Source organism: Streptomyces sp. NBC_00012, assembly GCF_045040875.1.
GTDB lineage: Bacteria > Actinomycetota > Actinomycetes > Streptomycetales > Streptomycetaceae > Streptomyces.
In genome coordinates this window covers 4574842-5033199 of record NZ_CP108309.1, presented here as the reverse complement: position 1 = coordinate 5033199, position 458358 = coordinate 4574842, and the positions used below count along the sequence as shown (strand labels likewise).

At 70.7% G+C, this 458358-nt stretch carries 420 protein-coding genes, 3 tRNA genes, 3 rRNA genes and 5 pseudogenes; 192 read left to right on the top strand and 239 right to left on the bottom strand.

Going from position 1 to position 458358, the window contains the following annotated elements; all coding sequences use genetic code 11:
* Positions 1-70 precede the first annotated feature (70 nt).
* Positions 71-949: a MaoC family dehydratase gene (locus OHA19_RS23170; RefSeq protein ID WP_405751403.1), complete on the top strand. Its 879-nt coding sequence runs from the start codon at positions 71-73 to the stop codon at positions 947-949.
* Here the strand turns inward: OHA19_RS23170 and OHA19_RS23165 are convergent.
* Positions 879-1532 (bottom strand): TetR/AcrR family transcriptional regulator, encoded by a 654-nt coding sequence (locus OHA19_RS23165; protein ID WP_405721577.1) that lies wholly within the window; start codon positions 1530-1532, stop codon positions 879-881. The two genes, OHA19_RS23170 and OHA19_RS23165, sit on opposite strands and share 71 nt — an antisense overlap.
* Positions 1533-1740: 208 nt before the next feature.
* On the bottom strand, positions 1741-2748 hold the full coding sequence (locus OHA19_RS23160) for a collagen-like protein (RefSeq protein WP_405713735.1): 1008 nt from the start codon (positions 2746-2748) through the stop codon (positions 1741-1743).
* Between the two features lie 333 nt (positions 2749-3081).
* On the opposite strand from OHA19_RS23160, the gene OHA19_RS23155 reads away from it, so the two are divergent.
* The gene (locus OHA19_RS23155) at positions 3082-4191 is read left to right on the top strand and encodes a glycosyltransferase (protein WP_405713737.1); all 1110 of its coding nucleotides are present in this window, start codon (positions 3082-3084) and stop codon (positions 4189-4191) included.
* Between the two features lie 96 nt (positions 4192-4287).
* Here the strand turns inward: OHA19_RS23155 and OHA19_RS23150 are convergent, their stop codons facing one another.
* The 5 genes from OHA19_RS23150 to OHA19_RS23130 all read right to left on the bottom strand — a co-directional run bounded on the left by OHA19_RS23150 (position 4288) and on the right by OHA19_RS23130 (position 8823).
* Positions 4288-5631: a dicarboxylate/amino acid:cation symporter gene (locus OHA19_RS23150; protein WP_405751401.1), complete on the bottom strand. Its 1344-nt coding sequence runs from the start codon at positions 5629-5631 to the stop codon at positions 4288-4290.
* 430 nt (positions 5632-6061) lie between these two features.
* Positions 6062-6316: a DUF4229 domain-containing protein gene (locus OHA19_RS23145; RefSeq protein ID WP_405721580.1), complete on the bottom strand. Its 255-nt coding sequence runs from the start codon at positions 6314-6316 to the stop codon at positions 6062-6064.
* Between the two features lie 150 nt (positions 6317-6466).
* Complete coding sequence (locus OHA19_RS23140) at positions 6467-6994, bottom strand: GNAT family N-acetyltransferase (protein WP_405713741.1); 528 nt, start codon at positions 6992-6994, stop codon at positions 6467-6469.
* 112 nt (positions 6995-7106) lie between these two features.
* Positions 7107-8270, bottom strand: coding sequence for an aminofutalosine synthase MqnE (mqnE, locus tag OHA19_RS23135; RefSeq protein ID WP_093540068.1), 1164 nt, complete (start codon positions 8268-8270; stop codon positions 7107-7109).
* A gap of 97 nt (positions 8271-8367) precedes the next feature.
* Entirely contained in the window at positions 8368-8823 is a 456-nt protein-coding gene (locus OHA19_RS23130) for an Lrp/AsnC family transcriptional regulator (protein WP_342282446.1), read from the bottom strand.
* Positions 8824-8956: 133 nt separating this feature from the next.
* Here OHA19_RS23130 and OHA19_RS23125 point away from each other — a divergent pair, with 133 nt between their 5' ends.
* Entirely contained in the window at positions 8957-9091 is a 135-nt protein-coding gene (locus OHA19_RS23125) for a hypothetical protein (RefSeq protein ID WP_405713743.1), read from the top strand.
* 8 nt (positions 9092-9099) lie between these two features.
* On the opposite strand, the gene OHA19_RS23120 is transcribed toward OHA19_RS23125, so the two are convergent.
* Entirely contained in the window at positions 9100-9774 is a 675-nt protein-coding gene (locus OHA19_RS23120) for a UbiX family flavin prenyltransferase (RefSeq protein WP_405713745.1), read from the bottom strand.
* A gap of 195 nt (positions 9775-9969) precedes the next feature.
* On the opposite strand from OHA19_RS23120, the gene OHA19_RS23115 reads away from it, so the two are divergent.
* Positions 9970-10596: a rhomboid family intramembrane serine protease gene (locus OHA19_RS23115; RefSeq protein ID WP_405751399.1), complete on the top strand. Its 627-nt coding sequence runs from the start codon at positions 9970-9972 to the stop codon at positions 10594-10596.
* A gap of 27 nt (positions 10597-10623) precedes the next feature.
* Here OHA19_RS23115 and OHA19_RS23110 read toward each other — a convergent pair whose 3' ends face one another.
* From OHA19_RS23110 to OHA19_RS23100, 3 genes are all read right to left on the bottom strand, one after another.
* Positions 10624-11280: a DUF4232 domain-containing protein gene (locus OHA19_RS23110; protein ID WP_405713749.1), complete on the bottom strand. Its 657-nt coding sequence runs from the start codon at positions 11278-11280 to the stop codon at positions 10624-10626.
* Between the two features lie 511 nt (positions 11281-11791).
* Positions 11792-12709: a menaquinone biosynthesis prenyltransferase MqnP gene (gene mqnP, locus OHA19_RS23105; protein WP_405713751.1), complete on the bottom strand. Its 918-nt coding sequence runs from the start codon at positions 12707-12709 to the stop codon at positions 11792-11794.
* The gene (locus OHA19_RS23100; protein ID WP_266732059.1) at positions 12706-14163 is read right to left on the bottom strand and encodes a menaquinone biosynthesis decarboxylase; all 1458 of its coding nucleotides are present in this window, start codon (positions 14161-14163) and stop codon (positions 12706-12708) included. The genes mqnP and OHA19_RS23100 overlap by 4 nt, the downstream gene beginning before the upstream one ends.
* A 192-nt stretch (positions 14164-14355) precedes the next feature.
* Here OHA19_RS23100 and OHA19_RS23095 point away from each other — a divergent pair, with 192 nt between their 5' ends.
* The 4 genes from OHA19_RS23095 to OHA19_RS23080 all read left to right on the top strand — a co-directional run bounded on the left by OHA19_RS23095 (position 14356) and on the right by OHA19_RS23080 (position 19003).
* Positions 14356-14751: a PLD nuclease N-terminal domain-containing protein gene (locus OHA19_RS23095; RefSeq protein ID WP_405713753.1), complete on the top strand. Its 396-nt coding sequence runs from the start codon at positions 14356-14358 to the stop codon at positions 14749-14751.
* Positions 14752-14769: 18 nt separating this feature from the next.
* Positions 14770-15228, top strand: coding sequence for a nucleoside deaminase (locus tag OHA19_RS23090; RefSeq protein ID WP_405713755.1), 459 nt, complete (start codon positions 14770-14772; stop codon positions 15226-15228).
* A 117-nt stretch (positions 15229-15345) separates the two neighbouring features.
* Entirely contained in the window at positions 15346-17448 is a 2103-nt protein-coding gene (locus OHA19_RS23085) for a hypothetical protein (RefSeq protein ID WP_405751396.1), read from the top strand.
* Positions 17441-19003 carry a hypothetical protein gene (locus tag OHA19_RS23080; RefSeq protein ID WP_405713759.1) on the top strand — a complete coding sequence of 521 codons (1563 nt, stop codon included), beginning with the start codon at positions 17441-17443 and terminating at the stop codon, positions 19001-19003. The genes OHA19_RS23085 and OHA19_RS23080 overlap by 8 nt, the downstream gene beginning before the upstream one ends.
* Before the next feature lie 22 nt (positions 19004-19025).
* Here the strand turns inward: OHA19_RS23080 and OHA19_RS23075 are convergent, their stop codons facing one another.
* From OHA19_RS23075 to hemL, 8 genes are all read right to left on the bottom strand, one after another.
* Positions 19026-19553 (bottom strand): hypothetical protein, encoded by a 528-nt coding sequence (locus tag OHA19_RS23075; RefSeq protein WP_405713761.1) that lies wholly within the window; start codon positions 19551-19553, stop codon positions 19026-19028.
* 50 nt (positions 19554-19603) lie between these two features.
* The gene (ccsB, locus tag OHA19_RS23070; RefSeq protein WP_405751393.1) at positions 19604-20692 is read right to left on the bottom strand and encodes a c-type cytochrome biogenesis protein CcsB; all 1089 of its coding nucleotides are present in this window, start codon (positions 20690-20692) and stop codon (positions 19604-19606) included.
* The gene (locus tag OHA19_RS23065) at positions 20689-22509 is read right to left on the bottom strand and encodes a cytochrome c biogenesis protein ResB (protein WP_405751391.1); all 1821 of its coding nucleotides are present in this window, start codon (positions 22507-22509) and stop codon (positions 20689-20691) included. Before OHA19_RS23065 ends, ccsB begins: the two co-directional genes overlap by 4 nt.
* A 5-nt stretch (positions 22510-22514) precedes the next feature.
* Positions 22515-23240 carry a cytochrome c biogenesis CcdA family protein gene (locus OHA19_RS23060; RefSeq protein ID WP_405721583.1) on the bottom strand — a complete coding sequence of 242 codons (726 nt, stop codon included), beginning with the start codon at positions 23238-23240 and terminating at the stop codon, positions 22515-22517.
* 40 nt (positions 23241-23280) lie between these two features.
* Positions 23281-23892, bottom strand: a complete 612-nt coding sequence (locus OHA19_RS23055) for a TlpA family protein disulfide reductase (RefSeq protein WP_405713767.1) — start codon at positions 23890-23892, stop codon at positions 23281-23283.
* Positions 23893-23959: 67 nt separating this feature from the next.
* Positions 23960-25207, bottom strand: coding sequence for a hypothetical protein (locus OHA19_RS23050; RefSeq protein WP_405713769.1), 1248 nt, complete (start codon positions 25205-25207; stop codon positions 23960-23962).
* 335 nt (positions 25208-25542) lie between these two features.
* The gene (locus tag OHA19_RS23045) at positions 25543-26256 is read right to left on the bottom strand and encodes a histidine phosphatase family protein (RefSeq protein WP_405751388.1); all 714 of its coding nucleotides are present in this window, start codon (positions 26254-26256) and stop codon (positions 25543-25545) included.
* Positions 26253-27569, bottom strand: coding sequence for a glutamate-1-semialdehyde 2,1-aminomutase (hemL, locus tag OHA19_RS23040; protein ID WP_405713773.1), 1317 nt, complete (start codon positions 27567-27569; stop codon positions 26253-26255). The genes OHA19_RS23045 and hemL overlap by 4 nt, the downstream gene beginning before the upstream one ends.
* A gap of 129 nt (positions 27570-27698) precedes the next feature.
* Here hemL and OHA19_RS23035 point away from each other — a divergent pair, with 129 nt between their 5' ends.
* Positions 27699-28289: a hypothetical protein gene (locus OHA19_RS23035; RefSeq protein ID WP_405713775.1), complete on the top strand. Its 591-nt coding sequence runs from the start codon at positions 27699-27701 to the stop codon at positions 28287-28289.
* 171 nt (positions 28290-28460) lie between these two features.
* Here OHA19_RS23035 and OHA19_RS23030 read toward each other — a convergent pair whose 3' ends face one another.
* A complete protein-coding gene (locus tag OHA19_RS23030; RefSeq protein ID WP_405713777.1) occupies positions 28461-29018 on the bottom strand; it encodes an NAD(P)H-dependent oxidoreductase in 558 nt (185 codons plus the stop codon).
* Between the two features lie 148 nt (positions 29019-29166).
* Here OHA19_RS23030 and OHA19_RS23025 point away from each other — a divergent pair, with 148 nt between their 5' ends.
* From OHA19_RS23025 to OHA19_RS23010, 4 genes are all read left to right on the top strand, one after another.
* On the top strand, positions 29167-29823 hold the full coding sequence (locus tag OHA19_RS23025; RefSeq protein ID WP_405713779.1) for a TetR/AcrR family transcriptional regulator: 657 nt from the start codon (positions 29167-29169) through the stop codon (positions 29821-29823).
* 142 nt (positions 29824-29965) lie between these two features.
* Positions 29966-30979, top strand: a complete 1014-nt coding sequence (locus tag OHA19_RS23020) for an Acg family FMN-binding oxidoreductase (protein WP_405713781.1) — start codon at positions 29966-29968, stop codon at positions 30977-30979.
* A gap of 87 nt (positions 30980-31066) precedes the next feature.
* On the top strand, positions 31067-31990 hold the full coding sequence (locus OHA19_RS23015) for a universal stress protein (RefSeq protein ID WP_405713783.1): 924 nt from the start codon (positions 31067-31069) through the stop codon (positions 31988-31990).
* 105 nt (positions 31991-32095) lie between these two features.
* The gene (locus OHA19_RS23010) at positions 32096-33244 is read left to right on the top strand and encodes a hypothetical protein (protein WP_405713785.1); all 1149 of its coding nucleotides are present in this window, start codon (positions 32096-32098) and stop codon (positions 33242-33244) included.
* A 515-nt stretch (positions 33245-33759) separates the two neighbouring features.
* Here the strand turns inward: OHA19_RS23010 and OHA19_RS23005 are convergent.
* On the bottom strand, positions 33760-34332 hold the full coding sequence (locus OHA19_RS23005; RefSeq protein WP_405713787.1) for a TIGR03086 family metal-binding protein: 573 nt from the start codon (positions 34330-34332) through the stop codon (positions 33760-33762).
* A gap of 90 nt (positions 34333-34422) precedes the next feature.
* Here OHA19_RS23005 and OHA19_RS23000 point away from each other — a divergent pair, with 90 nt between their 5' ends.
* From OHA19_RS23000 to OHA19_RS22985, 4 genes are all read left to right on the top strand, one after another.
* The gene (locus OHA19_RS23000) at positions 34423-35247 is read left to right on the top strand and encodes a DUF6597 domain-containing transcriptional factor (protein WP_405713789.1); all 825 of its coding nucleotides are present in this window, start codon (positions 34423-34425) and stop codon (positions 35245-35247) included.
* Between the two features lie 36 nt (positions 35248-35283).
* Entirely contained in the window at positions 35284-35877 is a 594-nt protein-coding gene (locus OHA19_RS22995; RefSeq protein WP_405713791.1) for a GNAT family N-acetyltransferase, read from the top strand.
* Between the two features lie 200 nt (positions 35878-36077).
* Complete coding sequence (locus OHA19_RS22990; RefSeq protein ID WP_405713792.1) at positions 36078-36932, top strand: NAD(P)H-binding protein; 855 nt, start codon at positions 36078-36080, stop codon at positions 36930-36932.
* Positions 36933-37145: 213 nt separating this feature from the next.
* Positions 37146-37889 (top strand): Mut7-C RNAse domain-containing protein, encoded by a 744-nt coding sequence (locus OHA19_RS22985; RefSeq protein ID WP_405713794.1) that lies wholly within the window; start codon positions 37146-37148, stop codon positions 37887-37889.
* A gap of 88 nt (positions 37890-37977) precedes the next feature.
* On the opposite strand, the gene OHA19_RS22980 is transcribed toward OHA19_RS22985, so the two are convergent.
* A complete protein-coding gene (locus OHA19_RS22980; protein ID WP_405713796.1) occupies positions 37978-38463 on the bottom strand; it encodes a MarR family winged helix-turn-helix transcriptional regulator in 486 nt (161 codons plus the stop codon).
* A gap of 151 nt (positions 38464-38614) precedes the next feature.
* Entirely contained in the window at positions 38615-39187 is a 573-nt protein-coding gene (locus OHA19_RS22975; protein ID WP_405751385.1) for a TetR family transcriptional regulator, read from the bottom strand.
* A gap of 153 nt (positions 39188-39340) precedes the next feature.
* On the opposite strand from OHA19_RS22975, the gene OHA19_RS22970 reads away from it, so the two are divergent.
* On the top strand, positions 39341-40798 hold the full coding sequence (locus OHA19_RS22970; RefSeq protein WP_405751383.1) for an FAD-dependent monooxygenase: 1458 nt from the start codon (positions 39341-39343) through the stop codon (positions 40796-40798).
* Positions 40799-40926: 128 nt separating this feature from the next.
* Here OHA19_RS22970 and OHA19_RS22965 read toward each other — a convergent pair whose 3' ends face one another.
* Positions 40927-41442, bottom strand: a complete 516-nt coding sequence (locus OHA19_RS22965) for a hypothetical protein (RefSeq protein WP_405713802.1) — start codon at positions 41440-41442, stop codon at positions 40927-40929.
* An 85-nt stretch (positions 41443-41527) separates the two neighbouring features.
* On the opposite strand from OHA19_RS22965, the gene OHA19_RS22960 reads away from it, so the two are divergent.
* The gene (locus OHA19_RS22960; protein ID WP_405713804.1) at positions 41528-41863 is read left to right on the top strand and encodes a YnfA family protein; all 336 of its coding nucleotides are present in this window, start codon (positions 41528-41530) and stop codon (positions 41861-41863) included.
* A 156-nt stretch (positions 41864-42019) separates the two neighbouring features.
* Entirely contained in the window at positions 42020-42778 is a 759-nt protein-coding gene (locus OHA19_RS22955; RefSeq protein WP_405713806.1) for an SDR family NAD(P)-dependent oxidoreductase, read from the top strand.
* Positions 42779-43006: 228 nt separating this feature from the next.
* Here OHA19_RS22955 and OHA19_RS22950 read toward each other — a convergent pair whose 3' ends face one another.
* The gene (locus tag OHA19_RS22950) at positions 43007-44200 is read right to left on the bottom strand and encodes an RtcB family protein (RefSeq protein ID WP_405751380.1); all 1194 of its coding nucleotides are present in this window, start codon (positions 44198-44200) and stop codon (positions 43007-43009) included.
* A 170-nt stretch (positions 44201-44370) separates the two neighbouring features.
* Here OHA19_RS22950 and OHA19_RS22945 point away from each other — a divergent pair, with 170 nt between their 5' ends.
* The 3 genes from OHA19_RS22945 (at position 44371) to OHA19_RS22935 (ending at position 47983) form a co-directional block, all read left to right on the top strand.
* Complete coding sequence (locus tag OHA19_RS22945; RefSeq protein WP_405751377.1) at positions 44371-45282, top strand: DUF3558 domain-containing protein; 912 nt, start codon at positions 44371-44373, stop codon at positions 45280-45282.
* A gap of 176 nt (positions 45283-45458) precedes the next feature.
* Positions 45459-46316 (top strand): DUF3558 family protein, encoded by an 858-nt coding sequence (locus OHA19_RS22940; RefSeq protein WP_405713811.1) that lies wholly within the window; start codon positions 45459-45461, stop codon positions 46314-46316.
* Between the two features lie 227 nt (positions 46317-46543).
* Positions 46544-47983 carry a DUF2637 domain-containing protein gene (locus OHA19_RS22935; protein WP_405713813.1) on the top strand — a complete coding sequence of 480 codons (1440 nt, stop codon included), beginning with the start codon at positions 46544-46546 and terminating at the stop codon, positions 47981-47983.
* 146 nt (positions 47984-48129) lie between these two features.
* Here the strand turns inward: OHA19_RS22935 and lysS are convergent, their stop codons facing one another.
* Positions 48130-49896 (bottom strand): lysine--tRNA ligase, encoded by a 1767-nt coding sequence (gene lysS / locus OHA19_RS22930; protein ID WP_405713815.1) that lies wholly within the window; start codon positions 49894-49896, stop codon positions 48130-48132.
* Positions 49897-50135: 239 nt separating this feature from the next.
* Here lysS and argS point away from each other — a divergent pair, with 239 nt between their 5' ends.
* On the top strand, positions 50136-51917 hold the full coding sequence (argS, locus tag OHA19_RS22925; protein ID WP_405713817.1) for an arginine--tRNA ligase: 1782 nt from the start codon (positions 50136-50138) through the stop codon (positions 51915-51917).
* A 75-nt stretch (positions 51918-51992) separates the two neighbouring features.
* On the opposite strand, the gene OHA19_RS22920 is transcribed toward argS, so the two are convergent.
* Positions 51993-53498 carry a helix-turn-helix domain-containing protein gene (locus OHA19_RS22920; RefSeq protein WP_405751375.1) on the bottom strand — a complete coding sequence of 502 codons (1506 nt, stop codon included), beginning with the start codon at positions 53496-53498 and terminating at the stop codon, positions 51993-51995.
* A 312-nt stretch (positions 53499-53810) separates the two neighbouring features.
* Between OHA19_RS22920 and OHA19_RS22915 the strand changes: the two genes are divergently transcribed.
* Positions 53811-54533: a DUF4232 domain-containing protein gene (locus OHA19_RS22915; RefSeq protein WP_405751372.1), complete on the top strand. Its 723-nt coding sequence runs from the start codon at positions 53811-53813 to the stop codon at positions 54531-54533.
* A 59-nt stretch (positions 54534-54592) separates the two neighbouring features.
* Here the strand turns inward: OHA19_RS22915 and OHA19_RS22910 are convergent, their stop codons facing one another.
* On the bottom strand, positions 54593-55210 hold the full coding sequence (locus tag OHA19_RS22910; protein ID WP_405751370.1) for a GNAT family N-acetyltransferase: 618 nt from the start codon (positions 55208-55210) through the stop codon (positions 54593-54595).
* A gap of 175 nt (positions 55211-55385) precedes the next feature.
* Here OHA19_RS22910 and OHA19_RS22905 point away from each other — a divergent pair, with 175 nt between their 5' ends.
* From OHA19_RS22905 to OHA19_RS22865, 9 genes are all read left to right on the top strand, one after another.
* Positions 55386-56189, top strand: a complete 804-nt coding sequence (locus OHA19_RS22905; RefSeq protein ID WP_405751367.1) for a HEAT repeat domain-containing protein — start codon at positions 55386-55388, stop codon at positions 56187-56189.
* A 246-nt stretch (positions 56190-56435) separates the two neighbouring features.
* A complete protein-coding gene (locus OHA19_RS22900; protein ID WP_405751365.1) occupies positions 56436-56798 on the top strand; it encodes a hypothetical protein in 363 nt (120 codons plus the stop codon).
* On the top strand, positions 56795-57046 hold the full coding sequence (locus OHA19_RS22895; protein ID WP_405751362.1) for a DUF397 domain-containing protein: 252 nt from the start codon (positions 56795-56797) through the stop codon (positions 57044-57046). The genes OHA19_RS22900 and OHA19_RS22895 overlap by 4 nt, the downstream gene beginning before the upstream one ends.
* Positions 57047-57074: 28 nt before the next feature.
* Positions 57075-57737, top strand: a complete 663-nt coding sequence (locus tag OHA19_RS22890) for a maltokinase N-terminal cap-like domain-containing protein (RefSeq protein ID WP_405751359.1) — start codon at positions 57075-57077, stop codon at positions 57735-57737.
* Positions 57738-57799: 62 nt separating this feature from the next.
* Positions 57800-58591, top strand: coding sequence for a DUF4253 domain-containing protein (locus OHA19_RS22885; protein WP_405713828.1), 792 nt, complete (start codon positions 57800-57802; stop codon positions 58589-58591).
* Positions 58592-58676: 85 nt separating this feature from the next.
* A complete protein-coding gene (locus OHA19_RS22880; RefSeq protein ID WP_405751356.1) occupies positions 58677-59066 on the top strand; it encodes a hypothetical protein in 390 nt (129 codons plus the stop codon).
* Positions 59067-59091: 25 nt separating this feature from the next.
* On the top strand, positions 59092-59568 hold the full coding sequence (locus OHA19_RS22875) for a hypothetical protein (RefSeq protein WP_405751353.1): 477 nt from the start codon (positions 59092-59094) through the stop codon (positions 59566-59568).
* Positions 59569-59765: 197 nt separating this feature from the next.
* Entirely contained in the window at positions 59766-61736 is a 1971-nt protein-coding gene (locus OHA19_RS22870; protein WP_405713834.1) for a transglycosylase domain-containing protein, read from the top strand.
* A gap of 231 nt (positions 61737-61967) precedes the next feature.
* Positions 61968-63248: a choice-of-anchor A family protein gene (locus OHA19_RS22865; protein ID WP_405713836.1), complete on the top strand. Its 1281-nt coding sequence runs from the start codon at positions 61968-61970 to the stop codon at positions 63246-63248.
* Positions 63249-63337: 89 nt separating this feature from the next.
* On the opposite strand, the gene OHA19_RS22860 is transcribed toward OHA19_RS22865, so the two are convergent.
* From OHA19_RS22860 to OHA19_RS22830, 7 genes are all read right to left on the bottom strand, one after another.
* On the bottom strand, positions 63338-63868 hold the full coding sequence (locus OHA19_RS22860) for a hypothetical protein (protein ID WP_405751351.1): 531 nt from the start codon (positions 63866-63868) through the stop codon (positions 63338-63340).
* A 159-nt stretch (positions 63869-64027) separates the two neighbouring features.
* A complete protein-coding gene (gene hemB, locus OHA19_RS22855) occupies positions 64028-65026 on the bottom strand; it encodes a porphobilinogen synthase (protein WP_405713839.1) in 999 nt (332 codons plus the stop codon).
* Between the two features lie 125 nt (positions 65027-65151).
* Entirely contained in the window at positions 65152-66822 is a 1671-nt protein-coding gene (locus OHA19_RS22850; protein ID WP_405713841.1) for a uroporphyrinogen-III synthase, read from the bottom strand.
* Positions 66819-67805, bottom strand: a complete 987-nt coding sequence (hemC, locus tag OHA19_RS22845) for a hydroxymethylbilane synthase (RefSeq protein ID WP_405713843.1) — start codon at positions 67803-67805, stop codon at positions 66819-66821. The genes OHA19_RS22850 and hemC overlap by 4 nt, the downstream gene beginning before the upstream one ends.
* Positions 67802-69298 (bottom strand): glutamyl-tRNA reductase, encoded by a 1497-nt coding sequence (locus tag OHA19_RS22840; protein ID WP_405713845.1) that lies wholly within the window; start codon positions 69296-69298, stop codon positions 67802-67804. The genes hemC and OHA19_RS22840 overlap by 4 nt, the downstream gene beginning before the upstream one ends.
* Positions 69295-70062, bottom strand: coding sequence for a redox-sensing transcriptional repressor Rex (locus OHA19_RS22835; protein WP_405751348.1), 768 nt, complete (start codon positions 70060-70062; stop codon positions 69295-69297). The genes OHA19_RS22840 and OHA19_RS22835 overlap by 4 nt, the downstream gene beginning before the upstream one ends.
* Before the next feature lie 272 nt (positions 70063-70334).
* Positions 70335-70610 carry a glutaredoxin family protein gene (locus OHA19_RS22830; RefSeq protein WP_405751346.1) on the bottom strand — a complete coding sequence of 92 codons (276 nt, stop codon included), beginning with the start codon at positions 70608-70610 and terminating at the stop codon, positions 70335-70337.
* Positions 70611-70757: 147 nt separating this feature from the next.
* Between OHA19_RS22830 and OHA19_RS22825 the strand changes: the two genes are divergently transcribed.
* The 3 genes from OHA19_RS22825 to OHA19_RS22815 all read left to right on the top strand — a co-directional run bounded on the left by OHA19_RS22825 (position 70758) and on the right by OHA19_RS22815 (position 74290).
* A complete protein-coding gene (locus OHA19_RS22825) occupies positions 70758-71711 on the top strand; it encodes an HAD family hydrolase (protein ID WP_405713851.1) in 954 nt (317 codons plus the stop codon).
* Positions 71712-72101: 390 nt separating this feature from the next.
* Positions 72102-72878, top strand: a complete 777-nt coding sequence (locus tag OHA19_RS22820; protein WP_351265330.1) for an ECF subfamily RNA polymerase sigma factor, BldN family — start codon at positions 72102-72104, stop codon at positions 72876-72878.
* 221 nt (positions 72879-73099) lie between these two features.
* Positions 73100-74290 (top strand): DUF5667 domain-containing protein, encoded by a 1191-nt coding sequence (locus OHA19_RS22815; protein ID WP_405713854.1) that lies wholly within the window; start codon positions 73100-73102, stop codon positions 74288-74290.
* 88 nt (positions 74291-74378) lie between these two features.
* Here OHA19_RS22815 and OHA19_RS22810 read toward each other — a convergent pair whose 3' ends face one another.
* The 12 genes from OHA19_RS22810 to OHA19_RS22755 all read right to left on the bottom strand — a co-directional run bounded on the left by OHA19_RS22810 (position 74379) and on the right by OHA19_RS22755 (position 88149).
* Positions 74379-75440, bottom strand: coding sequence for a lysophospholipid acyltransferase family protein (locus OHA19_RS22810; RefSeq protein ID WP_405751344.1), 1062 nt, complete (start codon positions 75438-75440; stop codon positions 74379-74381).
* Positions 75441-75455: 15 nt separating this feature from the next.
* Complete coding sequence (locus OHA19_RS22805; protein ID WP_405713858.1) at positions 75456-76550, bottom strand: NAD-dependent epimerase/dehydratase family protein; 1095 nt, start codon at positions 76548-76550, stop codon at positions 75456-75458.
* Positions 76551-76748: 198 nt separating this feature from the next.
* On the bottom strand, positions 76749-76847 hold the full coding sequence (locus OHA19_RS22800) for a 30S ribosomal protein bS22 (protein ID WP_003948845.1): 99 nt from the start codon (positions 76845-76847) through the stop codon (positions 76749-76751).
* A gap of 110 nt (positions 76848-76957) precedes the next feature.
* Complete coding sequence (locus OHA19_RS22795; RefSeq protein ID WP_014046653.1) at positions 76958-77170, bottom strand: helix-turn-helix domain-containing protein; 213 nt, start codon at positions 77168-77170, stop codon at positions 76958-76960.
* Between the two features lie 128 nt (positions 77171-77298).
* Positions 77299-78114 (bottom strand): phosphatase, encoded by an 816-nt coding sequence (locus tag OHA19_RS22790; RefSeq protein WP_405713860.1) that lies wholly within the window; start codon positions 78112-78114, stop codon positions 77299-77301.
* Positions 78115-78236: 122 nt separating this feature from the next.
* Positions 78237-79409, bottom strand: coding sequence for an acetoin utilization protein AcuC (locus OHA19_RS22785; RefSeq protein ID WP_405713862.1), 1173 nt, complete (start codon positions 79407-79409; stop codon positions 78237-78239).
* Entirely contained in the window at positions 79378-80586 is a 1209-nt protein-coding gene (locus OHA19_RS22780) for an MFS transporter (protein ID WP_405713864.1), read from the bottom strand. Before OHA19_RS22780 ends, OHA19_RS22785 begins: the two co-directional genes overlap by 32 nt.
* Before the next feature lie 42 nt (positions 80587-80628).
* Entirely contained in the window at positions 80629-81273 is a 645-nt protein-coding gene (locus tag OHA19_RS22775; protein ID WP_405751341.1) for an HAD family hydrolase, read from the bottom strand.
* Between the two features lie 74 nt (positions 81274-81347).
* A 5S ribosomal RNA gene (gene rrf, locus OHA19_RS22770) occupies positions 81348-81464 on the bottom strand.
* 76 nt (positions 81465-81540) lie between these two features.
* Positions 81541-84665 (bottom strand): 23S ribosomal RNA (locus OHA19_RS22765).
* Positions 84666-84974: 309 nt separating this feature from the next.
* Positions 84975-86500 (bottom strand): 16S ribosomal RNA (locus OHA19_RS22760).
* The 16S, 23S and 5S rRNA genes sit together here, the layout of an rRNA operon.
* Before the next feature lie 659 nt (positions 86501-87159).
* Positions 87160-88149: a GlxA family transcriptional regulator gene (locus OHA19_RS22755; RefSeq protein ID WP_405751338.1), complete on the bottom strand. Its 990-nt coding sequence runs from the start codon at positions 88147-88149 to the stop codon at positions 87160-87162.
* Between the two features lie 74 nt (positions 88150-88223).
* On the opposite strand from OHA19_RS22755, the gene OHA19_RS22750 reads away from it, so the two are divergent.
* Positions 88224-88808 (top strand): cysteine hydrolase family protein, encoded by a 585-nt coding sequence (locus OHA19_RS22750; protein ID WP_405713870.1) that lies wholly within the window; start codon positions 88224-88226, stop codon positions 88806-88808.
* 1 nt (position 88809) lies between these two features.
* Here OHA19_RS22750 and proC read toward each other — a convergent pair whose 3' ends face one another.
* From proC to OHA19_RS22720, 6 genes are all read right to left on the bottom strand, one after another.
* Positions 88810-89619: a pyrroline-5-carboxylate reductase gene (gene proC / locus OHA19_RS22745; RefSeq protein ID WP_405713872.1), complete on the bottom strand. Its 810-nt coding sequence runs from the start codon at positions 89617-89619 to the stop codon at positions 88810-88812.
* A 75-nt stretch (positions 89620-89694) separates the two neighbouring features.
* Positions 89695-90495 carry an ABC transporter permease gene (locus tag OHA19_RS22740; protein WP_405713874.1) on the bottom strand — a complete coding sequence of 267 codons (801 nt, stop codon included), beginning with the start codon at positions 90493-90495 and terminating at the stop codon, positions 89695-89697.
* Positions 90492-91259, bottom strand: coding sequence for an ABC transporter ATP-binding protein (locus tag OHA19_RS22735; protein ID WP_405713876.1), 768 nt, complete (start codon positions 91257-91259; stop codon positions 90492-90494). Before OHA19_RS22735 ends, OHA19_RS22740 begins: the two co-directional genes overlap by 4 nt.
* A gap of 32 nt (positions 91260-91291) precedes the next feature.
* A complete protein-coding gene (locus tag OHA19_RS22730) occupies positions 91292-92122 on the bottom strand; it encodes a class I SAM-dependent methyltransferase (protein WP_405751335.1) in 831 nt (276 codons plus the stop codon).
* A gap of 220 nt (positions 92123-92342) precedes the next feature.
* Positions 92343-92864 carry a hypothetical protein gene (locus OHA19_RS22725; protein WP_405713878.1) on the bottom strand — a complete coding sequence of 174 codons (522 nt, stop codon included), beginning with the start codon at positions 92862-92864 and terminating at the stop codon, positions 92343-92345.
* Positions 92865-92966: 102 nt separating this feature from the next.
* Positions 92967-93314 (bottom strand): SH3 domain-containing protein, encoded by a 348-nt coding sequence (locus OHA19_RS22720; RefSeq protein ID WP_405713880.1) that lies wholly within the window; start codon positions 93312-93314, stop codon positions 92967-92969.
* Between the two features lie 132 nt (positions 93315-93446).
* On the opposite strand from OHA19_RS22720, the gene OHA19_RS22715 reads away from it, so the two are divergent.
* Positions 93447-95687, top strand: coding sequence for a serine/threonine-protein kinase (locus OHA19_RS22715; protein ID WP_405751332.1), 2241 nt, complete (start codon positions 93447-93449; stop codon positions 95685-95687).
* A gap of 87 nt (positions 95688-95774) precedes the next feature.
* Here the strand turns inward: OHA19_RS22715 and ilvD are convergent, their stop codons facing one another.
* The 4 genes from ilvD to OHA19_RS22695 form a co-directional block, all read right to left on the bottom strand.
* Positions 95775-97625, bottom strand: coding sequence for a dihydroxy-acid dehydratase (gene ilvD / locus OHA19_RS22710; RefSeq protein WP_405713884.1), 1851 nt, complete (start codon positions 97623-97625; stop codon positions 95775-95777).
* Positions 97626-97810: 185 nt separating this feature from the next.
* Complete coding sequence (locus OHA19_RS22705; RefSeq protein ID WP_405713886.1) at positions 97811-98533, bottom strand: TetR family transcriptional regulator; 723 nt, start codon at positions 98531-98533, stop codon at positions 97811-97813.
* Positions 98530-99357, bottom strand: coding sequence for a sugar phosphate isomerase/epimerase family protein (locus OHA19_RS22700; protein WP_405713888.1), 828 nt, complete (start codon positions 99355-99357; stop codon positions 98530-98532). The genes OHA19_RS22705 and OHA19_RS22700 overlap by 4 nt, the downstream gene beginning before the upstream one ends.
* 127 nt (positions 99358-99484) lie before the next feature.
* Positions 99485-100438: a Ppx/GppA family phosphatase gene (locus OHA19_RS22695; RefSeq protein ID WP_405713890.1), complete on the bottom strand. Its 954-nt coding sequence runs from the start codon at positions 100436-100438 to the stop codon at positions 99485-99487.
* A gap of 40 nt (positions 100439-100478) precedes the next feature.
* Between OHA19_RS22695 and OHA19_RS22690 the strand changes: the two genes are divergently transcribed.
* The gene (locus OHA19_RS22690; RefSeq protein WP_405751329.1) at positions 100479-101348 is read left to right on the top strand and encodes a hypothetical protein; all 870 of its coding nucleotides are present in this window, start codon (positions 100479-100481) and stop codon (positions 101346-101348) included.
* 66 nt (positions 101349-101414) lie between these two features.
* Here the strand turns inward: OHA19_RS22690 and OHA19_RS22685 are convergent, their stop codons facing one another.
* Positions 101415-103367 carry a BACON domain-containing protein gene (locus OHA19_RS22685; protein ID WP_405751326.1) on the bottom strand — a complete coding sequence of 651 codons (1953 nt, stop codon included), beginning with the start codon at positions 103365-103367 and terminating at the stop codon, positions 101415-101417.
* Between the two features lie 217 nt (positions 103368-103584).
* On the opposite strand from OHA19_RS22685, the gene radA reads away from it, so the two are divergent.
* Complete coding sequence (gene radA, locus OHA19_RS22680; protein WP_405713896.1) at positions 103585-104997, top strand: DNA repair protein RadA; 1413 nt, start codon at positions 103585-103587, stop codon at positions 104995-104997.
* A gap of 80 nt (positions 104998-105077) precedes the next feature.
* The gene (gene disA / locus OHA19_RS22675) at positions 105078-106202 is read left to right on the top strand and encodes a DNA integrity scanning diadenylate cyclase DisA (protein ID WP_266731937.1); all 1125 of its coding nucleotides are present in this window, start codon (positions 105078-105080) and stop codon (positions 106200-106202) included.
* 230 nt (positions 106203-106432) lie between these two features.
* Here disA and OHA19_RS22670 read toward each other — a convergent pair whose 3' ends face one another.
* The gene (locus OHA19_RS22670; protein WP_405713899.1) at positions 106433-107242 is read right to left on the bottom strand and encodes a hypothetical protein; all 810 of its coding nucleotides are present in this window, start codon (positions 107240-107242) and stop codon (positions 106433-106435) included.
* A gap of 172 nt (positions 107243-107414) precedes the next feature.
* On the opposite strand from OHA19_RS22670, the gene OHA19_RS22665 reads away from it, so the two are divergent.
* From OHA19_RS22665 to cseC, 6 genes are all read left to right on the top strand, one after another.
* Complete coding sequence (locus OHA19_RS22665) at positions 107415-108062, top strand: phosphatase PAP2 family protein (protein WP_405713901.1); 648 nt, start codon at positions 107415-107417, stop codon at positions 108060-108062.
* Between the two features lie 155 nt (positions 108063-108217).
* Positions 108218-109120 carry an A/G-specific adenine glycosylase gene (locus OHA19_RS22660; RefSeq protein WP_405713903.1) on the top strand — a complete coding sequence of 301 codons (903 nt, stop codon included), beginning with the start codon at positions 108218-108220 and terminating at the stop codon, positions 109118-109120.
* Between the two features lie 177 nt (positions 109121-109297).
* Positions 109298-109912, top strand: a complete 615-nt coding sequence (locus OHA19_RS22655) for a SigE family RNA polymerase sigma factor (protein ID WP_405713905.1) — start codon at positions 109298-109300, stop codon at positions 109910-109912.
* Entirely contained in the window at positions 109900-110640 is a 741-nt protein-coding gene (locus OHA19_RS22650; protein WP_405713907.1) for a hypothetical protein, read from the top strand. The genes OHA19_RS22655 and OHA19_RS22650 overlap by 13 nt, the downstream gene beginning before the upstream one ends.
* 9 nt (positions 110641-110649) lie before the next feature.
* Positions 110650-111354, top strand: coding sequence for a two-component system response regulator CseB (gene cseB, locus OHA19_RS22645; protein WP_405713909.1), 705 nt, complete (start codon positions 110650-110652; stop codon positions 111352-111354).
* On the top strand, positions 111351-112733 hold the full coding sequence (gene cseC / locus OHA19_RS22640; protein WP_405713911.1) for a two-component system sensor histidine kinase CseC: 1383 nt from the start codon (positions 111351-111353) through the stop codon (positions 112731-112733). The genes cseB and cseC overlap by 4 nt, the downstream gene beginning before the upstream one ends.
* Positions 112734-112824: 91 nt before the next feature.
* Here cseC and OHA19_RS22635 read toward each other — a convergent pair whose 3' ends face one another.
* Positions 112825-114396 carry an MDR family MFS transporter gene (locus OHA19_RS22635; protein ID WP_405713913.1) on the bottom strand — a complete coding sequence of 524 codons (1572 nt, stop codon included), beginning with the start codon at positions 114394-114396 and terminating at the stop codon, positions 112825-112827.
* A 139-nt stretch (positions 114397-114535) separates the two neighbouring features.
* Here OHA19_RS22635 and OHA19_RS22630 point away from each other — a divergent pair, with 139 nt between their 5' ends.
* Positions 114536-115120 (top strand): TetR/AcrR family transcriptional regulator, encoded by a 585-nt coding sequence (locus tag OHA19_RS22630; RefSeq protein WP_405713915.1) that lies wholly within the window; start codon positions 114536-114538, stop codon positions 115118-115120.
* Between the two features lie 64 nt (positions 115121-115184).
* On the opposite strand, the gene OHA19_RS22625 is transcribed toward OHA19_RS22630, so the two are convergent.
* Positions 115185-115895, bottom strand: coding sequence for a M23 family metallopeptidase (locus tag OHA19_RS22625; RefSeq protein ID WP_405751323.1), 711 nt, complete (start codon positions 115893-115895; stop codon positions 115185-115187).
* A 468-nt stretch (positions 115896-116363) separates the two neighbouring features.
* Between OHA19_RS22625 and OHA19_RS22620 the strand changes: the two genes are divergently transcribed.
* Together OHA19_RS22620 and OHA19_RS22615 are read left to right on the top strand one after the other, a co-directional pair.
* Entirely contained in the window at positions 116364-116726 is a 363-nt protein-coding gene (locus OHA19_RS22620; protein WP_405751320.1) for a trypco2 family protein, read from the top strand.
* On the top strand, positions 116723-119935 hold the full coding sequence (locus OHA19_RS22615; RefSeq protein WP_405751318.1) for an NACHT domain-containing protein: 3213 nt from the start codon (positions 116723-116725) through the stop codon (positions 119933-119935). The genes OHA19_RS22620 and OHA19_RS22615 overlap by 4 nt, the downstream gene beginning before the upstream one ends.
* A 94-nt stretch (positions 119936-120029) precedes the next feature.
* Here OHA19_RS22615 and OHA19_RS22610 read toward each other — a convergent pair whose 3' ends face one another.
* Entirely contained in the window at positions 120030-122558 is a 2529-nt protein-coding gene (locus tag OHA19_RS22610; protein WP_405713923.1) for an ATP-dependent Clp protease ATP-binding subunit, read from the bottom strand.
* 428 nt (positions 122559-122986) lie between these two features.
* Between OHA19_RS22610 and OHA19_RS22605 the strand changes: the two genes are divergently transcribed.
* The gene (locus tag OHA19_RS22605; RefSeq protein WP_405751315.1) at positions 122987-123592 is read left to right on the top strand and encodes an SCO3374 family protein; all 606 of its coding nucleotides are present in this window, start codon (positions 122987-122989) and stop codon (positions 123590-123592) included.
* Here the strand turns inward: OHA19_RS22605 and OHA19_RS22600 are convergent.
* The 10 genes from OHA19_RS22600 to OHA19_RS22555 all read right to left on the bottom strand — a co-directional run bounded on the left by OHA19_RS22600 (position 123571) and on the right by OHA19_RS22555 (position 131823).
* Entirely contained in the window at positions 123571-123906 is a 336-nt protein-coding gene (locus OHA19_RS22600) for an Lsr2 family protein (RefSeq protein WP_072487060.1), read from the bottom strand. The two genes, OHA19_RS22605 and OHA19_RS22600, sit on opposite strands and share 22 nt — an antisense overlap.
* 157 nt (positions 123907-124063) lie before the next feature.
* A complete protein-coding gene (locus OHA19_RS22595; RefSeq protein WP_405713927.1) occupies positions 124064-124621 on the bottom strand; it encodes an amino-acid N-acetyltransferase in 558 nt (185 codons plus the stop codon).
* 9 nt (positions 124622-124630) lie between these two features.
* Entirely contained in the window at positions 124631-125128 is a 498-nt protein-coding gene (locus tag OHA19_RS22590; protein WP_405713929.1) for a BlaI/MecI/CopY family transcriptional regulator, read from the bottom strand.
* Between the two features lie 101 nt (positions 125129-125229).
* Complete coding sequence (locus OHA19_RS22585; RefSeq protein ID WP_405713931.1) at positions 125230-125409, bottom strand: hypothetical protein; 180 nt, start codon at positions 125407-125409, stop codon at positions 125230-125232.
* Between the two features lie 48 nt (positions 125410-125457).
* Positions 125458-126045: a hypothetical protein gene (locus OHA19_RS22580; protein ID WP_405721588.1), complete on the bottom strand. Its 588-nt coding sequence runs from the start codon at positions 126043-126045 to the stop codon at positions 125458-125460.
* Between the two features lie 139 nt (positions 126046-126184).
* The gene (locus OHA19_RS22575) at positions 126185-126982 is read right to left on the bottom strand and encodes a type III pantothenate kinase (protein WP_405713933.1); all 798 of its coding nucleotides are present in this window, start codon (positions 126980-126982) and stop codon (positions 126185-126187) included.
* A complete protein-coding gene (gene nadC, locus OHA19_RS22570) occupies positions 126982-128016 on the bottom strand; it encodes a carboxylating nicotinate-nucleotide diphosphorylase (protein WP_405751312.1) in 1035 nt (344 codons plus the stop codon). The genes OHA19_RS22575 and nadC overlap by 1 nt, the downstream gene beginning before the upstream one ends.
* 2 nt (positions 128017-128018) lie before the next feature.
* Positions 128019-129761 (bottom strand): L-aspartate oxidase, encoded by a 1743-nt coding sequence (locus OHA19_RS22565; protein WP_405713937.1) that lies wholly within the window; start codon positions 129759-129761, stop codon positions 128019-128021.
* Positions 129758-130870, bottom strand: coding sequence for a pantoate--beta-alanine ligase (gene panC / locus OHA19_RS22560; RefSeq protein ID WP_405751310.1), 1113 nt, complete (start codon positions 130868-130870; stop codon positions 129758-129760). The genes OHA19_RS22565 and panC overlap by 4 nt, the downstream gene beginning before the upstream one ends.
* Complete coding sequence (locus tag OHA19_RS22555) at positions 130867-131823, bottom strand: Rossmann-like and DUF2520 domain-containing protein (RefSeq protein WP_405713942.1); 957 nt, start codon at positions 131821-131823, stop codon at positions 130867-130869. The genes panC and OHA19_RS22555 overlap by 4 nt, the downstream gene beginning before the upstream one ends.
* Before the next feature lie 190 nt (positions 131824-132013).
* Here OHA19_RS22555 and OHA19_RS22550 point away from each other — a divergent pair, with 190 nt between their 5' ends.
* Positions 132014-133228 (top strand): threonine aldolase family protein, encoded by a 1215-nt coding sequence (locus OHA19_RS22550; protein WP_405713944.1) that lies wholly within the window; start codon positions 132014-132016, stop codon positions 133226-133228.
* A gap of 153 nt (positions 133229-133381) precedes the next feature.
* On the opposite strand, the gene OHA19_RS22545 is transcribed toward OHA19_RS22550, so the two are convergent.
* A complete protein-coding gene (locus OHA19_RS22545; RefSeq protein ID WP_405713946.1) occupies positions 133382-133597 on the bottom strand; it encodes a hypothetical protein in 216 nt (71 codons plus the stop codon).
* Between the two features lie 105 nt (positions 133598-133702).
* Here OHA19_RS22545 and OHA19_RS22540 point away from each other — a divergent pair, with 105 nt between their 5' ends.
* On the top strand, positions 133703-134803 hold the full coding sequence (locus tag OHA19_RS22540) for a DUF5937 family protein (RefSeq protein ID WP_405721591.1): 1101 nt from the start codon (positions 133703-133705) through the stop codon (positions 134801-134803).
* Between the two features lie 142 nt (positions 134804-134945).
* Here OHA19_RS22540 and OHA19_RS22535 read toward each other — a convergent pair whose 3' ends face one another.
* Both OHA19_RS22535 and OHA19_RS22530 read right to left on the bottom strand, forming a co-directional pair.
* A complete protein-coding gene (locus OHA19_RS22535) occupies positions 134946-135620 on the bottom strand; it encodes a response regulator (protein ID WP_405713948.1) in 675 nt (224 codons plus the stop codon).
* Between the two features lie 62 nt (positions 135621-135682).
* Positions 135683-136885 (bottom strand): sensor histidine kinase, encoded by a 1203-nt coding sequence (locus tag OHA19_RS22530; RefSeq protein WP_405751307.1) that lies wholly within the window; start codon positions 136883-136885, stop codon positions 135683-135685.
* A gap of 96 nt (positions 136886-136981) precedes the next feature.
* Between OHA19_RS22530 and OHA19_RS22525 the strand changes: the two genes are divergently transcribed.
* Both OHA19_RS22525 and OHA19_RS22520 read left to right on the top strand, forming a co-directional pair.
* A complete protein-coding gene (locus OHA19_RS22525; RefSeq protein ID WP_405713952.1) occupies positions 136982-137962 on the top strand; it encodes an SAM-dependent methyltransferase in 981 nt (326 codons plus the stop codon).
* A 136-nt stretch (positions 137963-138098) separates the two neighbouring features.
* Positions 138099-139241 (top strand): NADH-quinone oxidoreductase subunit D, encoded by a 1143-nt coding sequence (locus tag OHA19_RS22520; RefSeq protein WP_405751304.1) that lies wholly within the window; start codon positions 138099-138101, stop codon positions 139239-139241.
* A gap of 29 nt (positions 139242-139270) precedes the next feature.
* Here the strand turns inward: OHA19_RS22520 and OHA19_RS22515 are convergent, their stop codons facing one another.
* The 4 genes from OHA19_RS22515 to OHA19_RS22500 all read right to left on the bottom strand — a co-directional run bounded on the left by OHA19_RS22515 (position 139271) and on the right by OHA19_RS22500 (position 142960).
* Positions 139271-140290, bottom strand: a complete 1020-nt coding sequence (locus OHA19_RS22515; protein WP_405751301.1) for a hypothetical protein — start codon at positions 140288-140290, stop codon at positions 139271-139273.
* Positions 140291-140384: 94 nt separating this feature from the next.
* Positions 140385-141371 (bottom strand): ABC transporter substrate-binding protein, encoded by a 987-nt coding sequence (locus OHA19_RS22510; RefSeq protein WP_405751298.1) that lies wholly within the window; start codon positions 141369-141371, stop codon positions 140385-140387.
* Between the two features lie 200 nt (positions 141372-141571).
* Positions 141572-142246 carry an ABC transporter permease gene (locus OHA19_RS22505; protein ID WP_405713960.1) on the bottom strand — a complete coding sequence of 225 codons (675 nt, stop codon included), beginning with the start codon at positions 142244-142246 and terminating at the stop codon, positions 141572-141574.
* Positions 142247-142249: 3 nt separating this feature from the next.
* The gene (locus OHA19_RS22500) at positions 142250-142960 is read right to left on the bottom strand and encodes an ABC transporter permease (RefSeq protein WP_405713962.1); all 711 of its coding nucleotides are present in this window, start codon (positions 142958-142960) and stop codon (positions 142250-142252) included.
* 129 nt (positions 142961-143089) lie between these two features.
* Here OHA19_RS22500 and OHA19_RS22495 point away from each other — a divergent pair, with 129 nt between their 5' ends.
* Entirely contained in the window at positions 143090-144277 is a 1188-nt protein-coding gene (locus OHA19_RS22495) for an ABC transporter ATP-binding protein (protein WP_405751295.1), read from the top strand.
* 69 nt (positions 144278-144346) lie between these two features.
* Here OHA19_RS22495 and OHA19_RS22490 read toward each other — a convergent pair whose 3' ends face one another.
* The gene (locus OHA19_RS22490; RefSeq protein ID WP_405713966.1) at positions 144347-145471 is read right to left on the bottom strand and encodes an alpha/beta hydrolase; all 1125 of its coding nucleotides are present in this window, start codon (positions 145469-145471) and stop codon (positions 144347-144349) included.
* Between the two features lie 138 nt (positions 145472-145609).
* Between OHA19_RS22490 and OHA19_RS22485 the strand changes: the two genes are divergently transcribed.
* The 6 genes from OHA19_RS22485 (at position 145610) to OHA19_RS22460 (ending at position 150525) form a co-directional block, all read left to right on the top strand.
* A complete protein-coding gene (locus OHA19_RS22485) occupies positions 145610-147451 on the top strand; it encodes a phosphatidylglycerol lysyltransferase domain-containing protein (protein ID WP_405713968.1) in 1842 nt (613 codons plus the stop codon).
* A 94-nt stretch (positions 147452-147545) separates the two neighbouring features.
* Positions 147546-148343 (top strand): dihydropteroate synthase, encoded by a 798-nt coding sequence (gene folP / locus OHA19_RS22480; RefSeq protein WP_405721594.1) that lies wholly within the window; start codon positions 147546-147548, stop codon positions 148341-148343.
* Positions 148340-148822 (top strand): nuclear transport factor 2 family protein, encoded by a 483-nt coding sequence (locus OHA19_RS22475; protein ID WP_405713970.1) that lies wholly within the window; start codon positions 148340-148342, stop codon positions 148820-148822. The genes folP and OHA19_RS22475 overlap by 4 nt, the downstream gene beginning before the upstream one ends.
* A gap of 201 nt (positions 148823-149023) precedes the next feature.
* Positions 149024-149383 carry a dihydroneopterin aldolase gene (gene folB, locus OHA19_RS22470; protein ID WP_124719495.1) on the top strand — a complete coding sequence of 120 codons (360 nt, stop codon included), beginning with the start codon at positions 149024-149026 and terminating at the stop codon, positions 149381-149383.
* On the top strand, positions 149380-149991 hold the full coding sequence (folK, locus tag OHA19_RS22465) for a 2-amino-4-hydroxy-6-hydroxymethyldihydropteridine diphosphokinase (protein ID WP_405713972.1): 612 nt from the start codon (positions 149380-149382) through the stop codon (positions 149989-149991). The genes folB and folK overlap by 4 nt, the downstream gene beginning before the upstream one ends.
* A 51-nt stretch (positions 149992-150042) precedes the next feature.
* Positions 150043-150525, top strand: a complete 483-nt coding sequence (locus OHA19_RS22460; protein WP_405713974.1) for a DUF3180 domain-containing protein — start codon at positions 150043-150045, stop codon at positions 150523-150525.
* Between the two features lie 42 nt (positions 150526-150567).
* Here OHA19_RS22460 and folE read toward each other — a convergent pair whose 3' ends face one another.
* The 6 genes from folE to dacB form a co-directional block, all read right to left on the bottom strand.
* Entirely contained in the window at positions 150568-151173 is a 606-nt protein-coding gene (folE, locus tag OHA19_RS22455) for a GTP cyclohydrolase I FolE (RefSeq protein ID WP_405721596.1), read from the bottom strand.
* Positions 151174-151326: 153 nt separating this feature from the next.
* Entirely contained in the window at positions 151327-153357 is a 2031-nt protein-coding gene (gene ftsH, locus OHA19_RS22450; protein WP_405751292.1) for an ATP-dependent zinc metalloprotease FtsH, read from the bottom strand.
* A gap of 228 nt (positions 153358-153585) precedes the next feature.
* Positions 153586-154125, bottom strand: coding sequence for a hypoxanthine phosphoribosyltransferase (gene hpt, locus OHA19_RS22445; RefSeq protein WP_072487175.1), 540 nt, complete (start codon positions 154123-154125; stop codon positions 153586-153588).
* Positions 154126-154224: 99 nt separating this feature from the next.
* Entirely contained in the window at positions 154225-155307 is a 1083-nt protein-coding gene (gene tilS, locus OHA19_RS22440; RefSeq protein WP_405713978.1) for a tRNA lysidine(34) synthetase TilS, read from the bottom strand.
* A 200-nt stretch (positions 155308-155507) separates the two neighbouring features.
* Positions 155508-156641: a zinc-dependent metalloprotease gene (locus OHA19_RS22435; protein ID WP_405713980.1), complete on the bottom strand. Its 1134-nt coding sequence runs from the start codon at positions 156639-156641 to the stop codon at positions 155508-155510.
* Between the two features lie 49 nt (positions 156642-156690).
* Positions 156691-158226, bottom strand: a complete 1536-nt coding sequence (gene dacB, locus OHA19_RS22430) for a D-alanyl-D-alanine carboxypeptidase/D-alanyl-D-alanine-endopeptidase (RefSeq protein WP_405713982.1) — start codon at positions 158224-158226, stop codon at positions 156691-156693.
* Positions 158227-158282: 56 nt separating this feature from the next.
* Here dacB and OHA19_RS22425 point away from each other — a divergent pair, with 56 nt between their 5' ends.
* Both OHA19_RS22425 and OHA19_RS22420 read left to right on the top strand, forming a co-directional pair.
* Positions 158283-158777 carry an inorganic diphosphatase gene (locus OHA19_RS22425; RefSeq protein WP_031090989.1) on the top strand — a complete coding sequence of 165 codons (495 nt, stop codon included), beginning with the start codon at positions 158283-158285 and terminating at the stop codon, positions 158775-158777.
* A gap of 217 nt (positions 158778-158994) precedes the next feature.
* Complete coding sequence (locus OHA19_RS22420; protein WP_405713985.1) at positions 158995-160704, top strand: threonine/serine exporter family protein; 1710 nt, start codon at positions 158995-158997, stop codon at positions 160702-160704.
* 24 nt (positions 160705-160728) lie between these two features.
* Here the strand turns inward: OHA19_RS22420 and OHA19_RS22415 are convergent, their stop codons facing one another.
* Positions 160729-161442 carry a DedA family protein gene (locus OHA19_RS22415; RefSeq protein ID WP_405713987.1) on the bottom strand — a complete coding sequence of 238 codons (714 nt, stop codon included), beginning with the start codon at positions 161440-161442 and terminating at the stop codon, positions 160729-160731.
* Between the two features lie 170 nt (positions 161443-161612).
* On the opposite strand from OHA19_RS22415, the gene OHA19_RS22410 reads away from it, so the two are divergent.
* Positions 161613-161978, top strand: a complete 366-nt coding sequence (locus tag OHA19_RS22410; RefSeq protein ID WP_405713989.1) for a YbjQ family protein — start codon at positions 161613-161615, stop codon at positions 161976-161978.
* Positions 161979-162046: 68 nt separating this feature from the next.
* Here OHA19_RS22410 and OHA19_RS22405 read toward each other — a convergent pair whose 3' ends face one another.
* Complete coding sequence (locus tag OHA19_RS22405) at positions 162047-162805, bottom strand: MerR family transcriptional regulator (protein ID WP_405713991.1); 759 nt, start codon at positions 162803-162805, stop codon at positions 162047-162049.
* Between the two features lie 136 nt (positions 162806-162941).
* Here OHA19_RS22405 and OHA19_RS22400 point away from each other — a divergent pair, with 136 nt between their 5' ends.
* The 3 genes from OHA19_RS22400 to OHA19_RS22390 all read left to right on the top strand — a co-directional run bounded on the left by OHA19_RS22400 (position 162942) and on the right by OHA19_RS22390 (position 166412).
* Positions 162942-164216, top strand: coding sequence for an ion channel protein (locus OHA19_RS22400; protein WP_405713992.1), 1275 nt, complete (start codon positions 162942-162944; stop codon positions 164214-164216).
* Positions 164217-164350: 134 nt separating this feature from the next.
* The gene (gene wrbA / locus OHA19_RS22395; RefSeq protein WP_405713994.1) at positions 164351-164974 is read left to right on the top strand and encodes an NAD(P)H:quinone oxidoreductase; all 624 of its coding nucleotides are present in this window, start codon (positions 164351-164353) and stop codon (positions 164972-164974) included.
* Positions 164975-164987: 13 nt separating this feature from the next.
* Entirely contained in the window at positions 164988-166412 is a 1425-nt protein-coding gene (locus OHA19_RS22390; RefSeq protein WP_405713996.1) for a glutamate decarboxylase, read from the top strand.
* A 29-nt stretch (positions 166413-166441) separates the two neighbouring features.
* On the opposite strand, the gene OHA19_RS22385 is transcribed toward OHA19_RS22390, so the two are convergent.
* The 4 genes from OHA19_RS22385 to OHA19_RS22370 form a co-directional block, all read right to left on the bottom strand.
* Positions 166442-167062 carry a PadR family transcriptional regulator gene (locus OHA19_RS22385; RefSeq protein ID WP_405713997.1) on the bottom strand — a complete coding sequence of 207 codons (621 nt, stop codon included), beginning with the start codon at positions 167060-167062 and terminating at the stop codon, positions 166442-166444.
* 18 nt (positions 167063-167080) lie between these two features.
* Positions 167081-167632: a DinB family protein gene (locus OHA19_RS22380; protein ID WP_405713999.1), complete on the bottom strand. Its 552-nt coding sequence runs from the start codon at positions 167630-167632 to the stop codon at positions 167081-167083.
* Between the two features lie 172 nt (positions 167633-167804).
* Positions 167805-169262 carry an aldehyde dehydrogenase family protein gene (locus OHA19_RS22375; RefSeq protein WP_405714000.1) on the bottom strand — a complete coding sequence of 486 codons (1458 nt, stop codon included), beginning with the start codon at positions 169260-169262 and terminating at the stop codon, positions 167805-167807.
* Positions 169263-169317: 55 nt separating this feature from the next.
* A complete protein-coding gene (locus OHA19_RS22370) occupies positions 169318-170199 on the bottom strand; it encodes a helix-turn-helix domain-containing protein (protein WP_405721599.1) in 882 nt (293 codons plus the stop codon).
* A 329-nt stretch (positions 170200-170528) separates the two neighbouring features.
* Here OHA19_RS22370 and OHA19_RS22365 point away from each other — a divergent pair, with 329 nt between their 5' ends.
* Positions 170529-171026 (top strand): ATP-binding protein, encoded by a 498-nt coding sequence (locus OHA19_RS22365; protein ID WP_405751289.1) that lies wholly within the window; start codon positions 170529-170531, stop codon positions 171024-171026.
* Positions 171027-171086: 60 nt separating this feature from the next.
* Here OHA19_RS22365 and OHA19_RS22360 read toward each other — a convergent pair whose 3' ends face one another.
* Positions 171087-171329: a DUF397 domain-containing protein gene (locus OHA19_RS22360; protein WP_037690973.1), complete on the bottom strand. Its 243-nt coding sequence runs from the start codon at positions 171327-171329 to the stop codon at positions 171087-171089.
* Between the two features lie 253 nt (positions 171330-171582).
* On the opposite strand from OHA19_RS22360, the gene OHA19_RS22355 reads away from it, so the two are divergent.
* Complete coding sequence (locus tag OHA19_RS22355) at positions 171583-172074, top strand: hypothetical protein (RefSeq protein WP_405714005.1); 492 nt, start codon at positions 171583-171585, stop codon at positions 172072-172074.
* Positions 172075-172095: 21 nt separating this feature from the next.
* Here the strand turns inward: OHA19_RS22355 and OHA19_RS22350 are convergent, their stop codons facing one another.
* The gene (locus OHA19_RS22350; RefSeq protein ID WP_405751286.1) at positions 172096-174249 is read right to left on the bottom strand and encodes an FUSC family protein; all 2154 of its coding nucleotides are present in this window, start codon (positions 174247-174249) and stop codon (positions 172096-172098) included.
* Between the two features lie 66 nt (positions 174250-174315).
* A complete protein-coding gene (locus tag OHA19_RS22345) occupies positions 174316-175506 on the bottom strand; it encodes a DUF2786 domain-containing protein (protein WP_405751283.1) in 1191 nt (396 codons plus the stop codon).
* A gap of 105 nt (positions 175507-175611) precedes the next feature.
* On the opposite strand from OHA19_RS22345, the gene OHA19_RS22340 reads away from it, so the two are divergent.
* From OHA19_RS22340 to OHA19_RS22315, 6 genes are all read left to right on the top strand, one after another.
* Positions 175612-176457, top strand: a complete 846-nt coding sequence (locus OHA19_RS22340) for an ABC transporter ATP-binding protein (RefSeq protein WP_405714010.1) — start codon at positions 175612-175614, stop codon at positions 176455-176457.
* A complete protein-coding gene (locus OHA19_RS22335; protein WP_405751280.1) occupies positions 176451-178613 on the top strand; it encodes an FtsX-like permease family protein in 2163 nt (720 codons plus the stop codon). Before OHA19_RS22340 ends, OHA19_RS22335 begins: the two co-directional genes overlap by 7 nt.
* 155 nt (positions 178614-178768) lie before the next feature.
* Positions 178769-179770: a DUF1259 domain-containing protein gene (locus OHA19_RS22330; RefSeq protein ID WP_405714014.1), complete on the top strand. Its 1002-nt coding sequence runs from the start codon at positions 178769-178771 to the stop codon at positions 179768-179770.
* A 209-nt stretch (positions 179771-179979) separates the two neighbouring features.
* Positions 179980-181185: a cytochrome P450 gene (locus OHA19_RS22325; RefSeq protein WP_405714017.1), complete on the top strand. Its 1206-nt coding sequence runs from the start codon at positions 179980-179982 to the stop codon at positions 181183-181185.
* Positions 181186-181606: 421 nt separating this feature from the next.
* Positions 181607-182665: a type III polyketide synthase gene (locus OHA19_RS22320; RefSeq protein WP_405714018.1), complete on the top strand. Its 1059-nt coding sequence runs from the start codon at positions 181607-181609 to the stop codon at positions 182663-182665.
* A gap of 197 nt (positions 182666-182862) precedes the next feature.
* Entirely contained in the window at positions 182863-184557 is a 1695-nt protein-coding gene (locus OHA19_RS22315) for a bifunctional 3'-5' exonuclease/DNA polymerase (RefSeq protein WP_405714020.1), read from the top strand.
* On the opposite strand, the gene OHA19_RS22310 is transcribed toward OHA19_RS22315, so the two are convergent.
* From OHA19_RS22310 to OHA19_RS22300, 3 genes are all read right to left on the bottom strand, one after another.
* Complete coding sequence (locus tag OHA19_RS22310; protein ID WP_405714022.1) at positions 184517-184726, bottom strand: hypothetical protein; 210 nt, start codon at positions 184724-184726, stop codon at positions 184517-184519. The two genes, OHA19_RS22315 and OHA19_RS22310, sit on opposite strands and share 41 nt — an antisense overlap.
* A gap of 152 nt (positions 184727-184878) precedes the next feature.
* Positions 184879-185712: a carbohydrate-binding protein gene (locus OHA19_RS22305; RefSeq protein WP_405751278.1), complete on the bottom strand. Its 834-nt coding sequence runs from the start codon at positions 185710-185712 to the stop codon at positions 184879-184881.
* Positions 185713-185869: 157 nt separating this feature from the next.
* Positions 185870-187228 carry a carbohydrate-binding protein gene (locus OHA19_RS22300; RefSeq protein WP_405721602.1) on the bottom strand — a complete coding sequence of 453 codons (1359 nt, stop codon included), beginning with the start codon at positions 187226-187228 and terminating at the stop codon, positions 185870-185872.
* A gap of 194 nt (positions 187229-187422) precedes the next feature.
* Between OHA19_RS22300 and OHA19_RS22295 the strand changes: the two genes are divergently transcribed.
* Positions 187423-188103, top strand: coding sequence for a phosphotransferase (locus OHA19_RS22295; protein WP_405714026.1), 681 nt, complete (start codon positions 187423-187425; stop codon positions 188101-188103).
* A gap of 20 nt (positions 188104-188123) precedes the next feature.
* Here OHA19_RS22295 and OHA19_RS22290 read toward each other — a convergent pair whose 3' ends face one another.
* The 3 genes from OHA19_RS22290 to OHA19_RS22280 form a co-directional block, all read right to left on the bottom strand.
* The gene (locus tag OHA19_RS22290; RefSeq protein ID WP_405714028.1) at positions 188124-189344 is read right to left on the bottom strand and encodes a serine hydrolase domain-containing protein; all 1221 of its coding nucleotides are present in this window, start codon (positions 189342-189344) and stop codon (positions 188124-188126) included.
* Between the two features lie 135 nt (positions 189345-189479).
* Entirely contained in the window at positions 189480-190604 is a 1125-nt protein-coding gene (locus tag OHA19_RS22285; protein WP_405751275.1) for a winged helix DNA-binding domain-containing protein, read from the bottom strand.
* The gene (locus OHA19_RS22280; RefSeq protein ID WP_405714032.1) at positions 190601-191590 is read right to left on the bottom strand and encodes an MDR family NADP-dependent oxidoreductase; all 990 of its coding nucleotides are present in this window, start codon (positions 191588-191590) and stop codon (positions 190601-190603) included. Before OHA19_RS22280 ends, OHA19_RS22285 begins: the two co-directional genes overlap by 4 nt.
* Positions 191591-191686: 96 nt before the next feature.
* Here OHA19_RS22280 and OHA19_RS22275 point away from each other — a divergent pair, with 96 nt between their 5' ends.
* Entirely contained in the window at positions 191687-192643 is a 957-nt protein-coding gene (locus tag OHA19_RS22275) for a helix-turn-helix transcriptional regulator (protein ID WP_405714034.1), read from the top strand.
* Between the two features lie 70 nt (positions 192644-192713).
* Here OHA19_RS22275 and OHA19_RS22270 read toward each other — a convergent pair whose 3' ends face one another.
* The 14 genes from OHA19_RS22270 to OHA19_RS22205 all read right to left on the bottom strand — a co-directional run bounded on the left by OHA19_RS22270 (position 192714) and on the right by OHA19_RS22205 (position 216370).
* Positions 192714-195728 (bottom strand): hypothetical protein, encoded by a 3015-nt coding sequence (locus OHA19_RS22270; RefSeq protein ID WP_405751273.1) that lies wholly within the window; start codon positions 195726-195728, stop codon positions 192714-192716.
* 2 nt (positions 195729-195730) lie between these two features.
* A complete protein-coding gene (locus tag OHA19_RS22265; protein WP_405714038.1) occupies positions 195731-197578 on the bottom strand; it encodes an HSP90 family protein in 1848 nt (615 codons plus the stop codon).
* A 93-nt stretch (positions 197579-197671) separates the two neighbouring features.
* Complete coding sequence (locus tag OHA19_RS22260; RefSeq protein ID WP_405751271.1) at positions 197672-198658, bottom strand: hypothetical protein; 987 nt, start codon at positions 198656-198658, stop codon at positions 197672-197674.
* Between the two features lie 220 nt (positions 198659-198878).
* Positions 198879-198952 (bottom strand) — tRNA-Thr (locus OHA19_RS22255).
* Between the two features lie 118 nt (positions 198953-199070).
* Positions 199071-200615, bottom strand: a complete 1545-nt coding sequence (locus OHA19_RS22250) for an alpha/beta hydrolase (protein ID WP_405751268.1) — start codon at positions 200613-200615, stop codon at positions 199071-199073.
* Between the two features lie 289 nt (positions 200616-200904).
* Positions 200905-202110 (bottom strand): DNA polymerase III subunit delta', encoded by a 1206-nt coding sequence (locus OHA19_RS22245; protein WP_405714044.1) that lies wholly within the window; start codon positions 202108-202110, stop codon positions 200905-200907.
* A 281-nt stretch (positions 202111-202391) separates the two neighbouring features.
* Positions 202392-205538 carry a dTMP kinase gene (tmk, locus tag OHA19_RS22240; RefSeq protein ID WP_405714046.1) on the bottom strand — a complete coding sequence of 1049 codons (3147 nt, stop codon included), beginning with the start codon at positions 205536-205538 and terminating at the stop codon, positions 202392-202394.
* A gap of 157 nt (positions 205539-205695) precedes the next feature.
* The gene (gene topA / locus OHA19_RS22235) at positions 205696-208551 is read right to left on the bottom strand and encodes a type I DNA topoisomerase (RefSeq protein WP_405714048.1); all 2856 of its coding nucleotides are present in this window, start codon (positions 208549-208551) and stop codon (positions 205696-205698) included.
* 329 nt (positions 208552-208880) lie between these two features.
* Entirely contained in the window at positions 208881-209078 is a 198-nt protein-coding gene (locus tag OHA19_RS22230) for a hypothetical protein (protein ID WP_266731806.1), read from the bottom strand.
* A gap of 470 nt (positions 209079-209548) precedes the next feature.
* Positions 209549-211063, bottom strand: a complete 1515-nt coding sequence (locus tag OHA19_RS22225; RefSeq protein WP_405714050.1) for a methyltransferase — start codon at positions 211061-211063, stop codon at positions 209549-209551.
* 161 nt (positions 211064-211224) lie between these two features.
* Entirely contained in the window at positions 211225-211830 is a 606-nt protein-coding gene (locus tag OHA19_RS22220) for a small secreted protein (RefSeq protein WP_405714052.1), read from the bottom strand.
* A 314-nt stretch (positions 211831-212144) separates the two neighbouring features.
* Entirely contained in the window at positions 212145-214604 is a 2460-nt protein-coding gene (locus OHA19_RS22215) for a sodium-translocating pyrophosphatase (protein ID WP_405714054.1), read from the bottom strand.
* Between the two features lie 329 nt (positions 214605-214933).
* Positions 214934-215416 carry an ATP-binding protein gene (locus OHA19_RS22210; protein ID WP_405714056.1) on the bottom strand — a complete coding sequence of 161 codons (483 nt, stop codon included), beginning with the start codon at positions 215414-215416 and terminating at the stop codon, positions 214934-214936.
* Between the two features lie 600 nt (positions 215417-216016).
* Positions 216017-216370, bottom strand: a complete 354-nt coding sequence (locus tag OHA19_RS22205) for an STAS domain-containing protein (RefSeq protein WP_003967428.1) — start codon at positions 216368-216370, stop codon at positions 216017-216019.
* Positions 216371-216448: 78 nt separating this feature from the next.
* On the opposite strand from OHA19_RS22205, the gene OHA19_RS22200 reads away from it, so the two are divergent.
* Positions 216449-219073 carry a DEAD/DEAH box helicase gene (locus OHA19_RS22200; protein WP_405714058.1) on the top strand — a complete coding sequence of 875 codons (2625 nt, stop codon included), beginning with the start codon at positions 216449-216451 and terminating at the stop codon, positions 219071-219073.
* Positions 219074-219140: 67 nt separating this feature from the next.
* Here the strand turns inward: OHA19_RS22200 and OHA19_RS22195 are convergent.
* The 7 genes and pseudogenes from OHA19_RS22195 to ssd all read right to left on the bottom strand — a co-directional run.
* Positions 219141-219362: pseudogene (locus OHA19_RS22195) on the bottom strand (Rv3654c family TadE-like protein); the annotation flags it as partial.
* Positions 219363-219607: 245 nt separating this feature from the next.
* Complete coding sequence (locus OHA19_RS22190) at positions 219608-220033, bottom strand: TadE family type IV pilus minor pilin (protein WP_405714060.1); 426 nt, start codon at positions 220031-220033, stop codon at positions 219608-219610.
* The gene (locus OHA19_RS22185; protein WP_405714062.1) at positions 220020-220220 is read right to left on the bottom strand and encodes a DUF4244 domain-containing protein; all 201 of its coding nucleotides are present in this window, start codon (positions 220218-220220) and stop codon (positions 220020-220022) included. Before OHA19_RS22185 ends, OHA19_RS22190 begins: the two co-directional genes overlap by 14 nt.
* A gap of 56 nt (positions 220221-220276) precedes the next feature.
* A complete protein-coding gene (locus OHA19_RS22180) occupies positions 220277-221089 on the bottom strand; it encodes a type II secretion system F family protein (protein ID WP_405714064.1) in 813 nt (270 codons plus the stop codon).
* Positions 221086-221949: a type II secretion system F family protein gene (locus tag OHA19_RS22175; protein WP_405714066.1), complete on the bottom strand. Its 864-nt coding sequence runs from the start codon at positions 221947-221949 to the stop codon at positions 221086-221088. The genes OHA19_RS22180 and OHA19_RS22175 overlap by 4 nt, the downstream gene beginning before the upstream one ends.
* A gap of 14 nt (positions 221950-221963) precedes the next feature.
* The gene (locus OHA19_RS22170) at positions 221964-223112 is read right to left on the bottom strand and encodes a TadA family conjugal transfer-associated ATPase (protein ID WP_405714068.1); all 1149 of its coding nucleotides are present in this window, start codon (positions 223110-223112) and stop codon (positions 221964-221966) included.
* Positions 223109-224236 (bottom strand): septum site-determining protein Ssd, encoded by a 1128-nt coding sequence (ssd, locus tag OHA19_RS22165; protein WP_405714070.1) that lies wholly within the window; start codon positions 224234-224236, stop codon positions 223109-223111. Before ssd ends, OHA19_RS22170 begins: the two co-directional genes overlap by 4 nt.
* Before the next feature lie 501 nt (positions 224237-224737).
* On the opposite strand from ssd, the gene OHA19_RS22160 reads away from it, so the two are divergent.
* Positions 224738-225574, top strand: a complete 837-nt coding sequence (locus OHA19_RS22160; protein WP_405714072.1) for an HAD family hydrolase — start codon at positions 224738-224740, stop codon at positions 225572-225574.
* A gap of 597 nt (positions 225575-226171) precedes the next feature.
* On the opposite strand, the gene OHA19_RS22155 is transcribed toward OHA19_RS22160, so the two are convergent.
* Positions 226172-226996 carry an oxidoreductase gene (locus OHA19_RS22155; RefSeq protein WP_405714074.1) on the bottom strand — a complete coding sequence of 275 codons (825 nt, stop codon included), beginning with the start codon at positions 226994-226996 and terminating at the stop codon, positions 226172-226174.
* 102 nt (positions 226997-227098) lie between these two features.
* Between OHA19_RS22155 and OHA19_RS22150 the strand changes: the two genes are divergently transcribed.
* On the top strand, positions 227099-228094 hold the full coding sequence (locus OHA19_RS22150) for an ATP-binding protein (protein ID WP_405751265.1): 996 nt from the start codon (positions 227099-227101) through the stop codon (positions 228092-228094).
* Between the two features lie 205 nt (positions 228095-228299).
* Here the strand turns inward: OHA19_RS22150 and OHA19_RS22145 are convergent, their stop codons facing one another.
* Positions 228300-229706, bottom strand: a complete 1407-nt coding sequence (locus OHA19_RS22145; RefSeq protein WP_405751262.1) for a hypothetical protein — start codon at positions 229704-229706, stop codon at positions 228300-228302.
* 285 nt (positions 229707-229991) lie between these two features.
* Here OHA19_RS22145 and OHA19_RS22140 point away from each other — a divergent pair, with 285 nt between their 5' ends.
* The 6 genes from OHA19_RS22140 to OHA19_RS22115 all read left to right on the top strand — a co-directional run bounded on the left by OHA19_RS22140 (position 229992) and on the right by OHA19_RS22115 (position 238642).
* Positions 229992-232724 carry a SulP family inorganic anion transporter gene (locus OHA19_RS22140; protein WP_405751260.1) on the top strand — a complete coding sequence of 911 codons (2733 nt, stop codon included), beginning with the start codon at positions 229992-229994 and terminating at the stop codon, positions 232722-232724.
* 209 nt (positions 232725-232933) lie between these two features.
* Complete coding sequence (gene acs / locus OHA19_RS22135; protein ID WP_405714082.1) at positions 232934-234931, top strand: acetate--CoA ligase; 1998 nt, start codon at positions 232934-232936, stop codon at positions 234929-234931.
* Positions 234932-235157: 226 nt separating this feature from the next.
* Complete coding sequence (nhaA, locus tag OHA19_RS22130; RefSeq protein ID WP_405714084.1) at positions 235158-236564, top strand: Na+/H+ antiporter NhaA; 1407 nt, start codon at positions 235158-235160, stop codon at positions 236562-236564.
* Between the two features lie 47 nt (positions 236565-236611).
* Positions 236612-237145 (top strand): phage holin family protein, encoded by a 534-nt coding sequence (locus OHA19_RS22125; RefSeq protein ID WP_405714086.1) that lies wholly within the window; start codon positions 236612-236614, stop codon positions 237143-237145.
* Positions 237142-238332 carry an alpha/beta fold hydrolase gene (locus tag OHA19_RS22120; protein ID WP_405751257.1) on the top strand — a complete coding sequence of 397 codons (1191 nt, stop codon included), beginning with the start codon at positions 237142-237144 and terminating at the stop codon, positions 238330-238332. Before OHA19_RS22125 ends, OHA19_RS22120 begins: the two co-directional genes overlap by 4 nt.
* Positions 238333-238438: 106 nt before the next feature.
* On the top strand, positions 238439-238642 hold the full coding sequence (locus tag OHA19_RS22115; protein WP_405714090.1) for a hypothetical protein: 204 nt from the start codon (positions 238439-238441) through the stop codon (positions 238640-238642).
* Between the two features lie 158 nt (positions 238643-238800).
* Here OHA19_RS22115 and OHA19_RS22110 read toward each other — a convergent pair whose 3' ends face one another.
* The 3 genes from OHA19_RS22110 to nth all read right to left on the bottom strand — a co-directional run bounded on the left by OHA19_RS22110 (position 238801) and on the right by nth (position 242010).
* Positions 238801-240006, bottom strand: a complete 1206-nt coding sequence (locus OHA19_RS22110; protein ID WP_405714092.1) for a MarP family serine protease — start codon at positions 240004-240006, stop codon at positions 238801-238803.
* An 88-nt stretch (positions 240007-240094) separates the two neighbouring features.
* On the bottom strand, positions 240095-240898 hold the full coding sequence (locus OHA19_RS22105) for an NUDIX hydrolase (protein ID WP_405714094.1): 804 nt from the start codon (positions 240896-240898) through the stop codon (positions 240095-240097).
* 107 nt (positions 240899-241005) lie between these two features.
* Positions 241006-242010, bottom strand: coding sequence for an endonuclease III (nth, locus tag OHA19_RS22100; protein WP_405714096.1), 1005 nt, complete (start codon positions 242008-242010; stop codon positions 241006-241008).
* Between the two features lie 184 nt (positions 242011-242194).
* Here nth and OHA19_RS22095 point away from each other — a divergent pair, with 184 nt between their 5' ends.
* Positions 242195-242869 (top strand): Crp/Fnr family transcriptional regulator, encoded by a 675-nt coding sequence (locus tag OHA19_RS22095; protein ID WP_014046869.1) that lies wholly within the window; start codon positions 242195-242197, stop codon positions 242867-242869.
* Between the two features lie 85 nt (positions 242870-242954).
* Here the strand turns inward: OHA19_RS22095 and OHA19_RS22090 are convergent, their stop codons facing one another.
* The 4 genes from OHA19_RS22090 to OHA19_RS22075 all read right to left on the bottom strand — a co-directional run bounded on the left by OHA19_RS22090 (position 242955) and on the right by OHA19_RS22075 (position 245559).
* Complete coding sequence (locus OHA19_RS22090) at positions 242955-243785, bottom strand: MBL fold metallo-hydrolase (protein ID WP_405714098.1); 831 nt, start codon at positions 243783-243785, stop codon at positions 242955-242957.
* A complete protein-coding gene (locus tag OHA19_RS22085; protein ID WP_405714100.1) occupies positions 243782-244744 on the bottom strand; it encodes an NUDIX hydrolase in 963 nt (320 codons plus the stop codon). Before OHA19_RS22085 ends, OHA19_RS22090 begins: the two co-directional genes overlap by 4 nt.
* 186 nt (positions 244745-244930) lie before the next feature.
* Complete coding sequence (locus tag OHA19_RS22080) at positions 244931-245401, bottom strand: RidA family protein (protein WP_114245273.1); 471 nt, start codon at positions 245399-245401, stop codon at positions 244931-244933.
* Positions 245401-245559: a DUF4177 domain-containing protein gene (locus OHA19_RS22075; protein WP_003967454.1), complete on the bottom strand. Its 159-nt coding sequence runs from the start codon at positions 245557-245559 to the stop codon at positions 245401-245403. Before OHA19_RS22075 ends, OHA19_RS22080 begins: the two co-directional genes overlap by 1 nt.
* Positions 245560-245642: 83 nt before the next feature.
* On the opposite strand from OHA19_RS22075, the gene OHA19_RS22070 reads away from it, so the two are divergent.
* Positions 245643-246629: an ArsA family ATPase gene (locus tag OHA19_RS22070; RefSeq protein ID WP_405714104.1), complete on the top strand. Its 987-nt coding sequence runs from the start codon at positions 245643-245645 to the stop codon at positions 246627-246629.
* Complete coding sequence (locus OHA19_RS22065; RefSeq protein ID WP_405714106.1) at positions 246626-248101, top strand: ArsA family ATPase; 1476 nt, start codon at positions 246626-246628, stop codon at positions 248099-248101. Before OHA19_RS22070 ends, OHA19_RS22065 begins: the two co-directional genes overlap by 4 nt.
* 14 nt (positions 248102-248115) lie before the next feature.
* Here OHA19_RS22065 and OHA19_RS22060 read toward each other — a convergent pair whose 3' ends face one another.
* A complete protein-coding gene (locus tag OHA19_RS22060) occupies positions 248116-248466 on the bottom strand; it encodes a WhiB family transcriptional regulator (protein ID WP_187438703.1) in 351 nt (116 codons plus the stop codon).
* Between the two features lie 386 nt (positions 248467-248852).
* Here OHA19_RS22060 and OHA19_RS22055 point away from each other — a divergent pair, with 386 nt between their 5' ends.
* Positions 248853-251105, top strand: a complete 2253-nt coding sequence (locus tag OHA19_RS22055; RefSeq protein WP_405714108.1) for a transglycosylase domain-containing protein — start codon at positions 248853-248855, stop codon at positions 251103-251105.
* Between the two features lie 124 nt (positions 251106-251229).
* Here the strand turns inward: OHA19_RS22055 and OHA19_RS22050 are convergent, their stop codons facing one another.
* Entirely contained in the window at positions 251230-251694 is a 465-nt protein-coding gene (locus tag OHA19_RS22050) for a GatB/YqeY domain-containing protein (protein ID WP_405714110.1), read from the bottom strand.
* Positions 251695-251773: 79 nt separating this feature from the next.
* Here OHA19_RS22050 and OHA19_RS22045 point away from each other — a divergent pair, with 79 nt between their 5' ends.
* Together OHA19_RS22045 and OHA19_RS22040 are read left to right on the top strand one after the other, a co-directional pair.
* Positions 251774-252712 carry a metallophosphoesterase gene (locus tag OHA19_RS22045; RefSeq protein WP_405714112.1) on the top strand — a complete coding sequence of 313 codons (939 nt, stop codon included), beginning with the start codon at positions 251774-251776 and terminating at the stop codon, positions 252710-252712.
* A gap of 112 nt (positions 252713-252824) precedes the next feature.
* Positions 252825-252898, top strand: a tRNA-Pro gene (locus OHA19_RS22040).
* 434 nt (positions 252899-253332) lie between these two features.
* Here the strand turns inward: OHA19_RS22040 and OHA19_RS22035 are convergent.
* Both OHA19_RS22035 and OHA19_RS22030 read right to left on the bottom strand, forming a co-directional pair.
* Positions 253333-253704: pseudogene (locus OHA19_RS22035) on the bottom strand (VOC family protein); the annotation flags it as partial.
* Positions 253705-253793: 89 nt separating this feature from the next.
* Positions 253794-253952 carry a hypothetical protein gene (locus OHA19_RS22030; RefSeq protein ID WP_405714114.1) on the bottom strand — a complete coding sequence of 53 codons (159 nt, stop codon included), beginning with the start codon at positions 253950-253952 and terminating at the stop codon, positions 253794-253796.
* Between the two features lie 101 nt (positions 253953-254053).
* Between OHA19_RS22030 and OHA19_RS22025 the strand changes: the two genes are divergently transcribed.
* From OHA19_RS22025 to OHA19_RS22015, 3 genes are all read left to right on the top strand, one after another.
* The gene (locus OHA19_RS22025; protein ID WP_405714116.1) at positions 254054-254743 is read left to right on the top strand and encodes a TetR/AcrR family transcriptional regulator; all 690 of its coding nucleotides are present in this window, start codon (positions 254054-254056) and stop codon (positions 254741-254743) included.
* 400 nt (positions 254744-255143) lie between these two features.
* Positions 255144-255314, top strand: coding sequence for a hypothetical protein (locus OHA19_RS22020; RefSeq protein ID WP_405714118.1), 171 nt, complete (start codon positions 255144-255146; stop codon positions 255312-255314).
* Positions 255315-255913: 599 nt separating this feature from the next.
* Positions 255914-256720, top strand: a complete 807-nt coding sequence (locus OHA19_RS22015; RefSeq protein ID WP_405714120.1) for an SGNH/GDSL hydrolase family protein — start codon at positions 255914-255916, stop codon at positions 256718-256720.
* Between the two features lie 149 nt (positions 256721-256869).
* On the opposite strand, the gene OHA19_RS22010 is transcribed toward OHA19_RS22015, so the two are convergent.
* Positions 256870-258192, bottom strand: coding sequence for an MFS transporter (locus tag OHA19_RS22010; protein ID WP_405751254.1), 1323 nt, complete (start codon positions 258190-258192; stop codon positions 256870-256872).
* 214 nt (positions 258193-258406) lie between these two features.
* Here OHA19_RS22010 and OHA19_RS22005 point away from each other — a divergent pair, with 214 nt between their 5' ends.
* Positions 258407-258961, top strand: a complete 555-nt coding sequence (locus OHA19_RS22005) for a winged helix-turn-helix transcriptional regulator (protein WP_405714124.1) — start codon at positions 258407-258409, stop codon at positions 258959-258961.
* Positions 258962-259076: 115 nt separating this feature from the next.
* Here the strand turns inward: OHA19_RS22005 and OHA19_RS22000 are convergent, their stop codons facing one another.
* Together OHA19_RS22000 and OHA19_RS21995 are read right to left on the bottom strand one after the other, a co-directional pair.
* Positions 259077-259466, bottom strand: coding sequence for a nuclear transport factor 2 family protein (locus OHA19_RS22000; protein WP_405714125.1), 390 nt, complete (start codon positions 259464-259466; stop codon positions 259077-259079).
* 41 nt (positions 259467-259507) lie between these two features.
* Positions 259508-260344, bottom strand: coding sequence for a class I SAM-dependent methyltransferase (locus OHA19_RS21995; RefSeq protein ID WP_405714127.1), 837 nt, complete (start codon positions 260342-260344; stop codon positions 259508-259510).
* 69 nt (positions 260345-260413) lie between these two features.
* Here OHA19_RS21995 and OHA19_RS21990 point away from each other — a divergent pair, with 69 nt between their 5' ends.
* The gene (locus tag OHA19_RS21990) at positions 260414-262294 is read left to right on the top strand and encodes a S9 family peptidase (protein WP_405714129.1); all 1881 of its coding nucleotides are present in this window, start codon (positions 260414-260416) and stop codon (positions 262292-262294) included.
* A 369-nt stretch (positions 262295-262663) separates the two neighbouring features.
* Complete coding sequence (locus OHA19_RS21985) at positions 262664-263569, top strand: SURF1 family protein (protein WP_405714131.1); 906 nt, start codon at positions 262664-262666, stop codon at positions 263567-263569.
* 146 nt (positions 263570-263715) lie between these two features.
* On the opposite strand, the gene OHA19_RS21980 is transcribed toward OHA19_RS21985, so the two are convergent.
* The 7 genes from OHA19_RS21980 to OHA19_RS21950 all read right to left on the bottom strand — a co-directional run bounded on the left by OHA19_RS21980 (position 263716) and on the right by OHA19_RS21950 (position 270776).
* Complete coding sequence (locus tag OHA19_RS21980; RefSeq protein WP_405721607.1) at positions 263716-264837, bottom strand: hypothetical protein; 1122 nt, start codon at positions 264835-264837, stop codon at positions 263716-263718.
* Positions 264838-265229: 392 nt separating this feature from the next.
* Positions 265230-265805 carry a SigE family RNA polymerase sigma factor gene (locus OHA19_RS21975; RefSeq protein WP_405721610.1) on the bottom strand — a complete coding sequence of 192 codons (576 nt, stop codon included), beginning with the start codon at positions 265803-265805 and terminating at the stop codon, positions 265230-265232.
* A 368-nt stretch (positions 265806-266173) separates the two neighbouring features.
* The gene (locus OHA19_RS21970; RefSeq protein ID WP_405751251.1) at positions 266174-267238 is read right to left on the bottom strand and encodes an aspartate-semialdehyde dehydrogenase; all 1065 of its coding nucleotides are present in this window, start codon (positions 267236-267238) and stop codon (positions 266174-266176) included.
* Positions 267235-268506 (bottom strand): aspartate kinase, encoded by a 1272-nt coding sequence (locus OHA19_RS21965; RefSeq protein ID WP_124719579.1) that lies wholly within the window; start codon positions 268504-268506, stop codon positions 267235-267237. Before OHA19_RS21965 ends, OHA19_RS21970 begins: the two co-directional genes overlap by 4 nt.
* A 420-nt stretch (positions 268507-268926) precedes the next feature.
* Positions 268927-269586, bottom strand: a complete 660-nt coding sequence (locus OHA19_RS21960) for a DUF5063 domain-containing protein (protein WP_405751248.1) — start codon at positions 269584-269586, stop codon at positions 268927-268929.
* A gap of 131 nt (positions 269587-269717) precedes the next feature.
* A complete protein-coding gene (gene recR / locus OHA19_RS21955) occupies positions 269718-270317 on the bottom strand; it encodes a recombination mediator RecR (protein WP_124719582.1) in 600 nt (199 codons plus the stop codon).
* 123 nt (positions 270318-270440) lie between these two features.
* On the bottom strand, positions 270441-270776 hold the full coding sequence (locus OHA19_RS21950) for a YbaB/EbfC family nucleoid-associated protein (protein WP_405721613.1): 336 nt from the start codon (positions 270774-270776) through the stop codon (positions 270441-270443).
* Between the two features lie 369 nt (positions 270777-271145).
* On the opposite strand from OHA19_RS21950, the gene OHA19_RS21945 reads away from it, so the two are divergent.
* On the top strand, positions 271146-271940 hold the full coding sequence (locus OHA19_RS21945; RefSeq protein ID WP_405721616.1) for an SLATT domain-containing protein: 795 nt from the start codon (positions 271146-271148) through the stop codon (positions 271938-271940).
* 203 nt (positions 271941-272143) lie between these two features.
* On the opposite strand, the gene OHA19_RS21940 is transcribed toward OHA19_RS21945, so the two are convergent.
* From OHA19_RS21940 to OHA19_RS21930, 3 genes are all read right to left on the bottom strand, one after another.
* Entirely contained in the window at positions 272144-272794 is a 651-nt protein-coding gene (locus tag OHA19_RS21940) for a hypothetical protein (protein WP_405714138.1), read from the bottom strand.
* A gap of 123 nt (positions 272795-272917) precedes the next feature.
* Positions 272918-273664 (bottom strand): GntR family transcriptional regulator, encoded by a 747-nt coding sequence (locus tag OHA19_RS21935; protein WP_405751245.1) that lies wholly within the window; start codon positions 273662-273664, stop codon positions 272918-272920.
* Positions 273665-273781: 117 nt separating this feature from the next.
* Complete coding sequence (locus OHA19_RS21930; protein ID WP_405714141.1) at positions 273782-275155, bottom strand: aspartate aminotransferase family protein; 1374 nt, start codon at positions 275153-275155, stop codon at positions 273782-273784.
* A 222-nt stretch (positions 275156-275377) separates the two neighbouring features.
* On the opposite strand from OHA19_RS21930, the gene OHA19_RS21925 reads away from it, so the two are divergent.
* Positions 275378-277303 (top strand): serine/threonine-protein kinase, encoded by a 1926-nt coding sequence (locus OHA19_RS21925; RefSeq protein WP_405751242.1) that lies wholly within the window; start codon positions 275378-275380, stop codon positions 277301-277303.
* A gap of 52 nt (positions 277304-277355) precedes the next feature.
* On the opposite strand, the gene OHA19_RS21920 is transcribed toward OHA19_RS21925, so the two are convergent.
* From OHA19_RS21920 to OHA19_RS21910, 3 genes are read right to left on the bottom strand one after another with little or no spacing between them, the layout of a single operon-like run.
* Positions 277356-278858, bottom strand: a complete 1503-nt coding sequence (locus tag OHA19_RS21920; protein ID WP_405751239.1) for a nickel transporter — start codon at positions 278856-278858, stop codon at positions 277356-277358.
* A 12-nt stretch (positions 278859-278870) separates the two neighbouring features.
* The gene (locus tag OHA19_RS21915) at positions 278871-280187 is read right to left on the bottom strand and encodes a tetratricopeptide repeat protein (protein ID WP_405714147.1); all 1317 of its coding nucleotides are present in this window, start codon (positions 280185-280187) and stop codon (positions 278871-278873) included.
* Complete coding sequence (locus OHA19_RS21910) at positions 280184-281662, bottom strand: DUF4331 domain-containing protein (protein WP_405714149.1); 1479 nt, start codon at positions 281660-281662, stop codon at positions 280184-280186. The genes OHA19_RS21915 and OHA19_RS21910 overlap by 4 nt, the downstream gene beginning before the upstream one ends.
* A 291-nt stretch (positions 281663-281953) precedes the next feature.
* Between OHA19_RS21910 and OHA19_RS21905 the strand changes: the two genes are divergently transcribed.
* Positions 281954-282652, top strand: coding sequence for a hypothetical protein (locus OHA19_RS21905; protein WP_405714151.1), 699 nt, complete (start codon positions 281954-281956; stop codon positions 282650-282652).
* 86 nt (positions 282653-282738) lie between these two features.
* On the opposite strand, the gene OHA19_RS21900 is transcribed toward OHA19_RS21905, so the two are convergent.
* Positions 282739-283125, bottom strand: coding sequence for a hypothetical protein (locus OHA19_RS21900; protein WP_405714153.1), 387 nt, complete (start codon positions 283123-283125; stop codon positions 282739-282741).
* 175 nt (positions 283126-283300) lie between these two features.
* Here OHA19_RS21900 and OHA19_RS21895 point away from each other — a divergent pair, with 175 nt between their 5' ends.
* From OHA19_RS21895 to OHA19_RS21885, 3 genes are all read left to right on the top strand, one after another.
* Positions 283301-284137 carry a Scr1 family TA system antitoxin-like transcriptional regulator gene (locus OHA19_RS21895; protein WP_405714155.1) on the top strand — a complete coding sequence of 279 codons (837 nt, stop codon included), beginning with the start codon at positions 283301-283303 and terminating at the stop codon, positions 284135-284137.
* On the top strand, positions 284134-284370 hold the full coding sequence (locus OHA19_RS21890; protein WP_405714157.1) for a DUF397 domain-containing protein: 237 nt from the start codon (positions 284134-284136) through the stop codon (positions 284368-284370). The genes OHA19_RS21895 and OHA19_RS21890 overlap by 4 nt, the downstream gene beginning before the upstream one ends.
* A gap of 146 nt (positions 284371-284516) precedes the next feature.
* Entirely contained in the window at positions 284517-286505 is a 1989-nt protein-coding gene (locus OHA19_RS21885; protein WP_405751236.1) for an Ig-like domain repeat protein, read from the top strand.
* A gap of 28 nt (positions 286506-286533) precedes the next feature.
* On the opposite strand, the gene dnaN is transcribed toward OHA19_RS21885, so the two are convergent.
* Positions 286534-287661 (bottom strand): DNA polymerase III subunit beta, encoded by a 1128-nt coding sequence (gene dnaN / locus OHA19_RS21880; RefSeq protein ID WP_405714161.1) that lies wholly within the window; start codon positions 287659-287661, stop codon positions 286534-286536.
* A 384-nt stretch (positions 287662-288045) separates the two neighbouring features.
* Between dnaN and OHA19_RS21875 the strand changes: the two genes are divergently transcribed.
* Positions 288046-289524: a helix-turn-helix domain-containing protein gene (locus tag OHA19_RS21875; RefSeq protein WP_405721619.1), complete on the top strand. Its 1479-nt coding sequence runs from the start codon at positions 288046-288048 to the stop codon at positions 289522-289524.
* A 71-nt stretch (positions 289525-289595) separates the two neighbouring features.
* On the opposite strand, the gene OHA19_RS21870 is transcribed toward OHA19_RS21875, so the two are convergent.
* The 5 genes from OHA19_RS21870 to OHA19_RS21850 all read right to left on the bottom strand — a co-directional run bounded on the left by OHA19_RS21870 (position 289596) and on the right by OHA19_RS21850 (position 294261).
* Positions 289596-290522: a glycoside hydrolase family 19 protein gene (locus tag OHA19_RS21870; protein WP_405751233.1), complete on the bottom strand. Its 927-nt coding sequence runs from the start codon at positions 290520-290522 to the stop codon at positions 289596-289598.
* A 213-nt stretch (positions 290523-290735) separates the two neighbouring features.
* On the bottom strand, positions 290736-291659 hold the full coding sequence (locus OHA19_RS21865) for a glycoside hydrolase family 19 protein (RefSeq protein WP_405753297.1): 924 nt from the start codon (positions 291657-291659) through the stop codon (positions 290736-290738).
* Between the two features lie 281 nt (positions 291660-291940).
* On the bottom strand, positions 291941-292312 hold the full coding sequence (locus tag OHA19_RS21860) for a histidine kinase dimerization/phospho-acceptor domain-containing protein (protein WP_405751230.1): 372 nt from the start codon (positions 292310-292312) through the stop codon (positions 291941-291943).
* Positions 292213-292839, bottom strand: coding sequence for a hypothetical protein (locus tag OHA19_RS21855; protein WP_405751228.1), 627 nt, complete (start codon positions 292837-292839; stop codon positions 292213-292215). The genes OHA19_RS21860 and OHA19_RS21855 overlap by 100 nt, the downstream gene beginning before the upstream one ends.
* 138 nt (positions 292840-292977) lie before the next feature.
* Positions 292978-294261 (bottom strand): adenylosuccinate synthase, encoded by a 1284-nt coding sequence (locus tag OHA19_RS21850; protein WP_329197109.1) that lies wholly within the window; start codon positions 294259-294261, stop codon positions 292978-292980.
* Positions 294262-294447: 186 nt separating this feature from the next.
* On the opposite strand from OHA19_RS21850, the gene OHA19_RS21845 reads away from it, so the two are divergent.
* Positions 294448-295305 (top strand): diacylglycerol kinase family protein, encoded by an 858-nt coding sequence (locus OHA19_RS21845; RefSeq protein ID WP_405714167.1) that lies wholly within the window; start codon positions 294448-294450, stop codon positions 295303-295305.
* A gap of 163 nt (positions 295306-295468) precedes the next feature.
* On the opposite strand, the gene OHA19_RS21840 is transcribed toward OHA19_RS21845, so the two are convergent.
* Complete coding sequence (locus tag OHA19_RS21840) at positions 295469-296014, bottom strand: GbsR/MarR family transcriptional regulator (RefSeq protein ID WP_405714169.1); 546 nt, start codon at positions 296012-296014, stop codon at positions 295469-295471.
* A gap of 101 nt (positions 296015-296115) precedes the next feature.
* On the opposite strand from OHA19_RS21840, the gene OHA19_RS21835 reads away from it, so the two are divergent.
* The 3 genes from OHA19_RS21835 (at position 296116) to OHA19_RS21825 (ending at position 299089) form a co-directional block, all read left to right on the top strand.
* Positions 296116-297048 (top strand): ATP-binding cassette domain-containing protein, encoded by a 933-nt coding sequence (locus OHA19_RS21835; protein WP_405751225.1) that lies wholly within the window; start codon positions 296116-296118, stop codon positions 297046-297048.
* Positions 297045-298679, top strand: coding sequence for an ABC transporter permease (locus OHA19_RS21830; RefSeq protein WP_405751223.1), 1635 nt, complete (start codon positions 297045-297047; stop codon positions 298677-298679). Before OHA19_RS21835 ends, OHA19_RS21830 begins: the two co-directional genes overlap by 4 nt.
* 83 nt (positions 298680-298762) lie before the next feature.
* On the top strand, positions 298763-299089 hold the full coding sequence (locus tag OHA19_RS21825) for a hypothetical protein (protein ID WP_405714175.1): 327 nt from the start codon (positions 298763-298765) through the stop codon (positions 299087-299089).
* Positions 299090-299257: 168 nt separating this feature from the next.
* Here the strand turns inward: OHA19_RS21825 and OHA19_RS21820 are convergent, their stop codons facing one another.
* The 15 genes from OHA19_RS21820 to OHA19_RS21750 all read right to left on the bottom strand — a co-directional run bounded on the left by OHA19_RS21820 (position 299258) and on the right by OHA19_RS21750 (position 315594).
* Positions 299258-300487, bottom strand: coding sequence for a cytochrome P450 (locus tag OHA19_RS21820; protein WP_405714177.1), 1230 nt, complete (start codon positions 300485-300487; stop codon positions 299258-299260).
* Positions 300488-300613: 126 nt separating this feature from the next.
* Positions 300614-301291: a response regulator gene (locus OHA19_RS21815; RefSeq protein ID WP_353790693.1), complete on the bottom strand. Its 678-nt coding sequence runs from the start codon at positions 301289-301291 to the stop codon at positions 300614-300616.
* Positions 301288-302613, bottom strand: coding sequence for a sensor histidine kinase (locus OHA19_RS21810; protein WP_405714179.1), 1326 nt, complete (start codon positions 302611-302613; stop codon positions 301288-301290). The genes OHA19_RS21815 and OHA19_RS21810 overlap by 4 nt, the downstream gene beginning before the upstream one ends.
* Before the next feature lie 104 nt (positions 302614-302717).
* A complete protein-coding gene (locus OHA19_RS21805; RefSeq protein WP_405714181.1) occupies positions 302718-303593 on the bottom strand; it encodes an alpha/beta hydrolase family protein in 876 nt (291 codons plus the stop codon).
* A 273-nt stretch (positions 303594-303866) separates the two neighbouring features.
* Entirely contained in the window at positions 303867-305099 is a 1233-nt protein-coding gene (gene kynU / locus OHA19_RS21800) for a kynureninase (protein ID WP_405714183.1), read from the bottom strand.
* A complete protein-coding gene (locus OHA19_RS21795) occupies positions 305092-305940 on the bottom strand; it encodes a tryptophan 2,3-dioxygenase family protein (protein WP_405714185.1) in 849 nt (282 codons plus the stop codon). The genes kynU and OHA19_RS21795 overlap by 8 nt, the downstream gene beginning before the upstream one ends.
* Positions 305941-306145: 205 nt before the next feature.
* On the bottom strand, positions 306146-306559 hold the full coding sequence (locus OHA19_RS21790; RefSeq protein WP_124719607.1) for a DUF3151 domain-containing protein: 414 nt from the start codon (positions 306557-306559) through the stop codon (positions 306146-306148).
* 58 nt (positions 306560-306617) lie between these two features.
* A complete protein-coding gene (locus tag OHA19_RS21785; protein ID WP_405751220.1) occupies positions 306618-308171 on the bottom strand; it encodes an MFS transporter in 1554 nt (517 codons plus the stop codon).
* A 127-nt stretch (positions 308172-308298) separates the two neighbouring features.
* Positions 308299-309474, bottom strand: a complete 1176-nt coding sequence (locus OHA19_RS21780) for a MalY/PatB family protein (RefSeq protein WP_405714189.1) — start codon at positions 309472-309474, stop codon at positions 308299-308301.
* Between the two features lie 90 nt (positions 309475-309564).
* A complete protein-coding gene (fbaA, locus tag OHA19_RS21775; RefSeq protein ID WP_405714191.1) occupies positions 309565-310596 on the bottom strand; it encodes a class II fructose-bisphosphate aldolase in 1032 nt (343 codons plus the stop codon).
* A gap of 214 nt (positions 310597-310810) precedes the next feature.
* Complete coding sequence (pyrE, locus tag OHA19_RS21770) at positions 310811-311350, bottom strand: orotate phosphoribosyltransferase (RefSeq protein WP_266731675.1); 540 nt, start codon at positions 311348-311350, stop codon at positions 310811-310813.
* Positions 311351-311448: 98 nt separating this feature from the next.
* Entirely contained in the window at positions 311449-312249 is an 801-nt protein-coding gene (locus OHA19_RS21765; protein ID WP_405714193.1) for an aldose 1-epimerase, read from the bottom strand.
* A gap of 25 nt (positions 312250-312274) precedes the next feature.
* Entirely contained in the window at positions 312275-313303 is a 1029-nt protein-coding gene (locus tag OHA19_RS21760) for a carbon monoxide dehydrogenase (RefSeq protein ID WP_405751217.1), read from the bottom strand.
* Positions 313304-313388: 85 nt separating this feature from the next.
* Positions 313389-314987: a polyamine aminopropyltransferase gene (locus tag OHA19_RS21755; RefSeq protein ID WP_405714197.1), complete on the bottom strand. Its 1599-nt coding sequence runs from the start codon at positions 314985-314987 to the stop codon at positions 313389-313391.
* A gap of 85 nt (positions 314988-315072) precedes the next feature.
* Entirely contained in the window at positions 315073-315594 is a 522-nt protein-coding gene (locus OHA19_RS21750; RefSeq protein WP_405714199.1) for a DUF2617 family protein, read from the bottom strand.
* A 721-nt stretch (positions 315595-316315) separates the two neighbouring features.
* Between OHA19_RS21750 and OHA19_RS21745 the strand changes: the two genes are divergently transcribed.
* Entirely contained in the window at positions 316316-317485 is a 1170-nt protein-coding gene (locus tag OHA19_RS21745; protein WP_405714201.1) for a pyridoxal phosphate-dependent aminotransferase, read from the top strand.
* Between the two features lie 80 nt (positions 317486-317565).
* On the opposite strand, the gene OHA19_RS21740 is transcribed toward OHA19_RS21745, so the two are convergent.
* From OHA19_RS21740 to clpB, 3 genes are all read right to left on the bottom strand, one after another.
* Entirely contained in the window at positions 317566-318126 is a 561-nt protein-coding gene (locus tag OHA19_RS21740; protein WP_405751215.1) for a YbjN domain-containing protein, read from the bottom strand.
* Positions 318127-318231: 105 nt separating this feature from the next.
* On the bottom strand, positions 318232-319497 hold the full coding sequence (locus tag OHA19_RS21735) for an MFS transporter (RefSeq protein ID WP_405751213.1): 1266 nt from the start codon (positions 319495-319497) through the stop codon (positions 318232-318234).
* Positions 319498-319969: 472 nt separating this feature from the next.
* Positions 319970-322582 (bottom strand): ATP-dependent chaperone ClpB, encoded by a 2613-nt coding sequence (clpB, locus tag OHA19_RS21730; RefSeq protein ID WP_405714207.1) that lies wholly within the window; start codon positions 322580-322582, stop codon positions 319970-319972.
* 311 nt (positions 322583-322893) lie between these two features.
* On the opposite strand from clpB, the gene OHA19_RS21725 reads away from it, so the two are divergent.
* Positions 322894-323298, top strand: coding sequence for a pyridoxamine 5'-phosphate oxidase family protein (locus OHA19_RS21725; RefSeq protein WP_405751211.1), 405 nt, complete (start codon positions 322894-322896; stop codon positions 323296-323298).
* A 122-nt stretch (positions 323299-323420) separates the two neighbouring features.
* Here OHA19_RS21725 and OHA19_RS21720 read toward each other — a convergent pair whose 3' ends face one another.
* A complete protein-coding gene (locus OHA19_RS21720) occupies positions 323421-323741 on the bottom strand; it encodes a (2Fe-2S)-binding protein (RefSeq protein WP_072487853.1) in 321 nt (106 codons plus the stop codon).
* Positions 323738-324055, bottom strand: a complete 318-nt coding sequence (locus OHA19_RS21715; RefSeq protein ID WP_405714211.1) for a hypothetical protein — start codon at positions 324053-324055, stop codon at positions 323738-323740. The genes OHA19_RS21720 and OHA19_RS21715 overlap by 4 nt, the downstream gene beginning before the upstream one ends.
* Before the next feature lie 128 nt (positions 324056-324183).
* Between OHA19_RS21715 and OHA19_RS21710 the strand changes: the two genes are divergently transcribed.
* The gene (locus OHA19_RS21710) at positions 324184-325170 is read left to right on the top strand and encodes a helix-turn-helix transcriptional regulator (RefSeq protein ID WP_405714213.1); all 987 of its coding nucleotides are present in this window, start codon (positions 324184-324186) and stop codon (positions 325168-325170) included.
* A 108-nt stretch (positions 325171-325278) separates the two neighbouring features.
* Here the strand turns inward: OHA19_RS21710 and OHA19_RS21705 are convergent, their stop codons facing one another.
* The 4 genes from OHA19_RS21705 to dnaK all read right to left on the bottom strand — a co-directional run bounded on the left by OHA19_RS21705 (position 325279) and on the right by dnaK (position 329505).
* Positions 325279-325725 (bottom strand): heat shock protein transcriptional repressor HspR, encoded by a 447-nt coding sequence (locus OHA19_RS21705; RefSeq protein ID WP_072487850.1) that lies wholly within the window; start codon positions 325723-325725, stop codon positions 325279-325281.
* A 1-nt stretch (position 325726) separates the two neighbouring features.
* Positions 325727-326914: a molecular chaperone DnaJ gene (gene dnaJ / locus OHA19_RS21700; RefSeq protein ID WP_405714216.1), complete on the bottom strand. Its 1188-nt coding sequence runs from the start codon at positions 326912-326914 to the stop codon at positions 325727-325729.
* Positions 326915-327007: 93 nt separating this feature from the next.
* Positions 327008-327658, bottom strand: a complete 651-nt coding sequence (gene grpE, locus OHA19_RS21695; RefSeq protein ID WP_405714218.1) for a nucleotide exchange factor GrpE — start codon at positions 327656-327658, stop codon at positions 327008-327010.
* Positions 327655-329505 carry a molecular chaperone DnaK gene (gene dnaK / locus OHA19_RS21690; RefSeq protein ID WP_405714220.1) on the bottom strand — a complete coding sequence of 617 codons (1851 nt, stop codon included), beginning with the start codon at positions 329503-329505 and terminating at the stop codon, positions 327655-327657. The genes grpE and dnaK overlap by 4 nt, the downstream gene beginning before the upstream one ends.
* Before the next feature lie 367 nt (positions 329506-329872).
* Here dnaK and OHA19_RS21685 point away from each other — a divergent pair, with 367 nt between their 5' ends.
* From OHA19_RS21685 to OHA19_RS21665, 5 genes are all read left to right on the top strand, one after another.
* Entirely contained in the window at positions 329873-330535 is a 663-nt protein-coding gene (locus OHA19_RS21685; protein ID WP_405714222.1) for a sugar transferase, read from the top strand.
* 97 nt (positions 330536-330632) lie between these two features.
* On the top strand, positions 330633-332900 hold the full coding sequence (locus OHA19_RS21680) for a (Fe-S)-binding protein (protein WP_405714224.1): 2268 nt from the start codon (positions 330633-330635) through the stop codon (positions 332898-332900).
* A gap of 202 nt (positions 332901-333102) precedes the next feature.
* The gene (locus OHA19_RS21675) at positions 333103-334029 is read left to right on the top strand and encodes a YIP1 family protein (protein ID WP_405714226.1); all 927 of its coding nucleotides are present in this window, start codon (positions 333103-333105) and stop codon (positions 334027-334029) included.
* Positions 334030-334186: 157 nt separating this feature from the next.
* Positions 334187-334594, top strand: a complete 408-nt coding sequence (locus OHA19_RS21670) for a YciI family protein (RefSeq protein ID WP_405721624.1) — start codon at positions 334187-334189, stop codon at positions 334592-334594.
* A gap of 34 nt (positions 334595-334628) precedes the next feature.
* Positions 334629-335810: an RNA polymerase sigma factor gene (locus OHA19_RS21665; RefSeq protein WP_405714228.1), complete on the top strand. Its 1182-nt coding sequence runs from the start codon at positions 334629-334631 to the stop codon at positions 335808-335810.
* Between the two features lie 31 nt (positions 335811-335841).
* Here the strand turns inward: OHA19_RS21665 and OHA19_RS21660 are convergent, their stop codons facing one another.
* A complete protein-coding gene (locus OHA19_RS21660) occupies positions 335842-336339 on the bottom strand; it encodes a phosphoribosyltransferase (protein ID WP_405721626.1) in 498 nt (165 codons plus the stop codon).
* 23 nt (positions 336340-336362) lie between these two features.
* Positions 336363-336938, bottom strand: coding sequence for a dCTP deaminase (gene dcd / locus OHA19_RS21655; RefSeq protein ID WP_072487843.1), 576 nt, complete (start codon positions 336936-336938; stop codon positions 336363-336365).
* A 465-nt stretch (positions 336939-337403) separates the two neighbouring features.
* Here dcd and OHA19_RS21650 point away from each other — a divergent pair.
* Positions 337404-337477: transfer RNA gene (locus tag OHA19_RS21650), tRNA-Gly, on the top strand.
* A 51-nt stretch (positions 337478-337528) separates the two neighbouring features.
* Here OHA19_RS21650 and OHA19_RS21645 read toward each other — a convergent pair.
* From OHA19_RS21645 to OHA19_RS21585, 13 genes are all read right to left on the bottom strand, one after another.
* Positions 337529-338689 (bottom strand): tyrosine-type recombinase/integrase, encoded by a 1161-nt coding sequence (locus OHA19_RS21645; RefSeq protein ID WP_405751208.1) that lies wholly within the window; start codon positions 338687-338689, stop codon positions 337529-337531.
* Positions 338689-338901, bottom strand: coding sequence for an excisionase family DNA-binding protein (locus tag OHA19_RS21640; protein WP_405751205.1), 213 nt, complete (start codon positions 338899-338901; stop codon positions 338689-338691). The genes OHA19_RS21645 and OHA19_RS21640 overlap by 1 nt, the downstream gene beginning before the upstream one ends.
* Positions 338894-340282 carry a replication initiator protein RepSA gene (gene repSA, locus OHA19_RS21635; RefSeq protein WP_405751202.1) on the bottom strand — a complete coding sequence of 463 codons (1389 nt, stop codon included), beginning with the start codon at positions 340280-340282 and terminating at the stop codon, positions 338894-338896. The genes OHA19_RS21640 and repSA overlap by 8 nt, the downstream gene beginning before the upstream one ends.
* Positions 340279-340473, bottom strand: coding sequence for a hypothetical protein (locus tag OHA19_RS21630; protein ID WP_405751199.1), 195 nt, complete (start codon positions 340471-340473; stop codon positions 340279-340281). Before OHA19_RS21630 ends, repSA begins: the two co-directional genes overlap by 4 nt.
* 99 nt (positions 340474-340572) lie before the next feature.
* The gene (locus tag OHA19_RS21625) at positions 340573-341124 is read right to left on the bottom strand and encodes a GGDEF domain-containing protein (RefSeq protein WP_405751196.1); all 552 of its coding nucleotides are present in this window, start codon (positions 341122-341124) and stop codon (positions 340573-340575) included.
* Positions 341125-341213: 89 nt separating this feature from the next.
* Complete coding sequence (locus tag OHA19_RS21620) at positions 341214-341519, bottom strand: hypothetical protein (RefSeq protein ID WP_405751193.1); 306 nt, start codon at positions 341517-341519, stop codon at positions 341214-341216.
* Positions 341520-341542: 23 nt separating this feature from the next.
* Complete coding sequence (locus OHA19_RS21615; protein WP_405751190.1) at positions 341543-341698, bottom strand: hypothetical protein; 156 nt, start codon at positions 341696-341698, stop codon at positions 341543-341545.
* Between the two features lie 19 nt (positions 341699-341717).
* The gene (locus tag OHA19_RS21610) at positions 341718-341906 is read right to left on the bottom strand and encodes a mobile element transfer protein (RefSeq protein ID WP_405751187.1); all 189 of its coding nucleotides are present in this window, start codon (positions 341904-341906) and stop codon (positions 341718-341720) included.
* A gap of 14 nt (positions 341907-341920) precedes the next feature.
* Positions 341921-342178: a hypothetical protein gene (locus tag OHA19_RS21605; protein ID WP_405751184.1), complete on the bottom strand. Its 258-nt coding sequence runs from the start codon at positions 342176-342178 to the stop codon at positions 341921-341923.
* Positions 342179-342187: 9 nt separating this feature from the next.
* Positions 342188-342883 carry a DUF2637 domain-containing protein gene (locus OHA19_RS21600; protein ID WP_405751181.1) on the bottom strand — a complete coding sequence of 232 codons (696 nt, stop codon included), beginning with the start codon at positions 342881-342883 and terminating at the stop codon, positions 342188-342190.
* Between the two features lie 36 nt (positions 342884-342919).
* Positions 342920-344266: an FtsK/SpoIIIE domain-containing protein gene (locus OHA19_RS21595; RefSeq protein ID WP_405751179.1), complete on the bottom strand. Its 1347-nt coding sequence runs from the start codon at positions 344264-344266 to the stop codon at positions 342920-342922.
* A gap of 3 nt (positions 344267-344269) precedes the next feature.
* Positions 344270-344602, bottom strand: coding sequence for a hypothetical protein (locus OHA19_RS21590; RefSeq protein ID WP_401841494.1), 333 nt, complete (start codon positions 344600-344602; stop codon positions 344270-344272).
* A 138-nt stretch (positions 344603-344740) separates the two neighbouring features.
* A complete protein-coding gene (locus OHA19_RS21585) occupies positions 344741-345520 on the bottom strand; it encodes a GntR family transcriptional regulator (protein ID WP_405751175.1) in 780 nt (259 codons plus the stop codon).
* Positions 345521-345538: 18 nt separating this feature from the next.
* On the opposite strand from OHA19_RS21585, the gene OHA19_RS21580 reads away from it, so the two are divergent.
* Entirely contained in the window at positions 345539-346006 is a 468-nt protein-coding gene (locus OHA19_RS21580) for an NUDIX hydrolase (protein ID WP_401841499.1), read from the top strand.
* Between the two features lie 348 nt (positions 346007-346354).
* Here the strand turns inward: OHA19_RS21580 and OHA19_RS21575 are convergent, their stop codons facing one another.
* The 10 genes and pseudogenes from OHA19_RS21575 to OHA19_RS21530 form a co-directional block, all read right to left on the bottom strand.
* Positions 346355-347035: an MAE_28990/MAE_18760 family HEPN-like nuclease gene (locus tag OHA19_RS21575; RefSeq protein ID WP_405751173.1), complete on the bottom strand. Its 681-nt coding sequence runs from the start codon at positions 347033-347035 to the stop codon at positions 346355-346357.
* 2 nt (positions 347036-347037) lie between these two features.
* Complete coding sequence (locus OHA19_RS21570; protein ID WP_405753295.1) at positions 347038-348078, bottom strand: DUF262 domain-containing protein; 1041 nt, start codon at positions 348076-348078, stop codon at positions 347038-347040.
* Positions 348079-348740: 662 nt separating this feature from the next.
* Positions 348741-348905: pseudogene (locus tag OHA19_RS21565) on the bottom strand (site-specific integrase); the annotation flags it as partial.
* Positions 348906-349149: 244 nt separating this feature from the next.
* Positions 349150-349842, bottom strand: a complete 693-nt coding sequence (locus tag OHA19_RS21560) for a contact-dependent growth inhibition system immunity protein (protein WP_405714230.1) — start codon at positions 349840-349842, stop codon at positions 349150-349152.
* Between the two features lie 12 nt (positions 349843-349854).
* A complete protein-coding gene (locus tag OHA19_RS21555) occupies positions 349855-350160 on the bottom strand; it encodes an RNase A-like domain-containing protein (protein ID WP_124719650.1) in 306 nt (101 codons plus the stop codon).
* Positions 350161-350171: 11 nt separating this feature from the next.
* Positions 350172-350780, bottom strand: coding sequence for a hypothetical protein (locus OHA19_RS21550; protein ID WP_093547775.1), 609 nt, complete (start codon positions 350778-350780; stop codon positions 350172-350174).
* Between the two features lie 11 nt (positions 350781-350791).
* Positions 350792-352540 (bottom strand): RNase A-like domain-containing protein, encoded by a 1749-nt coding sequence (locus OHA19_RS21545; protein WP_124719651.1) that lies wholly within the window; start codon positions 352538-352540, stop codon positions 350792-350794.
* The gene (locus OHA19_RS21540; protein WP_124719652.1) at positions 352540-352842 is read right to left on the bottom strand and encodes a WXG100 family type VII secretion target; all 303 of its coding nucleotides are present in this window, start codon (positions 352840-352842) and stop codon (positions 352540-352542) included. The genes OHA19_RS21545 and OHA19_RS21540 overlap by 1 nt, the downstream gene beginning before the upstream one ends.
* Before the next feature lie 53 nt (positions 352843-352895).
* Positions 352896-353300, bottom strand: coding sequence for a WXG100 family type VII secretion target (locus tag OHA19_RS21535; protein ID WP_405714233.1), 405 nt, complete (start codon positions 353298-353300; stop codon positions 352896-352898).
* 457 nt (positions 353301-353757) lie between these two features.
* The gene (locus OHA19_RS21530) at positions 353758-354156 is read right to left on the bottom strand and encodes a hypothetical protein (RefSeq protein ID WP_405714235.1); all 399 of its coding nucleotides are present in this window, start codon (positions 354154-354156) and stop codon (positions 353758-353760) included.
* A gap of 860 nt (positions 354157-355016) precedes the next feature.
* On the opposite strand from OHA19_RS21530, the gene OHA19_RS21525 reads away from it, so the two are divergent.
* The 4 genes from OHA19_RS21525 to OHA19_RS21510 all read left to right on the top strand — a co-directional run bounded on the left by OHA19_RS21525 (position 355017) and on the right by OHA19_RS21510 (position 357840).
* Positions 355017-355220: a cold-shock protein gene (locus OHA19_RS21525; protein WP_327375496.1), complete on the top strand. Its 204-nt coding sequence runs from the start codon at positions 355017-355019 to the stop codon at positions 355218-355220.
* Between the two features lie 299 nt (positions 355221-355519).
* On the top strand, positions 355520-357025 hold the full coding sequence (locus OHA19_RS21520) for a DEAD/DEAH box helicase (RefSeq protein ID WP_405714237.1): 1506 nt from the start codon (positions 355520-355522) through the stop codon (positions 357023-357025).
* A 46-nt stretch (positions 357026-357071) separates the two neighbouring features.
* A complete protein-coding gene (locus tag OHA19_RS21515; protein WP_405714239.1) occupies positions 357072-357470 on the top strand; it encodes a hypothetical protein in 399 nt (132 codons plus the stop codon).
* Between the two features lie 58 nt (positions 357471-357528).
* On the top strand, positions 357529-357840 hold the full coding sequence (locus OHA19_RS21510) for an SCO5918 family protein (RefSeq protein ID WP_405714241.1): 312 nt from the start codon (positions 357529-357531) through the stop codon (positions 357838-357840).
* Between the two features lie 119 nt (positions 357841-357959).
* Here the strand turns inward: OHA19_RS21510 and OHA19_RS21505 are convergent, their stop codons facing one another.
* Positions 357960-358319 (bottom strand): hypothetical protein, encoded by a 360-nt coding sequence (locus tag OHA19_RS21505; protein ID WP_405714243.1) that lies wholly within the window; start codon positions 358317-358319, stop codon positions 357960-357962.
* A 913-nt stretch (positions 358320-359232) separates the two neighbouring features.
* On the opposite strand from OHA19_RS21505, the gene OHA19_RS21500 reads away from it, so the two are divergent.
* A complete protein-coding gene (locus OHA19_RS21500) occupies positions 359233-359571 on the top strand; it encodes a MerR family transcriptional regulator (RefSeq protein WP_189543364.1) in 339 nt (112 codons plus the stop codon).
* Positions 359572-360207: 636 nt separating this feature from the next.
* Positions 360208-361407: a PP2C family protein-serine/threonine phosphatase gene (locus OHA19_RS21495; protein ID WP_405714245.1), complete on the top strand. Its 1200-nt coding sequence runs from the start codon at positions 360208-360210 to the stop codon at positions 361405-361407.
* A 12-nt stretch (positions 361408-361419) separates the two neighbouring features.
* On the opposite strand, the gene OHA19_RS21490 is transcribed toward OHA19_RS21495, so the two are convergent.
* The gene (locus tag OHA19_RS21490) at positions 361420-361914 is read right to left on the bottom strand and encodes a DUF5994 family protein (RefSeq protein ID WP_405714247.1); all 495 of its coding nucleotides are present in this window, start codon (positions 361912-361914) and stop codon (positions 361420-361422) included.
* A 280-nt stretch (positions 361915-362194) separates the two neighbouring features.
* Here OHA19_RS21490 and OHA19_RS21485 point away from each other — a divergent pair, with 280 nt between their 5' ends.
* From OHA19_RS21485 to OHA19_RS21470, 4 genes are all read left to right on the top strand, one after another.
* Entirely contained in the window at positions 362195-362746 is a 552-nt protein-coding gene (locus OHA19_RS21485; protein ID WP_405714249.1) for a DUF5994 family protein, read from the top strand.
* Positions 362747-362779: 33 nt separating this feature from the next.
* Complete coding sequence (locus OHA19_RS21480; RefSeq protein ID WP_405714251.1) at positions 362780-362995, top strand: hypothetical protein; 216 nt, start codon at positions 362780-362782, stop codon at positions 362993-362995.
* Between the two features lie 102 nt (positions 362996-363097).
* Positions 363098-363364, top strand: coding sequence for a hypothetical protein (locus tag OHA19_RS21475; RefSeq protein WP_405714252.1), 267 nt, complete (start codon positions 363098-363100; stop codon positions 363362-363364).
* Between the two features lie 38 nt (positions 363365-363402).
* On the top strand, positions 363403-363675 hold the full coding sequence (locus OHA19_RS21470; RefSeq protein WP_405714254.1) for a hypothetical protein: 273 nt from the start codon (positions 363403-363405) through the stop codon (positions 363673-363675).
* A 137-nt stretch (positions 363676-363812) separates the two neighbouring features.
* Here the strand turns inward: OHA19_RS21470 and OHA19_RS21465 are convergent, their stop codons facing one another.
* The 4 genes from OHA19_RS21465 to OHA19_RS21450 form a co-directional block, all read right to left on the bottom strand.
* Positions 363813-364943, bottom strand: a complete 1131-nt coding sequence (locus tag OHA19_RS21465) for a site-2 protease family protein (protein ID WP_405714256.1) — start codon at positions 364941-364943, stop codon at positions 363813-363815.
* Positions 364944-365478: 535 nt separating this feature from the next.
* Entirely contained in the window at positions 365479-366255 is a 777-nt protein-coding gene (locus tag OHA19_RS21460) for an ABC transporter ATP-binding protein (protein ID WP_405714258.1), read from the bottom strand.
* On the bottom strand, positions 366252-367217 hold the full coding sequence (locus tag OHA19_RS21455) for a FecCD family ABC transporter permease (RefSeq protein WP_405721629.1): 966 nt from the start codon (positions 367215-367217) through the stop codon (positions 366252-366254). The genes OHA19_RS21460 and OHA19_RS21455 overlap by 4 nt, the downstream gene beginning before the upstream one ends.
* Positions 367218-367273: 56 nt before the next feature.
* Complete coding sequence (locus OHA19_RS21450) at positions 367274-368329, bottom strand: ABC transporter substrate-binding protein (protein ID WP_405714260.1); 1056 nt, start codon at positions 368327-368329, stop codon at positions 367274-367276.
* A 248-nt stretch (positions 368330-368577) separates the two neighbouring features.
* Here OHA19_RS21450 and OHA19_RS21445 point away from each other — a divergent pair, with 248 nt between their 5' ends.
* The 8 genes from OHA19_RS21445 to OHA19_RS21410 all read left to right on the top strand — a co-directional run bounded on the left by OHA19_RS21445 (position 368578) and on the right by OHA19_RS21410 (position 376482).
* Entirely contained in the window at positions 368578-370071 is a 1494-nt protein-coding gene (locus tag OHA19_RS21445; RefSeq protein WP_405714262.1) for a PepSY-associated TM helix domain-containing protein, read from the top strand.
* The gene (locus OHA19_RS21440; RefSeq protein ID WP_405714264.1) at positions 370068-370727 is read left to right on the top strand and encodes a DUF5134 domain-containing protein; all 660 of its coding nucleotides are present in this window, start codon (positions 370068-370070) and stop codon (positions 370725-370727) included. Before OHA19_RS21445 ends, OHA19_RS21440 begins: the two co-directional genes overlap by 4 nt.
* A gap of 243 nt (positions 370728-370970) precedes the next feature.
* Positions 370971-371198: a hypothetical protein gene (locus OHA19_RS21435; RefSeq protein WP_405714266.1), complete on the top strand. Its 228-nt coding sequence runs from the start codon at positions 370971-370973 to the stop codon at positions 371196-371198.
* Positions 371198-373486: a heavy metal translocating P-type ATPase gene (locus OHA19_RS21430; protein ID WP_405751171.1), complete on the top strand. Its 2289-nt coding sequence runs from the start codon at positions 371198-371200 to the stop codon at positions 373484-373486. The genes OHA19_RS21435 and OHA19_RS21430 overlap by 1 nt, the downstream gene beginning before the upstream one ends.
* Entirely contained in the window at positions 373486-374004 is a 519-nt protein-coding gene (locus tag OHA19_RS21425; protein WP_405714270.1) for a copper chaperone PCu(A)C, read from the top strand. Before OHA19_RS21430 ends, OHA19_RS21425 begins: the two co-directional genes overlap by 1 nt.
* Positions 374005-374140: 136 nt before the next feature.
* Entirely contained in the window at positions 374141-374890 is a 750-nt protein-coding gene (locus tag OHA19_RS21420) for a hypothetical protein (protein ID WP_405751169.1), read from the top strand.
* Positions 374891-375136: 246 nt separating this feature from the next.
* Positions 375137-375766: a sigma-70 family RNA polymerase sigma factor gene (locus tag OHA19_RS21415; RefSeq protein ID WP_405751167.1), complete on the top strand. Its 630-nt coding sequence runs from the start codon at positions 375137-375139 to the stop codon at positions 375764-375766.
* A gap of 500 nt (positions 375767-376266) precedes the next feature.
* Positions 376267-376482 (top strand): DUF6243 family protein, encoded by a 216-nt coding sequence (locus tag OHA19_RS21410; protein ID WP_388188510.1) that lies wholly within the window; start codon positions 376267-376269, stop codon positions 376480-376482.
* A gap of 215 nt (positions 376483-376697) precedes the next feature.
* Here the strand turns inward: OHA19_RS21410 and OHA19_RS21405 are convergent, their stop codons facing one another.
* Positions 376698-377330: a TetR/AcrR family transcriptional regulator gene (locus OHA19_RS21405; RefSeq protein ID WP_405714275.1), complete on the bottom strand. Its 633-nt coding sequence runs from the start codon at positions 377328-377330 to the stop codon at positions 376698-376700.
* 115 nt (positions 377331-377445) lie between these two features.
* Between OHA19_RS21405 and OHA19_RS21400 the strand changes: the two genes are divergently transcribed.
* Both OHA19_RS21400 and OHA19_RS21395 read left to right on the top strand, forming a co-directional pair.
* On the top strand, positions 377446-378396 hold the full coding sequence (locus OHA19_RS21400) for an alpha/beta fold hydrolase (RefSeq protein WP_405714277.1): 951 nt from the start codon (positions 377446-377448) through the stop codon (positions 378394-378396).
* 619 nt (positions 378397-379015) lie between these two features.
* Positions 379016-379150, top strand: coding sequence for a hypothetical protein (locus OHA19_RS21395; RefSeq protein WP_405722186.1), 135 nt, complete (start codon positions 379016-379018; stop codon positions 379148-379150).
* A gap of 138 nt (positions 379151-379288) precedes the next feature.
* On the opposite strand, the gene OHA19_RS21390 is transcribed toward OHA19_RS21395, so the two are convergent.
* Both OHA19_RS21390 and OHA19_RS21385 read right to left on the bottom strand, forming a co-directional pair.
* Positions 379289-382429: an FG-GAP-like repeat-containing protein gene (locus tag OHA19_RS21390; protein ID WP_405714279.1), complete on the bottom strand. Its 3141-nt coding sequence runs from the start codon at positions 382427-382429 to the stop codon at positions 379289-379291.
* A 391-nt stretch (positions 382430-382820) separates the two neighbouring features.
* The gene (locus OHA19_RS21385) at positions 382821-383327 is read right to left on the bottom strand and encodes a MarR family winged helix-turn-helix transcriptional regulator (RefSeq protein ID WP_405714281.1); all 507 of its coding nucleotides are present in this window, start codon (positions 383325-383327) and stop codon (positions 382821-382823) included.
* A gap of 196 nt (positions 383328-383523) precedes the next feature.
* Between OHA19_RS21385 and OHA19_RS21380 the strand changes: the two are divergent.
* The 3 genes and pseudogenes from OHA19_RS21380 to OHA19_RS21370 form a co-directional block, all read left to right on the top strand.
* Positions 383524-383678 (top strand): annotated as a pseudogene (locus tag OHA19_RS21380) (nitroreductase family protein); the annotation flags it as partial.
* Between the two features lie 183 nt (positions 383679-383861).
* On the top strand, positions 383862-385103 hold the full coding sequence (locus OHA19_RS21375) for an MFS transporter (RefSeq protein ID WP_405714283.1): 1242 nt from the start codon (positions 383862-383864) through the stop codon (positions 385101-385103).
* Between the two features lie 83 nt (positions 385104-385186).
* Positions 385187-385714, top strand: coding sequence for a cupin domain-containing protein (locus OHA19_RS21370; RefSeq protein ID WP_405714285.1), 528 nt, complete (start codon positions 385187-385189; stop codon positions 385712-385714).
* Between the two features lie 186 nt (positions 385715-385900).
* Here OHA19_RS21370 and OHA19_RS21365 read toward each other — a convergent pair whose 3' ends face one another.
* Complete coding sequence (locus OHA19_RS21365; protein ID WP_405714287.1) at positions 385901-386497, bottom strand: hypothetical protein; 597 nt, start codon at positions 386495-386497, stop codon at positions 385901-385903.
* A gap of 764 nt (positions 386498-387261) precedes the next feature.
* Positions 387262-387747, bottom strand: a complete 486-nt coding sequence (locus tag OHA19_RS21360) for a hypothetical protein (protein WP_405714289.1) — start codon at positions 387745-387747, stop codon at positions 387262-387264.
* A gap of 56 nt (positions 387748-387803) precedes the next feature.
* On the opposite strand from OHA19_RS21360, the gene OHA19_RS21355 reads away from it, so the two are divergent.
* Entirely contained in the window at positions 387804-389015 is a 1212-nt protein-coding gene (locus OHA19_RS21355; RefSeq protein WP_331734825.1) for an IS4 family transposase, read from the top strand.
* A 202-nt stretch (positions 389016-389217) separates the two neighbouring features.
* Here OHA19_RS21355 and OHA19_RS21350 read toward each other — a convergent pair whose 3' ends face one another.
* Positions 389218-389733, bottom strand: coding sequence for a GNAT family N-acetyltransferase (locus OHA19_RS21350; RefSeq protein WP_405714291.1), 516 nt, complete (start codon positions 389731-389733; stop codon positions 389218-389220).
* Between the two features lie 360 nt (positions 389734-390093).
* On the opposite strand from OHA19_RS21350, the gene OHA19_RS21345 reads away from it, so the two are divergent.
* Positions 390094-391377, top strand: a complete 1284-nt coding sequence (locus OHA19_RS21345; RefSeq protein ID WP_405751164.1) for an LAETG motif-containing sortase-dependent surface protein — start codon at positions 390094-390096, stop codon at positions 391375-391377.
* A gap of 191 nt (positions 391378-391568) precedes the next feature.
* Here OHA19_RS21345 and OHA19_RS21340 read toward each other — a convergent pair whose 3' ends face one another.
* On the bottom strand, positions 391569-392921 hold the full coding sequence (locus OHA19_RS21340) for a phosphatase PAP2 family protein (protein ID WP_405714295.1): 1353 nt from the start codon (positions 392919-392921) through the stop codon (positions 391569-391571).
* Positions 392922-393234: 313 nt separating this feature from the next.
* Between OHA19_RS21340 and OHA19_RS21335 the strand changes: the two genes are divergently transcribed.
* The 10 genes from OHA19_RS21335 (at position 393235) to OHA19_RS21290 (ending at position 403545) form a co-directional block, all read left to right on the top strand.
* The gene (locus tag OHA19_RS21335; RefSeq protein ID WP_405751162.1) at positions 393235-394404 is read left to right on the top strand and encodes a hypothetical protein; all 1170 of its coding nucleotides are present in this window, start codon (positions 393235-393237) and stop codon (positions 394402-394404) included.
* 454 nt (positions 394405-394858) lie between these two features.
* Positions 394859-395782 carry a hypothetical protein gene (locus OHA19_RS21330; protein WP_405751160.1) on the top strand — a complete coding sequence of 308 codons (924 nt, stop codon included), beginning with the start codon at positions 394859-394861 and terminating at the stop codon, positions 395780-395782.
* Positions 395783-396246: 464 nt separating this feature from the next.
* A complete protein-coding gene (locus tag OHA19_RS21325) occupies positions 396247-397473 on the top strand; it encodes an ATP-binding protein (protein ID WP_405714301.1) in 1227 nt (408 codons plus the stop codon).
* Positions 397470-397874: a roadblock/LC7 domain-containing protein gene (locus OHA19_RS21320; RefSeq protein WP_405714303.1), complete on the top strand. Its 405-nt coding sequence runs from the start codon at positions 397470-397472 to the stop codon at positions 397872-397874. Before OHA19_RS21325 ends, OHA19_RS21320 begins: the two co-directional genes overlap by 4 nt.
* Positions 397871-398245: a DUF742 domain-containing protein gene (locus OHA19_RS21315; RefSeq protein ID WP_405714305.1), complete on the top strand. Its 375-nt coding sequence runs from the start codon at positions 397871-397873 to the stop codon at positions 398243-398245. Before OHA19_RS21320 ends, OHA19_RS21315 begins: the two co-directional genes overlap by 4 nt.
* A complete protein-coding gene (locus tag OHA19_RS21310) occupies positions 398220-398810 on the top strand; it encodes a GTP-binding protein (RefSeq protein ID WP_405714307.1) in 591 nt (196 codons plus the stop codon). Before OHA19_RS21315 ends, OHA19_RS21310 begins: the two co-directional genes overlap by 26 nt.
* A 173-nt stretch (positions 398811-398983) precedes the next feature.
* Positions 398984-400375: a cytochrome P450 gene (locus OHA19_RS21305; RefSeq protein WP_405714309.1), complete on the top strand. Its 1392-nt coding sequence runs from the start codon at positions 398984-398986 to the stop codon at positions 400373-400375.
* 467 nt (positions 400376-400842) lie between these two features.
* Positions 400843-401976, top strand: a complete 1134-nt coding sequence (locus OHA19_RS21300) for a cytochrome P450 (protein ID WP_405721632.1) — start codon at positions 400843-400845, stop codon at positions 401974-401976.
* On the top strand, positions 401973-402752 hold the full coding sequence (locus OHA19_RS21295; protein ID WP_405751158.1) for an enoyl-CoA hydratase/isomerase family protein: 780 nt from the start codon (positions 401973-401975) through the stop codon (positions 402750-402752). The genes OHA19_RS21300 and OHA19_RS21295 overlap by 4 nt, the downstream gene beginning before the upstream one ends.
* A gap of 262 nt (positions 402753-403014) precedes the next feature.
* A complete protein-coding gene (locus tag OHA19_RS21290) occupies positions 403015-403545 on the top strand; it encodes a CAP domain-containing protein (RefSeq protein WP_405714313.1) in 531 nt (176 codons plus the stop codon).
* A 15-nt stretch (positions 403546-403560) separates the two neighbouring features.
* On the opposite strand, the gene OHA19_RS21285 is transcribed toward OHA19_RS21290, so the two are convergent.
* Complete coding sequence (locus tag OHA19_RS21285; protein ID WP_405714315.1) at positions 403561-404322, bottom strand: hypothetical protein; 762 nt, start codon at positions 404320-404322, stop codon at positions 403561-403563.
* A 44-nt stretch (positions 404323-404366) separates the two neighbouring features.
* Positions 404367-405365 carry a hypothetical protein gene (locus OHA19_RS21280; RefSeq protein WP_405714317.1) on the bottom strand — a complete coding sequence of 333 codons (999 nt, stop codon included), beginning with the start codon at positions 405363-405365 and terminating at the stop codon, positions 404367-404369.
* A gap of 254 nt (positions 405366-405619) precedes the next feature.
* Here OHA19_RS21280 and OHA19_RS21275 point away from each other — a divergent pair, with 254 nt between their 5' ends.
* The 5 genes from OHA19_RS21275 (at position 405620) to OHA19_RS21255 (ending at position 412263) form a co-directional block, all read left to right on the top strand.
* Positions 405620-406906, top strand: coding sequence for an FAD-dependent oxidoreductase (locus tag OHA19_RS21275; RefSeq protein ID WP_405751155.1), 1287 nt, complete (start codon positions 405620-405622; stop codon positions 406904-406906).
* A 184-nt stretch (positions 406907-407090) separates the two neighbouring features.
* A complete protein-coding gene (locus OHA19_RS21270) occupies positions 407091-409298 on the top strand; it encodes an MMPL family transporter (RefSeq protein ID WP_405714321.1) in 2208 nt (735 codons plus the stop codon).
* A 121-nt stretch (positions 409299-409419) separates the two neighbouring features.
* A complete protein-coding gene (locus tag OHA19_RS21265; RefSeq protein WP_405714323.1) occupies positions 409420-410682 on the top strand; it encodes a sensor histidine kinase in 1263 nt (420 codons plus the stop codon).
* Positions 410679-411368 carry a response regulator gene (locus OHA19_RS21260; protein WP_405714325.1) on the top strand — a complete coding sequence of 230 codons (690 nt, stop codon included), beginning with the start codon at positions 410679-410681 and terminating at the stop codon, positions 411366-411368. The genes OHA19_RS21265 and OHA19_RS21260 overlap by 4 nt, the downstream gene beginning before the upstream one ends.
* A 94-nt stretch (positions 411369-411462) precedes the next feature.
* On the top strand, positions 411463-412263 hold the full coding sequence (locus tag OHA19_RS21255; RefSeq protein WP_405714327.1) for a VOC family protein: 801 nt from the start codon (positions 411463-411465) through the stop codon (positions 412261-412263).
* Positions 412264-412267: 4 nt separating this feature from the next.
* Here the strand turns inward: OHA19_RS21255 and OHA19_RS21250 are convergent, their stop codons facing one another.
* Positions 412268-413077 carry an HAD-IIA family hydrolase gene (locus tag OHA19_RS21250; protein ID WP_405714328.1) on the bottom strand — a complete coding sequence of 270 codons (810 nt, stop codon included), beginning with the start codon at positions 413075-413077 and terminating at the stop codon, positions 412268-412270.
* 83 nt (positions 413078-413160) lie between these two features.
* Here OHA19_RS21250 and OHA19_RS21245 point away from each other — a divergent pair.
* Positions 413161-413787, top strand: a pseudogene (locus OHA19_RS21245) (phosphoribosyltransferase); the annotation flags it as partial.
* 91 nt (positions 413788-413878) lie between these two features.
* Here OHA19_RS21245 and OHA19_RS21240 read toward each other — a convergent pair.
* From OHA19_RS21240 to OHA19_RS21230, 3 genes are all read right to left on the bottom strand, one after another.
* Complete coding sequence (locus OHA19_RS21240; protein WP_405714330.1) at positions 413879-415399, bottom strand: alpha/beta hydrolase; 1521 nt, start codon at positions 415397-415399, stop codon at positions 413879-413881.
* A 64-nt stretch (positions 415400-415463) separates the two neighbouring features.
* Positions 415464-415673, bottom strand: a complete 210-nt coding sequence (locus OHA19_RS21235; protein WP_405714332.1) for a DUF397 domain-containing protein — start codon at positions 415671-415673, stop codon at positions 415464-415466.
* Positions 415670-416497: a helix-turn-helix transcriptional regulator gene (locus tag OHA19_RS21230; protein WP_405714333.1), complete on the bottom strand. Its 828-nt coding sequence runs from the start codon at positions 416495-416497 to the stop codon at positions 415670-415672. The genes OHA19_RS21235 and OHA19_RS21230 overlap by 4 nt, the downstream gene beginning before the upstream one ends.
* A gap of 107 nt (positions 416498-416604) precedes the next feature.
* On the opposite strand from OHA19_RS21230, the gene OHA19_RS21225 reads away from it, so the two are divergent.
* The 8 genes from OHA19_RS21225 to OHA19_RS21190 all read left to right on the top strand — a co-directional run bounded on the left by OHA19_RS21225 (position 416605) and on the right by OHA19_RS21190 (position 422269).
* Positions 416605-416781: a hypothetical protein gene (locus OHA19_RS21225; protein WP_405751152.1), complete on the top strand. Its 177-nt coding sequence runs from the start codon at positions 416605-416607 to the stop codon at positions 416779-416781.
* Between the two features lie 276 nt (positions 416782-417057).
* A complete protein-coding gene (locus tag OHA19_RS21220) occupies positions 417058-417222 on the top strand; it encodes a hypothetical protein (protein WP_405714337.1) in 165 nt (54 codons plus the stop codon).
* 114 nt (positions 417223-417336) lie between these two features.
* Positions 417337-417792 carry a carboxymuconolactone decarboxylase family protein gene (locus OHA19_RS21215; RefSeq protein ID WP_405714339.1) on the top strand — a complete coding sequence of 152 codons (456 nt, stop codon included), beginning with the start codon at positions 417337-417339 and terminating at the stop codon, positions 417790-417792.
* A gap of 66 nt (positions 417793-417858) precedes the next feature.
* The gene (gene crcB / locus OHA19_RS21210) at positions 417859-418269 is read left to right on the top strand and encodes a fluoride efflux transporter CrcB (protein ID WP_405714340.1); all 411 of its coding nucleotides are present in this window, start codon (positions 417859-417861) and stop codon (positions 418267-418269) included.
* Positions 418266-418622 (top strand): DUF190 domain-containing protein, encoded by a 357-nt coding sequence (locus tag OHA19_RS21205; protein ID WP_405714343.1) that lies wholly within the window; start codon positions 418266-418268, stop codon positions 418620-418622. The genes crcB (OHA19_RS21210) and OHA19_RS21205 overlap by 4 nt, the downstream gene beginning before the upstream one ends.
* Positions 418619-418993 (top strand): fluoride efflux transporter CrcB, encoded by a 375-nt coding sequence (gene crcB / locus OHA19_RS21200; protein ID WP_405714345.1) that lies wholly within the window; start codon positions 418619-418621, stop codon positions 418991-418993. Before OHA19_RS21205 ends, crcB (OHA19_RS21200) begins: the two co-directional genes overlap by 4 nt.
* 374 nt (positions 418994-419367) lie before the next feature.
* Positions 419368-420147, top strand: a complete 780-nt coding sequence (locus tag OHA19_RS21195) for an SDR family oxidoreductase (protein WP_405714347.1) — start codon at positions 419368-419370, stop codon at positions 420145-420147.
* 223 nt (positions 420148-420370) lie between these two features.
* Positions 420371-422269: a LamG-like jellyroll fold domain-containing protein gene (locus OHA19_RS21190; RefSeq protein WP_405714349.1), complete on the top strand. Its 1899-nt coding sequence runs from the start codon at positions 420371-420373 to the stop codon at positions 422267-422269.
* A gap of 95 nt (positions 422270-422364) precedes the next feature.
* On the opposite strand, the gene OHA19_RS21185 is transcribed toward OHA19_RS21190, so the two are convergent.
* Together OHA19_RS21185 and OHA19_RS21180 are read right to left on the bottom strand one after the other, a co-directional pair.
* The gene (locus tag OHA19_RS21185; RefSeq protein ID WP_405714351.1) at positions 422365-423825 is read right to left on the bottom strand and encodes a DEAD/DEAH box helicase; all 1461 of its coding nucleotides are present in this window, start codon (positions 423823-423825) and stop codon (positions 422365-422367) included.
* Between the two features lie 262 nt (positions 423826-424087).
* Positions 424088-424291, bottom strand: a complete 204-nt coding sequence (locus OHA19_RS21180) for a cold-shock protein (RefSeq protein ID WP_093547863.1) — start codon at positions 424289-424291, stop codon at positions 424088-424090.
* Between the two features lie 798 nt (positions 424292-425089).
* Here OHA19_RS21180 and OHA19_RS21175 point away from each other — a divergent pair.
* The 5 genes from OHA19_RS21175 to OHA19_RS21155 all read left to right on the top strand — a co-directional run bounded on the left by OHA19_RS21175 (position 425090) and on the right by OHA19_RS21155 (position 429086).
* Positions 425090-425551 (top strand): hypothetical protein, encoded by a 462-nt coding sequence (locus OHA19_RS21175; protein ID WP_405714354.1) that lies wholly within the window; start codon positions 425090-425092, stop codon positions 425549-425551.
* Between the two features lie 6 nt (positions 425552-425557).
* Complete coding sequence (locus OHA19_RS21170; RefSeq protein WP_405714356.1) at positions 425558-426175, top strand: toxin; 618 nt, start codon at positions 425558-425560, stop codon at positions 426173-426175.
* A gap of 44 nt (positions 426176-426219) precedes the next feature.
* Complete coding sequence (locus OHA19_RS21165) at positions 426220-427527, top strand: MAB_1171c family putative transporter (protein ID WP_405714358.1); 1308 nt, start codon at positions 426220-426222, stop codon at positions 427525-427527.
* Positions 427524-428120, top strand: a complete 597-nt coding sequence (locus tag OHA19_RS21160; protein ID WP_405714360.1) for a hypothetical protein — start codon at positions 427524-427526, stop codon at positions 428118-428120. The genes OHA19_RS21165 and OHA19_RS21160 overlap by 4 nt, the downstream gene beginning before the upstream one ends.
* A 117-nt stretch (positions 428121-428237) precedes the next feature.
* Positions 428238-429086 carry a GNAT family N-acetyltransferase gene (locus OHA19_RS21155; RefSeq protein WP_405714362.1) on the top strand — a complete coding sequence of 283 codons (849 nt, stop codon included), beginning with the start codon at positions 428238-428240 and terminating at the stop codon, positions 429084-429086.
* 12 nt (positions 429087-429098) lie between these two features.
* Here OHA19_RS21155 and OHA19_RS21150 read toward each other — a convergent pair whose 3' ends face one another.
* From OHA19_RS21150 to OHA19_RS21140, 3 genes are all read right to left on the bottom strand, one after another.
* Positions 429099-430814: a SpoIIE family protein phosphatase gene (locus tag OHA19_RS21150; RefSeq protein ID WP_405751150.1), complete on the bottom strand. Its 1716-nt coding sequence runs from the start codon at positions 430812-430814 to the stop codon at positions 429099-429101.
* Positions 430815-430966: 152 nt separating this feature from the next.
* A complete protein-coding gene (locus OHA19_RS21145; protein ID WP_405714366.1) occupies positions 430967-431239 on the bottom strand; it encodes a DUF1876 domain-containing protein in 273 nt (90 codons plus the stop codon).
* Between the two features lie 100 nt (positions 431240-431339).
* Entirely contained in the window at positions 431340-432032 is a 693-nt protein-coding gene (locus OHA19_RS21140) for an alpha/beta hydrolase (protein WP_405714368.1), read from the bottom strand.
* A 108-nt stretch (positions 432033-432140) separates the two neighbouring features.
* On the opposite strand from OHA19_RS21140, the gene OHA19_RS21135 reads away from it, so the two are divergent.
* From OHA19_RS21135 to OHA19_RS21125, 3 genes are all read left to right on the top strand, one after another.
* Entirely contained in the window at positions 432141-432626 is a 486-nt protein-coding gene (locus tag OHA19_RS21135; protein ID WP_405714370.1) for a peroxiredoxin family protein, read from the top strand.
* Between the two features lie 104 nt (positions 432627-432730).
* Positions 432731-433240 (top strand): NfeD family protein, encoded by a 510-nt coding sequence (locus OHA19_RS21130; protein ID WP_405714372.1) that lies wholly within the window; start codon positions 432731-432733, stop codon positions 433238-433240.
* Between the two features lie 100 nt (positions 433241-433340).
* The gene (locus tag OHA19_RS21125) at positions 433341-434789 is read left to right on the top strand and encodes a flotillin family protein (RefSeq protein WP_405714374.1); all 1449 of its coding nucleotides are present in this window, start codon (positions 433341-433343) and stop codon (positions 434787-434789) included.
* A 146-nt stretch (positions 434790-434935) separates the two neighbouring features.
* On the opposite strand, the gene OHA19_RS21120 is transcribed toward OHA19_RS21125, so the two are convergent.
* Complete coding sequence (locus OHA19_RS21120) at positions 434936-435331, bottom strand: nitroreductase/quinone reductase family protein (RefSeq protein ID WP_405751148.1); 396 nt, start codon at positions 435329-435331, stop codon at positions 434936-434938.
* 340 nt (positions 435332-435671) lie between these two features.
* Here OHA19_RS21120 and OHA19_RS21115 point away from each other — a divergent pair, with 340 nt between their 5' ends.
* The 6 genes from OHA19_RS21115 to OHA19_RS21090 all read left to right on the top strand — a co-directional run bounded on the left by OHA19_RS21115 (position 435672) and on the right by OHA19_RS21090 (position 439950).
* The gene (locus OHA19_RS21115) at positions 435672-436454 is read left to right on the top strand and encodes a polysaccharide deacetylase family protein (protein WP_405751145.1); all 783 of its coding nucleotides are present in this window, start codon (positions 435672-435674) and stop codon (positions 436452-436454) included.
* Between the two features lie 119 nt (positions 436455-436573).
* On the top strand, positions 436574-436960 hold the full coding sequence (locus OHA19_RS21110; protein ID WP_405714380.1) for a DUF4440 domain-containing protein: 387 nt from the start codon (positions 436574-436576) through the stop codon (positions 436958-436960).
* 196 nt (positions 436961-437156) lie between these two features.
* Positions 437157-437636 (top strand): hypothetical protein, encoded by a 480-nt coding sequence (locus OHA19_RS21105; RefSeq protein WP_405714382.1) that lies wholly within the window; start codon positions 437157-437159, stop codon positions 437634-437636.
* 272 nt (positions 437637-437908) lie between these two features.
* On the top strand, positions 437909-438052 hold the full coding sequence (locus tag OHA19_RS21100) for a hypothetical protein (protein ID WP_405714384.1): 144 nt from the start codon (positions 437909-437911) through the stop codon (positions 438050-438052).
* Positions 438053-438214: 162 nt separating this feature from the next.
* The gene (locus tag OHA19_RS21095; protein WP_397795030.1) at positions 438215-438685 is read left to right on the top strand and encodes a cation:proton antiporter regulatory subunit; all 471 of its coding nucleotides are present in this window, start codon (positions 438215-438217) and stop codon (positions 438683-438685) included.
* Positions 438686-438687: 2 nt separating this feature from the next.
* Positions 438688-439950 (top strand): cation:proton antiporter, encoded by a 1263-nt coding sequence (locus OHA19_RS21090; protein ID WP_405714388.1) that lies wholly within the window; start codon positions 438688-438690, stop codon positions 439948-439950.
* Between the two features lie 108 nt (positions 439951-440058).
* Here the strand turns inward: OHA19_RS21090 and OHA19_RS21085 are convergent, their stop codons facing one another.
* Positions 440059-440610 carry a MarR family winged helix-turn-helix transcriptional regulator gene (locus tag OHA19_RS21085; RefSeq protein ID WP_405751142.1) on the bottom strand — a complete coding sequence of 184 codons (552 nt, stop codon included), beginning with the start codon at positions 440608-440610 and terminating at the stop codon, positions 440059-440061.
* A gap of 117 nt (positions 440611-440727) precedes the next feature.
* Here OHA19_RS21085 and OHA19_RS21080 point away from each other — a divergent pair, with 117 nt between their 5' ends.
* Positions 440728-441270: a nitroreductase family deazaflavin-dependent oxidoreductase gene (locus OHA19_RS21080; RefSeq protein WP_405751140.1), complete on the top strand. Its 543-nt coding sequence runs from the start codon at positions 440728-440730 to the stop codon at positions 441268-441270.
* On the opposite strand, the gene OHA19_RS21075 is transcribed toward OHA19_RS21080, so the two are convergent.
* Together OHA19_RS21075 and OHA19_RS21070 are read right to left on the bottom strand one after the other, a co-directional pair.
* Positions 441218-442165, bottom strand: a complete 948-nt coding sequence (locus tag OHA19_RS21075) for a M56 family metallopeptidase (RefSeq protein WP_405751138.1) — start codon at positions 442163-442165, stop codon at positions 441218-441220. The two genes, OHA19_RS21080 and OHA19_RS21075, sit on opposite strands and share 53 nt — an antisense overlap.
* 7 nt (positions 442166-442172) lie before the next feature.
* Positions 442173-442691 carry a BlaI/MecI/CopY family transcriptional regulator gene (locus OHA19_RS21070; RefSeq protein ID WP_405714396.1) on the bottom strand — a complete coding sequence of 173 codons (519 nt, stop codon included), beginning with the start codon at positions 442689-442691 and terminating at the stop codon, positions 442173-442175.
* 161 nt (positions 442692-442852) lie between these two features.
* On the opposite strand from OHA19_RS21070, the gene OHA19_RS21065 reads away from it, so the two are divergent.
* Positions 442853-443308: a tellurite resistance TerB family protein gene (locus tag OHA19_RS21065; RefSeq protein ID WP_093899464.1), complete on the top strand. Its 456-nt coding sequence runs from the start codon at positions 442853-442855 to the stop codon at positions 443306-443308.
* A gap of 216 nt (positions 443309-443524) precedes the next feature.
* On the opposite strand, the gene OHA19_RS21060 is transcribed toward OHA19_RS21065, so the two are convergent.
* Entirely contained in the window at positions 443525-444595 is a 1071-nt protein-coding gene (locus tag OHA19_RS21060; protein WP_405751136.1) for a PucR family transcriptional regulator, read from the bottom strand.
* Between the two features lie 264 nt (positions 444596-444859).
* Between OHA19_RS21060 and OHA19_RS21055 the strand changes: the two genes are divergently transcribed.
* The 5 genes from OHA19_RS21055 to OHA19_RS21035 all read left to right on the top strand — a co-directional run bounded on the left by OHA19_RS21055 (position 444860) and on the right by OHA19_RS21035 (position 455845).
* Positions 444860-445525, top strand: a complete 666-nt coding sequence (locus OHA19_RS21055) for a hypothetical protein (RefSeq protein WP_405753294.1) — start codon at positions 444860-444862, stop codon at positions 445523-445525.
* A 178-nt stretch (positions 445526-445703) separates the two neighbouring features.
* Positions 445704-447878 carry a flotillin family protein gene (locus OHA19_RS21050; RefSeq protein ID WP_405751133.1) on the top strand — a complete coding sequence of 725 codons (2175 nt, stop codon included), beginning with the start codon at positions 445704-445706 and terminating at the stop codon, positions 447876-447878.
* Between the two features lie 203 nt (positions 447879-448081).
* Positions 448082-453121: a DNA repair ATPase gene (locus OHA19_RS21045; RefSeq protein ID WP_405751130.1), complete on the top strand. Its 5040-nt coding sequence runs from the start codon at positions 448082-448084 to the stop codon at positions 453119-453121.
* A 52-nt stretch (positions 453122-453173) separates the two neighbouring features.
* Positions 453174-455156 (top strand): potassium channel family protein, encoded by a 1983-nt coding sequence (locus tag OHA19_RS21040; RefSeq protein WP_405714404.1) that lies wholly within the window; start codon positions 453174-453176, stop codon positions 455154-455156.
* 110 nt (positions 455157-455266) lie between these two features.
* Positions 455267-455845, top strand: a complete 579-nt coding sequence (locus OHA19_RS21035) for an exonuclease domain-containing protein (RefSeq protein WP_405714406.1) — start codon at positions 455267-455269, stop codon at positions 455843-455845.
* Here OHA19_RS21035 and trpS read toward each other — a convergent pair.
* Positions 455842-456888, bottom strand: coding sequence for a tryptophan--tRNA ligase (gene trpS / locus OHA19_RS21030; protein WP_405714408.1), 1047 nt, complete (start codon positions 456886-456888; stop codon positions 455842-455844). The two genes, OHA19_RS21035 and trpS, sit on opposite strands and share 4 nt — an antisense overlap.
* A 416-nt stretch (positions 456889-457304) precedes the next feature.
* On the opposite strand from trpS, the gene OHA19_RS21025 reads away from it, so the two are divergent.
* Positions 457305-457496, top strand: a complete 192-nt coding sequence (locus OHA19_RS21025) for a hypothetical protein (protein ID WP_405722189.1) — start codon at positions 457305-457307, stop codon at positions 457494-457496.
* A 40-nt stretch (positions 457497-457536) separates the two neighbouring features.
* Here the strand turns inward: OHA19_RS21025 and OHA19_RS21020 are convergent, their stop codons facing one another.
* Positions 457537-457719 (bottom strand): hypothetical protein, encoded by a 183-nt coding sequence (locus OHA19_RS21020; RefSeq protein WP_405714410.1) that lies wholly within the window; start codon positions 457717-457719, stop codon positions 457537-457539.
* Positions 457720-458358: the final 639 nt, after the last annotated feature.

Here is a 458358-nt window from a genome sequence, read left to right as displayed (position 1 = left end):
TGTCACTTGTACGGGCAGCTGTCACGTCCCCGCTCAAGGGGGCCGGCCACCCCGGCAGGGATGTGAACCCATGCCGAATCTGAACGTGTCACTTGTACGGGCAGCTGTCACGTCCCCGTTCAAGAGGGCCGGCCGCCCGGGGGTCACCCTGCCCGCCGACCGGGCCGTGCTCCCGGCCGCACCGATCGCCGCCGCCCCGCTCGCCTCGTACCGCCGGATCTGCGGCTTCGCTGAGCCGGACACCCTGCCGCTCACCTACCCGCACGTGCTGGGCTTCCCGCTCGCCATGCGGCTGATGACCGCCCGGAGGTTCCCGCTGCCGGTCGTCGGTCTCGTCCACACCTGGATCGAGATCACCCGGCACCGCCCCCTGCACCCCACCGACCTGCTCGAACTCACGGTGTACGCCAAGGAGTTGACGCCACACCGCCGTGGCACCGAGGTCACGGTGGTCACCGAGGCGCGGCTGGCGGGCGAGCTGGTCTGGGAGTCCCGCAGCGGCTACCTCTCCCGGCACGCGACGCGCGCGACCGTCACCACGGGGGCCCCTGCCCCGCCCCCTGCCCCGAGCCCGGTCGCCGAGCTGCCCGCCGTCGCCGAGTGGCGGCTCCCCGGTGATCTGGGGCGCCGTTACGGTGCCGCATCGGGCGACCGCAACCCGATCCACCTGTATCCGCTCACCGCCCGGCTCTTCGGCTTCCCCCGGGCCATCGCCCACGGCATGTGGACCGTCGCCCGCTGCCTGGCCGAGGCGCCGCGACCCGATGAAGTCCGGTGGGTACGGGCCGACTTCCGGGCCCCCGTTCTGCTGCCCGCCACCGTCACCTACGCGGCGGACCCCACCGGCTTCCAGCTGCGCGGCGCGGACCGCGTCCACCTCACCGGGACGACCCTTGCGCCGCCCAGTCCCCGCCCCGGTTCGGCGGCTGCCACGGACGGCCGTTCATAAGGTTCTCCAGCCCCGCCCAGGAGAAGTTCATCAGGGTGGCCGCGGCCTCCTTCGCCGAGACGCCCGGGGTCTCGTTCGCCCACCCGGCGAGCGACTCCGCGGCCCCCACGAGCGCCTGCGCGAGCCCCGACACATCGCGGTCGGGCAGCGCCGGGTCGTGGTGCGCCTCACGCGCCGCGGCCCCGATCAGGCCCGTCACGAACGCCACGATCTCGTCCCGCATCGCCGTGACCTCGGCGGCGAAGGGCTCTCCGTGCGTACGCGCCTGGTGGTGCAGCACCGACCAGCCGTCCGGGTTCTCCGCCGTGTGCGTGAAGAACGCGCGGAGTCCGGACCACAGTTGCCGGTCAGCCGGAAGTCCCGGCTCCGCCCCCGCCCGTACCGCGTCGACCAGCGCCTTCGCCTCGCGCCGGATGCAGGCGGTGAAGAGCTCTTCCTTGGAATTGAGGTACAGATACACCAGCGGCTTGGACACCCCGGCCAGCTCGGCGATCTCGTCCATCGACGCGGCACGGTATCCACGCTGCCCGAAGGTCCGCACGGCGGCGTCCATCATCTGCTGCTCACGCACGGCACGCGGCATCCGTCTGCTCTTCACAGCACCCACGTCGACTTCCTCCCGCCCCCGGTGTGCCACTCCCCCCGGTAAGGGTACGGCGCGGGTCTCCTCGGCGTCGTACGGAGCAGTGGCCGCCCGGCTCCGGGTGGCAGGTTCACGGACGGGGCCGAATGCGTGCTGTGCCCGCCGGAACCCGGCGGGCACAGCACACACGGTTACTGTCCCGGTTCGGTCAGCTCGGCTGCAACACCACCAGCGTCCAGGGCTCAGTCCAGATGAAGTTGGTGCCGTTGGTGTTCCCGTGCGTCTCCCAGACCTGACCGTCGGTGGTCAGCACCTTCACGTAGGAGTCGTTCCCGTGATCCACGACGGAGATGGAACAGGCGTTGGTCGGGTAGTTGTCGTTGTTCGAAAGATTCACCCACGAGTAATTCCCCTGCGGGGGCGCGGGGTTGGTGTTCCGACGTCCGACGAACGCGTTGCCGCCGCTGAGTACGGCGCTGAACTCCTCCGAGTTGTTCGGGTCGAGGGAGTCGATGTCGGAGCACGGACCGGTGGGGCCAGTAGGCCCGGTGGGACCGGTGGGACCGGTGGGGCCCGTCGCACCCGTCGCGCCGTTGGCACCCGTCGCGCCAGTAGGCCCGGTGGGACCAGTAGGACCGGTGGGACCAGTGGAGCCCGTCGCACCCGTCGCGCCGTTGGCACCCGTCGCGCCAGTAGGCCCGGTGGGACCGGTCTCACCCGTGGCACCCGTCGCGCCGTTGGCACCCGTCGCGCCAGTAGGCCCGGTGGGACCGGTCTCACCCGTGGCACCCGTGGCACCGTTGGCACCCGTCGCGCCCGTGGCACCCGTGGCACCCGTCGCGCCGTTGGCACCCGTCGCACCCGTGGCACCCGTCGCACCCGTCGCGCCGTTGGCACCCGTCGCACCCGTCGCACCCGTGGCACCCGTGGCACCCGTGTCGCCCTTCGGGCCCCTGGGACCCGTCGGCCCCGTCGGCCCGGTGGGGCCCACCTTGCACTTGTCGCCGCCGCCGAGCGCAACCGACGCCTGCTCCGCAACCGACCTGTGCTGCTTCGGCTTCTTCTTCTTGGGCTTCTCAACCCTGCAATTGTCACCGCCCGACGGAACCGAGACGCTGCTGCCGGCAGCCTGACGCGCCTGCTGCCCAGCGGCCACCGCGGGACTCGCGAACCCCGTGACGATGAGGGCGATCGAGGCGATCGTGGTACCGGTCAACCACGCACGCCTCCGGGGAATCGGGCCGAGAGAGGACCGGGTCCTGTTCTCAGGACTCATTCACTGCTCCTTCCAGAGCTGAATCAAGTGAAGCCACACGAAGCGTGTTCACGCTTCGGTCGGTTCATCGGGTCGCGGCAGGGGTCGCTTTACGGTCGAGCGGGGCTGTTTAACGCATTGGCCTATCGATCGCGTCCGGTCGGGTGTCCGCGCCGTGGTACATTCGGGCTGTTCCGGCGTGCCGCAGTCGCACCGCTCGGCCCCGTACGTAAGGTCACGCGCACCTGTCCGCCGGGAATTGGTGCTGCTATGAAGCCGTCTATTTGCCTGTGCATGATCGTCAAGAACGAGGCCGCGGTCATCGAACGCTGCCTCGCCTCCGTCCGCGGCCTGATCGACACCTGGGTGATCTCCGACACCGGCTCGACCGACGGAACCCAGCAACTGATCCGGGGCGCACTCGACGGCCTCCCCGGCGAGCTCCACGAGGAGCCCTGGGTGAACTTCGGCCACAACCGCACGCTGAACATCGAGCACGCCCGCGGCAAGGCCGACTTTCTGCTGCTCCTCGACGCGGACCTGGTGATCCGCCGGGAGGGCCCACTGCCCCCGCTGACCGCCGACTCGTACATGCTCCGGCACGAGGGCGCGACCGAGTACCGGATCAAGCGGCTGGTCCGCGGCAACATGCCCTGGCGGTACGTGGGCGTCACCCATGAGTACCTCACCGCCGACGGGCGTGACGACCAGCGGAATCTCGACGCCCTCGTCATCGAGGACTACGCCGACGGCGGCTCGCGGCACGACAAGTTCGAACGCGACGCCCGGCTGCTCGGCGCCGAGATGAAGCGCGACCCCTCCAACACCCGTACGGTCTTCTACCTGGCACAGACCATGCGCGACATGGGCGACATCGCCAAGGCGGCCGCCCTGTACGAACGCCGCGCGCAGATGGGCGGCTGGGAGGAGGAGGTGTACTACGCGCTGCTGCAGGCCGGAATCCTCAAGGCCGAGGCCGGCGACTGGCCGGCCGCCATGGACGCCCTCTCCCGTGCCTGGGAATCACGCCCGCAGCGGCTCGAAGCCTGCTACGAACTCTCCTCCCGGCTGCGCCGCCTCGGCCGCTACCGCGCCGCGCACGCCTTCGTCTGCGCGGCGCTCGACCGGGAAGCGCCGAAGGACGACCTGCTGTTCGTCCAGCCGTGGGTGTACCGCTGGGGCCTGCTCTTCGAGTTCTCGATCACCGCCTACTGGGTCGGCGACTACGCGGGCTCGCTCCGCGCCTGTGACCGCCTGCTGGCGATGCCGGACCTGCCCGCCGCCTACCGCGAGCAGACGCGCGCCAACCGGGACTTCGCCGAGCAGCGGCTGGCCACCCGGAAGCCGCCGTCGGTCTTCCGCCCAGCCAGGTCGGCGGCCTCGTCCGCCGGGGCAGCCCGGTAGACACGCGCCCCGGGCAGTACACGAAACGACAGAGCGCCCCCGGTCCTGCCGCGAGGCGGACCGGGGGGCGCTCCTGTGTGCCGTGCGTGCGCGTGGTTACGCGGCGACCGCCACCTTCTGCGGGTCGCTCTCGCGCACCTCGTCATCGACCGGGGAGGACGTGGCCGAGTTGTACGCGTCGTGGTCGAGGATCTTCTCGCGGGCCGAGACGATCACCGGGACCAGCGCCTGGCCCGCCACGTTGGTGGCCGTCCTCATCATGTCCAGGATCGGGTCGATGGCCATGAGCAGACCGACGCCCTCCAGCGGGAGGCCCAGGGTCGACAGCGTGAGGGTCAGCATGACCGTCGCACCGGTGAGACCGGCGGTGGCCGCCGAACCGATCACCGAGACGAACGCGATCAGGATGTAGTCACCTACACCCAGCTGGACGTCGAAGATCTGCGCGATGAAGATCGCCGCCAACGCCGGGTAGATCGCGGCGCAGCCGTCCATCTTGGTGGTGGCGCCGAACGGGACGGAGAAGGAGGCGTACTCCTTCGGGACGCCGAGGCGCTCGGTGACCTTCTGGGTGACCGGCATGGTGCCGACCGAGGAGCGGGAGACGAAGGCCAGCTGGATGGCCGGCCAGGCGCCCTTGAAGAACTGCACCGGGCTGAGCTTGGCGACGGTGGCGAGCAGCAGCGGGTACACCCCGAACAGCACCAGGGCGCAGCCGATGTAGACGTCGGCGGTGAACGTGGCGTACTTGCCGATCAGGTCCCAGCCGTAGTCGGCGATCGCGTAGCCGATGAGGCCGACGGTGCCGATGGGGGCGAGGCGGATGACCCACCACAGGGCCTTCTGGAGGAGCTCCAGGACGGACTCGCTGAGGGTGAGGATCGGCTGGGCCTTCTCGCCGAGCTTGAGCGCGGCGATACCGGCGACGGCGGCCATGAAGACGATCTGGAGCACGTTCAGCTCGGCGAACGGGGTGATCACGTTGTCCGGGATGATGCCGGTGAGGAAGTCGAGCCAGGAGCCCGCGTGCTCCGGCAGCTTGCCGTCCTTCGGCGTGAGGCCCGTTCCGGCGCCCGGGTTGGTGATCAGGCCGATCGCGAGGCCGATCGCGACCGCGATCAGCGAGGTGATCATGAACCAGAGCAGGGTGCGGGTGGCCAGCCGGGCGGCGTTGTTGACCTTGCGCAGGTTGGTGATCGACACCAGGATCGCGAAGAAGACGAGGGGCGCGACGGCCAGCTTCAGCAGCTGGACGAAGATGTGGCCGACCTTGTCGAGCGTGGTGTAGAGCCAGCCGATGTCGTACGTACGCGTGAGCCAGCCGAGTACGACACCGAGGACGAGACCGGCGACTATCTGGGCCCAGAACGGGACCTTGGGTATACGGAAACCGGAACCGGACGGACTGCCGGCAGTGGTGGACGCGGGATTCGCGGACACGGACACACTCCAGATGTGACGCATCGGGGCGCACGGGGGCGACTGTGCGGGGGACGGGGGTGCGGCGCCCGCGTCAGGGGCGGCGCCGCTGCATGGTGCCGGTTCAGACGTTGCGGCAACAGACCGCGGACATACAGCGGCAGAGATCGACATGCAGGCGCTCCACGAGCGGGACGCTCGCGGCGTGTCGATGGCGCACTGCTGTCTTCATGTCGAACACGTTAACACTTGAACTTTGAGAAGCTCAAAGCTCTTCTTTGACCCCGCCCGCCCGGCACCGACGCCGCCACCGCGCCCCGGACCTCTGCGGGAACGACAAAACCCCAGTACAGGAGCGGGCGCTCCGGCGCTGGGGTTTCGAACGGAAACCAGGTGGATGTGAGGAAGCTTACGTAGTCCTTACGTAGCCTTCATGTCGTCGCCACCGTCGTCACTGGGTGACGTGGTCCTCGCGGGTCCGGTTCGCTTCGAGGCGGTCCTTGGCGCGACCGACCGTGGACACGATCTGCTCGGACATCTCGTCGCGCTGCTTGCGCAGCAGTACGTAGCTGAGCGGCGCGGACAGGACCAGGGCGAGCAGGATCACCCAGACGAGATTGGAACCGTTCGTCCCGGAGGGCAGCAGACCGAAGTGGACGGCCACGGCGGCGACGGCGAAGCAGCCGACGAAGATGCTGAGGCGCATCGCGGTGTACCGAATGGTCGCGCTCGGCTTGGCAGCGGACACAGTTGGCCCCTCTCTCGACGTGTGACGGTCCTTCGATCCTGCCCGACCAGTGAAGCATGCCCCGGAATCGATCAGTTCGCAGGGCTCCACCAAAGGGTGCGGGGCGCCTCAGAGCCCGAGCGGCAGCAGCATGACGATGTCGTCGCGGTCGTCCCCGTCGGCCACCCGGATCGCGTCCGGCACCCGCCCGACCTCCTTGTATCCGCACGAGGCGTAGAACCGGTCGACGCCGGTGCCGCCGCGGCAGGTGAGCCGGACGGCCTCGATGCCCTCGATCCCGCGGGCGGCCCGCGCGGCCGCGTCCATGAGGTCGCGCCCGTACCCCTTGCCCTGGTGGCGGGGATGGACCATCACCGTGTAGAGCCAGAGCCAGTGGGTCATCAGCCGGTGGGTGTTGAGGGCGAGGAAGCCCGTGGCGGCGACGGCGCCGCCCTCGTCGCGGCCGATCAGCAGGCGGGTGCGCCCCTCGGCCATGGCGACCAGGTGCTTGGCCAGCTCGGGCCGGACGTCGTCGGCCGTGACGGGCGGTACGAAGCCGACCGCGCCGCCCGCGTTGGAGACGTCGGTCCACAACTCGGCGATACCGTCCCGCAGCGTGCCGTCGATCTCGGGGTCCAGCTCAAATGTAAGTGCCATAAGTGCAGAGTAACCATTACCGAACCGCCGCCTCAAACCATGTCCAGCACGCGAGAAAGCCCCGGCCGGCGGCCGGGGCTCTACTCGTACAGGGCTGCTGACGGCCCGTGGGTCAGACGCGCATCGGCTGCGGCGACTCGCGCCGGCCGGCGTCCGGACCCGGGTACTCGCGGATGATCTCGTACCGGGTGTTGCGCTCGACGGGCCGGAAGCCCGCGTCACGGATCAGGTCCAGCAGATCCTCGCGGCCGAGCTTGTTCGGCGTGCCGTAGTTGTCCGCGTCGTGCGTGATCTTGTACTCGACGACCGAGCCGTCCATGTCGTCCGCACCGTGCTGGAGCGCGAGCTGGGCGGTCTGCACGCCGTGCATCACCCAGAAGACCTTGACGTGCGGGACGTTGTCGAAGAGCAGCCGCGAGACCGCGAAGGTCTTCAGCGCCTCGGCGCCGGTCGCCATCGTCGTGCGCGCCTGGAGCTTGTTGCGGACCTTGCCGTCCTTCATGTCCACGAAGTCGTGCTGGTAACGCAGCGGGATGAAGACCTGGAAGCCGCCGGTCTCGTCCTGGAGCTCACGCAGCCGCAGCACGTGGTCGACGCGGTGCCGGGGCTCCTCGATGTGCCCGTACAGCATGGTCGCCGGGGTCTTGAGCCCCTTCTCGTGCGCCAGGCGGTGGATCCGCGACCAGTCCTCCCAGTGGGTGGCGTGGTCCACGATGTGCTGGCGGACCTCCCAGTCGAAGATCTCCGCGCCGCCGCCGGTCAGCGACTCCAGACCGGCCTCGATCAGCTCGTCCAGGATCTCGGAGGCGGAGAGCCCGGAGATGGTCTCGAAGTGGTGGATCTCGGTGGCGGTGAACGCCTTGAGAGAGACCTGCGGAAGGGCTTCCTTCAGGGCGGAGAGCGAGCGCGGGTAGTAGCGCCACGGCAGGGTGGGGTGCAGGCCGTTGACGATGTGCAGCTCGGTGAGGTTCTCGCCCTCCATCGCCTTCGCGAGGCGGACGGCCTCCTCGATGCGCATGGTGTACGCGTCCTTCTCGCCCGGCTTGCGCTGGAACGAGCAGTAGGCGCACGACGCGGTGCACACATTGGTCATGTTGAGGTGCCGGTTGACGTTGAAGTGCACGACGTCGCCGTTCTTGCGCGTGCGCACCTCATGGGCGAGGCCGCCGAGCCAGGCCAGGTCGTCCGACTCGTAGAGGGCGATGCCGTCCTCACGGGTCAGCCGCTCTCCTGCGCGGACCTTCTCCTCCAGCTCGCGCTTGAGCCCGACGTCCATGCGGCTGCCTCCCAGTTGTCGACGTGCTGTGCGTTTCCCGGTGACCGTTGATACCGGGTGAAACCCCCGGTCCCCCGGGGGCGCCACCACGTTACGCCTACGGCTCCTCGGGAAGTTCCCCGACCCGGTTCTCCCACTTGGTGGAGAGCACGATCGTGGTCCGGGTGCGCGAGACGCCCCGCGTACCGCTGAGCCGGCGGATGGTCTTCTCCAGACCGTCCACGTCACCGACGCGCACCTTGAGCATGTACGAGTCGTCGCCCGCGATGAACCAGGCGTCCTCGATCTCCGCGAGGTCCTTCAGCCGACGGGCCACGTCCTCGTGGTCGGCCGCGTCGGAGAGCGAGATACCGATCAGGGCCGTGACCCCGAGCCCCAGGGACGCGGCGTCGACGGTGGCGCGGTAGCCGGTGATGACACCGGCGGTTTCCAGCCGGTTGATGCGGTCGGTGACGCTGGGCCCGGAGAGCCCGACGAGCCGCCCCAGCTCGGCGTACGAGGCCCTGCCGTTCTCCCTGAGGGCCTGGATGAGCTGCCTGTCCACCGCGTCCATGTGACTGAAACCTTCCATTGTTCAGCAGTATCGCGAGTCTATGTGTAGAATCTAAGGCATGCAGGCTTCATCGCCTGCAAATCTTTCCGAACATCCAAAAAAATGCTTTCGAATCTTCAGGAGTGAGAACACCGTGTACACGATCGAGATGGCCTACGCCCGAATGCGCGAGCTGCAGGACCTGGCCAACCGCTCGCGTGCCCACCAGCCCGCCGCCGCGCACCGGGTCGACCGGACCCGTAAGCCGCGCGCCACGAAGAAGCGCTGACCACGAACTCAGCCACGGGAGTCACGGGAGCCGCCACCGAGCTCCCCCTCCCACCGGCGGTACAGGTCGTGCGGCACGCCTGCCGCGTCCAGTACCCGCCCGGCGACGAAGTCCACCAGATCCTGGATGTGCGTCGCCCCCGCGTAGAACGCCGGAGAGGCGGGCAGCACCACGGCGCCCGCCTCGTCCAGGCTCACCAGATGCCTCAGCGTCTGCCCGTTCAGCGGAGTCTCCCGCACCGCGACGACCAGCTTCCGCCGCTCCTTGAGCGTCACGCTCGCGGCCCGCTGGAGCAGATCCTTCGAGAGCCCGAGCGCCACTCCGGCCACACAGGCCGTCGAGGCCGGGACGATCAGCATCCCCTTCGCCGGGTACGAACCCGAGGACGGTCCCGCCGCGAGATCGCCGGCCGCCCAGTGCCGTACGTCCTCGATGTCCACCTTGAAGGTGTGCGGCTCACCGTCCGCCCCGCGCGCCAGCCAGCTGCGCAGATCCTCCTGCCAGTGCCCGTCGCGGAACGCGATCCCGGTCTCGTCCAGCAGGGTCAGCCGCGAGGCCCGGCTCACGACCAGATCGACACTCTCCCCGGCGGCCAGCAGACCGCGCAGCACGGCGGCGGCAAATGGGGTGCCCGAAGCGCCCGAAACCCCGACAATCCAAGGCCGTCGCTGGTGCTGACTCACTGAAGTAGCGGAATCCACACACCCGAGCCTATCCGGCGGTGCGGAACCGGAACCGAGTACGGTGCCCCGGTCGTTCCAGGGACGGGAGCAGGAGCGACCGAGGACGACGGGAACGACCGGGGATCACCAGGGACGGCCGGGCACTACCCGGGACTGCCGGGGACGACTGGAACAGCAGGGGGCACGATGGCCGCGATGCCGGACCGATCCGCACCGGCGTGGAGTGCGGGCGGCCGCGCGAGGACCGCGGCCAAGGTGATGCTCGGCTGGGTGGCCTTCCTCTGGCTGCTCGAGATCGTCGACGCCTCGACCGGCCATTCACTGGACGCCTTCGGGATCGAACCCCGCCGGGCCGCCGAGCTGGTGGACGTCGTGCCCGCGTCCTTCATCCACTTCGGCTTCGGCCACGTCGCCTCCAACAGCGTGCCGCTGCTGGTCTTCGGCTTTCTCGCCGCGCTCGGCGGCCTCCGCAGATTCGCCGCCGTGGCCACGATGATCATCGTGGTCGACGGGCTCGGCGTCTGGCTGGTCTCGCCGGACGGATCCAACACGGCGGGCGCGTCCGGACTGGTCTTCGGCCTCTTCGGCTACCTGCTGGTCCGGGGCTTCGTCGACCGCAGAGTGCTCGACATCGGCGCCGGGCTGCTGGTCGGCGCGGTATGGGGCTCGTCGATCCTGGTGGGGATCTCCCCCGCCAACACCTCGGTCAGCTGGCAGGGCCATCTCTTCGGACTGGCGGCGGGCGTGGCGGCGGCGTTCGTCTTCCGCCGCCCCGCGCGCGGCCGGAGCGCGGTGGCGCCTGCCCGGCCGCTCATACCGTAGGCCCCGACGGATCCTGTGGTCTCCGGGTCAGCCCTCGCCCTGACCTGCGCTCCCCATCGGGCCGACCTTCACCTGGGAGCCGGAGCCGTCCGTGACGGGCAGCGTGGCGGCGCCCGGCCAGTCGAGGGTGACCGACTTCGTCTCGTCCGGCGGGGTCACCACCAGGCCCGTGATGCGGACGCCGGAGCCGCCCGACTCGTTGAGCGGGTAGTTGATGCCGAAGTACACCGACTTCCCGTCCTTGAGGGTCATCGGGGTGGCCTTCTCGCCGGTGCGCTCCGCGGACAGCGATCCCGCGCTGGTCTTCAGGTCGACGCCCGCGTACCCGGAGAGCACGCAGTCCCGGCCGCCGCCGTTCTTCAGCTCCACCGCGACGGTCCCGTCGGTGTCGCCGCCGACGGTGCTGTCCGACGCCGTGATCTCCAGCTCGTCGGTGCGGCACTTGCCGATCTTGCCGTTCTCGTTGGAGCCGGTCCCGGCGGCCGTGCCCTGCCCGCCGGAGCCCTTTCCGTCGGAGTCCTTGCCGCCGCCCTGCTCCGAACCGCCCGAGCCCGAACCGCCGCTCGCGGAGGACGCGGACGACGGGGCGGTCTGACCCATGTCGTCCTCGCCGTTCTGACAGGCCGTGAGCGAGAGACCAGCGGCAACGGCCAGGGCTGCGAAGGTGAGCTTGCGTACGCGCATCATTACTTCCTCAGTGTCGGTGGGGGTGCCGGCCGCTCGGTACGGGTCGGTACGAGCGAGCGTTCCTGATCACCAAGAGCCGCCGGGCAGGACGGCGCGTTCCGCCCAACCACCCGCTAATACACCCCTGTTACACGCACAGCCGGGCACGACGCGCACCACCACCGGGCGCCCCCGCCCGCACCCTTCCCTGCCGCACCCGCCCCCTGCCCCCGTCCCGCACGGGAAACAGGAGCGGGACACGGTGCGCCGCCGTCCGGACGGGACGGCGATTCCCGCCACCGTTCCAGACCCGTCGACGCCCGCGGCCCACTGGAACGGACCCGTGACGCGACGGTCCTTGACCACGACAGATGGCCTGCCTCGTCAACCCGCCGCGCCCGCGCCCGGGCTGCAATCCGCAAAGGCCGAGGTCCCGGATCCGCCGGACATGTCCCGGAACCGGCCCGGACCGCCACACCAGCACGCGCCATCGCACCGGCCCGGACCGTCGGACCGGCCCGGAACCGGCTCAGACCGTCAGGCCCCGCACCAGCAGATCCAGCAGCGCACACGCGAAGAGCGCGATCCCGATGAACCCGTTGACCGAGAAGAACGCCCGGTTCAGCCGGGACAGATCGTGCGGCCGCACCACCCGGTGCTCATACACGAACGCGACGGCGACGATCACCATGCCGATCCAGTAGAACAGCCCGGCCTCGGTGGCCAGCCCGAACCAGACCAGCAGCCCGGTCGTCACCCCATGGCAGACTCGCGCGCCCCACAGCGCGGCCGGGATGCCGAACCGGGCCGGGACCGAGAGCACCCCGTGCGCCCGGTCCGCCTGGACGTCCTGGCAGCCGAAGATCAGGTCGAAACCGCCGATCCAGATCCCCACCGCGAGACCGAGGATCACCGCGTCCCACGACCAGCTGCCGGTGACCGCCAGCCAGGCGCCGATCGGCCCTATGGCCTGGGCGATACCGAGGATGGCGTGCGGGTAGTGGGTGAACCGCTTCCCGTACGGATAGACCACCATCGGCACGACGGCGGCCGGCGCGAGCGCCAGGCACAGCGGGTTCAGCAGCGCGGCCGCGCCGAGGAAGAGGACGACGGCGACGAGCGCCCCCGTCCACGCCGACTTCACCGAGACCGCCCCGGTGACCAGCTCCCGGCTCGCGGTGCGCGGGTTACGGGCGTCGATCTCCCGGTCGATGATCCGGTTGCAGGCCATCGCGAAGGTCCGCAGCCCCACCATCGCGACGGTGACGAGCAGCAGCGTGACCCAGTCGATGGACCCGTCCGCCTGGAACATCGCGGTCAGGGCGGCGATGTACGCGAAGGGCAGCGCGAAGACCGAGTGCTCGATCATCACGAGCCGCAGGAACGCCTTGACCTTGCTGTTCGGATGTACGGGCCCTGAGCCCAGTGCTGCTTCGGCGGCGCTCACAGTCCGTATTCCTTCCACCGGCGGTCGACCTTCGCCGCCGTCTGAGGGTCGGACTCGACCATGTCCGGCCAGCCCCCGTCCCGGGTGTAGCCCTCCTCGGGCCACTTCTTCGTCGCGTCGATGCCCGCCTTGCCGCCCCAGAACTGCTGGTAGGAAGCGTGGTCGAGATGGTCGACCGGTCCCTCGGTGACGGTCAGGTCCCGCGCGTAGTCCGTGTTGCCGAGCGCCCGCCAGGCCACCTCGTGCAGATCGTGGACGTCGCAGTCGGAGTCCACGACCACGATCAGCTTGGTGAGCGACATCATGTGCGCGCCCCAGATGGCGCTCATCACCTTCTGGGCGTGCTTCGGGTACTTCTTGTCGATCGAGACGATCGCACAGTTGTGGAAGCCGCCCGCCTCGGGCAGGTGGTAGTCCACGATGTCCGGCACGATGATCTTGAGGAGCGGCAGGAAGAACCGCTCGGTGGCCCGCCCCAGCGGCCCGTCCTCAGTCGGCGGGCGGCCGACCACGATCGACTGGAGCAGCGGACGCTTCCGCATGGTCACGCAGTCGATGGTCAGCGCGGGGAACGGTTCCTGCGGCGTGTAGAAGCCGGTGTGGTCGCCGAACGGTCCCTCGGGAAGCATCTCCCCGGGCTCCAGCCAGCCCTCGATGACGACCTCGGCCTGCGCCGGGACCTGGAGCGGCACGGTCTTGCAGTCGACCATCTCGATCCGCTTGCCCTGGATGAACCCGGCGAAGAGGTACTCGTCGATGTCCCCCGGCAGCGGCGCGGTGGAGGCGTACGTCACCGCCGGCGGCGCGCCGAACGCGATGGCGACCGGCAGCCGCTCGCCGCGCTTGGCGGCGACCTGGTAGTGGTTGCGGCTGTCCTTGTGGATCTGCCAGTGCATCCCGATCGTGCGCTTGTCGTGCCGCTGGAGCCGGTACAGCCCCAGGTTCCGCACGCCGGTCTCCGGGTGCTTGGTGTGGGTGAGGCCCAGGTTGAAGAAGGAGCCGCCGTCCTCGGGCCAGGTGAAGAGCGCGGGCAGCTGGTCCAGGTCCACGTCGTCGCCGGTGAGGACGACCTCCTGCACCGGGGCGCTCTCCTGCTTCACCTTCTTCGGCGGCACGTGCACCATCGAGCCGAGCTTCCCGAAGGCCTCCCGCACCCCGACGAAGCCGTGCGGCAGCTCCGGCTTGAGCAGCCCGCCGATCTTGTCGCTGATGTCCGCGTACGACTTCAGGCCGAGCGCCTTGAGCAGCCGCTTGTCGGTCCCGAAGACGTTCATGGCCAGGGGCATCGACGACCCCTTGACGTTCTCGAAGAGCAGTGCGGGGCCGCCCGCCTTGTTCACCCGGTCGACGATCTCGCCGACCTCCAGGTAGGGGTCGACCTCAGCCTTGATGCGCTTGAGCTCGCCCTCGCGCTCCAGGGCCCGGAGGAGGGAACGAAGATCGTCGTAAGCCATGCCGTCCAGTTTGTCATCACCGTCGCCGATCACCCGGGGGACCCCACCTCCGCCGGTCCCCGGCCCGGTCGCCCACGCGTCCCGCGGCCGGTTCACCCCGCTCGCCGTGGTATGTCACAGACACCGGTTACTCTGGGCCCCAACCGGGGCGGGACAAGCCCCGCCAACTCTCCGCAGGGGGACCTTTCCATCATGTTCCGGGCCCTGATCTATCTCCTGCCTCTGGCGCTGACGATCTACGCGTTCATCGACTGCCTGAACACCCCCGAGGACGAGGCCAAGCACCTGCCGAAGATCGCCTGGGTCTTCATCATCCTGCTGTTCTGGATCGTCGGCCCGATCGTCTGGCTGGCCGCGGGCAAGATGCGCCACGCGCCCGCCGGGGGCCGTACGCCGTCCGAATGGCACCGCAACCACCGCTCGCAGTGGGTGGCGCCGGACGACAATCCGGAGTTCCTGAAGGCGCTGAAGGACGAGAACAAGAAGGACGAGTCGCTCCTCAAGGACTGGGAGGCGGACCTGCGCCGCCGCGAGGAGGAGCTGAAGCGCCGCGAGAACGGCGACAGCCCGAGCGCCTCCGGCGAATAACCCCCGGACCGGGACCGCATGAACCACGTGGCCATGAACGACGAGGCCATGCTCGCCACCGCCCTCGCCGAGGCCCGCACCGGGCTCGCCGAGGGCGGTGTGCCCATCGGTGCCGCCCTCTACGGAGCGGACGGCACTCTCCTCGGCCGCGGTCACAACCGCCGCGTCCAGGACGGCGATCCGTCCCTGCACGCGGAGACCGCGGCGTTCCGCGCGGCGGGGCGGCAGCGCTCCTACCGCGGCACGACGATGGTCACGACGCTCTCCCCGTGCTGGTACTGCAGCGGCCTCGTGCGGCAGTTCGGGATCTCCCGGGTGGTGATCGGCGAGGCGCGGACGTTCAGCGGCGGGCGCGACTGGCTGGCCCGCCACGGGGTGGAGATCGTGCTGCTCGACGACGCCGAATGCGTCGCGCTCATGCGGGAGTTCGTACGCGATCACCCCGCCCTCTGGGACGAGGACATCGGCGCCGGCTGATCCGGCCGCCCCACGCCCCCAGGTCGTTCGAAATTCCTCTCCACTGCCCAACACCCGGGCGATATCCTTGTGTTGACGGTGTGGCAGATCGGATGGAGCGTCGACGCTGGGGGTGCTGTGGAGAGAGAGCTGTACGGGCGCGAGGCGATATTCGCCGACGACGGACTTGCGGCGCGCCTGACCGGCCTCACTCCGTACGGCTCCGCCCGGGTCGTCTACGAGCACCGCGACGATCCCCCGGTCGCCGTGCTGACCGGCGGCCGCGGCATGGGCAAGACGGCCGTCCTCAAGCAGCTGCGCAATCTGTACCGGGAGATCACCCCGGTCGCCCTGGTCGACTGCGAGGCCGTCGTGGCCCCCGAGGACGCGGGGCCCGCCTGGACCCCGGTCACCGGGGCGTTGCCGACGCTCGCCACCCAGTTGACGGCGAAGGTGCGGGCCGCCCGTCCGGTGCAGTTCCCCCGGCTGAGCCTCGGGCTGGTGGCGGTCGCCTCCATCTCCTGGACCCGCGAGGACGAGACACGGGCGCGGCGGGACCTCCAGTCGCTCGGTCCGCTGCTGGCGACCGTCGACGGCCGCGGGGACGCGGCGACCGGCTGGGTCACCAAGGTGCTGACGAAGCTGGCCGCCAGTGCCTTCGACTCGGTGGCGCCGATGGCCGGGATGGTCGCGGAGGCCACCATCGAGACGGTCCTGGAGGAATCGTTCAGCCGCTTCCAACGGCGATCGGCCGACTGGTACGGGAGCTATCCGCACGCGGGCGGCAACGGCCGGATCGGGCTGCGGCAGCTTGCGGTCGACTTCGAGCGCGGCGGCGATCTGCGCCGCCGGGCCGAGGACCATCTGGTGCTCGCACTGGCCGCGGACCTGTTGGCGGCGTACGGGGGCCTGGCCCGGGGCGCCCGCCGGGGCCGCCCGGTGCTGCTCGTCGACAACGCGCACACCCCGCTGGGCCGGCAGCTGGTGGAGCCGCTGCTGCGGCAGCGGGCCGCCGGAGCGCTCGACCGGATCGCGGTGTTCGCCTCTTCCCGGGTCCGCGACCACGAGGGGTTGAGCCATGCGGTGCGGCGGCGGCTGCCGGAGGTGGCGCACGCCTCGCGCTGGTCCAGGGGGACGGGGGTGACGTCCGGGATCCTCGCCGTGGAGCTGACCCCGCTCGATCCGGAGCAGGTGCGCTCCGCGTTCGACCGGCACGACCGGGCGGGACGTATCCCGGCCGGGCTGGCCCGTGGTGTGCATCGGCTGACGGGCGGGCGTCCGCTGGCCGTGGAGCTGCTGGCGCTGGCGGCGGGCGAGGCGGCGGAGCCCGCGTCGCTGGTGCCGGGATCGCTGCTGGACCTCATGGTGGAGGTGCGCGAGGACCGGGCGCCGGCGCAGGTGGCGGACGAGCTGCTGACGCGGCTGCTGCCGGAGGCCGGGCAGCGGGTGGACTTCCTCGCCGTGCTGGCCGCCGCGCACGGCGAGGACTCGGCGCGGCTGCTGGCGGGGAGCCGGCTGGGCCGGGGGTCGCCGGACGGCGATGTGGCGCTGCGGATGCGCGATGCGCTGCGGGCGGACGACTGGCCGGTCGGGCCCGGCCACTTCGTCGCCGATCCGCTGCTGCGCGCCCTGCTGCTGCACCGCCTGCGGTTCCAGGACGGCGACCATCCGTCCTACGCGGTGTGGCAGGCGGTGCATGTCTCGCTGCGCGGGGCGTACACCCCCGGCGGCCGCCACCCGAGCGTCCCGCATCTGCTGCACCAGAAGCTGGTGCTGGGCGACGCGGAGGCGTGCGTGGGACATCTGCGGCTGCGGTTCGACGAACCGGACGTGTCGGCGTGGCTCGCACTGCTGCACTTCATCGCCTCGGCGCCGTACCCGCGCACCCGAGGGTCCGTCGGCCCCGATCCGCGGCGCGCGGTCGCGCTCGGCCGGGCCGACAACACGGTGCCGAGGGGGCTCGAACCATCGGCCGCCGAGCTGCACGTACTGCTGCGCCGGCTGCTGCACGGCGTATGGCTGCTGTCCGATCCGCTGGCCCTGCCGGACGAAGAGGTGACCGACAAGATGGCGCACGAACTGCGGCAACTGTCCGGCAGGCATCCGACGGGCAACAGCGTGCTGTGGGACGCGGCCACGCACTGGCCCCGGGACATCAGGGCCTGGCGGCCGCTGTCCATGCCCCCGGGCGAACCGGGCGCGGGCGGCCAGGGGCCGGGGAACGGCGGGCCCGATGCGTAATCCACTGCGCTACCGCCTCTGGTACACGACACGGCAGAGGGTCGTCACCTCGGTGCTGGCCGGAGCCCTGGTGATCACGTCCGGCTGGTACGGCATCGGCCGGCTGACCGTCCCCGAGGACCGTTCCTGCGCGAAGGGCGTCGAGCGGCCGCAGGGCAGCGACGAGTGCGTCGGCGTCTCCGGCGACGGCTACGACTTCGGCCGGTCGAAGCTGACCGAGGCCGCCGCGGCCATCGCCCGGGAGAACGCCACCCTGGAGCCCGGCCGGTACGCGACGGTCGCGCTGCTGCTGCCGCTGACGTCGACGGACGCGGCGATGCAGACGAAGATGCAGCGGGAGCTGCAGGGCGCGTTCGCCCAGCAGTACCGGGCCAATCACCTCTCCAACGAGCAGGTGCCGAAGATCCGGCTGGTGCTCGCCAACACCGGGAAGAACAACCTGCTGTGGCGGCCGGCTGTGGACCGGCTGAAGACGATGACCGGGGCCCCGGACAATCTGCGGGCCGTCTCGGGCGTCGCCACCAGCAGTACGCAGATCAAGTCGGCGGTCAAGGAACTGACCGCCGCTCACATCGCGGTCGTCGGCACCACGATCACGGCCGACGACATCGCCAACGGCCCGAAGGGCGATCCGTTCCCCGGCCTGGCGCGGGTCTCGCCGACCAACCGGGACGAGGCGCGCGCCCTGGCCGCTTTCGGGCAGGTGAAGGCGGCCAAGGCGCTACTGGTGCAGGACACCCGTACCGGGGACCACTACACGGACACCCTGCGGGCGGCCTTCACCGAGCTGGTGAAGGGCACCCGGTACCAGCCGGAGCTGTTCACCTCGCGGGCCGACCCCAACGACGAGGGCACCACGGCCAACACGTTCCAGCAGATCACCCACCTGATCTGCGACACGGACGCGGAGACGGTGTTCTTCGCGGGACGCCACGTACAGCTGCGGCAGTTCATCAACGCGCTCGGGGCCCGCGGCTGCCAGAGCCGCGCGTTCACGATCCTGACCGGCGACGAGGGCTCGTACCTCGGCAGCGACAAGAAGCTCGACCGGAGCGCACTGCGCCGGAAGGTGACCGTCCGCTACGCCTCGCTGGCGCACCCGGACACCTGGGCGGCCGCGCGGAAGGGCGAGAAGGTGACCGGCGGTTCCCCGGCGGACTACCAGGACTTCCTGGATCTGCTGGCCACGGTCTCGAAGAAGCCCGTCGGCCCGATCGGCCCGACGGACCACCGGGCCCTGACCGACGGCCAGGTCATCGTCGCGCACGACGCGATGGCCCTGGCGGTGCACGCCGTCCGGCAGGCGACCCCGGAGGGCGCGCGGCTGCCGCAGCTCGCGGACGTGGGTGAGCAGTGGCCACGGGTGAAGAGCTCGCTGAAGGTGTCGGGGGCCGGGGGCTGGATCTGCCTGGACAACCACGGCAACCCGTACAACAAGGCGGTTCCGGTGGTGGAGCTGGCGCCCGAGGACGCCCGTCAGCGGTTCGTGACGATCGCCTGGCCGGAGGGCAGGCCGCCGGACCCGAAGTGCCTGCCGCCGTCGTCGGCGCCGTGACGGAGGCGGTCCGGACCACCGCTCACCGCTCGGCCGCCACGTACTCCTCACGCAGCCCGGCCCACCGGACCGGGGTCCACTTCGACCAGTCGGCGGGATAGCCGTCGAGCGCTTCCACGAGGTAGCGGAAGTGGTCGTGCCAGCCGGCCAGACAGTCCAGGCGCAGCTCGTCGTCGCCCCGGAACTCGTTGGTGAACCGCAGCAGCACATGGTCGCCGCGCGGTGGCTCCAGGTGGAAGCGGATGCGGCCGTGGAGCCCTTCGAGGGTGTACTCGGCGACCCGCTCGACGTCCCAGGCGGTGACTGTGCCGGAGGCGACCGTGGCCTGCCCGTCCTGGTCGGTGTTGAGCCAGCGGAGCGTGATCGCGCCGCCCATCCGCGGCTCGAAGGGGTCGGCGGCGGCGAGCCAGCCGCGCAGACCCCCGGAACTGGCGACGGCTGCCCACACCCGTGGAACAGGGTGGGGCAGCCGTAGCGTGAACCTCAGAGTGTGCAGGTCACCGCGGGTCTCGCTGGTGCCGGGCTCGATGACGTCGGTCGCATCGGTCATGGTTCCAGCGTGGCCCTGCGGTGCGGGATCCGCACCCGTACGGGACCGGGTCAGACTCCGGCGTAGGAGTGCTTGCCGGTGACGAAAATGTTCACGCCGTAGTAGTTGAAGAGCCAGCAGCCGAAGGCGATCAGCGCCAGGTAGGCGGCCTTGCGGCCCTTCCAGCCGGCGGTGGCGCGGGCGTGCAGGTAGCAGGCGTACGCGACCCAGGTGATGAAGGACCAGACCTCCTTGGGGTCCCAGCCCCAGTACCGGCCCCAGGCGTCGCCGGCCCAGATGGCGCCCGCGATGATCGTGAACGTCCACAGCGGGAAGACGGCGGCGTTGATGCGGTACGAGAACTTGTCGAGCGTCGCGGCGGCGGGCAGCCGGGAGAGCACGGACTGGGCGAACGAACCGGGCTCCCGGCCGTTCGCGAGCTTGTTCTCGTAGCTGTCGCGGAAGAGGTACATCAGGGTCCCGGCCGCGCCGATGTAGAAGACGGCGCCGCACAGGATGGCGGTGGAGACGTGGATCCACAGCCAGTACGAGTGGAGCGCGGGCACCAGCTGGTCGCTGTCGGTGTAGAGCCACGTGGTGGCGATGCCGAGGTCCAGCAGGACGGTGGTGACCAGGAGCAGCCCCATCCAGCGGACGTTCTTCTTCAGCGCGAGGAGGACCAGGTACGCGCCGACCGCCACCGTGGAGAAGGTGATGGAGAACTCGTACATGTTGCCCCAGGGGGCACGCTGCACGGACAACGCGCGGGTGATGACTCCGCCGGCCTCGACGAGGAAGGCGAGCACGGTCATGGAGACCGCCATCCGCCCGTAGAGGTCGCCCTTGAACGTGCCGCCGGCCGCGCCGGGCCCGTCCGGTACGTCGCGGGAACCGGCCGCCGCGCGCGTGATGATCTTCGGGCGGTCCAGCACGGCGGTGCCGCCGCCCTGCTGCACGGCCTGCACCTTCACCGAGGCGGCGGCGCCCGTGCCCTCGGCCCCGGTCAGCGCGGCGGCGGTGCGGCCGACCTTGCTGCGGCTGCCGAACACCCATTCCGCGATGTAGGCGAAGAAGGCCAGGGTGTAGACGGCCATCGACGAATAGATCAGCACATTGCTGGTGTGCGCCAGGTTCTCGTTGGTTGCGGCGGCGAGATTCACTTCTCAGCCCCTTCGGCAGGTTCTTCGGAGGATTCTTCGACGGAGTCGGAATCGGAGTCGGGTTCGGAGGATGAATCGGACCCGGTGCCGGACTCGGCGTCGGGCTCGGCGTCGGGCTCGGCGTCGGGCTCGGCGTCGGGCTCGGTGGGCGCCGATTCGATGAGCGTGACCGCGAGGTCGGCCAGCTCCTCGGGGAGCTTCGCGGACTCGCTGCGGCCGAGACCCGCCATTTCGACGACCGTGACGCCGTCCGCGCCGCGTACCGCCCGCACCCAGACCCGGCGCCGCTGGATGAACAGCGAGCCCGCGAGTCCGGCGATGGCGGCGACGGCCCCGGTGAGCGCCCAGCCGCTGGCCGGCTGCTCCGTGATCTGGAAGCTGGCCCACTCCTGGACGCCCTCGAAGGTGATGGAGCCCGCGCCGTCGGGCAGCTTCATCGTCTCGCCGACCAGCAGCCGCTGCTTGAGCTGCTTGTCCTTGGCGTCCTTGAACTCCGTCATCTCCGACTTGTCCAGCTGGTACACGTTCTGCGCCAGCCCGGAGTCGGGGCCGAGGTAGCCGTGGTAGCCGTTGAGCGCCAGGACGGGCATGTCGGCGGCCGGGAACTGCGAGAACATCGTGCCCTTGCCGTTGCCCGCGAAGGTCGGCACGAAGAACGCCTGGAAGCCCAGCTGGGTCTTCTTGCCGTTCTTGTCGCGGTAGCCGTCGAAGACCTTGATCGCACCGGACGAGGTGACGTTGTTGTCGATGGGCAGCAGCGGCACCGCGCTCCGGTAGACCTCCTTGCCCCTGCCGTCCTTGACGGAGACGACCGGCGCGTAGCCGTGCGCGTTGAGATAGACCTTGGTGCCGTCGATGACGAGGGGCTCGTTGACCCTGATGACGGACTTCTGCGGCTTGCCGTACGCGCCCTTCTCGTACGTCACATGGGCCTCGTAGGTCCTGGGCGTACCTCGCTGGGGGCCGCTGCGCTCGTACGTCCCGATGAACTTGTCGAGCTTGAAGCTGAACGGGGAGAACGAGTCGGTGTCGAACAGCGAACCGGACTTGAAGTCGTCGTACTGGGTGAGCGTGTTGGAGAAGCCGTCGCCCTCGACGATCAGCTTGCCGCCCTCGGACTTGTAGAGCTGTCCGACGGCGAACGCCACCAGCATCACGATCAGGGCGATGTGGAAGACCAGGTTCCCGGCCTCGCGCAGATAGCCCTTCTCGGCGGCGACCGCGTCGCCCACGGCGTGTGCGCGGTAGCGCCGCTTGCGCATCATCGCGAGCGCGGCCTCGCGGACCTGCTCGGGCTCGGCCGCGGTGCGCCAGGTGGTGTACGCGGGCAGCCGGGTCAGGCGCCTGGGCGCGCCCGGCGGGCGGCTGCGCAGCTGGCTCACGAACTGGCCGGTGCGCGGCACGATGCAGCCGATGAGCGAGACGAACAGCAGGATGTAGATCGCGGAGAACCACACCGAGCTGTAGACGTCGAAGAACTGGAGCTTCTCGTAGATCGGCGAGACGGTGGTGTGGGCCTTCTTGAAGGTCTCCACCTTCATCTCGTCCACGCTGTTCTGCGGGATCAGCGAGCCGGGGATGGCGCCGAGCGACAGCAGGAAGAGCAGGATCAGCGCGACCCGCATCGAGGTGAGCTGCCGCCAGAACCAGCGGGCCCAGCCGATGGGGCCCATCGTCGGCAGCCCGGCCGAGCTCTCCTCGCTCGGGGCGGTGGAGAGATGGGAGCCCGCCGCGCCCAGTTCGCGGGCGTTCTCCCTCTCCCGCTCGTCCGGGACCTCCCGCTCCGGGGCGGGGGGGTTGGACTTGGTGTTGCTCATGGAACTCAGATCCCCACCGTGAAGCCGTTGGACCAGCCCTGCAATTGCTGCATCATCGTGCCCCACACGCCGGTCAGCAGGAGGAGACCGGTCGCGATCATCATCACGCCGCCGATGCGCATGACCCATGCGTAGTGCCGCTTGACCCAGCCGAACGCGCCGAGCGCCTTGCGGAACGCGACGGCGGCGAGCACGAAGGGGACGCCGAGGCCGAGGCAGTACGCGACGGTCAGTATCGCCCCGCGCCCGGCGGTGCCCTGCTCCATCGCGAGCATGCTCACCGAGCTGAGCGTCGGGCCCAGGCACGGGGTCCAGCCGATCCCGAAGAGGGCGCCCAGCACCGGCGCGCCCGCCAGCCCGGTCACCGGCCTCTTGTGGATACGGAACTCACGCTGCGTCATCCAGGGCATCAGGCCCATGAAGAAGATCCCCATCAGGATCATCAGCACGCCGAGGATCTTGGTGAGGATCCCGCTCTGCTCCTGGAGGGTCTGGCCGAAGAAGCCGAAGAGCGCGCCGCCGGAGACGAACACGGCGGTGAAGCCGAGCACGAAGAGGGAGGCGCCCGCGACCATGCGCCCTCGCTTGGCCTGCGCCAGGTCGGTGCCGCTGACCCCGGTGACGTAGCTGAGGTATCCGGGGACGAGCGGCAGGACGCATGGCGAGAAGAACGAGACGAGCCCGGCGAGTACGGCCAGGGGCAGGGCGACCAGCAGGGCCCCGCTCACCATGGTCTCGTTCTGGGCGGCGACGGCGAGGGCGATCACCTGATCACTTCTCCGCGATCAGCGGGTCGATCATCTTGTGCAGCTTCTCGGAGTCGAGCGCGGCCAGCGAACGGGCGGCGATCTTCCCGTCCCGGTCCAGGACCACGGTCGACGGAATGGACTGCGGACGCAGCGTGCCCTTGGGGAAGCGGAGCATGAGCTTGCCCGTCGGGTCGAAGAGGCTCGGGTACGGGACTCCGTAGTCCTTCTCGAAACTCACGGCGGGGCCCTTCTGGGCGTCCCGCGTGTTGATCCCGACGAACTGGACGTCCTTGTCCTTCATCTCCTTCGCGACCCGCGAGAAGTACTGGGCCTCAAGGCGACAGGGCCCGCACCACGAGCCCCAGATGTTCAGCACGACGACCTTGCCCTTGTAGTCGGCGACGTCGAGCTGCTTGCCGTCGAGGGTCTCGCCGTCCAGCTTCGGGGCGGCCTTGCGGTCGCCCTTGTCCACGGTGGAGATACCGCCACTGCCGGTGACGAAGTTCGTGTTGCCACCGCCGCCGGCCTTGTTGCCGTCCCCGCCGCACGCGGTCAGCGTGAGGGCGAGGGCGACTGCCGCAGCGGGGGCGGCGAGCAGGGTGAAGCGGCGTCGGGGTGCGCGGCCAGAGCTCATGTGAAAAGTTTCGCATGGCGGTTCCGGCGATCTCGGGCACCCCCCTCGGTGCCCGTAAAGCCCGTTGTCAGGCTTGTTTAAAGAAGGTGTTCCAGCCGCCTTCGGGCGACTGTCCGACCTGCAGTGTGCGGAGCTTGTCGAGCACGGCCGGGGTCTGTACGTCGAGCCAGTCGACGAACTGCCGGAAGGAGACGAGGCGCACATCCGGCTTCCCCGCGACTTTCTTGATCACTTCCTCGACGGCGTCCATGTAGATGCCGCCGTTCCACTCCTCGAAGTGGTTTCCGATGTAGAAGGGTGCGCGATTCGAGGAGTACGCGCGGTCGAAACCGGCGAGGTACGACCCGGTGGCCTGCTTGCGCCATTCGGGATAGCGCGAGGGCATGCCCTTGGTCGAATTCAGCGACTGGTTGGCGAGGATGTTGTAGTCCATCGAGAGGACCTCGAAGGTGTGCCCCGGGAAGGGCATCGCCTGGAGCGGCAGGTCCCAGACGCCGTCCCGCTTATTGGGCCAGACCTGGGTGCCGCCGGGCGAGCTGGCGTCGTAGCGCCAGCCGAGCTTGCTCGCCGTCGGCAGCAGATTCTCCTGGCCGAGCAGGCAGGGGGCGCGGCCGCCGATCAGTTCCTTCCGGTAGTCGAAAGGCAGCGGGTCGAGGTCGGTCCAGCCGGTGTTCGTCCGCCATTCGGTGACGAATGAGACCGCCTGATCGATTTCGTTCCGCCACTGCTCGGACGACCAGTTCGCGACCGATCCGGAACCGCTGCAGAAATGCCCGTTGAAGTGGGTACCGATCTCGTGGCCGTCGAGCCATGCCTGCCGGACGTTCTTCAGCGTCTCCTTGATGTGACCGTCGGTGAGATAACCGATGTCGGAAGCGCCGATGGGGTTGTTGGGCGGCCGGTACATGGACTTCTTCGACTCGGGCAGCAGATAGAGCCCGGACAGGAAGAAGGTCATCGCCGCGTCATGATCCTTGGCGAGTTCCAGAAAGCGCGGGAAGAGCCCGTTGCCGACCTCGCCCGCCCCGTCCCAGGAGAAGATCACGAACTGCGGCGGCGTCTGCCCGGGTTCGAGCGGCACCGGCTTGGCGGGCTGGTGCGGCTGCTTTCCGGTGTCGGCGGTGGAACCGTCCCCGATCTCCCGGACGTCCTTCTTCGCGGGCCCCGTCCCCCGGGTGGCCTCGGCGGCCCCCTTCTCCCCCGTGGTCCCCGACCGGCCCTTGCCGGAAGAGCCGAAGGCGCCGCAGCCCGCCACCCCGACGGCGGCGGCTCCTAGTCCGGCTCCGAGCAGACCCCTTCGGCTGATGTCGCGCATGATTACCCCATCTGCGGTCGTTTTGCCTTAAGTCCATACAAACTGGCGAAGGCTTAGATGGCGGAATCAACACGGGGGTTCCTCTGATTAACACATGATTCTTTGCGTGATCAGGTCCCAACCGTGACCGAACGCATGACCTAGCAGGTACGGGGTGGGAGCGGCGCTCGACCACCACCGAAGACAGCAATCGCCGGACGGGCGAAGATCAAGCCCGTCCGGCGATCGAAAACAGAACAGCTACCGAGGAAGATCCGGCACCCGACGAACGAGCCCGGGGCCCCCGGCCCGACGAACAGGCCCGGGGCCCCCGCCCCCGCCGGCCCAGGGGCCGGCTACGCGCCGAACGCCTTCGACTTCCCCTTCACCGGCTTCGCGCCGGCCCGCAGATGCGCCGGCACCAGGTCCCGCGCCGGCTCCGTGTACCCGACCGACACGATCTTGTCGCCCTGGTACGTGAAACTCGTCAGCGAGGCGAGGGTGCACTGCCGCTTGCGCGGGTCGTGCCACAGCCGCCGCCGCTCGACGAAGCTGCGCACGATCCAGATCGGCAGCTGGTGACTGACGCACACCGCCTCGTGGCCGCGGGCCGCGTCGCGTGCCGCGTCCAGCGCGCCCATCATCCGTACGACCTGCTCGATGTACGGCTCGCCCCACGACGGGCGGAACGGGTTCGTCAGGTGCTTCCAGTTGTCCGGCTTGCGCAGCGCGCCGTCGCCGACGCCGAAGGTCTTGCCCTCGAAGACGTTGGCCGCCTCGATGAGCCGCCCGTCGGTGGCCAGGTCCAGGCCGTGCGCCTTGGCGATCGGCGTGGCCGTCTCCTGGGCGCGCTCCAGCGGCGAGGCGACGACATGAGTGATGTCGCGGCCGGCCAGGTGCTCGGCGACCCGGTCGGCCATCTGACGGCCGAGCTCGGAGAGGTGGTAGCCGGGGCGGCGGCCGTAGAGCACGCCCTCCGGGTTGTGCACCTCGCCGTGCCGCATCAGATGGACGACGGTGATGTCCTTGTCCTTGCGGGCTCCGTTCTCGCGGGCTCCGTTCTCGCTCATGCGGTGGCCTCCGAGGCGGCACGGGCGGCGGCGGGCAGGGCGGCGGCGATGCGCTCGACGGCCTGCGTGTCGTGGGCGGTGGAGACGAACCAGGACTCGAAGGCCGACGGCGGCAGGTAGACGCCCTGCGACAGCAGCGAGTGGAAGAACGCGGTGAAGCGGAAAGCTTCCTGCTGCTTGGCGTCCTCGTAGTTCCGCACCGGGCGGTCGGTGAAGAAGACGGAGAACATGTTGCTCGCCGCCTGCACGGTGTGCGCCACGCCCTCCTTGGCCAGCGCCTCGCTGACCAGGCCGCGGATCTCCGCGGAGACCGCGTCCACCTTGGCGTACGCCGCGTCGTCGAGCAGTCGCAGCTGGGCGAGACCGGCGGCGGTGGCGATCGGGTTCCCGGAGAGGGTGCCCGCCTGGTAGACGGGGCCGGCCGGGGCGAGGTATGCCATCACGTCCGCGCGCCCGCCGAAGGCCGCGGCCGGGAAGCCGCCGCCCATGACCTTGCCGAAGGTCATCAGGTCGGGCCGCACCCCGTCGACGCCGAACCAGCCGGCCTTCGACGTACGGAACCCGGTCATGACCTCGTCGGAGATGTACAGCGCACCGCCTGCGGCGCAGAGCTCCTTGAGCCCGGCGTTGAAACCGTCCAGCGGCGGTACGACGCCCATGTTGCCCGGCGACGCCTCGGTGATCACACAGGCGATCTCGCCGGGGTGCGCGGCGAACGCCTCGCGGACGGCGTCCAGGTCGTTGTACGGCAGCACGATGGTGTCGCCGGCCTGCGCACCGGTGACCCCCGGGGTGTCCGGGAGGCCGAAGGTGGCGACCCCGGAACCGGCGGCGGCGAGCAGCGCGTCGACGTGGCCGTGGTAGCAGCCGGCGAACTTCACCACCTTGGCCCGGCCGGTGAACCCGCGGGCGAGACGGATCGCGGACATGGTCGCCTCGGTGCCGGACGACACCAGCCGCACCTGCTCCACGGGCTCGACCCGGGCCACGATCTCCTCGGCGAGCGCGACCTCGCCCTCACCGGGCGTACCGAACGAGGTGCCGCGGGCGACGGCCTCCTGGACTGCGGCGATGACCTCCGGGTGGGAGTGGCCGAGGATCATCGGCCCCCACGAGCACACGAGGTCGACGTACTCACGGCCGTCGGCGTCGGTGAGGTACGGACCGCTGCCGGACACCATGAAGCGGGGCGTACCGCCCACGGCCCGGAAGGCACGTACGGGAGAGTTCACGCCGCCGGGCGTCACGAGGGACGCGCGGTCGAAAAGCGTCTGCGAAACTGGGGCGTCATAGGGAAAGCTCACACAAGCCATGGTGTCAGAGCCACGGACGGTCTCGCGGACAGGTGTTTCACCGCACGTCCGTGGGGGAGGTCACTGACACGATGATCGGGTTGCGCGGCGGGGGCTGTGTCTCCTAAGTAGTAGTCGGGTGGATGAGATATGCATCGCGGTGGCGGAGTGGGCGAAGGGACCGACGACCTGGGGCCCGAGCCTGCCCGGCGGGGTCGGCACCGGCGTGACGCGGAGCGGGAGCAGGGCATACGGGCCGGTGGTGCGCAGGGTGACGAAGCCGGAAGCAGGAGTGGTGGCCGGGTGGGGGTGACCTACAAGTACTTCGGTGCCCCCGACGGGGCCACCGCGGCACGCGTGCCCATTTCGATGCGCCCCGAGGAGCTCGGCGGCGACGAGCTGGGCATGGGCGGCATGTTCACCAAGATCAAGCCGGAGACGGTGGCGGCGATGGTCCTCACCGGAATTCAGGGCATACCTCTGCACAAGGTCCCGCCGCTCGAACTGGTGGTGCTGCACCCCGACTACGCGGTGGTCAAGCTTCCGATGACGGTCGTCGACCCGCTGCGCGGCGTCGGCGAGGAGTCGGTGGGCGCCGCGGCGTTCATCTGGTCCACGGTCCCGGACCGCGGCGGCCCGCGCGACGCGTTCAACGTCTACCGGCTCCTGCACGAGTGGCAGGACTTCTCGCACCGGCTGCACGACGCGGGGCACCAGGCGTACTGCCTGGTGTGGCCCTGAGCCGGGGGCCGTTCGATACGGGCCGGCGGCGGGTCGGCCGACGGCTCCGGGGCGGACCGCCGGGCGGGATACCCCTGGGCGGACGCGCCGGGCGCCCCGGAACAGCGCTGCGCGCGGCCGCGACGTGGCGTTCCCGCCCGCCGCGCGGCCGCGCGCAGATGAAACGAAAGGTCAGGCGGCCACAGAAGCGGCCGAGCGCACCTTGCCGATCACGTCGGTGAGGGCGGTGACGACCTCGGTGTCGTCGGCCGGGTGGGTTTCCGCGAAGCGCGTCACGGAGCCGGGGATGGACAGCTTGACGTCCTCCAGGACCACGGCACCCGCGATGCCGGCGGACTTGCGGGCGTCGTCCTGCGCCCAGACGCCGCCGTACTGGCCGAAGGCGGTGCCGACCACGGCGACCGGCTTGCCGGAGATGGCGCCGGCGCCGAACGGGCGGGACAGCCAGTCGATGGCGTTCTTCAGGACGGCCGGCATGGTGCCGTTGTACTCGGGCGAGAAGAGCAGGAACGCGTCGGCGTTCGCGGCCACCTCGCGCAGCCGGGCGGCAGCGGCCGGGACGCTTCCCTCGACGTCGATGTCCTCGTTGTAGAAGGGCACCTCGGCCAGGCCCTCGAACAGCTCGATCTCGGCGCCCGCAGGGGCGTGCTTGGCGGCGGCTTCGGCGAGCTGACGGTTGTGCGAACCGGCGCGGAGGCTGCCGACGAGCGCGAGGATGCGTACAGACATGGGGGAACTCCTGGGAGGCGGAGAGGCAGGTACATCGGAAAACGGGTACATCGAGAAAGCAGAATCAAGCGGACCGTGGTCCGTTTAAAGTTGTACCACCTAAGCGGACCGGGGTCCACTTGTCCCCTCCGGGCGTTACGCTGAGAACATGACCGGCTCCGATACCCCTCCGACGCCGAGGCTGCCCGAATCGGGAGAAGCGCGGACGAGTCTCCCCCTCGCCCCGATCGACGAACCCCCGCAGCTGCGGGCGGACGCGGCACGCAACCGCACCCTCCTGCTGGACGCCGCCTCCCGGCTCCTGGCCGGATGCGGGGCGGCGAACCTGACCATGGAGTCGGTGGCCGCCGCGGCGGGGGTGGGCAAGGGAACCGTCTTCCGGCGCTTCGGCGACCGGGCCGGGCTCCTGCTCGCGCTCCTGGACCACCGGGAGAAGCAACTCCAGGCCGCCTTCCTCTCCGGCCCGCCGCCGCTGGGCCCGGACGCCCCCGCGACGGAACGGCTGCACGCCTTCGGACCCGCAGTCCTGCGCCACGAACGCGACCACCACCCGCTGATCCTGGCCAGCCGGACCGACCCGCTGCGCAACTACACCGTCCCGGCGCTCCGTCTGCGCCTCAACCACCTCGCGATGCTGCTGCGGCAGGCGAGGGTGCCGGGCGATCCGGAGCTGCTCGCGCACACGCTGCTGGCCTCCATCGACACCGCCCTCGTGCACCACCTCACCATCGAGCGCGGCATGCCGCTGGAGCGCCTGGAGGAAGCCTGGCACCACCTGGTCACCCGCCTGGGGGCAACCGTCTGAGGCCGCTCGGGCTTCCCCACCCGGCGAGATCCCGGAAACCGCCCTGCGAGATCCCGGAACCCCGGGCCGCCTCCCGTACCGTCCCGGCGGCACTTGATACATGCTGGAAGGACATCGGCAGTTCCCGAACCGCGGGGGTCAGATGTCCGCCCAGACGCTCACCGACACGGTGGTGACCGACCTCGTCGCCGACGCCACCGCCGCACCGTCCATGCACAACGCCCAGCCCTGGCTCTTCCGGTACTCGCGCGGCGACCGCGCTCTCGCCCTGCGGGCCGACTTCGAGCGCGCGATGCCGGCGGCCGACCCCGCCACCCGCGCCCTTCACATCGGCTGCGGCGCGGCCCTGCTGAACCTGCGGGTGTCCGCCGCCCACCACGGCCTGAGCGCCGCCACCACGCTGCTGCCCGCCCCGTCGGATCCGGCGTTCCTGGCCGCCGTACGCCTCGACACCGGCCTCGACAGCCGCCCCGGCACCCCGCGCGACCGGGCCGACGAAGCGCTCCGCGCCCTCCACCCGGCGATCGCGGACCGGCACACCAGCCGCTACCCGTTCGACGAGCAGCCGATCCCCGAAGACGTCCGCGCACGCCTCGTGGGCGCGGCCCGTACCGAGGGCGCGGACCTCACGTTCCTGGTCCCGCCCCATCTGGAGACCGTGCTCGACCTGATCCGGGACGCCGAGGGGTACGACCGGGGCGACCCGGCGCGCGAGGCGGAGCAGGAGCACTGGGCCCGGTACACGAAGACCGACGCGCCGGACGACGGCATCCCCGACTACGCCTTCGGCCCGCGCGACGCCTCCGAGCGTGCGACCAACCGCGATTTCACCGGCACCGGCGCCCCCGTCGGCCGGCCCCGCGTCCTGTTCGAGCGGCGGCCGCAGCTGGCCCTGCTGAGCACCGAGAGCGACCGCCCGGCGGACTGGCTCCGCGCCGGTCAGGCGCTGGAGCGCGTCCTGCTCGCCGCCACCTTGGACGCGGTGTCCACCTCGTTCGCGACCCAGCCCGTCGAATGGCCGGACCTGCGCTGGGTCCTGCGCGACCCGGTCCACGGCGTGGGAAACCCCCAGATGATCATCCGCCTGGGATACGGGCCCACCGGGCCGCGGACACCGCGCCGCCGCCTGGACCGGGTGCTGACGATCGAGCCGTAGGGACGGTCGGCGCACCGTGAGAACGGGTCGGCGCACCGTGGAGACGGTCGGACCGCAGGAGCGGAAGCGGGAGAGGCGGTGGGAGCGATGAGGCTTCCGGTGGTCGTCGGGGTGGACGGTTCGGAGGGCAGCATGCGAGCCCTGGACTGGGCCGCGGCGGAAGCGGCCCGGACCCGGCTCCCCCTGCGCGTCGTCCACGCGTCGCTGTGGGAGCACTACGAGGGCCTGCGGCCCACCGTCGACGCCGGTGTCCCCGGCGAGCAGCTCCTCGCCGAGCATCTGGTCGCCTCGGCCCGGGACCGGGTGCGGGACCTCAGGCCCGAGGTGAGCGTGGTGGCGGACGTGCAGCCCGAGGACCCGGTGGCCGCCCTCGTGCGGGAGAGCCACGAGGCGTCGCTCGTCGTCCTGGGCTCCCGGGGCCGGGGCCGGATCGCCGGAATGCTCCTGGGGTCCGTGGGTCTGGCGCTGGCCGGCCGGTCGCACTGCCCGGTCGTGGTGATTCCGGCGAGGCAGCCAGGCACCCCGGCGAGCCCCGGCCGCGTCGTCGTCGGGATCAGCGATGCCGCCGGCCCGTCGCCCGCCACGGTCTTCGCCCTGGCCCAGGCCGCATCGCGACAGGGCGAGCTCACCGCCGTACGCGCCTGGCGCCGCCCCGCGCACGAGCTCCTGAGCCATCCGCCCCTCGGTGGCTCCTCCTTCTCCACCCACCGCCGACAGGCCGAGGAACACCTCGGTGAGGTCCTGAAGGCCCTGGAGACCCTGGAGGCACGGAGAAAGCGGGACACACAGGAGGTCCAGGACGGCTCCGGAACCGTCGTCATCCACCGGTCGGTGGCGCAGGGACCGGCGCACGAGGTCCTGCTCGAAGCCGCCGAGACCGCGGAACTCCTGGTCGTCGGCGCCCGGCGGAGCAGCGGATGGCACGGACTCCAGCTGGGCACGGTCAACCATGCGGTGCTGCACCACTCGCCCTGCCCGGTGGCCGTCGTCCCGGACACGTACCAGGGCTGAGGCCGCCGACCCGGCGCCCGTCGGCCGGCCCTACGGTTCTCCCCGTAACCGATGCGCTCACGTACGAGTCGGCGCACCCACACACGAAGGGGGAGGGCCCGCCCCATGGCCGATGCCGTCGCCGCACGCCTTGTCACCACGCTCGCCGCACCGCTGGACCGCGCACGGAACACGGCGGACGCCCCGGAGCTCCTGCACTGGCCGGACGCAGCACCCGGGGTCGGCGACGGGCGGCCGGCGGACGGGCGGCGCCTGCTCGTCCAGCGCGGCGACACCGAGCTGATCGCCGTCGACCCCGGCGACCCGGACGCGGCGCCGGTCCGCTTCCCCGCGCCCTGGCCCCGCCGCTTCGGCACCTGCGCGGTGGCGCCGCGCGGTGACCTCGCGGTCTTCGCCGGGGTGCACGCGGTACGCGCGGTGGATCCGACGGGGGCGGTGCGCTGGGAGGTGCGGCACGGCTGCTGGGACGGCAGCTGCCGCACGCTCCACAGCGCGTACGAGGAGTACGCGGCCGATCACAGGCATCTGTACGCGGACAGCGGCTCGGCCGTGTTCTCCGCGGACGGGGCGCTCGTCTGGGCCCACATCCGCGGGCCTGTCGCCGCGTCCGGCCCCGATCCGGAGGCGCTGGACGAGTGGCTGATCATCGACGCCGCCGACGGACGGGTGCTCGGCCGGGCGGAGACCGAGACGGTGGCGGCCGGCTCCCATCACGTCCCGCATCCCGACCCCGCCCGGATGGGGCTGAGTGTCGGCGAGGGCCAGGACGGGGTGCCGCTGCGGTGGGGCCGGTGGGACGGCGAGCAGCTCTCCGTCGAGCAGTTCTGCAACGACGAACGGATCCTGACGGGGGTGAGCCCCTCGGGGGACCGCTTCGTGACGGTGACCCATTACGAGGAGACCCTCGGCACGCACCGGATCGACGACGGTTCCGTACTCTCCGAACTCGCCACCGAGCACGCCGTCCCCCGCCACCCCGAGGCCGATCCCGACGACCGGGACGCCGACGAGACGCTCTGGGACTACGAGTGCGGCTTCCTCGACGAGGAGACCCTCATCGCCGGTACGGCGGAGCGGGACGCGGAGTACGGCGAGCAGCGCCACTGGCTGGTGAGCACGGCCGGGGCGGAATTGCGGGTGGCCGCGCAGGTCGCGTACCCGTTCCCGATATCCGGCGCGCCCACGGTCCTCGGCGACGGGACCTGGTACACGGTGTCGGATTCGGGCGACGCAGTGCATGTGTGGAGCCGGTAGACCCGGCTCGACGCAGTGCGTGTGTGAGCCGGTGGGCCCGGCTCGACGCAGGGGGTGCCTGGAGCCGGCAGGCCCGGCGGGCCGCCTCGCGCACCCGTTTCCGGCCACGCATTCCGCTCATCGACTGCTCGCCGACCGCTCATTGGCCGCTCATTGGCCGCTCATCGGCCGAAGAGTGATGTTCAGCCGACCCGGTGAACCTGCCGATACGGAAGAGACCTGCCTTGGTCCCGTGTGTGCGAGGAGGTCTGTCGTGGGCGACACCCTGCTGGCCCTGTCCATCCCCGTACTGGTCTTCGCCGTCGGCATCTACGCGGCGTGCGAGAGCTGGTGGCGGCGACGCCCCGCGCCCCCGTCCCCGTATCCCCATCGGGCGGCCCGGCTGGCCGAGCGCGCGATGCTGGTGGATGCCGAGGGCGTCGTGGACGGCGCGTGCACCAGGCTGGACGGCCTCCACGACACCCCTCGGGCCCCGGAGGGCGGGTCCCCCGACCTCCGCCCTCCGGCCGCCGGCGTCAGGCGGCGTCCGGCCGCCAACCGGGATCCCGGCCGGTCAGAGCGAGCACCTCGTCGAACGGGCTGGCCCCGTCCGGCACGGGGTGCGGCTCGCCGAACACCTTCGCCTCCCTGGCCATCGGGGCCATCGCGGCCAGCGCGGGACCGATCTCGCCCAGTACGGACTCGTCCGGGGTGAACTCCTGGCCGGTGGCCCGCGCCAGGTCCCAGGCGTGGACGGTCAGATCGCCCAGCACCATGTTCCCGACGGTCCTGGCCGGAAGCCCCATGGCCCCCGTGGTCCCCTCGTCCGCGCCGGGCACGGCCCAGGCCGCCACCAGCGCCGCGGCCTCCTCGCCGAAGCGGGCCCGCCAGTCCCCGGTGACGACGTCCGGCGTCGTACCGAAGTCGGCCTCCTGCCTGGCCGCCAGGGCCTGGAAGTTGACGATCACTTGGAAGAGATGGTTGATCAGGCCCCGTACGTCGTACTCCGCGCACGGCGTGGGCGCGCCGAGGCTGTTGTCTTCGATCCCGTCCAGCACGGCCACGGCCGGTCCGACGGCCGTATCCAGCAACTCACTGATCTTCGTCATCGTTCGACGATGCACGACCGGTCGGGCGGGCGCTTGAAGAAACGCGACATCGTCCACGCCACGCGGTCCGCAGATCATAGGATCGCCGCCATGGCCGGTCCTCGACGCGACACCCGGGGCATCGTCGACGCCCCCGAACTCTTCGCCCAGGTGCGTTTCCGCCGCCGTGAACCCGCCGCCGGACTGCGGCCGTACGTCGACCACTACTGGCTCATCGACTGGGACCTGTCCCAGCCGTACGCCTCCCATGTGGTGCCGCACCCGTCCGTGAACCTGGTCTTCCAGCGGTTCGAGCAGGACGACGGCACGGCCCGGCCCGGCCCCGCCGGGTTCGTGGAGGTCTCGGGCATCGGGCTGGAGCTCTTCACGCAGAAACTGGAGCGCCGGGGCCGGGTCTGCGGGGTGAAGTTCCGGCCCGGCGGCTTCCGGCCGTTCGTACCGGACCGGCCGGTCGCGGAATGGACGGGGCGGCGGCTCCCCGCCGACGAGGTGTTCACCCCGCCCGCCCCGCCGTCCGACATCCTCGGCCCGGCGGACGAGGACGCGCGGGTGGCGGCGCTCGACCGGTACCTGCTGGCGCTCGGCCCGGAACCCGATCCGCAGGCCGAACGCGCGATCGCCCTGGCCGACCTGGTGCGCACGGACCGCACGGTGCGCCGCGTCGACGAACTCGCCCGCGCGGCGGGGCTGTCGCCGCGCTCGCTGCAGCGGCTCTTCGCCGCGTACGTCGGCGTCGGCCCCAAATGGGTCATCCTCCGCTACCGCATCCACGAGGCGCTGGAGCGGGCCGAGTCAGACCCGCAGGTGGACTGGGCGGCACTCGCGGCGGAGCTCGGTTACAGCGACCAGGCCCATCTGATCAGGGACTTCACCGCCACGGTCGGCGTGCCACCGACGGCGTTCGCGCCGCACTGACCGCCGGTTGTCAGTGCGGCGCCCTACAGTTCCGGCATGGAACGCACCGCTTCATCGTCCGTACGGGTCGAGGCCTGGTCGGATGGAGACCTGGAGCTGCTCCGCCGCGCCAACGCACCGGAGTTGATGGACCACTTGGGCGGACCCGAGACGGAGGAGCAGCTCATAGCGCGTCACGAGCGCTACATGGAGCTGAGCGCGGACCGCACGGGCCGGGGCAGGATGTTCCGCATCTCCCTGACGGACGGTGCCGGTGCTGATTCCGGTGCCGGTGCCGGCGCTGATTCCGGTGCCGGTGCCGGCGCTGATTCCGGTGCCGGTGCCGTGGGCACGATCGGCTTCTGGGAGCGGAGCTGGCAGGGCCAGGAGGTGTACGAGACCGGGTGGGCCGTCCTCCCCGGGTTCCAGGGCCTGGGCATCGCCACGGTCGCGACGACGGCAGTGGTCGAGCAGGCCCGCGCCGAGCGCAAGCACCGTTTCCTGCACGCCTATCCGTCCGTGGGGAACGGCGCGTCGAACGCGGTGTGCCGCAAGGCGGGCTTCACCCTGGTCGGCGAGTGCGACTTCGAGTACCCGCCCGGCCATGCGCTGCTGACCAACGACTGGCGACTCGACCTCGAAAGCGTTTGACGGCCGGGTCCTGCCCCTGGATATTTATCTGCGTCACGCAGCTTATGCATGTCGCAGCCATATCTGCCATGCCTGCAGATGGGCATGCCCGCAGGTCCGCGGGCATGCGGGTCCGCGAGCCCGCATGCCCGCAGACCGCCGTATCCGCAGATCCGCCGAATCCGCAGATCCGCCATATCCATAGAGGGGACTCCTCCGCCATGCTCACTCTCGTCACCGGGTGCCGGGGCCGTATCGGCTCCACGCTCGTCTCGCTGCTGCACCGCGACGGCCACGCCGTCCGTGCGGCCTCGCGCACCCCCGAGGACCTCGCCGCCATGGCCACCGCACTGCCCGCCGGTGTGCCCGTCGTGGCCTGCGATCTCGGCGATCCGGCCACCTTCGGGGCCGCTCTCGACGGCGTCGATTCCGTCTTCCTCTACGCCGAACCGTCCGGTATCGACGCCTTCCTGTCGGCGGCCGAGACAGCCGGAGTCGGCCACATCGTGCTGCTCTCCTCCAGTTCGGTCCTGGCCCCGGACGTCCAGGGCAACCCGATCGCCGCCTCCCACCACGCGGTGGAGCAGGCCCTGATCGCCTCGCCCCTCACCACGACACTGCTGCGCCCGGGGACCTTCGCCAGCAATGCGTACCAGTGGGCGCAGTCGGTACGGGCCCACGGCTCCGTCGACCTCCCCTACCCCAACAGCCACAGCAGCCCCATCGATTCAGCGGACATCGCCGAGGCCGCACTCGCCGTGCTCACCGACCCTCGCCTCCAGGGCGGGGCGTACCACCTGACCGGCCCCGAATCGCTGACCGCCGCCGAGCGGGTCGGCCTGCTGGCGGCGGCATCCGGCCGCCCCATCGCCATCAACACCGTGACCGGAGCGGCTTGGAAGGAGTCCGTGGCCGCCTTCCTGCCCGAGCCGTTCGCCGACGCGCTGCTCGCGTACTCGGCCGCTTCGGACGGCGTCCCGGACGAGGTGACCGGCGACGTCGAGAAGCTGACCGGGCACCCGGCCCGCACCTTCGCCGCCTGGGCCGAGGAGAACGCCGCCGCCTTCCGCCCCTGAGCGCGCGACGCACCCGGCGCGACCGGGCCCGGCACGTCCAGCGCACCGGTTACGCGTCCGGGCCCGGCACGTCCGGGCACACCGGATACGCGTCCGCCCCTTGCACGTCCGGCCCCCGGCGCGGCACGTCCGGCGCGCCGGTTACGCGTCCGGCTCGCCCGTACTGCCGAAACCCCCTGGCTGGCGCACCCCGGCCGATGACATCCTGGCGAGGTGAACGGACCGGAGATCCACCTCGAAGTCGCCCCCGAGCTGCGGCTTTTCGTCGCGCATGAACGCCGCAAGGGGAGCACGGCCGTGACCACGGACGGCTCCTCCACCCTCGGCCATGTCGTGGAATCGCTCGGTATCCCGCTCACCGAGGCCGGACAGATCCTGGTCGACGGCCGGTCCGTACCGGTCTCGCACATCCCGGGGGCCGGTGAACTGGTCGAGGTGCGTGCCGTGGAACGCCCCCAGCGGGTGCCGGGCGCGCCCCTGCGGTTCCTGCTCGATGTCCACCTCGGCACGCTCGCCCGGCGGCTGCGGCTGCTGGGCGTCGACGCGGCGTACGAGAGCGAGGACATCGGCGATCCCGCGCTGGCCGCCCGGTCGGCACAGGAGCGGCGCGTACTGCTCTCACGGGACCGCGGGCTGCTGCACCGGCGGGAGATCTGGGCCGGGGCGTACGTCTACAGCGACCGCCCGGAGGACCAACTCCGCGATGTGCTGGAGCGGTTCGCCCCGCACCTCTCGCCGTGGACCAGGTGCACCGCCTGCAACGGCTCGCTGAAGGCAGCCGACAAGGACACGGTCAGCGACCAGCTGGAACACGGCACCCGGCACTCGTACGACGTCTTCGCGCAGTGCACGGTGTGCGACCGCGTCTACTGGCGGGGCGCTCACCACTCACATCTGGAAGCGATCGTCACCAAGGCCCTTCAGGAATTCGCGCCCACGTCGGCGGACGGCGCGTAGACCGGGCATCGGGCCGTTTCCGGCCCCCGTCGAGCCCGCTGCCGACCGTCACACGCCGCCGCCGGCCGTCGCGCGCCACTGTCGGCCGTCACGCGCCGCCGGCCTCCCGCAACGCCTCGATCTGTACTGCGCTCAGCTCGACCGTCCGCCGCATGTGAGTGATGAGCAGGGCCACTTCGTCGTCGTCGTACGCCTCGAACATCGCCGTCCAAGCCCCGTTCAGCCGCTCCCACACCGCACCGATCTCCGACATCCGCTCCGGGACGGTCGCGACGAGCACCCGTCGGCGGTCGACGGTGTCCCGCTCGCGCTTCACGTACCCGCCCCGCTCCAGCCGGTCGACCAGCCGGGTCGCCGACCCCGTGGTCAGCCCGGTCAGCTCCGCGATGCGGCCCGTGGTGACCGGTCCCGCCTCCAGGCCGAGCAGGTTGAGGCACTGGAGATCGGTCGGGTGGAGCCGCAGATGGTCCGCGACGGCCTGGTTGAAGAGCGCGTAGGCGGCCATGTAGCGGCGTGACTCGACGGTCAGCTCGGCCATCAGCGCACCGCGGCCGAGCTGGGACTTCTGCGACATGCAGAGAGTGTACGGAGCGGACAACGCCTGCCCGCCCGCTCGGACCAGCCCTGATCGGGCCGGCCCCCCGCTCAGACCGGCCCCCGCTCAGGACGCCCACGCCCGGGCCGGACCCGCCCAGACCGGCCCCGTTCAGGGCGCCCCGGTCGGGCTACGGCTTCTCGGCGGTCAAGTAGCGCTGGACGGTGGGTGCGAGCCAGGCGGTCACTTCCTCGCGCGACATCTCGACGGCGGGCCCGAACCGCAGCACATAGCGCGCGAGCGCCATCCCCAGTATCTGCGAGGCGACGAGCACCGCACGGTGGGCCGCTTCGGCCGGGACGGGACAGACCCCGGTCGTGACCGCGCCGATCTGCTCGGCGAAGATCGTCCTCATCCGTTCCGCGCCCGCTTCGTTGGTGACGCTGACCCTGAGCATGCCCGTGAGGACGTCGTCGCCCTCCCAGCGGTCCAGGAAATGCCCGACGAGCACGGCGCCCACGTGCTTGCCCGGCAACGCTCCCAGCTCGGGTATCCGCAGGTCGATCGCGGAAGCGGCGACGAACAGCCCCTCCTTGTTGCCGTAGTAGCGCATGACCATCGACGGGTCGATGTTCGCGTCACGGGCGATGGCGCGGATGGTGGCGCGCTCGTACCCGTCGGCGGCGAACCGCTCGCGTGCGGCATCGAGGATCGCGGCCTTGGTCGCATCGGAACGGCGGGGCACGGCAACGGGCTCTGTCATGCCAACAAATGTAGGCCAACAGACGTTGACATGCCAGTCGCGCCGGGGTTACCGTTGCCAACGAGCGTTGACCAACACCTGTTGACCAACACTCGTTGACCAACTTTTGTCGGCACCAAGGTGACAGCTGATGAACGGGCCCAGGAGGCAGCCATGACCACCACCCCGAGCACCGCACCCGAGACCGTCGACGTACTCATCGCGGGCGCGGGCCCCACCGGCCTGCTACTGGCAGGGGATCTCGCCGCCCTGGGCGTCTCCGTCACGCTCGTGGAGCGCCGCCCGCGCAGGACCAGCAACATGACGCGCGCCTTCGCCGTGCACGCCCGCACGCTCGAACTGCTCGACAGCCGCGGCCTGGCCGACGAGCTGATCAAGACGGGCACACCCCTCGACTCCCTGCGCTTCTTCGGGAAGCTCTCGCTCGACCTCTCCCGGCTGCACACCCGCTTCCCGTTCGTGCTGATCACCCCGCAGTACGAGGTGGAGCGGCTGCTGGAGCGCCGTGCCCGCACCGCCGGCGTCCGCTTCCGGCACGACACGGAGCTGACCGCGCTCCACCAGAGCCCCGCATCGGAGTCCGTCACCGCCGAGCTGCGCGAGCCGGACGGCAGCCGGACCACCCTCGCCGCCCGCTACCTCGTCGGCACCGACGGGATGCGCAGCTCCGTGCGCCAGGCGCTCGGGCTTCCCTTCCCCGGCAAATCCGTGATCCGGTCGATCGTCCTCGCAGACGTCCGGCTCACCGAGAAGCCCTCCGACACCCTGACGGTCAGCGGCGGCGGAGACGCCTTCGCCTTCATCGCCCCCTTCGGCGACGACTGGTACCGCGTGATGGGGTGGGACCGCACGCGCCAGGCCGCCGACAGCGACCCCGTAGACCTCGACGAGCTGCGCGAGATCTGCCGCGTCGCCCTCGGCTCCGACTTCGGCATGCACGACGCCCGCTGGATCTCCCGCTTCCACAGCGACGAACGCCAGGTGCCCTCCTACCGGACCGGCCGGGTCTTCCTCGCCGGGGACGCCGCCCACGTCCACTCCCCCGCGGGCGGCCAGGGGATGAACACCGGCCTCCAGGACGCCGCCAACCTCTCCTGGAAGCTCGCCGCCGTGCTGCGGGGGCAGACCGCCGACCCGGAGGCGCTCCTCGACAGCTATCACGCCGAACGGCACCCGGTGGGCGCGAGCGTGCTCCGCAGCAGCGGCGCGCTCGTCCGCCTCGCCATGGCCCGCACCCCGCTCCAGCGGACGGTCAGGACCATAACGGCCAAGGCACTGGCCACCATCCGGCCCGCCTCCGACAAGGCCATCGGCATGGTCTCCGGCATCGCCATCTCCTACCACGCCCCACGTGGCGCGCATCCCCTGACCGCGAAGCGCGCCCCCGACCTGAGCCTGCGCGAGGGCCGCCTGCACCAGCTGCTGCGCGACGGCGCGTTCGTCCTGGTCACCCCTGCCTGCGCCGCCACTCCGGCATCACCGGCCCCGCTGGTGCACGCCCACTGGCAGGGCGACCGCACCACCACCCTGCTCGTCCGGCCCGACGGCTACATCGCCTGGGCGAGCGACCACGCCGACCCGGCGGCCCTGCAGGCCGCACTCGCCCGATGAGCACGCCGGCCACCGGGCTGGCCCCGACAAGCACGGAGCCCGCTTCACCAATCCGATTGAGCACAGCGTCCACCCCCACCAGTCCCGATGAGCACAGCGCCCACCCCACCGGCCCCACCGGCCGGGGGTCAGAACACGTACTCGTCCCCGGTGGCCGGGGCGAGCACCTCGTGGTCGTTGTTCCTAGGGTTCCGGTCGGTCGCTCCGCCGTTCCACTGCGTGTCGACCCGCACGACAACCTCGTCCGGCCGTGCCGCAAGCCGCAGTTCGAGTGCGAGCCGCCGCTCCTGCGCCCCGTCGGCTCGCAGGCCGCCCGTCCGGCACAGCACGGTCCGCCGGTCGGCCTGCAGACAGCTCTGCGGAAGCTCCTGCCGTCCGGCGAGCGCCACCGATGTCCGCACACGCACGGTCACACCCGACAGGCTCGACGGGCCGTGGTTCTCGGTCCGCACCCGGACCTTGAGCCCCGCACCCCACAGCAGGACATGCCCGTGGTGCGACACATCGGCCTCGGGCGCGATGGCCACGAAGGACCCATGGAGATCGGAGGGCGCGGCGACCGCGACCCCCGCCCCCAGCACCACACTCCCGGCCAGCATCCCCGTCGCCGAGACGACTCGTGCAGCTCTATGCCTCACTACCATGTCCCGAAGATACAGATCGCCCTGAATCATCCTTATTTACCGACCGGTTCGGCGAGCCTTTCCCTTCACATGACACGCTGGCCCCATGTCGATCGCCCGATCCGTTGCTCTGTTCGTCGTCGCCGCGCTTTTCGAGATCGGGGGCGCCTGGCTGGTCTGGCAGGGAGTACGCGAGCACCGGGGCTGGATCTGGATCGGGGCGGGCGTCATCGCGCTGGGTGCCTACGGCTTCGTCGCCACGCTCCAGCCGGACGGCGAGTTCGGCCGCATCCTCGCGGCGTACGGCGGGGTCTTCGTCGCCGGCTCGATCGCCTGGGGCATGGTCGCCGACGGCTACCGCCCCGACCGCTGGGACGCGACCGGCGCGCTGATCTGCCTGGCCGGCATGGCGGTCATCATGTACGCCCCCCGCAGCCACTGACCCCACACCACACCCGGCTCCACCCCACATCACCCACCCCACCCCGCACCGCCCGGCGCCACCTCACGCCGCCCCACCACACCCCGCACCGCCCGGCGCCACCTCGCACCTGCCTATCCTGACCCCCGTACCGATCAGCTGTCCGAGGAGTCCGCCATGGCCGCCACCCCGATCGCCGTCATCACCGGAGCGAGCAGCGGCATCGGTGCCGCGACCGCCCGACAGCTCGCCGCCGCCGGCTACCGCGTCGTGGTGACCGCCCGCCGCAAGGACCGCATCGAGGCGCTCGCCGCCGAGATCAACGAGGCGGGCCACCAGGCCACGGCTTACGCGCTGGACGTCACCGACCGCGATGCGGTGGACGAGTTCGCCACGGCGTTCCGCTCCCTCGCCGTGCTCGTCAACAACGCGGGAGGCGCGCTCGGGGCCGACCCCGTCGCCAGCGGTGACCCCGCCGACTGGCGCCAGATGTACGAGACCAACGTCATCGGCACGCTCAACGTCACCCAGGCCCTGCTCCCCGCCCTCACCGCGAGCGGCGACGGCACGGTGGTGATCCTCTCCTCCACCGCGGGCCTCTCCACGTACGAGGGCGGCGGCGGTTACGTGGCCGCCAAGCACGGCGAGCACGTCCTGGCCGAGACCCTCCGCCTGGAGATCGTCGGCACCCCGGTCCGCGTCATCGAGGTCGCCCCCGGCATGGTCAAGACCGAGGAGTTCGCCACCACGCGCTTCCGCGGCGACACCGAGAAGGCCGCCAAGGTGTACGCGGGCGTCGACGCCCCCCTCACCGCCGACGACGTGGCCGACACCATCTCCTGGGCCGTCACCCGGCCCAGCCACGTCAACATCGACCTCCTGGTAGTCCGCCCCCGCGCCCAGGCATCCAACTCCAAGGTCCACCGCACCGCCTGACCGGCGAGGGCTCGGCCGGACACCGCCCGACCGACGAGGGCCCGACCGAACAGAGCCCGACCAGACAAGGCCCGACCGGACAAGGCCGCACCCCACAGGGCCCGACCGAACAGGTCCTGACCGGACAGGACCGCCCCCCACAGAGGCAGGCAGAAGCCGAACAGGAAGGGTCCCGGGACACCACCCGCGTCCCGGGACCCTTCGTCCTCCGTGTGCGAAGACCTGAATTCAGCCCTTCACACACACGATCTGCTTGAGCTTGGCGACGACCTCCACCAGGTCCCGCTGCTGCTCGATGACCTTCTCGATCGGCTTGTACGCGCCCGGAATCTCGTCCACGACACCGGAGTCCTTACGGCACTCCACGCCCAGTGTCTGATCCTCCAGGTCGCGCGTCGAGAAGCGCCGCTTCGCGGCGTTCCGGCTCATCTTCCGACCCGCGCCGTGCGAGGCCGAGTTGAACGACTTCTCGTTCCCGAGCCCCTTCACGATGTACGAACCGGTGCCCATCGAACCCGGGATGATCCCGAAGTCCCCGGAACCCGCACGGATCGCGCCCTTCCGCGTGACCAGCAGGTCCATCCCCTCGTACCGCTCCTCCGCCACGTAGTTGTGGTGGCAGGAGATGACCGGCTCGAAGGTCACCTTGGCCTTCTTGAACTCCTTGCGGACCACGTTCTGGAAGAGCGCCATCATGATGGCCCGGTTGTGCTTCGCGTACTCCTGCGCCCAGAACAGGTCGTTCCGGTACGCCGCCATCTCCGGGGTGTCGGCGATGAAGACCGCCAGGTCCCGGTCGATCAGGTCCTGGTTGTGCGGCAGCTTCTGCGCCTGCCCGATGTGGAAGTCGGCCAGTTCCTTGCCGATGTTCCGCGATCCGGAGTGCAGCATCAGCCAGACCGAACCCGCCTCGTCGAGGCAGAACTCGATGAAGTGGTTGCCCGATCCGAGCGTCCCCATCTGCTTCGTGGCACGTTCCTGACGGAACTTGACCGCATCGGCCACTCCATCGAACCGCCCCCAGAAGTCGTCCCAGCCCGGCGCCCGGAAGCCGTACAGCCGGTCGGGCTCCACGGCCTCGTCATGCATGCCCCGGCCCACCGGAATGGCCTGCTCGATCCTCGACCGCAGCCCGGACAGGTCGCCCGGCAGGTCATTGGCCGTCAGGGACGTCTTCACCGCGGACATTCCACAGCCGATGTCCACACCGACCGCCGCCGGACAGACCGCACCGTGCATCGCGATCACCGAACCGACCGTCGCGCCCTTGCCGAAATGGACGTCCGGCATGACGGCGAGACCCTTGATCCAGGGCAGCGTGGACACATTGCGCAGCTGCTGCATCGCGACGTCCTCGACCGAGGCCGGGTCGGCCCACATACGGATGGGAACCTTCGCCCCCGGCACCTCTACATACGACATAGTTCCTCGATTCCCCCGAAAAGTCTGAAAGCGCAAAACCGGTGCCAAGGTCGGCAAAAGAGTCGGTCGACCGGCATTCACAGCGGCGCGTGCGATACACATTGTGTCCACCGGTCGCCATCGGGCGGCAACCGTTTTTCGCACGAAGGGAGCTCAGGACCGTGCGACGAATGGCCTACGTAACCGGCACCGCGCTACTGGCAGCGCTCGTCGTCGGCTGCAGCGCCGACACCGGAACTGGTGGTTCCGCAGCCGACAGCAAGCCCGGCGAGGAAACCGTCGCCGCCGCGGCGCCCGGCAAGTACCGCACTCTTCCCGAGCCTTGCCGCGCCGTCGAGTCGTCGACGCTGAAGGACCTGCTCCCGGGTGCCGCCGAACTCACCGAGGAACAACAGAGAAAGGTGTTCGAGGGCACCGCCTCCGTCACCTACGACACCGACCGCCGGGTCGGCTGTCACTGGAAGTCCGAGGACTCTTCCTCCTCGCACAGCCTGTTCATCGACTTCGAGCGCGTCGTGTCCTACGACCCCACGGTGAGCGACGACGACCGCGCCCGCGAGGTGTACACGAAGAAGGAGACCGCCGCCGGCCTGTCCTCCCCCTCCGCGACCCCCGCCGCCACGAAGAGCACTGAGAACACGGAGGACAACGAGGGCAAGGGCGGGAAGAAGCAGACACCTCCGGCCACTTCCGGCGAGACCTCCGGCGACGACTCCGACCCCACCTCGCACGCCCTGACCGGCCCCACCTCCGAGGACAAGAACACCGGCGACGAGCACACCGACGCGGCGACCGGCGGAACTGACGGAGCCGACGAAGGCTCCGGTGCTTCGGGCGAGAGCCTTCAGCCACGCGTCCTCGAAGACCTCGGTGACAGTGCATTTCTGGACGATCTGCTCACCCGGGCAGGTTCCACCGCACAGCACCGCACGGTGAAGGTGGTATTCCGCACATCGAACGTCATCGTGACCGTCGAGTACACCGAGCAGCCGACCGTCTCCACCGTGGTCCCCGACAGCAAGGAACTGCAGGAGAAGGCCCAGGCACTGGCCCGGAAGCTGGTCGAGGAGTTCAGCGAATGACGCCGTCCCGGGCGCCCCTGGCCCACGTCGCCCGCGACCACCGGGCCTCCGGCCGAGGCGGCATCCGGTCGCGGTCCGTCGTACCGTGGCCCTCCGGAAAACCCTCCGGAACACCGGCCGACCCCCCGCCCGACCATCTGGCAGCCCGCCCGCCGCGCCACCCGAGTGAAGGAACCATGCACCGTTCAGCCCCGCGACTCTCCCGCATACTCGCCTGCGCCGCCGTCCCGGTGATGCTCGTCGTCGCCGGCTGCTCGTCGGACTCCGGCGACAAGAAGGAATCGGACTCGTCCGCGTCGTCCACGGCGCCGAGCGCGAGCAAGAAGGCGGAACCGACCGTCGAGCCCGCGAAGTTCGCGACGCTGCCCGACCCCTGCAAGTCGATCACCAAGAAGACGGTCACTTCCCTGGTTCCGTCGGCGAAGTCGAAGAACGGCACGGCCACCAAGTCCAGCGACATCACTTCCCGCGCGGGCTGCTCCTGGAACGGTCTCGACGACAACGGCGTGAAGGGCTCCCAGTACCGCTGGCTCGATGTCGGCTTCACCCGCTTCGAATCGGACCCGGCCCTGGGCAGCGGCGCCAAGCGCGCGCAGCAGGACTTCGCGAAGCAGGTCTCCAAGGCGAAGGCGACCGAGGGCGCCAAGAAGGTCACCGAAGCACCGGCTGACGGCATCGGGGACCAGGCCACCACGGTCGCCTACGACCTCAGCAAGACCAGCGAGGACTTCAAGTACGCGACGGTCGTGACCCGTACGGAGAACGTCGTCATCACCCTCACCTACAACGGTGCGGGTTACGCGGGCGCGAAGACCCCCTCCGCCGGCGACATCCTGAAGGGCGCCGAGAAGGCGGCCAAGGAAGCGGTGGCCGCGGTCGCCGCCGGCACGGACTCCGGCTCCACCGCGCCGAGCGGCAAGACCACGGACAAGGCGGACGACCCCGACTCCTCGGACAGCAAGACCGGCGACAAGAAGAAGTCGACGGACCGGAAGACCTCCGCCCGCAAGTCCTCCGTCAAGAAGACGAACTAGGGTCTTTCGTTTGGATCATGCCGGGCTCGCGTGCCCCGGCCCGGCGGACCGGCCGGCGACGCCCGGCCCGGAAGCGGCTTCACGAAGCCCGGTGCTCCCCCGAGCACCGGGCTTCGCCCCTCCCCGCGCAACGCCCCGCGCCCTCGTGTGCCAGGCTGTGCCCGCCAGAAGTCACAGCACGACGCCGGAACATGACGTCGGACACGGGAAACGGGGAGGGAACGCGGGTGGCCGCGATGCAGCTGACACGCACCCACCGGATACTCATCGGTCTCGTGGTCGCCGGAGCGGTGCTCATCGCCGCGATCGGGTTCGCGGGTTCGTACGCGGCGGTGCGCGAGCTCGCCCTCCAGAAGGGCTTCGGGGACTTCTCACTGGTCTTCCCGATCGGCATCGACGCGGGCATCTGTGTCCTGCTCGCCCTGGACCTGCTGCTGACCTGGCTGCGCATCCCGTTCCCGCTGCTGCGCCAGACCGCCTGGCTTCTGACCGCCGCGACGATCGCCTTCAACGGCGCCGCGGCCTGGCCCGACCCGCTCGGCGTCGGCATGCACGCCGTCATCCCGGTGCTGTTCGTGGTCTCCGTCGAGGCCGCCCGCCACGCGGTGGGCCGGATCGCCGACATCACGGCCGACAAGCACATGGAGGGCGTCCGCCTCACCCGCTGGCTGCTCTCCCCCGTCCCCACGTTCAAACTGTGGCGCCGCATGAAGCTCTGGGAGCTCCGCAGTTACGAGCAGGTCATCAAGCTCGAACAGGACCGGCTGATCTACCAGGCCCGCCTCCAGGCCCGCTTCGGACGCAACTGGCGCCGCAAAGCCCCCGTCGAGTCCCTGATGCCGCTGCGCCTGGCGAAGTACGGCGTCCCGCTGGCCGAGACCGCCCCGGCCGGCCTCGCCGCCGCGGGCATCGAACCCGCCCTGCTCCCCCCGGCCCCCGCCCCGGCCCAGGTCGAACCGGGCGAGCTCCAGCCCGAGCTGCCGTACGCCCCCGAGCAGCAGTACGCCCAGCAGCACGAGCAGGGCCGGGAGCAGCACGAGCACCACCAGCAGGGGCAGCAACACCTGCAACACGGGCCGCAGCGCCCGCAGTACCAGCAACACGACCACCCCGCCGGCCCCGGGGCCGCCGAGGAGTGGCCCCAGGAAGGGCCCGGCTCGCACGAGAGCCCCTGGTTCGCGGCGGCCCACGTCCCGGACGACGCGTACGAGGGCGCCTACGACCCGGCGTACGTGGAGGGCCTGGAGCCCGCCCCGGTGATGGTCCCGTCGGGCCCCGGCGGCCGCACCCGCCCCCTGGGCAACGTGGGCACGATCGGTGCCGTCCCCGGCCCCCGCACCGAGGAGCACCAGCAGGAACAGCTCCAGGAACAGCTCCAGCTCCAGGAACCGCAGGCCCCGGAACAGGCCCGGGAACAGCCGCAGGAGCCCGAGCCGGACCCCGCCGAGTGGGCGCAGGAGGACGCGGAGTTCGCCTCGATCGCGTACGAGGTGTTCGCCGCGTTCGTGAACCAGCACAACGACTACCCGAGCGTCGACGCCCTGGACATACACGTCACGGACGGCCACAACGTCAGGCACCCGCGCAGCGCGGCGCTGATCCGACGCCTGATGCCGGAGTTCAAGAACCGCTACCACGCCGAACTCGAAGCGGACCACATCGCCTGAGAGCCTCCCCGCCCTGCCGCACCCTGCCCCGCCCGGCAGCGGCAACGACGGAGGGCCGCCACCCGATTCACGGGTGACGGCCCTCCGTCCGTACAGAACAACCGGACCGCACAGAACAACCGGACCGGCCGCAACGGCCAATACCGCTACGCGCCCAGCAGCCTGCGCACCCGCTCGGCGCCCACGGCCAGCAGTAGCGTGGGCAGCCGCGGCCCGGTGTCCCGGCTGACCAGCAGCCGGTACAGCAGCGCGAAGAACGACCGCTGCGCGACCTTCAGCTCGGGCGTCGGCTTGGCGTCCGGCTCCAGGCCCGCCAGGATCTTCGGCACGCCGTAGACGAGCGTGGTGAGCCCGTCCAGCGACCAGTGCGAGTCCAGCCCCTCCACGAGCAGCCGCAGCGACTCGCGGCCCTGGTCGTCCAGCGAGCCGAGCAGCTCCTTGTCCGGCTCGTCGCGCACGATCGTGCGGGCCTCGGCCGGTACCTGGCTGGTGATCCAGTTCTCGGCGCGGTCCAGACGCGGCCGCGCCTCGTCCAGCGAGGTCAGCGGGTTCTCCGGGTCCAGCTCGCTCAGGATGCGCAGCGTCTGCTCGTCGTGCCCGGCCGTGATGTCGACGACCGACGCGAGCGTCCGGTACGGCAGCGGGCGCGGCGTGCTCGGCAGCTCACCGGCGGCCGTGCCGATGGCCCGCGCGTACGCGGCTGCGTCGGCCGGCAGCACCGAGCCGTCGGCGACCTTGCGCGCCAGCGAGTCCCACTCGTCGTAGAGCCGCTGGATCTCCTGGTCGAAGGCGATCTTGAAGGACTGGTTGGGCTTGCGGCGCGCGTACAGCCAGCGCAGCAGCGGCGCCTCCATGATCTTCAGCGCGTCGGCCGGGGTCGGCACGCCACCCTTGCTGGAGGACATCTTCGCCATGCCGGAGATGCCGACGAAGGCGTACATCGGGCCGATCGGCTGCACACCGTCGAAGATCTCGCGGACGATCTGGCCGCCGACGACGAACGAGGAGCCCGGCGAGGAGTGGTCCACCCCGCTCGGCTCGAAGATCACGCCCTCGTACGCCCAGCGCATCGGCCAGTCGACCTTCCAGACCAGCTTGCCGCGGTTGAACTCGCTCAGGCGCACCGTCTCGGCGAAGCCGCAGGCCGTGCAGGTGTAGTTGAGCTCGGTGCTGTCGTCGTCGTACGACGTGACGGCCGTGAGGTCCTTCTCGCAGTTGCCGCAGTAGGGCTTGTACGGGAAGTAGCCGGCCGAACCGCCGCTGCCGTCGTCCTCGCTCGCCGCGCCGGAGCCCGCCTCGGCCTCCAGCTCAGCCTCGTCGACCTTCTTCTGCTGCTGCGGCTTCTTGCCGCCCTTGGCGCCCGCGGCCGCCGGGTCCTTCTTCGTCCGGTACCGGTCGAGGACGGCGTCGATGTCGGCGCGGTGCCTCATCGCGTGCAGGATCTGCTCGCGGTAGGCGCCCGCCGTGTACTGCTCGGTCTGGCTGATGCCGTCGTACTCGACACCCAGGTCGTCCAGCGCGGCCGTCATGGCGGCCTTGAAGTGCTCGGCCCAGTTCGGGTACGCGGAACCGGCCGGGGCGGGCACCGAGGTCAGCGGCTTGCCGATGTGCTCGGCCCAGGACTCGTCGATCCCCGGGACGCCGTTCGGGACCTTGCGGTACCGGTCGTAGTCGTCCCACGAGATCAGGTGCCGGACGGTGTACCCGCGGCGGCGGATCTCGTCGGCGACCAGGTGCGGGGTCATGACCTCGCGGAGGTTGCCCAGGTGGATCGGGCCCGACGGGGAGAGGCCGGACGCGACGACGACCGGTTTGCCAGGCGCACGACGCTCCGATTCGGCGATGACATCGTCCGCGAAGCGGGAGACCCAGTCGGCCTCGGTGCTGCTCTGACTCTGAGCCACGGTCTGCACGTCCTTCTCTCTTGTAGGACTCGTAGGAACACCCTGTGGGACTCATCAGGACTCATAGGGGCTCCGCCCATTCTCCCAGGTCCGCCGTCGGCGCGAAAACGGCTTACGGCCCGCGCTCGAAAACGGCTCGTGGCCCACGCGCGGGAACGGCTTGCGGCCCACGCTAAGAAAACGGCTTTACCTCCCGTGGAATACTGGGCGTGATCCCTTGTACTCCTACGGAAACGGCAGCCCGTCCCATGCCTGAGCACGGCTCGGTCAATTCCCTCGCTTCCACGCTCCAGCAGCAGCTGGCGGACGCCCTGACGGCAGCTCTGCCGGATGCCGGCACCGCGGACCCGCTGCTGCGACGAAGCGACCGGGCCGACTTCCAGGCCAACGGCATCCTGGCCCTCGCCAAGAAGCTCAAGGGCAACCCGCGCGAGCTCGCCTCAAAGGTCACGGCCGCGATCCCGGCGGGCGGTCTGATCAAGGAGATCGAGGTCTCCGGCCCCGGCTTCCTCAACGTGACGCTCGCCGACCGGGCGATCATCGAGACCCTCGCCGCGCGCGCCGCGGACGACGAGGGCCGGCTCGGTGTGCCGTACAACAGCGCCGCGGGCACGACCGTCATCGACTACGCGCAGCCGAACGTGGCCAAGGAGATGCACGTCGGCCACCTGCGTTCCGCCGTGATCGGTGACGCGATGGTGCAGATCCTGGAGTTCACGGGCGAGTCCGTGATCCGCAGGCACCACATCGGCGACTGGGGCACCCAGTTCGGCATGCTCATCCAGTACCTGATCGAGCACCCGGGCGAGCTCACCCACGAGAGCGCCGGCGGCGAGGCGGCGGGCGAGGCCGCCATGTCCTCGCTGAACCGGCTCTACAAGGCGTCCCGCGCGCTCTTCGACTCCGACGAGGAGTTCAAGGCCCGCTCCCGGGACCGCGTCGTGGCGCTCCAGGCCGGCGACGAGGAGACGCTCGCCATGTGGCAGCGCTTCGTCGACGAGTCGAAGATCTACTTCTACTCGGTCTTCAACAAGCTCGACATGGAGATCCGGGACGCCGACATCGTCGGTGAGTCCGGCTACAACGACATGCTCGAGGAGACCTGCCGCATCCTGGAGGAGTCGGGCGTCGCCGTCCGCTCCGAGGGCGCGCTCTGCGTGTTCTTCGACGACGTGAAGGGCCCGGACGGCAACCCGGCACCCCTGATCGTCAAGAAGTCCAACGGCGGTTACGGCTACGCGGCGACCGACCTCTCCGCGATCCGCGACCGGGTGCAGAACCTCAAGGCGAACACCCTGCTGTACGTCGTGGACGCCCGGCAGGCCCTGCACTTCAAGATGGTCTTCGAGACCGCCCGCCGGGCCGGCTGGCTGAACGAGGACGTCAAGGCCGTGCACCTCCCCTTCGGCACGGTGCTCGGCAAGGACGGCAAGCCGTTCAAGACCCGTGAGGGCGAGACGATCCGGCTGGCCGACCTCCTGGACGAGGCGATCGACCGGGCGTCCGCCGTCGTGCGCGAGAAGGCCAAGGACCTCACCGAGGACGAGATCACCGAGCGCGCCACGGAGGTCGGCATCGGCGCGGTGAAGTACGCGGACCTGTCGACGTCGGCGGCCCGCGACTACAAGTTCGACCTGGACCAGATGGTCTCGCTGACCGGCGACACCAGCGTCTACATCCAGTACGCGCACGTCCGGTCCCGTTCCATCAAGCGCAACGCGGGCGAGCTGAAGTCCCAGCCCCACCCGGAGCTGGAGCTGACCCCGGCCGAGCGCGCGCTGGCCCTGCACCTGGACCAGTTCGCCGAGGTCGTGGCCGAGGTCGCCGCCGCGTACGAGCCGCACAAGCTGGCCTCGTACCTCTACCAGCTGTCGTCGCTCTTCACGACGTTCTACGACCTGTGCCCGGTGCTCAAGCCCGAGGTGCCGGGCGATGTGGCCGAGAACCGCCTCTTCCTCTCGGACCTCACCGCCCGCACCCTGCACCAGGGCATGGAGCTGCTCGGCATCCGGACCCCCGAGCGCCTCTGACCAGGACGCCTCTGACCGGGACGCCGGTCAGTCAGTCCGTACGCACCGGCCCGGTGGCCGTGGCCACGAGGGACGCTAGTCCCACTCCTTGGTCACCCACTGGGCCGTGTCGTACCGGTACATGTACTTCGGCCGCGCCTGGATGCTGCTGGTACGGAACGGCTTCCCGCCGTCGTCGATGCGCAGCGTCCCCTTCCGGCCGCCGCTGTTCCAGTCCAGCTCCAGGTACCAGCTGACGTCGTACCCTTCGACATGGGCCTTGAGGTCGAACACCTCCACGTCGGTGGAGGACACCTGGAACGGGAAGTTCTTCGGCGGCACCCGCACGTCCCCCTGCTGCCCCGCCACCGGGATGAGGGCCGGCTGGCTGTCGTCGAGGTCGATGTCGAAGGACTGCGGGGTGATGCCGCTCCCGCAGCCCTCGCCCATCGAGTACGCCGACCACGCCAGCGGTGCCTTCCGGGACAGCGTCCGCACATGCAGTCCGCTCAGCACTACGGCCTGTCCCGACTTCCCCTGCACGGTCAGTTCGAGCTGCATACTGCCGCCGTCCACTCCGCCGAGCGCCCTGGCCCAGCCCCGGGTGTCCTGCGGCGAGGGCGGCGGAGGCACGTCCTCCGGCTTCTGGTCCAGGACGTAGTGCTGGCCGCAGGGCTCTTCCCAGTTGTACGAGCTGATGGTGGCGGCCAGCGGCACGCCCCCGCTCTGCTGCCCACCCGACCCGGCTCCCGTGCCGCGCTTCCCGGACGTGGCGGCGGCGCCGCCGGACGGCGGGGACGAGACGGTCGCCGAGCCGGACGGTAAGGGTTTGCCCGACTTCTTCGCCCCGCCGGGCGAGGCGGTGACGCTCGGGGCGCCGGGCCGGACGCGCGCGGCCCCGTCCGGGTCCTTCGCGTCCACGGCGGGGACGTTGCTGAGGTCGTCCTTGTCCGTACCCGACAGATTGCTGACGACGATCGAGGTCGGCACGGTCAGCGCGACCACGGCGACGGCCGCGAGCAGCACCCGCGCCCGCGCAGAGGCCAGGAACCGCCGGGGCCGTCCCGCCCGACCGGCCGGGCTCGCGGGTTCGGGCGTGAGCTCGGACGCGTCGCCACCATCCCCGGCCTCGGCCCCGGTCCCGGCACCGGCCTCGGAGCCACGAACCGCCTCCGGACCCGAGCCGGAAACCATGTCCGAAACTCCGTCCCGCACCGGCTCCGCAGGAGCAGGAGCAGGATCGGGAACGGGAACGGGAACGGAAGCAGGAGCAGCATCGGAAGCAGGAGCAGCACCGGGAGCAGGAACACCGGCAGGAGCCGGAGCCGGGGCAGGAGCCGCCGCGGCAGGGCGCCGCCGGGCCGCATCCGCCACGATCCACCGCCGGTGCAGCTCCACCAGCTCTTCCGGAGTCGCCGCGCACAACCGCGCCAGGCGTTCCACCGGGGCGTACTCGTTCGGCACGGCGTCACCGTTGCAGTACCGGTGGAGCGTCGACGTGCTGACGTGCAGTCTCCCGGCGAGAACCCCGTAGCTGCGTCCCGAACGGTCCTTCAGTTCCTTCAGCAGAGCCGCGAACTCCACGGCCTCCGGCGTCGCCACTGCAGCGTTCCCCCTCCTGGTCCGTCCCGGAACACCGTTCCAGGGACGTGGAATCTGCCCAGGTCACAGTACGCGCAGCCATTCCAGCATCCCCAATGGGCTGTTCGGCGTTGCGGCCGGAATCCAACGCCCCGCAAGCTGTGGACACACCGCAGCGACCACCGGGACAACGCAGTGCGAATCCACTTCCGCATCGAGCTCGTCGATGCCGTGGCCATCGGAGTGGTGATCGTGTCCACCGCGATCGTCATGGTCCTGATCTGCCACAACTGACCGAACGACATCACCGGCCCACACACGGGGAGTACCACCATGCGCAACCACATCCGCACCACCGCCCTCGCCGCGACCGCCCTCCTGGCCGCCCTCTCGCTCACCGCTTGCAGCGGCGACGACACCGGGAACGACGGCAAGGCGGGCGCGGCGGCTCCGGCGGCGAGCTCCACCACCACCCCCGACACGGGCAAGGACGCCGGGAAGACCGACGGCGACAAGACGGACGGCGACAAGGCCGACGCCCCCGCCGAGAACGTCTCCACCGCGTCCAAGGGCTCCACCGGCGGCAGCAAGGGCGGGAAGAGCGACGCCGGCACCACCGGAAGCGGCAGCAAGTCCCCCGTCACGTGCACCGGCTCGAACACCAAGGTCACCGTCACCAAGGTGAGCCGCCCCATCAACCACCTGCTGCTCACCGCGACCAACACCGGTTCCGGCCCCTGCTACGCCTACCACGCCCCGGCGCTCCGGTTCGACGACGCCCAGGCTGCCTTCCCGGTCCTCCGCGACAGCATCCCGCAGGCCGTGGTCACCCTTGAGCCGGGCCAGTCCGCCTACGCCTCGATCGGGCTGTCCGGTGAGCCCGACGGACAGGAACTGCACAAGGGCACCCACCTCGCGGTGTACTTCACCGGCAAGGCCAACCAGGGCTCCACGGGCGCCGCGGCCGAGCTGACGCTCCCCGCCGGCACCTCCTGGGGCGACAACGGCTTCGTCACCTATTGGCAGAGCGAGATGTCGGACGCCCTCACGTACTGACCCGGTACTCCGATCGACCCGCCGGCACACCCGGCGGGTCGATCGACGTCCGACGGTCCTCAGACGCCGTCCGGCGTACGGGGAGCGCGCCGCATGGCCCACAGCTTCGGTCCGCCGCCCGGCAGTTCCGCCTCGCCGAGCACGGTGAAGCCGAAGTGCTCGTAGAAGGGCAGGTTGTCCGGCTTGGAGGACTCCAGGTAGACGGGCAGGCCCGCCGCGTCGGCCTTGGCCAGGCCCGAGCGCAGCAGTGCGGCTCCGTGCCCCTGCCCACGCGCGGCCGGGTCCGCGCCGACCACCGCCAGGTACCAGTGCGGCTCCTTCGGACCGTGCTCGGCCGCCGCCTGTACGGCCTCGCGGAACAACGGAGCCCGGTCGCCGAGGATGTCCTCCAGCTCCTGGACGGTCTCCGCGTCGGGAACGGCCTTCTCCTGGCCCTCCGGCGACACCCAGAAGGCGGCCGCCGCCCCGGTGCGCTCGCACACACCGTGCCGGACGTACTGCCGGGTGAAGATCGTGCTGAAGTAGCGGGCCATTCCCTCCTCGCGGGAGGAGCCCTCGGGGAAGAACCAACGCATCATCGGGTCGTCGTCAAAAGCACTGGCCAGCATGCGGCCGATCTGCTCAGCATCGTCGACCATTGCCGTTTTCGGGGTGTTCGTCATCGACATACGACCCATTCTGCACTCTTGATGATCAAGGACGATCGGCGGGCGGCCCATTGCTCGATCCAGGCAACCATGGGGCTCGGCGCTGTACGTGGGGGCCCCGGGAAAGAACCGGTACCCGGCCGGTCGTGGACCCGGAACCCGGCCGCCTCGTCCGGCCGCGCACGTCCTCGTTAGCATCGCCTGCATGGCGATGTTCGTGCACCTGACACCCGCGGCAAACGCTGCACGCGTCCGCCGCTCCGGAATACGGGCCATCAGCCACGGCCGCGACGACTCATTGCCACGGGGCCTCTACTGCTTCCCCGTACTCCCCTCGTACACCCTCACCCACCAGTGGCTGCGCGAGCTGTCCAGGCGCAGCGGCCCGCGCGGACTCGTCGCCGTGCACATACGCCTGCCGGACGACGAGTCCGTCACCGTGGGCCGCTACCACCGCGACCCCGCGACCGTCACGGCCGCCGAGGCCGTCCGCCGTGTCGCCGCCATGGACGACCCGCGCGGCTGGGAGGTGTTCGTCCCCCGGACGGTCACCAAGCGCGAGGTGCACCGCATCCGCGCGGTCAGCCAGGTCACCGGCTGGCGGTACTTCCCCGACTCCAACGGCAGGGCTCCCTGCACCTGCTTCGGTTGCCGGGTGCGCGGCGAGTACGGATCGCAGCGCCTGCGGCAACGCCGCCCGCACCCCCTCGACGGCCCCGCCCCCGCGAGTTCCGTCCTCCTCCGCCGGATCGCCGCGGCGGGCAGCCCCGGCGACCCCGACCAACTCGTCCAGGCCCTGCACTGGTTCGGAATGCGCCGACGCGGGCCGGCCGAGCAACTGGCCCACCTCGCGGACCACCCGGACCCGAAGGTCCGCCGGGCCCTTGTGTGGGCCATCGAGAACTGGCCGTCCCGTGGCGTCACGGAACTCCTCCACCGTCTCTCCCAGGATCCGGACGCGACGGTTCGCGAGGCCGCCGAATGGACCCCGCCCGAGCCCCGGTCCTGACCCCATGCGCACCCGTACAGATTTCTTGTACGGGCCGTACGCGCGTCACTCGGGCGCACACGTGGCACGAACGGCTGGACACCAAAGGTGCGCTGAAGGCGGCAGTGGCGCAGATGCCGGAGATCGACCTGATCCCGGCGTGGGCGGAGGAGTACTTGGACCTGGAACAGGAGGCGCTGGCGCTTTCCTGGTACGACAACCAGGTCGTACCGGGGTCTCCTCCAGACTGGAGGCTACGCCGAGGCGGTGTTCCGCAACCGGGTCCCGGCCTTCAGCGCGGAAAAGGTGGCGATCCAGACGGAGGCGCGCCTGGAACGCCAGGAGATCCTCCACCGGCCGTCTCCCCCCGACCATCAGCTTCGTCGTCTGGGAGCCGGTCCTGATGCTCCAACTCCTCGACGACGAGGGGCATGCGGAACAACTGCGCAGCCTGCGCACATGCGCCGGACTTCCAGCGCGTCAACTACTCCGAGACACAACGCGGCAGCCTGCTCGTCTCCACCCCCGACGAGATCAGCATCCTCTCCCAGATATGCGATGCTGCGAGCCCAGGCCCTCAGCCCCGAGGCCACCGTGGGCCTGCTGGATCGTCTGCTGGGAGAGCAATGAGCACCGCACTTGAGTGGTTCAAGTCCAGCTACAGCGGCGACGAGGGCGGGCAGTGCCTCGAAGTCGCCTACGAATGGCGCAAGTCGACCTACAGCGGCGACGAAGGCGGCGCCTGCGTCGAGATCGCCGCCCACACCGCCGCCATCCACATCCGCGACTCCAAGAACCCCGGCGGCCCCGTGCTCACCGTCGCCCCCACCACCTGGTCGGCCTTCGCCGGCTTCGCCGCCGACCGGCAGATCGGCTGAACCCACCCGCAGGAGGAACTCCACCACCATGGCTGTCATCCACCACACCACCCTGACGCCCACCAAGCTGGAACTCCTCACCACCTGGCTGCCGAAGCAGCCCTGGTACCGCGACACGGGACAGCAGCCCGAGCTGGCCAGGACCGGCGGGTTCCGGCTGGACGACCCGGATGGCGAGGTCGGGATCGAGTTCATGGTGGCCACCGACACGTCGGGGGCCGAACCGGTCACGTACCACGTGCCGTTCAGCTACCGGGGAGCCCCGGTCGCGGGCGCCGACGAAGCACTCATGGGCACCACCGAGCACGGGGTGCTGGGACAGCGCTGGGTGTACGACGGAACGCGTGACCCGGTCGTCGTCGCCCAGCTGTTCGCCCTGCTCCTCGGCGCGGCCGAGCCGCAGATGCAGAGTACGAGCGACACCCCCGACCCGTCCGTGACCGGCTGGTTCGCGGAGGCCGGGACCAAGGCGGAGATCGCCGCCACGACCGTGACCGACGACCCTCAGGGCACGGACGTCGTCGTGGAGACGGCCGCCGGCGGACGCCGCCTGTGCCTGCACATCAACCGCGTCCTCCACCACGGCCGGGGCGCCGAGGAGCAGGCGATCGGCCATGTCACCGCGAACGCTCCGCTGCCCGACGGCACCACCGCGCGCACCGCGTTCGTCGTCGTACACGCGGCTCCGTAGCCGAGGCCCGGGCCACTGGCGGCGGACCGCCGTTGTCAGTGGCCGCGCCTAGAGTCGTAGTCATGGCGACGCTCCCGAATCCGCTCCCGTCCCTGGCCACGTCAGGGCTCCAACTCCCGCCCGGCACACTGGTGGACGACACCATCGACGGCACCTGGCACGAGCCGTTGCTCTGGTGCGCCGACGAGCCCGCGTCCCACGGCACCTGGCGCACGCTGCGCGCGGCCGGACGGTCGGTCGGGCTGCTTCCCGTGCTGATAGACGGCGGCAGACGCGACGAGTGGCCCGAGGACTGGGACCTGACCCCGGACAGCATGTCGTACCCCGGCGACCACGACGCCGAGGAGGTGCTCAGCGAGTACTGGGAGGACTGCGCGCCCGAGGAGCTCGACGCCGCCGAGGGCGAGTGGCCGGGCCTGGCCCCCGTCCCGGCCGCCGAGGGACAGGACACCCCCGACGACCTGGCGGCCGCGATCGCCGAGGAGTGCGTCGGCCCGGACGGCTGGTACCCCGGCTCGCGGATGGCGCTCGTCCCGGCCCGGCGCAGCGCCGACATACCGGCGGCGATCGGCTGGTCGGGCCCGCTCAACTTCGAGGAGGACACGGCCCGGCTCTCTGCCGTGCTCCGCTCCTGGGAGGACCGCTTCGGCATACGGGTCGTGGTGCTGGGCTTCGACACCCTGACGGTCTCGGTCGGGCGGCCGCCCACCACCCTCGCGGAGGCACGGGCGGTCGCCGCCGAGCACTTCGCGTTCTGCCCGGACAACATCAACCAGAACCCGCCGTACGACCTGGACATCTACGCGGAGAAGGCGGTGCTGGGGCAGGAGACCTGGTCGTTCTGGTGGGACTGAGCCGACTCAGAGGCGAGAGGCTCCAGGGGTCCCGTAGGTACGGCAACTCATGTGCCGTACCGGGGCCTCGGGTTGAATCGCACGCATGCCCGACAACATCACGGACGACACCCCCGGCACCCCCGAAAGCCCGGAAGGCTCCGGCAGCCCGGACAGCCCCCGGCACACCTGGGTCGCCTCGCTGATCTCCACGGTCGTCACACTCCCGCTCGCGTTCTTCGCCCTCGTGTACAGCATGCTCTCGCCCATGGCCTGCGACTCCTGCTCGGACGCGGATGCCGACCGCTTCGACGCCGGCTTCGGTCCGGCCTGGACGGTCTCCTGCTGCGGCCTGCTGCTGTCCCTGGTCATCCTGGTGGCGAGCTGGGTGTGCACCAGGCGCAGGCCACCGGCCGCGATCGGCCTCGCCGTGGCCGCACCCGCCACCGTGTTCTTCACCTGGGTCGCCTTCATGACCCTGATCAACTGGCCCTGAGCCTTCCAGCGGAGGAGCACCGCCCATGAACCCCGAGCCGGCGCCGGACGACGCCGCCCGCGCCACCCGCGCCGACCGCCTCGCCCGCCTCGCCCGCCTCGTCGAGGAGTTCCACGCCCTGCCCGCCACGAGCGACCGCAGGCGCGAGATCGTCGCGCGACTGGACGACGACTGCGGCAACGCCGACGTGGTGGCCTTCCTCACCACCGTCGTCGCCGACCCGCAGGAGTACGACCTCGCCCGCACCGAGGCGGCCACGCTCCTGCGCCTGTGGCCCCCGGCCGACCTCGACCTGCGCCACCGCGCGGGCAGAGCGCTGCTGGCGGCGCTGAACGACCCCGAGGAGGATCTGGTGCGCCAGTACGCGGCGATGGCGCTCGGCCCCTACGCCTCGGGCGACCCGGCGGTCACCGAGGCCCTGATCGCCGCCGGAGGTTCCGAGGAGGACCCCATCGTCCAGGCCTGCGCGAGGTCCGCCCTGAAAGAGGCGGGCAACACCTGAGCGGGCCCGGGGCCCGCCCCCGGTCACCACACCGGCCGACAAAGTCGGGTATCACGGACCGTTCATCCGGAAAGGCCGTCCGATACGAGTGCACCACTCACTCCGGATGGGCCCCGAGACAACCTGATCGCGATCCGGAACGTCTTCTCTCACAATCCCGCGCCATCGGTACGGGACGGTGAACGAGGAGCTTGAGCATGGCCCGAAGCCCCATCCGCGCGATACGCCCGATCCGCGCGCTCCGCCATCGCGGACTCGGTATCGACTACCCCCGCCGGGGGAAACGTACTTGGCGTCGCTGGGTCCCTTCGTGGCGGCAGATGCTGAGCGGGGTCATGCTCGGACTCGTCGCGCTGGCAGGCCTGTTCGCCGTGGTGTACGCGTCGGTCGACATCCCGGACGAGAACGACGAGGCGCGCAAGCAGGGCACCGTCTACTACTGGGCGGACGGGAGCCAGTTGGTGAGCGTGGGCGCGGTCAACCGGCAGAACGTCACGCTCGCCGACATACCCCGTTCGGTGGAGAACGCGGTCATCGCCGCCGAGAACGAGACCTTCTACTCCGACCCGGGGGTATCGGCGACGGGGATCGCCCGCGCGGCCGTAAGCATCGTCGCGGGCGGTGAGACGCAGGGCGGCTCCACCATCACCCAGCAGTACGTGAAGAACACCTATCTCAGCCAGGAGCAGTCGGCCACCCGGAAGTTCAAGGAATTCTTCATCTCGCTGAAGCTGAGCAACAAGCAGAGCAAGAAGGAGATCCTCCAGGGGTATCTGAACACCAGTTGGTTCGGCCGCGGCGCCTACGGCATCCAGGCAGCGGCGAACGCGTACTACGGAATCCCCGCGAAGGACCTCGACCCCAGCCAGGCGGCGCTGCTCGCGTCCCTGCTCAAGGGGGCGGAGCAGTACGACCCCGCGGGCGGCAAGGGCAACCACGAACGCGCCGTCGACCGCTGGGAGTGGATCCTCGACCGGCAGGTGGAGATCGGCACGATGACGAAGGCCGAGCGGGCCGCGTACCAGAAGTTCCCCGAGCCGAAGCCTGCCGCCAAGCCGACCAGCCTCGGCGGCCAGACCGGCTATCTCGTCGACATCGCCAACAAGTACATCAAGAAGCGTTCGGGCCTCACCGACAAGGACCTCTTCCGGGGCGGATACCGGGTGCACACCACCTTCGACAAGGCCAGGGTGGGGCAGCTGGAACGGGCCGTGCGCAGCGTGCGCAGGCGCGACCTCGCCCCCGAGAAGCGCCCTGAGGACAAGTACGTCGAGGTCGGCGCCGCATCCGTGCGGTCCGACGGGGCCGTGGTCGCGGTGTACGGCGGAACCGACGCGGTCACCCACTTCGCCAACAACGCCGACACCGCGGGCGTCCCCGTCGGCTCGGCCTTCAAGCCCTTCGTGCTGGCCGCGGCCCTTCAGCACGGCGACGGGATCACCCTGGACAGCGGCTACGACAGTGGGGGGCGGCTGCTCAAGGACGGCCCGTACGCGGTACCCGCCGCCCCGTCGGGTGCCGGCCCGGCGATGGTCACGCCACCGACACCGCTGCGCGATGCGCTGATCAAGTCGTCCAACGCCACCTTCGTGATGCTCGGCAAGGACATCGGGCTGGAGAAGGTGAAGGAACTGGCGGTATCGGCCGGGCTGCACGAGGAGAGCCTGGCCCGCCTGGACAAGTCCTTCCCCCTCGGCACCTCCACACCGAGCGCGGTCCGGATGGCGGACGCGTACACCGCCTTCAGCAACGAGGGCATGAGGGCCGATCCCTACTCGGTGACCAGGATGACCCGGGACGGCGAGGCGGTCGAGGGCTTCGGGAAGCCCGAGCCGCGGCGCGCGATGGACGCCTCGGTGGCCAACGATGTGAACAACACCCTGGGGATGGCGGCCTGGACGCGGCTGGGTCGGGACGGGAAGTCCGGCACGTTCACCAGGAACATGGCCGCCGACGACCTCTCGGCGGGCGGGACCGGCGAGGACGACCGGATGAAGTCGGCGTGGTTCATCGGCCACACCGAAGGGCTGACCACGGCCGTCACGATGTTCCGCAACAAGCCTGGCACCCCTCAACTGCTGGGATTGCAGGGTGTGGGCGGCCCCGATTCGGAGCGCGGCAATGTCTTCCCGCTCCGGATCTGGAACGCCTACGTCACGGGGAAGTAGGCCCACGGGCCGGAGGGCCGACAACGGCGTGGGCCAAGGACCGACAGCGACATGGGGCCGGAACCGACAACCGGACAGAGCGGCACACCGACGACCGGACAGAGCGCGCTCTGACGACCGGACAGAGCAGCACTCTGCGCATTGGTCTTGACCAATCTCCTATTGTGTGAAGAACATGGCCGAAGCCGCCACGGAATCTTCACAAGCACCTCCGCTGGAGAAACACGCCCCATGCGCATATCCGCAACCGCCGCCGCCGCGTCCGCAGTGCTCGGCGGAGCCCTCGTCCTCGGCCTCACGGCCGTCCCGGCCGCTCAGGCCACGCCCGCCTCCGACGCGGCGGGCTGCACCACCGACGCCTTCGGGATCGCCGGAAAGTACGGCGAGTTCGTCCTCGGTGACGACGTCCACACCCCAGATGCGGAAGGCGCGGTGGCCGTAGGTGGCAACGCCGACTTCCGCGGCGGCTTCAGCGCCGCCAACGAGCTGACGGCCGCGGAGGTCGACGCCCTGCCCGGCCGGGCGTCGCTCGTCGTCCGCGGCGACCTGCTCAACGGCAGTTCGGTCACCGCGGTGATGAAGGGCAACGCGGTCGTCGGCGGCAAGGTCAGCGACCGCGCCCTCGAAATGAACTCCGGCACCTTCAGCGAGAACGCCGATCTGATCGACTTCGACGCCGAGTTCGGCAAACTCCGCGCCTACTCCTCCGCGCTGGCGAAGGCACCCGCGACCACCGGCACCGAAGTGGAACTGACGGGCAGCAAGCTCACCCTGGAGGGCGGGAACACCACCCGCAACATCTTCCAGGTGACGGCCGGCCAGCTGGAGAAGGCCAGGGACATCTACCTCAAGGTCCCCGCCGGCGCCACCGCGGTCGTCAACGTCAGCGGCACGACGTACGACATGGCCAAGGCCGGCACCACCGGCTTCTTCCTCTCCGGCGGCCAGGACTACGTACTGGACGACAAGCTCCAGAGCGCCTCCGACGGCAAGGTCCGCGCCCGTCTGCTGTGGAACTTCCCCGAGGCCACCACCGTCACCAAGAGCAGCCAGGCCGCCTGGCCCGGCAGCGTGCTGGCCCCCAGGGCGCACCTGGAGCTGGGCACCGGCGCCCCGGTCAACGGCTCGGTGTGGGTCGCCTCGCTGCACGGCTCGGGCGGCGCGGAGACGCACCACTTCCCCTTCACCGGCTGCCTCCCGGAGACCGGCGAGACCTCGCCGCCGACCACGCCGACCCCGGGCAACACCCCCGGGACCACCCCGCCGGTGACCGGCACCCCGTCCACTCCGGCGACCACGCCGCCGGCGAGCGGAACCCCGTCCACCAACCCGTCCGAGTCCGCACCGGCCACCCCGGCCCCGTCGCAGAGCACGGCGCCCGGCGGCAAGGACGGCGACCTGGCCTCGACCGGCGGCAGGGGCACCATCCCCCTGGTCATCGGCACCGCCGCGGTCCTCGCCGCGGGCACCGGCCTGGTCGTGGTGGCCCGCCGCCGCTCCAAGCGGGCCTGACGACCGGCAGGACAAGCCCGCGCGGTGAATGGAACAGGGGCAGGCCCAGCAGGGCCTGCCCCGAAGTCCAGACCTGGCAACGGCAGACCCTAAGGCCCCACCCACCCCCGCAGCAGTTCCTCCCGCTCCGTCCCCCGAGGCGACCCGCCCTCCCACGTGCGGCCCCACTCCGACATCGCCGCCAGCGTCGTGGCCATCGTCGCGGCGCCCTCCGTGAGGCGGGTCAGCAGGGCGCGGGAGAGGTCGACCTCTGTCTGGGGGTAGCCGGCGGCCGCGGCCGCGTAGGCCGACAACTCGCTGTCGGCCCCGGACGACTCCACGCGCAGCGTCACCATCGGCGGGGCCGCGACCGACCGGCCCAGCCCCTGTGGCAGAGCCAGGTCCATCACCGCGCCCAGAGCCATGTCCTTGACCACGCCGACCCGCCGCCCCAGGGACTTCACGGGGACACCCAGCACCGTCAGGGCGCGCACGTCCTCCCACAGGTGGAGGCCGGACTGCCCGTCGCCGAGGCCCACCACACCCTCGAGGGTCAGGCGCACCCCCGGAGCCAGACCGGACGGCTTCGCGCCCACGTACACATCGCCCTCGGTGATCCAGAACAGGCCCACCATGGCCATGAGTTGCTCACTTCTCCCGATGACGGCACCGCCGCCATGCCGTCACACGTCGAACGATCAGGTCGCCCTGCGCAACACGCGCGGGAGCCGGGAAGTTCCTGCTTCCCGGCTCCCGCACACACTTCTCACATGATCCGCCGAACAGGCCCCCAGGCGCCCTCAGGCGCGGCCCAGCCGCTGCGCGACCTCCGTCGCCCAGTACGTCAGGATCATCTGCGCACCCGCGCGCCGGATCCCGGTCAGGCTCTCCATGATCGCCGCGTCCCGGTCGATCCAGCCCTTCTCCGCCGCGGCCTCGATCATCGCGAACTCACCGCTGATCTGGTACGCGGCGACCGGCACGTCCACCGAGTCGGCGACCTTCGCGAGGATGTCGAGGTACGGACCGGCCGGCTTCACCATGACCATGTCGGCGCCCTCCTCGAGGTCGAGCGCCAGCTCGCGCAGCGACTCGCGGGCGTTCGCCGGGTCCTGCTGGTACGTCCTGCGGTCGCCCTTGAGCGAGGAGCCGACCGCCTCGCGGAACGGCCCGTAGAACGCCGAGGCGTACTTCACGGTGTAGGCGAGGATCGAGACGTCCTCGTGGCCCGTCTGGTCGAGCGCGTCGCGGACGACACCGACCTGGCCGTCCATCATGCCGCTGGGGCCCACCACATGGGCGCCCGCGTCGGCCTGGACCTGGGCCATCTCGGCGTACCGCTCCAGCGTCGCGTCGTTGTCGACCCGGCCGTCCTCGGTCAGCACACCGCAGTGGCCGTGGTCGGTGTACTCGTCCAGGCACAGGTCGGACATGACGACGAGATCGTCACCGACCTCCGCGCGCACCGCGCGCAGCCCCGCCTGGAGGATGCCGTCCGGGTCGGTGCCCGCCGTGCCCCGGCCGTCCTTCTTCTCGTCCGTGGGAACACCGAAGAGCATGATCCCGGAAACCCCGGCCGACACCGCGTCGACGGCGGCCTTCCGCAGGGTGTCCAGGGTGTGCTGCTGCACGCCGGGCATGGTCGAGATGGCGACCGGGGCGTCGATGCCCTCGCGCACGAACGCGGGCAGGATCAGATTCGCCGCATCGAGCCGTGTCTCGGCGACCATCCGCCGCATCGTCGGGGTCGTCCGCAGCCGCCGGGGGCGGGAGCCGGGGAAGTTTCCGTACACAGTCATCCTTCGAGATTAGACCCGTACACATCAGCGTCTTACCGACACCCGTGCCGGAAAAAGACAGCGGAAACGGGCAGGGGCCCGGCCGCCGTGGCAACCGGACCCCTCACACCCTCCGACCGCGCGGATCAGGTCGTCGTACGACGCCGCCGCGCGCCGGGACGCCGCTCGCTCGGCCGCGTCACCGGATCGCCGGCCTCCTTCGCCGCCTCCCGGCGCCGCTCACCGAACTCGGCGAGGGCCTCGGCCAGCTTGTGCACCGACGGCTCCGGGGAGAGGACGTCGACCCGCAGGCCGTGCTCCTCGGCGGTCTTCGCCGTCGCCGGGCCGATACACGCGATCACCGTCACGTTGTGCGGCTTGCCCGCGATGCCGACCAGATTCCGCACGGTCGACGACGAGGTGAAGAGCACCGCGTCGAAGCCGCCGCCCTTGATCGCCTCGCGGGTGTCGGCGGGCGGCGGCGAGGCGCGGACCGTGCGGTACGCGGTGACGTCGTCGACCTCCCAGCCGAGCTCGATGAGCCCGGCCACCAGCGTCTCGGTGGCGATGTCGGCGCGCGGCAGGAAGACCCGGTCGATCGGGTCGAAGACCGGGTCGTACGGCGGCCAGTCCTCCAGCAGACCGGCGGCGGACTGCTCACCGGACGGCACCAGGTCCGGCTTCACACCGAAGTCGACGAGCGCGGCGGCGGTCTGCTCGCCCACGGCCGCGACCTTGATCCCGGCGAAGGCACGGGCGTCGAGCCCGTACTCCTCGAACTTCTCCCGGACGGCCTTCACCGCGTTGACGCTGGTGAAGGCGATCCACTCGTAACGGCCCGTGACCAGACCCTTGACCGCGCGCTCCATCTGCTGGGGCGTACGGGGCGGCTCGACGGCGATCGTCGGGACCTCGTGCGGCACGGCACCGTAGGAACGAAGCTGGTCGGAGAGCGAAGCGGACTGCTCCTTGGTGCGCGGCACGAGCACCTTCCAGCCGAACAGCGGCTTGGACTCGAACCACGCGAGCTGGTCGCGCTGTGCTGCGGAGCTGCGCTCACCGACCACGGCTATGACGGGCCGGTGGCCCTCCGGGGAGGGCAGCACCTTCGCCTGTTTCAGGACCTGGGCGATCGTCCCGAGGGTCGCCGTCCAGGTGCGCTGGCGGGTCGTCGTACCGGCGGCCGTCACGGTCAGCGGGGTGTCGGGCTTGCGGCCCGCCGAGACCAGCTCACCGGCGGCCGCGGCCACCGAGTCGAGCGTCGTCGAGATGACGGCCGTGGCATCGCTCGCGCCGACCTCGGTCCAGCAGCGGTCGGACGCGGTACGGGCGTCGACGAACCTGACGTCCGCGCCCTGCGCGTCACGCAGCGGCACACCGGCGTACGCGGGCACACCCACAACGTTGGCAACACCCGGCACGACCTCGAAGGGTATGCCGGCGGCGGCGCAGGCGAGCATCTCGGCCCCCGCGTTCCCGTCCAGTCCCGGGTCGCCCGAGACGGCACGGACGACCCGCCTGCCGCCCTTCACCGCCTCCATGACAAGATTGGCCGCGTCCCTGAGAACGGGAACACCGGCGGCTGCTGACTGCGCGTCAACAACCGTCAGCTCAGCTGTGCTTACGCTTGCCCGCGCATGGCAGCGAACGACGCCGAGGACGTCCGGCTCGGCGACAAGGACGTCCGCGCTCGCAAGCGCCTCGACGGCGCGCAGAGTCAGCAGTCCCGGGTCGCCGGGACCGGCGCCGAGGAAGGTGACGTGCCCTTGTGCGGACAGGGCCGGAAAGTCGGATGCGGCGGGGCCGGTGGGGCTCAAAGTGCTCGCTCCCCCATAAGACCGGCCGCACCCTTGGCAAGCATCTCGGCCGCGAGCTCGCGACCGAGGGCAGCCGCGTCGTCCTGCGACGTGGGAACGGGACCGGTGGTGGACATCTGCACCAGCGAGGAACCGTCGGTGGAACCGACGACACCGCGCAGGCGCAGTTCGTTGACAGCCTGTCCGTCGACCAGGAGGTCGGCCAGCGCACCCACAGGTGCGGAGCAACCGGCCTCCAGGGCGGCGAGCAGGGCACGCTCGGCGGTCACGGCGGCCCGGGTGTACGGGTCGTCGAGCTCGGCGAGCGCGGCGGCGAGGTCGGCGCTGGTCTCAGCGCACTCGATCGCCAGTGCTCCCTGACCGGGAGCGGGCAGGACGGTGTCGACCGACAGGAAGTCGGTCACCTCACCGCTCCGGCCGAGGCGGCTGAGTCCGGCCGCGGCGAGTACCACCGCGTCCAGCTCACCGCTCCGGACAAATCCGATACGCGTATCGACGTTGCCCCGGATCGGCACGGTCTCGATGTCGAGGCCGTGGTCACGGGCGTACGCGTTGAGCTGCGCCATGCGGCGCGGCGAGCCGGTACCGATGCGGGCACCGGACGGCAGCTGCCCGAAGGTCAGCCCATCCCGCGCCACCAGCGCGTCGCGCGGGTCCTCGCGCACCGGCACGGCGGCCAGCACGAGGCCCTCGGGCTGCGCGGTCGGCAGGTCCTTGAGCGAGTGGACGGCGAAGTCCACCTCACCGCGCAGCAGCGCCTCACGCAGCGCCGCGACGAACACACCGGTGCCGCCGATCTGCGCGAGGTGCTCCCGGGAGATGTCGCCGTACGTGGTGATCTCGACGAGCTCGACGGCGCGCCCGGTCACCTCGCTGACCGCTTCGGCCACCATGCCGGACTGCGCCATGGCGAGCTTGCTGCGGCGGGTGCCCAGCCTCAGCGGCTTGTCGGCCCCCGCGACCGGGGTTGAGTTGTCGGTCATGACCGCCCTCGATTCGGGTCGTTCAGGTCTGCCCGGGAGACGGCTGCGACCGTCTGCGGGTCGAGGTCGAAGAGTTCCCGCAGCGCATCGGCGTACCCGGCGCCGCCGGGCTCGCTGGCGAGCTGCTTGACCCGCACGGTGGGCGCGTGCAGGAGCTTGTCGACGACGCGGCGCACGGTCTGCGAGATCTCGGCGCGCTGCTTCTCGTCCAGGTCGGGGAGGCGCCCGTCGAGCCGCGCGATCTCGCCCGCGACCACTCCGGCGGCCATCGTGCGCAGCGCGACGACGGTCGGGGTGATGTGGGCGGCGCGCTGAGCGGCGCCGAAGGCGGCGACCTCGTCGGAGACGATGGTGCGCACCTGGTCCACATCGGCGGCCATCGGGGCGTCCGCGGACGCCTCGGCGAGCGACTCGATGTCGACGAGGCGCACCCCGTCGAGCCGGGCCGCCCCGCCGTCGATGTCGCGCGGCATGGCGAGGTCGAGCAGGGCCAGGCGTACGGGGCCGGCGCCCTGGGCGGGCACGGTGGCCCGGTGGGCCGCCCGGCGCACCGCACCGGCGCTGCCGTTCTCCACCCAGGCGGCATGCCGGTCGGCGTCGGCCGGGGCGGGCACCGAGGGCGTGGCGGCGGGCGTCTCGAAGGCGTCGTCGACGTCCAGGCCGAGCGCGGCGGCGACGGCCTCGGCGGTCAGCACGAGACCGGTCGCACCGGTGCAGGAGACTACGACATCGGCACGTGTCAGTTCGTCGCGGACCGCGGCCATCTCCACGGCACGGGCGGCCACGCCGGTGCCGGAGGGCTGGACCAGGATCTCGACGAGCCGGTCGGCGCGGGCCCGGGTCCGGTTGGCGACGACGATCTCGGCGACACCGGTACGGGCCAGGGTGGCGGCGGCGAGCGAGGACATCGAGCCCGCGCCGATCACCAGGGCGCGCTTGCCCGCGGCCCAGCCGGCGACGTCCGCACCGGCCGCGAGCTGCTCCAGGCCGAAGGTGACGAGCGACTGCCCGGCCCGGTCGATCCCGGTCTCGCTGTGGGCCCGCTTGCCGACCCGCAGGGCCTGCTGGAACAGGTCGTTCAGCAGCCGTCCCGCGGTGTGGAGCTCCTGCCCCAGCGCCAGCGCGTCCTTGATCTGGCCGAGGATCTGGCCCTCGCCGACGACCATCGAGTCCAGCCCGCACGCCACCGAGAAGAGGTGGTGGACGGCCCGGTCCTCGTAGTGCACATAGAGATACGGAGTGAGCTCGTCCAGGCCGACGCCGCTGTGCTGGGCGAGGAGCGTGGACAGCTCGGCGACGCCCGCGTGGAACTTGTCCACGTCGGCGTACAGCTCGATGCGGTTGCAGGTGGCCAGCACCGCGGCCTCGACCGCGGGCTCCGCGGCGAGCGTGTCCTGGAGCAGCTTGGCCTGCGCCTCGGCGGACAGCGAGGCCCGCTCCAGCACGGAGACCGGGGCGCTGCGGTGGCTCAGTCCTACGACAAGGAGACTCATGCCGGCATCACGGCGGGCATGTCCCCGTCGGGTCCCTTCCGTCCGGTGGAGGCCGAGCGCACCGGGGGCGCGGCCGGGTCCGGGCTGCTCCCGGCGGTGTCCTCGCCGGCCTTGCGCTGCTCGTGGAAGGCCAGGATCTGGAGCTCGATGGAGAGGTCGACCTTGCGGACGTCGACGCCGTCGGGAACGGACAGCACGGTCGGCGCGAAGTTCAGGATGGAGGTGACGCCCGCGGCGACGAGCCGGTCGCAGACCTGCTGCGCGGCACCGGCCGGGGTCGAGATGACACCGATCGACACGCCGTTGTCGCCGACGATCTGCTCCAGTTCGTCGGCGTGCTGGACGGGAATGCCCGCGACCGGCGTTCCGGCCATCGCGGGGTCGGCGTCGATCAGCGCGGCAACCCGGAAACCGCGGGAGGCGAAGCCGCCGTAGTTGGCGAGCGCGGCGCCGAGGTTACCGATGCCGACGATCACGACGGGCCAGTCCTGGGTGAGCCCGAGTTCGCGGGAGATCTGGTACACGAGATACTCGACGTCGTAGCCGACACCACGCGTGCCGTACGAGCCGAGGTAGCTGAAGTCCTTGCGCAGCTTGGCGGAGTTGACCCCCGCCGCCGCGGCGAGTTCCTCGGACGAGACCGTGGGTACCGAGCGCTCGGAGAGCGCGGTCAGTGCGCGCAGATACAGCGGAAGTCGGGCGACGGTGGCCTCGGGAATTCCTCGGCTACGGGTCGCCGGTCGGTGAGTTCGGCCAGTTGCCACGGTGCTCCTGCGGGATGAGCGGGGCTGCAGGCGGCCGTAGTTCCCAGGACCGCCCCGTCGAATGCAGGCTATGTCTTTGTGAACACGTGCACAAAGATAGTGTCCGTTTTGTCCGGTCAAAGTGACCGGGGTCACGCACATTCGTCGCGCGATCCCGGAACCAAGGATCGCATCAGCCCGTTGCAGGCCCGAAGGGGGCAAAGCGGCACACACTCCTCACAGCCACTCCCCCGAGAGCACTCAAAACGCCCACGATGGTAACCGGCTTTCGCTCATGAGCGCAGTGCCGCGCGCAGCCTCGCGGGATCCACCCGCCAGAACGTGTGCCGTTCGTCATCGATCAGCACCACCGGAATCTGCTCCCAGTACTCCCGGTACAGCTCCTCGTCCACGGTGATGTCCTTCTCCTCCCAGGACGCGCCGGTCTCCTCACACACCTCCCGCACCACCTGCCTCGCGTCGTCACAGAGGTGACACCCGGGCTTCCCGACCAGGGTCACCACACGTTCCGCGGGCTTCTTCTTCGTACGTCGCAGCAAGGCACTCATGCCTTCATTCTGCGCCCGGAGAAGACCTGTTCCGCCCCTGCTCCGGTACGCCCGGAATCACCCGTTCAACAGATCGGCGGCAGAGAGTTCACGCCGCGACATCCCAGCAGGTCGGGAAGGGCCGAACCGACTGGCTATGCTCACGACATGGCCGCTCTTGGATGGCTCACACCCCGTAGGCGCCCCGCGACAGCACGGAGCGTGCTGGCCGGCGAGGCAGCAGCTGAGGCAGCGCGGAAATCCACCCTCCCCGACGATCAGTCCCCCGGCACCGAGCAGGACGCAGCCGCGAAGGCTGACGCCGAGGAGGCGCCCTTCCCCGTCGTCGGCGACGAACGGGCCGCCGCCTTCTTCGACCTGGACAACACCGTGATGCAGGGCGCGGCGATCTTCCACTTCGGCCGTGGCCTGTACAAGCGGAAGTTCTTCCAGCGCCGCGAGCTGACCAGGTTCGCCTGGCAGCAAGCCTGGTTCAGGCTGGCGGGCGTCGAGGACCCGGAACACATGCAGGACGCCCGCGACAGCGCCCTGTCCATCGTCAAGGGGCACCGGGTCTCGGAGCTGATGTCCATCGGCGAGGAGATCTACGACGAGTACATGGCCGACCGCATCTGGCCCGGCACCCGGGCACTCGCCCAGGCCCACCTCGACGCCGGGCAGCGCGTCTGGCTGGTCACCGCGGCCCCGGTGGAGACCGCCACGATCATCGCCCGCCGACTCGGCCTGACCGGCGCGCTCGGCACGGTCGCCGAATCCGTCGGCGGGGTCTACACCGGCCGCCTGGTCGGCGAGCCGCTGCACGGCCCCGCGAAGGCCGAGGCGGTCCGCGCCCTGGCCGCCGCCGAGGGCCTGGACCTCGACCGCTGCGCGGCGTACAGCGATTCGCACAACGACATCCCGATGCTGTCCCTGGTCGGGCACCCGTACGCGATCAACCCGGACGCCAAGCTCCGCAGACACGCCCGCGCGCTCGACTGGCGGCTGCGGGACTACCGGACGGGCCGCAAGGCGGCCAAGGTCGGCATCCCGGCCGCGGCCGGCGTGGGTGCGATCGCGGGCGGAACCGCCGCCGCCGTCGCCCTGCACCGCCGCCGCCGCTGACGCGTCCCCGACCCGCCCTGCGCCGCCGCCGGCATCCCCGACCCGCCCGGCCCCTTCGCGGGCCGGGCGAGCCACGCCCGGCCCGCGCGGCCGATCGGAAGCCCTTACCCACCGACCGCTCCGGCCAGTCGCATTGCTTGCACACGACCACAACCCGTCGCGCCGACAGGCAGATAGCGAAGTAATTCGATCAACAAACGGTCACGATGTGCTACTTAATGCGTCGCTTAGTCGCCGCAGAAGCGACGTAATCGATGATTTGAGCAACTGGGTGTAGCACTGCCTGTACGAAGCGTTATTCTCCTCAGACGCATTCCGGAACCCACCACTCACTACGACGAGTGACGGTTTCGCACTGAACGTGATGGAAGCTCTGCCTCTGGGAGTCCCGTGTACCCACACGTCGGGGTTGACGCCTCGGGCCTGGCTACGCTGCGCGCAACGGTCGCCGACCGCTTGCGCGGCTTCGTCCCCACCGCGTACGCCGTACCCGCATTTGCCACCCCTGCACCTGCCGGCCCCTGCTATGCCCTGGCCGAACGCAGTGCGGCGGTCGGAAGACGCAGCAACCGCGGCGCAACGACCACGTCCACCGTCCGTCGGCCGACCGCCGACAGCGACAGCGCGCGCATGATGGATCTCGTCGAGCGCGCGCAGGCCGGCGAGGCCGACGCCTTCGGTCGCCTCTACGACCAGTACAGCGACACCGTCTACCGCTACATCTACTACCGCGTGGGCGGCAAGGCGACGGCGGAGGATCTCACGAGCGAGACCTTCCTGCGCGCCCTGCGCCGCATCTCCACCTTCACCTGGCAGGGCCGCGACTTCGGCGCCTGGCTGGTCACCATCGCCCGCAACCTGGTGGCCGACCACTTCAAGTCCAGCCGCTTCCGGCTGGAAGTGACCACCGGCGAAATGCTCGACGCCAACGAGGTCGAGCGCAGCCCCGAGGACTCCGTCCTGGAGTCCCTCTCCAACGCCGCGCTCCTCCAGGCCGTGCGGCGGCTCAACCCGCAGCAGCAGGAGTGCGTGACCCTGCGATTCCTGCAGGGCCTCTCGGTCGCCGAGACCGCCCGGGTCATGGGCAAGAACGAGGGCGCGATCAAGACGCTTCAATACCGCGCCGTCCGCACGCTGGCCCGGCTCCTCCCGGACGATGCCCGCTGACGACACCCCCGGCCGAGTCACTCTCGGCGCCCCCCTCACGCGCTGGTCCGATCATCCTTCGTGCGTAACCCAAGTGCCGCGCCCCTCGTTGTGCCGGTTGCAGGCCCCCTGTCGTCACCCCATGTCCGCCGACACTCACTCATTCGTGTGGAAGCGCTCAAGGTGTGCAACCTTCCGGACCCCAGGGGAGTCGACCGTCATGACGAGAGGAGGTGCCGCCAGTGATCGCAAACGTTTCGGCACACCGGCGGGCGAACGCCTTCGCCCAGGCCCTGGAGGAGCAGTCGCTCCGCGCTGCGGCGGCCGCACAGCCCGAGGAACCGGCCGAAGAGGCCGACCACGGACCGCTGTTGGCCCTGGCGAACGGCCTCGGTGAAGTACCGAGGCCGGAGTTGGATCCCGAGGTCAAAGTGGTGCAGCGAGCCCAGCTCGTCGCCGCCATGGAGGCAATGTTCACCGAGGGCGGCGCGTCCGCGGGCCCTACGGTGCCCGAACAGCGGGCCAAGGGAGCCCACCGGGCCTCCCCGCTCCGGAAGTTGCGTCCGCGTTCACGCTGGACGAAGGGCCTCGCGGCCGGCGGGCTCACCGTCGGTGTGGCGGCGGGCGCCTTCGGCGGAGTGGCCGCTGCCAGTTCCGACGCCCTGCCGGGTGATTCGCTGTACGGGCTCAAGCGCGGCATGGAGGACCTCCAGCTCGGCATGGCCAGCGGCGACGCCGACCGCGGCGAGGCCTACCTCGACCAGGCGTCCACCCGGCTCAGCGAGGCCCGTCGGCTGATGGAGCGCGCGCGCTCCGGCGACCTGGACCACGAACAGCTCGGCGAGGTCAGGCGCACGCTCAACGGCATGACGCACGACGCCAGCGAGGGCCACCGCCTGCTCCACTCCGCCTACCAGCGCAACGGCGCCATCGGCCCCATCCAGACCCTGGACTCCTTCTCCCGCTCGCACCGCGACAGCTGGAGCAGCCTCCGCGACCGGCTGCCCGTGCAGCTGACGGACGTCGGCGACCAGGTCAGCTCGGTCTTCGACGCCATAGACCAAGAGGTCCAACCGCTCCAGTCATTGCTGCCCCGCACCCCGGACAGCAGCGGCAACGCCCAGCGGTCGGACACCGCGGAGCAGACACGCCCCTCGCACACGGCCCCCTCCGCGCCCACGTCGCCGGAAGCCTCCCGGGGCCGTACGGGCGACAGCGCCTCGCCCCACCCGTCGGGATCCGGCAGTGCCTCGTCCGAGGGCCTGATCGGCGGCGGCACGGACGGCCTGTTCGGCACCCCGCCCCCCGGCACCGTCCCGTCCGGCGACGGCCGGGTCAGCACCCCGCCCACCCCGGACGTGACCCTCCCGCCGCTCCTCCCCGGCCTCCTCCCGGGCCTGGGGATCAACGGCGAGGACCTGAAGAACGACTAGCGCCACCTCATACGCGAAAGGGGGGACGGACTCGTCGAGTCCGTCCCCCCTTTCGCGTGCCGGCACGCCCCCGCGTACCGGCACGCCCTCAGAAGAACACCGACCTCCGCTGCACCAGCAGCTTGTACAGCGTGTGCTGAATCTGTTCCCGCACCTGATCCGTCAGGTTGAACATCAGCATCGGATCCTCCGCCGCCTCCACCGGATACCCGCTCGTGGAGATCGGTTCCCCGAACTGGATCGTCCACTTCGTCGGCAGCGGCACCGCCCCGAGCGGCCCCAGCCACGGGAACGTCGGCGTGATCGGGAAGTACGGGAAGCCCAACAGCCGCGCCAGCGTCTTCGAGTTGCCGATCATCGGGTAGATCTCCTCCGCCCCCACGATCGAGCACGGAATGATCGGCACCCCGGCCCGCAGCGCCGTGGACACGAAGCCGCCCCGCCCGAAGCGCTGCAACTTGTACCGCTCCCCGAACGGCTTCCCGATGCCCTTGAACCCCTCGGGCATCACCCCGACGACCTCGCCCCGCCGCAGCAGCCGCTCCGCGTCCTCCGCGCAGGCCAGCGTGTGCCCGGCCTTGCGGGCCAGCTCGTTCACCACCGGCAGCATGAACACGAGATCGGCGGCGAGCAGCCGCAGATGCCGGCCCGCCGGATGGTTGTCGTGCACGGCGACCTGGAGCATCAGCCCGTCCAGCGGCAGCGTCCCCGAATGGTTGGACACGATCAGCGCGCCGCCCTCGGAGGGGATGTTCTCGACGCCCTTCACCTCGACCCGGAAGTACTTCTCGTACACCGGCCGCAGCATCGACATCAGGACCTGATCGGTCAGCTCCTCGTCATAGCCGAACTCGTCGACGTCGTACTCACCCGTGACCCGCCGTCGCAGGAACGCGAGCCCGCCGGCGATCCGCCGGTCCCAGCCGCCGCCGTCCCGCTCCAGGGGCTGCTGCCCGGCCCGCTGGGGCTCCTCCGGCGGCTTCGAGGCGTCCTGCTGTCCGGGCAGGGCGCTCACGGCCGCGGTCCCCACCATGGAGGCCGCAGTGGGCCCCCGGCCCCCGCCCCCCGCGGGCCGGCGCCGTGCGGCGCGCGCTGAACCGCCCGTCCGTGAACGGTCGTCGTCGAACGGAATGACCTTGGCATCCGCCATCGTCGGTGCGCTCCTCTACCTGGCGCTGGGGGTCGGCTCGGTGTCGCCGGCCCCGGTGATCCCCGGAACATCGCCGCCCGCCCCCGCGAGCGGCATGGCGGCCAGCCGGTCGACCGCACCGCCCACCGCCTCGGGCGGCAGCAGTCCGGGCCCCTGACTGCGCGCGAACTCCGCGAACGTCTCCGCGGTACTGAACCGGGGGTGGAAGCCGAGGGTCTCGCGCATCTGGACGGTGGAGACCACCCGGCCGTGGGTGAGCAGCCGGATCTGCTCCGGCGAGAAGTCCGTCATGCCGACCGTACGCAGCGCTTGGCCGACCCAGGTGACCGCGGGCAGCAGCAACGGCACCGTCGGCCGCCCCAGCCGCCGCGAGCACTGCGAGAGCAGCAGCACCCCGTCCCCGGCGATGTTGAACGTGCCGCTGTTCAGCGTTCCACGCCCCGGCTCGCCGGACGCGACGCCCAGGACGTCGACGACATCGTCCTCGTGCACGAACTGGAGCCTCGGGTCGTATCCGAACACCGTGGGCAGCACGGGCAGCGAAAGGTAGTCGGCGAGGGGCGAATCGGCCTGCGGCCCGAGGATGTTCGCGAATCTGAGCACGCACACGGCGACATCCGGCCTACGGCGCGCGAAACCCCGTACGTACCCCTCGACCTCCACCACGTCCTTGGCGAAGCCTCCGCTGGGCAGGGACTTGGGCGGGGTGGTCTCGGTGAAGACCGCCGGATCGCGGGGCGCCGAGCCGTACACGTTCGTACTGGACTTGACCACCAGCCGCCGCACGCTCGGCGCCTTCTGACAGGCACCGAGCAGCTGCATGGTGCCGATGACGTTGGTCTCCTTGACCGTCGTCCGCCCACCCGTGCCGACCGCCTTGGCCGAGACGTCCAGATGCACCACCGTGTCGACGGAGTGCTCGGCGAGGACCCTGGCGATCGCGGGCTGGCGTATGTCCGCCGCCACGAAAACGGCGTCGCCCAGCTCGTGTCCGGGCGCGACCGCGTCGACGGCGATCACCCGGTCCACACCTGGATCACTCTGGATGCGCCGCACGAAGCGGCCGCCCAGCTGCCGGGCCGCTCCCGTGACCAGCACGACCTTCCCCAAGATCAGCGCCTTCCGTCGAAAGGTTTCCCCTGGCCGTCACCGTAGCGGGTGGATGTTGCCCTGTGATGACCGCGCGGCTGCCTTCCCGCAAGTCTTTGGCCCGAATGCGGGCGACCGCCGGGGCGACCGCCCCCACAACGCACCGCAGCCCTTCCACCGGACCGGTGGAAGGGCTGCGGATTCACGAACCGCGTTCGCTTACTTCTTGTTGCGACGCTGAACGCGCGTGCGCTTGAGCAGCTTGCGGTGCTTCTTCTTGGCCATCCGCTTACGCCGCTTCTTGATAACAGAGCCCACGACTACCCTCGCTCACTTCTTCTTCACTGGTGCGGGGCGTCTGGGCCCACACGACCTACGTCGGCCTAGCCTACCCGCCAGCGCGTGAGGGACGTAATCCGAGGTGAACCTCAGGCGGACTCCACCCCCACAAAGGACTCGCGGAGATACTCGTGAACCGCTTGCTCCGGTACCCGGAAGGACCTGCCCACCCGGATCGCCGGCAGATGACCGCTGTGCACCAAGCGGTACACGGTCATCTTCGACACTCTCATGACCGAGGCGACTTCCGCCACGGTCAGAAACTTGACCTCGTTGAGAGGCCTCTCGCTGCCAGCAGCCATGACCCACCTGTACCTTCCGCACGAGACGCCCACCGGCTTCCCCTCCGGTGACTCTTCGTCGTTGTGCGCTCACTCCCCAGATTAGGGGCGGGTGATGCGAGTGGGGAAGAGGTGAGACGATCGGCCGCCTACCGTGACAGAAACGCCCGATTGAGTACATAGCGCGTCAGCGGCCGGTAGTACGCGGACGGCACCCCGTCATCGAGCGGCACGGCGACCGCCACCCGCCCCTCGGCCTCCCCGACGAACAGCGCGGGATCGTCCGTATCGGCGAGACCGATCGCCTCAATGCCCAGCTGACCTGCCCCGCAGACCCAGCCGTGATCCCCCACAACCAGTTCCGGCAACCGCCCCCGGCCCTCCGCCGCCGCCTCCAGGACAACCCTGACCGGCAGCGGGGAATGGGTATGTGCGCCGGTGTCACCACCGCGCGACCGCACGCCGGGTTCGCGCACCATCGCGACTCCCCGTACGTAGTCGAGACTGCACGTGCGTACGCCGAACCGGGTCGTTATGTCGATACATCGCCCCTGCGCGGGGGTGAGGACGGGACACCCGGCCGCCGACATGGCGTCTGCCAGCGCTGCGTAGAAACCGAGCAGCCGGTGCGGATGACCGGTCCCGAACAGCACCGGCGCCCGCCGGACCGCGGCATGCGACAGCCGCTCGGCGAAAGCGTCCAGACCTGCCAGAGTCCGCTCCGGATCGATCACATCAGGCCCCGAGACATGCGCGGGATCATCCGAAACCCCGCACTTGTCGGCCATAAGACGGAGCAGATCCTGTTCTTCCCAGCCCCGCCCGGGGTCGAGGCCGAGTGTCACCCGCGGATCCCGGGCCGCGAAGAGCCGATAACTCCGCAGACTCACCTCCCGCGAGGTGGCCACGGGCCCGGCCAGCCGGGCCGCCAGCAGATGCGCACGCAGCGCTCCGGTGCTCAACACTCCACCGATGCTCCCCCAAGCACCCGGATGGGGGGCCGGAAGCCCGGTTACGCCCCACAGTTGGCGTAACCATTACTCGCCACCGCGCGGAAACGACCGCACCTCGACCGTCCCCGTCCGGCTCAGGTCAGCAGCCCCCGCAACGGGAACGCCGCCCGCCGCGTCGCCAGCACCGCCTGGTCCAGCCGGTCCGCCGGGTCGTACCCCTCCTCCCACGACTTCCAGGAGGGCGTACGGCCGTCCGTCATCCGGGCCGGCCCCAACTGCCGGGTCCGGGCGTAGACCTCGTCCCGCCACGACGACGGAATCACCGACTCCGGGTCCACCGGCGCATGCGCGGCGATCCCCACCAGATGCGTCCAGGACCGCGGCACCACATCGACCACCGCGTAACCGCCCCCGCCGAGCGCCAGCCAGCGCCCGCCCTCCACGTGCTCATGGGCAAGGTCATGACAGGCCGCCATCACCGCGCGCTGAGCGTCCAGCGACACCGCGAGATGGGCGAGCGGGTCCTCGAAATGCGTATCGGCCCCGTGCTGGCTCACCAGCACCTGCGGTCGGAAGTCCGCCAGCAGCTCCGGCACCACCGCGTGGAACGCCCGCAGCCACCCCGCGTCCCCCGTACCGGCCGGCAGCGCCAGGTTCACCGCACTGCCCTCACCCGCCCCGGAGCCGGTCTCCTCCGGCCAGCCGGTCTGCGGGAAGAGCGTCCGCGGGTGTTCGTGCAGCGAGATGGTCAGGACCCTCGGGTCCTCCCAGAAGGCCGCCTGCACCCCGTCCCCGTGGTGCACGTCCACATCCACGTACGCGACCCGCTCGGCGCCGAGCTCCAGCATCCGCGCGATGGCGAGCGCCGGATCGTTGTAGACGCAGAATCCCGCCGCGCCGCCCGGCATCGCGTGGTGCAGCCCGCCCGTGAAGTTCACCGCGTGCGAGGTGTCCCCGCGCCACACCGCCTCGGCCGCCGCCACCGACTGCCCGGCGATCAGCGCCGATACCTCGTGCATCCCCGCGAACGCCGGATCGTCCACCGTCCCGAGCCCGTACTTCTGATCGGCGTGCTTCGGATCCGCCGAGGCGGCACGCACCGCGGCCACGTAGTCCTCGCGGTGCACCAGCCGCAGCGTGGATTCCCCGGCGGGCTTGGCCGACACCACGTCCACCGCACCGTCGAGCCCGAACGCCCGGACCAGCCCCATCGTCAGGACGAGCCTGACCGGGTCCATCGGATGACTTTCCCCGAAGTCGTATCCCGTTACTGCGTCATCCCACATCAACTGTGCGCGGCCGCTCATGCCCGCCACCGTATCGGGCGGACTCCGCGCCGAACGACTTGGCGTACACCAACGTCGCAAGCACCAGCACCATCGGTACGAGCATCGCCCCCCGGTAGCTCCAGGCATCCCCGAGCGCCCCCACCAACGGCGATCCCACCAGGAATCCCACGTAGTTGAAGACGTTCAGCCGGGCGATGGCCGTATCGCTCGCCCCGGGGAACATCCGCCCGGCAGCTGCGAAGGTCTGCGGCACGATCACGCAGAGCCCGAGCCCCAGCATGGTGAACCCGAGCATCCCGACCCACGCCCCACCGGCCACCGCCACCACGGCGAACCCGGCGGCGGCCAGCACGGTCCCGCCCCGCACCACGGTCACGGCCCCGAACCGCCGCACCCCGAAGTCCCCGACGGCCCGCCCCAGCAGCGTCGTCACCATGTAGACGTTGTACGGAACGGTCGACAGCTGCTCCGAGCTGCCCAGCACGTCCTGCAGATACTTGGCGCTCCAGTTGGAGACCGTCGAGTCCCCGATGTACGCGAAGCTCATCACCAGACAGAGCGGCATCAGCAGCTTGAAGGAGACCGAGGCCGCCGCCCCCTTGCCCTGCACCTCCCCGGGCTTCGCCTCCGACTCCGTGCCTTCGGCGTACCACCGGCTCGCGATGAACACGACGGGCAGCAGCACGACGACCGCCGGCAGGTAGGAGACCAGCAGCGAAAGGTCCCAGTGCGCCCCGGCCCAGGCCATGGACGCCCCGGCGATCCCGCCCAGACTGTACGCGGCGTGGAACCCGAGCATGATGGATCGCCCGTACGCCCGCTGGAGGCTGACGCCCATCATGTTCATGGAGGCGTCGAGCGCCCCGACGGAGAGCCCGAACACGCCCAGCGCCAGGGCCGCCTCCCACAGCGCGTTCCCGGCGCCGGCGCCGAGCAGCGCGAGCATCACGACGGGCTGTGCCCACCTCAGCACGACCCTGGGCCGCACCCGCACGACCAGCTTCTCGGTGACCACACTGCCCACCCCAGCCAGGATGGGCACCGCGGCCAGGAACACGGGCAGCAGCCCGTCGGATATCCCGTACCGGTCCTGGATGGCGGGAATCCGCGTCACCAGCAGAGCGAAGGTGACTCCCTGCACGAAGAAACTCACCGTGAGGGAGGCCCTGCCGTGCCGCAAACGAGCATCTGTCATGGCCGCGAGCGTAAGGCCACTTCCTACCGGTGGGTAGATGGATCAGGCGAGCAATTCCCGGAGTTGGCCCATGTCGGAGAAGTGCCCGGTGACCCCGGCGAGCCGGTCCGCCGGCATCATCGACGTAAACCCGTACACATCCATCCCCGCGGCCCTGGCCGCCTCCACTCCGAGCGGGCTGTCCTCGATGACGACGCACCGTTCGGGAGCGACCCCCATGCGCTCGGCGGCGAGCAGGAACAGGTCGGGCGCCGGCTTTCCCCGCCCCACGTCCTCCGCGCTGAAGATCCACTCCTCCTCGAACCACTGATCGAGCCCGGTCTTCCGGTGCCCGACCCGGATCCGCTCGTGGTTGCCGGAGGAGGCGACGCAGTACGGAATCCCGTCGGCCACGAGCTTCCCGAGCACGTCCTCGACCCCGGCCACCGGTTCAAGCTCCTGCTCGAACCCGGCGAAGATACGCGAGTGGAGCGTCTCGTCGAAGTCCGCGGGCAACTTCTCGCCGGTCCGCTCCTCGACGAGATCGTGCACCCGGTGCACGGCGGACCCCATGTAGTCCCGCAGGCACTCCTGGTACGAGGTGGGGTGGCCGAGCTCCGTGAGGTACTCGGCCAGGATGGTGTTGGAGATCGGCTCGCTGTCCACGAGCACACCGTCGTTGTCGAAGATGACCAGTTCGTAGCGCATGGTTCGAGCCTAGACGTTCGGAAACGCAGAAAAGCCCCGTGTCCACAAGGACACGGGGCTTTCCCGTAAAAGGAGTTCGGCGGCGTCCTACTCTCCCACAGGGTCCCCCCTGCAGTACCATCGGCGCTGAAAGGCTTAGCTTCCGGGTTCGGAATGTAACCGGGCGTTTCCCTAACGCAATGACCACCGAAACACTATGAAATAAACAATACCGGAACAACACGGCCGTTCGTTATTTCAGAACTAACACAGTGGACGCGAGCAACTGAGGACAAGCCCTCGGCCTATTAGTACCAGTCAGCTCCACCCGTTACCAGGCTTCCACATCTGGCCTATCAACCCAGTCGTCTACTGGGAGCCTTAACCAATCAAGTTGGTGGGAATACTCATCTCGAAGCAGGCTTCCCGCTTAGATGCTTTCAGCGGTTATCCTTTCCGAACGTAGCCAACCAGCCATGCCCTTGGCAGAACAACTGGCACACCAGAGGTTCGTCCGTCCCGGTCCTCTCGTACTAGGGACAGCCCTTCTCAATATTCCTACGCGCACAGCGGATAGGGACCGAACTGTCTCACGACGTTCTAAACCCAGCTCGCGTACCGCTTTAATGGGCGAACAGCCCAACCCTTGGGACCGACTCCAGCCCCAGGATGCGACGAGCCGACATCGAGGTGCCAAACCATCCCGTCGATATGGACTCTTGGGGAAGATCAGCCTGTTATCCCCGGGGTACCTTTTATCCGTTGAGCGACAGCGCTTCCACAAGCCACTGCCGGATCACTAGTCCCGACTTTCGTCCCTGCTCGACCCGTCGGTCTCACAGTCAAGCTCCCTTGTGCACTTACACTCAACACCTGATTGCCAACCAGGCTGAGGGAACCTTTGGGCGCCTCCGTTACTCTTTAGGAGGCAACCGCCCCAGTTAAACTACCCATCAGACACTGTCCCTGATCCGGATCACGGACCCAGGTTAGACATCCAGCACGACCAGAGTGGTATTTCAACGGCGACTCCACAACCACTGGCGTGGCTGCTTCAAAGTCTCCCACCTATCCTACACAAGCCGAACCGAACACCAATATCAAACTGTAGTAAAGGTCCCGGGGTCTTTCCGTCCTGCTGCGCGAAACGAGCATCTTTACTCGTAGTGCAATTTCACCGGGCCTATGGTTGAGACAGTCGAGAAGTCGTTACGCCATTCGTGCAGGTCGGAACTTACCCGACAAGGAATTTCGCTACCTTAGGATGGTTATAGTTACCACCGCCGTTTACTGGCGCTTAAGTTCTCAGCTTCGCCGACCCGAAAGTCAGCTAACCGGTCCCCTTAACGTTCCAGCACCGGGCAGGCGTCAGTCCGTATACATCGCCTTACGGCTTCGCACGGACCTGTGTTTTTAGTAAACAGTCGCTTCTCGCTGGTCTCTGCGGCCACCCCCAGCTCATGGAGTAAATCCAATCACCAGTGATGGCCCCCCTTCTCCCGAAGTTACGGGGGCATTTTGCCGAGTTCCTTAACCATAGTTCACCCGAACGCCTCGGTATTCTCTACCTGACCACCTGAGTCGGTTTAGGGTACGGGCCGCCATGAAACTCGCTAGAGGCTTTTCTCGACAGCATAGGATCATCCACTTCACCACAATCGGCTCGGCATCAGGTCTCAGACTATATGCACGACGGATTTGCCTACCGTGCGTCCTACACCCTTACCCCGGGACAACCACCGCCCGGGCTGGACTACCTTCCTGCGTCACCCCATCGCTTACCTACTACCACCTTGGTTCATCGGCTCCACCACTACCCTCAACTCCGAAGAGATCGGGCCGGCTTCACGGACTTAGCATTAATGGGCTCAGTACTGGGCGTTTCAAAGCGGGTACCGGAATATCAACCGGTTGTCCATCGACTACGCCTGTCGGCCTCGCCTTAGGTCCCGACTTACCCTGGGCAGATCAGCTTGACCCAGGAACCCTTAGTCAATCGGCGCACACGTTTCTCACGTGTGTATCGCTACTCATGCCTGCATTCTCACTCGTGAACCGTCCACAACTCGCTTCCGCGGCTGCTTCACCCGGCACACGACGCTCCCCTACCCATCCGCACTCCCGTTGGGGATTAATGTACGAATGACACGACTTCGGCGGTACGCTTGAGCCCCGCTACATTGTCGGCGCGGAATCACTTGACCAGTGAGCTATTACGCACTCTTTCAAGGGTGGCTGCTTCTAAGCCAACCTCCTGGTTGTCTCTGCGACTCCACATCCTTTCCCACTTAGCGTACGCTTAGGGGCCTTAGTCGATGCTCTGGGCTGTTTCCCTCTCGACCATGGAGCTTATCCCCCACAGTCTCACTGCCGTGCTCTCACTTACCGGCATTCGGAGTTTGGCTAAGGTCAGTAACCCGGTAGGGCCCATCGCCTATCCAGTGCTCTACCTCCGGCAAGAAACACACGACGCTGCACCTAAATGCATTTCGGGGAGAACCAGCTATCACGGAGTTTGATTGGCCTTTCACCCCTAACCACAGGTCATCCCCCAGGTTTTCAACCCTGGTGGGTTCGGTCCTCCACGAAGTCTTACCTCCGCTTCAACCTGCCCATGGCTAGATCACTCCGCTTCGGGTCTTGAGCGTGCTACTGAAACGCCCTATTCGGACTCGCTTTCGCTACGGCTTCCCCACACGGGTTAACCTCGCAACACACCGCAAACTCGCAGGCTCATTCTTCAAAAGGCACGCAGTCACGACTGCATGTGCAAGCACACACAGCGACGCTCCCACGGCTTGTAGGCACACGGTTTCAGGTACTATTTCACTCCGCTCCCGCGGTACTTTTCACCATTCCCTCACGGTACTATCCGCTATCGGTCACCAGGGAATATTTAGGCTTAGCGGGTGGTCCCGCCAGATTCACACGGGATTTCTCGGGCCCCGTGCTACTTGGGTGTCTCTCAAACGAGCCGTCAATGTTTCAGCTACGGGGGTCTTACCCTCTACGCCGGACCTTTCGCATGTCCTTCGCCTACATCAACGGTTTCTGACTCGTCCCACGGCCGGCAGACCGCAGAAGAGAGATCCCACAACCCCGCATGCGCAACCCCTGCCGGGTATCACACGCATACGGTTTGGCCTCATCCAGTTTCGCTCGCCACTACTCCCGGAATCACGGTTGTTTTCTCTTCCTGAGGGTACTGAGATGTTTCACTTCCCCTCGTTCCCTCCACACTGCCTATGTGTTCAGCAGCGGGTGACAGCCCATGACGACTGCCGGGTTTCCCCATTCGGACACCCCCGGATCAAAGCTCGGTTGACAGCTCCCCGGGGCCTATCGTGGCCTCCCACGTCCTTCATCGGTTCCTGGTGCCAAGGCATCCACCGTGCGCCCTTAAAAACTTGGCCACAGATGCTCGCGTCCACTGTGCAGTTCTCAAACAACGACCAGCCACCCATCACCTCACCCTTGCAGGCAAGTTCACTGGGGCCGGCGTTTGAAGGCAACCTTGCGGCCATACCTTCAGACACCCAACAGCGTGCCCAGCACCCGGAATTCATCCGACCCGCTTTCCACGCTCCGAGGAGCAGTACTCACGACCCGTTTGAACCACCAGGTACTGAATAGTCAACGTTCCACCCATGAGCAACCACCGTCGAACATTTGCCGACGTAGTGGCCTCTGACCAGGCAAGCCCGGTAAGAAGTGCTCCTTAGAAAGGAGGTGATCCAGCCGCACCTTCCGGTACGGCTACCTTGTTACGACTTCGTCCCAATCGCCAGTCCCACCTTCGACAGCTCCCTCCCACAAGGGGTTGGGCCACCGGCTTCGGGTGTTACCGACTTTCGTGACGTGACGGGCGGTGTGTACAAGGCCCGGGAACGTATTCACCGCAGCAATGCTGATCTGCGATTACTAGCAACTCCGACTTCATGGGGTCGAGTTGCAGACCCCAATCCGAACTGAGACCGGCTTTTTGAGATTCGCTCCGCCTCGCGGCATCGCAGCTCATTGTACCGGCCATTGTAGCACGTGTGCAGCCCAAGACATAAGGGGCATGATGACTTGACGTCGTCCCCACCTTCCTCCGAGTTGACCCCGGCAGTCTCCTGTGAGTCCCCATCACCCCGAAGGGCATGCTGGCAACACAGAACAAGGGTTGCGCTCGTTGCGGGACTTAACCCAACATCTCACGACACGAGCTGACGACAGCCATGCACCACCTGTACACCGACCACAAGGGGGGCACCATCTCTGATGCTTTCCGGTGTATGTCAAGCCTTGGTAAGGTTCTTCGCGTTGCGTCGAATTAAGCCACATGCTCCGCTGCTTGTGCGGGCCCCCGTCAATTCCTTTGAGTTTTAGCCTTGCGGCCGTACTCCCCAGGCGGGGAACTTAATGCGTTAGCTGCGGCACCGACGACGTGGAATGTCGCCAACACCTAGTTCCCAACGTTTACGGCGTGGACTACCAGGGTATCTAATCCTGTTCGCTCCCCACGCTTTCGCTCCTCAGCGTCAGTAATGGCCCAGAGATCCGCCTTCGCCACCGGTGTTCCTCCTGATATCTGCGCATTTCACCGCTACACCAGGAATTCCGATCTCCCCTACCACACTCTAGCCTGCCCGTATCGAATGCAGACCCGGGGTTAAGCCCCGGGCTTTCACATCCGACGTGACAAGCCGCCTACGAGCTCTTTACGCCCAATAATTCCGGACAACGCTTGCGCCCTACGTATTACCGCGGCTGCTGGCACGTAGTTAGCCGGCGCTTCTTCTGCAGGTACCGTCACTCTCGCTTCTTCCCTGCTGAAAGAGGTTTACAACCCGAAGGCCGTCATCCCTCACGCGGCGTCGCTGCATCAGGCTTTCGCCCATTGTGCAATATTCCCCACTGCTGCCTCCCGTAGGAGTCTGGGCCGTGTCTCAGTCCCAGTGTGGCCGGTCGCCCTCTCAGGCCGGCTACCCGTCGTCGCCTTGGTAGGCCATCACCCCACCAACAAGCTGATAGGCCGCGGGCTCATCCTTCACCGCCGGAGCTTTCAACCCCGTCCCATGCGGGACAGAGTGTTATCCGGTATTAGACCCCGTTTCCAGGGCTTGTCCCAGAGTGAAGGGCAGATTGCCCACGTGTTACTCACCCGTTCGCCACTAATCCACCCCGAAGGGCTTCATCGTTCGACTTGCATGTGTTAAGCACGCCGCCAGCGTTCGTCCTGAGCCAGGATCAAACTCTCCGTGAATGTTTTCCCGTGATCGGGACAACACAACACGAGAGCGGAACGACCGGACGGAATAAGACCGGTCGTTCACAGCGTCCTCGCTGTGTAATTGCCTACCGGGTCAGTGACCCCGTAGGACTTTCAAAGGAACCACCAACCTGCCGAAGCAGGCCGGGGTATCAATATATCTGGCGTTGACTTTTGGCACGCTGTTGAGTTCTCAAGGAACGGACGCTTCCTTTGTACTCACCCTCTCGGGCTTTCCTCCGGGCTTTCCCTTCGTTCTTGCGTTTCCGACTCTATCAGACTCTTTCGTGTCCGATTCCCAGTCGAAGCGGGCCCTGCTTTCGCTTTCCAGTTCTTCGCTTTCGCGCTTCCCTTTCCGGCGAGTCCGACTCTATCAGATCCTTTCGGGCCTGATTCCCAGTCAGCGGGGTTTGCCTTCCCGGCTGTTGGGCCGTTCCGACGAGTGAGACTTTAGCGGAATCCCTGGCCCCGACGCTAATCGGGGTCACGCTCCTTCGAACGTGGATTCCTCATTCCGCAAATACGCACAGAAAGTCCGGCGACAGATGTCGCTGGCCTGATGTGGTTACTGCGGGATGGCTGTCCGGGGACCGACCGGGGTCGGCGCTCACGTCGGACAACTCGGAGCACATTACGGATGCGGGCAGGGCGTGTCAACCCCGGGCCTGGTCCGGCTGCCGGTGGAAGGCCAGGCGGTAGTCGCGGGGGCTGGTGGAGAGGTGGGTGGCGAAGTGCTGGCGCATGGTGATCTCGCTGCCGAAGCCGGTGCGGCGGGCCACCTCGGGAAGGGGGAGGTCGGTGCGTTCCAGGAGCTTCTGGGCTGCGGCGATGCGTTGGGTGATCAGCCAGCGCAGCGGGGTCGTGCCGGTGGTGGCCTGGAAGTGGCGGGCGAAGGAGCGGTGGGACATACCGGCGCGGGCGGCGAGGCCGGCGACCGTGTGCGGTTCGGCCAGATGGGCCAGGGCGAAGGCGCGTACCGCGGCGAGGGTGTCGGCGTCGCGGTCGGCGCGGGGGGTCGGGTGCTCGATGAACTGGGCCTGGGTGCCGATGCGGAACGGGGCCGTGACCATCGAGCGGGCGATCGTGGCCGCGGTCTCGGCTCCGTGCATCATGCGTACGAGGTGGAGGCAGAGGTCGATGCCGGCCGCGGTGCCCGCTGACGTCCAGATGTTGCCGTCGTGGAGGAAGAGGGCGTCCTGGGTCACCTTCACATGGGGGTAGGTGGTGCGGAGGTTGTCGGTGAGGTACCAGTGGGTGACTGCTCGGCGGCCGTCCAGGAGGCCGGCCTGGGCGAGCGGGAAGGCTCCGCCGCACAGGGACGCGATCGGGGTGGCTCGGGCGTGGGCGCGGCGGAGGGCCTCCAGGACCGGGGCGGGGGCCGGGATCAGGTGGTCGTCGAGGCCGGGGACGACGATCAGGTCGGCGCGGGTGAGCCAGGCGAGGGTGCGGTCGGGGGTGAGGGAGAGGCCGCCGCGCATGGCGATGGGAGTCGGTTCGGCGGCGGTGCGGCGCAGGTCGAAGTGCGGGACGCCGCGGTCGGTGCGGTCGACGCCCCAGACCTCCGTGATGACCGAGACGTCGAAGGCGCGTACTCCGGGGAAGGAGACGAGCGCGATGCGGGTGGGAGTGAGGGCGGTCGCCATCGTGGCAGTAAAGCATCGATCGATGGCTTTTTGACCTCTGGGGCACAACGCCGCCGGGCGGCAGGATCGTTCGTATGGAGATCGCAGAGAACGCAGCGCTGATCGTGGTGGACGTGCAGGAAGGCTTCGAGGAGGAGGCGTACTGGGGGGCGCGGAACAATCCGGAGGCGGACCGGAACATCGCGGGGCTGCTCGATGCCTGGCAGTCGAGCGGGCGGCCGGTGGTGTTCGTACGGCATGACTCGCTCAAGCCGGATTCGCCGTTGCGGGTGGGGCAGCCGGGGAACGGCTTCAAGGGGTACGTGGAGGAGCGGCGCGGGAAGGGCAGCGGGCCCGAGCTGTTGCTGACGAAGAGTGTGAACTCCGCCTTCTACGGGACGCCCGATCTCGCGGAGTGGCTGGAGCGGAGCGGGATCCGGCAGTTCGTGGTGGTCGGGATCCAGACCAACATGTGCGTCGAGACGACGGCGCGGATGGGCGGGAACCTCGGGTACGAGGTGTTCGTCCCGCTGGACGCGACGCACACCTTCGACCTGACCGGGCCGTGGGGGTGGACGCAGAGCGCGGATGAGCTGGCGCGGGCCACCGCCGTGTCGTTGCACGGCGGTGGGTTCGCGAAGGTGGTGCGCAGTGCGGAGCTGATCACTGCCGCGGACTAGGTCAGCCGTTGCCGGAGGCGAGTTCGCGGCTGCGGTCGCGGGCGGCTTCGAGGGCGGCGATGAGGGCGGCCCGTACGCCGTGGTTCTCCAGCTCGCGGATGGCACTGATGGTGGTGCCGGCCGGGCTGGTGACGGCTTCGCGCAGCTTGACGGGGTGTTCGCCGCTGTCGCGGAGCATCACCGCGGCGCCGATGGCGGCCTGGACGATCAGGTCGTGGGCCTGGGCGCGGGGCAGGCCGAGCAGGATGCCGGCGTCGGTCATCGCCTCGACGAGGAAGTAGAAGTACGCGGGGCCCGATCCGGACAGGGCGGTGGCCGCGTCCTGCTGCGACTCGGGGACGCGCAGGGTCTTGCCGACGCCGCCGAAGATCGCCTCCGCGGCGGCGAGGTGGTCGGTGGTGGCGTGGCTGCCGGCCGAGATGACGGACATGCCCTCGTCGACGAGGACGGGGGTGTTCGGCATGACGCGCACGACCGGGGTGCTCGCGGCGAGGCGGTCCTCGATGAAGGCGGTCGTGATGCCCGCGGCCGCGCTGATGACCAGGCGGTCGGGGGTGATGTGCTCGGCGAGCTCGTCGAGGAGCCGGCCCATGTCCTGGGGCTTGACCGCGAGGATGAGGATGTCGGCGCGCTTGGCGGCCTCGGCGTTGCTGACGGAGTCGACGCCGTAGCGGTTGTGGAGTTCCTCGGCGCGCTCGGAGCGGCGTGTGGTGACCACCAGGTTCGCCGGGCGCCAGCCCGCCCGGATCATGCCGCTGAGCAGGGCCTCGCCGATCTTGCCGGTGCCGAGGACTGCGACTGTCTGGGTCATGTGGTTCACCCTCCGGGCGGTGCTGACGGTTCTCGGTGCTCGGTGCTCGTGTCCGCCATCCTCGCACCGGCTCCGTCAGGCGGTGCGGCGGCGGAGGGTGGCGGCGCCGAGGGCGAGGACGAGGAGGGCGCAGCCCGCCACGATCAGTACGTCGCGGACGAAGTCGCCGGTGATGTCGGTGTGGCCGAGGACCTGGTTCATGCCGTCGACGGCGTACGACATCGGCAGCACGTTCGAGATCGCTTCGAGGACCGGGGCCATCCGGTCGCGGGCGATGAACAGTCCGCAGAGCAGAAGCTGCGGGAAGATCACGGCGGGCATGAACTGGACAGCCTGGAACTCGGACGCGGCGAAGGCGGAGACGAACAGGCCCAGTGCCGTGCCGAGCAGCGCGTCGAGCAGGGCGACGAGGAGCAGCAGCCACGGGGAGCCGATGACGTCCAGGCCCAGTGCCCAGACCGAGAGCGCGGTGGCCAGGAGGGACTGGACGATGGCCACGGCGCCGAACGCGAGGGCGTAGCCGGCGATCAGGTCGCCCTTGCCGAGCGGCATCGCGAGGAGGCGTTCGAGGGTGCCCGAGGTGCGTTCGCGCAGGGTGGCGATCGAGGTCACCAGGAACATCGTGATCAGCGGGAAGATGCCGAGGAGCGAGGCGCCGATGGCGTCGAAGGTGCGGGGGCTGCCGTCGAACACGTACCGGAGCAGTGTGATCAGGACGACCGGGACCAGGAGCAGCAGGGCGACGGTGCGGGCGTCGTGGCTGAGCTGACGCAGGACCCGGGCGGCGGTGGCGAGCGTGCGGGCCGGGCTCAGGAGCGGGGTGCCGGGCGCCGGAGGCGGTGCCGGGGTGGGCTTCGTGGCGGGCGTCGTGCTCATCGGGCGGGCTCCTGACGGGTGGCCACCTGGTCGACCAGGTGGAGGAACGCCTCTTCGACGGTGTCCGCGCGTGCGGCGGTGCGCAGTGCCTCGGGGGTGCCGTCGGCGAGGATCTCGCCCTCGCGCATGAGGAGCAGGCGGTGGCAGCGCTCGGCCTCGTCCATGACGTGCGAGGAGACGAGGAGCGTGGTGCCGCGGTCGGCGGCGAGGCGATGGAAGAGGTTCCACAGGTCGCGGCGGAGTACGGGGTCCAGGCCGACGGTGGGTTCGTCGAGGACCAGGAGTTCCGGGGTGCCGAGCAGGGCCACCGCGAGGGAGGCGCGGGCGAGCTGGCCGCCGGAGAGGGTGCCTGCGAGGGCGTCGACGTGGCTGGCCAGGTCGACCTCGGTGATGGCACGGGTGACGGCGGCGCGGCGGGCGTCGCGCTGTCGGCGGCCGGGCTGGAGGATCGCCGCGAAGTAGTCGAGATTCTGCCGGACGGTCAGGTCGGTGTAGACGGACGGGTCCTGGGTGACGTATCCGATGCGCGGGCGGAGCGTGGGGTGGCCCGCGGGGCTGCCGAGCACGTCGAGGGTGCCGGTGACCTTGGCCTGGGTGCCCACGACGGCCCGCATCAGGGTCGACTTCCCGCAGCCCGAGGGGCCGAGGAGGCCGGTGATCCTGCCGGGTCCGACGGTGAAGTCGATGCCTCGCAGGACCGTGCGGTCGCCTCGTACGACCGTGAGGCCGTGGGCCTCGATGGCGGCACCCCGGTTATTCATCATGTGATGAATATTGATCCCGGGGTGCCTGCCCGTCAAGAGGCGGGGCTGGAGGGGACGACGGCCACGCTCAGGTCGACCGCGTAGCTCTCCTCGACCGTGCCGTCCGGGAAGAGTTCCGCGAGCCGGGCGCCCTCCTCGGCGAGGAAGCGCCGGGTGGGCTCCGCGCCGAGGACGAGGAAGGCGGAGTGGCTGCCGAGGTTGGCGAGGTGGGTGTCGAGGGGCACCCGCCGGGTCCAGGGCACGCGGCGGTGCGTGAAGTCGAGCCCCGCCGGCAGGTCGCGGGAGCGGACGGGCGAACCGTGGGCGGAGTCACCGGCGCCGAAGAAGCGGCGCAGCCGGGCGTCCTGTTCGGCGATCCAGGGGACGGAGTGGTCGGAGACGTTCCACCAGAGGGCGAGGGCGCCGCCGGGGCGAAGGACGCGCAGCGCCTCGGCGGTGGCGAGGGCCCGGTCCGTCCAGTGCCAGGACTGGGCGTATGTGATCAGGTCGGCCGATGCGGTGGCGAGGGGGAGGCGGTTGCCGTCGCCGCGTACGACGGGCAGGTGCGGGAGCGAGCGGTGGAGTTCCGCCGCCATGCCGGCGCCCGGTTCGACGGCGGTGACCCGGGCGCCGCGGTCGTGGAGGAGCCGGGTGGAGATGCCCGTGCCGGCGCCGATGTCGACGGTGCGGGCGCCCCGCAGGGGGCGGTGGGCCAGTTCCTCGACGGCGTCGAAGAGTGCGGGCGGGTAGCCGGGGCGGGCCGCGGCGTACTGGTCGGCCGCGCGGTCGAAGGAGAGCGCGCGGGGCGGGGCCGGGGTGGCCGGCGGCGTGGCGGGTGTGGATGAGGAGGCGGGGGTGGGGAGGTGGGACTCGGCGGGAACCATGATGGGTTCATCGTGGCTCGCGCCGGGGGCGTGCGCCGGTGCTTTCGCCGGACCGACGAGCGGGGTGGCGAGCGGCTCGGCGGGCGGGGTGGCGTGCGCGCGGGGTGCGGGCGGGTCGGCGTGGCGCGCGGGGTGGCGAGCGGGTCGGCCGGTGGGCCGGTGGGTCGGCGCGGGCTTGCCGGCCCGCGTCTGCTCGGGATGGAGTCGGGTCGGGGTCGCGCTACTTGCGCTTGGGGCGCTTGGCCTTGGTGCTCTTGCGGGCCGCCGGGTTCCCGGTGCGGGCCGAGCGGCGCTTCTCGTAGCGGGCCAGGGCCGTCTCGTACTCCGTGCGGTGCAGCTCCTCGCCCGGCGCCTCCCGGAACGTACGGAGGAAGTACGCGATCAGTGAGCCGACGAAGCCGATCGTCTTGAGACCGCGCAGATTGGCCTCGCGCGCCGGGTCGGCGGGGCGGCGGCTGAACCCCTCCCAGGTCTTGCGGAAGGCGATGGCGCTGCAGATGGCGAACATCAGCACGACCAGGATGCCGACGAAGCCGCCGACGTCGGCGATCTGGAGCCCCTGGTAGGCGAACCGGAGCACGAAGCAGGCGGCGACCGCGGCGGCCAGCGAGCCGACCGCCGCCCCGGCACGCCGCAGCCCGTAGTTTCCGCTGTGGTCGACCCAGGTCGTACCGAAGAAGCGCAGGGGCTCGGGCTGCGGGCCGGGCGCGCTGGAGCCGGGGGCTTCGCTGTTCTCGCTCACGAAGTCGATTATCCCCGGGCGGTCGCGGTCCCGGACGTGCCGGTCACCGTTACGGTCCGGACCCCGGCCGCCGTCGCGGCCGGGGTGCCGTCGCCGTCGCGGTCAGTCGCAGCGCGGCGCGATGTAGCCGTCGCTGCCCGTGTGGACGTAGGCGTCCGCCACGAACTGGCCGTTGGCGATGTTGTCCCAGAGATTCGAGGTGCCGTACGGGCCGGTGACCCGCTCCCCCGGCTTCTGGCAGTAGACCGGAACCTTCATTCCGTACGGGAGGGTCCTGACGATCCCGTACTTGGTGCCCGGTCCGGTGCGGACGTTGACGCGGTAGCCGGGTGCGATCGGATACCTGGTGACGTCGTCGGAACCGGCGAGCGTCTCCATGTCCTCGGCGACTTCGGCCGTGACGTCGGCCGCGGCGTCCGCCGTGATTCCGGTGTGCTCATCCATGGCCATGAGGCCCTCCCCCGTTGAGAGATGGTGTGTACGACGCGTACGACGCGCAGGCTACAAGCCCCATCCGGATCGCACGCACCATCGACTAGGCTCCGTGCGTCGCGCTTGCGGACGAACACACGGGGGTGGGCGATGCCGCCGCTGCGAGGTACCGGAGCCAATCCGGAAGCGGAGCATCCGGAGTACGCCGGGCAGTACCGTCTTGAGGCACGTCTCGGCGCGGGCGGCATGGGTGTCGTACACCTGGCGCGCTCCGCCTCCGGGCTGCAGCTCGCCGTCAAGGTGGTGCACCGGCAGTACGCGGCGAACCCGGAGTTCAGGGCGCGTTTCCGGCAGGAGGTCGGGGCGGCCCGGCGGGTCAGCGGCGCTTTCACGGCACCGGTCGTCGATGCCGATCCGGATGCCGGGCGGCCGTGGATGGCCACCCTGTACGTGCCCGGCCCCACGCTCGCCGACCAGGTGAAGCGGAACGGGCCGATGGCCCCGGCCGAACTGCGCAGGCTGACGGCCGGACTCGCCGAGGCGCTCCGGGACATCCATCGGGCCGGTGTCATCCACCGCGACCTCAAGCCGAGCAACGTGCTGCTCTCCGACTCCGGGCCCAAGGTCATCGACTTCGGGATCTCCCGGCCGTACGACAGCGATCTGCGCACCGAGACGGGCAAGTTGATCGGCTCGCCGCCGTACATGGCGCCCGAGCAGTTCCAGCGGCCGCGTGAGGTCGGGCCCGCCGCCGACGTGTTCGCCCTGGGTGCCGTGCTCGTCCACGCGGCGACCGGCCGGGGGCCCTTCGACTCGGACAGCCCGTACATCGTGGCCTACCAGGTGGTGCACGACGAGGCCGATCTGGCGGGGGTGCCGGAGGAGCTGGCTCCGCTGATCGGGCAGTGCCTGACGAAGGACCCCGCCGGGCGGCCCACCCCGGACGAGATCATGACGACGCTGCGTCCGCCCTCGTACGAGGCCGCCGCGTTCATACCGTCGCAGCGGCGGCCCGCCACCGCCGGAGCGGGGGCCGATGCCGGTGCCGCAGGCGTGGCGGCCCTCGTCCCGGAGACCGGCGCACGCGTCGGCGCGGAAGCGGATACGCACGTGGGCGAGGCGGCGCGGGACGCGAAGACGGCAGGCGGTGGCGGCAAGCGGCGGTGGCTGGCGGCCACCGCGGCGCTGCTGGTCATGGGGGCCGGCGGGGTGTGGGCCGCCGGCCCGGGGGCCGACCTGGACGGCTCCGGCGGCTCCGGCGAGCCGGGCGGGGCGAAGGGCTCGGCGGAGGAGTTCGCGCCGTGGCGGACCGCGTTGCGGACCACCGGGAGAGCGACGCCGGTCTGCACCCCGGCGGACGGCTCCGGGGCGGACGGCTCCGGGGCGGAGGCGTCCGGTCCGCCCACGCTGTACTGCGCGACGAGCGGCATCGGCGTTGCCCGGCTGGACTCCGTGGACGGCCGGATGCTGTGGTCGCGTCGCGCCGAGGCCGACGCCCCGGCGGTCGGCGTGGTGTCGGTCTCCGGCGGTCTGGTGCACACGGCGGTGCCGGGCGGGAAGCTCCGGGCGTACGACCCCGCCAGGGGCGAACAGGTCTGGGACGCGGATCTCTCCCCGTACCTGGGCACCCCCTTCGACGCGGGTGACGCGCTGCTGCTGGTCGCCGAGGACGGCACGACCGAAGCGCTCGACTCCGCGACCGGGGTGTCCCTCTGGCGGCATCCGCTCGCCGGGCACCAGCGCCCGGACTACGCGCTGTACGACGCCGGCACGGGGCTGGCCTACGCGTTCGAGCACTCGGCCTACGGATCCACCACGCTGGTCACCGCCGTCCACGCCACGACGGGACGCACGGCGTGGCAGCGGCGGCTGGACGGGATGCTGACCCCGGTGGGGACCTCGGACGGTGCGCTCGTCATGACGTCCATGAACGGGGACGCCCAGACCGTCGGGCTCGTCCGCTACGAACCGGGGGCGCGCGACGTCGTACGGCTGGCGCTGCCGTTCCGGATGAACGAGCCGGGGGTCGTGCTGGGCGGGGACACCGCCTATCTGTTGGCGCACGGCGGGACGCTGGTCGCCGTCGACACCCGCCCGGCCGAGGGCGGCAGAACGGTGCGCTGGCAGCTGGAGACCGGTGCCGGGCGGACCTCCGCCCCCGTCCTCGCCGCCGGGGACCGGCTGTACTTCTCGACGGCGGACGGGCGGCTGCTGGCCGTGGACACCGAGCACGGGAAGCTGCTCGGGCAGACGGGCCCACGGCTGCGGAACGGGAGGCTCACGTACTCCTCGGAACTGCCCGCCCCGGTCGCCGCCGGCCGGACCGTCTTCGGGACCGCGCCCGACGGGTCCGTGTTCGCCGTGGACGGACAGGACCCCGCCCGCTGGTGAGAGCGGGCGGGAAGCGGGCGGGGTCCTCGTCGGTCGGCGGGCTGATCAGCCCGGCTTGGATGCGTCTCAGCTCGGCCTGGAAATGTCTCAGCCCAGCTTGGACACGTCGCGCACCGCGCCCCGGTCCGCGCTCGTCGCCATCGCCGCGTAGGCGCGCAGCGCGGCCGAGACCTTGCGCTCGCGGTTCTTCGGCGCGTAGACGCCGTTCAGCGCCTCGCGGCGGGTGGCCAGCTCGGCCTCCGGGACGAGGAGCTCGATCGAGCGGTTCGGGATGTCGATCCTGATCCGGTCGCCGTCCTCGACCAGCGCGATCGTGCCGCCCGACGCGGCCTCCGGCGACGCGTGGCCGATGGACAGGCCCGACGTACCGCCGGAGAAGCGGCCGTCGGTCACCAGCGCGCAGCTCTTGCCGAGGCCGCGGCCCTTGAGGAAGGAAGTCGGGTAGAGCATCTCCTGCATGCCGGGGCCACCGCGCGGACCCTCGTAACGGATGACGACGACGTCGCCCTCCTTGATCTCCTTGCGGAGGATCTTGTCGACGGCCTCGTCCTGCGACTCGCAGACGACCGCCGGGCCCTCGAAGGTCCAGATCGACTCGTCGACGCCCGCCGTCTTCACGACACAGCCGTCCTCGGCGAGGTTGCCCTTGAGGACCGCCAAACCGCCGTCCTTGGAGTAGGCGTGCGCCAGGTCGCGGATGCAGCCGCCGGCCGCGTCCAGGTCGAGGGTCTCCCAGCGCTCCGACTGCGAGAAGGCGGTCGCGGAACGGACGCATCCGGGAGCCGCGTGCCACAGCTCGACGGCCTCCGGGGACGGGGAGCCGCCGCGGACGTCCCAGTCCTTCAGCCACTGGGCCAGGGAGTCGGAGTGGACCGCGTGCACGTCCTCGTTGAGCAGGCCGCCGCGGTGCAGCTCGCCGAGGAGGGCGGGGATGCCGCCGGCCCGGTGGACGTCTTCCATGTAGTACGTGCCGCCGGGGGCCACGTTGGGCGCGACCTTCGACAGGCAGGGGACGCGGCGCGAGACCGCGTCGATGTCGCCCAGGTCGTAGGGCAGCTCGGCCTCCTGCGCCGCGGCGAGCAGGTGCAGGATCGTGTTGGTGGAGCCGCCCATCGCGATGTCCAGCGCCATCGCGTTGTCGAACGCGGCGCGGGTGCCGATGGAGCGGGGCAGGACCGTCGCGTCGTCCTGCTCGTAGTAGCGCCTGGTGATGTCGACGACCGTGCGGCCGGCGTCCTCGTACAGCGCCTTGCGGGCGGTGTGCGTGGCGAGGACGGAGCCGTTGCCGGGGAGGGAGAGGCCGAGGACCTCGGTCAGGCAGTTCATCGAGTTGGCGGTGAACATGCCGGAACAGCTGCCGCAGGTGGGACAGGCGTTCTCCTCGATACGGAGGATGTCCTCGTCCGAGATGCTCTCGTCGACGGCGTCGCTGATCGCGTTGACCAGGTCGAGCTTGCGGACCGTGCCGTCGACCAGGGTGGCCTTGCCGGCCTCCATCGGGCCGCCGGAGACGAAGACCGTCGGGATGTTGAGGCGCATCGCCGCCATCAGCATGCCGGGGGTGATCTTGTCGCAGTTGGAGATGCAGATCAGCGCGTCCGCGCAGTGCGCCTCGACCATGTACTCGACGGAGTCGGCGATCAGGTCGCGGGAGGGGAGGCTGTAGAGCATCCCGCCGTGGCCCATCGCGATGCCGTCGTCGACGGCGATGGTGTTGAACTCGCGCGGCACGGCGCCTGCGGCCTTGATGGCCTCGGAGACGATCCGGCCGACCGGGGCCAGGTGGGTGTGGCCGGGAACGAACTCGGTGAAGGAGTTGGCGACCGCGATGATCGGCTTGCCGATGTCCTCGCTCGCTACGCCCGAGGCCCGCATAAGGGCGCGGGCGCCCGCCATGTTGCGGCCGTGGGTGACAGTGCGGGACCTCAGCTGGGGCATCGTCTCTCGCTCCTTCGACGTTTAAGACTGCCTCCGAGCGTACGCCTCCGGCTCCAAGATCTGGACACAGTGTCCGAAATGCGGGACGAAGTGCTCGATGGATGGTCGGGCCGCGAGAGCCGTCGCCGCGGGGCTCAGGGCTCCGTCGGACGGCTCAGGGCCCCGTCGGACGGAGCCGGGGCTCCTCAGTCGGCGCCGGACTCCGTCAGATAGCGCTGGAGCGTCGGGGCGACCATCCCGATGATCTCCTCCGGGTCCGCCGAGGCCAGCGGTTCCGCCTGGATCACGTAGCGGAGCATCACGATCCCGAGCATCTGCGAGGCCGCCAGCTCGGCGCGGAACGTGGCGTCCGGTACGTCCAGTGCCTCCGCGACGCGTTCCAGGAGCCGGCGCAGCACGAAGCCCCTCAGGACCTTGGCCGCCGCCTCGTGGGTCAGCGCGGATCGCATGATCGCCAGCAGCGGGGCCCTGGTCGCCGGGTTCTCCCATACGGCGATGAAGTAGCGGGCCAGCCGCTCCCCCAGCCCGTCCGTGCCGTCGCCGAGGACGTCCGGGATCACCAGGGCCGGCTCGAAGGACAGCTCGATGGCGGCCGCGAAGACCTCGTCCTTCGTGCCGAAGTAGTGGTGGACCAGGGCGGAGTCGACTCCCGCCGCCTTGGCGATGCCCCGGACCGACGTCCTGTCGTAGCCGCGCTCCGCGAATTCGGTGCGGGCCGCCTCCAGGATGCGGGTGCGCGCGTCGGGGCCGGTGGTCTCGGCGGTACGGGAGGGGCGGCCGCGACGCTTGGGGGCTGTGGGGCTGGTGGGGCTGGACGGGCCCGTAGGCTCCGTGGGCTCCGTGGGGCTGGAGGGATCCACGGGCTCCGCAGGGCCGTCGTCGGCGCCGCCCGTGGGGTCACCCGTCATGGGCGCGGCGCCCGGGTCGGGGACGACGCCAGGTGGAGCCGGGTGAAGGCCAGCGCCTCCGCCAGATCGGCCTCGCGTTCGGCGGTGGACATGGCGCGGCGGGTGTTGACCTCGATGACGACATGGCCGTCGAAGCCGGTGCGGGCCAGGTGCTCCAGGAGTTCGGCGCAGGGCTGGTCGCCGCGGCCGGGCACCAGGTGCTCGTCCTTGTTGGAGCCCTTGCCGTCGGCGAGGTGGATGTGGGCGAGCCGGTCGCCCATCCGCTCGACCATCGCCATGCCGTTCGTGCGGGCCGTCGCGGTGTGCGAGAGGTCCACGGTGAAGTGGCGGTAGTCGTCGTGGGTGACGTCCCAGTCGGGGGCGTACGCGAGCATCTCGCGGTCCCGGTACCGCCAGGGGTACATGTTCTCCACGGCGAACCGCACATCGGTCTCGTCCGCCATACGCCAGATCCCGGTGACGAAGTCGCGTGCGTAATTGCGCTGCCAACGGAACGGCGGATGGACGACCACGGTCGTCGCCCCGAGCTTCTCCGCCGCGGCGCGGGCCCGCTGGAGCTTCACCCACGGATCGGTGGACCAGACGCGCTGGGTGATCAGCAGACAGGGCGCGTGGACGGCGAGGATCGGTACCTGGTGGTAGTCCGACAGCCGCCGCAGTGCCTCGATGTCCTGGCTGACGGGGTCGGTCCACACCATGACCTCGACACCGTCGTAACCGAGGCGCGCGGCGATCTCGAAGGCCGTCGCCGTCGACTCCGGGTAGACGGAAGCCGTCGACAGGGCGACCTTCGCATCCGGGATGCGCACCACTGGTTCTGCCACTGGGACAGCGTACGGGCAGTGGTACGCCCCCCGAGAGGGTCCGGCCGGAAAGTGAGATGCCCCATGGCGGCGCACGGTGGCGCCCGCCGGTGCTCCGCCGCGCTCCCCCGCGCCCGGCCCGGCGCGCTCAGCCGTCCAGCGTGGCCTGCTCCTTCGTCGGCAGGTGGTCCAGACGGCGCAGGATGACGCCCTCACGCAGCGCCCAGGGGCAGATCTCCATCTCCTCGACCCCGAACAGGTCCATGGCCCCCTCCGCGACCAGCGCCCCGGCGAGCAGCTGCGCGGCCCGGCCCTCGGAGACGCCGGGCAGGTCGCCGCGCTGCTCGGCCGTCATCGCCGTCAGCTTCGGCACCCATTCCTCCAGCGACTTACGGGTGAGGGCGCGCTGCACGTACAGGCCCTCGGTGGAACGTGCGGCGCCGGCGATCCTGGCGAGCTGCTTGAAGGTCTTGGACGTGGCCACGACATGGTCCGGGCGGCCGAGGCGGGTGAACTCCCCGACGCTGCGCGCGATCCTGGCCCGGACATGACGGCGCAGCGCCTTCACCTCCGCCGGGTCCGGCGGATCACCGGGCAGCCACCCGGCGGTGAGCCGGCCGGCCCCGAGCGGCAGCGAGACCGCGGCGTCCGGCTCCTCGTCCATGCCGTACGCGATCTCCAGCGAACCGCCCCCGATGTCCAGGACCAGCAGCCGCCCCGCCGACCAGCCGTACCAGCGGCGCGCGGCGAGGAAGGTGAGCCGGGCCTCCTCCGCGCCGCTGAGGACGACGAGGTCGATGCCGGTCTCCTCCCGCACCCGGGCCAGTACCTGATCGGCGTTGCTCGCCTCCCGCACCGCGGACGTGGCGAACGGCAGGACGTCCTCGCACCCCTTGTCCTCGGCGGCCTGGAGCGCGTCGCAGACCGTGGCCACGAGCCGGTCCACACCGTCGGGGCCGATCGCCCCGTCCTCGTCGAGCAGTTCGGCCAGGCGCAGCTCCGCCTTGTGCGAATGCGCGGGCAGCGGGCGTGCGCCGGGGTGCGCGTCCACCACCAGCAGGTGCACCGTGTTCGAACCCACGTCGAGGACTCCGAGTCTCATACCCGGAACGCTACCGGGACCTCGGCCTTACCCTTGGCGCGTGCCAAAGACGAAAAAGGCGAAGCCGGGCAAAAACACGAAGAAGCAGAGAACGAAGCAGGAGATGCGGGAGCAGGAAGCGCGGGAAGCGAACGGACCGGACCGGTCCGAGGACGAGACGGGGATCGACTTCGCACGCGCCTGGGTCGAGTTCCCGGACCCGGGGGACGACGAACAGATCTTCCGCTGCGACCTGACCTGGCTGACCTCCAGGTGGACCTGCATCTTCGGCAGCGGCTGCCAGGGCATCCAGGCGGGCCGCGCGGACGACGGTTGCTGCACGCTGGGCGCGCACTTCTCGGACGAGGACGACGAGAAGCGGGTGGCGGGCCACGTCGAACGGCTGACCCCGGAGCTGTGGCAGTTCCACGACGTCGGTACGGAGACGGGCTGGGCCCAGGTCGACGACGACGGGGAACGCCAGACCCGGCGCTGGAAGGGGTCGTGCATCTTCCAGAACCGGCCCGGATTCGCGGCGGGTGCGGGCTGCGCCCTGCACATCCTGGCACTGCGGGAGGGCAAGGAGCCGCTGGAGACCAAGCCGGACGTCTGCTGGCAGCTGCCGATCCGGCGCACCTACGACTGGATCGACCGGCCCGACGACACCCGGGTGCTCCAGGTGTCGATCGGCGAGTACGACCGCAGGGGCTGGGGTCCCGGCGGTCACGATCTGCACTGGTGGTGCACCTCGGCGACCTCGGCGCACGGGGCCGGCGAGCCGGTGTACGTCTCGTACCGGCCCGAGCTCACCGAGATGATGGGCGAGAAGGCGTACGAGCGGCTCGTCGAACTGTGCGAGGAGCGGCTGTCCGCGCTGCTGCCGATGGCACCGCACCCGGCGGATCCGGTCCCGCCGACCGATCCGGCGTGACCGCCGAGGGGTGAGCTCCGGCCGATCCGACGTGACCGCCCGGGAGTCAGCTCCGGCCGGCCCGCCTCAGCCGGCCGGGGTCGTGCCCGGTCCCGGCTCGGTGGCGGGTGTGGAGTCGGGCGGGTCCGGGGACGGTGACGGATCGGTCGGACCGGGGTCCGTCGGGGTCGGCGTGGGGTCGCTCGGGTCCGGCGTCGGGTCGGTCGACGGCGTGGGATCGGGCGACGGCCCGGTGGAGGCGGACGGGTCGGCGGGAACCGGGCGTCCCGGGCCGCCGGGCGGCGGCGCCCCGTGCCCCCGGATCACCACCACCGAACCCGACGGGGCGAGGGCGATGCGCGCACTCCACGGGCCGGCCGGTTCCCGCAGGTGGTCCACGAGGACGTGGATCGTGATGCTCTCGCCCGCGGCGAGGGTGCCCGAGTAGCGGCTCAGCCGCACCCAGGACGCGTCGGCGCGGGCCGACCAGGCGACCGGAGCGCCGCCCGACGCGGTCAGCCGGATCAGCGTCGTGCCGCCGGACGACCGGGCCTCGATGGTGAGCCCGCCGGCGCCGCCCCGGCCCGGACCCGAGCTGATCACCTCGGCCGAGACGTCCGGAGCGCGGTCGTCGGCGAAGCGGGCGCCGGGCTGGGGGCGGGCGTTGCCCGCGTTCTCGTAGTGGCCGTCCGCGGTGCCGTCGAGCCCGTGCCGGGCATCGCTGTCGGTGGCGGTGACCGACGAGCCGTCGTGGCCCTCACCGGTCGGCGGCGCGCCCCGGTAGGCACTCCACAACGCGATCACCGGTGCGGCTACGACCGTGGCCACCACCGTCGTCGTCACGACCCTGGCCCGCAGCCGGTCCCGGCGCGCGGCATGGTCCTTCGGGTCCATGGGGAAGCCCGCCCGGTCGAAGCGCGGGCCGCCGGAGCGGTTGCGCCGGGCGTGGACCATCGCGACGTACGCCGATGGCCTGGGCGCCTCGACGACCGGCAGCGCGGCTGCCGCGGTGACCACGGCGCCGGGCCAGGGGCCCTGGGCGCCGGCCCGTTCGGCGGCCCTGCGGCAGCGCGGGCAGTCGTCGACGTGACGGACGAGCTCGCGGCGCAGGGCGGCGGAGAGCAGGACGCGGTGTTCGCCGGTGAGCCGGGCGACGGTGGGGCAGTTGCCGGTCTCGACGACGGCGAGGGCGGCGCGGGTGCGCTCCACCTCGCAGGCCGCGGTGGCCAGGAGCTCGCGGGCGGCCGCCGGTTCGAGGCCCAGGACGGAGGCGACGGCGCGCGGGGCGAGGCGGTGGCGTACGGCGAGTTCGAGCGCCTCGCGCTGCTCGGGGGTGGTACCCGCGGCCTCGGGCCAGGCCAGCTGGGCCAGTTCGCGGCGGTGCGCCTCTGCGGCGGCCTCGGTCTCGGGGCCACGGGCGGGGCCGGCGGAGGCGCCGCCCGGCGCGACCGCGGCGGTGGCCGGAGCCTTCGCGGCGACGACGGGGGGCGTGCGGCGTACGGCGCACGCCCCCGGGGCCGCCGTACCGCCCGTCGGCTGCTTGCCCGGCGGGCCACCCGCCCGCTTCATCTCCTGCATCGACGGGTTCAACGGTTTCGATGGGTTCAACGGTTTCGACGGCCTCGGCGACTTCGCCTGCGACGCCTGCTCGGCCTGTTTCGACGAGCGTCTTCCGGGCTGCTCCCCGGCCTTGTGCCGGTGCGCCCGGCGGCCCCGCCCCTGCTCGGCCTTCTGCTCGGCGAGCTTGCGCAGACACATCCATCTGGCCAGCGCGTACAGCCAGGATTTACGTTCCTCCTCGCCGGTCGGGCACCGGTCGTCCTGCCGTTCCGCGATCGCGAGCACACCGCCGAGCGCCTCGATGGCGGCGTCGTGGTCGCAGAGCACGGAGAGGCAGTAGGTGAACAGGCCGTCGAGGTGCGGTTCGTACCGGGCGGGCGGCCGATGCGGCGAAGCATGCGCCGAGAGACGGGGCGCACCGCGTCGCGCCCGGTGTGCGCCGGTGGTGTGCGTGGGGGGCTCCAGACCGCTGCTCGTCACCTTGCGACCGTAGGCAGCGCGGGGCACACCTTTCGCTCCCCTTCAGCACTTTTAATCCTTACGGGTGAACGTATCCCTCAAAAGGGGACAGGAATTCCCTATTCAGCCGGAAGCACCTCGACATTCCGCCGGAAGCACCGCGCTCCAGGAGCGGGCGCACGCCGTCCGCCGGACCGCGCCGGGCGGCGTTGTCGTACCTCACCTATACGGTTGCGCCATGGCTGCCCGTACGAAAACCGCGAAGGACCGGCCGTCCTACCGCTGCTCCGAATGCGGCTGGACGACCGCCAAGTGGCTCGGCCGCTGCCCCGAATGCCAGGCGTGGGGGACGGTCGAGGAGTTCGGCGGCGCCCCCGCCGTGCGGACCACCGCGGCCGGCCGGGTCAGCACCGCCGCGCTCCCCATCGCCCAGGTCGACAGCCGGCAGGCCACCGCCCGGTCCACCGGCGTCGGCGAGCTGGACCGAGTGCTCGGCGGCGGTCTCGTGCCGGGTGCCGTGGTGCTCGTCGCGGGCGAACCGGGCGTCGGCAAGTCGACGCTGCTGCTGGATGTCGCCGCCAAGGCGGCGAGCGACGAGCACCGCACGCTCTACATCACCGCCGAGGAGTCCGCGAGCCAGGTGCGGCTGCGCGCCGACCGGATCCGGGCGCTCAACGACCATCTGTACCTGGCCGCCGAGACCGACCTGTCCGCGGTCCTCGGTCATCTCGACGCCGTCAAGCCCTCGCTCCTCGTCCTCGACTCCGTGCAGACCGTCGCCTCGCCCGAGATCGACGGGGCGCCGGGCGGCATGGCGCAGGTCCGGGAGGTCGCCGGTGCGCTCATCCGGGCCTCCAAGGAGCGCGGCATGTCGACGCTCCTGGTCGGCCACGTCACCAAGGACGGGGCGATCGCCGGGCCCCGGCTGCTGGAGCACCTCGTCGACGTGGTGCTGTCCTTCGAGGGCGACCGCCATGCCCGCCTGCGGCTCGTGCGGGGCGTCAAGAACAGGTACGGCGCGACCGACGAAGTGGGCTGCTTCGAGCTGCACGACGAGGGCATCACCGGCCTCGCCGACCCCTCCGGGCTGTTCCTCACCCGGCGCGACGAGCCTGTGCCCGGCACCTGCCTGACCGTCACCTTGGAGGGCAAGCGGCCGCTCGTCGCCGAAGTGCAGGCGCTGACGGTCGATTCCCAGATCCCTTCGCCCCGGCGCACCACCTCCGGCCTGGAGACGTCCCGGGTATCGATGATGCTCGCGGTCCTGGAGCAGCGCGGCCGGATCAGCTCGCTGGGCAAGCGGGACATCTACAGCGCGACGGTCGGCGGTGTGAAGCTCTCCGAGCCCGCCGCGGACCTCGCGGTCGCGCTGGCGCTGGCCAGTGCCGCGAGCGACACCCCGCTGCCCAAGAACCTGGTGGCGATCGGCGAAGTGGGCCTCGCGGGCGAGGTCAGAAGGGTCACGGGGGTCCAGCGCAGGCTGGCCGAGGCGCACCGGCTGGGCTTCACGCACGCGCTGGTTCCGACCGATCCCGGGAAGGTCCCGGCCGGTATGAAGGTCACAGAAGTCGCCAACATGGGCGACGCGCTGAGAGTCCTCCCGCGCCGGTCTCGGGCACAGGCCCCCCAGGAGGAGGGCGCACGCCGGTAGACTTTGCCCTGGTCTCGCCCGTCCGTACGAACGGTACGAGGGACGTAAGGGCACCGCAAACCTGTGACCGGAGGAGTGCAGTGGCAGCCAACGACCGGGCAGCATCGCCCGGAAAGTCCGGCCAAGGCACCGGTAATGAGGCGCTCATGCGCGCCTCGCTGAGCGCCGTGGCGCCCGGAATGGCGCTGCGGGACGGCCTGGAGCGCATCCTCCGCGGCAACACCGGCGGACTGATCGTGCTCGGCATGGACAAGACCGTCGAATCGATGTGCACCGGCGGATTCGTGCTGGACGTGGAGTTCACCGCGACGCGCCTGCGCGAGCTGGCCAAGCTCGACGGCGCGCTGATCCTCGACAAGGACATGACCAAGATCCTGCGCGCCGGCGTGCAGCTGGTGCCGGACGCCTCCATCCCCACCGAGGAGACCGGCACCCGCCACCGCACGGCGGACCGGGTCTCCAAGCAGTGCAATTTCCCGGTGGTCTCGGTCTCGCAGTCGATGCGCCTGATCGCTCTCTACGTGGACGGGGAGCGCCGGGTCCTGGAGGAGTCCGCCGCGATCCTCTCCCGCGCCAATCAGGCCCTCGCCACCCTGGAGCGGTACAAGCTCCGGCTCGACGAGGTCGCGGGCACGCTCTCCGCGCTGGAGATCGAGGACCTGGTGACGGTCCGGGATGTCACGGCCGTCGCGCAGCGGCTGGAGATGGTCCGCCGGATCGCGACCGAGATCGCGGAGTACGTGGTCGAGCTCGGCACCGACGGCCGGCTTCTCTCGCTCCAGCTCGACGAGTTGATCGCGGGCGTCGAGCCGGAGCGCGAGCTGGTCGTGCGCGACTATGTGCCGGAGCCGACCGCGAAGCGGTCCCGTACGGTCGCCGAGGCGCTGACCGAGCTCGACGCGCTCTCCCACACCGAGCTGCTCGAACTCGCGGTCGTGGCGCGGGCCCTGGGCTACAGCGGCTCGCCCGAGACACTGGACTCGGCGGTCTCGCCGCGCGGCTTCCGGCTGCTGGCGAAGGTGCCGCGGCTGCCCGGGGCGATCATCGACCGGCTGGTGGAGCACTTCGGCGGTCTGCAGAAGCTGCTCGCCGCCAGCGTGGACGACCTCCAGACGGTGGACGGCGTCGGCGAGGCGCGGGCGCGCAGCGTGCGCGAGGGCCTGTCCCGGCTGGCCGAGTCGTCGATCCTCGAACGGTACGTGTAGAGCGGTACGCGCGGGGCGGCCCGTGACGTGCAGGACCGCACGCGCGGGCCTTACGCGCAGAGCGGCAGGTGCAGGGTCGAACGGCGCGGAGCGTCACCCGTAGAGCGCCACGCGCAGAGCACCGCGCGCAGGACCGTACGCGCGGAGCGCCACGGATTCGCAGGACGATCGGGGCCCGGGAGACCGGGCCCCGCCGCGTACCCCGGGTCGGCCCCGGTGGCTCGCGCCACTCAGTCCTTCGCGAGAACGAACGAGGCGCGCTGCACCGGCTCGCCCGGCGACTTCGCCTCGACCAGATACGTACCGGGCCCCGCCGTCCCCGCGGGCGGCGTCGCGCACTGCGGGGAGCTCTTCCTGCGGTCCCACTCCACGGTGTGGACGACGGTCTCGCCCGCCGGGACCCTCAGCAGCAGCACGGCCGCGCCGCGCGGGCAGTCCTTGGAGGACCACACCTGGTTGTCGTCGCCGCCGGCCTCGGTGACGGTGAGCACCGCGTGCTTCGGCCCGAGGTCGGCCTTGCAGGTGGTGGCCGAGTCGTTCTTGACGACCAGTTTGAACTTCGGCTTCTCGCCGGGGCTGTAGCTGAGTTCGGTGCTCAGGCTCAACCGGAGCGCCGCGGGGGTGCAGTCGGGGAGCGAGGAAGAGGCCGGGACCTGCTGGCCCACCGTACCGCTGCCGCTCGTGCCACCGGCCCCGGCGTCCGAACCGGAGCCCGTGTCCGTACCGCTGTCCGAACCGCCGCCGGAGCCCGCGTCCGTACCGCCGCCGTCCGAGCCGGTGCCGTCCGAGTCCTCCGACTCGTCGCGCCCGCCGGGCTGTTGGCTGATGGCGGGGCCCGAGCCGTCGGGTCCCGGCGTGATCTCCTGCGCGGGCCCCGAACCGGCGGGCCGGGAGTCGTCCTTGGTCTTCTTGTCCCCGCCCGAGGTGACGACCCACACGATCAGCAGCGCGAGCAGCGCAACGAGCGTCGCCGCTACGGCCCTCCGACGCCAGTAGATGGTGGAGGGAAGCGGACCGATCGGATTACGCAAAGATCCCACGGCTCAAACTGTACGAGAGATCGGCGCCAACTCCCGCCCCACCCGCCGCCCCGGTCCGCAAGTTTTACGGATCATCATCACGGGCGGCCCGTTCCGGCCCCGCAACGCCGCCGAGTTGACCACCGGGCAACGCCCGGATGAACACCCGGTTTCATTGACTACCCTCTGTCACATGGATAGTTCAGTCACCGCGCCGCTCTACCGGGACATCACCGACTTCGCACATGACATGCCGTCATGGGTACAACATCTGGCCGAGATATGGACGGAGCTCGGGCTCCTGCTCTTCGGTGTCCTGTTCATCACCGGGTGGTGGCGGGCCCGGCGCCAGGGCGACGGCGCCCTGGCGCTGGCGGTGCTCGCGCCCGTCGCCACCGCCTTCGGCTATGTGGCCAGCGAGGTGCTCAAGTCAGTGGTGGACGAGGAGCGCCCGTGCAGATCGGTCGCCGGCGCGGCGGCCTCGCTGGTGACCTGCCCGCCGACGGGCGACTGGTCCTTCCCCAGCAACCACTCCGCGATCGCCGGCGCGGCGGCGGTCGCCCTGGCGATCGCCCGCCCCCGGCTGGCCTGGCTCACCGTGCCGATGGCCCTGCTGATGGCCTTCTCCCGGGTCTTCGTCGGCGTGCACTACCCGCACGACGTGGCGGTCGGGCTGCTGCTGGGCGCCGCCGTCTCGGCCCTGGTGGTCGCCGTGCTGCGCCGCCCGGTGCAGTCGCTCGCCCGGACGGTACGGAGCAGCGGGGCACCGGTGGCGGCCTGGGCCTCGGGGCCCGGCGCGGTGCCGGCCGGCCGCTCCCGGCGCCGGGGCAAGCGGCACTGACGAACCCCCCGGGGCCCGGCCTGGCCCCTTGGGCCGGTTGCCGGACCCCTCGGGGCTCGGACGGGTGGCAATATCACCCCAAGGGCCCCCAGGAGGCGCGACACCACCGTGCACTGGACCATCGTCCGCCCTTCCGTGCCAGGATCGGCGGTGCGATGACTGCCATGACTGCGACACAGACGCCCCCCGCCTCCCTCCACTCTCCCGTCATCGGGTGGTTCGACCAGCACGCCCGCGATCTGCCCTGGCGCCGCCCCGAAGCGGGCGCCTGGGGTGTGATGGTGAGCGAGTTCATGCTGCAGCAGACCCCCGTGAGCCGTGTCCTGCCGGTGTACGAGCAGTGGCTGGCCCGCTGGCCCCGCCCGGCCGACCTGGCCGCCGAACCGCCCGGCGAGGCGGTCCGAGCCTGGGGCCGGCTCGGTTACCCCCGCCGGGCGCTCCGCCTGCACGGCGCCGCGCAGGCCATAACGGAACGGCACGGCGGCGACGTACCGAGCGAGCACGGTCAGTTGCTCGCACTGCCCGGGATCGGCGAGTACACCGCAGCGGCGGTGGCCTCGTTCGCGTACGGCCAGCGTCACGCCGTGCTCGACACCAACGTCCGCCGGGTCTTCGCCCGCGCCGCGACCGGGATCCAGTACCCGCCGAACGCGACCACCGCCGCCGAACGCAAGCTCGCCCGCGCGCTCCTGCCCGACGAGGACGAACGGGCGGCCCGCTGGGCCGCCGCGACGATGGAGCTCGGCGCCCTCGTCTGCACCGCGAAGAACGAGGACTGCACCCGGTGCCCGATCGCCGGGCAGTGTGCCTGGCGGCTGGCCGGCAAGCCCGCCCACCAGGGGCCCCCGCGCCGCGGCCAGACCTATGCCGGCACCGACCGGCAGGTGCGCGGACGGCTGCTCGCCGTGTTGCGCGACGCCATGACACCGGTGCCGCAGTCGGCGCTGGACGCGGTGTGGGACGAACCTGTGCAGCGCGCCCGCGCACTGGACGGCCTGGTCGCCGACGGCCTGGTCGAACCGCTGGCCGGCGGGCAGTACCGGCTGCCGCTGAGCTGAGCCCCGCACCCGCGCCGGTCCCCCGCTGTTACACAACCGATGGACAGCCGTGCGTCGTCGTATGGCTGCTCCGCACAACCCCGTGACAACAGCTCCGTAGCGTCTTCTCCGTCAGCCCGACCGAACGATGGCTGACGGCGGGAACCACGGGGATCCACGGGGACGGAGGCGGTTGGAATGGCGCACGGCGAGGTGCTCGAATTCGAGGACTACGTACGCACTCGGCACGACGCGCTGCTGCGCAGCGCGCGACGGCTGGTCCCGGACCCCGTGGACGCGCAGGACCTGCTCCAGACCGCGCTGGCCCGTACGTACGGCCGCTGGGACGGCATCGCCGACAAGTCCCTGGCCGACGCCTATCTGCGCCGCGTCATGATCAACACCCGTACCGAGTGGTGGCGGGCCCGCAAGCTGGACGAGGTGCCCACCGAGCAGCTTCCCGACGCGAGCGTCGAGGACGGCACCGAGCAGCGCGCCGACCGCGCCCTGCTGATGGACGTGCTGGGCGTTCTGGCTCCGAAGCAGCGCAGCGTCGTCGTGCTGCGACACTGGGAACAGATGAGTACGGAGGAGACGGCCGCGGCGCTCGGCATGTCGGCCGGTACGGTGAAGAGCACGCTGCACCGTGCGCTGGCACGGCTGCGCCAGGAGCTGGAGAGCCGCGAGGCGGCGGGCCGGGAGACCGTGCTCGCCGAGGAGCGGCGCCCGGCGGCCGACCGTGCTCCGGCACGTGCGCGGACGCGGGCGGCCAGGCGTATGGACGAACGGGGGCGGGAGCGTTGCGCGGCTTGACAGCCAGCGGCGACGGCGGCGGTGACGACCGCGGCGGTGGAAGAGACGACGGTGGCCGCGCGGCCACCGTCCGACGTGGCCGGACTCTGACCGGCTGGGCGGCGAGCGCCACGACCCTGGTCGGCCTCGCCGCCTTCGGGCTGCTCACCGTCAGCTGCTCGACCGGCGGTACCGGCACCCGGGACGAGGGCCCGGCCGGCACCCAGCCCGTCGCCCAGGCCACGCCCAGCGACGAGGCGTCCTCCTCCGCGAAGCCCTCCTCGCGGATCGACCCCGTGGCGCTGCTCAAGCAGGACCCCAAGGTCAGCGAGCGGGTCAGAACGGATCTGAAGCCCTGCACCGGCTCCGAGTACCCGGTCGACACCTCGTACGGCACAATGACCGGCGGCCCCTCGCCCGATGTCGTGGTGAACGTGATGACCTGCGGCGATTCGGTGGGCGTCGGCACCTATGTGTACCGCCCGCGGAGCAACGGCCGTTACGAGAACGTCTTCGCCATCGAGCAGCCCGCGGTCTACGGCACCATCGACCGCGGTGATCTGGTGGTGACGACCCAGGTGTACGAGAAGAAGGACTCGGTCGCGTACCCCTCCGGCGAGGAAGTGATCACCTACCGCTGGGCGGGCAACCGGTTCAACGAGCACGACCGGGTGCACAACGACTTCAACCGAGCCGTCGGCAGCGGCGGAGCGGCTCTGCCAGGGGTCGCCGAGCCGGCGGGGAACTGAGAGCAGCTGATGGCCGAGACCCACGTCCTGTTCGTCGAGGACGACGACGTCATCCGCGAGGCCACCCAGCTGGCGCTGGAGCGCGACGGCTTCGCGGTCACCGCCATGCCCGACGGCCTGTCCGGCCTGGAGGCGTTCCGGGCCGACCGGCCCGACATCGCCCTGCTCGACGTGATGGTGCCGGGGCTCGACGGGGTCAGCCTCTGCCGTCGGATCCGCGACGAGTCGACCGTGCCCGTGATCATGCTGTCGGCCCGCGCGGACTCGATCGACGTGGTGCTCGGCCTGGAGGCCGGCGCGGACGACTACGTCACCAAACCCTTCGACGGGGCGGTCCTGGTCGCCCGGATCCGGGCCGTGCTGCGCCGCTTCGGCCATGCCACGGGCGGCCGGGCGGGCAGCGGGGAGCCTGAGCCGCAGCCGGTCGGCGGGGTGCTGGTCTTCGGTGATCTGGAGGTCGACACCGAGGGCATGGCGGTGCACCGCGCCGGCGAGCAGGTGGCGCTGACCCCGACCGAGATGCGGCTGCTGCTGGAGTTCTCCGCGGCGCCCGGCACCGTGCTCTCCCGCGACAAGCTCCTGGAGCGGGTCTGGGACTACGGATGGGGCGGTGACACCCGCGTCGTGGATGTCCATGTGCAGCGGCTGCGCACCAAGATCGGCCAGGACCGGATCGAGACGGTCCGCGGCTTCGGCTACAAACTCAGGCCATGAAGCGGCCCGCCCTGCGGACGGGAGTCCGCTGGAAGATCAGCATCGCGATCGCGGCGGTCGGCGCGCTGACCGCGGTCGCGCTCAGCTTCGTCGTCCACAACGCGGCCCAGGTCTCAATGCTGGAGAACGCCCGCGAGGTCCAGCTGGAGCGGCTGACGTACGCACAGCTGCTGTACGAGGCGACGAAGACGAAGAAGGCCGACCCCCGGTTCGGCGCCAAGCTCAACGACCCGACGATGCCGCGCAGCCTGCGTGCGGAGACCGGCAGGAACCGGCGCGCCACCCATGTCGAGACGACCGCCAAGGGGGTGCCCGATGTGTGGGCGGCCGTGCCGGTCGGCAACGGTGACGTGCTCTCGCTGCACACCCGGTTCGCCGGACGCTCCTCCACGATCATGCGCGATCTCGACCGGGCGCTGATCATCGGCTCGGTCTCGGTGGTGTTCGGCGGCTGTGCGCTGGGCGTGCTGATCGGCGGCCAGCTGTCGCGCCGGCTGCGCAAGGCGGCGGCCGCGGCGGGCCGGGTCGCGCAGGGCAACACCGATGTGCGGGTCAGGGAGGCCGTGGGCGGTGTCGTCCGGGACGAGACCGATGAGCTGGCCGGTGCGGTGGACGCGCTGACGGACGCGTTGAACGCTCGGATCGAGGCGGAGCGCCGGGTCACCGCGGACATCGCGCACGAGCTGCGTACGCCGGTGACCGGTCTGCTGACGGCGGCCGAGCTGCTGCCGCCCGGCCGCCCCACCGAGCTGGTACGGGACCGGGCGCAGGCGATGCGTACGCTCGTCGAGGACGTGCTGGAGGTGGCCCGGCTGGACAGCGCCTCGGAGCGGGCCGAGCTCCAGGAGATCGCGCTGGGCGAGTTCGTCAGCCGACGGATCGCGCTGCTGGACCCGGATGTGCAGGTGCGGGTCGTCCACGAGTCCTGGGTCAACACCGATCCGCGCAGGCTGGAGCGCATCCTCGGCAATCTGCTGGGCAACGCCGCCAAGCACGGTTCCACTCCGGTGGAGGTCACGGTCGAGGGCCGGGTGGTGCGGATCCGCGACCACGGTTCCGGGTTCCCGGCGGCGCTGCTGCGGGAGGGGCCGAGCCGGTTCCGTACCGGAAGCAGTGACCGGGCCGGACGCGGGCACGGTCTCGGGCTGACCATCGCCGCCGGTCAGGCGCGGGTCCTCGGGGCCCGGCTGACCTTCCGCAACGCCGCTCCGGACGGGGCGGCGCCGGGCACGGGCGGCGCGATCGCGGTGCTGTGGCTGCCCGAACACGCGCCGACCAACACCGGCAGCTTCCCGATGCTCCAGGTGTCCGAGCAGCGGGGCCCGGACGACGAGGCGGCACAGGGCGCGGAGTCCGGCCGCGGGCGGACCGGCGCCTGAGCCGGACGCGGCAGGAGGCTCCGGAGGGGCCGGACACGACAGGAGGCTCCCGGGGCGCGCCCCGGGAGCCTCCTGCGTACACCGCTGCGGATCAGACCGACTCGGCCTGCTTGGTGACCGGTCCCGCCCCGCGCAGCGGGACCTCCTTGACGAAGACCGAGGCGAACAGGGCGGCCAGCGCGACCACGGAGCCGACCAGGAACGCGATGTGCGTGCCGGACGACACCGCGAACTGGTACGCCTCACGCGCCGCGTCCGGCAGCTTCGCCAGGCTCGCCGCGTCCAGCTGCGCGGACCTCGCGGTGGCCGCCCCGCCGCCGCGGGCGACCATCTCGTCCTGCACTCGGCCGGTGAACAGCGCGCCCATGATCGCGACGCCGAAGGAGCTGCCGAGGGTACGGAAGAGGGTCGTCGCGGAGGAGGCGACGCCCATGTCCTTCATCTCGACGCTGTTCTGCGCGACGAGCATCGTGATCTGCATCAGGAAGCCCATGCCCGCGCCGAGCACCGCCATGTAGACGCCGGAGGTGAACCGCGTGGTGTCGACGTCCATCCGCGAGAGCAGGAACAGACCGGTCACCATCAGTGCGGAGCCCACCACGGGGAAGACCTTGTACTTGCCGGTGCTGGTGGTGACCCGCCCGGCGATCAGCGAGACGACCATCATCGCCAGCAGCATCGGCAGGAGCAGCAGACCCGAGTTGGTCGCCGAGGCGCCCTGGACCGACTGCTGGTAGAGGGGCAGGAAGAGCACCGCGCCGAACATCACGAAGCCCGCCATGAAGCCGACCACGGACATCAGGGTGAAGTTGCGGTTGCGGAAGATGTGCAGCGGAATGATCGGTTCTGCGGCCTTGGTCTCGACGAAGAGGAAGCCGACGAGCGAGACGACACCGATCGCGGAGAGCTCCATGATCACGGCGGAGTCCCAGTCGTACTCCGTACCGCCCCAGGTGGTCACCAGCACGATCGCGGTGATGCCCAGGGTCAGCAGCCCCGCGCCGAGGTAGTCGACCCTGGCCCGTGCGCCCTCCCGCTTGGGCAGGTGCAGCACGACGGTGACCATGGCGAGGGCGACCGCGCCCAGCGGCAGGTTTATGTAGAAGCTCCAGCGCCAGCCGAGGTGGTCGGTGATGGTGCCGCCGACCAGCGGTCCGCCGATCATGGCGATGGCCATGACGCCCGCCATCATGCCCTGGTACTTGCCGCGCTCGCGGGGCGGGACGAGGTCGCCGATGATCGCCATGACACCGACCATCAGGCCGCCCGCGCCGAGCCCCTGGACCGCCCGGAAGCCGATCAGCTGGCCCATGTCCTGGGCCATTCCGCTCAGCACCGAGCCGATCAGGAAGATCACGATGGAGGTGAGGAAGATGCCCTTGCGCCCGTACATGTCGCCGAGCTTGCCCCAGATGGGGGTGGAGGCCGCGGTGGCCAGGGTGTACGCGGTGACGACCCAGGACAGGTGCTCCAGGCCGCCGAGGTCACCGACGATGGTCGGCATGGCCGTACCGACGATCAGGTTGTCCAGCATGGCCAGCAGCATCGTGATCATCAGTGCGAGCATCACCACCCGGACGCTGCGCTGCTGCACCTCCGGCTTCCCGGCCGGCCGGTCGGCTACGGCCGCCTTCCCGTCGGCCGCCTTCTTCAGATCGGACATTGGTCCCCACTCCCCTGATCCCCTGTTGGTCCCTCGTACGAGCCAGGCACTTACTTGCCGCCCGGCTAGTAACTACACTGGGGAAAGTAGACCCCCAACTAGCCGGGCGTCAAGTAAGTTTCCAGCAAAGGAGAGCTTCATGGGGAGCACGCCGCAGCAGCGCCGTGGCAACACGCGCCAGCGCATTCAGGACGTCGCTCTGGAGCTCTTCGCCGAACAGGGCTACGAGAAGACCTCGCTCCGCGAGATCTCCGAGCGCCTGGACGTCACCAAGGCCGCGCTGTACTACCACTTCAAGACCAAGGAAGACATCCTGGTCAGCATCTTCGAGGACCTCAACCGCCCGGTCGAGGAGCTGCTCGTCTGGGGCAAGGAGCAGCCGCGCACGCTGGAGACGAAGAAGGAGCTCCTGCGCCGCTACAGCAAGGCCCTGACCGCCGCCGCCCCGCTGTTCCGCTTCATGCAGGAGAACCAGGCGGCCGTACGGGACCTGAGCATCGGGGTGACCATCAAGGAGCGCGTCGTCGCCCTGGTCGGCCTGCTCCAGGAACCCGGCGCCTCACTGACCGACCAGGTGCGCTGCTTCACCGCGCTCTTCGCGACGCACGCGGGCATGTTCGCCCTCAAGGACGTCGAAGGCGACCCCGAGGAGAAGCGCGGTGCCGTCCTCGAAGTCGCCTTCGAACTGATCACCCGGGCACACGACCAGGCGGACGCGGAGTAGCGGATCCGACCCGGCCGCAGCCGACCTGGTCACAGCCGTCCCGGTCGTAGCCGTCCCGGTCGGGTCAGACCGTGACGCCCTTCTTGTGCAGGAAGCCGACCGGGTTGACCGCGGAGCCGTAGTCGGCGGTGTGCCGGATCTCGAAGTGCAGGTGCGGGCCGCTGGAGTTGCCGGTGTTGCCGGAGAGCGCGATCTTCTCGCCCGTCCGTACGGTCTCACCGATCCGCACATCGATCTTCGACAGGTGGGCGTACTGCGAGTACGTGCCGTTGGCGTGCTTGATCACGACGGCGTTGCCGTACGCGGGACCGTCACCGCCGCCATTGGAGCCGGCCTTCACGACGGTGCCGCTGTGCGCGGCCTCGACCTTGGTGCCGACCGGTACGGCGAAGTCCTGGCCGGAGTGCTTGTGGGCCCAGCGGCTGCCGTCGTTGCCGTAGCTCGCGCTCAGCTCGTAGCGGCTGACCGGGGCCTCCCAGCCGTGCGCCTTCTTCAGGGCGGCCTTCTTCGCCGCGACCGCCTTCTTGACCGCCGCCGCCTTCTTGGCCGCGACCTTCTCGGCGATCTTGCCCTGCACGGCCGCCTGCTCGGCGACCGATTCGGCCGCGCCGCTGTTGATCAGGTTCACGGAGTCCGGGGCACCCGCGGAGCCGGCCGCGAACGCAGCGCCCACGCCGAGAACCATCGACGTCCCCAGGCCGGCTGCCACGACGGCGCCACGGACACGGGACAGGGACGGGCGGCGGGAGTGCTGGAACGAAACGCGCTTCGACATATGCGGAGAACCTCCGGAGATGACTGGACCCGGCACTCCGGCCGGGCTGGCCATTCCTTGGTAACCCGCACCCCGGCCATTGCTCAAACACCCCATCTACGAATAAAAGCCGTAGCCGGCACCTCGGGAATTCGCCGCCACAGGCTTGAAGCGAGACACACCCAAACCCGTCAAAACTCTGTTTCCGGACAGGTTTAACCCCAGTTCCAAACCACTCGAACCGGACAGATATCAGCGATCCGGGCACCGCCCCCTCCCCCGCCGCGAGCCCCCTCCCCCGCAGGGCCGAAGGCCCCCGCCGCGATCACGACACCCCCTCCTAGCGCCCCTAGTAGGCCCGGAACGGGCTGTGCGCCTTGTCACCGCCGGCGGGCCCGAAGGCTGTCCGTTTCGGGACCTTCGGCCTGCGCGCGGGACAGCCCTTAGGCTGACGCAACGACCGCCAGCTCGCCCCCGGGGGGACAGATCATGGCCAGCGACAGCGCAGACACAAGCGGCACGGACGGCATCGAGCTCGCCGATGCCGTCGAGTCGATCCGCAACCAGCTCATCGACGCCGCGGGCCGCGCCACCGGCCGCCCCGTGGCCTTCGAGGTCGGCGACATCGAGATGGAGTTCACCCTCGAACTCCGCAAGGAGATCAAGGGCGGGAGCAAGGTCAAGGCCTGGGTGGTCGAGGCGGGCGCCGACGCCTCCCGCGCGACCGGCCGCACGCACAGGGTCGCGTTCACCCTGAAACCGCGCGACGCCACCACCGGCGGGCCCTGGCAGATCGGCAACGACGACCCGGGCAGCACGGCGCACTTCGGCGGCGGGGCGGCGCAACCGTGAGCACCGCGCCGCCCACCGCACCCGCGGCACGCACGGTAGTCGTCCTCGGCGCCGGAGCCGTTCAGGGCAGCGGCGCCCTGCTCACCCACCGGCTCGTGCTGACCTGCGCCCATGTGGTCAAGGGCGGCAGCCGGGCCACCATCGCCCACCCGGGGCGGGCGGACCGCATCACCGCGACGATCGCCTGGATCGATCACGACCTCGACGCCGCCCTCCTGCTGACCCTCGACCCGATCGCCCCCGTCACCCCGGTGCGGCTCGGCATCCTCCACGCCGAACACGCGGTCCCCGGATGTGAGGTCACCGGCTTCCCCGACATCCAGCGGTACGGCCCCGAGGGGCATCTGGAGACCGACCAGTACACGGCCACCGCCCTGCCGATGGCCGGACAGCTGCGCGGGCTGCTGGTCTGCGAGCTGGACGGCCCACCGCCTCCGGGGGACGACTCGGAGCCCCCGTCGCTGCGCGGCATGTCCGGCGGCCCGGTCTTCGCCGGGAACGTCCTCATCGGCATCGCCCGGCAGATCCCCCGGCAGCGCGACGGCCGGCGCGTGGAGTGCATACCGATCGCACCGCTCATCCGCTCGCACCCGTTCGAACTCGTCTACCGCCAGACCGCCGCCGCGCTGCGCCACGAGCGGGTGCACGGCCGCTTCCCCAGGGACGCGCGGTACGAGGAGGAGTACGCGGCGGCGATCGGAGCCGCGTACCGCCGTACGAAGATCTTCGGCCTCGACGAGCTGGGCCGGCGCGACTCCGAGTGGGATCTGGACACCGCGTACCTGAGCCTTGAGGCCCAGCAGAACGCCGGGGAAGCAGGTCCACCGCCGCAGCGGATCGACGCGCTGCTCTCGGACCGCCCCCGGGTACTGCTGCGCGGCGACGCGGGCGCCGGCAAGACCACGCTGCTGTGGTGGTTGGCCGCCCACGCCTCGGCCGGCACGCTGAGCCCGGAGCTGGCCCCGCTCAACGGCCTGGTCCCGTTCGTCGTACCGCTGCGCACCCTGCGCGCCCAGGGCGGCACATTCCCCGCCCCCGCGCAGCTGCCCGACGCGGCCCGGCTGGTGATCGACGCGGCCCCCGAGGGCTGGGTCGGCCGGGTGCTGGAGTCCGGCCGGGCACTGCTGCTGGTCGACGGCCTGGACGAGGTCCCGCCCGACGACCGCGAGCAGGCGCACCAGTGGCTCTCCCGCCTCCTGGACCGGTACCCGGACATCCGCTGCGCGGCCACGGTGCGCCCGCTCGCCGTCGAGCCGGGCTGGCTGAGCTCCCTGGACTTCGAGGAGCTGCGGCTGCTGCCGATGCGGGACGAGGACATCGAGGCCTTCGTCGCCGCCTGGCACCGGGCCGCCCGGCTGGACGACGACGACCACGAGACGCTCGGCGCGCTGGAACGCGACCTGATCCAGCAGTTCGCCCAGAACCGGGCCCTGCGCGATCTGGCCCGTACGCCGCTGCTCTGCGCGGTGATCTGCGCCCTGCACCGACGCCGCCAGGGCATCCTGCCGGAGACCCGCTGGAGCCTGTACGACTCGGCTCTCACCATGCTGCTCGGCGACCGCGACAAGCAGCGCAGGATCGAGGCCCCCGAGGGCATCACGATGAACGTGGCGGAGCAGGCCCAGCTCCTCCAGCGCATCGCGATCTGGCTGGTGCGGGGCGGCCAGTCGGAGCTCCACCGCTCAGCCGCACTGCGCCAGCTGGAACGCACCCTGCCCGGCATGGAACGGCTACGGTCCCAGGGCTCGGCCGAGGAGATCCTCACCCATCTGCTGAACCGCAGCGGAGTCCTCCAGGAACGCGCCGACGAGGTATACCAGTTCGCCCACCGCACCTTCCAGGACTTCCTCGCCGCGAAGGAGTTCGTCGAGGGCGACCAGCTGAACGAGCTGCTCGGCCGGGCGGGCACGCAGCACTGGTACGACGTCATCCTGCTGTCGGCCGGCCACTGCGGCCGCCGCGAGCACCCCGTACTGGTCAACGGTCTGCTGGACTTCCGGCCCGGCCCGGCCGAGACCACCGTCCGGGTCGAGATCGTCGTCCTGGCCGCACTCTGCGCACAGCACGCGACCTGGCTGGACGAGACGACGCGGGACAGGGTCCGCACGACCGTCGGGGCGCTGTTCCCGCCCGCGAACGACATGGACGTACGGCTGCTCTCCCGCCTCGGTCCGGCCGCTCTGGACCATCTGCCCGACCCGGACCGCGTACCCGCCGAGGAGGTCCGCCCCTGCGTCGACCTGATCAACGAGATCGGCGGGGCGGAGGCCGTGCCGCACGCCCGCCGCTGGGCACTCGCACATCCGGAGCTCAGCTTCTTGTTCAGGGTGGACTGGGACAGGTACCCGGTGGAGAAGTACGCCCGGCAAGTCCTCGCCGTGCTGGACCACCACTCCCTGAACATCGACTCCCGGGCGAAGCTGGCGGCGCTGCGCCACCTGCCGTCCGCCACGGACCTGCAGATCACCGGGTGCTTCACCTCCGCCGAGCTCCACGCCGCCCTGCGCGACAGGCCCTGGAAGGATCTGGTCTTCCGGCAGAACCCCTGCATGACGGACCTTTCGTTCCTGGCGGACTGCGCCGATCAGCTCGATGCCCTGTCCTTGAGGGTCTGCCCGGCCGTACGGGACCTCGGTCCGCTCACCGGACTGCAGGCGCTGAGGACGGTCGAGCTGGACATGAGCCATATCCCCGACGCCGCGCTGACCGCCACGGCTTCGAGGAAATTGAGATCCCTGGGGCTCAGCCACGTGTCGGCGGAGCGGCTGACCCTACTGCCCGCCCACCCCGAGCTGCACTCGCTGGCCATAGACAGGACGGTCTCGCTGGAGATCGACTCACTCGACGGCTGGACGCGCCTGCGGCAGCTCGAACTGAGAACTCGCACGCCGGTCCAGCCGCTGCTCGCCGCTCTCCGACGGGCGCCGCAGGTGGACCACGTGGCCCTGACCCTGACGTCCCTGACGGAATTCGTCGACAAGCAGCCTGTTCCCTCTGTCAAGGTTCTGACGCTCAGCCTCAGCGACGGCGTGTTCGGGCTCGAACAGATCCCCCGGGTCTTCCCCGCTCTGGAGTGGCTGACGCTCACTCCGCCCAAACATGTCGAACGCGTCGCTCTGTCCCCACTGCGGGCGATGCCGGGGCTCCGGGTGGCCGTGACCGGCCGCGCGGAGATCACCAGCGGCGAGGGCCTCGGCGTAGACCGGTGACCGCGGCACGCACGCGAAAAGGGGCTGCCCCGGACCGCTTCACACGGTTCCGGGGCAGCCCCTTCTGCTTCTGCTCAGGCGCTCAGCTGCGTCCTCACACGTCCTTCGACATGTTCGGGCCCGCGCCGCCTGCCGCCTGCTCGATCGGGGGGACGTCGGGCAGCGCCGACTTCTCCTCGCCGCGGAAGGTGAACGCCTTCTCCTCACCCTCGCCCTCGGTGCCGACGACCACGATGTGACCGGGGCGCAGCTCACCGAAGAGGATCTTCTCGGAGAGGATGTCCTCGATCTCGCGCTGGATCGTCCGGCGCAGCGGCCGGGCGCCCATCACGGGGTCGTAGCCCTTCTTGGCGAGGAGAGTCTTGGCGTCACCGCTGAGCTCGATGCCCATGTCGCGGTCCTTCAGACGCTCGTCCACCTTGGCGATCATCAGGTCGACGATCTGGATGATGTCTTCCTGGCTGAGCTGGTGGAAGACGACCGTGTCGTCGACACGGTTGAGGAACTCGGGCCGGAAGTGCTGCTTGAGCTCCTCGTTGACCTTGACCTTCATCCGCTCGTAGTTCGTCTTGACGTCGCCCTGGGCGGCGAAGCCCAGGTTGAAGCCCTTCGAGATGTCCCGCGTCCCGAGGTTGGTCGTCATGATGATGACCGTGTTCTTGAAGTCCACGACCCGGCCCTGGGAGTCGGTCAGGCGACCGTCTTCCAGAATCTGGAGCAGGGAATTGAAGATATCGGGGTGGGCCTTCTCGACCTCGTCGAAGAGAACGACGGAGAACGGCTTGCGGCGCACCTTCTCGGTGAGCTGACCGCCCTCTTCGTAACCCACGTAACCGGGGGGAGAACCGAAGAGGCGGGAAACCGTGTGCTTCTCGCTGAACTCCGACATGTCGAGGGAAATCAGCGCGTCCTCGTCGCCGAAGAGGAATTCGGCGAGCGTCTTGGAGAGCTCCGTCTTACCGACACCGGACGGGCCGGCGAAGATGAACGAGCCACCGGGGCGCTTCGGGTCCTTCAGACCGGCTCGCGTACGGCGGATCGCCTGCGAGAGGGCCTTGATGGCGTCCTTCTGCCCGATGACGCGCTTGTGGAGCTCGTCCTCCATGCGCAGCAGACGGGAGGACTCCTCCTCCGTCAGCTTGAAGACCGGGATGCCGGTCGCGGTGGCCAGGACCTCGGCGATCAGCTCGCCGTCGACCTCGGCCACGACGTCCATGTCGCCGGCCTTCCACTCCTTCTCGCGCTTGGTCTTCGCGGCCAGGAGCTGCTTCTCCTTGTCGCGCAGGGAAGCGGCCTTCTCGAAGTCCTGCGAGTCGATCGCGGACTCCTTGTCGCGGCGGACGCCCGCGATCTTCTCGTCGAACTCGCGGAGGTCCGGCGGCGCGGTCATCCGGCGGATGCGCATCCGGGATCCGGCCTCGTCGATCAGGTCGATCGCCTTGTCCGGCAGGAAGCGGTCCGAGATGTACCGGTCGGCCAGCGTCGCGGCCTGGACCAGCGCCTCGTCCGTGATGGAGACGCGGTGGTGGGCCTCGTAGCGGTCGCGCAGACCCTTGAGGATCTCGATGGTGTGCGGCAGCGACGGCTCCGCGACCTGGATGGGCTGGAAGCGGCGCTCCAGCGCGGCGTCCTTCTCCAGGTGCTTGCGGTACTCGTCGAGCGTGGTGGCACCGATGGTCTGGAGCTCACCGCGGGCCAGCATCGGCTTGAGGATGCTGGCGGCGTCGATCGCGCCCTCGGCGGCACCCGCACCCACGAGGGTGTGGAGCTCGTCGATGAACAGGATGATGTCGCCGCGGGTGCGGATCTCCTTGAGGACCTTCTTCAGGCGCTCCTCGAAGTCACCGCGGTAGCGGGAGCCGGCGACCAGCGCGCCGAGGTCGAGGGTGTAGAGGTGCTTGTCCTTGAGGGTCTCGGGCACCTCGCCCTTGACGATGGCCTGCGCCAGCCCTTCGACGACCGCCGTCTTGCCGACGCCGGGCTCGCCGATGAGAACCGGGTTGTTCTTGGTGCGGCGGGACAGCACCTGCATGACCCGCTCGATCTCCTTCTCGCGCCCGATGACCGGGTCGAGCTTGGATTCGCGGGCGGCCTGGGTGAGATTCCGGCCGAACTGGTCGAGCACCAGGGACGTGGAGGGCGTGCCTTCCGCGGGGCCGCCCGCGGTCGCCGCCTCCTTGCTGCCCGAGTACCCGGAGAGCAGCTGGATGACCTGCTGCCGCACCCGGTTCAGGTCGGCGCCCAGCTTCACGAGGACCTGGGCGGCGACGCCCTCGCCCTCGCGGATCAGGCCGAGCAGGATGTGCTCGGTGCCGATGTAGTTGTGGCCGAGCTGAAGGGCCTCACGGAGCGAGAGCTCCAGGACCTTCTTGGCCCGGGGCGTGAAGGGGATGTGCCCGGACGGGGCCTGCTGGCCCTGGCCGATGATCTCCTCCACCTGCTGGCGGACCGCCTCGAGCGAAATCCCGAGGCTCTCCAGGGCCTTAGCGGCGACACCCTCACCCTCGTGGATAAGGCCCAGGAGGATGTGCTCGGTGCCGATGTAGTTGTGGTTGAGCATCCGGGCTTCTTCCTGAGCCAGGACGACAACCCGCCGCGCGCGGTCGGTGAACCTCTCGAACATCGTTAATCGCTCCTCAGAGCGGTCAGGCAGTAAGGGGTCGGTCCCCTCCCTGTCCTTCCGCAGCTTAGTCCCGCAAGCGGGGACCGCTCATTCCAACTGCCGACACCGTCCTTGGCCTCCTGCCCCGAACGCTGACAACTTCTCCAACCCGATGGTGCGAGACGATGTTCCCGCAGGCCAGGCAGATACCCCTTTCGCCAGTACGCCGATGGCGAACGTGGGATGCCCGAACCTGCGTGTCGCCCCTCCCCACTAGGGATGTCTTACCCGCAATTACAGACAGTCCATGCGGCGCACGCCGGTTCCCTCCGCTACGGGCGAACACATTCGCGCTCCCGAATGTGCCCCTACGCCCCCACCCTGGACACAATGCGCACTCACTTGCGGACTCTGCGTAACCCCGAGGGCGTCCGGGCCGTTCTTCCGGCATGGCCATCACCGTCTCGTCCCCCGCGCCATCGGTCACCAGCGAGCGTGAGAACGGCGACTGCGCCCGCTGGGCACAGTGGTACGAACGCGAACTCGGCTGGGTGACGGCGGGCACCGCACCGGTGCGACTGCTGACCGGGCTGCGGTTCGACGTGCTCCAGGTCCCCGCGGCCGCCGGTCACGCGGCGCTGCGGCGGCTGGACCGCACCGGGCCCGTGGCGCTGTCGGGTGCGCGGATGAGCCTGCTGGTCGCGGTGGGGAGCGCCGACGAGCTTCCCGGGCTGCTCGACTGGCTGGAGTGGAGAGGCGTCGCCCTCTCGCTGACCGCCATCGGCGCGGGCGGCCGGATCACCGCGCCGGTGCCACCCGGACGGATGGCGGGCCGGCCGGGGACCGCTGCATGGCTGCGGCCCCCCGGGCTTCGACACGAGGAAGGGTCGGATCTCCCGGCCCTCGCCGGCCTCGGGAGCAGGGGTGGGGGTGCTCCCGATCTCGTACGGCTGGTGGACGCGGTGGCGACGGAATGCCACCGGGCCTGGTTGATGCATGCCCGAACGGGGCCGTCGACGGATGGGTCGACAGCTCAGCCGTTGGCCTTCTCGTAAGCTTCGCGGATCTCCGCGGGTACCCGGCCACGGTCATTCACATTGTGGCCGTTCTCGCGGGCCCACTTACGGATCTCGGCAGTGTCCTTGTTGCCACCCGTAACGGCGCGGCCCTTGCCACGGCCGGACGCCGCGCGGCCACCCGTACGCCGGCCACCCTTGGTGTACGGCTCAAGAAGACCACGGAGCTTGTCCGCGTTGCTCGTCGTGAGGTCAATCTCGTACGTCTTGCCATCGAGAGCGAACGTGACCGTCTCGTCCGCCTCGCCGCCGTCGAGGTCATCGACAAGAAGGACCTGAACCTTCTGTGCCACTGGATTCCCTTTCATCGAAAATGCAGTACGCGGAAAGGAAACCGCTTTTCCCCGGAAAACACAAACCCCCGGGAGAGGTTCGGGATCGCGGGAAGACGGGAAACATGCGCGATTCGGACATAGGGTTCCGGCTTCTTGTGGCGGTCGCAGATGGCGCTCACAGATGCAGAAGCATCCGGCTGTTGCCCAAGGTGTTCGGCTTCACTCGTTCGAGACCCAGGAACTCCGCTACACCCTCGTCATAGGAACGCAGCAGCTCGCTGTAGACATCTCCGTCGACCGGTGTCTCTCCGATCTCCACGAAGCCGTGCTTCGCGAAGAAGTCGACTTCGAAGGTGAGACAGAAAACCCGCCGCACGCCCAGCCAACGGGCGGTCTGCAACAACTTGTCCAGCACTTGATGGCCGACTCCCGCGCCCCTGATGCTGTGGTCGACGGCGAGAGTACGCACTTCGGCGAGGTCTTCCCACATCACGTGCAGCGCGCCGCAGCCGATGACCCGGGCGTCCTCGTCGCGTTCCGCGATCCAGAACTCCTGGATGTCCTCGTAAAGCGTCACGGTCGCTTTGTCGAGCAGGATACCTTCACGTACGTACCCGTCGAGGAGTCGGCGGACCGAAGACACATCGCTGGTCCTGGCCCGTCGGACTGTGATGGCCGTGTTTATGACCGGCGGTTCGGTACGGGAATCGGCATGCGGAAGCTCTGAGGGCATACCCCGACGCTATCGCCCGGCCTCCGGACCCGCCCCATCGGCCGGATCTGCGGCCGGATCTCCGGCCGCTTCATCGGCATCGCCGACCGCCGCGTCGGCCCGTTCGCCGACAGGTTCGCCGGACTCCGGCCCGGGGGTCCCGGAGAGGCCGGGCTGAACGATCCGCATGGCGTCCTGGAGCGCCTCGCGCTGCTCGGCGGACATCATGCCGAAGAAGGCGACAAGAGCGGCCGCGGGGTTGTCGCTGCGCGACCATGCTTCGTTCATCAGCGCGGCCGAGTAGGCGGCGCGGGTGGAGACCGCCGTATATCTATATGCGCGGCCGTCGACTTCCCTGCGCACCCAGCCCTTCTGATGGAGATTGTCCATTACCGTCATGACGGTGGTGTAGGCGATGGAGCGTTCCTGCTGAAGGTCCTCAAGGACTTCCCGCACGGTGACCGGACGGTTCCATTGCCAGATCCGTGTCATCACGGCGTCTTCCAGATCTCCCAATTGGCGGGGCACAATGTCACTTTAGTGCCAGATGCCCGGAATGACCGGTTTATTTGCGCAGCAAAAGGGCGCACGGCTCCGGAAGAGTCGTGCGCCCTTGGTGTGCTGCGGGGTCAGTCGTCGTTGTTCGACGTGGACTGCTGGACGGACCCGGCGCGGCCGAACGCCAAGTCCACGGCCGCGTCCTCCTTGGCCTTGTTGGGACCGCCCTGGCTCTTGACGATCGTCACGACGAGGCCGATGAAGAAGACGGCCATCACCACGGGGGGCACGAGCGCGGATACGTAGTCCATGCCGTCCAGAGTAGCGAGGCCGCTACGGACCCCGGCGCCGCCCCTCCACTACCCCGCGGCGCGCTGCTGCGGCGGCGGGACCGGGCGGCGGCGGGGCGGGAAGACCTCCGAGGGTTTCGGCGCGGGGCGCCCGGCCGGGCCGGTGGGCCGGGCGGGTTCCGCCGGGGCCTTGGGCCGTTCGGGTTCCGCGTCGGCCACGCCGGTCCGGCCGCCGGGCAGGGCGAGGAGCCGGCTGCGTGGCGCCGGAGCCTTCGCCGGCACGGCGCGTCCGGCGAGGCGGGCCCGTACCGACCGCTCCGCGAGCACCTGACAGCGCTCCAGGAGCGCCGCGGCCACCGGCCTGTGGCGCAGGGCGCGCAGCGCGGCCAGGTCATCGGGGCCGGGGTCGTACCCGCCCGCCAGGGCGTCCTGGAGCAGTTCCAGGTAGCCGCTGACGGAGCCGGGGAGGGCGTTGCGGTAGCGGACGAGTTCGGCGAGGAGGAACGTACGCAGCCGTCCGGCCTCGCCGACCGCCTCGTCCACGGCGCCGGCCAGCCGCAGGCAGTCCTGGACGTCCTCGTCCGGCAGGGGCATGGGATGGAGGGCGATGGCGAGGGCACGTCGGAGCACCCGCAGCTCGTCCGCGCTGAACGCCATGCCGCCGCGTGATCCGTATGGCGTGGGCATAACGCGACAATACGTGCTAAATGGACAAAATCCGCTTAGCTGGCCGTCGGCGGCGCGGCGGCGGTGCCCCGCCGCCGCGGGCCGTTCCCGCAGGTACGGCCGGTATCCGCTACATCCGGGACACGTTCCGCTCGTACACCAGGCGCAGGCCGATGAGGGTGAGCCAGGGCTCGTGCTCGTCGATGACGGATGACTCGCCCAACACCATTGGCGCAAGGCCGCCCGTCGCGATGACGGTGACGTCGTCGGGGTCGGCCGCCAGTTCCTTCTTCATCCGCGCGACGACGCCGTCGACCTGGCCGGCGAAGCCGTAGATGATGCCCGACTGCATCGCCTCGACCGTGTTCTTGCCGATCACGCTGCGCGGCCGGGCCAGCTCGATCTTGCGGAGCTGGGCGCCCTTGACGCCGAGCGCCTCGACGGAGATCTCGATGCCGGGGGCGATCACACCGCCGGTGTACTCGCCCCGGGCGGAGACCGCGTCGAAGGTGGTGGCGGTGCCGAAGTCGACGACGATCGCCGGACCGCCGTAGAGCTCGGCGGCGGCGGCCGCGTTGATGATGCGGTCCGTGCCGACCTCCTTCGGGTTGTCCATCAGGATCGGCACGCCGGTCTTGATGCCCGGCTCGACGAGCACGGCGGGGACGTCGCCGTAGTAGCGGCGGGTCACCTCGCGCAGCTCGTGCAGGACGGCCGGGACCGTGGAGCAGATCGCGATGCCCTCGATGCCGTCGCCCAGCTCCATGCCGAGCAGCGGGTGCATGCCCATCAGGCCCTGGAGCAGCACGGCGAGCTCGTCGGCGGTGCGGCGGGGATCGGTGGAGATCCGCCAGTGCTCGACGATCTCCTCGCCGTCGAACAGGCCGAGGACGGTGTGGGTGTTGCCGACGTCGATGGTGAGCAGCATCAGGCGTCGGCCCCGTCGGTGTCGCGGAAGTCCAGGCCGATGTCGAGGATCGGCGAGGAGTGGGTGAGCGCGCCGACGGCCAGGTAGTCGACGCCCGCCTCGGCGTAGGCGCGGGCGGTGTCGAGGGCGAGCCGGCCGGAGGACTCCAGGACCGCGCGGCCGCCGACCAGGGCGACCGCCTCGGCCGTCTGGAGCGGGGTGAAGTTGTCCAGCAGGATCAGGTCGGCGCCCGCGTCGATCACCTCGCGGACCTGCTGGAGGGTGTCGACCTCGACCTCGATCGGTACGTCCGGGAACTCGTCCCGCACCCGCTTGAAGGCCTCGGCCACGCCGCCCGCGGCGATGACGTGGTTGTCCTTGACCAGCGCCGCGTCCGACAGCGACATCCGGTGGTTGACGCCGCCGCCGCAGCGCACCGCGTACTTCTCCATGGCGCGCAGGCCCGGGGTGGTCTTGCGGGTGTCGCGGACCTTGGCCTTGGTGCCTTCCAGCACATCGGCCCAGGCGCGGGTGGCGGTCGCGATGCCGGAGAGCCGGCACAGCAGGTTGAGCGCGCTGCGCTCGCCGGTGAGCAGGTCGCGGGTGCGGGTCGTGACGGTCAGCAGCTTCTGGCCGGGGGCGACCCGGTCGCCGTCCTCGACGTGGCGCTCGACCGCGAACTCCTCCGTGCAGACGATGGACAGGACGGCCTCGGCGATGCGCAGACCGGCCACGACGCCCGCCTCGCGGGCGGTGAAGTCACCGGTGGCCACGGCGTCCTCGGCGACGGTCGCGACGGTGGTGACATCCACCCCGCCGTCCAGGTCCTCCTCGATCGCCACGTGCGCGACGTCCTCGACCTGGACCGGGTCCAGGCCCGCGTCGGCGAGGAGCTGGGCGAGGGCCGGGTCGAGGCCGCACTCCAGCGGGTCGAACTCGTCCCCGCCACAGCCGCAGCCGTCCCCGCAGCCGCCCGCGGAGGGTGCGGGCGCGCCGATATGGATCAGCGGTACGTCCACGGGTGTGGGGCGCGGATTCTCTTCGGGCGTGCTCACGGTTACTGCTCCTCGGTGACGTCGGCGGGGTGGGTGGGGGGTGCTGCTGCGCAGTCTGGTGCCTGCGCGGGGCGTACGGGCCCGAATGCCTCGGTCTCCGTCCGGCAAAGGACCGGGCGGCGCTCCGGGGTGAGCCGGACGACGAGGTGGCGGCGCCAGTTCTCGTCGTCGCGCTCGGGCCGGTCCTCGCGCCAGTGGCAGCCTCGGGTCTCCTCGCGCTGCCGGGCGGCGGCGACCAGTACGCGCGAGACGAGCAGCAGGTTGGTGGCCTCCCACGCCTCGACGCCGGGCACCGCGGTCTTGGGCTCGTCGGCCTCCACGGCCTGCGCGGCGCTGTTGTGGAGGGCCTCCAGCTCGTCGGCGGCGGCGGCCAGGCTCTCGGCGGAGCGCAGCACTCCGGCGCCCCGGGCCATGATGCGCTGGATCGTGGACCGGGCCTCCGGGGCGATCAGTGGGGAGGGCGCGCGGTCGTCGCCGGTCTCCGCGGCGCCCGCGCGGGGCCGGTCCGCGACGATGTCCGCCGCGATGCGCTCGGCGAAGACGAGGCCCTCCAGGAGGGAATTGGACGCCAGCCGGTTCGCGCCGTGCACGCCGGTGCAGGCGACCTCGCCGCAGGCGTAGAGGCCGGGCACCGTGGTACGTCCCCGCAGGTCGGTGCGGATGCCGCCGGAGGCGTAGTGCGCGGCGGGGGCGACGGGGATCGGTTCGGTCACGGGGTCGATGCCGTGGGCGCGGCAGGCCGCCAGGATCGTCGGGAAGCGCTGCTCCCACATCTCGGCGCCGAAGTGGCGGGCGTCGAGGTACATGTTCTCGGTGCCGTGCAGTTCCATCCGGCGGGTGATGGCCTTGGCGACGATGTCGCGCGGGGCGAGCTCCGCCAGCTCGTGCTGTCCGAGCATGAAGCGCGTGCCGGACGCGTCGACGAGGTGGGCGCCCTCGCCCCGTACCGCCTCCGACACCAGCGGCTGCTGGCCCTCGGAGCCGGCGCCGAGGAACAGGACCGTCGGGTGGAACTGGACGAACTCCAGGTCGGAGACCTCCGCGCCGGCCCGCAGCGCCAGCGCCACGCCGTCGCCGGTGGAGACGGCCGGGTTGGTGGTGGCGGAGAAGACCTGGCCCATGCCGCCGGTGGCGAGGACCACCGCGGGGGCGTGGACCGCGCCGACGCCGTCGTGCTGGCCCTCACCCATGACGTGCAGCGTGACGCCCGCGGTACGGCCTTCGGCGTCGGTGAGGAGGTCCAGTACGAGCGCGTTCTCCACGGTGTGCAGGGCGGCCTCGCGGACCGCCTCGACCAGGGTGCGGGAGATCTCGGCGCCCGTGGCGTCACCGCCCGCGTGGGCGATGCGGCGGCGGTGGTGGCCGCCCTCGCGGGTCAGCGCGATGTCGCCGCTCTCCGTGGTGTCGAAGTGGGCACCGGTCCCGATCAGCCGGCGCACGGCGTCCGGGCCCTCGGTGACCAGCGTCCGCACCGCCGCCTCGTCGCACAGACCCGCGCCCGCGACCAGGGTGTCGTCGAGGTGCTGCTCGGGGGTGTCGCCCTCGCCGAGGGCGGCCGCGATGCCGCCCTGCGCCCAGCGGGTGGAGCCGTCGTCGAGGCGGGCCTTGGTGACGACGACGGTGGCCAGGCCCGCGGCGGCGCAGCGCAGTGCGGTGGTGAGACCGGCCACGCCGGAGCCGACCACCACGACGTCGGCGTCGAGGGACCAGCCGGGGGCGGGGGCGGTCAGCCGTATTCCGGTCACGTGGTGGCTCCGAAGGTCAGCGGGATGTTGTCGATGAGGCGGGTCCTGCCGACCCGCGCGGCGACGGCGAGGACCGCCTCACCGGTGGTGCGGTCGTCGGGGATCTCGGTGAAGTCGGCCGGGTCCACGAGCGCCAGGTAGTCCATGGCGAGCGGGGGCTGCGCGGCCGCCGCGTCGTCGAGGATCAGGAGTGCGGCCGCCCGTACCGCGGAGGGGCCGTCGACCGGACGCGCCAGGGCCACCGCCTGGGTGTCGGCGGCGGCGCGGGCCTCGCCGAGCGCGGTGAGCGCGGCGGCCCGGCCGGTGGTGGCCGAGGTGGTCTGCGCGCGGGCGTGCAGCGCCTGCTGGGCGGCGAGCCGGTCGCGGGCGGCGAACAGGGCCCGGGACAGGGCGAGGGCGGTGTGCCGTTCCTCCGCGTCCAGGAAGCGGTTGCGGCTGGAGAGCGCGAGGCCGTCCGGCTCGCGGACCGTCTCCACGCCGGCGATCTCCACGGGGAAGTTCAGATCGCGCACCATGCGGCGGATCAGCGCCAGCTGCTGGGCGTCCTTCTGCCCGAAGAACGCGACGTCGGGGCGGGTGAGGTGGAGGAGCTTGGCGACGACGGTGAGCATGCCGTCGAAGTGTCCGGGGCGCGAGGCCCCTTCGAGCCGCTCGCCCATCGGGCCCGCGGAGATCCGGACCTGCGGCTCGCCACCGGGGTAGACCTCGTCGACGGACGGTGCGAAGACCGCGTCCGCCCCGGCCGCGCCCGCCACGGCGAGGTCGGCGTCGAGCGTACGGGGGTAGCGGTCCAGGTCCGCGGCCTCGCCGAACTGGAGCGGGTTGACGAAGACGGTGACGACCACCTGGCCCTCGGGCCCCGCCGCCGCCCGCGCGGCGCGGATCAGGGTGGCGTGGCCCTCGTGCAGGGCGCCCATGGTCATGACGACGGCCCGCCCTGCCTTGAGCGGGGCGCGCGGGACGCGCGGGACGAACGCGCCGAGCTCGGCCGCGGTACGGAGCAGGGTGGCCGCGGCGGGGCGGGGGGTGTCGGTCGTGCCGGGGGTACCGGGGGCGCCAGGGGCACCGGGGGTGCCGGTCGTGTCGGGGGTGCCGGTCGTGTCGGTCATCGGGGCTCCTGTGATCCGGTGCCGCCCGTGGTACCGGGGCCGGTGCCGTCGGCCAGGACCCCGAGCAGGTCCTCGGCCAGCTCCGGCTTGAGCATGCCGTGGGCGAGGGCGCGGTCGGCGGTGGCGCGGGCCATCGCGACGTATCCGGCCACGGCCTGCGGGGCGTGCCTGCGCAGCTCGCCGATGTGCGCGGCGACCGTACCGGCGTCGCCGCGGGCCACCGGGCCGGTCAGGGCGGCGTCGCCGAAGCGCAGGGCGTTGTCGAGTGCGGCGCCGAGGAGGGGGCCGAGCATCCGGTCGGGGGCGGCGACCCCGGCCGTGCGCAGCAGCTCCATCGACTGGGCGACCAGGGTGACCAGGTGGTTCGCACCGAGCGCGAGCGCCGCGTGGTAGAGCGGACGGGACTCCTCCGCGATCCATTCGGGCTCGCCGCCCATCTCGATGACCAGGGCCTCGGCGGCCAGCCGCAGCTCCTCGGGGGCGGTCACGCCGAAGGAGCAGCCGGCCAGCCGCTGGACGTCGACGGAGGTGCCGGTGAACGTCATCGCCGGGTGCAGGGCGAGCGGCAGGGCGCCGGCCCGCAGCGCCGGGTCCAGGACCCGCGTCCCGTACCGCCCCGAGGTGTGGACGATCAGCTGTCCCGGCCGCACCGCGCCGGTCTCGGCGAGGCCCTCGACCAGGCCGGGCAGGGCGTCGTCGGGGACCGTCAGCAGCACCAGCTCGGCGCGCGCCAGGACCTCGGCGGGCGGCACCAGCGGTACGTCGGGCAGCAGTGCGGCGGCCCTGCGCACGGACGCGTCGGAGACGCCGGACACGGCGACCGGCCGGTGCCCGGCGAGCTGGAGCGACGCGGCGAGAGCGGGGCCGACACGGCCCGCGCCCACGACGCCGACCGTGAGCCGGGCGGGGCGGTCCCTCGCTTCGAGGGGGTCGTTGGGGGCTGTTGCATTCACGCGGCGGTGGCCTTCCGTTCCAGTCCCGGGGGGTACCGGACGATTCCTCTGCATGCTACGCCAGCGTTTCGCCCGGACTCCTGGCTGTCCACAGCCTGTGGGAAAAGTCCGGGCGGGAGGCGCGGCCCGGAGCCGGGAACGCCCGGAAAACCATGCGGGTCCGCGCTGCGGGCTGCGTGATGATCGTCCCATGACAGACACAGCAGACATGGGCGGGCAGTCACGGCCGGAGGCACCGGAGGACCTGCGGGAGGAGCCGCGGGAGGAATCCCAGCAGGACGCGCAGCGGTCGCGCAGGATCAATGCCTGGGCCGCGGCCGAACGGGTCCTGATCCGGCCGCCCATGAACCTCTCGCTCGGTGAGCGGCTGGCCGCGCTGGCGGCCGGGGCCGGGGCCGTCACCGATCTCGACCGCCCCGCGGACATCTACGGCGACGGCGTCGTGGCCGAGCTGGAGGAGCGGATCGCGGGCCTGCTGGGCATGGAGGCCGCCGCGTTCTTCCCGACCGGGACGATGGCGCAGCAGGTGGCGCTGCGGTGCTGGGCCGGGCGGACCGGTGACACCGCGGTGGCACTGCACCCGCTCGCCCATCCCGAGATGCACGAGCGCGGCGCCCTGGCTGCGGTGAGCGGGCTGCGTACCGTCCACCCGACGTCCGAGCCCCGGCTGCCCACGGCGCAGGAGATCCGCGACTTCGACGAGCCGTTCGGCACGCTGATGCTGGAGCTGCCGCTGCGCGACGCCGGTTTCGTCCTGCCGACGTGGGAGGAGCTGGAGGACGCGGTGGCGGCCGCGCGGGAACGCGATGCGGTGGTGCACATCGACGGCGCGCGGCTCTGGGAATGCGCCCCCCACTTCGGGCGGGAGCTGCCGGAGATCGCGGCGCTCGCGGACAGCGTGTACGTGTCGTTCTACAAGACCCTGGGCGGAATCTCCGGGGCGGCGCTGGCCGGTCCCGCGTCGCTGATCGAGGAGGCCCGCACCTGGCGCCACCGGTACGGCGGGCAGCTCTTCCAGCAGTTCCCGGCAGCGATCGCGGCCCTGATCGGCCTCGATCAGGAGCTGCCGCGGCTGGCCTCGTACGTGGCGCAGGCGAAGGTGGTGGCCGCGGCGCTGGCCGAGGGCTTCTCCACGGCCGGCACGCCGTGGTTCCGGGTGCACCCGGAGCCGCCGCACACGCACCAGTTCCAGGTGTGGCTGCCGTACGCGGCGGACGTGCTGACGGAGGCGGCGGTGCGGCAGGCGGAGGAGACGGGCGTGTCCCTCTTCCGCAAGTGGTACCCGGCGGCCGCCGGGCCGCCCGGACTGTCGTTCACCGAGGTGACGGTGGGGCGCGAAGGGCTGGAGTGGACCGCCGAGGATGTACGGGGCGCGGTGCGGGAGTTCGTGGAGCGGCTGGCCTGAGGGGCGTCCCGCATTTCGCGGAGCGGTCGGTCCGAGAACCGTCCGGCATCGATGGAGCAGCCGGCCCCGGGGGCCGTCCGGCATCGATGGAGCAGCCGGCCCCGGGGGCCGTCCCGCGGTGGGAGGCAGCCGGACCGCTCGTCCGGGCCGTGCTCAGACGCCGGACGGACCGTACTTCCCGAGCAGGGACCGGAGCGCCGCCCACCGGCGGCCGCGTGCCGGGCGGCCCGCGATCACCGCGTCGAAGCGGCGCCGGTCGCGGGCCTCGCGCACCACGCCCCAGTCGTGCCGGCCCGGCAGTGGCGGCGGCAGCTCGCCCCGCTGGGCCGCGCGATAGCTGTCGATCATGTGCTGCTGAATGGCGTCCATGGCCTCAGCGTGGGACGGTCCCGGCCCGCCCCGCCCGCCGATTGACGAGCCCCGTCAAATGGCGCCGGGCCTTCTGCGGGCACCCCGCACTATGGAGGGGTGAGCGTGCACATCGACATCGCCGGGCTGACTCCCGACCGCATCGTCTTCGAGACCTCCCCCCTCGCCGAGCTGGGGCTCGCCCTGCATGCCCTCTCCGAGCCGGGGCACCACCCGGGCCTGCACGGCTGGGCGACGGCGACCTCCAGCGCGCTGGAGCCGGACCTCGCCGACCGGCTGCACGAGGCCGATTTCCTGTGGCGCCACACGTTCTCGGACGTCTTCATGCCGTTCGCCGGGGTCCGCGGCGGCAACGGCAGGACGGGCGCCAACCTCGCCGAGGACCTCGACATCCTCGACCGGCTCGACGACGAGCGGTTCGTCGCCGCCGCCCTGGAGTTCACCTGCACCAGCCTGTACGGGGCCGGCGCGCCGTCCCCGCTCGCCGATCCGGTGATGCGCGCCCGCGCCCTGGACATGGCGGCGGCACGCGGCCCCCGGCAGGTGGAGTTCGCTCAGCAGCTGCTGGCCGACCCGGCCCCCATACGCCGCTGGGTGCGGCGCCTGTTCGAGGACTGCGACCGGGCGTTCTTCTCGGACACCTGGCGCCGGGTCCAGGTCCAGCTGGCCGCCGACGCCCGGCACAAGAACGACCTGCTGCGCCGCAAGGGGCTCGGCGAGGCGATGGCCGCGGTCTCCACGGCGCTGACCGTCGACGAGGCCGGGACCATGATCAGCGCCGACAAGCTGAGCGAGGGCCGGACCAGCACCGTCGGCTCCGGGCTCACGCTCATCCCGTCCACCTTCGGCTGGCCGCACCTCAACCTGCTGCACGCGCCGGGCTGGCGCCCGGTGATCCACTATCCGGTGCACCAGCCCGAGCTGCCCTCCCCCGCCTCCGTGGAACTGCTCCAGCTGCGCATGGAGGCGCTGGCCCACCCGATGCGGATGCGGCTCTGCCGCCATCTCGCCCGCTCCCCGCACACCACCGGCCAGCTCGCCGACACGCACGGCATCACCGCGCCCGAGGTCTCCCGGCATCTCGCGGTGCTGAAGAAGGCGGGCCTGGTCACCACCCGGAGGCGCGGCCGGTACGTGCTGCACCAGCTGGACCTGACCTCGGTGGCACGGCTCGGCAGCGACTTCCTGGAAGGCATCCTGCGCTGACCCGTCGCCGGGCCGCTCAGGTCGTGTCCGGCGGATCAGGACCGGACCCCGGCCGTGATCCGCCGGGCACGACCTGCGTCAGACCGGCCCGCGGCCGGACACGGCCTGCGTCAGACCGACCCGCCGCCGGACACGGCCTGAGTCAGACCGACCCGCCGCCGGCCCGGACCAGCCCCGTCTCGTACGCGAGGACCACGACCTGCACCCGGTCGCGCAGGCTCAGCTTGGTGAGGATGCGGCCCACGTGCGTCTTCACGGTCGCCTCGGAGAGCACCAGGCGCGCCGCGATCTCGCCGTTCGACAGGCCCTGGGCCACCAGCAGCATCACCTCGCGTTCGCGTTCGGTGAGCCTGGCGATGTCCTTGTGCTTCGGCTCACCGGTACCGCTCGGCAGCATCGGGGAGAAGCGGTCGAGCAGTCGGCGGGTGGTGGAGGGGGCGACGACGGCGTCACCGCTGTGCACGGAGCGGATGGCGGCGAGCAGCTCGGCGGGCGGCACGTCCTTGAGCATGAAGCCGCTGGCTCCGGCCTTGAGCCCGGAGAAGGCGTACTCGTCGAGGTCGAAGGTGGTCAGGATGAGCACCTTGGGCGCCTCCGGCTGCGCGCAGATGCGCCGGGTGGCCTCGACACCGTCCAGCCTGGGCATCCGTACGTCCATCAGCACCACGTCGACGGCGGTGGAGCGAAGGTTCTCGATCGCCTCCGCGCCGTCGCCGGCCTCGGCCACGACCTCCATGTCCGGCTGGGCGGCGAGCACCATCCGGAAGCCGGTGCGCAGCAGCACCTGGTCGTCGACGAGCATCACGCGGATGGCCATGAGGTGTCCTGTCTCCTGTTCTTCCCCGCGAAGGGTTTCTTCCCCGCGAAGGGTGCGAAGGTCTAGTGGGCCGGCTTGAGCGGCAGCAGCGCGCTGATCCGGAAGCCGCCGCCGGGACGCGGCCCGGCGTCCAGCGTGCCGCCGACCATGCCGACCCGCTCGCGCATCCCGATCATTCCGTGGCCCGCGCCGTCGGCGCCGCCGTCCTCGTACAGTTCGTGGGCCGCGCCCCGCCCGTCGTCCTCGATCAGCAGTCCGAGCCCGTCGTCGAAGTAGACCAGACGCACACTGGCCCCCGCGTCCGGGCCGCCGTGCTTGCGGGTGTTGGTCAGGGCCTCCTGCACGATGCGGTACGCGGTCAGCTCGACCCCGCTGGGCAGCGGGCGCGGGGTGCCCTCGATCCTGAAGTCGACGGCCAGGCCGGTCTGTCTGACCTGTTCGATCAGGTCCTCGATCTGGTCCACGTCCGGCTGCGGGACGTACTCCCCGCTCTCCTGCGCGTCGCCCGTCCGCAGCACCCCGAGCAACCGCCGCATCTCGGCGAGCGCCTGCCTGCCGGTGCTGGAGATGGTCTCCAGGGCCTGCTTGGCCTGGTCGGGGGCGGCGTCCATGACGTACGCCGCACCGTCGGCCTGGACCACCATCACCGACACGTTGTGCGCGACGACGTCGTGGAGTTCACGTGCGATCCGGGCCCGCTCGGCCGCCACCGCGACCTTCGACTGCGCCTCGCGCTCCCGCTCCAGCCGGGCGGCGCGCTCCTCCAGCTGGCTGAAGTAGGCACGCCTGGTCCGCATCGAGTCGCCGAGCACCCAGGCCAGCACGAACGGCACGGTCAGCACGATGACGACGAAGGTCTGCTGGGCCCAGCCGCCCTGCGGCGCCTCCTGCTGCCAGCGCAGCTTGGACAGACCCGCCGCGCACAGGCTGCAGACCAGCGCGAGCCGGGACGCCCAGCGCTCCCCGACGGTGGCCACGGTGAAGACGATCACCAGCATGGCGAAGTTCATGGCACCGGGTCCGACCCCGGTGACCAGCTGCGCCACCCCCATCGCGATGGCGAGCAGCAGCATCTTCTCCGGCGCGCGCCGACGCAGCGCGACGACGACGCAGAGACCGAGCACGATCGGGACGGCAGCGACGTGCCCCGCTCCGTGGCTCGGGACACCCACCATGGACAAGCCGGAGAGCCCGAGGAGGACGACGGCCCAGAAGCAGTCGACGCCCGACGGGTGTCTGCGGATGAAGTCGTAGAGGCGCTGCACGTGACCCAGCGTAGGGACAGCCGAGGGGCGCCCGGGTCAGCCGAAGGGCCGATCCGGCTCCGGGGACCGTACTCCCCAAGGTGGAGACTTGGACAGGTGACGGACGAGTGGCGTGGGTGGCAGGTGGCGGCACAGACCGCTTTGTACGGGGACGGGGGGTTCTACCGGAGCCCCGAGGGGCCGGCGGGCCACTTCCGTACCTCCGTCCACGCCTCGCCGCTCTTCGCCGCCGCCGTCGCCCGGCTGCTGGTCGGGACGGCACGGGAGCTGGGTACCGGCTCGGTGGACCTGGTGGATCTGGGTGCCGGGCGGGGCGAGTTGCTGACGGGGGTGCTGGCGGCGCTGCCGGCCGCGGGCGCCGACGGCCTGGCCGTACGGGCGTACGCCGTGGAGCTCGCCGCCCGTCCGCCCGGTCTGGATGCCCGGATCGAGTGGTGCGCCGAACCGCCGCCGGGGATCCGCGGCCTGCTGTTCGCCAACGAGTGGCTGGACAACGTCCCGGCCGAGGTCGCCGAGACCGACGCGGACGGCGTCGACCGGTACGTCCAGGTCCGGACCCGGGACGGTGCGGAGCGGCTGGGCGAGCCGGTGACCGGGGCGGACGCCGAGTGGCTGCGCCGGTGGTGGCCGTCGGCCGGTCCGGGCGGCCGCGCGGAGATCGGCCGCCCCCGCGACGAGGCCTGGGCGCGGGCGGTCGCCACGCTGGCCGGGGGGCTCGCCGTGGCGGTGGACTACGCCCATGTGCGCGACGCGCGGCCCCCGTTCGGCACCCTGACCGGCTTCCGGGCAGGCCGCGAGGTCCGGCCGGTGCCGGACGGCAGCTGCGACCTCACCTCGCACGTGGCGCTGGACGCCTGCGCGGCGGCCGGGGCCTTCGCCGGTGCGCGGCCCGAGCTGCTGAGCCAGCGCGAGGCGCTGCACCGCCTCGGCGTCGACGGCGGACGCCCACCCCTGGCCCTGGCGTCGACGGACCCGGCCGGCTACGTACGGGCGCTCGCCTCGGCGGGCGAGGCGGCGGAGCTGACGGCCCGGGGCGGCCTCGGCGACTTCGGCTGGCTGATGCAGCGAAAAGGCTGATGCGGCGAGTGGGCTGATGCGGCAAGGGGGCCGATGCGGCATGGGGGCTGGGGCAGGGAGCTGCGAGCGGGGGGCTGCGAGCGGGGCCCGCGGCCCTGGGCTCCGCGCCCCGGCGCGTTCGCGCGATACTGGCCGCATGACGGAGACGACGGTCGGCATCGGCGGCGCGGCGGAGAGCACCGACATGGTGCTCAACATCGGCCCCCAGCACCCCTCCACCCACGGTGTGCTCCGACTGCGCATCGTCCTGGACGGCGAGCGCATCCAGCACGCCGAGCCGGTCATCGGCTACATGCACCGGGGCGCGGAGAAGCTGTTCGAGGCCCGCGACTACCGGCAGATCGTGATGCTCGCCAACCGGCACGACTGGCTCTCGGCGTTCTCCAACGAGCTGGGCGTCGTGATGGCCGTGGAGCGCATGCTCGGCATGGAGGTCCCGGAGCGCGCGGTCTGGACCCGCACCCTGCTCGCCGAGCTGAACCGGGTGCTGAACCATCTGATGTTCCTCGGTTCGTACCCGCTCGAACTCGGCGGGATCACCCCGGTGTTCTACGCCTTCCGCGAGCGCGAGGAGCTCCAGGCCGTGATGGAGGAGGTCTCCGGCGGGCGGATGCACTACATGTTCAACCGCGTCGGCGGCCTCAAGGAGGACCTCCCGGCCGGATGGCTCGGACGCGCCCGGGACGCCGTCGCCTCGGTCCGGTCCCGGATGGACGTCTACGACGACCTGGTGCTCGGCAACGAGATCTTCCGGGGCCGCACCCGCGACGTGGGCGTGCTCGCCGCGGAGACCGTGCACGCGTACGGGGTGTCCGGGCCGATCGCCCGCGCCTCGGGCGTCGACTTCGACCTGCGGCGCGACGAGCCGTATCTCGCGTACGGGGAGCTCCAGGACACCCTGAAGGTGGTCACCCGCACCGAGGGCGACTGCCTGGCCCGCTTCGAGTGCCTGCTGGAGCAGACGCACAACGCCCTGGACCTCGCGGACGCCTGCCTGGACCGGATGGCCGGCCTGGCCCCCGGCCCCATCAACCAGCGGCTGCCCAAGGTGCTGAAGGCCCCCGAGGGCCACACCTACGCCTGGACCGAGAACCCGCTCGGCGTCAACGGCTACTACCTGGTGTCCAAGGGCGAGAAGACCCCGTACCGGCTGAAGCTCCGCTCCGCCTCGTACAACAACATCCAGGCGCTCACCGAGCTGCTGCCGGGCACGCTGGTCGCCGACATGGTGGCGATCCTGGGCTCGCTCTTCTTCGTCGTCGGCGACATCGACAAGTAGCCGGCGGGCGGCGGCCCCGGGGCCGCCGCCTACGAGATCGCGCTGCGCAGCTCCGCCACGTCCAGCTGCTCGGTCTCGTCGTGCGCGGTCAGGTCGATGACCTCGCCGACGGCCCGTTTCTCGGCCTTGCCCGTACGGTGCGCGGCCAGCGCCTCCTCGCCCACCACGTCGGCGAGGTCCTCGTTCTGCACGGACTCGATCGCGGCGCGCGCCGCCTTCTGCGTACCGAAGAAGTCGAAGCTGCCCTGCGGCACCGGCTGGCGCCGGGAGGCCGTGTACGGGGCGATGGCGGTGGCGGCCGGTGCGGTGCGCGCCGGGGGCAGCGCGGCGGACGGCCGGGGCGCGGGCAGGGCGGCCGGCGGGCGCAGGTGCTGCGCACCGGTCCGGTCATCGGCGGCTGCGGCGTGCTTGCCCTGCCGCTCCTCCGCCTCCCGGGACCGCTCGGCGAGATCACGCTTCCTGGCCTGCTCGGCGGTGCGGCGCGCCTCCTGGAGTGCCCCGTTGCGGGAGAGGTCCTCCAGCGCCTGGGCGGCACGCAGATAGGCGGCCGACGTCGGGGTGCTGCGTGCGGCGGGCAGCTCCCGGGGCGCGGCGGCGGCTTCGAGCGCGAGCTGCCTGCGGCCCTCCAGCGCGCTGGCCCGCTCGGTCTCGGCGGTGGCGTACCGGCGCAGCAGCGCGGCGTGCTCGCCGCGCAGGTTGGCGAGCTCCACGCGCTTGCGGCGCAGCTTCGTCTCCAGCCGGGTGCGCAGCTCCCGGGACTCCTCCAGGTCGGACTCCAGCTCGGCGATCCGCTCCTCGGCCCGCCATTCGTCACCGGCGCGGGCCCGCGTCAGCTCCGCGACCCGGCGGCCGGCTTCCCGGTCCCAGCTGCGCATCAGATACGCGCCGGTCACGGCGGCGGCCGCCGCGGCGGCCGCCAGGGAGCGCAGGACCAGGGGTTCGGCGAACAGCCAGGTACTTCCGGCACAGAGAACCGAGACTCCGACGACTGCCGACGGCGGAAGGATTCTGTGCAGAGGTGGCGAATGGCGATGACGTCCACGTGGCATGGCCTGAAATTTACCGTGTGTACGGGGCACTTGGGGGGCCGCCGGGCAATCTGTTCCCTCCCGGTTACCTGACGGCCACCATTACCCCCGATTCCTACTTCTCGATGAGGCTCTTCGAGCGCAGATACTCCTTGGCCACATCTGCGGGCTTTGCGCGCTCCGCGTCGACCTTGCGGTTCAGTTCCGCGAGATCTTCGGTGGTGAGCGCCTTGGTGAGCCTGCCGAGCGCATCGGCAATGTCCTGCGAACCGGCGTCCTCGGCATTGAGGACCGGCAGCACGTTGTCGGCGTTCTGGAGCTTCTTGTCGTCCTCCAGGAACACCAGGCCGTAGCTGTCCAGCACCGCGTCCGTGGTGGTGGTGAGGACCAGCTGGTCCTTGCCGTCCTTGACCGCCTGCTTGGACTGCGGCGTACCGACTCCCTTGGGGTCGATTCCGGTGACATCGATGCCGTAGGTCTTCTTCAGACCAGGTGCGCAGAACGGCCGCACCTCGCACTCGTCACCCGCCGCGATCTTCACCGCGACCTTCGACCTGCCGAGGTCAGAAAGGGTCTTGAGCTTGTTCTTCGCGGCGAATTCCTTCGTCACCGCGAAGGCGTTCTGGTCGACGGCCGCACCGGCCGGGAGCGCCTTCAGTCCGCGCGGGGTGGCGAGCTTCTCCAGCGCGGCGACGGTGGCCGCCGTGTCACCGGAGGCGACCGGTGCCTTCTCGGCCTTCTTGGCGCCGTTCACCTTGGCATTGAGGAATTCGGCGATCGTCGCGGCGTATTCGGGGACGACATCGATCTCGCCCTTCTCCAGGGACGGCTCGTACAGTTCCCGGTTGGCCACCGTGGTGATCGAGGTGCTGTATCCGGCGTCGCCGAGGATCTGCGCGTACAGCTCCGCGAGCACCTTGGACTCGGTGAAGGAGGCGGCACCGACGACGAGCGAACTCTTCTTGCCGGAGCCCGCGGCGCCGCCGGCGGATGCCGAGCCCGCCTTGTCCTTCTCCAGGCTGTCGCCGCCGCAGGCGGCGAGCGAGCCGGTCAGCGCGACCATGCCGATGACCGCGCCGGCTATGCGCGAGGTCTTGCTCATTGTTGTTCTCCGTCCACAGCAACAGGTCTGAATGGCCTGAATGGTCTGAATGGCCCGAGTGGCCTGAATCGTCCGAATGGGATGAGATCCCTGGAATCGCGGATCCGGACCGGAACCGCGGATCGAGAATCGGGACTCGGTGATCGGGGTCGGGTCGGGGATCGGGGCTCCGCCCGGCCGTCGGGCGCCGTCATGTGCTGTCAGGCCGTCCGGCGACGACGCAGCGGCGACAGCAGCCGGTCCAGGCCCACCAGCACCGCCTCCACCAGCAGCGCGAGCACGGCGACCAGCACCGCCCCCGCGACCACCTGCGGTGTGTTGTACGTGTTGAACCCGGCGGTGATGATCCGGCCGAGGCCGCCCTGGCCGACCATCGCCGCGATCGTCGCCGTGGCGACCACCTGGACCGCGGCGGAGCGCAGCCCGGTCATGATCATCGGGTAGGCCAGCGGCAGCTCGACCCGCACGAAGAGCTGCCGTCCGGACATCCCCATGCCCCGCGCCGCCTCCGTCACCGACCGGTCGACCTCCGTCATCCCGACGTAGGCATTGGTCAGCAGCGGCGGCACGGCGAACAGCACCAGCGCGATGACCGTCGGCACGTATCCGGCGTTGCGCAGGGGCGAGACCATGAAGAGGGCCAGCACCGCGAAGACCGGGACCGCCCGCCCCACGTTGGAGAGGTTGACGGCCAGCGCGCCCCCCTTCCCGATGTGGCCCAGATACAGCGCGACCGGCAGCGCGATCGCGCAGGCCAGGGCGAGCGCGACGCCGCTGACGTACAGATGCTCGACCAAGCGGTGGGCCGCCCCGCTCTCCCCCGACCAGTTGGCGCCGGTGGTGAGCCAGGTCCATGCCTCGCCGAGAACTCCCATGGGTCAGACCGCCTTTGCCACGGTGTCCGCGCCCGCGTGCGCGGCCCGTATTCGGGTCCAGGGGGTCAACAGCCGCTGCACACCGAGCAGCAGCAGATCCGCGACGACCGCGAGCAGTACGCACAGGACCGAGGCGGTGAGCACCTGGGCCTTGAAGAAGCTGGGGAGCGCGTCGCCTATCAGGTTGCCGAGGCCGCCCCTGCCGATGATCGAGCCGACCGTGGTCAGCGCGATCGTCGACACCGTGGCGATCCGCACGCCCGCCATCAACGCGGGCATCGCCAACGGCAGTTCGACCTCCCACAGCAGCCGCACCGGCCCGTACCCCATCCCCTTCGCGGCTTCCTTCGCCTCCTGGGGAACGGCTTCGAGCCCCGCCAGGATGTTCCGCACGAGGATGGTCAGCGAATACAGCACCAGACCGGTGACCACCAGCGCGGCGGAGAGCCCGAACAACGGCAGCAGCAGAGAGAACATCGCGAGCGAGGGCACGGTGTAGAGAACCGTCGTCAGCCCGAGGACCGGTCCGGCGAAACGGCGACTGCGGCGCGCGAGCAGCGCCAGCGGAAAGGCCACCAGGAGTCCGATCGCCACCGAGACCGCGGTGATCCAGATGTGCTGGACCGTCGCATCGGTCAACTCCTGACTGCGGGAACGCAGATACTCCCCGCAGATCCAGTCGTTCGTCACCAGGCAGTTCTGTCCCGCGGCCATAGGTCCCCACCTCCCGGTCACCGCTTCGTACGTATGTCTGGCGACCCTATCCTCGACCACTGACAATCGCGGGAGCCGTTGTATTTCAGCAACACGTCCTTCACAGAACACGCGCCACAATGGGGAACCATGATCCGTTTCGAGCACGTCACCAAGCGGTACGCGGACGGCACCACCGCCGTCGACGACCTTTCCTTCGAGGTCGCCGAGGGTGAACTGGTCACGCTCGTCGGACCGTCGGGGTGCGGCAAGACGACCACCATGAAGATGGTGAACCGGCTGATCGAACCGACCGAGGGGCGGATATTCCTCGACGGGGACGACATATCCGCCATCGACCCCGTCCGGCTGCGCCGCCGTATCGGTTATGTGATCCAGCAGGTGGGGCTCTTCCCGCACCGTACGGTCCTGGAGAACACCGCGACCGTCCCTCATCTCCTGGGCTGGAAACGGGAAAAGGGACGTGAACGCGCGGCAGAACTCCTCGACCTGGTCGGACTTGACCCTTCCGTTTATGGCGACCGCTATCCGGAACAGCTCTCCGGCGGTCAGCGCCAACGCGTCGGCGTGGCAAGGGCACTGGCCGCGGACCCGCCGGTCCTGCTGATGGACGAGCCTTTCGGCGCGGTCGACCCGGTCGTCCGCGAACGGCTGCAGAACGAATTCCGGAAACTTCAGGAACAGGTCCGTAAAACCGTCCTGTTCGTCACGCACGACATCGAGGAAGCCGTCCGGCTCGGCGACCGGATCGCCGTCTACGGACAGGGTTCCATCGAACAGTTCGACTCCCCGGCCACCGTGCTCGGCGCGCCCGCCACCCCCTATGTCGCGGATTTCGTCGGCGCCGACCGCGGCCTCAAGCGGCTCTCCGTCACCCCCATCGAGGAGGGCGACCTCGACCAGCCGCCCGTCGTCCACCTCGACGACTCCCTGGCGAAGGCGACCGAGCGGCTGCGGGCCGAGGGGGCGCGCTGGGCCGTCGTGCTGGACGGCCAGGACAATCTGCACGGCTGGATCCCGGCCGACGGCGCCGGCGCCGGCGCCGGGGGCACGGTGCGCGCGCACGCCCGCCGGATGGAGGCGTGGCTGCCCGTCGGCGCTCCGCTCAAGCAGGCGTTCGCCACCATGCTCCAGCACGACGCGGGCTGGATCGCCGTCATCGACGCGGAGAGCACCGGCCGGTTCCTCGGCGTGCTCACCCCGGCCCGGCTGCACGAGGCGTTGCGCCGCTCGATCGACGCGGACGCCCAGGACGTGCCGCGCGCCGAGGTGGCGGTCGAGACCGTGGAGAGCGTCGGCAAGAGCGCCACCGGGTGAGCCGGGGCCTGGGCCGCCGCCCCGGAGCCGGCCGGGGTCGTCGCCCCCGAGCCGGCCGCACTCCCCGGATCAGTTCTCGCTGAGCCGGCTGCTCATCCAGTCCAGCGCCGAAGGGATCTCCCGCCGCCAGGTGTTGAAGTTGTGCCCGCCGCTGTCGAGCACGATCGAGGAGACCTGGGCGGGCGACTTCACCTTGGAGATGAACCGGCGTGTGGAGCGGTAGTTGCCCTCGCCGTGCCGGGACGTCGTGACCAGGAAGGACGAGTCGGGCTGCTTGGGCAGGTGGTCCAGGGTCCACATCAGATCGGCGCGGTTGCGCGCCTGCTGGTCGCCCTGGAAGAGGTCGCCGGTGGTCGGGTCCTCGGCCGCCTTGTAGTACGCGGAGAGCCCGACGCTCGCGGCGAACCGGTCCGGGTGGTGCAGGCCGATCTTCAGCGCGCAGTAACCACCGGTCGAATTGCCCATGATGCCCCAGTTGTGGGCCAGCTTGCCGACCCGGTACACGTCCGAGACCACGTTCGGCAGATCCTCCGCGAGGAACGTCTCGGTCTGCGGACCGCCCTTTATGTCCACGCACTCGGTGTCCCGCGGCGGTGCCAGCGTCGGCCGCAGCATCACCAGGATCATCGGCTGCGCCCTGCCGGCCTTCACCCGCGCATGCGCCGTCCGCGGATAGTCGAGGCCCTTCAGGAGGTTCTCCGGAATGCCCGGGTAGCCGGTGAGGACGACCACGGCGGGGAACTTCCGGCGCGCGAACGCCGGCTGGAAGTACTCCGGCGGGAGGTAGACGTACGCCGAGGTCTCGATGCCCGACCGTCGTCCCGAGATCACGACCTTGTCGATCCGCCCGCTCTTCACCGGCCGCGAGGCGCCCGGCACGTCCGGCAGCTGCATCCCGACCCGGACGATGTTCTTCGCCGCCAGCGTCCCGGCCGCGTGGTCCGTGACGACGCCCAGGTCCTGCTTCTGGCCGAGCAGGTCGGCCCACGACCCGTAGAAGAGGAAGGAGTTGTTGGCCAGCAGACCGACCGAGGAGAAGACCATCACCTGGGTCGCCAGCAACAGACCGACCCTGCCCAGCACCGCGCGCACGCTGCGGCGGGCCAGCCGGGGCCAGAGCCAGATCGTGGCGGCGAAGAACACCACAGCCAGCCCGATGACCAGGCCGAGGAACACATTGCCGGTAAGACCCATGGGGGTGAGCTTTCTTGTCTGGAAATTTCCGGCTCTCGGGTGAACCCCTGATCCGGAAGCCTCGTCCTACAAGTCGCACATCGTCCGAAGGGCCACGGCCGAAGGACTCAAGAATCTCTCGCGGAACCACGGGAAGCGATGTCTGTCACGCTAGATGGGGATAAATCGGGATCGGTTCCGAGCCCCGTACGCAAGTTCGTGCGCGGTCCGCGCCCCGAAACGGTACCGACGCTGGTCGGTACCGCCTGCACCGTCGTCGGCCTGATCGACGTCGCCGCGGGCGTCTTCCCGCGCTTCCGGCACAGCCGGATGCACACCCTCGCCGAGGTGCTGCCCGGCGCACTCGGGCCGTTCGCCGCCGCGCTCTCGCTGAGCGCGGGCGTCCTGCTGCTGCTGCTCGCCCACGGCCTCAAGCGGCGCAAGCGGCGGGCCTGGCGGGCCGCCGTCGTACTGCTGCCGGCCGGTGCGCTGGCGCAGTTCACCTACCGGCACTCGGTCATCGGCACGCTCGTCTCGCTGGTGCTCTGCCTGCTGCTGGTCCGCAACCGCGGCGAGTTCGCCGCGCTCCCGGACCCCAGGAGCCGCTGGCGGGCGCTGGCCAACTTCGTGCTCCTCGGTGCCGGTTCGCTGGCCCTCGGACTCGTCGTCGTCAGCGCGCACCCCGGCAGGGTGGTCGGGAGCCCCAGCGTCGCCGACCGGCTCCAGCACGTGCTGTACGGGATGGTCGGCTTCGAGGGGCCCGTCGAGTACGCCGGCGACACCTCCTGGACGGTGGCGTACTCCCTCGGCGCCCTCGGCCTGCTGACCGCCGTCACCACCATCTACCTCGCCTTCCGCCCCGAGCACCCGGCCGCCCGCCTCACCGAGGACGACGAGGTCCGGCTGCGCGCCCTGCTGGAGAAGCACGGCGGCCGCGACTCGCTCGGCCACTTCGCGCTCCGCCGTGACAAGGGCGTCGTCTTCTCCCCCAGCGGCAAGGCCGCCGTCTGCTACCGCGTGGTGTCCGGGGTGATGCTGGCCAGCGGCGACCCGATCGGCGACGTGGAGGCCTGGCCGGGCGCCATCGAACGGTTCATGGACGAGGCCAGGGCCCACTCCTGGACCCCGGCCGTGATGGGCTGCAGCGAGACCGGCGGCGAGGTCTGGACCCGCGAGACCGGGCTCGACGCCCTGGAATTGGGCGACGAGGCGGTGGTGGATGTCGCGGATTTCTCGCTCGCCGGGCGCGCGATGCGCAACGTACGCCAGATGGTGAAGCGCATTGAACGCCTCGGCTACGAGACCCGGGTCCGGCGCGTGAGCGACATCGGCGAGGACGAACTCGCCCGCATCCGCCGGGCCGCCGACGACTGGCGCGGCACCGACAACGAACGCGGCTTCTCCATGGCGCTCGGCCGGATCGGCGACCCGGCCGACGGCGACTGCGTCATCGCCACCGCCCACAAGGCCGACGAGCACACCGGCGACTCCCCCTACGGCGACCTGAAGGCCGTGCTCCACTTCGTCCCGTGGGGCCACGACGGCATGTCCCTCGACCTCATGCGCCGCGACCGCGCCGCCGACCCAGGCATGAACGAACTGCTGATCGTCGCCGCCCTCCAGGCCGCCCCCCAGCTCTCGGTCGGACGCGTATCGCTGAACTTCGCGATGTTCCGCTCGGCACTCGCCCGGGGCGAGAAGCTCGGCGCCGGACCGGTGCTGCGGACCTGGCGCGGACTGCTGATCTTCCTGTCGCGCTGGTTCCAGATCGAGTCGCTGTACAAGTTCAACGCGAAGTTCCGCCCCCGCTGGGAGCCCCGCTTCGTCGTATACCGCACCGCCCGCGACCTGCCCCGCATCTCCCTCGCGGCCATGCAGGCGGAGGGCTTCGTGAACCTCGCCCTCCCCCGCCCCTTCGCCCGCCGCTTCCCGGCCCCCCGGCCACGCCCCTGCGCCCACACCTCGGCGCCGGACCGGGAGCACCACGCGCGCGCGGCGTAGCTCCGCACCGCACGGGGCCTACGCTGGTCGCATGAGTACGTTGCGTGGACGAGGCACGGTCCAGGGCCTGCCGGAGTGGGACCGCTGCGCGGTCATGGGTGTCGTGAACGTGACCCCGGACTCCTTCTCCGACGGAGGCCGCTGGTTCGACACCACGGCCGCGGTCAAACACGGCCTCGACCTGGTCGCCCGGGGCGCCGACCTGATCGACGTCGGCGGCGAGTCGACCCGCCCCGGCGCCAGCCGGGTCGACGCGTCGGAGGAGCTGCGACGCGTGGTCCCGGTGGTCAAGGGGCTGGCGTCCGAAGGGGTCACGGTCTCCGTGGACACCATGCGGGCCCGGGTCGCCGAGGAAGCGGTCGCAGCCGGAGCCGTCCTGGTCAACGACGTGAGCGGCGGCCTCGCCGACCCCGATATGGTCCGCGTCGTCGCCGCGGCCGGCGCCCCCTTCGTGGTGATGCACTGGCGCGGCTTCAGCGAGTCCATGAACAGCCGGGCGGTGTACGGGGACGTCGTCGCCGAGGTCGCAGCCGAGCTCCGGGAGCGGATGGACGCCGTGGTCGCGGGCGGCATCGCCCCGGAACGGATCGTGATCGACCCCGGTCTCGGCTTCGCCAAGGACGCCGCCCACGACCTCGCCCTGGTCGCCCACCTCGACGAGCTGCGCGCCCTGGGCCGCCCGCTGCTGGTCGCCGCCTCCCGCAAACGTTTCCTCGGCCACGTACTGGCCGGCGAGGGCGCCGCACCGCCGCCCGCCCGCGAACGCGACGCCGCCACCGCGGCGATCTCCGCGCTCTCCGCCCACGCGGGCGCCTGGGCCGTCCGGGTCCACGAGGTACGGGCCACGGCCGACGCCGTACGGGTCGCCCGCGCCGTCGAGGGCGCCGCGTGAGCGGGCCCCGCGACGAGCACGCGGAGGCGGCCGCCGACATCGCGGCCGTCGAGCGGGCCAACACCACCTTCTACGAGGCGATGGAGCGCGGCGACCTCGAGGAGCTCTCCGGGCTCTGGCTGCCGGGCGAGGACCTCACCGTCTCCTGCGTGCACCCGGGCTGGCCGGTGCTGAGCGGCCGCGGCGAGGTGCTGCGCAGTTACGCGCTGATCATGGCGAACACCGAGTACATCCAGTTCTTCCTGACCGACGTCGGGGTCTCGATGACCGGCGACACGGCCCTGGTGACCTGCACGGAGAACATCCTCAGCGGCGGCCCGGCGGAGAACGGCAACGCGCTCGGCCCGCTGGTCGGACAACTCGTCGTGGCCACCAATGTGTTCCGGCGCACACCCGACGGCTGGAAGATCTGGTCCCACCACGGATCGCCCGTACTGACCGAAACCGGTGAGGAAGAGGACGAAGAGACACCCTCCTGACCTGCTGATCGGGCGGCCGCGTCCCCGAACGGGGTTGGAACGGGGCAGTGCGGGTATACGCGGCTACCAGTCCGTGAGGCCGCGACCACGGCCCCCGCGGGCGAGCACTGTCGGTGCTCGCAGGTAGATTCGAAAGAGAGCACCTCGCCGTCCGCACGCGGCCCCGTGTCTCTACGACCAACGACAGCAGGAGTGATTCGCGTGGATCGTGTCGCGCTGCGCGGCCTCAAGGCCCGTGGGCACCATGGCGTCTTTCCCAAGGAGCGGGAAGAGGGCCAGACCTTCATCGTGGACCTGGTGCTCGGCCTGGACACCCGCCCCGCGGCAGCCTCCGACGACTTGACGAAGACCGTGCACTACGGCGTCGTCGCGGAGGAGGTCGTCGAAGTGGTGCAGGGTGACCCCGTCGACCTGATCGAAACGCTCGCGGAGCGCATCGCCCAGCAGTGCCTCAAGCACGAAGGAGTCGAGGAGGTGGAGGTCGTGGTGCACAAGCCGGATGCGCCGATCACCGTCCCCTTCGACGATGTGACCATCACCATCACCCGGAGCCGAGTATGACTGCGTTTTCCACCGAAGGGCAGAGCGACCCGACCGTCCAGCCGGTGCCCGCCTCCGTGGTCGAGCAGGTGGACGCGGCGGATGTCACCCTCTCCAACCCCAAGCGCGCCGTGATCTCCCTGGGCTCCAACCTCGGCAACCGCCTGGAGACCCTCCAGGGCGCCATCGACGCCCTGGAGGACACCCCCGGCCTGCGGGTCAAAGCGGTCTCCCCGGTGTACGAGACGGAGCCCTGGGGCGTCGCGCCCGGTTCCCAGCCCTCGTACTTCAACGCGGTGATCGTCGTGAAGACGACGCTCCCCCCGTCCTCCCTCCTGGAGCGCGGTCAGGCCATCGAGGAGGCCTTCGACCGTGTCCGCGAGGAGCGCTGGGGCCCTCGCACCATCGACGTCGACATCGTGGCCTACTCGGACGTCGTCTCCGACGACCCGGTGCTCACCCTCCCCCACCCCCGGGCCCATGCGCGGGCCTTCGTCCTCGCCCCGTGGCACGATGTCGACCCCGAGGCCCAGCTGCCCGGTGCCGGCCCCGTCGCGGAGCTGCTGGCCGGAGTCGGCCGGGACGGCGTGCTGCCCCGGGCCGATCTGGAACTCCGCCTGCCCGAGTAGTCGTTAGGCTCGACGGAAACTGACCACTGGCGGCGAAGGGCGGATCACTCGGTGAAGCAACTCAGGCTCGGGGTACTGGCTGGCCTCTTCGCCGCGGCCGGGGTGCTCTCCTGGGGCGGTGCCCGCCTCTGGGACGCCCTGGGCAGCCTGCCGAGCGTTCCCCTCGCCGCGCCGATCGTGCTCGCGGTGATCGCCGTCATCCTGCTCGCGACGGCACTCTCCGTCCGTTCCCGGCTGCGCGCCCAGCGCGAGCGCCGGCCGGGAGCCAAGGGCATCGAGCCGCTGATGGCCGCCCGTGCGGTCGTCTTCGGCCAGGCCAGCGCTCTGGTCTCCGCCCTGGTCTCCGGCATGTACGGCGGCGTCGGCGTCTTCCTGCTCGGCTCCCTCGACATCCCGGCCCGCCGCGACCAGGCCATCTACGCGGGCTTCGCCGTCCTGGCGGGCATCGCCGTGATCGCCGCGGCCCTCTGGCTGGAGCGCATCTGCAAGCTCCCGGAGGACGAGGACAACGACCGGAGCTCGGCGGCCGCGTAGGGGCACCGAGCTCCGGTCGGGTACGGCTGCGCCGGAGTCCGGTCAGCGCGCCATGATCAGGCTCATCGCCTCGGCACGCGTCGCGGGGTCACGGAGCTGTCCGCGCACTGCCGAGGTCAGCGTCTTCGCCCCCGGCTTGCGGATCCCGCGCATCGACATGCACATGTGCTCGCACTCGACGACGACGATGACCCCGCGCGGCTCCAGGATCTCCATCAGGGAATCGGCGATCTGCGTGGTCAGCCGCTCCTGGACCTGCGGGCGGCGGGCGTAGACGTCGACCAGCCGGGCCAGCTTGGAAAGACCGGTGATCTTGCCGGTGGTGGCCGGAATGTACCCGACGTGCGCGACGCCCCTGAACGGCACCAGGTGATGTTCGCAGGTACTGAACACTTCGATGTCCTTGACCAGCACCATCTCGTCGTGACCGAGGTCGAACGTGGTCGTCAGGACATCCTCGGGCTCCTGGTGGAGGCCGGCGAATATCTCCTTGTACGCCCGCGCGACCCGTCCGGGCGTCTCGCGCAGTCCCTCGCGGTCCGGGTCCTCACCCACCGCGATGAGAAGTTCGCGTACGGCGGCCTCAGCCCGCTTCTCGTCGAAGTCGCCGATCGAACCCTGGCCGTCCAGCGTCACCGGGTCGGTCATCTGTGCCTCGTTCCTCTGAGCTGTCACCCGCGCCGTACCTCCGCACGGCCGTACGAAAGAGCCGCGCCCCCACAGGCTAGAACCTGCGGGGGCGCGGCTTCCATTCCGGGCCCGGTGCGACCCCCGTGAAAGGGACCACACCGGGGAACGGGATCAGCTCTCGGGCCGGTCCTCCGGGACTGCCTCGGTGGCCGGGACGGTGTCCGTGGGGACGGCCGAGCCGTTCGCCGTGGTGGCGCCGTTGGTGAGGGCGAGCTCCTTCGGCGAGAGCACCGGCGGCCGCGTCGACGGGGTGCGTCGGGCGGAACCGGTCCATGCCGGACGGGACGGGCGCTTCACGATCGGGGCGAAGATCTCGGCGATCTCCTCCTTGCCGAGCGTCTCCTTCTCGAGGAGCTGGAGAACCAGGGCGTCCAGCACGTCGCGGTTCTCGACGAGGATCTCCCACGCATCGTTGTGGGCGGTCTCGATGAGCTTCTTGACCTCCTCGTCGACGAGGGCCGCGACCTCTTCCGAGTAGTCGCGCTGGTGGCCCATCTCCCGGCCCACGAAGGGCTCGGTGTTGTCGCCGCCGAACTTGATCGCGCCGAGCCGCTCCGTCATGCCGTACTGCGTGACCATCGCGCGGGCCGTTGCCGTGGCCTTCTCGATGTCATTGGCGGCGCCGGTGGTCGGGTCGTGGAAGACCAGCTCCTCGGCCGCGCGCCCGCCCAGCATGTAGGCCAGCTGGTCGAGCATCTCGTTGCGCGTCGTGGAGTACTTGTCCTCCTCCGGGAGCACCATCGTGTAACCGAGGGCGCGGCCGCGGGAGAGGATCGTGATCTTGTGGACCGGGTCCGCCTGGGGGGAAGCCGCCGCGACCAGGGCGTGTCCGCCCTCGTGGTACGCGGTGATCTTCTTCTCCTTCTCGGACATGATCCGGGTCCGCTTCTGCGGGCCCGCCACGACGCGGTCGATGGCCTCGTCGAGCATCTTGTTGTCGATCAGCTTCAGATCGGCGCGCGCCGTGAGGAGCGCCGCTTCGTTCAGCACGTTCGACAGGTCGGCACCGGTGAAGCCGGGCGTACGACGGGCGACGGCGCCGAGGTCGACGTCCTTCGCGACCGGCTTGCCCTTCTGGTGCACCTTGAGGATCTCCAGCCGGCCCTGCATGTCCGGCCGGTCGACCGCGATCTGCCGGTCGAAACGGCCCGGGCGCAGCAGCGCCGGGTCGAGGATGTCCGGCCGGTTCGTGGCGGCGATCAGGATGACGCCGCCCTTCACGTCGAAGCCGTCCATCTCGACGAGCAGCTGGTTCAGCGTCTGCTCGCGCTCGTCGTGTCCGCCGCCCATTCCGGCACCACGGTGCCGGCCGACGGCGTCGATCTCGTCGACGAAGACGATCGCCGGGGCGTTCGCCTTGGCCTGCTCGAAGAGGTCACGGACCCGGCTGGCACCGACACCGACGAACATCTCGACGAAGTCGGAACCGGAGATCGAGTAGAACGGGACGCCCGCCTCGCCGGCGACGGCGCGTGCGAGCAGCGTCTTGCCCGTACCGGGAGGCCCGTACAGCAGGACACCCTTGGGGATCTTCGCGCCGACGGCCTGGAACTTCGCCGGCTCCTGGAGGAACTCCTTGATCTCCTGGAGCTCCTCGACGGCCTCGTCCGACCCCGCCACATCGGCGAACGTCGTCTTCGGGGTGTCCTTGGTGATCAGCTTGGCCTTGGACTTCCCGAACTGCATGACCCGGGAGCCGCCGCCCTGCATCTGATTCATCAGGAACAGGAAGACGACGACGATCAGGACGAAGGGCAGCAGCGAGAGGAGGATCGAGATGAACGGGGACTGCTTCGACGGCGAGACCGTGTAGCCCTTGTCGATCGCGCCGCTCTCGAACTTCTTCTGCAGCGAGTCGGCCAGCTGAACGCCCTGGTCGCCGATGTAGCTCGCCTGGAACTTGGTCCCGGACTCGCCCGAAAGCTCCTGGCCCTTCTTCAACTCGATCTTGATGATCTGTTCGTCACCGGTGGTCAGCTTGGCCTGCGCCACCTGGTCCTTGCTGATCGCCTGGATCACCTTGCCGGTGTCCACCGATTTGTAGCCGCCCGACGAGCCGACGACTGTCATCAACACGACCACGGCGAGGACGGCCAGCACGATCCACATGACCGGCCCACGGAAGTATCGCTTCACGTCCATCCATACGGGGCGAAAACGCCCCGTCCCTCCTGCCCGTAGGTAAATGCTGCTGTGAGAAAAGACTGTTCTTCGGACGGTACCCCAGCATTGTCACCCGCGACCGCCGGGGACGTCTGTCAAAACCTGCCTTCGAATGCTCAACGGCGGGAATCCCTTGAAAGGTTCCCCGCCGCCGGCTCCGGTCCCTCCGGGCACCGCCAGGTCCGGGCGTAGGGCCCCGGGCGGAGGTCAGCCGCCGTAGACGTGCGGGGCGAGCGTGCCGACGAAGGGGAGGTTGCGGTACTTCTCGGCGTAGTCGAGTCCGTAGCCGACGACGAATTCGTTGGGAATGTCGAAACCGACCCACTTGCAGTCGAGCGCGACCTTGGCCGCGTCCGGCTTGCGCAGGAGGGTGCAGATCTCCAGGGAGGCGGGCTCGCGCGAGCCGAGGTTCGACATCAGCCACGACAGGGTCAGACCCGAGTCGATGATGTCCTCGACGATCAGGACGTGCTTGCCCTTGATGTCGGTGTCCAGGTCCTTCAGGATCCGGACCACTCCGGAGGACTGGGTGCCGGCGCCGTACGACGAGACGGCCATCCAGTCCATGGTGACGGGGGTGGACAGCGCGCGCGCCAGGTCCGCCATCACCATCACTGCGCCCTTGAGGACGCCGACGATGAGCAGGTCCTTGCCCGCGTACTCCGCGTCGATCTTCGCGGCCAGCTCGACGAGCTTCGCGTCGATCTCTTCCTTGGTGAGGAGCACCGACTGAAGGTCGGTGCCCATGTCCTTCTCGTTCACCCGCGTCTCTTTCTCTGCCTGCCGGGTCCGGGGTGTTGCCCCGCACCTGCTCGGCCGCTCGCCTGCGTGTCAGCCGCTTGTGCTTCAGCTCTGCCGAATGACCAGTCTGCCACCCTGCCGCATGGCTTCGACCCGGCCGGGCAGGTTGATGGCCCGCTGGCCGCGCCAGCCGGTGATCAGACGGTCGACTTCCTCGATGTGCCGGGCGAAGAGCGAACCGGCCGGGGAACCGGCCTCCATGGCGGCCCGGCGCAGGACCCGGCGGCGTACGGCGGGCGGCAGCGCGTACAGCTTGGCGCACTCCAGACGGCCCGCGTCGTCCCGTGCGGCGCGGTCGGCCTCGGCGGCCCAGGTGTCCAGCGCGTCGGCATCGTCGCGGGAGAGCTGCGCGGTACGGGCCAGGGCCTCGACGACCCCTTTGCCCAGCGCCTTCTCCAGGGCGGGCAGGCCCTCGTGGCGCAGCCGGGAGCGGGTGTAGGCGGGGTCGATGTTGTGCGGGTCGTCCCAGACGGGCAGGGACTGGACGAGGCAGGCCTTGCGGGCGGTCTGCCGGTCGAGCTGGAGGAAGGGGCGGCGGTAGCGGCCGGCCGGCCCGGACGCGGCGGCCATGCCGGAGAGCGAGCGGATGCCGGAGCCGCGGGCGAGGCCGAGCAGCACCGTCTCCGCCTGGTCGTCACGGGTGTGCCCGAGCAGGACGGCGGCGGCGCCGTGCCGCTCGGCCGCCGCGTCCAGGGCGGCGTAGCGGGCGTCCCGGGCCGCGGCCTCGGGGCCGCCGTCGTGGCCGACCCGCACGGCGACGGACTCGACCGGGTCGAGGTGCATCGCGGTGAGGCGGTCGACGACCTCGGCGGCCCGGGTGTCGGAGCCGTCCTGGAGGCCGTGGTCGACGGTGATTCCGCCGGCCCGGACGGCGAGTTTGGGGGCCTCGAAGGCGAGGGCCGAGGCGAGGGCCATGGAGTCGGCGCCGCCGGAGCACGCCACCAGCACCAGCGGGGTGTCGGGACGCTCGGGGAGTGCGGCGCGCTGCCTGCCCGCACCGGCTTCGGCGAGCTCGGGGTGCGGGGTGCGCCGGGTGAGGTCGGCGCTTCGGATGTGCTCGGTGAGTACGTCGTGGAGTACGCGGCGGACCGCCAGGCGTATCGCCGCGACCGCAGGATGGGGACCCATGTCCGGTGCCCTTCGTGGAGTTCGGTGAGGTGCCTCGAAGTGGCGGACGAAAAAAGAGTGCCGTCACTCAGAGTGCGTCGATGGTGACAGAGGCAAGCCGTCCACCGAGCATTGCACGCCTTCCCATGCCCCTACGGTCCCTCGGATGGGTGATTACCGGCGCGTTCTCATCCTGCCGTCCGCCGTCGGACCGGCCATGATCAGGACTCTGCCTTACGGTGCACCCTCGCGATCCAGTCGGCAGGCTTCGCGATCTCCGCCTTGGTGGGCAGGGTGTTCGGCGAGGTCCAGACCCGGTTGAAGCCGTCCATGCCGACCTCGTCGACCACGGCTCGGACGAACCGTTCGCCGTCGCGGTACTGGCGCAGCTTGGCGTCGAGGCCGAGGAGCTTGCGCAGCGCCTGGTCGAGGCGGCCGGCGCCGCGCGCCCGGCGCTGCTGGAACTTCTCCCGGATCTCGCCGACGGAGGAGACCACCTCGGGGCCGACGCCGTCCATCACGTAGTCGGCATGGCCTTCGAGCAGGGACATCACGGCGGTGAGCCGGCCGAGGATCTCTCGCTGGGAGGGCGTCTGGACGAGTTCGACCAGGCTGCGGCCGCCGTCCTCGCCGTCCTCGCCCTCGGGGCGCCCCCCGGCCAGGGACTGGGCGGCCTCGCGGAGCCGTTCCAGCACGGTCATCGGGTCGATGTCGGTCTCGTCGAGGAATGACTGGATCTCGCCCTGCAGATGGTCGCGGAGCCAGGGCACCGCGGTGAACTGGGTGCGGTGGGTCTCCTCATGGAGCGCGACCCAGAGCCGGAAGTCGTGCGGGTCGACCTCCAGTTCACGCTCGACGTGGACGATGTTCGGGGCGACGAGCAGCAGCCTGCCGCCGCCGTCGGCCGAGGCCGGGAGCTCTCGGGTGGCCGGGGCGAACGTCTCGTACTGGCCGAGGACCCGGGAGGCCAGGAACGACAGCAGCATGCCGACCTCGACGCCGGTGACCTTGCCGCCGACGGCGCCGAGCACCGCGCCGCCGGGGCCGCCCGCGCGGCGGTCCTGCATCTTCCCGAGCAGCGGGCGGAGCAGCTCGCGGAAGCCCGCGGCATTGGCCTTGATCCAGCCGGCCCGGTCCACGACCAGGACCGGGGTGTCCTCGGGTTCGGTCCCCTCCGGGATCATCCGGGTGAAGGAACGGACGTGTTCCTCCGCGGCCTTGGCATGCCGGCGCAGCTCCGCGACGACCTCGCGGGCCTCCTCGCGGCTGATCTCCGGCCCCGGCCGGACAAGTCGGGTCGCGGTCGCGACCGCGAGATTCCAGTCGACCATCTCTGCACCACCGATGCTCGTCATGGGCCAACCGTACGTGCTCGGGTCCGTCCGCGGCGGGGTGTTGACCGGCTCAATGGGGGCGGGAGGCGAGGGCGGTGGCGAGAGCGTCGAGGGCGGACTGGGCGTCGGAGGGGGAGGTGGTGCCGGATGCCAGGAAGGCGAAGGCGAGCAGCCGGCCCTGCCGGTCGACGACCGTTCCCGCGAGGGTGTTCACGCCGGTGAGGGTGCCGGTCTTGGCGCGGATCAGGCCGGTGCCCCCGGACTTCCCGGCGAAGCGGTCGCTGAGCGTGCCGCTGAATCCGGCCACCGGGAGGCCGGTGAGGACCGGGCGCAGTTCGGGGTGGTCCGGGTCGGCCGCGCGGGCGAGGAGGCCGGCCAGCAGTCCGGCGGTGACCTTGTCCTTGCGGTTCAGTCCGCTGCCGTCGGCGAGGTCCGCACCGGTCAGCGGCAGGCGGAGCTTCCTGAGCTGTGCGGTGACGGCCCGCCGGCCGCCCGCGAAGTCGGCCGGTTCGCCCGCGGCGAGGGCGGTCTGCCTGGCGAGTGCCTCGGCGATGTCGTTGTCGCTGTTGGTCAGGGCCCGTTCGACCAGGGCGGAGAGCGGGACGGAGCGGTGTTCGGCGACCTTCCGGGACCCGGCGGCCGGGCGGCCGCGCTTCGGCTGCGCCGCGGTGGCGATCCCGGCGTCGTCGAGGAGCTTGGCGAAGGTACGGGCGGTGTCCGCGGCCGGGTCGTCGCTGCGCGGGGCGGGTCCGCTGTCGGTGCTGTCGAGCCTGCCCTCGTCGGTCATCAGGGCGCTGACGGGCGCGATGTTCTCGTTGGGGCCGATCGGGTGCCGGGCGGGCCCGGAGTAGCGGGAGGTGTCGTACGTGAGGCGGGCCCTGTCGACGCCGCGGTCCTTCAGTGCGCGGGCGGTGTCGGTGGCCAGCCCGCGCAGGGCCGCCTTGTCGAGGGTGGGATCGCCGCCGCCGACCAGGGTGAGGCTTCTCAGATCGGCGGACGCCCGGACCTCGGTGGCGATGCGGTGGTCGGGGCCGAGTGCACTCAGGGCGGCGACCGCGGTGGCGATCTTGACGGTGGAGGCGGGCGTCATGGGGGTGCCGGCGCCCTGGCCGTACAGCCGCTCGCCGCTGGCGGTGTCGATGACGACGGCGGCGCGCCGGTCGCCCAGGGCGGGGTCCTTCAGCAGCGGGCCGAGGGCGGCGCGGAGGGCGGCGGCTGCGCCGTTCGGAGCGGTGCGGGCGTCCGGGGCGGAGTTGTCGACGGCGGCGGAGAGCGCCGCCAGGACGGCCGGGGCGCTGGGTGCGGGGGCCGGTCCGGACGGTGCGGCGGGCTCGTGATGTGCGCCACCTGTACGGTTCCGGGCGGCGGCCAGGTCGATCTCGGCCTTACGCTGACCCGAGTCCCAGGGGCCGGCGGCAAGGACGGCGCCGGCTGCGAGCGCCAGGCCGAGGCCGGCGGAGACGGCGGTGAACTGCCGGTCGTTCAGTCCCTTCAGCCTGCTCACGGCGGCCCGGAGGGGGAGCCTGCTCAGCTTGTCCAGCGGGTTGACCGACGGTCTTTTCACCGGCTCGTCCACCGTTGACCAGCCCCTTTCGCGAGCACACATCTGCGTGGGGGACACTTAATCACCAGTCGTATGTGTTGATCATGGAGGAGCCACCCGTGGAGTTCGACGTCGTTATCGAGATCCCGAAGGGTTCGCGGAACAAGTACGAGGTGGACCACGAGACCGGTCGGATCCGCCTGGACCGTCGACTCTTCACCTCGACCAGCTACCCGGCGGACTACGGCTTCGTCGAGAACACCCTCGGCGAGGACGGCGACCCGCTGGACGCGCTGGTCATCCTGGAGGAGCCGACCTTCCCCGGCTGTCTCATCAAGTGCCGCGCCATCGGCATGTTCCGGATGACGGACGAGGCCGGCGGCGACGACAAGCTGCTGTGCGTGCCGGCCTCCGACCCCCGGGTGGAGCACCTGCGCGACATCCACCACGTGTCGGAGTTCGACCGCCTGGAGATCCAGCACTTCTTCGAGGTCTACAAGGACCTGGAGCCGGGCAAGTCGGTCGAGGGCGCCGACTGGGTCGGCCGCGCCGAGGCCGAGGCCGAGATCGAGGCCTCCTACAAGCGCCTCGAGGCGCAGGGCGGCGCGCACTGACCCGAGCGTCCGGGCCGGATTCCGGCCGAGGTACGTGACACGGTTCCGTTTTCGCGGTTCCGTGCCGGGAACGGGCGGTACTCCTCACGACGGAGTGCCGCCCGTTCCGCGTGTCCGCCCGCTCCGTGTGCCGCCCTCCTGGCGTCCGCGCCCCGTCCCGTGGCCATACTGGGCACAGGTACGGACGATGGCGCGCAGCCGAGGGGAGCGAGGTCGAGTGGTGGCGGAACAGGGCGGTCCGGAGGACCAGAAGCCCCAGTCCGACGAGGCGCGCAGCGCCTTCGCCCCGCCGGCCGGGGTGGACCGGCGCGCGTCCGCGCCCGACGACGACCACCCGACATCGGAGTTCGCCGTTCCGGCCGGTCTGACGGCCGAGCCCCAGGGACCGGGAACAGGCTCCGCTTCGGCCTCCACCCCGGCGTCCGGTTCGGGTTCGGAGACGACCGGTTCGGCCTTCGCCCCGCCGCGCACCTACAGCGCCCAGCACTCGCCCCCCGCCTTCACCCCGGCCCACGGCAGCCCGATGATCCGGCTGACCAAGGAGGCCCCCTGGCAGGACCGGATGCGCACGATGCTGCGGATGCCGGTCGCCGAGCGCCCGGCGCCCGAGACGGTGCAGAAGGCCGACGAGACGGGTCCCGCTGTGCCGCGGGTGCTCGACCTGACGCTGCGCATCGGGGAGCTGCTGCTGGCCGGCGGCGAGGGCGCCGAGGACGTCGAGGCGGCCATGTTCGCGGTGACGCGCAGCTACGGCCTGGACCGCTGCGAGCCCACGGTCACCTTCACCCTGTTGTCGATCTCGCACCAGCCGTCGCTGGTCGACGACCCGGTGACGGCGAGCCGTACCGTACGCCGCCGTGCCACCGACTACACCCGGCTGGCCGCTGTCTTCCGGCTGATCGACGACATCACCACCGAGGACGTCGACGTCTCGCTGGAGGAGGCCTACCGGCGGCTGGCGGAGATCCGGCGCAACCGGCATCCGTACTCCGGGTGGGTGCTGACGCTGGCCGCCGGCGGACTCGCGGGGGCGGCGTCGGTGCTGCTCGGCGGCGGTCCGCTGGTGTTCCTGGTGGCGGCGGTCGGCGCGATGCTCGGCGACCGGCTCGCCTGGCTCTGCGCCGGGCGGGGGCTGCCGGAGTTCTACCAGTTCGTGGCCGCGGCGATGCCGCCGGCCGCGCTGGGGGTGGCGCTGACCCTCACCCACTGGTCGGACCTGCAGCCGTCCGCGGTCATCACCGGCGGGCTGTTCGCGCTGCTGCCGGGGCGGGCCCTGGTGGCTGGGGTGCAGGACGGGCTGACCGGTTTCTACATCACCGCGGCCGCGCGGCTGCTCGAAGTCATGTACTTGTTCATCGGCATCGTCGTCGGTGTGCTGCTGGTGCTGTATCTGGGGCTCCAGCTGGGTGCCCAGCTGAACCCCGAGGCCAGGTTCATCGCCCCCGACCGGCCGGTGGTGCAGATCCTGGCGTCGATGGCGCTCTGTTTCGCCTTCGCGATCCTGCTCCAGCAGGACCGGTCCACAGTGCTGGCGGTGACCCTCAACGGCGGTGTGGCCTGGGTGATCTACGGGGCGATGGCCCGCACCGGCAACATCTCGCCGGTGGCGGCGACGGCGACGGCGGCCGGTCTGGTGGGGCTGTTCGGGCAGTTGTTCTCGCGCTACCGGTACACCTCGTCGCTGCCGTTCATCACGGCGGCGATCGGCCCGCTGCTGCCCGGTTCGGCCACGTACTTCGGTCTACTGGCCGTGGCGCAGGGGCGGGTGAACGCCGGGCTGGCCTCGCTGTCGACCGCGGTGGCCACGGCGCTGGCCATCGCGATCGGGGTGAACCTGGGGAGCGAGATCTCCCGGCTGTTCATGCGCGTGCCGGGTGCGGTCGGCGGGGCCAACCGCCGCGCGGCCAAGCGGACGCGCGGCTTCTGATCCCCGCGGCGTTCGGGGCGTACGTCAGCGCTTGGCGTGCCGGCCGCGCTGGCCCGAGGACGGGCCGCCCCCGGCGGACGGACCGTGGCCCTCGCCGCCGCCGGACTCCGCCTCCTTCTTCGACTTGGAGCGGGCCCGCAGGAACTCGATCGCGATCGGCACCACCGAGATGAGCACGATCAGGATGAGCATCGCCTCGATGTTCTCGTGGACGAAGTCGATCTTGCCGAGGGCCGAGCCGAGCAGCGTGACGCCGACGCCCCAGAGCACTCCGCCGATGATGTTGAACACGATGAACGAGCGGTAGTTCATCCGGCTCACACCGGCGATGATCGGCGTGAACGTACGCACCACGGGCACGAAGCGGGCCAGGATCAGCGACTTCGGGCCGTACTTCTCGAAGAAGTCGTGCGCCTTCTCGACGTTCTCCTGCTTGAAGAGGCGGGAGTCCGGGCGGTTGAAGAGCGAGGGGCCGACCTTGCGGCCGAAGAGATAGCCGACCTGGTCGCCGATGATCGCCGCCAGCGCCACCAGCAGGCAGACCAGCCAGATCGGGGTCTTCAGCTGGCCGGTGGTCACCAGCAGACCCGTGGTGAACAGGAGCGAGTCGCCGGGGAGGAAGAAGCCGATCAGCAGTCCGGACTCGGCGAAGACGATGAGGAGTACGCCGGGAAGTCCGAAGGTGTTGATCAGATAGTCCGGGTCCAGCCAGCTCGGGCCGAGCGCAAGCGTATTCAAGGGTCCGGGGCTCCTGGATCGTTCGATGGCGGCTGCGTGGCCGCCCAAAGCTATCAACGCAGGATGACGCCCCCGGGTTCCAGATGGCCCCCACGAGGGCGCACACCGGACCGGCCGGGGATGCACTCCGGATCAACCGGGACAAAGCTGTCCCCAGGAGGTGCCACACGATGGGCATTGAGGATTACGGCGGCGGACAGACGGACCAGTCGGACGTCCTGGTCGTCACGACGAACGACGTGCCGGGCTTCCAGGTGACCCGGGTGATCGGGGAGGTGTTCGGCCTCACGGTCCGCTCCCGTCATCTGGGCAGCCAGATCGGCGCCGGGCTGAAGTCCATGATCGGCGGCGAGCTGAAGGGGCTGACCAAGACCCTCGTCGAGACCCGGAACCAGGCGATGGAGCGGCTCGTCGAGCAGGCGAAGGCCCGGGGCGCCAACGCGGTGCTGATGATGCGCTTCGACGTGACCGAGGCGGCCGACGTGGGCACGGAGGTGTGCGCGTACGGAACGGCGGTCGTGATCAGCCGGAGCTGAGCGGTCGCGGCCACGGGGGCGGGGCGGGGGCGGGCACGCCGGCCACCCGGTGCCCCGCCCCGTGGCGGTCACCCCGAACGTCGGGCGTTGGCCTCGATCGCGTCCCGCAGATGCTCGGCCAGGCCCGGCCGCATCGAGTCGTAGAACGCGCGGAACCGCTCGTCGGACACGTACATCTCGCCGAGCGCCTGGTGCATCTCGGCGGAGCACTCGTAGAACCACTTGCCCATGTGGAGCCGGTGGGCCTCGGCCAGCTCCATCGCCCGCTCACCGGTGGCCGGCTCCCCGGCCTCCATCAGCGCGTCGTAGGCGGCGCCCCATTCGGCGACCTCCGCCTGCATCTGTTTCCAGTCGTCCTTGGTGTACCTGGCAGCCCGGCGCTGCGACTCGGCGTATGCGTCGGTGCCGCCCCAGCGGCGTTCGGCCTCCTCGGCGTGCTCCTCGGGGTCCTTGCCCCCGAAGACCTCGAACTTCTCCTCGGGCGTGAGGTTGATGCCCATCTTCCGTGCCTCCATGGCTGTTTCGACGGCGTCGGCCATCTTTCGCAGTTCGGCGATCCGGTCGCAGAGCAGCCGGTGCTGGCGCCGCAGATGCTCCTGCGGGTCCGCTCCCGGATCGTCGAGCAGTACCGCGATCTCGTCGAGCGGGAAGCCGAGCTCCCGGTAGAACAGGATCTGCTGGAGCCGGTCGAGATCACCGTCGTCGTAGCGGCGGTGCCCGGCCCGGCTGCGCCCGCTGGGCGAGAGCAGTCCGATGCCGTCGTAGTGATGCAGGGTGCGCACCGTGACTCCGGCGAATCCGGCGACCTGTCCCACGGGGTACTCCATGACTCCCCGCTCCCTTCTCCGATCGGGTACGTCCCGAGCCTGGGTCCTGACGTGACGTGAGGTGCAAGCCCGAAATGCCACCGCCCTCGACGCCATTGGGACTGTTATGTGCCTTTTACGTCGTTATGGTGAGCCGGTGGCCACCGATTCCTCCGCTCCCGCCGGACCCACCCCCGTACAGCGGCTGCTGCCCGTCATCGTGCCCGCACTGACCGTCGGGGCCCTCTGCGCCCTCGTCCTGCTCGGCATCAGCCTGCTCGCGGAGAAGCTTCAGGGCGTGCTCTGGGGGACGCTCCCCGACGCACTCTCCGTCGGCCGCTACTCCGCGCTCTGGGTGATCGTGGTGCTCACCGCGAGCGGGCTGGCGGTCGGGCTGCTCGTCCGGGCGGTGCCCGGTCACGCGGGCCCCGACCCGGCGACCACCGGGCTGGTCGATCCGCCGATGCCGCCGGGCGTGGTCCCGGGACTGCTGCTCGTCACGGTCCTCACCCTGGCGGGCGGGGTCAGCCTCGGTCCGGAGAATCCGATCACGGCCGCCAACATCGCGCTGGCCTGCCGGCTCGGCCGCCACTTCGCGCCCGGCACACCGGTCGCGCTCTGGCTCTCACTCGCCGCGGCCGGCACCATCGGGGCGCTCTTCGGCACCCCGGTCGCCGCCGCGCTGATCCTCTCCGAGACCCTCGCCTCGCGCGCCGAGCCGGGTGCGCTCTGGGACCGCCTCTTCGGGCCGCTCGCGGCCGGCACCGCGGGCGCGCTCACCATGACACTGCTGGCCCACCCCAGCTTCGACCTGGCGCTGCCGGCCTACGACCGGCCGCACTCGGGCGACCTGCTCTCCTCCGTCGCCATCGCCCTGGCGGGAGCGGTGCTCGGCATGCTGACGGTGTACGCGCTCCCGTACGCGCACCGGCTCTTCCGGGCCCTTAACCACCCGGTCCTGGCGCTGACCGCGGGCGGTCTGCTGCTTGGTCTGCTGGGTGCGCTGGGCGGCCATCTCACCCTGTTCAAGGGGCTCGACGAGGTGAAGGAGATCGCCGCCGACCCGGGCGCCCGGTCGGCCGGGCAGTTCGCGGTCATGGCCGTGGTGAAGGCGGCCGCGCTGCTGATCGCGGCGAGCTGCGGCTTCCGGGGCGGCCGGATCTTCCCCGCCGTCTTCGTGGGCGTCGCGCTGGGGCTCTGCGCCCATGCCCTGGTCACCTCGGTGCCGGTGGCGCTCGCGGTGACCTGCGGGGTGCTGGGGGTGCTGCTGGCGATCACCCGGCAGGGCTGGCTGAGCGTGTTCACCGCCGCGGTACTGGTCGGCGACGCGGCCGTGCTGCCACTCCTGTGCATCGCCTCGCTGCCCGTCTGGCTGCTGGTGACCGGGCGTCCGCAGATGCAGCTGCACGAGGACGGTACGCCGCTGAAGTGAGCCGAGGGCGGGGCGGACCGCCCGGCGCGCTCGAAGCGCCGGATGCCCACCTCTTCCGTATCGTCGCATTCGTGCCGATTCGCCCCTCGGGGTCCGCACGGTTGTGTCCCGTCAGCCTGCCGGAGGTCCGCGCAATGCTCACGCCCGTCAACGTCGCCGTCATCTACTACTCGTCGACCGGAACCGTCGCCACGATCGCCAAGGCCATCGCGCAGTACGCCGAGAAGGCCGGTGCCGAGGTGCGGCTGCGCAAGGCCGGTGAGCTCGCCCCGCAGGCAGCCATCGACTCCAACCCGGCCTGGGCGGCCAACGCGAGGGCCACCGCCGACATCGCCGAGGCCTCGCCCGACGACATGATCTGGGCGGACGCCGTGATCCTCGGCTCGCCGACCCGGTTCGGCAACGTGACCGCCCAGCTCAAGCAGTTCCTCGACACCCTCGGCGGTCTCTGGCAGGCGGGCCGACTCGCGGACAAGGTCTACAGCGGCTTCACCTCCACCAGCACCGCCCACGGCGGCCAGGAGTCCACGCTGCTCGCGCTCTACAACACGATCCACCACTTCGGCGGCATCCTGGTCGCCCCCGGCTACACGGACCCGTCGAAGTTCGCCGACGGCAATCCATACGGCACCTCACACGTGGCCGGCCAGGGCGACATCCCGGTCGGCGAGCAGACCCTGACCGCCGCCCGGGTCCAGGCCGAGCGGGTCGTCAAGTTCACCCGGGCCATCAAGGACGGCCTCGCCGCCGAGAGCTGAAAGGGCTGATCCGATGCCTCTCCACAAGGGCTCCTCCCAGAGCACGGAACCGTCCGCAGCCCGCCGCAGGCTCGCCCTCAACCCGTTCTACGGGGAGGCCGACCCGGTCGCCGGCATGGAGTCGGCGCCGCCCCGGCACCGGCTGCCCGACGGGCCGATGCCGCCGTCGACCGCGTACGGCCTGGTCCATGACGAGCTGATGCTCGACGGCAACTCACGGCTCAACCTCGCCACCTTCGTCACCACCTGGATGGAGCCCCAGGCCGGGGTCCTGATGGGCGAGTGCCGCGACAAGAACATGATCGACAAGGACGAGTACCCGCGCACGGCCGAGCTGGAGCGGCGCTGTGTGGCGATGCTCGCCGACCTCTGGAACGCCCCCGACCCCTCGGCGGCCGTGGGCTGTTCGACGACCGGCTCCAGCGAGGCCTGCATGCTCGCCGGGCTGGCGCTCAAGCGCCGCTGGGCGGCCCGGAACGCCGACCGCTATCCGGCGGCCGCCCGGCCGAACCTGGTCATGGGCATCAATGTGCAGGTCTGCTGGGACAAGTTCTGCAACTTCTGGGAGGTCGAGCCGCGGCTGGTCCCGATGGAGGGCGACCGCTTCCACCTCGACCCGCAGGCCGCCGCCGACCTCTGCGACGAGAACACCATCGGCGTCGTCGGCATCCTCGGCTCCACCTTCGACGGCTCGTACGAGCCCATCGCGGAGCTGTGCGCGGCGCTGGACGCCCTCCAGGAACGCACCGGTCTCGACATCCCCGTCCATGTGGACGGGGCCTCCGGGGCGATGGTGGCGCCGTTCCTGGACGAGGACCTGGTGTGGGACTTCCGGCTGCCGAGGGTGGCCTCCGTCAACACCTCCGGGCACAAGTACGGCCTGGTCTACCCGGGCGTGGGCTGGGTGCTGTGGCGTTCGCCCGCCGAGCTGCCGGAGGAGCTGGTGTTCCGGGTCAACTACCTGGGCGGCGACATGCCGACCTTCGCGCTGAACTTCTCCCGGCCCGGCGCGCAGGTGGTCGCGCAGTACTACACCTTCCTGCGACTGGGCCGGGAGGGCTACCGGGCCGTCCAGCAGGCGTCCCGGGACGTGGCATGCGCTCTCGCGGAGCGGATCGAGGCGATCGGCGACTTCCGGCTCCTCACCCGGGGCGACCAGCTGCCCGTCTTCGCGCTGACGACCGCGCCGGGGGTGGAGGCGTACGACGTCTTCGACGTGTCGCGGCGGCTGCGCGAGCAGGGCTGGCTGGTGCCGGCGTACACCTTCCCGGCCAACCGGCAGGACCTGGCGGTGCTGCGTGTGGTGTGCCGCAACGGTTTCTCCTCGGACCTCGCCGAGCTGCTGCTGGAGGACATCAGGCTGGCCCTCGCCGACCTGCGCCGCCAGCCGCACCCGATGAGCCGCGACCGGCAGACGGCGACGTCCTTCCACCACTGAACGGAGTCGGTGCCCCTCGCCGGGCGGAGTCAGTGCCCCTTCGCGTAAGGGTTCTCCTGCCCGTCGGCGAGCACCCCGACGAAGGGCTCGCCCTCCCCCGCGAAGGTGTACGCCCCGCCCTCGATGCGGGCGATCAGCCCACGCGTCCACTCGGCCCCGGCGTCCGCCGAGTGGACCCACATGTTCATGATCTCGCCGATGTGGCCGATCGACTCGGGCCCGGCCTCCGGCGTGTAGTACTCCGTGACCGTGGCCCGCCACGCCTCAAGTCCGGCGACCCGCTCCTTGAGCAGCTCGACCGCCTCGGCCCGCTCCAGGTCGACGATGCCGCCGAGCCCCGCCGACAGCACGTCCGGCTTCTGGTCGTACGAGGTCAGCGCCGCGCGCAGCAGCGCGAAGTACTCCTCGTCGCCCTGCTCGGTGATCTCGTACTCGGTGCGGGGCGGGCCGCCCGCCGTGCTCGGGGCGGTCTCGTGGGCGAGCAGCAGTCCCTGCTTCGCCATCTGCTTCAGCGCGTGATAGACCGAGCCGGGCTTGGCGTTGGACCACTCGTGCGCACCCCAGTACTCCAGGTCGTTGCGGACCTGATAGCCGTGCGCCCGGCCGTGCTGGCGCACGGCGCAGAGGACCAGCAGCCGGATCGCGGACATCTCACGCACCTCTTCTACTCAACTTTGATTAGCGTAGCCCCCCGCCTGGGCGACCAGCTCGAACGCCGTCCGGCCGTCCAGGGACTCCCGGATGATGTCGGCGTGCCCGGCGTGCCGGGCGATCTCCTCCACGAGGTGGGCCAGCAGCCAGCGCATCGAGACCCGTCCGTCCTTCGGGAACCAGGGCATGTCGGGCAGCGGGAAGGTGTCGTCCAGGCTGGGCACCGAGCGGATGAACTCCGCCTCCTCGGCCACGACGCCGTCCCAGAACTTCAGCATCTGCTCCACCGTCTCGTCGCCGACGAGACGGAAGCTGTCCGCCCAGGTCTCCGCGGTGCGGACGGACTCGTTCGGCTGCTGCTGGGCCATCCGCAGCCAGTTCAGCTCGGTCTCGGCCACGTGCTTGAGCAGCCCGGAGAGGGAGAGTTCGCTGGCGCTGGGGCGGCTCGCCGCCTGCTCCTCGGTCAGCCCGATCAGGGAGCGCCGGATCGCACCGCGCTGGGCCTCGATGAAGGAGAGGAGCATGCCGCGCTCGTCGCCGGGGGCTTCCGAGGGAACGTGAGTGACCATGGTGTCCGCCTTGATGATCCGTGCCGGTTCTTCCTGACACCGACCAAGCTACGGACACTTGCGGTCAGCTACGGTCCTCAACTCGCGACCCAGGCCCCCAACTCGCCGGATCAGGCCCACGACTCGCGGAAGCAGATCCCCACCTCGCCGGATCAGGCCCCAACTCACGTGATCAGAAGGGGAACTGGCTCCGCCCGTGCTGAATCGAGATCCACTTCAGGGTGGTGAAGGCCTCGACGGTCGCCTCGCCGTTCAGCCGGCCGAGCCCGGAGGACTTCTCGCCGCCGAACGCCACCAGCGGATCGTCCTGGACGGTCGAGTCGTTGACGTGGAACATCCCGCTGACCACGCGCCGGGCGAACCGCACCCCGCGTTCGGTGCTGCGGGTGTGCACGGCGCCGCTCAGCCCGTACGGGGTGTCGTTGGCGATGCGTACGGCCTCGTCCTCGCCGTCGAACGTCATCAGCAGCGCCACCGGGCCGAATATCTCCTGGGACAGCAGCGGGGAGTCGTCGGGGAGCCCGGCGAGCACGGTCGGCTCCACGAGGTTGCCGCGGGTCCGGCCCCGGACGAGCGCGGTGGCCCCTTCGGCGATCGCCTGGTCGACCAGGGCGGTCAGGGCGTCGGCCTGGAAGGTGTTGATGACCGGGCCGATCCGGGTCTCGGGTTCGCGCGGGTCACCGGTCCTCAGCGCGGCCACCCTGGCGGTGAACCTCTCGGTGAACTCCCGCTCGACGCGGCGGTCCACCAGGATCCGGTTGGCGGCCATGCAGACCTGCCCCTGGTAGACGAAGCGGCTGTGCACGGCGGCGTCGACCGCGTAGTCGATGTCCGCGTCCTCCAGCACCACCAGGGCGCTGTTGCCGCTGAGTTCGAGGATCGTCCGCTTGAAGTGCCCGGCCGCGACGGCTCCGACATGGCGGCCGACCCGGTCCGAGCCCGCGAACGAGATCACCTTGGGCACGGGGTGCTCGATGAACGCGTCCCCGATCTCGGCGACATCGGTGATCACGATGTTGAGCAGCCCGGCGGGCAGCCCGGCGTCCGCGAAGATCTTCGCGATCAGCGTGCCGCCGACGACCGGGGCGTTCTGGTTGGGCTTGACGACGACCGCGTTGCCGAGCGCGAGGGCCGGTGCGACGGACTTCATCGCCACCAGGAACGGGAAGTTGAAGGGGCTGATCACTCCGATGACGCCGACGGGCAGCCGGTAGAGGCGATTCTCCTTGCCGTCCGCCGCGGCGGGCAGCAGACTGCCCGGCGGACGCAGCGTCTGACGGATCGCCTCGCGCAGGAATTCCTCGGCGACCCGGACCTCGTACTCCGCCTTGACCCGGGTGCCGCCGAGTTCGTCGATGATCGCGTCGACTATGTCGTCGTGCAGTTCCCCGGTGATGCGCAGTGCGCGTTCCAGGATTTCGCGGCGCTCGTACGCTCCGGTGGCGGCCCAGGTCCGCTGGGCGCGCTCGGCGGCGCGGTAGGCCAGGTCGATCTCCTGCGCGGTGGCTATGGTGATCGCGGCGAGTTTCTCCCCGTTGTACGGGTTGAAATCGATGATGTCCCACGAGCCGGTTCCGGTCCGCCACTCACCGTCGATGTATTGGTCGGCCAGCTCGTAGAAGAAGGACATGCCGATCCCTTGATTCAGGTGCAGACTCCCGTCGAGCCGTCATCGTACTGACGAATCAGGTGAGTTGGAGTAGACCACGGAGCAGATCGCGGCTCTCCTCGGGCCCCGGGCTGTCCTCGTGGAGCCGCGCCATGGCCTTTTCGTACTGCGCGACTTCTTCGGCCTTGTCCAGATAGAGCGCACTTGTCAGCTGCTCCAAATAGACAATGTCCGACAGGTCGGATTCCGGGAACCGCAACATCGTAAAAGAACCGCTCTCACCGGCATGCCCGCCAAAACTGAAGGGCATCACTTGGAGAGTGACGTTGGACTGTTCCGACATTTCGATCAGATGCCGCAATTGCCCGCGCATCACTTCACGGTCGCCGTAGGGCCGGCGCAGCGCCGCCTCGTCCAGTACGGCGTGCAGATGGGGTGCGCGTTCGGAGACGAGGGCCTTCTGCCGTTCCAGTCGCAGCGCCACCCGGCGGTCGATCTCGACGGCGGGCGCGGCGCCCATGCCCCGGCTGACGACCGCGTGCGCGTACGCCTCGGTCTGCAACAGGCCGTGGACGAACTGGACTTCATACACCCGGATGAGCGACGCCGCTCCCTCCAGCCCGATGTACGTCTGGAACCAGCCGGGCAGCACATCGCCGTAACTGTGCCACCAGCCCGCCACATTGGCTTCACGGGCCAGGCCGAGCAGGGCGTCGCGCTCCGCTTCGTCCGTGACTCCGTAGAGCGTGAGCAGATCCTCGACATCCCTGGCCTTGAAGCTCACCCGTCCCAACTCCATGCGGCTGATCTTCGATTCGGAGGCCCGGATGGAGTAGCCGGCCGCCTCACGGGTGATGCCGCGCGAGTCGCGCAGCCGCCTGAGCTGCGAGCCCAGCAGGATGCGCCGCACCACAGATCCACTCGACTCGCCTGCCACCACTGGACCGGTCCTCCCCATCGCTTCCCTGGCATCGGGGCTCCCCCCCTGACCCCAAGTGCCGGATTCTGCCACCAAAACGCTTCAGCCCGTACTCATTCGATTACGGAAATGAGAAGCCTTCCAGAAAGCTGTGAAAATACGCGCGGGAAGAAATGACCAAGAACCGGCACGGGTTCGGACAGGTCAGGCGCGTGCACGTGCATCTGCCCTTGCATCTGCCCAACGCATTGGGAACCATGGGGCTCGCGCACCTGCGTGCTCGTTCGTGTTGTGCCGCTGTACCCCCCGCAGTACTGATACAGCCGCGAATCCCGGGAGTGCCTCGCATGGGGACGAATGGATCGACGATGCTCGAGCCGTTACGGCAGGGGCTTCCCCCCATCGATCCCTCAGCCGTCTCCGGATCGGCGACCTGCACACTGCCCGCCCGCTACGAAGCCGTGGGCGGGGCGAGGCGGTTCACCCGGACGACACTGAACGGATGGGGACTGGCCGAGCGGTTCGACGACGTCGCGCTGGTGGTCTCCGAACTCGTCACCAACGCCCTGCGGCACGCCCTGCCCTCGGACAGCTCCGCACCGGAGTCCCAGGACCCGCCGGTACGGCTGCACTTGATGCGCTGGAGCTCGCGACTGGTGTGCGCCGTGCGCGACCCCAGCCGGGAGAGCCCGATCGCCTCCGAGGCACCGGACTGCGCGGAATCCGGCCGCGGCCTCTTCCTGGTGGAGTCCTTCAGCGACTCATGGGGCTGGCACCCCACCCCGGTGACGGAGAACCCCGGCACCCCGGCCGCATCGCGCGGCAAGGTGGTCTGGGCGCTCTTCCGGCTCTCCGACTCCATGTGACCCGCCCGGCCGCGACGAGCGGCCGGCGGTCCGGGCCGGACACCGGCCCGCGGGAAGTGGTCAGCCGCCCGCTATGAGGTGGTCGAACTCCCCGTCCTTCACCCCGAGCAGCAGTGCCTCTATCTCGGCCGGCGTATAGACCAGCGCCGGCCCGTCGGGGTGGCGCGAATTCCGCATCGCCACATCTCCGTCGGGCAGTTTCGCGAACTCCACGCAGGAACCCTGGGAGTTGCTGTGTCTGCTCTTCTGCCAGACGACTCCGCGAAGCTCTGTGGCCGCCATGCCGTTGTACACGTGGTGCACAGGACGCTCCCCGAGTTGCAAGGTGCAAGTGTCAACTGTCTCGGATCATAGCTCTGTTCAAATTTCGCTGCATGCGCAGATGCATGTGCGGATGCACGTGCACGCGGGGTGTTCTCGCGATTACAGCTTCACCCCGTACGGAGAGACGCACAGGAAGCCGTTTCGGCTCCGTCTACCCCCGGTCGAGCTCTCCATCCCGGCGGAACGCGCTGATAACTTGGCTCGGTCTTTCGTCAGCAAGGGGGAATTGCAGATGCACGGAATCGTACGGACCGGTGCGGTGATGGCCGCCGGAATCCTCTGCACCGCGGCACTGACCGGCTGCAGCAGCGACAGCGCGAAGAGCGGCGAGCCGGGCGGCTCCGCCGCCTCGGACCGGCCCGGTCCGTCGGCCGACGACCGCGACAGCGGGTCCGGGACCGACGCCGCGGCGCTGGAGGGCGGTTGGGCCGGAAAGACCGACGGCAAGGCGGTCGTCCTGTCGGTGGCGTCGGGGAAGGCCGTGCTCGTCACCGAACAGCACGCCTGCACGGGCACCGTGCAGGACGCGGACAAGGTGACGCTCACGCTGAAGTGCGTCGACGGCGGCGACGACCGCACCACGGGGTCCGTCGACTCCAACGATGGCAGGACCGTCGTGGTGTCCTGGGGCAGCGGAGTCAAGGACACCCTGGCCAAGACCGAGCCGGGTGCCCTGCCGTCCGGCCTGCCGGACCTGGCCGATCTGCCGACCACGGCCCCCTGACAGCCCCTGGCGCCGGCTGCCTCAACCCGCCTTGTCCTCGGGCGGTTTCGGCTTCGGCTTTCCGTCCAGCCCGCGGGAGAACTCCTCCAGCGCTTCGAGGAGCAGGTGGGCCCCGTCCCGTACGAAGGGGTCCGCCCTCCCCTCGTCCGTGCGCTGTCGCGCGTCCCACTCCGCCAGCGCCTCGCGCACCTCGGACCAGTCCGGCACCCGCCGCTCCCGTACCGCCTTCGCCCCTTGTTCGGTGGCCCGGCGCAGCGCCCCGGCCAGGCGCGCCGCGTCGGGTACGGGGGTGGCGCCGCCGCCCGGCAGATGGGCCTCCAGCAGCATCGCGGCCCGGCCCAGCTGGGCGAGCGCGTGCTGGGTGTCGTCGGCGGCGGAGCGCGAGAGGCCGCGGTTGCGCACCGGTTCGTGCTGGGCGATGGCCAGCGCCTCCTGCCAGGCGACCCGGGCCTCACGGGTGTCGAGCAGCGCGGAGCGCACGTCGTCGTGGCCGCGCTCGGCCGGTTCGGCGTACTGGTCGACGACCGAGGCGGCGTACCGTCCGTCCGCCTTCAGCCAGTCGCCGAGCCGGCCGCGCAGCCTCGGGGTCTCCCAGGCCGGGTAGAGGGCGTACGAGATCATCGCGAGGAGGCCGCCCGCGAGGGTGAGGACGACCCGTTCGAGCACGGTCTGCGACAGGCTGTCGCCCGCCATCCCGAGCAGGAAGACGACGTACGCCGAGACGCAGGCCTGGCCGACCACGTAACCGGTGCGCATCAGCAGGTACATCAGCAGGGCGCAGAGCACGGAGAGCACCGCGGCCGTGGTCACTCCGGGGTGGGTGACCTGGACGATCCCGGTGGCGAGCGAGACGCCGACGATCGTGCCGCCGAACCGGGCCACGGACCGCGCGTACGTCTGCGAGAACTCCGGCCGCATCACCATGACGGCGGCCATCGGCGCCCAGTAGCCGTGCCCGAACGGCAGCGCGGTACCGATGAGGTAACCACCCGCCGCGACGACGGAGACCCGGACGGCGTGCCGCAGGATCGGTGACCCCGGGCGCAGTTCGGCGCGCATCGCCTTCAGGACGACGGGGACCAGCCGCGGCAGGGTGGGGCGGCGGCGGTGCGGGACGGCGGGGGTCCCGTCCAGCGGGGCCTTGATGGCCTCGGCGGCCTCGTCGGCCTTGGCCTCCTGCTCCTTCGTGCCCTCGCCCTCGGCCGTTTCGATGACGTCGGAGAGCAGTGCGCCGAGCCGGTCGGCGGCGCGCAGCGGCGGGCCGGTGAGGAGCGTTCCGGTGTCCGGGGTCTTCAGCGCGGCGACGGCGGACGGGGCGAGCTCGACCGGGTTGCCGTGGCGGATCGCGCGGGCCGCCGAGTCGAGCACCGATCCGGCGGCGGCGAGCAGCTCGCGGACCCGTTCGCGTTCCCGGCCCTCGGACGGCACGCCCAGGGACGGGTCGGCGAGCGAGGCGAGCACCGGCCTGATCCGTTCCGCGACCCCTCGGGAGCCCCGCAGCTCGGGCGGCCGGCGGCGGGCCTGGCGCGGGGTGACCGCGGCCGCGCTGCGGGCGGTCATCAGCGGCACCGGGTCGAACGGGGCGAGCGGGTCGTGGCGCAGCCGGCGGGCGTAGTCGGCCTCGGCGGCCAGCGCGTCGGCGAGGGCGTCGCGCTGGGCGCCCCATCTCCGCACCGGGAACAGGACGATCAGCGCCGCCTGCACGATCCCGCCGAACAGGATCATCACGGCGTGCACGGCCGAGTTGGCGACGGAGGTGGGCAGGGTGACCGTGACCAGCATGATCGCCACGTTCGACGCCGCGATGATGCCGGCGGTCGGGCCCGCCGCCCAGGCCAGGCCCGCGACGAAGGTCCAGAGCGCCAGCAGGGCGAGGAACAGCAGCAGCCGGGAGCCGGTGAGGTAGCCGAGGAACGTCGACACGGCGAGGCTCGCCCCGGAGACCAGGGCGAGGACGGGCCGGGGGCGCCAGCTGCGCTGGAAGGTGGCGATGGCCGCCTGGAACGCGCCGAACGCGGAGCTCGCGGCGACCACCGGCCCGAAGAACGCGAGGCTGACCCCGATGACGAGGGCGAGACCGGCCGCACCGCGGATCGCGATGAGCGGTTCGAGACGACGGCGCTCGATCGACAGCCCCGAGCGGGCGGTCTCCTTCAGCGCCCGGAGCCAGCTCATGCCCAGAGCCTAACCGGAATTACCGTTTGGCCCGAGTTGTCGGAAATCGGCTCACGGGGGCGGCGGCTATCTCCTCCCGTGGCCGTCGCGGAGCTCCGGGCCGCTCCCGCCCATCCGTGCCCGGTCGGCGGCGGCCGTGCCGTGGGTCCATCCGTCCAGGTCGGTGGCGCCCCGGACCCGGGTGGTCGTGGTCTCGGGGAACATCCGCTCGGCGGTGTCCGTGACGGCCATGTCGCGGGCGGCGAGGACCGGGAGGAGACCGGGGTCGCCGGACCCCGTCGGCCCGGCCCCGGATCCGGCCCCGGCGGCGGCGGTGACCCGGGCGGTGTCGGCGGCGAGCCTGCTGCCCAGCCGCTGGGCGTAGGCCATCAGGAACGACTGCCGGAAGGTCTTGGTCCGCTTGCGTCCGCCGGCCCGCTGGCCCGCCTCCGCCTTCGTCATCGCCACCGTGCCCTGGACCAGCAGGGAGGTGTGGAGCAGTTCCACGGCGTCCAGGTCCGGCTCGAAGCCGACCACCGTGGAGAAGCCGAGGTCGCTGTTCCACACCGCACGGCAGCGGTTCGCGGCGGCGACCGCGTCGAGCAGGATCGCCTTCGCCGTCTCGTACGGCGCGTCGACCCCGATCCGGCATGCCCCCGGCGCCTCCTTGCTGTGCGTACGGGCGGCGAGCAGGGCCTCGTCGATGGAGTGCCGGGCCATCAGCTCCTGCGCCTTGGTGGTGAGGGCCTCCGCCTCCTCGGGGAATCCGGTCGCCTCCGCCTTGGCGAGCAGGGCGCGGATCCGGGTCAGCATCCGGGGCTCGTCGTGTGCCGGTGGCAGGTGGAGCCCGTGCGGGAGGGCGCCGGGCGGGGGCCCGACCGGTTCGATCGCGGGGAGCCCGAGCAGCAGCCGGTACAGGCCGAGGACGGCACAGGCGTAGGAGAAGCGGTCCGGCCGGTTCCGGGGCGGCGCCTCGGGGAGCCCGTCGAGCTGGGACCGCCATCGGGGCGGCAGCCCCTCGTACCGCACGGTCTCCGAGAGGATCAGCCCGGCGGCCAGACGGGCCGCCGTCTCGTCGAGGTCGCGGCGGACCAGACGTACGACATCGGCGGGCTGCCAGCCGCGCTCCCAGGCCCGGCGGACGAACTCCTCGCCGCGCCGGAACAGTTCCGCGTCGGCCGTCGGATCGGCGGCGAGGAGGGAGGCGCCGGTGTCGGGACCGGCGTCGCCGTCCGAGTAGAGGGCTGCCGCGAATGCCTGGTCGATCACCGGTTCCATGAGGTCAGGGTAGGCAGGGTGGTGCGGCGGGGTATGCCTGGCCCTACCCCACCGCAGGGGTCTGGCAGTCGTGATCGTGGGGCGGCGGAACGGTTCGATCGACGCATGACCTCCTCCCGAGCATCCGTCGCTCCCACCAGCGCCGCCGACGCGGTACGGCTCCGCTCCGTGCGCCGTGCCTACGGCGAGGCCGACGCCCTCGGCCCCGTCGACCTCACCGTCCGCACCGGCACCTTCACCGCCGTCATGGGCCCGTCCGGTTCCGGCAAGTCCACGCTGCTGCACTGCGCGGCCGGGCTCGACCGGCCGACGTCCGGCACCGTCGAGGTGGGCGGGGCGGAGCTGACCGGGCTGAGCGAGCGCCGGCTGACGCTGCTGCGCCGGGACCGGATCGGTTTCGTCTTCCAGGCGTTCAACCTGATCCCCTCGCTGACCGCCGCCCAGAACGTCGCGCTGCCGCTGCGGCTCGCGGGCCGCCGCCCGTCCCGTACCGAGGTACGGGGCGCCCTGGCCCGGGTCGGTCTCGCGGACCGTGCGGGGCACCGGCCCGCCGAGCTGTCCGGGGGCCAGCAGCAGCGGGTGGCCCTGGCGCGGGCCCTGATCACCCGGCCCGCGGTGCTGTTCGGCGACGAGCCGACCGGCGCGCTGGACACCGCGACGAGCCAGGGGGTGATGGAGATGCTGCGGGAGCTGGTGGACCTGGAGGGGCAGACGATCGTGATGGTCACCCATGACCCGGTGGCCGCGGCCTACGCGGACCGGGTGCTCCTCCTGGTCGACGGGCAGGTGGCGGCCGATCTGACCGGGCTCGACGCCGAACGGATCGCGGCCCGGACGGCGACGGGACGCACGGGCGCGGACGGACAAGAGGGCGGCCGGACACGCGGGCACGGGCGCGGGCCCGCCGTCGCCGGATCCGTCCCGGCTCACGTCCGGGAGGCGTCGTGCTGACCGTCGCCCTGGCCTCCCTGCGCACCCGCTGGACCGCGCTGACCGGCACCTTCGTCGCGCTCGCGCTGGGCGTGGGGCTGATCGCGGCCATGGGTCTCGGCCTCGCCTCGACCCTCGGCGCCCCGGACCGGGCACCGCAGCGCTTCGCCGCGTCACCGGTGGTGGTGATGGGCGACGACACCCTGACCGTGCCGGTGCGGCGCGGACCGTCCACAGCGGAGGTCACCCGGAAGCTCGCCCATCCACACCCTGTGGATATCGCACTCCTGCGCGACCTCCGGAGGCTCGGCCCGGTGACCCGGGACGACGGGCGGACCACGGCGTCGGGACTGCGGGGCGGACCGGACGCCGTGGGGGTGGACGCGCCCGTGGCCGAGGTGCGCCGCGTGGTCGGCGACCGTGCCCTGGTCCTCACCGGGGACGACCGTCGCCGGGCCGACCCGGCCACCGAGCGGGACGCCGAGGGGCTGCTGACCGCGAACGTGCTGCTCGGCACCGCGGGCGGCCTCACCGCCTTCGTCTCGGTCTTCGTCGTCGCGTCGACGTTCGCCTTCTCGGTGGCGCTGCGCCGGCGCGAGTTCGGGCTGCTGCGCACGGCGGGCGCCACGCCGGGCCAGCTGCGGCGGCTGCTGCTGACGGAGGCCGCCGTGGTCGGCACCCTGGCCTCCGCCGCCGGGTGCGTGCTGGGCGGTCCGGGCGCGCAGCTGCTCGCCGGGCTGCTGGTCGACGAGGGGATGGCGCCGTCCTGGTTCGTCATCCGTCCGGCCGCCTGGCCGCTGCACGCCGCCTTCTGGACCGGGCAGGCGGTTTCCCTGGCCGGGGTCTGGGCCGCCTCGCGGCGGGCGGGCCGGACCGGCCCCGCCGAGGCGCTGCGCGAGGCCGATGTCGATACGGGCGTGCTCCCGCCGGTCCGCCGGCTGCTGGGCTTCGTCCTGCTCGCGGGGGCCGCGTTCCTGATGGCGAAGACCCTCGCGGCCGACCCGTCCGCGCTGCTGAAGCGGAAGACGTACATCACGCAGCCGATGGTCCTGATCACGGCCGTCGCCCTGCTCTCGCCGCTGCTCGTACACCCGCTGACCCGGCTGGTCCGGCTGCCGGGGGCGACCGGGACGCTGGTGACCGCGAACACCTCGGCGGCGCTGCGGCGTACGGCTGCGGTGGCCGCTCCGGTGCTGATCACCGTGGCGCTGGCGGGTGCGGTGGCCGGCTCCGCGATGACGGGTCCAGCGGTGAAGGCCGCGGAGGCGCGCGAGCACACCGGGGCCGATCTGGTCGTGACGGGCCAGGGGCTGAGGGTCCGTCCGGTGCCCGGCGCCACGCTGTCCGCCTCCGCCCCGACCGCCGTCTACGTACGCGAGGAGGGCTCCGCCCTGGTCGCCTTTGAGGCCCGCGCGGTGGACGACGCGAAGGCCCTGGCCCGGGTCGGGCGGCTGCCGGTGGTGGCGGGCGACATCGCTGATCTGGACGACGGCTCGATCGTGGTGAACGAGGAGTGGACCCAGCACACGGTGGGCTCGACGGTACGGGTGTGGCTCGGCGACGGGCGCCCCGCCTCCTTGCGGATCGCGGCGGTGCTGGCCCTCGGAACGGGGAACAACGGCGCCTATGTGACCAGGGCGAACGCCCCGGCGGCGGCCGCGGACCGGATCGAGGCACGGCTCTCGCCGGGCGCCGACCGGGCCGTCGTCGAGGCGCGTCTGCGCGGGACCGGCGGCACGGTGCGGTCGACGGAGCAGTGGCTGGCGGCGACGTATCCGAGCGCCGGTCCGCAGACCCGGACCGGTCTGGTCGTGATCCTGGGGATCGCGCTGCTCTACACCCTGATCGCGCTGGCCAACACGATGCTGATGGCGGGGTCCGTACGCTCCTCGGAGCTGGACGCGCTCCGGCTGGCCGGCGCCACCCGGCCGCAGGTCCTCGCGGTGGTGGCCGGGGAGACGCTGTTCGCGGTCGGGCTCGGGGCGCTGCTCGGCCTGGCCGTGGCCGGGGTGCAGCTGGCGGGCCTGGCCGCCGCGCTGGCCTCGGTGTCGGCGCCGGTCGTGGTGTCGGTGCCGTGGGCGCTGATGGGCGGCGCGGCGGGGGCGTGCGCGCTGGTCGCGGTGGGGGCGGCGCTGCTGCCGGGGGCGGTGCGGCGCCGCTCGCCGAGAACGGGCTGAGGCGTGGTGGGGGCGCCGCCCCACCGGGGGCCGGCCGGACAACACGTTTAGTCCATCCAGCCCCACCCGCTGACGATGTATCCGCTTTCATCCTTTCTTCATGATTTCGCATGCTTTCATCTCGCCATGGAGCGACCGATGGAGGCGAGCGGACGATGACCGGAGACCGACAGCAGAGCCCGGACGCACGGGCGATCACGTCACGACGGCGCGTACTGGCGGCCGCCGCGTTCGCGCCGGTGCTGACCGTGGCGAGCCCCGCAACCGCCCACACCCTGCCCGCCGGAATGACCGGGGCGGGGCACGGGATGCAGATCAAGCCGGCACCGACCGCCCTGGAGGACTGGGCGGGCGTGGCGAAAGCGCTGGGCCGCGGCGGCAACATGCTGCGCGGCACGACGTACCACACGGGCTTCCCCCGGCGGGATCTCCTGGTGGTCTCCGACGGCGTCGTCGTCACCCCGGGGCTGGCGCTGGGCACGCACGTGGCCTTCGTCCGCTACGCCGACGGCTCCACGATGGTCATGGGCGACGTGGTGGTCACCGAGCGCGAGCTCCAGCACGTGACCGACGCGTGGCAGGCGCACGGGATCGAGCAGACCGCGATCCACAAGCACCTGCTCTCCCAGACCCCCGACCTGTGGTGGACCCATGTCCACGGCCACGGCCACGACGCGGCGGCCCTGGCCCGCGGCCTGCGCGCCGGATTCGACCGCACCGGCACCCCGCCCCCGGCGCGGCCGCAGCCGCCGGCCCCGGTCGACCTGGACACCGCCGGGATGGAGGCGGCGCTGGGCACCACGGGCTCCACCGACGACGGGCTCTTCAAGATCCTCTTCGTCCGCCGCGAGACCGTCGCGGACGGCCATCTGATCCTGCCGCCCGGCCTGGGGTCGACCAGCGCGTTCAACTTCCAGCCGCTGGGCGGCGGCCGGGCCGCGCTCAGCGGCGACTTCGCCATGCGCGCCGACGAGGTCCCGCACGTGCTGAAGGCGCTGCGGCGCGGCGGGATCAAGCTCGTCGAGCTGCACAACCACCATCTGTCGGAGGACCCCCGCCTGTTCTTCACCCACTTCTGGGCGGTGGGCGACGGCGTCAGGCTCGCCCGCGCGCTGCGCCCGGCGGTGGACGCCACCGACGTCGTACCGGGCGGCTGAGACCGGCCGGGGCCACCGGCCACCGCCCTGTTCCGCCGGTCGCCGGACCGGATTGCGCCGGTCCAGCGACCGGCTTCGTCCGATCCCTTCTTCATATGGACCAATCGGACCGGGGCGGCGCGTGGCCCCGCGGACGACCGGGCACCCATGTCCCGTCCAAGCCCGCGATTGCGTGGACCACCCCGTCAGATCCCCGTCTGGAGCTCCGCATGGAACCAGTAGCCGGCGCACGGCACTGCCCGTTCGACTACGCCGAGGCCCTCGAATTCGACCCGGTGCTCAGGCACTTGATGACCGAAGAGCCCGTCTCCCGCATCCGCCTCCCGCACGGCGACGGCGAGGCATGGCTCGTCACCGGCTACGACGACGTGCGTACGGTGACCACCGACCGGCGCTTCAGCCGCACCGCCATCATCGGCCGGAACTTCCCGCGCATGACCCCCGAACCGATCGTCCAGGACGAGGCGATCAACGTGATGGACCCGCCGGGCAGCAGCCGCCTGCGCAGCCTGATCTCCAAGGGCTTCGCACCCCGCCACCTGGAGCGCATGCGGGTACGCACGCAGCATGTGGTCGACGAGCTGCTGGACCGCATGGAGGAGCACGGTGCCCCGGCCGACCTGTTCGAGCATCTGGCCGCCCCGCTGCCCCTGACCACCATCTGCGAGGTCCTCGACATCCCGGAGGCCGACCGCGCCCAACTGCGCGCCCACGCCCGGACCATGATGGACACCACGGTCGAGAACAAGAAAGCGGCGATCCAGTCCAAGGCCGAACTCCGCGGCTATTTCGAGGAGTTGACCGCCGAACGGCGCGCGAACCCGGGCGACGACCTGATCAGCGCGCTGGCCACCGCGCGCGACGGGGACGAAATCCTGAACGACCAGGAGCTGGCCGTCATGGCCATGGTCCTGCTCATCACCGGCCAGGACACCACCACGTACGAGATCGGGAACATCGCCTACACGCTGCTCACCAGGCCCGACGAGCTCGCCATGGTGCGCGACCGCCCCGAGATGCTCCCGCAGGCCATCGAGGAGCTGCTGCGCTTCATCCCCTTCCGCAAGGGTGTCGGCATCCCCCGGGTCGCCATGGAGGACGTGGAGCTGAGCGGCGTACAGATCCGGGAAGGGGACATCGTGCACGTCTCCTATCTGACGGCCAACCGCGACGGCCGGAAGTTCGACCGCCCCGACGAGCTGGACCTGGAGCGCCAGGGGCCGTCCCACATGACCTTCGGGTGGGGCGGGCACCACTGCCTCGGCGCCCCGCTGGCGGCCACAGAGCTCCAGATCGCCATCGGGACGCTGCTGAAGCGCTTCCCCGCGCTGAAACTGGCGGCTCCGGCCGAGGAGGTGCGCTGGAACAGGACGTCGATCTGGCGCTATCCCCTCGAACTGCCCGTCACCTGGTGACCGGGCGCCCCGGCAGCCGCCATCGATGATGCGCCCACCCCCGGCCGGCGGCAACCCGGGCCGCTCCGGGGCGCCGGCCGGGGCTCCTGCGAACAACACCCCACACCCTGCGCGGGCCCCGCGCGGCCCCGTCGGCGCCGCGCTCGGCGTGCGGCCCCGACCCGCCTGCCGTAACGTGATCCCGACGGCCACCCAAGCCGTGGCGGATCCGCTTCCGCCCACGAACGGCTAGAGCTCAGTCTTCGACGGTCGGCCCGTCCGCGCCCGTTCCAGGGGTACCTGACCCGGCGCCGGATTCCACCAGCGATCCGCATCCGCGCAACGCCGCGTGTGCGCGGAACCGTGGTGGCCGCCTCCGGCCGGGATGCCCCGGAACCGTTCGGGCCCGGCCGTGTGGACCAAGTCCGCTAGGAGGAGTTCCATGGCGGTTCTCTGCAAGCCGGCCATCGCGGTTCCCGAGTACGTCATCACCAACGAGGAAACCCTTGAGCTGGCCGAACGGTTGCATGGCGACCACCCGCAGATCGACCTGGTCCTTCGTCTGATCGAACACACCGGGGTGCAGAAACGGCATCTGATCCAGCCGATCGACAAGGTGCTGCAGCACCCGGGCTTCGACGCCCGCAGCATCACCTACGAGGAACACACCAAGGCCCGGGTTCCGGCGGTGGTACGCCAGGCACTCGACCAGGCCGAACTGGAGCCGGAGCAGATCGACTTGATCGTCTACGTCTCCTGCACCGGCTTCATGATGCCGCCGCCGACCGCCTGGCTCATCGGCGAGATGGGCTTCCGGCCGGAGACCCGGCAGCTGCCGATCGCGCAGCTCGGCTGCGCCGCCGGTGGCGCGGCGGTCAACCGGGCCCACGACTTCTGCACGGCGTACCCCGACGCCAATGTGCTGATCGTGGCCTGCGAGTTCTGCTCGCTCTGCTACCAGCCCACCGACCTGGGCGTGGGATCGCTGCTGTCCAACGGGCTGTTCGGCGACGGCATAGCCTCCGTCGTGCTCCGCGGCAGCGGGGGCACCGGAGTCCGCCTGGAGCGCAACGGGTCGTTCGTCATCCCGGCCACCGAGGACTGGATCTCCTACGCGGTCCGGTCCACCGGGTTCCACTTCCAGCTCGACAAGCGGGTGCCCGGAACCATGGAGCCCCTCGCACCGGCCCTGGAGGCGGTCGCCGAGGAGAACCAGTGGAACGCGGGCAAGATGGACTTCTACATCATCCACGCGGGCGGCCCGCGCATCCTGGACGACCTGAGTCACTTCCTGGACGTGCCGCCCGAGGCGTTCCGCTTCAGCCGCGCCACGCTCACCGAGTACGGCAACATAGCCAGCGCCGTGGTGCTCGACGCCCTCGGCCGCATGTTCGACGAGGCATCGGCCCTCGACGGCCACCGTGGCCTGATGGCCGGCTTCGGCCCCGGCATCACCGCCGAGATCTCGCTGGGCACCTGGACCAGCGAGTCCGAGTCCTGACGCCCGCCGCTCCCTCGGTCCCGGTACCCGCCGGGCACCGGAACCGGGGGACACACCTCGGGTCTTTCGTTTGGATCAGGCCGGATCAGGCACCGGGGCACGCGAGCCCGGCCTGATCCGAACGAGAGGCCCCAGGCCTCTCGGGGCTCGCCGCGCGCCGCGCCCCGTTGTCAGTGCCGGGTGCCAGACTCGAAGACATGACCGAACGGTGGGCTCTGGCCATGACGGAGACCGGCGGCGCCCTCCTCGCCCCGCTGGCCCCCACCGGCCTGCCCGCCGCCCCGGTCGTCGCCGAACCCGACCTGGTAGCGGCGGTCCGCTCCCGCCCGGACGTCACCCGCTGGGTGTGGCGGTCCACCGCCGAGGTCTACCCGCGGCTGCTCGCGGCCGGCGTCCCCGTGAGCCGTTGTTACGACATCGAGGTCGCCGAATCCCTCCTCCTCGCCCATGAGGGCCGGCTCGGCGAGCCCCGCTCCGCGGCCGCCGCCCACGCCCGCCTGCACAACGCCCCCGTGCCGCCCGATCCCCCGGCCCGCTCGGCGGAGCCCGGCTCGCAGTCCTCGCTCTTCGAGCCCCGTTCCGGCACGCAGCTCCCCTTCGAGGGCCTGCTCCAGGTGTACGCCGACCAGCTCCGCCGGCACGGCGCCACCGAGCACCCGGGCAGGATGCGCCTGCTCACGGCCGCCGAGTCGGCCGGCATGCTGGTCGCCGCCGAGATGAACAGATCCGGCCTCCCCTGGCGCGCCGACGTCCACCGCGACGTCCTGGACGAACTGCTCGGCGAGCGTTACGCGGGCGGCGGCGAGCCCCGCAGACTGGCCGAGCTGGCCGACGAGGTCTCGGCCGCCTTCGGCAGACGGGTCCGCCCCGACCTCCCCGCCGATGTGGTGAAGGCGTTCGCGCAGGCCGGCATCAAGGTGAAGTCCACCCGCCGCTGGGAGCTGGAGGAGCTGGACCACCCGGCGGTGGAGCCCCTCATCCGGTACAAGAAGCTGTACCGGATCTGGACGGCGCACGGCTGGAGCTGGCTCCAGGACTGGGTGCGCGACGGCCGCTTCCGCCCCGAATATCTGCCCGGCGGTACGGTCAGCGGCCGCTGGACGACCAACGGCGGAGGGGCGCTCCAGATCCCCAAGGTGATACGGCGGGCGGTCGTCGCCGACGAGGGCTGGTGCCTGGTCGTCGCGGACGCCGACCAGATGGAGCCCCGGGTGCTCGCCGCGATCTCCCGCGACCGCGGTCTGATGGAGGTGGCGGGCCATGACGGAGACCTGTACACGGCGCTGTCGGACCGGGCGTTCCACGGCGACCGGGACCACGCCAAGCTCGCGCTGCTGGGCGCGGTCTACGGCCAGACCTCGGGCGACGGCCTGAAGAATCTGGCCGCCCTGCGCCGGAGATTCCCGCTGGCCGTGGCCTATGTCGACGATGCCGCCAAGGCGGGCGAGGAAGGACGCCTCGTACGGACCTGGCTGGGCCGGACCAGCCCGCCCGCGGCCGGGAGCGGGGCGGACGAGGAGGCCGGCATCCCTCAGGAGAGCCCGGACACACCCTCCGCCGACGGCGGATTCACCCCTGGTTACGCCTCGACGAACGCCCGCGCGCGGGGCCGCTTCACCCGCAACTTCGTGGTGCAGGGCAGCGCCGCCGACTGGGCGCTGCTGCTCCTGGCCGCCCTGCGCCGATCGCTCGGCTCGGCCGGTCTCCGGGCGGAGCTGGTCTTCTTCCAGCACGACGAGGTGATCGTGCACTGCCCACGGGAGGAGGCCCGGACCGTGGTGGAGGCGATCCGGGCGGCCGGTGAGCTGGCCGGGCGGACCGCCTTCGGTGAGACACCGGTGCGTTTCCCGTTCACGACGGCGGTGGTGGAGCGTTATTCGGATGCGAAGTAGAGCCGGGGCCGGGAGCGGGGCCGGGGTCCTCGTCGAACCCGGCCAGCCCGCGGTCGTAGTGCGCCGGACGCAGATGCTGGTGCCGGTGGCGGGCGTTGAGCAGATGGATGACGAACGCTGCGATCGCGATCATCGCGAGGACGACCACGACCGTGACCAGGGTGTCCATGCGATACCGGCCCCCTTCGATGCGCAGGCCGACACGAGCGGCTCACCGGGAGCCGTACGTATCCAGGCTACTCCGATGCCCGGAGCGCGCCCCGCGGGGAAGATCCCCGGGGGCACGCCCGCGCGGCGGCGCAAGCCCGCCGTGCCGCGTCGCTACCCGCGTTCCCACAGCGCGGGGACGTTCGGCGGTTCCCAGCCGGCCATGGCCGAGTGCGCCTGCAGACAGCGGTACGCGACCCCGCCGTACGTGACGCGGTCGCCCGCGCTGTAGAGCGTTCCGGCCGCCCAGGTGGAGCCGGGCGGGTCGGTCGGCGGGTCGGTGGGCGGATCGGTCGGACCCTGGTCGACGTCGAGGACGAAATCGAACGTCCCCTCCCGCCCCGAGCCGATCTCCCGGACGTTCATCAGGAGCGCCGGGTCGAAGATCGAGTCGGTGTTGTTGCGCGGCTCGTCGGGGAAGTACAGCTGGGTGGTCAGGATGCCCGAGCCGGGCGCCTTGACCTTGACGTGGATGTGGCGCGTGCGCCCCGGGTACAGCCCCGCCACGATCGTGGTCAGGCTGAAGGCCCCCGACTGATCGGTGAACTGGTGCCCTCGGAAGGCGAATCCGCTCATGTCGTACGCGCCGTAGGTGTCGGCCTGCCAGAAGTCCAGCAGCGCTCCGGGGACGGGCTTGCAGGCCCGCCCGAAGACATAGCCGCTCACGGTCAGCGGGACACCGGGCGTGCCGGCGGTCACCAGGCTCGTACGGAGCGGGGAGTCGGGCTTGAAGTAGGGACCCTCGATCTGGTCGTGGGTCGGACCGTCGCCGTCGTCGCAGTTCGGCGTGGGTACCAGCGGCCGGCCACCGGTACCGGCATCACGGGCCAGCGCGACGCCGCCGCCGGCGAGCAGCGGGACGGTACCGGCGACGAGCGCGGCCTTGAGCAGTGTCTTGCGGCTGATCCGGTGGTCGCCGCCGGGGCCTTCGGTCGGTTCTGGGGTCATGGCTGATTCCTCGGGTGGGGGAAGGGCACGTGCATGACACAGAGCGGGGCGGGGGGGTGCGCGCCGCCCGGCCGGGAGGCGTGGAGTTGAGGCCGGGCGGGCGCGGTATCCGGTGGCGGCCCCGCCGAGGCCGCCGGACTGGCCGCGGGAGCGGCTGTCAGACGCGCTGCCAGAGAGCCGGCACGTTCGGCGGCGTCCAGCCGGGCTGCGCCTGGTGCGGCTGGAGGCAGCGGTAGCTGTCGGAGCCGTACGTCACGACATCGCCCGCCGCGTACGTCGTGCCCGCCGCCCAGCTGCCGCCCGGTTCGGTCGGCGGGTCGGTGGGCGGGTCGGTCGGGGTGCCGCTGGTCATCAGCGTCAGCCCGTACGCCTGGAGCGCCGGGTTCACCGGCTGGAAGTAGGTCGTACCGCCCTGGGAGCAGTTGCCGGAGCCACCGGAGGTGACACCCTGCGCCTGGCTGCCGGAGATGAACGAACCGCCGGAGTCACCGGGTTCGGCGCACACATTGGTGCGGGTGACGCCGGAGACGGTGCCCTCCTGGTAGGTGACGCTGGTGTTGCGCTGCTGGACCGTCCCGCAGTGCCAGCCGGTCGTCGAGCCGGAGCGGCAGACCGACGAACCCTCCAGCGCCTCGGTGGACCCGGTGACCGTCACATCGCCGTTGCCGTAGCCGTTCACCAGGGCGCGCGGCGTCCAGCCGGTGTTGGTGGCGACCCAGGAGTAGTCGCGGCCGGGGAAGGTGGAGCCCTGGAAGGAGCCCTGGGCCTGCTGGTTGTACCCGCTGGTGCTGACCCCCGGCGTTCCGCAGTGACCGGCGCTGACGAAGCCGGACTGACCGCCGCGCTTGACGGGGAAGCCTATGGAGCAGCGCCCCGAACCGTTCATGTAGTACGCGTCACCGCCCCGCAGGTCGGCGTACGTGCGCGGCTGCTCGGTCGATCGGCGGACCGTCACCACATCGCGGGACACCCCCGCCCGGTCGAGGAACCCATCGGCGTCCGAAGCGCGGGCGGCCTGCACGAGGACCCGGTTGGTGGCCACGTCGACGTACCAGACCGGCACACCGGTGGGCGCCTTGCGCAGCGCCACCCGGTCCAACGCGGCCTTGGCTCCGTCGAGTTCGGCCTGACTGTGCTCGACGACCACGGGCCTGGCGCCGGCCTCGCGGATCCGGGCGGCGTCCGCGGCATCGGTGGTGGCGACGGTCAGGGCCGCGTCGTCACCGGCCATCCTGGCCCCGGCGAAGTCCGCCCCGAGGGAGTGCTTCAGCCCGGCGGCGACGGCCGTCGCCGCGGTCTCGTGGTCGATCCGGCTGCGCGCCTCGTCGGCGGTCAGTCCGAGATCGCGCTGCATGGCCTTCAGCAGACCGGGCGAGAGCTGCCCGGTCCCCGTGGCGGTGGGGGTGCGGAGCTGGGCGGCCGGATCGGCGGACGCGCTGCCGGTCAGACCGGCCAGCGCGAGCGCGCCGACGGCCACGGTGGCGGTACACGCGGCCAGGGCACGTCTGCGGAGCATGGGGCTCTCCACGGAACTCTCCTTGACTTCGGGGGAATTGCCGTCAAGGTAGCCGCGTACACGTCATCCGCAGGAGATCCCGTCCGCCCCCTCACTTCGCGTTATGGGGCCGCTGACCGGCGACAACGGGCCCCCTGCCCCATGGCCGCGCCGCGAAGGTCCACATACGTCGCCGATGCCCGTAGGTTCGCCCCATGCGAATTGGTGAGTTGCTGGGTGCCGGACGGTCCGCCGATGTGTACGCACTCGACGAGAAGTGGGTGCTGCGCCGTTACCGCGACGGCATGGACGCCACTCACGAGTGGATGGTCATGTCCTATCTCGGCGCGCACGGCTTCCCGGTCCCCCGCCTGGGCCCCCGGGAGACCGGAACGGCTCCCCGCGACCTGGTGCTGCAACGTCTGACCGGCCCGACGATGCTGGAATCCCTGCTGGCCGGCGACCTGCCGGTGACCGAGGCGGCGGCCGTGCTGGCCGGCCTGCTCGCCGAGCTCCACACCGTCCCGGCCCGGCTCTCCCCGGACCCCGAGGACCGGATCCTCCACCTGGACCTGCACCCGGACAACGTGATGCTGACGGACCGGGGTCCGGTCGTGATCGACTGGAGCAACACCGAGGAGGGCGTCCCGGCCGCGGACCGGGCGATGACCTCCCTGATCCTGGCCCAGGCCGCGGTCGACCCCGGGTTCACCGCACCGGCGGACGCCCGCGCCCTGCTGGAAGCCCTGCTTCCGCACTTCTCCGCATCCGGCGGCATCCCCGCCCGCCACCTCGCCGAGGCCGCCGCGCGCCGCGCGGCCGACCCGGCGATGAGCCCGCGGGAAGTGGCCCTGATCGGCCGGGCGGCATCACTGGTCGAAGAACTGACACCCTGACGACGGCCGTACGGTCCGCCTCACCGCCCGGCGGGCTGGGCCGGCAGCGTATAGACGTGCTGCGGGGTCACGACGCGGGTGATCGCCTCGCCGAAGAGGGTGCTCGGCTCCGAACCCCGGTGATCCGTGTCCGTGTTGAGGAGCACCACCAGGGTCGCCCTGCTCTCCGGCAGGTAGACGACGAGGGACTCGTACCCCGGCAGCGAGCCGTTGTGCCCGACCCAGCCATGGACGTCGAAGACGCCCAGGCCGTAGCCGGTGTCCGGCAGACCGCTGGGGACCGTCCTCAGCCGCTCGGCCTGGGTGGCCGGGGTGAGCAGAGTGCCGGTGGCGAGCACCCGGGCCCAGGTCCGCAGATCACGCTGGTCGGAGATCGCGCCCCCGGCGGCCCATGCCCAGGAGGGGTTCCAGTACGTGGCGTTCTCGGTCCTGCCGCTCGCCGTCTGGTCGGTGTACCCCTGGGCGTGCGGGGCGGGGAACGCCGCGGTCCGCGGCAGGAACGTGTGGTTCATGCCCGCCGGCCCGAAGACATTCCGTTCCAGGTAGTCCGCCAGCGGCCGGCCGCTCACCTTCTCCACCACGAGCCCCAGCAGAATCGCGTTGGTGTTGGAGTACTCGAACTTCTCGCCCGGCTGGAACTGCACGGGGTGCTTGAAGGAGTAGTCCAGCAACTCCTGTGGTGTGAACGGCCGTTGCGGGTCGCTTGTCAGTGCCTTGAAGAAATCGGGATCCATGGAGTAGTTGAAGAGTCCGCTGCGCATCCCCGCCAGCTCGCGCAATGTGATCCGGTCCCCGTCGGGAACCCCCTTCACGTACTTCCCGATCGGATCGTCCAGCCCGGCCTTGCCCTGGTCGACCAGGGTGAGCAGCGCCGTCACGGTGAACGTCTTGGTCACACTGCCGACCCGCATGTTGAGACCGGCCGACATGGGCGCCCCCGAACTCTTGTCGGCGACCCCGAAGGCCCGGACGTAGCTCCCCTTCCCCGGGACCCACAGCCCGACCGAGACACCGGGCACCCGCGCATCGCTCATGACCTGCCGGACCGCCCGGTCCAGCTGCCGGGCCACGGCGGGGGTGAGCGGCGGGAAGTCCTCGGAGGGCGACGCGGAGGAGGCGGACACGGAAGGTGACGGGGTCCCTTCCGGCCAGGCACTCCCCACCGGCACCGAAACAACCAGCGTTCCTGCCGCCACAGCGGCCGCGGCCCCCCTGCGCAGTCGGGCGTGCGAGCGCGTCATGGGCCGACTCCCGTCACGAGAGAAGAGAACTCGAACTCCACAAGCAGCGTAGGCCCGCGGCGGCAGGGGCGCACGGACAGGGACGCGCGGACCGGGGCGCACGGACCGGGACCGCCGCCGTACGACCGGTGCCCCTCAGGACGGCCGGCTCACCACCTCGCCGCAGGACACCGTCGTGCCTCCCACGAACGGCAGCAGCCGCTCCGCCTCCTGTTCCAGGGCCGCCCGATCGGTCGCGGAGAGCGGCCGCAGCGGAGCGAGCCGCAGCGTGCCCGCGTCGAGGGACCACGTTCCGTGAACCCGGCCGTCGACCAGGAAGGCGGGCCGCACCAGCGCCCGGCCGGGCATCACGTGTCCTCGGTCCTCGTCGCCGATGACCCGGGTGCGGTCGGCGTGGCCGAGCAGGACGTTGTCGAAGGCCGGCAGCAGCCGCACCGGGGCGGGCGTCCCGGGGTCGGGCAGCTCCGCGTCGGCCAGGTCGAACAGGTCCCGGCCGTCGGGGTCGCGGTAGCGGCGCAGTTCGCCGCGCATCGACTCGACGACCTCGCCCAGGCGGGTCAGCCCGCACCACGCCTGTACGTCCTTCACCCCGGCCGGGCCGAAGCCGGCCAGGTAGCGGCGGATCTGCACCTTCGCCGTTTCCCGGGCAGCGGCCGCCGTCGCCGCGGTCGCCATCGGCCGGCCCAGCCAGACCTCGGCGGGAGTGACGGAGACCGCCGACCGGTTGCCCCAGGAGCCCCAGGCACCGGTGGCCGCGCCATGGACGAGGGAAGTGCTCAGCTCCACCTGCCCGGCCAGGACCCGCCCGTCGCGGCCCGGATGGCGTTCGGCCAGCCGCCGGGCCAGCTCCTTGCGCGACAGGGTCCCGCCCGCGAGCAGGCCGAGCGCCTCGGCCACCAAGGAGGCCGTGTCCAGGCCGGTGCTGTTCCGGGTGAAGTGCGGTGCGCCGGCGGTGCGGTCGAGCACGGGTTGCAGCAGGGGCCGCAGCCGGCGGAAGTCGTCGGCCGCGGCGAGGTGCTGGGTGGAGCGGAGCAGCCCGGAGCGGACCACCTGCCGGTCCTCCAGCAACCCGGTGAGCTGCGACTGCGTGAAGCCGTGGATCCTGCTCCACAGCCCCACATAGGCCCAGTTGGGCTCCTGCGCCTGGAGTGCGACCAGCCGCCCGATCACCTCCAGCGCGGTGCGATCGGTGCGGGCCAGCAGGAACTGGCGGTCCATCAATGCCCGGTTCAGGGCCCGGAGAGAGAGGGTGGTGGTCACGACAGCCGCACCGACACATTGCCCCGGTAGGAACCCTGCAGCAGGGCCAGGAACGCCGCCGGCACGTCCTCTATCCCGCCCTCGATCACCGTCTGCGGGTAGACGAACCAGCCCGCGTCCAGCCAGGTGCTGAAGCGCTCCCGCCAGGCCGCGATCTGATCGGGTGTGTGGTGGCAGGAGAACGGCAGCAGCTTCACGCCCCTGGACTCGGCCACCGCCCGGTCGGGCTCGGGGAAGCGCTCCGCCGCGTCGCCGAGCTGGCTCGACAGCGAGCCGCACAGCGCGAAGCGCGCCCCGGGCCGGGCCGCCTGCAACGCGGCGGCGTACTGCTCGCCGCCCACGACGTCGAAGAACACCGAGATGCCGTCGGGCGCGAGCTCCCTCAGCCGGTCCGCCGGGGAGCCGTCGTGGTAGTCGAACGCGGCGTCGTAGCCGAGCTCGTTCACCAGGTAGTCGGCCTTCTCCGGGCTTCCGGCGCTGCCGATCACCCGCGCCGCCCCGAGACACCTGGCGATCTGCCCGGCCAGCGAACCGACCCCGCCCGCCGCCCCGGAGACGAACACCACGTCGCCCTCGCCCACGGCCGCCACGTCGGCCATCCCGTAGTACGCGGTCGGCCCCTGGCCGAGATGGTGGCCGGGGTCGGGGAAGAGCCCGCGGTCGAGCTTGACGTACCCGGCGGCCGGGCCTGCCGAGTACTCGCTCCAGCCGGTCATCGACTGGACCAGGTCACCGACCGCGAGCTCGGGGCTGTCGGACCGGACGACCGTGCCGATGGTGGCGACCCCCACCTTCTGGCCGGGCTGCCAGGCGGGCACCGGGATGGTGCAGTCGGCCCGCATCAGCTCCAGATACGTCGCGGCAAGCCCCACCTGGTCGGTCCGCACCAGGACCTCGCCGTCCACCTCCGTCCTGGCGACGGTGAAGTGGTCGGGGGTGGGGATGCCGGTGATCTGAGCTGCCAGCCGGATCTCGCGGGTGATCATTTCCTGGTCCTCACGTCGGTCCTGTTCGGCCTTCGGGATCGACCCTAGAAAGGCTTCCGGTCACTTTCCGTCCGGAAGTCGAGGGAGGATCCCGGCATGGCGAACACCAGCTCACGGACGCTCAGACTGCTCTCGCTGCTGCAGACCCACCGCCACTGGCCCGGCCTCGAACTGGCCGGCCGGCTCGGGGTGTCCGAGCGGACCCTGCGCCGCGACATCGACCGGCTGCGCGAGCTCGGCTACCCGGTCAGCGCGGCCCGGGGCACGGACGGCGGCTACCAGCTCTCACCCGGCGCGGTCCTGCCGCCGCTGCTGCTGGACGACGAGGAGGCGGTGGCTCTCGCGGTCGGCATCGGCGACGCCGCACGGAGCGGGATCGCGGGGATGGAGGAGGCGTCCCTGCGCGCGCTCACCAAGGTGGTACGGGTCCTGCCGCCCCGGCTGCGGGCCAGGGTGGACGCCCTGGGCGCGATGACCGTCTCCGCCTCCTCGTCCGGGCCGGTGGTCGCGGCGGGGGTGCTCACCGCGATCGCCCAGGCCTGCCGGGACGAGGAACGGCTGCGGTTCGGCTACACGTCCAGGGGCTCGGCGCCGACCGGGCGCGAGGTCGAGCCGCACCGCGTCGTCGCCGGCGACGGACGCTGGTACCTGGTCGCCTACGACCTGCACCGGCACGACTGGCGCAGCTTCCGCCTGGACCGGATGACCGACCCGACGGCGACCGGCACGCGCTTCCGGCCCCGCCCGCTCCCGGTCGACGACGCCGCGGCCTTCGTCCGGGCGACGAGCGGCGCCCCCGCCCCGTACCGGGTCGAGGTCCTGGTCCACGCGCCCGCCGAGCGGATCCGGCGGACGGTCGGTCAGTGGGGCACGATCGAACCGCTCGACGCGAACAGCTGCCGCCTCACCCTGTCCTCCACCTCCCTCGACTGGCCGGCCCAGGCGCTGGGCAACATGAGGGCCGAGTTCGAGATCCTCGGGCCACCGGAGTTCGTCGCCCACATCCACGAATGGGGCGCCCGCTTCCTGCGGGCCGCCCGCACACCCCGGTGACCCGCCCCGCCGCCGCGCGGGACGGATCACCGGGCGCGTCCGGCCGATGCCCGCAGGAGCGGGTGGAACGTCACTCCTCGTCGCGCAGCCGGGCCGCCAAGGAGGTCAGCGGCTCGGTCTCCCCGGTGTGCCCCAGTGCGTTCAGTCGGGAGACCGCCGCGGCGAGGCGGGGAAGGGCCGCGGCGGGCCGCTCCAGATAGATGCCCTCCACGGCACCCGCGAGACGGACGCACTCGGCCCACTCCCCGGCCTGGTCCTCCTCCGCCCCCGGCTCGCCGAGCAGGGCGAGGGCCTTCTCCAGGGCGGCCAGGGCAGCCTCGTACTCACCGGCGTAGGCGTTGACCCGCCCGTGCTCGTAGGCCAGGGCGGTGTCCAGGGAACGGCTGCGGGCCTCGTACTCGGCGGCGCGGGCCTCGTCGGCGATCCGGCCGGCGTCGGCGAGGAGCGCGAGGGCATCGGCCAGACCGTCGGGGCCCTGCTGCTCGGCCCGGAGCCGGGCGAGTTCGCGCAGGCAGTTGCTGAGCTGCTCGTAGCGCGGGGACCGGGCATGGGCGGCGAGCGCCTGGTCCACGGCCTCGCGTGCCCGGTCGAACTCACCGGACTCGCCGAGGAGTACGGCCGCCTCCGCGGCGATCATGGCGTGGCTCCCCGGGTCGTCCTCCCAGCCGGCCGACTCGGCCGCGAGGGCGACGAGCTCCGCCACCGCGACCTTGAGGTCCTGCCCCGCGTGCAGCGCGCGGGCGCGGGTCAGGCGCAGCTGAGCGACGAGCCGGTCGTCCACCTCGCCGGCGGCGACGTCCGGTTCGGCCAGGAGCGAGTCGAGCAGGGCGATGCAGTCCTCGACGCGGCCGAGGTCGAGGCAGAGCTGAGCCGCGTTGCTGTAGGAGCAGTACGCGTCCGTCCGGCTGCCGCGGCGCAGCTCCAGCTCCGCCGAGCGCGTCAGGTGCCGCAGCGCCTCGTCGGGGCTGCCGAGGTGCATGCACGCCTCGGCCAGATCGCTGTGGAGACGGGCGGCGTCGACCACGTCGGCCGGCCAGTCGGCGGCCAGTCGCAGGCCCTCGGTCAGGTCCGCCCGTGCGGCCCGCGCGTCTTGGAGGGCGAGCTGGAGCCGGCCACGCAGTGCGAGCGTGCGGGGCAGGTGCCAGGCGGGGCCGTGCGTCTTCAGCCGGTCGAGGAGGCCGTCGATCCCGGTGACCGCGGCGGGCAGGTCACCGGAGAGGGCGTGGGTGGTGGCCCGCAGCAGGACCGCGCCGGAGATCTGCCCGTCGAGATCGTGCCGGGTGGCGAACGCGTGCAGCAGCTCTGCCTCGGCGAGGACCGGCGCGACGTGCTCCTCGCTCCCCGACATCTGCAGGCGCAGGCCCAGCGCGGTCGCCCGCAGCCGCAGCAGGCGCGCCTCCTGGTACGGGGCAGGGCCGGGCGTCTCCTCGTGCAGTCGGACCATGGAGGCGTGGGCGGCGGTCAGCGCGGCGGCCTTCGCCCCGGCTCCGTCGGCAGCCTCCACCTCACCTCCATCGGTCGCGCCGGCGGCGCTCGCCGCACCTCCATCGGCGGCTGTCGCCTCGCCTCCGTCGCCGCCCTCCGCGGGGATCTGGGCGGTGGCGAGCAGGGCGCAGGCGCGGGCGACCGCGGCGTCGCCCGGTACTCCGGCGTCGTCGTAGAGGCCCGCGGCCTCCTCGTGGAGGACGGCGGCCTCGGCGTACTCGTCCTTCTCGCCCGTCCGGCTCGCCTCGTCGCTCAGCAGGTCCGCGCGCAGCCGTGCGAGCGGACCCACGGCCGGGTCGTCGGGATGGGTGTAGTCGCGGGAGGCGACGAGCGTATGCAGCTTCGCCCAGCGCGCCTTTGCGTCCGGGTGCCCCTGCTCGTCCAACGCCCGTGCCTGGAGGATGAGTTCGGGCAGCGAATCCGGGACCGCGGCGGCGGTACGGGCCGGGGTCGCGGCGACCGGGGCGGCCGGGGCGACCTCGTCGAGGCCGCGGGTGCGCAGGGTGAGTTCCAGCGCGTCCACGAGCGGGGCACGGTCGAGGCGGGCCCTGCGGCGGTCGGTGTGGGCCGTGGTGCCGTTGCGGGCGTCGAAGCGGGCGGCGAGGTCGTCGGCACGGCCCCGCACCTCGGTGCGCAGGCCGGCCACCGTCCAGGTGCGGCCGGTGTATCCGGCGGCGGGCAGTTCGCCGTGGCCGAGGAGCTCGACGCGTTGGAGGAGGACCTCCACGCCGGTGAGGAAGTCGAACAGGTCCAGCGGCGAGTCCACCTCACCGAACAGGTTCCGGTTCTCGGCGAGCAGCTCCAGGCCGCGTGTCTCGTTGCCGGTCAGCGCGCAGAACTCCAGGTGCCGGCCGACCTCTCCGGCCATCGAGGGGTTGCGGCGGCAGTTGCGGTAGCCGGCGAGGTGCAGTTCGCGGGCCCGGTCGGCGCGGCCGTCGCGCAGCAGGGGCAACAGCGCGTACGAGACGGAGCGGGCCGGCTCCTCCTGGCAGGACTCCTTCCCGGCCAGGACGGGTTCCCAGGCGTCCAGCGCCCGTTCGTCGTCGCCCGCCGCGAGGTGGTGCAGGGCGCGCTCGCAGATCTCGCAGGCCTCGCAGTCGCTGAGCCGGGTCCGGGAGCGGCCGGCCCACAGCTCGTAGGCGAGGGTGGTGTCCTCGCCGACGTGCGCGGCCAGCTGGTACGCCTGACCGTAGTAGGGCTGAAGGCCCAGGCCGGCCTTCTCGTACCGGTCGCGCATCTCGGTCAGCCACTGGTGCAGGGCGCCCAGCGGAATCTCGGGCAGCACACGCAGCGCGTTGGCCACCCACTTGAACCGCCAGAACAGGGTGTGGCGGCGGCGCTCGTCGAAGACGTCGGGCTGCTCGTCGAACATGGTGAGCAGGCGCGCGAAGACGACGGGCGACTTCCGGGGTTCGGAGCCGTAGGTGTACGCCTCCTGGAGCTCGAAGAGCGCGTGAACGAGCGGTACGGGCTCCGCGAACTGCTCCGCGGCGTCCACGAGTTCCTCGGCGGTGACCGTGCGGGTGCGGCCGTAGGGGCGCCGGTCGTTCTCCTCCAGCGCCTGGTACAGCTCGTCGGTGTTCTGGGGTGCGGTCGGCATCGTCAGCTGTCCTTGCGGAGGGCGTGGGCGAGGAGGTCGAGGAAGGAGCGGTTGATGAGGCTCGATTCGGCGGGCCTGAGCGGGCGCCGGGACAGCAGCACGGCCTGGCCGTAGAGGGCTTCGGCGCTGGTACGGGCCAGCTCCGGCTCCTCGATGGCGACGGCGGCGCGCACCAGCGGATTGAGCTGGTTGAGGATCAGCTGGGCCCGCGGTGCCTCCTGGCGCAGGGCGCCGAGGATGTCGCCCCACACCCCGCCCTCCTGCTCACGGGCGAGCCGGGAGCGGGTCCGCTCGTGCCGGGCCTCGCGGCTGTCGACGAGGAGGGCGGGGGCGGAGGCGGGCTGGAAGGTGCGCAGCGCGACATCGCAGTCGAAGACCGCGAGTGCGTCGCGGGCCAGGGCGAGGTAGGCCACCGCGGCCAGTTCCGTCTCACGGTCGACGGGGTCGAGATGGGCGGTGAGGGTCGCCGGGTCGAGGTCGGCGACACTGACCCCGGACCTGATCTCGGGCAGCCGGTGGACCAGCTCGCGGTCGTACGTGTAGCCGCCGTTGACGACGCCGAGCCCGGCGGCCGAGGCGATCGCCGCGACCTGCCGGAACTCCTCCACGCTCGACGTCACCAGCACGGTGCGGTGGGTACGCGCGAACTCGTCGAGAGTGGTGTGCCCGTCGGTGGTCTCGAACGGCAGCCAGGGCAGCAGCATCCGCAGGATCTCGTCGTCGTGCACCGCGAGCGACTTCACGGCCAGGTGGTGGGCCTGGAGGAAGCGGCCGAGCAGCTCCGGATCGCTGGCGGCGATCCGGGCCATCCACGCGCGCAACCGCTCGGCGAGGGCGTCGCGGACGGCGGCGAGCGTGTCGTCCTCGTACAGGGACTCGCGGGACGCCGTCGGGCGCAGGCTCTCGGCGTCGACGACGCAGCGGACGAAGAACGCCCACTCCGGCAGGATCTCCTCGGCCTGCTCGGACAGCAGCATGCCCTTGACGTGCACCCGGTGGCCGTGGCGGCGCCCGGCCGGCACCGCCTCGGGCAGCACGCATGCGATGCCCTTCAGGCCCACGGCCGGCAAGTCCAGCTCGATGGTGTCCAGCGGCGTGAACCCGAAGACCCCCTCGCCGTACGCGGCCAGCGCGCGGGAACGGGATCCCGGCGTGGGGTACGAACGTGCCCAGGGCGCGGGCTCCGGATTGACGGCCACGCCCGCTCCCCCCGAGCCGTCGTCGAAGGTCACCGGATGGCGCAGCAGGGAGCCGAACTGCCGGGCCAGCGCGTGCACCTGCGCCGGCCTGGTCCACTCGCCCGTGTCGGCGCGCGGCGTCAGCGTGACGGTGGTACCGGGCCGGTGGCGGGCGGACGCGGGCAGAGTGCGGACGGTGTAGCTGCCGTCGCCGCGCCCCCGCCACTCCACGGCGCGTGCGTCGGGGGTACGGGCGGAACGGCTCAGGACGTGGATCTCGTCCGCGACCAGGAAGCAGGAGAGCAGCCCGATGCCGAACTGACCGATGAAGTCGGCACGTTGCTCGGCTATCCGCTCGGCGCGCTTGCTGCTGCGGCCGATCGTGGCGAGGAAGGTGTGCACATCGGTCTCGGTGAGACCGACGCCGTCGTCCTCGACGCGCACCACCGAGCCGTCGGCGTACAGGCGGATGCCGAAGGCGTCGGCGGGGGCGTCCGGTTCGAGGCCGTGCCGCGCGGTCAGCGCGTCCACCGCGTTCTGCAGGAGTTCGCGCAGGTAGACGCGTGGGCTGGAGTAGAGGTGGTGGGAGAGGAGATCGACGAGGCCGCGCAGATCCACCTGGAAGGTGCGATCGTCGCCGGCCGGGGTCGCGGCGGTGTCGGGAAGAGTCATCGGGCAGTCCGGGGTGAAAGGGGCGACGGGTGGCGGGGTGCGGCCGGACGTAACACCGGCAGCGGGCAGGACCGGGCTCGGAACGGTGTGCGGTCAGGCGCGGCGCTGGTGGCGGGCGAACTGCTTCTGGGGCTCCGCGAAGTAGGACCAGGGCCAGTCGGTGCAGGCGCCGTCCAGCGCCTGGAAGACGCGCCGGACCGTGTGACGCTCACCGGCCAGCGACAGGGCCATGGCGAACATGTTGAAGTCCTGTTGCCAGCCCGGACGCCGCACATGGGCGGGGTGGAGGATGCTGTGATCGGCAGCGTTCCGCAACTCGGCCTGGATCTCCGGGGTCTGGAGACAGTCCGCGCGTTCCGACTCGACCCATTCCTCGATGTGCGCCATGGCGATCACACAGCCGATCCGATGCCCCTGCGGGGCGCGCGCGAACGCGTCCCGGGCGAACGCCAGGGCCTCGCCCGGTTCGCCGCTCCAACGCGGCTGCAACTGCGACACCCAGCCGATGTGGGTCTCCAGGTCCAGCGGATCACGGCGCAGGGCTGCGTCGAGGCGGGTCCTGTTGACGACGGGACCCAGCGACATGCCGCGGCCCGAGGTGAGAAGGCAGCGCCACGGCGTGACCCATTCCGGCCGCAACTCGGCGGCCTCGAACAGCTGCTCCTCGGCGATGTGGAGCCGCTCGTGGAAGACCCGCCACTGGTCCTGCGTGACGTTCACCGCACGCTCGGCCGTACGCGCCTCCCAGCCCCAGTTGATGTGGCGCGCCCCGGATATCAGCAGGGCCGTCGCCCGGTGCTCCTTGTCCTCCTCGACGGCACGGCCGATCCAGTCCTGCACACCGTCCAAGTCGGCCAGCTGGTCCAGGACTCCGTGGTCACGGCCGAGGTCGAACGGCACCGACGCCGCCTTGACCGCCTCCCAGTCCCCCGCCCCGGCCGCCTCCACCAGCGCGAGCACCCGCTGGTCCCCGAGCGCACGCAGCGCGTACGTCCCGTTCCTCTGCCGGCGCGGGACGGGCAGGGCGTACGGATCCGCCTCCGGTCTCTCCCCACCCCTGCCGAACAGCTTGCCGAACATACCGAGCCCTCCCCTGGTCCCGCGCGATCGTCCGGTGCAGCATAAGCGGCCCCACCGACATCACTTCCACGGAGTATTCACGGGGGCTTCACACTCTGGGCCCGAAGATCATCCATGACGACGGCGACCGCTGTCCGAGTGTTCCCGGCAGTGACCATCAGCCACAGATGCAAAAGCAAAAGCCCCAGGTCACGGCGAGTGAGTCCTGAGGCTTCTACAGAGCCGCCTTCGGGATTCGAACCCGAGACCTACGCATTACGAGTGCGTTGCTCTGGCCAACTGAGCTAAGGCGGCACGCCCTGTCGCACCATGGTGCGATCAGCAGCGTCGCCAAGTCTACACAGTTTCCGGGGGTGCTCCGTACCAGCCTCGCTCCGAGCCGTTCGCGCAGGTCAGTGGCGAGGCGGGGCGGTCAGGAGCACTTCTTGCCCTCGGCCGGCGGGGTGCCTTCCAGCAGGTAGGTGTTGATCGCCGTGTCGATGCAGTCGCTGCCGCGGCCGTACGCGGTGTGGCCGTCGCCCTGGTAAGTGAGGAGGATGCCGGAGGAGAGCTGGTCGGCGAGGGACTGGGCCCACTTGTACGGGGTGGCGGGGTCGCGGGTCGTGCCGACCACCACGATCGGGGCGGCGCCCTTCGCCTCGATGCGGTGGGGGGTGCCGGTGGGCGGGACCGGCCAGGCCGCGCAGTTCAGGGCGGCCCAGGCGAAGGCCTTGCCGAAGACCGGGGAGGCCTTCTCGAAGCCGGGAACGGCCCGGGTGACGGCCTCGGCGTCGGCGAAGGCGGGCGGCTGGTCCAGGCAGTTCACGGCGGCGTTGGCGAACATGAGGTTGGCGTACGTGCCGTTCGGCCGACGCTCGTAGTAGCTGTCCGACAGGGCCAGGAGGCCGGAGCCGTCGCCCTTCTGGGCGCCGGCGAGGGCCTCGCGGAGCTGGGGCCAGGCCGACTCGTCGTACATGGCGGCGATGACCCCGGTGGTGCCCAGCGATTCGGTGAGCCTGCGGGAGTCACCGGTGGCGATCGGCCGGGCGTCGAGGTCGGCGAAGAGCCGCTTCAGACGCGTGGCCGCATCGGCGGTCGAGGTGGTGCCGAGCGGGCAGTCCGCCTTCTTCACGCAGTCGGCGGCGAATGCCTGGAACGCGGTCTCGAAGCCCGCGGTCTGGTCGCGGTTCAGCTCGACGGCGTCCAACGACGGGTCCATCGCACCGTCGAGGACCAGACGGCCGACCCGGGCGGGGAACAGTCCCGCGTACGTCGCACCGAGGAAGGTGCCGTACGACGCACCGACGTAGTGCAGCTTCTCGTCACCGAGCAGGGCTCGCAGCATGTCCATGTCGCGGGCGGTCTCGACGGTGGAGACATGGGGCAGGATCTCGCCGGAACGCTCCTCGCAGCCGCTCGCGAACTTCTTGTACGCGTCGCCCAGGCCGGTGACCTCGCCGGAGTCGTCCGGGGTCTGGTCGACCTGGGTGTAGGTGTCCATCTGCGGACCGGTGAGGCATACGACGGGCGCGCTGCGGGCCACTCCGCGCGGGTCGATGGCGACCATGTCGTACCGCGCCCGGACTTGGGCCGGGTAGCCGACGGCCGCGTAGCTCTGGAGGTATTCGATGGCGGAACCGCCGGGTCCGCCCGGGTTCACCAGGAGGGAACCGATCCGCTTGCCGGGTCCGGTGGCCTTCTTGCGGGAGACGGCCAGCTTGATGTCGCCGTTGTCCGGTTTCCCGTAGTCCAGCGGGGCCTCCATCGTGGTGCACTGGAAACCCTCGACGCCGCAGTCCCGCCACTTCAGCTGCTGCGCGTAGTACGGCTTGAGTCCTGCGGGGACGGCCGGCGCGGGCGATGCGGATGATTCGGACGACGAGGCGCTCGTCGAACTGCCGCTGGTGCAGCCGGAGATGAGAAGGCCAGCAGCGCCGAGTGTGGTGGCGAGAATACGGAGCGAGCGCCTGGTGTTCATTCTCGGAGCGTAGCCGCCATGTGACGACTCGCCCGATTCGCTCCCCGTACGGGTGAACGCGCGATCACGAATGAGCGATCGTGAACGGGGCGGTGCGGATCGGGCGCCGGTGCGGATCCGCGAGTGAGCGCCGACGGGGATGCACGAGTGAGCGCCGGTGGGCCCGGTGGGCGCCGGTGGATGCGGATGGGCTTCGGCGGACGCGCTGACGGGTGGTCGCGTGGACGGGCGAACGCGCTGACGCGCTGACGGGCGGCCGCGGGCAGAGGCCGCGCCCTCGGCTGTGGTGTCAGCCCGCGCGCAGGGCCATCGTCATCGCCTCCACCGCGAGCAGCGGCGCCACGTTGCGGTCCAGTGCCCGGCGGCAGGCGATCACCGCCTCTATCCGGCGCAGGGTGCGCTCGGGTGTGGAGGAGCGGGCGATGCGGTCCAGCGCGTCCTCGGCGTCCGCGTTGGCGATGGCGATCCGCGAGCCCAGCTGCATGGCCAGGACGTCGCGGTAGAAACCGGTCAGATCGGTGAGCGCCAGATCGAGGCTGTCGCGCTGCGTACGCGTCTTGCGGCGCTTCTGCCGGTCCTCCAGCTCCTTCATCACCCCTGCGGTCCCACGCGGCAGCCGTCCCCCTGCGGCGGCGCCGAGCGCGGCCTTCATCTCTTCCGTCTCCTTGACGTCGACCTCCTCGGAGACCTGCTTGGCGTCTTCGGTGGCGGTGTCGATCAGCTCCTGGGCTGCCTTGAGGCAGCCCCCGATGTCCTCGACCCGCAACGGGAGCTTGAGCACGGCGGCGCGGCGCGAGCGGGCCCGCTCGTCGGTGGCGAGGCGGCGGGCCCTGCCGATGTGGCCCTGGGTGGCCCGGGCCGCGGACGCTGCCCGCTCCGGGTCGATGCCGTCGCGCCTGATCAGGACATCGGCGACCGCGTCGACCGGAGGCGTGCGCAGTGTGAGGTGACGGCAGCGGGAGCGGATGGTGGGCAGCACGTCTTCGAGGGAGGGCGCGCAGAGCAGCCACACCGTGCGGGGCGCGGGCTCCTCGACCGCCTTCAGCAGTACGTTCCCCGCGCCTTCGGTGAGGCGGTCGGCATCCTCCAGGACGATGACCTGCCAGCGGCCGACGGCCGGGGAGAGCTGGGCACGGCGGACCAGCTCGCGGGTCTCCTTCACGCCGATGGAGAGCAGGTCCGTACGGACCACCTCGACGTCGGCGTGCGTACCGATGAGGCTGGTGTGGCAGCCGTCGCAGAAGCCGCAGCCGGGTGCTCCGCCCAGGGCGCGGTCGGGGCTGGTGCACTGGAGGGAGGCGGCGAAGGCTCTGGCGGCGGTGGAACGGCCCGAGCCCGGGGGCCCCGTGAACAGCCAGGCGTGGGTCATCCTCGACCCCGGCGAGACCGGCTCCCCCGCCGAGTGGGCGGTGACCAGCGCATCGGCGTCCCGGGCGGCGGCACCGAGCTGCTCCTGCACCCGGTCCTGGCCGACCAGGTCGTCCCATACGGTCATGGGTCTCCGCCCTTCCGGTGGTGTGCGCGCCACGCGGCCGCCGCGCGGTGGCACCACGCAGCCCCGATGCCGTTGCACCGCACTGTTTGTTGCTGCTTGTCGATCCGGATCCCCGATCCGACTCCCATTGTGGGGGACGGGTCTGACAATCCCGGCAACATGGCGTCCCGGCCGCCGGAGCCCGACACCGGACACCAGACAGACACCGGAACCGAACACCGGAACCGGCCGCGCCAACGCCGGCTGCCGGACAGGACGCCCCGTCCGGCACCCGGCCCGGGTCAGCGGCGCGGGCGGCGTCCCCGGCCCGAGCGGCCCGAGCCATCGTCGTCCTGCTGGTCGCGGTGATCGCCCAGCAGCTCGTCCGCCAGCGTCGGCAGATCGTCCAGCGGGGTCTCCTCCGCCCAGTCGGGACGTGGACGCCGGCCGGAGCGCTCCTGGTGCTCCCGGTGCTCCGGGTCCTCCCAACCCCCGACCTGCGGAAGCTCACGGGTGCGCTCGTTCTCGCTCTCCGGCCGGGACGCCGGGTGCTCGTCGCGGAAGATGCCCCGCGGGATACGGTCCGCCGGATTCGTGTCCCGTACCGGGGGAAGAACCGTCGTCTCGTCGGCGGCACCCGCCGCACCGGAGCGGTCCGAACGGCCGGAACGGTCCGAGCCACCGGAACGGCCCGAACGGTCCTGGACCTTGGGGATCATCGCCGTCTCGGCCTCATCGGAGGACGAGCTGTCCGGCGCGGGCACCTGCTGCGTCACGTCGTTCGGGTTGACGATCGGCGTCGGCACCGTGATCTCGTTCTCCGGCACGGACGCCGCCGCAGCGGCCTCCGCACGGGCCTTCTCCGCCGCCGCGGCGGCCTCGGCCTCCGCACGCCTGCGGGCCTCCTCGGCACGCAGCAGCGCCTCCTCGGCCTTGCGCTGCTTCTCCAGCCGCAGGGCCTCGGCCTCCTTGCGCAGCCGCGCCTCCTCCTCGGCCTGCCTGCGCAGCCTGGCCTGCTCGGCCTCGCGGGCCGCCTCCTCGGCCTCCCGCCGGACCCGCTCCTCCTCGGCCACCCGGCGGGCCTCCTCGGCACGCTGCCGGGCCTCCTCCGCCTGGCGTTCGGCCTCGCGCCGGCGGGCCTCCTCCAGCTCGCGGGCCTTGCGCTCCTCCTCCTCGGCACGGAGCTTGGCGAGCTGTTCCTGCCGCTCGCGCTCCAGCCGCTCCTCCTCGGCCTTGCGGGCCGCCTCTTCCTCGGCCTTGCGCCTGGCCTCCTCCTCGGCGGCCTTGCGCGCCTCCTCCTGGGCCTTGATCTCGGCCTTGGAGAGCGGCAGGAGCTGGTCGAGCCGGTGACGTACGACCGTGGTGATCGATTCCGGTTCCTGGCCCGCGTCCACGACCAGGTAGCGGGTCGGGTCGGCCGCGGCCAGCGTCAGGAAGCCGGACCGCACCCGGGCATGGAACGCCGGCGGCTCGGACTCCAGCCGGTCGGGTGCCTCGGTGAACCGTTCCCGTGCGGTCTCCGGGTCGACGTCAAGCAGCACCGTCAGGTGCGGAACGAGGCCGCTCGTCGCCCAGCGCGAGATCCGGGCGATCTCGGTCGGGGAGAGGTCGCGGCCCGCGCCCTGGTAGGCGACGGACGAGTCGATGTAGCGGTCGGAGATGACGATCGCACCGCGCTCCAGCGCCGGGCGGACGACCGAGTCGATGTGCTCGGCGCGGTCGGCGGCGTACAGCAGCGCCTCGGCCCGGTTGGACAGCCCGGCCGAGGAGACGTCGAGCAGGATCGAGCGCAGCCGCTTGCCGACCGGCGTCGCGCCCGGCTCGCGGGTGACGACGACCTCGTGGCCCTTGGCACGGATCCAGTCGGCGAGCGCCTCGACCTGAGTGGACTTGCCCGCGCCGTCGCCGCCCTCCAGGGCGATGAAGAAGCCGGTCGCGGCGGGGGCGACCGCCGGGTCGCCGCCGCGCAGCGCCTCGCGCAGATCGCGGCGCAGCGGTACTCCGGAGCGGTCGTCCGTCCTGGCGAGGACGACCACGGCGACCGGCAGCAGCAGCGCGCCGATCAGCATCAGTGTGAAGGCCGCTCCACCGTGCTCGAAGACGAAGTCGCCCGAGCCCAGCCGGTGGGCGCCGATCGCGGCGGCCAGCAGCGGGCCCGCGAGCGCGCCGAGCGCGATGAGGACCCGTACGACGGCCTGGAGGTGCTCGGTGGTCCTGGCCCGGCGGGACTCCTCGGTCTCCTGGTCGACCAGAACATGACCGGTGTGGGCGGCGACGCCCGCGGCGTAACCGGCCAGCACCGCGATCATCAGCACGGTCGCCGTGTCCGGCACGAGGCCCATGGCGAGCAGCGCGAGGCCCGTGACGGCGGTGGCCAGCGAGAGCAGCCGACGCCGCGACAGGGTGGGCAGCACCTTCCCCGCGGTCCGGATACCGACGCCGGTGGCGCCGGTCAGGCCGAGGATCAGCAGCGCGAAGGTGGCGGGCCCGCCGCCCAGGTCGGCGGCGTGCAGCACCGAGACGGCGGCGGCCGCGGCGATGGCCCCGGCGACCGCGGCCGACGCGCCGACGACCAGCGGGACGGATCCGGTGCGGCCCTTGTCGGGTCCGCTGCCGGTCGACGGCCGTCGCAGGCCCTCCAGCGGCGAGCGGGGGCGCGGGGTCTGCGTACCGGGCAGTTCCAGGAAGTACAGGGTGGAGATCGATGCCGAGAAGAGCCCGGCCGCGACGTACGAGCCGAGGGCCGCCTGGTGGATCGAGAACCACTCCAGGCCCGAGCCCAGGAGGTTGCCGACGAGGGTGGCGATCAGCAGGGCGGCCGCCGCGACCGGGATCGCGGCGAAGTCGGTGCGGACGGAGAGCCGGCGCAGTGCGTCGAGGCGGTCGGGCAGCGGGCGTACCGCGGCGCCCTCGGGGGGCGGGGCGGGCAGCAGCGCGGGGGCGGCGCCGTCCTTGGCGACCGTCCACAGGCGTTCGGCCGCGCCGATGACGAAGACGGTGATCAGGATCATCATGAGTGCCCTGTCGGGCATCCAGTCGATCCACAGGGGCGCAACGACCAGCAGCGCGAGCCGCAGCCCGTCCGTCCCGATCATCAGCCACCGCCGGTCCAGCGGTCCGCCGGGCGCGGTGAGCGTCGTCAGCGGCCCCAGGAGTACGGCTCCGAAGAGCAGGGTGGCAAGGATCCGGGCACCGAACACCGCGGCGACGGCAAAGGCCGCGCCTCGGTACCCGGTTCCGAATGAGCCCTCAAGGACCGCCGCTTGCAGCGACATCAGCACCAGCACGAGAAGGGCGAGTGCATCGCCGGTACTGCCGACGAGCTGCGCGCTCCACAACCGCTTCAGCGGGGGAATACGCAACAGGGCCCGTACGGCGCGCTCGCGTGAGTCTGCGGCAAGTGTGTCGGAGGTGGGGCTCACGACCGTTGGCTGCTCGGCTCGCGTCATCCGCCCAGCCTATCCGGAGCGGTGGGGTCCCCGGGGGCCCCGTCCGAACATATGGGCGCCCGAGCCGTTCCGGTGCTTCCGGCCCGCCCCGCCGGAAACCCGTGCGAACGCCGAAGGGGCCGGAAAATCCGGCCCCCGGGGCGTTCGGCAGTGCCGCTCAGTCCTCCACGGACGCCGCGGTCGTCTTCTTCGCCGCGGTCGCCTTCTTGGCGGTCGTGGTCTTCTTCACGGCCGTCGTCTTCTTCGCCGCCGTCTTCTTGGCGGTCGCCGTGGTCTTCTTGGCGGCCGTCTTCTTCGCGGTCGCCTTCTTGGCCGGGGCCTTCTTCGCCGTCTTCTTCTTGGCGGGCCCCTTGGCACGCTTCTCGGCGAGCAGCTCGTAGCCGCGCTCCGGCGTGATGTCCTCGACGCTGTCGGCGGTGCGCAGCGTCGCGTTGGTCTCGCCGTCGGTGACGTACGCGCCGAAGCGGCCGTCCTTGACCACGACCGGAGCCCCGCTCACCGGGTCCGTGCCCAGCTCCTTCAGCGGCGGCTTGGCCGCGGCCCGGCCGCGCTGCTTGGGCTGCGCGTAGATCGCGAGGGCCTCTTCGAGCGTGATGTCGAAGAGCTGCTCCTCGGAGGTGAGCGAACGCGAGTCCGTGCCCTTCTTCAGGTACGGGCCGTAGCGGCCGTTCTGCGCGGTGATCTCGACACCCTCGGCGTCCTCGCCGACGACCCGCGGCAGCGACATCAGCTTGAGCGCGTCGGCCAGCGTCACCGTGTCCGGGGACATGGTCTTGAAGAGTGAGGCGGTCCGCGGCTTCACCGCGTTCTTGCCGGTCTTCGGGGTGCCCTCGGGCAGCACCTCGGTGACGTACGGGCCGTAGCGCCCGTCCTTGGCGATGATCTGGTGACCGGTGACCGGGTCCGCGCCGAGCTCGAAGTCGCCGCTCGGCTTGGCCAGCAGCTCCTCCGCGTACTCGACGGACAGCTCGTCGGGTGCCAGCTCCTCCGGCACGTCCGCCCGCTGGTGGCCCTCGGCGTCCTTCTCACCGCGCTCGATGTACGGGCCGTAGCGGCCGACCCGGAGCTTGATGTCGTTGCCGACGGGGAACGAGGAGATCTCGCGGGCGTCGATCGCACCGAGGTCGGTGACGAGCTCCTTCAGGCCGCCGAGGTGGTCGCCGTCGCCGTTGCCCGCGTCGGAGGCCGCGCCCGCACCGGCCGTGTCGTCGCCCGCGCCGAAGTAGAACCGCTTGAGCCACGGCACGGACTGGGCCTCACCGCGCGCGATGCGGTCGAGGTCGTCCTCCATCTTCGCGGTGAAGTCGTAGTCGACGAGCCGGCCGAAGTGCTTCTCCAGCAGGTTGACCACGGCGAACGAGAGGAACGACGGGACGAGCGCCGTGCCCTTCTTGAAGACGTAGCCGCGGTCCAGGATCGTGCCGATGATCGACGCGTACGTCGACGGGCGGCCGATCTCGCGCTCTTCGAGCTCCTTGACCAGCGAGGCCTCGGTGTAGCGGGCCGGCGGCTTGGTGGCGTGGCCGTCGACCGAGATCTCCTCGGCGGACAGCGCGTCGCCCTCGGTGACCTGCGGGAGGCGCCGCTCGCGGTCGTCGAGCTCGGCGTTCGGGTCGTCGGCGCCTTCGACGTACGCCTTCATGAAGCCGTGGAAGGTGATCGTCTTGCCGGACGCGGAGAACTCGGCGTCCCGTCCGTCGCTCGCCCGGCCACCGATCTTGACGGTGACGGAGTTGCCGACCGCGTCCTTCATCTGGGAGGCGACGGTCCGCTTCCAGATCAGCTCGTAGAGCCGGAACTGGTCACCGGTCAGGCCGGTCTCGGCGGGGGTGCGGAAGCGGTCGCCGGAGGGGCGGATCGCCTCGTGCGCCTCCTGCGCGTTCTTGACCTTCCCGGCGTACGTGCGCGGCTTGTCCGGGAGGTAGTCGGCGCCGTAGAGCTGGGTGACCTGCGCCCGGGCCGCGGAGACCGCGGTGTCCGAGAGGGTCGTGGAGTCGGTACGCATATAGGTGATGAAGCCGTTCTCGTACAGCTTCTGCGCGACCTGCATGGTGGCCTTGGCCCCGAAGCCCAGCTTCCGGCTCGCCTCCTGCTGGAGGGTCGTCGTACGGAACGGGGCGTACGGGGAGCGGCGGTACGGCTTCGACTCGACGGACCGGACGGCGAACGAGGAGTCGGCGAGTGCGGCGGCCAGGGCTCGGGCGTTCGTCTCGTCCAGGTGCAGGACCTGGCCGGAGCCGGACTTCAGCTGCCCGTCCGGACCGAAGTCGCGGCCCTGGGCGATGCGCCGGCCGTCGACCGCGCTGAGGCGGGCGGTGAGGGTCGAGGGGTCCGAGGCGTCACCGGTGCGGCCGGTGGAGAAGGTGCCCGTGAGGTCCCAGTACTCGGCGGAACGGAAGGCGATGCGCTCGCGCTCCCGCTCGACGACGAGCCGGGTCGCCACGGACTGGACACGGCCGGCCGACAGCCGCGGCATGACCTTCTTCCACAGGACCGGCGAGACCTCGTAGCCGTAGAGGCGGTCGAGGATGCGGCGGGTCTCCTGGGCGTCGACCATGCGCTGGTTGAGCTCGCGCGGGTTGGCGACGGCGGCCCGGATCGCGTCCTTGGTGATCTCGTGGAAGACCATCCGGTGGACCGGGACCTTGGGCTTCAGGACTTCCTGCAGGTGCCACGCGATGGCTTCGCCCTCGCGGTCCTCATCGGTGGCGAGGAAGAGTTCGTCGGACTCGGCCAGCAGCTGCTTGAGCTTCCTGACCTGTGCCTTCTTGTCCGCGTTGACGACATAGACGGGCTGGAAGTCGTGCTCGACGTCGACGCCGAGCCGACGGACCTCGCCGGTGTACTCGTCCGGGACCTCTGCGGCGCCGTTCGGCAGGTCGCGGATGTGCCCGACGCTCGCCTCGACGACGTATCCGGGGCCGAGGTAGCCCTTGATCGTCTTCGCCTTGGCAGGCGACTCGACGATGACGAGTCGGCGGCCGCCCTGTGCGGTCTCGCTGGTCGGGGACAACTTCGCTCTTCTCTCCGGTCGACGCTCGGTGGGCATCCGGGCAGCGCGATGACGCTGCCGATGGTGCTGTCGCTGCGGAGTGTGACGGTACAACCCGCCCCCGTGTCAAACGGCAAAAGCCCGCAACGGCCACTCGAACGGTAACCCGACTTCCGCCATTCCTGCCGCCCGGACCACCCGGTCCGCCGTGTACGCGGTCCCTGCCTGCGGGTTTCCGGGTGCTGTGGTGGCGCTGCGGACGTCGGTGGCGGGCCGCGTCCGGTCCGGGCGTGTTCCCTGCCACTGCCTGCCGTGCGCCGCGCGATTCCGGCCTGCCGGTGGGTGGTGGATCAGATGCGAGTGAAGCACCACACACCGAGGACGAGAAAAAGTACGCCGAACACAGTGGCGAGCGCGGCGGAGGCGACGGGGCTCACGCCGTGCGCCACCGGCGCGCGATGCAGCACGCGCGCCCCCGTCCACAGCAGTAGCGCGGCGCCGAAGAGCGCGAACGCCGATCCGGCGAAGACCGCAGGTCCGCTCTCCATGCCGTACGCCTCCCTGTCCCTGCGCGGGCCGGGGCGTGTGCCGTCCGGCCAGGGGGAGGCTGCCACCCCAGGACGTCGACCATGCGAACCCCGGGTGAATGGCCGGTTCGGCCCGCCTCCGTATCCGCCCCGTGACTGCGGGAATGACGTCCAGTGATCGCGGGAGTGACGTCCCGGCACGGCCCCGGCCGCGAACCGTCCGGCCGGCCGGACGAGCTGCCCGGCGCTCCGTCCGGCGCCCACTGTGTTCCTGCCCGGCACCCCGCCGGGATCCCGCCCGGCACCCGATCCGGAATCCGCCCCCCTCCCCCGGACACCGGCGGGCGGCGAGCCCGAACCCGCTGATCGCGGGGCCCTTCCCTGCGTACGGCGGTTCGCACCCGAGCGGGAACGGGAACGGGAGCGGGGGCGGGAACGGGAACGCGGCCCGGAGAGCACTCGTGCAACCGGCCGGGCCGCCGGGGGGCCGATCAGCCCGCCGGAGGAACCGGCTCCAGGAAGCCCTCCTCGACCAGCAGCCGGATCGCCTGCGGGGTCCGGTCACGCAACAGCACCGGGTCCTCGTCCATCAACTGGGCGATCGCGTCCAGGATCCGGCCCGCGGGCAGCGTGCCGTCGCACACTCCCGCGAAGCCGGCACCCACGGCGTCGACCTTCGTCGCACGCCGCATGCCCCGGTTCTGACGGAGCACCACATGCTCCGGGTCCTCCGCGCCCGGCAGGCCGACCTGCTCCTGCACGACCTCGGCGGCCAGGGTGAAGTGCCCGGCCAGGAGCGCCGCGTCGTCCTGCTCGCGGAGGTAGTCCTGGCGGGCGAAATGAGCCTCGACGGCCGGGCCGAGCGGCTGCTCCACCGCGTGCGGCCACTCCTCGATCACGACGGACGGATTGCCCGCGGCGGCTGCGGCGGACTTGCGCAGGGTGATCCAGCCGAAGCCGACGCCCTTGGTCTTGCGGGCCTCGAACTCGTCCAGCCAGGCCTCGTACCGCGCGGCGTACTCCGCGGGGTCCGTACGGTGGTCGCCGCTGTCGCGCAGCCACAGCTCCGCGTACTGCGTGACGTCCTGGACCTCGCGCTGCACGATCCAGGCGTCGCAGCCGTACGGAACCCAGGAACTCAGCCGGCTCTGCCACTCCTCGCCCTCGACGTGCTGCCAGTTGGCGAGGAAGTGGGCGTATCCGCCCTCGTTAAGCCGGTCGCCGGTCTGCTGCACCAGGGTCCGGCACAGGTCGTCACCGCCCATGCCGCCGTCACGGTAGGTGAGGCGGGCGCCGGGCGAGATGACGAACGGGGGGTTGGAGACGATCAGGTCGTAGGTCTCGGTGCCGACCGGTTCGTACAACGAGCCCAGGCGCAGCTCGGCCGGGGCGACCCCGGACAGCGCGAGCGTCAGCCGGGTGAAGTCCAGCGCCCGGGGGTTGAGGTCGGTGGCCGTGACCCGGGTGGCGTGCTGCGAGGCGTGCAGCGCCTGGATGCCGGAGCCCGTGCCGATGTCGAGCGCGGAGGCGACAGGCGTACGGACGGTGATCCCGGCGAGCGTGGCGGACGCCCCGCCGACGCCCAGGACCACGCCCTCCTCGCGCGAACCGATGCCGCCCGCGCCCCCGACGGCACAGCCCAGGTCGGAGACGATGTACCAGTCCTGCCCCTCGGGCCCGCCGTACGGCCGTACGTCGACCGTCGCCCGGACCTCGTCGCCGGCATGGGTCACCCAGCCGTCCTCGACGCACTCGGCCAGCGGGAGCGCGGCACGGGCCCGCTCGTACGGCACCGGGTGCTGGAGCAGGAAGAGCCGCACCAGCGTGTCGAGCGGAGCGTCGCCCCGGGTGGCGCGCAGTGCCGGAACCGTCTCGCTGCGGGCGAGCGCGGCGTAGGCGGGCGCGCCGAGCAGGTCGAGGAGCCCGTCGGCGGTGAAGGCGGCGGCGAGCAGGGCTTCGCGGAGCCGGGGCGAACGGTCGGGCACGGGGAGGCTGGTCGTACTCACCCACCCATTGTGGCCGCTCCCACCGACAACGGCAGCGGCCCGGCGCCCACAGGGGCGGCCGGGCCGTCCGTACGACATGTCATGCGGCGCGGCCGTCACTCCGGCGCGACAGCCGCGCGCCACTACGGCCCGGTGTCATGGGAGCCGCTGCTGCCGCCGGTTCACGCCTTCTTGCTGGGCGAGGCGGACGGTGCCGTGGACGCCTTCGGCGGCGTCGAGGCCGTCGGCTTCTGGCAGCCCTTCTGCTTCGCCATCGCGGTGCCGACCTCGCCGGACTGAAGCTTCTTCAGCGCCTCGTCACCACTGGTGCTGATCTTGTTCAGCTCGTCCGCGATGCCCTTGAGCCCGTCGGCGAACTTCGCCTGGTCCTTCGTCTCCAGGGCGTCGACCTTCTTCTGCAGGTTCCCGTACGCCGCGGAAGAGGCTTCGAGCTCCTTCACGGCCTCCTTCTGCGTGGTCTCGCCGCCGTCGACCGGCGGCGGACCCGCGGATTCGACTGCCGTGCCCAATGCCTTGTACGCCTGCGAGATCTGCTGGAAGGCGGCCGAGTCGGTCTTCTGGACGTCGGCGGGCTTGCTGTTGTCCGCGGTCTGCTGCTGGATGGCGGCGTTGGCGTTCGCGATCTTCTGGAGCTGGGGCTGGACCTGGTCGCAGACCTTCTTGGCCCAGGCGTTCACCTTGTCGCTGTTGTCGTCGCTGCTGCAGCCCGACAGCGTAAGTACCAGTACCGCACCGCCGGACAGTGCGGCCGCAAGCTTCTTGTTCACCGGATCGGTCCCTTCCAAGGCTCTCGGCCCCGGAACTTACACGGCGAGCGCCCTCCATCCGGATGCCGGGCGTCCGATGAGTGTGCTTTTGCAGCCATTTGCACCAAGGGAATCCAGGGAGATACAACTCACCCGCGCAGCCCTCACCGTTCGGGAACACACGCGTGAGCAGGCACACGAACGGCGTACGGATCGACCGAGAACGGGCACCGGGTCCGGGATGCGAGCGGGCGGACGGCGCATCAGAATGCGCCGTCCGCCCGGTCATTGAGCCGTGGCCGGTCGAGTGTCACCACCCCGGCCCGGCCGCTGGTTCACGAAACGGCCGCCTGGCCAGGCGACTTGGCCGGCCGACTCCCGCCTCCGTCCCCGCCGCCGTCCCCGCCGCCCGGATCTTCGTCGCCCACCGCGATTCCCCGCCGCTTGGAGACGCGGACCGCGCCGACGATGACTCCGACGGCGAGCGCCGCCACCACCGCCCGCACGCCGACACTCGCGTCCTGCCCGTAGCTGAACTGCACCACCGCCGGGGCGATGAGCAGGGCGACCAGGTTCATCACCTTGAGCAGGGGGTTGATCGCCGGCCCCGCCGTGTCCTTGAACGGGTCGCCGACCGTGTCACCGATGACGGTCGCGGCATGGGCATCGCTGCCCTTGCCGCCGTAGTGACCGTCCTCGACGAGTTTCTTGGCGTTGTCCCACGCGCCACCGGAGTTGGCGAGGAAGACCGCCATCAGGGTGCCGGTCCCGATGGCACCCGCGAGATAGGAGCCGAGCGCTCCGACACCGAGCGTGAAGCCGACCGCGATGGGCGCCAGCACGGCCAGCAGGCCGGGTGTGGCGAGCTCGCGCAGGGCGTCCTTGGTGCAGATGTCGACGACGCGCCCGTACTCCGGCTTCTCGCTGTAGTCCATGATCCCGGGATGCTCGCGGAACTGCCGCCGCACCTCGTAGACCACGGCCCCGGCGGACCGCGACACCGCGTTGATCGCGAGCCCGGAGAAGAGGAAGACGACCGCTGCGCCGAGGATCAGGCCCACCAGGTTGTTGGGCTGCGAGATGTCCAGGCTGAGCGTCATCTCACTGGTCTTGGCCCCCACGTCGTCGACCGCCGTGGCGATCGCGTCGCGGTACGAGCCGAAGAGCGCCGACGCCGCCAGGACGGCCGTGGCGATGGCGATGCCCTTGGTGATGGCCTTGGTGGTGTTGCCGACGGCGTCCAGGTCGGTGAGGACCTGTGCACCGGCGCCCGTGACATCACCGGACATCTCGGCGATGCCCTGCGCGTTGTCGGAGACCGGGCCGAAGGTGTCCATGGCGACGATGACGCCGACGGTGGTGAGCAGCCCGGTCCCCGCCAGGGCCACCGCGAAGAGCGCCAGCATGATCGACGTACCGCCGAGCAGGAACGCCCCGTAGACGCCCAGGCCGATCAGCAGCGCCGTGTAGACGGCGGACTCCAGCCCGATGGAGATACCGGCGAGTACGACGGTGGCCGGACCGGTCAGCGAGGACTTGCCGATGTCCCTGACGGGGCGCCGGCCGGTCTCGGTGAAGTAGCCGGTCAGCTGCTGGATCAGGGCGGCCAGCACGATGCCGATGGCGACGGCGACCAGGGCGAAGATCCGCGGGTCGCCGCCGTGCGAGGTGATGGCGCCGTCGGTCACACCGTCCAGATCCGCGTACGAGGACGGCAGGTAGATGAAGACGCCCACGGCCACCAGCACCAGCGAGATCACCGCGGAGATGAAGAATCCGCGGTTGATCGCGGTCATTCCGCTGCGGTCGGCGCGGCGCGGGGCGACCGCGAAGATCCCGATCATCGCGGTGATCACGCCGATCGCCGGAACGATCAGCGGGAAGGCCAGTCCGGCGTCACCGAAGGCGGCCTTGCCGAGGATGAGCGCGGCGACGAGCGTCACGGCGTACGACTCGAAGAGGTCGGCCGCCATGCCCGCGCAGTCACCGACGTTGTCGCCCACGTTGTCGGCGATGGTGGCGGCGTTGCGCGGGTCGTCCTCCGGGATGCCCTGCTCGACCTTGCCGACAAGGTCGGCGCCGACATCCGCGGCCTTGGTGAAGATGCCGCCACCGACCCTCATGAACATGGCGATCAGCGCCGCCCCGAGGCCGAAGCCCTCCAGCACCTTGGGGGCGTCGGCGGCATAGACGAGCACGACACAGGACGCACCCAGCAGGCCGAGGCCCACGGTGATCATGCCGACCACGCCACCGGTACGAAAGGCGATCTTCATCGCCTTGTGCGAAACGGCGGTGAGATCCTTTTCCGGCTCTCCTTCCGCGGGAGTCGCCTCACGCGCAGCAGCGGCCACACGGACATTACTGCGTACCGCGAGCCGCATCCCGATGTATCCGGTGGTCGCCGAGAAAAGCGCACCCACCAGGAAGAACAACGAACGACCCGCGCGCTGCGACCAGTTTTCAGCCGGTAGCAGCAGAAGCAGGAAGAAGACCACGACGGCAAAGACACCGACGGTGCGCAACTGCCGGGCCAGATAGGCATTCGCGCCTTCCTGGACGGCGGCCGCGATCTCCTTCATACGTTCGGTGCCCTCGCCGGCCGCCAGCACCTGGCGCACCAGCAGTCTGGCCACTACCAGGGCGGCGACGGCAACGACCGCGACGACGATCACGATGACGCGGTTGTCATCGGTGAGAACCGCGGCCGCCAGAGAAGCGGACCGGCCAGAGGGTGCGGAAATTACGGAATCTTGCGCGGGTCCTGCGAGTGGGGTGTTGAAGAACTCCGCCATACGTCCTCCTTGACGCTCAGCGCTCAAGACGTGGACGGATTGTAAGGAGCGGGAGCTGATCAAAACAGTGCGCCGTAAATCTAATCGACCTTCACCCGTCGATCGATAAATGATCCCCCCTTGGACAGACCTGAATGCAGTAATGGGGCAGGCACATTTTCCGTAGATAATTGATCACATATAAATGAAAAAGGCCCTGCTCAGCAGGGCCTCAAAAGGCGGATCAAGAAATGGACCGGGAGGAGGTCCGACCGGTCCGGGGCGGGCGGATCAGGGCAGCATGCCGCCCACAGGACATGCGGCGCCCGTGGCGCCTCAGGGGAGCGGCGTCAAGGCAGCACGGTCACGGGCGTCTTCGGCCAGCTCATGCGGATCACTCCGCCCTTGGCTCCCGATCTGACTTCCACATCATCGACGAGGCCACTGATGACCGCGAGTCCCATCTCGTCCTCGCCGTCGGCGTCGCTCTCGTGATCCGGCTCATCCAGTCCCCCGCCGGGCGTGGCGCCGCGTGTCGCGGAGGCTCCGAGGGGTCCGCCGAGAGCGGGATCGGCCCCCGGGCCGGGCACCTCGTCCGCCACCTCGGCGGAGAAGGACTTCTCCTCCTCGATCAGGGCGACGGAGACGGGAGCGGTGATGCCATGGCTGCGGTGCAGCCCGACTGCGCGGCTGCAGGCCTCACCGACGGCGAGTCTGACCTCGTCGAGCACGGCTTCGTCGACCCCTGCCCGGCGCGCAACGGCGGCCGCCACGAGGCGGGCCGTCCTGACGTGTTCGGGCTGGGCGCTGAAGCGGAGTTCAACGGTGGCCATGCGATCCCCCTCAGACGTACGGGCGTGCATCCCAGGGGCCCGGCGCACTGCCCGGCGTCCCTGCTCTTTTCGCTTTTCTTCGCGCTTCTTCTCTTCGCGCTTCTTCTCAGAACCGGCGACCCCGCAGGGCGCCGGTCCCGCCGATCGTGAGCCGATCGCGCCGTCGACCACCGGACGCCGCCGGAAGCGACGTACAGCCGTCGGCTGCGGGACCGACCGGCACCCGTCCGGCAGCCGGACCGCTCGCAAGCGGCCGGTCACCGGACGAACGGCCTCGGCCCAGAGAGCGGCCTCGGCCCACAGCCGGTCGAACGACAGCCCACCGGCCGACCGCCAAACGGCTCACGCCGACCGGCCCGGCCATCCGAGCGCCCGGCCGATCGGAGCACCGGTAACCCGGCTCGCCGATCAGCGACCCGACCGCCCGACCTCCCGGTCGGCAACCCGACCGTGCGATCGGCGTGCCTCGCGCCAGTCGGCCGTCAGGCACGCCCGCGTCGCACCGGCCGCCTTGGCGGGCCGCCGGTACGCCGGCTGCGTACCGGACGGGTCCTGTGCCGGTCCGACCGGCGGACCGGCGGATCGGCCACGGGTCGGCCCTCAGTCGGTTGCCGCGACGGCCTCGTCGACCGTGGTGTGAATCGGGAACACCTTGGTCAGGCCAGTGATCCGGAAGATCTTGAGAATGCGCTCCTGGTTGCAGACCAGGCGCAGCGAGCCCTCATGGGCCCGGACACGCTTCAGGCCACCCACGAGCACGCCGAGGCCGGTGGAGTCGAGGAAGTCGACGCCTTCCATGTCGACAACCAGGTGGTAGCTGCCGTCATTCACCAACTCGACCAACTGCTCGCGCAGCTTGGGCGCGGTATACACATCAATCTCGCCACCGACCTCGACGACCGTACGGTCGCCACCAGGGCCGGACACATTGCGAGTCGACAAGGACAGGTCCACGGATCCTCCAGCACCTTGCTATCGAGCGGTCGCCCCTCGGTCTCCCCGGCGGAGCCAGGGAACGGATCGCCAGCCGCGATGGCATTCAATCACTTACCAGCAGCCATGCACGACGGCTTGGGGCCATTGTCCGTCACGCCAGTGACACACTCGGTCCCGATGGCCAAGAATCACCGCCCCAGTCGACCACCCGGGAACAGTGACACCAGTCACTCTCCCGCCATGGTCCTCGACCGGCTCGCCGCAGCGGCGGGCCGGTCCGCGCGCATCACTCATACGGAGCACTTGCCCCCGCGTGCGGGAACCCATGCCATCTGGCCCGATCGCATCCGGCCGGAAGTCGTCGCCGCGATCCAGCGGGCCGGAATCGAACATCCGTGGGTACACCAGGCGACCGCCGCCGAGCACGCCCTGGACGGCGAATCCGTGGTCATCGCCACCGGCACCGCGTCCGGCAAGTCGCTCGCCTACCTCGCCCCGGTCCTCAGCGCCCTGCTCGACGGCTCCGAGGCCGCGAACGGCCGCGGTGCCACCGCCCTGTATCTGGCGCCCACCAAGGCCCTGGCGGCCGATCAGAGGCGTTCCGTGAAGCAGCTCGCGGCACCGCTCGGCAACGCCGTCAGGCCCGCGGTCTACGACGGCGACACCCCGGTCGAGGAACGCGAGTGGGTGCGTCAGTACGCCAATTACGTCCTGACCAACCCCGACATGCTGCACCGGGGGATACTCCCGTCCCATCCCCGTTGGTCCTCCTTCCTGCGCGCCCTGCGCTTCGTCGTCATCGACGAGTGCCACACCTACCGCGGCGTCTTCGGCTCCCACGTCGCCCAGGTCGTACGCCGGCTCCGCCGCCTATGCGCCCGTTACGGCGCCGACCCGGTCTTCCTCCTCGCCTCCGCCACCGCGGCGGAGCCCTCCGTCGCGGCCGGCCGCCTCACCGGTCTCCCGGTCAAGGAGGTCGCCGACGACTCCTCGCCCCGCGGCGAGCTGGTCTTCGCACTGTGGGAGCCGCCCCTGACCGACCTGCACGGCGAGAAGGGCGCCCCCGTCCGTCGCACCGCCACCGCCGAAACCGCCGACCTCCTCACCGATCTCACCGTCCAGGGCGTCCGCTCGGTCGCCTTCGTACGCTCCCGGCGCGGCGCCGAGCTGATCTCCGTCATCGCGAAGGAGCGCCTCGCCGAGGTGGACCGCTCCCTGCCGGCCCGGGTCGCCGCCTACCGCGGGGGCTACCTCCCCGAGGAACGCCGCGCCCTGGAGCGCGCCCTGCACTCCGGGGAACTGCTCGGACTGGCCGCCACCACCGCCCTCGAACTCGGCATCGACGTCTCCGGCCTGGATGCCGTCGTCATCGCCGGCTATCCCGGCACCAGGGCGTCGCTGTGGCAGCAGGCGGGCCGCGCCGGACGCTCCGGCCAGGGCGCCCTGGCCGTCCTGGTGGCCCGCGACGACCCGCTGGACACCTTCCTCGTCCACCATCCCGAGGCGCTGTTCCAGCAACCCGTGGAGTCGACCGTCCTCGACCCGGACAATCCGTACGTGCTCGCCCCCCATCTGTGCGCCGCCGCCGCGGAGCTCCCCCTCACGGAGCCCGACCTGGAACTCTTCGGTCCGGCCGTGCCCGAACTGCTGCCGCAGCTGGAGGCCGCGAAGCTGCTGCGCAAGCGGCCATCGGGCTGGCACTGGACCCGCCGCGAACGCGCCGCCGATCTCACCGACATCCGTGGCGAGGGCGGCCGCCCCGTCCAGATCGTCGAGGAGGGCACCGGCCGGCTGCTGGGCACCGTCGACGAGTCGGCCGCGCACACCGCCGTCCACGAAGGCGCCGTGCACCTCCACCAGGGCCGCACCTACCTGGTCCGGAAGCTGGACCTGGAGGACTCGGTGGCCCTGGTCGAGGAGGCCGTCCCGCCGTACTCGACCACCGCCCGCGACACCACCTCCATCGCAGTCCTGGAGACCGACACCGAGATCCCATGGGGTGACGGACGGCTCTGCTACGGCTCCGTGGAGGTCACCAGCCAGGTCGTCTCCTTCCTGCGTCGCAAGCTGATCAGCGGCGAGGTCCTCGGCGAGACCAAGCTGGATCTGCCGCCCCGCACCCTGCGCACCCGCGCCGTCTGGTGGACGGTCACCGAGGACCAGCTCGACGCCGCCCGTATCAACCCGGAGATCCTGGGCGGCACCCTGCACGCCGCGGAGCACGCGTCGATCGGGATGCTGCCGCTCTTCGCCACCTGCGACCGGTGGGACATCGGCGGCGTCTCCGTGCCGTTGCACCCGGACACCCTGTTGCCCACGGTCTTCGTGTACGACGGCCACCCGGGCGGTGCCGGATTCGCCGAGCGGGCCTTCCACACCGCCCGTGCCTGGCTGACCGCGACCCGCCGGGCGATCGCGTCCTGCGAGTGCGAGGCCGGCTGCCCGTCCTGCGTCCAGTCCCCCAAGTGCGGCAACGGCAATGAACCGCTGCACAAGCGTGGCGCCGTGCGCCTCCTCACCGAACTCCTGCGATACGCGCCTCCGTCCCCCGAGGAACCGAACTCCGCGCAGTCGCCGGATCCGGAGCCGGATCGGAAACCGGATCGGAAGTCGGCTCCGAAGTCGGCTCCGATGCGGGAGGCGAAGGCAGGGGTGGAGGCGAAGGCAGAGGCCGAGGCGGGGGCAGAGGCCCAGGCGGGGGCGCAGGAGAGCCGGGAGTAGCCGCCGGGGGGCCGGCCCGGGACCTGACCTCCGGTTCGTACGGACCGAAGCCCACCCGGGCCGTCACATCGGCGATCTCCCCGTGCACGGCACATCGGACCACCACGGCCCCCTGCGCCGCGGCCACCTTCTCGGCGGTCCCGCATGCCTCCTCAGGGCCTTGCAGGGCCCGGTCGGCCGCGGCCAGGGCCGCCAGATCCGCCGCGCCGCCCGCCCGGTGCCGGACGGCCACCACCTGCCCGAGGGCCAGCACGACCGCGAACACCGCGCACAGCGTGGCCGTGGTCATCGCCACCCACACCGTGGCCAGCCCCCTGTCCCCGTCCGCCGCCCCCGCGCCCGCCTCCGCGTCTCCGCGTACCGGGCTCCGATCGCGGACATGACCGCGACCGCGACCGATTTCCCTGCCCCCGCCCCTCCTCCTGTTCCTGCTCCCGCTCCCGCCTCTGCCCCGCCCGCCTCTGCCCAGCCGCGCCGGGACGGCTGCCCGTAGCCACGCGAGCGCAGCCGCACTCCGCCTCGCTCCCGTCCGTTTCATCGCGTCACCCCCACCGTGTCCTCGGCCAGTGCAGCCGCCTCCGCGTGAAGCGTCAGGGCCAGCGGGCCCGGCCCCGGCATCGAAGCCGCCACCCGTACCCGCCACAGCTCCCCGGCCCGTTCCATCGCGACCTCGGCTCCGCCGGGTGCCGCCGAACGGGTCACCTCCAGCACCTGTGCCTCCGGCTCGGAACGGGCGGCCGCCCTCGCCCCGGCCCTCGCCGCGTCCACGCACCGGATCTGGGCGGAGGCGGCCATCAGCGCCCAGACCAGCGCCAGAGCGAACATCGCCAGCACCGGAACCGCCATGGCCGCCTCCGCGGTCACCGCGCCCCGATCCGAGGCCCGGACACCCGGCACCCCGGCCTCGGTACGGGAACGGCCTCCGGCGCACGCTCCGGAACCGCTTTCAGAACTTCGCATCGAGCGCGTCCTTCAGCAGAGACTGCAGCGCGGACATCACCGGCTGGCTGGTGACCACCTTGTAGAGCACCGCCGCGAACGCGCAGGCCGCGATCGTCCCCACCGCATATTCGGATGTCGTCATTCCGCTGTCCGACCGAACCCGGCGAGCCATGCCGCGCACCCAGTCCCTGATTCGCTGAGCCATTCCAACCCCCGTGAAATCGACAATTCTTATCGAATGGATTTTTTTACACTTTTCGGTCATGCGGTCTGAAGCAGTCCGGTTGCCAGACCGATCACGACGGGCGCCACCCCGACCGTCAGGAAAGCGGGCAGAAAGCAGAGCCCGACAGGACCGGTGATCAGCACGCCTGCCCGCTGGGCGCGCGCCACGGCCGCACTCGCACGTTCGGCCCGCATCGCCTCGGCCAGCCGTGCCACCGGCTCCGCCGCCGGAGCCCCGGTCGACCCCGCCCGCTCCAGGCAGCGGGCGAGCGCGCTCGCACCCGGCATCTCCCCGAACCGCCCCCAGGCCGCCGCAGGTTCACCGCCGAGCCGGATCTCCGCCGCCGTCCGCGCCAGACACCTGCCGACCGGCCCGCCCAGCGACTCCCCCACCGCCTCGGCCGCCTCCCGGGGCCCGGCTCCGGCGGAGACGCAGGCAGCCAACAGGTCGGCCGCCAGCGGAAGCTGGCGTGCGGCCTCCGCCATGTCCTGAAGTCCGGTCCCCGGTTCGGTTCTGCGCCGGCCCCGCTGCCACCGCCGAGCGCCGTACGCCCCCAACAGCCCCGCCGCACAACCTGGCAGGCCGCCGACCAGGATCCAGCCCACCGCCACAGCGCCCAGCGGCGCGATCCACTCCGTCACCCGGGCGCCGGGCGTCATGGGTCCGCGCCCGCCCCTGCGCTCGCGCCTCCTCTCCGGTACGCCGATCGCCAGCAGTGCCGCGCCCCGGCGCCGTACCGCCCGCCTCCGCCCGAGCCCCGCCAAGGCAAAGGCCGGACAAGCGACCGCACTCAGCACCGCGCACACCGCCGCCACCCGATGGACGGCTTCACCTGCGACCCCGCTCATCCCGCTTCCCCCGCCCGTACGATCCGGGCCGCCCAGCACAGCCCGGCCGCCTCCAGCAGTCCGCCCGTCACCAGACAGACCAGACCGGCCGGGGTGTGCAGCAGCACCCGCAGCGGATCGGCCCCGAGCGCCGCCCCCAGCCCCAGACCCAGCACCGGGAGCAGCGCCAGCACAGCCACCGTCGACCAGGCCCCCGCCAGCTGGGCCCGCAGCTCCTCCCGTCTGCGCCGCTCGGCCCGCAGCGTGCCCTCCAGGCGGTCCAGCCCCGTCGCGAGCCCGGCCCCGCCGTCGACCGCCACCCGCCAGCAGGCCGACACCCCGGCGAGCCCGCCCAGCCCCGGTTCCCGCGCCGCCTGAGCGAGCGCCCCCGGCACGTCGCCACCGAATTGCGCCGCAGCGGACACCCTGGCCTCAGCCGCCCCCATCACCCCGGTGCCGCGGAGAGCCACGAGCAACGCCTGCCCCGGTTCGTGTCCGGCCCGCAGCTCACCCACGACCGCGCCGCACAGCGCCACCATCCCGGCTTCCCGGCGCTCCCGCTCCTTGCCCAGGGCCCGCCTGCGCAGCCACCGCCGCACCAGCGGCACGGCCACCGCACCGCCCAGCAGCGGCAGCACGGACTCCCCCAGCGCGGCGACGACCAGCGCGACCGGGAGGCACAGCCACTCCCGTCGCTCCCCCGACCGCTCCAGCAGCCACGCCCCGGCCCGCTCCCAGCGCGCCCGCAGCGGCTGCCGGACCACCCCGCCGACGAACAGCAGTCGGGCCCTTCGCCGCCCATGGTCCTGCGCCGCCATCAGCCAAGCCGCCACCCCGAGGCACAGGACCACCGCACCGCTCGCGCTCACCGACAGCGACATCGGCGCATCCCCCATCACGACGCGCCGCCGATCAGCGACCGCAGCCGCTCCCAGCCCCGCTCCCGCACGAATCCATCGGCGCCCCAGCGCAGCGCGGGCACGGTCACCACCAGCCCCGCCGCGTCCCGCTCCAGAACCTGCACCTCGGCGATCCGCCGCTGCCCGGCCCGGTCCCGTACGAGATGGACCACCACCGACAGCGCGGCCGCCAACTGGCTGTGCAGCGCCGTCCGGTCCAGCCCCGCCGCCGTCCCCAGAGCCTCCAGACGGGCCGGTACGTGCTCGGCCGCATTGGCGTGAACCGTCCCCGAACCGCCCTCGTGACCGGTGTTCAGCGCGGCAAGGAGTTCGGTGACCTCCGCGCCCCGCACCTCTCCGACCACCAGCCGGTCGGGCCGCATCCGCAGCGCCTGCCTCACCAGATCCCGGAGGGTCACCCGGCCCGCCCCCTCCTGGTTGGCTGGGCGCGACTCCAAACGCACCACATGCGGATGGTCCGGTCGCAGCTCCGCCGAGTCCTCGGCGAGCACGATTCGCTCGCGCTCCCCGACCGCGCCCAGCAGACTCGACAGGAGCGTCGTCTTGCCGGCCCCCGTCCCCCCGCTGATCAGATACGAGACCCGGGCCTCCACCAGAGCCCGCAGCACCCGATCACCGCCCGGCGGCACCGTCCCCGCCGCGACCAGCTCCGCCAGCGAGAAGGCCCTGGGCCGAACCACCCGCAGTGACAGGCACGTAGAGCCGACGGACACCGGCGGCAGCACGGCATGCATACGGGTGCCGTCCGGCAGCCTCGCGTCCACCCAGGGGCGGGCGTCATCCAGCCGCCGCCCCGCCACGGCGGCCAGCCGCTGCGCCAGCCTGCGCACCGCGGCCGCGTCCGTGAAGGTCACACCGGTGAGTTCGAGACCGCCGCCCCGGTCCACCCACACCCGGTCCGGCGCGGAGACCAGCACATCCGTCACCACCGGATCCGCGAGCAGCGGCTCCAGCACCCCGGTCCCGACCAACTCGCCACGCAACTCATCGGCCGCACCGAGCACTTCGGCGTCCCCGAGCAGCCGCCCCTGGGCCCGCAGCGCAGCCGCGACCCCGGCCGGCGTGGGTGCGGTGCCGCTCTGCGCGAGCCGCTGCCGTACGGCATCGAGCAGCGTCTCCGTCATGACGCACCCCCATCGGCGCGTCCCCCCGCGCTCTCCGGGGCGAGCGCCCGCTCCCAGAACGCCGCGCAAAACCGGGCCAGCGGACCGCGCGCACTGCCGCCCGGCGGCGTTCCGCCGTCCTGGGCGGCCAGCAGCCCGGCGTCGAGCGGGAGTTCACCGGCGAGCGGCAGCCCCAGCGCCTGCGCCACCCATCGCTCGTCGAGACCCGCCGCGTAAGGCCCGCGGGACACGACTCGAAGGTCGTCCAGGATCATCCCGGCCATCGATGCCACACGCTTGGCCGCCGCGACCGCGCGAAGCTCCCCCGGAACCACCAGCAGCCCGAGGTCCAGCTGTGCGAGCGCCTCGGCCACCGATTCGTCGACCCGGCGCGGCAGATCGACGACCACCACCCCGCCGAGCCTGCGGGCGGCGGCCAGCACGGCCTGTATGGCCTGCGGCGGGATGACCACCCAGTCGTCACGGCCCCAGCTGAGGACCCGCAGCCCGTGCAGCGCCGGCAGTGACTCCTCCAGCGCGCCCCCGCCGACCCGCCCCTTGGAATGGGCGAAATCCGGCCATCTCATTCCCTCCGCCCGTTCGCCACCGAGCAGCACGTCGATGCCACCGCCGAGCGGGTCGCCGTCGATCAGCATGGTCCGCCGCCCGGCCCTGGCCGCGGTCACCGCGAGGGCACAGGCCAGTGTGGACGCGCCCGAGCCGCCCCGTCCGCCGATCACCCCCACGGTGAGCGCCGGCCTGCCCACCCCCTCCGCGGCGTTGGCGATCTGGTCGACGAGCCAGCCCTCCGAATCGGGCAGCCTCAGCACATATTCGGCCCCGATCTCCACCGCTCGACGCCAGACATCCGGGGCGTCCTGTTCCCTGCCGACGAGCATCACGCCCCGCCTGCGCACCACACCCCGGCATCGCTGGGCGGCATCGTCGCCCACGAGAACCATCGGAGCCTTCTCCCAGCTGCCCCTGTTCTCGGGTGGCGAGTGATGAACTTCCGGTTCCGCTCCGGCGGCCGCACACAGCCGCAGCAGATCGTCGAGCAGTTCCACATCATCGGTCACGATCAGCGGTCCGCCCTGCCGCCCTCCGGCGGTCGGCAGAGGATCCCGTGCGATGGACTCGGCCACGATCTCCGCCCCCCCTTCTCACTGCACGTTCATCGCGGTTCGCGGTGATCCCGGAGCGTTCCGGGATCGGCGATTCCACAACCGCGGACTTCGCGGCTGGAATCACCGTGCAGCGCTTCGGAAAATCGTGTGGATCTTGCTCGAAAACTGTGGACAACTCCACCGTTGTGAATATCTCCATCGCTCATACCGGCGACTCCCGGAGTGCAGCACTTCCGCTACGCACCGTGACGAGCCATGGTGGTGGGGGCGGAACGAGAAGCGGGCCGTCGCGGCCGAAATGGAGGCGGAATGCTCGATTCCGAACGACAGAAACGCGTCCGGACATGCGACGACCCCCGCCGGGGGGGAGAGCGGGGGTCGTCCCCACGGCCGACTCGGGGGGGGGAGGAGCCGGACCGGGTTAGCACGGTCGCGAACGATCCGTGACTTCCATGGTGTACCCGAGAGCCTTCTCAGGCAAACCCACGCGCCAGAGTTTACGCCGAATGGCGTCCCCCTATGCTCTGCCTTGTGGAAAACCGCTTCTTGCCGCGCACAGCCGCCTTCTTCGACCTGGACAAGACGGTCATTGCGAAGTCATCGACGCTGACCTTCAGCAAGTCCTTCTACCAAGGCGGACTGATCAACCGCCGCGCCGTACTGCGCACCGCGTACTCACAGTTCGTGTTCCTTGCCGGGGGTGCAGATCACGACCAGATGGAGCGGATGCGGGAATATCTCTCCGCACTCTGCAAGGGCTGGAACGTCCAGCAGGTGAAGGAAATCGTCGCCGAGACCCTGCACGAGCTGATCGACCCCATCATCTACGACGAAGCGGCGACGCTCATCGAGGAGCATCACACCGCCGGACGCGATGTGGTGATCGTCTCGACCTCGGGCGCCGAGGTCGTCGAACCGATCGGCGAGCTGCTCGGTGCCGACCGGGTCGTCGCCACCCGAATGGTCGTCGGCGACGACGGTTGCTTCACCGGAGAAGTCGAGTACTACGCCTACGGGCCGACGAAGGCCGAGGCGATCAGGGCCCTCGCGGTGTCCGAAGGGTACGACCTCTCACGCTGCTACGCCTACAGCGACTCCGCCACGGATGTACCGATGCTGGAGTCGGTCGGCCATCCGCACGCGGTCAATCCGGATCGCGCGCTGCGGCGTGAGGCGACCCTCCGAGAGTGGCCGATTCTCGTCTTCGACCAGCCGGTCCGGCTCAAGCAGCGGCTGCCCGCGTTCTCAATGCCGCCACGTCCGGCATTGGTCGCGGCGGCAGCGGTGGGCGCGGCCGCCGTCACGGCGGGACTGGTCTGGTACACCTCACGCCGCCGCGCCGCGGCCTCCGCCTGACGCACCCTGTCCGCGACGGCCCGGCACACCAACTCGACGGCCGACGCGAAATATCCAACTCGCCCGTAATTGAACCCAAAAGTAAAGAAGTGCGGCCAGCACTACCGCTCACCCCGGCTCTGGAGTACAAATGACTCAACGGCCCGCGAGACCAAGGACATCCGAGAGGATTACCTGTAACGCAGAGACGGCCCCACGGACCGAGCATGAAAACCGAGCACCCACGCGACGTCGACCCGTCGATTACGGGCCAGCCGCACCAGGGAACGGGCAAAGCATCCCGACCTGATGGGCATATATCGAGGACGCATGGTAACTGGGTAGACGTGCCAGCGGCGGTACCGAGGACGGTACCGCCGCAACCCTTTTGTCGGGCAGTGAAGTCGACGCGACAGGTCACCGCGGTGAAGACAATTCGCGAGTTACCACGATGAAGTTACTTCGGTGGATTTATCGTGATGCACACCACGAGAACGGCGCCCGACGGCCTCGCATACTCGGGCCGGAATCAGGCCACGGAACCAAGCCGTTTCCCCATCGCCCGCCCCCTTGCGTGCCTTCCACGCCTTCAGCGTTCAGCGCGACTTCCGCGTGGTTCTACGCAGCTCCGCGCTGCAGCGCCTCGCATACAGCCGTCGACTCCCTGACACCCAGCTCCACGGAGCGACCGCAGTGCGCGATCCAGGCCGCCATCCCCTCCGGCGTCCCCGACAGATAGCCCTCGAACGCCGCGACGTACGCCGCCTTCCCCTGCTCGGCATGGCCCACCTCGGCGGGACAGATCGATTTGGGGTCGAGCCCGCTCCCGATCAGCACGATCCGCTCGGCGGTCCGCGCGACGAGACCGTTGTACGAACCGAACGGGCGCAGGGCCAGCAGTTCACCGTGCACGACCGCCGCCGTCACGAGCGCGGGCGCCGAAGTGCCGGAAAGAATCAGCCCGGAGAGTCCCTCCAGTCGCCCGGCCACCTCGTCGGCATCCGGCAGTGGCGCCTCGACCAGCGGCTCGTCCACGGGCTCGCCCGCCAGCCTCGGCCGGCCGACGGCATCGTCCGGTGCCGCTCCACCGGCCGCGACCAGATGCAGTCGCGCCAGCACCCGCAGCGGTGACTGCCGCCAGATGGAGAGCAGTTGGCCCGCTTCGGCAGTCAGCCGCAGGGCCGCCCCGATCACATGCGCCTCGCCGTCACCACTGAAGTCGCTGCGCCGGCGCACCTCCTCCAGGTTCCAGTCGGCGCCCGACAGCGCAGCCGAGCCACGGGCGCCGCGCAGCGCCGCCTCCGCGGTGACCTCATTGCTGCGGCGTCGCATGACGCGGTGACCGTAGACCCGGTCGACGGCCTTGCGTACGGAGTCCACCGCGTCGGCGACCCCCGGCAGGGTGCCCAGGGCGGCGAGCGGATCAGGGGCAGGCGTACTCATAAGTAGCGAGGCTACGCGTCCCCTGTACCGATACCGCCCGGGAGTGGCCTTCTTCACGAAGTGTGACAGCAGACCGCGATCGCGCCGCTACCCTAGGTGAACATGAAGATCGCTTTCGTAGGGAAGGGCGGCAGCGGCAAGACGACGCTGTCCTCGCTCTTCATCCGCCACCTCGCCGCCAATGAAGCCCATGTCGTCGCGGTGGACGCCGACATCAACCAGCACCTCGGGGCCGCGCTCGGCCTCGACGACCAGGAGGCCGCCGCACTGCCTGCCATGGGGGCGCACCTGCCTCTGATCAAGAAGTATCTGCGCGGCAGCAATCCCCGCATCGCCTCCGTCGAGACGATGATCAAGACGACTCCACCCGGCGAGGGCTCACGGCTGCTGCGGGTCCGCGAGGACAACCCGATCTACGACGCCTGCGCGCGCACGGTCCGGCTCGACGACGGGGAGATCCGGCTGATGGCCACCGGGCCGTTCACCGAGTCGGATCTGGGCGTGGCCTGCTACCACTCCAAGGTCGGCGCGGTCGAACTCTGCCTGAACCATCTCGTCGACGGCCCCGACGACTATGTCGTCGTCGACATGACAGCAGGTTCGGACTCCTTCGCCTCCGGGATGTTCACCCGCTTCGACATGACGTTCCTGGTCGCGGAGCCGACGCGTAAGGGCGTCTCGGTCTACCGCCAGTACAAGGAGTACGCGCGGGACTTCGGGGTCGCTCTGAAGGTCATCGGCAACAAGGTGCAGGGCGAGGACGATCTGGAGTTCCTGCGCGCCGAGGTGGGCGACGACCTGCTGGTCAGCGTCGGGCACTCCGACTGGGTACGGGCGATGGAGAAGGGCCGCCCCGCTCGATTCGAGCTGCTGGAGGCGGACAACCGGATGGCTCTGCAGGCGCTGCAGAACGCCGCCGAGGACTCCTACGAACAGCGGGACTGGGGGCGCTACACGCGGCAGATGGTCCATTTCCATCTGAAGAACGCGGAGAGCTGGGGCAACGAGAAGACGGGCGCCGATCTGGCTGCCCAGGTCGACCCCGCCTTCGTGCTCGACGAGCGGTACGCACAGGACGGCGCCGCTCAGCCTGCCTGAGCCCTCGGCACCCCATCGGACGGGTTCGTCGTTCCGGCGGAAGCCGTCACACCTTCGAGCGCCGGACAGGATCGGGTCTCCGGCCCGTCCGGCGCCCGGCACGCGGCCTCCGGTCGTGGCCGGCCCGTCCGGCTCTCGACACGCGTCCCCGCTACCTGGCCCGTCCGGCGCATGACACGCCGGCCACGGCCGGAGGCCGCGCAGCTCAGCGGCCGGACCTGTCTTCCCCGGGCCCCGCGTGAGCCTTGCCGGTGCCCACTGCCCGGCCGGTTCCGGAAGTCCCCGCTCCGTCGAGGAAGGCGGGCCACCCCTTCTCAGGTGCCTGGCCGACATCGAGCGTGCCGAGCTTCGCCAGCGTCGCGGGGTCCTGCGCGTCCAGCCAGTCGGCCAGCTGCCGGAAGGAAACACAGCGGACACCCTCCTTGGTGCAGACCGTCGCGATGGTGTCCTCGACGGCTCGCATATAGGTGCCGCCGTTCCAGGACTCGAAGTGATTGCCGGTGATCAGCGGGGCGCGGTTTCCGTCGTACGAGCGGTCGAAGGCCTGGAGCAGGCCGTCGCGCATCTGGTTGCCCCAGTACTCGTGCATGTCCGGGTCGCCCTGCGTCGTCGTGCCGGACTGGTTGAACATGAAGTTGTAGTCCATGGACAGGGTCTCGAACTCGCGGCCCGGCATGGGGACGAGTTGCAACGAGAGGTCCCAGATGCCGTCCTTCTTCTTCGGCCAGACCTGGTTGTTGACCCCGCTGGAGTCGTAGCGGAAGCCCATCGTCCGTGCTGCGGCCACCATGTTCTTCTGCCCTTCCAGGCAGGGGGTGCGGCCTCCGACGAGTTCCCTGTCGTAGTCGAACGGAAGCGGCTTCTCCTCTTCGAGGCCCGGGTCGTTGGTCTTCCAGTTCTTCACGAAGGACTTGGCCTGGTTGATCTCGCTCTTCCACTGGTCGACGGACCAGGTCCCGACGCCGCCCTCGGGACCGCAGAAGTGCCCGTTGAAGTGGGTGCCGATCTCGTCACCGTCCTCCCAGGCCCCGCGTACCTGGGTGATGGTGTTCCGGATTCCCTCGGTGTCGTTGAAGCCGATGTCGGAGCTGCCGGCGTTGCGCTTCGGCGGGTCGTAGAGCTCCCGCTTGCCCTCCGGCAGCATGTACACGCCGCTGAGGAAGTACGTCATGTTCGCGTGGTACTTCTTGCCGACCTCGCGGAAGTGGGAGAAGAGCTTCTGGCTGTCCTCGCCTGCGCCGTCCCACGAGAACACCACGAACTGCGGTGGCTTCTGACCCGGCGCCAGGCGCTCGGCCACAGGCTGCTTCGGCTGGCTGCCGGTGAATGCGGTGGACCCGTCGCCGATGAGTCGGAGAACGCTGTTGGGGGCGGCCGCGGCTTCGGGGGCCTTCTTCTTCGCCGCGGGAGCCTTCTTCGCCGTAGGGGCCTTCTTCGCAGCCGCCGGGCCTCCGGCTCCGGAACCGGCACCGGAACCGGAGGAGCACCCGGCCGCTCCCGCAGTCAGCGCGACGGCCACAGCCCCCAGGGCGACTCGCCCGGCGGCCGCCCTCTTCGCGGCGGGCCTCCCCGTAACGACTCTCTTCGCGGCAGCTCTCGTCGTGGCAGCCATCATCCGCCCACCTCTTCCTTGCGGTTCATTGCGTCGAAGTGCCGACACGGCGCGGTCAAGTTCACACACGGTCCGGTCGGGATCAGCGCGACATATCGAATGAAAAGATGCTTATTCACTTGAATAGGTGATTGAGCGGTCCATTTGATCGCAAGTGTGGACGTAGATCTTTACTCTCCATTACGATCTGTTTACTGAGAGTTGAGAAATCCCGCCGCTGCACGCCGTGACCCACGGCCGCGTCCCCACATTCCGCGACCGCGCTGCCCCGGAGGAGACGGGAACATGTCTGCTTGCATCCCCACTCGTCACAACCGCACATCCCGTAGTTCGCGTCCACCACGCGCCTCGGGAGTCAAACGACCACACAGCCCGCCGCCACCGCGCGGCGGTCGATTCCGTATCGCGGGCGCCGATCTGTCCGCATCGATCACGGTCTTCCTGCTCGCCGTCCCCATGTCGCTCGGCCTTGCCGTCGCCATGGACGCCCCGCTTGAAGCCGGCCTCATCTCCGCCGCGATCGGCGGCATCGTCGCCGGACTGCTCGGCGGCACCCCACTCCAGGTCAGTGGCCCGTCCGCCGGACTGACCGTGGTCACAGCCGAGTTGATCCAGATCTACGGCTGGCGCACCACCTGCGCGATCACCATCGGCGCCGGGCTGCTCCAGATCCTGCTCGGCTCATTGCGGGCGGCGCGCAGCGCTCTCGCCGTCAGCCCCGCCATCGTCCATGGCACCCTCGCCGGAATCGGCGTGGCCATCGCGCTCGCCCAGCTGCACATCGTGCTCGGCGGCTCGCCGCAGAGCTCGGCCGTCGCCAACGCTCTCGCGCTTCCCGATCAGTTGGGCCGAGTGAGCCCGGCCGCTCCGCTCATCGGCGTACTGACCATCGCCGTCCTGATTCTTTGGCCACGGATTCCGGGCGAGATCGGCAGGGCCGTACGACGGATCCCGGCCGCCCTCGCCGCGGTGGTGACCGCTACGGCGGTGGCTGCGATCGTCGCGCCCTCGATCGCCCGGGTCGATCTGCCGTCATGGCGCTCGCACGCCCTGCCGGAGATGCCGCACGGCCCCGTGCTCGCCCTGGCCACCGCGGTGTTCACGGTGATGCTGGTGGCCAGCCTGGAGTCGCTGCTCGCCGCGGTGGCCGTGGACAAACTGTCGGCCGACCGCGCCGCCGAGAGAACGGCCGCACGGCCCGGGTCCAACGCGACGCCGGCACCCGCGCCTGCGGCACCCGCATCGGCGCCCGCCCTCTCGCCTTCGCCCTCAGTTCCTGCCGCATCCCTCGCCCTGCCCGCCAGACGCTCCGATCTCGACCGTGAGCTGCGCGCCCAGGGCATCGCCAACACGCTGTCCGGGCTGGTGGGAGGGCTGGCCGTGTCCGGTGGCGCGGTGCGCAGTTCAGCGAACGTACGCGCCGGGGCGACCGGACGTGCCTCCACCGTGCTGCACGGCGTCTGGGTGCTGCTCGCCACCGGGCTGCTGGTCACCGTGCTGGAGTGGATCCCGCTGGCCGCGCTCGCCGCGCTGGTGATGATGGTCGGGATCCAGATGGTGAGTTTCGCCCACATCCGCAACGTCCACAGGCACCACGAATTCCTGGTGTACGGGGCGACGATCACCGGCGTGGTCCTCTTCGGCGTGCTCAAGGGCGTGGCGATCGGCATCGCGGTGGCAGTGGCGGTCGCCCTGCACCGGCTGGCCCGGACCCGGATCACGGTCACCGATCAGGGCGGACAGCATCTGGTCGTCGTACGCGGGCAGTTGACGTTCCTCGCGGTACCCCGGCTCAGCCGTACGCTCGGCCAGCTGCCCCAGAGCGGGGACGCCGTCGTCGAGCTGGACGGCTTCTTCATGGACCATGCGGCGTACGAGGCGATCCAGGACTGGAGCAATGCCCAGACCGCCCATGGCGGCAAGGTCGTGTTCACCGGCAGATCCGGCGGCCGGATCGCGGAGCCCGCCTCGGCGGCGCACTCCTGCTGCCGCCCCTGGACACCGTGGCGCAACCACCACTGCCACGACGAACCCGGCCGTACGCCCGGAGCGGACCACGGCCCCGGCGAACCGTCCACCGGTGCCCTCCCCGGCAACACCCACACCACCGGCATCGTCGACACCACCGGCCGCACCAGCCCCACCGACCGTCACACCTCCCACGGAACGACCCACGACGCGGCTCACGGAGCGAGCCACGGAGCGAGCCACGGAGCGTCCCACGACACAGCCCCCGGCACCCCGGACAACGCCGCTGCCCCGGATCGTGAACCAACTCCCGCAGTCCTCCTCCGCCCGACCGGCGGCAATCGGCTGATCAACGGTCTGAGTTCGTTCCAGCGCAACACCGCCCCGCTGGTGCGCGACGAGCTGGCCCGTCTGGCCATCGAGGGCCAGCGCCCGTCCCAGCTCTTCATCACCTGCGCGGACTCCCGCCTCGTCACCAGCATGATCACGGCAAGCGGCCCGGGCGACCTGTTCACGGTGCGGAACATCGGCAATCTGGTACCCCTGCCGAACGCCGAGTCGGGGGACCACTCGGTGGGAGCGGCGATCGAGTACGCGGTGGACGTGCTGAAGGTGGAGTCCATCACCGTCTGCGGACACTCCGGCTGCGGAGCCATGCAGGCACTGCTCGGCGCCGAACCGGATCAGGAGACTCCGACCACGTCCCTGTGGCGGTGGCTGAGACATGGGCTGCCGAGCCTGAAGCGGATGGCGTCCCGGCACCACGCCTGGGCCCGGATCTCCGGACGGCTGCCGACCGATGCGCTGGAGCAGCTCTGCCTCACCAATGTGGTCCAGCAGCTGGACCATCTGCGGGCACACGAATCGGTGGCCCGGCGGCTCGCCGAGGGCACGATCCAGCTGCACGGCATGTACTTCCATGTGGGCGAGGCACAGGCCTATCTGCTGACCGAGGGGGCCAGCAGCGGGCTGGAGCTGGACGAGGTCTTCGACCGCGTGGACCCCGGCGACGTCCCCGGTTCCGGCGAGTTGGAACGCACGGGCGCCTGAACCGAATTCGCCCCGGGTCCGTGAGACCTTGTGGTCCTGCCTCCGCACCGCTCCGTGTCGCTCCGCGGCGCATTGCACAGCTCCCCTCCGCACTGCGCCGCACCGCGTCGCGCCGCACGTGGATGCGGGACCGTGTCTCAATACACGAGACACAGGTCTAAACCAATTCCGGGCAGACACTTGTCACCCGGCCTTTGGCCTGATGAGCTATGCCCCGGGACACAACGGACACCCTGGGAATGGGAGATGTCGTGAGCAACGAAAGCTTGGCCAATCTGCTTCGTGAGGAGCGGCGGTTCGCACCGCCTGCCGATCTGGCCGCGAACGCCAACGTCAAGGCGGAGGCGTACGAGCAGGCCGAGGCGGACCGGCTGGGCTTCTGGGCCGAGCAGGCCCGTCGCCTGACCTGGGCCACGGAGCCGACCGAGACGCTCGACTGGAGCAACCCGCCCTTCGCGAAGTGGTTCGCGGACGGCAGGCTCAACGTCGCGTACAACTGCGTGGACCGCCACGTCGAGGCCGGCAATGGCGACCGGGTCGCCCTCCACTTCGAGGGCGAGCCCGGCGACAGCCGCGCCATCACCTACGCACAGCTCAAGGACGAGGTCTCCCGGGCCGCCAACGCGCTCACCGAGCTCGGTGTCGGCAAGGGCGACCGCGTCGCCGTCTATCTGCCGATGATCCCCGAGGCCGCCATCGCGATGCTGGCCTGCGCCCGCATCGGCGCCGCCCACTCGGTGGTCTTCGGCGGCTTCTCCGCCGACGCCATCGCCGCCCGCATCCAGGACGCGGACGCCAAGGTCGTCATCACCGCCGACGGCGGCTACCGCCGCGGCAAGCCGTCCGCGCTCAAGCCCGCCGTGGACGACGCCGTCTCCCGTATAGACAGCGTCGAGCACGTCCTCGTGGTCCGGCGCACCGGCCAGGACACCGCGTGGACCGAGGGCCGCGACGTCTGGTGGCACGAGATCACCGGCCGGCAGTCCGCCGAGCACACCCCCGAGGCCTTCGAGGCGGAGCAGCCGCTCTTCATCCTCTACACCTCCGGCACGACGGGTAAGCCGAAGGGCATCCTGCACACCTCCGGCGGCTACCTCACGCAGGCGGCATACACCCACAACGCGGTCTTCGACCTCAAGCCGGAGACCGATGTCTTCTGGTGCACCGCCGACATCGGCTGGGTGACCGGCCACTCGTACATCGTCTACGGCCCGCTGGCCAACGGCGCGACGCAGGTCATGTACGAGGGCACGCCCGACTCCCCGCACCAGGGGCGTTTCTGGGAGATCGTGCAGAAGTACGGCGTCACGATCCTCTACACCGCGCCGACCGCGATCCGTACGTTCATGAAGTGGGGTGACGACATCCCCGCCAAGTTCGACCTGAGCAGCCTCCGGATTCTCGGTTCGGTCGGTGAGCCGATCAACCCCGAGGCGTGGATGTGGTACCGCAAGCACATCGGCGCCGACAAGTGCCCCATCGTGGACACCTGGTGGCAGACCGAGACCGGCGCGATGATGATCGCGCCGCTGCCGGGCGTGACGGAGACCAAGCCGGGCAGCGCCCAGCGCGCCCTGCCCGGCATCTCGGCCACGGTCGTCGACGACGAGGCCAGCGAGGTTCCGAACGGCGGGGGCGGCTACCTCGTCCTCACCGAGCCGTGGCCGTCGATGCTCCGCACCATCTGGGGCGACGACCAGCGCTTCATCGACACCTACTGGTCGCGCTTCGAGGGCAAGTACTTCGCGGGCGACGGCGCCAAGAAGGACGAGGACGGCGACATCTGGCTGCTCGGCCGGGTCGACGACGTGATGCTGGTGTCCGGGCACAACATCTCGACCACCGAGGTCGAGTCGGCGCTCGTGTCGCACCCCTCGGTCGCCGAGGCGGCCGTGGTCGGTGCCGCCGACGAGACGACCGGCCAGTCCATCGTCGCGTTCGTGATCCTGCGCGGTACGGCCGACGCCTCCGACGAGCTGGTCGCGGAGCTGCGCAACCACGTCGGTGCCACGCTCGGCCCGATCGCCAAGCCGAAGCGGATCCTGCCGGTCGCCGAGCTGCCGAAGACCCGCTCCGGCAAGATCATGCGGCGCCTGCTGCGTGACGTCGCCGAGAACCGCGAGGTGGGAGACGTCACCACGCTGAGCGACTCCTCGGTGATGGACCTGATCCAGGCCCAGCTGCCGTCGTCCTCCTCCGAGGACTGACCACGGCGGACAGCGCAGTACGTCCCCGAGGGGCATCCAGCAACGCGCCGGATGCCCCTCGGGCATCTAAGGTGAAGATCACCGTATAGAACCCCGCACACCACGGGTACAGTGGCAGTTGCGTCAACAAAGCAATAAGAAATCTCCACAGGGTGTGCCGGGAAGTCTGGTCGGCAAGTGCATCAGCCATGCCATCGCTGCCGTACCGACCCGGAGGTCTCCACTCGTGGCCGCGCCCGCCCCCGCACCCCCTTCGCCGCGCCGCACCCTGCTCGGACGGCTGTCCCTCCCCGAGCGGAACTACCTCGCGGAGGCCCTGCGCGCCGAGACCGTCGGCGGCGTGATCCTGCTGGTCGCCGCGATAGCGGCCCTGGTGTGGGCGAACACCTTCGGTTCCAGCTATGCGTCCGTCAGCGACTTCCACTTCGGCCCGGAGTCTCTGGGTCTCAACCTCTCCGTGGAGCACTGGGCGGCCGACGGGCTGCTCGCGATCTTCTTCTTCGTCGCGGGCGTCGAGCTCAAGCGGGAACTGGTCGCGGGCGAGCTTCGCGACCCGAGGGCGGCCGCCCTCCCAGTCGTCGCCGCGCTCTGCGGAATGGCTGTTCCGGCCATCGTCTACACGCTGGTGAACGTGGTCGGCGGAGGTTCGACGGACGGCTGGGCCGTCCCCACCGCCACCGATATCGCCTTCGCCCTCGCCGTCCTCGCGGTCATCGGCACCTCGCTGCCGAACGCGCTGCGCGCCTTCCTGCTGACGCTCGCCGTCGTCGACGACCTCTTCGCGATCCTGATCATCGCGGTCTTCTTCACCGAGAAGATCAACTTCATGGCGCTGATCGGCGCTTTCGTCGGCCTGGCCGTCTTCTACCTGCTGCTGCGCAGGAACGTACGCGGCTGGTACATCTACATACCGCTCGCCCTGGTCATCTGGGGCCTGATGTACAACAGCGGCATCCACGCCACGATCGCCGGTGTCGCCATGGGCCTGATGCTCCGCTGCACCCGGCGGGAGGGCGAGACCCACTCGCCCGGCGAGCACATCGAGCATCTGATCCGCCCGCTTTCGGCCGGTTTCGCCGTGCCGCTGTTCGCCCTCTTCTCGGCCGGTGTCTCCCTCTCCGGCGGCGCGCTGGCGGAGGTCTTCACCCGGCCCGAGACGCTCGGTGTCGTCCTGGGCCTCGTCGTCGGCAAGACCGTGGGCATCTTCGGCGGTACGTGGCTGGCCACCCGGTTCACCAAGGCGGAGCTGAACAAGGAGCTGGCCTGGGCGGACGTCTTCGCGGTCGCCTCGCTCGCCGGCATCGGATTCACCGTCTCGCTGCTCATCGGCGAGCTGGCCTTCACCGGCGACGAGGGCGTGATCAACGAGATCAAGGCCGCCGTGCTGATCGGCTCCCTGACGGCCGCCGTGTTCTCCGGTGTACTGCTCAAACTCCGGGTACGCAGATACCGGGCGCTGCACGAGGCGGAGGAGCTCGACGAGGACGAGGACGGGGTGCCCGACATCTACGAACAGGGCGACCCGGAGTACCACCTGCGGATGGCCGCGATCCACGAAAGGAAGGCGGCTGAGCACCGTCGCCTTGCCCAACTGGCGGGGGCAGCGAGCAACGAGCCGGACAGTCCGGCATGATCTGACACCAGATGTGTTGAGCAGCAGGACTGGAGAGGAAGTCAGGGATGAGCGACCCCGGCAACAACGCGGGCAGCGCCGACCGCAGTCTCGGGCAGCTGGTCGCCGCGGCGACGGCCGAGATGTCCGCACTGGTGCACGACGAGATCGCCCTGGCCAAGGCAGAGGTGCGGCAGGACGTCAAGCGCGGGGCGATCGGCAGTGTGGCGTTGATCGTCGCGGCCGTGCTGCTTCTGTTCATGATGCCGATGCTGAGCTTCGCGGCCGCCTACGGGATCCACAACCTGGGTCTTGGCCTGGCGTGGTCGTTCCTGATCGTGGCCGGCGGGTTCTTCCTCCTGGCCGTCCTGCTGGGGCTGATCGGCTGGCTCAAGTTCAAGAAGGTCAAGCCGCCGGAGAAGTCGATCGCTTCGGCAAAGCAGACGGCCGCCGTGCTGCAGGGCGTCAAGCCGCACCCGCGGCCCGCCGTCACGGCACGGGCGAGCCTTCCGGCCGCCTCGGGCAGCACGCTGACGGGCAAGGCCATGGAGAAGGCTCCGGTCCAGGACAAGGGCTCCTCTGTGGCACGCTCGTCCACATGACGGTCCCCGATTTCAGCGCATTCGGCCCGGTAGGCCCCGTAGGCCCGGAAGGTCAGGCAGACCCTGCGGACAGGGGCGGCCGGACAGGCTCGGGCAGCCGGGCAGGCTCGGGTGGCGCCTCAGACCCTGCAAGCTCCGCGGATCCTTCGCGCTCCACGGGCTCTTCACGTTCCGTGGCTTCTTCGCGCTCCACGGGCCCTGCAAGCTCGCCCGCCCCGTCCGGCACAACGGCCTCACCCACCCCGGCCGGCTCACCCGCCCCGGCCGGCTCCGGCGGGCCCGTGCGGATCGACGGGCCGTGGACCCACCGGGACGTGGCGGCGAACGGCGCCCGTTTCCACATCGCCGAGCTGGGCGAGGGCCCGCTGGTGCTGCTGCTGCACGGCTTCCCGCAGTTCTGGTGGACGTGGCGCCACCAGCTCACCGCACTGGCCGACGCCGGCTTCCGGGCCGTCGCGATGGACCTGCGCGGGGTCGGCGGCAGCGACCGTACGCCCCGGGGTTACGACCCTGCCAACCTGGCCCTCGACATCACCGGCGTGATCCGCTCGCTCGGCGAACCGGACGCCGCGCTGGTCGGCCATGACATGGGCGGCTACCTCGCCTGGACCGCCGCGGTGATGCGTCCGAAACTGGTGCGCCGCCTCGTGGTCTCCTCGATGCCGCACCCGCGCCGCTGGCGCTCATCGATGCTCTCCGACTTCGCGCAGTCCCGGGCCGGCTCGTACATCTGGGGTTTCCAGCGCCCGTGGGTACCGGAGCGTCAGCTCGTCGCGGACGACGCGGCGTTGGTCGGCCGGCTGATCCGCGAATGGGCGGGCCCCCGGACCCCGGACTTCCCCGACGACTCGACGGTGGACGTCTACCGGCGCGCGATGTGCATCCCGTCGACGGCGCACTGCTCGATCGAGCCGTACCGCTGGATGGTGCGTTCCCTCGCCCGGCCTGACGGGATCCAGTTCAACCGGCGGATGAAACTGCCGGTGCGGGTACCGACGCTGCATCTGCACGGTTCGCTCGATCAGGCGATCCGTACCAGGAGCGCGGCGGGCTCCGGAGAGTATGTCGAAGCGCCCTACCGTTGGCGACTTTTCGACGGTCTGGGGCACTTCCCCCACGAGGAGGACCCGGCCGGGTTCTCGGCCGAACTCATCAACTGGCTCAAGGATCCAGAGCCCGATCGGTAGGCGCAGAGGCACAGTTGTCCGCCGAATGGCCAATTGCCCGGCGCATAGGCCAATTGGCTGACGGATGGGCGGTTACCGACCATGAGGCACGGGCAGACGTCCTGGTATGGGCTGGACGCACGACTTCGGTGACGCAGCACGCAACCGCCGCTCGACCGCCACGGCGAGTCCGAGCACTCATGAGGGGGACGGCTCCCAGGGCCGGGTGCACGATATGCGGGTTCTGCACGACCCCCGGCTCGGTATTCCGCGCATTCTGCGCCGTCGGGCCCGCTGGGTCTCGGCGCGGCTGCGCCATCCACGCGGATGATGTCCGCCCCGGTCGACCGGTGAAGGCTCACCGGCCGGGCGGGACTTCATCACACTTCTCCCGGCCTCGACGGGCCGTGCCATGCCGGGCCCTGCCCGGACCCGGACCGGCACGCTCAGCCGGCGCTCAGCAGGCGCTTGTCAGGCACTGGCAGATGCTCAGAGCGCGCACGCCTGGCTGTCGACCTGCTGGTTGGCGGTGCGTCCGCGCGTGATGTCCTGGCGGATCTCGTCGGCCGTCAGCGCGTAACCGGTGTCGGGGTCGTCGAGCGACTTGGCGAACACGACGCCGTACACCTCGCCCGCCGGGGTCAGCAGCGGTCCGCCGGAGTTGCCCTGACGGACCGTCGCGTAGAGCGAGTACACATCGCGGCGGACGGTGCCCCGGCGGTAGATGTCCGGGCCGCTGGCATCGATACGGCCCCGGACCCGCGCCGCCCGTACGTCGTACGAGCCGTTCTCCGGGAACCCCGCGACGATGGCGCTGTGCCCCGTCCGGGCGTCGTGGTCGGTGTCGGCGAACCGCAGCGGCTTCGCGTCGAGGTCCGGCACGTCGAGCACGGCGATGTCGCGCCGCCAGTCGTACAGGACGACCTTCGCGTCGTACAGCCGGCCCTGGCCGCCGATCTGGACGGTCGGCTCGTCGACTCCGCCGACGACATGCGCGTTGGTCATCACCCGGCGGTCGGAGAAGACGAAGCCGGTGCCTTCGAGCACCTTGCCGCAGCCCGGGGCCGTTCCGACGACCTTGACGATGGACTTCTTGGCGCGGGCCGCGACGGGGCTGCCCACCAGCGCCGGATCCGGGGCCTTGACCTCGGTGATCGGCTCGTTGGCGAACGGGCTGAAGACCTGCGGGAAGCCGTTCTGCGCGAGGACCGAAGAGAAGTCCGTGAACCAGGTGGAGGCCTGTGTGGGCATCACCCGGGAGATGCCGAGCAGGACCGAGGAGCTGCGGACCTCCTTGCCCAGCGTCGGCAGTGTGGTGCCGGCCAGCGCGGAGCCGATCAGCCAGGCGACCAGCAGCATCGCGACGACGTTGACCAGGGCGCCGCCGGTGGCGTCGAGGGCGCGCGCGGGCGACCAGGTGATGTACCGGCGGAGCTTGTTGCCCAGGTGGGTGGTGAATGCCTGTCCCACCGAGGCGCAGACGATCACGATGACGACGGCGACGACGGCCGCCGTCGACGAGACCTCGGAACCGTCCGTCAGCTGGTCCCACAGGACCGGCAGCAGATAGACGGCGACGAGGCCGCCGCCCAGGAACCCGATCACCGACAGGATGCCGACGACGAACCCCTGTCGATAGCCGATGACCGCGAACCACACGGCGGCGACCAGCAGCAGGATGTCCAGCACGTTCACCGTCTATAGCCTCGCAGATTCGTCACCGGGCCCGTTCCTTCGGCTGGGTCCGGGCGGGCCCGGACGGTGCAGCACGGGAGTCAGCCTGTCATGCGCGCCAGTCGAGCGGCACCTGCTTGGCCCTGTCCCAGGGGCGCTCCCAGCCCGCGAAGTGCAGAATCCGGTCGATCACTCCGGCCGTGAAACCCCAGACCAGGGCGGATTCGACCAGAAACGCCGGACCCCGGTGGCCACTGGGGTGGACCGTGGTCGCGCGGTTGGCCGGATCCGTGAGATCCGCCACGGGAACGGTGAAGACCCGGGCCGTCTCACCCGGATCGACGACGCCGACCGGACTGGGCGAGTGCCACCAGCCGAGGACCGGCGTCACGACGAAGCCGCTCACCGGGATGTAGAGCCGGGGCAGCACGCCGAAGAGCTGTACCCCGCGCGGATCGAGGCCGGTCTCTTCCCGGGCCTCCCGCAGAGCGGCTCTGAGCGGCCCTGTCGTCGCCTGGTCGCCGTCCTCCGGGTCCAGCGAGCCACCGGGGAAGGAGGGCTGTCCGGCGTGGGAGCGCAGGCTTCCGGACCTCTCCATCAGGAGCAGTTCGGGGCCACGCTCTCCCTCGCCGAAGAGTACGAGCACGGCGGACTGCCGGCCGGCGCCGCTCTCCGGCGGCAGAAAGCGGCTGAGCTGGTCCGGCTCGATGGTCTGTGCGGCGCGTGCCACGGGGTCGAGCCAGGCGGGCAGCCCCTCGGTCGTGACGGTGATCGCGCCGTCCTTACCGGCACCTGCCGTGGCGGCGGCCGCAGCCACGGCCGCCGCGGGGCTGACAGCTGCGGGGCCGGCCGCAGCCGAGCGTTCCGCTGCGGGCGCGGCTGCCGTTTCCGTGCTCTGTTCGTGCGTCTCCATAGGCACCCCTCGTCTCACAACGCCTGTCACCACGCATTTCGTTCCGGCCGTTCCGGCCGCCCGCGCCGTTCCGGCCAATTCGGTCGTCGGGCGGCCGGTGCCGTGCGTCAGCCCGCTCCGAGGGCCGGGGCCGGCTTGCCGGGGTAGTCCGCGGGCGGGCTCAGCCGCTGGCCCGGCTGCCCGCCCATCTCGTACTTCAGCAGCTTCCTGGCCTTCTCCGGGTCCGTCTCGCCTTCGCCGTACGCCGGGCAGAGCGGGGCGATCGGGCATGCGCCGCAGGCGGGCTTGCGGGCATGACAGATGCGACGGCCGTGGAAGACGACCCGGTGCGAGAGCATCGTCCACTCGCTCCTGGGGAAGATCGTGGCGATCTCGGCCTCGACCTTCTCCGGGTCCTCCTGCTCCGTCCACTTCCAACGGCGGACCAGACGGCCGAAATGGGTGTCGACGGTGATCCCGGGAACGCCGAAGGCATTGCCCAGAACAACGTTGGCGGTCTTCCGGCCGACCCCCGGAAGCGTGACGAGATCGGCGAGCCGGCCCGGCACCTCACCGCCGAAGTTGTCCCTGAGCGCCACGGAGAGGCCTATCAGCGACTTGGTCTTGGCCCGGAAGAAACCGGTCGGCCGGATGAGCTCCTCCATCTCCTCCGGGACGGCGGCGGCCATGTCCTCGGGGGTGGGATAGGCGGCGAAGAGCGCGGGAGTGGTCTGGTTGACCCTCAGGTCGGTGGTCTGGGCGGAGAGGACCGTGGCGACCAGAAGCTCGAAGGGATTTCGGAAATCCAGCTCGGGATGGGCGTACGGATAGAGCTCGGCGAGCTCACGGTTGATCTTGCGGGCCCGGCGCACCATCGCCAGGCGCGACTCCGGCTTCGTCTTCGACGTTGCCTTCACCGTCGTCTTCCCTGCGGCACTCACCGTCGTCTTCGACGTCGCCTTCACGGTCGTCTTCGCCGCGGCCTTCGCAGTCGGCTTCCCCACCGGCCTCCCAATGGGGCGTTTTGTCGCTTTTTCCGAGCGAATGGCACCCTGTTCGCCCACAGCGGAATCACGGCCTTCCGACACCCCATCAGCCCCCTTGGCCTGCGCTCTCACCGGCGATCTGGACACCCGGCCAGCCTAGAGCCACGCACTGACATCTGCCCCCGTCACCGTGCATCCGCCCCCAATCGGCCCCCTGCCGCACTATTGGGCACGCCCGTGCGTCAAACTGGTTTGTGATTGATCGCACTGTTTTACCGTCCGGCATGATGGGGACCACGGTTCCCTGAACAGGCCGACAAGGAGAGAACTCGTGGACGACGTTCTGCGGCGCGCCCCGCTTTTCGCGGCGCTCGATGATGAGCAGGCCGCGGAGCTCCGCGCCTCGATGAGTGAGGTGACCCTCGCACGCGGCGACGCGCTCTTCCACGAGGGCGACCCGGGTGACCGCCTCTACGTGGTCACCGAGGGCAAGGTGAAGCTCCACCGCACCTCCCCCGACGGGCGCGAGAACATGCTGGCGGTCCTCGGCCCCGGCGAGCTGATCGGCGAGCTGTCGCTCTTCGACCCGGGCCCCCGCACCGCGACCGCGACCGCGCTGACCGAGGTCAAGCTCCTCGGCCTCGGCCACGGCGACCTCCAGCCCTGGCTGAACGCCCGCCCCGAGGTGGCCACGGCCCTGCTGCGCGCCGTCGCCCGCCGCCTGCGCAAGACCAACGACCAGATGTCCGACCTGGTCTTCTCCGACGTGCCGGGCCGCGTCGCGCGCGCCCTTCTCGACCTGTCGCGCCGCTTCGGCGTCCAGTCGGAGGAAGGCATCCACGTCGTCCACGACCTGACCCAGGAAGAGCTGGCCCAGCTGGTCGGCGCCTCCCGCGAGACGGTCAACAAGGCGCTCGCCGACTTCGCCGGCCGTGGCTGGCTGCGTCTCGAGGCGCGCGCCGTGATCCTGCTGGACGTGGAGCGCCTGGCGAAGCGGTCCCGCTAGCCGGACCGGGGCCCGGCCTCCTCCGCACCCGTACGCGCAAGGCCCCGCCACCACCCGGCGGGGCCTCGGTGCTGTCCCGTGACCCTCAGATGAGCCCGTGCTCGCGCAGGTACTCCAGCTGGGCCAGCACCGAGAGTTCCGCTGCGGGCCACAGGGACCGGTCCACGTCCGCGTACACCTGCGCCACCACCTGCGACGCCGTCCGGTGCCCGGCCTCGACCGCCGTCTCCACCTGGGCCAGCCGGTGCGCCCGGTGCGCGAGGTAGAACTCGACCGCTCCCTGCGCGTCGTCCAGCACCGGACCATGCCCCGGCAGCACCGTGTGCACGCCGTCGTCGACGGTCAGCGAGCGCAGTCTCCGCAGCGAGTCGAGGTAGTCGCCGAGCCGCCCGTCCGGATGCGCGACGACCGTGGTGCCGCGCCCGAGGATCGTGTCCCCCGTCAGCACCGCCCGGTCGGCGGGCAGATGGAAGCAGAGCGAGTCCGCGGTGTGCCCGGGGGTCGGCACGACACGGATTTCCACGCCGCCGGTCGTGATCACATCACCCGCGGTCAGCCCCTCGTCCCCCAGCCGCAGCGCCGGGTCCAGGGCACGCACCTTCGTACGGGTCAGCTCGGCGAACCGCCCCGCGCCCTCCGCGTGGTCGGGATGCCCGTGGGTGAGGAGGGTGAGTGCGATCCGGCGGCCGGCCTGCTCCGCTACGTCGATGACGGCCCTCAGGTGCGCGTCGTCCAGCGGGCCCGGGTCGATGACGACCGCGAGATCCGAGCCGGGCTCGGCGACGATCCAGGTGTTGGTGCCGTCCAGCGTCATCGGCGAGGCGTTGGGGGCGAGGACGTTGACGGCGCGGGCCGTGGCGGGGCCGGACAGGACCGTGCCGCGCGGCTGTCCGGGCAGCGCTGCCGCGTTGCTCATACGGACCCGCCTCCCGAGCCACCCGGACCGTCACCGGAGCCGTCGCCAGAACCGCCGCCGGAGCCACCGCCCGGACCGCCGCCGGCCGGACCGCTCGGGATGTGCTTGGTGAACTCGTCGTGTCCCGGCCAGCTCAGCACCAACTCGCCGCCCTCCAGCCTCGCCTGTGCCAGCACCGGCGTGAGGTCCTGGGAATCCGCCGCCGTCAGGGCCTCGGCGGCCGTCCCGTACGGCCTCAGCGCCCGCAGCGTCGACACGGTCGGCGGCATCATCAGCAGCTCGCCCCGGTCGTATCCGTCGGCCGCCTCGCCGGGCCGGATCCATACCGTGCGATCCGCCTCCGTGGAGGCGTTGCGGGTGCGCTGGCCCTCGGGGAGCGCGGCGACGAAGAACCAGGTGTCGTAGCGGCGGGGCTCGAACTCGGGGGTGATCCAGCGCGCCCAGGCACCCAGCAGGTCCGAGCGCAGCACCAGACCGCGCCGGTCCAGGAACTCGGCGAAGGACAGCTCCCGGGCGACGAGTGCCGCGCGGTCGGCCTCCCACTCGGCACCGGTGGTGTCGCTGACCACCGTGGCGGCGCTCGGCCCCGCGAGCAGGACGCCCGCCTCCTCGTACGTCTCCCGGACCGCCGCGCAGACGATGGCCTGGGCCTCGGCCCGAGTCCCGACGCCGAGCCGCTCGGCCCAGCTCTCCAGCGCGGGTCCGGCCCAGCCGACGAGCCGGTCGTCGTCGCGCGGGTCGACCCCGCCACCCGGATAGGCGTACGCCCCGCCGGCAAAAGCCATGGAGGTCCGGCGGCGCAGCATGTGGACGGCGGGACCGCCCTCGGTGTCAGCGGCGGAGTCCCGGAGCAGCATCACGGTGGCGGCCCGCTTCGGCGTCGCGGCGCTCAGCTCACCTGCGGCGAGTGCCCGGATCCGGTCGGGCCATTCCGGTGGGTACCACTGACCATTGGACATGGCCGGAGGCTATCCGGAACCGCGCCGATGTTCGAGAGGTGCAGTGATCCGTACATGCCCCGTACACAGACGATCCCGCCCGGTCACCACGACCGGACGGGATCGAAAGAGAGCCGGACCGGATCGGAGGAGAACCCGGACGGGATCAGAAAAGAAAAGAAGAGGAAAGGAACGGAAACGTACGGCTCAGGCCCCGACCAGCTCGACCTGGACCTCGACCTCGACCGGTGCGTCCAGCGGCAGCACCGCGACGCCCACCGCGCTGCGCGCGTGCACGCCCTTGTCACCGAGCACCGCGCCGAGCAGCTCGCTGGCGCCGTTGATCACGGCGGGCTGCCCGGTGAAGTCGGACGCCGAGGCGACGAAGCCCACGACCTTCACCACACGTGCGATCCGGTCCAGGTCGCCCGCGACGGACTTCACGGCTGCCAGCGCGTTGAGCGCGCAGGTCTTCGCCAGCTCCTTGGCCTCGTCGGGCGTGACCTCCGCACCGACCTTGCCGGTGACCGCGAGCTTGCCGTCCACCATCGGCAGCTGGCCGGAGGTGTACACGTACACCCCCGACTGCACGGCTGGCTGGTACGAGGCCAGCGGCGGCACGACGTCCGGCAGCGTCAGCCCGAGCTCGGCGAGCTTCGCCTCGACGGCGCCCGCCACTACGCCTTCTCCCGCTTCAGGTAGGCCACGAGCTGCTCGGGGTTGTTCGGGCCGGGAACGACCTGGACCAGCTCCCAGCCGTCCTCGCCCCAGGTGTCCAGAATCTGCTTGGTCGCGTGCACGAGAAGGGGCACGGTCGCGTATTCCCACTTGGTCATGGGCCCGACTGTAACGCCTGTGTAATCCCTGGCACGCGCAGCCTCGTGCGTAGCCTGCGGTGTGACTGGTTAGGCTCGAATACGTGAGCAGGTTCCAGGTCGTCAGCGGCAAGGGCGGTACCGGTAAGACCACGGTCGCCGCCGCCCTCGCGCTCGCCCTCGCGACCGAGGGCAAGCGCACACTTCTCGTGGAGGTCGAGGGCAGGCAGGGCATCGCCCAGCTCTTCGAGACGGAGTCCCTTCCGTACGAGGAGCGCAAGATCGCCCTCGCGCCGGGCGGCGGTGAGGTGTACGCGCTCGCGATCGACGCCGAGCGCGCCCTGCTCGACTACCTCCAGATGTTCTACAAGCTGGGCAGTGCGGGCCGGGCGCTCAAGAAGCTCGGCGCGATCGACTTCGCCACCACGATCGCGCCCGGCGTGCGGGACGTGCTGCTGACGGGCAAGGCCTGCGAAGCCGTACGCCGCAAGGACAAGCAGAACCGGTACGTCTACGACTACGTGATCATGGATGCCCCGCCCACCGGGCGCATCACCCGCTTCCTCAACGTGAACGACGAGGTGGCGGGGCTGGCCAGGATCGGCCCGATACACAATCAGGCACAGGCCGTGATGCGGGTGCTGAAGTCCCCCGAGACCGCCGTCCATCTGGTGACGCTGCTGGAGGAGATGCCGGTCCAGGAGACCGCGGACGGCATCGCCGAACTGCGCGCCGCCGAACTGCCGGTGGGCCGGGTCATCGTGAACATGGTGCGGCCCCACCTGCTGGACGAGGACACCCTGCGCACCGCCTCGGGCGGCCGCCGCAAGGAGATCGCGAAGGCGCTGACCCGGGCGGGAGTGACCGGCTCCGCGGGGCTCGTGCGCCCGCTGGTCGAGCAGGCGGCCGAGCATGCCCAGCGGGTCGAGCTGGAACGTGAACAGCGTGCCGTGCTCGCCGGCCTGGAGCTGCCGGGGTACGAACTCCCGCTGATCGGCGAGGGAATGGACCCGGCCGGTCTCTACGACCTGGCGACCGAGCTGCGCAAGCAGGGCGTGGGCGAAGGGGCGGGACAAGGGGTGGGTACATGACACAGCGCACGGATGCGGCCACGACCGCGGAGACGGACCCGGCCGGATCCCCCGGTTCCGCGCCCGCTTCCACAGCCACGCTGGACACAGCCACGCTGAACACCGACGCGCAGGGCACAGCCGCTCAGGACACCGACGCGCTGGACACCGACGCGCTGCTCGACGATCCCGACATCCGGATCGTTGTCTGCTGCGGTTCCGGCGGCGTCGGCAAGACCACGACCGCGGCGGCACTGGGCGTACGGGCGGCCGAGCGGGGCCGCAAGGTCGTCGTCCTCACCATCGACCCGGCCCGCAGACTCGCCCAGTCCATGGGCATCGACTCGCTGGACAACGTCCCGCGCCGGGTACCGGGCATCGACGGCGAGGGCACCGGGGAACTGCACGCCATGATGCTCGACATGAAGCGGACCTTCGACGAGATCGTCGAGGCGCACGCGGACGCCGAGCGGGCCCGCGCGATCCTGGAGAACCCCTTCTACCAGTCCCTGTCGGCCGGCTTCGCGGGCACGCAGGAGTACATGGCGATGGAGAAGCTCGGGCAGTTGCGCGCGCGCGACGAGTGGGACCTGATCATCGTCGACACCCCTCCGTCGCGCTCCGCGCTGGACTTCCTGGACGCACCGAAGCGGCTCGGTTCGTTCCTGGACGGAAAGTTCATCAAGTTGCTGATGGCGCCTGCGAAGATGGGCGGCCGGGCCGGGATGAGGTTCCTGAACGTCGGCATGTCGATGATGACCGGCACGCTCGGCAAGCTGCTCGGCGGTCAGTTCCTGCGTGACGTACAGACCTTCGTCGCGGCGATGGACACCATGTTCGGCGGCTTCCGCACCCGGGCCGACGCCACGTACAAACTGCTCCAGGCCCCCGGCACGGCTTTCCTCGTCGTGGCGACACCGGAGCGGGACGCGCTGCGCGAGGCGGCGTACTTCGTGGAGCGGCTGGCCGCGGAGGAGATGCCGCTGGCCGGTCTGGTGCTCAACCGGGTCCACGGCAGCGATGCCGCCCGGCTCTCGGCCGAGCAGGCCCTGGCCGCCGCAGAAAATCTTGATGGGGTCGGCATTGTGGATCAGATGGCCGGGAAGGCTGGACTTCGTGACCGGGCCGACCGCTCGGCCGCCTCTCCCGAACCCGTTGCCACGCCCGGTTCCGCACCGGACGCCGCGCCCGAGAACTCCGAGCACGAGGACACTACCGAGCAGAAGAACACCGAAGACCGCGAACCGACCGCTTCGGACCGTGAGTCGACCGCTTCCGTCGAGGAACTGACCGCAGGTCTGTTGCGGCTGCATGCTGAACGGATGCAGGTGGTCGCGCGCGAGCAGCGCACACGTGACCGCTTCACCTCGCTGCACCCCGAGGTCGCCGTGACCGAAGTGGCCGCGTTGCCCGGTGACGTACACGATCTCGAAGGGCTCCGGGCCATCGGAGACCGGCTCGCGACCGGTTCCGCCCCGGCCGGAGCTGTGTAGCAGCCCGCCGGGTCCTATCCCACTGCGGCGTACCTCTCGTGCAGTTCGTCGTCGTCGAGTCCGATCGCCACGGGCAGGATGCCCGCGGACTGCTCGTACTCGCTGCGCGCGGTCTCCAGCAGCCGGCGCCAGGACGTGACGGTCGGTCGCCTGCGCAGCAGTGCGCGGCGTTCCCGCTCGGTCATTCCGCCCCACACGCCAAATTCGACGCGATTGTCCAGCGCATCGGCCAGGCACTCGGTCCGCACCGGACATCCGGTGCACACCGCCTTGGCCCTGTTCTGCGCTGCCCCTTGTACGAACAGTTCATCCGGATCGGTAGTGCGGCAGGCTGCCTGCGCACTCCAGTCGGTTACCCAGCCCATCACGGCGCCGTCCTCTCCCGAATCGAGGCTCCCCCACGGCGGCAGCGGCATATTCACCGCTGCCAGTTGAGGACGTTACGGAAGGTGGCGACAGCACAACACCCCCTTCGGGCCCAATCTTGGATGGCCCGAACGGACTATGCGTATGCGGCAGATCACCCAGGGGAGTGAGGCGAGGGCATAAGCGACTATCCCGCCAGAATCGGGACAGTTCACCTGGATCACAACGGACGTTCGATGACCAACGAGGCGAATTCGGGAGTGCCTGAGGCCGTGGCCGAGACTTGCACGGGGGTTGATACGGAACCGGACAGCTGTGACAGTTGAGAGCAGCTTAGGCCAAGGCATATACGTGTGTCCGGCGAATGAGAACGTAGGCTGCCCCCATGCCAAAGAAGCGCTCGGGCGGGGGTCTCTCGACGACCCAGCAGGCCGCCAAGTTCCTCGGTGTCGCCGCACTCTCCGGAGTCGTGCTCGCGGGCATCGCGCTGCCGGCCGCCGGAGCACTGGGTCTCGCCACCAAGGGGACGGTCGAGGGATTCGACGAGATCCCGGCCAATCTGAAGACTCCGCCGCTGAGCCAGCGCACCACGATCCTGGACAGCAAGGGCGGCTTGATCGCCTCGGTGTACTCGCGCGACCGCACCGTGGTCCCGCTGAAGAACATCTCGCCGTACATGCAGAAGGCGATCGTCGCGATCGAGGACGCCCGGTTCTACGAGCACGGGGCCATCGACCTCAAGGGCATCCTGCGCGCGCTGAACCGCAACGTGCAGACGGGCGGGGCCACCGAGGGCGCGTCGACCCTGACCCAGCAGTACGTGAAGAACGTCTTCGTCGAGGAGGCGGGCGACGACCCGGACAAGGTCGCGCAGGCCACCCAGCAGACGATGGGCCGCAAGGTCCAGGAGCTGAAGTACGCGATCCAGGTCGAGGAAGAGCTCGGCAAGAAGAAGATCCTGGAGAACTACCTCAACATCACCTTCTTCGGGCAGCAGGCCTACGGCATCGAGGCCGCTTCCCAGCGCTACTTCTCCAAGTCGGCCAAGGACCTGACCCTGGAGGAGTCCGCACTGCTGGCCGGCGTCGTGCAGTCGCCGAGCCGCTACGACCCGGTCAACGACACGGCCGAGGCCACCAAGCGCCGCAACATGGTGCTCCAGCGCATGGCGGACGTCGGGGACATCTCGAAGGCCCAGGCCGACAAAGCGAAGGCCACCCCGATCAAGCTGAAGGTCAAGAAGCCGCAGAACGGCTGCATCACGGCCGTCAGCGGCGCCGGCTTCTTCTGCGACTACGTACGCCACGTCTTCCTCACCGACCCGGTCTTCGGTAAGACCAAGGAGGACCGGGCCAAGATCTGGAACCAGGGCGGCCTGACGATCCGGACGACGCTCGACCCGCAGTCCCAGCAGTCGGTGCAGGCCTCGATCAAGAGCCACGTCTACAAGTCGGACAAGGTCGCGACGGCCGTGACGCTGGTCCAGCCGGGCACCGGCAAGATCATGGGAATGGGCCAGTCCAAGCCGTATGGCTTCGGCACCAACGAGACCCAGTACAACTACTCGGTCAACAAGGTCATGGGCGGCTCCAACTACGGCTTCCCGACCGGTTCGACGTTCAAGCCGTTCCTCGCCGCCGCGGCCATAGAGGGTGGCAAGCCGGCCACGCAGGTCTATCCGTCCCCGTACGAGATGGACTACCCGGACACGGTGCGGTCCTGCGGGAAGCCGTGGGTCAACGACGGCAGGCCGAAGTATCACCTGGAGAACGAGAGCGAGACCGAGAAGGGCCCGTACGCGCTGAAAGAAGCGATGGAGAAGTCGGTCAACACCTACTTCGTCCAGATGCTCCAGGACATCGGCATGTGCCCGGTCTCGCAGATGACCGACAAGCTCGGCGTGGTGCAGGGCGACGGCTCCAAGCTCCCGCAGAACCCGTCGACTCTTACTCTCGGCTCCAACGGTCTGTCGCCGCTGACGATGGCGAGCGCGTACGCCGCCTTCGCCAACCGCGGCACGTACTGCACGCCGATCGCCATGGAGTCGGTCAGCAAGGCCGACGGCACTTCGCTGCCCGTGCCCAAGACCTCCTGCTCGCAGGCGATGTCACCGACCACGGCCGACACCATCAACACCCTGCTGCGCGGAGTGGTCGACTCCGGTACCGGCCAGGAGGCGGGTCTCCAGAGCCGCGACAACGCGGGCAAGACCGGTACGACCGACGCCCGCAAGAACGCCTGGTTCGTCGGGTACACGCCGAACATGTCCGGCGCCGTCTGGGTCGGCAGCCCGTCCCAGAGCGTCGAGATGGAGCGCATCACGATCGGTGGCGTGTACCAGGACAAGGTGTACGGCGGACAGGTCCCCGGACCGATCTGGCGTGACGCGATGACGGGCGCCCTCAACGGGGTGACCGCCCCGGCCTTCAACACCGTCAACATCCCGGACCCGCCGAAGAACGACGACCGGGACAGGGACCGCGGGGACGACGGAAGGCCCGGCCCCGGGGGCAAGAAGCCCGGGGGCAAAAAGCCCGGCGACAAGAACCCCTTCCCAGGCATCACCATCCCGCCGAACCTGATCGGCGGGAACACCGGCGGCCACAGCGGCCAGACCGGCGGCACTCAGGGCCCCTGAGCCGCACGGCCCATCCTCTGACATGAAGGGGGGTGCCCCGGATCGATCCCGATCCGGGGCACCCCCCTTCATGTATTCCTGCGCCACTCTGCCCTGTAGCGAGGGCTCAGCCCGCTCAGCCCGCTCAGCCCGCGAGGAGCTTCTTCACCGAGGCGGCCACCCGGCCGCCGTCCGCGAGCCCAGCCACCTTCGGGTTCACGATCTTCATGACGGCACCCATCGCGCGCGGCCCCGCGGCCCCGGCGGCCCTGGCCTCCTCGACGGCGGACGCCACGATCGCGCCCAGCTCGTCGTCGCTCAGCTGCTTCGGCAGGTACGCGTCGAGGATCTCGCCCTCAGCCTTCTCACGCTCGGCCTGCTCGGTCCGGCCGCCCTGAGCGAAGGCTTCGGCCGCCTCACGGCGCTTCTTCGCCTCCTTGGCGATCACCTTCTGCACCTCGTCGTCGGAGAGCTCGCGGGCCGTCTTGCCGCTGACCTCCTCCTTCGTGATGGCGGTGAGTGTCAGCCGGAGCGTGGACGAGGTCAGCTCGTCGCGCGCCTTCATGGCCGTGGTGAGGTCTTCCTTGAGCTTGGACTTGAGCGTGGTCATGTGCTGATTGTGGCAGGTACGGGGCGACCGGCGCCCGCCGGTTTTCTGCTGGCCGCACAGTGTCTGCGACGATGGACACATGCGCGCACGCTACGGAGTACCCCTGAAAGTCACGGCAGTCGGCGCGGCGATCGGCGCAGCCGGTCTCGCCTACGCCGCCGGGTTCGAGGCCCGCTCGTTCCGGCTGCGACGAGTCACCATCCCCGTACTCCCGCACGGGGCACGCCCGTTGCGCGTGCTCCAGGTCTCCGACATCCACATGGTGAGCGGCCAGCGCAAGAAGCGCGCCTGGCTCCAGTCGCTGGCCGGCCTGCGCCCGGACTTCGTCGTGAATACCGGTGACAACCTCTCCGACCCCGAGGCCGTGCCCGAGCTGCTCGACGCGCTCGGCCCGCTGATGGAGTTCCCGGGGGTGTACGTCTTCGGCTCCAACGACTACTACGGCCCCAAGCTCCGCAACCCCGCCCGCTACCTCCTCGAAAAGGCCCGGGGCAAGCACGGCCTCAACGGGAACGCGCCCGCGGTCGGCGTCGTCCACAACCCCTGGGAGCCGATGCGCGACGCCTTCGACGAGGCGGGCTGGCTGGGCCTGTCCAACACCCGCGGCCGCCTCAAGATCGACGGCCTGGAGCTCGCCTTCACCGGCCTGGACGACCCGCACATCAGGCGCGACCGCTACGCGGAGGTGTCCGGCGGCCCCGAGACGGGCGCCGACCTCTCCATCGGCGTGGTCCACGCCCCCTACCTGCGCTCCCTGGACGCCTTCACCCAGGACGGCTACCCACTGATCCTGGCCGGTCACACCCACGGCGGCCAGCTCTGCATCCCCTTCTACGGAGCCCTGGTCACCAACTGCGACCTGGACACGGACCGGGTCAAGGGCCTCTCCACCCACACCGTCGACGACCAGCGCGCCTACCTCCACGTCTCGGCCGGCTGCGGCACCAACCGCTACACCCCGGTCCGCTTCGCCTGCCCGCCCGAGGCCACCCTGCTGACCCTGATCCCCCAGGACTGAGGCCCCCGCCCCGGGGCCCGGCCCTTCCCCCGTCGGCTGCGCAGAAACCGGATTTCGCCTGCGGGCGCGAGTGGGCTAAAGTAATCGATGTCGCCGGGACACCGGCGGCGATCGGGGTGTAGCGCAGCTTGGCAGCGCGCTTCGTTCGGGACGAAGAGGTCGTGGGTTCAAATCCCGCCACCCCGACAGCTGAAATACCAGGTCAGGCCCGGTTTCCGGAAACGGAAACCGGGCCTGACCTGTTTCGCGGGGCGCTCGGAGAGCGAGCGGAGAGAACATGGGTATGCCGCTCCCGTAGAGAGTTCTGGACGGCGGTTCCCGGCATTCTTGGCATGGGAGCTCTCGGCATTCTTGGCGTCGCGCTCATGGCCGTGAGTCACTTTGCCGACAACGCGGACCGCGGAGGGCCGCGGGGGACCGCGGGGGCGTCTCACCGACCGGGCCGAGGGGCGACCACCCGCTGGGCGTTTCGCGGCGGAGCCGGAGCGCACGGGCCGGGCTCATCGATGACCCGGCCCGAACGCCCCTCCCCCATCCGGCGCACGCGTCGACTCGCGCTCGCACGCTCCGTCTCCGTCTCCGTCTCCGTCTCCGTCTCCGTCGGCAGAATCGGCCGCTTCGACCCATTCGACGAACTGGACCACGACGCCGTTGGGGTCGGTGATCTGGAAAAGGCGCTCGCCCCACGGCTCTTCGCGCAGCGGCATGGTGATCTCGACACCCTCGGTGCGCAGTCGCTTCTCCTCGGCCTCTATGCCGGTGAGGGTGAAAGCAAGAATCAGACCGGAGACACACCGGTCGCGCTGGTCGGCCGGCAGGACCTCGGTGCCGCGCTGGAGCAGGACGATGTCAACGCCGGCGTCCTGGCGGGTGAGCGATGCGAATCCATCGGCGGCTGCCTGCACTTCGTAGGCGAGGTGCGCGGTGAGGAAGCGCTGGGAAGCGGCCACGTCGTCGACGGTGAGCGAGACGGTGGAGGCGGTGATCTGCAAGGTGAATCCTCTCGATTCGACGCGATCGCAAGCCGGTTGGCGCCGGATTGCCAGTAACGGCTCGGCGGCGCAGGTGTGTTGACGATAAGTCAGTGGGTATTGCCGCGCGGGATGTTGCGTATGCGGCGCGCGCCGTTACGTACGCGGTCGATGCGGGGCGGGGTGATGCGCCGGGAACACCCGGAGGCATCGCCGACGGGGCCGTTGGCCTGGATCGCGAGGAGCGCAGCGAGATCAGTCTTCCGCATGAGCACTTCTTTCCACGAGCAGAAACTTACGACGGATATAAAGTTAGCTCGGTAGGCGTGGGGGTGTCAACATAAAAATGCCACGAGGGTAAGATTCACTCATGGGTATCGACAGAGAAGCCAAGGCAAGTGCCCCGGAGGCAGGGCACCGCGCGAATCACACCGGGCCGGTCGGCTTGCGGGAGTCCAAGAAGCGGGAGACCCGGCAGTTGATCTCCGACCACGCGACCAGGCTCTTCATCGAGCATGGCTTCGAGCAGACGACCATCGCGGAGATCGCCACCGCGGCCCGCGTCGCCAAGAAGACGGTGACCAACTACTTCCCGCACAAGGAGGACCTGGCCCTCGACCACCAAAAGGACTTCATCGCGAGCCTGGCGCACACCGTGGCGTCCCGGGACAGCGGCGAATCCGCACTGTCCGCGCTGTGCCGCGCCTTCCAGGCCGCGGTGGCCGCACAGGATCCGGTCTGCGGCTTCGCGGGACCGGAGTTCTCCCGCATGATCGCGGACAGCCCCACCCTCTCGGTCTGCCTGCGCGGCCTGCACGACCAACGCGAGGAGGCACTGGCCGAAGCTCTCGCCGAGGCCACCGGATCCGCCGCCGACGACATCACCACGCGCACCGCCGCGACCCTGTTCGGGGCCGTGCACCGCACCCTGTTCCGGCGCATCCAGGACCTCACGCTCGCCGGCCACTCCAACCCCGAGATCGCCGGGATAGTCAGGGAAGAGGCGGCCCGCGCCTTCGTCGTACTCGAACCGGCCCTCGCCGACTACGCCGTGGCCTGACGCCCCCGGCGGAGATGCCCGGAGCGACGGGAGGGCCACCCGGAGCCGCGGGGGCGCTGTCCAGTGCGGCCCGTGACCGCCCCAGGCCCGCGGCCACCGCAGGTCCAGGGCCAGCGAGGACCGTACGCTCCGAGGCGGGCAGCAGGGCGAGCGCGACGGCGGTCACCGGCCCCCATCACCGACGCCTCCCGCACCCCCTCGACCTGGTCGCGGCACACGCGCGGGCCGTCTTTCCCGGCCGTTGCCGCCGGTACGAGTGAGCGACCTGGAGGAACGAGCCGGAATCGAGTGAGGCCGGAGGAGTCGCACCAGCCGACCATCGCCCGGAATGCACCTTTCTTACCCACATGCGAGTCTGGTGATGGCCCATCGTCCGAGATCCGCAACAGGAGGCACGATCGTGGGCAAGAAGCAGAGTCGGCAGAACCGCGGTGCCCGCACCGGCGGCCACGAACGCAGCGCTGCTCCGGAGACGAAGGAGCAGACGCAGCCAACGGCTGCTCAGGAGACGGTGCACTCGATCTCAGAACAGGTCTCCCACCGGAAGCAGCGGAGGTTCGGCCACAACTGATCCTGGGATAACCAAGCTGATCCTGGGATAACACACGACAACCGCCCTCTGCGGTGGCGTCCCCCTCGCGGGACCGCCACCGCGGAGGGCGGTTTCTGTTTGTGGGTGACCGGCGTCGGCGAGACCTGACCGGCAGGCCCGCCCGAAGAGGCCGGAGAAGCCGGAGAAGCCGAAAGGGTCGAGGGGCCGAAGGGGCCGAAATCGCCGCAGACGCCGCTCCGGCGAGGTCCACCTGAAGGCGCCCGTGCGACGGGCCGGCGAATAGCCCCCGTCGCCCCGGCCGGTCCGTGATCCGGTGAACGCGCACCTTCGCGCGAACCCACGGACCGCCCGCGCGCCGCCCACGCACCGCTCGCGGACCGCTCGCGGACCACCCGCGCGCCGCCCACGCGAACACGCCCGGCCTCCTGCTGCCACACCACTCATCCAAGGTGCGGCCGGAGGTTTATCTACGCGCGGAGCTACAACACCCGAACGATCATTCGGGCATATCAGACCAGTTCTTCCGCAGCTATTACCGGCCGGTACCTACAGCTGCTAGAAACGTGGCGCTCAATCAACCCCCCACCCACCCCCCACACTTCGGAGGGCTGACAGCCATGTCGGTACGGAGATTCTGGGCGTCCGCATCCACTCTGCTCCTCGCCGCCGTGGCCGCGCTGGGCGTTGCCCAGCCGGCCTCGGCAAACTCCTCGGCCGCCGCCGGCGGGTACGTCGCCCTCGGCGACTCGTACTCCTCCGGCGTCGGCGCGGGAAGCTATCTTTCCGACAGCGGCGACTGCCGTCGCAGCACCAAGTCCTACCCCTACCTCTGGGCGGCCGCCAACTCGCCTTCCTCCTTTGCCTTCGTGGCCTGTTCGGGCGCCACGACCAGCTCGGTGGCCGGGACCCAGCTGGGGGCGTTGAACTCGTCCACCGGCCTGGTCAGCGTCACCGCGGGCGGGAACGACGTCGGGTTCGCCGATGTCATGCAGGACTGCGTGCTGTCCGGTGAGGCCGCCTGCCTCAGCAGCGTCGGCTCGGCCGTTTCGCAGATGCAGAACTCTCTTCCGTCCAGCCTGAGTTCGCTCTACGGTTCCATCCGTTCGCGGGCCCCGCAGGCCCGTGTCGTGGTGCTGGGCTACCCGCGCTTCTACCAGCTGAGCGGCAGCTGCATCGCCGGGCTCTCGGAGAAGGAGCGGTCGGCCATCAACAACGCCTCCGACGTGCTAAACGGGGTCATCGCCAAGCAGGCGGCCAACTCCGGGTTCACGTTCTCCAGCGTGGTCGACGAGTTCACCGGGCACGAGCTGTGCTCCGGTGACGCCTGGCTCCACAGCGTGTCGATCCCGATCTACAACTCGTACCACCCCAAGGCCGCCGGACAGTCCGGCGGCTACCTTCCGGCCTTCCGCTCGGCCGCGTAGGACGGAGGTGCAGAAAGTGCGACGGGCTGCTGGGTTCTCCCAGCCGTCCGCCGCACTGCTGCCCCCGGCCGGGCGGAGGACGATGCCGCCCCCGGTCAGACGGAGGCCGGAACCGCCCCGGGCGAGGCCGGAACCGGTACGGCCCCCGGTCAGACGGAGGGCGACGCGGTGCCCGGCCGGTGCAGGGCCAGGGCGGTGAACGCGGCGAGTACGGCGGTGACCGCGGCCGCCCACCAGCCGTGGCGGAAGGCGTCCAGCGCCTCGCCCGGCCCGTCCGGCGCACCGAGCAACGTGACCATCAAAGCCACCCCCAGCACCGAACCCGTCTGACGGGCCATCGTGGTGACGGCCGATCCGGTGGCGAAACGGGTGGGCGGGAGAGCCTCGGCGGCCGCGCCGACCAGGGTGGGGAGGGCGAGGCCCACGCCGATGCCGGTGACCACCATGCCGGGCAGGAAGCCGCTCGCGTAGTGCGGGGCCGCGCCGAGGGCGACGGCCCACCAGGCGAGCCCGCAGGCGAACAGCAGGCAGCCGAGTGCCGCCGTACGGCCCGCCCCGAGCCGACGGACGACCGGTCCCGAGAGGACGGCGAGCACGGGCACGACCAACGGCCCCGGCGCGATGGCGAGTCCGGTACGGATCGCCGAGTACCCCCACACCTGCTGGCACCAGAGCACCGACGTCAGCAGCATCGCCGCGAACGCGACGGTGAAGAGCAGAGCCGCGAGGGTGGCCGTCGCGAAGGTCCGGGTACGCAGCATGGGCAGCTCGACGACCGGGGCCGGGTGCCGGGCGGACCGCATCCAGAAGCCCATGGCCAGAACGGCCGTCGCGAACAGCGGAACGAGCACTCCCGGCGAACTCCAGCCCCAGGCATCGGCCTTGACCAGCGCGAGTGCCAGCGCGGCGATCGCGAAGGTGAGGAGCACCGCCCCGACGAGGTCCGGGAAGGGCCCCTCGCGGTGCGGGCGGGCGTCGGGCAGCAGCCGGGCGCCCGCGAGCAGCCCGATCACGCCGACCGGCACATTGACGAGAAAGACCCAGCGCCAGTCGGCCTCCACGAGCACGCCTCCGACCACCGGACCGAGGCCGGCCGCGATGCCACCGATCGCCGCCCAGCTCCGGATGGCCCGGGGGCGGCGCTCCGCCGGGGTGTTGACGAGCAGGAGGGCGAGGGACGTCGGCATGAGCGCGGCGGCGCCGACGGCTTGCAGCGCGCGGGCGGCCACCAGCCAGCCGACTCCTGGGGCCACGGCGCAGAGCGCGGAGGCGGCGGTGAAGACCGCCAGCCCGAGGAGGAAGCCGCGGCGGTGGCCGTACCGGTCGGCGAGCCTGCCCGCGACGACGAGCAGGGCGGCGAAGACGATCGCGTACGCGTTGAGCACCCAGGACAGCGAGGCGAGGGAGCTGCCGTGGAAGGCGTCGCCGAGGGCGGGAACCGCGACATTGACGATGAACAGGTCGAGATTCACGACGAAGACACCGGCCGCGATGATCCAGACGGAGGCCCGCGAGGAGGAGGAGAGGGGCGGCGCCGGGGCGGTTTCGCGAGCAACGGCCGATCCGGGAGCGACGGCCGTTCCGGGAGCAGCCGCCCGGTCACCCCCGGGAGTGAGTGAGTTTGATTTTCCAACTATCATGGCGGCAAGGTAGCGCCAGTGAGTTTGAGATGGCAACCTTGTGGTGATGAGTGCTGCACAGGAACCCCACGCCCGCACCACCCCGACAGTCACGCTGCCCGGCCGGCCCTGCTCGGCCGCCGCCGCGCTGCATGTGGTGGGTGAGAAATGGGCGCTGCTCGCGGTGCGCGAGATCTTCTTCGGCAACCACCGGTTCGAGGCGATCGCCCGCAACACCGGCGCACCCCGCGACCGTCTCTCGGCGCGGCTGCGCTCACTGGAGCAGGCAGGAGTGGTCGAGCGGCTGCCCTACAACGAGCGCCCGCCGCGCTACGAGTACCACCTGACCGAATCCGGACGCGATCTCGCACCGGTCATCCGTGCGCTGCTGGACTGGGGCGACCGGTGGGTGCTGGAGGACCGGCCGGTGGTCATGCTCCACGACCCGGTCGCGGACGCCGCTGCGCATACGGGCGGGGACGCCCATGCACACGATCTCGACGCGGCGTGGATCTGCCGCACTTGCGGCGAGGAAGTCGTGATGAACACGCTGACTGTCGACGTCCGCGCCCTCGGGTGGGAGCGCTCGGGCCCCAGGGAGCCTGCCCCGTCCGACGGCTGAGGCCGAGGCCCGGGAACTCAGGGCTGGGAGCTAGGTCCGAGAACTCGGGGCCGATGGCTGAGAACTGATGATTGAGAGCTGGGGGGCGACGACGGCGGCGACGGACAGCAGGGCGTCAGTACCGCTCGACGAGGTGCTCCCGGCCCGCCGGGGGCTCGTACGGCTCGGGCCAGAAGTCGGTGATCTCGCTGATCCTCCCCGTCGCGTCGAACACGAAGAAGTGAATGGCGTGCAACTCCTCGGCGCCCACCGTGAAGCGCGTACGGACGGCGGCCTGCCGGCCCTGGCCGTCGGCCACCACGCGCTCGACTCGGACCCGCCAGTCCCCCGGGTACTCACGGTTGAAGCGCAGGTACCGCTCCTTCCCGCGAATGCGCTCGCGGGTCTGCGGCAGGTCGTACAACACCTCGTCGGCCAGCGTCGCGTCGAAGGCGTCCCAGTCGCGGGCATCGGCCGCGCTCCAGTACGTCTCCACCACGGCGCGCAGATCGGCAGTCGTTGTCATGGTTCCGAGTCTGGACCCCACCACTGACAATCCGCCCTTGTTCAGGAATCGGCCGCTCTCGACGCCTTGATGGAGTACATCAGCGGGATGCGCGGCCGGTCGGCCGGGAAGCGGTAGAAGCCGTCGCTCTGCCGTTCCAGCGTCGGGAAGCGGGCGAAGAGCGAGGCGTCGTGCTCGTGCAGAAACTCGATCCGCAGCCCGGCGGCGGCCAGCGCCGACACCACCTCGCCGATCGGGTGCTGCCATTCGACGCTGCGGTTGTGGACGGTGGGCGCTTCGAAGTCCGCGTACGTACCCGGTGTCTCGTCCACCCATGCGTCGCGGCTGAAGTAGTCGTAGTCGACCTTCGTCCCGGTGTCGTCGTCGAGGCAGTCCGTCATCGGGTGGAATTCCGCGAGGTAGAGAAAGCCGCCGGGCGCCACGAGCGATGCGGCGGTCTCGGCCCAGCGACGTATGTCGGGCAGCCAGTTCAGCGCGCCGATGCCGGTGTAGACGATGTCGTACGACGAGTCGGGGACGGCCTCCGCGGCGTCGTGGACGTCGGCCGCGACGAACGCCGCCCGGTCCTGGCCCAACCCGATCTCACCGGCCAGGGCGCGCGCGGTCTCGACGGCCGGTTCGGAGAAGTCCAGCCCGACGACCTGCGCGGCGCCGTGCCGGGCCCAGGAGAGGGTGTCCACGCCGATGTGGCACTGCAGATGCAGCAGGGTCTTGCCCGTGACGTCCCCGACCTCGGCGAGTTCGAAGTCGCGCAGGGCGTCCTTCCCCGCGCGGAACGATTCGAGGTCGTAGTAGTCGCTCGAGACGTGGATGGGTACGCGCTCGTCCCAGAGCGCGCGGTTTGCCTCGCGCCAGTCGGCAGGGGTCGGTGCATGCATGCCGGGAGGTTATCCACAGGCTGCGGACGAAGCGAACGAATTGTCGGCGCCCGACGCAGAATGGGGAACATGACTGAGATCACTGGCTCGACGACGCCCCCTTCCGCCCAGGCCCCCGCTGCGGCGGCGGCCACTTCCGCACCGAAGTGGGAGCAGCGCTTCCGGGCGCCGCGGGTGTCGTTGCCCGACTGGGCGGAAGACGCGCCCGACCGCGCGCTGTTCGTCTCCAACGCCACGGGGACGTACGAGCTGTACGCATGGGACCGCGCCACCGGCGCGCAGCGCCAGGTGACCGACCGGCCGAACGGCACGACGGACGGGGTGCTGACGCCCGACGGGGAGTCGGTCTGGTGGTTCAGCGACACCGACGGTGACGAGTTCGGGGTGTGGATGCGCCAGCCGTTCCACTGCGGCGTGGACGGTCGGCCGGGTGACGAACCGGCGACGCCCGGCCTCGGCCCCTCGTACCCGGCCGGGCTCGCGATCGGCCGGGACGGCACCGCGGTGGTCGGCCGCTCGACCGACGAGGAGGGGACGACGGTCCACGTCGTGCGGCCCGGCGCGGCTCCCGTGGAGATCTACCGGCACCCCGAGTCGGCGGGCGTCGGTGACCTCAGTCATGACGGGACGCTGATCGCCCTGGAGCACACCGAGCACGGCGATGCGATGCACTCCGCCCTGCGCGTGGTGCGGCCGGACGGGACGACGGTCGCCGAGCTGGACGACACCGAGGGCGGCACGAAGGAACTGGGCCTGTCCGTGCTTGGCTTCGCCCCAGTCGCCGGGGACCCGAGGCTCCTGGTCGGGCACCAGCGGCGGGGCCGCTGGGAGCCGATGATCTGGGATCCGACGACCGGCGCGGAGACGGAGCTCGCGCTCGATCTGCCCGGCGATGTGGTCGCCGAGTGGTATCCGGACGCCTCCGCACTGCTGGTCGTGCACGAATTCGAGGCCCGCAGCGACCTGTGGCGGTACGAGCCGGAGGCGGGCGGCGCCCCCGTCCGGGTGGAGACGCCCGCGGGTTCGGTGTCGGGGGCCACGGCCCGGCCGGACGGCACGGTGGAGTACCTGTGGTCCTCGGCCGAGCAGCCGCCCGTGGTCCGGTCCACATCGGGTGCGGTGGTTCTCGATCCGCCCGGCTCGAAGGCCCCGACGTCCGTTCCGGTGGAGGACGTGTGGGTGGACGGGCCCGGGGGCCGCGTCCATGCTCTCGTCCAGCGGCCCGCCGCTCCGGCGGAGGGGCCGTTCCCCACTGTCTTCGAGATCCACGGCGGCCCGACCTGGCACGACAGCGACGCCTTCGCCTCCGGCCCCGCCGCCTGGGTGGACCACGGCTACGCGGTCGTCCGGGTCAACTACCGCGGTTCCACCGGATACGGCCGCGCCTGGACGGACGCGCTCAAGCACCGGGTCGGCCTGATCGAGCTGGAGGACATCGCCGCGGTACGGGAGTGGGCGGTGAAGTCCGGCCTCGCCGATCCGGAGAAGCTGGTCCTGGCCGGAGGCTCCTGGGGCGGCTATCTGACCCTGCTCGGCCTCGGCACTCAGCCGGACGACTGGGCCCTCGGCCTGGCGGCGGTCCCGGTCGCCGACTACGTCACGGCGTATCACGACGAGATGGAGAACCTGAAAGCGATGGACCGCACCCTGCTGGGCGGCACGCCGGAGGAGGTTCCGGAGCGATTCGAGGCGTCGTCCCCGCTGACGTACGTCGACGCGGTCCGGGTGCCGGTCTACATCTCGGCCGGCGTCAACGACCCGCGCTGCCCGATCCGCCAGGTCGAGAACTACGTCGACCGGCTGAAGGACCGGGCCGCGGTGCACGAGGTGTACCGGTACGACGCGGGCCACGGCTCGCTCGTCGTGGAGGAGCGGATCAAGCAGGTCCGCCTGGAACTGGGCTTCGCCCAGCGCCATCTGGCCCCGGGGGCGGACCCGTCCGGCTCGTAACGGACAGGCCGACGGACTCCCGCGCCTGCTGCGGGGCGAGGCCATTCCATGCGGAGGCGGGGCCATTCCGTGCGGAGGCGGATCTCCTCCTGTGTGGAGGCCGGCTCCCACCCGCGCGGGGCCGGGTCCCACCCGCGCGGGGCCGGGTCCCACCCGCGCGGGGCCGGGTCCCACCCGCGCGGGGCCGGGTCCCACCCGCGCGGGGCCGGGTCCCACCCGCGCGGAGGTGGATCTCCTCCCGTGCGGAGGTGGATCTCCTCCGTGCGGGTGGGTCCCACCCGCGCGGGACGAGACCGGACCGGGGCGCGGCATGGCAGTCAGTCGGCACCCCGTTCCGGGCAACCGGAGCGGGGACCGTACCGTGGAGGGGTGTACCGGTTCCTGCTGACCCCGCGATGGTGGGGGATCAACCTCTTCGTCGTGCTGGCCATCCCGTTCTGTGTCTTCATGGGCACCTGGCAGCTCGGCCGCTTCGAGGACCGCGTGCAGACGCACGACGCCGCCGAGAAGCAGCCCGACCCGGGTACGAGGCCCGCCAAGCCGATCGACGACCTCCTGCCCGTCGACACGGTGACCTCCGGCCGTCCCGCCACCGCCACCGGCCGTTACGCCGATCAGTTCCTGGTGCCCGGGCGGAAGCTGGACGACAAGAGCGGCTTCTATGTCCTGGGCATGCTCCGTACGGACAGCGGCAAGGCCCTGCCGGTGGTACGCGGCTGGCTGCCCGGCAAGCCCGGCCACACCCCCGTGCCCGCCGCACCGACCGGCAAGGTCACGGTGACCGGCGACCTTCAGGCGTCCGAGAACGCGGGCACCACGGGTGTCGACACGGCGGGCGGACTCCCCGACGGCCAGCTGGGCATGATCAGCGCCGCGTCGCTGATCAATCTCGTCCCGTACGACGTCTACGACGCATGGGTGACGCTCCAGGACACGGGCGCCGGTGCCGGCACCGGATCCGGATCCGGAGACAAGGCGGCCGTCGCGCTGCGTCCCGTGCCCGCCGCCGTGGCACAGGGCACCGGGCTCGACCTGAAGGCGTTCCAGAACCTCGGCTACACCGGCGAGTGGTTCGTCTTCGCCGGGTTCGTTCTCTTCATGTGGTTCCGGCTGGTCCGCCGCGAGGCCGAGGCGGCGCGCGACCTGCGACTGGGCCTGATCGAGGAAACAGCGGCCGATCCCGAGCCCGGGGCCAAGCCCGAGGTCGAGTCCGGGACGGATTCCGAGCCCGAGCCCGAGCCCGGCAAGGACGCCGTGGGCACCGGCACGGCCTGAGGCGCCCTCAGACGCGGGCGGACCAACCCGCGGACACGGACATGACCACGAGGGGCCCACCGGATCGACGATCGATCCGGTGGGCCCCTCGTGTCATGTCCTGTGCGGCGCCCCGGGCCGTCCCCGGCCCCGTCACCGCCCCCGCGTCACGTCGCGGGAGCCAGTACCCCGGTCCGGTAGATCGTGCCCGAGCAGGCGTTGGCGATCTTCGTCTCCGCGACCGGCGCCCCGGGCTCCGGCGTGTGCATCACCGCGACGCTGCCGTCCTGCGTCCCGCCGCCGTCCTCGCTGCCGAACTGCGTGTCCACCCCCGATGTCCCGTCGGCGCTTCCCGTGCCGGCACCGGCAGCCGCCGCGCCGCTCGCACCGCCCGCGTCGTCGGTCGGTGTCGGGCTCGGAGAGCCTCCGACGGTCGGACAGGTGTCCCTCGGCACCCAGGCGAACTTGACCTCGTACGCCATCGACGGCTTCAGCAGCACCGTCCCCTGCTCCTGCGAGGGGTCGGGCAGCCCCGCCGCCGCGTCACCCGCGGTGTGCTGGACGACCGCGATCCTCGCCGGGTCGGCCGCGCCTATCGCCTGGAACCCCACGCTGCCGCTGCTGCTCACCGAGCAGTCCGTGCCGGAGACATTGGCGATCCGGAAGGTGCCGTAGACCGTGCCGTCGGCACCGGCCGCACCGGTCTCTGCCGAGGCGACACCGAGCTGCCCCGGGTCGCAGGTCCGCATCGCCGCAACCGCCGAGCCGGACGGATCGGCGACCCCGCCGGACAGCTGGCCGTCTGCGCCCTGGCCTCGGCTGTCGGAGGGGCTGCTCGTGCTGCTGGGCTGGCCCTGGCCGCCGTCGGCCCGGCCGTCGGTGTTGCCGCTGCTGTTCTCGCCGCCGGACTGTGAGTCGGCATCGGTGCCGTTGCCGCCCTGCGCCTGCTCACCGTGTCCGGCTATCGCAGGGTTGGCGGTGTCCGAACCGTCGGAGTTCGCGACATGGACGAAGGCGGGGACCGCGGTGCCGATGAGCAGCGCCGCGGCCGCCAGACCGACGACGGCCTGGCGTCGCTTGGCGCGCCGGACGGGAACCGCGCGTTGCAGATGGTCGAGCGTGCCGTCGCTGGGCTCGATGTTCCGGACCGCGCCGTGCAGCATGCGGCGCAGTGCGACCTCGTCGAGATCCGCGTCGCCGAAGACAGCCGGACCGGACCCCGGGCTGGCACCCGAACCACCATCCGGGCCGCCATCCGGACCAGGCCCCGGGCCGAAGAGGCTGCTCAGACTGCCGAGTTCAGAAGTCTCGGCAGTCCTGGCAGTCCCGGCAGTCCCGGCAGTCTCACGGGTTCCAGCGGTACTGCCGGTCCCTACAATCTCACCAGTCCCGACGGTCTCACCGGTCCTGGCAGTCTCGCCGGTTCCAGCGGTACTGCCGGCCTCAGCCACCCCAGCGGCCTCGACCGCCCTGTCAGCTCCAGCCGCCCCAGCCGTTCCAGGGTCGTGGTTCACAATTCCGTTTCCAGTCCGGTCAATCCGACGGTCACGCCGATGCTCCCGTTCGGGGCCGCTGGCATCTTCGGAGTCGCTCGCACCTTCGAAGCCGTTCCCGCCCTCGGGGCCGTTCCCGCCTTCGAGGCCGTTCTCGCCATCGGGGCCGTTCTCGTACTCGCGCCGGCTCACTTCTGCGCCTCCATCACGACGCGCAGCGCCGCGATCCCGCGGGATCCGTAGGCCTTGACCGAGCCCAGGGATATCCCGAGCGTCTCGGCCACCTGGACCTCCGTCATGTCCGCGAAGTAACGCAGCACCAGCACCTCCCGCTGGCGCCGTTGCAGCCCCCGCATCGCCTTGATCAGCGCGTCCCGCTCCAGCTGGTCGTACGCGCCCTCCTCAGCGCTCGCCATGTCCGGCATCGGCTTGGAGAGCAGCTTCAGCCCGAGGATGCGGCGGCGCAGCGCGGAACGCGAGAGGTTGACGACGGTCTGGCGCAGATACGCGAGCGTCTTCTCCGGCTCCCGTACGCGGTTCCGCGCCGAGTGCACCCGGATAAACGCCTCCTGCACCACGTCCTCGCACGAGGCCGTGTCGTCCAGGAGCAGGGCCGCGAGACCGAGCAGCGAGCGGTAGTGGGCGCGATAGGTCTCGGTGAGATGGTCGACCGTGGTTCCGGCAGCCACGCCCTCCTCAGCGCCCTCGCGTTGCGCGGGCAGCCGTGCGGGGCGCGCAGCGGGCATGGGCGCGATCACCGGCATACCGCCGGGTGCGCGGGGCCGTCGGAGCGGACGCACCGAAGCGCCGCGCAAGGGGCCCACCACTGTGATATCGAGAACCTCTGCCACGCCAGTTGGACACGTTCCCCCCCGTCAGGGTTGTACGCGCGCGGCACCGCGTTCGCCGCCGTGCGACATGCCCTCATACGTACCTGCACTTCCCCGAATACCCCGACTGCCCCGATTTGCTTCCCCCGCCGCGCCAGAGGTGACCGCATAGACGCGCAGTCCCCGGTCGGCGGTTGCAGCAGGCCGAAAGTCATCGTCGGATACCCCGACACCCCATCTCAAGAGGTTGAGACCTTCAACTTACTCACAGGACGTTCACAGAGAGTACGAAATCGGTTCGATCAGGACCGGGGGAATTCCGCGGCCACCGATTCGGCGATCTGTGCCACGTTCAATGCGGCCCCCTTGCGGAGGTTGTCGCCGCAGACGAAGAGCTCCAGACCCCGGGGATCGTCCAGTGACCTGCGCACTCGTCCGACCCAGGTCGGATCGGTGCCGACGACGTCGGACGGCGTCGGGAAGTCCCCCGCCGCCGGGCTGTCGTACAGCACCACGCCCGGTGCCGTCGCCAGGATCTCGTGGGCCCGGTCGACCTCGATCTCGTTCTCGAACCGGGCGTGCACGGACATCGAGTGCGTCGCGATGACGGGTACGTACACACAGGTCGCCGCGATCCGCAGGCCCGGCAGGTCCAGGATCTTGCGGCACTCCTCGCGGATCGCCATCTCCTCCGAGGACCAGCCGCCCCCTGCCTCGGTCCCGGCCCAGGGCACCACGTTGAGGGCCACCGGGGCGGCGAAGGGGCCGCCCTCCGTGTCTCCCAGGGCCCTGCGCACGTCCCCCGGCTTCGTGCCCAGTTCCGTACCGGCGACCACCGACAGCTGTTCGCGCAGCGCCGCGACACCGTCCCGGCCCGCCCCGCTCACCGCCTGGTACGAGGAGACGACCAGTTCCCGCACGCCGAATTCGGCGTGCAGTGCTCCGACCGCGACGATCAGCGCGAGCGTCGTGCAGTTCGGGCTCGCGACGATGCCGCGTGGTCTGATCCGTGCGGCGTGCGGATTGATCTCGGGCACCACCAGCGGGACGTCCGCGTCCAGCCGGAACGCGGCGGAGTCGTCGATGACGACCACACCCTTGGCGGTGGCGATCGGCGCCCACTGCGCGGAGACTTCGTCGGGCACCAGGAACAACGCCACGTCGACGTCGTCGAAGACGTCCTCGGTGAGCTGGAGGACCTCGCTCTCCTCGCCGCGCACGACCAGCTTGCGGCCGGCCGAACGCGGCGAGGCGATCAGCTTCACCTCGCCCCAGACATCCGCGTGCTGCGAAAGGATCTGGAGCATGACACCGCCGATCGCCCCGGTCGCTCCGACGACCGCGAGCGAAGGGCGGCGCGCGGTCATCGGCCGGTGCCCCCGTAGACGACGGCCTCGTCGGAGTCGCTGTCGAGACCGAAGGCGGTGTGCACGGCACGCACGGCCTCGATGACGTCGTCGGCGCGGGTGACCACCGAGATGCGGATCTCGGACGTCGAGATCAGCTCGATGTTCACACCGGCGTCCGACAGCGCCTCGAAGAAGCCCGCCGTGACACCCGGGTTGGTCTTCATGCCGGCGCCGACCAGGGAGATCTTCGCGATCTGGTCGTCGTAGCGCAGCGACTCGAAGCCGATGGTGCCGCGGTTGCGCTCCAGGGCGTCGATGGCCTTGCGGCCCTCGGCCTTCGGCAGCGTGAACGAGATGTCGGTCAGACCGGTCGACGCGGCGGAGACGTTCTGCACCACCATGTCGATGTTGATCTCCGCGTTCGCGATGGTGCGGAAGATCGCGGCGGCCTCGCCCGGCTTGTCGGGCACGCCGACGACGGTGATCTTGGCCTCGGAGACGTCATGGGCGACTCCGGAGATGATCGCGTGCTCCACCTTCTGGTCCCCTTGCGGCTCGTTGCTGACCCAGGTGCCGCGCAGTCCGGAGAAGGACGAGCGGACGTGGATCGGGATGTTGTAGCGGCGTGCGTACTCCACGCACCGGTGCAGCAGCACCTTGGAGCCGGACGCGGCCAGCTCCAGCATGTCCTCGAAGGAGATCCAGTCGATCTTCCGGGCCTTCTTCACGACCCGCGGGTCGGCGGTGAAGACACCGTCCACATCGGTGTAGATCTCACAGACCTCGGCGTCCAGCGCGGCCGCGAGCGCGACGGCGGTGGTGTCGGACCCGCCGCGGCCGAGGGTGGTGATGTCCTTCTTGTCCTGGGACACACCCTGGAACCCCGCGACGATCGCGATGTTCCCCTCGTCCAGCGCCGTACGGATACGGCCCGGCGTCACATCGATGATGCGCGCTTTGTTGTGGACCGAGTCGGTGATGACGCCTGCCTGGCTACCGGTGAACGACTGGGCCTCGTGGCCCAGGTTTTTGATCGCCATCGCCAGCAGGGCCATGGAGATCCGCTCTCCGGCGGTCAGCAGCATGTCGAACTCACGCCCGGCAGGGATCGGGGATACCTGCCCGGCGAGATCGATCAACTCGTCCGTCGTGTCGCCCATCGCTGACACCACGACAACCACCTGGTTGCCGTTCTTCTTGGCATCGACGATTCGCTTGGCGACGCGCTTGATGCCTTCGGCATCGGCTACGGAGGAGCCTCCGTACTTCTGCACGACAAGGCCCACGTGCGCTCCTCGCTCAGTCCATTACTGCGGTCGGCTCAGTTTAACGAGCAGTCCGGAATCGCCCCGCTGATACCACATGGTGAGATGTCCCGCTCAGCACGTGATCATCGGCGTGTCGCTCCGGACCGCTCGTACAGGTGTGCTGCCCGCCGAACGGGCCCGCATGCCGTATGTGGTCCAGCCCACACACCTGGCGGCCCGGCTCCACGGTTCACGCGTCCTGCACCTCTAGCGTGAACCGGAACCCGACCATCCGCCCATCGGAGGCCCGCCATGCGGAAGCCGCTGCGCGCACTGCCCCTGCTTCTCGCCGTCGCCGCGGACGAGCTGCGGCGCGTATCGCGCACCGACAACGGCGCACCACTGGGCTTCATGCGCGACGGCGACCTGCGGTGCGACGGGGGCTGGGAGGCGAACGCCCTACTTCACCGGCCGCAGCCCCAGCGGTCCCGCGATCTCCTCGGCCATCACCCGGCCGGCCTCCTCGGCGAGGTCGTCGTCGAGGGTCTCCGTGTCGGTGTCCAGGCCGTCCAGCTCCTGGAGGGGCTGGTTGAGGCGGATGTGGGCGATCAGGGACTGGAGGGCACGCAGGGCGGCGGAGGCGGTGGAGCCCCAGTTGGAGAAGTAGGAGAACTGCCACCACCACAGCGCCTCGGTCGTGCGGTCCTCCTCGTAGTGGGCCAGGCCGTGGCGCAGGTCGGTGACCAGGTCGGCCAGGTCGTCCGAGATCCGGGCCGGGACCGGGGCCTTGCGGGGCTCGTACGGGTCGAAGACCTCGGAGTAGACGTCGATCGGCTCCAGCAGGGCGGCGAACCGCTCGCGCAGCCCGTCGGCGTCCGGCTCGGCGCCCAGGTCCGGCTCGTAGCGCTCGTCGGGGACGATGTCCTCGTACGCGCCCAGCCGGCCGCCCGCCAGCAGGAGCTGGGAGACCTGGAGCAGCAGGACGGGGACGGCCTCCTCGGGCTCCTCGGCCTTGGACACCTCGGTGACCGCGACGATGAACGTCTTGATCTGGTCGGCGATCTGGACGGCGAAGTCGTCCGGGTCCTGCGTGACGGAGTTCAGCGTGGCGTCAGACATCGAGGGGACCTCCCGTGGGCACGGTCGCGAACGGTGAGTAGAACATAGCGTCGCTGAACGTAAAGCTGCCGTGAGTCGCGGGAACGGTCCTCGAAACGGTCACGGGAAGAACATCGGAAGACATAACGGCGTCACACATCGAGCAGGCGCCTCCCCTCGAAGGCGCGACCCAGGGTGACCTCGTCCGCGTACTCCAGGTCGCCGCCGACCGGCAGGCCGCTGGCCAGTCTGGTGACCCGCAGGCCCATCGGCTTGACCATCCGCGCCAGGTACGTCGCGGTGGCCTCGCCCTCCAGGTTGGGGTCGGTCGCCAGGATCAGCTCCGTGATCGAACCGTCGGCGAGGCGGGCGAGCAGCTCACGGATGCGCAGATCGTCCGGGCCGACGCCCTCGATCGGGCTGATCGCGCCGCCGAGCACGTGGTACCGGCCCCGGAACTCACGGGTCCGCTCGATCGCGACGACGTCCTTCGGCTCCTCGACCACGCAGATCACCGACGGGTCCCGGCGCGTGTCCCGGCAGATGTTGCACTGCTCCTGCTGGGCGACGTTGCCGCAGACCGAACAGAACCGGACCTTGTCCTTGACCTCCAGGAGGGCATGGGCGAGGCGACGCACATCGGTCGGCTCGGCCTGCAGGATATGGAAGGCGATCCGCTGCGCGCTCTTGGGACCGACGCCGGGCAGCCTGCCCAACTCGTCGATGAGGTCCTGAACCACGCCTTCATACAACGGGAACGCCTTCCTTTCCTGTTCAGTCGGTGACGACCAGTGCTGCCTGTCGGTGACGGCCGGCTGCCTGTCGGTGATGACCGGCTAAGACCGGTGATGAGTTGCGCCGGAGGATTCAGCGGGTCAGAAGGGGAGACCGGGCATGCCGCCCAGGCCCTGGGCCAGCGGGCCCAGCTTCTGCTGCTGGAGCTGCTGCGCGTTCTCGTTCGCCGCCTGGACCGCGGCGACGACGAGGTCCGCGAGCGTCTCGGTGTCCTCCGGGTCGACGGCCTTCGGGTCGATCACCAGATTGCGGAGCTCGCCGGAGCCGGTCACTGTCGCCTTCACGAGACCACCACCCGCCTGGCCCTCGACCTCGGTCCTGGCCAGTTCCTCCTGGGCCTCGGCGAGGTCCTGCTGCATCTTCTGGGCCTGCTGCAGCAGTTGCTGCATATTGGGCTGACCACCACCGGGAATCACGGTCACTCCTGGCAATTCGACGACAAAATGTTTCGGTAAGCCGAGCCTACGTGGTCCCCGGGCAGCGCGCCCCACTCACTGGCGCGCAACTCTTTCGAGTGAGTTTCAGGCAGCCCTTGCCAGCCTCCTATACCTGATCACAGCCTCCGCGCACCCGGGCATACCGCGTTTTCTACCCCACGGCCCACCATTCGGCGGTAGGAAGGGCATGCGCATCAGGTCACACAGGCGCACCGGTCGTCACGCAAGGTTACGTACGCGGGACTGTCGGCCACGCCGGAGAGCAGTGAGCACCCCGCCGTCGAACACATCGCCACTTCAGGCGTCGCTACGCAGAATGCAGAGGAGTACCCGGTGAGCCAGCCGGAGATGCAGCCCGAAGGGCCGCCCCGCAACGAGCCCGGTCCGGCCGGCTCGGCCGGTTCCTCCGGTTCGGACTCCGGCGCACACGGCCGGGATACCCGGGGCGGGGGCGGCCGGGGCGGGGATCTGATCGGTACGCCGTTCCCGACCGGCGACTGGGGCGAACCCTCCGACCGCCTCGACGAGTTGTACCGCTGGGTCGAGACCGACGCGCTGCGCACCGCCGGCTGGTACCTCAACGACCGGGTGCGCAAGCGCCGCGGGGCCAGGACACTGCGGATCGGCACGGCGATCGGGGCGGTCGCTGGGACCGCGCTGCCGCTGCTCGATCTGACCGGGGCGCTGCCCGAGGCGGCGGGCTGGGGCTATCTGTCGCTGCTGCTGGGCGCCGCGTGCATGGCGTGCGACCGGTACTTCGGCCTCACCTCCGGCTGGATAAGGGACCTCGCCACCGCCCAGGCCGTGCAGCGGCGCCTCCAGGTGCTGCAGTTCGACTGGGCGTCGGAGTGCGTACGGGAGGTGCTCGGCCCGACCGAGGGGACGGCCAGCGAGGCGGCCGAGCGGTGCCTGGGGGTGCTGCGGCGGTTCTCGGAGGACATCACGGAGCTGGTGCGGACCGAGACCGCGGACTGGATGGTGGAGTTCCGGGCCGGGCCCGCGCCGATGGGGATGCAGGCGCTGTCGTCGGGCACCGGGAACGGCGGGCGTCCGGATCAGGGCGTGCTGTCGGGGCGGTTCCCGCTCCAGACGATGACCCGGCCGAACATGCCGCGCCAGCGCCCGCCGGAGTCACCGCGATGACCGCCGGAGGCCCGCGACAGCTGCCGGAGTCACCGCGGCCGGCGCCCACCGGAGCCACCGCGACCGCAACAGCCGGAGCCACCACGCCGGCGCCCGCCGGAGACCCGCGATGACCTCGCGATGACCCCGGCGGTGCCCGGCCGTCCGGGAAGCGCCCTCCGGGAAGCGCCGCCCGGGAAGCGCCGTCCCGGGCCGTACCGGCCTCAGCTGAAGATGATCATGGAGCCTTGGGCGAGGCTGCGGGTGGCCGCCGCGTGCAGGCCCAGCCAGACGTGCCGCTCGCGGGCGAACGGGCTGTCGTCGTACGGAATCGGCGCCGCCGGTTCCTCCAGGGAGGTCGGCGCGGCGGGCGGCAGCGGGGCGGCCGGCGGGTTCGCCGGGTCGATGCCGATGGACGGGGCGACGTACTGCAGCTCCCGCAGCAGTCCGTGCGCGGAGCCGAGCGGGCCGCCGCCCGCCAGCAGGTCGTCGTTGGAGAGCGGTGCGGCGAAGTCCAGCGGGACGTATGCCCCGGCGTGGTCGTAGTGCCAGACCAGGTGGGACTGCTGGGCCGACGCCTCGAACATCTCCAGCAACTGCTCGTAGTCCCCGCCCAGTTCGCCGACCGGCGTGACGGCAAGGCCGCTGAGCTGGAGCAGGAAGGCGCGGCGCAGGAAGTGCAGGGCGTCGTAGTCGAAGCCCGCGACCGGGGCGACGTCGCCCGTCAGACCCGGCATGTAGGCGTACACGGGGACGGGCGGCAGTCCGGCCTCGCCCAACGCCTTGTCGTAGACGGCTATCTCTTCGGCGAACGGATTGTCGGGGCTGTGGCACAGCACATCGACGAGGGGGACCAGCCACAGGTCACAGGCCACGAAGTCTCGCTCTCCCCTTGGGTGCGCATGGAACGTGTGGAACGTTCGGGATGGTCGTGCCAGCGTAATGCGGTGGGCGCGTTGCGCACAGTGGCCGTTGCCTGCGGGGAGCGGGGACGGGTCCTACGGCTCCGGCGTACCCGCGACCGGCTCCTGCCCGCCGCGCCCCGGATGTTCGAGCTCTCCCGCCGCGAGCCGGTCCGCCCAGTTCAGCGCGTGCGAGCTGTAGTCGTCCATCACCCCGCGCACCGCGTCGTGGTCGCCGAGGGTGATCGCCGCGACCAGGTCCGGATGACCGTGCCAGAGCCAGTCCCGGGCCCTCGTGTCATGGCGCAGGTACGGCACCGCGAACACCCAGGCCTGGACGCGCAGTCGGTGCAGGAAGTCATTGATGTAGGCGTTGCCCACCAGCGCGCCCAGCTCGCGCCAGAACCGCAGGTCGTAGCCGATGAGGATGTCGAGGTCGCCGCCCAGCGCCGCCCGCGCGGCCTCCTGGGCCCTGCGGCGCACCGAGACCAGGCAGTCCCGGTACACCGCCAGCTGCGTGGGCGAGAGTCCCGGGCCGAAGAAGATGCCGCGGATGACTCCGTCGATGACCAGACTGCGGGCCTCGACCAGCGCCCGGTAGTCGGCGACGGTGAATTCCCGTACCCGGAATCCCCGGTGCTGGTCCGATTCCAGCAGCCCCTGCGCGGACAGGTCGAAGAGCGCCTCCCGCACCGGCGTCGCGGAGACGCCGTACTGCTCGGCGATCTGCTTGACCGTGAATTCCCGCCCCGGTTGCAGACGTCCGGCAAGCACTTCGTCACGCAGCGCGTCCGCGATCTGCTGCCGCAGCGTACTGCGGGTCACAGCTCCGCTCGCGCCCATGGCGCCCCTCCCCGTTCTTCGTTTCCGGTCACCTTAAGCCAGGGCCGCTGTGCCCGGATCCGGGCAGGGGAGGGGCGTCGTACCGCGGGCCGCGTAACGCACGGCCCGCGGTACGGGTCACGCTGTGTGCTCGTCCGCGACCGACAGCGCCGCGTCGAGAGCCGCGAGGCCCTCCTTGGCCTCGGCCTCGGTGATGTTGCAGGCCGGGACGGCGTGCGTGCGGTTCATGTTGATGAAGGGCCACAGGCCGTTCTTCTTGGCCGCCGCGCCGAAGGCCGCCATCGGCGCGTTCGCCTCGCCCGCCGCGTTGTACGGGACCAGCGGCTCGCGGGTCTCCTTGTTGCGGACCAGGTCCAGCGCCCAGAACGCGCCGATGCCGCGGACCTCGCCGACCGACGGGTGGCGCTCGGCGAGTTCGCGCAGGCCGGGGCCGAGGACCGTCTCGCCGATGTGGGCGGCGTTCTCGATGACCTTCTCGTCCTCCATCACATGGATGGTGGCGACGGCGGCCGCGCAGGCCAGCGGGTGACCGGAGTACGTGAGTCCGCCGGGGTAGGCGCGGGTCTCGAAGGTCGCGGCGATCTCGGCGGAGATCGCGACGCCGCCGAGCGGTACGTAACCGGAGTTGACGCCCTTGGCGAAGGTCATCAGGTCCGGCACCACGTCGAAGTGGTCGGCGGCGAACCACTTGCCGGTGCGGCCGAAACCGGCCATGACCTCGTCGAGGATGAAGACGATGCCGTACCGGTCGCAGATCTCGCGGACGCCCGCGAGGTAGCCGGGCGGCGGCGTCATGATGCCCGCCGTGCCGGGGATCGTCTCCAGGATGATCGCGGCGATGTTGCCGGGGCCCTCGTAGGCGAGGGTGTCCTCCAGGTGCTGGAGCGCGCGGGCACACTCCTCGGCCTCGGTCTCGGCGTGGAACGGCGAGCGGTAGAGGAACGGCGCCCAGAAGCGGACGACGCCCGCCGAGCCGTTGTCCGACGGCCAGCGGCGCGGGTCACCGGTCAGGTTGATCGCGGTGGAGGTGGCGCCGTGGTACGAGCGGTAGGCGGAGAGCACCTTCGAACGGCCGGTGTGCAGCCGGGCCATCCGGACGGCGTTCTCGACGGCCTCGGCACCGCCGTTGGTGAAGAAGATCTTGTCCAGGTCACCCGGGGTGCGCTCGGCGATGAGGCGTGCGGCCTCGGAGCGCGCCTCGATCGCGAACGCGGGGGCGAAGGTGGCGAGCTTGCCCGCCTGCTCCTGGATCGCGGCGACGACGGTGGGGTGCTGGTAGCCGATGTTGGTGTAGACGAGGCCGCTGGTGAAGTCCAGGTAGCGGTTGCCGTCGTAGTCCCAGAAGTACGCCCCCTCGGCGCCGGCGACGGCGAGCGGGTCGATCAGGCCCTGGGCGGACCAGGAGTGGAACACGTGCGCGCGGTCGGCGGCCTTCACGGCCGCACCGGCAGCGGGGTCGACATGCGGGGCATGAGGGGCATGAGGGGTCATGCGGCGAGCGTAGGCCGTGCCGGGAGCGGGCCGACATGGCCACCTTGTATGGCGTGAGGCACTCTGCTGGGCAGGGTGTCGGGTCGCCGGCATGCGGGACCGGGGCGGAACGGGGACCACAGCACGCAACCGGCCCGGCCACGCGCTGCGTGGATCCCTATGATCGAGCGAGCCACGCCAGGCATCGCTCAGTTCGAACCCGGGGGAAGGACGTTCAGCGCCATGCAGAGCCTGACGCCACAGGATCCGCGTGCCATCGGCGCGTACCGGCTGCTGGGCCGTCTCGGCGCCGGCGGCATGGGCCAGGTCTATCTGGCCCGGTCCGACCGCGGCCGCACCGTAGCGATCAAGCTGGTACGGGGCGAACTCGCCGAGGAGCAGGAGTTCCGCGACCGCTTCCGCCACGAGGTACGGGCCGCCCGCCAGGTCGGATCCGCCTGGACCGCCCCCGTGCTGGACGCCGACACCGAGGCCGCCGTGCCCTGGGTCGCCACCGGTTACGTCGCCGGCCCCTCCCTGCATGCCACCGTCACCGGCCGCTCGCGCACCCCCCAGGGGGCCACCTCGGGTGCATACGGTCCCCTGCCCGAGCGTTCGGTCCACATCCTGGGGGCCGGTCTCGCCCATGCCCTCCAGGACATCCACGCCGCCGGGATCGTCCACCGCGACCTCAAGCCCTCCAACATCCTGCTGACGATCGACGGGCCGCGCGTCATCGACTTCGGCATAGCCCGGGCACTCGACACCGTCGTCGACGGCGCCGTCACCCGTACCGGGGCCCTGGTCGGATCACCCGGTTTCATGTCGCCCGAGCAGATACGGGGCGAGCGGGTGACCCCGGCGTGCGACGTGTTCTGTCTCGGCTCGGTACTGGCGTACGCCTCGACCGGCCGGCTTCCGTTCGGGCCGTCCGACAGCAACCCGCACGCGCAGATGTTCCGGATCGCGCAGGAGGAACCGGACCTGACCGGCGTCCCCGTGGACCTCGTCGAGCTGGTCCGGGACTGCCTGCGCAAGGACCCGGCCGCCCGCCCGACGACGGACGCGATCCTGGAGCGCCTGGCCGGCGGAGACACGGCGGAACCCTGGCTCCCGGGCGCCCTGATAGCCCAACTCGGCCGCCATGCGGTGGAGTTGCTGGACTCCGAGGACCCGGAGGAGAACCCGGCAGAGGCAGTGCCCCCGGCAGCACCCGCAGCACCCGCGGCGTCAGCGGCGTCAGCGGCGTCAGCGGCGTCAGCGGCGTCAGCAGCACCGGATCCCACGCCGCCCACACACCCCGCGGACCGCCCCGCCCACACCTTCCCCACGGCGGCCGACGCCCCTACCCCACCCACCACACCCGCCTCCGCTCCCACACCCACACCCACGCCCTCGCCCGCGTACGGCTACCCGCCGCACCCCGGCCAGGGCTTCGGCCCCCAGCAACCCCCAGCCGGCTACGGATACCCGCCGCAGCAGCCGTACCACCAGCAACAGCCGCAACAGCAGCCCGGATTCGGCAGCACGCCCCCGTACGGCCCCGGCTACCCCACCGCCCCGCAACAGCCCGCCCCCGAACCGGCCCGCCGCCGGAGGGGCTCGACCATCGCGCTCGTCGTCGTCGCGGTGCTCGTGGCGATAGGGGCGGGCGGATCCGTCTACGCGCTCATGAACGGCAAGCCGGTGGGCCCCACACCGGGCCCCACCCGCTCCTCCTCCCCCACGGACACCTCGTCGGACTCCGCCACGACCGACGACCCGTCCGCACCGGACCCCTCCCCCGGTGACGAGCGGAAGAACGGCGACGGCCCCATCCCGTCCGGGTACCTCGGCAGCTGGTCGGGCTCCCTCGAGAGCGCGGCCGGCCACTCCACCCGGAAGCTCGTCATCCAGCAGGGCACGGTCGGGCAGAGCGTCCTCACCCTCACCGCGGACGGCCCGCTCGACACCGGCGGCTCCTACCACTGCGTCTTCCAGGCCGAACTGACCGCGGAGCCGTCCGCGGGCGGCCCCGTCGAGGTCGGCCCCTCCACGGTCACGGTGGGCGAGCCCATGACGTCCTGCACGGCGGGCAAGGCCACCAGGCTCACCCTGCTCCCGGACGGTTCGCTGCGCCGCGAGAACATCGACAACGGCGAGCAGCTCACGTACACGAAGGACGACTGACCGGACCGGGTGACCGGACCGGCTGAACGGATCGACTGGACGAACCGGACGATCAGGTCAGACTGCGCACCGTGAGGCCGATTCCCACCGCGATGACGGCCAGCGCGGTCAGGACGCTCGCGTACGGGGTGCAGCGCCGCAGGGCGGGCAGCCGCCGCTCGCCCAGGGCGGCGAGCCGGTTGCCGCCGCCGGCCAGCAGCAGCCCGGCGGAGGTGAGGGTGAGCGCCATGCCGACGCCGTAGCCGACGACCAGCAGGACTCCGAAGAACGTACGGCTGAGCGCTACGGCCCCCAGCAGGACGACCAGCGCGGACGGGCTGGGCACCAGCCCGCCCGCCAGACCGACCCCGAGCAGCGAGGGCAGCCCGGTCCGGCGGGAACGGCCGTGATCAGGCCCCTGCTCGTGGTGAGGCCCATGCCCGTGCGAATGCCCATGCCCGCGACCGCGACCGCGACCGTGCGGAGTCGGGTGGCCCGTCCGCAGTGCTCGTACCGCCGTCACCACAAGTCCCGTCCCCAGCACCACGATCACCGCCCCGCTCACCGCCCCCAGCCACCCCAGCAGCCGCTCCCCCAGGAAGCCGCCCCCCGCCGTCAGCACCAGCCCCACCGCCAGCACGCCCGCCGTGTGCGTCACCGTCACCGTCGCACCCACCGCGAACGCGGCCCGCACGCCGCCCTCCTTCCGTGCCAGGCAAGCGGCGACGGCGAGTTTCGCGTGCCCCGGCAACGCCGCGTGCCCGGCCCCCAGGAGCATCGTCAGCAGGATCGCGAGCAGGCCCACCGGCACCGTCAGATCCCGGCCCGACGTCAGACCGGTGAGCCGGTCCTCCAGCGCCGGGAAGAGAATCGCCCCCCGGTCCACGGCCGGGGCCACGCCCGGCAGCCGGGACCCGGCGGCACCCGCCCCGCCCGCCGGACCCGCCGCACCCGGCTCCGTACGGATCCGGGCATCGACCACGTCCGACGACCGGCCGCCGTCCCCGCCCGCGGGGTAGCTCCGCAGCGCATCGCTCGAACTGCGCTCCGGCACCGAGGAGTCGACCAGCCGGACCCCGCTCCCGACCGCGGTGATCTCCTTCCAGCCCGTCCGCGCCTCGTCCGCCCCCGAGGCGAACGTCACGTCGGCGGGCCCGGACAGATCGGCACCGGCCCGCAAAGCGCAGGTCAGCCGGGCGATGGGCAGGCCCGCCGCCCCTTTCCCGTACGTCAGGGAGGTGCGCCCGAGGTGCCAGTCGAGCGCCTCGCCGTCCACCGAGACCCGGGTCCGCCCGGCCAGTTCCGCGCACCGGGCCGCCGCGCGGGTGGCGGCCTCCGCCGCCGAGACCGTCCCGTCCCGGTCCCGGTCGGTGGCCTCCTCGTCCTGGGCGGTGGGGATCTCCGCACTGTCGACGACAGCCGTGTCCTCGATCCCGTCCGGCACGAGCCGCAGCCCGTCGTAATGATTCAGGCTGAAATTCCCCAGCGGATGGGCCGGTTGGGCATGGACCTGCGGTGCGGTGGTCAGGCAGAGAAGCAGCGCGGCGGGCACCGCACGGCTGATTCGCTTCGTCAACAACGCGAGAACTCAGTTCTGTTGGATCTTCTGCTGGGCCTTCTGCTGGGCCTTCTGTTTCAGCATTCGGGTGGCCAGCGGAGCGTGGTACGGCGCGAAGTGCGGGTTCAGGGCCAGTGCCTCCCGCAGGTGGCGGTCGCCGTCGGGCAGCCCGAGCGAGTGCTCGATCGCGCCCCGGTGGTACCGGAACAGCGCGTTGCCCCACCCCGTCCGCGCAGCCTTCCGGGCGTAGCCGACGGCTTCCGCGTCGCGCCCCGCGCGGTGCAGCGCCCAGCCCAGCGCGTCGGCCACGATCACGCTCCGGGCCCGCTTCCACTCCCCGCGCATCAGCTCCACCGCGACCTGCGGGTCACCGTGGTCGGCCACGTACAGGGCGAGATGCGGGTCGACCGGCCCGCCGGAGGCACGCAGCAACCACACCTGCGCGTCCAGCGCCGCCTTCTCCCCCCGCACCCGGTCCCCGCCCCCGCCCAGCTCCACGGCCTCCGCCAGGAACTGCGGCAGCGGAGTCCGCGCCACCAGCCGCCGGTACGTCTCCAGGGCCTTCGCCGTGTCACCGCGCACCGCGTACACCCTGGCCAGCCCGGCCTCCCCGAACGGGTGGCCGGGAACGGCGTCCACCGCCCGCCGGTAGTGCCGCTCAGCCCGGTCCACCGCGCCCGAGGACCACGCCAGGTCCCCCGACCTCGCCTCGGCGAAGGCGCGTTCCTCGGCGGTGGACGCGCTGTCCACGGCCCGCTGGATCGCGATCGCGGCGTCCTTCGGCCGGCCGTCGGTCTCCAGGTCGTACGCCGCCCTGCTGTACGCGGCCCCGGCCGGAGCGATGTCCAGCAGGCGCTGCACGGCCGACCGGGCCGCCGGGTAGTCGCCGAGCTGGATCTCCGCGTCGGCCAGTACGGCGTAGCCGTCCGCCCGGTCCGGCGCCATCCGGGTGGCGCTCAGCCCGAACTTCCGGCCGTCCGCGAACTCGTGGCGGGCGTTGGCCACCAGCCCCTGGCCCGTCACGGCGGCGTAGTTGTCCTCGCGTTTGAGAGCCAGCGAGCGGCGCAGGGCCTCGTCGGCCGCGTCGAGCCGGCCCGCGTCGAGCGTGACGCGGGCCTGTTCGACCTCCGCCCGTGCCAGGCCCGACCAGCCCGTCGGGTCGTCCGGGTAGCGCTCCGTGCGCTTGCGGGCCGTGGCGACCGCGAGGCTCACGGCGTCGGGCACCGCACCGGCCTGCGGGGCGGCGGCCGCCGGGTGGTCGTCCGTGCCGGGACCGAGGTACAGCAGTCCCGCCACGCACCCGGCGACGGCCACCGCCGCGCCCGCCACGGAGATCGGACGCCTCACGGGCCCGCGTGCGGGAGGTTGAGGTACGGGAACGTGTTCTGCGCGTCGGCGACCTCCAGGGCGGCCACCGGCTTCGGCAGCAGTCCGGGCGGCGACGGCTGGGCGGGCTCGCCCTCCAGCATCCGCAGCAGCGGTCCGTCGATGTTGTCGTTGAGCCGGCGCCCGTTGGGGAAGCCCTGCCGGTCGCCGTCGAGCACGCCCATGGCGCGGGGCGCGGCGGTGATCGGCGTCGTCAGGTTCAGCCGGAGTTCCTCGGCCATCACGATGAGACCGCGGTCGGCGTCCGCGTTCATGGTGTGGGTGTTCAGGTCGAAGCCGAACTTCGAGCCGTTGTCCTCGCCGATGCCCTTCAGGAACAGGGCCTGGATGTCGGTGCGCGGAGTCGCCGGTGCCGGGTACCCCTGGGCGGCCTGGACGCGGTGCGGCGGTACGGGGTCGAGGGTGTCGGCCAGGAACTCGTTCTCCAGGTGGTCGTCCTTCGGCGCCCGTGCCTGGAACCGGTCCTCGGGCCCGCCCGGCCTGGAGAGGCCGACGGTGGAGCCGTACACCGTGAACGCCAGGTGCGGGGTGCCCTGCCGCGAGACCTGACGGAACGTCGGGGCCTGCTTCGCCAGGCTGCGGCCCAGGTCCGCCCCCGGCCGGGAGACGCTCGCCCACACCCCGATCACCGGGTTGCGCGCCGGGTCGCCCTTCAGCGCCACCTCGCTCTTGGGCACCTGGATGATCAGGCTGTTCACGTTGAGCACCGACAGCGGCTGGGCGTCCGGCAGCCAGCCGGGCACGGGCCCCCGCGTCCCGACCGTGTACAGGCCGAAGACCTGGGTGTCCGCCTTGAACGAGTCCGCGACCTGGCTCGCGAGGGTCTGCCCGCCACCCGGCAGCTTCCGGATCGCCTGCGAGCGCAGCTTGCCGTAGTCCGGCATCAGGAACCGGCCAGTGTTGGTGGGTGCCGCGATCGCGTCGCTCAGCAGCGTCTGACTGGCGCCGCCCGCCGTGACCCGCTCCAGGTTGTACTTCTGACGCACCCCGAGCGACCGGTCGTCCAGCGAAGTCACCGGCGCCGGACCGACCTTGGGCCCGAGCCCTAAGGGCCTGCGGTCGTCGTCCCGGAAGGTCCAGCGGTACGTGGTGTCGGGCACCCCGTCACCGTCGGCGTCCGTGTGGATCTCGTACCGCGCACCTGTGGCGAACGGATAGTCCACCAGCGCGTTGAGCGCGGTCCCGGGCATCTCGAACGGCCGGACGTTCGCAATGAGGGTGACCATGTCCGGGTTGTCGGGGCTGCTGAACGCGTAGACGTCGGTGAGGTCCACCGCCGTGTCCAGCACGGATGACGGAGCGTCGATGTGGCCGCCCGCCTCACTGCTTCCGGTCAGCGGCCCCCACAGGGACGCGGCGGTCAGTGCGGCGGCGGCGGTCAGTGCGGCGAGGCGGCCGGATGGAAAGCGGCGTGGCTGTCGGACAGTTGCGGACATGCGACGCTCCAGTGCTCGGTGGGGGAGTCCGCCCAGACTGGTGCGCTGTTGATCATGACGCGAACCCAGCGCGCCGTTCGCCGCCAATCGCGTGGAGCTTTTCCGCCGGGCGGTCTAAAGATCGTTTCGCCGAACGCACATGTATGCATTCATGGACATACCCGACGGGCGATCGAGAACCCTGACGCCTCTGCGTCGATCGGTCAACTCGACTTTCCATACAACCTGTTGGGCGGCCCGGACAGTTCTGGTCCGGAAGCCCCCCACGCAGTAACAGACCAGGAAGGCCCCATGAGTATGCGCGCAATCCGCCGTCTCACCGTCCTCGCCGCAGTGGCCGCACTTGCCATGCCGCTCGGCCTGGCATCGGCCGGAGCAGCCGACTCGACGTCCGCCCCGGCCACCCTCACGGCGGCTGCCGACCCGTTCCCCGGCGCGTACATCTCCCCGTGGGGAGACGCCCAGGTGGAGCTCAGCCCGGAACTGCTGGGCTGGATGCGGACCGAGGGCATCACACTGGACGCCATCAGCCCGTTCGAGATGGACGCGGACGGCCGGGGCTTCTCCATGCCGATCGGCTCGACGGCGGGTGACGGTCTCGACTCCCGGGGCCGCATCTTCTACCCCGGTGGCCTCACCTTCCGTCACGCCGCCTCGAACACGACCATCACGCTGAAGCCGACGTACATCCGCGTGATGCCGACCCCGGGCTACTCCGCCGGGGTCGCGGTGAACGGTGTACCGGTCGCCGACGAGCTGATGATCGCGGACACGACCCCCGCCGAGGCCCTGCTCGGCGCCCGCCCGAGCCCCACGGGCTTCCGGCTGGAGAAGGTGCCGTTCCGCATCACCGCCGAGGCGTCGGCGATGTTCGCCCAGGTGACGGGCCGTCCAGGTCCGCGCGTCGGCAGCCTGCTCGGCACGCTCACGCCGAACTTCGACTACATCCCGGGCCAGACCTCCTCGCCCATCGGCTTCCCGAGCTTCTGACCGGCCCTTCCGTTTCGGTCGACGCCCGGCCGGTCCCGTTCGCGGGGCCGGCCGGGCGTCGGCCGTTTCGTGCTGCCCGCGCCCGGTCAGCAGAGCAGGGCGGTCGCGGCGTGCAGCAGCAGCATCGTGTGGACGAGCCGGTCCGGCGCCGTGGGCGGGAAGTGCCAGGCCAGTGGCCAGGTCCGGCCGCTCAGTGCCGGGATCGGTACGTAACTGATCCGGCCCGCCGTCGCGTTGAGCCGGGTCACCCCCGCCGGCCACGGTTTGCCCTCCGTGCTCCCCGCCGTGACGAGGAAGTACACCGCCCGCCGCCCGTTCGCCTCGGTGACGACGGGGCCGGGCTCGCCTCCCGTGATCGCCTCCATCAACCCGGCCAGCCGACGCCCTTCTTCCCCGTCCACGCGTACGGCGTCGAATTGCACGCCTGCTCTGCGCAGTTGAAATCCGGAGTACGGAATCCACTGGAGGTTCATTTCACTTTTCGGCCCATTCACAGGACCAGTCTGACCCTGGTTGGCTACCGTTTTACGTGACTGACGAGGGGCGTCGCATACCCGTTGACCTGCGCGAACTCCCTTGAACCTCAGTTGAGTTCGGCGGGGCTGGGTAGTGACCGGTTGAGACCGGTTGAGTCGAAAAGGGATCGCAATGGCGCGAGCGGAAAACAAGGAAACGGCGAGTCCGACGGCCAAGTTGGTGGCCGATGTGGCCAAAAATGCCCGCATGCGGAAGAAGCTGACTCAGGAACAACTCGGAAAAGAGATCGGCTTCTCGGCGGCGGCGGTGAGCGCCATGGAGACGTGCGCGCAGCCCGCGAGCGACGACATGTTGGCGGGGCTGGAGCGGGTACTCGGGGACGGCATGGGTGTGTTCGAGCGGGCGCGACTGTACATGCGGATGGAGGCGTATCCGCCGCAGTTCAAGCCCCATGCGCCGCTTGAGCAGGCGGCTCTTACCCTGAGCCTGTACTCGATCGATGTCGTACATGGCCTGTTCCAGACGGAGGACTATGCACGAGCGCTAATCGGGGGCGGCTACCCGCCACTGTCCGAGCAGCGGGTGCAACAGCTGGTAGAGGCGCGCATGCTTCGCAAGGCGCTCTTCGATCGGGATCCGCTGCCCATGATCGAGCTGATCCTGGAAGAGTCAGCACTCACCCGGGTGATCGGCAGCACGGCCGTCATGAAGGCTCAGATGCGACAGCTCGCGGAGTACGCCCGCCGTCGCAACGTAACGCTTCACGCAATGGCGCTGGACTGCGGGAAGTCCGGAGAGCATGCAGGCGCGAGGGGTGGAATGACGCTGGTGGAGACTCCGCAGCACGAGCGCCTCGTCTACCTGGAGCCGCAGGACGAGAGTCTGCTGATCAGCGACCCGGGGAAGGTGAGTACATACGCGCAGCGCTATGCGAAGATCCGGTCACAGGCCATGGGTCCTCGTGAATCGCTGGACCTCATCGAGCGGTTGGCAGGAGTAGAGGAATGAGCAGCACCCTGCGGTGGTTCAAGTCCAGCTACAGCGACAGCGGTGGCGGCAGCTGCATCGAAGTCGCCCTCGACTGGCGCAAGTCCTCGTACAGCAGCGACAGCGGCGGCGAGTGCATCGAGGTCGCCACCTGCCCCCACTCCGTCCACATCCGGGACTCCAAGGTTCCCGACGGGCCCACCTTCGCGGTCGCTCCCGGTGCCTGGGCGGCGTTCCTCACCTGGGCGGACTGACGTTTCGCGGGGCCGGGGGAGGCGTCCTGCCCCGGGCCCCGCAAATGTGTAGGAGTTGTGGACGCCATGGCATACCCTGCGTTCGTGGGCCGCACCCCTCTCATCTCGGGTGCCACGGCCCTCTCTTACCGTGGGGGTAATTCATTTTGCGCACGCGCAGAATCTCGGCCGCGACCTCGCTCGCGGTTCTCTTCAGTTCCGTAGTTCTGATCGGCGGTGCGGCGAATCCGGCCGCTGCCGATTCCACCAAGGTCATTCCCGCCGCTTCGGTCGGCGACATCGTCGCGGACGGTGTGCACAAGCGGGTCTTCATCAGTGACCCGACCGGCGGCAAGGTGCTCGTCACCGACTACAACGGCGCGGTCGTCGGCACCATCGCCTCTCTGCCGGGCGTGACCGGCCTCGAACTCTCCGCCGACTCCGGCACGCTGTACGCCGCCGTGCCGGGTGCCGACGCGATCGTCACCATCGACACGGCCGGGCTCACGGAGTCCGCCCGGTACGCGACCGGCGAGGGCACCGACCCGAAGCACCCGGCGCTGGCGGGCGGCAAGCTCTGGTTCGGCTACGGGGCTGCGGCCGAGGGCAACATCGGTTCGCTCGACCTGTCCGGCGCCGAGCCGGTCGTCACCCTGGACCAGGACCCGAACCGCACCTGGTACGCGGCCCCGACCCTGGCGTCCACGCCCGGTGCGCCGGGCACGCTGGCCGCCGGTATCGAGGGCCAGAGCCCCGCGCAGCTGGCCGTGTACGACGTCGCCTCGGGGACGGCCACGCAGACCGCGCAGGTGCGCACCGACGGGGGCAACCTGCGTGACCTGGCGCTGAGCCCGGACGGACAGCAGGTCGTGGTGGCCAGCGGGTACCCGTACCACCACCAGGCGTACCGGACCTCGGACCTCACGCCCGGGACCACGTACCCGTCCGACGCGTACCCGAACGCCGTGGACATCGCCCCGGACGGCACGGTCGCCGCGGGCATCGACGGTTCCTACGAGCCCGACGTGTACGTCTACAAGCAGGACACCACCAAGCCGATCCGGACGTACGACTTCCCCAACACCGGCACCAGCAGCGGCTCGGATCTCCTGGCTCCGGCCGGGCTGGCCTGGGCGCCGGACACCAGCCGGCTGTTCGCGGTCACCGAGAACAGCGCGGGCGTGCGTTCGCTGCGGGTGCTCACCGATGCCGTGAAGTCCGCGAGCACCGTCACGGTCAGCGCCCCGGCGAAGTCCGCGCTCGGCAAGAAGCTCACCGTCACCGGCCGGGTGAAGTCCGACGGCACGTTCCCGGCGGGCGCCAAGGCCACCGCGACGCGTACCGACATCGAGTCGCCCAAGGGCAAGGCGCTGCCCTCGGTGGCGCTGAAGTCCGACGGCAGCTTCTCGTTCACCGACACCCCGACCGCCGGTGGCCAGGTCACGTACAAGGTCTCGTACGCGGGCGACGCCACCCACTCCGCGGCGTCCGGTTCCGACAAGGTCGCCGTGCCCCGGACGGTCACCTCGCTGACCCTGAACCACAACAAGGCGCTGTACTCGTACGGCGCCGACGTGACGTTCACGGCGCACCTCGGCAAGACGTACAAGAACCGCACCGTCGAGCTGTGGGTGGACCCGTTCGGGTCGGACAAGCCGAACAAGCTGGTGAGGACCGGCAAGGTCAACTCCAAGGGCAACCTGTCGACCACGGTCGACATGACCCGGGACACCACCGTCACCGCGGTCTTCAAGGGCGACGGCCGGTACACCTCGAAGAAGGTCACGTCGACCGCGTACGCCAAGGTGAAGGTCTCGACCTCCGTCTCGAAGCAGTACAAGACGGCGAAGATCGGCAAGACGTCGTACCGGTACTTCCACAAGAAGACCGACCCGGTCTTCACGACGACGATGACGTACTACAAGAACCGCGCGCACAAGCTGTCCCTGCAGCTGTACTACCAGGGCAGGTGGTACGACGCGGGCTCGGAGTACTTCAAGCTCGGCACCAGCGGCAAGTCCATCGTGACGCTGAACGGCACCCATGACACGGGCTACCGGATGCGCGTCCGTGCCTCGTACGTCAACGGCACCTCGGGCGACACGGTGAACTCGACCACGCACGGCGCCTGGCAGTACTTCATCTTCACGAAGTAACCGTCCGGCGCCCCGGCCCCGCCCCGCTCTACACCAGCGGCTTCGCCGACATCAGAAGGTGCTGGTGAGCGGGGCGGGCGCCGTCCGGCTGCGCGTCCCCGGCAGCCGGACGGCCGGTCACCATCGCCCGCTGTCCCGGGCCCATCAGCTCGAACCTGATCACGGGGGCGCCGAACGAGCCCAACGCGTCCATCAGATACGCGGGGTTGAAGGCGACCGTCAGGTCCTCGGCGCCCTCCAGCACGGCGGGCAGGCGCTGGGAGGCGATGTCGTCCTCGTAGCCCGCCTGGAGCAGCACCGAGCCCTCGGAGAACGTGAGATGGAGCGGGCTGCCGCCCTCCGCGACCACGGCGACCCGTTTGACGGCCTCGACCAGGGGCGCCCGGTCCGTCTCGGCCGTGACCGCGCCGGTCATCGCGAACAGCTTGTCGTGGCGCGGCAGCCGGCCGTCGAGCAGGCGCACCGTCGTACGCATCCCGGCCAGCTCGAACCCGGCCGAACCTCCGTCCAGCGCCAGGCTGACCATGCCGCCCCGGCCGAAGGAGCGGGCGATCTCGGTGAGCCGGCGGGCGGAGACCACGACATCGGCCGGGGCACCGTCCCGGCCGGGCTTCCAGGAGAGGGTGCGCACCGCGAACCGGTAGCGGTCCGTGGCGGCCAGCGTCATCGTGTCGCCGTCCAGCGCCAGCCGGATGCCGGTCAGGATCGGCAGCGCGTCGTCCCGGCCCGCCGCCACCGTCACATGGGCGACGGCCGCCGCGAACTCCTCCGCGTCCACCGCACCGAGCACCTCCGGCAGCGACGGGAGCGCCGGGTAGTCGTCGAAGGGCAGCACCGAGAGGCCGAACCGGGCACCGTCACTCGCCAGCGAGAACCGCGAACCCTCGACCGCGCACTCCACCACCTTCTCGGGCAGCACCTTGCAGACATCGAGCAGCCGGCGGCCCATGACCAGCACCTTCCCGGCCCGTACGGTCTCCGCCTCCACCTCGATGCGGGCGGACGCCTCGTAGTCCAGCCCCGAGATGCTCAGCCGCCCGTCGGCCGCCTCCAGCAGCAGGCCGCCCAGCACGGGAACGGGCGAGCGCGTGGGCAGCACCCGGGCCGCCCAGGCCACGGCATCGGTCAGTGTGCTGCGCTCGATGCGGAATTCCATGGCGGCGGCCTCTCCCGGTCGGCTTCGATCGCGGACGCGATCGTGATCCGACAGTAGGGGCCCCCACTGACAACGGAGGGGCGCGAGAAGTCGGGCGCGAGGACCCGGGGCTCAGTCACCCGGAACGTAAAAAACGGTTGCGGCCGACGACAGCGGCCACCCCCGTGAGCCGCTGCTGTCGCCCCCGTACCCCTCCCCCAAGAGGTGCCGCAACCGTGTTCGGACTCTAGGTCCTCGGGTACGTAGCCGAAAGCTTCAATTCGCACCGTGTGGACCCGTGGCGGGTATCAGTCCGCACAATCAAACCGGTAGCCTTCGTTCCGGTTTTTGAGCAGGAGTGGAGGACTTGTGCGCGCGCGGGAACGGGCCGATGACGTACTGCGGATGTACCGGCTGGCCCGGTCGGGCGGATCCCGGGAGCTGCTGCACTGGGTGTCCGGCCGGGCGGCGGGCTGGGCCGGTCTGCTCGACGGGGACGGCACCGTGCTGCACGGCGTGACCCGGAGCCCGGCCGGTACGGGGGTGGAGGCGGCCGAGCTGGCGCGCGAGTACGCGAAGAAACTGCCCGGTCTCGACGCGCGCTCCTTCTCCTTCGACCGGGGGACGCACACCGCGCTGCTGTTCCCGCTGGACGGCCCGCCGGACGCCGCCGCCCCGATCCTGGCCGTGGTCGCACCCCGCCCGCTGCCGGACGGGCTCGCCCTGCTGCTCGCCGACGTGGCGATGCCGCTCGCCATGTGCTGGGCGGCGGAGGCCGTGGAGCGCAAGCGGCGCCGCGTGGACCTCGCGGAGTCCCGCAGCCGGGAAGCGGTGCTGCATCTGCTCATGACGGGTCAGCTGTCCATCGCGCACCAGGTGGCGGGCGCGCTCAAGCCCAACCTGCCCGACCCCGTCCGGGTGTACGTCGTGGAGTGTCCGGCCGGCCGCCGGGACGAGGTGTCGCGGATCTGCGCGGAGCTCTCCGGCGGCCGGTCCTGGATCGTCCGGTGCCCGGTGTACGCCCGCCATCTGATCCTCGTCGTACCGGCCGACGCGGGCCTGGCCGAACAGCGGCTCGGCATCCGGGTCACCGAGACGGTCACCGAGTGCGTCGCGGGGGTGAGCGAGGACGTACCGCTGGCCGACACGGCGACCGGCTACCGCCAGGCGTTCCACGCACTGGCGGTGGCCCGCGGGCTGCCCGACCGGCACGCCCGCTTCGGCTCGGCGCCGGACCCGGCCGTGGCCGCCGGGGCGGCCGGGGCGCGGTGGGCGGACGAGCTGCTGCACCCTCTGCTGACGTATCTGCCGCGCCGCGCCCAGGACCCGGGCAGCCAGGAACTCGCGGCGACGCTCGCCTCCTGGCTGGCGTTCTCCTCGCACGCGACCCAGCATCTGAAGATCCACCGCAACACCCTGGCCGCCCGGCTCCGGCTGATCGGCGAACTGCTCGGCCTGGACCTGAACCGGGTCGGCGACCAGGCCACCCTCGACCTGGCCCTGCGCATCCGCGCCACCCCCACCGCGCCCGGCAGGGCCCGCCGGGACGAGCGTGCGGCCCGGCCGCCGCTCGGCCTGGACGACGTCCTGGACGTGGCGGCCGTACGGGAATGGGCGGCCCAGCAACTGCGCCCGCTCACCGCGCCCGGCCTCGCACGGAACTCCGCCGACCCGTGGGAGACCCTCCGCACCTGGCTGGCCAGCGAAGCCCAGCTCACCCCGACGGCCGAGGCGCTGGGCATCTCGGTGCCGGGCATCCGCAAGCGCCTCACCCGGCTCGAAGCGGTCCTCGGCCGCTCACTGCTCCAGACACCCAGCGCCCGTTACGACCTGTGGCTCGCCTTCCGGGCCCTGGACCTCACGGAGACCGGCACCGCCCGCTGAACCGGAACGGGGGCGTGTCCGGCCGGAGCCGGGCACGCCCCCGTCGGGTGGGGGAGAACAGGAGCCGCGGGTCAGCAGCTCAGGTTGGAACCGGGGGTGGTGCCGAGGATCTGCACGAACGCCTTGTAGCGGTCGATGCGGCTCTGGACCTGAGCGGGATTGCCGCCGTTGCATTCCAGGGTGCCGTTGATGGACCGGATGGTCTCGCCGAACCCGGCGCCGTTCACCATGGCGTTGTGGGCGGTCATGGTGCCGGGGCCGCTCTGGGTGTTCCAGTACCAGAGGCCGGTCTTCCAGGCGACCGATGCGTTCTGCTCGACCAGGTACGGGTTGGCCAGCAGATCGATGCCGAGCGCGTCACCGGCGGCCTTGTAGTTGAAGTTCCAGCTGAGCTGGATCGGACCGCGGCCGTAGTACGCGGCCTGACCGGCCGGGCAGCCGTAGGGCTGGCTGCTGTCGCAGTAGTGCGGGTAGTTGGACGTGTTCTGCTCGACCACGTACACCAGGCCGCCCGTCTCGTGGCTGACGTTGGCGAGGAACGCCGCCGCCTCCTGGCGCTTGACGGTGTCGCTGCCGGTGTTCGCGAAGCCCGGGTAGGCGCTCAGGGCCGCGGTCAGCCCGTCGTACGTGTAGAACGAATTCCGGTTCGGGAACATCTGGTTGAACTGCGCCTCGCTGACGACGAAGCCGGACGGGGTGCCCGGGTCCGTGCCGCCACCGCCGCAACTGCCCTGGTCCGCCCAGACGTCGGAGCTTCCGGGGGTCTCGTTCTGGGTCCACCACTTGGCCGTCCAGTTGCGGCTGTGGTGCGAGACCGTGCCGCCCTGCGTGTAGGCAGTCGACGGACTCCACGCGGGCGCGCACCGCGTGTCCTGGTCCGATGCGACGGACGGGGAGGCGGCTGAAGCGGAGGCGGCGGAGGCGGGGGTGGGGAGAACGACGACCATTGCGACGACCGCGCCCAGCGCGGCCAGCAGACCCATGAAGCGCCTGATCATGCGATCACTCCTTCGGTGCGGCGAACCGGACTGGACGGTGCGCCGCCATGGGGGGTTGCCCGTCACTCAAGCGGCACTGGTCTGAACCTGTCAAGGTCTAGACCAGAACGGCACCCTATTCGGGGGCTCATCCGGGGGCGCACGGACGGCGCGTCGTATGACCCGGCGTCAACAGGCCGACCCGGGCCGGCCCAGGTGCCGCATAACCCGGCGTCAGCAGGCCAGCCCGGACCCGGGTGCCGTACCGAGGACGGACGTGATCCGTTCGTACTTGGCGACCCGGGCCGCGACCGAGGCGGGGTTGCCGCCGTCGCACTCCAGGGCGCCATTGAGCGAGCGGATCGTCTCGCCCAAGCCGGCACCGCCGACCATCGCCTCGTGCGAGGTCATCGTGCCGGGGCCGTTCTGGGTGTTCCAGTACCAAAGAGCCGTCTGCCAGGCCACGGACGGGTCCTGCTCGACCAGCCAGGGGTTGCCGAGGAGATCGAGGCCGAGCGCGTCCCCCGCGGCCTTGTAGTTGAAGTTCCAGCTGAACATGATCGGGCCCCGGCCGTAGTACGCCTTCTGCCCCGCCGGACAGCCGTACGGCCGGCTGTAGTCGCACTTGCGCCAGTAGTTGTCCTCGTTGATCTCCTTCACGTACTGGAGCCCGACCGACTCGAAGTCCGCGTGCGTGAGGAAGGCCGCGGCCTCCTGGGCGCGCGTGGTCGGCGTACCGGTGTTCGCGAAGCGCGGGTAGGCGTGCAGGGCGTCGATCAGTCCCTGGTACGTGTAGAAAGGATCGCGGTCCGGGAAGATCTCGTCGAACTGCGCCTCGCTGACGGCGAAGTCGGAGACCCCGCCCGTACAGGCCCCCTGGTCGGCCCAGACTCCGGTGGCGCCCGGATTCTCGTTCTGCGTCCACCACTTGGCCGTCCAGTTGCGGCTGTGGTGCGAGACCGTGCCGCCCTGCGTGTAGGCAGTCGACGGACTCCACGCGGGCGCGCACCGCGTGTCCTGGTCCGATGCGACGGACGGGGAGGCGGCTGAAGCGGAGGCGGCGGAGGCGGGGGTGGGGGCGGCAGAGGCGGGAAGCAGAACGGCCGTCGCGAGCACGGAACTCAGCACGGTCAGAAGGCTCTTGATGCGTTTCAGCAGTGCTCACTCCTTCGGCAGGGCACGCCGAACACCTCAGCGGGCCGTCTGGACGTCCCGCCACTCAAGCCCCGCTGGTCTGGACCTGTCAAGGTCTGGACCATTGGGACTCGAGTGCTCCGGAGGAGACGGAGTCAGCCGACCGTCACCGTGGTCAGGTGACCGTCACGTGCACGACGGGCGATGTCTGCGACCATGCGTACGCCGTCGTCGGCCCGCAGCCGCACCCGTACGTTCCGGGGTTCCGCGCGCGACGCGGCACCCCGCACGGCGGCGGCCAGCGGTTAGGCCGGCACCAGTGGCTCCGGCCGAACGACGGGCCGCCCCTCGTCGGTCCTGCTCAGCAGCAGGTCCTCGGACAGCCGGATCAGCCGGTCGGTGTCCGCGGCCGCCGCGGCGACCGCGGCGACGAGCTCTTCCCGGGTGCGGCCCGGCTGTCCCGCCAACTCCAGTTCGGCCTTCAGCGCGGCCAGCGGGGTGCGCAGCTCGTGGCCCGCGTCGGCGGCGAAACCACGCTGCCGGGCCAGGGCGTCGGCGAGCCGGTCGAGTACTTCGTTCATGGTGGCCGCGAGAGTCGCGATCTCGTCGTGGGTGGCGGTCGCCGCCAGCCGGGCCCCGGTGTCCTGCTCGGTGATCTCCGCGAGCCGTCTGCGCATCCGGTCCACCGGACGCAGGGCCGAACCGGCCAGCCAGTACGCGCCGAGACCGGCGGCGAGCACGGCGGCGGACCGCCCAGCATCAGCGCGTCGCGGGTGTGCGTGGTCGCGGCGTCCGCGAGCCGGGGGCCGACGCCCACCAGGACGGCGACCTCCTTGCCGTCGTTCTCGGCCGGCACGGCGAGCATCCGGTAGTCCTGGCCCTCGATCGAAGCGGTGAAGCCGACCTCGCCCCGGGTCGCCGCCCGCACCTGTGCCGTGTCGGCCAGCGGATGCCCGCCCGCGCCGTCGGTGAAGGCGAGCAGCCGGCCGTCGGGCGCGAGTACCTGGGCCACCCGCTCGGCTCCGCCGGTGCCGAGCCCCCCGTCCGGGTCGCGCGGGGACGACGGCGGCAGATGCGGGAGCGGACCCCTGACGTCCAGCCGGACCACCTCCGCGTCGGCCTGAGCCCGCAGGGTCGCCGCCGGCGAGGCGTCCAGGCCCGAGGTCAGCCGTTGCGGGAAGAGGAACCCGGCAGCCGCGATCACCAGTGCGGTGCCGAGGGCGAAGATCCAGGCGCCACCGCAGGGGCATCGAGCGTCGTGGAAGGCGCGAAGGGGCCGGGGCGACTGCCGCGCCCCGACCCCTTCGCGTCGTTCCGTCCCGCAGGTCCTACAGGGCAGGTCCTACAGGAAGGAGTTGATCTCGATGGTCTCGGTGCGGCCGGGGCCGACACCGATCGCGGAGATCGGGGCGCCGGACATCTCCTCCAGCGCCTTCACGTACGCCTGCGCGTTCTTCGGCAGGTCACCGAAGGTCTTGGCCTTGGTGATGTCCTCGGACCAGCCCGGCAGCATCTCGTAGACCGGCTTCGCGTGGTGGAAGTCGGTCTGGCTGTACGGGAGTTCCTCGACGCGCTTGCCGTCGATCTCGTACGCCACGCACACCGGGATCTGCTCCCAGCCGGTCAGCACGTCCAGCTTGGTGAGGAAGAAGTCGGTGAGACCGTTGACCCGGGTCGCGTACCGCGCGATGACCGCGTCGAACCAGCCGCAGCGGCGGTCGCGGCCGGTGGTGACACCGCGCTCGCCTCCGATCCGGCGCAGCGCCTCGCCGTCCTCGTCGAGCAGCTCCGTCGGGAACGGACCGGCGCCGACGCGGGTGGTGTACGCCTTGAGGATGCCGATGACCCGGCTGATCTTCGTCGGGCCCACGCCGGCGCCGGTGCAGGCGCCGCCCGCGGTCGGGTTCGACGAGGTGACGAAGGGGTACGTGCCGTGGTCGACGTCGAGCAGCGTGCCCTGGCCGCCCTCGAAGAGGACGACCTTGCCCGCGTCGATGGCGTCGTTCAGGATCAGCGTCGTGTCGGCGACGTAGGGCTTGATCTGCTCCGCGTACTGGAGCATCTCCTCGACGATCCTGCCGGACTCGATGGCACGGCGGTTGAAGACCTTGGCGAGGAGCTGGTTCTTCTGCTCCAGGGCCGCGTCGACCTTCTGCTCCAGGATCGACTCGTCGTAGAGATCCTGGACACGGATGCCCACGCGGTTGATCTTGTCGGCGTACGTCGGGCCGATGCCTCGACCGGTCGTGCCGATCTTGCGCTTCCCGAGGAACCGTTCCGTCACCTTGTCGATCGTGACGTTGTACGGGGTGATCAAATGGGCATTGCCGCTGATCAGCAGCTTGGACGTGTCCACGCCGCGGTCGTTCAGCCCACTCAGCTCGGAGAGCAGGACGGCCGGGTCGACGACGACACCGTTTCCGATGACCGGGGTACAACCCGGCGAAAGGATTCCGGAGGGGAGGAGATGCAGTGCGTACTTCTGGTCACCGACGACCACCGTATGGCCGGCGTTGTTGCCGCCTTGGTAGCGCACCACATAGTCCACGGATCCACCGAGGAGGTCGGTGGCCTTTCCCTTGCCCTCGTCACCCCACTGAGCACCGAGCAGCACAAGTGCGGGCACAGGCGTACACCCCTTCCGGGCGGGGCATGTCCAAGGTCAGGGGGCGTACGTAAACGCCGTACATGCCGTACGACGATGTACGACAAGGCCTGAACCGTCGAACCGGGTGCCCCGGAATAGACGAAGCCCCTGGCGCAATAGCGCAAGGGGCTCTTGCACCAAGATGCTACCCGAGGAAGGACCGAGGTGTCGGCTGCCCAGCCCCCCGGCGACGGTGCGCACCAGCTGCTGGTGGTCATCGACCCGGTCGCCCGCCGGACCGACGGCGAGTCCGTGCGTATCGCGAAGGACGTCCTGAGTGCCGGTTCGCACGCCAAGATCTGCCTGCCCGACGGGCCCGAGGAGTTCGCCAGAGCCCTGTCCCGCCGGGGCGGCCGGCGGCCGGTGGTGGTCGGCGACGACCGCGCGCTGCGGCGGGCGGTGGCCCAGCTGCACCGGGAGCGGGAGCCGGACGGGAGCGTGCTCTCGCTGATCCCGGTCGGCACCGCGGCCGGGGTGGAACTGGCCCGTTCGCTCGGCGTGCCGCTGGGCGCGGTGGCGGCGGCGCGCACCGCGCTTGACGGTGCCGTGCGCAGGCTCGACCTGCTGGTCGACGACAGCGACGGGGTGGTCCTGGGCACGCTGCACATCCCGGCGCTGAGCACGCTGCCGGGCGCGTCGGCCGCGCACACGGGGGTCACGGCGGTCTGGGACACCTGCCGCAACCTGGTCCGCACCCTGGTGCGCCCCGTCCCGCAGACGCCCGCCGCGCCGCCGCCCACGCACCGGCTGCGGGTCGAGGCCGACGGCGTCCTGCTGAACGATCTGGACCGCCCGGTCGAATCGGTGACGGTGGCCTCGCAGGGCGGCGACGGAGGCCTCGCGGAGGTGGTGATCCGCCCGCCGGAGGCCGATCCCGTGACGGCGGAGGCGAAGGCCGTCACGGTCTCGGGCGCGGACTTCCGCTACCGGGCGGACATACAGGTCGGCGGCCCGGTCCGGACGAGGACCTGGACGGTACGGGCGGGGGCCTGGGGACTGATGCTGCCGGTGGCGGAGGGATAGCGCTCGACGGACGGGGCGGGGCTGCTCCCGGCCCGATGCGACGGGCCCGATGCGACGGGCCCGTGAGGCGCCGGGTCAGGCGTTCGTGCGCCCGTCGCGCGCCGGACATCCGCACAAGGTCAGGCGTCCGCGCACCCGTCGCGGGCCGGACATCCGCACCGGATCAGGCGTCCGCGCGCCCGTCGCGGGCCGGGAGGTCGAGCGTCTTGCGGTGCTCGTGCCAGCGATCCATCATCCCGACCAGCTCCGCCTGCAGGAACTCGAAGAACGCCACCGTCTCGGCGATCCGGGCGCCGGCCGGGGTGTCCTCGCCCAGGATGCGGACGCCTTCCTTGAGGGTGCTCTCCCAGCGGGTCAGCACGCGGTCACGGCTGGCGAAGGTGGCGAACCAGACCTCGTCGAGCAGGCGGTAACGGTCGCGGCGCGAGCCCGGCTCGCGCTCGCGGCCGACCATGCTGACCTGCGTCAGGTAACTGACCGCCCCGGACACGGCCGCCGGGCTGATCTGCAGCGCCAGGGCGAGCTCGGCTGAGGTCATGGAGCCGTCGTCGTCCGCGAGGAGCGCGGCGAAGACCCGGGACGCCATCCGCTGCATCCCCGCCTCGGTCATCTCGGACGCGAACCGCTCCACGAACCGCGACACGGCCTCCGCGTCACGCCCGGAGCTCACGCTCTGTCCGGTCTCGCCGGTCCCGGTCTCGCTGGTCATCGCCCGATCGTCTCCCCTGATTTCCCGTCCCCCGCCATGACGCCAACTTTATACGCTTCCTTAACTTCACAACTTTGTGAAAGTAGCGTACGTTCAAAAACATGACGAAGGCAATCACGGTGGCCGGACTGCACAAGTCGTTCGGTCGGACACACGCGCTGGACGGGCTCGACCTCACCGTCGAGGCCGGCGAGGTCCACGGCTTTCTCGGGCCCAACGGCTCCGGGAAGTCCACCACCATCCGGGTGCTGCTGGGCCTGCTGCGGGCCGACTCCGGCGCCGCCCAGCTGCTCGGCCGCGACCCGTGGCACGACGCGGTGGAGCTCCACCGGAAGGTCGCATACGTCCCGGGTGACGTCACGCTGTGGCGCAACCTCTCCGGCGGCGAGGTGATCGACCTGTACGGGAGCCTGCGCGGCGGCCTCGACCGGGCCCGGCGCGCCGACCTCGTCGACCGGTTCGAGCTCGACCCGACCAAGAAGGGGCGTACGTACTCCAAGGGCAACCGCCAGAAGGTCGCCCTCGTCGCCGCTTTCGCCTCCGATGTGGACCTGCTGATCCTGGACGAGCCCACCAGCGGGCTCGACCCGCTGATGGAGGAGGTCTTCCAGGACTGCGTGACCGAGGAGCGTGCGCGCGGGCGGACGGTCCTGCTCTCCAGCCACATCCTCAGCGAGGTCGAGACGCTCTGCGACCGGGTCAGCATCATCCGCCAGGGGCGGACGGTGGAGACGGGCTCGCTGGCGGACATGCGCCACCTGACGCGTACGAACATCAGCGCCGAGCTGGCCGGTGCGCCCAACGGGCTCGCCCGGCTGCCCGGTGTCCACGACCTCGACGTCCAGGGCCTGCGGGTCACGCTCCAGGTCGACACGGACAAGCTGGACGCCGTCCTCAAGTCGCTCACCGCATCGGGCGTACGGACACTGACCAGCACTCCGCCCACGCTGGAGGAGCTGTTCCTGCGCCACTACGCGACCGACGCGGCGGACGCGCCCGAAAGCGGCGAGGGCGCGGGGGTGGCGGCGCGATGACTGCCGTGCCCCTGACCACCCCGGCCGGCGCCCGGCGCCGGACCCGGGCCGCGACCGGTCAGCTCGCCGGGACGTGGACGCTGCTGCGGCTCGCGCTGCGGCGCGACCGGATCATGCTGCCGATCTGGGTGCTCGTGCTCGGCGGCTCCTTCTCGTCCGTGAGCAGCTCCCTCGTCTCGCTCTACGACACCCCCGCGCAGCGCGCCGAACTCGCCGCGTCAATGAACGGCAACAGCTCGCTCCGGGCCATGTACGGACCGGTCTTCGACGACTCGGTCGGCGGGCTCGTGAGCTGGCGGATGGCCGCCTTCGGGGCGGTGCTGGCGGCCGTGATGAGCCTGATAGTCGTCGTCCGGCACACCCGTGAGGAAGAGGAGACCGGCCGTCAGGAGATGCTCTCCTCCGCGATGGTGGGGCGCCGCGCCCCGCTGACCGCCGCCCTGCTCGCCGCCGTGATCGCCAACGCGGCACTGGCACTGGTGATGGCGGCGGGCCTGGCGGGATCGGGCGCGGGCGGCGCCGGGGCGGTGGCCCTCGCCCTGGCGGTCGCCGGGACCGGCGTGCTGTTTGCCTGCACGGCGGCGATCGCAGCCCAGTTCACCGAGAGCGCCCGGCTCGCCAAGGGGCTCACGGCGGCGGTGATCGGTGCCGCGTTCGTCCTGAAGGCGGCGGGCGACTCGGCGGCGGACGACGGCTCGTCCGTGCTGACGTGGCTCTCCCCCATCGGCTGGGCGGAGAACGTCCGGGCGTACGGGGACGAGCGCTGGTGGGTGCTGCTCGTCCTCGCAGCGGCCGTGGCGGTCCAGGCCGTCCTCGCCTACGGGCTGGCCGGGCGGCGCGATGTGGGGATGAGCTTCCTGGCGACGAGACCGGGGCCCGCGCAGGGGCGGATCTCCACGGCGTTCGGTCTCGCGCTGCGGCTCCAGCGCGGTGCGCTGACCGGGTGGACGCTCTCCTTCGCGGTGGTCGGGGTCGCCTTCGGCGGGCTGACCGGCGGGGCGGCCGATCTCGTCGGCGACAACGCGAAGACCAGGGAGATCTTCGAGCGGATGGGCGGACAGGCCGGTCTGACCGACGCGTTCCTCGCCGCGATGGTCTCCGTGCTCGGGATGGTCGCGGCGCTGTACATCGTGGCGTCGGTGCTGCGGCTGCACGGCGAGGAGACCGCCGGCCGCGCCGAACCGGTGCTGGCGGGCGGCGTCGGCCGGACCGGGTGGGCGGCCGGTCATCTGGTCATCGCGTTCGGCGGCGCGGCCCTGCTCATGGCGGTCGGCGGCCTCGGCCTGGCGGTCGGCTACGGCCACGAACTCCCGGCCGTGCTGGGTGCGTCGCTGGTGCAGCTGCCGGCGATCTGGCTGCTGGGCGGGGTGACGGTCCTGCTGTACGGGGCGCTCCCGAAGGCGGCGGTGGCGTCCTGGGGCGTCGCCGGGATCTGCCTGGCGCTGGGGTGGCTCGGGCCCGCCGTCGACATGCCGCAGGCGGTGATGGACGTATCGCCGTTCACACATCTGCCGAAGCTGCCGGGCGGCACAGGAATGGAATGGGGCCCGGTTCTCACGCTCACCGCCGTCGCGGTGGTGCTGGCCGGGGCCGGGGTGGCGGCATTGCGCAGGCGCGATGTCCTGACGTGACGCGGCGTGACGGTGACGTGGGGGGCGGGCGGGAGTCCCGGGAAAGTGCAACCTCACCGCGGTGTCCCTGCGTCACATCGATCGTGGAGAACCGAAAGGAAGCCGTCCGCGGGGTCATAGGGTGCGCGGTCGTCGCCGCGGGCGGGGCCGCCGGGATGCTCGCCTGGGTGCCGTACGGCCAGCGTGGCATCCTCGGCTTCGAGGGCGAGTCGGAATGGGACGTGTTCTGGTTCGGGCTGCCCGTCATGGCGCTCGGCGGCATCGCGACCGGGCTCGTCCTCATCAACCTCGCGCGACGGAAGTGGCGGCGGACGCTCGGGGCGACGGCGCTGCTCGCCGCTCTCGTCGGTGTCGGAGTGGTCTTCGACGTGCTGGAGGACCCGTACACGCACTGCGAGATGGGGTGTTGACGCGGAGGGCCCCGAGCGCCGGGCCCCGGCCGCACCGCCCGAGCCCGCCCCCTCAGCCCCCAGCCCCTGGCGCCCCTGCCCCCGGGTCAGGGTCCGGGTCCGGGTCCGGGTCCGGGTCCGGCTCCGGCTCCGGCTCCGGCTCCGGCTCCGGCTCCGGGTCAGCCCCGCTCACAGCTCCACGCGGAGTTCCTTCAGGCCCCTGATCACATAGCCCGGGTTCCACTCCGGCTCGGCCGCCGGCCGCATCCCCGGGGCGCGGCGCAGCAGCTCGCCGAAGGACGCGGCCAGTTCGACCCGGGCCAGCGGGGCGCCCAGGCAGAAGTGGATGCCCGCGCCGAAGGTGATGTGCGGGTTGTCCCGCCGGGCCAGGTCCAGGGTGTCCGGGTCGGCGAAGCGGGCCGGGTCGCGGTTGGCCGAGCCGAAGAGCAGGGCCACCTCCGAGCCTCGCGGAATGACTGTGCCGTCGATCTCGATGTCGTCCAGGACCCAGCGCTCGAACATCTGCAACGGGGTGTCGTACCGCATCAGTTCCTCGACGGCCGTCGGCAGCAGCCCGTGGTCGGCACGCAGGGCAGCCAGCTGCTCCGGGTGGCGCAGCAGCGTCCACCAGCCGTTCACGGTGGTGTTGACGGTCGCCTCGTGGCCGGCGTTCAGCAGCAGCACACAGGTGGAGATCATCTCCTGCTCGCTCAGCCGCTCCCCCTCGTCGTGGGCGGCGATGAGCGCGGAGATCAGATCCGTACCGGGGTTCTTGCGCCGCTCCTCGATCAGCTCGCGCAGATACGCGGAGAAGTCCAGCGAGGCGCGGACGGCGGCGCGCGCGGTCTCCTCGGACGGGTTCAGCTCGAACATTCCGCAGATCGCCGCGGACCAGGGCCGCAGCGGGCCCCGGTCGGACTCCGGGATGCCGAGCATCTCGGCGATGACGGCCACCGGCAGCGGCTCGGCGACCGCCGTGAGCAGATCGCCGCCGCCCGCCTCGACGAAGGAGTCGACCAGCTCGGCGGCCAGCCGCCGCACGGTCGGGACGAGTTGTTCGACCGTACGCGGGGTGAACGCCTTGGAGACCAGGCGCCGGATCCGGGTGTGGTCGGGGGCCTCCAGATCGAGGAGCCCCTGCCCGTTGAGGGTGTGGAAGGGCTCGTGCTCGGCGGGCGGCGGCGTGCGGCCGAACTCCTCGTGGGTGAAACGGTGCAGATAGGTGCGCCCGAGACGGCGGTCGCGCAGCAGCGCGGACACATCCGCGTGGTGCGGCACGAGCCACTGGTCGGTCGGCTCGAAGCGGTGCACCCGGCCGGTGGCACGCAGTACGGCGTAGGCGGGGTACGGGTCGGCGACGAAGACCGGGGACCAGGGATCGAAGGGGGCATCGGCCGCGGAACGGGGGGACTGGCGCATAGCCGGACGCTATCCGCACCCCCGGCCGCCGACCACCCCTCGGGGCGGTGTGACCCGGCGCGACCGGCTCAGGGAGGTCTGACCCGGCGCGACCGGCTCAGGACGGTGTGACCAGGCGTGACCGGCTCAAGAAGGTGTGACCAGCCGGGCCTCGTACGCGAAGACGGCCGCCTGGGTGCGGTCGCGCAGCCCCAGCTTCACCAGGATCCGGCTCACATGGGTCTTGATGGTGGACTCGGCGACCACCAGATGCGAGGCGATCTCGGCGTTGGACCGGCCCTGCGCGATGAGGACGAGCACCTCCGTCTCGCGCTCGGTGAGGTCGCCGACCCGGGCCAGCGCGGGCGAACGCGGGGTCTCCGCGAGCTTCGAGAACTCGTTGATCAGCCGCTTGGTGACGGTCGGCGCGAGCAGCGCCTCGCCCGCGGCCACCACCCGTACCCCGTCCGCGAGCTGGCGCGCGGAGGCGTCCTTGAGGAGGAAGCCGGACGCCCCGGCGCGCAGCGCCTGGTACACGTACTCGTCGAGGTCGAAGGTGGTCAGCACCAGGACCTTGGCGTCCGCGTCGGCGGCGACGATCTCGCGGGTGGCCTCGATGCCGTTGAGTTCCGGCATCCGGATGTCCATCAGGACCACGTCGGGGCGCAGCGCGGCGACCTGTGCGATGGCCTGCCGGCCGTCGACGGCCTCGCCGACGACCTCGATCCCCGGCATGGCGTTGAGGAGTACCGAGAAGCCCTCACGGACCATCATCTGGTCGTCCACGATCAGCACCCGGATGGACGGGGCGGTGGGAGTGCTCATGCCCGGTCCGCCTGTCCTCCGGGCTCGGAGCCCGCCTGTTCCCTGGGTTCGGAACCGGCCTGTACGGGGATGAACACCGCGATCTCGTACCCGCCCTCGGCGGTCGTGTCGGCCGTCATGTCGCCGTTCAGCATCGCGACCCGCTCCCGCATCCCGGTGATCCCGTGGCCCGCCCCCGGCGAAGGCTTCACCGGGCCGGTGGGCGGCCCGTTGACGACACGCACCCCGAGCCCGCCCAGCACATAGCCGATCTCCACCTTGGCCGTGGCGCCCGGTGCGTGCCGCAGCGTATTGCTGAGGGCCTCCTGAATGATCCGGTACGCCGACAGCTCGACCCCCTGCGGCAGTTCGCGCACCGCACCGGTGATGGTCTTCTCCGTCGCCAGACCCGCCTCGCTCACGTTGGCGAGGAGCCCGTCGAGCTGGGCGAGCGTGGGCTGCGGGGCGTCCGGCGCCTGGTAGTCCTCGGCGCGTACGACACCGAGGACCCGGCGCAGCTCGGTGAGGGCGGCGACGGCGTTCTCCCGGATCGTGACGAAGGCCTGCTCCAGCTCGGGCGGCGGATTCTCCACCCGGTACGGGGCGGCCTCGGCCTGGATCGCGACGACCGACATGTGGTGCGCGACCACGTCGTGCAGCTCACGGGCGATGGTGGTGCGCTCCTCCAGCAGTGTGCGCCGGTCGCGCTCGACGGCGGTCACGGTGCGCTGCACCGTCACCTCGCGCTCCGCGTCGCGGCGGATCTGCACCATGGCGACGACCAGCAGGGCGAACGCCGAGGTCAGGCCCATGCCCACGGTGGTGGTCCCGGCCCGCCAGACGAGGTTCTCCATGAACACGCCGAGCAGCACGGTGAGGCCCCACATCCAGGCGGCGGTGCGCCGCCCGGTCCTGGCCGCGACGACGATCAGCACGACCAGGTGCGTGAAGAACGTGACCGGCCCCCACGGCCACCCGCTGTTGCCGAACACCGCCGTCACCGGGGTCAGCAGCAACGACATCCAGAACGCCCCGACCGGCCTGACCAGCGTCATCACCACGCTGATGGCCGGGAACAGCGCGAGCACCTCGCCGATCGGGTTGTTCGCCGCGGCGACCCCCAGCAGAAAGGCGATGAGCGCGGCCAGCACCACGACCGCGTGCAGCGCCCAGGTGGCGCGCGCCCGCATCCGCTTCGGCAGCCGGCGGATCACCGGCCCGTCGGTCCCCAGCGGCGGCATCGGGCGGTAGGCGAACGCATCCACGAAAAGGGCCTGCCGGAGGCCGCCTATCGCCCCCGCGGCCAGCTGGAACTCCGGGCTTCTGCTCTTGGTCTCGGTCACGCTTCCACGTTAGGCGGCGGGTTCGGCCAGGTCGTCAGCAGTGATACGGATTCCGGGACGTCCATCGCAAGTACTACGGGCTCCGCCTCGCGCCTGTCCGGCTCTCACCACGCGAGTTGTGCGAGCTCCTCCGCCACCACCGCGCACGCGTCCGCCGCCGGGTCGATCAGCGGGAAATGACCGACGTCCGGCAGCAGGGTCAGCCCCACCGTCTCGCCCGCCTTCGCCGCCGCGTCGACGAAGGCCTCCGCGACCGCCTGTGGCACATCGATGTCGGTGGTGCCCTGCACCACGGTGGTGGCGATGCCGGTGGGCAGCAGCGCGGCCGGGTCGGCATGCGCGGCCCGCTCCGCGAAGTCCTCCTCACCGCCGAGGAGTTGGCCGACCGCCCCGGAGCACACATCCAGCGCGACGGCGGTGGCGAAGTCCGCGATGGGTGCGAGGGCGACGACGCCCCGCAGCTGCGGCGGCGCGGGCAGCCGCCACGGCGACCCCTGGGGCAGTACGTGCCGGGCGGCGGCCCACAGCGCCAGCTGCCCGCCGGCCGAGTGCCCGGTGACGACGATCCGCCGGGCGTCGGCCGCCGGGAGCTCCCGGGCCAGCAGCGCCGGCAGCGCGTCCATCGCCGCGGCGACATCGTCGAAGGTCTCCGGCCAGCGGCCCGCGACCGGACCGGAACCCCGCTGCTGCGGGATCTCGCCACCGCACCGGTACTCGACGCTGGCGACGGCGAAGCCGCGCCGGGCCAGGAAGTCCGCGAACGGCGACACATGCTGCCGGTCGTACGGCGCCCGCCATGCCCCGCCGTGCAGCACGACCACGACCGGCGCCCCGGTCCGCCCGTCGCGCGGGGCGTAGAAGTCGATCAGCTGGTCGGGGTGGCTGCCGTAGGCGGCGGAAGCGTCGGGGGCGACCGGTGGATGCGAGAGGGCCGACTCGGTCTCGGCTGCGTCCCGATCACGCGCGGCAGAATCCGACATGCTGCTCCAACCGTCCTGTAGCTGTGCCCAACTGGCCTGACCTGCGGGGACGGTACCAGTACGGAAGGTTCCCGTCCCCGCCGAGGATCACGGCCCGGGAATGCCCGCAGATGCCCCCACGGACGTGGGGATGCCCGCGGACACCCTCACCCGCGCGCCCCCGGGGGATGCCCGCGTACGCCCCACAGCGACAGCGAAGGCCCGCGGACACCCCTGCTGTCGGGCCGGCTGCTGTCGGGCCGGCCACCTCTGGGCCTGCCACCGCCGGGCCGGCTACCGCTGGGCCAGCACCTCACCCAGCACCCGCGCCGCCCGCTCCACGTCCGCGAACCCGACGTACAGCGGCGTGAATCCGAACCGGAGCACGTCCGGCCGGCGCAGGTCCCCGACGACGCCCCGGGCGATGAGCTCGCTCATCACCTGCTCCGCGTCCTCGCAGCGCAGCGCGACCTGGCTGCCGCGCTCCGCGCGTGCGGGGGTGATGGAGGGGACCCGGCCCTCGGGCGCGTACCGGGCGACGCACATCAGGAAGAAGTCCGTCAGCGCCAGGGACTTGGCCCGTACCTCGTCGATGGACACCCCGTCCCAGACGTCCAGCGCTGCTTCGAGCGTCAGCATGGAGACGATGTCGGGGGTGCCGACCCGTCCTCGTACCGCGCCGTCGGCCGGGGTGTATTCAGGGGTCATGCCGAAGGGGTCGGCGTGCGAAGTCCACCCCGGAAGGGGCGAGTCGAAGGCCGCCTGATGGCGCTCGGCGACGTAGATGTACGCGGGCGAACCGGGGCCGCCGTTCAGGTACTTGTACGTGCAGCCGACCGCCAGGTCCACGCCGTGCTCGTCGAGGCCGACGGGCAGGGCGCCCGCGCTGTGGCACAGGTCCCAGACGGCGACGGCGCCCGCCTCGTGCACGGCTGCGGTCAGTCCGGGCAGGTCGTGGAGCCTGCCGGTGCGGTAGTCGACGTGGTTGAGCAGGACGGCCGCGGTACGGGGGCCCAGCGCGCCGGGCACCTCGGTGGGGGCGACCGGGACGACCCGGTGGCCGGTCAGCCGGGCGGCGGACCGGGCGATGTACCCGTCGGTGGGGAAGGTCGTCGCGTCGACGAGGATCTCGTCGCGCCCCTCCGGCGCCAGCCGCGTCGCGGCGACGACGGCCTTGAAGACGTTCACGCTGGTGGAGTCGCCCACCACGATCTGCCCGGCGGCGGCCCCGACGAGCGGGGCGATCCGGTCGCCGATCCGTTCCGGCGCGGTCCACCAGCCGCTCTCGTCCCAGGACCGGATGCGCAGCTCGCCCCACTCGCGGGTGAGGACCTCCTGCACCCGGGCGGGCACGTGCGCCGGCAGTGCGCCGAGCGAGTTGCCGTCGAGATAGACGGTGTCGTCGAGGACGAAGAGCTTGCGCCGGTCCGCGAGCGGGTCGGCGGCGTCGAGTGCCGCGGCCCGCGCGGCAAGGGACTCGGACATGGCGGCGGGGTTCTCGGGCATGGCAGCGAAGGTCTCAGACATGGCTGCGCGCCGTCCACAGCTCGGGGAAGACGTTCTTCGTGGCCCGCTTCTCCAGCCAGGCGACCCCGGCGGAGCCGCCAGTACCGGTCTTCGAACCCATCGCGCGCCGGGTGGCGACGAGATGGTCGTTGCGCCAGCGCCACACCAGTTCGCCGACATCGGTGAGCGCCTCGCCGAGCCGGACCAGCTCGTCGTGGTGCTCGGGCTCCGCGTAGATCTCCGCCCAGACCGCCTCGACCTCGGGGGACGGGTCGTACTTCTGCGTCAGGTCCCGGCCGAGCACGGCCTTCGGTATGGCGAACCCGCGCCGGGCGAGCAGCGCCAGCGTCTCGTCGTACAGCCCCGGCTCGGCGAGCGCCTTCTCCAGCTCGGCGTGGACGCGGGGCGCGCCCCGGTGCGGCACCAGCATGGAGGCGGACTTGTCGCCGAGCAGGAACTCCATCCGCCGGTACATCGCCGACTGGAAACCGGAACCCTCGCCGAGCGCGGAGCGGTAGGAGTTGAACTGGGCGGGGGTGAGCTGGGCGAGCGGGGTCCAGGAGGCGTTGAGCGCCTCCAGCTCCCGAACCGACCGCTTGAGCGCGTCGCGCGCGACGTTCAGCCGGTCCTCGCGCAGGGCGTGCGCGGCGGTCTCCCACTCGTGGACTATGACGGTGAACCACAGCTCCATGACCTGGGTGGTGACCAGGAAGACCATCTCGCCCGGATCGTCGGAGCGAGGGTGCTGGAGATGGGTCAGGACATCCGCCTGGACATAGTCCTCGTACGGAGTCGTTCCCGCGAAGTCGAGGTGCGGGGTCTGCGCACCGGTGGCTTCGGGGTCGGGGTGGATCGTCGACATTGCTGTCTCCTCGACACGAGCTTCCGGGTAGCGGTCCGCCCCTTCCGTGAGGTGATGGAGCTCCGGTCCCCTGTCGGCATCCTAAGCGGACGCCGGGAAAACGCGCAGGCCCCGCGGACGGCGGTACGTCCGCGAGGCCCGGAACACCTTCTCGGCGCCCTTCTCGGAGCCCCTCTCGGGGCCTCTCGGAGCCCTTTCGGAGCCTTTAACCCAGCGTCTCGGCGGCGGTGGGCGAGGAGTCGCGCAGGAACGTCGAGCAGCGCTCGTACTCCTCCTGCTCACCGATCGCCCGGGCGGCCCGCGCCAGGGCATGCAGGGCACGCAGGAAGCCGCGGTTCGGCTCGTGCTCGAACGGCACCGGGCCGTGGCCCTTCCAGCCGGCCCTGCGCAGCGCGTCGAGGCCGCGGTGATAGCCGGTGCGGGCGTAGGCGTACGACTCGACGACCCGGCCGCCGTCGTACGCCTCGTCGGCGAGCTGTGCCCAGGCCAGGGACGAGGTCGGATACTTCGCGGCGACATCGGCGGGGGCCGTGCCGTTCGCCAGCAGTTCGCGCGGCTCCGGGTCGTCGGGCAGGTGGGTCGGGGGAGGGCCCCCGAGCAGGTTCTCGTGGATCGACATGGGTTCAAGTGTGCCTGGCACATGCGCGCCGGGGGTACCCGGGCGTCGGCGTGCGCGGTCAGCGCGCGCCCGGTTTCCGCTCCTCCTCGTGCGCCGGTTCCAGGGGCGGTGCGGCGACCCCGCAGTGCACGGTGCACTCGGGCCGCGTCTGCTCCTCCGCGTCCGCCGTGACCAGGGGTTCGCGTACGGTCGCCCAGGCGATCACCGCCCCCAGCACGAGCAGCCCGGCACACATCGGCATGGCCCGGCGGAAGGTCGCGGCGAACTCGTCGGCGTTCCGGTAGGCCTCCGGGCCCATTCCGGCGAGCAGCGGCAGCGCGGCCACCGCGATCAGCCCGGCGGCGCGGGCGGCCGCGTTGTTGATCCCGCTGGCGAGGCCGGCCCGTGCGGTGTCCACGGAGGCCAGCACGGTCGCGGTGAGCGGCGCGACCAGGGTGACCAGCCCGACGCCGAGGACGGCCACCGCGGGCAGCACATCGGTGAGGTAGCCGGAGACGGTGTTCGACCCGGGCCCGACGCGCAGCATCAGCAGCATTCCCGCGGCGGCGATCAGCGGCCCGGCCGTGAGCGGGATGCGGGGCCCGATGCGCTGGCCCAGTTCGCCCGAGGCGGCCGAGAAGAGCAGCATCAGGACGGTCGTCGGCAGCAGCGCCGTGCCCGCGCCGAGCGCCGAGTACCCGGCCACCACCTGGAGCTGGATCGCGGCCAGGAAGAAGTAGCCGCCGAGCGCCGCGTACACGCAGAGGGTGATCACGTTGACGGCGGTGAACTGCCGGGACGCGAAGACCGAGGGCGGCAGCATCGGTCCCGCCCGGGTGCGCTCCACCTGTACGAAGACCGCCCCGAGCAGCACCCCCGCGACGGCCGTGCCGATCACCGCCCCGGACGCCCCCTGTCCCGGCGCCTCGATCAGCGCGTAGGTCACCAGGGCGAGGGCGAGCGCCGCGAGCACGGCGCCCAGCACGTCGAAGCGCCCGTGGGCGTGCGGGTCGCGCGATTCCGGTACATGGCTCAGCGCCACCGGCACACAGACCGCGGCGAGCGGCACATTGAGCAGGAACACCCACCGCCAGCCGGGCCCGTCGACCAGCCAGCCGCCGACGAACGGCCCGATGGCGGCCCCGACCCCGCCCAGCCCCGACCACAGCCCGACCGCGCGGGCCCGGTCGTCGGGGTGGAAGCTCGCCTGGATCAGGGCCAGCGAACCTGGCGTGAGGAGCGCCCCGCCGATGCCCTGGAGGGCGCGGGCGGCGATCAGGACGGCGGCGTTCGGCGCCAGACCGCACAGCGCCGACGCGGCGGCGAACCAGACGACGCCGACGACGAAGACCCGCCGCCGCCCGTACCGGTCGCCCAGGGCGCCGCCGAGGAGGATCAGCCCGGCGAGGGTCAGCATGTAGGCGTTGACGGTCCACTGGAGTGCGGCCAGGTCGGTGCCGAGGTCCTTGCCGATGCGGGGCAGCGCGACGTTGATGACGGTGGAGTCCAGCATGGCCATGCTGGAGCCGAGGACGGTGGTGAGGACGACCCAGCGTCCGGCGGCGGAGGCGACGCGGATGGCACCCGGGTCCGCCGCGCCTGCTGTGTCTGCTGCACCTGCTGCGTCAGGCATACGAGCAGCATCCCCGCTCCGGGCCGCGAGGGCCATCGGGGCGGGGGTACGGCCCCGCAGAGGGCCGGCCGACCGGCCGGACCATCAGTGCGGCGGACCGCCCCGCCGCCCCGCCGCCCCGCGCAACCTACGACGTCCGCGCCGTCACCGCCCGCACGCCCCGGATCAGCGCGTCCACACCGGCCTCCGCCTTGGCGCGCGGGCACCCCACGTTCAGCCGTACGAAGCCCTCCGCGCCGTACACCCCGCCCGGCATCACCGCGACCTGCTCCTGCTCGATCAGCACCCGCTGCAACGCCTCGTCGCCGTCGACACCGGCGGCGCGCAGATCGATCCACGCCAGGTAGCCGGCCTGCGGCGGCCGCCACCCCAGTTCCGGGAGCGCCTCGTCCAGTCGCTGTGCGACCAGCGCCAGATTCCCGGCGACGTACTCCCGCAGCGAGTCCAGCCACTGTGCCGACTCCCGGTACGCGGCGATGTGCGCGGTCAGCGACAGCACCGCCGGAGAGGCGAGCCCCTCGGCCGTCTCCATCCGGCGCAGGAACTCCGTCCGGTCGGCCGGATCGCCGACGAACCCGTACGAACCGGTCAGCGCCGGGAAGTTGAACGCCTTCGACGCGGAGGTGATCAGCGCCCATCGCCCAGCGCCCGCCACCCGCGTCCACGGCACATGCGTATGCCCCTCGTGCACGAAGTCCGCATGTATCTCGTCGCTGATCACCGCGACCCCGTACTGCTCGGCAAGCGAGGCCGTCTCACCCAGCTCGGCCGCCGTCCACACCCGGCCGGTCGGGTTGTGCGGGGAGCACAGGACCAGGACCCTGCTGTCGGGGCGGGCCAGCTCCCGTTCCAGCGCCGCCCGGTCCCCCACCGGCACACCTCGCAGCTCCCGCCCGAGCCCGGTGATCGCCTTGCGGAAACCGTCGTACGTGGGGGTGTGGACGACCACGCCGTCGCCCGGCGACGTCCACATCTGCAACAGCTGCGAGAGCTGGCTGAGCACGGAGGGCCCGTACACCAGCTGCCCGGTGTCCACCTGAGTGCCGTACCGGGTCGCGTACCAGTGGGCTATCGCCGAGCGGAAGTCGTCCTGCCGCCAGTCGGTGTAGCCGAACACCCCGTGGTCGAGCCGGGAGCGCAGCGCGCCCAGCACCTCGGGGGCGGTCTCGAAGTCCATGTCTGAGATGGTGAACGGCAGCAGTCCGTCCACCCCGAACCGGTCCGCGACCCCGTCCCACTGGACGGACCAGGTGCCCCGGCGGTCGACGACCCTGTCGAAGTCATAGCGCGCACTGGAACCCACAGCGACCCCTTCCCTAAGTGTCTGTCGGACATGCTGTGGGCCCGGCACCCCACGGGGTGCCGGGCCCACAGCCACACTTCGTACCTGCTGCTACTTCAGCTTGGTGCCGGTGGAGCGCAGGTTGGCGCAGGCCTCCGTGACACGCTCGGCCATGCCCGCCTCGGCGGACTTGCCCCAGCTGCGCGGGTCGTAGACCTTCTTGTTGCCGACCTCGCCGTCGACCTTCAGCACACCGTCGTAGTTGCGGAACACGTGGTCCACGATCGGGCGGGTAAAGGCGTACTGGGTGTCGGTGTCGAGGTTCATCTTCACGACGCCGTTCTCCAGCGCGGTGGCGATCTCCTGCTCGGTGGAGCCGGAGCCGCCGTGGAAGACAAAATCGAAGGGGTGGCTACCAGCGGCCTTGCCGTACTTGGCGCCGACGCCCTCCTGGAGGTCCTTCAGCAGCTCGGGACGGAGCACGACGTTGCCCGGCTTGTAGACGCCGTGAACGTTGCCGAAGGAGGCGGCCAGCAGGTAGCGGCCCTTCTCGCCCAGGCCCAGCGCCTCGGCGGTGCGCAGCGCGTCGTCGACGGTGGTGTACAGCTCGTCGTTGATCTCGTGCGTGACACCGTCCTCCTCGCCGCCGGTCGGGGTGATCTCGACCTCAAGGATGATCTTGGCGGCGGCGGCCTTGGCCAGCAGCTCCTGGCCGATAGCCAGGTTGTCGGCCAGCGTCTCGGCCGAACCGTCCCACATGTGGCTCTGGAACAGCGGGTTCTCACCGCGGGCGACGCGCTCGGCGGAGATGTCGAGCAGCGGACGCACGTAACCGTCCAGCTTGTCCTTGGGGCAGTGGTCGGTGTGCAGCGCGACCGTGACGTCGTACTTGGCGGCGACGATGTGCGCGAACTCGGCCAGGGCGACGGCGCCGGTGACCATGTCCTTGTTGTACTGGCCGCCCAGGAACTCCGCCCCACCGGTGGAGATCTGGACGATGCCGTCGCTCTCCGCCTCCGCGAAGCCGCGCAGTGCAGCGTGCAGGGTCTGGGTCGACGTCACATTGATGGCCGGGTAGGCGAACTTGCCTGCCTTCGCCCGGTCGAGCATCTCGGCGTAGACCTCGGGGGTTGCGATGGGCATCTGACCGCTCCTTGGGATATGCGGGTGTGCGTGCTGGTTCCCTGACCTGGGGGCGACGTCATCGTCGCCCCCATCTTCCCAGACTCTCGCTCCGGCTCCACCCGGCCCAATCGCCGGGCCGGTCCCACGGCCGCGGCACAGGCACGCGGAAGGGGTGGACCGTTTCACGTGAAACGGTCCACCCCCGGAAAAAACCGCAGGTCAAAGCCGAATGTCAGGCCAGGTCGAGATCGGCCACCGAGTAGACGTGGACGTACGGCAGCCCGGCCTCGGCGATGGCCGGGGCCGCACCCCGCTCCACGATCACGGCCACGGCCACGACCTCGCCACCGGCCTCGCGCACCGCCTCGACGGCCGTCAGCGGCGAACCGCCGGTGGTCGAGGTGTCCTCCACCACCAGGCAGCGGCGGCCCTTCACGTCCGTGCCCTCGATGCGGCGCTGCATCCCGTGCGCCTTCTGGGCCTTGCGGACGACGAACGCGTCCAGCTCCTGCCCGCGCGCGGCGGAGGCGTGCAACATCGAGGTGGCGACCGGGTCGGCACCCAGCGTCAGCCCGCCCACGCAGTCGTAGTCCAGCTCGGCGGTGGCGTCGAGCATGACCTGACCGACCATCGGAGCGGCCTTGCCGTCCAGCGTGATGCGGCGCAGGTCGATGTACCAGTCGGCCTCAAGACCCGAGGAGAGGGTCACTTTGCCGTGTACCACGGCCTTGTCCTTGATCTGCTGGAGCAGCTCAGCACGTACGTCACTCATGGCTACGAGCTTAGGGCCTCCCGTTCGGGCCATGCCGGGCCCGCGGGGCCCAGCACGCGAACGAAAGCCCCAGGGCCCCCGGCGCACCACCGCCGGCGTCAGAGCCGGCGCCAGCTCCATGTCGTCGCGATCTCCAGCGGATCGATCGGAGTGACGTAGCGGGGCGCGGTGTTGAGCCCGTTCGGCGGGCCGGACTGCGGCTCCACACAGACCGCCTCGTCCTGCTCGTCGTAGATCACGACCCACTCGGTCCGGCTCTTCACGGTCAGCTCCAGCTGCTCCGGCCAGGTGAGCGTCACCTCGACACCATCCGGCATCCCGAAGCAGTCGTCCCAGGGACCGTCCAGGGGCGGGATGCGGCGGCCGGTCGGCAGATGGTCCTCGCCCCGCTCCTCCTGCCAGGCGGCGTCGAAGGCCACTTCCGCGTCCTTGCCACCGCCGCCGAGGTTGCGCAGGAACCACGGGTGCCAGCCGGCCTGCGCCGGGAACGAGTCCCCGTACGTCTCGATGCCGAAGGCGAGGGTGAGCGAATCCTCGGCCAGCTCGAAGGTCTGGGTCACCCGGCCCGGGTACGGCCAGGGGTCGGCGAGGTCGTAGTAGAACGACGCCTCCCGCTCGCCCAGCCGGGCGGTGTGCCAGGCGGTGTCCCGGCCGGTGCCGTGGATGGCATGCGGCGGGGCGTTCAGCGGCAACCGGTGCGCGACGTCGCCGTTGTGGAACAGCCCGTTCCCGGTGCGCCCGCACCACGGCACCATCGGGAAGCAGCCGTACCGCTCCCCCTGCCGCAGCAGCTCGGTGCCACCGATCCGCAGGCTGTCGATGCGACAGCCGTTGGCGGGGTTCACGGTCAACTCTGTGTCGCCGACGGAGAGCCGGACGTCCTTCTCGCTGCTACTCACCCGTCCGACATTACTGGCGCGAGCGCTACCGCCGCCGCCTCAGCGCCCGGGTCACCACCACGGCGGACGCCAGCGCGAGCGCGGCGGCCGGGGCGACCCAGCGGAGCGTGGCACCCGCGGTGGTCGAATCGGGTGACGGGACGGGGGCGTACCGGCCGCGCGGCGGCGCGTGGTCGACCTCCTCGGCGCTGCGGCCGATCATGGTCCGCCTGGCGTGCGCGGCCTCCGCCGGGGGGTTCCCGGGGGCGGTGAACTCCGCCTCGGAGACCGGGTCGAGCGAGGGCGGGGGCACGGGCGCGTCGAAGACGGAGCCGGTGCCCGGGGGGTTCCCGGGGGCCTCGGGCTCCCCCGGCTGCCCTGCCGAGGGCGCCTCGTCCGCCGCGGCTTCACGGGTGGGCGGTACGTCGGTTCCATCGGTGCCGTCGGTTCCATCGGCGCCGTCGGTTCCATCGGCGCCGTCGGTTCCGTCGGTACCGTCGGTACCGTCGGCTTCCGGGTTGATGCCACGGGCAGTGGCCGCGCCCGTCGTGTCGGCCTCCTCGGCCGCCTCCTCGATGGCCTGCTCCACGGCCTCGCCGAGCGGCCCGTCGGGCTCACCGGCGGCGGACAGCGTCTCCGTCACCAGCTGCTGGGCGAAGCGGTCCAGCAGCCGGCGGGCCGCCGCGAGCGCCGCCGCCGCGTCCAGCTCCAGGAACCTGCCGTCGCCACTCGCCGTACCCGCGAACCCGATCGCCGTGCCGCCGTCGCGCTCGGTCAGCCCGACCGTCAGGCTCAGCTTCACCGAGCCGCTGCCCCGGGCCTCGACGCCCTCGCCCGTCACCAGGATCCCGGCCCCGGGCGAGCCCTCGGGGCCCGGCGCATCGGTGAGCCGCAGCGCGCCGCGGTAAGTGATCGTGTGGCCGTCGACCCGGATCCTGAGCCGGCCGGACAGCGGGCCCGCGGACGAGTCGGCGTCCCGCTGCAGGCCCGGCACGCATCGCGCGACACGGGCGGGGTCACCCAGCGTCCGCCTCAGGGACGGGACCGGAACCGGAACGAACACCTCATGCTCCATGGAAACCGAGCCTACTCAGCCCCGACCGTCGCGTCAGCGGTTCCGCCTCCTGAAGCCACCACCCACCCGGGCCGGTCCACCCGGCTCACCGGTCCTCCCAGTACCGCGGATGCACCAGCGTCGACGGCGGCAGCCCCGGCAGCCGGGCGTCCTGCGCCCGCCGCCCCGCGTCGACCAGCTCGGGCTCCGTCATCGAGCGCAGCGCCGGGGCCTTCCGGGCGAGGCCGAGCTCCGGTCCGCTCCCCCGGCCGGCGAGGACGAAGCCCCAGCCGTGCGCGCGCTGCGCCCGGTGCGTGGCCCGGTCGGGGCCGGCCGCGGAATCGGCGAGCCGGGCGCTGATCCGGTACGGGCGGGTCCCCAGGCCCGCCGCCCTCATCGACGCCTCGACCGTCCAGAACGTACGCGGCCGGGACACCGGCGGGCCCCCGTGCACCACCACCCGGCCGCCGGGCGCGAGCGCCTCGGCGACCAGGCCGTAGAACTCCGCCGAGTAGAGCTTCGTGCTGGTGGAGATCCCGGGGTCGGGCAGATCGGAGATCACCACGTCGTAGCTGCCGTGCGCCGCCCGCATCCAGTTGAAGGCGTCGGCGGTGACGGCGGTGAGCCGGGGGTCGTGGAACGCGTGGCCGTTCAGCTCCGAGAGCGCCCGGTCGGTACGGGCCAACCGGGTGACGTCCCGGTCGAGCTCGACCACCGTGACGTCGCGTACATCCGGGTAGCGCAGCACCTCCCGGGCGGCGAGGCCGTCGCCACCACCCAGGATCAGCACGTGGGCCCGCGGCCCGTTCATCGCCGGGTGCACCAGCGCCTCGTGGTAGCGGTACTCGTCGCGCGCGCTGACCCGCAGCCGGCCGTCCAGATACAGATCCAGGGAGCTGCGGCCCGCCCCCGTCAGCACCACCTCCTGGACATCGGTCTGCACCGCGACCCGCACCGCGTCCCCGTACACCGCACGCCGCGCCGCCCGCTCGAAGTCGTCGACCAGCGCGGTGGCTACGGCCAGCACGGCGATCACCGCCACGTTGAACACGATCAGCAGCCAGCGGGAGCGCGTGGTGAGGTCCCACCGGAACACCCACAGCACCAGCGCCCCGCCCGCCGCCGCGTTGACCGTTCCGGTGAACAGCGCCCCGGTGAGCTGTCCGAGCATCGGCAGCAGCAGGAACGGGAACGCGAGCCCCCCGACCAGCGCGCCCACGTAGTCGGCGGCGAAGAGATCCGCGACGGCACCGCCCGCGTCCTGCCGGTCGACACGCTGGATCAGGGTCATCAGCAGCGGGATCTCCGCACCGATCAGGATCCCGATCGTGAGCGAGAACCCGACCAGGGCGTACCTCGACTCCCCGATCCAGGCGAACGACGCGTACAGCACCAGCGCCGAGGAGCCGCCGACGAGCGCGAGCGTGGCCTCGATCAGCCCGAAACCCACCGCGGCACGGCTGCGTAAACGTTTCGCGAGAAGCGAGCCGACACCCATCGCGAAGACCATCACGGAGAGCACGACCGAGGCCTGGGTGACGGAATCACCGATCAAGTAGGAGGCGAGCGCTACCAGTTCGAGCTCGTACACCAGACCGCAGGCGGCACAGACGAAGACCGCGGCCAGCACGAGACAGCGACCGGTCCTCGGCCGTACGGGAAGACACTCCGCGCCCCCTCGCAGCGGCACCTGCTGGTCGATCATGATGCGAACGCTACGTCACGATCACGTGGCAGCCTGTCACCCACAAGGGTGTAAGTGGCGTGCCCACAACGGAGTTGGGGGCTACTCAGAGCGCGGCCGCCGGCATCCGCGTTCCCACTCGACTGCGCGTCACCACCAACTGCCCCTCCTGCGGATACGCATGCCAGGTGCGCCAGCGCACCTGGCCCTCGGCCCGCTGGGCGAGCATCGCGGTGAAGGCGTGCGGGCTGCCGGGGAACGTACCGGCGAGACCGTGCGGATGGTCGGCGACCAGCGCGAGGAGTTCCTGTGCGCGCCCCGCGAACGAGCCCTCCGAGAGCGTCTCGACGCGCGCCGCGAATTCGTACTCCCATTCCCCGAGTCGCTTGGAGACCCCGAGCGGGAGCGGGGTGCTGCTCCCCGGGATGCAGGCCACGGTTTCGGAACAGGTGCCGCGGTTCTCTTCGAGGAGAACCTGGTGGGAGGCGCCGAGCAGGCGCATCTGAAGCCTGGCACCCGCGAGATCGAGGTCGAGCACGGCCAGGGCGGGGAGCGGTTCGCGCCCCAGCGCCCAGGCCAGATCGGCAGCGCGGGTATCGGAATATGTCGTCTGGAGTGTCGTGAGCATGTGTCGGCTCCGCAAGCAAGCATGGACGCATGGACAGGGGACGCCCCCGACGTGACGCACGTGGGAGGTGGAGCGCCCGATCAGGTCCAACTGGGGTCCGAGGGCTGAGTGTTCTCTCCACCGAGGGAACCACGAATAAGTCGCATCCACAGAGTTTTTGCCCAACTTGCCGTGGTTTCCATCCCCTCGGGGGCCTCCCGGATCATCTGTTCACCGACAACTCGCCAAAAGCCTCAACAAAAAGGTGTCCGGCGGGAGTTCACCCGCCGGACACCTCCGGAACCAGCTGTCCGGATCAGCTTCCTCCGCCGCATCCGCCCCCGCCGCCACACGAAGAACCACCACTGCACGAGGAGTGGCCGCCGCCGCACGAATGGCCTCCGGAGTGCCCGGAGTTCCCGCTTCCGCAGGACGAACCGCCGCCGTCACCCCCAGCCCACCAGCCGCCCCCCGCGCTGCCGCCGGCGACCCCGCGCCGCGCGCCCCGCCTCCCCGCCTTCGACCTGCTTCCGGCCCTCACCAGGACCGAGACGAACAGCACGATCAGACCGACCGCGATCACCACACCGACAAAGACCTTCACCGGCCTCACGCCCTTCCGTCCCCCGAAAGCGAGGTCCCCCGCTTCCCCGCGCTTCCCGCGTGTGTGGGGGATGCCCCCGCCCCCGAACGGCCAAAGCAGACTTGAGCAACTCCAGAGCTTCCGCGCAGGATGACGGCCATGACACAGGGACGACCGCTGCTCAACCGCCGCCTCGCCGAGTTCGGTACGACGATCTTCGCGGAGATGTCGGCGCTTGCCGTACGGACCGGCTCCATCAACCTCGGCCAGGGATTCCCCGACACCGACGGCCCCGAAGAGATCCGCGAGGCCGCGGTCCGGGCGCTGCGCGACGGGCACGGCAACCAGTACCCGCCGGGCCCCGGCATCCCCGAACTGCGCACCGCGGTCGCCGACCACCGGCAGCGGCGCTACGGCCTCACCCACGACCCCGACACCGAGGTCCTGGTCACCGCCGGCGCCACCGAAGCCATCGCCGCCGCGATGCTCGCACTGCTGGAGCCCGGCGACGAGGTCATCGCGTTCGAGCCCTTCTACGACTCGTACGCCGCGTGCATCGCCATGGCGGGCGGCGTACGCGTCCCGCTGACCCTGCGCGCCCCGGACTTCCGCCCCGACCTCGACGCCCTCCGGGACGCGATCACACCCCGCACCCGGCTGCTGCTGCTGAACAGCCCGCACAACCCGACGGGCATGGTCCTCACCCGCGAGGAGCTGACCACGATCGCCGGACTGGCGGTGGAGCACGACCTCCTCGTGGTCACCGACGAGGTCTACGAACACCTGGTCTTCGAGGGCGAACACATCCCGCCGGCCTCGCTGCCCGGCATGCGCGACCGCACGGTCTCGATCTCGTCCGCCGGCAAGACCTTCTCGTACACCGGCTGGAAGGTCGGCTGGGTCACCGCGAGTGCCCCGCTGACCGCCGCCGTCCGGACGGCCAAGCAGTACCTGACCTATGTCAGCGCGGGCCCGTTCCAGTACGCGATCGCCGAGGCACTGCGCCTGCCGGACTCCTACTTCGACGACTTCCGCGCCGGCCTGCGCCGCCGCCGCGACCTGCTCTCCGACGGCCTGCGCGCCGCCGGGTTCGAGGTCTACCGGCCCCAGGGCACCTACTTCATCACCACCGACATCACCCCCTTCGGCGAGAAGGACGCCTACGCCTTCTGCCGCGCCCTCCCCGAACGCTGCGGCGTCGTCGCGGTCCCCAACTCGGTCTTCTACGACGACCCGGACGCCGGACGCAGCCAAGTCCGGTTCACCTTCTGCAAGCGGGAGGACATCCTCCGGGAGGCGGCCGGCCGGCTGCGGCGCCTGGTGCCCTGAACCGACGACACCCCGGGGCGGCGGTCACGAGGACCGCCGCCCCGGGGTGGGGTCTCACTGCTGTGCGAGGGCTGGAGGCCCTAGGCGTCCGGAGGGGCCGGGTCCTCGCCGTCCGCCTTGTCCTCGGCCGGGGTCAGGCCCAGGCGCTCCTGCAGCCACTTGTCGAACTCGATCGAGGCGCGCACCCAGCTGACCGTCGACGAGACGAAGTGCTCCAGGCTGACGCCCGTGCCGATGAGCATCTGCGCCTCACCGATCAGACGGACCGAGACCTCGGTGTCCTCGGAGCCCTCCTCGGGCTCGTGGGTGTGCGTGTAGACCTTGGGCCACAGCGTGCGGCGGTTCCAGTCGTCGATCGCGTCGAGCAGGACCGGGCGCTGGTCCGCGGCGTGCGGGCGGTCGTAGAACGTGCGGACCGAGAAGACCTGCTGCTCGTCCTCGCCCCGGAACATGAAGTACGTCCGGAAGTCCTCCCACGGCGCCGCGAGGTCGCCCTCGTCGTCGACGACGAACTTCAGCTCCATCTGTTCGAGGAGCTGCTTGACGAGATCCTGGTCAGGGACAACGGGGCCCTCGGGTCCTGCCGCCTGCGGTTCGGGCTGGCCCCCGAAATTCGGAATCGAGGACGGATCGATAGACATCGCTGGGTACTCCTGTGGATCGCTCGTGGTTTCCTGCCGTCGACCCTAGCGGCGTTTCGCCGCCAGGGGGTCTACGCCCTGGCGGGAATCGGCTCCGGACCGGCTCTACGCCTCCCGGGGAATCATCTGCGCATCGGTCCCCCGCGCCCGTGACCATGCGGCGGCGGCAAAGATCGCGCACAGCACCCCGAGGAGTCCGGAGGCGCCGATGGTGTTCGCCGACGAGCCGGTCAGCTCCGTCGCCACGCCCCCTGCCGCGACGCCGATCCCCTGCATGGCGGTCACCCCCGACCTGGCGAGCCCCAGCGCCTGGCCGCGCCGGTCGACCGGGGTCAGGAGCACGAAGGTGGCCCCGGCGGTGATCTGGTAGGCGGAGCACACGCCGGCCACCATCAGGAGGAACATGGCCACGCCCACGCCGGGATCGAGCCAGTAGGCCACCAGCGGCAGATTCGCACCGATCGCCAGCGGCCCGAGCAGGCGGCGACGCGACTCGTCGCCGACCTTGGCCCGCCCCAGCAGGGCGGCTCCCAGCACCATTCCCGCCGGATGCGAGGCGAGCAGGAGGCCCACCGAGTAGGAGCCGCCGCCGGCCTCGTCCGCGAACGGGGCGGCCAGCCCTTCCGGCAGGACGACGAACCCCGCGAGCCACCCCAGTGCGAGCAGCGACCGGAGCCGGCGGTCCGACCAGATCAGCGCGGCCGCGCCGCCGACCTGTGCGCCGAGCCGCGTCTTGCGGGCGTCGGCACTCGCCACGGGACGGGCCTTCACGCCGAACCTGACCAGCATCGCCGAGAGCAGGAAGGTCAGCGCGTTGACGCCCAGCGAGAGGTTGCTGCCCAGCCACGCGGCCAGCAGGCCTCCGCCGGCGAAGCCGACCAGCTGGCCGACCTGGTGGGTGATCTGCATGATCCGCTGGCCGCGTTCGTACCGCTGCGCGCCGAGCACCGTGGGCAGCAGCGCGCCCTGGGCGGCGCCGAAGGGTGCCTCGGCCAGCTGCGCCAGCACCAGCAGCCCGGCGAGCAGTGGCAAGGGCATCCCGGGCAGGGCCATCAGCCCGACCAGCACCATCCGCACGAGGTCGCAGCTGATCATGACCGTGCGCCGGGGGAAGCGGTCCGCCAGACCGGACAGGAGCACCCCGGACAGCAGAGCGGGCAAGGTGGTCAGCGCGTACGTCGCGGCGGTCCACCCGGGCGAGTCGGTGCGTTCGAACACGAGCAACGACAGGGCCACACGTGCCAGCTGGTCACCCAGGATCGACTGAGCGAAAGCAGCCCAAAGGGTACGGAATTCGCCAAGGTGAAAGAGATTGTCAGATCTGGGCTTTTTAGGCCCCGAATTGATCTCATCGCCTATCCGCTCGTTCATGCGGGCACGCTACCGACTGCCGAATTCGGCCCCTAACGCTGCTCGCGGGCAGGCCACGACGGACGCCGCCAGCTGTCCTGATTATTCGCGCACCGCCGGGCGGGCACCGCCCGCACCCCTACGGAAGTCCCTTGTCAGGGGCGGGTGATGCACCCCGGGGCCGAGCCGGGCCAGGGGCCGTCTCCCATCAGTGCGGAGCGAGGCGTTTGGCGCAATATCGATGTCGAACAACGGATCACCGGCGACGGTGACCAATTTCACTTTCTCCCGAAATAACCGCAATTCCGCACCGCTTGCCCGGCAGCGCGGACAGCGGCGCGGAAGGCGGCGCGTGCGGGGGCGGACAGCGGCGCGAATGGGGTGCGGACGGGCGGTGCGGACAGCGGCGCGGACGAGGCCGCGAACGGCGGGTCCCCGGCCGGGACACACGGTCCTTCGGCAGGGGACCCGTCATCGGCAGGCCGGGTGCCCGCTACGAGGTCGCGCCCGGGGCCCCGCCCGAGGTCGCGGGCCCGACGAGCAGGTCGTCACCGACCCGGTCCACCCGTACGGTGTCCCCGTCCGTCACCTCGCCGGAGAGGATCTCCTTCGCCAGCCGGTCACCGATCGCCGTCTGGATGAGGCGGCGCAGCGGCCGCGCCCCGTACGCCGGGTCGTTGCCCTCCTCGGCCAGCCAGGCCAGGGCCTCGGGCGTGACGTCGAGGGTGAGGCGGCGGTCGGCCAGACGCTTGGCGAGCCGGTCGATCTGGAGCCGCGCGATGTGCGAAAGCTCGTCGCCGGAGAGCGCGGAGAAGACCACCAGGTCGTCGAGCCGGTTGAGGAATTCCGGCTTGAACGAGGCCCGTACGACCTCCAGGACCCGTGCCTTCTTCTCCTCGGGCTTGGTCAGCGGGTCGACCAGGAACTGGCTGCCGAGGTTGGAGGTCAGGATCAGGATGGTGTTGCGGAAGTCCACCGTCCGGCCCTGCCCGTCGGTGAGCCGGCCGTCGTCGAGGACCTGGAGCAGGATGTCGAAGACCTCGGGGTGGGCCTTCTCGACCTCGTCCAGCAGCACGACGCTGTACGGGCGGCGGCGGACCGCCTCGGTGAGCTGGCCGCCCTCCTCGTAGCCGACGTATCCGGGCGGGGCGCCGACGAGCCGCGCCACGCTGTGCTTCTCGCCGTACTCGCTCATGTCGATGCGGACCATGGCCCGCTCGTCGTCGAACAGGAAGTCGGCGAGCGCCTTCGCGAGCTCCGTCTTGCCGACACCGGTCGGGCCGAGGAAGAGGAACGAGCCGGTGGGCCGGTCGGGGTCGGCGATTCCGGCGCGGGTGCGGCGTACCGCGTCCGACACCGCCCGCACGGCCTCGCTCTGCCCGATGAGTCGCTTGCCGAGCTCGTCCTCCATGCGCAGCAGCTTCTGGGTCTCGCCCTCCAGCAGGCGGCCGGCCGGGATGCCGGTCCAGGAACCGACGACATCGGCGATGTCGTCCGGGCCGACCTCCTCCTTGACCATCGTGTCCTTGGCGGCCTCCTGCTCGGCCTCGTTCGCCTCCGCCAGCTCCCGCTCCAGGCCCGGGATCTCCCCGTACAGCAGCTTGGACGCGGTGTCGAAGTCGCCGTCGCGCTGGGCGCGTTCGGCCTGGCCGTGCAGCTCGTCGAGGCGCTCCTTCAGCTCACCGACGCGGTTGAGGCCCTGCTTCTCCTTCTCCCAGCGGGCGTTGAGGCCGCGCAGCTCCTCCTCCTTGTCGGCGAGGTCGCGGCGGAGCTTCTCCAGGCGCTGCCGGGAGCCCGGGTCGGTCTCGTTCTTGAGGGCCAGTTCCTCCATGTGGAGGCGGTCGACGGCGCGCTGGAGCTCGTCGATCTCGACCGGCGAGGAGTCGATCTCCATGCGCAGCCGGGACGCCGCCTCGTCGACCAGGTCGATCGCCTTGTCGGGAAGGAAGCGCGAGGTGATGTAGCGGTCGGACAGGGTCGCGGCGGCCACCAGCGCGGAGTCCGCGATGGAGACCTTGTGGTGGGCCTCGTAGCGGCCCTTGAGTCCACGCAGGATCGCGATGGTGTCCTCGACGCTCGGCTCGGCCACCAGCACCTGCTGGAAGCGGCGCTCCAGGGCGGGGTCCTTCTCGATCCGCTCGCGGTACTCGTCGAGCGTCGTCGCGCCGACCATGCGGAGCTCGCCGCGGGCCAGCATCGGCTTGAGCATGTTGCCTGCGTCCATGGCGGAGTCGCCGCCTGCGCCCGCGCCCACGACGGTGTGCAGCTCGTCGATGAAGGTGATGATCTGCCCGTCGCTCTCCTTGATCTCGGAGAGGACGGTCTTCAGCCGCTCCTCGAACTCGCCGCGGTACTTCGCGCCCGCGACCATCGCGCCGAGGTCGAGCGAGACGAGCCGCTTGTTCTTCAGGGACTCGGGTACGTCGCCCTTGACGATGCGCTGGGCGAGGCCCTCGACGACGGCCGTCTTGCCGACGCCGGGCTCGCCGATGAGCACGGGGTTGTTCTTGGTGCGGCGGGAGAGCACCTGGACGACGCGGCGGATCTCCTGGTCGCGGCCGATGACCGGGTCCAGCTTGCCCTCGCGCGCGGCCGCGGTGAAGTCCGTGCCGAACTTCTCCAGCGCCTTGTACTGGCCCTCCGGGTCCGGTGTGGTCACCCGGCGCCCTCCCCTGCTCTTCTCGAACGCGTCCAGCAGCTTCTTCGCGCCGGCCCCCTGCCCACTGAGGATCTCACCGGCCCGGCCGCCCTCGGCGGCGATGCCGATCAGCAGGTGCTCGGTGGAGATGTAGTCGTCGCCGAGCTCCTTGGAGCGCTGCGCGGCGTCATTGATGACGGCGAGCAGCTCACGGTTGGGCTGCGGCGGGGCGACGGTGGACCCGGTGACGCTGGGCTGGGCGCCCAGGAGCCGCTCGGTCTCGGTGCGTACGGCGATCTGGTCCGCCTCGACGGCGGCCAGCAGATCGACAAGATTCTCGTTGTCCTCACCCGAGAGCAGCGCGAGCAGCAGATGTCCCGGGGTCAGATCGGGGTGCCCGTCCTTCACGGCCCTGCTGGTGGCCGCGTTGATGGCGTCCCGGCTCCTGTTGGTCAGCTCGGCGTCCACGTGCGCTTTCTCCTCCTTGCGGCGACTGGCCCTCTCCACAGCACTGACTTAGTCAACGTGCATAAAGTTGAGCCTATTCCACTCAAGTCAATATTGAGTCTACTTCACTCAACTTGATGCCGGGAACTGTCCGCGCCGGCCCTGCCCCCGGCCGGACGGCAGTCCGACGGCAGGCCCCGCCCCGGCCCCGGAGGGATGACAGAGCCTGGCCCGACGCCCGACGCTTCGAGTGAACCGGCCGCACCGGCCCTCCGCCACCGGGGGCGGGGGCGGCGGCCGGGGCCCATGCCCCCGCTGCCTACGCTGTGCCCATGGCAGTCGACGTGACGAACCCCGGCCCCGAGTACCTCGCCTTCTGGGAGGCGCGGCACGTGTGCACCCTGACCACGCCCCGCCCCGACGGCACGCCGCACGTGGTGCCGGTGGGCGTGACGTACGACCCCGGGACGCGGCTGGCGCGGATCATCACCGGCAAGAACACCAGGAAGGCCGCCAACGTGCTGGCCGCCGGCCCGGACGGGGCACGGGTCGCCGTCTGCCAGATCGACGGGCGCCGCTGGGCGACGCTGGAGGGACGCGCGACGGTGCGCACGGAGCCGGAGGTGGTGGCCGACGCGGTACGCCGCTACGCGGAGCGCTACGAGCGCACGCCGAAGCCCAGCCCGGACCGGATCGTCATCGAGATCGCCGTGGACCGGGCGCTCGGCAGGGCCTGACCGGCCCGCGGGCCGGGGACCGTGCCCGGCCGGGAAAAGCACAACGGCGCCATCGTGTTCAGGTCACGATGGCGCCGTTGTGTGGGGGAGTGACTGAGCGACATGGAACGACGGGGGATCGCTCAGGCACTGCGGGGGGTGGCGGAAATGGTCTCTGGCTCGAACAGCTGGTGGTCCCGCCGGTCGAGGTTGACGAAGATCATGTCGTACCGGATCGCACAGCGAACGGGCTGCGGAGCTCCACGCGGCTTGCGGAGGCATCGGTAGGCACGTACTTCATCGTCTTCTTCACGTGCGACAACGATGGGGTCGCCGAACAGAGTGACCATCAACGAGTCGCCACAGTGGGGGATGGCAGTGACGAGATCGATGAAATGCCAGCCTGATCGGTAGGCCGTGGCCATCTCTCGCCGGAAGGTCCGGTCGTCCGGCGGGATGGTCATGCGCCTGTGCGGGCCGTGGCGGAGCCGGTACCGGTGGGCGAGACCCAGCCGATGTCGGACGACTTGGCAGGTGCGATCGTCCACCCGATGTCACCATTGGCAGCGGCCTGGACGGTCCACCCGATGTCGGACGACTTGGCAGGTGCGATCGTCCACCCGATGTCACCGTCGGCAGCGGCCTGGACGGTCCACCCGATGTCGCTGCCGGCGACACCGTCCTCGCTCCAGCCAATGTCGCTGCCGCCCAGCAGCCCGATGCCCAGGGCCGCGACGAACGAGACGGCAAGCGCCGAGCGATGCATTCGCTTATACATAGTCGGCTTCGTCCTCACTTGTGGATTCTTCTCCCCCGCACCTAAGACGATGTCCCACCTGGGCACGCGAACACCACCGCGTAGATGCATCATGTTCTTGCATGTTCAGGAACCTGGGGGGTGACGATATGACCACAAGCAACACAAAGCCGACACATTCTCATGGGATCACCGAACTGTGCGATGCGGGAGGACGTCTTTACGCCAGTGCTTTGCGTCTGGGACGCATCGCCCGTGCCGAAGTCGAGCCGGCGCCCTGCCTGATGGAGTTCGCGCTGCTGCATCCCGATCCGGACGACCCGGACTGGCTCCGGCCCGTGCCGCCGTCCACCGCCCTTGCCCAGCATCTGCATCCCATCGAGCGCGAGATCCTGGAACGGCGCCGGCACTCGGTCGAACTGACGGAGTCGTTCGAGCCATTCATGGACATCAGCACTCTGGGGCCGCCCAGCACCCACGCCATCACGGTGCTGGAGGGCGTGAACCGGATCAACGCCGCCCTCGATCTCGCCACCGCAGAGTGCCGCACCGAAGTGCTCACCGTCCAGCCCGGCGGAGGACGGATCGAGGACCGCCTCAGCAGGTCGCTGGAACGCGGTCTGTCCGTGGTCCACCGCGGTGTCAGCATCCGCACCCTCTACCAGCACACCGTGCGCCACAGCCCCAGCACACTCGCGTACGCGGAGCGCATGGCGGACGGCAACGTGGAGATCCGCACGCTGGAGGAGCTCATCGAGCGCCTGATCGTGTTCGACCGGACCGTGGCCTTCATCCCCGCCCAGGACGACCGCCAGGTCGCCCTGGAGCTGCGCCATCCCGGGCTGGTCGCGTACCTGGTCAACGTGTTCGAGCAGCTCTGGACGAGGGCGGCTCCGCTCCGCGAGGAGATCAAGTACGAACCGACCTCCCTGGGCATCAGCGGGGTGCAGCGCTCCATAGCCCAGCTCCTCGTGGAAGGCCACGTGGACGACTCCATCGCCCGCCGCCTCGGCATGAACGTCCGCACCTGCCGCGCCCACGTCGCCAAGCTCGCCGCCGCCCTCGGCAGCAACAGCCGGGCCCAGCTCGGCTATCTGATAGCGCGGTCGGGGATCCTGGAAGAGGAACAGAGCTGACGCGGCCCCGTCCGCCGCACACGGCACACGGCGAACCGCCCCGCACACACGACGAAGGGCCGGGGAGCCGACCCGTGAGTCGGCCACCCGGCCCCTGACTGCCCGCGCTCAGTCCTTCGGCCGCTTCGGCCGCCAGACCACCAGCGCGCTGGTCTGCTGCACGTCCTGGTACGGCACCAGATCGCGCCGGTACGAGGCGTGCACCTGGGCCTCGCGCTGCTGCATCGCCTGCGCCGCGCCGTCCACCGCCGCCGAGAGCTCGGCGACGCGCTGCTGGAGCGCGGCGACCTGGTTCTCCAGCTCGATGATGCGCTTGATACCGGCGAGGTTGATGCCCTCGTCCTGCGACAGCTGCTGCACGGTGCGCAACAGCTCGATGTCGCGGGCCGAGTAGCGCCTGCCGCGCCCGGCCGTGCGGTCGGGCGAGACGAGGCCGAGACGGTCGTACTGGCGCAGTGTCTGCGGGTGCAGGCCCGAGAGCTGGGCCGCGATCGAGATCACGTACACCGGGGATTCATCGGTCAGTTCGTACGGATTGCGTCGTCGGCCGTCCACCTCAAGCTCCCTTCGCTGCCTGGAACAGCTCCGCCCGCGGGTCCTGGCCCGCGGTCGCCTTCCGGTAGGCCTCCAGGGCGTCCCTGGCCTCGTTGCTGAGGTCGCCCGGCACCTTCACCTCGACGGTGACCAGCAGGTCGCCCCGGGTGCCGTCCTTGCGTACGGCGCCCTTGCCGCGGGCGCGCATCGTGCGCCCGTTGGGCGTGCCCGGGGGCAGCTTCAGCGTGACCGGCGGGCCGCCGAGCGTGGGCACCTTCACCTCGCCGCCGAGCGCCGCCTCCGTGAAGTCGACGGGCACGGTGACCGTGAGGTTGTCGCCCCTGCGGCCGAAGACCGGGTGGGCGTCGACGTGGACCACGACGTACAGATCGCCGGCCGGTCCACCGCGTTCGCCCGGACCGCCCTTGCCGCGCAGCCGGATCCGCTGGTTGTCCGAGACGCCCGCCGGAATCCTGACCTGCATGGTCTTGGAGGACTTGGCCCGTCCGCTGCCCTTGCAGACATCGCACGGGTCCTGGGCGATGAGGCCCCGGCCCTTGCAGTCCACGCAGGGGTCGGTGAGCGAGAAGCCGCCGCCGGTGCCGCGCGAGACCTGGCCGGTGCCGAGACAGGTCGGGCAGACCCTGGGGGTGCCGTTCTTGTCACCGGTGCCGGAACACGCCTTGCAGGGCGCCTGGCTGGACATCCGCAGCGGGACCGTGGCCCCCTCGACGGCCTCGGTGAAGCTGAGCGTCACCTCGGACTCGATGTCCTGGCCGCGACGCGGCTGCACCCGTGTCCCCGTGCCACCCCGGTTGAACAGGCCGCCGAAGACATCGCCCAGACCGCCGCCACCGCCGAAACCGCCGGCCGCGCCGCCCTGGCCCCCGCCCTGGGTGCCGCCGAAGAGGTCGCCCAGGTCGAAGTTGAAGTTGCCGCCCGCGCCGCCGGGGCCGGCCCGGAAGCCGCCGTTGCCGAAGAGGGCGCGTGCCTCGTCGTACTCCTTGCGCTTCTTGCTGTCACCGAGGACGTCGTTCGCCTCGGAGATCTCCTTGAAGCGCTCCTCGGCCTTGTCGTCGCCCTTGTTGGCGTCCGGGTGGAACTCGCGGGCGAGCTTCCGGTACGCCTTCTTGATCTCGGCGTCGGTGGCGTCCTTGGGGACGCCGAGGACCTTGTAGTAGTCCTTCTCGACGAAGTCCTTCGTGCTCATCGACGTCCCTCCTTCCGGACGATCGGCCGTGCGACCGGCCCGCTGGCCGGTCGCACGGCCGGGCGGTGTGCCGCGAGTTGGTCGGACGGAATGTCAGACCTCCTCGGTGCCACCGCTCTCCTCGTCGGTTGCCTTCTCTTCCTTCGTTGCGGCCGGTGTCGCACCCGGCTGGGGTTCGGCCACCGCCACCCGCGCGGGGCGGATGGTGCGCTCGCCGATCCGATACCCCGGCTGCAGGATCGCCACGCAGGTCGTCTCGGTGACGTCCGGCGCGTACGAGTGCATCAGGGCCTCGTGGATCGTCGGGTCGAAGGGCTCGCCCTCCTTGCCGAACTGCTGCAGGCCCAGCTTGGCGACGACCGTCTCGAGAGACTCGGCCACCGACTTGAACCCGCCCACGAGCTCGCCGTGATCCCGGGCCCGGCCGACGTCGTCGAGCACGGGCAGGAGCTCGGACAGGAGACCCGCGACTGCGATCTCCTTGACCGTGGCCCGGTCCCGCTCGACGCGGCGGCGATAGTTCTGGTACTCGGCCTGGAGCCGCTGGAGGTCGCCCGTGCGCTCGTTGAGCGCGGTGCGGACCTGGTCCAGCTGGGCCGTCAGGCCGACTGTCTGTACTCCGTCCCCGGCCGGGGCCGCCCCCTCCTCCGAAGAGGAAGAGGCGTCCTTCGGCTCGGCTCCGTCAGGGGTGGCGCCGGAGGGGACGTCGGGCTTCTCCTCGAAACCCGGAGTCTCCTCGGTCACATCGCACCGCCCTTGGCGTCCTTCTCGTCGTCCACGATCTCGGCGTCGACGACATCGTCGTCGGCCTTGCCCTGGGCACCCGGCTGCGGGTCACCCTGCGGGGCGCCGTCGGCCTGGGCGTTGGCGTACATCGCCTGGCCGAGCTTCTGCGAGACGGCCGCGACCTTCTCGGTGGCGGTACGGATCTCGGCGGTGTCCTCGCCCTTGAGCTTCTCCTTCAGCTCGGTGAGCGCGGTCTCCACCTCCGCCTTCACGTCGCCGGGGACCTTGTCCTCGTTGTCCTTGAGGAACTTCTCCGTCTGGTAGACGAGCTGCTCGCCCTGGTTGCGCGACTCGGCGGCCTCGCGGCGGCGGTGGTCCTCCTCCGCGTACTGCTCGGCCTCCTCACGCATCCGGTTGACCTCGTCCTTCGGCAGCGAGGAGCCGCCGGTGACGGTCATCTTCTGCTCCTTGCCGGTGCCGAGGTCCTTGGCGGCGACGTGCATGATGCCGTTCGCGTCGATGTCGAACGCGACCTCGATCTGCGGGACGCCACGCGGGGCCGGCGGCAGGCCGGTCAGCTCGAACATCCCGAGCTTCTTGTTGTACGCCGCGATCTCGCGCTCGCCCTGGTAGACCTGGATCTGCACGGACGGCTGGTTGTCCTCGGCCGTCGTGAAGATCTCGGACCGCTTGGTCGGGATCGTGGTGTTGCGCTCGATGAGCTTGGTCATGATGCCGCCCTTGGTCTCGATACCGAGGGACAGCGGGGTGACGTCGAGGAGCAGGACGTCCTTGACCTCACCCTTGAGGACACCGGCCTGGAGCGAGGCGCCGATGGCGACGACCTCGTCCGGGTTCACGCCCTTGTTGGCCTCCTGGCCACCGGTCAGCTCCTTGACGAGCTCGGCGACGGCCGGCATACGGGTGGAGCCACCGACGAGAACGACGTGGTCGATCTCGGAGAGCTGGATGCCCGCGTCCTTGATGACGTTGTGGAACGGCGTCTTGCAGCGGTCCAGGAGGTCCGCGGTCAGCTGCTGGAACTGCGAGCGCGTGAGCTTCTCGTCCAGGTGCAGCGGGCCCTCGGCGGACGCCGTGATGTAGGGCAGGTTGATCGTGGTCTCGGTCGAGGACGAGAGCTCGATCTTCGCCTTCTCCGCGGCCTCGCGCAGACGCTGGAGAGCCATCTTGTCCTTGGACAGGTCCACGCCGTGCCCGTTGGCGAACTGCTTCACCAGGTAGTCGACGACGCGCTGGTCCCAGTCGTCACCACCGAGGTGGTTGTCACCGTTGGTGGCCTTCACCTCGACGACGCCGTCACCGATCTCCAGGAGCGACACGTCGAAGGTGCCGCCACCGAGGTCGAAGACGAGGATCGTCTGGTCGTCCTTGTCGAGCCCGTACGCCAGCGCGGCGGCGGTCGGCTCGTTGACGATGCGCAGGACGTTCAGGCCCGCGATCTCGCCGGCCTCCTTGGTCGCCTGACGCTCGGAGTCGTTGAAGTACGCGGGGACGGTGATGACCGCGTCGGTCACCTTCTCGCCCAGGTACGACTCGGCGTCACGCTTCAGCTTCTGCAGGATGAAGGCGCTCATCTGCTGCGGGTTGAAGCTCTTGCCGTCCAGGTCGATCTTCCAGTCAGTGCCCATGTGGCGCTTGACCGAGCGGATGGTCCTGTCGACGTTGGTCACTGCCTGGCGCTTGGCGACCTCGCCGACCAGCACCTCGCCGTTCTTCGCGAAGGCGACGACGGACGGCGTGGTCCTGGCGCCCTCTGCGTTGGTGATGACGGTGGGCTCGCCGCCTTCGAGAACGCTGACGACGGAGTTAGTCGTGCCCAGGTCGATGCCGACCGCACGTGCCATTTCAATTCCTCCAGCTTGACTACTTGAGTGGATCTGACTCAAGGATGCATGACCCTCGTCCCACTGTCAACAGACCTGAGTCGAGGTGGCTCAACTATCGTGCACAGACCCCGCGCGCCCAGCGATTTCCCTGCCCGAGCCCGCCCGAGCGCGCACGAAACCCTCACCCCCGGGCGGCGCAGCCCTTCCCCATCATCGCCGCGTGGGATCGTTCTGTCACAAAATGCCGTGAGCCGCGCAAAACCGGCACTCGATCCGCCGCGAATCCAGGCAGGTGCGAACGATGCAGACACAGAGACAGAGGGGAAGCACGAGGCGGAACGGGCCGCCGCCCCCGTCCGCCGCACGAGCGCGGGCGTGGGCACGGATGCCGGTACGGGAACGAGCCCGGACGCGGACGCGACCGCGGGTACGGCAGTGGGAGCGCCCGCCGGCCAAGCGCGTACTGGATCTGGCCCTCGGCTCGGCCCTCCTGGCCCTGGCCGCCCCGCTGCTCGCCGCGGGCGCCCTGGCCCTCGCGGCGCGGCGGCCCCCGGGCGGCGTACTGGCCCACTCGCCCCGGGTCGGCCTGGACGGCCACGTCTTCGTACTGCACTCGCTGCGCACCCGGCGCCTGCGACTGGACCTGCTCTCCCGGCTGCCGCACGTCGTGCGAGGGGACCTCTCCCTGGTCGGCCCGGAACCCCTGGCGCCGGACGACGCCGGAACCTCCGCCGGTCCTGCCGCGCCACACTGGCGGCAAGGGCTGAAGCCGGGCCTCACCGGCCTGGCGCAGGTGCACTCCCATTCCGGAATGCCCTGGTACGAGCCGGCCCTGCTCGACCAGCACTACGCCGAGCACCACGGGACGGCACTGGACCTGGCCATCCTGGCGAGGGCCGTACGCGTTCCGCTGCGCGAGGCGGCCCGAGGGCTCACGCGCCACGGAGAGGCGCACCCGAGCGACACGGACCACCGCCCGAGCGACACAGATCACCGCCTGTCCGGCTACAGCACGGCGGAAGAAGTGGGTAGTGTCAGCACAGACTGATTAAGTTACTGCTTAGTAATCGATGATAATCGCCAGTACGCGTTCTTCGACGCTGGATCCCACCGTCCCCACCCTCGCAGGCCCGAGGAGCCCCCAAATGCAACTCGCCGCGATCATCGTGTCGCTGGTTCTGATCGTGGTCGGCGTGGCCCTGTTCCTCCGCGCCCTCCTGCAGATCTACAACTTCATGCGGCTCGGCCAGAACGTGCCCGCCGGCACCCGCACGGACGAGCCCGCACAGCGCACCGTCACCGTGGCCAGGGAGTTCCTCGGCCACACCCGGATGAACCGCTGGGGCATCGTCGGTGTCGCGCACTGGTTCGTGGCGGTGGGCTTCTTCTCCCTGCTGCTGACGATCGTCAACGCCATCGGCCAGCTCTTCAAGGCCGACTGGCTCCTGCCGATCATCGGTGACTGGGCGCCGTACAACGTCTTCGTCGAGTTCATCGGCACGATGACCGTGCTCGGCATCCTGACCCTGATCGTGATCCGCCAGCTGGCCCACCCGCGCAAGCCGGGCCGCAAGTCGCGCTTCGCCGGGTCCAACTTCGGCCAGGCGTACTTCGTCGAGGCCGTCATCCTCATCGTCGGCGTCTGCATCTTCATGCTGCACGCCCTCGAAGGCGCCCAGCACCACGTCGACGGCTACGAGTCCTCCTTCTTCATCTCGTACCCGGTCGTCAACTGGCTGGAGGGCATGGACGTCTCCACCCTCCAGAACCTCACCTACTTCTTCGCCGGCCTGAAGATCGCGACCTCCTTCATCTGGATGATCACGGTCGCCCTGAAGCAGGACATGGGCGTCGCCTGGCACCGCTTCCTGGCCTTCCCGAACATCTGGTTCAAGCGCAACGCCAAGGGCGAGACCTCGCTCGGCGAGCTGCTGCCGATGACCTCCGGCGGCAAGGAGATCGACTTCGAGGACCCGGGCGAGGACGACGTCTACGGTGTCTCGCAGATCGAGCACTTCTCCTGGAAGGGCCTGCTGGACTTCTCCACCTGCACCGAGTGCGGCCGCTGCCAGTCGCAGTGCCCCGCCTGGAACACCGGCAAGCCGCTCTCCCCCAAGCTCCTGATCATGTCCCTGCGCGACCACGCGCACGCCAAGGCCCCGTACCTGCTGGCCGGCGGCGGCAAGGACATGGAGGGCAACGAGAAGGCGTCCGAGGAGCAGCTCAAGGACGTCCCGGCCGCCGCTCTCGCCGAGGCCGAGCGCCCGTTGATCGGCACGGCCGAGGAGAACGGCGTCATCGACCCGGACGTGCTGTGGTCCTGCACCACCTGCGGTGCGTGCGTGGAACAGTGCCCGGTCGACATCGAGCACATCGACCACATCGTCGACATGCGCCGCTACCAGGTGATGATCGAGTCCGCGTTCCCGTCCGAGGCGGGCACGATGCTCAAGAACCTGGAGAAGAAGGGCAACCCCTGGGGCCTGGCGAAGAAGCAGCGCGTCGAGTGGACCAAGGAGGTCGACTTCGAGGTCCCGATCGTCGGCAAGGACGTCGAGGACCTCACGGAGATCGACTACCTCTACTGGGTCGGCTGCGCGGGAGCTCTCGAAGACCGCGCCAAGAAGACGACGAAGGCCTTCGCGGAGCTGCTGCACATCGCGGGCGTCAAGTTCGCGATCATGGGCGGCGACGAGAAGTGCACCGGTGACTCCGCCCGCCGGCTGGGCAACGAGCCGCTGTTCCAGCAGCTCGGCCAGGAGAACGTCGCGATGCTGAACATGGCGTTCGGCGAGGACGACGACGCGCCGGAGACGAAGAAGCCGAAGTCGTCGAAGAAGATCGTCGCGACCTGCCCGCACTGCTTCAACACCATCGCCAACGAGTACCCGCAGCTCGGCGGCGAGTACGAGGTCATCCACCACACCCAGCTGCTCCAGCACCTCATCGACGAGGGCAAGCTGATCCCGGTGACCCCGGTCGAGGGTCTGATCACGTACCACGACCCGTGCTACCTGGGCCGTCACAACAAGATCTACACCCCGCCGCGCGAGATCATCGCGAAGGTCCCGGGCCTCCGCAACGAGGAGATGCACCGCCACAAGGAGCGCGGCTTCTGCTGCGGCGCCGGTGGTGCCCGGATGTGGATGGAGGAGCGGATCGGCAAGCGCATCAACAACGAGCGCGTCGACGAGGCTCTGTCGCTCAACCCCGACATCGTCTCCACCGCCTGCCCGTTCTGCCTGGTCATGCTGACCGACTCGGTCAACGGCAAGAAGAACGACGGCAAGGCGAAGGAGTCGATCCAGGTGGTCGACGTCTCGCAGCTGCTGCTGGACTCCGTGAAGACCCCGGCCGACCCGGCCGGTGAGGCGGAGTCGGCGGACGCGCCGGAGCCGGAGCCGGTGAAGTAACCCGGCGAGCCGCACGACGGAAGCGGCCGGACCTGCCCAGAGAGGCGGGACCGGCCGCTTCCGCTTTCCGTGCCCGGCTGCCCGAGGCCCTGGGGCTGTCCCCCCGGGGTTCCCCTAGGGGATGTCACAGCTCGGCGGCAATGGCGGTCAGGTTCCCCAGGCCCCCTGACCGCACCGGCCCGGACCAGGTACGTTCGATGACGTGGCTGGATTCAGGATCGGACGCGGCCGGGACAACCGCACCCCGCAGCAAGCGCAACAGCAACCGCGGCAGCAGCCGTACGGCACACAGGCACCACCGCCGTACGGTCAGCAGCCCTGGCCACCGGCAGGAGGCAACGCGGCCCCACCCCCGTACAACAACGACGGCTACAACGGCGGCGGTCACGGCGGCGGTCACGGCGAACCGGAGTACTTCGGCGACCCGTACAACCAGCCCCAGCACCCCCAGAGCCCTCACGGGTCCCCCCAGCACGGCGACCCGTACGCCAACTCCCCCGGCCACACCCAGGCGTTCAGCATCGGCGAGGACCCGTACGGCCCCGGCGACACCTACCGCGCCGGCCAGGCCCCCGCCCAGCCCGCAGGCCCCCGGCTGCCGTGGAAGGAGCTGCTCAGCGGCATCGTGCTCCGTCCGGGACCGACGTTCTGGCAGATGCGCGACTACCCCGTCTGGGGTCCGGCGCTCATCGTCACGTTCCTGTACGGCCTGCTCGCGCTCTTCGGCTTCGACCAAGCCCGGGACGACGCGATCCACGCGACGATCTCCACAGCCGTGCCCTACGTCGTCATCACGGGCATCGGCTTCGTCATCGGCGGCCTGGTCCTGGGCGCGGTCACGCACACCCTCGCCCGCCAGCTGGGCGGCGACGGCGCGTGGCAGCCGACGGTGGGCCTGTCCATGCTGATCATGTCGATCACGGACGCTCCCCGCCTGATATTCGCGCTCTTCCTCGGCGGCGAGAACTCCCTGGTCCAGGTCCTCGGCTGGGTCACCTGGCTGGCCTCGGCCGCCCTCTTCACCTCGATGGTGAGCAAATCGCACGACCTGCCGTGGCCGAAGGCGCTGGGCGCGTCCGCCATCCAGCTGATCGCGCTGCTGTCGATCATCAAGCTCGGCACGATCTGACGCCCGCCCCCTCACGCCCCGCGAAATCCCCGGCACATTCCGTGTGCCGGGGATTTCGTCGTACGGGAGCGGACACGGATGTCGAGAATCCGTGACCTGTTCCGTCCCAGCGGTGAACGCGACCAGAATGGGTCGCACCAGCACCGAGGAGAACACGATGGCCAAGTATCTGCTGCTCAAGCACTACCGCGGCGCTCCGGACGCGGTGAACTGCGTCCCCATGGACCAGTGGACGCCGGAGGAGATCTCGGCGCACGTGCAGTACATGAACGACTTCGCGGCCCGGCTGGAGAAGACCGGCGAGTTCGTCGACGCCCAGGCACTCGCCCCCGAGGGAACGTTCGTCCGGTACGACGGCGAGGGGCGCCCGCCGGTCACCGACGGCCCGTTCGCCGAGACCAAGGACCTCATCGCTGGCTGGATGGTGATCGACGTCGACGGCTACGAGCGCGCCGTGGAGCTGGCCGGGGAGCTGTCGGCCGCCCCCGGGGCGGACGGGAAGCCGATCCACGAATGGCTGGAGCTGCGCCCGTTCCTGACCGCTGAGCACACCATCACCGAGTGACCGCACCGGCTCGTCAATGAAGGACCACCCATCGATGAACGAGGCCCTGCTCCGGAGCCTCACACCGAGCGTGCTCGGGATCCTCGTCCGCCGCGGAGCCGACTTCGCGGCGGCCGAGGACGCCGTGCAGGACGCGCTGGTCGAGGCGGTCCGCGTCTGGCAGGACGATTCCCCAAGCTCTCGGCCGGGCTCGAGCGGGGGAGACCCCATTCGCGACCCGAAGGGCTGGCTGGTCACCGTGGCCTGGCGCAAGTTCCTCGACGCGACCCGGGCGGACACCGCCCGCCGCCGGCGCGAGGACCGCGTCGACGAGGAACCGGCGCCCGGACCCGCGCCCGCGACGGACGACACGCTCCAGCTCTACTTCCTGTGCGCCCACCCGTCGCTGACCCCGTCGTCCGCGGTCGCGCTCACGCTGCGTGCCGTCGGCGGACTGACCACCCGCCAGATCGCGCGGGCCTGTCTGGTGCCCGAGGCGACCATGGCGCAGCGCATCAGCCGCGCCAAGCGCACCGTCTCCGGCGTCCGGTTCGACCGGCCCGGCGATGTCGCCACCGTGCTGCGCGTCCTCTACCTGGTCTTCAACGAGGGCTACTCCGGCGACGTCGACCTCGCCGCCGAGGCCATCCGGCTCACCCGGCAGCTGGCGGCCGTGATCGACCACCCCGAGGTGTCGGGACTGCTCGCCCTCATGCTGCTCCACCACGCCCGGCGCGCCGGACGGACCGCACCGGACGGCAGCCTGGTGCCGCTCGCCGAACAGGACCGCGGCCGGTGGGACACCGGGGCGATCGCCGAGGGCGTCGCGATCCTCCAGGCGGCCCTCGCCCGCGACCGACTGGGCGAGTTCCAGGCCCAGGCCGCCATCGCGGCCCTCCACGCCGACGCACCCACCGCCGGGGAGACCGACTGGGTGCAGATCGTCGAGTGGTACGACGAACTCGTCCGCCTGACCGACAACCCGGTCGTCCGCCTCAACCGCGCGGTCGCCGTCGGCGAGGCCGACGGACCACTCGCCGGCCTGGCGGCACTCGCGCCGCTGAACGACTCGCTCCCCCGCCACACCGCGGTGGCGGCCTACCTCCACGAGCGCAACGGCGACCTGTCGACAGCGGCACGCCTCTACGCCGAGGCGGCCCGGAAGGCACCCAGCCTCCCCGAGCGCCACCACCTGACCCGCCAGGCGGCCCGCCTGAACACCCACCAACGCCACTGACCGGGGCCGGCCCCGCTCGAGGTCCCGGGGATCAGGCGTCGAGAACCTGCCCGCTGCGCCGCACGACCGGCTTCTCCACACTCCACGGGAAGTTGATCCAGCGGTCGGTCCTCTTCCACACGTATTCGCACTTCACCAGCGAATGCGACTTCTCGTAGATGACCGCGCTGCGTACCTCGGCGACATGATCGATACAGAAATCACGCACCAGCTTCAGCGTCTTCCCGGTATCGGCGACATCGTCGGCGATCAGGACCTTCTTGTCCGAGAAGTCGATGGCATTCGGAACGGGCGCCAGCATGACCGGCATTTCCAGAGTGGTGCCCACCCCGGTGTAGAACTCCACGTTCACCAGGTGAATGTTCTTGCAGTCGAGCGCGTAGGCGAGCCCGCCGGCGACGAATACCCCGCCCCGCGCGATGCTGAGCACCACATCGGGCTCGAATCCGTCGTCCGCCACGGTCTGCGCCAGTTCACGCACGGCACGGCCGAAACCCTCGTAAGTCAGGTTCTCCCGCACATCGTCCACGTTCACGTCACCGCTCACTGGCATCACACCTGGGTCCGATGGAAATTCATGAAGGAACGCGACGCCGTCGGTCCGCGCTGGCCCTGGTAGCGGGACCCGTACCGCTCGGAGCCGTACGGGAACTCCGAGGGCGAGCTCAGCCGGAACATGCACAGCTGCCCGATCTTCATCCCCGGCCACAGCTTTATCGGCAGCGTCGCGAGATTCGACAGCTCCAGCGTCACGTGCCCGGAGAAACCGGGGTCGATGAACCCGGCGGTCGAATGCGTGACGAGCCCGAGCCGCCCGAGCGAACTCTTGCCCTCCAGCCGCGACGCGAGATCGTCGGGCAACGAAATGACTTCGTACGTCGACGCGAGCACGAACTCACCGGGGTGGAGGATGAACGCCTCGTCCCCGTCCGGCTCGACCATACGAGTCAGATCGGCCTGCTCGACCGCGGGGTCGATATGCGGATAGCGGTGGTTCTCGAACACCCGGAAGTAGCGGTCGAGCCGCACATCGATGCTCGAGGGCTGCACCATCGACGCATCGAACGGATCAATGCGCACACGTCCGGCGTCGATCTCGGCCCGGATGTCCTTATCTGAGAGAAGCACGCCCCGAGGATACGCAGAACGCGCGGGCCCACCCCAATCCGGGACCACCCGCGCGCCTGCCGCCGCCGCTACCGCTGCTCGAGCACCACGGGCACGGCATGCCGCAACCGAGCACAACGAGGACAGCGAATGAGCCGCCCGGGACCGATCCGCCCGGACCCGAGCTGCTGCATCGGGAACGAAGCGGTAGCGAAAACGTGCCCTTCGGCACAGCGGACGACGGTGCGCTCCATGGAGTCCATCAAGTCCCTTCCCCAACAAGCCTTGAACGAGAAAGCCACATTAGGGGATGAACGGGACGCCGCTCCACACGGCACTCCGACCACCCACGCTACGCCCCAACTCCCGTCCACGGCACACACATCCACCCTCCCCCCACAACAAAAAGGCCCCACGGCTCAAACGCCGGGGACCTGGCATGGGGTACAGTATGGGACGGTAGAAGCCGCTCAGGCGGCATGCTCTGCGGGTGTAGTTTAATGGTAGAACATGAGCTTCCCAAGCTCAGAGCGCGAGTTCGATTCTCGTCACCCGCTCCATGAAAAAGCCCCAGGCCAGCAGCCCGGGGCTTCTTTGTTGTCTAGACCAGTTCAAGCGTCCCGCACCAGATCCGCACCAGAAGGCTTCTCGTCGGCCTTCTCGCGGGCAGCGCGCACGAGGTCATCCAGTCCGCTCGCGACCTCCTGCTGTCGCTCAAGGTCCGAGTGCTGGTAGATCAGTGCGGCCTTCTCCGACGACTGGCCGGCGCGGACCATCGTGTCCTTGAGCGTGGCCCCGGACCGGGTCGCCAAGGTGTGCCCGGTGTGACGAAGATCGTAGAAGCGGAAGCCCTCCGGCATACCGACGAGGGCACGAGCCTTGCGCCACTTCCGCCCGAAGGTGGAGCGCCGGAACGGCTTGCCCTTCTCCCCCACGAACAGAAGTCCGTCCGGCCCCTTCTCCGCGTACCAGTCGAGGTGACGTCGTAGGTCAATCCGGAGAAAGGCCGGCAGGACGACGACTCGCTTGCCCGCTTCCGACTTGGTGTCGCCGGGAGCACGGCGACCGGTGGTCAGCTCAGGTGCGGCCATGCGGACGCGGATGGTCATCTCGTCCAGGTCCACGTCCTTGCGACGCAGCTCGGCCTGTTCCTCCGGCCTCATGGGGCCGTACGCGCCGAGGAAGACCATCAGCCGCCAGCGAGGCCCGAGGGCGTTGGCGAGCACGTCGACCTGGGCGACGGTGGCGATCTGGCGTTCGGCGGACGACTCCTTCCCGGCACCCCTGATGCGGCAGGGGTTGCGACGGATCAGCTCGTCATCGACCGCGGTTTCCATGATGGCCTTGAGCAGCCGGTACGACTTGGCCACGGTCGTGGCGGCCCCGGTGGACGACAGCCGCTCGGTTCGCCAGGTGCGGACACGGGGTGCGGTTATCTCGTCGAGGTCCAGGCCCTCGAAGGTGGGCAGCAGATGGAGTCGCAGGAGTCGCCGGTACAGCTCGTCAGTGGTGGCGGAGAGACCACGTTCGTCCACCCACTGGAGCGCGTACTCCTTGAAGTTCACCGCACCGGCGTCCGGGTCCTGCCAGTTCCCGCGCGTGAGATCGGCCTCGATCTGGGAGAGCCAGACCTCAGCGTCCCTCTTGGTCTCGAAGGTCTCGGGCGCGCGGAACTCCTGCCCGTCCGGTCCCAGGTAGCTCGCGGTCCAGCGGCCGGACCGGTACTGACGCACAGCGCCGAAGCGCCGACGACTTCCCTTCGCGTTCCCCATCAGGCGGCCCTTCCGTAGCGGGACCGGCGACGGCGGACGGGTTGAACGGTGTTCCCCTCGATGTAGGCCACGAGGACGCTTTCCTTGATGCGCACGTGGCTGCCGACCTTGACGAAGGCGATCCGGCGTTCGGCGATGAGGCGGCGGGGGAAGCGTGCAGTGGTGCCGAGGCGTTCGGCAGCTTGATCGACGGTGAGCAGGAGGTCAGTCACACCGGTCTCCTTCCAGGGCGGCGAGGGCGTCGCGGGCGGTTTCTCGGTTGAGTTGCAGGTCTCTGGCGATCGAGGCTGCGAGAACGGACTCGCCGGGGCTGTGGCCCTGCCCGGCGTAGCGCCAGTCCGTGAGAACGAGGACGGTCGGGTCCTGGTCCGGGTCGGGCAAGCCGAGTTCTTCGCGCTGCTGGGCGGCGCGGTAGTCGGCGCGGATCTGGCGGAGGGCGCCGAGGGTGGTCGAGTAGCGGCGGGACTTCGAGGAGAAGTGGCCGCGGAAGCCGAGCATGTGAGCCCAGGCCCTCAGCCGCCGATCGGGGTAGAGCGCATCGAGGTCGAAGCAGGCTTCGATGAGTCGGCGCGGGTGGTCGGGAACGTCGAGGAGGACCAGGGCCTCGCGGTTGCCGACCCGGCGGTCGACGGTGCCGGTCGTCTCGGCGGCCTTGGTCGCGTACTTGGCCACGTAGGAGGCGACGGCCTGTTCGGTGATGTCGGTACCGGCGTCGAAGGCTCGGATGGGTCGGATGTCGAGCTGGGTGCCCCAGCGAAGCGGACGGGCCGGTTGGCCGGCGGTGGCCGGGACGGTGATGGTCGTGTACGAGTGCGCGACGGCCGCCCGGATGGAGTCGCTGAGCAGCTGCACGGAGGCCCAGGAGGGCGGCGGGCTGTCGGCCCCGTCCGGACCGTCGAGGCGTACGACGGCATGGAAGTGGACGGCCCCGCGCTTCTGGAACTCGGCGACCTTGCCGTACGAGACCCGTGCCACTTCCTTGAGTTCGCGTTGGGTGAGCCCGGCGCGGGCGGCGATCTCGCGACGGAGGCGGTTGGTGAAGCGCTGCCACAGGTTCCCGGCGTGGTTGTTGAAGAGGACCGCTCCCGCGTAGTCGTACGAGTCGGGGTCGAGGGGGGTGCCGAGAGCCTCGTTGTCCGGCCCGTGGGCAGTGCCGCAGCGGCAGCGGCCGGAGCCGGGACGGTTGTGGACCGGGCCGAAGGACGGAGCGGTAAGCGTGGCGAAGACGCGCGGGTGGTCGCGGACGGTGGCGGGGACGTCCTTGTCCTGGTCGCCCGCCAGTCCGGCGCGGATCAGGTGGTACGTGTCGGCGGAGTAGGTCCAGGCGCAGGCCGGGCAGCGGGAGGCACGGCGGTTGCCACAGGCGACGCGGAGCCGCCCACCGGGCTCGGTGCCGGTGGAGTAGCGGTGCAGGGTCTCGCCGGTGGCCTTGTCCTTGGTGAGCGTCCAGCCGGACAGGTGGATGGGGTTGGAGCAGCCACCGGTGCGGCGGATCTGGTCGCGCCAGCGGTCGAAGCCGGTGGACCCGGCCACCCGCAGCAGATCGCCGAGGGTGGCCGGGGCCAGGCCCGCGAGGGTCGCGGTGTTCGTCACGCGTGCTCCCGCTGGGCGACCGGGGCCGGGACAGCGGCGCGGGTGGAGCCGGTGCCCGAGCAACGGCGGCAGGTGACCAGGAGAGTGGCGCGGGTGCCGTCGTCGAGGCGCGTCCCGGTATCGATGGCGACGGCGGGGAAGCCGTCGCAGTCCGGGCAGATACGCGTTCGGGCAGGGCTGTGCTGGGCCATGATGGTGGTCCTTTCGATTGCGGTTGGAAGGGGCCGACCGTCCGGGCGGCGGCGATGCTTGGCGGCTTGTGCGCCGCCCGGAGGCCGGTCAGTGCTGGATCAGCGGGAGAGCGGACGGGTACCGCGTCGACCGGCCGTTCCCTTGGCCGCGTACATCGCGGAGTCAGCGGCGGCGAGCGCGTCGGAGAGACTGCGGACCGGCAGGTCCGTCACGTGGCAGGAGCCGACCGACACGGAGACCGGGAGCCGCTGCCCGGCGTGGGCGACGGGCTGACGCAGGACCCGGTGGAGGCTCTCCAGGTCCGGGGTTCGGCGGGCGATGGCGACGAACTCGTCTCCCCCGAGGCGTCCGGCGATGCCGTGACGACCGCACCAAGTGGCGAGGCGTTCGGCGGTGACGGCCAGGACGACGTCCCCGGCGGCGTGGCCATGGGAGTCGTTGAGGTTCTTGAAGTCGTCCAGGTCGAGCAGGAGGACGACGGCTTCCCGGTGCCGGCGGATGATGCGCTCGGCAAGGGCGGTCCATCCGGCGCGGGTGCGAAGGCCGGTGAGCGGGTCCCGGCGGGCGGTGGCGAGCCGATGGGTGAGCAGTGCGGTGTGTGAGGCCCAGCCGATGAGCGGTAAGGCGAGGGCGAGCGCTTGGGTGTCCACGGTTCTCCTTCGATGCGGTTGGAAGGGGTTGCGTGGGCCGTCCGGGCGGTGGCGATGCTTGGCGGCTTGTGGCACCGCCCGGAGGCCGGTCAGCGGTGGAGTTCCTGGCGGAGGATGCGCACGAGGACCAGGAGCACGACGCCGCTGATGGACAGCGCGAGTGCGGTGATGGCGACGGCGAGGAGCATCGAGGTCACGACCGCACCAATCGCGACGGCCCCGGTGACGGCGACGACGGGGTTGGCGCGGGCGATGTCGAAGACTCCGGGCCGGACGGGTACGGGTGCGGGGGCCGACCGTTCAGTGTGCTCGGTCGTCACCGGGAGCGGTGCGGAGGTGTGACTCGTGGCGGCGAAGGTGTGGGTGTCAGAGTGCGGGTACCTGGGCTTGAACACGGCGATTCTCCTTTCTGGGCGGCTTACTTGGCGACGCTGTCGATGGCGGGTGCGAGAAAGCTGTCCGCGAGGAGGTAACCGCCGAAGAGCAGGACGGCGACCAGCCACATGGGCGGGCGGATGAGCTTGATGCCGAGTGCGCCGACGACGATCAGTGCGAGCCAGAGCGGGACGTCCATGACGCGATCTCCTCAGTGATCAGCGGGGGTTGCAGCGGTGGGTACGGGCGGCGAGTTCGGCTGAGGCGCGGTTGAGGTAGTCGGCGGACCAGCCGCAGCCGGGGGCGGTGCAGGCGGCGGCGTGGGCGTCGCGGCCGTGGCGGTCGCGGTGGGTGCCAATCTGGACGGGGCCGATGCGGTCGACGTCCCAGAAGCGGTTGCGGGCCATGGGTTCACCTCCTTTCAGGCGAGTTGGGCGGTGCCGAGGGCAGCCGTGTAGGTCTCGACAGCGGCGACGTACTGCTCCGCCGCAGACAGCAGCTCGCGGGCGAACTTGAGCTGCTCGGTCGGGGACAGGCCATCGCGGGCGCAGAGCGCGAGCGAGGCGTGCTTGTCCTGCACGGCGAGGATCGGAGAGCGCTTGGTGCCGTAGCCGTGGCACAGGACGAACGGCTCCTCAGTCAGGTGGAAGCTGATGGATGCGCCGATGGAAAGGGACACGGAGACTCCTCAGGCGAGCTGGGCGGCGATGGCGTCGGCCATCGGGGCGGGCACGCCGAGGCGGGCACGCAGGGTGTCCGTGTCGATGGCGTGGCCGGTCGTGGCGTGGTGGGTGTCGGCGAGCTTGCGGGCGTGGGCGATCAGGGCCGGGGGCACGGACGGAGCCGCAGGAAGAGCGGGCGCTGTGGCGGCCGGTGCGATCTCGTCTGGCTCTTGGCGGGCCGGTTCCGGCGCGGGCAGATCGCGTACCGGTGCGGTGCGGGCCGGTTGCTCGGGCTCGGCTTCGGGTACGGCATCCCGGACCGGGGCCGGTTCGTCGTGCTCCGGAGACGTAGCCGGTGAGTGGGCCAGAAGCGTTCCGCCGAGGAAGGCGAGCGCCGGCCACCCGGCGACGAGGATGCGCAACCAGGCGGGAACATCCGCCAGGTCGAGCAGTCCGGCGGTGGCGATGTTCGCCCCGAGGGAAGCGGCGAGCGCGACGGTGAACCAGATCCACGCGGCCCGCCGGGGCGAGTCAGTGTTCCGCAGGCTGCGGAGCCGGTGCCAGGCCGCAACGAGCAGCAGGTCGACGGAGATCGGGTAGGCCCACGCCTTCCAGCCGTTCTGTCCGGCGGCCTGGGCCAGGTCGTGAAGGTGGGAGAAGGACAGTGCACCGGCGATCACGGCTTGAACGAGTACGGCATCCAGGCGGAACGATGACCGCATGACAGGTCCTCCTTTCAGGATTGCGAGCGTCGGTGGTCAGTCCTTGTCGGGGACCAGGGCGAACGAGACCGGGGCACCCTGCGGGCGGAAGGCAGCGAGGCCGGGAAGGTCCGGGGTGAGCCGGGCGTGTTCGGCGCAGGCGGCAACGGCCTGGTCGAGCGAGAGGAGAGGGCTGCGGACGATGGACCAGCCACCGGACGAGTCACCGGCAACCGCCGTCCCACGCTGGTCGGGGCCGATCGCGGTGGCCGCCATGACGGCGAGCGGGCTGATGTCGCCGAGCGCCATCTTGGCGGTGGTCTCGTCGTTGACCCGGTGCGAGATACGGCCGGTGAGCTGAGCTCGAAGTGCTGTTGCTCCCTTGCCGAGTTCGGCCCCGAAGCGCTGCCCGCAGATTTCGAGGTAGATGCCGGCGGCCCGGCCAAGCTGGGCGATGCGAACGAGCTGGGTCACCATCCGGTCCCGCCGCTTCTCATCGGCTGCGGTGGACGCGAGGAAGAGTTCCGCCACCTCGTCCACGAACAGCACCAGGGGCACCGGTCGCAGGTCCTCAGGGAGGCCCCAGATGTCCGAGCTGATTCCTTCGGGGCCTGTGCCGGGGGCGAACTGCTGGATCGTTCGGATCAGCTCGTACCGGTCAGTCATCTCGGACACCAGGGCGTCGAGCAGTTCCGCGGCTTCCTCCGGGGTGCAGGCGAGCGCGGACAGGCGGCGGGAGAACGGCGCGAGTTCCACGCCCCACTTGCAGTCGATGCCGACCAGCGCCACCGGCTGTGAGGCGAGTCCTGCGATCAGCCCACGCAGGTACACCGACTTGCCCGACTCGGTTGCCCCCATGACCAGTTCGTGAGCGATGGCCCGGAAGTCACGGAAGTGCGGAAGGCCGTCAGCCCGTAAGGCCACGGGCACACGCAGCAGTTCGGGCTTCCCGGTGTCCGGCATCACGACCCGCCGGAGCACGTCGTATCCGATGACCCGAAGCTGAAGCCATCCGGGCCGCAGGGGAGACATGTGGACCGCATATGCCCGCCAGGAGTGGCGGAGCCGTTCGCCCGCCGTCTCGAAGTCCCTCACTTCCTGGCCCGGCCGCATCCGTATCCGCAGGACCAGCCCGTTCGCGTTGATCCGGACGCGGGTGACACGGGGCAGCATGCGGGATGGCGTCCGCCGGGTTGCCGCAGCGATCGTCAACCGAATGCGGGAAGGCGGTTCGTCCAGCCCACAGGCTTCCATCACGGACCGGTAGGTGATCGCGATGCGGAGCAGCTTGGCGGGGGCGGCGAAGACGACCCAGAACCAGGCGGGCCGCAGGCGGCGCAGGAACAGCAGGCCCACGGCTATCAGCAGCAGGGCGACCAACGCGGTGATCTGTCCGCCGGTCAAGGGTCAGCCCGCCAGCGAGGTCACAGCGGCGGCGCGGAAGGAAATCCCGTGCCGCTTCTGACCGTTGAACTCGTTCTCCCACGGACGGGCCACCAACGAGGTCAGTGCCACCGGGGTGCCCGTGGCCAGTTCACCGGAGATGTCCGCCTCGGGAACGGTGACCGAGACGACCTCGGCGTTGCCGTTCGCGACGAACAGGACGTCGACGGTCATCAGGGTGCCGCCGCTCTCCGGGTCAACCGCGACCACACCGGCCTTCTTGTCCCGCATCTTCGTCGTGGGCGGCTGGGCCACCATCACGGTCACACCGGTCATGTCTACGGGGATCACACGCACAGAGATCACTCCTCTAGAAGTGCTGGACTCCGTCACTCATGTATATGAGTGACATGAAGAAGAGTGCAGCACTCCTGTACATGAGTCAACCCGCCGCGAAGAAGAAATCGCAGCGGGTTGCAGTGAGTTGAGTGTGCGTCAGTCAGTGGCGGGGATCCGGTAGCTGAAAACGAACTGGTCAGCAGCCATGAGGGTGTCGCAGACCTCGACCACACGGCCCTCTTCAGTCACGGCGTCTCGGATGAGGTGAACGACCGGTGCGCCAGGGCTCAGCGCCAGTTCGGAGGACTCCGCCTTGGAGGCCGGCCGCGCCTGGAGGGTCTCGACGAACTCCGCGAAGACGTGGCCATCATCCTCAAGCCGGGCGTAGATCCCACCGGGGCCCGGGTTCTCGGAGAACAACTCGGGGATGTCCTTCACGACGTCCCACGGCAGGTACGACGTAGCGGTCTCGACCGGAGTGCCGTTACGGAAGTAGAGACGTCGGCGGGCCAGCACCTTCGTTCCGGTATCGACGCCGAGGCGTTCCGCAATGTCCTCGGGTGCGTCAGCCGGGCCGATGAACAGCACACTCACCTTGGCGGTCGCGCCGGCCTGCTCGGACTCTGCGAGGTACGCGGCCTTGCCGCCCTTGCGATGCGAGCGCCGGAACCGGTCCGAGGACCGATGACGCACTGGGGGCCGGGCCTTCACCAAGGAACCCTTGCCGTGCCGGGTCTCCACCAGGCCGCTCGCGCGGACCTCCACCATGGCCTTGCGGATCGTGCCGCCGGATACGCCGTAGCGGTCGACCAACTCGGACTCACTCGGCACCATGTCGCCAGGCTTGAGGACACCGGCCCGGATCTGCTGAACGATCTCGTCGGCGATCTGAACGTACCGAGGTACGGACCTGCCACCTCCTACTACTGTTCCCATCGACCTACTCACTCTCCTATGCTCCTGTACATGAGTAACAGCGCCCAAGAAGCCCCGTCAACGCCGAAGCACAGTGTGTCCGTGGCGGGCGCGGTGGTGCGCGAGGACGGTCGACTCCTGGCGATCCGCCGCGCGGACAACGGGACATGGGAGTTGCCGGGCGGGGTGCTGGAGTTGGAGGAGTCCCCGGAGCAGGGAGTCAGCCGCGAGGTCTGGGAAGAGACCGGCATTCACGTCGAGGTCGACCAGCTCACGGGCGTCTACAAGAACACGGCCAGGGGCATCGTCGCCATGGTGTTCCGGTGCAAGCCTTCCGGAGGCACCGAGCGCACGTCCGCCGAATCGACGGCAGTCGACTGGCTCACCCCGGAACAGATCACCGAGCGCATGTCCGAGGTCTACGCAATCCGCTTGCTGGACGCCCTCGATGAGGCAGGCCCTCACGTGCGGAGCCACGACGGCAAGCACCTGATCCCAGCGCGGTAGAACTTTCCCTACTTCATCAAGGCGCCTCGCTCCGCTCGCCGCGCGCTCCCCGGCTCACCGCCGGGGCCTGACGCTCCTGCCTTCGGCCCGCTCTGGCCCCGGCTACGCCGGTCGCGCGGCTAGAGCGAGCACCGTGGTGGGGAGAAACCCGCTGTGGCTGGGGCGGTCGGCTCCACGGCTTTAGCCACCTCCCCGGTTCGGGTCCCGCGTCGAGCAAGACCAGGGGGCCACTCGTTCAAATTCCGGGCAGGATCACAGCCTGCCCGAGTTGCCGGCCAGCGTACGGCCCCCTGATCATGCTCGACCCCAAACCGGGCAGGACACCGGCCAAACCCGCTCCGCCGACCTCTACCGCTTGTACTGCTCGTCTCGCACAGAATGGTAGACGAGCAGCGTCAGAGAATCACAAAGGCCAAAGATACGCCCCTCCAATTTCTCAAAAGATTGATCGCTCGGGAGATTTAGACGTTCCCCGTGAGCAATATTATTGCGCAGCTTCAAAAGACCCTCAAGAGCGCTCGTGAACCGATGAATTCCGGAGTCGTCCAACGCCAACATGGCCAGGTTCCGCCTAAGCACAGCCGGAGAGAGATTAGAGTCGGCCGATGTTACATGATCCACATTGAGAGATATTGGAGAACTCTGGAGGTCGAGTAAATTTTCGAGGAACTCGGCGTCCTTGAGAATTTGGCGAGCACGTGTTCCGGCTGGATCAAGCGGGTCGGAATTCTCCGGGGCTCGATAGTTTTTAAATTTTTCCGCCAAGCACGCTGCGCCAAGTTCTTTGCGGCCTTGCTTTAAGGTGAGACCCGCCCTGTTGATAGCTTCGGCATACTGCTCGAGGGCGAATTTTGCATACCCTTCCAGGTGGGCATACAGCATTACGAGAAGTGCACGCCTAAGCGAATCCCGAGATTCCCCCGAGATTTGCAGCGTCTGGAGATTTCTAAGCCGGCGCACTTCGTCCCTGCGCCAGGTAATTTCTCCCTCAAGCGTAGCCCTAATTGCGAGCGCATCCGTTTCGGACATAATCAGTCCAGAATTTTGGAGAGCTCAGAAGTAAAGAACTCGAGACGAGCCTTATAAGCGGAGGCCGTATTCTTCCCTCCACCTGTGTGATCCCTCAGGCGCGGGTCCTTTTTGATCTCGAGAATCCTCTGTCCCAATCGGGCCATCTGACGGCCATCAGCTGGATTCATGCTATCCAGGATGGACTGCAACCCTAGAGCGAAGCCTTCGAAGTGATAAACCGCGAACTGGCCACGAATCTTTCCGGCGACACTCACCGACCCAAAGACCCTGTTACCCACTTCGTCCGGAACCGTTTCTGAAGCATTTTTAAGGACTTCAAAAGTCTTCAAGAATGCAGCCTCATCGCGCTCCTTGTTGAAAATTTCATCAGACACCCCTTCAGGCGCCGATGCCGCCTCCATAAATTCTGTCAAGAAGTCGCCAACCTCATGCTTATAAGACGACCCAGAATTCCTGAACGCGAAGAACCGCAGGACGAGTTCCTCGTTGTACCGCTTTTCGACTTGCGCCTCAGGGACCGTACTGATGCAGTATTTAAAGCTTTCCCTCTCCGCCAAATCAAGCAAGACGTTATTAAATCCCGGATCAAGAAGCCTGATTGTGCAATTCCGAACCTCTTGCGGCTCTAGCGGAGACCCTCCCGAATTGAGACGCTTAAACATGTAATACCGCAGCCTGGGGTTATTCTCCTTTCGAAGCACTTCGGCTCGAATGAAATTTCTCTTCAGTCTACGCACGAGGGGGACGGGGAGGGTTTTATACGTATGCCCATTCAATTCCTGGACAATGTCACAGTCCTCTAGCGTTAGAGGTGAAGAATCCTTTTCATCCCTCAAGAGACCCCGGAAATTCAGATAGGAAGAAATTCTCTGGAGACCATCGATTAGCTCGTAAACGTTCTCCTCTGTCTCCATCAGAAAGATGGGAGGAACCGGGAGTTCGAGAATTAGGGTTTCGATCAGTCGAGATTGAGATCCGGGCGTCCAACGGAAGAGCCGCTGATATTCGGGGTTGATGATCAACTCTCCGGACTCATACATGTCCGCTAGTTCGTTGAAAGAAATGTCAAGCTGTCGGGTTCTAACCGAGGAGACACTCTGATCGACGGAATCGATCAGGCTGATTTCACTCGCTGGCTTACTGCGGTTAGTCATTTCTGCCCTTCACTGGTGTCGTCGGCAACCCTATCTTCGAGCGGTTGTCTACGTCCGGTAACTGCCATGAATATGGCTGAGGATGCAGGTGGCTGGGGCACGTGGACAGGTGGGGCGAGTGGTGACCGTGCCAGTTGAGGGCCTCAGGGAGCGTCCAGTAGCCGACTGGGCTACCGGCTTAGGGCCCCTGGGGCATCCAAGGTTGCTCAGCACCGGCGGTGGCCACCCTCACACAGTCTCGATCAGAGTCCGGACCTACGAAGGGGCGTGCACCAATATGCCTCGCAAGTCTTGGGGGGACCTCGTCGCTGACCGCACGACTGGCGCACCAGATGGGCACCAGTACGAGCGGTCAACCACGGTGAACGTCGGTTTGAACATTTCGAAGGAGACAACAGGCCAGCGGCACATCGCCGCAGGTGAGACCTCCAAGTCGCCTGTCGCAAGCGTTGATTCCCAAGCTCAGAGCGCGAGTTCGATTCTCGTCACCCGCTCCATGATGAAGGCCCAGGCCGAGCGCCCAGGGCTTCTTTGTTGTCTAGACCACTTCAAACGTCCCGCACCAGATCCGCACCAGAAGGATTCTCGTCGGCCTTCTCGCGGGCGGCGCGCACGAGGTCATCCAATCCGCTCGCGACCTCCTGCCGTCGTTCGAGATCCGAGTGCTGATGGATCGGCGCGGCCTTCTCCGGCGGCTGCCCGGCGCGGACCATCGCTGCGGCTTCCGTGATGGCCTTGAGCGGCCGGCACGGCTTGGCCGCGGTCGTGGCAGTCCCGGTGGACGAGAGCTGTTCGGTCCGCCAGGTACGAACGCGGGGACACTGCACCAGGAGGTCGGCTGGCTCCTCGTAACAGGTGCAGGATGCCCATTCCCGACAATCTCGTCGAGCACCTCATGGTTCGGCAGGCACGCGCAGAGCTCGGCCTGTCGGTGAGCCGAGACGGACGGGCATGCGGTCAGTCCGCGGCCGCTGGCCCGGGGCCGTAGTCCGCCTTGAATCCGCCCAGGGTGTCCGCGAGGTGGGCCAGCCAGCCGCTCGGGGAGTACGGCTGGGGCGGGTCCACCTCCATGCCGAGCTCCGCCACCGCGAGGGCGTATTCGGGCTCCTCCAGGGCCAGGGCGAACAGTTCGTGGAGTTCGCCCGTGAGGCGGGCGAGCAGCTGTGGGTGCGTGGTGGTGGTGTAGTCGTGTACGGCCGCATCGTGGTCGGGGAACTCGTCCGGCATGTCCTGGGAGAACCAGCCGCCGAGGAACTGGCCGAGCTCGGGGAAGCGGGCGTGCCACTCCCAGTGGGTGCCAGGGGCGGCCGGGGGCGGGACATCGCCCTCCTCGATGGACCGCTTCAAGTGGTCCGCGATCACGATCAGCCAGTCCTGGATGGCCGATTGGGGCAGGCCGACGTCCGGCACGGGGTAGAACTCACCGAGGCTCAGGCGCAGCCGGCCCGGTGGGTTGCGGGCGTACTCGCGGATCTGGCGTTCGGCCGTGGCCAGGGCCCAGGGGCGGGTGTGCCAGGTGTGGCGGAGGTAGGCCCGGAGGGCTTCGCTCGGCTCGTCCGGCTCGTCGTCGGCCGGCATGCCGGTGTACGCGCTGATCACCTGGTCCAACTCACCGTAACGGCGGTCGAATTCGAGTGGCTTCATGGACACGGCGCTGGACCTCTACAGGTAGATCGGGACGGTGGCGAGCACGACGAAGCCGTGCGGGCTGCTCGGCTCACGCCTGAGGACGACACGTGCCGCGCGCACATCGACGGGCTCGCGCCCAGCGAGCATCATCGCCTGCAGCAGTACACGGCCGACGGGCGCCTCGCGGGAGGGCCAGGCGGCCTCAATGACGAGGCGGGCGCGGGTGCCCTGGGCGAGCCAGCGGTGAATCTTCTGCTCGTTGCCGGTCACCACCTGCTGGGTGGCCCAGTGAGCGGTCTCTCGGCCGGGGTAGGTGGCCGAGCGGGTCCGTACGGTCATGTCTGTCCACTTCAGCTTGCGTCGAACGACCAGATGAGGCCGACTTCCTCGTGGGACACCGCGAGGAGGCCGAAGTCCCAGGCGTACTGAGTCATCGGCCAGCAGCCGGTGACCCGTTCGTAGAAGTCGGGGCGGTCATCACCGTGGCGGGTGTTCGTGAAGAACCGCGAGCCCTCCGGGAAGCGCGACAGGATCACCTGCGCGTGTTCCTCCATGCCCGGCCTGCGCTCGGCGAAACCGTACTGCCGGGACACGTCCATGGCATCCGTAGCCAGCATCACGAGCAGCCGTACGACGGCGGAACGCGGAATCTCGAACAGCCGGCTGCGCCACTGCGCGGCCCCGGTCCCGTCCGTCGGCGGGACCCGGAACGGAAAGGCGGGGTCCTCCTCCAGTTCCTCGTCACCCTGCTCGGGATCCCTGCCGCGCCAGCCGCGGGGATCGGCCACCTCGCGGCGCATAACCGCGGCCACGTCGGGCAGCCAGTCCTCGTGGGCGCGCGGGCCGACCGCGACGAAGGAATACCGGTTGCGGTACATCTCCACCGCCATCGCCCATGTACCGGCGTCGGGACCCGGCTGCGGACCGCTCTGCCGGGCGGGCTCGATCTCGCTGTTCATCCGGGTCCTTCTCACTTGGGCATCGAGCTGAAGACGACGAACGGCGGGTTGAGGTCGGGCTCGTACATGAGGCGCAGCGAGACCCCCTTCGTGTCCCGTACTTCCGTGACCTTTCCGTCGACCAGCATGGTGCCCCGTCCGGTCACCGCGTCGCCCGTCAAGGGCCCTTGCAGAGGAACGGACGTGGTGTCGAACTCCGCCATCGGCCGCGGCGGGTCCTCGCTCAGCCACTTGTTGATCTCGTTCGTGTTGTCGCGCAGAGCGTACTGGGTGAGTCTCTGAGCGGATTCCATGTCGGCGTACGTCGATGCACCCGGGATCTTCGGTGTCCCGTCCGCCTTGCTCTCGTCCCTCATCCGCTGCAGCAATTGCTCGTCGGTCTTCCCCACATGCTTGTCGAGGGTATGGCCGTTCCCCATCCCTTCCGCTGCGGCAAGGTCCACCGAGTACATGTACGGGAACCGGCTTTCCGGCAGCTGCCAGCTGTGCTCCTTCTTGAACTCATTCAGGGAGCGCGCACCGAACCCCTGCGCCCGAGCCCGTTCCGCCTGGAACGTGGGCACGCCCAAGAGTGCCTCGTCGAGCTCGAACTCCAGCATGTACAGCTTGCCCGCGGCATCACTGAACGCCTCGTGATAGGCCTCGACCGCCGCGTCCATGGCCGCCTGGTCCATATGGGACCGGAAGGTCAGGACGACCTCCGCGACTATGAGGCCGGCCGCGATTTTGGTGAGTTCGAAGAGGTCGAGACCCGAGGTGAGGTCCTTCACCGTCTTTTCCGCGGCCTCCTTGGCCAGGCGCATGGTGGTTTCCGTGGTCCTCTGGCCCACGTCGGCCAGTTCGTCGAGCAGCTTCTGAATGGTGTTCGCGCTCTTGTCGAGGACCTCGATGATGGGACGCCTGGTGGCCGGGTCCATCTTCCCGTGGGTCTTCCAGCTCCGTGCGCCCTTCTTGGCCGTCACCTCGGCCCGCTGGTCACGGACCTTCCCCCATGCCGTGGTTCCCCAGATCGTCTGGCAGAAGGACCTCATCGCGGCCTGCCATTCACCGTTGCCCGTGGGGTCGGTGATGTAGGAGATCGCGTCCGTGAACTCGTCGGCCGACTTCTTCACGTCCTTGGAGGCGTCCCGCCACGCCCCGGCGATGTCGCGAAACTGCTCTTCTTCGACGCCCGGCGTGATCTCGTGGATGCGGCCGAGTCTCAGCCCTTCGTCGACCACGGGTTTCATGATGAACATGAGGAAGTCCGGGACCTCTCCGAGGATTCCGGAGATCGCCCACGAGTAGTGATACTCGCCCTCCCCCCGCCACGTCAGATCGTTCGGCGGACCGTACTTGGGCGCGCTGTCGATCACCGCCGGCGGCTGCTTCTCCTCCGGTGGCTCTCCCTTGCCCTTGCTCGCCGCCCAGTCCGCCTGCGCGTAGTTGTTCGCGGTCTGCGTGAAGCCCACCGCCACACCGCCCACCGCCACCACGCTCTTCGCCCAGAGCTCCAGGAACTTTCCGGCGACGATGCCGTACTGGTCGGCGAAGGAGTCCGCGCCCCAGCCAGTTCCCGCGGACTGGCTGTACTTGTCCAGCGTGCCCGTCAACGCCTTCGCCCTCTTGTCATAGGCGAACTGGCCGTCGCGCACGACGAGCGAGGTGAAGTAGAGGTGCTGCGGCTGCACATCGAAGCTGCCCACACCTCGGTTGGGTGGTGCGGTCCTGGCCTGGTCCTGTTCCCGTTGCCGCTGCTTGTCGGAAGGCAGATCAGCCATCAGGCCGCACCCCAGCCCCGCAGCACCGCCCTGTGTGCCGCCGCGTAGTTGATCTCCCCGTTGACCACGACGTCGTGCAGCCACGCCTGGGCCGCCTGGAGGTCGGACGCGGACCGGTCCCACTCGTCCAACTTGTCGACGAACACCTCGCGGGCTTCGCCCTCCCAGGTCAGGACCACCTTCTCGGCGCGCCGGTAGAGCAGGTCCAGCTGCTCGTTGAGGTGCTTGAGAATGTCCTCCAGATCTCCGGAGAGTTCCTGCAGCGTCGCGAAGTCGACGGTTATGCGGTCGTCGTCCACCATGTGTCCCCCCGTTCACACGTTGTCTCGGAATTCGCCGGTCGGCGTATGGGACCTCAGAGGTCGGAGAGGGTGCTGCGCGGCGCCGCGTGCACATCGGTGTTCGGCGTCGACAGCGCGTCCGTCTCGCCCTTCACATCCGTCTCGGCCTGGACCTTCCGCAGCTGCTCCATGACGTCCAGGTCCTGCTCCGAGAACCCGTCCCGGCTCAACCGCACGGCCTGTTCGAGAGCCTGGATGACCATGCGGATACGTACGGCGTCCTCGGCCGCGCCACGGTGGAGGTCCCGGTAGGCACGGGCGGCCGGACCCCGCCATCCTGCCTCGATCCGGTCGACGATCGCGTCCATGCGTCTGACCTGCTTGTCCAGGTGGCCCTGCATACCGTCGAGGTCATTGGCCAGGTCCGTCAGCCGGTCGGCCTTCACCCGAAGTCGTGGATGCCCGCCTGCGCCGCTCATCGCATCCCCGATTCCGACATCGTCAACGCCGCTCCCGCACCCGTTACTTGAAGCACCTGCGTCAGCCTAGCAACGCTCCTTCGTCCCCTGCGGCAGCGAAGAGGAGCCGATCGCCCGGGGTGCGTACCACGTCGACGATCGGCTCCTTGAGGTCTCCGCCGCCCCACCCTCGATGCGACCGCCCTGCCCACGGGCTCCGCCCGGCCTGAAACCCGCCGCGGCACCAGGGGCGCATCCCCTGCTCAACCTCTCCCCCCGCAGCTGTGGTCACAGCCCTCGGCGACGCCATCTGTTTCCTCCACAGCCGAACTCCACCCCGGGTGTGCCACAACGTGCCAGTGAAGGCGGTGAACAGTGGTCAGCAGCAGCGTTCATCGGAGCGGCGGGAACCGCCGCTCGATGGCGTTCTCGCAGTTCAGCGGCTACCTGCCCCTCAAGTGCTGGGTGATTCCCAAGCTCAGAGCGCGAGTTCGATTCTCGTCACCCGCTCGGATTCCTTCGGAGAAGGCGTCTCGTACGAGCTGTGCCAAGCCCTGTCAAAGGTCGTGAACAGCGACGCGGTTGACCGGCTGGACGTCACCTTCAACTGGTCCCGCGTGGCAGCCGCGCCCCCCGCACGCCACGTGAAGTCGAGTTCAACCACGATGCCATCGCGATCGTGGAACGGGTGTCCGACCAGCTCAAGACGAGTGTCTACAGCCGCGAGAACGTGATCTTCGGCTTGGTCGCCCACCTCAACCGACATCCGGACGACGAGACAGGCAGGGTGGGCGTACGAGCCCTCATCCAGCGACGCAGCCGCACGGTCTGGATGGACCTTCCCGACGCCGGCTATCACGAGGCAGTCCGCTGCCATGACTCCGGCATCCCCGTACGTGTCCGTGGCGTACTCAATAGCCCGCCCGGAGGCGCCGCCACAATGCGGGTCGCCGACTTCGGGCCGGATCCGTCCCTGGGTCGTAGCGCTGTCATGCCGCGCTGTTCATGGGTGTTACTCGGAGGGCCCCGCATGGCCCGTACCGGCTGTTGTCCCGCCAGCGCCACCTGGAAGCCATTCCGCTTCACCGGTCTCAGACCTTCAGTCCGGCTTGCTGACACAGACTGGATCAATGACATCGAACGCGCCGCGTACGGACTCAACAACCACCAGACCCCCGAACGGCGTCGATGAGGCTCGGGGGTGGGCCGATGACATCGCCGGGGGCTTCTGGAAGCTCACGACCGGTTCCACGGGGGGAGGAAGCTCAGTACCGCTGCTGGATCCCGAAGGACGGTTGACCTGACGATGCCGACGGGCTCGCGGCCACAGGGTCTCCTGCGAGCTGTTGGGAGGGCTCCCCGGGGCCCCGGGCCCGCATACACAGGTTCCGATGGACTGCAGAGGTCGCAACCGATTGACCTCCTTGCTTTCGAAAAACGCTGCACTCAAGGTAAATGAATAACTGTGCTGGCCGTCTCAGAATTTAACGGCCCTCACTGGGAGAGTTTTTGCCGCAGCAAGCATGGGGAAATATTTGACACGCACAAGCCCCTGCGGCGTGCTACTGTCGAACTCGGTTGCAGTTTTGGTACCCAAAGACTTCAAGTGCCTCCGGTCGGCCTCGATGCCGCAAGGAAGCGCTTTGTATTCCGGTCACTTTCCGGGCGGGGCATCATCGCGGCGACGCGGTTTCCGTACAGTACGGATTCCGGTGTACTGCCCAAGGGAGATATGACATGGCTACTGGCACCGTGAAGTGGTTCAACGCGGAAAAGGGCTTCGGCTTCATCGAGCAGGACGGTGGCGGCGCTGACGTGTTTGCCCACTTCTCGAACATCGCCGCCCAGGGCTTCCGCGAACTGCAGGAAGGCCAGAAGGTCACCTTCGACATCGCGCAGGGCCAGAAGGGTCCGACGGCCGAGAACATCGTTTCCGCCTGACGCTGACGCGCATTTCGTAGCTGGGGCCCGCATCCCTCGGGGTGCGGGCCCCAGCTGCATGTATTTCCGCAGCGATCTCTCCTACGGGAACACAATATTGAGGGATGCAGCCTCCTCGGAGCCGCGCCCGGCGATGCATCGGATTCCTTTTCTCACGCCATCCCTCTCATTTCCGCTTACGTCGACACGGTTTTCCCGTGGACCACGTTCGCATTCCATTCGGTCCGTGCCTGTGATTCCCCGCGCTACTCTTACGCTGCGGAATTCCTTGATACGTGCCGTATCAAGGAAGGTTCTTTATGAACCCCACACGCACGAACAGCCGTTCCTCCCGTGCCCGCCGCAACGGCGGCCACGGGTACGGCTCCGCTGCCGGTTCGGTTCGGGGCAGTCGTTCCGGTTCGTCCGCCCCGAGCCGTTCGGCAGGTCCGAGCCGTTCGGATGGCCGGCGGCCCGCCGCGGTGCAGGGAGAATTCGCCCTGCCGGAGACGATCACTCCGGCGCTGCCCGCAGTCGAAGTGTTCAGCGACCTCGACATGCCGAGGAGCCTGCTGGCCACGCTCACCGCGCAGGGCGTGGCCATGCCGTTTCCGATCCAGGGTGCGACGCTGCCAAACTCTCTGGCGGGCCGTGACGTCCTGGGCCGCGGCCGGACCGGCTCCGGCAAGACCCTCGCCTTCGGCCTGGCCCTGCTGGCCCGCACCGCCGGGCAGCGCGCCGAGCCCCGTCAGCCGCTGGCCCTGGTCCTGGTTCCCACCCGGGAACTCGCTCAGCAGGTCACCGATGCCCTCACCCCTTACGCCCGCGCCGTGAAGCTGCGCCTGGCCACCGTCGTCGGCGGGATGCCGATCGGCCGGCAGGCGAATGCTCTGCGGGGCGGCACCGAAGTCGTCGTGGCCACCCCTGGCCGCCTCAAGGACCTCATCGACCGCGGCGACTGCCGGCTGAACCAGGTCGCCATCACCGTCCTGGACGAGGCCGACCAGATGGCCGACATGGGCTTCATGCCCCAGGTCACCGCGCTCCTGGACCAGGTCCGCCCCGAGGGCCAGCGCATGCTGTTCTCCGCGACCCTGGACCGTAACGTCGACCTCCTGGTCCGTCGCTACCTCACCGACCCCGTCGTCCACTCCGTGGACCCCTCCCAGGGTGCGGTCACCACGATGGAACATCACGTCCTGCACGTGCACGGTGCCGACAAGCACCGGCTGACGACGGAGATCGCGGCGCGCGACGGCCGGGTGATCATGTTCCTGGACACCAAGCACGCCGTGGACCGCCTCACCCAGGACCTCCTCGCCAGCGGTGTCCGGGCTGCCGCCCTGCACGGCGGTAAGTCACAGCCGCAGCGCACCCGCACCCTCGCCCAGTTCAAGACAGGGCACGTCACCGTCCTGGTCGCGACGAACGTCGCGGCGCGCGGCATTCACGTCGACCACCTCGACCTCGTCGTGAACGTGGACCCGCCGACCGACCACAAGGACTACCTCCACCGCGGCGGCCGTACCGCGCGGGCCGGCGAGTCCGGCAGTGTCGTCACCCTGGTCACCAACAACCAGCGCCGCGACATGACGCGCCTCATGGCGGCCGCCGGCATCGTGCCCCGGGCCACCCAGGTCCGCTCCGGCGAGGAAGCACTCCGCCGGATCACCGGCGCCCGGACCCCCTCCGGCATCCCCGTGACGATCACCACGCCGGTACCCGAGCGACGCAAGCGCGGCACGGCCTCCCGCGGTCGACGCAGCCCCGCCACGGCTGCCCGGCGCGTGAGCGGGCGACAGTCCGCCTTCGACGCTGCGGCCTGAGCACCGCGTGATCCGGAAGCTGACCCATCTCTGCAGGAGGCACATTGTGACGCTGGTCCAGATGCAGCCCCACTCGGCGAACGTCGGCCCCGTGCCCCGGGCGGCGCTCGGCGCCATGAACACGGCCGGGCCACAGGTCTGCGACGACATGACCGTCGAGGTGGCCCTGTCCGTCATGGCCAGTGCCAGGACCGGACACCTGAGGGTCTGCGACAACGACGGCCTGTGCACCGGACTGGTCACCCGGGCCCAGCTCACCACCGTCCGCGACAGCCCCGCCTACACGGACCGGCTCCAGCTGCGCGACATCCTCGGCGACCGCGGGCCGCACACCTCGCCCGCCACCATGATGGCCGAGCACGCCACGCACCACCGCCGGCCCGCTACCCCGTCCGCCGTGGACGAACAGGACAGCGCGTCGGGCGTCCTCGCCCTGACCCTCTGAACCGTCTCACCACGGCGGAACAATCTCCTTCCTCTCTCTGTGATCCCTGTGAGGCATCGTGCGCTGTGTTATCGCCCGCTTCCCGTTCGAACTCACCAGGAGCGGCGTCCTGGACTCCATGAAGGGCATCAAGCCCGAGGAGGTCGTCGGCGAGTCCGTGACCATCGGCCGCCGCGCCTACCCTGTCAAGCAGGTCGGCGAGGTCATCACCCGCCAGGACCGCCGCGACTTCAGCGCCGACGAAGTCCTCCGGGCCATGACCAAGCTCGGCTTCACCTGCCGCAGCCTCCCCCAGACCGCCGCGCCCACCCGCGCCCTCAGCCCGCTCCAGCACGCCTCCGCGATGCTCGGCGTCCCGGTGTCCGTCTGACTGTCTGACCGTTTGGCTGATGGGTAGCGCGAGCTGACAACCGAACAGCCAAGGGCCCGACCGGCACACGCCGGTCGGGCCCTCCCGCGTACCGGTGAGTTTCTCTGCGCGGCGCGACGTCAGTGATCGGAGTAGCTGAAGTCGCCCATGGTCCAGGCGCTGACATCCGCGATCGAGACGCGGTACATCCCACCCGTCTCCGGGATCCCCACCGTGCCCTGAAGGATCCGCGCCATATGGAAGTGCAGATACGCGGGCAGCCCCTCCCTCCGCGTCGTAGCGGTGAACATGGCGGAGAACTCGCCCAGACGGGACGAGTCCGTCAGGACCTCCGACACCCGTTGCCTCCACACGGCTTCGGGCGCCAGCCGGCCGGTGATGACAGCACCACCGGTGACCACGGTCAGGGACATCTGATTGCTGTGCCCGGACTCCACCAGCGTGGCGACGTCAACGAGCAGCTCGTCAGGCTTCGACATGAGAGCCGATCCTATTCACGAGTCGTCCCGTCCCCTCGACCGGTCGTGCTGCCGAGCAAGACGGACAGTCGCTGTCTTCCCCTCAGAGACCCGGCGGGTGACCGCGGTCGCTCTGGCGAGCCGGTTGGCCACGGGCCAGCCGGAGCCTCCGGCGAGGTCAATTACCTCCTCACGGGACACGCGAAAATCTCTGCTGGCCGGAGTAGACATTGAGTGGTGGCGTGGTTATGGTTTCTCTCGTACCCCAGAGAGACAGCAGGGCCTGGCAGAGAAGAACTGCCGGCAGTGCATGTAGTTGCAGGACGGTGCGGCAGTGGAGTTTCGAAGCCAGGGTTGTTGCAGGACGGCGACGGGACTGACGGCCGGACCGGGTGGCCCGCAGTGAGGGGCCGCCAAAGCGGGACCGCTGTCATGGAAGTTGCGGCACCCGTGAGTGCAGTTCGCAGTACCCAGCAGTGAAGTGACTGAGCGGTACCTCGGTGAAGGCGTCGGCTGCGGACGCGCGCACCGGGCAGTTCGGCAGTGGGGTTCCAAGCCAGAGCAGACGCAGGAAGGGCAACGGGGCTGGCTGCCGGAGAGCGGCGCTGTCACAGGCCGCTGAGCAGTTCGCATCACCAGCAGTACGCAGTGCCCCATGGTAGGTAGTTGATCACCGAGGGAAGAACGGAGGAGCCCGCGCCATCAGGATCGCCCGGGCCGGAGCATTGAGCCCGGGTACCGCAGGACATCGATAGTGAGGTGGTCCCCGGTCAAGCAACCGCGATCCCCGCACTCCCGACAGCAGCCAGGTCGGGTCTGCGGACACAGTATGCCGGTGCAGTATCAGGGCCGGCAGGTGGTGTAGTAGTTCCTTCGGGGCCCTGGTGCCGTACGGCACCAGGGCCCCTCCATGCGTTCCACAAGAGAGGTGCAAGTGACAGCAGACGACTCGTACGGCCGTCTTGACGACGACGACTACCCCGCCTACACGATGGGCCGGGCCGCCGAGATGCTCGGCACCACCCAGGGCTTCCTCCGCGCCATCGGCGAAGCCCGTCTGATCACCCCCCTGCGCTCGGAGGGCGGCCACCGCCGCTACTCCCGCTACCAACTGCGCATCGCCGCCCGCGCCCGCGAACTGGTCGACCAGGGCACGTCCATCGAGGCCGCCTGTCGCATCGTCGTCCTGGAAGACCAGCTCGAAGAGGCGCAACGCATCAACGCCGAGTACCGCCGCGCCGCCGAATCGGCAGAGCCGCCGACCGAGGACTGAGGCGGTGCGCGCCCGCCGGACACCACCGGACACCGGCGGGCACCGCGCACAGATGCAGGCGATTCCTCTGGTGGCGGAGTGCGCACGCGTACCGTCCCGGTGAGTTGTCGTGGTGCGGAAGTTCCCTCTGCCCACCCCTTCGGTTCCGGTCCGGGGCTCGCTCACGCAATCATGCGGGGTTTGGTACCTTCAGTGAACGTTCTCGCAGTTCAGCAGCCCTGCGAGCCATCAAGTGCCGGGTGATTCCCAAGCTCAGAGCGCGAGTTCGATTCTCGTCACCCTCTCCACGATGAAGACCTTCTCGGCGACCAGGGCCTATTTGTTGTCTAGACCTCTCGGGGCCCGTGCGTCATTGATGCCCTAACAGGGGGAGGGCGGCTACCTGGTCCCTCTTCATCATCTTGACCTCCCGGATGTCGACGCCCGAAAGGCCAGGATCTCGTTCCGCTTCGTCCGGCGCACTCGGCACCGGTGGCATGCGGCGTGGGAGCGGCCTCCGGCGACACCCGTGTGGCGTGTCCTGCCTCCGAGGCGCATCCTGGTGGCGAGATCGCCGGCAACGGGCCTGGCTCCCGTGCCCGCCGGGCCGCGGCGGGCACTGCACGGCCCCTCCGTCGCCCTGCGGAAGGGAAGGGGATGACAGTCGGATCGCCCGGGCATCCGGATCACTCGGAGAGCTTCGGAGAGGGGCTGCTGGGCAGGCTCCTGGACCGGGCCCACGAGCTGGCGCCCCATCTGGTCGGGTCGATCCTGGCCGACACGGTGGCGCGGCTGGGGGGACGGGATCCGCAGATCCTGCTCCAGGACTACGGGCAGCAGAGGCTGGTCCCCCTGCCGGGCGAAGGGCTGGCGGGCGGCGAACCGCAGTCCGTCGACGGCTCCGAGGTCGGGCGGTGTTTCCTCACCTCGCGCCCGGTCGAACTCGCGCTGCCCGACGGCGTACGGGTCCTGCTGCCGTTGCCGGACGGGGGAGACCAGTCGGGTGTCCTGGCCGTCACGCTGGACACCGTCGATGACGACGACCGCCGCCTCCTGCACAGGATCGCCGGTCTGATCGCCGACATGATGCAGACCAAGAACGGCCACACCGATCTCTTCTTCCGCACCCGCCGCAGCGAACCGATGAGTGTCGCCGCCGAGATCCAGTGGTCGCTGCTGCCGCCTCTGTCGATGGTGACACCGCGCGTCGCCCTCGCCGGCGTTCTGGAGCCCGCTTACGACGTGGCGGGCGACAGCTTCGACTACGCCCTGAACGGAGACACCTTCCACCTCGCCATGATCGACGCCATGGGTCACGGTCTGGACGCGGCCACGATGGCCACCGTGGCCATCGGTGCGTACCGGCACGCCCGCCGGATCAGCGTCGAACTGTCCGAGATCTACCTCTTCATGGACCGGGCCGTGGCCGAGCAGTTCGCGCCCGACCACTTCGTGACCGCGCAGATGATGCGGCTGGACACGAACACCGGCCGCCTCCAGTGGGTCAACGCCGGGCACCCCGCCCCCATGCTGATTCGCCGGCACCGCGTCGTGGGCCGCCTGGACAGCCCCACGACCCTGCCCGTCGGCTTCGGAGGAGCACAGCCGCAGGTCAGCGAAGTGACGCTCGAACCGGGGGATCGCGTCCTCTGCTTCACCGACGGACTGATCGAGGAACACGAGAGCGGACAGGAAGAGTTCGGCGAGGACCAGCTGATCGACTGGGTGAACCAACTGGAGAAGGCGGAACGGCAGGTCCGCTCGGTGGCACGGGACCTCTCCCACACCCTCAAGCGGGCACGCGGCGAAGCCACTTCGGACGACGCCACGCTCGTCCTGGTCGAGTGGCGAGGATGACGGAGGGACGTGTCACGCCGACTCCTGGCGGTGGGTCACCCGCTCGGAAAGCGTGGCGACGAGGATCTCGGCGGCCCGGGTGACGTTACCGGCGTCGACCGCACGGGCCATGGCGTCACGTGCCGCGTCGGGTGTCGTGTCCGGGGGCACCACCAGGAGGGCGAAGTGGTCGTTGGCGCCACGGGTGATGAGGACGGTGTCGTCGCCGACGGGGAAGGAGTCGAGGTGCACGACCCGGTCGTCGACAATGACACGAGTCGGGACCTCCTCCCAGGCGTCCGTGTCCAGGCCGACCCGCGTGACGGGGCCGAGGTGCGTGGTGAGCGCCTGGATCAGGGCGGGCAGCTCGGCCGCAACGTCCCGGGAGCGGGGCCACCACGCGCCGTCGAGGACGCCCTCGCGGGAGTGCGTCGTCCGCAGCCGGAGCAGGGCCGTACCGGGATTCACCACTCGGTGGATCTCGTCCGGAAGGAGCTTCCGGGGGGTGGGGGTGTCAGATTCGGCCATGGTGGTCCGCCTGCCTGCGCGGGGCCGCCGACACCTCATGGCCGGCGAGATACCGCCGCGCTAATACCGTACTCCGCGTACCTGTGGTCATGCCCACGAGCATCAGCCGGGCGGTGTTCCCGGTCGGAAATCACCTGGCCAGAACGGCTCGCCCGACCGCGGCGCGGAGTACGCTGAAGATACCGGGAGTAACTCGAACACCCGCTCCCACGCGGACGTCGTTTCCGGCGATCAAGACACCGGGCCGCCCTGCAGGACGGCCCGGAGACGGGTCCGCATCATGACCACGACCGTCGAACGCGGAGTGGCACGGGCGCTTGTTCCCCCGCTCCCGACGCGGATTTGCCTGACGCCGAAGACCACCCTCGCCGGCCAGTTGGACGGTGCCTGGTGGCCCTACTCGCGGGACCTGCCCACCGAGCTTCCGTCCCTGGTCGTAGCACTGGAAGGGCGCTGGGGACGCATTACGCGCGCCATGGTGAATCCCACCCGCTGGCCCGTCGTCCCGCACAAGGTTCCCGTCACCGGGCACATCGTGCACGTGGGCTGGTTCACCGAACAGGATCCCGACAAGATGATCCTGCTCTCCTACACCGCAGGCCGCTGCGACCTGCTGGTGATCCCGCCCGGGACCGAGCCCGCCGCAGCCGCCCGGCTGATGAGCGCCGCCGCCGTCCCCGGCAGCGTCCTCACCGCCGGTGTGCTGATGTCCGACGAGGCCGCGACCGGTCGCCGTATGCGGGACGCCCGAAGCAGCCAGGAGGCTTGGGAGACCGATGGCGGGTCCGCCCTGTCTGCCTCTCCGGCACCCGGTCGTCGGCGCGCGGAATGATTCCCCTGCCGGGAAACACGCGGAGATGACGACATGGAGACCCTGATCACGCTCGCGGCAGGCGCCCTCCTGATCGCGCTCGGCATGCTCCTGATCCACCGGCTCAACGCCCAGCACGACGCACGCATCGCGGTCTACCACTTCAGCGATCCCTTCCCGGCCATCAGCCGGCCACCCGGCCACAGCCACGGCCACCACAGCTCGACAGGGCAAGCCTCCAGCCGCAGGCTCACGGGCATCTGGCCCTGACCTCAGACCACTCCTCCGACCGAAGGCCGCGGGTGGGGCGCCCGGCACCCGGGACAACCCACCCGTCGGCCTCTCGCTTCGCCCCGAAGGGAACACACCGCCTTGTACCCCGTCGAGAACGAGGCCCTGCCGCAGGCAGGACACGCCGAGATCCGGATCGTCGCCGCAACTCCCGAAGCCGCCCGCGCGGTCGCCGAAGTAATCCGCCGCTGCTTCGCCGGAACGGAACAGCGCAGCTACCCCGCCTCCGAAGGCGGCACCCGGCTCCACCTCACCGTGGACACCGAATCCGCCGCAGGACCCGCCCTCTCCTGGCTCACCACCAGCAGACCGTCCGCGCACACCGGCGCCCACGGCGACGAAGTCTGAGGAGCACCGGACCCTCACATGCACGAAAGGACTCGATCATGGCGACCCTCCGCGAGCGGCAGATCTACCGCGAGCGGGTCCTGACCGCCCTCTACGAAGCCACCGAAGGCAACCGTCTCCTCGGAGTCCCTGGGCGGAAGCTGCGGAACGACCTGCGCATCCCGGAGGAAGACCTGGCCGCCGCCTGCACCTACCTCGCCGGCGAGGGCCTGATCACTGTCGACTGGGAACCGGGCAACACACCCGCGATGGTCTCCCTGACCCACCAGGGAATCCGCCGCATGGAGGCCGAAGAAGAAGAACGCGACTGAGAATTAAACGTGGATCGAGCACTCTCACGTGTGACGATCCGGAAGGGCGGCCCCGGCGGAGTGAACTGGTTCGTGCACTTCCGGCACGGACGGCCCTGACAATGGGAGCGGGCTTCCGCTACGAGGTCGCGCAGGGCTCAGTCTGTCCCTCGGCCCCCCAGCGCGTGTTGCCGGGTCAGCCGTGAAATGTCCTTCGTGGTGACGATCCCCACCAGATGATGCCCGTCCACGACGAGAATGCGCATGCCAGTACCCGGGCGGAGCTTGTCGAGAGCCTCACTCAGAAGATCACTCGGGGCGGCAACCGCGCACTGTGACAGCGGGATCGCCACCTCGCGCACGCGCAACGCCTCCTGGCGCGCTCCCGGTATCCGGGCAAGCTTGCGTATCTGAACGATCCCGCTGGGACGGCCTTCGAAATCGAGCAGCGGCACGGCGGAATGGCGGGAGTTCACTGCCACCTCGTCGATGAAATGCCGGATGGTAAGCCAGTCGGCGCCGGTGGTCACCGGGCTGGACATGGCATCGGCGACCTTGATGCCCCGCAGTGCTGTGTGGATCACGGCGCGCTGCCGTTCGGCGCCGGCGACGACCGTGATGAAGAGACCGACGAAGACGAGCCACAGCCCGCCCGGCGCCCCGCGCAGGAAGGAGACCCAGCCGAAGGCCATCAGCAGCCCGCCCACGACCTGACCGCTTCGGGAGGCCGCCCGATCCGCACGTTCCCGGTCTCCGGTACGCCACCACAACAGCGCCTGCACCACCCTTCCGCCGTCGAGCGGCGCAGCGGGAAGGAGATTGAATGCGCCCAGGAACAGGTTCGCCCAGCCGAGCCACACCAGAACGGCGGCGGGCACCGCCCAGCCGGACATCGCGTGCAGCCCGATTCCCGCTCCGAGCGCGGCGCTTCCGATGGCCAGGCTGGTGAGCGGCCCGCTGATCGCAACTGCGAAAGCCACCGCGGCCGTCGGCGGTCGCCCCATCCGGGTCATCCCGCCCAGCGCCCACAGCGTCACATCCTGTACCGCGACCTTCTTCCTGCGGGCAATCGCAGCGTGTGCCGTCTCGTGGAGCAGGAGGCTGCCCATGAGCAGCACGGCCCCCACTGCACTCGCGAAGGTGTAAACCGCATCCGAGCGCCCTGGAGTCCACGCGGGGAGGGTCTGGCGGCCAAGACCGTACGCGAACAGAACGACCAGCAGCGGCACGCTCCAGTGCATCCGCAGTGGCACCCCGACAACTTGTCCGACACGGACCGAGCCGTTCATCGTCGTCTCCCGCCGGCTCGGCACCCGGTCCACCGGACAGGACCTCGCGACCTGACTCCATGGACCGACCAGCACGGCACCTACCCACAATTGTCGCTCTCGGAATCTCCCGCAATCGCCCAGGGCCCGGAACGAGCCTGCTGACCGGCGAACTGCCCGAAGAGCCCGCCCGCCCATTCCGGATCCGGGTACGCCCTCCGCCCCTCGTCCCCTCCGAACCCAGACGCACGGTTCCAGCCGATCCGACACACCCCGCGTGCCACTACGTGCCATTCGTAGGGGAAAAAGCGGTCACCACAGGGCACCGTCCGGCCGTCGGCCAGCAACACACCTGTGCGGCGTTTCCGCTGCTCAGGAACATGTCTGGCGATCACGTGCTGGTTGATTCCCAAGCTCAGATCGCGAGTTCGATTCTCGCCACCCGCTCCACGACGAAGGCCCTGGTCGGAGACCAGGGCCCTTCTTGTTGTCCGAACCTTCCGGGTGTCACGCAGCGCCTCTGCGCCACCCGCCCCTTCCTGGACGTCGCCCCGGATCAGGCCGAGGCCAGCGGGTCCGCCTCGTACGTGATCCGGGTGATGCCGTCCTGGTGTCGTTCGGCGCGGGCGTGGACGCCGAAGACCTTGTGGAAGAGGTCCGGGGTGAGGACGTCGAGCACCGGGCCTGCGGCGATGGCTCGGCCGTGGTGGAGGACGACGAGGCCGTCGCAGAGCCGGGCGGCCAGGTCGAGGTCGTGCAGCACGGCGAGAGTGGTGACGCCGGTGTTCCGGATCAGGCCGAGGAGTTCGAACCGGGCGCGGATGTCGAGGTGGTTGGTGAGTTCGTCCAGGACGAGGAGTTCCGGGGCCTGGGCGAGGGCGCGGGCGAGCAGGACGCGCTGGCGTTCGCCGCCGGAGAGGGACGAGAGGTCGCGTTCGGCGAGCGACTCGATGCCGCAGCTCTCCATCGCCCCGGCGACGGCGTGTCGGTCGCTCTCGCCGTCGCGCCCCAGCACCCCGTGGTGCGGGGTGCGACCGAGCGCCACCGTCTCGGCGACGGTGAGGCCGCCGGCGCCCGCCCCGTCCTGGAGGACCGCGGCGGTGTGCCGGGCGGCGGTCCGCGAGGAGAGCCGCCACACATCCCGTCCGCCCACCTCGACGAACCCTGTGACGGGTCGCAGCGCACGGTAGACGGCACGCAGCAGCGTGGACTTGCCGCTGCCGTTGGGGCCGACAAGGCCCACGATCTGGCCCGGTGACACGTCGAGTCCGACGTCGTGCAGGACCGAAGTGCCGTCGAGGGTGACGTGCAGGCCGTTCACTGTGAGTCTCATGCGGCGTCGAGCCCCTTGTTGCGGCGCAGCAGCCAGAGGAAGAAGGGTGCGCCGAGCAGTGCGGTGAGGATGCCCAGCGGTAGTTCGCTGGGCGGGTCGAGGGTGCGGGAGAGCAGGTCGACGAGTACGAGGTAGACGGCCCCGAGGAGGGCGCTCAGCGGGAGCAGCCTGCGGTGGTCGGCGCCGAGGACGAGCCGTACCAGGTGGGGGATCATCAGGCCGACGAAGCCGATACCGCCCGCGACGGCGATGACGGTCCCGGTCAGCAGGGCGCTCACCACCAGCAGCAGCGCACGGGTGCGGTGCACGTCCACGCCGAGCGATGTCGCCGACTCGTCCCCGGCGAGCAGCGCGTTCATGCGTCTGCCGAGGAGGGCGAGCAGCACAGCCCCGGACACGACCACTGCGGTGACGGTGGGAAGCTGGCTCCAGCGGGCGCCGGAGACGCTGCCCAGCATCCAGAACATCACGCCCCTCAGCTCGGTCGGTGTGGCCCGCAGTTGCACGAAGCTCGTCGCCGACAACAGCACGTAACCGACCGCTACCCCGGCGAGCACGAGCCGCGTGGGCGCGAGCCGTCCCCCGCGTTGTCCGAGCGCGAAGACCAGCATCCCGGCGAGGAGCGCGCCGACGAACGCCGCTCCGGAGACGCCGAGTCCGCCGAGCCCCGCCCCGCCGAGCGTCATCACCAGGACCGCGCCCAGCGACGCCCCGTGCGAGAAGCCGAGGACCGTGGGGTCGGCGAGCGGGTTGGAGACGAGGGTCTGGAGGACGGCGCCGGAGACGGCGAGTCCCGCCCCCACAACCGCGGCGAGGACGACACGTGGGGTGCGGAACTGCCAGACGATCTGGTCGAGGGCGATGTCGTCCACCGGTCCCCGGCCGGTGACGTGGTGAACGAGGACCGTCCACACGTCGCCGACCGGCACGTCGACCGCGCCGACGCCGACGGCGAGAACCATCGAGACCAGCAGTGCGGCGGTGAGCACAAGGGCGCAGGCCCACAACGGGAGGCGGCTCAGAAGGCGTCGGGGTGCAGCATTCCGGCGATCTTCTCGACCGCCGCGTCGTTGCTGGGGCCGAGGTACATCGAGTCGGACAGCACCACGAACTTCTTCTTCTTGGCCGCGGACCACTGGGGGAACTCCTTGAACAGCTTCTTCGCGTACGCCGTCGGGTCCGGGTCGTTGTAGCTGACGACCACGAGGGCGTCCACGTCGGTGGCGGCGACCTTCTCCTTGCTGAGATCGGCGAAGGTGGACTTCGACGCGCTCGCGAAGGCGTTGTCGCCGCCGGCCTTGGCGAGGATGTCGTTGTAGATGCCGTGTGCGGCGATGGAACTGAAGTCGTTGCTGCCCATGGTCATGTTGGAGAAGATGACCATGACCTTCGGCTTCTTGGCGCCGCCGACCTTCTCCACCACGTCGGCGATGTTCCGCCGCTCGGTGGCGATGAGCTTCTCGGCCCTGTCCTCGACGCCGAAGACCTTGCCCATGTCGCGCAGCAGTGTGTAGCTGTCCTCGATCGTCAGGTCCAGGTTGTCCTGGCCGCAGTCCTCGGGCGAGATGTAGGTACGCGCCCCGATCTCGGCGAGCTGCTCGCGGGTGGCGAAGCCGTTCTTGGCGTCGAAGCCGTAGGACGTGGTGGAGAGAACGAAGTCGGGACGCAGACCGATCATGGCCTCGCGCGGGATGTCGAAGGCCTCGTTCGGCTTCACTCCGCCCGTGGGCAGCTTCCGTATCTCCTCGGCGCGCCCGGGTACTTCGGACATGCCGTAGGACTGCTGGTTGGAGACGATCCGGTCTCCCTGGCCGAGGGAGAGCAGCGTGGACACCTCGGCGACCGATGCCCCGTTCATCACGACGACCCGGCCCGGGGCCTTGTCGAACTTCTGCTTCAGCCCACAGTTCTCGAGTGTGACGGGGTACTCGCCCCGCGCGGCGGGGGGCGCCTTCCCGGTGACGTCCGTCTTCCTGCCTTCCGCGCCGGAGCCGGAGTCCGGTTCCGCGCAGCCGGCCGCGGTGAGACACAGGAGGGCGGCAAGAGCGGCGGCCGCCGGCCTGGGGGTCGGCATGGGGTTTCTCCTTTGTCGTCAAGTAGGGCGCTTCGAGGCGCTGTTGCAGGAGTCGGCGGCGTGGGCGGAGAAGTTCCCGGCGGTCTCGGGGAATCGGGGAATCGGGGATGTGCTGTACGCGTACCGGGCGGGCAAGCGACGGCATCGGCCATGACACGCCTCACACCTCACGCGCGGGAACTCGGGCGCCTCTCGCGCCGACTCCTGTACGTCACCGTCCCCACCGGTCCACGTACGAGGAAGAACCGATGACCGAGATCACGCCTGCCGCGTCACCGCCGCCCCCGCAACGCCCGGCCGAGGAGCCCGCTCCGGCTGAGGAGTTCACCACGCCCGCGCCGAGCAGCGGCGACGCCTGGAGCGGGCTGCGTCCCCTCCTGCTCCGCCTGCACTTCTACGCGGGCGTCCTCATCGGCCCGTTCCTGCTCGTCGCGGCCGTCACCGGGCTGCTCTACACGGCCACCCCGCAGATCGAGTCCGTCGTCTACCGCCACGAACTGAAGGTCACCCCGCACGGCGAGCCGAAGCCGCTCACCGCCCAGGTGGACGCCGCCCGCGAGGCGATACCCGGCGGGCGGCTCGTCTCCGTCACCAAGGGCGCCGGAAACAGCGACACGACCCGGGTCACCTTCGACGTCGAGGGGTTGCCCGAGGGCTACACACAGACCGCCTTCGTCGATCCGTACAACGCGGAAGTACGCGGCACGCTGCGTACCTTCGGCGAATGGCTGCCCGTGCGGTCCTGGTTCGACGGCCTGCACCGCACCCTGAACCTCGGCGACTTCGGCCGCAACTACAGCGAGATCGCCGCGAGCTGGCTGTGGGTCGAGGTGCTCGGCGGACTCGTGCTGTGGCTCGGGGCGCCGCGGAGCCGTGAGCGGCTGCGCAGGCTGTTCGTGCCACGCCGGGGCCCGAAGGGGCGCAGGCGCACGCTGTCCTGGCACGGGGCGGTCGGGCTGTGGGTGTCGGTCGGCTTCCTCGCGCTCTCGGCGACCGGGCTGACCTGGTCGGCGCACGCGGGCGCGAACATCGGCAGAATCCAGGACTCGCTGGGCGGGGCGACGCCCTCCGTCTCCTCGGCCCTCGGTCAGGGCACGCGCGGTGACGGCCCGGCGGGGGTGGATCCGGATGCTTCCTCCAAGGAGGCCGCCCCGGACATCGATCTCGACGAAGCCGTCCGCATCGCCCGCTCCGAGGGACTGCGCGGCAAGCTCGTCATCACGCCGCCCGCGGACACCAGAAGCGCCTACGTCGTCCGTGAGAACACCCGGCACTGGCCGGAGCAGCAGGATTCGGTCGCGATCGACCCGGCCACCGGCAACGTCACGGACAAGCTGGCCTTCGACGACTTCCCCGTCCTCGCCAAGCTCACCCGCTGGGGCATAGACGCCCATATGGGCCTGCTCTTCGGTCTCGCCAACCAGATCGTTCTCGCGCTCATCGCCGTCGCGCTCATCGGGATGCTCGTCTGGGGCTACCGCATGTGGTGGCTGCGCAGGCCCACCCGGGCGGACGGGGCGCGGCTCGGCCGTCCGCCGGCACGGGGAGCCTGGCGCCGGGTGCCGGGCAGGGTCATGGCGCCGCTCGTCGTCGTGGCCGCCGTCCTCGCCTACTACCTGCCGCTGTTCGGGCTTCCCCTGGTCTGCTTCCTGCTCGGGGACCTGGCGGTCGCACGGATACGCCGCCGCGAACGCACGCGCGCAGAAGCGCGCGGCGGGACACCGAAGGAGACGGGCCGATGATCGCCGCCACCGGACTGCGCTGGATTCTGACACTGCTCTTCTGCGCGCTCGCCGCCCACGGACTGTGGCGTGCCCTCGCGGCCCGCTCCCCACGGTGGCCCGCGCGGCTCGCCCACGGCCTGCACGCGGTCATGGCGCTCGCCATGTTCGCGATGACCTGGCACTGGGGCATGGACCTGCCCGGCACGCCGCAGGTGGTCTTCTTCTCCGCCGCCGCGGCCTGGTTCGTACTGATCCCCCTCGCCTCGCCAAGCGGCTCGGAGCCCCGGGCACGCGCCCTCGCGAACGCGCTGCCGCACGCCGTGATGACCGGAGCGATGGCGTGGATGGTCGCCGCGATGTCCTCGGCCATGTCCAGGGGAGCGCCGGGCGGGGGCCACGCGCACGACATGCCCGGAATGGACATGTCGGCCCCGGGTGCGACCGCGACGATGACGCTCGACTCCGCCGGCGACCGCTGGAGCGCCGCACTGCTCGCCCTCGTCCTGCTGGCGCTCGCGCTGTGGTGGCTCGCGAAGGGCTTCGACACCGGTCGCCTCGTGCCCCGCACGACGGGCGGCGCGGCCTCGGGCAGCGCGGTGCACGCCGCGTGGGACCTGGGCTGTCACGGGCTGATGGCGCTGGGCATGGCGGTGATGTTCGCCTTGATGGTGTGACCCGCGTGACGATGCGACGGTGGGATCCGTGTGACGGTGTGGTCCGTGGGGTCGGCGTCGGCTGACCCCGGTCTCGGCACGCTCGGACCCGACACCCAACACGCGCCTCAGGCCACGGTGTTCCTGGGGCACGTGTGACAGACGTCCGATATGTGAGGCAGGTCACCCGGACGCGGGGGAACTCGCGTCCCGGTCCGGCCGACCCCTGGACCGTACGACCCTCACTCTCGCCGGAGCCTTCTCATGGACTACTCGGTGACGCCTTCCGCCGGACGGCGTGCCATCCCCGTGCCGTACGCGGCGCTCGGGGGTTTCCTCCTTCTGCTCGCCGCGCTCTTCTCCGTGTCGTACGGGGTCGGGCGCCTCGCCGGGCCGGTCGCCCCCGACCTGCGCGGGGATTCGCACCAGGACGGCTCCCCGGGCTCGCACGACATGCAGGACATGGGCGGGATGAACGGAATGGACCACTGATGGGCCGGGAGACCGCTCCGCACATCCTCACCACGACCGATCTGGTCGTGGGCGGCATGACGTGCGCGGCCTGCGTGCGCAGGGTCGAGAAGAAGCTCGGCGCCCTGGAGGGCGTACGCGCCACCGTCAATCTCGCCACCGGAACGGCCCGCGTCGAACACCCGGTGGGCCTCGGTACGGACGCGCTCGTCGCCGCCGTCGAGAAGGGCGGGTACACCGCCCGGCTCCCCGAGCCGCCCGCGTCCGGGAAGGACCAGGACGACGAGGAGACCGACCCTGGTGTCCCGCAGCGACTGCTGGTGACCGCACTGCTCGCCATCCCCGTCCTCGTCCTGTCGATGGTGCCCTCATTCCAGTTCCGCAACTGGCAGTGGCTGTGCTTCGTGCTCGCCGCGCCCGTCGCCCTCTGGAGCGCGTGGCCCTTTCACGATCGGGCCGGGCGCGGGCTGCGGCACGGCGCGGCGACGATGGACACGCTCGTCTCGCTCGGTGTCCTCGCCTCTTTCGGCTGGTCCTCGTACGCGCTCTTCCTCGGCGGTGCCGGCGTCCCCGGAATGCGGATGCCCTTCACCCTGCTGCCCACCGCGTCGGACGGGACGGCGCACGTCTATCTCGAAGCGGCGGTCGGCGTCCCGCTCTTCGTCCTCCTCGGCCGGCATCTGGAGGCCCGCGCCCGGCGCGGCACCTCGGCCGCCCTGCGGGCACTCGCCGAACTCGGAGTGAAGGAGGTGACGGTGCGGGACGGGGCCGTGGAGCGCACCGTCCCGGCCGAACGCCTCGCGGTGGGCCAGGTCTTCCTCGTACGGCCCGGGGAACGGGTCGCGACGGACGGCGCGGTCGTGGAGGGCGCGTCCGCCGTGGACATGTCCCTCGTGACCGGCGAGACGCGGCCGGTGGAGGTCGCGACCGGATCCGCCGTCACGGGCGGCTCGGTCAACGCGGGCGGACTGCTTCTCGTACGCGCGACGGCCGTCGGCGCCGACACCCAGCTCTCCCGCATCACGGCCCTCGTCACCGAGGCCCAGGCCGGGAAGGCCCGGGCCCAGCGGCTCGCCGACACCGTGGCCGGGGTCTTCGTGCCCGTCGTCCTCACCCTTGCCGTCACCGTGCTCGGCTTCTGGCTCGGCGCGGGCGTGGACCCGCAGCCCGCCTTCACGGCGTGCGTCGCCGTCCTCGTCGTCGCCTGCCCCTGCGCACTCGGGCTCGCGACCCCCACCGCGCTCATGGCGGCCACCGGCCGAGGCGCCCAGCTCGGCGTCCTGGTCAAAGGGCCGCAAGCCCTCGAAGCCCTCCGGCGGATCGACACCGTCGTCCTCGACAAGACCGGCACGCTCACCTCCGGGCACCTCACCGTCACCGCCCTCACCGCGCGCGCGGAGGGCCCCGGCGCGCCGGAAGTGCTGCGGCTCGCGGCGACCGTCGAGACCGGCTCCGAGCACCCGCTCGGCCGGGCACTTCTCCGTCACGCCGAACGCGCCCTCCCCGAGGGCGCGGTGCGGCCCGGCGCGCTCAGCGGGTTCACCGCCACGCCCGGCAGCGGCGTGCGCGGACACGTGGACGGACGGCTCGTCGAGGTCGGCGCCCCTGGGGGCGAGCTGCCCGAGGAGCTGGGCATGGCGCTCGCCGCCGCCCTGGAAGCCGCCCACACCCCTGTCCTGGTACGGATCGACGGACAGCCCGAGGCCGTCCTCGCGCTCGGCGATGTCGTACGTCCCGGCAGCTACCACGCCGTGGACCGGCTCCGCCGACTCGGCGTGCACCCCGTCCTCGCCACCGGGGACCGGGAGGAGCCGGCGCGGGCCGTCGCCACCGCGCTCGGCATCGACGAGACGTACTCCCGCTGCACCCCCGAGCGCAAAGCGGAACTCGTCCGCGCGCTGCGCGCCGAGGGGAAGCGGGTCGCGGTCGTCGGGGACGGCGTCAACGACGCGGCGGCGCTCGCCGCGGCCGACCTCGGCATCGCGATGGGCACGGGTACCGATGTCGCCATCGGCGCCGCCGACGTCACCCTCGTCCGCGACGACATCGAAGCCCTCGCCGACGCCGTACGCCTCGCCCGCCGCACCCTCGCCACCATCCGCGGCAACCTGTTGTGGGCCTTCGGCTACAACGTCGTCACCATCCCGCTCGCCATGGTGGGCCTGCTCAACCCGATGCTCGCCGCCGCCGCGATGTCCCTCAGCTCGGTCCTCGTCGTCCTCGGCAGCCTCCGTCTGCGCCACTGGCAGCCGGCTGCGGCGGCGGCCGTCGCGCGGCGCCGGCGGCCCTCCCCGAGGGCGGCCTTCTGATGCCCGCCGCTTCCGCGCGCCTACGCGCCCCGCTCGCCGCCGCGGGCGTTCCCGTCCTCGCCTGCGGCCTCGCCCTCGGCGGTCTCGGCACCTGGGCGGCGAGCGGACGTGCCGGGAGCCCGCCGCACGTGGCCGTGACGAAGGCGTACGTCTTCCAGCCGCTCGGCTCGACTCAGGAGACCGCCGCCTTCTTCGCCCTCACCAACGACGGCGGCTCCGCCGACCGGCTCGTTGAGATCACCTCGTCCGGCACGGCCGCACCTCCCGCGCTGAGCGAGCACCGCATGACGTCCTCCGGGGCCGCCTACCGGCAACCGGTGGCCTCCGCCGCCGTTCCGGCCGGGGACGGACTCACGATGACCCCGCACGGGATCGACGTGACCGTACGGCCGAAGGGAATGTGGCGGCCCGGCGACGAGGTCTCCTTCACGCTGCGTTTCGCGTACGGGAAGCCGCTGAAGGTCCGGGCGGTGGTGGTCCGCCCGGGTACGGAGACGGACCGCCCCGGTCTCCCGTAACGGCGTGCCCCGCACCACCGGCTGTTCCCGCCGCATATGCCGGAACTCAGCTCCGGCAGGCAGGTTTCCGGCATTGACGGCAAGCCGGACGCCCCGCCATGTCGCCCGGCCCCCCGCGATGGGAGGATGAGGCTTCATGGAAGCGGGACCGGTCGGACGTGCGGTGCGGGCGGCGATGTTCGCCGCCGTCTCCGTCACGCTCGCCGCGACCGGACACGTCCTCATGTCCGAGGCCCCGCTCCCCTTCTGGGTGCTCGCCACCGGCTTCCTCGCGCTCGCGGTTCCCGGCTGGTGGTTCGCCGCCCGCGAGCGAGGCCCCTGGCTCGTCACGGGCCTCGCCGTCGCCACCCAGGGCGTGCTGCACAACGCCTTCGCCGCCGCCCAATCCGCCCTCGGAACCGTCGGGGCCACGGCCACAGGGACCGACGCCGGAGCGGCCGCGGCGCCGACGGACCCCATGGCGGGCATGGATCACATGGCGGGCATGGACCACTCGGTCGCGAGCGGCGCGGTGACCGGCATGGACCACGCCTCCGCCATGGGCCCCATGGACTCGATGGCCCACATGGGTCACATGGCCCCCATGAGCCACATGGGCCACGACATGGCGGGGATGTCCTCGACGGGAATGCTCGCCGCGCACGTCCTCGCCGCCCTTGTCTGCGGGATGTGGCTGGCCCGCGGCGAACGCGCCGCCTTCCAGGTCCTGCGCGCGGTCGCGGGCCTGCTGCTCACCGCGCTGCACCCCCTTCTCACAGCACCGCTGCCGGCCCCGCGCCGCCGCCTGCGCCCCCACCGGGGCCTGAGCGACCGGCTGCCGTTGGGCCTGCGGTGCGCCCGCACACGGGACCGGCGAGGACCGCCCGGGGTGCTCGCCGCGTTCTGAGGACGCGGCAGGCATTCCGGAGGACGTACACCCTCCGGCGCACGACCGGTCGCCGACCGGCTCGTCGCCGTACCCGCACGCAGCGGGAGTCCCCCGGCACACCCGGCCCCGAAGGGCCCGGGTGCCCCATTCACCGGAGACCCGGACCCGTCCTCTGCACCGCAACGCGCGCAGTTGCCGCAACGCGCCCCGCGCCGTCACCGGACGCCCGGGTGCCGGACCGATCCGTGAAGGACACATCTGGCGATGAACACCACGCTGCCCGCCCCGCGCGGGTCCCAGTGCGCCTCCGTCCCGCGCGACAGGACCGAGACGGACGCCGCCGCGACCGGCTGGGCGCTCGCCGCCCGCGCCGGGGACCGCGAGGCCGCCGACGCCTTCGTACGGGCCCTGCACCGCGACGTCGTGCGGTACGTGGCCCACCTGTCCGCCGACCCGCAGGCCGCCGAGGACCTCGCGCAGGACACGTTCCTGCGCGCGCTGCGCACTCTGCACCGCTTCGAGGGCCGCTCGTCGGCCCGCACCTGGCTCCTCACCATCGCGCGCCGCGCCGTCGTCGACGACTTCCGCAAGGCCGCCGCGCGGCCCCTGCTCGCCGACACCGACGACTGGCGTGCGACCGTCGAGCGCGCCCAGCCGACAGGGCTGCCCGGCTTCGAGGAAGGGGTGGCGCTCCAGGAACTCCTGGCCGCGCTCCCGTACGACCGCCGACAGGCGTTCGTCCTCACCCAGTTGCTCGGGCTCTCCTATGCGGAAGCCGCCCGCGCGGCGGACTGCCCGGTCGGCACGGTCCGCTCCCGGGTGGCCCGCGCGCGCACCGCGCTGACCGCTCAGCTGGAGCGCGGCGAGACGGAGGCTCTGGCGCAGGCCGCCTAACGCGCACCGGGGCCGCTCCCGCGCCGGGGCGGCCCCGGTACCGCCGCGCGAAACGTCGCGCGCCCCCTTGGTAGTCGGATCCAAACCATACGCAGTTCCCCGGTTACGCGGGCCGTCGGGTTCCCGGCGGTCCGTTTCGCTTGTCGAGTCGGTCATGGGCAGGCCATGACCCGGCTGTCGCGTCGGCGTGCGCCGGGTTCCACGGATCCGGTGCTCATGTCGCCAGTGTGCTCGTGGCCACTGACCATGCCCTTGGCGGCCCAGTGACGTCCGTCTGGACCCGCCCCGGGCGCGCGACGACCACCGGGCGGGTGCTCGCGGGGCGGCGAAAGGCTTGGTGCGCGGGGCCGACGGGACCGGGTAACGTCATTGTCATGTTCTTCCAGACGCCGATTTACGAGTGAGAGCGTGATGGGCCCCTGCTGACGTCCCTCGACGTCGCCGCGCCCGTCCCCCACCGATGAATCCCTAGATCACTTCACATCATTCCGGGAGAACCCATGACCGTGAGCAAGAACATCAACAACCCCGTGGGCATGGGCGGCGGCCAGCGCAAGAGGCTGTCCCGCGCCGAACGGCAGAACAACGGTCCGCACCGCAACCTCGACCGCCAGGGTGCCGCCGACCGGAAGGCGGAGCTGGTGCGCAAGATGCGCGAGAAGGCCGGCGCAGCCGAGGGCGCCGGACAGACGGGCGACGACACCGCCCAGAGCTGACGCACCGCCGCCGCAGGGCGGCACCGCACGGGGCGGGGCCCGGACCGCGACGCACGGTCCGGGCCCCGCTGCCGTACCTGGGCTCTGCGGCCGTGGCGGGCGCGGCCGGTCCCGCTCAGCTCTCGGCCGACCACCCGCGTCTCAGCCTTTGGTGAAGGCCTCTCGGAGCCCACACGCCGTTCGCGTGCCACACGCGCCCTGGCCATGCGTCAGATTTAGCCCGCCGCCCCGCTCACCGAGGTCTCTGTGGTCGAGAAGATCCGGTCCAGATGGTGGCGAAGTACCGCGATGGCCGACTCCGGACTCCGCTGGCCCACGAGGATGCTGGTGCCCATGGTCGCCGTCATGGCGAGCAGGCTGATCGCCTCCGTGCGCGCGGCGATACCAGGATCGGCCAAGCCTGACGCCTGGGCCTGTTCGAGCAGCCCGGTCAGGGCGTTCTCCGCGGCGTCAGGGTTGTCGATGAAGGGCTGGGCTGCCAGCGCCTCGTCGGTCACGGACAGGATCGAGTAGGAGCTGTAGAGGAGGTGGAAGGTGCGGCCCTCCTCGTCGGTCGGAAGGGAGGCCAGCAGCAGCGCCTCGATCGTCGCGCGCGGGCCCGGGTTCGTACCGGCGGCACGGAGACGGGCAGCCACTCGTGCGGTGAAGCGGTCAGTCAGGTGCTGGAGCCCGTAGAAGAGCAGTTTCTCCTTGGTCTCGAAGTAGTACTGCACGAGCCGGAGTGACACGCCGGCCTCAGTAGCCACGTCCCGCATGCCGACAGCGTGCAGTCCGCGCCGGCCGGCGACCTGAATGAGCGCCTCGGCGATCTGGTTGCGCCGTTCCTCGTGGTCCACGCGCTTCGGCATGTTCTCGCGTCTCCGCCCGTCGGTGATGGATCAGTGACCCCTTTTCATGGTACCGCCGTATCAACATCATGGTACGGTCGTATCACGAAGAACGGATCTCCCAGGAGGTGCCACCGTGCCCGACAACCCGACACGTGTACGCCGCGACGTCGGCCGCTACGTCAACGACACCCTGCGCGACCGGTACTTCGCCGCCTGCGACGTGCTCTACGCGATGGGCGCGCCCGCCCGCTCCGAGACGGACGTGGAGACGAGCTTCGGCACCACGCACGTCTACCGGTACGGCCCCACCGACCCGGCTGCCGAGTCCCGCACTCCGGTGGTCCTGATCCACGGCGCGGGGTACTGCTCGGCGATGTGGTACCCCAACACCCCCGCGCTCAGCGCCGAACGGCCCGTCTACGCGCTCGACACCCCCGGCGACGCCGGGCGCAGCGTCCACCGCGAGCCCATGTGGCAGCCCGAGCGCGCCGCGCAGTGGATGGACGAGGCCCTCGACGCGCTCGGCCTCGACCGGGTCCATCTCGTCGGCTCGTCCTACGGCGGCTGGCTGGTGCTCAACCAGGCGCACCGCCGGCCTGAACGGCTCGCCTCCGTCACCGCCCTCGACCCTGGCGGCCTGGAGAAGGTGGGCCTGCGCTTCTTCGCCTGGGTCTTCGTGAGCCTCTTCGCCAGCTTCGCTCCCGAAGCGCTGCGTCCACGCCTCGCCTCCTGGCTGGAGCAGCCGGTCATCGCCGTTCCCGAGTTGCGGAAGTGGGTCCAGATAGGCGCCCGGGCCTTTCGGATTCGCCGTCCCGCACCTCTGCCGCTGGCCGAGGACGCGCTGCGCTCCATCCGGACCCCGCTCTACCTCATCATGGGCAAGCGCAGCCTTCTGGTGCACCCGCAGCGGCAGTTGGAGCGCGTTCCGCGCCTGATTCCCGGCGCCCGCGCCGAGATCATCGCCGCCACCGGCCACGGACCGCAGATCGACCACCCCGACGTCGTCAACGCCCGGATGCTGGACTTCATGGAGGACGTCGACTCTCCCGACTCGGCCGCCGTCGACGGCGCAGTCGACGCGTAGGAGCTGCGGCTGGGGATACGGGGGTCGGCGTGGCGGCCATGAACCACCGGCCCCGAAGGAAACCCACACACGTGCTCGGATCCCGCCTCGGCGCTCGCGAAGCCGCAGCGCTGATAGCCGCGAACATTCCTGCAGGCAGTGGCCCGGCCGTCGAAGGAGGCTGGCCGCACCCGCCGCCCACCGAGCCCCCAGTGATCGTCGACACCGACGGCTGACGCCGACGGACCCGATCACATCACTGTGCCGTACTGGGATGCTGGGGAGACGCCGCCGCCGCACTCGGCAAAGTCTTCGCTCTCCCGGCTCTCGTGGAGAAGGAAACCGGACTGACGGCCTACGGCCCCAGATGGAACTGCCGGTCGCAGACACGCCGCCACAGCCGACGGCGCTCATGTCGCAGCTCACCGGGGATCTACGCAATCGGTACGGAGCCTGATCCCCGCGTCACTCGCCAGGCGGCGATCCTGCAGGTCGCACCAGCGGTGACCGTGCCACAACGTGCCAGTGCGGTCAGCCCGCGGCCGGTCCGGGTCCGGCCGGCATGCCGGTGTACGCGCTGATCACCTGGTCCAACTCGCCGTAGCGGCGGTCGAACCCGAACGGCTTCATGGACACGGCGATGGACCTCTACAGGCAGATCGGGACAGTGGGTGAGTACGACGAAGCCGTGCGGGCTGCTCGGCTCACGCCTGAGGACGACACGCGCCGCGCGCACATCGACCGGCTCGCGCCCGGCGAGCACCACACTCAGTGAGGGCGGTGGGCTGTCGGCCCCAGCCCGCACGGCTGCATGGAAGTGGATGGTGCCCCGCGCATCTGTGACTCGGCGCCGCAGCTCGACGAGAAGGTGTAGGGCCCGCCGGACGTACGGCGGGCCCTGCGCCTTGGTGCTCTAACTCACGCTGGTGAAGCTCTGCCAGCCAGTGCCGATCTTGACACCGGATCCGATGCCGCCGGTGCCGTTGCCGGCATAGCAGTACAGGTCGCCGGTCTTGGTGCGGCCGAGGATGTCGTCCTTGCCGTCGCCGGTGAGGTCGCCGATGCCGACGAAGTCGGCCATGCCGCCCCAGCCGGAGCCGATCTTCGTGCCGGAGGAGATGGTGCCCTTGCCGGTGCCGTAGTAGCGGTAGAGGTCGCCGTTGGTGGTGCGGGCGACGACATCGGCGTGCCTGTCGCCGTTGAGGTCACCCGCGCCGACGATGGTCAGGCCCTTCCAGCTGGTGCCTATCCGGCCGGTACGGGTGAAGCCGCCCGTCTTGGTGCCCGCGTACAGGTACAGGTCACCCGTCGCGGTCTGCCGGGCCACCAGATCCGGGATGCCGTCGTCGGTGAAGTCGCCCGAGTAGGTCAGGCCGTCGAATGCCGTCCAACCGCTGCCGATCTTCGTTTGCGAGGTGTCCGGGGTGACGACCTTGCCGCGCTCGGGGGAGTAGCGGTACAGGAAGCCGTCCTTGTCGGTGACCAGGGTGTCGCTGGCGCCGTCGCCGTCCAGGTCGCCGAAGGGGACAACGGTGGAGGCGGTGGGCCAGGTGCCGCCGTCGGCTTTCGCCGACACCCTGCCGGTGGCATTGCCCTGGTAGACGAGCAGAGAGCCGTTGGTGCCGCGGGCGTAGAGATCCGGGTAGCCGTCGTCACCGACATAGTCGCGGCGCACGGCGGCACCGCCGGTCACCGACACCGTCCCGAGGACGGAAAGGTCGGCCTGGACACCGTCGGCGGGCTTCGCGGTCAGGGTCCAGGTGTAGGCCCCGCTCGGTACGTACTTGCCGGCCGCGTCCTTGCCGTCCCACGACGGCGCGACCAGCCCTCGGGCCTCCCCGCCGGTGAGCGTCCGTACCGTCTGCCCGGTCGCCTTGTTCGTCAGCGTCAGTGCCCACGACCCCGCAGGCTTCGACAGCCACCAGCGCGGCTTCCACGCACCGGCCTTGATGTCCATGGCGGGCGTGTCGACGTCGATGACGGCGATCTGGGAGGCAGGGACACCGGACGGGACGATGCGCACCCGGCGATCCGCACCCACGTACGCGACGTGCCCTCCGAAGCGGTCGACCGTCCAGCCGGAACGCCGCCCGGTCCGGTCGCCGAGCTCGGCGGCGGTGGCGACCACCCGCTGGGGCAGGTCGGCCTCCCCGCCGCTGGCCGGGAGTCCGCTGTGCAGGTCGACGAGGGTGAGGCCGGCCGCGTCCGAGCGGCGGACGAGATAGCCGTCGCCGAGGAGCGTCTCGTCGGGCCCGAGCTTCAGGTACTTCTTGGCCTGCCGGTCGTAGACGCCGGCGCCCTTGAAGTCGTGCCAGTAATCGCTGCACCGCCAGTACACCCAACGGCCCACGGCCTGGAGATCACTGGGGACGCAGCCCGCGTCGAAGGACTCACCGACAGCACCCGTCGACAGGTTCTTCGCTTCCACCCGGGTGGGCACGCCCGAGGTGGTGTCGTCCCACCGGCCGAGGGCGCTCCACAGAGTGTCGCCCCAGACGGAGGCCGCGGCCGGCTCCCGCTTCAGGAGCACGTTCCCGGTGGCACTGTCCTTGAAGTGAAGAACCGCCTGCTGTCCGCCCGATGCCTGGTTCACGATGCCGAACCGACCGGAGAGGTCCACGAGTTGCGGGCTGTAGAGTCCGGAGGTCACCTGTGGCCCCCACGGGGCGGCACCGTTCCGGTAGAGCATGGTGACGTCCTGCTCGGTCGCGGCCTTGCGTCCGTGATGCCCGTCGCCGCTCGCGAACATGGTCACGCAGTAGGTACCTGCTGTCGGGCTGCAGTCGTCGTCCCGGCCGGATGCGACGCCGTCGACGGTCGATTCGAGCTCCTCCGGACGGCCGGAGGTCTTCAGCCAGGTGCTCCGGTAGCCGCCGATGGTGGTGGCGGGGTCGTAGTGCTTCGAGTCGTCGGCTGTGGTGAGAATGCCGCTGCCCAGCGAGATGCCGGCCGGCCTGGCTTCCCGGTCCTCGATGTCCGCCAGGCGCTTTCGGGTGATGGTGCCGTCCGCGGCGCGGGTGAAGAGGTAGTACCCCCAGTCGAGTGCGCCGTAGGAGGTCTTCTCCTCCGCGCCGGCCACCAGGATCGAGCCGTCGGGCGTGCGGTGCACCGAGGGGGAGGCGACGGCCAGCAGGGAATTCCAGCTCCCCGAGGCGTCGCGCAGGACGAGCTGGTTGCCCCGGTACCCGCCGTCGTTGCCGGGGCTGGGCGGGGTCACGGTGACGAAGTCGTCGCCGAAGCGCCGTACGACGTCGTTGTACGAGGCCACATCCCGCAGGTCGACGGTGGTCGGCTCCGCGTCCAGGTCGTCACGGCGATACACCTGGGCGGCGTCGCCGGACGGGGCGCCGAGATGGAAGACGGTGTCGCCGTCGAAGGAGACGCTCTCGCCCCGCGTGGAGAGCGCCTTCACGCTGCCGGTGGCGAGGTCGACGACCCACCACCCCTGAGACATCGTGGTGTCCTCCCACTTGATGCCGCGGACAGCGACGGACCGGGCGTCGCCCTCGCTGATGGAGAGATTCCACCCCTCCGGCAGACCCTCCAGTTTCCGGTCCCGCACCTCGCCGTCCTCCAGGCGCAGGAGGTGCAGGCTCGTAGCCGCCTTCTCGGTGCCGGTCCGGGTGATGACGGTGTCGCCGTAGGTCGCGACGTATGTCTGACCCACGGGGATCGGGACCGTGGTCGCCGGTCCGGCGTCTGCCCGCTGCTGGAGCGTCACGTGCGGAGTGGGGGAGTCCGCGTAGAGGGCGACGGTGTCGGAGCCATGGCCGAAGTCCGACGGGTACTGGGCGAAGCGGAACTCATCCACGTTGTAGGCGAGCGGCTCGCTCAGCCGGTGGTCGAGGGTGGTTGTTGCACCGGTGCCGTAGTCGATCCAGCGGAGGCGGTCGTCACCCTCCTGGGCTGTGAGGAATCCGGTCTCACCGGCGTTCAGGACAATGGTGGCGCGGGGCACGAAGCGTGCGCCCGGGCTGATGACGACGGGATCGGCGGACGCGCCGCGGGTCTCGGCGACGGCCGTCCCCGCAGCGGTGCCTATTCCGGCGGTCACGGCAAGCGTGACGGTGAGAGCAATACGACTGAGTACGCGCTGCTGGCGCGTGGCCCGTCTGTTCAGCGGACGAATCACGAAAGAAGCCCCTCCCCAAGGTGATCGACACAGGGGGAGCGCCTGTGGAACCGCCACTCGTCCCCGCGCGAGAGGGCGACAGTACCAGGAGAGATCACCACACGACAGCCAGTTTCGAACCTGTTCAAGAACCGGCCGCAGCCCGCCCCCGCCAGCCCACTTGCTGGACCAGCAGCACTGGTCGGGACGGTCCAGTGCCTGGATCCGGGCCTTCTCGTCGGCACACAGGGCGACCGCCCTCGCGGGCGGGTGGTGGTACCGGCCGACGACGTCGACGGCCTGTCACCTCCGGTTCACGGCTGTCGGACGGACCTCACTTGATGGTGCTGTCGCCGAGGGTCTCCAGCACCTGCCGGAGGCCCTCGGCGGTCTTCTCGACCAGGTCGCGGTCCACATCGGCGAGCAGCCGTGCGTAGTTCGCCAGATGGTCGGCGAAGGCGGCACGGGTGACCTCGTGTCCGTGTTCGGTGAGACGGATCTTGACGGTGCGCCGGTCGTCGCCTTCCCGTACCCGCTCGACCAGGCCCTTGGCCTCCATCCTGTCGATGCGGTTGGTGATCGCACCGGAGGTCACCATGGACGCCTTGAGGAAGGATCCGGCGGTGAGGGCGTAGGGCGGCCCTGAGCGCTGCAGTGTGGTGAGTACGTCGAACTCTCCGTGCTCCACCCCGTGCGCGGCGGCCGAGGCCTTGGCGGACTTGTCGACCACCCGGGCCAGCCGCTGGATCCGCCCGAAGAGCTCCACCGGCCAGAGATCCTCGACCACGTCGGGGCGCTCCTTGGCCCACTGACCGATGATCGCGTCCACGGCATCACTCATCGCCACATTCCTCTCAATGGACATCTTCTCAACGTTAAGAGACTTGACGTTGAAGGAGTCGGGCTGCTTTTATCTCAACGTTGAGATTATCAAGGCTGAACGACAGGAGCGCTCGATGTCCTCGCTCACTCTCCAACCCGCAGCCCCGGACCTCCTCTTCCGTGAGGCCCGTACCGCCCACCCGGTCACCGGCGCGCCGGTGACCGGGTTCGACTTCCCGGGGTCCAGAAGGAGTTCCTGGACGACGACCACACGCCGCTGATGGTCGTGAACATCGGCCGTCCCGGCGCGGACGCCTGGCACGCGCGCTCACCGCGGCTCGCCTGCGACGAGGTCGTCACCACGGTCTGAGCGACCTGCTCCACCGAGCCGCCCCGGCTGCTCGGACCACCAGAGCCTCGGCCCACAAGAGCCTCAGGCCGTCGGAGCCTTGGACCACAAGAGCCTCACACCGTCGGAGCCTCGGACTGTCCCGACCGCCTGGGCGCATACGCGAACCGTCCGCGCCAACCGCCTCGCCTTCCGGAGCCCGCCATGCCGCTGCTCGACCGAACCCACCCCCGCGCCACCGAGCAGAAACCGGCCCCCGCTGCCGCGCGGGGATCGCGTCATGTCCCCACCGCCTGGCTGGCGTTGCTGGCCGCGCCGCTCGCCGCGAGCGCCAACAGCCCGGTCCTGATCCTCCCGGACATGGCCGACTCGCTCGCCATCCGTACGGCCACGGCGACCTGGCTCGTCACGGCGTTCGCCTGGGCCGTCGCCGTCGGCACCCCGCTGATGGCGGGCCTGCAACGTCGCCGCGGGCTGGGCAGCACGCTCCGGCTGAGCACGGCCCTGATCGTGGCCGGCACCGCGGTCGTCGCCGTGGCGCCTTGGCTGCCGCTGGCCATGGCGGGCCGGGCGGCCCAGGCGATGGGCGGCGCGGGCCTGGTCACGGCGGCGATGAGCCTGGCGGGCTCGGTCCGCAGGATGGGCGTGATCACAGCGGGCTTCGGAACGCTGGGCGCGGTCGGGCCGCTGCTCGGCTCGGCGATCGCGAGCTCGGCCTCCTGGCGAGCGTCCCTCGCCGTCGGGGCGGTCGCACTCCTCGCGCTGCCGGCCGTCATGCGCCACGCCGACCTGTCCGCACCGCAGCAGAGCTCCCCCTTCGACGGCCGGGGCGCCGCCCTGCTGACCCTGATGGCGACGGCCCTGGTACTCATCCCGCGCTACCCGCTCCCAGCCGTGACCGCCTCGTTGGTGATGGCCGCGCTGCTGGCCCTGCACATCCGGTCCAACCCCACAGGCTTCGTCCCGGCATCGCTGCTGCGCACCAGGGCGTTCGTTCTCTCCGCCGCGCTCGCCTGCACCTTCGCGACCTCGTACTTCACGCTGCTCTTCACCGTCCCGCAGCTGCTGCGGGACCGTACCGGCTGGTCGACCTCCACGATCGGCACCGGCCAGTTGGCCGCCCTCCTCGCAGGGTCGGCGCTCTCCATGGTGCTGGCCGCCGCCTCGGCCCGGATGAGCCGTCCGCGGGTCCTGACGATCCTGCTCACGACCGGAGCCCTGGCTCCGCTCACCGCAGTACTGACGCCCTGGGCGCCACTGCTCCTACTGGTCGCGACGCTGGCCGTCTTCACGACGAGTGCGGGCCAGGCGACTCTCGCGGTGTTCGCCACCCAGGCCGCGCCGACCGACCAACGCCCCACGGCTATCGGCCTGTTCAACCTCTGCTACCAGCTCGGCGGCGCCTTCGGCCCGGCGATCGCGGCCCTGATCACCATGGGCGGCTGAATCGCCCTGCCCCGGTCTCCGGCGCGACGCCGGAGACGACCAGTACGACAGCCATTCACAATCCCAGGATCATGATCATGATCATGAACACGAACAAGGAGACACCCACCATGTCCACGTCCAAGACTCCGCCGGCAGCGCTACTGACCCGTCACGCGGATGCCGAGACCTGTGCCGACCCGAGCAGTGTGATGACCCTTCTGGCCGACTCGGACGGCACGGCAGGCGGCATCACGAGCTACCGGTCCACCTTCGCGAAGGGCGCGGCAGGGGCACCGGCCCACCTCCACACCAAGGCAACGGAACTGTTCTTCGTGATCAGCGGAGCTCTGCAGGTTCTGGTGGGCGAGGAAGTCACCGTCCTCGAGGAAGGCGACTTCCTCGCGGTGCCTCCCCACACCCCGCACGCCTTCGCGGCTGCCCCGGGCCACGAAGCGGATGTCCTCTTCGTCTTCACTCCCGGCATGGGCAGGTTCGACTACCTGCGCCTGCTCGGCAGGGTGATGCGCGGCGAAGCGGACCCGAAGGAGATCGCCGAGTCCTCGGAGCGTTTCGACAACCACTACGTCGACAGCCCTGTCTGGCGCGCGGCGCTGGAGCGTTCCGCCTGATCGACTCCACGACCCGGCCCGGGTGGCCCGGCCCTGCCACGCAGAACGCTCGGCTGGGGAACTCCAGCCGAGCGTCTGACCGAACTGCTGACAGCAGCCGCTTGACCAGCGGGTTGCTACGCCCTCTTGAATCCGTCACCGGGAGCGGGCTTGTGCCTCCGGTGTGGCCTCCAGGCTGCCGTCAGATCAGATCGTCGGTGTTTCATCGACGATCTCCTTGTGCGGTTCGACAACGAACTTCCAGCCCTCACTGGGCTCCAGGAACCGCACTCGGGTCGGGTAGATGTCCAGGGCGCGGCGGTCGCGGTTCTGGCTCGCGTTCTTCCGCACCCGGGCCGGCTCCTCGTACAGGTCGACCTTGACGTCCGGCACCGCGACGACTTCCTCGCTCCAGCGCTGAACGACCCCCGCACCGAACGCGTCCCGCGCGGCGGAGTAGAGCGACTCCAGGGATTCCTTGTTCCCGCTGGGCACGAAGAGGGCAAGGTTCAGGAGGACACCGGCACTCTGGAGAACCTCGATTTCCTCCCCCGCCTTGTCAGCGATCCAGATCCCACCCTCTTCGGCGTTGTCCGGGAGGACATGGATCTCCTCACCGAAAACTGTCCTCGCAGCGAAGGACCCTCCCTCGAAATTCTTGCCCGGCTCCGTAAGGAAAGCCGGGGCATAGCAGTTGAGAGGAAGGCCACCCATCCCCGCCGAGACGAAGATACCGTCCTGGAGACCCAAGCCTGAAATCTCCTCGGCCGTGAGACGTCGAGCCGTAACCTTCTCGGTATTCACGCCATTCCCCTTTTAATCGCGGCGCCCTGTGAATTCATTAAGACCCTACCACGAAAAGGATCAACCACTCCCCCTTACGCATGCCTTCGCACCCACGGTGACACCGGCCAACCCTGCGGGCATTTCCTGCCGGGATACCAGCGGACAACTCCTCCTGCATCACCGAGGAAACGCGGCACTCACAGAGAAATGCAGCGATACCCAAGAGGTGCCGTCCTGCTTCGGCAGGGGCGCCGGCAACGACGCCGGTCACCTAGGGCTGTCCCGTAATCCCTGGTGGACCAGCGCGCGGCGTCGGACGCGGTGCATCGCGAGGCGGAGGGGCGCCCGAATACTGGATGCATTCGGGCGTCCCGGCAAAGCGGCGAAGGGTGGAGGTCTCCCCTGCTCGAGCGCGGTCGAGAGCTCGGGGAAGTGGCTGTCGTCGCATGCTCGCCAGGGATTACGGGACAGCCCTTGGGCAAAGGCGGTCGGATTTCCGTCGCGAGGACCGTGCCGGCCAGGGGCAACGCAAGCAGGTTACGCATTCACAGCACTCTGTGTTCACATCTGGACAAAGCGCCGGACTGTGCGCATCGAGCGACAATTCCTATCGAAATCAAAATCGCGTGGGCTTTCCGATTCAGCGACATGCCGGCGACTGCGAACCATCACGTAAAGTTCTGCGATTACGGAGGTCGACAGCGGTCTCCGCCAGTTTCTGGATCGCAAACTCAGCCCTGGCATACAGAAGTGCGGACGAGAAACACAGAAGCGCGCGGAACTCATGGCTCCTGGCCCGGCGGGGAGGACAGGCTTGCGCGGGCTGCGGCCATGAAGGCAGCCTTGTGCCCCTCCAAGTGCTCGTTGACCTCGGTGTCGCCGATCTCGCGCCATACCGCTTGGTTGAGCGCGCGACCGTACGCGTGGACAGGGGCGTGCAGGTTCGGATCGCAGAGCAGCACGAGATGTCGTTCAGCAACCCAGAGCGTGGTCATGGTGGCGGCGGCATGGCCACTCCAGCCGTCGTCACCGCCCCATGCGTCCGGGCGGCTGTAGGCCGCTCGTTCGGCTTGCTGTGCGCACGCGATGAATTCCTTGATCGCCTGGAGCTGTTCGGCCCGCCGCGCCTCACCGGTGGCCGCCCTCATCCGTCGTTCCTCGGCCCGCTCCGCGGACCGCTGGACGGCGCGCTGGGAGAGGGCCGTCAGCCCACCGCCGAGCGCGACACCCGTGAGCGCGAGGACCGAAGTCCACACCTCCAAGGCCACACTGTCCCCCTAAGACCAATACCGTTCAGTTAAGTGCTTCTGGGTTATCGTGGGGGATGCCGCGTTCTGGTTGGGTGAAGCCGTCGTCTGATGTCCGGTTGTCGGATTTGGTGTCTGTGGGGTTGCTGACGCGGGTGTTTCCCGCGGATGTGGTTGACGCGGTGATCGAGGAGGCGGGGCGTACCGAGCGGCGTCACCGGTCGTTGCCCGCACGGGTGATGGCGTACTTCTCGATCGGGATGGCGCTGTATTCGGATGGCTCCTACGAGGATGTGTTCGCGCAGCTCACGGACGGGCTGTCGTGGGCGTCGGGGTGGTCGGAGTCGTTCACGCCGCCCTCGAAGTCGGCGATCTTCCAGGCCAGGTCTCGTCTGGGGTTCGAGCCGGTGCGGGATCTCTTCGCTCGGGTTGCGCGTCCGCTGGCGGGGCCTGGCACGCCGGGGTCGTGGCTGGCCGGGCGTCGCCTGGTGGCGATCGACGGGACGTGCCTGGATGTGGCAGACACGGCAGCCAACGCGGAGTTCTTCGGGCGGCCCGCTTCCAGCCGGGGGGAGCGGGCCGCGTTTCCGCAGGCCCGCCTGGTGGCATTGGCGGAATGCGGCACCCATGTGGTCTTCGACGCTGCCACCGGCCCGTGCAGCGTGTCGGAGATCGAGTTGTCCCGGCAGCTCGTCGGGCGGCTGGAGCCGGGCCAGCTGGTCCTGGCAGACCGGGGCTTCTACGGGTTCCGCCTCTGGCAGCAGGCCGCGGCCACGGGTGCGGATCTGCTCTGGCGAGTGAAGACGAACCTGCGGCCCCGGTATCTGGAAACCCTGGCCGATGGGTCCTGGCTGGCCCGGATCGTCCCGACGTCGGGCACGAACCGGGCCACGACGGAGCCGCTCACGGTCAGAGTGATCGACTACACGGTCGATGACGGCCGGGACAACGCCGAGGAGTACCGGCTGTTGACCACGATCCTCGACCCTGCCGAGGCCGGCGCCGAGGACCTCGCAGCCGCCTACGCCCAACGGTGGGAGATCGAGACCACCTTCGACGAGCTGAAAACCCACCAGCGCGGGCCCCGCGCGGTACTGCGCTCGAAAGCCCCCGACCTTGTCCAGCAAGAAATCTGGGGACACCTGTGCTGCCACTACGCCATCCGCACCCTGATGGCCGACACTGCCGCACTCTCCGGCCACGACCCCGACAGAGTTTCCTTCGTCAAAGCCCTCCGCATCGCTCGCCGTTCAGTCGCGCAGAGCGCATTTCCCCCCTCCGGGCGCTGACGCAGCCGACGCGATCTGGCATCACGCCATCCGATGGCTCACCCAACACCTCAACCCAACACGCCGAAAACGCTCACACCCCCGAGTCGTCAAACGCAAAGTCCTGAAATGGGCCGCGAAACGCTCCCACCACACACACTGGCCCCAGCCCAAACACAGCCCCCACATCACCATCCAAGCCACTAACTGAACGGTATTGCCCCTAAGACAAGTCCTTGCGCATCAGCGTGCACATGGTCTCGTACCGGCGCAGCGAACCGTCCGGCGCCTCCACGTCCCAGGCGTCCGGCCGGCTGCCGCAGGCCACGTACCCCAGGCGTTCGTACAGCGCCCGTGCGCGTGGATTGCTCTCCTCCACGCCGAGTTCCGCGCGCCGCAGGCCGCGGGACCTGATGCGGTCCTCCGCGGCGCGGATGAGCACGGTGCCCAGACCGCACGACTGGAGGGCCGGTAGCACCCCGAGCTGCCACAGCGTGCCGGCGCCGGCCGCGACCTGGTAGTCGACGCCGCCGATCGCCACCGGAAGGCCCACCGGAGTACAGACCGCCAGGTAGTCCACCTCCCCGGCCGCCGCGCGCTCCAACTCACGGGCCACTTGCACCAGATGGTGCACCGAGCCGGCCCAGGCACAGGCCGGCAGATCAGCGGGCTCCAGGTCGCGGACAAGGACAGGGACAGGGACGACGACCTCGCCGGCCCCGGCGGATAAGGGACTCATGCACCCATCCCAGCAGTCCGAAGAAGATCCGCACAGTGGATTTCGGCGCAGGGTACGAGCCCCGAACGGCACGTGGTGGGGCGGGGCGTGGCGGGGTGACACGTGGCGGGACGGGGCATTCGTGCCAGGGGTATCGGTCCCGGTCCCCGTGGCATTGATCACAGTGAAAGTGCACGGAGTGAGTGCAACTGCACCCTTTCGCCCCTTCTATCGGTCGCGTGCTGTGGTAGCGGCCGGAGCAGGTGAAGGAAACGTGATGGCCGGTCGTCGCCCCGGCCATACGATCACCTCAAGTCGCATCTGCGTGTCCCATTCCGCTGCGACCCCTTCTTCCCTTTTCCCGGACACCGAAGGGCTCTTGTGAAGATTCGCCCGGTTCTTGCCACAGCTGTTGCCGCCGCAGTGACCATGCCTGCCCTCCTGCTGTCGGTCACCCCCGCGTTCGCCGACGACAAGCCGGCAGCGCAGACGCAGGACAAGACGCAGGACAAGCCGTCCATCGCGGAGCTGGAGAAGGCCGCCGCCGCCGCGAAGGCGGCGTACGACGACGCCGTGGAGGCCGAGAAGGCCGCCAAGACGGCTCTGGAAGCGGCCCTGTCCGACACCAGTCCTCTGGCCCTGGCCGCCAAGGCCGCCGAGGCCACCGCCACGAAGGCCGCCGCCGCGAAGGTGGACGCCGACCAGGCGGTCATCGACGCCCAGGCCGTGGTCGACGCCCTCCCGGAGACGGCCACCGAGGAGGAGAAGACCGCCGCCGCGACCAAGCTCACCGAAGCGAAAGCCGGTGCCGAGACCGCCAAGGAGGCCAAGGCCGCCGCCGACGCCGCGGTCGTGAAGGCCCTGGACGAGCGGGACGACGAGCGGGTCGCCGCGGCCCGGAAGCTGGACCAGGCGCAGAAGGCCACCAAGGCTGCGCTCGCCGAGAAGACCGCCGCCGACGAGGCACTGGCCAAGGCGAAGGAGGAGGAGGGTGAGGAGGGCGAGGACTGCGTCCCCGAGCCCGAGCTCACCACGGTCGTCACGGGTCTGCCGTCCACCGTCGTCGCCGGCACGAAGGTCGACTTCAAGCTCCGGGTGACCAACGGCACCGACAAGACGATGGACGAGGTGTTTCCGTTCGCCTACGTCCACGCGACCGACCGGAGCGGGCTCAAGAGCATCGACGACCTGGTGCACCTGCAGTGGTCCTCCGCCTCGTCCTCGAAGTGGAAGACCGTCGACAACGAGCACTACATGGACGCCATCAGCCCGCTGAAGGCCGGTGCCCACGCCGACATCAAGATGCGCCTCAAGATCGACGCGTCGGCCCCCGCGGGCAACGGCATCACCTTCGTCGCCGGTGACTACTTCAACGACAACGGCACCTGCGGCGGGAACCCGGACCTCGAAGGCTACGAGTTCCTGATCGCCGCCGCGGGCAGCAAGCCCGGCAAGGTCGACGACGCCAAGCCCAGCACCACCAAGCCCAACACCTCGGACGTCAAGGCGCAGAGCAGCGCGTCGCGTCCGGTGAGCGGCAGCCTCGCCGCCACGGGCTCGTCCTCCGCGATGCCGCAGCTCGCCCTCGCGAGCGGCGCGGCGCTGGCGATGGGTGCGGGCGCGGTGTTCGTCGTGCGCCGTCGCAAGGCCGGCTCCCACGCCTGACGCATGAGTGAGGCGGGGTGTCGGCCCCGTCCGACGCATGAGGTGGGGTGTTGACTCCGCCCGACGCGTGAGGCGGGGTGCCGGCCTGGCACCCCACCTCACGCGCCGGGACCCGGCCTCGCCGCGCACCGGCGTCCCGGCATCCCCGCCCCACTCGGGCAGCGATCGGTCCGCAACACCGTGCGACACGGTCAGGCCGGTTCGGGTTGCGATTCCGGTTGCCGTGTCGATGTGGTTCTCGGTTCCCACCGGGCCACGGTTCGCACGTAGCCGTAGATCACCGAGGCCATCGCCAGCAGGAGAAGCGGTCCGGCCACCCACGGATGCTTCGCCATCTCCAGCGGCAGACAGCGGTACGACACCAGGAGCGCGGCGAAGACGGCTGTGCCGTAGGCGACCAGCCGGAGTCCCGATCGGTCCCAGCCGTGGTCGTACGAGCGCAGCGCCGCCTCGACGGTGAGCGTGAACACCACGCCGGCGATGAGATCAGCGCCGTAGTGGTAGCCGAATCCCAGCGTGGCGATGAGCGTGGCTATCAGCCAGAACGTTCCCGCGAATCGCAGAACCCGTGGGCCCTTCCGGGAATGGATGAAGATCGCGGTGGCCCACGCCGTGTGCAGGCTGGGCATGCAGTTCCGCGGGGTGATGCCGTCGAAAGGCATGTGCTGCGGGGCACTGACCGACGGCAGCGTTTCCGGCCACAGGTCGGCCACCGCCCACTGCCCGGTGGACGGCGTCTGCGACCACCACAGGCTTACGGACGCCCAGTGCTCGGTGCCGGTGCCGTAGGCGTAGAGCGGCCCGACCACCGGGAAGATCATGTAGATGGCGGGCCCGAGAAGGCCGATCACCAGAAAAGTGCGCACCAGGTGGTGGACCGGGAAGCGGCGCTCGACCGCCACGTTGCGGAGTTGGTACAGAGCGACCAGGACCGCGGCCACCGCGAGCTGGCCGTAGACGATGTCGAGGAAGTTGAAGCCGATCGGGCCGGTTGCCGTGACCAGCCGGCCCACCAGCCACGACGGGTTGCCCAGCGCGTGATCGGCGGTCGCCACGTACTGGTCGAGCACTTCCGGGCGGGTCTTGGAGGTGATGAGCAGCCAGGTGTCGCCGGTCTTGCGGCCGGCGATCAGCAGCAGGCCGAGCCCGACGCCCTTCAGCAGCAGGACACGCTCCCGGCCGGTACGGCGGGTGACAGCGATGACCGCGCAGCCCAGGATCACCCACAGCGCGCCGTTGCCGAAGGGGTGGCCGTCGGTCACCTCGGCGTCGGCCACCCACCGGACCACCCAGAAGGCGGCGTCGATACCGACCGCTGCGCCGAACGCGATGAACCGTTGCCGCCAGGTGAGCACCAGCATCATCAACGCCATACCGGCGTACAGCAGAGAGCCTGATTTGGGGGCGGCCACCACCTCTCGCGCCTGGCTGGCGAGCGGACCCGGCAGGCCGTAGTGGTGTGCGGCGATCTCCAGCGCGACGAGGAAGCCGATGGTCACAACACCCGCAACGGCCCAGAGTTTCGCCCGTGGTTGACGCCACACGGAGAGCGCGTTTCTGAACCTTATTCGCGGGAAAGCCCGAGATATTATTTTTCTCAATTTTCGGCCGATTTTCTATATTTTGGTTAACCGTAAAGGCGGGTTCGTTCGCCACCTTCCGATCGGGGACGCTTTCTCCCTCATGAAGAACAGTCCGCCCAATATGGGACGACGAAAAGATTATCGTCCGGGTTGAGCCGCAGGCTGCGCCGCCCCCTGGGCCGCATCTTCAGCCCGCCGCGGACATGACCGCCCGTCGAACACCCCCCGGCCCGACCCCGGACGGCGGACGGGACGGCGCACTGTTCACAATGCTGTGGACAGGAGCGCGGTACGGGTGGACCGGGGGAAACAGGTGGAGAACTGGGCGCGGCGGCACCGCGGATGGCTCTGGGGGGCGGTCTGCGCGCTCGCCGTACTGACCATCGTCGGGTTCTCGGTCCGGGCGCCGGTCAAGGACTGGTGGCTGGCGCGTGAGGCGTGCGGCGGCAAGCTGCCGGACGGCGACCTGAGGACCGTGTGGCCGGATGTGCGGCTCGGGGAGCAGAAGGAGTCCTTCGACGAGGAACTGGGCGAGTACCACTGCGTGCTGACGACCGACAAGGACACCGTCGTGGTCGCCGTGGACGCCTATCCGGAGGGGACGGACCGGGACGAGGAGCTGTCGTTCGCCGGCAGCGACGCTCCGCCGTACGCCGTGCTGCCGGGCGGGCTGCCCGGCTTCGAGACCGGCAACAGCCTCGTCTACCTGATGCCCGAGTGCCCGCGCGGCGGCAAGGGGTCCGCCGGGGAACACCGCAGGCTGCTGGTGGGGACCTGGGCCTACTTCGCCAAGAGCCGCGAGGAGAAGGCCGCCATGCTGCGGCTGGCGGTGCGGATGACGAACGAGGTGACCGAGAAGCTCGGATGCGGGGGCGAACCGCTGCCCGCGCCCGAGGACGGGGCGGTGCCGGACAGGGGCGCGTACGTGCCCCGCGCACAGGCGAAGGGCACCGCCTGCGAAGCGCTGGCCACCACCCGCGTACCGGCGGAGGGGCGCGACGGGCAGGTGCGCATCGCCGTCGCCGACGGCGGGGTCGTCGGACGTTGCACCCTGTACGCACCGCGGGGGACCGCCGCCGACGACACACGGCCGGGCCGGCCTCTGGTCCACCTCACCAGTTGGCTCGGTGACTGGGGTACCGGAGTGCGCGAGCTGGGATCGGGTACCGACCGGCTGCCGGTGGGCGCGGGTGTCGTACGCAGGCCCGCGTCGAGCGATTCCCGCGCGTGGGCCGTCGCCGAATGCGACGGCGAGGACATCGGCTACGCCGCGCACTGGGGGGACGACTCCCCCTACCGGGAGCCGGGCGAGAAGTCCGGGCCTCCCACGGAGAAGGAGCGGAGTGAGCGCGGCGCGCTGTTGCGTGAGTACGTGGCCGCGTTCGCGAAGGACCAGGTGCGGCGCGGGAAGTGCACGGGGCTGCGGTTGCCGACCGCGCCGTGAGGGGCGTGCGGGGCGTGAGGGGTGCGAGCGAGGTGTAGGCCGGGAGCGGCGGCGAGACGGCCGCGGTGCTGCCGGTTCACCGGGCCGAGGGCGGCCGGGGCCGGTGAACCGGGCCCGTGGGGTGCGTTCCGGTGACGCCGATGACCACCGGTCGGGAGGCCGACACGGTGATCCTGCCGTCGCGTTCGGCCTCGGGCGGCCACTCGGCCGGTGGGCGGTGCCAGCGGGCACTCGCAGCGGTCACTGTCAACAGGCGCCGTCGGTGGGCACTGGTCGACAGGCACCCTCAGCGGGCACTGTCAGTGGGCGCTGTTAGCTTCCTGCCTGCGTCACCGAGGAGATCGAAGCCGCCCCCACGTCCGGTTTGACCGGTACCTGCCATTCGGTGACGCGTGTGCAGCCCCGTTCCGGCTCACCGGGACGGGCAAACGCTCCCGCAGGAGGAAGAAGCTTGATGAAGAACAGCATGACCGGACGCGGGGCGGCCCGCGCCGCGGCCGTCCTCACGGCGGCGATGACCATGGCAGTGGTGGCGGCTCCACTGTCCGGCACCGCGCAGGCCCACGAAGCGGTCTCGGGTTCGCTCGCGTTCAGCGGCGAGGCGGGCGAGTTCGTCTCCGGCGGACAGTCCCAGGAGTTCACGGCCGGGTCGGTCGAGATGTTCGATGTCTCGGGCCCCACCGCCGAGAGCGCCGTGGGCGTCACGATCGTCACCCCCGAAGGCAAGCGCTGGTCCCTGCACCTCCAGGCCCCCGAGGGCCAGAAGCTCACCGAAGGCGCCACCTACACCGGGGCCTCCCGCTGGCCCGACGCCCGGCCGGAGGATCCGCAGCTGCAGTTCGGGGCGGACGACCGGTGGTGCACCACCAGCACCGGATCGTTCACCGTCTCCCACATCTCCTACGGTCCCTACGGCTACGTCCGTGAGCTCGACGCCACCTTCGAGCAGTACTGCAACGGCTCCACGCTCCCCCTGCGCGGCGAGGTGCACGCCCGCACCGCCGAGCCCCCGGCCGAGCTGGCCATCGGTCTCGGCCTGAACCCCGAGGGCAAGGTCGACACCAAGACCGGCGAGGTCACCGTCGGCGGTACCGCGACCTGCAACAAGCCGGCCCGCATATCGCTCTCGGGCCTGGTCGCGCAGACCCAGAAGACCGGCGAGGTGGTCGGCCGGTACGAGGGCGGGGCGGTCGACTGCACCCCCGGCGCCCCGGTTCCGTGGAACGTCACCATTCCCCCCACCGCCATGGAGCCCGGCACGGCCTTCCGCCCCGGCACCGCCACGTTCCGCGGCTTCGGCAGGGCGGACGACCGCGACTACCCGGTGACCGTCAACGCCGGGGACAACACCGTCCCGATCACGCTGGTCAAGTCCTGACCCGCTGAGGCGTGACGCGTCGCATCGCGGGTGGGCCCGCCCGCGATGCGACGGTGGCGGTCCTCGCGCGGGCGGGCCGTACGGACCCTGAAGGATGTACTGGGCGACGACGCCGCGCCCGTCGCCGTACGTATCGACGCGGCCCGGCAGCTGATCGCCACGGACTCGGGGCCGGCGATCCCGTCCCATGACGGCCTGTCATGGGACCTGCTTGTGAACATTCCGCAAAAAGTGCAACTGGCGTGTCGGTCTTGACAATTGCACACCTGACCGATGTTAAGATCATCTTACTTCCAGTGGGCTGATGGCATATGGGGGCATTCCGGGAGGGATGAATTCCTCGGCCCCACACCCGGAGGGGCTTTCCCTGGGTGGCGCGATCCGCGGCTCGACCGGCCCGGTAATCGCGGCACATGAGGGAGCGTCAAGCCGTATCCATAGCCATGGCACTTGAAGTGAGTCTCATGACATTTGCACAGGGCCCTCTTCTGTGGGCACTGGTTGTCGTCGCGCTGATCGCCGTAGGTGCCGTTCTGCGGGCTCGCAAGACCAATATCGGGCTTCGCAGACAGAACGCCGAACTACACCAGCAACGCGACATGTTGCAGCGTCAACGTGACGAACTCCATGTCGCGCACACGGGTCTGGCACATCAGCACTCCACCGAGCTGGCCGATGTCCGCAAGGACGCCGAGGAGGAGACCAAGGCGGTCCTCAAGGCCGCCGTGCGCACCCTCCAGGGGCTCGCGGACGAGCAGCAGGTGGTCATCGAGAACGCCCAGAACAAGTACGGCGACGACCCCGGCATGCTCGCCGACCTGATGGCCATCGACCACGCCAACAGCCAGTTCGGCCGCCGGGCTCAGGGCATCGCGGTGCTCTGCGGCGGCTGGCTCGGGCGCCGGGAGACCGTCGCCTCCGTCTTCGACGTGGCCCGCAGCGCCCAGGGCCGTATCCGGCAGTTCGACCGGGTCCGGGTCAACGGTCAGGTGAACTTCTCGGTGGTCAGCAAGGCCGTGGAGCCCGTCGCGGTCGTCCTGGCCGAGCTGCTGGCCAACGCGACCAACTACTCCGCCCCGGGCACCCCGGTGGAGATCAACATCCAGGCCGTCCCCACGGGCGTCTGCCTCATCGTCGACGACGCCGGTCTCGGCATGGGCCAGGAGGAGAAGGACCGCGCGGCGGCCCTCCTCGCGCCGCGGGCCGCGATCAGCGTCTCCAGCCTGGGCATTCCCCCGCAGTTCGGTTTCGCTGTCTCCGGCGTACTGGCCGCCCGCTACGGGTTCAAGGTCTCGGTGGACTCCGTATCCCCCTATGGAGGCGTACGCGCGGTGGTTCTCCTGCCCGACGAGCTGCTCACCGGCGACGTGCCCTCGCCGCCCCCGGCCGCCGCCCACCACGAAGCGGGAGTGGCGGCACTCCCCCGGCGTCAGGCGCCCGCGCCGTCCCCGACACCGCTGTTCCCGCCGGCCGCGCAGCCGCTCGCCGCTCCGCAGCCCACCGGGCCCGCCGCCACCACCGCCGGTGGCCTGCCCAAGCGTCGTCGCAAGAGCCCGGTGTCGGTGGTTCCGTCGGCCGAGCCGGGGCCGCCGCGCAGCAACGAGGAGACCGCTTCCCGTCTGGGCGCGTTCCAGCGAGGAACCAGGTCCGGGCGTGACATGACGACGATGGAAGGACCCGAGTTCCAGTGAACCCCGATCTGTCCTGGGTGCTCAACGACGTGCTCCAGGTACCCGGCGCACGGCACGCGATCCTCGTCTCCGCCGACGGTCTGTTGCTGGCCAGCTCCAGTCAGATCGGCCGGGACGACGCCGAGACCGTGGCGGCCGCGATGAGTTCCATGCAGTCGCTGAGCCGGGCCGTCGCGCCCTTCATCGGGGCCCAGGCCCCGGGCCGCTGGCGTCAGACCCTGCTGGAGTACGACCACGGCTGGATCTTCCTGATCGCCGCCGGCACCGGCGCCTACCTGGCGGCGGCCGCCGCGGCCGACGTGGACATGGAGGCCATGTCCTTCCGCATGCAGCAGCAGGTCGCCGCACTGGGGAAGGCGATGACCACACCTCCCCGCCAGGACGCGGGAATCGACGCATGACGACGCCGGGCGAGGAACAGGCGGTCAACAGCGGGTTCGTCCGGTCCTACGTCATCACCGGCGGGCGTGGCCTGCCGGACGCGGAGGGCCTCTCCCTCGTCACCCTGGTCACCATCGCACCCGACCGGCAGCCGCCCCCGAACCCGAGCCCGGAGGTCCGGGCCATCTGGGAGCTGTGCTCCGGCGGCTATCTTTCGGTGGCCGAGGTGGCCGGCCATCTCGGCCAGCCGGTCGGGGTGGCGCGGCTGCTGCTGAACGACTTAGCGGAACAGGGTCATCTGATACGCCGCAAGGCGCCACCGCCGGCTCAGCTCGTTGACAGGAAGATCCTCGAAGAGGTGTTGCATGGACTCCAGGTCCGGTTCGGCTGACAGCATCTATGTGCCGGACGCGGTGCGGCGTGCGGCGAAGATTCTCGTCGTCGGGCACTTCGCCGTGGGCAAGACGACGCTCATCGGCACCCTCTCCGAGATCACTCCGCTGCGCACCGAGGAGCGGATGACACAGGCCGGCGCGCACATCGACGATCTGCGCGGCGCACCCGACAAGGTGACCACCACGGTCGCGCTGGACTTCGGCCGTCTGACGCTCAGCGACGAACTGGTGCTGTACCTGTTCGGCACGCCGGGCCAGCAGCGCTTCGTCGAGCTGTGGGAGGACATGGCCCGCGGTTCGCTCGGTGCGCTGCTGCTGGTCGACCCGGCCCGTCTCGCCGACACCTTCCCGGTGATCGACCTGGTCGAGACGTACGGCCTGGAGTACGCGGTCGCGGTCAACAGCTTCGATCCGTACTCCCGGCATGCCGAGGAGGAGCTGCGCGAGGCGCTCGATCTGCTGCCGGACACCCCGGTGGTGTACTGCGACGCCCGGGACGAGAAATCGTCCGCGCAGGCCCTGATCACTCTGGTCCAGCACCTTCTGGCACACGTGGCCTGAGAGACTGTCGGGTGACCGCCGAAGGTCGCCCGACAGTCTCTGAGAGGCTGTCACCCGACCGCCGTACGACCGTGTTCGGTACGTACGGCCCGAGTCGGGCCATCGCTTCCGGGCCCCGTTCACCGTCCGCCGTCCGGGCCCTCCGGGTCCGCGTTCACACCGAGGAATCACACATGGACTCGTCGCCGGGATCCACCCCGTACAGCGCCCCCACCGGGTGCCCGATGCGCGGTGAGCGCCAGACCTCGCTCTACGGGCCGGAGTTCGCCGCCGACCCGCAGCGCGTGTACGACGAATTCCGGGCGCACGGGCTCGCGGCTCCGATCGAGCTGGCGCCCGGCGTGGAGGCCACTCTGGTCGTGCAGCACGAGGCCGCGCTCCGGGTGCTGCAGAACCCGTCGTACTTCGCCCGGGACTCGCGGCGGTGGGCGGCACTGCGGGAGGGCCGGATAGCGCTGGACAGCCCGGTGCTGCCGATGATGGCGTACCGGCCCAACTGCCTGTTCACGGACGGCACCGAGCACCTTCGGCTGCGCAAGGCGGTCACCGAGAGCCTCGGCCGGCTCAACACCACCCGGCTCAGCCGGGACGTGGAGCGGATCGCCGACTACCTCATCGACCAGTTCATCGAGCGCGGCAGCGCGGACCTGCTCGGCGACTACGCCAAGCTGCTGCCGCTGCTGCTGTTCAACCAGCTCTTCGGCTGCCCCGGCGACATCGGCGACCGGCTGACCCGCAGCATGTCCGCGATCTTCGACGGCGAGGACGTGCTCCGGGCCAACACCGAGCTGACCGAGTGCCTGATGGAGCTCGTCGCGCTCAAGCGGCGCCAGCCCGGCGAGGACATCACCTCCTGGCTCATCCAGCACCCGGCGGGGCTGCGGGACGAGGAGCTCAAGGACCAGCTCGTCATGCTGATGGGTGCGGGCGTCGAGCCGGAGCGCAACCTCATCGCCAACGCGCTGCTCCTCATGCTGTCCAGCGACACCGGGGCCTCGCAGCGGCGGGGTACCGGGATGCTGGTCGAGGACGCCCTCGACGACGTGCTGTGGAACAACCCGCCGATCGCCAACTACGCGACGCACTACCCGGTCCAGGACATCGACCTGGGCGGAGTGACGCTGAAGGCGGACACCCCGGTACTGATCAGTTTCGCCGCCGCGAACAGCGACCCGGCGCTCACCGACGCCCGCCAGACCCTGAGCAAGGGCGCGCACCTGGCCTGGGGCGCGGGCCCGCACGTCTGCCCGGCGAAGTCCCCCGCGCAGCTCATCGCCCTCACCGCGATCGAGAAGATCCTCAACACCGTGCCCGACCTCGCCCTCGCGGTGCCGCCCTCCGCGGTCGCCTGGCGGCCGGGGCCCTTCCACCGTGCCCTGGTGTCACTCCCTGTGCACTTCACCGCCGCGCCGGCCCGCCGGACCACGGCGGCGGTGGGGCAGACGCCCGCTCCGTCCCGGAACACCACCCCGGACGAGACGCCCGGCGCGCGCTACGACCACGCGGAGCCGCAGAAGAAGACCAAGGGCTGGTGGAGCTCCTTCCTGGACGTCTTCAGGGTGTGACGGACCGGCATATGTCCGGGATGTGACGGTCCGGGATGTACGCGGAGCAGTGCACAGGTCGGCACGGGCCGGGATGTACACAGGATGTGACGGTCCCACACATGCCCAAGATGTGACGTACCGGACATGATCAAGGCGCGCCGGACGACTCGTGCGCATAACCCGGCCTATCGCACGCGCAACTGGAGTGACACGGGAGGAAGTTGAGGCACGAGGGGTCGATGACAAGGGGCTGAAGCAGGGTTTCTCTGTGATACGGGCAACATGGATCCACGCATGGCTGGCATATGCGGAGGGGTAGGTTCTGCCGGTAACCATGAGCCCAGGTCAAGGAACTCTGCGTGAGCGCTATATGTGGCACAGCCAGGCCCCCCGTCGACCGCCGTGCCCTCATCTCCCTCCTGAGACGCCTCAAATCGCCGGAAGGGCAGGCCGATCCCTACCCTTTGCTGGCCGATCTGAGAGACATGGGCGATGTCGTACGTGCTCCCTGGGACGCGTACTTCGTCACCGGTTACGACACGTGCAGCGAGGTGCTGCGCGGGCGCAACTGGCTGGCGCCCGACTTCGCCTGGCAGGAGCGCCAGGCGGACACCGAGCGCTGGGAGGCCGTCGCCACGCAGGAGATGACCAAGACGCTCTCCCGGCTCAACGCCCCCGAGCACACCTGCCAGCGCCGCAGCCTCGGCAACCTCTTCGACCGGTCGACCATCGCGCGGCTCACCCCGCGGGTCGAGGAGCACGTCACCCGGCTCCTCGACGAGCTGGCCGGCAAACTGCGCTGGGGAGAGGCCGACCTCGTCAGTACGGTCAGCGAGCAGCTCCCGATCAGCACCATCGGCTCCTGGCTGGGGATCCCGCCCGAGGACTACGACCACATCCTGGAGATCACCCACAACCAGGTGCACGCCCAGGAGCTGCTGCCCACCAAGAGCCAGCTCGCCGTCTCAGCCGAGGCGACCGTCGAGCTGCGCAGCTACTTCACCGAGCTCGTGAAGCAGCGCCGGGCCAGCCCCGGCAACGATGTCCTCACCGGCTGGATCCACACCTGGGACGCGCGGGAGCCCGACCGCGACACAGCGGACGAGATCCTCTACCGGCTCACGATGTTCGTCACCATCGCCTCGCTGGAGACCACCGCCACACTGCTGTCGGCCATGGTGGACCTGCTCCTGAAGGAGCCCGGCCGGTGGGCGTGGCTCGGGGAGAACCCCGGATACATCGACGCCGCCGTCGACGAGGTCCTGCGGTACGACCCGCCGATCCACATCAACACCCGGATCGCTGCCGAGGACACCGTGCTGGCGGGCGTTCCGATCGCCAAGGACAGCATGGTCCACGTCATGTACGGCGCCGCCAACCACGACCCGCGGCGCAACGACGACCCGGACACCTTCGACGTCCGGCGCACCGGCGGAACGCACCTGACCTTCGGGGGCGGGGTGCACTACTGCCTCGGCGCGGCCCTCGCCCGCCTGGAGGCGCGCACACTCCTGACCCAGCTGCTGAAACGCTTCCCCACCCTGCGCGCCGCCTCGCCGGCCGGTTACGCGTCCCGGCTGGTCTTCCGGCGGATCACCTCGCTGGGCGTGGCGATATGAAGCTCTCGCTCCCGCAGTACCTGACCCCGTTCCGGCGGCCGAGCACGGTACGCGCCGAGCGCGAGGGCGCCGTCCTGCGCGTGGAGCTGGACTCCCCCGCCACCGGCAACGCGGTCACCGAGGCGATGCTGGACGACCTGCTGACGGTCCTGGCCGTGCCGGACCCCGAGGTCAGGGTGCTGGTGCTCAGCGGGGCCGGCGACGACTTCTGCCTGGGCGGCGACCGGAACGAGTTCGCCGACTGGCTCGACGAGGACCCCACCGGCCGGGGCATCCGGATCGCCGGCGACAAGGCCCGCCGTGTCTGCGAGGCGATCTCCACCAACCCGGCCGTCACCATCGCCCGGATCCAGGGCAAGGCGATCGGCGCGGGACTCGCGCTGGCCCTCGCCTGCGATCTGCGCGTAGGTGCCGACACCGCAGGGTTCCGGCTGCCGGAGCTGGCGCTCGGGCTGCCCACCGCCTGGGGCGGCGTACTGCCCCGGCTCATCCACGAGGTCGGCGCCGCACGGGCCCGCGAACTCATCCTCACCGGACGCGCCTTCAACGCCACCGAGGCGTACGAACTGTCGGTCCTCCAGCGCGTCGTCCCCGAGGACGAACTCGACGCGGCCGTCACCGCCTGGACCAAGCCGATCGTGCGCCGCCCCGAGGCCGCCCTGCGCGTCACGAAGGCCCTGCTCAACTCGTACGCCGCCCCGACCCGGCTGGCCGACCCGTCCGTGCTGGACGCGGAACTCATGGCCACGGTCGCGGCGGCGACCCGGCGGCGCTGAGACCCGGTGCCGCCGGGAGAGCGCCGGGAAGGCTGAGGCACGAGGCGGGGTGCCGGGCCCGGGGCCCGGGCCCCGCCACTGCCACCGACACCGCCACCAGTGCCGTACGGACCTGCGAAACGGGTAGTACTTCCGCCTGTCGCCCCGCGCCGGGGGCCGTTCCAGCGATGAGGACCGCAAGATGTCTTCGGAGCCGGGCACGGAAGCTGCGCGGAGCCGGCCGCACAGGGCTGCTCCGCAGACATCGAGCGAGGTCATATACATGAGGAAGCACCGCAGGAAGACGCCCTGTCGAAGGACAACCGTCGCGCTAGTCGCGGTCGTCGCAGCCGGGGCCGTGGGCATCCCCACCGCCGCCATGGCCTCCGACGCCCCGCAGGAGAAGCCCGCCGCGTCCACGCGCGCGTCGAAGGCCCCGGGCGCCGCCACCCGCGTGCTGAAGCTCGTCAACAGAGAGCGCCGCAAGGCGGGTTGCTCGCCGCTGAAGCTGAACGCCGAGCTGACGAAGGCCGCCCAGGTCCACAGCGCGGACATGGCATCGCACAGGAACATGTCCCACACGGGCTCCGGCGGCTCGGCCCCGGACGACCGGATCTCGCGTGCCGGTTACGACTCGCACGCGTACGGCGAGAACATCGCCCACGGCTACGCCACCCCCGAGAGCGTCGTGCGGGGCTGGATGGCCAGCCCCGGCCACAAGCGCAACATCCTCGACTGCTCGTTCAAGGAGATCGGCGTGGGCCTCGCCCGGCCCGGCAACTACTGGACGCAGGACTTCGGGACCGCCCGCTGACGCTCCGGCCGTGGATCACCGCTGAAGAGTGGCCGGACTCGCGAGAGTGAGTCCGGTCCACCGCTCCAGCACTTCGGCGTGGCTGCCCGCCGCGGTCGCACGGGCGACCGCGGCGGCCTCCTCCGGCGTGGGCCCGCCATCGCGGGAGAGCAGAGCGAGCGGCCAGGCCGGGGTGCCGGGCTGTGCTCCGTCGAAGGGGTACCAGTCCCAGGCCGTGTCGAACCGCCAGGCGCGCCCGTCCCGGTCGGCGACCTCGTCGCCCGGTTCGAGGAAGGCGTACGGACGGAAGAGCAGTTGGACACGGATCGGTTCACCGCCGTCCGGGTCGACCGCGTAGCCCTGCTCCTCGAGTTCCGGGTCATGGGTTTCGCCCTGTCGCAGGACGTCCAGGTAGGACGCGGGCCGGGGCAGCATCCCGGTCTCCAGGGGCGGATCGAAGTGAGCGACCTCCAGGACGTGCACCACGGTCGGAGGGATGCCGACCCGACAGGTGTCGCCCGGCTTCAGCTCGGTCTCCACCGGTTCGGTTCGGAAGAGCTCCCATTCACGGGCCTCGGGCGTCGGAAGTGCCCGCTGACCGTTCCACCTGAAGCTCTCCGCCTGTGTGTCCACCTCCAGCCACGGGCACCGTACGGTGATGTGGAAGCGGGAGACCTCGGTGACCGTCGTCCCGGTGAACGGACACTCCAGCTCCAGCACATCGCCCGCCCGGAACCGGACACCGCCGCTGTCCGCGCCCCGCCGGTCCGCCTCGGACCCGTCCGTCTGCTCGTCCACCACGTCCTCCTGGGAGCTCGGAGGAATCATCGCAGCAGGCGGTGTCAGCCCTCAGCCGGGAAGGCCGCCGGTGTGCCGTTGATCGCGGCGACGCGTTCGCGCCAGGGGACGGGTTCGGGCTCGGGGTGGGCGGCGGCGCTGCGGCAGGAGGGGCACTCGGTTTCGTCGAAGAGGGGACGGAAGACGTGTGGGTCGCCGGGGCCCGCGCATTCGACGAGTTCGGGGAGGGATGGGCGTTCGTGGGGCCGGTGCCGGGCCGGGGCTTCGGGGAGTTTCTGAATGAGGCGGTGGCGCAGGAAGCCGACGGCCGAGCGGACGCCGTCCCGCGGGCGTTCGGCGAGCAGGGCGTGGCGGAGGTCGGATTCGCTCATGCCGCGTTCGAGCCACTTGACGGCCTCCACGGCGAGTGCGCGGGCCTCGCGCACGCCCAGGTGCAGTTCGCGGCGGGCGTGGCGCAGGGAGAGCAGGACCCGTTCCGCTCTCGCCAGTTGGGTGCGGTCCGCGGTGGTGGCCCGCTGGGCCGGTACGGGCGCGGGCTCTGCCACGGGTTCGGGTTGGGAGGGTGGGTGGGGAGTTGTCTTATCACTGTGGTCTTCTACGGGTTTATAACCACCGGCCCTCCGAGGGGTCGGTGCACCGACCGTCGGAAATCGCGTACCCGGTGACGGAGCTGTGAGCGGGGCCGCGGAGGAGGCCGTGGACGGGGCCGTGGGCGGGGCTTTCCGTAAGCAGCCCGCCTGCTCGCTCGTCAGCGGCGTGTTCGCGACGAGTTGCTCGGTCGTCCAGCGGCCTTTCTCGCCCTGGCTCCGCCACTCGTGCACGTAGCCCTGCTCGACGAGTTGGCGCTTCGCCTTCTGGTACGCGCAGCCCTTGATGCCCAGTTTGCGGGCGAGTTCACCCAACGGCTTGCACGTGGCATCGCCGGGGAGGCCCTGGACGTAAAGGATCAGGATCTTCGCGTCACTGCTCAGACGCGGGTGGCGTACGACATCGTTCGATGCCTTCGTATAGCGCGCGGAGGGCGCGATAGCATGACGCAGCATTTCTGGTGGGTCGCTTCCACTGGTGGTGTAAGGCCCTCGGACTGGTGTTGTAGCACCGCCGGGGGCCGCTCCATGTACACGAAGGCACACGGAGTGTGATGACTCGGTCACCGTAGCGCACGTTCTCCATCTCCCGCCACGTGGACGGGATTTCGCGCGATCACGCCACTGCCCTCGCCTGCGGCGCGTCCTCGTGACTAGGATTGAAACGTATCAATCACACGCTCCATCACCGGCCGAGACGCGAGGCATCCATGCGGACGTACGAATACGACATCGTTGTCATAGGCGGCGGGCCCTCCGGGGTCCCGGCAGCCGTCCAGGCCGCCCGGCTCGGTGCGCGCACGCTGCTGGTGGAGAAGAACGCCGGGCTGGGCGGCACGACCACCGCCGCCAACGTCGCGTTCCCGGGGCTCTTCCACGCCTGGGGCGAGCAGGTCATCGCCGGGATCGGCTGGGAACTGGTGTGCAGGGCCGTCGAGTTGAGCGGCGACGAGCTGCCGGACTTCCGTCACGACGAGCGTCCGCACTGGCAGCGCCAGGTGCGGGTGAACGCGCCGCTGTACGGGGCGCTGCTGCTGGAGGAGGTCCACAACAGCGGCATCGATCTGCGGCTGCACACGATGCCCGCCTCGGCGCGCTGGACCGGTGAGCAGTGGGAGCTCCGGCTGTGCGGCAAGGACGGGCTCGAAACGGTCACCGCCCGGCGGCTCGTCGACTGCACCGGTGACGCGGACGTGATCGGCCTGGCCGGTCTTGAGCGCCGCCGCAACCAGGAACGCCAGCCCGGCACCATCGACATCCGGCTGTCCGGCTACGACGTCGACGCCCTCGACCACGACGAGCTCGACCGCAGGCACGCCGAGGCGGTCGGGTCGGGGGCGCTGCTCGCCTCGGACCTCGGCTCCCGGGGCCGGCCGCTGCTGCCGTTCCTGGCGAAGCGGGGCGAGAACGCCATCCATCTCGTCGGGATCGAGGGCGCGACGAGCGAGGGCCGTACCGCCGGGGAGCTCGCGGGCGCGGCGGCGGTCCTTCGGATCTACCGCTTCCTGCGCACCCTGCCGGGGCTCGACGGGCTCCGGCTCGACTTCCGCGCCTCGGAGGTCGGGGTCCGCGAGAGCGTCACGATCGCCGCCCGCACGACCGTGACCGGGGAGGACTACCTGGCAGGGCGGGTCTGGGCCGACTCGGTGTGCAACAGCTTCTACCCGATCGACATCCACCGCCCGGACGGCGACGGGATCGACAAGACCCATCTGCGCCACGGGGTGGTCCCCACCGTGCCCCGCGGCGCGATGGTCCCGGCCAGCAACCCGTACGCCCTCGTCGCGGGGCGCTGCATCGGCTCCGACCAGGCGGCGAACTCGGCGCTGCGGGTGCAGGCCACGGCCATGGCGACGGGGCAGGCCGCCGGTGCGCTCGCGGCGATGGCCGCGGACCGGGGGACGGACGTCACCGGCGTACCGATGGCCGGTCTGCACCGGGTGCTCGTACACTCCGGGGCGATCGTGCCCACGCTGCCGGCCGAGGCACAGGTCTGACCGGGACGGGCACTCACCCCCGAGGACGGTGCGACACACCCTGGGTGTCCTGTTCAGGGGGCATGGCGGAACGGCCGCGTACTGCAACGACAGTACGCAGGACTCCATGCAGCCGCACGACGACGATGACGTGGGCGTTCACGAAGGATCGAGGCATCCCTTCGAGAGACTGGAGCGCCTCCTCGTGGCTACTTTCCTTTACCGGCTGGGCCGCTTCTCCTTCCGGAGACGCCGGCTCGTCGCCCTGCTCTGGGTGGTGATCCTGGCCGCCTGCGGGTTCGCCGCCGCCAAGGCTCCGGCCGCCGCCGAGGACGGGTTCTCGATGCCCGGGACGGAGTCGCAGAAGGCGTTCGACCTGCTCGACCAGCGCTTCCCGGGCAGCAATTCCAAGGGTGCCGACGCCCGCATCGTCTTCGTCGCGCCCGAGGGCCAGAAGGTCACGGCGAGCGCGAACAAGGCGGCCGTCGAGAAGATCGTCGCGGACGTGGCGGGCGGCGACCAGGTCAAGGGCGCCCTCGACCCGTTCAAGATGGCCGGTGCGGTCAGCAAGGACGGCACCACCGCGTACTCCACCGTCTCGTACGACGTGCAGAGCATCGACCTCACCGACGCCACCACCGAGGCGCTCCAGGACGCCGCGAAGGCCGGGCGGGACGCCGGGCTGACCGTGGAGCTCGGCGGATCGGCCCTGGTGCCGGAGGGCGAGGGGGGCGGCAGCACCGAGCTCATCGGCGTCGCCGCGGCCGCGGTCGTCCTGCTCATCACCTTCGGGTCGCTCGCCGCGGCGGGCCTCCCGCTGCTCACCGCGATCATCGGCGTCGGCGTCGGCGTGGCCTCCATCGTCGCCATCGGGATGTCCACGACCACGACCACGCTCGCCCTGATGCTGGGGCTCGCGGTCGGCATCGACTACGCCCTGTTCATCGTCTCGCGCTACCGGACCGAACGCACCGAGGGCCACGACGCCGAGGAGGCCGTGGCACGGGCCGTGGGCACGGCGGGCTCCGCGGTCGTCTTCGCGGGCCTCACCGTGGTCATCGCCCTGGCGGGCCTGTCCGTGGTCGGCATCCCCGTCCTGACCAAGATGGGTCTCGCCGCGGCGAGCACCGTCGTGATCGCCGTCCTGGTCGCGATGACCCTGCTGCCCGCGCTCCTCGGCTTCTTCCGCAAGGCCGTCCTGCCGCGCGCCCAGCGCAAGGGGCACGGCGGGCAGCGCGCCAAGGGCGCCCGGCCCAACCTGGGCACCCGCTGGGCGAGCTTCGTGATCCGCCGGCCGCTCGCGGTCCTGGTGTTCTCCGTCCTCGGCCTCGGGCTGATCTCCGTACCGGCGCTCGATCTCCAGCTCGGCATGCCGGGCGACGAGGCGAAGTCCACCTCGACCACCCAGCGCCGCGCCTACGACGCCCTGGCCGACGGCTTCGGCCCCGGCTTCAACGGACCGCTGACCGTGGTCGTCGACGCCAAGGGCTCGGACGACCCGAAGGCCGCCGCGGCACGGGCCGCCGAGCAGCTCACCGCCACCAAGGGCATCGTCGCCACGACGCCCCCCGCCTTCAACGCGGCCGGTGACACCGCGGTGCTCACCGCCGTGCCCTCCACCGGACCGAGTTCCGAGGACACCACGGACCTCGTCCACACCATCCGCGACGAGGCTCACGGCCTGAAGTCCGACACCGGTGCGACGATGCTCGTCACCGGCACGACCGCGGTGAACATCGATGTGTCGCAGAAGGTCAACGACGCGCTGCTGCCCTACCTCGCGCTCGTCGTCGGCCTGGCCTTCCTGCTCCTGATGGTCGTCTTCCGCTCGCTGCTGGTCCCGCTCAAGGCGGCGCTCGGCTTCCTGCTGTCGGTGGCGGCGGCCTTCGGCACGATCGTCGCGGTCTTCCAGTGGGGCTGGCTCGCCGACGCCCTCGGCGTCGAGCAGACCGGACCGGTGATGAGCATGATGCCGATCTTCCTGATCGGGGTGGTCTTCGGTCTGGCCATGGACTACGAGGTCTTCCTCGTGACCCGGATGCGGGAGGCCTACGTCCACGGGGAACGGCCCGGCGAGGCGATCGTCACCGGGTTCCGGCACAGTGCGCGGGTCGTCGGCGCCGCGGCCGTCATCATGATCGCGGTGTTCGCCGGGTTCATCGGGATGAACGAGTCGATGATCAAGATGATGGGCGTCGGTCTCGCCTCGGCGGTCTTCTTCGACGCCTTCGTCGTCCGGATGACGGTCGTCCCGGCGGTGCTCGCCCTCCTCGGCCACCGGGCGTGGTGGCTGCCGGAGTGGCTGGCGAGGATCGTGCCCCAGGTGGACGTCGAGGGCGAGAAGCTGAACCACGGCGGGCCGGCGGAACTGCGCCCGGAGACGGAACCGGAGCCGGAGCCCGTACGTGCATGAGCCGTAGGCGCATGAGTCGCCGTGGAGTGAGATGAAGCGGTCGGAGGCCCGTCCGTCGTGTGTGTGACGGGCGGGCCTCCGGCCGCCCCGCGCGCACGGTCGGCCGGGTCGAGGACCATGGATGGTCGGACAGACCCCGCGCAAGAGGAAGCGAGACCCCGTGTTCAGCGACTGGTGGCAGTGGGCCCGACGCCACCCCCGGGCCGTCGACGTGGCGATCGCCGTGGTGCTGTGGCTCTTCGCGGTCTTCTCCAGCACCCTGACCGGCGCCCGGATCGTCCGCGCCCCGACGCTCGCCTTCTCCCTGGCCGCCGTCGTGCCCTCCGTCGTGCTGCTGCTGGGACAGCACAGATTCCCGCGCACGGTGGTGGCGGTGACGACGGTGTGCGGTGGCGTCCTGGCCCTCATGGGCACCCGCATCGGGTTCGACCCCAGTCCCAGCGTCGCCGGTGCCGCCCTGGTCGCCCTCTACCTCCTGGCCCTGCGCACCGACCTCCGCACGACCATCGTGTACTCGGTCGGGTCGGCCGTCACCCTCATCGCCATGTCCATCTGCCTGGGCAAGGGCGCGCTGCTGCGGCCCGATCAGATCGGCACCCTCTCGTGCGTCCTGCTGGCGGGCGCCGTCGGTGAGTCGGTACGGAACCGGCGCGGCCATCTCGCCGCCGTGGAGGCACGGGCCGAACTGGCGGAACACACCCGCGAGGAGGAGGCGCTTCGCCGGGTGAGCGAGGAACGGACCCGGATCGCCCGCGAGCTCCACGACATCGTCGCGCATCACATCGCCCTCGCCCACGCCCAGGCGGCCACCGCCGCGTATCTGCTGCGCAGCCGGCCCGAGCAGGCGCAGGACATGATGGACCAGCTCGCCGGAACCACCTCCTCCGCGCTGCGCGAACTCAAGGCGACCGTGGGGCTGCTGCGCCGCGAGGGGGACCCGGAGACGCCTCTGGAACCCTCCCCCGGGCTGGCCCAGCTCCCGGAGCTGATCGCCTCGTTCGAGCAGACCGGCCTGGTCGTCACGGTGTCGGTGGAGGGCGAGCGGCGGGCGCTGTCCTCGGGCACGGACCTGACCGCGTACCGGATCGTGCAGGAGGCGCTGACCAACGTCACCAAACACGCGGACTCCGCGACGGCGTCGGTCCGCCTCCGCTACACGCGGCGGCTGCTCTCACTCACCATCACCGACGACGGACACGGACCGCGGACGGCGGGCGAGCCGGGCTACGGCCTCATCGGCATGCGCGAGCGGGCCCTGTCCGCGGGCGGCTGGCTGGCCGCCGGGCACCGGGCGAGCGGCGGCTTCGAAGTGACCACGGAACTTCCCCTGGAGACGGCGGAACCCGAACCGCACCAGGACGACGAGGAGAGGACGGCGCGGTGACCATCCGGGTACTGCTGGCCGATGACCAGGCGCTGCTGGCCGGGACCTTCCGGCTGCTGATCGAGTCGAACGACGACATGGAGGTCGTCGGGGTCGCGGCGGACGGCCGGGAGGCCGTGGAGAAGGCCCGCGCCACCGCGCCGGACGTGGTCGTGATGGACATCCGCATGCCGGGCATGGACGGGCTGGCGGCCACCGAGGAGATCTGCCGCGACGAGGCGCTGCGGCAGACCCGGATCCTCATCCTCACCACGTTCGAGATCGACGAGTACGTGGCCGGCGCCCTGCGCGCGGGCGCCAGCGGCTTCCTCGGCAAGGACGTCGGCCCCGAGGAGCTCCTGGACGCGATCCGGACGGTGGCCGCGGGCGACACGCTCCTGTCCCCGACCGCCACCCGGGCCCTCATCACCCGCTACCTGGCCCGCCCGGAGGGCGGTGTCGCCGCGCCCGAGTCGCTGGACGCGCTGACCGCCCGCGAGCGCGAGGTCATGGCCCAGGCCGCCGAGGGCCTGTCGAACGACGAGATCGCCGCCCGGATGCACGTCAGCCCGCTGACCGTACGCACGCACGTGGGGCGTGCGATGACGAAGCTGGGCGCCCGGCACCGGGCCCAGCTGGTCGCCATGGCCTACCAGTCGGGCCTGGTGCGGGTGGACCCGCCGCAGGGCCGGGGCACACCCGGGTAGCCCCGGGGCCCGTGTTCCCGGCGCGCGGGGAGGCGGTCCCCTGGCTAGCGTGAAAAGCCGGACCACCCCCACCGAGCACGAAGGAGTCAGGGCCATGGCTGTACAACCGGAGGGCACACCGTGCTGGGCCGACGCGATGTTCGCCGACCTGGAGGGCGCGAAGAGCTTCTACGGTGATGTGCTGGGCTGGACGTTCGGCGAGTCCTCGTCCGAGTTCGGCGACTACACGCAGGCATACGCCGACGGCAAGGCGGTCGCCGCGGTGGTGCCCCCGATGCCCGGCCAGGAGGGCCACTCGGCCTGGTGTCTGTACCTGGCCTCACCGGACGCCGAGGCCACCGCCGCGAAGATCCGCGACAACGGCGGCGAGACCCTGATGGACCCCATGCAGGTCGGCGAGTTCGGCACGATGATGCTGGCCCGCGACCCCAGCGGCGTCGCCTTCGGCGTGTGGCAGGCCGGCACCCACGAGGGCTTCGAGGCGCAGGGTGTGCCCGGCGCGTTCTGCTGGGCCGAGGTCTTCACCCGGGAGCCCGAGAAGTCCGACGCGTTCTTCCCCGCCGTCTTCCCGTACACCATGGTGAAGATGGAGGAGGACGAGCACGTCGACTTCCGGATGTTCAACCTGGGCGACAAGACCGTCATGGGGCGGATGAAGATGGGCGACGATTTCCCGCCCGAGGTCCCGCCGTATCTGAATGTGTACTTCACCGTCGCCGACTGCGACGCGGCGGTGGCGAAGGCCACCGAGCGCGGCGGCGTCCTGCGGTTCGGGCCGATGACCATGCCGTTCGGCCGGTTCGCCGCGCTGACCGACCCGCAGGGCGTGGCGTTCTCCGTCATCGACATCAACACGACCGAGGGCGAGATCCCCAAGACGAAGCCGGTGTCCTGAGCCGTCAGGGGGGTGTCTGCCGCTCAAGCAGGTCGGGCAGGTCGGGCAGGTCGGCGAAGGAGTCGATCACGTGGTCCGGCGTGCCCTCGGCCGCGCGGTGCGTCTCGGGGAGGTACTTGCCGGTCCTGACGAGTACGCCGGTGAGCCCCGCGGCCTGGGCCGCCAGCACGTCGGACTCGATGTCGTCGCCCACCATCAGGGCCTCGGACGCGGTGACGCCGAGGTGGGCCAGGGCCGCGGCGAAGAACGATCCGGCCGGTTTGCCGGTGATCTCCGCCTCGGTCCGGGCCGCCCGCTCCAGCCCCAGGAGGAAGGCCCCGGTGTCGAGGTCGAGCCCGGTGGCCGTGCGCCAGTACAGGTTCCGGTGCATGGCTACGAGCCGGGCGCCGCGCTGCAGATGCCGGAAGGCGTGGTTCAGCTCCGCGTAGCCGAAGGCGTCCCCGGCCCCGCCGATGACGACGACGTCCGGCGCCTCGCCCTCGCCCTCCTCATCGACCAGGGTCACGCCCGTCAGATCGTCCCGGATGTCCCCGGAGTTGATCAGCAGACAGCGGGCGCCGGGGTGGTGCTCACGCAGGTGCGCCGCGGTGGCGGCCGGAGCGGTGAGGATGTCCTCGGCCGTGACGGGAAAGCCCTGGCCCGCGAGTTTCGCGGCGATCGAGGCGCGGGTGCGGGAGGTGGTGTTGGTGACCAGGACCAGCGGGACACCCGCCTCGCGCAGGCGCCGCATCGCCGCGACGGTGCCGGGCAGCGGTTTCCACGCCACCGTGAGCACTCCGTCGATATCGATCAGAACCGCTCCGATTCGTCCCATACAAACGACCTTGCCCGAGTTGCGGGGGTGCCGCACATGGGGTTGTTTCGAAGGGAGGGAAGCCTGCTTGGGGGTGAACCACCATGCTGTTCGCCGACCGCGAGGACGCGGGCCAGCAGCTGGCCGAGGCGCTGCGCCACCTCGAACGGGAGAACCCCGTCGTACTGGGGCTGCCCCGCGGCGGAGTCCCGGTGGCCTTCCAGGTGGCCCAGACGCTCGGCGCCGAACTCGATGTGATCGTCGTCCGCAAGCTCGGCGTGCCGCACCACGAGGAGGTGGCGTTCGGCGCCATCGGCGAGGGCGGGGTCCGGGTCATCAACGACGACGTCGCCTCCCGGCTGCGGTCCGGGAAGCAGGATCTCGCGGCGGTCGAACGGGTCGAGGAGGCGGAGCTCGTACGGCGGGCGCAGGTGTACCGGGCCGGCCGGGTACGTACCCCGCTCGCCGGCCGGACGGTGATCGTCGTGGACGACGGCATCGCGACCGGCGCCACGGCCGAGGCGGCCTGCCTGGTGATACGGGCCCAGCAGCCGGCGCGGGTGGTGGCGGCCGTGCCGGTGGCACCGCCGGACGCCGTCGTGCGGCTGCGCCGGAGCGCGGACGAGGTGGTGTGCCTGTCGGTGCCGCGCCTGTTCTACGCGGTCGGCGAGTGGTACCGGGACTTCTCGCAGACGTCCGACGAGGAGGTCGTCACCCTGCTGGCAGAGGCCAGGAACAGCGGCCATGCGACGCCGGGCTGCGACTGAGCGGGGCGCCTGCCCCGCCCGGTCACGGGCCCGGCTCCGTACGGCCGTGCGGTGGTCAGTTCGCGCAGTACGTGTCGCGCTCCGGCCGCATCCCCGTCGTCAGGAACGTCGTGACCGTGCGGTCGCCGCAGGCGTTCCCGCTGCCCAGGTACATGCCGTGCCCACCGTGGTCGACGGTGACCATGCGGGCCCGGTCACCGAAGGCCGCGCGCATCTTCAGGGCGCCGGAGTACGGGGTCGCCGGGTCGCGCAGCCCCTGGATCATCAGGACGTTGGACGGCCCCTGGTCCGTGATCCTGGTCGGCTGCTCGGCCGGCCCGTCCTTCCAGAACGCACACGGGGTGATGTTCACCGGCCACCCGGCGGTCAGCGGGTGCTTCACCCGGTCGTCGGCGACGGCCCGCCCGTACGAGGCGACCGTGCCCTGCCAGCGCACGTCGTTGCAGACCACGCCCATCGAGACCGCCGCGTCCGCGTCCGGCACCGGCCCGCTCAGCACGCCGGGCAGGTCCGGCTTCACCGAGGTGTCCAGGGCCGCCCGGACGAGCCCCGCCGCCCCGGCAAAGGCACCGTCGTCCTCCAGGCCCATCTGGAGCGCCAGGCGCAGCCGGTTGCCGGTCAGCGGGTGGCCCGCCGTGGTGGTCTCCCTCGGCTCCCGGTCCAGCCGCGCCGCCAGGTCCAGCACCAGCGGCCGCACGTCCTCGGCCCGCTGCGCGAGCCGCAGCCCCTCCGCGTCCCTGGCCGGGTCGGAGGCCCAGCGCGCGAAGTCGGGGAACCGGTCGGCCACCCCCACCGCCATGTTCGCCAGCCAGCCCTGCCCGACCTTCGACGGGTTCGGGTCACCGTTGCTGTCCAGCACCCAACGGTCCGTGCGCTGCGGGTACTTCTGCGCGTAAACAGCGCCCACGTAGGTGCCGTACGAGGTGCCCCAGGCCGACAGTTTCTCCTCGCCGAGCACCTGCCGGAAGCGGTCGATGTCCCGCGCCTCGTTGGCCGTGGTGAGGCTCCGCAGCACCGCTCCGCCGTTGCGGGCGCAGGTCTCGGCGATGCGCCGGGACCGGGTCACGTTCTCGGTGATCGAGCCGTCGGCGGCGGGCCAGGACCGCATGTTCACCAGCTCCCGGTCCTCCGGGGCGAGCCCGCAGCTCGCCTTCGTGCTGCCGCCGACCCCGCGCGGGTCGAGGCTCACGATGTCGTACCGCCCCTCCATCTCCCGCTGCAACTGCGCCCCCTTCTCCGTCACTTGCTGCACCCCGGAGCCCCCCGGCCCCCCGACGATCACCATCAGCGTCCCGCGCCGCGCGGCGGGCCGGTCGCTGCGGACCCGGGTCACGGCGAGGGAGAGCTGCGGGCCGTCCGGGTCCGCGTAGTCCAGTGGTACGGGCAGCTCGGCACACTCCTGGGCGGCCGGGCCGCCGTCCTGGGCGCAGGGCCGCCAGGAGAGCGCGGTTGCGGGGTTGGCAGCTGCGGGGTTGGCCGAGGCGACGGCCTGCGGGGTCGCGGCCCCGGTGAGAGCGGTGGCGACGGCGGTGACGGACAGGGCGACGAATGCGGCGGATTTTCCGTAAGTCCTCATGCCACAAGGCTGGTTGAGCGCTAGCCCTCAACCCATCCGGGAGGCATGACGGTATGCGGTGGGGTTAGCCCCCGGCGAACTCTCCGGCCTTCACACCCGCCACGAAGGAGGCGAACGAGGCGGCGGAGGCGGTCAGCACCGGACCGCCGGGGTTCTTGGAGTCGCGAACGGGGACCACGCCGCGCGGGGCGACGAGGTTGGCGGCGACCTCGACGCAGGCGCCACCGTTCTCGCTGTACGAAGACTTGAACCAACGGGGAGATTCGGTCGTCACGGGGTGCCCTTTCGTAACTGCTCGATCATGGCCACGGATGCCGCCTGGGAGAGCGCTTCAGCCTGCAACTGATGGTAGGCGGTCAACAGGGGCACCACAGAGGTACTTTCCCGTTCGAGCCGACCCCGCTGCGCGGACTCCGCGTAGGAAACCAGGGATCGGTTCTGCATCGTCAGGACATAGAGCGGCAAGCTGAGCGGGCGACGGTCTCCCATGTCGAACGGAGCGATCTGGAGCACGGTGTTCGGTAGCGCGGCGAACTCGACCAGTCTTGCCAGCTGGGCGTCCATGGTTGCGGGGCTGCCGACAGGCCGCCTGAGACAGCTTTCGTCGAGCACAACGAAGACCAGAGGTGGCGGCGTGCGAGTAAGCGCCGTCTGCCGCTCCGCCACGAGCGAGACCCGTTCGTCTGCCTGCTCGGGTGTGATCGCGCCCCGTTCGACGGTGCGTGCGTTGAGCGCCGATGCGTACTCCGGCGTCTGGAGCACCCCTGGCATGACACCGACCTCGTAGAGCCTGATCTCTGCCGCCCGCGCCTCATGCGTCACGTACTCCGGGAACCCTTCGAGCAGCGCCGTGTACCTCAGGGCCTGGCTCTGACGCTCGAACTTGCCTCCGGTACCGAAGACCCTGTCAGCACTCGCCGCAAAACGGCGAGTTGGAGGGCGGCGACCAGTTTCGACGGCAGAGATGTGCGTTCCGGAGCAGCCCATGCGCTCCCCCAGCTCGTCCTGCGTCCAGCCGCGCTCGTCCCGCAGCGTGCGGAGACGCTGCCCGAAGGCTGCGATGGGAGACCTGTCGGGGTCCAACTCTTTTCGGTTCAACGATTGCCGCCTAACTACCCGTACTTTCTTTGCAAGTTGAAGATGCTCCAACTCTAGGCCAACCTGAGCCCGCTTAGTAGTGGAATGACTACGGAGAGGAGTGACCCGTGTCCGCAAAGACCGGTTCCCCGGCCGGGCAGGAGCCTTGTCCCGGGTGTCAGAAACTCCGCCTGGCCGAAGCTCTCGCCACCGATCAGCGCGACTACAGCAAGGCGACGGACTGCCGGGTGCTGCTCCGGCGCCACCGGAGCACGGTGGCCTGCTCGAAGCGGGGCTCGGCATGAGGGAGCAGAAGTCGGAGCCCGATCCGCAACAAGAGCCGGAGCCGGCTGCGGAGTTGCCCGAGTTCAACCCGCTGCGCTGGCCTCCCTGCGAATGCGCGCGGTGCCGCTCCGGAGCGGACGGCGAAGCTGCGGACTCCACGCTGATACGGCAGCTCCGGGCCAGGGTCACCGAGGAGAACGGGCTCCGCAGCTCGCTCCGGCGGACGTGGTGAGGACGCCGGCGCGCATCAGGTCACAGGACGAATCCCCTTGCCCCATCCCGCGATCACGGCGAGATTGAGGACCGAAGCTGTCCGCACCATCGACTTCTTCGTCTGGGTACACGGCGACCCGCCGGAGATCGGCTACACCGTCGCCCCCACCGTGGAGCAGGTCACCGGCCGCCCGGCGCGCACCTTCGCCGAGTGGGCCGCGGAGCACAAGGAGCGGTTCACGGCTTGACCGAGCGGCAGTAGCGGGCGGCGCCGTCACACTTCCGCTCCGCCGTCCGTCAGTGCAGTGAGGGCGCGGCGAGAACGCCGCCGCGACCGTGACGGACACCGAAGGAGAGACATCATGCAGGCACGCATCCAGAACCCGGCCGAGATCCTTCCCGAGGCCCTGCCACCCGTCCTGGGCCTGGTCAAGGCCATCCAGAAGGGCGGGCTGCCGGAGATCACCCTCGAACTGGTCGGTCTGCGGGTCAGCCAGATCAACGGCTGCACCTTCTGCGTCGACGGGCACGTACGCAACGCCAGGAAGGCCGGTGAGAGCGACGAGCGGCTCTTCGCCGTGTCGGCCTGGCACGACGCGCCGTACTTCACCGACGCCGAGCGGGCCGCGCTGGCGCTCGCGGAGCACTCGACCCGGCTCAGCGACCGCTACGACCCGGTGCCGGACGCCATCTGGGACGAGGCCGCCCGCCACTTCGACGAGAAGCAGCTCTCCGCGCTGGTGCTCGCGATCGGTCTGACGAACCTGTTCAACCGCATCAACGTCACCACCAAGCAGCCCCCGGGCAAGACCTGGTAGGCCACGGACCGGGCACCCCCCGGAGCGATAGCCTGGGGGGTGTAGCAGTCCAGGAGAGAAGCGCCCATGGGATCCCCGAACCCACAAGGTTCCGTCGTCGCGGTGGTCGCGCTCGGCGGTGCGATCGGGGCGTCCGTCCGCTACGGGGCCACGCTGATCTGGCCCACCGTCCCGGGCGGTTTCCCGTGGACGACGCTGGCCGTGAACGCCGTCGGATGTGCGGTGATCGGCGTCTTCATGGTGGTGATCAGCGAGGCGTGGACGGCACACCGGCTGGTGCGGCCGTTCTTCGGTACGGGGGTGCTCGGCGGGTTCACCACGTTCTCGACGTACGCGGTGGACATCCAGCGCCTGCTCGACGGCGGCCGGGTCCGGGCCGGACTGGGGTATCTGGGGCTGACGCTGTTCGCGGCCCTCGCGGCGGTGTGGAGTGCGGTGTGGGCGACCCGCCGCGTGCTGGCCTGGAGGCAGCCATGACGACGCCGGGAACGGAACGGGGCCTGCGCCTGACGGTTCTCGTCGGCGAGTCCGACGGGTGGCACCACCGGCCGGTCTTCACGGAGATCGTGCACCGGGCGCATCTGGCCGGGCTGTCCGGCGCCAGCGTGTTCCGCGGCATCGAGGGCTTCGGCACCTCGTCGATGATCCACACGCAGCGGCTGCTCTCGCTGAGCGAGGACCTGCCGGTGGCGGTCGTGATCGTGGACACCGAGGCACGGATCAGGGCGTTCCTGCCGCTCATCGGGGAACTGACCGCGGACGGCGGGGTCGCCTTCCTGGACGAGTGCGAGATCGTGCGCTTCGGCGACGAACGGGAGCGGGGCAGGTGAACTGGCTGTTGGTGATCGCCGGGGCGGCGGTCGGGGCGCCGCTGCGCTATCTGACAGACCGGGCGGTGCAGTCCCGGCACGACAGCGTCTTCCCGTGGGGGACCTTCACGATCAACGTGTCGGGTTCGCTGATCCTGGGCCTGCTGACCGGTGCGGTGGCGGCCGGCGCCGCCTCCTCCCATCTGCAACTGCTGCTCGGCACCGGGCTGTGCGGGGCGCTCACCACGTACTCGACATTCAGCTACGAGACGCTGCGGCTGGCCGAGGACGGCGCGAAGTCCTACGCGGTGGCCAATGTCGTGGGGAGCGTGGCGGCGGGGCTGGGCGCGGCGCTCGCCGGGGTCGCGCTGGCGCGGGCGCTCTGGGCGTAGGGCCTGTCCCGGGCGGAGCGGTCGGCGTCCCCTGCCACCGCAATGCGAGACGGAGGCAGGGGAACGCCGTCGGCGAGGAGCCGCCATCGAGCGCCGGGCGATTCAACCCGTTCCGCGCCGACAGCGGCCCGTCAGGCGCCGACGCTAGGCAACCGCCGGCGCCCCGCACCGGGCACCACGCCGGGGCGCGGACCGGCATCACCTCAACAGCAGGCGCGCCGCGCCGCGTCCCGGCTCCGGTGCCGTCACCCGGTCGGCGGGCGGCCTTGATCCACTGGCGCCCGCGGTGATTCGCTGCGTGGACCGCATGATCCGCATGACCCGCATGACCCGCATGACCCGCATGCTCCGCGAGCGAAACGAGAGGTTCTCCAGTGCCGCCGGACAGCAGCATCACCCCGTCGCCGTCGCCGTCGCCGCGCCCCGTCACCGTCGTCACCGGCGGCAGCCGGGGAATCGGCGCCGCGACCTGTATCCGCCTGGCGAGGGACGGGCACGACCTCGCCCTGGGCTTCGTGAGCAACGCCGAGGCCGCCGAGCGGACCGCGGCAGCGGTACGGGCCGCCGGGGCGCGCTGTGTCGCGGTGCGGGTGGACACCGCCGTGGAGGCCGATGTGGAACGGCTCTTCGACACGGTGGCCGAGCAGCTCGGACCCGTGACCGGGCTGGTCAACAACGCGGGCGTGACGGGCCCGCTCGGACGGCTCGCCGACACCTCCGCCGAGACGCTGCGCCGCGTCGTGGACGTGAACCTCCTCGGCTACCTGCTGTGCTGCCGCCGGGCCGCGAAGGACATGGCGGCCGGCGGGGCGGGCGCTATCGTCAATGTCTCCTCGGCCGCCGCCACCCTCGGCAGCCCCGGGGACTTCGTCCACTACGCCGCCACGAAGGCGGCGACGGACGCGCTGACGATCGGGCTCTCCAAGGAGCTGGGGCCCGACGGCATCCGGGTCAACGCGGTCGCCCCCGGCATGATCGACACCGATATGCACGCCACGGCGGGCGATCCCGGCCGCGCGGACGCGGCCGTCCCCGGGATCCCGCTCGGCCGTGTCGGATCCGCCCCGGAGATCGCGGCCGCCATCGCCTGGCTGCTGTCGGGCGAGGCGTCCTACGTGACCGGGACGGTCCTGCGGGTCGCGGGCGGGCGGTAGCGGGGCGCGGCAGGCCGGGGCCCGTCACCCGGCCCGCGGTCCCGCGCCCGTACGCCCCCGCCATCACGATCCCGCGCGCCCCCACCGCCACGATCCCGCGCGCCCGGCACTGTGCAATTCATGGAGCCTTCGCCCAGCTGTGGTCCTTACGGACCGGTTTCTCCCCCACGCCGCGGCTAGCTTGCAGACGATCACCCCTACGTTCGTCCCCGCGGAGACATCCATGTGCAGCCCCCTCCACCAGCCCGACGGACCACTTCTGCCCGGCGCGAGCCGTCGTACGTTCCTGCGGGCGACCGCGCTCACCGGTGCCGCCACCGCAGCCACCGGGCTCGCGTCCGCCACGCCTGCCGCGGCCCTTGCCCAGCAGAACACCGGTGCCGTCGCGGCCGGTTGGCGGCCCGACCCCGAGAACCCCAGATTCACGCTCGTCGTCATGCCGGACACCCAGTACCTCTTCGACGGGGCGAGCATCGACAAGGCGCCGGTCGAGGCGTCGTTGCGTTACGTACTCGACCACGGGCGCGACGAGAACATCGTCTTCCTGTCCCATCTGGGCGACCTCACCGAGAGCGGTCAGGCAGGCGAGTTCGCGGCGATCGGCGAGGCGTTCGAGCTGCTCGACCGGCGGCGGGTCGGCTACAGCGTCGTCGCGGGCAACCACGACATCAAGTCCTCCACCGACGACCAGCGCGGCCGCACACCGTACCTGGACACCTTCGGTCCGAAGCGCATGCGGCGCCTGCCGACGTTCGGCGGGGCGACCCCGGACGGATACAACACGTACCACCTGTTCCGCGCCGCCGGGCGCGAGTGGCTGGTGCTGGCGCTCGACTGGCGGCCGTCGACGGCCGGGCTCGCCTGGGCGAAGGACGTCATCGCCCAGCACCCCCGTACACCCGTCATCCTCACCACTCACGAGCTGGTGTACGCGAACGCGGACGGCGACGAGGCCGAACTCTCCGGCCACGGACAGCATCTGTGGGACGAGCTGATCGCCGGGAACGACCAGATCTTCCTCACCCTCAACGGCCACTACTGGCCCGCCGGACGCACCACCCGCAAGAACACCGCGGGCAACGACGTCCATCTGCACATCACCAACTACCAGAACCGCTACTACGGCGGCAGCGCCATGATCCGCCTCTACCGCTTCGACCTGGCCAGGAACACCATCGACGTGGAGACGATCTCCCCGTGGGTCCTCGGCCGCGCGGGCGAGCGGCTCAACGACCTGGAGCGCGGCGAGATCGAACTGACCGGTCCGCAGGACTGTTTCGCCGTCCCCATCGACTTCGAGAAGCGCTTCGCGGGCTTCGCGCCCGTACCCGTACGGGGCCCCCGCCCGGCGAAGCAGCTGCTGATACCGGGCACCGTCGCCTACTGGCGCTTCGACTCCCCTTCGCACCAGGACGGTTCCGCCGCCGACGCCGGCCTGCGCGTCCCCGACCTGTCCGGGCACCGCAACGACCTGGTGCGCGAAGTCGTCCCCGGCAGTGCGTCCGACGCGCTGCGCTGGTCCACCGCCCACCACCCCGACCAGCCCGGCCACGGCAGCCTCTACTTCGACGGCTCGAAGCCGCCGCTGCGGGGCGCGTATCTGCGCACGGAGAACAACGCACCGCTCAACACCAAGACCTTCAGGTCCGGTTACACCATCGAGGCCTTCCTCCGCCTCCCCGCCGACTGGGACGCCGGACGCAACGCCTGGGGCGCCGTACTCGGCCGCCGCGGCACGCTCGGGGCGGCCGGAAAGACCTCCGGCGACCCGGAGGAGCCCGTCGCCACGCTCTCCGTATCGGACGGCCCCGGGCTCCAGTGGGCGGCGGCGCCCCTGAACCAGCCGGGGGCCGTCACCAACTGGAGCCATGAGCTGCTGCGTGAACGGTGGTGGCACGTGGCGCTCGTCAACGACGGGAAGCACACGACGATGTACGTCGACGGCTGCGTGGTCGCCCGCAACCCCGCCACCCGCGCCACCGGTCTCACCACCCTGGGCCTGCCCTGGCTGCTCGGCGCCTACGAGTACGGAGGCAGGCTCGACCAGTTGATGCACGGCTGGATCGGCGACATCAGGATCGTCGAACGGGCCCTGCCCGTAAAGGACTTCATGATCGCCTGAGACCGGCCGGCGCGTGGGCGACGGCCGGTCCGGGGATCGCTGCTCCCGGAGTCGCTGCTCCTGGGGATCGCGGCCCCAGGATCGCGGCCTCGGGGTCACCCCGCCCGGTTGGTGCGGCGCTGCTTCGCGGCGGCGCGTGCCTCCGCGGTGGGCTGGTCGGAGCGGCGTGACCGGCCCGCCTTCGCGGGGCCGCTGCCCTGGCCCCGGAAGGGCACGCGCCTGGGGCGCTCCGTCACCGGCGGTGCGCTGCCGTCGACCGGCACCCCCGAGGGCTTCCGCGCGCCGGTGATCCGGCTCAGTTCGGCCTCGCCCGAGCGGACCTGGGCTATCTTCGGGGTGATCCCGGCGTCGGCCATCAGCCGGGTCATCTCCCGGCGCTGTCCCGGCAGCACCAGCGTGACGACGCTGCCGGACTCCCCGGCACGGGCGGTACGGCCGCCGCGGTGCAGGTAGTCCTTGTGGTCGCTCGGCGGATCGACGTTGACGACCAGGTCCAGGTTGTCGATGTGGATGCCGCGCGCCGCGACGTTCGTCGCGACCAGCACCGTGACCTGGCCGTTCTTGAACCGGTCCAGGGTGCGGGTGCGCTGCGGCTGGGACTTCCCGCCGTGCAGCGCGGCGGCCCGCACCCCGCTGCCGAGCAAATGGTCGGTGAGCTTGTCCACGGCGTGCTTGGTGTCCAGGAACATGAGCACCCGGCCGTCGCGGGCCGCGATCTCGGTCGTGGTGGCGTACTTGTCGGCGCCCTGCACGTAGAGCACGTGGTGCTCCATCGTCGTCACCGCACCGGCCGCCGGGTCGACCGAGTGGACGACCGGGTCGTGCAGGTAGTTGCGTACCAGCAGGTCGACGTTACGGTCCAGGGTCGCCGAGAACAGCATCCGCTGGCCCTGCGGCAGCACCAGGTCCAGCAGTTCGGTCACCTGCGGCATGAACCCCATGTCGGCCATCTGGTCGGCCTCGTCGAGAACGGTGACGCAGACCCGGTCCAGCCGGCAGTCGCGGCGCTCGACGAGGTCCTTGAGCCGGCCGGGCGTGGCGACGACCACCTCGGCGCCGCCGCGCAGCGCGGTTGCCTGCCTGCCGATCGACATGCCGCCGACGACGGTGGCCATCCGCAGCCGCAGCGCGCGGGCGTACGGGGTGAGCGCGTCGGTGACCTGCTGGGCCAGTTCCCGGGTGGGTACGAGGACCAGGGCCAGCGGGCGACGGGCGTCGGCCCGGTTGCCCGCGATCCGGGCCAGCAGGGCCAGGCCGAAGGCGAGCGTCTTGCCGGAGCCGGTCCGGCCGCGGCCCAGCACATCGCGCCCCGCGAGGGAATTCGGCAGGGTGGCCGCCTGGATCGGGAACGGGGTGGTGACGCCCTCGGCGGTGAGCGCCGACAGCAGCGGCTCGGGCAGGTCCAGCTCGGCGAAGGCCGAAATTGCGGGCAGCGCCGGGGTGATGGTCCTCGGCGCCGCGAACTCCCCCTGCACGGGGGCGGGCCTGCGGCCGCCGGAACGGGTGCGGGTACGGGAATTCTGGTCGTTCGAACGTGCTGTGCGGTCGCGGTCCATACGAAACCTTTCCTCGACAGGGCGCGTATCGAGGAATTCGCTGCGGCGGCGGGCGGCACAGGAATCGCAAGTACGGGCCGTGGACAAGCCTGGACGGAGCCCGGACGGAGCGCGGTCGGGGCGCGGCTGCGAAAACGAGCCGCGCCCCGGGGGCCCGGGCTGGCGCCGGGCCGCGTGGACGACAGCGAACCGGGGCCCGCACCCGGAGGTGCGGGCCCCGATCATGCAAGTCGTCACAGCGCGTCGGCGCCGGAGCGGGGGATCAGGCCGGGGTGATGTTCTCCGCCTGCGGACCCTTCTGGCCCTGCGTGACATCGAAGTTGACCCGCTGGCCCTCCTGGAGCTCACGGAAACCGGTGGCCGCGATGTTCGAGTAGTGGGCGAAGACGTCGGGGCCGCCGCCGTCCTGCTCGATGAAACCGAAGCCCTTTTCCGCGTTGAACCACTTGACGGTGCCAGTAGCCATGTTCTGTCTCCTTCATGGGGGCAGTTCCCGGGGATTCGCACGTTGCGGATCCCACGTCGCCGCGATGATTACCCCATCCGGAAAAAGCACCGGAAAACGCAGGAGCGCATCCCTCGGCGCATTGTGCCGAGGAGCGCACTCGGAGTCTTCGGGAACCACAACTGCAACTGCTTCCAGAATATCACGGCGGAAGCGATCGGGCAGGGAAAGCAATTCCGATCCGCCGGATTCGAATTGAACTCGAATTAAAGCGTGATTCGACTTCGACCAATCCCGATTCACCTCTTATTCGACTCGAATCGGACTCGGGTTCAATCGAGTGAGGCGTTGCGGGCGGGTCTTTTTTCCGCCGGAAATCAATAGCCGCGCGACCGGCCCGAACGCCATTGACCCGACCGACGGGCACCCTTCACCGGCCCCACTCCGGGACACGCCGCTCCGGAGGACAGTTGATGACGGCCTGACCAGCAGCCATAATGCACGTGTAGCCCTTCACGCATCCCCCGTCGTGAAGGGCTACACCCATGTCCGCACATCGTGTATGTGCGTCATGCACCTTTTGTCCGTGGTGAATTCACATGAAACCCGTTGATTTCACGAGCAGGGGACTCCCCTCGTGGTCCCCTGCTCGTGTTTTTTCGAGTTAACAGTGACGTTGCGTGTTTACGCAAGCCCGTTCCCGTACCACCTACCGCGCTGAGGACGCCACGTCAGGGTTCGTTACAGTACGAGCCCGTTGACCGAATCGACGACCGTGAAGAACCTCGATCGCACGGGAGCGGATACGTGGGGGGCCGGATGGACAGCGCCGAGGAACGCACACCGGAGCTGCGGACGTTGCAGCAGAAGGTCGAGTACATGGTCGAGAAGACCTTCCCCGGCCAGAAGATCTCGGGCCGCTTCTTCGCGGATCTCGTCAAGGAACGCGGCGGTTCCCTCTCGCACAGCTACTTCTCCAACATCCTGGCCGGAAAGGTCACCCAGCCCTCCGAGGACATCCTCAAGGCGCTCGGTCTGGGCTTCGGCGTGGACTGGCGGTTCTTCAAGGAGGAGTCCGAGGTCGTCGACGACGTGGTCGCCGGGCTCCAGTTCCTCGCGATGCGGCGTACGGGAGAGATCAGCGGCGTGGCCGGGCGCGGCCTCGACGAGGACGGTCTCCCGCCGGAACTGCTGCAGTTCGCGCTCTCGCTGCTGGAGAACGCCAAGGGCCGGCCGGGCGCGGACGACGGCGGCACCGCCCATGGCGAACCGGAGAAGTAGATCTCCATGTCGCTGCGCGAACTACGGAAGGAGTGCGAGGCCGGGCTGGCCGACCTGCCCATCCCCGCCCCCTTCTCCATCGACGCACTGGTGGCGAACATGGAAGCGGCCCGCGGCCGCACCATCGTGCTGCACGAGATGCCCGACCGGCTGGCCCGCGTCAACGCCGCCTGCGGGCTGCGGCTGAAGACCGGCGGGACCAGCTTCGTGCTCTACCGCCGCCGGCCGACCGCGTACCAGACCCAGCACGTCATCCTGCACGAGCTGTGCCACGAGTGGTTCGACCACGGCACCTCCCTCGACGCGGAGCAGCTGCGGCGCCTGCTCCCGGTCTTCGACACCTCGCTGATCACCCGGGTCCTCGGGACCGAACCCCCGCCGTCACCGCCGTCCCAGCCGCCCCCGGTCGCGGCCACGATCGCCGACGCGCTCCGGTCGGGGGACGGCACCGTGCAGGCCCGCGCGCAGTACGACACCCACGACGAGCGCATGGCCGAGTTCGGCGCCTCGCTCATTCCCCGCATGGCCCTGGACGTGGCGAGCGACGACATGGTGGGCCGGCTGGCCAACTCCCTGTCCCGCCCGGTCGCCAACCGCCGCCGCGGCCTGTTCCGCCGCTCCTGAACACCGCACACCTCTCCGCCACCCCCCACCCCGAGGACTCCGCCGTGACCCCGCTCGACCTCGCCGGCTATCTCGTGGCCGTCCTGATGACGGCCGTCGCCCTGTGGCGCATGCCGGCCGCCCTGTGGGGCGACGAAGAAGACAAGCGCCGCCGCGCCCTGTGGGGCTGCTACGCGGGCTTCGCCGCCGCCCTGTGGACCAAGACCCGGGCCGTGCGCATCGGGCTCAACGACAGCGCCGTCACCGACCTCGCCGTCCTGATCAAGCACTACACGGCGACGATCGCGATCCTGGCGATCCTCAGCTACATCGTCGCGATCTACGGCCGGTACCCCGACGGCGGCACCGTCCCACGCCACGTGCGGTTCGCCCGCGCCATCCAGCAGGTGGCGGCCAAGGCGTCGATCGCCACGCTGATCCTGCTGACGGTGCTGTTCTTCACCGTCGTCGACCGCTCCGTCCCCTCGGACCGCTTCGTCTCCGACCACGCGGGACAGTGGGGCGCCACGCTGTACATGAGCGTGTTCTACCTCTACCTGGGTGCCGCGTCCGCCGTCTGCGCGTACCAGTGGGCACTGGCCACCGCCGGTGCCGGGCTGCGTCATCTGCGGGTGGGCCTCGGGATGATGACGTTCGCGATGTTCATCGGGGTCGGCTACACCGTCAGCCGGACCCTGTTCCTGTGGGTCAGCGTCATCGACACCCCGAGCGAGTCCTTCGCGCTCCGCTTCGACGAGATCACCGAGGCCGCGCAGGTGGTGCTGTTCGCCTTCTTCGCCGTGGGCGCCTCCATCCCCGCCCTCAGCAAGGGGCAGCGCCGCGCGAAGCTCTGGCGGGCCCAGGTCAAACTGCACGGCCTGTGGCGCGAGTTGATGACCGCGTTCCCCGAGCAGCCCTTCGACCCCCCGGCCTCGCTGACCCGCGAGCTCACCCGCTTCGGCACCCCCGCGGACCTGCGCATCGACCGCTGGGCCGCCGACATCGCGGACGCGGTGGAGAAGCTGCGCCACTACGTGCCCGACACCCTGCTCCCGGCCGCGAAGGACGCCGCCGCGGCGGACGGCACCACGGACGCGGAGAAGGCGGGCCCGCTCGCCGAGGCGTACTGGATCAAGGCGGCGCTCGCGGCGAAGGCCGGCGGGGCGTCCGCCTCCACCGCCGCGGCGATCGAGACCCAGCACGCCACCGACCAGGACGGCGAGGTGGCCTGGCTGGTCCGGGTCGCCGCCGCCTACCGGACGGTCCCGCAGGACCGGGCCGCGCGGGTACTGGCGGCAGCCATGCCCGCCGTTCCCGGCCCGTCCACCGTGACCGCAGCACCCCGCACGGCCTCCACCGAGGAGACAGCATGACCACCACCGACACCCCCGCAGCGCCGGACAACGCCACCGCGCGCACCGTCACCGACGTCTTCCAGCCCCGCAACGTCCTGCTGATCGGCATGCTCGGCATCGGCCTGGCCGCCGCCGGTCACTGGACCGGCCTGCTCTGGGGATTCCTCGGCGCCCTGTGCGCGGGCCTCATACCCGCCGGGTACATCGAGTGGGAGCGTGGGCGCGGCACCTGGGGCGACCGCCATGTCGTCGACCGCACCAAGCGGGCGCCGATCTTCTTCGTCATCCTCGGCTCCATCGGCACCGGTTCGGTGGTGATGGTGCTGGGCCACGCCCCCACCGGCATCCTCGTGGCAATGCTCGCCCTGTGGGCGATGACCGTGGTCCTGCTGGCCGTCAACACGGTCTGGAAGATCTCGGTGGACGCCGCGGTCGCCTCGGCCGTCATCGCCCTGCTCGCCACGGTGCACTCGCCGTGGTGGCTGCTCGGCTATGCGATGACGGTCGCCGTGTGCTGGTCGCGGGTCGCGCTCGGGTACCACTCGGTGGCCCAGACGGTCGCCGGGGCGGTGCTGGGGGCCGCGACGACGGGCGCGTACCTGCTGGTCTGAGCACTTCCGGCACGCCGCCTCGGGCGCGTACCGGGCCGGTCCGACCCCGTACCGGCCCGCCGGGTGGTGACGGAAAAACCACCGTTGAACCGGTCGCCCGCCGGGTACAGGTGCCCCGTGCCGAACTTCGAGATCACCACCGCAAGCGCCGACGACCTCACGATGCTGGCCGAATGGGCCCACGAGGAGAGCTGGAACCCCGGGCTGACCGACCGTCACGCCTTCTTCGCGGCCGATCCGCGCGGCTTCCTGATCGGCCGGCTCGACGGGGAACCGGTCTCCTGCGTCTCCGTGGTCCGTTACGGCACCGGCTTCGGCTTCCTCGGCTTCTACCTCACCCGCCCGCAACTGCGCGGCCAGGGGTACGGCATCCAGCTCTGGCAGGCCGGCATGGCACGGCTGGACGGGCGCAACGTCGGCCTCGACGGGGTGGTGGCCCAGCAGCCCAACTACCGTAAATCCGGCTTCCGTTCCGCGTGGACGAACATGCGCTACGAGGGCCTGCCGCCGGCCGGTCCGCCCGCCCCGGCCGGCACCGAGCTCGTCGACGGCCGCTCCGTACCCTTCGACCGGCTCGCCGCCTACGACCGCCGCTTCTTCCCGGCCGACCGCGACAGCTTCCTCGCCCCGTGGATCGCCCACCCCACCCGCACCTCGCTCGCCGCCGTCCGCGACGGGGAGCTGTGCGGTCTGGCCGTGGTGCGCCCCTGCCGCACGTCGTCCCGCATCGGTCCCGTGTACGCGGAATCGCCCGAGGTGGCCGGTGCCCTGATCGGTGCGCTGGCGGCGTCCGATCCCGGTGTGCCGGTCGCGATCGACGTGCCCGACGTCAACCCGGCGGCCGTACGCCTGGCCGAACAGCTGGGCCTCACCCCGTCGTTCGAGACCGCCCGGATGTACACGGGACCGGCACCGGACATCGACCACGGCGGGCTGTTCGGCATCACCAGCCTGGAACTGGGCTGACCGGACCGGGGGTCAGGTGGCGTCGGGCGTCCACTCCGCCCGGGGCCGGGTGCGGGAGGCCAGCACCGCTATGTCGTCCTCGGCCCCCGGACCGAACCGTTCGAGGACCTCGTCCAGCAGGTCCTCCAGGCTGCCGCCGGGCGGCAGGGACAGCTCCTTCAGCCGGCCGACCGAGGCGTCGATGTCCTCGCCGCGCCGCTCGACCAGCCCGTCCGTGTACAGGAACAGCACCGTGCCCGGATCGAACTCCACCAGCGTCGTCCAGTAACCGCCGAGCCCGGTGCCCAGCGGCGGCCCCACCGTCATCTCGTCGCACACCCGGGCGCCCGCCCGGGGGTCGATCAGCACCGGCGGCAGATGCCCGGCGCTGGCCACCTCGCACGCCCCGCCGATCCGGTCGACGACGGCCAGCAGACAGGTGGCCGCCCGGTCCAGCCCGGACCGTTCGACCATCCGGTCCAGCTGTTCCAGGATGCGGTGCGGCGGCAGCTCGTCGTCGGCGAGCATCCGCAGCAGGGAGCGGTAGTGGCTCATGGCGACCGCCGCCTCCACCCCGTGCCCCATCACGTCGCCCATCGCCTTGAGATGGCGCCCGTCCCGCAGCGGGATGATGTCGAACCAGTCGCCGCCGACCATCACGCTCCGGTCGGCCGGCAGATAACGGGTGGCGATCTCGATGTGCGGGTGCGGCGGTCGCGGCTCGGACAGCAGGGAGCGCTGGAGCTCCAGGGCGATGGTGTGCTCGTGGGCGTACCGGCGGGCGTGGTCGAGATCGACGGCGGCCCGGCCGGCGAGTTCCCGGGCGATCAGCACGTCCTCGTCCGTGAAGACCGGTGAGTCGCCCGCCCGGATCAGGCCGAGGATGCCGAGGGGGCCACTGCGCACGGTGACGGGCACGATGACCGCAGAATGCATCCCGAGGGCCCGGTAGGCGGCGAGCCGTTCCGGGCCGGGGGCGGAGCGGACGAGCTGTTCGTCGGTGGTGAGGTTCTCCACCACCGGCTGGTTGGACGCCAGACAGCGCTGCACGGCCGCGCCCTCCTGGTAGTCGATGTACTCGCCGGTCAGCCCGAAGCCCTCCAGATCGTCGCGGAGCGCGGGCACGGACCGCAGCGCCGCCCGCCGCAGCCTCAGCACACCGGGCGGTGCGGGCCGGACCGGCGGGGCGACGTCGGGCGGGAACACCTCGACCGTCGCGATGTCCGCCAGCCCCGGCACGACGAGGTCGACCAGCTCGGCACAGGTGGTGTCCATATCGAGCGTGGTGCCGATCCGGGCGGCGGCGGTGTCGAGCAGGGTCAGATGGCGCCGGGCCTGCTCCAGCTCGCGCTGCCCCCGGTCCCTGGCGGCGATCTCCAGCAGGATCCCGGCCACGCCGACGACCCGCCCGTCGACCTCCAGCCGGTGGTACGCGCCGTGCCAGTGCCGCCGGACCGTGGCGGCCGCGGCGGTGAAGCCGCTGGACGTGAATTCGCGTGACCTCCCGTCGGCGAGCACCGCCCACAACATGTCCTCCTGCCCGTCGACCCCGGGCACGACCTCGGGGACGGTGCGCCCGAGGTGTTCGGCGGCCGGGATGCCGTTGAACCGTTCGAGGGCGCGGTTGACGTACAGGAAGCGCAGCCCGGTGTCGAGCACGCCCACCCCGGCCATGCTGCCGTCGACCAGGGCGACCAGGGCTCGGAGGTCGAACGGCGCGGGGCCGTCGCCGTACGTATCGGCCTGCACGTCAACCTCCTGGACGGGCGCGGAACACCCGCTGCCCGGCCCTCAATCGTCGGCCGCCCGGCCCCGCCGCGCATCCGCAGTCCGGGTCCGGTTCCGGGCGGCCGATGGTCTCCGTGCGGGCCCGGCGGGTCGCGCGGGCCCCGGCCCTCGCGTCAGGCGAGCGGGTGCGAGGTCCGGCCGGACACCTCGTCGATCTCGTCGTGCGCCTTCGTCAGCATCTTCATCGCCAGTTCGTTGAGCGCTCTGGCTCCCGCGATCTCCTCGCCCACCCTCGGCTGGTTCCTGTCGGAAGGATGGCGGCTCGCGTATCCGTGGGCCCGCACCTCGGTCCCGTCCGGAAGCCGCACCATGGCGGCCGCACGGGTGCGGTGGGTGTCCTCGTCGAATTCGAGCTCGATGTGCCACCCGACGGTTGTCATCACCATGACGATCACCTCCCTACCAGGGTGCTCCCGTTCCCCCGCCCCTGCACCACGGCGCGCGGGGCGTGCCCGTGAGCACGCCCCGCGCGCTCGTGGTGCAGGGCTACGGGACGGCCCTCAGGGTGCCGTCCGCCGCCGGGGCGTCCGGCGGCAGCGCGAGGGCGGTGGCGACCGGCCCGGGAAGCGGACCCGGCCCCAGCAGTCCGGCGACGATCCGGGCCGTCAGCGCGTGCCACTGTCCGGCGCGCCGGATCATCGCGTGGTCGCTGCCCCGGATCGCGACCAGACAACAGCGGGCACCGGCCGGCCGGGCACGGGCGGTGAGGCGCTGGGAGGCGCGGGGGCTGGTGATCCGGTCGCGGGTGCCGTGCAGCAGGACGACGTCGCGGCCCGCCAGCTGGTCGACCGGGTCGTCGGCCGGACACCACGGGGCGAGGCCGACCACCCCGCGCACCAGCGGATGACCGGCCGCGCGGAGGGCGGCGCGGGCGCCCATCGAGTGGCCGACCAGGACCACCGGAATCTCCCCGGCCTCGCGGCCGAGCGCGTCCAGGGCGCGCACGGTGTCGTGCAACGGGTCCTCGTGGGGGCCGTTCCAGCCTCGGTGGGTGTAGCGGACGGTGCTTACGAGAACGCCTCCGGGGCCGCCCGCCGCCCCGGCGATGGACCGGGCGAACGGGCGCATCCGCAGGGCGGGCACGTTCAGCGGACCGGGCGGCGGCGCGGCCAGGCCCGTCTCCGCCCCGCCGTGCAGCAGGAGCACGGCCGCGGACGGCACTCGACGGTCTGCTGCCATGCCTACCTCCTGGTGCGGGAGCCGGAACCGTACCGAGCATGCTGTACGGAACACTTACGGACACACTCACGGAAGACCCCGGCAGTACCGGACCACGGAGGAAACGCCATGGGATCGTCACCGCAACTCGGCCTGCCCGCACCGGACTTCACCCTGCCGGGCGGCCTGCTCACCGGCGAGGAGTTCGAACGCCGCGACCACACGCTCTCCGAGGCGCGCGGCCGCAGCGTGGTCCTCGCGTTCTACCCGGGCGACAACACGGCCGTCTGCACCAAGCAGCTCTGCTCGTACTCCTCGGGCCTGGAGGCCTTCGGCGAGCTCGACGCGGAGGTCTGGGCAATCAGTCCACAGGGTGTGGACAGCCATGAGTCGTTCGCCCGCGCCCACGGCCTGCGGATGCCACTGCTCGCGGACACCGGACGGGAGACCGCCCGCGCGTACGGCGTCGCGGCGCCCGGGATCGGGGTGCGCCGCGCGGTGTTCCTCATCGACCCCGAGGGGGTGCTGCGCTGGAAGCACGTCGCGCTGCTCGGCGCCACGTTCCAGTCGGCGGCCAAGCTGACCGAGCAGCTTTCCGGAATCAAGAACGGGTAAAAGACTGCCGGAACCCGGCAGTACCCACTGCCGGGCAATTATGGGATCATCCAGCCAGTTCGACGGAAATACTCGGGGGATTTCGAAGGTCGGGGGGTGACCGCGTGACCCTGTTGCTCGGTCTCGGCATTGCGGGAATCGTTCTGCTCGTCGTTTCTCTGATCTTCGACGGCATCTTCGAAGGACTCCTCGGGGGCGCGCTGAGCGGCTTCTTCGACGGTCTCCTGTCCCTCCCGGTCATCGCCGGATTCCTTTCGATGCTCGGCTTCGGAGGCGCGATCGTGCTCGGCACCACCGGACTCGGCACGGTCGCCGCGATCGCCGCCGGAGTGCTGGCCGGGATCGTCGCGGCCTGGCTGACCTGGAAGTTCAGCAAGGCGCTGATGCGGGACCAGACCGACGCCACGCCGCGCGGCGACGACCTCGTCGGTACGTCCGGCACGGTCGTCACGGCCATCCCGGCCGACGGCTACGGCGAGGTCCTGCTGCGACTCGGGGGCCAGCCGGTGAAGCTCGCCGCGAAGAGTCCAATGCCGGTCGAACGCGGCACCGAGATCTGGGTGGAGGCCGCGCTGTCGACCACCTCGGTCGTCGTCCGCCCCGTCGAGCGCTGACCACCGCCCAACCGAAACACCCGCGGTGCGCCGCACCGAATCGCGCCGTACCGCCCGACTCGAACTGCCGTCCCCTCAGGGAGGCAGGGGGGACATCTTCATGAGCCCAGTCGTGATCTCAGTCATCGGAGTCGTCGTACTCCTGGTACTCATCGGCCTCGCCGTCATCACCCGCTACAAGGTCGCCGGGCCCAGCGAAGCGTTCATCATCACCGGACGCCGCGGCAAGAAGTCGACCGATCCGGTGACCGGCCGCACCAGCATCGACAACAGCGGCCAGAAGGTCGTGGTCGGCGGCGGGGTCTTCGTGGTCCCGTTCGTCCAACAGAAGTTCACCCTGGACCTGTCCAGCCGGCAGATCCCGGTGGCCGTGCGCGGCGCCGTGACCCTGCGCGGCGTGAAGTCCAACCTCGACGGCGTCGCGATCGTCAAGGTGGGCGGCAGCGACGAGACGATCCGGGCCGCGGCCCAGCGCTTCCTCCAGCAGCAGGACGGCATCGTCCGCTTCACCCAGGAAGTGCTCTCCGGTGCGCTGCGCGCCATCGTCGGCCGGATGTCGGTCGAGGACATCATCCGCGACCGGGCGGCGTTCGCCAGCCAGGTCGCCGAGGAGGCCGAGGCCAGCCTCTCCGGCCAGGGCCTGATCCTGGACGCCTTCCAGATCCAGGACATCACCACCGAGGGCTCCTACCTGGAGGACCTCGGCCGCCCGGAGGCCGCCCGCGCCAAGCAGGAGGCGGACATCGCCGAGGCGGTCGCCCGGCGTGCGGCCGAGCAGGCCCGGCTCAAGGCGGAGGAGGAGATCGCGATCGCGCAGCGGACCCTCTACTTGAAGCAGGCCGAGATCAAGGCGCAGACGGACGAGGCCGCCGCCCAGGCGAACGCGGCGGGCCCGCTGGCCGACGCCGCCCGTCAGCAGGACATCCTCGCCGAGCAGGAGAAGGTCGCCGAGCGCCAGGCCGCACTGACCGACCGCGAGCTCGACACCAAGGTCCGCAAGCCCGCCGACGCCGCCCGCTACCAGGCCGAGCAGGAGGCCGAGGCCCGCCGGATCGCCCAGGTCAAGGAGGCCGAGGCGGACGCCGAGCGCTCCCGGCTGACCGGTCAGGGCGAGAAGCTGCACCGCTCGGCGCTCGCCGACGCCGTGCGCATCGAGGGCGAGGCGGAGGCCGCGGCCATCGCGGCGAAGGGTACGGCCGAGGCCGAGGCCATGCAGAAGAAGGCGGACGCCTTCGACCGGTACGGCGAGGCGGCCGTGCTCCAGATGCTGGTCGAGGTGCTGCCGCAGGTCGTCGCCAAGGCGTCCGAGCCGCTGAGCGCCATCGACAAGATGACCGTGATCTCGACGGACGGCGCGAGCCAGCTGTCGCGTACGGTCACGGACAACGTCGCCCAGGGCATGGAACTCCTCAGCTCCACCACGGGAGTCGACCTCGCCGCCCTGCTGAAGAACCTCCAGGGCTCGGGCCCCAAGGCAAAGGTCCCGGCCCAGCCGGAGGCCGCCGCCGAGAACGGCGACCAGGGCAGCAGGATCGAGATCACCGACTGATCCGGCCGCGCTCGCCGCGCTCGCCCGCTACGTGCCCGGGTGGTTCCGCACACCACCCGGGCACAGTCGTGTCCGGGCTCATCCGCGCCCGGGTTCAGTCGCGTCCGGTGATTGCCCACCACCCGGGCGCGCGCCCGTCTCCGTACTCAGTCCGCGAGATCCACCCGCACCGTCAGCAGCTCCGCACCCACCGCCCGTACGACCGCGCTGTTGTAGCGCGGCAGGGTCCTGAGCCGGGCACCGGCATCGTCCTCGGGCAGTGGGTGGGCGGTGCCGGTGTGCCAGCGTCCCGCGATGCGGACCCGGACCCGGGGGTCGGCCCGGATATTGCGGATGTACTGCGACTTCTCGCCGAACTCCGAGACCAGCCAGAACTCCTGACCCACCCGCCGCCCGCCGACCGGGGTACGGCGCGGCAGCCCGGACGTACGGCCGGTCGTCTCCAGCAGGATCTGTCCCGGGCTGCGTCTGGCGAGCGGATTGACGACGTTCCGCTGGAGCGACGTGACCGCCCTGAACCTCAGATCCTGAAAGCCCGCCACCGCGCGCCCCTTCCGCCCGTAACCGCCGACGACTGTGACGGCGAGCCTACGACCCCGTCGCCGCTTCCGCCCCTCGCCTTCGCTCGTGCCTCTGCTCACTCTCGACGATCGCCGCGATCCGCTCCCGCCACGGCAGGGGATCGGGTTCGTTCTCCATAAACTCGGATACGGGGCAGACCGGACCCGACTCCAGTACCTTTTCGAGGCCGTTGCCCCGCTCCGTCTGTCGCCGATCCCCTGCGGATTCGTCCGCGATCGGTAACAGAGGGATCCCGTACGGGCGTTCGTATGTCTTCATAGGTGCAGGGCATCGGCGAAGACGACAAAGGGGCGGGCGGACATGGCGAAGCACAAGGGAAGGCGATGGCACAGCAAGCTTCTCGGGGCGGCGCTCGGGGTCACGGCGATGGCGGCGGCCACCTCGGTGTGGACCGCACAGGCGGACACCGCCGCAGGGCAGCAGCCGCAAGCGGGTGTATCGGTGCCGGACGGCCGTGCCCAGGACCGGAACGTGACCAAGGTGGCGGCGGACATCGCGCACGCCTCGGACCGCGGCGCCCGGGGCGTCAACATCACCATCGACGACGGGCCGGACCCGTCCTGGACGCCGCAGGTGCTGCAACTGCTGAAGGACAACGGTGTGAAGGCCACCTTCTGCATGGTGGGCACGCAGGCCCAGGCACACCCGGACCTGGTCAAGGATGTCGTGGCGGCCGGGCACCGGCTGTGCAACCACACCGTCTCGCACGACACCACCATGGACACCAAGTCCGAGGCCTACCAGTCCAAGCAGATCCTGGACGCCGAACGCATGATCACCAAGGCGTCCGGGGGCGTCCGGCCGCAGTACTACCGGGCCCCGGGCGGCGCCTTCACCCCGTACAGCCGGCACCTCGCCGCGTCCCGGGGGATGCGGCCGCTGGGCTGGAACGTCGACTCCAAGGACTTCGAGCGTCCCGGCGTGGACACCATGGTCGCCACCGTCAAGCGCGAGATCACCAACGGTCCGACCGTCCTCTTCCACGACGCGGGAGGCGACCGCTCCCAGACCCTGGGCGCGCTGCGCGAGATCCTGCCCTGGCTGAGGCAGCAGGGATACTCCTACGGCTTCCCGGTGCGGTGAGCGGGTCTCACCCGCACTGACGCGCGCGGCTCCGGCGCCCCAGGGACTCTCGTCAAACTGTGCTCTGCGCGTGGTAACTCGGTTGCGATGGGCCCGGCCGCCCGGACGAAGATGTCCGCATGAGCCAAGAGACGGATGAGGTACGCGAGGCGATCACAGGCGAGCTGCGCCTTATGGACCCCAGCGTGCGCATGTCACGCCCGCTCGCCCGACAGCTGATGGACCCGGACTTCGTGGAGGTCGGCGCTTCGGGACGGCGGTGGACGTACGACGAGATGCTCGCCGCGCTGCCCGAGCTGGACGGTGCGGCAGACAGCGGTCCGCACTATGAGCCCTCGAAGTTCACCGGTGTCCTGCTGGCACCCGGGCTGGTGCACCTCACCTACGAGACCGTCTCGGACGGAAACCGGGCACGGCGGAGTTCGCTCTGGCGCAAGCAGGGTGCGGCCGCAACCTGGCAGATGTACTACCACCAGGCCACACCCATCCCGCCCGACAGCATGTAAGGGCCGGTGTCCCCGGGGCGAACCCCGGCACTCGATCCTCCGCCGGAAGCTGACCGGCGGCGGCCTTCCCCCGGTCGCGTTCGCCGGGGCCGGGCGCTGCCGACGGCCGCTGGGTGGACTGCTGGACCCCCGCTCTGCACCTGCCGCTAAAGTGCGATGCTTGTTCGATTTGCGGCTGGGTGGAGGGGGAGGGGTTGTGAGCGCACAACTGAGAGACACCGCCGGGGAATTGGGACAGATATTGTGGCGGGAACACACCGTGTACCGGGAGCGGTCCGGCGGTGTGGTCATCCGGGGTGAGCACGTACGGCGGTGGATCAGCCTCGCTCCGACGGGCCGCCGGGACGAGGCCCTCGTACGCGCCGGGCGCATTCTGGACGGCGGCACCACCGCTCCGGCACGTTCGGAGGCCGTGGTGCCCCTCTCCGCCGGTACGGACGTGCTCGCCGCGACCTGCCGCCGTCTGCTCGCCGAGGCGGCGGCCGATGTAGCGCCGGTCGCGCCGGGACGGGCTGCGACCGGGCAGTCCAAACGGTCCAAGCGGTCCAAGCGGTCCGGGAAGGCGGCGCGGCCCAAAGGCCGGGGGAAACACACCAGTTTCAGCTCATGGGTGATCCTCGCCTGCGTCGCCGGTGTGGTCGCCCTGTGCGTCTACAGCGTCGCGAGGCACGGCTGACCGGCACATCAGGGCGTCGGTGACGCGTCCCCCGCGCCGGGCCGACAGAGGCGTGAGGCCGGCGGATCGTGCGGGCCGGCGGATCGTGCGGGCCGGCGCCACGGGATACGACGAGCCCGCCGTCCGCCTCAGGGCAACAGCGCGACCGGGCGGGAGCCGCTCGGGCACCTCGCTCGGGCGCCTCCCCCTGTCACACACCCTGCCGAGCGCCGTCGAGCGCAGGCAGGACGCGGGCCAGGGAGCGGGACCGCCTCACCGCCCACCACCTCACCGTGCACGCCGACCGGTTCCTCGCCCTCACCCGGACCCTCGCCGAGGGAGGCTTCGCCCCCACCGAGGACGACCCCCTCGCCTCCGGCCTCACCTGCGTACTCGACGGCATCCAAGGGCTCGTGGAGTCCGCCGCGCACTCGTAGGGGGATCGCCGCGCGCGTCGGGGGACCACGGCGCTCCGAGCATGCCGGATGCGGACCCGACGCCCCACGCCCCGAAGGCGGCGGGAGCCTCCGGATAAGGTAATGCGCAGATAAAGAGATCACCAAGTGCGTCAAGAGCCGCCGCACCCTCGGGAGGAAGCCATGGGAACCCACCGCACCACGCTGCCCGGAGTCGGTGTGCAGTACGACTACACGACCGAGTCGGGACAGCACATCTCCGTCGTCGTCCACCACGACGGACGGCGGTTCATCGGCTTCTACGACCAGGACGACCCTGATTCCTGCCGGCTCTCGGTACCCCTGACACCGCAGGAGGCCACCGGCCTCGCGCACCTCATCGACTCGGCGCCCATCGACGCCGTACGCACCGACGGCATCGACCTGGTCACCGAGCACATCCCGCTCGGGACCCGCTCCCCGTACGGCGGGCGGCTGCTCGGGGACACGAAGGCGCGGACCCGGACGGGGGCCTCGATCGTGGCGGTACTGCGGACGCACAGCGCTCATCCGTCTCCCGGGCCGGACTTCCGGCTGGCCATCGGCGACACCCTGGTCGCCGTCGGAACGCGCGAGGGCGTCGACACGCTCTCCGAGATCATCGCGGAGGGCTGACCGTGCACGACACGACCGCACTGCTGGTGGAGCTCGGCTCCGTCATTCTGGGACTGGGCATCATCGGCCGCTTCGCCGGACGGATAGGGCTCTCGCCGATCCCGCTGTACCTGCTGGCCGGGCTCGCGTTCGGCGAGGGCGGGCTGCTGCCGCTCGGGGCCAGTGAGGAATTCACCGCCGTCGGCGCCGAGATCGGCGTCATCCTGCTGCTGCTCCTGCTCGGACTGGAGTACAGCGCCTCGGAACTGGTGACCAGCCTCAAGACCCAATACCCGTCCGGGGCCGTGGACTTCGTACTCAACGCGACTCCGGGAGCCGTCGCCGCGCTGCTGCTCGGCTGGGGCCCCGTGGGGGCGGTCGCGCTGGCCGGGGTCACCTGGATCTCCTCGTCCGGGGTCATCGCGAAGGTGCTCACCGACCTCGGACGGCTGGGCAACCGGGAGACACCCGTCATCCTCGGCGTCCTCGTCATCGAGGACTTGTCGATGGCCGTCTACCTGCCGCTGCTCACCGCGATGCTCGCGGGCGTCGGCCTCGCCGGGGGCAGCATCGCCCTGCTCATCGCGCTCGGCACCGTCGGGTTCGTGCTCTATCTGGCGCTGCGGCACGGCCGGCTCATCAGCCGGGCGGTGTCCTCGGACAACCCGGAGATGCTGCTCCTGGTCGTCCTCGGGCTGACCGTGCTGGTGGCGGGCGTGGCCCAGGAGTTGCAGGTCTCCGCCGCCGTCGGCGCGTTCCTGGTCGGGATCGCGCTCTCGGGCGAGGTCGCCGAGGGGGCGCGCAAGCTGCTCACGCCGCTGAGGGACCTGTTCGCCGCCGTCTTCTTCGTGTTCTTCGGGCTCTCCACCAACCCGGCCGAGATCCCGCCGGTGCTGCTCCCCGCGGCGCTGCTGGCGATCGTCACCGTCCTCACCAAGATCGCCACCGGCTGGTACGCGGCCCGGCGGGCCGGAATCGGTTCGCGCGGGCGCTGGCGGGCCGGTGGAACGCTCGTCGCACGCGGTGAGTTCTCCATCGTCATCGCCGGACTGGCCGTGGCGACCGAGCCCCGGATCGGGCCGATCGCCACCGCGTACGTCCTCATCCTCGTCATCGTCGGACCGCTCACGGCCCGCTGGACCCAGCCCGTCGTCGCCAGGATCCAGGCGTGGCGCGGCCGGAACGACAGCAGCGGCGGAAGCGGCGGCAGCAAGGGGAGCGGCGAGGCCCCCGTGGCACGTCCGGTGCCCGCCGTCCAGGAAGAGTTCGCCTCCTCCGCCGACTGAGCCCGGCCGCCGTGACGGGCGCGCCCTGCTGAGCCCGGCCACCGTCGCGCGCGCGCCCTGCCTTAGCCCGGCCACCGTCGCGGACGTCAGCCACCGCCGTCGCGGGCGTCAGCCGCCGTCGCGGGCCGGCAGGTCCGACGTCCAGCCCAGCGGGTACCCGTCCGTGCCGTCCCCCGGCACGGACGGCTCGCCGCCCGCCAGGGTGAACGCGGTCAGCGCGTCGACCAGGGCGGCGCGCTGCTCCGGGGCGAGGCGCTCGACGATGCCCGCGATCTCCCGGCGACGGCCCGCCGTGACGTCCTCGACGAGCCGGCGGCCCCCGGGCGTGACCCGCAGCACCGTCTCGCGGCGGTTGGCGGGGTTCACCCGCCGCTCGGCCAGCCCCGCGACGATCAGCCGGTCCAGCATGCGCATCGCGGTCGACGGGTTCACCCCGAGCCGCTCGGCGAGCGTCACGAGTTTGACCTCGTCATGTGTGGACAGCACCACCAGGAGCCGGAACTGCGGCAGCGTCACCCGGTCCTCCACCGCGGCCAGCGAGCGGGCGGAGACGGCGACGAGCAGCCTGGAGGCCGTCAGCACGGCACGGGTCACCTCGTCGACGTCGTCCCTGCCCCGGCCCGGGGACCGTTCCTCGGGTGCCTGTTCGCGCGCGGCCATGCCCCTTTGTACCGTGCCGGTCCGCAGTACTCGAATCCGTACCGGAACCTGGGCACCGGCGCGGGACAGGGGTGCCGGACGGTGGCACAAACCTTTGGACTATGCAACGTTTGCATAGTGACGCCTCAGCTCCCCGACCCCGCCGACCCGCACCGCCCACCCCCGCCGACCGGCTGGCGGCGCACGGCCGCGCGGCTCCCGTCGCATCTCTTCCGGATGGGGCTCGGGCCGCTGTTCCGGGGGCGGTTGCTGCTGCTCGTCCACACCGGCCGGGTCTCCGGCCTCGCCCGGCGCACCACGATCGAGGTCGTCGAGTCGACGGTGGCGGACGGGCGGCGCTGCTGGACCGTCGCGTCCGGGTTCGGGCCCGGTGCCGACTGGTACCGGAACCTGGTCCGTACGCCGCAGGCCACCGTGCAGGCGGGCCGCCGGTTCCACGTGGTGACCGCGCAGTTCGTGGCGGCCGAGGAGGGCGGCGAGCTGATGGCACGGTACGCGGCACGGCACCCCGCTCTCGCGCACCGGCTCTGCTCGTACCTGGGGTACGAGACCGACGGGAGCGCGGACGGCTACCGGCGGGCCGGTGAGTCCATCCCCTTCGTACGGCTCATAGCGGGGTCGCCGCGCGCAGGATCCCCACCAGCGTCACGGCCGCGTTGAGCGACGACAGCGCAGAGGCCGCCGTGCCCACCGCCGCGACCAGCGCCGCGAGGGCGACATGCGCGGACGACGGCGGCCACAGCCGGACCGGCGGCACCGGGACGAGCAGCGCCTCGACCCTTCGCGGCACCGGGCCCGCCGGGGCCGCGAAGGCCGCGAGACCGGCCGGGACGTCCGGCGCCCGGTGCGAGTACAGCGCCGCCTTGCCGACCGCGACCGCCACCACCCTCCGGTCCCCGACCGCGCACGCGGCCTCCTCGTCCGCCCACCGCTCGGTGCTGAACGACACCGCGGTACGCAGCGGCAGCAGGAACGGGTTGGCGCGCGCCGCGAGTTGGGCGGCCAGCAGGTAGCGGTGGTGCCGGCCGGCCAGATGGGCCCGCTCGTGGGCGATCAGGGCCCGCCGCTCACGGGCGTCCAGACACTCGGTCATCGCGGTCGAGACGACGACCCGGCCCGGACTTCCGGGCAGCGCGTAGGCGTACGGCTCCGGGTCCGGGAGCAGCGCGACGTCGCCGGAGACGACGGAGGGCGCGGCGGCCAGCGCACGGCCCGCGCGGACGCGCTGGCGGACATGGCGGAACACCGTCCACCCGCACGCCCCGAGCACCACCGCCAGCACTCCGATCGCGACGATGCCCGCCTTCTCCTCGTACGGCACCGCGTCCCGGACCTCCGGGTCCGACCAGCTGTCCGGCAGCGGATTGCCGGGGAGTTGCGCGGTACCCACCACCATCAGCAGCCCCAGGCAGAGCGTGCTGCACAGGGCGAGCAGCGCGCCGACGACGGCGAGCAGCCGGGTCGCGCTGCGGGGGTGCAGATGCTGTTCGGCCAGGCGCGCGATCGGCAGCGCGGTCAGCGGCAGCACGAGCGGCAGGCAGACGAAGACACCCATCGGCGGGCTACAGGCCTTCCGTGTCACGGGGGTTTCGCGGATCGTCCGGGGCGTCCGCGCGTGCCAGCAGGGCGCGCAGGCGTTCCTCGTCACCGGGGGAGAGGGCCGAGACGAAACGGGCGAGCACGGCCTCCCGGTCGCGTTCGCCGTCCAGCACCCGGCGCATCCGCAGTGCGGCAAGACCGGCCTCGTCGGAGGCCGACGTCCAGGTGTAGGAGCGCCCTTCGCGGGAGCGGGTCACGGCCTTCTTCGCGTAGAGACGGGAGAGGATCGTGATGACGGTGGTGTAGGCGAGGTCGCCTTCGAGGTGCTCCTGGACCCAGCCGGCCGTCGCGGGGCCGTCCGCCGAGTGCAGTACGGCGAGGACCTGGGCCTCCAGTTCGCCCTGCCCGCGCCTGCGCAGCCGCCGGCTTTCGGGGTGCCCGGTTTCGGGGTCCACCGCACCGGGGAACGGTTCCGCGGGGGCGGGCACTCCGTCGCGTGGTGGTTCGTTGTCCGAGTGGTGGCTGGGCCTGGCCGAGTCCATCGGGGGTCCGCCCTTCTGCGATGCCGCGTCGGCCGCGGCGTCGCAGCATCCTACTTACCGCCGTTTCCGGAGCACAGCGGGCGCCCCTGCTGCTAACTTCTACACGTCTGTAGAGTTGGGATTCATCCGGCAACGCAACGCAAGCAACGTATGGAGACGTCATGGCACTGTGGGATCGGATCAAGGAATCCGCCTCGTCGATGCAGTCGCAGCTGGAAGCCAAGAAGAACGACCTGAAGAGCGGGGCGTTCCGCGACGCGAGCATGGCGATGTGTGCCCTGGTCGCCGCCGCCGACGGTTCCATCGACCCGTCCGAGCGTCAGCGCGTCGCCTCACTGATCGCCTCCAACGAGGTCCTGCAGAACTTCCCGGCGGACGACCTCCAACGCCGCTTCAACGACTACGTGAACAAGCTCACCGCCGACTTCGCCTTCGGCAAGGTCAGCGTGCTCCAGGAGATCGGCAAGGCCAAGAAGAAGCCCGCCGAGGCCCGTGCCGTCATCCAGATCGGCATCGTCATCGGCGGCGCCGACGGCGACTTCGACAAGTCGGAGCAGGCCGTCGTGCGCGAGGCGTGCTTCGCGCTGGACCTCCCGCCGCACGAGTTCGACCTCTAGGCCCTCCAGGGCCTGCGGGCCCTTCCGTCCCCCGCCGGACCGGCTGCCCGGTCCGGCGCCCCGAACCGCCGGAACAAGCGCCGCCGACTGACCACCGGCCGGCGCCCGGCAGGCCGGGGGTGCGCGACTCCCCCCTGCGCGCCCCCGGCCACTCCTTTCCCCGGCCCCCCTCCGGCTCCGGTCCGTCCGGCCCGTTCTCCGGGGCCCGCGGCCGGGTCACACCTCCTTGGCCGGCCAGTCCAGCAGCCGTGCGCCGATGACCGCCGTCTGCAAGGTGTAGCGGTGGACCGGATCCGATAGATCGGAGCCGGTCAGCTGATGGATCCGCTCCAGCCGGTAGGTCAGCGCCCGCACGCTCAGCGACAGTCGGCGGGCCGTCTCCGCGGCCACACAGCCCGCATCGAAGTAGACGGCGAGCGTCTTCAACAGGGGTTCGGCACCTCCGCGGGCCTGCTGGAGCGGGCCCAGCTGGCTGCGGACCAGATCGGCCATCGCCTGCCGGTCGCGGGTCAGTACCGGATAGACCAGCAGATCGGCGGCGTACAGTACCGGATCCTCCAGATCCAGCCGCTCCGCGAGCTCCAGCGCGTCCAGCGCCTCGTCGTAGGAGTGGACCACGCCACCGGGTCCGTGGTGCGGACGGCCCACCGCGACCCGGCCGCCGTCCGTCGCCGCGTGCGACTGCTTGGCGAAGTACCGCAGGACGTCGGGCTGGGTGCCGGGGGCGATGCAGACCAGCCGCCCGTCCTTCGTCGTGAGCAGGATCTTCCGGCCGCCGAACCGGGCGAGCAGCGCCGCCTCGACCGTGCGCGGCACGGAATCGGTCTCCGTGTACGCCTCCGGGCCCGCCGCCACCGCGACCGCGTGCGCGCGGGACAGCCGCAGCCCGAACCGGGTGGCCCGCTCGGCGAGCCGGCCCAGATCGCTGCGCCCGTACAGCAGGTCGTCGATGAACTCGCGGCGAGCCGCCTCCTCGCGCCGCACGGTCATCCGCTGGGCCCGTTCGAAGCCGTCCGCGAAGGCGTCCACGGCCTGCTCGACCGCGGCCAGCACCGAATCCGTGGCCGCGCCGTCGGTCGCGGCGCCGAGCGGCCAGGCGGTGCGGGTCGCCGTTATATGACGGACGACCAGGGCGCGCAGCTGGAACCCGGCCTCGGCGGCCTCCCGGCCCAGGAGGCGGCGGTCCTCCAGCTCGTCCCGGGTGAGGCGGCGGCCGGTGGCGGCCACATCGGCCAGGATGCGGTCATATCCCCGCAGAAGATCATCGGGAATCTCCGGCTCCGACACGCGTTCTCCTCACAGTCCTGACGTGACTTTGACACTCACCCAACGCATACCGGCCGATGCCGGTGCCCGGCATCAAGGACGGGCAAAGATTGCCGGATCCCGGCAGTGCGATCCGACGGCCCCGAATGACACGATCCCGTCAGCACCAACCGGGGGAACACGGGGGGACACGGGGGAACGACCCGACTGCTGCGGCACCGCGCCACGCGGTGCCGCAGCAGCGGAGTCACTGCCGGCCGCCCAGCAGGAGAAGGGGTGGGACGGATGCAGGAGTTCCTGAGCGCGGCGACCTCCTTTCCCGCCGTTCTCTTCGGCGCCGCGCTGGCCGTCGTCGTCCTCTTCTGGCTCCTGGTGCTGGCCGGTGCGGCCGACCACCACTCCTTCGACGGCGATCTCGACACCGACCTGGCCGGGATCGGCGGGGTGCCGGTCACCGTCTCGGTCTCCGTGATGGTCGTCGTCGGCTGGTTCACCAGCCTCACCGGTACGGTCCTGGTGCACCGCAGCGGTACCACCGGCCTCACCCGGGCCGCGCTGGCCTGCGCCGTGTTCGCCGGGTCGCTGCTGCTCGGCCTGGCCGTGCTCCGGCTCCTGGTGCGCTGCTTCCGCCGGCGCTTCCCGGACGAGCCGCCTCCGTCGCGGCAGGACTTCCTGGGCCGGGTCTGCACGGTCCGCACCGGTTCCGTCAGCTCCGACTTCGGCCAGGCCGAGGTCACCGCGGACGACGGCTCCACCGCGATCGTCCAGGTCAGGCTGCTCGCCGGGACGGACGGCCCGGCCCTCGCCGCGGGCAGTGCGGGGCTCCTGTACGCGTACGACGAGGAGGGCGAGTTCTTCTGGGTCTCGCCCTACGACAAGGCGCTGGACCCGGGCCCGCCGACGCCGCGACCACGCACGGGTGCGCGCCGCACCCCACGCCACACCGGCTGACCGCCCGCACCACCCGGATCACCGGGACCGCGCGGACCGGCGGCACCCGCCGACCGCACCGCCCGTCCGACGCGTCGCCGCCGTGCGACGGGGCGCCCGGCACAGGGCCGCCCGCTGCCAAAGCCGCCGCACCCCTCTCCCTCCTTCACCACCTTCCTCACCAGCCGCAAGGACTGTCATGGATGCCATCACCCTGGGCTTCGGTGTGCTCGTAGCCGTTGTTCTGCTCATCGCCGTCGCCCTGCTCCTCGTCATCAGCCGGCTCTTCCGAAAGGTCGAGCAGGGCAAGGCGCTGATCATCTCCAAGACCAAGAAGGTCGATGTCACCTTCACCGGGGCCGTCGTCCTGCCGGTCCTGCACAAGGCCGAGACCATGGACATCTCGGTGAAGACCATCGAGATCCGCCGTACCGGGCGCGAGGGCCTGATCTGCCAGGACAACATCCGCGCAGACATCCACATCAACTTCTTCGTGCGGGTCAACAAGACCGTCGAGGACGTCATCAAGGTCGCCCAGTCCATCGGGACCGAGCGGGCGAGCGACAAGGTGGCGATCCAGGAGTTCTTCGGCGCGAAGTTCGCCGAGGCGCTCAAGACCGTCGGCAAGCAGCTGGACTTCGTCGATCTGTACACCAAGCGCGAGGAGTTCCGGGACCGGATCATCCGGGTCATCGGCACCGATCTGAACGGTTACCACCTCGACGACGCCGCGATCGACTTCCTTGAGCAGACGCCGATGACGCAGCTCGACGGCGCCAACATCCTGGACGCGCAGGGCATCCGCAAGATCACCGAGCTGACGGCGATCGAGCACGTGCGCACCAACGAGTTCCAGCGCACCGAGCAGAAGGAGATCACCCGGCAGGACGTCGACGCCCGGGAGACCATCCTGGAGCTGGAGCGCCGGCAGGCCGAGGCCGAGATCAAGCAGCGCCGCGAGGTCGAGACGCTACGGGCCCGCGAGGAGGCCGCCACCGCCAAGGTCCAGGAGGAGGAGCGGCTCGGCGCCCAAGCCGCGTTCATCCGTACCGAGGAGCAGCTCGGCATCCAGCGCGAGAACCAGGCCCGGGAGATCGCCGTCGCGCAGAAGAACCGTGAGCGGGTCATCGCGGTGGAGAACGAGCGCATCGAGAAGGACCGGTTGATCGAGGTCATCGGGCGCGAGCGGCAGACCGAGCTGAACCGGATCGCCGCGACGAAGGAGGTCGAGGCCGAGCGCCGCGAGGTCGCCGACGTGATCCGGGAGCGGATCGCGGTGGACCGTACGGTCGCCGAGCAGGAGGAGTCGATCAAGACGCTGCGGTCCGTCGAGGAGTCGGAGCGCACCCGCAGGTCGGTCATCATCGCCGCCGAGGCGGAGGCCCAGGAGAAGCTGGTCAAGGACATCAAGGCCGCCGAGGCGGCCGAGGCCGCGGCCACCCACCTGGCCGCCGAGCAGCTGACGCTCGCCGAGGCCCGGCTGAAGACCGCGGACCTGGACGCCCAGGCGAAGCTGCGGCTGGCCGAAGGCATCCAGGCGGAGTCCGCGGCGCCCGGCCTCGCGGAGATCCAGGTGCGTGAAGCGGAGGCCGATGTCATCGAGAAGGCCGGTCTCGCCGAGGCCGAGGCCACGTCCGCCCGGCTCAGGGCCGAGGCGGAGGGCGCCAGGCTCAAGGCGCTCGCCACGGCGGAAGGCACCCAGGCCCAGGCGACGGCCGACGCGGCGATGATCGGCGAGAAGCTGAAGGCCGAGGCGGCGGGCCTCACCGAGAAGGCGGCCGCGATGGCGGCGCTGGACGACGCCTCGCGCGGGCACGAGGAGTACCGGCTGCGGCTCGCCGCGGAGAAGGAGATCCGGCTGGCCGGCCTCGACGTGCAGCGGCAGGTCGCCGAGGCGCAGGCCACGGTGCTGGCCACGGGCCTGGAGAACGCCGACATCGACATCGTCGGCGGGGAGTCGGTCTTCTTCGACCGGCTGGTCTCGGCCGTCTCGATGGGCAAGAGCTTCGACGGGTTCGTGGAGAACTCGGACACCGCGAAGGCCCTCGCCGGTCCGTGGCTGAACGGCACGTCATCGTTCACGGACGACCTGACCCGGGTGCTCGGGTCGGTGTCCACCGGCGATGTGCAGAACCTGACGGTGTCCGCGCTGCTGATGCGGATGATGCGGGCGCCGGGAGCCGGGGTCTCCTCGGGGCAGATCCAGCAGCTGCTGGCCGCCGCGAAGGAACTGGGCCTCGCTGACCAGCCGGTCTCCGTACTGACCGGGCCGAGTGTCTCCGCGGCGACGGGGGCGGATGTCTCCGCGGCGACCGGAGCGGCGGACGCCACCGCCGTACCCGTCTCGCGGAACGGGTCCGCGCCGGTCGCATAGAACGCACAGGGCACACAGGGCGAACGTCGATCGCCGGACGGGCGGAGCAGATCAAGCCCGTCCGGCGATTGAGGACACAGCGCGGCCGGAGGCCGCGCAACCTGACAGCCTGACGCACCCCCGCACCCCCGCACCCCGCACCCCGCACCACCCGCCCCGCAAAACCTCGCAGCTCGCAACACCTCGCAGGGAGAGTCGTACGCATGGACACCGACACCACGACCGCAGCGCCCACCGGCGGCCCCGTGGACGCGGGGACGTACGACGTGCTGCGCCGCCGGCTCGGCGACCGGGCCGCCGAGCTCGCCCGCCGCGCCGAGGAACTGAACGCGCGCCGCACCGAGGAGTTCGGCTCGACCGAGCTCCGGCTCACCGGCACCGAGCAGATCCGCACCGACCATGCGGCCGTCCCCCGCGACCTGGTGGCCGTCGGCGGGCAGCTGCTGTTCGGCTTCGAACGCGGCCCGGGGGCTGCGGACCCGGCCGAGCTGTCCGACGTACTCGCCCTCTACCGGCCGGAGTTGGAGTCCCCCGTCGCGGGCGGACTGCTGGCCGACGAGAACTTCGTACGCGAGTTCACCGCACTGCACCGCTACTACCGCGACGCCCGGCTGCTGCGGCTGCGCCTGGTGGACGGGAAACTGCTCGCCGTCTTCCGTACCGGCGAGAGCGCGGACGGCATCCGGGTGCTGCGCTGGGCGCTCGCCCCGGACGGGTCACCGGGCGCGTTCCTCGACGCGCGCGGCGACCGCGACCACGTCTTCCCGCCGTCGCACGACTTCAGCTGGACCGTCGCCGGACGCGAGTCGCACGTGCTGGGCCGGCATCCGCACATCGCGGTGGGCGGGGACGGCGCGGACAGCGCCGCGCTCTACGTCGACACGCTCGGCGGCACCCTCACCGTCAAGACGGCCAACGACACCGACACCCCCGACGGGATCTACCAGGAGCCGGTCGCCGAACCCCTCCAGTCGCTCGCCGACGCGGAGGTCGAGCACGCCACGATCGGGCCGCTGATCCTTCTGCGCGTCCGCCCGTACAACGAGGAGTCCTGGCGCCACCTGGTCTTCAACACGCTGCTCGGCACCGTGCTGCGGCTCGACGGCATCGGTCCGGCCTGCCACCGTCTCCCGGAGGACCAGGGGATCATCTTCCCTGGCGGCTACTACCTCACCACCGGCACCGCCAAGACCTTCGACATCGCCGAGCCGCTCACCGGCCCGGTCTTCGAGGGCGCGGTCCGCTCCCCGAACGGCGAGGACGTCCTCTACGTCTTCCGCTCCCCCGACGACGGCCGCGGGCTGCTGCTGCCCTACAACCTGATCCGGCAGGAGGTCGCCACCCCGCTCCAGGGCCGCGGCCACGCCCTGCTCGACGACGGCACCCTCGTCCTGCTGCGCACCACCACCACCGGTGACGAACCGGCCCGGGTCCACCCCCTGCAGCGCTGGCGGACCCCGTACGTCTCCGACACCCACGCCGCGTCCCGCCCCGCCGGGAACGGCCCGCTGGCCCGGGTCGGCAACGCCGATCTGGTGCGCGGGATCTCCGACTGCCTGGCGCTGGCGCACAGCGCCGCCGAGACCACACCGACCGCCGCCGTGTACGCGCAACTGGTCGCGGACTGCACCCGGGCCACCGACCGCTACCACTGGCTCACCGACGCCGAACTCGGAGAACTCGCCGCTCCGTTGGCGGAGCTGAAGGCCACCGCCGAGCAGGTCCTGACCGAGTTCGAGACCGTGCGGGAGCTGACCCGGCAGGCCGCCGACGCCCTCACCGACACGGCGGACCGGCTCACCGCCCTGGTCCGCCGCATCCGCGGCGAGGCCCCTCGCTCGGCCGCCGCCTGGGTGGCACAGCTCACCGAACTGCGCCGCGCCCACGGCCACTTGGCGACGCTGGCCGAGATGCGGTACGCGGACACCGGGCGGATCGCCGAACTCTCCGCCGCGACCGCCGCCGACCTCGAATCGGCCGGGCAGCGTGCCGTCGCCTTCCTCGGCCGGGACGACGCCTTCGCCGGCTACCACGAGTCCATCGCCGCTCTCACCGCCGAGGCGTCCGAGCTCGCCACCGTCGCGGACGCGGCGGCGCTCGGCGAGCGGCTGAACGCGATGACGGAGGGCCTGAGCACCGTCACGGATGTCGTCGCCGGTCTCGACATCGGCGACACCACGGTCCGCACGTCGATCCTGGAGCGGATCGCCGAGGTCCTCGGCGGGGTCAACCGGGCCCGCGCCACGCTCGAAGCCCGCCGCCGCGAACTCCTCGACCACGAGGGCCGCGCCGAGTTCGCCGCCGAGTTCGCCCTGCTCGGGCAGGCCGTCACCGGGGCGATCGCCGCCGCGGACACCCCGGACGCCTGTGACGATCAACTTTCCAAACTGCTGCTCCAGCTCGAAAACCTGGAGTCGCGGTTCGCGGAGTTCGACGACTTCCTCGCCGAGCTGGCCGAACGCCGCACGGAGGTGTACGAGGCGTTCTCGGCGCGCAAGCAGACCCTCCAGGACGCCCGCGCCCGGCGCGCCGAGCGGCTGGCCCAGTCGGCGGCCCGGGTCCTGGAGACGGTCTCCCGGCGGCTGTCCGCGCTGCCGGACCTGGACGCCGTGAACACCTTCCTGGCCTCCGACCCGATGGCCGCCAAGATCCGCCGCACCGCCGACGAGCTGCGCGAACTCGGCGATCCGGTGCGGGCCGAGGAGCTCGACGGGCAGCTGCTGGCCGCCCGCCAGGAGGCCGGGCGGGCGCTGCGCGACCGCAGTGAGCTGTACGCGGACGGCGGCGCCACGATCCGGCTGGGCCGGCACCGGTTCGCGGTGAACACCCAGCCCTTCGACCTGACGCTCGTCCCGCATGGGGACCGGCTGGCGTTCGCCCTCACCGGCACGGACTACCGGACGCCGGTCACCGACCCCGGGTTCGAGGCCACCCGCCCGTACTGGGAGCAGACGCTCCCCTCCGAGTCCCCGCAGGTCTACCGGGGTGAGCACCTGGCCGCCCGGCTGCTCGACGAGCGGGGCGCGGACACCCTGGCCGCCCTGGCCCCGGCCGAACTCGCCTCCCTCGTACGGGAGTCGGCCGCCGCCGCGTACGACGAGGGCTATCAGCGTGGCGTCCACGACGAGGACGCCACCGCGATCCTCGCCGCCCTGCTGCGGCTGCACGCCGGGGCCGGGCTGCTGCGCTGCCCGCCCGCCGTCCGGGCAACCGCCCAACTCTTCTGGGCGTACGGCACGGACGAGGCCCGGCGCACCTCATGGACCCGGCGGGCCCGCTCGCTGGCCCGCGCCCGCGAGACCTTCGGCCTCGCCCCGGCCGTCGACGCCCTTCAGGAGGAGTGGGCGGCCGTCATCGGCGGCGAGGCCCCGCCCGCCGTGACCGGGGCCCCCTCCGCCGCAGGCGCGGCCCCGCCCGCCGTGACAGGGGCCCCAACCACCGCAGACGCGGCCCCGGCCGCCGTCGCCGCGTACCTCTTCGAGGAGCTGACCAGCGGCCCGGCCGGATTCGTGACCAGCGCCGCCGCCCGCACCTTCCTGGACAAGTTCCGCCGTACGACAGGGACTTGGGCGTACGACGAGGATCTCGCCGCACTCGGCGACGACCTGCCGGCCCGCCGCCAGCTCGTCGAGGGCTGGCTCGCCTCCTACGCCGCCGCGAACGGCACCGGAATCGACGCGGGCGATCTCGCGGAGGCCGTCGCCGTGGAGCTCTGCCCGGAGCCGGTGCTCGACCGGTACGACTGCGAGGCCCCGCTGACCGCACGGGTGGAGGGCCTGCTCGGCACGCACCCGCGCATCAACCGGGGCACGCTGGCCGTCCGGCTCGACGAACTCCTCGCCCGCACAGCCGAGTTCCGTACGGCGGGCGTCCCCGGATTCCGCGCCTACCAGCGCCGGCGCACCGCGCTCGTGAACGCCGAGCGGGCCCGGCTGCGGCTGGACGACCACCGGCCGCGCGTCATGTCGGCGTTCGTCCGCAACCGGCTGCTGGACGAGGTGTATCTGCCGCTGATCGGGGACAGCCTCGCCAAGCAGCTCGGCACCGCCGACGCCGACCGGCGCACCGACTCGCAGGGCCTGCTGCTGCTGGTGTCGCCGCCCGGCTACGGCAAGACGACACTGATGGAGTACGTCGCCGACCGCCTCGGCCTGGTCCTCGTCAAGATCAGCGGCCCGAACCTGGGCCACGACGTGACCTCGCTCGACCCGGCCCAGGCCCGCACCGCGACCGCCCGCCAGGAGATCGAGAAGATCAACTTCGCGCTGGAGTCCGGCAACAACACGCTCCTCTACCTCGACGACATCCAGCACACCTCCCCCGAACTGCTCCAGAAGTTCATCCCGCTCTGCGACGCCACCCGACGCGTCGAGGGCGTGCGGGACGGCGAGCCGCGCAGCCACGACCTGCGGGGCAAGCGGTTCGCGGTGTGCATGGCGGGCAATCCGTACACGGAGTCGGGCGAACGCTTCCGGATCCCGGACATGCTCGCCAACCGGGCCGACGTGTGGAACCTCGGCGAGGTGCTGAGCGGCCGCGAGGACGTCTTCGCGCTGAGCTTCGTCGAGAACGCGCTGACCGCCAACCCGGTGCTGGCACCGCTCGCCGGGCGTTCCCGCGACGATCTCACCCTGTTCGTACGGCTCGCCTCCGGCGACAGCGCGGCACGCGCGGACCGGCTGGAGCACCCGTACACACCCGCCGAGGTGGACCGGATCGTCGCGGTGCTGCGCCATCTGCTGACCGCCCGGGACACGGTGCTGGCCGTGAACGCCGCGTACATCGCCTCGGCCGGGCAGACCGACGCGACGCGCACCGAGCCGCCGTTCCGGCTCCAGGGCTCGTACCGCAACATGAACAAGATCGCCGAACGGATCGTGCCGGTGATGAACGACGCGGAGCTGTCCGACGTCATCGACGACCACTACACGGGCGAGGCCCAGACGCTGACCACCGGCGCGGAGTCGAACCTGCTCAAGCTCGCCGCGCTGCGCGGCCGGCTCACCCCCGAACAGTCCGCGCGCTGGTCCGAGATCACCGCCTCCTACGTCCGCACGCAGGCCCTCGGCGGCCCGGACGGCGACCCGACGACCCGGGCCGTCGCCGCGCTGGGGCTCCTCGCGGACCGCATCGCGGCGGTCGAGTCGGCGATCGTCCAGGTCGCGGACCCGCGCCATGTGCTCACCAACCCGCAGCCCCGGCACGCGGCTTCCCGGCCCGCCGGGCCGGCCGAGGACCACTGAACCGGCAGCCGGAAGATCACCGGCCCGACAGATATCCGTGAGAGGAGCAGGCATGCTGGGTCATGTGCCCCCACTTCCCCAGCAGCCCCAACGTTCCCCGTTCAGCGGACACATGGTCGTCTGCGGCGACGACGCGCTGGCCCGGCGGCTCGCCGTCGAACTGCGCTACGTGTACGGGGAGCGGGTCACCCTCGTCCTGCCGCCCGGACGCGACGCCCGCCGCCCCGAACTGCCGCTGGCCGGACGCGGGTTGGCGTCAGCACTGTTCGGCCGGATGTCGTCGGCGATAAACCGCAACGGCGGCAGCGGCGGCGGGGCCGACTCGCTCGGGGACGACACCAACGCCGGGGTCGACCCGGTCCGCATCCTGGAGGCCCCGGAGCCCTCCGACGAGGCGTTCGAGGAGGCGGGCGTCGCCTCGGCCGCCGCCCTGGCCCTGGTGTACGACGACGACGAGCGCAACATCCGCGCCGCGCTGACCGCCCGCCGCCTCAACCCCCGCCTCCGGCTGGTCATCCGGCTCTACAACCGCAAGCTGGGCCAGCACCTGGAGACACTGCTCGACCAGGCCGCCGCGCTCGCCACCCCCGGCCTGGACCGGGCCGCCCTGGACGCCTCCACCACCGTCCTCTCCGACGCCGACACCGCCGCCCCCGCCCTCGCGGCCACCGTCCTCACCGGCTCCAGCAAGGTCATCCAGGCAGAGGGCCTGCTGCTGCGCGCCGCCGAACGCACCCCGCCCGGGGGCGGCCAGATCGCCGACCCCGGCCTGTGCACCCTCGCGCTGCTCTCCTCCACCACCCATGACCCGGCGGGCACCGAGGGCTCCGACAGCAGCGGCGACGAGGGCCCCCGGCTGCTGCCCGACGAACGGCAGGTGGCCGCCGCGACGGGCCGGGGCACGGTGGTCCTGGAGGCGGTCAGCCAGGCCGGCCCGGCCGGACCGCCGACCCGGATGAGCGGCCGGGGCGCGCCGCTCGGCCAGGTCTTCTCGCGTCGGCTGCGCTGGTCGGCGCTGGGCGTCGGCATGGCCGTGCTGGCCCTCGCCGTCGCCTCCACGCTCACCACCGGCGACGATCCGCTGCACGCCACCTACCTCACCCTGCTCGACCTGTTCGCGATGGGCGACCCGGCGATCGGTGACCCGATGGCCCGACAGGTCATCCAGCTCCTCTCCGGCGTGGCCGGTCTGATGCTGCTCCCGCTCCTCGTCGCGGGCGTCCTGGAAGCCTTCGGCTCGCTCCGCACGGCCTCCTCCCTGCGCCGCCCGCCACGCGGTCTGTCCGGCCATGTGGTGCTGCTCGGCCTCGGCAAGATCGGCACCCGGGTCCTGGTCCGGCTGCGTGAACTCGGCATACCGGTGGTATGCGTGGAGGACGACCCGGACGCGCGCGGCATCGCGGTCGCCCGCCGGCTGCACGTCCCGGTGGTCCTCGGCGACGTGACGCAGGAGGGCGTCCTGGAGGCGGCGAAGATCCAGCGCTCCCGCGCTCTCCTCGCCCTGACCAGCGCCGACACCACCAACCTGGAGGCGGCCCTCTACGCCCGCTCGGTCAAGCCGGACCTGCGGGTGGCCCTGCGCCTGTACGACGACGAGTTCGCCACCGCCGTCTACCGCACCCTGCGCACCGCCCACCCGCAGGCCGTGACCCGCTCCCGCTCCGTCTCCCATCTGGCCGCCCCGGCCTTCGCGGTCGCCATGATGGGCCGCCAGATCCTGGGCGCGATCCCGGTCGAGCGCAAGGTGATGCTGTTCGCGGCGGTCGAGGTGGCGGGCCACCGGCAGTTGGAGGGCCGCACGGTGGAGCAGGCGTTCCGGGCGGGCGCCTGGCGGGTCCTCGCCCTGGACGCCACCCCGCCCGGCGACCGCCGCCCGGACCTGGCCCCGCTCTCCCCGGACAGCCCGTCCGGCCTGGTCTGGGACCTGCACCCCGGGTACGTACTGCGCCCCGAGGACCGCGTGGTCATCGCCGCGACCCGCCGGGGCCTGGCCGAACTGCTGCGGGGGCGACTGCGGGTGGCGCCGGGGGCGTGACGGGGCGGTTCGGGCGGGTGGTGGCCCGTGGCCCGGTGACGGCCCCGGGCAGGTGGACGGACGCCGAAATCCGGATGCCCGGCACGCGTCCGGCTCCCTACCCTGCCCCCATGGACACCGACTACCCCGACCTCCTCAACGTGATCGACATCGAGGCGACCTGCTGGGACGGGCAGCCGCCCCCGGGCGCGGTCAGCGAGATCATCGAGGTCGGCCTGACGGTGGTCGACCTGCGCGCGGGTGAGCGGCTGGCCCGCCACCGGATCCTGGTCCGTCCCGCCCGGTCCACGGTCAGCCCCTTCTGCACCGGACTGACCGGCCTCACCCAGGCCGAGGTGGACACGGGCGTGTCCTTCGCCGAGGCCTGCCGCCTGCTGGCGTCCGAGCACGAGTCGGGCATACGCCCCTGGGCGAGCTGGGGCGACTACGACCGCAACCAGTTCACCCGCCAGTGCCGGGCCACCCGGACCCAGTACCCCTTCGGCCACCGCCACACCAACGCCAAGCTACCCTTCACCGCCGCCCACGGCCTGCGCAAACGCCCCGGCATGGCCCAGGCCCTGGAGGTGGCGGGCCTCCCCCTGGAAGGCCGCCACCACAGCGGCGCGGACGACGCCTGGAACATCGCGGCGCTGATCCTGGACGTGGCGGCCCGGGACGCCTGGCCTGACCCAAACGAAAGAGCCTAGAGTCCGCCGCCCATCACCCTCCGCACCTCCTCCAGCGTCGCCGTCGCGATCTCGTTGGCGCGCTCGTTCCCGGCCCGGAGCACCGACCGCACGTACCCCATGTCCCGCGCGTACTCCGCCCTCCGGGCCCGGATCGGCGCCATCCGGCTGTTGACGGCCTCGGTCACGGTCCGCTTGAGCGAGGCCGCGCCGCCCCCGCCGATCTCCTCGGCCACGGTGCGCGGGTCCCGGTCCAGACAGAGCGCCGCCAGCAGCACGAGCGAGGCCACACCGGGCCGGTTCTCGGGGTCGTACGTGATGTACCGCTCGGCATCAGTCTTCGCGCCCTTGATCAGCCGGGCGGTCTCGTCCGCGTCGGCGCCCAGCGCGATGGAGTTCCCCCGGCTCTTGCTCATCTTGGTGCTGTCGGTGCCGAGGAGGAGCGGTGCGCCGGAGAGCAGCGCGTCCGGCTCCGGGAAGACCACCCCGTACCGCTCGTTGAAGCGCCGGGCGACGGTGCGCGTGACTTCGAGGTGCGGCAGCTGGTCCTGCCCGACCGGCACCAGGTTCCCCTTGCAGAACAGGATGTCGGCGGCCTGGTGCACGGGATAGGTGAACATCAGCCCGCTGACGGCCGACTGCCGGGAGTGCGCGATCTCGTCCTTGACGGTGGGATTGCGGTTCAGCTCGGCGACGGAGACCAGGCTCAGGAACGGCAGCATCAGCTGGTTGAGCGCGGGCACGGCGCTGTGGTTGAAGATCGTCGAACGTTCGGGGTCGATCCCGACGGCCAGGTAGTCCAGCAGCATCCCCTCCATGTGCTCGCCGAGCCGGTCGGCGACGTCCCGGTCGGTGAGCACCTGGTAGTCGGCGATGATCACGAAGACGTCCACCCCGAGCTCCTGGAGCCGGACGCGGTTGTGGAGGGTGCCGAAGTAGTGCCCGAGGTGCAGGGTCCCGGTGGGCCGGTCCCCGGTCATCACCCGGAACCGGTCGGGCGCCTCGTGGATCCGCGCCTCCAGGTCGGCGGTGCGCTGTTCGGGCGATGCGGCGGCGATGCTCATGGGGGTCTCTCTCCTCGCGATGCTGGTTGCGTGGAGGACGGCCCGCCGTGGTCACCGGCATCCGTACCCGTACGAGGGCAGAAAAAAGGGCCGTCCATATCGAACGGCCCTGATTCCGTGCAGAGGGGAGGTGGCCGCTCCTAGAAGGAGCGCCACCAGTTTCGGCACGGTACGGAGGTCATGGCCCGATGGTAACGGACCCGAACTCCGCCCACACGACCTTTCCGGGCCCGTGTCGTGCGCCGTACCCCCACCGGTCCGCCAACGCACCCACCAGCACCAGCCCCCGCCCGCCACACGCACCGGGCTCCGGCTCCGGGTGGGGAAGGCGCCCGCCACCGTTCTCCGGAATGATCTTTATGCCTGATATGCACCTTTGGGGTTGCGGTCGGACCGACGTATCAAGTGAGTCGAGAGTGACGCACGACGTTGGCGCACGGGCGGTGGAACCCACGGACATGGCTGCGGCCGATCAACAGTGCTCCATCCGCGCGAACAGCGACGATCCGGCCGAGCAGTTGACGTGGCGCCGGCTGATCGCTCAGCACGCCGACCGGCAGCTCGACGTCCAACGGTGCGCGTACGTCGCCAAGTTCGCGACGCCCTGACGCCCCCCACCCCGCTCCGTCTCCAGCCGCATCCTGCGGCTCAGGCGGCGGGCGCCGGTGCGAAGTCCTCCAGCAGCCGCGGCGGAGGTCCCTGGGTCCACACCACGCACAGCGACGAGGTGGAGATCCGCCAGCCGTCGGCCGTCCGGACCAGCTCGGTGTCGGCATGGCCGGCGGAGACGAAGAGGCCGCCCGAGCCGTCCGCCAGGACGTGGGTGCTCAACTGGGCGCCGCGGGCGGTGGCCCGGTCCCCGGTCCATCAGGTCGGTGATCTCGGCCCGGTCGGTCAGTGCGCGCAACTGCCGCTGCATCTCTACGGTGTTCATGACAGACGACTTCTGCCTCAAGCGCGCTTGAGGTCAAGGCACTTGCCGCATATCCGGCCGTACAGAGCCAGGACCAGCTCACCGGCCATGGCCCGGAGGGCGGCGTCGGCACCGGTGGCGGGCACCTCGTCGGGTGCGGGGAGGCGGGTGGCCCGTACGCCGTCGGCGGTGAGCGCGAGGTACCAGGAGCGGCCCTCGGTGGCGTGGTACTCGACGACGTCGGGCTCGTGCGGTCAGGCCTACGGCCCCGCGCAGCAGGTGGACAGGAACTCGTCGAACAACGGGTCCGGTGCACCGAGGCGGCAAAGGACGGCGGGCGGCGGCTGCGCCATGCGTACGCACCTGCCGCCGCTCGCGGTGGTGAGCCCCGCCGAAGGGGTTCACGATGGAGAGAGCGGCGGATCACGAACCAAGTGATGATCACGCGCACGGAATGGTCATCGTCATGAAATTGTCAGCGACCCCCGCTGCTTGCGCTGGTGCCCCTGCCTGGGCTTCACGAGCGGACGATCGCTGAGTGTGCCCGGCGGACCGGC

Coding starts and splice junctions, on each gene's coding strand:
- OHA19_RS21520 (WP_405714237.1), top strand. CDS start 355,520: ATGAACCCCACACGCACGAACAGCCGTTCCTCCCGTGCCCGCCGCAAC.
- OHA19_RS23045 (WP_405751388.1), bottom strand. CDS start 26,256: ATGAGCGAGAACGGAGCCCGCGAGAACGGAGCCCGCAAGGACAAGGAC.
- OHA19_RS23075 (WP_405713761.1), bottom strand. CDS start 19,553: ATGACCGATGCGACCGACGTCATCGAGCCCGGCACCAGCGAGACCCGC.
- OHA19_RS22125 (WP_405714086.1), top strand. CDS start 236,612: ATGAGCGACCCCGGCAACAACGCGGGCAGCGCCGACCGCAGTCTCGGG.
- OHA19_RS22830 (WP_405751346.1), bottom strand. CDS start 70,610: ATGAGTGCCTTGCTGCGACGTACGAAGAAGAAGCCCGCGGAACGTGTG.
- OHA19_RS21250 (WP_405714328.1), bottom strand. CDS start 413,077: ATGGGACGAATCGGAGCGGTTCTGATCGATATCGACGGAGTGCTCACG.
- OHA19_RS22515 (WP_405751301.1), bottom strand. CDS start 140,290: ATGCCACGTGGACGTCATCGCCATTCGCCACCTCTGCACAGAATCCTT.
- OHA19_RS21740 (WP_405751215.1), bottom strand. CDS start 318,126: ATGTCTATCGATCCGTCCTCGATTCCGAATTTCGGGGGCCAGCCCGAA.
- OHA19_RS22160 (WP_405714072.1), top strand. CDS start 224,738: ATGCTCTGCCTTGTGGAAAACCGCTTCTTGCCGCGCACAGCCGCCTTC.
- OHA19_RS21205 (WP_405714343.1), top strand. CDS start 418,266: ATGACGACGCCGGGAACGGAACGGGGCCTGCGCCTGACGGTTCTCGTC.
- ftsH (WP_405751292.1), bottom strand. CDS start 153,357: ATGGACGTGAAGCGATACTTCCGTGGGCCGGTCATGTGGATCGTGCTG.
- OHA19_RS21530 (WP_405714235.1), bottom strand. CDS start 354,156: ATGGCAGCGGACTGCCTCGTGATAGCCGGCGTCGGGAAGGTCCATCCA.
- OHA19_RS21550 (WP_093547775.1), bottom strand. CDS start 350,780: ATGAACAGCGAGATCGAGCCCGCCCGGCAGAGCGGTCCGCAGCCGGGT.
- dnaN (WP_405714161.1), bottom strand. CDS start 287,661: ATGGAATTCCGCATCGAGCGCAGCACACTGACCGATGCCGTGGCCTGG.
- OHA19_RS21050 (WP_405751133.1), top strand. CDS start 445,704: ATGGATGCCATCACCCTGGGCTTCGGTGTGCTCGTAGCCGTTGTTCTG.
- OHA19_RS23080 (WP_405713759.1), top strand. CDS start 17,441: ATGCGTAATCCACTGCGCTACCGCCTCTGGTACACGACACGGCAGAGG.
- OHA19_RS22280 (WP_405714032.1), bottom strand. CDS start 191,590: ATGATCACCCGCGAGATCCGGCTGGCAGCTCAGATCACCGGCATCCCC.
- hemL (WP_405713773.1), bottom strand. CDS start 27,569: ATGGCTTGTGTGAGCTTTCCCTATGACGCCCCAGTTTCGCAGACGCTT.
- OHA19_RS21430 (WP_405751171.1), top strand. CDS start 371,198: ATGGGCCGGGAGACCGCTCCGCACATCCTCACCACGACCGATCTGGTC.
- OHA19_RS21425 (WP_405714270.1), top strand. CDS start 373,486: ATGCCCGCCGCTTCCGCGCGCCTACGCGCCCCGCTCGCCGCCGCGGGC.
- OHA19_RS22190 (WP_405714060.1), bottom strand. CDS start 220,033: ATGCGAAGTTCTGAAAGCGGTTCCGGAGCGTGCGCCGGAGGCCGTTCC.
- OHA19_RS22660 (WP_405713903.1), top strand. CDS start 108,218: ATGACTGCCATGACTGCGACACAGACGCCCCCCGCCTCCCTCCACTCT.
- kynU (WP_405714183.1), bottom strand. CDS start 305,099: ATGTCTGAGACCTTCGCTGCCATGCCCGAGAACCCCGCCGCCATGTCC.
- OHA19_RS22620 (WP_405751320.1), top strand. CDS start 116,364: ATGGCCAGCGACAGCGCAGACACAAGCGGCACGGACGGCATCGAGCTC.
- OHA19_RS22750 (WP_405713870.1), top strand. CDS start 88,224: ATGGAGATCGCAGAGAACGCAGCGCTGATCGTGGTGGACGTGCAGGAA.
- OHA19_RS21760 (WP_405751217.1), bottom strand. CDS start 313,303: ATGGAGCATGAGGTGTTCGTTCCGGTTCCGGTCCCGTCCCTGAGGCGG.
- OHA19_RS22115 (WP_405714090.1), top strand. CDS start 238,439: ATGGGCTGGACGCACGACTTCGGTGACGCAGCACGCAACCGCCGCTCG.
- OHA19_RS22740 (WP_405713874.1), bottom strand. CDS start 90,495: ATGAGCACGACGCCCGCCACGAAGCCCACCCCGGCACCGCCTCCGGCG.
- OHA19_RS21040 (WP_405714404.1), top strand. CDS start 453,174: ATGCTGGGTCATGTGCCCCCACTTCCCCAGCAGCCCCAACGTTCCCCG.
- OHA19_RS21070 (WP_405714396.1), bottom strand. CDS start 442,691: ATGGACTCGGCCAGGCCCAGCCACCACTCGGACAACGAACCACCACGC.
- OHA19_RS21805 (WP_405714181.1), bottom strand. CDS start 303,593: ATGTCGGATTCTGCCGCGCGTGATCGGGACGCAGCCGAGACCGAGTCG.
- OHA19_RS22580 (WP_405721588.1), bottom strand. CDS start 126,045: ATGGCGTTCAGCGCGGACGAGCTGCGGGTGCTCCGACGTGCCCTCGCC.
- OHA19_RS21720 (WP_072487853.1), bottom strand. CDS start 323,741: ATGACCATCCCGCCGGACGACCGGACCTTCCGGCGAGAGATGGCCACG.
- OHA19_RS21125 (WP_405714374.1), top strand. CDS start 433,341: ATGAGCCCAGTCGTGATCTCAGTCATCGGAGTCGTCGTACTCCTGGTA.
- panC (WP_405751310.1), bottom strand. CDS start 130,870: ATGACCGACACGACCGGCACCCCCGACACGACCGGCACCCCCGGTGCC.
- OHA19_RS22175 (WP_405714066.1), bottom strand. CDS start 221,949: ATGTCGCTGTCGGTGAGCGCGAGCGGTGCGGTGGTCCTGTGCCTCGGG.
- OHA19_RS22200 (WP_405714058.1), top strand. CDS start 216,449: ATGGCATTCAATCACTTACCAGCAGCCATGCACGACGGCTTGGGGCCA.
- OHA19_RS22785 (WP_405713862.1), bottom strand. CDS start 79,409: ATGAGCGGCCGCGCACAGTTGATGTGGGATGACGCAGTAACGGGATAC.
- OHA19_RS21970 (WP_405751251.1), bottom strand. CDS start 267,238: ATGACCGCGCGCCGCCCTTCGCTCGCGGTCGTCGGAGCGACCGGGGCG.
- OHA19_RS21670 (WP_405721624.1), top strand. CDS start 334,187: ATGGCCAAGTATCTGCTGCTCAAGCACTACCGCGGCGCTCCGGACGCG.
- OHA19_RS22550 (WP_405713944.1), top strand. CDS start 132,014: ATGACAGACACAGCAGACATGGGCGGGCAGTCACGGCCGGAGGCACCG.
- OHA19_RS21930 (WP_405714141.1), bottom strand. CDS start 275,155: ATGACCCCTCATGCCCCTCATGCCCCGCATGTCGACCCCGCTGCCGGT.
- OHA19_RS21905 (WP_405714151.1), top strand. CDS start 281,954: ATGAGTATGCGCGCAATCCGCCGTCTCACCGTCCTCGCCGCAGTGGCC.
- OHA19_RS22030 (WP_405714114.1), bottom strand. CDS start 253,952: ATGCGGAAGACTGATCTCGCTGCGCTCCTCGCGATCCAGGCCAACGGC.
- OHA19_RS22865 (WP_405713836.1), top strand. CDS start 61,968: ATGCGCATATCCGCAACCGCCGCCGCCGCGTCCGCAGTGCTCGGCGGA.
- OHA19_RS22005 (WP_405714124.1), top strand. CDS start 258,407: ATGAGTGCTGCACAGGAACCCCACGCCCGCACCACCCCGACAGTCACG.
- OHA19_RS23090 (WP_405713755.1), top strand. CDS start 14,770: ATGAACCACGTGGCCATGAACGACGAGGCCATGCTCGCCACCGCCCTC.
- OHA19_RS22915 (WP_405751372.1), top strand. CDS start 53,811: ATGCGCAACCACATCCGCACCACCGCCCTCGCCGCGACCGCCCTCCTG.
- OHA19_RS21300 (WP_405721632.1), top strand. CDS start 400,843: ATGGGCGATGTCGTACGTGCTCCCTGGGACGCGTACTTCGTCACCGGT.
- OHA19_RS21145 (WP_405714366.1), bottom strand. CDS start 431,239: ATGGTGATGACAACCGTCGGGTGGCACATCGAGCTCGAATTCGACGAG.
- hemB (WP_405713839.1), bottom strand. CDS start 65,026: ATGACTGTGTACGGAAACTTCCCCGGCTCCCGCCCCCGGCGGCTGCGG.
- OHA19_RS22250 (WP_405751268.1), bottom strand. CDS start 200,615: ATGAACACCAGGCGCTCGCTCCGTATTCTCGCCACCACACTCGGCGCT.
- OHA19_RS21925 (WP_405751242.1), top strand. CDS start 275,378: ATGCAGAGCCTGACGCCACAGGATCCGCGTGCCATCGGCGCGTACCGG.
- OHA19_RS22370 (WP_405721599.1), bottom strand. CDS start 170,199: ATGGGGAGGACCGGTCCAGTGGTGGCAGGCGAGTCGAGTGGATCTGTG.
- OHA19_RS22305 (WP_405751278.1), bottom strand. CDS start 185,712: ATGACCCCAGAACCGACCGAAGGCCCCGGCGGCGACCACCGGATCAGC.
- OHA19_RS23055 (WP_405713767.1), bottom strand. CDS start 23,892: ATGAGCTCTGGCCGCGCACCCCGACGCCGCTTCACCCTGCTCGCCGCC.
- OHA19_RS21860 (WP_405751230.1), bottom strand. CDS start 292,312: ATGCGCAGACGGCTCGCGGAGATCACCGAGCAGGACACCGGGGCCCGG.
- OHA19_RS23025 (WP_405713779.1), top strand. CDS start 29,167: ATGACCGGCTCCGATACCCCTCCGACGCCGAGGCTGCCCGAATCGGGA.
- OHA19_RS23165 (WP_405721577.1), bottom strand. CDS start 1,532: ATGCCGCGTGCCGTGCGTGAGCAGCAGATGATGGACGCCGCCGTGCGG.
- OHA19_RS23010 (WP_405713785.1), top strand. CDS start 32,096: ATGGCCGATGCCGTCGCCGCACGCCTTGTCACCACGCTCGCCGCACCG.
- OHA19_RS21535 (WP_405714233.1), bottom strand. CDS start 353,300: ATGAGCGGCGCAGGCGGGCATCCACGACTTCGGGTGAAGGCCGACCGG.
- OHA19_RS21875 (WP_405721619.1), top strand. CDS start 288,046: ATGTACCGGCTGGCCCGGTCGGGCGGATCCCGGGAGCTGCTGCACTGG.
- OHA19_RS21470 (WP_405714254.1), top strand. CDS start 363,403: ATGGCGACCCTCCGCGAGCGGCAGATCTACCGCGAGCGGGTCCTGACC.
- OHA19_RS22910 (WP_405751370.1), bottom strand. CDS start 55,210: ATGGGTCGTATGTCGATGACGAACACCCCGAAAACGGCAATGGTCGAC.
- OHA19_RS21055 (WP_405753294.1), top strand. CDS start 444,860: ATGCAGGAGTTCCTGAGCGCGGCGACCTCCTTTCCCGCCGTTCTCTTC.
- OHA19_RS23060 (WP_405721583.1), bottom strand. CDS start 23,240: ATGGTGAGCGGGGCCCTGCTGGTCGCCCTGCCCCTGGCCGTACTCGCC.
- folK (WP_405713972.1), top strand. CDS start 149,380: ATGACTGCGTTTTCCACCGAAGGGCAGAGCGACCCGACCGTCCAGCCG.
- OHA19_RS22495 (WP_405751295.1), top strand. CDS start 143,090: ATGATCCGTTTCGAGCACGTCACCAAGCGGTACGCGGACGGCACCACC.
- OHA19_RS22245 (WP_405714044.1), bottom strand. CDS start 202,110: ATGACCGTATGGGACGACCTGGTCGGCCAGGACCGGGTGCAGGAGCAG.
- OHA19_RS21035 (WP_405714406.1), top strand. CDS start 455,267: ATGGACACCGACTACCCCGACCTCCTCAACGTGATCGACATCGAGGCG.
- OHA19_RS22230 (WP_266731806.1), bottom strand. CDS start 209,078: ATGGAGAGCGGACCTGCGGTCTTCGCCGGATCGGCGTTCGCGCTCTTC.
- OHA19_RS21355 (WP_331734825.1), top strand. CDS start 387,804: ATGCCGCGTTCTGGTTGGGTGAAGCCGTCGTCTGATGTCCGGTTGTCG.
- OHA19_RS22300 (WP_405721602.1), bottom strand. CDS start 187,228: ATGCTCCGCAGACGTGCCCTGGCCGCGTGTACCGCCACCGTGGCCGTC.
- OHA19_RS21945 (WP_405721616.1), top strand. CDS start 271,146: ATGCAGCCCGAAGGGCCGCCCCGCAACGAGCCCGGTCCGGCCGGCTCG.
- OHA19_RS22885 (WP_405713828.1), top strand. CDS start 57,800: ATGGCGACGCTCCCGAATCCGCTCCCGTCCCTGGCCACGTCAGGGCTC.
- OHA19_RS22260 (WP_405751271.1), bottom strand. CDS start 198,658: ATGTTCGGCAAGCTGTTCGGCAGGGGTGGGGAGAGACCGGAGGCGGAT.
- OHA19_RS22355 (WP_405714005.1), top strand. CDS start 171,583: ATGCACGGAATCGTACGGACCGGTGCGGTGATGGCCGCCGGAATCCTC.
- OHA19_RS23110 (WP_405713749.1), bottom strand. CDS start 11,280: ATGCGCGTACGCAAGCTCACCTTCGCAGCCCTGGCCGTTGCCGCTGGT.
- OHA19_RS21935 (WP_405751245.1), bottom strand. CDS start 273,664: ATGGGCGCGAGCGGAGCTGTGACCCGCAGTACGCTGCGGCAGCAGATC.
- OHA19_RS22735 (WP_405713876.1), bottom strand. CDS start 91,259: ATGATGAATAACCGGGGTGCCGCCATCGAGGCCCACGGCCTCACGGTC.
- OHA19_RS21280 (WP_405714317.1), bottom strand. CDS start 405,365: ATGCTGCGTCATGCTATCGCGCCCTCCGCGCGCTATACGAAGGCATCG.
- OHA19_RS21540 (WP_124719652.1), bottom strand. CDS start 352,842: ATGGTGGACGACGACCGCATAACCGTCGACTTCGCGACGCTGCAGGAA.
- OHA19_RS21600 (WP_405751181.1), bottom strand. CDS start 342,883: ATGCGGTCATCGTTCCGCCTGGATGCCGTACTCGTTCAAGCCGTGATC.
- OHA19_RS22210 (WP_405714056.1), bottom strand. CDS start 215,416: ATGGCCACCGTTGAACTCCGCTTCAGCGCCCAGCCCGAACACGTCAGG.
- OHA19_RS21190 (WP_405714349.1), top strand. CDS start 420,371: ATGTGCAGCCCCCTCCACCAGCCCGACGGACCACTTCTGCCCGGCGCG.
- OHA19_RS22980 (WP_405713796.1), bottom strand. CDS start 38,463: ATGTCGCAGAAGTCCCAGCTCGGCCGCGGTGCGCTGATGGCCGAGCTG.
- OHA19_RS22170 (WP_405714068.1), bottom strand. CDS start 223,112: ATGACGGAGACGCTGCTCGATGCCGTACGGCAGCGGCTCGCGCAGAGC.
- OHA19_RS21615 (WP_405751190.1), bottom strand. CDS start 341,698: ATGGACGTCCCGCTCTGGCTCGCACTGATCGTCGTCGGCGCACTCGGC.
- OHA19_RS22405 (WP_405713991.1), bottom strand. CDS start 162,805: ATGGAGTACCCCGTGGGACAGGTCGCCGGATTCGCCGGAGTCACGGTG.
- OHA19_RS21375 (WP_405714283.1), top strand. CDS start 383,862: ATGCCGCTGCTCGACCGAACCCACCCCCGCGCCACCGAGCAGAAACCG.
- OHA19_RS21085 (WP_405751142.1), bottom strand. CDS start 440,610: ATGGCCGCGCGCGAACAGGCACCCGAGGAACGGTCCCCGGGCCGGGGC.
- OHA19_RS22655 (WP_405713905.1), top strand. CDS start 109,298: ATGGCGCACGGCGAGGTGCTCGAATTCGAGGACTACGTACGCACTCGG.
- OHA19_RS21840 (WP_405714169.1), bottom strand. CDS start 296,014: ATGACCAGCGAGACCGGGACCGGCGAGACCGGACAGAGCGTGAGCTCC.
- OHA19_RS21330 (WP_405751160.1), top strand. CDS start 394,859: ATGAAGAACAGCATGACCGGACGCGGGGCGGCCCGCGCCGCGGCCGTC.
- OHA19_RS23095 (WP_405713753.1), top strand. CDS start 14,356: ATGTTCCGGGCCCTGATCTATCTCCTGCCTCTGGCGCTGACGATCTAC.
- OHA19_RS21995 (WP_405714127.1), bottom strand. CDS start 260,344: ATGCATGCACCGACCCCTGCCGACTGGCGCGAGGCAAACCGCGCGCTC.
- OHA19_RS22965 (WP_405713802.1), bottom strand. CDS start 41,442: ATGGTAGTGAGGCATAGAGCTGCACGAGTCGTCTCGGCGACGGGGATG.
- OHA19_RS21490 (WP_405714247.1), bottom strand. CDS start 361,914: ATGGCCGAATCTGACACCCCCACCCCCCGGAAGCTCCTTCCGGACGAG.
- OHA19_RS21555 (WP_124719650.1), bottom strand. CDS start 350,160: ATGACCGTACGGACCCGCTCGGCCACCTACCCCGGCCGAGAGACCGCT.
- OHA19_RS22215 (WP_405714054.1), bottom strand. CDS start 214,604: ATGGCGGAGTTCTTCAACACCCCACTCGCAGGACCCGCGCAAGATTCC.
- OHA19_RS22320 (WP_405714018.1), top strand. CDS start 181,607: ATGGCGGTTCTCTGCAAGCCGGCCATCGCGGTTCCCGAGTACGTCATC.
- OHA19_RS22975 (WP_405751385.1), bottom strand. CDS start 39,187: ATGACAGAGCCCGTTGCCGTGCCCCGCCGTTCCGATGCGACCAAGGCC.
- OHA19_RS22995 (WP_405713791.1), top strand. CDS start 35,284: ATGGAACGCACCGCTTCATCGTCCGTACGGGTCGAGGCCTGGTCGGAT.
- OHA19_RS22705 (WP_405713886.1), bottom strand. CDS start 98,533: ATGACGGGTGACCCCACGGGCGGCGCCGACGACGGCCCTGCGGAGCCC.
- OHA19_RS21065 (WP_093899464.1), top strand. CDS start 442,853: ATGGCACTGTGGGATCGGATCAAGGAATCCGCCTCGTCGATGCAGTCG.
- OHA19_RS22490 (WP_405713966.1), bottom strand. CDS start 145,471: ATGGGTCTTACCGGCAATGTGTTCCTCGGCCTGGTCATCGGGCTGGCT.
- OHA19_RS22970 (WP_405751383.1), top strand. CDS start 39,341: ATGACCACCACCCCGAGCACCGCACCCGAGACCGTCGACGTACTCATC.
- OHA19_RS22775 (WP_405751341.1), bottom strand. CDS start 81,273: ATGCGCTACGAACTGGTCATCTTCGACAACGACGGTGTGCTCGTGGAC.
- OHA19_RS21480 (WP_405714251.1), top strand. CDS start 362,780: ATGGAGACCCTGATCACGCTCGCGGCAGGCGCCCTCCTGATCGCGCTC.
- OHA19_RS23035 (WP_405713775.1), top strand. CDS start 27,699: ATGCATCGCGGTGGCGGAGTGGGCGAAGGGACCGACGACCTGGGGCCC.
- OHA19_RS22050 (WP_405714110.1), bottom strand. CDS start 251,694: ATGACCACGCTCAAGTCCAAGCTCAAGGAAGACCTCACCACGGCCATG.
- OHA19_RS21465 (WP_405714256.1), bottom strand. CDS start 364,943: ATGAACGGCTCGGTCCGTGTCGGACAAGTTGTCGGGGTGCCACTGCGG.
- OHA19_RS21545 (WP_124719651.1), bottom strand. CDS start 352,540: ATGGCTGATCTGCCTTCCGACAAGCAGCGGCAACGGGAACAGGACCAG.
- OHA19_RS22895 (WP_405751362.1), top strand. CDS start 56,795: ATGAGCACCGCACTTGAGTGGTTCAAGTCCAGCTACAGCGGCGACGAG.
- OHA19_RS21795 (WP_405714185.1), bottom strand. CDS start 305,940: ATGTCGACGATCCACCCCGACCCCGAAGCCACCGGTGCGCAGACCCCG.
- OHA19_RS21735 (WP_405751213.1), bottom strand. CDS start 319,497: ATGAACGAGCGGATAGGCGATGAGATCAATTCGGGGCCTAAAAAGCCC.
- OHA19_RS22990 (WP_405713792.1), top strand. CDS start 36,078: ATGCTCACTCTCGTCACCGGGTGCCGGGGCCGTATCGGCTCCACGCTC.
- OHA19_RS22000 (WP_405714125.1), bottom strand. CDS start 259,466: ATGACAACGACTGCCGATCTGCGCGCCGTGGTGGAGACGTACTGGAGC.
- OHA19_RS23005 (WP_405713787.1), bottom strand. CDS start 34,332: ATGACGAAGATCAGTGAGTTGCTGGATACGGCCGTCGGACCGGCCGTG.
- mqnE (WP_093540068.1), bottom strand. CDS start 8,270: ATGGACGTCGGGCTCAAGCGCGAGCTGGAGGAGAAGGTCCGCGCAGGA.
- OHA19_RS22870 (WP_405713834.1), top strand. CDS start 59,766: ATGGCCCGAAGCCCCATCCGCGCGATACGCCCGATCCGCGCGCTCCGC.
- OHA19_RS22610 (WP_405713923.1), bottom strand. CDS start 122,558: ATGTTCGAGAGGTTCACCGACCGCGCGCGGCGGGTTGTCGTCCTGGCT.
- OHA19_RS23000 (WP_405713789.1), top strand. CDS start 34,423: ATGGCCGGTCCTCGACGCGACACCCGGGGCATCGTCGACGCCCCCGAA.
- OHA19_RS22345 (WP_405751283.1), bottom strand. CDS start 175,506: ATGGAACCGGTGATCGACCAGGCATTCGCGGCAGCCCTCTACTCGGAC.
- OHA19_RS21960 (WP_405751248.1), bottom strand. CDS start 269,586: ATGTCTGACGCCACGCTGAACTCCGTCACGCAGGACCCGGACGACTTC.
- OHA19_RS23115 (WP_405751399.1), top strand. CDS start 9,970: ATGCCGGACCGATCCGCACCGGCGTGGAGTGCGGGCGGCCGCGCGAGG.
- OHA19_RS23170 (WP_405751403.1), top strand. CDS start 71: ATGCCGAATCTGAACGTGTCACTTGTACGGGCAGCTGTCACGTCCCCG.
- OHA19_RS21745 (WP_405714201.1), top strand. CDS start 316,316: ATGACACAGGGACGACCGCTGCTCAACCGCCGCCTCGCCGAGTTCGGT.
- OHA19_RS22860 (WP_405751351.1), bottom strand. CDS start 63,868: ATGGCCATGGTGGGCCTGTTCTGGATCACCGAGGGCGATGTGTACGTG.
- OHA19_RS21175 (WP_405714354.1), top strand. CDS start 425,090: ATGGACAGCGCCGAGGAACGCACACCGGAGCTGCGGACGTTGCAGCAG.
- OHA19_RS22840 (WP_405713845.1), bottom strand. CDS start 69,298: ATGAGTCTCCTTGTCGTAGGACTGAGCCACCGCAGCGCCCCGGTCTCC.
- OHA19_RS21135 (WP_405714370.1), top strand. CDS start 432,141: ATGGGATCGTCACCGCAACTCGGCCTGCCCGCACCGGACTTCACCCTG.
- OHA19_RS22140 (WP_405751260.1), top strand. CDS start 229,992: ATGTCTGCTTGCATCCCCACTCGTCACAACCGCACATCCCGTAGTTCG.
- OHA19_RS21525 (WP_327375496.1), top strand. CDS start 355,017: ATGGCTACTGGCACCGTGAAGTGGTTCAACGCGGAAAAGGGCTTCGGC.
- OHA19_RS22365 (WP_405751289.1), top strand. CDS start 170,529: ATGCTCGAGCCGTTACGGCAGGGGCTTCCCCCCATCGATCCCTCAGCC.
- OHA19_RS22155 (WP_405714074.1), bottom strand. CDS start 226,996: ATGAGTACGCCTGCCCCTGATCCGCTCGCCGCCCTGGGCACCCTGCCG.
- tmk (WP_405714046.1), bottom strand. CDS start 205,538: ATGACGCGAGCCGAGCAGCCAACGGTCGTGAGCCCCACCTCCGACACA.
- OHA19_RS21835 (WP_405751225.1), top strand. CDS start 296,116: ATGACGAAGGCAATCACGGTGGCCGGACTGCACAAGTCGTTCGGTCGG.
- OHA19_RS22960 (WP_405713804.1), top strand. CDS start 41,528: ATGTCGATCGCCCGATCCGTTGCTCTGTTCGTCGTCGCCGCGCTTTTC.
- OHA19_RS21710 (WP_405714213.1), top strand. CDS start 324,184: ATGACCACAAGCAACACAAAGCCGACACATTCTCATGGGATCACCGAA.
- OHA19_RS21505 (WP_405714243.1), bottom strand. CDS start 358,319: ATGTCGAAGCCTGACGAGCTGCTCGTTGACGTCGCCACGCTGGTGGAG.
- OHA19_RS22950 (WP_405751380.1), bottom strand. CDS start 44,200: ATGTCGTATGTAGAGGTGCCGGGGGCGAAGGTTCCCATCCGTATGTGG.
- OHA19_RS22055 (WP_405714108.1), top strand. CDS start 248,853: ATGCCAAAGAAGCGCTCGGGCGGGGGTCTCTCGACGACCCAGCAGGCC.
- OHA19_RS22310 (WP_405714022.1), bottom strand. CDS start 184,726: ATGGACACCCTGGTCACGGTCGTGGTCGTCCTCGCGATGATCGCGATC.
- OHA19_RS21585 (WP_405751175.1), bottom strand. CDS start 345,520: ATGGGAACAGTAGTAGGAGGTGGCAGGTCCGTACCTCGGTACGTTCAG.
- OHA19_RS21495 (WP_405714245.1), top strand. CDS start 360,208: ATGACAGTCGGATCGCCCGGGCATCCGGATCACTCGGAGAGCTTCGGA.
- OHA19_RS23050 (WP_405713769.1), bottom strand. CDS start 25,207: ATGCGCGACATCAGCCGAAGGGGTCTGCTCGGAGCCGGACTAGGAGCC.
- OHA19_RS22265 (WP_405714038.1), bottom strand. CDS start 197,578: ATGACTCTTCCCGACACCGCCGCGACCCCGGCCGGCGACGATCGCACC.
- OHA19_RS21240 (WP_405714330.1), bottom strand. CDS start 415,399: ATGAGGACTTACGGAAAATCCGCCGCATTCGTCGCCCTGTCCGTCACC.
- OHA19_RS22795 (WP_014046653.1), bottom strand. CDS start 77,170: ATGGCTGCTGGCAGCGAGAGGCCTCTCAACGAGGTCAAGTTTCTGACC.
- fbaA (WP_405714191.1), bottom strand. CDS start 310,596: ATGCCCATCGCAACCCCCGAGGTCTACGCCGAGATGCTCGACCGGGCG.
- OHA19_RS22015 (WP_405714120.1), top strand. CDS start 255,914: ATGTCGGTACGGAGATTCTGGGCGTCCGCATCCACTCTGCTCCTCGCC.
- OHA19_RS22905 (WP_405751367.1), top strand. CDS start 55,386: ATGGCGATGTTCGTGCACCTGACACCCGCGGCAAACGCTGCACGCGTC.
- OHA19_RS22295 (WP_405714026.1), top strand. CDS start 187,423: ATGCGAATTGGTGAGTTGCTGGGTGCCGGACGGTCCGCCGATGTGTAC.
- OHA19_RS23015 (WP_405713783.1), top strand. CDS start 31,067: ATGAGGCTTCCGGTGGTCGTCGGGGTGGACGGTTCGGAGGGCAGCATG.
- pyrE (WP_266731675.1), bottom strand. CDS start 311,350: ATGAGTGACGTACGTGCTGAGCTGCTCCAGCAGATCAAGGACAAGGCC.
- OHA19_RS22270 (WP_405751273.1), bottom strand. CDS start 195,728: ATGCCGACCGCACCCCAGAACACCGACGAGCTGTACCAGGCGCTGGAG.
- proC (WP_405713872.1), bottom strand. CDS start 89,619: ATGACCCAGACAGTCGCAGTCCTCGGCACCGGCAAGATCGGCGAGGCC.
- OHA19_RS21215 (WP_405714339.1), top strand. CDS start 417,337: ATGCAGGCACGCATCCAGAACCCGGCCGAGATCCTTCCCGAGGCCCTG.
- OHA19_RS22605 (WP_405751315.1), top strand. CDS start 122,987: ATGGCCATCACCGTCTCGTCCCCCGCGCCATCGGTCACCAGCGAGCGT.
- OHA19_RS23155 (WP_405713737.1), top strand. CDS start 3,082: ATGATCGTCAAGAACGAGGCCGCGGTCATCGAACGCTGCCTCGCCTCC.
- OHA19_RS21610 (WP_405751187.1), bottom strand. CDS start 341,906: ATGGCCCGCAACCGCTTCTGGGACGTCGACCGCATCGGCCCCGTCCAG.
- OHA19_RS22505 (WP_405713960.1), bottom strand. CDS start 142,246: ATGGGAGTTCTCGGCGAGGCATGGACCTGGCTCACCACCGGCGCCAAC.
- OHA19_RS21265 (WP_405714323.1), top strand. CDS start 409,420: ATGGTCGGACAGACCCCGCGCAAGAGGAAGCGAGACCCCGTGTTCAGC.
- OHA19_RS21485 (WP_405714249.1), top strand. CDS start 362,195: ATGACCACGACCGTCGAACGCGGAGTGGCACGGGCGCTTGTTCCCCCG.
- OHA19_RS21140 (WP_405714368.1), bottom strand. CDS start 432,032: ATGGCAGCAGACCGTCGAGTGCCGTCCGCGGCCGTGCTCCTGCTGCAC.
- OHA19_RS21575 (WP_405751173.1), bottom strand. CDS start 347,035: ATGTCCGAAACGGATGCGCTCGCAATTAGGGCTACGCTTGAGGGAGAA.
- dnaJ (WP_405714216.1), bottom strand. CDS start 326,914: ATGAGCACGAAGGACTTCGTCGAGAAGGACTACTACAAGGTCCTCGGC.
- OHA19_RS21820 (WP_405714177.1), bottom strand. CDS start 300,487: ATGCGCCAGTCCCCCCGTTCCGCGGCCGATGCCCCCTTCGATCCCTGG.
- OHA19_RS22945 (WP_405751377.1), top strand. CDS start 44,371: ATGGCCTACGTAACCGGCACCGCGCTACTGGCAGCGCTCGTCGTCGGC.
- OHA19_RS23100 (WP_266732059.1), bottom strand. CDS start 14,163: ATGGCTTACGACGATCTTCGTTCCCTCCTCCGGGCCCTGGAGCGCGAG.
- OHA19_RS21785 (WP_405751220.1), bottom strand. CDS start 308,171: ATGCCTGACGCAGCAGGTGCAGCAGACACAGCAGGCGCGGCGGACCCG.
- tilS (WP_405713978.1), bottom strand. CDS start 155,307: ATGGGTCCCCATCCTGCGGTCGCGGCGATACGCCTGGCGGTCCGCCGC.
- OHA19_RS21310 (WP_405714307.1), top strand. CDS start 398,220: ATGGACTCCAGGTCCGGTTCGGCTGACAGCATCTATGTGCCGGACGCG.
- OHA19_RS22825 (WP_405713851.1), top strand. CDS start 70,758: ATGGCCGCTCTTGGATGGCTCACACCCCGTAGGCGCCCCGCGACAGCA.
- OHA19_RS22625 (WP_405751323.1), bottom strand. CDS start 115,895: ATGTCGAAGCGCGTTTCGTTCCAGCACTCCCGCCGCCCGTCCCTGTCC.
- OHA19_RS22145 (WP_405751262.1), bottom strand. CDS start 229,706: ATGGCTGCCACGACGAGAGCTGCCGCGAAGAGAGTCGTTACGGGGAGG.
- OHA19_RS22510 (WP_405751298.1), bottom strand. CDS start 141,371: ATGAGCAAGACCTCGCGCATAGCCGGCGCGGTCATCGGCATGGTCGCG.
- OHA19_RS22940 (WP_405713811.1), top strand. CDS start 45,459: ATGCACCGTTCAGCCCCGCGACTCTCCCGCATACTCGCCTGCGCCGCC.
- OHA19_RS22810 (WP_405751344.1), bottom strand. CDS start 75,440: ATGGCGGATGCCAAGGTCATTCCGTTCGACGACGACCGTTCACGGACG.
- OHA19_RS21450 (WP_405714260.1), bottom strand. CDS start 368,329: ATGCCGACCCCCAGGCCGGCGGCCGCCGCTCTTGCCGCCCTCCTGTGT.
- OHA19_RS21830 (WP_405751223.1), top strand. CDS start 297,045: ATGACTGCCGTGCCCCTGACCACCCCGGCCGGCGCCCGGCGCCGGACC.
- OHA19_RS22060 (WP_187438703.1), bottom strand. CDS start 248,466: ATGGGCTGGGTAACCGACTGGAGTGCGCAGGCAGCCTGCCGCACTACC.
- OHA19_RS21075 (WP_405751138.1), bottom strand. CDS start 442,165: ATGGGTGTCTTCGTCTGCCTGCCGCTCGTGCTGCCGCTGACCGCGCTG.
- dacB (WP_405713982.1), bottom strand. CDS start 158,226: ATGTGTGCTCGCGAAAGGGGCTGGTCAACGGTGGACGAGCCGGTGAAA.
- OHA19_RS21455 (WP_405721629.1), bottom strand. CDS start 367,217: ATGGTTCTCGCCGTCGGCGTCGGCGCGGTCGACGTGCCGGTCGGCGAC.
- OHA19_RS22875 (WP_405751353.1), top strand. CDS start 59,092: ATGAACCCCGAGCCGGCGCCGGACGACGCCGCCCGCGCCACCCGCGCC.
- OHA19_RS22150 (WP_405751265.1), top strand. CDS start 227,099: ATGAAGATCGCTTTCGTAGGGAAGGGCGGCAGCGGCAAGACGACGCTG.
- OHA19_RS21415 (WP_405751167.1), top strand. CDS start 375,137: ATGAACACCACGCTGCCCGCCCCGCGCGGGTCCCAGTGCGCCTCCGTC.
- OHA19_RS21170 (WP_405714356.1), top strand. CDS start 425,558: ATGTCGCTGCGCGAACTACGGAAGGAGTGCGAGGCCGGGCTGGCCGAC.
- OHA19_RS21815 (WP_353790693.1), bottom strand. CDS start 301,291: ATGAGCACTCCCACCGCCCCGTCCATCCGGGTGCTGATCGTGGACGAC.
- OHA19_RS21755 (WP_405714197.1), bottom strand. CDS start 314,987: ATGATCGACCAGCAGGTGCCGCTGCGAGGGGGCGCGGAGTGTCTTCCC.
- OHA19_RS22520 (WP_405751304.1), top strand. CDS start 138,099: ATGACGGAGACGACGGTCGGCATCGGCGGCGCGGCGGAGAGCACCGAC.
- OHA19_RS21900 (WP_405714153.1), bottom strand. CDS start 283,125: ATGAACCTCCAGTGGATTCCGTACTCCGGATTTCAACTGCGCAGAGCA.
- OHA19_RS22315 (WP_405714020.1), top strand. CDS start 182,863: ATGACCGAACGGTGGGCTCTGGCCATGACGGAGACCGGCGGCGCCCTC.
- OHA19_RS22290 (WP_405714028.1), bottom strand. CDS start 189,344: ATGACGCGCTCGCACGCCCGACTGCGCAGGGGGGCCGCGGCCGCTGTG.
- OHA19_RS21580 (WP_401841499.1), top strand. CDS start 345,539: ATGCTCCTGTACATGAGTAACAGCGCCCAAGAAGCCCCGTCAACGCCG.
- OHA19_RS22330 (WP_405714014.1), top strand. CDS start 178,769: ATGACCGGAGACCGACAGCAGAGCCCGGACGCACGGGCGATCACGTCA.
- OHA19_RS21290 (WP_405714313.1), top strand. CDS start 403,015: ATGAGGAAGCACCGCAGGAAGACGCCCTGTCGAAGGACAACCGTCGCG.
- cseB (WP_405713909.1), top strand. CDS start 110,650: ATGGCCGAGACCCACGTCCTGTTCGTCGAGGACGACGACGTCATCCGC.
- OHA19_RS21715 (WP_405714211.1), bottom strand. CDS start 324,055: ATGTATAAGCGAATGCATCGCTCGGCGCTTGCCGTCTCGTTCGTCGCG.
- OHA19_RS21385 (WP_405714281.1), bottom strand. CDS start 383,327: ATGAGTGATGCCGTGGACGCGATCATCGGTCAGTGGGCCAAGGAGCGC.
- OHA19_RS23030 (WP_405713777.1), bottom strand. CDS start 29,018: ATGTCTGTACGCATCCTCGCGCTCGTCGGCAGCCTCCGCGCCGGTTCG.
- OHA19_RS22180 (WP_405714064.1), bottom strand. CDS start 221,089: ATGAGCGGGGTCGCAGGTGAAGCCGTCCATCGGGTGGCGGCGGTGTGC.
- OHA19_RS21370 (WP_405714285.1), top strand. CDS start 385,187: ATGAACACGAACAAGGAGACACCCACCATGTCCACGTCCAAGACTCCG.
- OHA19_RS21435 (WP_405714266.1), top strand. CDS start 370,971: ATGGACTACTCGGTGACGCCTTCCGCCGGACGGCGTGCCATCCCCGTG.
- OHA19_RS22585 (WP_405713931.1), bottom strand. CDS start 125,409: ATGGACTACGTATCCGCGCTCGTGCCCCCCGTGGTGATGGCCGTCTTC.
- OHA19_RS22780 (WP_405713864.1), bottom strand. CDS start 80,586: ATGACAGATGCTCGTTTGCGGCACGGCAGGGCCTCCCTCACGGTGAGT.
- OHA19_RS21870 (WP_405751233.1), bottom strand. CDS start 290,522: ATGATCAGGCGCTTCATGGGTCTGCTGGCCGCGCTGGGCGCGGTCGTC.
- OHA19_RS22630 (WP_405713915.1), top strand. CDS start 114,536: ATGGGGAGCACGCCGCAGCAGCGCCGTGGCAACACGCGCCAGCGCATT.
- OHA19_RS22380 (WP_405713999.1), bottom strand. CDS start 167,632: ATGGTCACTCACGTTCCCTCGGAAGCCCCCGGCGACGAGCGCGGCATG.
- OHA19_RS21630 (WP_405751199.1), bottom strand. CDS start 340,473: ATGGCCCAGCACAGCCCTGCCCGAACGCGTATCTGCCCGGACTGCGAC.
- cseC (WP_405713911.1), top strand. CDS start 111,351: ATGAAGCGGCCCGCCCTGCGGACGGGAGTCCGCTGGAAGATCAGCATC.
- OHA19_RS22635 (WP_405713913.1), bottom strand. CDS start 114,396: ATGTCCGATCTGAAGAAGGCGGCCGACGGGAAGGCGGCCGTAGCCGAC.
- trpS (WP_405714408.1), bottom strand. CDS start 456,888: ATGAGCATCGCCGCCGCATCGCCCGAACAGCGCACCGCCGACCTGGAG.
- folP (WP_405721594.1), top strand. CDS start 147,546: ATGGGTGTCGTGAACGTGACCCCGGACTCCTTCTCCGACGGAGGCCGC.
- OHA19_RS21440 (WP_405714264.1), top strand. CDS start 370,068: ATGATCGCCGCCACCGGACTGCGCTGGATTCTGACACTGCTCTTCTGC.
- radA (WP_405713896.1), top strand. CDS start 103,585: ATGGCTGCCCGTACGAAAACCGCGAAGGACCGGCCGTCCTACCGCTGC.
- OHA19_RS21410 (WP_388188510.1), top strand. CDS start 376,267: ATGACCGTGAGCAAGAACATCAACAACCCCGTGGGCATGGGCGGCGGC.
- OHA19_RS21185 (WP_405714351.1), bottom strand. CDS start 423,825: ATGGACCGCGACCGCACAGCACGTTCGAACGACCAGAATTCCCGTACC.
- OHA19_RS22185 (WP_405714062.1), bottom strand. CDS start 220,220: ATGGCTCAGCGAATCAGGGACTGGGTGCGCGGCATGGCTCGCCGGGTT.
- hemC (WP_405713843.1), bottom strand. CDS start 67,805: ATGACCGACAACTCAACCCCGGTCGCGGGGGCCGACAAGCCGCTGAGG.
- OHA19_RS22075 (WP_003967454.1), bottom strand. CDS start 245,559: ATGACCAAGTGGGAATACGCGACCGTGCCCCTTCTCGTGCACGCGACC.
- OHA19_RS22340 (WP_405714010.1), top strand. CDS start 175,612: ATGACCTCCTCCCGAGCATCCGTCGCTCCCACCAGCGCCGCCGACGCG.
- OHA19_RS23065 (WP_405751391.1), bottom strand. CDS start 22,509: ATGAGCAACACCAAGTCCAACCCCCCCGCCCCGGAGCGGGAGGTCCCG.
- OHA19_RS21685 (WP_405714222.1), top strand. CDS start 329,873: ATGCCGGTACGGGAACGAGCCCGGACGCGGACGCGACCGCGGGTACGG.
- OHA19_RS22045 (WP_405714112.1), top strand. CDS start 251,774: ATGCGCGCACGCTACGGAGTACCCCTGAAAGTCACGGCAGTCGGCGCG.
- OHA19_RS23140 (WP_405713741.1), bottom strand. CDS start 6,994: ATGGCACTTACATTTGAGCTGGACCCCGAGATCGACGGCACGCTGCGG.
- OHA19_RS22350 (WP_405751286.1), bottom strand. CDS start 174,249: ATGAGCTGGCTCCGGGCGCTGAAGGAGACCGCCCGCTCGGGGCTGTCG.
- OHA19_RS22485 (WP_405713968.1), top strand. CDS start 145,610: ATGTCTGTCACGCTAGATGGGGATAAATCGGGATCGGTTCCGAGCCCC.
- OHA19_RS21910 (WP_405714149.1), bottom strand. CDS start 281,662: ATGTCCGCAACTGTCCGACAGCCACGCCGCTTTCCATCCGGCCGCCTC.
- OHA19_RS22105 (WP_405714094.1), bottom strand. CDS start 240,898: ATGGAGACGCACGAACAGAGCACGGAAACGGCAGCCGCGCCCGCAGCG.
- OHA19_RS21255 (WP_405714327.1), top strand. CDS start 411,463: ATGGCTGTACAACCGGAGGGCACACCGTGCTGGGCCGACGCGATGTTC.
- OHA19_RS21890 (WP_405714157.1), top strand. CDS start 284,134: ATGAGCAGCACCCTGCGGTGGTTCAAGTCCAGCTACAGCGACAGCGGT.
- OHA19_RS21645 (WP_405751208.1), bottom strand. CDS start 338,689: ATGGGGAACGCGAAGGGAAGTCGTCGGCGCTTCGGCGCTGTGCGTCAG.
- OHA19_RS21115 (WP_405751145.1), top strand. CDS start 435,672: ATGGCGAAGCACAAGGGAAGGCGATGGCACAGCAAGCTTCTCGGGGCG.
- OHA19_RS22955 (WP_405713806.1), top strand. CDS start 42,020: ATGGCCGCCACCCCGATCGCCGTCATCACCGGAGCGAGCAGCGGCATC.
- OHA19_RS21665 (WP_405714228.1), top strand. CDS start 334,629: ATGAACGAGGCCCTGCTCCGGAGCCTCACACCGAGCGTGCTCGGGATC.
- OHA19_RS22665 (WP_405713901.1), top strand. CDS start 107,415: ATGGATAGTTCAGTCACCGCGCCGCTCTACCGGGACATCACCGACTTC.
- OHA19_RS21750 (WP_405714199.1), bottom strand. CDS start 315,594: ATGCTCACGACACTCCAGACGACATATTCCGATACCCGCGCTGCCGAT.
- OHA19_RS22880 (WP_405751356.1), top strand. CDS start 58,677: ATGCCCGACAACATCACGGACGACACCCCCGGCACCCCCGAAAGCCCG.
- OHA19_RS22715 (WP_405751332.1), top strand. CDS start 93,447: ATGCCGCCGCTGCGAGGTACCGGAGCCAATCCGGAAGCGGAGCATCCG.
- OHA19_RS21160 (WP_405714360.1), top strand. CDS start 427,524: ATGACCACCACCGACACCCCCGCAGCGCCGGACAACGCCACCGCGCGC.
- OHA19_RS22275 (WP_405714034.1), top strand. CDS start 191,687: ATGGCGAACACCAGCTCACGGACGCTCAGACTGCTCTCGCTGCTGCAG.
- acs (WP_405714082.1), top strand. CDS start 232,934: ATGCCCCGGGACACAACGGACACCCTGGGAATGGGAGATGTCGTGAGC.
- OHA19_RS21395 (WP_405722186.1), top strand. CDS start 379,016: ATGGACCTCTACAGGCAGATCGGGACAGTGGGTGAGTACGACGAAGCC.
- OHA19_RS21570 (WP_405753295.1), bottom strand. CDS start 348,078: ATGTATGAGTCCGGAGAGTTGATCATCAACCCCGAATATCAGCGGCTC.
- OHA19_RS22890 (WP_405751359.1), top strand. CDS start 57,075: ATGGCTGTCATCCACCACACCACCCTGACGCCCACCAAGCTGGAACTC.
- OHA19_RS21790 (WP_124719607.1), bottom strand. CDS start 306,559: ATGTCGATCCACGAGAACCTGCTCGGGGGCCCTCCCCCGACCCACCTG.
- OHA19_RS21315 (WP_405714305.1), top strand. CDS start 397,871: ATGACGACGCCGGGCGAGGAACAGGCGGTCAACAGCGGGTTCGTCCGG.
- OHA19_RS22090 (WP_405714098.1), bottom strand. CDS start 243,785: ATGAGCAACGCGGCAGCGCTGCCCGGACAGCCGCGCGGCACGGTCCTG.
- OHA19_RS23145 (WP_405721580.1), bottom strand. CDS start 6,316: ATGCGCCTCAGCATCTTCGTCGGCTGCTTCGCCGTCGCCGCCGTGGCC.
- OHA19_RS21975 (WP_405721610.1), bottom strand. CDS start 265,805: ATGCCGGTGATCGCGCCCATGCCCGCTGCGCGCCCCGCACGGCTGCCC.
- OHA19_RS22025 (WP_405714116.1), top strand. CDS start 254,054: ATGGGTATCGACAGAGAAGCCAAGGCAAGTGCCCCGGAGGCAGGGCAC.
- OHA19_RS21325 (WP_405714301.1), top strand. CDS start 396,247: ATGACATTTGCACAGGGCCCTCTTCTGTGGGCACTGGTTGTCGTCGCG.
- OHA19_RS21680 (WP_405714224.1), top strand. CDS start 330,633: ATGCAACTCGCCGCGATCATCGTGTCGCTGGTTCTGATCGTGGTCGGC.
- OHA19_RS21460 (WP_405714258.1), bottom strand. CDS start 366,255: ATGAGACTCACAGTGAACGGCCTGCACGTCACCCTCGACGGCACTTCG.
- crcB (WP_405714340.1), top strand. CDS start 417,859: ATGGGATCCCCGAACCCACAAGGTTCCGTCGTCGCGGTGGTCGCGCTC.
- OHA19_RS22435 (WP_405713980.1), bottom strand. CDS start 156,641: ATGACGAGCATCGGTGGTGCAGAGATGGTCGACTGGAATCTCGCGGTC.
- dnaK (WP_405714220.1), bottom strand. CDS start 329,505: ATGGCACGTGCGGTCGGCATCGACCTGGGCACGACTAACTCCGTCGTC.
- OHA19_RS21405 (WP_405714275.1), bottom strand. CDS start 377,330: ATGCCGAAGCGCGTGGACCACGAGGAACGGCGCAACCAGATCGCCGAG.
- OHA19_RS21445 (WP_405714262.1), top strand. CDS start 368,578: ATGACCGAGATCACGCCTGCCGCGTCACCGCCGCCCCCGCAACGCCCG.
- OHA19_RS21045 (WP_405751130.1), top strand. CDS start 448,082: ATGGACACCGACACCACGACCGCAGCGCCCACCGGCGGCCCCGTGGAC.
- OHA19_RS22385 (WP_405713997.1), bottom strand. CDS start 167,062: ATGTCCGCGATCCGGCTGCTGGTCCTCTGCGCCGTGCGCCAGCACGGC.
- OHA19_RS22065 (WP_405714106.1), top strand. CDS start 246,626: ATGACACAGCGCACGGATGCGGCCACGACCGCGGAGACGGACCCGGCC.
- OHA19_RS21110 (WP_405714380.1), top strand. CDS start 436,574: ATGAGCCAAGAGACGGATGAGGTACGCGAGGCGATCACAGGCGAGCTG.
- OHA19_RS22410 (WP_405713989.1), top strand. CDS start 161,613: ATGGGCATTGAGGATTACGGCGGCGGACAGACGGACCAGTCGGACGTC.
- OHA19_RS21725 (WP_405751211.1), top strand. CDS start 322,894: ATGGCAGTCGACGTGACGAACCCCGGCCCCGAGTACCTCGCCTTCTGG.
- OHA19_RS21275 (WP_405751155.1), top strand. CDS start 405,620: ATGCGGACGTACGAATACGACATCGTTGTCATAGGCGGCGGGCCCTCC.
- OHA19_RS22085 (WP_405714100.1), bottom strand. CDS start 244,744: ATGTCCAATGGTCAGTGGTACCCACCGGAATGGCCCGACCGGATCCGG.
- OHA19_RS22695 (WP_405713890.1), bottom strand. CDS start 100,438: ATGAGACTCGGAGTCCTCGACGTGGGTTCGAACACGGTGCACCTGCTG.
- OHA19_RS22325 (WP_405714017.1), top strand. CDS start 179,980: ATGGAACCAGTAGCCGGCGCACGGCACTGCCCGTTCGACTACGCCGAG.
- OHA19_RS22730 (WP_405751335.1), bottom strand. CDS start 92,122: ATGGTTCCCGCCGAGTCCCACCTCCCCACCCCCGCCTCCTCATCCACA.
- OHA19_RS21420 (WP_405751169.1), top strand. CDS start 374,141: ATGGAAGCGGGACCGGTCGGACGTGCGGTGCGGGCGGCGATGTTCGCC.
- OHA19_RS21180 (WP_093547863.1), bottom strand. CDS start 424,291: ATGGCTACTGGCACCGTCAAGTGGTTCAACGCGGAAAAGGGCTTCGGT.
- OHA19_RS23130 (WP_342282446.1), bottom strand. CDS start 8,823: ATGGACGCGGTGGACAGGCAGCTCATCCAGGCCCTCAGGGAGAACGGC.
- argS (WP_405713817.1), top strand. CDS start 50,136: ATGCCTGAGCACGGCTCGGTCAATTCCCTCGCTTCCACGCTCCAGCAG.
- OHA19_RS23020 (WP_405713781.1), top strand. CDS start 29,966: ATGTCCGCCCAGACGCTCACCGACACGGTGGTGACCGACCTCGTCGCC.
- OHA19_RS22595 (WP_405713927.1), bottom strand. CDS start 124,621: ATGCCCTCAGAGCTTCCGCATGCCGATTCCCGTACCGAACCGCCGGTC.
- OHA19_RS21295 (WP_405751158.1), top strand. CDS start 401,973: ATGAAGCTCTCGCTCCCGCAGTACCTGACCCCGTTCCGGCGGCCGAGC.
- OHA19_RS22120 (WP_405751257.1), top strand. CDS start 237,142: ATGACGGTCCCCGATTTCAGCGCATTCGGCCCGGTAGGCCCCGTAGGC.
- OHA19_RS22575 (WP_405713933.1), bottom strand. CDS start 126,982: ATGCTGCTCACCATCGACGTCGGCAACACCCACACCGTCCTCGGCCTG.
- OHA19_RS22500 (WP_405713962.1), bottom strand. CDS start 142,960: ATGGCCGCGGGACAGAACTGCCTGGTGACGAACGACTGGATCTGCGGG.
- OHA19_RS21895 (WP_405714155.1), top strand. CDS start 283,301: ATGGCGCGAGCGGAAAACAAGGAAACGGCGAGTCCGACGGCCAAGTTG.
- OHA19_RS22375 (WP_405714000.1), bottom strand. CDS start 169,262: ATGTCCTTCTTCTACGAGCTGGCCGACCAATACATCGACGGTGAGTGG.
- OHA19_RS21350 (WP_405714291.1), bottom strand. CDS start 389,733: ATGAGTCCCTTATCCGCCGGGGCCGGCGAGGTCGTCGTCCCTGTCCCT.
- OHA19_RS22545 (WP_405713946.1), bottom strand. CDS start 133,597: ATGGACGCCATTCAGCAGCACATGATCGACAGCTATCGCGCGGCCCAG.
- ilvD (WP_405713884.1), bottom strand. CDS start 97,625: ATGCCCCAGCTGAGGTCCCGCACTGTCACCCACGGCCGCAACATGGCG.
- OHA19_RS21095 (WP_397795030.1), top strand. CDS start 438,215: ATGGGAACCCACCGCACCACGCTGCCCGGAGTCGGTGTGCAGTACGAC.
- OHA19_RS21305 (WP_405714309.1), top strand. CDS start 398,984: ATGGACTCGTCGCCGGGATCCACCCCGTACAGCGCCCCCACCGGGTGC.
- hpt (WP_072487175.1), bottom strand. CDS start 154,125: ATGGGCACCGACCTTCAGTCGGTGCTCCTCACCAAGGAAGAGATCGAC.
- OHA19_RS21990 (WP_405714129.1), top strand. CDS start 260,414: ATGACTGAGATCACTGGCTCGACGACGCCCCCTTCCGCCCAGGCCCCC.
- OHA19_RS22535 (WP_405713948.1), bottom strand. CDS start 135,620: ATGGCCATCCGCGTGATGCTCGTCGACGACCAGGTGCTGCTGCGCACC.
- OHA19_RS22390 (WP_405713996.1), top strand. CDS start 164,988: ATGCCTCTCCACAAGGGCTCCTCCCAGAGCACGGAACCGTCCGCAGCC.
- OHA19_RS22720 (WP_405713880.1), bottom strand. CDS start 93,314: ATGGCCATGGATGAGCACACCGGAATCACGGCGGACGCCGCGGCCGAC.
- folE (WP_405721596.1), bottom strand. CDS start 151,173: ATGACCGACCCGGTGACGCTGGACGGCCAGGGTTCGATCGGCGACTTC.
- OHA19_RS22755 (WP_405751338.1), bottom strand. CDS start 88,149: ATGGCGACCGCCCTCACTCCCACCCGCATCGCGCTCGTCTCCTTCCCC.
- wrbA (WP_405713994.1), top strand. CDS start 164,351: ATGCTCACGCCCGTCAACGTCGCCGTCATCTACTACTCGTCGACCGGA.